The sequence below is a fragment of the Enterococcus sp. DIV1279b genome (genome assembly GCF_050531515.1).
GTDB classification, from domain to species: Bacteria; Bacillota; Bacilli; order Lactobacillales; family Enterococcaceae; genus Enterococcus_D; species Enterococcus_D casseliflavus.
On record NZ_CP172891.1, the window covers coordinates 1,160,699 to 1,622,071 of the forward strand.

Here is a 461,373-nt window from a genome sequence, read left to right on the forward strand (position 1 = left end):
CCAGTCGAACCAATGATTACTGGCCAGCGAGTGATCGACACCTTCTTTCCAATCGCTAAAGGCGGGGCGTCAGCCGTTCCAGGACCATTTGGTGCAGGGAAGACTGTCGTTCAGCACCAAATCGCCAAATGGGCGGATGTCGATCTGGTCGTCTATGTCGGCTGCGGCGAACGCGGCAATGAAATGACCGATGTAATGAACGAGTTTCCAGAGTTGATCGACCCTCGTAGTGGTGAATCTTTAATGGCGAGAACCGTGTTGATCGCTAACACCTCCAATATGCCGGTAGCCGCTCGGGAAGCGTCGATTTATACTGGGATCACGATTGCGGAATACTTCCGAGACATGGGGTATTCAGTGGCGATCATGGCGGATTCCACCTCACGTTGGGCAGAAGCACTGCGAGAAATGTCTGGTCGTCTGGAAGAAATGCCTGGGGATGAAGGGTATCCAGCTTACTTAGGCAGCCGCTTGGCAGAGTATTATGAGCGTTCTGGAAAAGCGATTTGCTTAGGTTCTGATCAAGAAGGCAGTATCACTGCCATCAGCGCCGTTTCACCATCAGGCGGCGATATTTCAGAACCAGTTACCCAAAATACGTTGCGGGTCGTAAAAGTCTTTTGGGGCTTAGATGCCACCTTAGCGCAAAAGCGTCATTTTCCATCGATCGATTGGTTGAAGAGCTATTCTTTATACGAAAACGAATTGGGTGCCTTTTTGGACCAACAAATGCAAGTGGATTGGTCCAAACAAGTAACAGAAGCCATGCGGATGCTGCAAAAAGAATCTGAGTTGTCAGAGATCGTTCGACTTGTCGGTATCGACGCTTTATCCGAAAAAGATCAGTTATTGCTGGAAACCACCAAATCATTGCGAGAAGATTTCTTGCAGCAAAACGCTTTTGACGACGTCGATACGTTTACCTCTCGTGAAAAGCAGTTCAAAATGCTGGAAACGATCTTGCTGCTCCACAAAGAAGCGGAAGATGCGTTGACGCTAGGTGCGTATCTTTCAGAAATCTATGCAGGAACCGAAGAATTGCGAGACAAAGTGGCACGTATGAAGTACCTGCCTGAAACGGAATTAGCAAAAATTCCTGCTTTGCATCAAGAGATCAAAGCAACGATGAAAGAAATTTTACAGAAAGGAGACCGCACCGATGATCAAGGAATATAAAACGATTGGAGAAGTAGTCGGACCATTGATGGCCGTCGATCGCGTCTCCGGTGTCAAATACGAAGAGTTGATCGAAGTCCGCATGCAAAACGGCGAAACGCGGCAAGGACAAGTACTGGAGATCCAAGAAGACAAAGCGTTGGTCCAAATTTTTGAAGGAACCGGCGGGATCAATTTGCGGGAATCTGCGGTGCGTTTCTTAGGACATCCTTTGGAATTAGGCGTTTCCGAGCAAATGATCGGGCGAGTCTTTGACGGTTTAGGTCGGGTCAAAGATGGCGGAGTAGAGATCGTCCCAGAAAAATTTATGGACATCAACGGCGAAGTAATCAATCCAGCAGCGCGGGATTATCCTGATGAGTTTATTCAAACGGGGATCTCATCGATCGACCACTTGAATACGCTTGTTCGGGGACAAAAGCTGCCGATTTTTTCTGGTTCTGGTCTGCCTCATAAAGAATTGGCTTCGCAAATTGCGCGTCAAGCACAAGTGTTGAACTCGGAAGACGATTTCGCTGTTGTGTTTGCTGGCATCGGGATCACCTTTGAAGAAGCAGAATATTTCATGGAAGATTTTCGTCAAACTGGCGCCATCGACCATTCTGTCGTCTTTATGAATCTAGCCAATGACCCAGCGATCGAGCGGATCGCTACTCCCCGAATGGCACTGACGGCAGCCGAATATTTGGCTTATGAAAAGGGCATGCATGTCTTGGTGATCATGACGGATATGACCAACTACTGTGAAGCTTTGCGGGAGATCTCCTCTGCTCGTCGTGAAGTGCCAGGACGTCGGGGTTATCCTGGGTATCTTTATACCAATTTATCCACGTTATATGAACGTGCGGGACGGATTCGCGGCTTGAAAGGTTCAGTGACCCAGCTACCGATTTTGACCATGCCAGAAGATGACAAAACCCATCCGATTCCCGATTTGACCGGCTATATCACCGAAGGACAAATCATCTTGTCTCGTGATTTGTATAAAAACGGCATCCAGCCACCCATCGATGTCTTGCCGTCATTGTCACGGTTAAAAGATAAAGGGACCGGTGAAGGAAAAACCCGTAAAGACCATGCCGCAACGATGAACCAGTTGTTTTCTGCCTATGCTCAAGGAAAGCATGCCAAGGAATTGGCAGTCGTTTTAGGAGAATCGGCATTGTCGGAAGTAGATAAAACCTATGCCAAATTTGCGGAACGCTTCGAAAATGAATACTTGAACCAAGGGTATCGCACCAACCGTTCGATTATCGAAACCTTGGAATTAGGCTGGGAATTATTGGCGATGCTGCCAAAAGTCGAGCTGAAGCGGATCAGCGATGCCCTACTGGCGGAATACTTACCGGGAGAGGAGAACAATGGCGCAAAAAACCGTTAATCCAACCCGCATGGAGCTGTCGCGCCTCAGCAAACAATTGGCGACAGCCAAACGCGGACACAAATTATTAAAAGACAAACAAGACGAACTCATGCGTCAATTTATTGAATTGATCAAAAAGAATGACCGCTTGCGTAAAGAAGTCGAAGAACAATTGCAGCGTGCCATGAAGGCATTTCGCTTAGCCAATGCCACAATCAATGAAAAATACATTGAAGAAATGTTTATTTTACCAGCAACTGAAGTCTCCCTTGAATTGTCCACGAAAAACATCATGAGTGTGGAAGTGCCAGTGATGCATTTTGATTACGACGATACGGTGATGCAAGCGCCGATCGAGTACGGCTTTTTGAATTCCAATGTTCCGTTAGATAATGCTGTCGCCCGTTTTACTGACGTCATGCCGAAGCTGTTGGAGCTAACGGAAATCGAAAAGACCTGTCAATTGATGGCAGGGGAAATCGAACGGACGCGCCGACGCGTCAATGCCCTAGAATATTTGACGATTCCCGAGCTGGAAGAAGCCATTTATGGAATCAAAATGCGGCTGGAAGAAAATGAACGAGCAAACGTAACAAGAATGATCAAAGTGAAGAATAAATCAAAATAAAATGGTATGATAAGAGAAAAAACAAATGCAATAAACTTGGATTACTAAGACATTGGTTTTTGCAAAAGGTCAAAGGAAATGAAAATGAAAAAAAGAAATCGTTTGAAAAAAAAGCTGGCATCGCAACGCTTTTTGATTCCGCAGATCGTCACACTGGTCTTCGTTTTGCTGATATTGGCAGGAACTGGCTTGCTGATGCTGCCGGCTGTCACCCAAAGTGGTGAAGGCACCAACTTTTTAGATGCGCTGTTTACTGCCACATCGGCTGTTTGCGTGACGGGTCTTTCGACCTTGACCGTAGCCGATCATTACAACCTGTGGGGCCAAGGGATCTTGCTGATGCTGATTGAGATCGGTGGGATCGGCTTCATGTCGATTCCCGTCTTCTTTTACATCTTGGCGAGAAAAAGAGTCCATCTTAGTACTCGGATGATTTTGCGGGAATCATTGAATCTGGACCGAATGTCTGGAGAAATCCATTTGGCATGGTACCTGATTCGGATCGCCTTTTTGATCCAAGTCAGTGGGATCATCTTGCTGGCTTTTGCATTCGTGCCCCGTTTTGGTTGGGAGCAAGGCCTTTGGTACAGTGTTTTTCATGCGATCTCGGCCTTTTGTAATGCTGGGTTTGATTTGTTCGGCAACAGCATGGTAGGGTTTCAAAACGACCCATTTGTGCTGGGGGTCGTCAGTTTCTTGATCATCGCAGGTGGTCTGGGGTTTCTCGTTTGGTTCGATCTCCTGCATACGGCGTCCAAAAAAAGGTCCCTGCATAGCCGCTTGGCATGGATCGCTATGATCGTTTTGGTGGTTTTTGGAACGGCAGGGTTCTTTTTGACCGAAGCCAATTCACAGTTGATCACGGGTGACTCGGTCATCGAACGTTTTTTCCAATACCTCTTCTTAGCGGTCACCCCAAGAACCGCTGGATTTTTCAGTATTGATTACGGACAAATGAGTCAAGCAGGCCTGATGCTGACGATGATTTTAATGTATATCGGCGGCACCTCTGGATCAACTGCTGGGGGATTGAAGACAACGACATTTGCGGTCTTGATCATCAAGATCCGCAGCTTATTGAAAGGGCGCAGTCGAGCGGAAGTTTTTGGTCGCACGATCAAAGAATCTGCTGTATCGCGTGCCTTTACGTTGTTCTTTCTTACCTTGACGTTATGCTTCGTAGCGATTTTCTTATTGTCGATCACTGAGCGTATGCCGCAAACCCCAAACTTTGGGTTGCCAACCATTGCCTTTGAAGTTTTTTCCGCTTTTGGAACGGTGGGATTGACCATGGGGTTGACGCCTTACTTGTCGGTTTTTGGCAAACTTTTGATCATTTTTTTGATGTTCATTGGTCGAGTCGGCATCATGACCGTTGCTTTTTCATTGATGAAAAAAGCCAACAAACAAGAAGCTGGCTACAAATATCCTGATGAAACCGTGATGATCGGGTAACGAAACAGGGAAACGAAGCGTGCTTCGTTTCCCTGTTTTTCGTTTATTGAAGTACTTCTAACATCACATCTCGTTGGTCATCGCTGACATTTCCCGCATAGTTCGGCGTGATCAAAGATAGACCACCCTCCTTATTTGTAAATAGGTACAGGTTTTGGTTAAAATCAGGATTGCTATTGGGTGTGATCTCTTTTGCAAAGGTCAACTGGGTATTCACTTTTACTGTACGAATCCCATTGTCATTTGCTGAAAAGATGCGAATCTCCTTTGTCGCGATCGTATCGACTTGTGCTTCATAACTAATTCTGTCGGGAATCGAAATGATCATTGGAGTCGTATTTTGAATCGTGACAGTATCTGGTACATTGAAACCGTTGAAGTGAAAAGTCAGTGTAGGGCCATATTGGGAAAGATCAACGGCATATGGAAACTCGTTGGAAGCTGAGCTTGCTGTCGTTTGCATTGTGTCAGAGTGGTCCGTCGATTGCTGGCTTGTGGTCGAAGTTTTTGAAGTAGAGGTTGACGCTAAGGAGCTGCTTTCAGTCGTTTGCGTCGACGTACTTTGTTTGCTTTCAGTAGACACACGACTCTGGCTTAGCTCGCTGGTTGACTGAGCAGTATCTTTTTCGTTGTTACAACCTGTCAAAAGCCCCAAACTGACGAGTGTTAGTGCCCCAATCAAAGAAAATGTTTTTTTCATCGTTTGCTTCATCCTTTCCTTAGAATATTAGAACATCTAAAACAAGCAAATTATTGTGTCGGAATGCACAATTTTGCTGATATAGTGCTTAAATATTCTTTGGTGTTAAAGCTATTGTAGTATAGAATATTGAGAAAGAACAGGAAGTTTTTGCTGAATTTTTCGTCAATTCTATCATAAAACATTCATGAACGCCCGCAGTAGCTGGCTAATTTTGTATAATAAAGTGTTAGCCTTTTCTGGCGACTTGCGTAACGCAGGGATCTAGATTAAAATACCTTGGTATAGAAGAATGGGTGGTGAAGAGGATGGAAAAAGAACGGATGGGGCAATGGTTAGCCTTTACGAATCAGCATCAAGCGATCGAGGCTCGTTTGGAGCAAGCCCTCAAAGCAGAAAGCAATCTGTCTTTGAATGAGTATTACGTGCTTTATTACTTAGAAAAGACCCCCAATCATAGCATGCGCCTCAATGATTTGATCGCCCATTTTGATCTTAGTCAAAGTGCGATGTCACGTATGATCATGCGCATGGAAGACAAGCTGTGCGGTGTGATCGAACGGCATTCTTGTCAAGATGATAAGCGGGGAATCTATATTGATTTGACCCAATCAGGTGAAAAGAAACTGCAGCGTTCAAAAGTCGTTTTTGAAAAAGTCTTGGAGGAAATGCTGGACTAATGATGTTTTTCACTTGTTTTCTCCTTGATTCTTTTGTAATATAGATGCATGTGCATGTATATTTTGATAAAAAGAAAAAAGATGCACCGATTTGTTTTAAGGATCTCCTTGGGCAACTAAGCCAGTCAGATCTACAAAGCGAAATAAATCCAATGGAAAAGGTGGGAAACCCATGCGAAATGTAACAGACAAAGCAACATTTAAGCGCGGATTGCAGTTGAAAAATCGAATCATTATGGCACCAATGACGACCAAGATGTCCTTCTTTGATGGGGTGATTACGAAAGATGAGTTGGCTTACTATGGCTTACGCTCTGGGGAAGTCGGAGCAGTCATCACAGCGGCAGCCAATGTCCAAGAAGATGGCAAGGGCTGGGAAGGGGAATTAGGCGCTTACGACGATGCCTTTTTACCTGGATTAAGTAAATTAGCCAGCACCATCAAAACCAATGGGACCAAAGCTATTTTACAGATTTTTCATGCCGGTCGGATGACGGATGACTCGGTCCTACGAGGAACACAACCGATTTCTGCCAGCGCAGTTGCTGCCGAACGACCAAATGCCCAGGTTCCCCGAGAAGTCACAGTAGATGAGATTTTAACGATTATTGAAAACTTTAAAAAAGCTACCGAACGGGCGATCAAGGCGGGGTTTGATGGCGTAGAACTCCACGGAGCCAATACGTATTTGATCCAACAATTCTTTTCTCCTCACTCAAATCGTCGGTCCGATGAATGGGGTGGCTCACTAGAGAACCGTTATCGTTTTATTGAGAAGCTCGTCGATGAAGTATTGGAAACAGTGGACCAATCAGGTGTGAAGGAGTTTATCGTCGGTTATCGTTTTTCACCGGAAGAATTCGAAGAACCAGGGATTCGCTTTGAAGATACGTTGTTCTTAGTGGACCAACTGGCAGAAAAAGGATTAGACTATCTGCACATCTCCCTTGCGGATTATACCCGCAAATCGATTTCAAAAGCGTACCAAGAAAAATCGATGTTGGCGTATGTCTATGAAAAAATCGCTCAGCGGGTTCCTTTGATTGGTGTAGGGGATGTCCGAACATCGAAAGATGCCGCGGGATTGCTAGAACATGCAGATTTTGTTGCAGTGGGGCGGGCATTGTTGATCGATCCTCATTGGGGACAAAAAGTCTTAGACGGTCAAGATGCGTTGATCCGCACCACGGTTTCTACTTACGAACGTGAGGAACTCGTATTACAAAACGGCGTTTGGGGTTTTATGGAAAACATGATGCCAGATCGCCTAAATGAAGAAAAATAAGCAGACAACCACCTTTGCCTTGGGCGAAGGTGGTTTTTTGATAGAAGGAGAGGAACAATCCGATTATTTTCAATTATGACCATCATTCTTTATAATTGGCGTAAAGGTAAGCGTTTACTTTATTTTTATGCTGATGGGGATGAGGAGAGAATCATATTGGAGGGAGAAAAATGAAAAAAAGTAGCTTGTTCTTGCTAGTAATTGTCACAGGGTTGTTGTTCGCTGGTTGTGGTGGAAATCAAGAAACAGCAGATTCACAAGATTTTGCCAGTACAGATGAGAATACGCTAACTGTTTGGGCTTGGGACACAAATTTTAATATTCCAATTATGGAAAAAGCCGGGGAATATTACAATGCGGACAATGACGCAATCGACCTTAATGTCGTCGAGATGTCCAACGAGGATACCAAGCAAAAAATGGTTTCATCCTTTACTTCAGGGGTCTCCGAAGGTTTGCCTGACATCGTTTTGATGGATGACTATGACGTGCAGAACTATTTGCTGAACTACGAAGGAAAATTTGCAGAATTATCGGAAGACATTGACTTTGACCAATTTGCTCCTTACAAAGTAACGAATGCGACCTATCAAGACGGCGTTTATGCGGTTCCCTTTGATTCAGGTTCTGCTGGACTCTACTACCGCAAAGATTATTTAAGTGAAGCGGGGATCGATGAAAGTGAACTCACCAATCTAACCTGGTCCAAATTTGTGGAGATTGGTGAGACAGTCAAAGAAAAAACGGGGAAATGGTTCGTCGCGTTTATTCCAAATCGCGGCACTCATTATATCCAGATGGCGATGCAGTCAGCCGGATTATGGTATTTTGATGAAGACGGAAACATATTCTTGAAAGACAATCCTGCTATTCGTGAAATGCTGCCGATCCTGAAGACGATCGAAGAAAAAGAGTTGGCAAAACCAGTAGATTATTTTGCGCCAGAAGGGATCGGTGCAGTGACGAGTGGAGAAGTGGCAGCAGTCAATTCAGCCATCTGGTTTTCTGCGACAATCCGATCCGCAGAAGATCAAAAAGGAAAATGGGGCTATACGAATCTTCCTCAATTAGAGACAGTGTCTGGAGCGACACCTTACTCGAACTTGGGTGGTTCTAGCTGGTTGGTGCTCAATGACTCACCAAATAAAGCGTTGGCCATTGATTTTCTCAAACAAGAATTTGCTGGGAATGATGAATTCTATCAAGAGATTTTAGTAGAAAATGGGGCAGTGGGGACTTACCTACCCTCACAAGAAGGAGAAGCTTATCAATATGAAGATCCTTTCTTTAATGACGCCCCAATCTATAAAGATTTCTCCAGTTGGATGGCGGACATCCCCGCCGTTGATTACGGGGTAAATACCCAAGCGGCAGTGGATGCCTTGCGTGGGGGAATGCAAAGCTATTTTGATGGTGCCATGTCCTTAGATGATATGTTGACGGAAGCAGAAAACACCTACAAGATGCAAGTCGGCGAATAGCCGACTTGTGTTGCTTAAGGAGTGATGAATATGCAAAATACGATCAGAAAAAAGCGCCCCAAAAACCAACAAGTCTGGGGATTTATTGGCCTTTCTTTAGTATTCAGTAGTGTCTTTTTGCTGTATCCCATCGTCTATTCCTTATACCTTTCCCTGCATCGTATGCAGGGACTGCAATCGGTTTTTGTCGGCTTCGGCAATTACCTGCGTATGCTGCATGATACGATTTTTCAAAAAGCTTTACTCAATAATTTTATCTTTCTGATCTTTCAAGTACCGATCATGGTGTTGTTGGGTCTTCTGCTAGCGTTTGTTTTGAACACGCCGAAGCTTGTAGGACGCTCCTTCTTTAAATTGGCGTTGTTTCTACCCTGTGTCACCTCGCTGGTTTCCTATGCAGTTTTATTTAAAATGATGTTTCAAATTGGCGGGATCGTTAATCAAGGGCTGCTGAACATTGGCTTGATCACGCAACCGCTAGATTGGCTAAATAATCCGTTTTTAGCAAAACTGACCGTTATTATTGCCCTGTGCTGGCGTTGGACAGGCTATAACATGATTTTTTATTTGGCAGGATTGCAAAATATCTCGGATGACACTTTAGAAGCTGCTGCGATCGATGGGGCGAATGGGTTTCAAAAGTTCTTTTTCGTAGTGATCCCGCAGCTGAAGCCGGTGATCGTTTTTACAACCATCACCTCCACCATTGGGACGATCCAGCTCTTTGATGAAGTGGTGAATCTAACAGGTGGTGGCCCATCCAATGAGACGTTGACTGTCGCCCAACTGATCTATAATCACTCCTTTGTCTATACGTCAAATTTTGGGTATTCGGCTACGCTGTCGTGGGTCTTAGTGATCATCATCGCTCTTTTATCTGTGATCCAGTTGAAACTCTCGAAAACGAATCAATAAAAGCGATAGAAAGGAGCAGCTATGAAAGTTACTTTAAGTGGATGCATAAAATATGGTTTTTTACTGATCGTCTCGTTTTTTTCGATTTTTCCGTTTTACTGGATGATGGTGGGCTCTACCAATACCGCCAATCAAGTTGCCGAAGGGAAGCTGACTTTTGGGAATCAGCTAGCAAGCAATTTTCAGGTGCTGTTCAGCAATTACGACATCCCATTGATCATGTGGAATTCCATCAAGATTTCATTGATCACCGTCCTTGTCAGTCTACTGGTCACTTCTTTGGCTGCCTTTGGATTTGAGAAGTTTCGAACGCGGGCGAGTGAAGGGATTTATGCGGTTTTTCTGCTATGTATGATGGTGCCACTGGCAACTTTGGTGATCCCATTGTTTAAAATGATGGCAGGAATGCAGCTAGTCAATCAGCACGTGGCGGTCATTTTGCCATTGGTCAATAACCTGTTTCTGATTTTCTTTTTTCGCCAGAACTTCAAGTCTTTTCCTGACGGTATTTTAGATGCGAGTCGCATCGAGGGGGCAACAGAGTACACGATATTTTTCCGGATCGTTTTCCCTATGATGCGCTCGACCTATGCTGCCGCTGCCATCTATGCCTTTATGAACGCATGGAACAGCTATTTGCTACCACTGGTCTTTTTGCAAACGGAAAGTCGTCAAACCATGACATTGCTGATTTCCAATTTATCGTCAGCCAGTTACGTACCAAATTATGGCGTTCAAATGCTGGCGATCGTGATTGCAACGATCCCAACGTTGGTATTGTTTTTGTTTATGCAAAAAGGCTTTGTGAAAGGCATGACCGGTTCTTTGAAACTATAAGTAGCAATAACCAGCTTGGCTACTTTTCCATAAGGTTGGGGAAGGCTTGACGCAGGGGGTGAAATAGCTTTCCTCAGATAAAAAACAATTGCCTTGAGAGGCATTATTTTAATAAATAGTCAAACAATTCAGATTCATTCATTTTTCTTACAAAAAGATAGCGCAAGTCGAGTTGATTGATAAAAAAACAATCAATTGTTAGACTTAATTCAGGTTAAAAAAACAAAAAGGGGATGTAATGATGAAAAGAGGATTTAGAAATTATTTAGGTTCAGATGAGCGGGAGGCAGGCTATAATTTGTCTTGGGGGTCTATCTTTGCAGGGGTCGTAACATTTATCGCATTGTTCATGACACTGTCAATGATTGGCTCAGCAATCGGTTTTGGTATGGTGGAACCAACCTCTAATAACCCATTAGATGGTGTTGGGACAGGATTATTGATTTGGACAGTGATTACCTTCGTCTTGGCATTATTCGGTGCTGGTTTTGTTTCTGGTGTTGCTGCTCGACGTGTCGGATTGGTTCATGGTTTCTTAACATGGGCAACAAGTATGATCGTGATGATGATTATGCTTTCTTACTTAACGATCGGTGCTTTTTCTGTAGTCGGGTCACTTTTAGGAAACGTTGCTTCTGCTGTCGGTAGTGGTGTTGAAACAGTGGCCTCTGGTGCTGGCGATGTCGCTTCAAAAGCCTTCGATGAAATAACAGGAAACATGGAAGACGTCAATACAGATGAATTACAAGCGAACGTCAATGATGTTTTACAAGATACCGATGTTCCTGAATTGCAACCAGACTACTTGCAAAACCAATTGTCTGACGCGACAAATGATATCAAAGATGCTGGCAAAGACATTGCAACCAATCCAAATGATGCTGATAAAATCATTGATGATTTAGCAAGCAAATTACAAGATCGTGCTACAACGATCGGTGATTCAGTCGATAAAGAAGCAATCTCAAATGCAGTGGCTCAAAACACAGATCTAAGCCAACAAGAAGCAGAAGAAGCAACGAACAATATCGTGAACGGCTTACAAGATGCTTCTGATGAAGCGCAAAAACAAATCGAAAATGCGCAACAAAATCTTGAACAAGCCAAACAAGACATTGACCAAGCAGTGGAAGACGCTCGTCAAAAAGCGGAAGAAGCAAGTGATGCAACAGCCAAAGCATCCATTTGGGGCTTTGTGGCAATGGTCTTAGGACTCGTTCTTACGTCAATCGGTGGTATGGTGGGTGCAAACTTAGTCAAAACTGCTGACCACGAAAATCGTATCTAATTCATCTCTCACAAAGAGAGTTAGTGAGCCATAAACCAGTGAACAGCGTTCTGCCAAAGACTCAAATGGCAGCAGCGCTGTTTTCTGCTTTTAAACAAGCGGTTAAAAATCCCCATTGACGAGTGATTTTTCTCATGCTACACTGGCTCTGAGGATTGTTACCGCTTTAGGCGGGCTATACCTATTTTTTTGTGTGAAGAAATCTAAAGAAGAATAGGGTCGTTAAAATGAACGTAACAAAAGTGATCAATAACAACATTGTGATTTCTGAGAATGAGGAAAAACAAGAATTGGTCGTCATGGGCAAAGGCTTAGGCTTTAAGAAAAAGCCAGGCGATGTGATCGACGATACCAAGATTGAAAAAGTCTATCTCAGTACACAAGAGTGGAATGTCACAAAACTAACCCAATTACTTTCTTCTATCCCTATCGAACATATTCAAGTAGCGAATGAGATCATCAGTTTTGCAAAAGTTTCCCTTGGGAAAAAATTGAGCGAAAAATTATTTCTGACGCTGACCGATCATATCAATTATGCTATCGAGCGCTATCAAAATGGCATGGAAATCAAAAATGCCTTGCTATGGGAAATCAAGCGGTTTTATAACCATGAATACCTCATTGGCAAAGAAGCGTTATCGATCATCAAAAATCGCTTGGCGATCGAGCTGCCAGAAGATGAAGCCGGCTTCATAGCATTGCACATCGTCAATGCGGAGTTGGATATGGCGCAGGTCAGTCAAGTATCGGAAATGGCGAAGATCATTCAGCATATCCTAAACATCGTTAAATATCATTTTTCAATGGAGCTTGATGAGTATTCATTGAACTACGAACGCTTTGTGACCCATTTGAAATTTTTTGTCCAGCGCTTATTCAGCGGAACAAAGCTCGATGATGCAGGAACCGGCAGTTTTATTTTTATGTTGAAAGACCGCTATATGAAGGAATATGCGTGTGCGCTGAAAATCAGCGACTACATCAACAAAGAATTCGGTAGACCGTTAGAAGAAGACGAATTGATCTATTTAACTATACACATCAAACGAATAACAAGTGCTTAGGATTGTTACTGGATTGGCAGGCTATACCTAAATGAACTCCCAAGGGGTTCGTTTAGGTATTTTTTTATGTTTTGACACACGAAAAGCAAACGAAGGACCAAAATAGGAGGAACGACATGAATTACAAAGAGTTAGCAAAAACGATCATCACCAATGTTGGTGGGGAAGAAAATATCCAAAGCTTGACCCATTGTGCGACCCGCTTGCGCTTCAACTTGAAAGATGACAGCAAACCACAAGAAAGCACTTTAAAACACACACCAGGCATCATGGGTGTGGTCAACAAGGGCGGACAGTACCAAGTGATCATCGGCAGTGATGTTGGCAATGTCTACAACGAAATCACTGCCCAAACTAATTTGACTAGTGATCAAGAAACAGAAGAAGACGATCGGGGACGTGTAGCGAAAATTATCGATACGATCACTGGGATCTTCACCCCGATCTTGCCAGCCATCACGGCAGCTGGGATGTTAAAAGCGGTCCTTTCGTTGCTGGTGGTCTTCAATGTCTTGACGGCAGAAAGTCAAAGTTACCAAATTCTAAACTTTATGGCAGATGCTGCGTTCTACTTCTTACCGATTCTACTGGCTGCTTCTTCTGCGCAAAAGTTCAAAGCCAACATGTATCTGGCGATGATGGTGGGTGGAATTTTACTGCATCCCAACTTCATCGGTATGGTGACAGCAGCCAATGAGTCAGGTGGCGGCATCCATTTGTTCGGTTTGCCGATTTCACCAGTCACCTATTCATCATCGGTGATCCCCATCATCTTAAGTGTTTGGTTCATGTCTTACGTTGAACCGATTGCTGATAAGGTCTCACCAAAAGCAATCAAATTCTTTAGCAAACCGTTGCTGACGATCTTCGTCGTAGGGACGGTAGCATTAGTTGCTTTAGGTCCTCTAGGCTATATGATCAGTGAAGCGATTTCCGCAGGGATCCAAGCCTTAGAAACGGTCAGCCCATGGATCGTTCCGTTATTAATCGGTGCCTTCACCCCATTGTTCGTGGCAACGGGTACCCACTATGGATTGGTTCCTATCGGTATCAACAACCGAATGACCACAGGTTATGATACAGTGATCTATCCTGGCATGCTGGCTTCAAACGTCAGTCAGGGAGCTGCAGCTATCGGCGTTGGTTTCAAATCCAAAGATTCTACGATCAAACAATTGGCATTTTCTGCAGGTCTGACAGGTCTATTCGGCATCACTGAACCAGCGTTGTATGGGGTCAACTTACGGTTTAAAACACCTTTGTATGCAGCAATGATCGGTGGCGGATTTGGGGGTCTGTTTATGGGAATCATGCGTGTCCGCAATTTCTCAGGCGGCTCACCAGGTCTATTGACTTTGCCAAGCTATATCGGCGATGACACCTTACGTCATTTGACCAATGCCTGTATCGGTGCGGCAATCAGTATCGTAGTCACATTTATTGCGACATTATTCTTATACAAAGACCCTGTCACAGAAGAAGCACCTGAAGCAACACCAGCAGACAAAGAGCAAGAACCAACCCATCAAATCAGCGGTGCAGAGATCAAAGCACCTTTAAAAGGGGAACTAAAAAGCCTGCAAGCAGTCAATGATGGCATGTTTTCAGAAGAAATTCTGGGACAAGGGGTAGCGATCGAGCCAACCGTCGGAGAAGTACTAGCACCAGTCAACGGGACTGTCACAGCAGTCTTTGATTCCAAGCATGCCATTGGCTTGACCAGTGAGGAAGGCATTGAGCTGCTGATTCACGTGGGGATCGATACAGTGCAATTGAATGGCGAAGGCTATGCCTATCAAGTAGAAAAAGGACAAAAAGTATCAGTTGGTGACCCATTGATTACGTTTGATATCGAGTTTATCAAAGAAAAAGGTTATCCAGTGATCACGCCGATCGTTATCACCAACAGTGCAGAAGTGGGCGACATTTTGACGGCAAACAGTGGTCCGATTACGTTTGGCGATCAAATCATCAAAGTGATCGGCTAAAAAAAGGAGAATAAGACATGGGATTTCCAGAAAACTTTTTATGGGGCGGCGCAACAGCCGCCAATCAATGTGAAGGCGGGTTTGATCAAGGGGGGCGTGGACTTGCCAATGTCGATGTGATTCCGACTGGCAAGGAGCGACGAGCAGTCATTACCGGCAAGCGTGAGATGCTTGCCTTTGAAGAAGGGTATTTCTATCCAGTAAAAGAAGCGATTGATATGTACCATCATTTCAAAGAAGATATCGCCTTATTTGCGGAGATGGGCTTTAAAACCTATCGTTTATCGATTGCTTGGTCAAGAATTTTTCCGAAGGGCGACGAAGAAACCCCTAATGAAGAAGGCTTGCGCTTTTATGAAGAACTGTTTTTAGAATGTCGCAAATACCAAATCGAACCTTTGGTGACGATCACGCATTTTGACTGTCCGATCCATCTGATCAAAGAATATGGCGGTTGGCGCAACCGTAAGATGATTGCCTTTTACGAAAACCTTTGTCGGGCGATCTTCACTCGCTACAAAGGATTGGTGAAGTACTGGCTGACCTTTAATGAAATCAATATGATCTTGCATGCCCCGTTTCTCGGTGCAGGGCTGACCTTTGCTGAGGGCGAAAATGAAGAACAAATCAAATATCAAGCTGCTCATCATGAGTTAGTCGCTAGTGCGTTGGCAACAAAAATCGCCCACGAGATCGATCCAGAAAACAAAGTAGGCTGTATGCTGGCAGCGGCTAGTTATTATCCTTACAGCTGCAATCCGAAAGATGTCTGGGAAAGCAAAAAAAGCGATCGCGGCAACTATTTCTTTATCGATGTGCAATCGCGAGGAGAATATCCAAATTATGGTTTGAAGATGCTAGCGGAAAAAGGAATCACTTTGGAACGAACCGCCGAAGATACGGCTTTATTAAAAGCCCATACCGTCGATTTTATTTCCTTTTCTTACTATGCCTCTCGGGTCGCTGCTTCAGAAGATTCCGGTGTTGAAAAAACGGAAGGCAACTTGTTCCCGACCATTAAAAATCCGTATTTAGAAGCGTCGGAATGGGGCTGGCAGATTGATCCGCTTGGTTTGCGGATCACGATGAATGATCTTTATGACCGTTACCAAAAACCACTTTTCATCGTCGAAAACGGTCTAGGAGCGGTGGATACACCAAACGAAGATGGAAAAATCAATGATGTGTATCGCATCGACTATCTACGTGCGCATATTGCAGCGATGAAAGAAGCCATTGATAAAGACGGTGTGGAACTGCTGGGGTATACTTCATGGGGCTGTATCGATTTGGTTTCAGCAGGAACCGGAGAAATGAAGAAACGCTATGGCTATATCTATGTCGATCGCGACAATGAAGGCAATGGCACATTAGCCCGCAGCAAGAAGCAATCTTTTTATTGGTACAAAAAAGTGATTGCCTCAAATGGAGAAGATTTGGCTTAAGCCAGTTAACCAACGATTATTTTTAAGGAAAGAAACGCCAACGGAACAGAACTGCTCTTGGAAGCTGTCTGGTTCTGTTGGCGCTTTTCTTATTTAATGAAAGAAATTACTCTGATTCCTCCCGCTGGATCGGCAGCAGCAAGCGAACGGTGGTTCCTTCGTTGATGCGTGATTCTACAGTCAATCCGTATTTTTCCCCATAGAGCAGCTTGATACGCTGATCAATATTGTCTAAACCAATACCCGAATAGTGTTCAAAGTGGTTGGCGGTGCTGGTTGGGTGCTCTTCATTGAACCCGATGCCCGTATCGATGATCTCAATTTTCAGGCCTTCCTTACTGACGCGAGAAAAAATCTGGATCAATCCTGAATCCTCTTCGGGAAAGGCATGCAGGTAGGCATTTTCGATAATCGGTTGCAAAATCATTTTCGGTACGAGAATATCTTCACAGCCATCTTCTGAAAAAATCGTCGATTGGATGCGATTGCCGTAACGTACGTTCATTAACACGAGGTATTCTTCCACGATCGCTAGCTCATCTTTTAAGGGGACGATCTCTTTGCGGTTAAAGGTGTGCCGCAACAATTGGACAAAGCTTTCAATCGCTTGGGTTGCGGCTTCTTGTTCGTTTTGCCAGATCAAAAACTTAATGGCAGTCAATGTGTTGTAGACAAAATGCGGTTGGATCTGCATTTGCAACGAGCGGATCTCGAACTTGCGTTTTTCGGCTTCTGTAACCATTAAATGATCGACATAAGATTCTAAGTCCTCTAGCATCAAGTTATAGGCACGCCCCAATTCTCGCGTTTCGTACGTCCCGTTGATGGTGACCTTGTCGCTGAAATCGCCTTGTGTGACCGCCGGCAGCTTGGCAATCAGCTGATAAATCGGTTGGGTGATATTGCGGATGATCCAAAATGCCAGCAGACTAAAGAGTAAAATACTGACGACAGAAATCAAAAGAGCTGGCTTGATCAGATTCATATTGCGTACTAGATGCGATTCATCCAAAACATCGTAAAAAGTAAAATGATACGAATAAAGGGGCAGCTGATTGATGCTAGTATCTCTTTTGACCGTGACGAGACGATCTTCAAACGGCTTGCCTAAAAGGCTCGGATCAGAAGTAGAAAGAATTTGATTTTGTTCATTGACGATATAGATCGAGTGGAGACTGGTATCTAAGAGTTGACGATAGATCGAAGAAAAATCGGATTCTTTTAAGAAAATCAGGGCATAGCCGAAAATCGTTTCTTCTTTCATTAATTTGCGCACGTACATCAAGCCAGGGGAGTCGCTGGTGGAGGTGCTCAAGCCTTGGTCCAAGAAATAATACTGACTGATGGCGTCATTGTCATTGATCTGCTGGATAAAGGCACTGGCGAGAAAATCATCTACTGATTGATTGCGAACCGCATCGTTTTGAAAGAAAGTGCCCCCGTTGACCCCAATCAACACTAAATTCGAGGGGATGTCTTGAAACAAAGAGCGAGTGTCTTTTAATTGCTCGTTTAATTCTAAAATCGTACGGCCTTGATTCATGTCGCCTTCTAAGTATGTTTCAACGGCTTTGCTTTCATCGACGATATCAAAAATCCGATGGATATTCTCGTTCAGACGCTCATAATCTTCTTGGATTTTTTCCAGTAGCAGCTGATTGGAACTCTGGTACGAAGCAACATAGGCATCTTTCGAGCGACCATAGATTACGACGACGGTTAGCAGACAAACACTAATGACCCCGACGACAACAAAGAGGAAGATCCGACTGAATAATTCATTTTTCTGAATCCATTGGTTGATTTTCATAATTGATTCAACCGCCGATACTTCGATGGGGTGACTTGGCATTCTTTCTTAAAGATGCGAGAAAAATAGCTGATATCCGAATACCCGACCGCTTCACTGATTTCAGATAGATTCAGATCAGATTGTGTCAGTAGTTCTTTGGCTTTATCCAAGCGGGTTTTCTTTACATACTCAGAAAAGCTCATTTTCAGTTTCGCAGAAAGAAAAGCCGAAAGATAGGTGTAACTAAAATGAAAGGTTTCAGCTAGTTCAGACAAAGACAGACTTTTGGTGTAGTTGTCTTGAATAAAGCGCTGAATCGCAACGAGTAGATCATCTTCATCCAGCGGTGATAAGGTCGTCAACTGTTGACGAATATCATCAATGGTCGCCAACAACAAATCAGAAAAATCTTCCAAATACTGCACGTGACCGATGGCATGCAAAAATTCGGCTTTTAAGCGGCTAAAGCGTGGCGCAGTGGGAAATTCTTCTTCCAAGCGGGACAGTAACGTGTAAAAAATACTGCTGGCCTGCTGTTTTAAGAATGTCGGATCGACATTGGATAAGATCATGTCATTAAAATATTCCTCGATTCTGGTGATTCCTAACAAAAAGTTGTTGTCTAACAAAGCCCGTAAGAACTTCTTCGTATCAAAGCGATCACTTTCAATGTACAAAAAGAGTTCTTGTTCTGGCACCAGCCGTTGTCGTTTATAAAAAAACGATTGTCCTTGGCTTTTGGCTTTAAGCGTCACAAAATGGTCCCGCAACTGTTCAATCTTTTGAAAGGGCACACTGAGAGTAAAGAAGGCGTCTGGCTCGGTAAAACGCAATTGTTCCAACGTTTCTTTCAAAGAAGAATAAACATCCGTTCCTTCGGGATAACTAATCACTAAGCCGGCATCTTTGTTACTGGTTTGAAAAAAGAGCGTCTTTACTTGCGGTTGTGATTGAGTAAATTCCGTTAATGCGTGCAGCAGCTGATCATTGGCACGAAAGCCGCTAAAATTGGTGGTCAAAATTTGGGCTTGCTGTTGCGACTGATCTAATGCAAGGTAGTCCGCCAAAGGAGCCAACGGTTCTTCATACCCTGCTAAATAGCGATTCAACGATTCTTGCAGCTGCGTCTCCTCAGTCACGGAGCCTTTTGTATGTGACAGCTTTTGTGAGATGTTGTGCAGTGTCTTCAACAAGAGTATCGGTGTCAGTGTCGGTTTTAAAAGATAATCTACGGCACCATTTCTAAAAGACTGACTGACGTATTGGAAATCATCGTAGCTGCTCAAGACCAAAAAATGGACTTCTGGATATTGTTGTTGAATGATCGTTGTGAGTTGAAGACCGTCCATTTGTGGCATTTTCAAATCTGTGATCACGATGTCGGGATTCAGTTCATGGATCAGCGCCAATGCTTCTTGCCCGTTCGCTGCATCGCCTAAGAGACGGAACCCTTCTTGCTCCCAACGTATCATATGTTTCAATCCATCTCGGATCGTTGCCTCATCATCAACGACTAAGACCGTGCGTAAAATAGTCATGGTATCCCCCCTATATCTCTTCTTTATTATAAACGCTTTCAAAAAAGAAAGGTATTGTAACTTTTTTCTATTTTTGGACAAATTTAGTAAGCTCTTTCATAATCGTTGAATACGGTTACAAAGTCAGTGTATAGTTAGCCATGTAAATAAAAGGAAAGAGGGATAAAAATGAAAAAACTACTTGCATCGATGGTAACGGCGGCTGCAGTGCTGACTTTGGCGGCTTGCGGAAACAGCAACACAAGCTCTGGGGATTCTGGCGAGTCCTCAAACAAAGTCACGGTCTGGGCATGGGATGAGACCTTCAACATCAAGGCAGTCAATGAAGCCAAAAAAGTATATGAAAATCAAGATGTCGATGTGGAAGTCGTGACGATGTCGCAAGATGATATCGTCCAAAAATTAAATACGAGTCTGGCATCTGGAAATACGGACGGACTACCAAATATCGTTTTGATCGAAGACTACCGCATCCAAGGATACCTTTCTTCTTATCCAGATGCGTTTAGTGATCTAACGGATATCGTGAATGAGGAGGATTTCTCCAGCTATAAATTTGCGGTCAATAAAGTCGACGATGTCATTTATGGGGTGCCATTTGACAGTGGCGTTGCAGGACTATTTTACCGCACAGACTATTTAACCGATGCAGGCTATGAGCAGGCTGATCTCCAAGATATTACTTGGGATGATTTTATCAGCATCGCCAAAGACGTCAAAGAAAAAACGGGTCACGCTATGATGTCGTTAGACCCAAGCGATCTTGGCTTGGCACGAATCATTATGCAATCGGCAGGCGAATGGTATACCGGTGAAGATGGCTCCACCGTAACCATCAAAGACAATGAATCCTTCAAAGCCGGTCTAACTGTCTTAGCAACATTGTTGAATGAAGGCTTAGTTGAACAAGTTTCTGATTGGGATGGCGGGGTCAATGCCGTTCAATCGGGGAATGTCGCTTCTGCGCCAACTGGTGCGTGGTATTCCAGCACGATTCAAGGCGCGGAAGACCAAAGCGGCAAATGGGCGATCGCTCCAATCCCATCTATCGCTGGCGACAGCAATTCAGTCAATGCTTCCAGCATCGGCGGAGCAGGCTGGTACGTGATCAAAGGGGTTGACGGCGAAGAAAATGCCAAAGACTTTTTAGCCAATACTTTTGCTTCAAACAAAGAATTGATGGGTACATTAGCTACCGAGATCGGTTTGGTTTCAACCATGAATGCTGCAGAAGAAACGGAAGAGTATACGTCGGGTCTTGATTTCTATGGCGGTCAAAAAGTCTTCCAAGATTTCTCTCAATGGTCACAAGAAATTCCAGCCGTGAACTACGGCAATCACACCTATGCCATTGAATCTGTCTTGACTGAAAGCTTGCAACGAGTGATCAACGGCGAAGACATCGATAAAGTATTAGAAGAAGCACAATCACAAGTGGAAGCACAAATTGCAAACTAATCGAACAACTTTGCAGAAACTCGTGAGCGATCGCGAGTTTCTGTGTTAAGGGGGAATTACAATGAAAAACAAAACAAAAAATTGGTTTGCAAACGGCAATGCCTTTATTACCTTACCCGTCATTTTGATCACGATGCTGGTCTTTATTCCGATGGTCTCGGCATTGTTCACGTCATTCCAATCAGGACCACCAACAGCGATGACCTTTAACGGTCTTGGCAACTATCAGCGGATGTTGAGCGACTCAACCTTTAAAAAAGCCTTTGGCAATACGTTTTTATACTTATTAGTCCAAGTTCCGATCATGCTCTTTTTGGCGCTGATCGTATCGAACATATTGAATGACAAAAAATTGAAATTTAAAGGGCTGTTCCGCACCGCCTTGTTTTTACCCTGTATCACATCCTTGGTTTCTTATTCCTTGATCATGAAAAGTCTCTTTTCGGCAAATGGGTTAGTCAATAACTTTTTGACACAGCTACACTTGATCGATGCACCGATCCAATGGTTGACAGATCCTTTTTGGGCAAAAGTACTGATCATTTTTGCCATCACGTGGCGTTGGACCGGCTACAATATGATCTTTTTCATCTCAGGCATGCAGAATATCGATCCAAGTATTTATGAAGCGGCAGAGATCGATGGCGCTTCAAAATGGGATCAGTTCTTCAAAATCACGATTCCCAACTTGCGTCCAATCATCCTATTTACCACGATCACCTCAACGATCGGTACGCTGCAATTATTCGATGAAGTTCAAAATATCACTGGCGGTGGACCAGCCAATGCTACGACGACCTTGTCGCAATATATCTACAATTTGAGTTACAAATTCACGCCAAACTTTGGGTACGCCGCTGCGGTCTCCTTTGTTATCGTGATTGCGATCGTGATCTTATCGATCATCCAAACGAAAATAGGAGGAAAAGAAAATTGAAAACAATCTCACTCACTTTAAAATACGTCTTTCTGGCGATTTTGGCTTTCATCTCTATTTTTCCATTTGTTTGGATGATTCTAGGGATGACCAATCAAACCTTTGATATCGTTGCTGGAAAAATCATGATTGGCGATCAATTGGTCATCAACTTCCAAAATCTCTTTTCTTCCGACTTGAATTTTACTCGGGCATTAGGCAATTCCGCAGTGATTGCCGTGATTACGACCGTCTTTGCGCTGTTGTTCTCCTCCATGGCAGGGTATGGCTTTGAGATCTATCGGACGAAAACCAAAGACCGCATCTTTAATATTCTACTGCTGTCGATGATGGTGCCTTTTGCCGCGCTAATGATCCCGCTCTATCGGATGTTCAGCAAGCTTAGCGGCACACCAATCGGGATCAATACCTTCGCTGTCGTGATTTTGCCCTCGATCTGTACCGCCTTTTTGATTTTCTTTTTCCGCCAAAACATCAAGGCATTCCCTAGAGAATTAGTCGAAGCTGCTCGGATCGATGGCTTGAATGAACTGAGTATTTTCTTTAGAGTCTACATGCCGACGGCTAAAAATACTTATGCAGCTGCCGCGATCATTACGTTTATGGGCAGCTGGAACAATTATTTGTGGCCATTAGTTGCCTTGCAATCACCAGACAAACGGACCGTTCCACTGGTTCTTTCGGCTATGGGTGCTTCTTATACACCTGATTATGGCATGATGATGTGCGGCATTGTGATCGCCACACTGCCAACGGCCATCATTTTCTTCGTTTTACAAAAACAATTTGTCCAAGGGATGCTGGGCTCCGTGAAATAATCGGGGCATCAGCGAACAATTATAAAGTAGAGGGTACGATATGATTCTTTTTGACAAACAACTAAACGTCTTTCATTTAAGCAACGATCAAATCAGCTATCTCTTACAGATAGAGGAAGGGGGCAATGTGGCGCACCTTTATTTTGGAAAAAAAATTTCCCATTATTCTGGTGGCTATCGCTACCCACGCCTTGATCGGTCCTTTTCACCTAATCCCCCAGACAGTAGCGATCGGCTTTTCTCATTAGACACCTTGATGCTGGAGTTTCCTGGTAATGGCTTCGGGGACTTTCGAGAAGCCGCCTATACGATTCGCCAGTCTGACGGCAGCCGAGTCAGCCATTTTGTCTTTAGTGATTACCAGATTCAACAAGGCAAACCAGCCTTAGCAGGATTGCCTCAGACCCATGGGGTCGACGACGGCATCGAAACACTGATTCTGTCCTTAAAAGATGATGTGGCGGGACTCGAACTGCAATTGTTTTACACGATTTTTGAGGAGGCGGCAGTGATCGTCCGCTCAAGTAAAATAATCAATCACGGAAACCAGCCTGTTACCATCGAACAGCTGGCGAGTCAAGCCCTGGATTTTCCTAACCGTCCCTTTGATTTGATCCACTTGCCAGGGGCGTGGGCGAAGGAACGCCAAGTGACCCGAGAACCCATCCATCGCGGCATCAAGCGTTTAGACAGCAAGCGGGGTTCCAGCAGCCATCAGCAAAATCCCTTTGCCGTCTTGCTGGAACCTAATGCTACGGAGTTTGCTGGGGAGTGTTATGGTTTTAGCTTGCTGTATAGCGGCAACCATGAAACCATCATCGAAAAAGATCCTTACCAACAAACCCGTGTGATCATGGGGATCAACAGCCATCAATTTGCCTGGCAATTGCCGCCAACTGAAAGCTTTCAAGCCCCAGAAGCCGTGATTGCTTATAGTGAGGCTGGCTTGAATCAGCTGTCAGCCACCTATCATGATTTTTATGATGAGCATTTGATTCGGGGCAAATACAAAAAGCAAGAACGGCCGATCCTGATCAATAACTGGGAAGCAACGTACTTTGATTTCAATGAAGAAAAACTGGATGCCCTTGTTGATGAAGCTAAGGAGCTGGGAATCGAACTGTTTGTTTTGGATGACGGCTGGTTTGGTCAGCGAGAAGATGACCAAACCTCATTAGGCGATTGGTTTGAAAACGAAGGCAAGCTAGCTTCTGGCTTGGCAGGATTTGCCCAAAAAGTCCATGACAAAGGGCTGCAATTCGGGCTTTGGCTGGAACCAGAAATGATTTCTGGTGACAGTGAACTAAACCGACAGCACCCCGATTGGCTGTTACAAGTACCCAATCGCAAGCCAGCACTTAGCCGCAGTCAGTATGTGTTGGACTTTTCTCGACAAGATGTCAGAGACCATCTCTATCACCAGTTAACCCAACTGTTTGATACGGTTGCCATCGACTATATCAAATGGGACATGAACCGCAGTCTGTCGGATGTCTATTCCTTGCTCCTCGATCCTGCCCAGCAAGGGGAGGTCGCGCACCGCTATCTGCTGGGCTTGTATGAGTTCCTAGAGAAACTGACCACTGCCTATCCGACGATCCTGTTTGAAGGTTGTTCTGGTGGCGGTGGGCGCTTTGATGCTGGCTTCTTGTATTATATGCCGCAGATTTGGACCAGCGACAACACCGATGCCATCGCCCGCCTGAAGATCCAATACGGAACCAGTCTGGTCTATCCGCCATCCACCATGGGTGCCCATGTCTCAGCAATCCCGAACCATCAGACCCAACGGGCAACGGATCTAGCGATTCGTGGCAATGCTGCAATGTCTGGCTTGCTGGGCTATGAGCTTGACTTGACACAGCTGACAAAAGAAGAAAAAGCGCAGATCAAAGAACAAATCGCTTTTTATAAAAAACATCGGCGCCTGCTGCAGTTGGGCCGCTTTGTTCGACTGCTCAGCCCTTATGAAGGCAATGACGCCGCCTGGCTGTATGTTTCTCCAGATAAAAAAGAAGCGATCGTCTTTTACTTCCGAGTCTTAGCCGAAGCCTCTGCACCATTGGTTACTTTAAAACTGGCGGGCTTAGATCCTGACCTTACCTATCAAAGTGGGGGAGAGACCTTCGGTGGCGATGAATTGATGCAGCTCGGGTTGTATATCGATCCTCATTTAGCAGGGGATTACGCCACGCAGCGGTTTCATTTTGTTGCAAAAGCGCCTCACGAATGAAAATCAGCGTCCCGTCAAAGCAACATGCTTTGACGGGACGCTTTATTGTGCTGCCGCAAGCATTTGGCTAATGATCGGCAACTGAGAGGTTATTTTTGAACAAATGATTTATTTTTTTCTCGAGAAGTCGTATGATGAAGGAGGAGGCAGGCAGTTTGCTTCTGACAATCAATAAGAGGAGGGTGTTCAACATGGACGAACAGCCACTAGGCAAGGAAACAGAAGCAGGGTTGATCGCTGCAGGATATCGGAAGTATCGTGGCGAAGCGATCGATATTTATTACAACAAAGAAATCTGCACTCACAGCGGCAATTGTGTGCGGGGCAATCCCGCTATTTTTGAAGTTGGACGGCGCCCATGGGTGATTCCTGATAACGGGGAAGCAGCGCAAGCGGCACAAGTGATCCACACTTGCCCCAGCGGTGCATTAAAGTACATATTAAAGGAGGAAGAACCATGGAAATCTTAGAAGAAAACACTCGATTTGTGTTAAAAGACGGCGACAAAGAAATTGGTGAAATGACGTGGTCGGAAGCGGGCGAAACGCGCTTGATCATTGACCATACCTTTGTCGATCCCGCTTATCGGGGCCAAGGTCTGGCCGAAAAATTAGTGGCAAAAGGGGTGGAAAAAGCCCGCAAAGAACAAAAGAAAATCATTCCTTTGTGTCCTTTTGCCAAAAAAGAATTTGAACACAAACCAGAATATGCCGATGTTTGGAACCAATAAATAAAAAAGACCCCCGTCAGCTCAAGCAGGTACCTTTGAGCTGATGGGGGTTTGTGGTATGGCTGATCAATGTTGGAATTGTGCATGGTACAGGCGATAGTAATAGCCTTGTTCTGCTAGTAGTTCTTCATGGGTTCCTTGCTCCACGATTTGACCGGCATCCATCACCAGGATCTTGTCTGCTGCTCGAATCGTTGATAAGCGATGGGCGATCACAAAGCTGGTTTTGCCTTCCATCATTTTCAAGAAAGCATCTTGGATTTTTTTCTCAGTCAGAGTATCAACCGAACTGGTTGCCTCATCCAAAATCAGCATTGGTGGGTTGCTGATCATCGTGCGGGCGATCGTCAAGAGCTGCCGTTGCCCGTCAGAGATCTTGATCCCTTGATGACCGATCGGTGTATCTAGTGTTTCTGGTAGGCGCATCACATACTCATACATATAGGCATGCTTTAAGGCATCGTAGATTTCTTCATCTGTGGCAGTGTCATTGCCGTATTGCAAGTTTTCTCGTAAAGAGGCATCAAAGAGCCACGTATCCTGCAAGACCATTCCGAAGCTTTGCCGTAATTCTTCTCGTTTCAACTGACGAATATCGGTGCCATCGATCTTGATTGCCCCTTTATCGACATCATAGAAACGCATCAATAAATTGACCAACGTCGATTTACCAGCACCAGTTTTTCCAACGATCGCGACGGTTTCTCCAGGTTTTGCGGTAAAAGTGAAATCTTCAATCAATTTTTGACCAGGATCATAAGCAAAAGAAACCTCCTCAAAGGCAATCTCGCCTTTGATCTCACCCAGTGATTGAGATTCTTGGTCATCGGCTGTTTCGGGCTCTTGATCCAATAGCTCAAAGGTTCTTGAAAGTCCAGCCAACGCCGTTTGGATCTGGGTGGTAATTCCCGACAATTCAATGAATGGTTTCGAAAACTGACTGGAGTAGATCGTAAAGCTGGAGATCACCCCAACCGTGACGGCACCTGAACCAGAAAAGTAAAGCAGACCGCCGACAAAGCCGACTGACAGATACGCCAAGTGATCGACGAATCGTGAAAGGGGATTGGTCAAAGAAGAAGAAAACTGTGCTTTTTGCCCCCGGACATTCAATTCTTGGTTGATCGTTTCAAAACGGTTTTGGTTGATGGTTTCTCGATCAAAGGCTTTGACGATTTTTTGATTGCCGATCATTTCCGTAACAAAGCCAGAAATTTCGCCGACGATTTCTTGTTGGCGAGCAAAATGCGATTGAGACGTTCGTGCCACGATCCAGTTGACCAAAAAGATGATCGGGGTCGAAACCAATACGACCAACGTTAAGGGCACACTCATTTGCAGCATGACGACTAAGGCGATCAAGACGACCGAAATACCAGAGAACAGCTGGTTAAAGACTGCAGCGACGGCAATGGAAATATTGTCCATATCGTTGGTAAAACGACTGACGATGTTGCCGTGGGAGTTTTGGTCATAATAGCGTAACGGCAATGTATTGAGATGGGCAAAGCCTTTTTTGCGCAAATCGGCGACGGATAAATACGCCACGCGGTTGCCTAGTCGTTGGATCAACCATTGACTGACCACAGTCACTAAAACCACTCCGGCAAACAAAAGCAAAATGCGATAGAGGGCGCTGAACTGCACTTGATCGGCACCTATCAGCTGATCGACGGCTTGACCGATCTGATACGTCATATAAACCGAGGAGACGCCAGCAGCGATCCCGAGGACAACTGCTGCCCAAGTTTCCTTCGCGTAGGCAGTCAAATAAGGGAGGTAGCGACGAAAGGCCGACCAATCGAATGATTTCTTTTTCATGCTTCTTCCTCCTCTGCCTGTGATGCGACGATTTCTTGGTATTCTTTTGAAGATGCCAACAGCTCTTCATGGGTCCCTTTGCCTACCAAATTCCCTTGGTCTAAGACTAAGATCTGCTGCGCGTCTTGAATGGAGCGAACCCGTTGAGAGATAATGATGACCGTGCCACGAATGCTTTCTTTTAAAGCCATCCGCAAATCAAGATCGGTTTGATAGTCAAGGGCGCTCAGAGAATCATCCAAAATCAAGATATCTGGTTTAGCAATCAACGCTCTGGCGATCGTTAACCGTTGTTTTTGTCCCCCAGAAAAGTTCTTGCCACCTTCAAAAATCGGGGTATCCAGTTGCTGTGGCAAGGCTTCAACGAAGTCACGGCTTTGAGCGATCTCTAAAGCGCGCCAGCAATCTTCATCGGTGGCCTCTTTTTTGCCCCATTGCAAGTTTTCCCGAATCGTCCCCGTAAACAGCACGGCGGTTTGAGGCACCATAGCGATTTTTTGGCGTAATTGCTGTAAAGGCCATTTCCGCACATCGTGACCGTCAACGATCACTTTGCCATCTGCTACATCGTAGAAGCGGGGAATCAATTGGGTCAAGGCAGATTTCCCACTACCGGTTGGTCCAGTGATACCTAAAATAGACCCTGGCGCGACTTGGAAATCAATGTTTTTCAAAGCTAATCCGTATTCTTTTGAAAAGCGGAAATCAACATGTTCAAAGCGAATCGCTCCGACGTTGTTTTTCGGCTGATCCATAAAGACTTCTGAAAGTTCATCGCCGATCGATGGCTCAGTGGTTAACACTTCGTTGATCCGTGAACCTGATGCTGCCGCACGGGTAAAGATGATCACTAAGTTAGAAACCACGATCAATGCTAAGAGCATTTGATTCATGTAATTGACCAGTGCCAGCACTTGTCCTTGCTGCAAATTGCCAATATTGACCTTGAATCCACCGATATAAAACAACGCGATAATGCCGACGTTCATGATCAAGGTGGTGGCAGGCGTCAATAAAGCAGAGAGATTTGTGACCCGTAAATAGACATCACTTAAATCATCAGTTGCTTTATCAAAACGTTTCGTTTCCGTTTTTGTGCGGGCAAAAGCACGAATCACCCGAATCCCGCTTAAATTTTGACTCACTAGTTCGTTTAATTCGTCGAGATGAATTTGAACTTTCTTATATAATGGCACGGTTTTGGCGATGATCCAGAATAAGACGATACAAAAGAGCGGTAAGACGAGTAGGAAAATCAAGCCAGCTTGCCAATCAATGACAAAGGCCATAATCACCGAACCGATACTTAAGAAGGGCGCACGGACCACCAGCCGAATCAGCATTGCCAAAGCAATCTGCATCTGGTTGATATCGTTGGTCATTCGGGTGATCAAGGTATCCGTCCCGAATAAGTTCAGTTCGCTATGGGAGAGGGTGTTGATTTTTTTCATCAAGCGATTGCGTAATTCCGTTCCGAAGCCTTGAGAAGCGACGGAAGCATAATACTGACAGATGACGGCACAGATCATGCCTACCACGGACATCACGATCATCCAGATCGTCATTTCAACGACTTTCGACCAATTGTTTTGCCGCAGCCCCTCATCGACTAAAGCGGCCATCTGCAAAGGCAGGACCAATTCAAACACCGCTTCTAAAAATTTGAAAAACGGACCAAGAATAATCTGTTTGCGATAATCCTTGGCATAGCGTAACAAGCTAATCATAAAAAACCTCCTAAATTATTTCGGATGAGCAGGATGTTCACTGGCTAAACAGGCATAAACCAAACTATCGGTCCATTCCCCCTTGTTCCACCAGTCTTGGATAAAATGTGCTTCTTGGCGTAATCCAATGCGTTGGCAAAGCTTAGCTGAGGCCTGATTGCGGGCGTCTAGCGTCGCTTGGACCCGATGGATCTTCTGACTGGCAAACAACCAGTCCAACAATTCTTTCAATGCTTCTTGAGCAAACCCTTGTCCGCCAAATGACGGATGGAAGGCATAGCCGATTTCAACGGAAGACGGCTGACCAGTAAACCACACCGACAAATCGCCGATGACCGTTTGATCGTGTAGTACCGCCAAAGAAAGGCCTGCTTGGTCCGTCAAGGCGTGCTGTTGGCATTTTTTGGCAAAAGCCGCAGCTGCCGTTTCTGTCTGCCAAGGCTCATGAAGTAAGAATCGGCAGACTTCCGCTTGCCGATAAATAGCAAAGGTATCGGCAAAATCACTTTCTTGAAACGGACGGAGCAGTAAACGTTCGCTTTCAATAAAATCCATAACAGCCTCCAATTCTTTAGGGACATCTTACCATAGAACGAAATAGCCGAAAACATCCCCTGAAAAATCTGTTCATTTTCTTGCAAAAAAAATGTAAATCACTGGAAAAGTCTTTTTCTAGGAAACGAACCTTGCCAGTTGCTGCTCATTTACCACGACTGCCAGCGGGCAAGAAAGGTTTTTTGCCAATCTCTCAAGGGCAAGATCACTCGCTGCATTTGAAAACGGTAGGTTTCCCCTTTATAAGTAAAGCGAATCGGGACGAGCATTCCTACAATAGGATCTTTGTGCTGTTTTTTCAGCTCAGCAAGCGGCACGCTTTTGTGCTGCACGACTTTTGTCGAGAAAAGATTCAACGCCAAAATCGTCAAATGCTGATCATCCAAGACGAGCAGGCTACGGCTGGTGATGGCGTTGAAGGACTGCCATTTTGCATAGCCGATGGCAGCCCCTTCTGTCCTATAGGGGGCTGCTAACGCTTGGAAAGTTTTTTTATTTAAAAGAAACATAGATAGAAAACTCCTTATCAGTTAGAATCAGTTTCGGCGCAAGCAATCAATAATCAATACAGGAAAGCGGTCAGTCAGGTGCAAATGGCTGCAGCATTTGCCGAACTTTTTCAGTATACGCTTGTTTGAGGACTAACGGGTGGATTTCTTTAATAGTTGGACCAAATTGTAAGAGAAAATCAGCCAGAAAACCCAGCTCATTGTCGGCAATGTGCCCCTCTAAGCAAAGCTCACTAGGACGTTCCACCACTGCCATGTCAGGATATTTTTCTTGCCACAAGCGTTCCTTTGCCGATAGATCAAAGCGGATGTGATAGCCCAGTGTTTGTGTCAACACTTGTTGCTGCAGCTGTTTTTCAGCTAACTGCTGTAAGGTATAGCCTGTTTTTTCAGTCGGAGCAAGTCCCTGCATTGCATCACAGCGATAGCGGCGAAAAGCCTGCTTTTGACAATCATAGGCCAAACAGTACCAGTAGCCAGCACGAAAATCCAGCTGATAGGGTTGGACGGTCTTGTTCGTTTTTTGATAACGCTGATAGGTAAATTGGATGACTTGTTCTTGTACGATCGCTGAAAAAAGCGTTGAGAGGATCGGCGCACTCGTCAATTGAGGCACCCCTTGAAACGAAACCGCCGTCTCCATTTTTTCTAACCACTCGGTGTCTCCTTGATAAAAAGACTGCAACAATTTTCGCCGTAGCCCTTGATAGCTCCGATCAAAAGGAGAATCGGTTAATTTTTGTAAGAGCTGCAAAGCAAAGAAAAGGGTATACCGTTCATTTTTATCAAAGTACAAGGGGGTCAGTTGATTTTTCAAAATCTGATAGCCGCCATAACGACCGGTTTCTACCACGAGAGGCAAGCCCAGCTCTTCCAATGATTGGACATCACGGACGGCTGTACGTTTGGAGATTGCGAAGGTTTCCATCAAATCGGCTAGTTGAAAAGTGGTTTTTCCTTGTAAATACAATAGTTCCTGCGTTAAGCGTTCTGATTTTTTCATTTCTTTCTCCAATGGTGCCAAGTTTTGGCAATATTCACAGTTACACTTATGGTAACAAGAAAAGGAGGAACCAACAAATGATCGAACCAAAAATCGCTATGTTTTTAACCTTAGACGGCAAAGCCCAAGAAGCCATTCAATTTTATCAAGAAACACTAGACGCAACCCTCTTATTTGCCATCACCAACCAGGAGTATCGTGAGAGACTTGATCCAACGCTGGAGATTCTTGCGGGACAAGAACAGTATCTTTCTCACTCCATCCTACAGATCGGAGATTTTCAGTTACAGCTGGCAGACAATCCATTAGTTGAAGGAGAGACGATTCAGCGAGGCAATCACTTGTCGCTGAGTTTGACGCTAGCGGAGAGCCAAATAGCTCAGAAGCTTTATCAACGATTGAGGCAAAAAGGCAGTCAGACGATCCAAGCACCAAGTGAGAATGCTTTTGCGTTTTTTTATGCAAGTGTTCGCGATCCCTTTGGTGTAATTATTCAGCTTACTGCCGAAAAAGAAGTTGATCCATCCAAAAAGGGTGAATGAAAAAACTCGTTTTTTAATAAAATATCCATAGAAGTTGACTAATTATCCAAGTTTCTTTCGTTACTAGAATTATTTTTAAGGAATGTTTAAAGGACTTCATAGAAAAAGAATAAAACTTCTTAAAAAAATAGGCGGATCGTAAAAATTCTGGTACAATCGGGGAGAGCAATTCAGGAGAAATGAAGGAGGCACTATGGATAGAAAGACGAGATATAAACAGCAAAGAGCCCACAAAGCGCGCAACAAACGCGTGATTATTGGAGGAATCTTTCTTTTCGCCATTGCAGGCATCGTTTTATTTGCCGGCTATACGTATTATGCAGCAAAAAATTCAGTGGATAAAATGTTTAAAGAATCCGCTGTGATAACCTCTAACAAAGAAAAAGAGGATGGATCACTCAAAACATCCGATGTAAGTTCCAAATTCGGTGTTTTATTGATGGGTGTCGATAATGATGAGGAACGTGAACAAACAGATCATTTAGACAGTGCACGTACAGACAGCTTGATTTACATGGTTTATGATGGCGAAAACAAAAAAATCGATATGGTGAGCATCCCGCGGGATATTTGGACGAATATCTATGATGGAACTGGAACGGGTACAATTTATACGACAGCAAAAATCAATAGTGCCTATACAGTCGGTGAAGAAGATGCCACAATAGAAACCGTTCAAAATTATTTGCAGCTCCCAATCGATTACTACGTAAACGTGAATTTTATTAGTTTTAAAAAAATTATTGATGCAATTGGTGGTGTAACTGTAAATGTCCCTTACGACATAAATCAAGATTATGCCGCAGATAACTCTGGGGAAACATTGATTCCGGAAGGTCGTCAGTTGTTGAACGGTGAGCAAGCTTTGATTTTTGCGCGTATTCGAAAAATGGATACCGATGTTGATCGGGGAAATCGTCAGCAAGAAGTCATTGAAGCAGCAATTCATCAGGCTTTAAAAATTAATAACGTGACGAAATATCAAGAAATTTTAGATTCTGTAAGTAATGACGTAAATACAAACTTTAAATTTGAAGATTTAGTTTCCCTTGCTGGAAATATGATTTCAGGATTTGAAATCAATAGTCATACCTTTGAATGGTATGATGGGGAGTCTTACGATGGTCAGTCTATTGTGTACATCCTAGACTACTCTTACAATGAAATCCGAAACGACATGCTTAAGGCATTAGGCAAGCAGACAGAAGAACAGAGTACCCAAAATCAAAATACAGATGCTCAGACAGGATACGACGATGGGTCTCAAGGCACAGGCTATGGCAGCGAGTACGGTACTGACAACGGAACGGGCTATGGCACGGAGTATGGATCAGATTCAAATTATTAATGAAGTATTATTGTCAGAAGCAAGCCAGGAGAAATCCTGGTTTTTTTGCGTTCAAGAGGGGAGTAAATGGTAAATCTATATCACGAGCCACTTTCGTTTTCATCTAGGAAGTGCAGTGCTATGCTTAAGAAAAGAGACAGCTTGTTACAGCGAGTCCGACACCGAAGGAGGAACCATGATGGAAAAACAGCAAGAACAAAAAGCCCGTAGAATCGTTTTGCTGACCCATGTCTTAGGGTTAATTATGAAAGCCATCGGCTACTTCTTTAGCGGCAGTGCTGTCTTGATGAACGAAAGTATCCATAGTCTGATCGATTGCATCAATCAAGGACTTCTAGCCATCGGTGAAAACCGAGCACAGCGAGGACGCAGTGAACTGCATCAGTTTGGTGAAGGACGAGCGACCTATTTTTTTAGTACTGTAGTTGCCATGACAGTTTTTTTAGGTGGTGGGATTTTAGCGGTTGTTGAAGCCAGCCGTGATCTGCTAGAACCCCACCCACGAAGTGGAACAGCTCCAGCTGGTGGCAGCGATCTTATTTGTCAGTTTGTTCATTGAATTGACAGCTGTTCAAGAGGGGTGGCAAGAAGTCAAAGAACAAAACAAGCAAAACCAGCCCCTCGTCCGTTTCTTAAAAGAAAGCCGCGATTCCGATCTGCTTTTAGGCTTCACGGAAAATTTGTTTGCCTTAGGTAGTGTGACGATCGCCATCGCAGGAATCTTATTGACCGCATTGACGGACAATCCAGTATTTGATTCCCTCGGCGGCATTTTAGGTGGATTGTTGCTGATTGCTGCTGCTGTCTTTTTAGCCAAAGAATTTTATAGCCTCTTGATTGGTGAGGGCGCCTCTGCTTCTGATTTAATGGCGATCAAACAAATTTTAGCCGACCCTGCCATCATTCAAATCAAAGATTTGCGAACTCTCCATCTAAGCCCAGAAGAACTTTTGATCGTCGCCGACCTTACTTTGAAGCTAGCGCCGGATGAAGAACCAAGCACGTTTATTGATACCATTGAGCAGCAAATAAAGCAGGCTTTGCCTGATCTGCGAGTCTATTGCTACATCGAGAGTGAGGAAGTTCCCTCATAAAGTAGAATAAATACGAAGCATTCCACGGTTGGTGATTCATCATTCAACTGAGGAATGCTTTTTTGTGTCGCCGATTTTGAGAATAAAACGATTTATATGAGAAGGGAATAAGATGGGAACATGGATCTCGAGACTATTTTGATCAAAATTAGCAGACGTATCTTTTTCATAGGTTACTGAATAAAATGTTTTTAAATTCTAACTAGATAATGGTAAACTCTTTTTTTTTATTTCACTTGAATTACGTAACCTTGCTTATTTTCTTAAGAACGGTAATTCTCTTTTTTTCAAAGAAGTGACAAATGGTACCTACTACCTTACGATGAATTCTTCTATACTAGGCGTATCAAATGAATTGAGAAAAAGAGGAGAGAAATTGATGCTTGCAAAGATGAATGATGTGATTAAACGCTATGGTGATCAAATGATTTTAGAAAATTTAAGTTTCACGATTCGCAAAGGTGAAATACTTGGCTTGTTAGGACCTAATGGTGCTGGAAAAACGACCACGATCCACTCGTTATGCGGTCTATTACCGATTGATAGCGGAGAAATAAGTATTTTTGGGCAAAAGCAATCGATACACAATCGCAACATTAGACGAGCGATTGGGTTGGTCACTCAGGAGATCACTGTCTGCAATGACTTAACGGTGGTCGAAAATTTGCGCTATTTCGGCAGTCTGTACGGGTTAAAAAAAGAGAGGTTGCATAAAAGTGTTGCAGAAGTGTTGGCGTTTGTTGGCTTAGAAGAGCATGCTAAAAAGAAACCCAAAGCATTATCTGGCGGAATGCAGCGACGGTTGAACATCGGTTGTGCGCTTGTCCATAAGCCCAAATTGTTGATCATGGATGAACCAACAGTAGGAATCGATCCGCAATCACGTAATCATATTTTAGAAGCAGTCAAAAAAATTGCGGCAGCCGGGACAACCGTTGTTTACACCACTCACTATATGGAAGAAGTACAAACAATTTGTGATCGCATCATCATTATGGACTCTGGTAAAGTGATTGCGGAAGGAACGATGCAGGAACTAGTGAAACGATTGCAGCATGAAGAACGCGTTCGCTTTGTCAGCAGCGACCCTTCACCGATGCTTCAAGAAAAAATTGCCTCTATTGCGGGTGTAAAATCCGTTGTTCTGCAAGGAAACGATTATCTAGTAACTTCAAGTTCTGGATCTGGAAACATTCATCGCATTATGGAAATTGCTCAACAACATGGAGCGGTGTCATCTTTCACAGAAGAACGCGCGACATTGGAAGATGTTTTCTTAACCTTGACAGGAAAAAGCTTAAGAGATGGGGGCGGTATTTAATATGATTACATTTGATCGCTTATTTATTCATTATTTTAATCGATTTTTTAAAGATCCAATGAATTTATTGTTCGTCTTTTTGCCATTGGTTTTTGTACTAATTAATGGTTTAGTTAATCAGCAGACGGAAGAAATTGCGGGCTATGATGTTGTATTGACTGCTTCCTCAATTGTGCTGATGCTTTCTTTTCAATTCTTTTTTATGGAAAGTTTTGTGATGGTTTATACAAAGGATCAAAAAACCAGTATGCGGTTTCGTTTAGGGGTTTCACCTGTACCTAAAGGTCATTTTTTTACTGCGATGGCCAGCGGCAGTTATCTGTATGCTTTGTTGCAAGCTACCGCAATCATCGTTATTACATCTTTAGTGTTTCCAACCGACTGGGGGAATCTTGCGATTACAGGATTGACCGTGCTTATGATGTCATGCTTTACACATTTATTGGCTCTTTTTGTTTGTCTCGTGACAAAGACCAATGAAACCGCTAGGAGCACCGTACTGGTATTGCCATGGATATTTATGACCATAGGCGGTGGTGTTGGTTTAGAAATTTCAGGTTTTACATTACCAAAGCCAATTCAACTCTTATTTGACTATAGCCCCATTACGCTAGCAACGAATGCTATTCAAGAGACGACCGTTTTGGCAAAGGGAATTCGATCTTCGGGGTTCTATCTGGCATGCCTCAGCGGTTATCTCGTTGTAACTGTCTTATTGATTATGATTGTAAAAGGAAAGGAGCGGAATCGATAGTGCCGATTTTTATCTATTCGTTGAAGCGAAGTATGCGCAACAAAGCGGCAATAGTAACACAGTTTGTCCTGCCTTTGGTACTGATTTTCTTTCGTCCGCTTTGGCAAAATGAGCAAGCGAATGGCTTAGGCTTGCTTGCTTTGATTATGATGTCCTCCTCTGTCTTTATGACGCAGTCAATCCTCAATGATCGAGAAGATGGGGTCATCGTTCGAATCTTGACCTCCCCAATCACTATGCTTCATTACCTTAGCCAAAATCTCTTATCTGCGGTGTTGCCCCTCATTGTTCAAACGACAATTATTTTAGCTATCGGTAAAGGGTTATATAGTTGGTCTTGGGAGTTGACAGTAGGTCTTTGGATCATCTATACAATTTTTGGTTTTGTTTCGGTTGCTTTTGCCTTTGCCTGGTATACCGTTTTCAAATCGAAGGAATCGACGAACTCGATTTTCATGATTTTCTATTCGATTATTGCCATTATAGGAGGTCTCGTCTTTCCGTTAGAGTTGCTTCCTGAGTTGATCCAACGTTTCAGCATGCTTTTTCCAGCGTTTTGGGTATCGAAAAGTCTCACTGAATTAGTTGGTTATGGAATTAATCAACAATTTTTATTCTTTCAATTGATTCTATTGCTCTTTGCAGGGACGTTCTTGTTATTCGGAGGTAAAAGGAGTCTGGTATGATGATTGTCCCCTCTTTATGTTTTCGGATAGTCCACCTAGTATCTTTTTCAATGCTGATTTTTTTTGCTGGGGATGATCCTCAAGGGTTCTTTTTCACCTTAAGTCTAGTGGTATTTTTTCTTTTTAGACAAAGGGTTAAAAATAGCGATTGGAGTTTGTTGTTAGATAGTACACTGTTAATCATCCTCGGCAATAGTATGCCATTTGTCTTATTCATTATCGGTAGCTGCCTGATTTTGTTTCAAGCGATTTTTGCCGGTTACTATTTTTCTTTGCTTTTTGTTTTTTATCCTTTGCTAATCCAAGAGCATTCCTTTTTTATCTATGTTCTTTTTTCTGAGGGATGTGGACAATTATTAAGGCTATGGCAATGCGAGCGAAATCAGCGCTTTGTCGCTGCAAATGAAGCAGCCAAATCTTTTCAAGAACATTTGAAATTGCAGCAAGAGCTTCAGTTTGCTCTAAAAGAGGTGGAACAAATGACGGCAGTCATGGAGCGAGCAAGGATCGCTCGCGATCTTCATGACAACGCGGGACATGCGATTATTGGGGCATATATTTCTTTTCAGACGATCCAACCACTGCTTCGATTTGAAGATCCAGAAATCGGAGAACTATATGATACGGCTTTGAGTCATCTTTCTGATGGCGTTGAAAAGCTAAGAGAAGGAGTCCACAACATTAGCACAGTCAATAGGTTAGGTATCGATAGATTAACAGAAATTTGTGATGATTTTTCTTTTTGTCCGATCACATTTATTGCATCTGGTGATAGTACAAAAGTTTCTAGCAATGCTTGGCAGACTCTTGAGTCTTGTTTAAATGAAGGGCTGACAAATATCGTAAAGCATTCAGCTGCGAAAAAAATTACTGTTGAGTTAGACATTACGCCTTATATTGTGCGTTTGAGTATTGAGAATGATGGTATTGTCAGTAAAGATCCTTCTCCTGGGATCGGGTTGAGAAATTTGCGGTATCGATTGAACGCAATTGGTGGTCATTTCGCCGTAGACTCGCAAGAGACATTTAAGGTGATTGCTATTATTCCCATTTTGCAAGTTGCCGATGGTAAAATCAGAAAGGAGGAATCGCACAATGAAACTACTGATTGTTGATGACGATATACTGATCCGCAAGAGCTTGTCATTTGCATTAGCCAGCGAATCGGATATAGAAGTAGTAGGGACAGCTCCAGATGGAAGTACGGCAATAGAGCAATGCAGAGTTCATCAGCCAGATATCGTTCTGATGGATATTCGAATGCCGGGAATTGATGGGATTAGCGCAACCCGTTTGATCAAGAAAAGTCATCCGCTTACCAAGGTCATGGTCTTGACGACTTTTGCCGATAAAAAAAATAGTCTGCAGGCATTAAGTGCTGGGGCTGACGGCTATCTAGTCAAAACAGATAAAATCGCGTCAATTGCGCAAAAGTTGCGTTTGTTGTATGAAGGAACGAGCATCATTGATGGGCCAGTACTACCTCACTTAACACGTCCAGAAACCTCATTGCTGGAAAAATTATCGCCTCGAGAATGTGATATTGCCCGCTTAGTTGCACAAGGGCTGACCAATAAAGAAATCGCTAACCAGCTATTTTTAAGTGAAGGAACGATCCGTAATAAAACGATCACCATTATGGAAAAGCTGGCAGTCTCGAACCGAACACAGCTGGGGATTGCCTATTATGAGGAAAAGAATCAAAAGATATGAGTAATACACTATTTCGTAAAATGATTCCGTAACCAGTTGTTATAAGAGGTCAGAAACGAATAATTTATGTCAAAAAACAACAAGGATGTTTTCTTTCTTGTTGTTTTTTGTTAAAATAAAGTAAGGACAGCAAGCGTTCTCTTTTTAAAGTTATTTTTTTGCTAGAGTTGTAACATTGTAAATCACAACATAGCAAAAGCTTAGATTATTAAGAAAACACCGAAACGAGTACCTGTTTGGCATTACTGACATGCTGCCCAATCGTCACCAAAAGCGGTGGTGCTAATTTTGTTACGTCTGTTTTTTTACACCACTTGTGAAGCAAAATCCTTTGCGAACATCTTCATCCATGATAGGTTAGAAGTAGGCCGGATGGTTTTTTCACAAAGTACGTACATAGAAAGATCACTTGCGACGATTAAAAGCAGCTGCTTCATTGCTCGCAAAATGATCGATGCTCAACACACATACCTATTCCCTCAGCCAGTCAACCTGCGCTTGCTTTTCTTATTGGTTATATTCCCTTCACTCAGCAATTGTCTGAACCGATTCAAATCAAAAAATGACTGTGCAAGGTATCTGTACCGATTTATCCCTTCAGAAACGTGGAAACCCTCGGCAAGAAGTTTATAATTTAAAGGAGGAATTTGATGGAAAAATTTTACCAGCAAAAGACTGAAGAGACCTTGAAACATTTTGAAAGTGACCGCAAGCAAGGCCTAAGCGGGAAAGAAGCCGACAAACGCTTAGAAAAATACGGAGAAAACACGATCCAGCAACAAGAATCCCTTTCTGTATGGGAATTGCTGTGGCATAACTTGAACAACTTGATTGTTTATTTATTGCTAGCAGCTGCGTTACTCTCTTTTGCGATGGGGGAAACGATTGAAGGAATTGCAGTATTGATTGCCGTGGTGATTGCTGTAATGACAGGCTTTATCACAGAATTACGAGCACAAAAATCAATTGATTCTCTTCAAAGCATGATTTACACTACCGCAAAAGCGATTCGTGATGGAGAAGTAATGGAGATCGAGTCGGCAAAAATCGTTCCAGGCGATATTCTCGTTCTGGAAGAAGGGGATGCCATTGCGGCAGATGCCCGCTTACTTGAAACGAGCAACTTTGCCTGCATCGAATCAGCGCTAACTGGTGAGTCAGAAGCTGTTGAAAAAGATGCACGAGAAACCTATGAAGAAGATGTTCCACTAGGCGATCGCCGCAATGTCGTTTTCGCAGGAACTGCGGCAACTCGGGGAAATGCCTATGCGGTAGTGACAGAAACCGGTATGAAGACCGAGGTCGGAAAAATCAGTGACATGCTGACGGGTGACAAAAAGCGTCAAACGCCGTTAGATATCGAATTGGACAAGCTAGGAAAAGCAATCATTATTGCCGCGCTTTTTGCTGCGGTGGCAGTTTTGATCGCTGGGGTCTTGACGAATCAACCTTTTGTCGAAATGATCCATATCTCGATTATTTTGGCGGTCGCAGCGATACCTGAGGCAATGCCAGCCGTTTCGACGATCACATTGTCCCGAGGCATGCGGACGATGGCCGAGCACAAAGCACTGGTCAAATCGTTATCAGCTGTTGAGACCCTGGGCGCCACCAGTATTATTGCCAGTGACAAAACGGGGACGCTGACAGAAAACCAAATGACGGTTGCTGAGATCATTTTAGGTTCAGGAGAAATGTTCAAAGTGACAGGAAATGGGTATGAACCCAACGGAAAATTTTACAAGGCAGACTCGGAGGATGAAACCGAGATCGATGCAGCCAATCATGAGGCGCTGCAAGGGATGATCGAAAACGGTGCTTTATGTACCACCGCCACTTTACGTGAAAACGAAGGGCAATACGAGATCCTCGGTGATCCAACAGATGGGGCGTTTGTCGTTTTAGGTCAAAAAATCGGCATCGATCGCCAAAAAGAGAAGGACAGCGGGCTGAAGAAAATCGCAGAAATGCCCTTTGATTCCGACAACAAATACATGGTGACCGTGTATGAAGGAAAGCAACGGACATTGATCATCAAAGGGGCACCAGATGTCTTGATTGATTTAGCCGATGCGGATGCCAAAGAAAAAGAACAGCTTCATGAATACAATGACACGTTAGCCAGTCATGGGCAGCGAGTGATCGCTGTCGGTTGCATCAAGGATTATCAAGGTGGAACGGACGAAGCAGAGCTGAAAGCAGCACTGCAGGAAATCAAGATCCAAGGCTTTGCGGGCATCGTCGACCCGCCGCGAACAGATGTCAAAGAAGCAGTGAAGGTCGCACAAGAAGCGGGGATTCGAGTGAAAATGATCACCGGGGACCATCCGAAGACGGCATCCATGATCGCCAAAGAAATTGGCTTAAAAGACCATGAAAAAACCATGACGGGTCGTGAGATCGATGAATTGGCAGGGCAAGAAGGCTTTAACGAAAAAATCGAAGAAGTCGCTGTCTTTGCTCGAGTTTCACCAAAAAATAAATTACAGCTTGTGGAAGCGTTGCGTGAAGAAGGCGATATCGTTTCAATGACTGGCGATGGGGTCAACGATGCGCCAGCACTCAACGGCGCCGATATCGGGATCGCCATGGGGATTCGTGGGACAGAAGTAGCCAAAGAATCTTCCGATATGATTTTGACGGATGACCGTTTTGGAACGATCGTCGATGCCATCAAAGAAGGACGCATCATTTTTGACAACATCAAAAAATATGTTTCCTTCCTGTTCTCTTGTAATATGGTTGAGATCGTGACGATCTTTCTAAGTGTCATCTTCTTGATGCCTATGCCAATCCAACCGCTGCATATCCTTTTCTTGAATCTAGTCATCGATATTGCTCCAGCCATGGCGTTAGCCTTTGAACCAGCTGAAGACGACATTATGAAGCGCCAGCCACGGTCGAAAGCTGATGGCCTCGTTAACAAGCGCTTCTTAGGACGCATTATTTTAAGTGGGGTCGTGATTGGTTTGGTGGCGTTTGGCTTCTTCAACTTCCTGATGCTGACGGATCACGAGTTGCTTTATGCACAAACAGCAACCTTTACCTTTATGGCAGTGGCGCAATTGATGCATATTTTCAACGTTCGTAAGAGCAGCGGTTTTGGTTTAGACAAAACCCTCTTGAAAAACAAACCATTGATGGGGGCATTGCTCCTTTCCGTCGGCTTACAGCTTTCAGCGGTCTATGTACCGTTTATGAATGAGCTATTGGATACGATGCCGATTCAAGCTGGTACGTGGGGCATTATCTTCGCTGCTGCAGCGATCTCTACACTGATCGTGATGGGCTTGAAGAAACTCTTCCAATTAAAATAAAATAAATTCTCCAGTATTTTCTCAATACCGGAGTAACGAAGACCCGCAGCCTAATGGCGCAACTTCGCCAAAGGATTCTTGATTCGATCCTTGATGAAGTTCGCCTAGCTGCGGGTCTTTTTTGCTTACTCTTTACAAGCAAAAGAAAATGATTTATACTTGACTAGTCAACAGTTGATAAGTCAACGATGAAAGGAGCGGTTTATGCAATGAATTTACGTGAGCTAAGCGGATTGCTGTATCGGATGAAAATCGTGAATCAAGAATTAACGGCGATCTTTGAAAAAGAGACTGGCTTTAGTCTGACCCGTTATCAGTTGCTGCAGTTTTTGAATGAGCAAGGACGCTGTACCCAAAATCAAGTACAGAATGAATTGAAGATCGATAGTGCAGCGGTCACTCGGCATTTGAAGATTCTCGAAGAAAAACAATTTGTGACACGGGAACGAAACAAAGACAATAACCGCGAGATTTTTGTTTCTTTGACACCGAAAGCACAAGCCGATTTGGCTAGTTGTGCTTCAAAGCATGCCAGCTCTGAGGAGTCGTTAGGCATCAATTTGACCGAAGAAGAAGAAGCACAGCTTCTAACATTACTTATGAAATTAGTTCCATGAAAGAAGGCAAACCCATGACAGAATACAGCAATAACAATTTTTCAGAGATCACCTTTGGCCGAAAATCGGTTCGTGTCTATGATGAAACCTACAAAATCCCCCATGAAGAAATGTTGACCATGATCCAAGAGTCAACGACAGCACCTTCCTCAGTCAATATGCAGCCTTGGCGCTTTGTCGTTGTGGAAAGCGATGAGCAAAAAGCAAAATTGAAACCGTTGATTCGTTTCAACGTCCGACAAAATGATACCTCTTCTGCAATGGTCTTGATTTTTGGCGATATGCTTTGTCATGAACTAGGAGAAGAAATTTATAACAAAGCAGTAGCAGAAGGCAAAATGCCAGCGGAAGTACGTGACCAACAATTAGCAGCGATCATTCCGCATTACGAAAATCTTACAAAAGAACAAATGAATGATGTGGTGAAGATCGACGCTAGTTTAGCAGCGATGCAATTTATGTTAGTTGCGCGGGCGCATGGCTATGAAACCAACCCAATCGGCGGCTTTGAAGCAGATCAATTAGCCGAAGCTTTTGGCTTAGACAAAGAACGTTATGTTCCTGTCATGATCCTTTCAGTCGGAAAAGCCAAAGAATTAGGCTATGAATCCGTTCGGTTAGACGCAGAACAAATTACGACATTTCTATAAGAGGAGGGAAAACGATGGAAATCATCAATGCAACGTTTTACATCAAAGAAGAAAAGCGGGCAGATTTTTTAGCCGCTGTTACGCCATTATTAGCATCGGCGAGAGCTGAGGAAGGCTGCCACGGCTATCATCTCTATGAATCATTGGAAGAGAACAATCGGTTTGTCATGGTCGAAAAATGGGCGAATCAAGAAGCGATCACCGCTCACAATCAAAACCCGCTGCTGCAACAATTATTCCAACAAATGCCTGACTTTGCAGCCAAACCGAGCGAGATCGTTGTCGCTCATCAAGGAGAATAAAGATGACGATTTTATCGACGATTTTGATTGTACTGGTTGCCTTAGAGTTTTTCTATATTCTCTATTTAGAAACATTTGCCACTACGTCCAAAGCAACAGCGCGGGTCTTCAACGTGACGAAAGCAGAACTTGAACGACCGATCGTCGTGACCTTGTTCAAAAACCAAGGGGTTTACAATGGGCTGATCGGTTTGGGGTTACTGTATAGTATTACCTTTGCTTCAGCGCCATTGGAAATCAGTCGCTTGCTGTTGATCTACATTATCTTAGTGGCTGCATATGGCAGTGTGACTAGCGACAAGAAAATTATTTTGACCCAAGGCGGTCTAGCGATCCTTGCCTTGCTGTCCACCTTTTTTTAACCAATAAAAGAAGAAGTCCCTCGATCGAAGAAAGCTTTTCTATACAATAGAAGCTTTCTTCGATCGGGGGCTTTTAATGTTTGGGCAAAGAGTACTCAGAACGTGAAAAAAATGATAGGATAAGAGAAGGGACTAACGATTTTCTGGACGTAAGCTAGTTGCTGCAAATAAGGCTTTTACTAGAATGGGTGTTAAGATCGCAGCTGTGATCACCTCAGAGATTCCATTCGTTACTGCAATTCCACCGAGGGTCACGAATAAAGCCGAAGCATCGACACCATAGGTAGTGGCAACTAAGCCAGTATACAAGGTTCCCATTAGGGTTAAGACCAAAACTGTATTGGTGATGGTCCCAAAGATTGCGGCAACAATCGAAGCAGCGACGACTTTTTTGGTCTTTTTGTAAATGATCGTAAACAAGAGACCAGCCACTAAGCCAACCAACACACGGGGGACCACCGAGATGATTGGGTTGGTGAAAACGGCAATGTCCAAAGGCGTTGTCGGGGAAGTAAACGCACGGATCATGGTAAAAACACCCCAGACTAAGCCGATGAACATCCCGTCTTTTGTCCCTAAAACGATGGCAGCGACGATCACCGTGATATGGATGATCGTTAAACTAGTGATACCGATCGGAATAAATCCAAGGAAAGGTACCATCGTCTGTAAAATAATAATAGCAGTCAAAATGGCACGAATAACAAGGCGATAGGTTTTGCTTTTTGTATTCATTGTAAAAACTCCTTTTTTTATAATGACACTCGTGTCATTTTTAAGTTAGGTTGATTATACAACAAAATGACACGAGTGTCATTAATAATGTGATGAAAGGAGCCAAAAAAATGGCGAAGAAGCAGCAGAGCGAATTGACTACAGCGGAAAAGAAAAAACAACAAAAGCGTGATTTGATTCTTGAAAGTGCCAAAGTCGTCTTTAGTAAGAAAGGTTTGATCGATGCGACAATGAAGGACATTATCGAAGAGTGCGGCATTAGTCGCGGCGGCATTTATTTGTACTTTCGTTCGGTGGATGAGATTTTTTTGGCAGTGTTAGAGCAGCGTTCCAAACGAAAATTTGATGATGTACGAGAGATGATCATGGAGCAAGTACCCTTTGAAACGATTTTAAACAAATATTTTTCCGACCATCGCAAGCGTCTACTCCACAGCATTTCTGACGGTATGCTGCGTGCCGTCTACGAGTATTACTATACGCATAAAACCGAAGACTCCAGCTCACTGCAGCAAGCACAACTTTCTGAGACGAAACGGACGATCCATGAGATTTTTCAAGTCGGCGTTCAGCAAGGTGTGTTAAAAGATGAAAACTTGGCAGTGATTGCAGAAAACTATATGTTCGTGATTGAAGGATTAGGGATTTTGGCTCTGACCGGTCACATCACAGAACAGACCATTGATGACCAAATCGCTGTAATGAGACAACTACTCCCTTATCGTGAATAACTAAGACAAAAAAACTCGCTCTTTTCTAGTAAACACTAGGAAGGAGCTTTTTTTCGTCTGTTTAAAATTTTGTGAATCACGCATATTTTGCAGAAAATTAATGTAATAAAAGTGAAATCTACAACATTATTTATTTTTTCTTAAGAAAAAGGACTTTTTCTATGAAGTTTTCTTGAACAGTTGATACATAGGGATTCACTCGGCGTGTTGGTGGGATAGTAGTGGGGAACATGTAATAAAAAAACAGATCTTATTTATGTAACTAAAATGTAAATCGCTTACGGATTGGGTTTGCTACTGAACTATGGTAAAATGAAAATGGTCAAATAAATGAAAAAAAAGTTTTAAAATTGAATTTGGAGGATCAGATGAAGAAGAAAATCTTTGCAACAGTGTGTATGTGCGGCATTGTATTGTCATCATTCGGCGGACCTGTGACCGTTTTTGCTACGAATCACGATCAATTGATCGAACAAAAAAATAACGAAATTGATCATTTGAGACAGCAACGTCAAAGCGTACAAGGGGAAATTGATGGATTGTCTGCAGAAATTGATTCATTAAATCAAGAAGCAGCAATCATTTTAGCGCAGCAAAGTGATTTGTTGCAAGCGATCGAAGGATTGGATCAGGAAATCAGTCAGTTAGAAGAGCGCATCGCCAAACGCTCAGAAAACATTGAAAAACAAGCCAGAGAAACACAAGTCAATGGGAAAGGCGACAATTTTTTAACAGCCGTACTAGAAGCTGATTCTGTCAGTGATCTAGTGGGTCGGGTACATGCCATGACGACGATCATTCGAGCAAATAATGAAGTGATCGAACAGCAAAAAGCCGACCAACAAGCAGTTGAACAAAAGCGTGCGGAATCACAAGAAAAAGTGGCAGAATTGCAAGCAGCACAGAGCCATCTGGAAGCACAAAAAGGTGTCTTGGAAGCAAGCCAAGCAGAATTAAATGTCTTAGTTAGTAATTTAGCCTACGAAGAAGCAACGAAAGAAGAAGAAAAAGAACAGCTGCGTGCAGAAAAAGAAGCCTATGAAGCGGAGCAAGCAAGAATTCGTGAAGAAGCTGCCCGTGTTGCTGCTTTACAAGCCCAAGCGGAACAAGCGGCGCAACAGCAGGCAGAACAAGCTGCAGCGGAAGCAGCAGCTTTGAATGAAGCGGCTTTCCAAGCAGAGGGCACTGAATCTGACGCAGAAGCAGAGAGCCCAACGCCAGTGGAAGAGCCAGAAGCACCAGCAGAAACGCAGCCAGAGGAAACGCAAGAATCTGAACCAGTTGAAACACCAGAGGCTCCAGAAGAAGCACCAGTAGATACACCAGAAATTCAAGAGCCAGAAACACCAGTGACACCTGCAGCACCAGAGACGCCAGCAGACAGTGCACCTGCAGTTCCTGCACCAACGCCAGCACCGACGCCAGTTACACCCACACCGGCGCCAACGCCTGCTCCGTCACCTGCACCGATCGTGACGCCGCCAGCACCTTCTGCACCAGCATCAACAAATGGGGCTGCAATCGTGGCAGAAGCTTATAAGCATATCGGAAAACCCTATGTTTGGGGTGCCAAAGGACCGGACAGCTTTGACTGTTCTGGGTTTACTCGCTATGTCTTTTTACAAGTAACAGGGAGAGATATTGGTGGATGGACGGTACCACAAGAAACAGCAGGTACAGTGATTTCCGTTAGCCAAGCACAACCAGGAGATCTATTATTCTGGGGTTCATCAGGCAGCACCTATCATGTAGCCATTGCTTTAGGTGGCGGACAATACATTCATGCACCACGCCCAGGACAAAATGTTTCTGTTGGCAGTACCGCTCATTTTACACCTAGCTTTGCAGTAAGAATGTAAGAAATAGCTAGCTGTAGTTTTAAGGAGAGACAAATGGAAGAAAGAAAACAGCTTCGTTATCGTGCGAAGAAACAAAAAAGAGGGCTTCTTTACCGTAAAAGTGCGGCGGCAACCGCTGCACTTGTTAGTACGGTGAATATTTTGCCGATGAATGTCTTAGCAGATACACTTGAGTCAGCAGAAACCCAAAATGGTGTTCAAGTAGTTGAAACAGCAGAGTCAACCCAAGACACATCGACGCAAGATTCCGTGAGCATTGTAGAAGATCAAGAAGTGAACGAGGGATCACCAGCAACGCAAGATAGTACCGAACCATCAGAAGCTGAAAGTTCGGATGTAGTAGAAATTCAAGACGTACCCGAAAATGAACCAGCAGATGATGCTTCTGAACAGAATGAAGCAGAAATCGATCGTGACATTCCTGTTCTGTCAGAAGAAGAGCGGATCGCCATTGAAACGAAGGTCATGCCCAACTACAACAATCCAATGGCACGTTCTAATAATCAGCAAGCATTTATTCAGCAAGTAGGACCAATGGCACAAGAAGTGGCGGGGGCAAATGACCTCTACGCTTCAGTCATGATTGCGCAAGCGATCTTAGAATCAGGTTGGGGGCAATCCACGCTGACTACTCTTGCCAATAATATGTTTGGTATCAAGGGATCTTACAATGGACAATTTGTAGAGATGCAAACCTTGGAAGATGACGGGAATGGCAACCTCTATCCGATTATTGCGAAGTTTCGTAAATACCCTTCATTAAAAGAATCTTTTCAAGACAATGCGCACGTTTTGAGAACCACCTCATTTTCGCCGGGTGTTTTCTTCTACCATGGGGCATGGAAGTCTAATACGAATTCTTATCGTGACGCGACACAATGGCTGCAAGGACGCTATGCCACCGACACGGCTTATGCAAGTAAGCTAAACAACTTGATTGAAACGTACAATTTGACCCAATACGATACATCAAGTGGTGGCGGTTCAAATGATAACAATGATAACAACAATAACAATTCTGAACAGGCGATCAATAAGCAATTCAGAACAAATGCAGCACTCAATATCCGTTCAGATGCTTCCACCAGCGCCTCGATCGTGGGTTCATTGGCTGCCAACGCAACATTTGAAGCAGTAGCGCAAAAAAGCGGCACCAGTGTGAACGGCAATACGACGTGGTATCGAATTCAAGGACGTGGTTGGGTAAGTGCCGCTCACGTGACGGAGATCTCATCGAATACGGGTGGGAATGATAACAACAATAATAATGATAATAACAACGATAATAATAACAATAACAACAGTGCCGAACAAAGCATCAACAAAGAGTTTCGCACCACCACCGCCTTGAACATCCGTTCCGACGCATCGACTAGCGCTTCTGTTGTCGGCTCCTTGGCAAGCAATGCAACATTTCGAGCAGTCGCTCAAAAGACGGGAACGAGTGTCAACGGCAACAATGTGTGGTATCGAATCCAAGGACGCGGCTGGGTGAGCGCTGCGTACGTGACAGAAGTGACCGCTGGAAGTAATAGCTCTGAACAAAGGATCAATAAAGAGTTTCGCACCACCGCAACATTGAATATTCGCTCTGATGCGTCTACCAGTGCTAGAATTGTTGGATCTTTGTTAAACAACTCCTCTTTTCGCGCAGTTGCGCAAAAGACCGGAACCAGCGTCAATGGTAACAATGTCTGGTATCGAATTGAAGGGCGTGGCTGGGTAAGTGCAGCGTATGTTCAAGAAACGAACGCTTCCTCATCAAACAGCACCACCTATACCGTGCGTTCGGGAGACACTCTATGGGGGATTTCGCAACGCTATGGTGTGACTGTCAATCAGTTGATGCAGTGGAATAATCTTTCTGGCTCATTGATTCTTGTAGGGCAACGACTTGTAGTCCGTAGATAAAAAGAAAAAACATCTGCAACCATTTTTGCGGCTATTTGCCAAAATGGTTGCAGATGTTTTGTTTATTCTTCTTTGAAGCTGTTCATGATCGCTGTTAGTTCCTCTTTTGAAGAGTCGTATAAGCTTTCTAACGTCCAACCATACAACTGTACGTAATTATTTTCGGTTTCAAGTACATAATAAATATAGTGGATATTTAGCCCTTCAACTGTCGCTGGGAAATCAACGAAATAGGCCTTCGTGTCAGGAATTGGTAAAAAGGTGGCAGTCGTATCGAAGCTCGTTGCCAAATTTTCTTGAACCAATCCGAGATAAGTTTCTAAATCGGCAAAATCTTGTTTCGATTCAACGACTGCAGCTAAGTATTTTGTTTCTAACGCATCGGACAACATGAAATCATTGTCAGGATTCAATGAAGTGAAATCAGGTACCTCTTGCCAATTGCTAGGTAAATCGATGGTATAGTTTGTTCCGCTCACGCCTGTGATGGTCTGTTCCAAACTTGGTAAAGCCGCTTCGCTCGAAGAGACCGTCGATTCTTGGGCGACTTCTGTTGTCGAAGTCATAGATAAGCTTGTAGCGCTTGCATTTTCCGTACTTTCTGAAGCTGGTTTCTCCTCTTTTGGCGTGCAGCCAGCAAAAAGAAGTGTGAACCCCAATAAACTAAAAACAACACTTTTTTTCATTATTTTCACGTTCCCCTTTGTTTTTTATTTTCAAATAACCAACATTATTTAGTTAATCGTATAATAGGAAAGGAAATAACGCAATAAAATATTCTCAGTTATTGCATGAATCGAAAAAAATAAAGGAATGTTAAATAGTAAATTTAAAAAAATGAAGCGGAAATAACTGACTATTACCGCTTATTTTCACTTTTTTCTTAGATTGATGCAAAAGTTGATTATAAATACGGGGCGACTTTTGCTATGCTTTAGAAAAGAAAGGAAGCATTAAAAGAATAGTGAAGTTAAAAATTGTGTCGGTTATATCTATAAAATAATAGTGTGTTTTTTATGTATCTATTTGTTTTGAATAATTGTCAGAATTTTGTTGCGAAATACTATGGCTTCTTTCGATACAAAAAAGGCGACATCAGCAACAGTCGGATAGAGAAAGATAGCTCAAAGCGGCGAGGAAATAGAAGAAACATAGGATCAACGTTTAAAAATAATGGAACTAGGGGGAAGGAAATTGTTTTATCAATCAGTGAATGAGTATCTAGTAAAAATGAGAGAAGGATTATCTGCTGAAACCATTAAAGGTGAAATGTCATCAGTCTATGCGTACTGGTTAGCACAGGAAGCAGAATTGAAAAAAATATTGAAAAACAAAGACATGGCTTTTTGGATGGACATCCAACGAGTTCTCTTGATCGATGCAAAATTAGTATTACTTCGCAGTTACATCAATGACTACGATTTTCACGGATTTTCCGAAGATGAGATCATTGCCAATGTGGAACAAGATCATTTTACCTTTAACAAAGAACTGTGTGGCTATAGTTTGAAAGAACAAGTGCACCCATCAATTATTTTTGGTGATCAATAAGCAACGAAAAAAGAACGTTCAAACGAGGAATAAGCTCCTACACTGATTCAAAATAAGAGCGATTGATTTGTGGTATGATTGTGATGACAAGTACAATTGCACAAATCATTGCGACAGATTGAAAAGGAGCGGAGAGGTATGGTTCAATTTGAACGGATCATTTTATTGTTTTTCTTGTATTCATTTATCGGTTGGCTTTGGGAAACTATTTATTGCTCACTAAAAGCCAAGCACTTTGTGTATCGGGGCTTCCTTATTGGTCCAATCACACCCATCTACGGCTTTGGGATTCTTGGCGTTGTTTATTTGTTACGGCCATTACATGAGCAAGTGATTCCACTGTTCTTTGCGGCAGCGTTGTTGGTCACCGTGCTTGAATATGTGACAAGCTATTTACTTGAGCGGTTTTTTCATGCCTCATGGTGGGATTACAAAGAAGTACCACTGAATATCAATGGACGGGTGGCATTGCCGATTTCTCTTTTTTGGGGCGTGTGTTGTGTGCTCATTGTTCGATTTGTTCATCCGCAAATGCTGGAGATCGTGCAAACATTGAGTGCTCGCGTAGGATTCTTATTGCCAGTTTTCTTATTGATGGTTCTCTCTTTTGATATGGGCTATACCCTAGCTAACTTGGTTGCCTTTCAGAAAGCGGTGCAACAGGTCAATCAAGCCTTTGAACAGCACAAAAAAGAATTGGCTGAAAATATTGAGCAATATAAAAACGATTGGCAAGGGCGCTTCGCAGCGTTTCCAGAAGAATGGCGCGTATTAAAACAGAATCTACCGAGATTGAATTTCCATCAAAGAAGACTCTTAAAAAACTTTCAAAAGTTAGAAATCAATCAGATAAAAAGCAGTCAGGAATTGTCTCGATTTATTGAAGCGATCCGTAAGAAAAAATAGGTTTGTTACGGTTAGATTACAAAAAATAAACCCTTATCAATGCTGATTCTTCCCACTTCTGACTAAATTCAGTCGAAAAAGACGAAGAAAACACCCACTTTTACGATAATTTGTAACAAATTGTAAAGGTCCTGCAATAAAATTCTTCTTAAGAATTTGTATAATAGGATATGTTGGAAACCATAGTGAGAAGTGAGGGAATTTTTTGAAGGCAAAGAAACTACGAACAATCGTTGTCGCTGTCTTTGCGGCAGGAATCGTTTCTCCAATCTTTGCGCAGGCTGAGTCACTTGAATCATTGCAAGAGCAAGAAAGTGCCGTCATGCAGCAAAGTCAGGAAATCAGTACGGAAGTGCAGATTGCATTGACTGATGTGAATGCGAAATACAGTGAGGTAGAAGAGCTAAAAGCTCAAATCGCTGAAAATGAAGAATCATTAGCAACAACCAAAGCAGAAATCAAAACTGCACAAGAAACAATTGAAAAGCGTGAAGCTGTCGTTGCGGAACGTATGAAAGACATCCAAGTCAATGGCGGGGCTACCAGAGACTGGACGGTACTATTAGAATCATCCAACATCCAAGATTTTATCAATCGTGCCTATGCGATGACGATGTTACAAAACTTGGAAAAAGAAAAGATCGATTCATTGACAGCAGAAAAAGAAAAGCTGGAAGCTTTAGAAGAAAAAGCACAGTCTACACAGCAATCATTGAAAGAAAATCAAACCGCATTAGAATCAGAAGCCGAAACATTGGATTCAAAAATTGCGAATCTACAAGTCCAATTGAAAGAAAACGAAGCAACCTTGGCACAAATCGCTTCCAGCAAAGAAGCTGAAACAGCTCGCTTAGCTGCTGAAAAAGCAGCAGAAGAACGAGCAGCCAAAGAAGCGGCGGAACAAGCAGCGAAAGAAAAAGCTGAAAAAGAAGCAGCCCAAGCTGCTGAACGTTCAAGCGCTTCTGAATCCCAAGCGTCTGCTTCATCGAGCAGCAATACGACTGAAAGCAGCAGCTCATCATCGAGCAGCTCTTCAAGCAACAACAATAGCTCGAACAGCAGCTCAAGCAATACAACTAACAACAGTAATAACAATAGCAACAACAGCAATACAAGTAGTGGTCGAACATTGATGATGGAATCAACTGCTTACTCGTATAAAGAAGCTGGCTCTAGTTTCTTTACAGCAAGTGGGACAGACTTACGTAAAAATCCAATGGCAGTTGCCGTTGATCCAAGCGTGATTCCGTTAGGCACCTTAGTCAATGTTGAAGGCTATGGCGTAGCATTAGCGCTTGATACTGGTGGCGCGATCAAAGGAAACATCATTGATGTTCACTTTGATAACGTCGCACAATGTATCCAATGGGGCCGTCGTCAAGTAAAAGTAACGATCCTCGATTAATCAATCAACTAGCAAGAAGCAGCTCGCTGAATGAAGTGGCTGCTTCTTTTTTTTACTTTTAATGTAGGAAGGCATAAGAAGAGAGCCTATCGCTGCGTCAGTGACGACATAAGCGATAGGCTCTGGATTTATTGTTAAACTGCTCACAAGCTCTTACACTCATTCTCAGGTGCATATTTTGAATAGCTTGGTCAGATCGAGGGAAACGGCGGGTGTTCGCTGATCAAGGATTGAAATTAGCGTTTAGCGTTTCCTCTAAAGCTTCCCAGTCGTGCTCATCGGGGAAGGTTTTGAATAGCAAATAATCAATGTCTTGGGCATATTCGGTAATATATTCCGTATAGTTGGTCACGATCAAATCAATCTGATTTTTTTCCAAATAGCCTGCCGACAATTCATTGGAGTCCGGAAAATAAAAGGTCCGAGAACTGCGCAAATAACGAACAGATTTGCATTTTAATAATTGGCATAAATAAAAGGGGCCTTCGAACAAAAAAGCGATATTCTTCTTGGCTTGCCAGTACAAAGATTTAATAGAAGTAACGTACATCGTAAGACTCGTTCCTAAGTGCTCCAGTGTGTTACTGTCCCAAATTTCTCTAGCTAATGGTTGTGTCAACAGATAGTTTTTAAATAGATGGTAATCGTCCGTATACGCCTCTTCGACAAATTGAACGGTATCAGAAATCATATGATTTAATAAGGGGGATAATAATTGCTTGATTTTTGCTACCGTAAAAAAGGACTCTACTAAGAGTCGGTCGCGAGCGCTATCTTGTGTATCTGGCAAGCAATCCTTGACAAAGGCTGCCGCAAGCTGCTTGATTTCAGGCCAATGATTATACTCTCTACAAAAGGTTTGTTCGATTGCTAAGTTACTGATCGAGCGACGGGTTTTCACTAATAAGAACAAATAAAGGACTTCCTCGTGGGGAAGTTCTTTTTGATATTGCTCACTTACAGCCTCATTGATTTCAGAAAATAGCCGAAAATCATTATACTGTTCAAATAGTTTTTTTATTTGCTTAGGCAACTCGATACGTTGACCTGCAAAATGGCGCTCAAAGGTGATATACAAGTAATAATTGAATTCACCAAATGAACAAGCATGTTGGTCGAGTTGATAACATCTTGAAAAAGCACTAGCAGTGATATTTTGGATGGCGATCGGTGGAAAGATCGTATGGGCAGTAATTTCCGATTCATAATAGAAATCATGGAAAAACTTGCGAATATTGATCTCCTCACCAAGAAAGCAAATAGGATTGGTTTGGATCTCCAAACGATAGAAAGAAAAAATAGGTTGTACTTTCCGTAAATAGCGAAGAACGGTGCTTTCTGATATATGGTACTTCTCTGCCCATTCCGATGAGCTATAAAGATCATTGTGGAAAATACTTTCGATGATATGGAACAAAATCTCATCGGCAATCAGCGCACGTTTTTTCGTTAAATACACAGCGGAATGTTTGATTGAAAAAATATACCCCTTGTGAGAAGAATCGATCGATAAACAGTCGCCAAAATACTCTTTTAGATCCGTCACGTCCGTTACGATCGTTCGCGTGGTACTTCCTGAAATCTTTGCCAAACCTTGAGTCGAACATTGATAATTTTTCTCGAATGCCATCAAAATTTTCAGCCATCGAATCGTTGCAGTATTGGTAATAAAATTAATTTGAAAATTTCTCAAGACGTGGCTCCTTTCATGAATAAAATCGCAAATCTTACTTATTCATCTTAATGAAGATAGGGAAGAAAAAACAAATCACGTATTTCATCGGTTGGTGAAATCTATACCTGTTCCTGTGCAAGATTTTGTGCATTTTCTATAAATCAACTGTCGTTCGGCATATATATAGGTAGAAACACGTTTTTTCAGCATCTCAAATAAAATAAATTGAAATTAAATAGCAAAAGAGGCGTCAAGGAAATAACTTTTTGGCGTAGAAATAAAAGTTGAATGATTAATTATGTTTCGGGGGAACCAATAGAAGATGAAAGGGGACGGAAGTGAAGAGGAAAGTCACTTTACGGATGATAACTTATAATTTTTACAGGAACGATTGGTGTAAATAAATAGTAACCGCGAAGGAAACCCTAAGTGCCCCAAGAAAATTATCCAGTTTTGCCAAACCGATTTATAATAACAACAAAAGCATTTAACTTTTCTTTCTGAAATTCTTATGTTTTCTATTTATAATGAAAAGATGTTGAGAAAATGAATGAATATAATCACTCGAGGTTATTTTTCTATGATGTGACAACTCTCAAAGACGATGAGAATAACGATTATCACTGAATTATTTATTATTTAAAATGAGGGTTTAAAAAAACTGTCAAGTATGCTACACGTTATTTATGTATATTTAAAATAACTGATATTTGCCATTATATAAGTCTTTTGTTGATGAAAAATATACCTTTAAAAAGAAAAAACAGGAATTTCCTTTATTTAATGATACATTTCTCTTATAATAAACTAGAATTGCCTTTATTATGTGAGACGAAGGCAGAATGCTTAAACAAGCACAATTGAATTAGGGAGTGTGTTCATGGGAAAGCCGTTAATAAAGACTTTGACTGTGTTAGCTGTGGGAATCGGAGCCATCGCAATATGTTTGATAGGTTACCGACAAAATAACCAAAGACAATATCAGCAACGAGTCGAATACGCACAGACAGCGATTGCAAGCGAGCGAGAGCGCTTAAATGAACTGTCCGGAGAAATTGCTGGTATGTACAGCAACGAAGAGCAAACGTTTTTACGAAGTGATCTTAGCGAAGAAGAGGTTTTGAAAACTGTCGCGAAACTATCAGCAGTAAAAGTATCTGCAGATGATTACGGAATCGAAGAGAGCGCATTGCCGAGCGAATCTGTTGAAATTCAAGAAAAGAAACAAGCGCTGGATGATCAACTAAAAGAGATCGAGGCAAAAGTGAAAGTACAAGCTAAGACAGCAGCGTTGTTTACTGAAGGTGTTTCGAATTGGCAAGCTGCTGAGAACAATGTCACTATTAAAGAGGATTTAAAAGAAACGGACTTAGGGAATGTACGTGAGGATTTAAATTTTCTTGAAGATGGTCCATGGAAAGACCTTGTTTCTGCTTATTTAGAGTTTGCGACCGCTCAATTGGATCGCATTACACAAATTCAAGCCAGCTTGAATGCTATGCTGCAAGAAAATGTTGTAACTAGCGAAGTGACTTTGGATGGCTATTTAGCTCTGATTGACAGCATCAATCAAGTGCGAAATCAAGTGCTCAAAGATTCTTTTACAGAGTCCGCTAATTCAATTGCGGCACAAATGGGGTATACAGGCTATACCAGTTATATTCCCTCAGCTTCAACTGGAAGTTATTCTGACGATACATCAACAGGAGACGGTACTGGAACAGACATGAGTTCAGCGTCTTACTATTAGATAAGTTGAATCGTGCTGAAGGAAATTTTAGATAACTGGAGGAAAGCAAATGTCAAAAGGAAAAAAAATCTTTTTAATTATCTTTACAATCGTTGCAGTGTTAGTCATCGGATTGATCGGTGTTGCTGCTAAACTATATTTTGATGTGTCCAACTCAATTAACGAAACCTATCAATCAGTTGAGCGTGATCGAGAAGATCGCCTACGTGAAAATGATGTCAATCTATCCCAACAAGAGTCCTTCTCGGTTTTACTGATGGGGATCGATACCGGTGATTTAGGCAGAGTCGAACAAGGCCGTTCTGATACCATGATGGTGGCGACCATCAGTCCTCAAGACAATCAGACGACGGTGGTGAGTATTCCGCGCGATACCTATGTTGATATCGTAGGACATGGAACAACAGATAAAATCAATCATGCCTATGCCTTTGGAGGGGCAGCCATGTCTATGAACACGGTTGAGAAGTTTTTAGATATTCCAATTGATCATTACGTGTCCCTTAATATGGAAGGCTTGAAAGAATTAGTTGACGCAGTCGGCGGTATTGAAGTTGATAATGATTTGACTTTTTCAAAAGATGGCTTTGATTTTACAATTGGTCGTACAAAATTAAACGGAGAACAAGCACTCGCTTATTCAAGAATGAGATATGATGATCCCAATGGAGACTACGGTCGACAAGACCGACAACGTAAGATGGTGGAAGCGATCGTAAAGAAAGTTCTCAGTCTAGACGGTGTTAGTCAATATCAGTCAATCTTAAATGCAGTTGAGAACAATATGAAAACTGATATGAGTTTTGATGATATGCGGACATTGGCAATGAATTATCGCAGTGCGTTTCAAACGATCAAACAAGACCAGCTTCAAGGTGAAGGATTCATGCAAGATGGCATCTCGTATCAGCGTGTAAGTGATGAAGAGTTAAATCGTGTACAAACTATCCTTAAAGACCAGTTAGACATCAATAACTAGAAGAAAGTGGAGAAATATGGAAGAGACTATTAGTTTAAAAGAAATATTTGATATATTACGGAAACATCTGACATCAATTTTAATTTCGATGTTTGTCGGCTTGGCGTTAGCAGCGATCGTTACCTTTTTTGTTCTTACACCCCAGTATCGTTCTCAAGCGCAATTGATCGTTACTCTGCCACAAACCGAAACAACAAATGCAAATGATGTAAATATGAATCTACAAATGATCAACACATATAAAGAACTAGTTACAGGAGATTTGGTTATCAACCAGGTCAAAGACCGAATAGAATCAGAATATGGCATTGATAAAAGCGTACAAGAATTGAAAGATTCTGTTGAAGTGACACAATCACAAAATTCATTGATGTTTTCTATTAGGGCTACAGATACTAATTCTGTTTATGCTGCAAACATTGCAAATACGACAGCTTTAGTTTTCCAAGAAAACGCTAAAGATGTTTTGAGCGTGGACAAAATATCAATCATCTCCAACGCAGAAGCAAGTTCTTCACCAGTATCACCAAACAATAAACTTAATTTAGCAATTGGTTTAGTTTTAGGTGTCTTAGTTGGTATTGGTATTGCTTTCTTATTGGAATTGCTGGATCGGACTGTAAAAGATAATAAATTTGTTACAGAAACACTAGGGTTCACGATTCTGGGAACAGTTCCACAAATGTCAGCGAAAGAAATAAACGCGACTATTCAGAAAAAACCAGCAACACCTATGATCAAAAAAAATACAAGTGACAAGGCAGCTGAATCACGCCGTAGTCGCACAAGAGTTTAAGGAGGGAAGATGAATGGCGAAGATAAAAGAGCATAAGGGAACCCAAACGCATGCAGTTAGCTTGATTACGTTGGTTGATCCATCGTCACCTATTTCAGAGCAATACAGAACAATACGGACGAATATTCAATTTGCATCTTCAGCTGATCAACAGATCAAAACATTAGTAATTACATCTTCTGGTCCAGGAGAAGGAAAGTCTACGACTTCTGCGAATTTAGCAGTCGTCTTTGCAAAATCTGGTCAGCGGGTGTTGTTAGTTGATGCCGATATGCGTAAGCCTACGGTTTATAAAACATTTAACCTAAACAACGCTTCTGGTTTAAGTACGGTGTTAAGCACGACGACAAGCGTTTTAGAAGCATCACAAAAAACGGTTATCGATAATCTTTCTGTGCTAACTAGTGGACCTAAACCCCCAAATCCATCCGAGCTTTTAGGATCTTCTCGAATGAATCAAGTGATCGAAGAAGCAAAGAATTTGTATGATGTAGTTATTTTCGACATGCCTCCTGTGGTGGCAGTTACGGACGCACAGATCATGGCATCGAAAGCAGATGGCACTTTGCTAGTTGTTCGGGAAAATGTTTCCCGTAAGGAGTCTCTGGCAAAAGCAAAAGATTTATTAGCTATGGTTCAAGCGAGAATTTTAGGGGTTGTTTACAATGGCGCCGAAAATAGTAAAGATTCAGGCTATTACTATTATTATGGAAACTAAATGATATAAAGGAGACGGGAGAAATGATTGATTTACATTGTCATATTTTACCAGGTGTTGATGACGGAGCAGAAAATATTGAGGCAAGTATTGCCATGGCTGAAAAAGCAATCAGCCAGGGAATAACACATATTCTATGCACTCCCCATCATAATAATGGGAAATATACAAATCCTAAGTCAGAGGTCATTTCTCTTGTCGTATCTTTACAGGCAGAATTAGACAAAAGAAATCTGCCGTTAACTGTACTAGAAGGACAAGAAGTTCGAATTACAGGTGATTTAATTGAGGATATACGAAATGATAAGATTTTATTTACAGACCTTGAGGATACGTATATCTTGATAGAATTTCCTACAATGGAAGTTCCTTCATATACAGAACAAGTTTTTTTTGAGCTATTACAGATGGGGAAGATTCCTGTGATCGTTCATCCAGAAAGAAATGCTCATTTTCGAAAGGATCCTAATAACCTGATTCCATTTTTAGAAATGGGTTGCTTGGCACAACTTACTGCTCCAAGCTATGTCGGTGTATTTGGTAAAGATATTCAAAAAACGGCAAAAATAATGGTAGAGCATAATTTGGTTCAAATGGTAGCTTCGGATGCTCATGGAGTGACTAAAAGACCTTTTTGCTTAAAAGAAGCCTATCAGCTTATTTATGACGATTTTGGTACTGATAAAGTAAGCCAAATGAAACAAGTTGTCAGAGATTTAGTAAATGGAGAGCAAGTTGTTTTTCCAGAGTTTAAGTTGGTTAAAAAGAAAAAATTTGGTTTGTTTTAGGAGGAAAAAAGGTGGAAGAAGTGAGAGCAACTAAAATCGACAAAGATTTTGCTGTGAATAGTAATCAAATTATTATAGATAAAAAAGTATTAGACTCGAAAAAAGGGTATTTCATATTAAAAAGAATAATAGATATTTTTGCTAGCTTTCTTGGTTTAGTATTACTGTCCCCATTATTCTTATTTGTTGCTTATAAAATAAAAAAAGAGGAACCTAAAGGCCCCATTTTCTTTTCGCAAAATAGAGTTGGTAAAGATGGAGAGATTTTTAGAATGTATAAGTTTAGATCAATGTGTGTTGACGCAGAAGAAAAATTAAATCTGCTCCTCGATCAGAATGAAATTGAAGGAGCAATGTTTAAAATAAAAGATGACCCAAGGGTAACTAAAATTGGTAAATTTATCAGAAAAACAAGTATAGATGAACTTCCTCAACTATGGAATATTTTAAAAGGGGATATGAGTCTAGTTGGGCCTAGACCTCCGTTAGAAAGGGAAGTAGCAGAGTACACTAATTATGATAAACAAAGATTAATGGTAAAACCTGGAGCAACAGGGTTATGGCAAGTCGGCGAAAGAAATGATGTTAGTTTTGATCAAATGGTAAATTTAGATTTAAATTATATAAAAAAGCTTAGCACTCTAAATGATTTTAAAATTATTCTTAAAACAGTTTTAATTATGTTTTTTCCAAATAATGCATATTAGGGAGACAATATGTTAGATAAGATTGACTTATACTTGGATGATATGAATAAATTCATATCAATGATGGTAAATAACAAACAGAAGAAAATGTATTTTGCTATAAATGTTGATTGTTACAATATTGCTTTAAAAAATGTTGAGTATAGAGATATATTAAAAAATAAATATGCAGTAGTTTATATTGATGGCATGGGTTTGATAAAAGGTCAAAAATTTTTGAAGATGAAAGTTGCAAAAGAAAGAATTGCAACTACAGATTTATTTCCTGCACTATTCTCATACTTAGAAGAAAATGAGATATTTGATAAAAAGTTCTTCTTGTTTGGCGGTAAAGAAAATACTGCATTAACAGTTAGAGAAAACTTCAAAATTAAATTTCCAAATGTAAAAATTGCTGGAGTGATGGACGGTTATAATGTTGATCTAAATAATTCGAAAATGCTAATAGAAGAAATAAACAAGTTGAATATTGACTTTCTTTTCGTTGGATTAGGGTGTCCACTACAAGAAAAATGGGTAATCGAAAATTATGAGGCTTTGAATGTGAATAATATAATTACATGTGGTGGACTGTTTGATTATTATTCCGGAAATGTTAAAAGAGCACCAAAGTGGATGCAAGATAATTCTTTAGAATGGTTTTATAGATTAATTCAAGAACCTAAAAGACTTTTTAAGCGATATGTATTTGGTAATTCAAGATTTCTTTTTAAAGTATTTAAGCTGAAATTATTAGGAAGGAATTTATAATGATAGATCTATACTCATGTTCGACACCCTTACATGTTTTGAACAGTTTAGTAATGATTTCAAAAAATAAGAATGATGCATATATTTATTTAACACCTGTTAGTAAAGAACTGTATGACAATTTTAAAAAAATGACACCTAAATTATATAAGTTGAATGAAGTTAAAAAAGTTATATTAAGGCGAAGACCTCTTTTTTTGGATCGCATTTTAGTTTCTTATGCTATAGATTTATCCTATAGGATTAGATATCTGCCAAATGAGTTTCATTTAGTAACTTATAATTGGAAACCCCAAAGTTTGTTTTTTTCATCAAATCAATTATTTTATTTTGCTAAAAAAGTCACTTTAATAGAAGATGCTCCAAATATTTATATGTATCCTGAAGATACTTTTAGCAAAAAAATGATAAGGAAATATATATATAGAATTAATTATAAATATATGTATGACTCAAAATTAGAAAAAGTATTAGTGACATTTCCAGAAAAATTTTCGTTCAAGTCTTCTATACTGGAGATTTATAATAATGATAAGGAGTATTTATCTTTACCAAACAAAACGAAAAGACAAATTAGTAATATTTTTGATGTGCCTGAAAATCTCGATCAAATTTCTGATAAGGAGGTTGCGCTGGTTTTAACTCAACCTTTGTCAGAAACTGCGTATATGGATGAAAAGCAAAAGATTCTAATATTTGATAACATTATAGAAAAATATAAAAATAACGGATATACTGTACTACTAAAAAAGCATCCGTTAGATAGCTCGTATTATTCTAATGAGGATTTGACTATATTAATTAATAAATTTATCCCGTCAGAATTATTAAACAACAATAATTTTGTAGTGTCGGATGCTATAAGTATATTTTCAAGTAGTATCTCAACTATTAAAGCTAAGAGAAAAATTAATCTGAATTTAGAATTTCCGGAAAACAGAAGTATTTCGGTAATATATTGTAACTTAAATAATATTTTCGATGAGGAGAGCCGAATTTGACTTCAAAAAATTTTTTTTCCTTGAAAAATGTATTCATAGTTTTTCCAATAATTTTTTTTCTAAACGAAAAAATCTACATGAGTATTAATCAAGCATCAGGTACATATAACTCATATATATCTATAATCATGCTTGTTTTAATTGTTATAGTTGGTTTTTTTTTAGATATACGTTTTACCAAAGTTCAAATTTTAGTTTCTTTTATATTTCTTTTTTTATTAATGATTACCTTTTTACTAAATAAAGCTTCGCTGGATGAGACATTTCGATACCTCTTTGACTATTTGCTATTCGTGATTGTTTCCAAAATTAACTATATTAACCTTTCAGTACTATCAAAAATAATAATAATGAATGGATTATATTATGTCTTAACCAATCAAAATTTGTACTTTGAAAGAACGGCAGGTTTTTTTATAACCAGTCCACCAAATTTTTCGATAGTTATTTTAATTTCAATGTTAGTTTTATTGAAAGAATTGGAATATAAACAAGTTAATTCGGGAACCAAATTTTTGAATTTAATTTGTATATTCGTTTCATTGTACATGATTTACTTGAGTGAAACACGAAGTGTTTTAATTCTTGCTTTGATTTTTAATATATTTTATTTCTACAAAAAATATATTAAGAAACATTCTTATAAAATAAAGTTTTTGTTTTTTTCAATATCAATACTGGGTATCTTCCCAATTTATCAAATTTTTAATAACATCTTAAATTCTAGATTAAATGGGGATGCTAGTACAGAAACTAGATTTTTTTTGTACAGAACGGTAGTTGATGCTCTTGTGGCTAATCCGAGCAAGTCTTTAATAGGAAATGGTCCAGGGGCTGCATATGACTTAATTTCAAGAACAGTAAATTTGCAATTTCCATTGCATTTTGATTTTTTATCAATAATGTATGACTTAGGAATAATTGGTATTGTGTTGTTGTTCATATCCGGACGAGTATACTATAAAAAAACTCCATTATCGGTAGGACTTTTAATTTTGCTAGCAAATTTCCATAATTTAATTTTTTTTCCGTTGGGCATAATATATATTTCTTTGTTTTGGAACTATTTAAATTCGCTGAAAGAGAACAAAGAGTTAGGAGAAGCTGAGTTTGTTGAATCAATTAAAAGAATCAAAGCTTATTAAATCAAGTTTTTGGTATATAATTGGAAATTTTTTTGTTAAAGGGATATCATTTATCACAGTTCCTTTATTTGTACGGATAACAACACAAGCAGAATACGGGTTGATTAACAATTATACATCCTTTGTTTCTATTTTTTCTATATTAGTAGGACTAAGTTTAAATGCTTCAGTGAATAATGCTAGCTTTGACTTTAAGAAGGATATATCAAATTTTATGTCCTCAATTTTATCTTTAGCAACATTAAGCTTAATCTTCTTTTTATTTTTTGGAAACTTTTACTTTTTGATATTTGATAATTTTTTTGATATGAATCAACTAATTTTTAATTTGATGATAATTCAAAGTTTTTCAACTTTTTTAGTCACATTTTTACAAGCGTTATACACAATAAATTTTCAACATTTTAAATTTCTCAAAATTTCTCTCCTATCAACAGCATTAAATATATGTGCATCTGTTTTATTGATGCAAACAGTGTTTTCCTATGATAAATATCTGGGAAGAGTTTTAGGAGGAGCGGTTGGTTTATTAATTTGTGGAGTATTTATCTATTTATCCATAGCAATTAAAGGCAAGGAAAGGTTTAATATAACTTACTGGAAGTATGCTTTGAGAATTTCATTACCACTCATACCCCACTCATTAGCAAGCATTATGTTAGCCCAATTTGATCGGATAATGATTAATTTTTCGTTAGGGTCTAATGAAGCTGGTATATATTCTTATATTAGCAACATAGCTATCATATTAAATGTAGTTTGGATTTCAATAAATAATTCATGGGTTCCGTGGTTTTATGAACAAATGAGTAAAAAAAAATATTTAAATATAAAAAAAGTTTCAAGTTTATATAGTCTTTTTTTTACTATTATTTCCATGGCATTTATGGTTATTTCGGTGGACTTAGCAAAGATTATGGCAGATTCTAGTTATTATAGTGGGATTCCACTTGTAATTCCGATTTGTTTAGGGTATTTTTTTCAATTTTTGTATAGTTTACCAGTAAACATAGAGTTTTATTTAAAAAAGACGGGGTATATATCCTTTGGTACTTTATTTAGTGCGATAGTTAATATAGTGTTAAACTTAATTTTTATCCCAGTATATGGTATTTTAGCAGCTGGATATACTACAGCTTTTACGTATTTTTTGTTATTCCTGTTTCATTATAATTGGGCTAAGAGAATAATAAGTAAACAATTGTTCGATACTAAACTTTTAATGATTTTAACAATTTTAATGATTTTATTTTCGTTTACAATTTTATATTTAATTGATTATTTTTGGATAAGGTATGGTTTCACATTAGCTTTAATTTTGATGATTGGTGTTTTAGCTTATATTTTAAATAAAAAAACGAACAAGTGAATCTGGGGGAAGAATAGGATGTTTAAAGATAAATCGATTTTAGTTACAGGTGGTACAGGATCTATAGGAAGCGAACTTGTCCGACAGCTACTAAACTACGAGCCAAAAGTAATTAGAATTTTTAGCAGAAGTGAAGAAAAACAATTTTACATGCAACAAGAATTATCGGAGTACAAAAATATAAGGTTCTTAATTGGAGATATAAGAGACAGTAATAGAGTAAATTACGCATGTAAAGGGATTGATTATGTTTTTCATGCAGCTGCTATGAAGCATGTTCCAGCTAGTGAATATAATCCAATGGAGGCAGTTAAAACTAATGTTATTGGAACCCAAAATATTATAGAGGCAGCAATTAATCAAGGTGTAAAAAGATTGGTTGCAATCAGTACTGACAAAGTAGTGAATCCTCAGAATACAATGGGAGCTACCAAGCTTCTGAGTGAGAAAATAATCTTGTCAGCAAATAAATATAAAGGGAACTCAGATACTGTTTTCTCTATTGTAAGATTCGGAAATGTTATGGGATCTAGCGGTTCAGTAATTCCATTATTCATAAAACAAATTAAAGAAAATAAAAATATAACATTAACAAGTAAAGATATGACAAGGTTCATGATGTCTATACCAGATGCTGCTAAATTGGTTCTAACTGCTGCTGAGCATGCGAAATTTGGAGAAACATATGTTTTGAAGATGCCAGCTATAAATATTGAATCAATGGCAAGATATTTGATTGAAGATTATAATTTTAAAAGTAAAGTTCCATACAGTGGAAATATAATTGAAGTTGGTATAAGACCGGGTGAAAAATTATATGAAGAATTAATGACTACAGAGGAAATCGCGGTTGGTTTAGAGAATGATCAGCTCTATTTGATTCCCGATCAAAAAAATCGTAATTTATATGAAAATTTTAAGCATATCCAATTAAACACATATTCTTCAGATAAAACAGATTTGTTGGATAAAAAAACATTTTTAGAAATTCTTCGTAAAAATAATCTGTTGAAATGGTAGGTGTAGGTTATTATGAAAAAGAAAAATTCTGTTTACATCATAGCAGAAATAGGTGTAAACCATAATGGTAGTCTGGAAATCGCAAAAAAGAGTATATATCAAGCAAAAATATCAGGAGCAGATGCAGTAAAATTTCAAACATTTAAAACCGAAAAGTTAACTTCTAAAAATGCGGAGATGGCTGCTTATCAAAAGGCTAATACTGGAAAAACACAAACCCAGTTTGAAATGTTAAAAGCTCTTGAGTTAAAAAATTCGGATTTTATTTACTTGAGAAAATATTGTGAAGAATTAAATATTGATTTTTTATCTACACCCTTTGATGAAGAAAGTGCTAGCTTTTTAAAAGAAATCGGGGTACATGCTTTTAAAATTGGTTCGGGTGATCTGACGAATATTCCATTTTTGAGAAAAATTGATTTGTACGGATTACCTGTCTTATTATCTACGGGGATGTCTAACTTAGATGAAGTTAATGAAGCTGTTAGGTGCTTTAACTACAGTCCTTTAACAGTTCTTCACTGTACTTCAAACTATCCTGCTCAACCAGAGGATATAAATTTATTAGCTTTAAACTCTTTAAAAAATGAATTGAATTTGGAAGTTGGTTATTCAGATCATTCTTTAGGTTATGATGTTGCGATTTGTGCGGTCGCTATGGGAGCACGGGTTTTAGAAAAACATTTTACTTTGGATAATAATTTGGAAGGTCCAGATCATAAATCATCTTTAAATCCTCAAGATTTCAAGTTGTTTGTTGATAGGATTAGGAATTGTGAGATTTTTATGGGCGATGGAATAAAAAAAGTTGCTCCTTCAGAACTGGATACAAAAGAGAAAGCTAGAAAAAGCTTGGTTGTGACTCAGGATTTGAAAAAAGGTGAGATTTTAACTGAAAATATGTTAGAAATTAAAAGACCAGGAAGTGGTATTAGTCCTAATATGTTATACAAAGTAATTGGACGAGAATTGGTGAATGATAAAAATCAAGACGAATTATTATATGAGGATGATTTAGTGCTATGAAAATAGTTGTTATTAGTGGTACCAGAGCTGATTATGGGATTCTTAAACCTGTTGCTAAGTATTTTTTGTCGAAAAAATGTGATTTATCGTTCCTGATTAGTGGCATGCATTTGGCGCATGATTACGGATATACTGTCAACGAAATAAAGAATGATGGTTTTGACATTATTGGTGAAGTTGATAGCTTGTTTTTAGAAAATACAAAAAGTAATATGGCTAGAACCGTCTCGAATGAAATCAATGGTTTCACAAATATAATAAAAAAAGAAAATCCCGATTTTGTTTTTTTATTAGGAGATAGAGGAGAAATGTTAGCGGCTAGTATTTCCTGTCTATATTTAGGTGTTAAAACTGTTCATTTTCATGGGGGGGAAGTTTCTGGAACAGTAGATGAATCTATAAGACACGCGATATCTAAATTATCATCCATTCATTTCACCTCTACTATTAATTCGAAAAGAAGATTAGAGAAGATGGGTGAAGATTCTTGGAGAGTATTCAACATTGGAGCTCCTAGATTAGACGAAATTTTAAACATCTCGTTTCCTGATTTTAGTTTAGTAAAACAAAAATATAAGCTAAATATAATCGAAAAGAAATATGCCCTTTTAGTTTTTCATCCAGTTGTGACAGAATATGATGATACTCGTGAACAAATTAAGACCATAATCAAAGCATTAAACTTGAAAAAGCAAAAGGTTCTTTGTATCTTACCAAACTCAGATGCAGGAAGTAGTAGTATAAAAGATGTTTACAAAGATATAAATTCAAATTTATTCGAATTTGTTGTTAATCTTCATCCAGATGATTATTTATCTATATTAAAAAATTGCACATATATGATAGGTAATTCGTCATCAGGTATAATAGAAGCAGCTTCGCTTAGTGTTCCGGTAATAAATATTGGTTCTAGACAAAGTGGCCGGGAAAAATCTAAAAATATTATAGATAGTTCAAATCTCTTAGAAGATATTATAGATTCTATTGACAAAGTAACATCTGATTCTTTCTTACAGGGACTCTGTGCAGATGATAACATATACGGAGATGGAAAATCGAGTGAGAAAGCTTTTAAAATCTTGCGAAAAATATATGAAACATCTAAGGATGATATAAAATGGATTCAAAAAAAGATTACTTATTAAGCGGGAGTAATGATGAAAAATAGTTATATTTTAATTGGAGCCGGTGGTAATGCCAAAGTTGTTCGAGAGATACTTTTAAATGAAGGCAAAGAAATAAAAGGCTATTTTGATGATGAAAAAAAACGATTTTATAATTTGAAATATTTAGGGAATATTAGTGACATTTTATCAATGACAGATGATTTTCTATCACAGCATTATTTTATTATTACTATTGGTGATAATTTGCAGAGAAAGAGCATCAAACAAATTTTGTCCAAAAGAAAAATTTCATATGGTAGAGCAGTAGATCCTAAAGCTATTATTTCAAGTACAGCAGAAATTGGCAATGGATCTGTGATCATGGCTAACGCAATTATTAATGCGGATTCCAGAATTGGTGAATTTTGTATTATTAATACAGGGGTAATTATAGAACACGATTGCAAAGTTAATAATTTTGTCCACGTTTCACCAGGTGTGAAAATAGCCGGTAATGTAATTGTTGATGAAGATACCCACATAGGTATTGGTGCAACTATAATTCAAGGGATTAATATAGGTTATGGTGCAACTGTAGGAGCCGGTAGTGTTGTAATCAGAGATGTACCGAATAAATCTATTGTATATGGAGTACCAGCTCAGGTAAAAGAAAGAAGGAGTAATATTGACTAAAAGAATTTTACTTTCATACCCACACATGGGACAAAATGAAATTAAGTATATTGAGAAAGCTTTTGAGGACAATTGGATTGCTCCGCTAGGACAAAATGTGGACGAGTTCGAACGTGATATTGAGAATTTCACAGGTGCAAAAGGCGGTGCTTCAGCCGTGAGTTCGGGAACAGGGGCCATACACCTTGCTTTAGACATATTGGGTGTTGGAAAGGAAGATATAGTTTTTGTACCATCATTTACTTTTGTGGCTACAGTTAATCCCGTATTATATCAAGGGGCTATTCCTATTTTCATTGATTCAGAACCAGATACTTGGAACATGAGCCCTGAGGCGTTAGAACAAGCATTTATCGATGCAGCTTCAATTAACAAACTTCCCAAAGCTGTCATAGTAGTTAATTTATATGGCCAAGTAGCTAATTATGATGAAATCAGAAGAGTCACTGATAAATATGAAGTGCCTATCATAGAAGATGCTGCCGAATCACTTGGATCAAGTTACAAAGAAAAAAAGAGCGGTTTGTTAGGGGACATTGGAATTTTTTCTTTTAATGGCAATAAGATTATTACAACTTCTGGTGGGGGTGCTCTAGTCTCCAATAATAGAGATTATATAGAGAGATCTAGATTTTTAGCTACGCAGGCTAGGGACATTGCTCCGTACTATCAACACTCACATGTAGGGTATAATTATCGATTAAGTAATATATCTGCAGGAATTGGACGTGGGCAGATGGAAGTTCTACCGAATAGGATAGAGAAACGACGCAAAATATTTGATTTATATACTGAGTTATTTAGAAAAAATGATGCTATTAAAATGATGCCAGAGCTTGAACAATATTTTTCAAATAGATGGTTATCTACTTTGACTATAAATACATGTTGTGACATAGAAGATGTAGTGAAAATTATTAATGAAATGTCTGAAAAAAACATTGAGGTTAGAGCTTTATGGAAACCACTCCATTTGCAACCATTATTTAGAGGATATAAGTTTTATAAAAATCCCAATTTTGATAAATCTGTCAGTGAAGTTTTATTTAGTAAAGGCTTATGCTTGCCTTCCTCAAGTCAAATGAGCTTAGACGAACAAACATATGTGGCTGATTCTTTATTAGATATAATTAATAATCAATGAAACTTTATGGTAAAAGGAAGGAAAAATGATGAATATATTGTTTACACTCTGTGGGCGCGCAGGATCAAAGGGGCTAAAAAGCAAAAATTTACTCAGTATTTTGGACAAACCGCTAATTGATTATGGTATATCATTAATTGAGTTGTATATAGATACTCATCCTAATGATCAAGTTCATATAGCATTAAATACAGATAGTGATGAATTGAAAAAACAAGCAATTAGTAGAAACTCTGAAATAGTAATCATTGAACGAACAGAAGAATTAGCAAATGATACAGTCGGTAAAATAGAAGTAATACGAGATACTTTTTTTAAGATGAAACAAAAAAAAGAAGTGATCTATGATTTTATTATTGATTTAGATTTAACCTCTCCATTACGTACACTTCCTGATCTAAATGGATTGATTGAAAAATACATGAATAGTCAAAATACTGATTTAATCTTCTCTGTAGTTCCATCTAGACGTAATCCTTTTTTTAATATGGTTAAGTTAGATGGAAACGAAGTATCTTTGGCAATAAAATCTCAGTTTACCTCTAGACAACAAGCTCCTGATGTATATGATATTAATGGTTCAATGTACCTATATAAACCGCTGTTTTTAGAAAATAACACATATTTATTCGATGGTATAATTGATCTGTTTGTTATGAAAGACTACAAAGTTTTAGATATAGATGACAAAGAGGATTTTGAATGGATGAATTTTTTAATGCCAAAATTTTTGAGCGATGATCCGGAACTAAAAAGGGTTTATCTAAAAAGATAATTAGAATTTAGCATAAATTGATCTGTTTATTTTCTTAGGCATCATAGTTCACATAGTATGCTACGTTTAATAGACTTTTATGTATGATGTCAAAAAGAATTGCTTTGTTATATAAAAAAGGCTAGGATTAAATGAATAATAATCATCACCACTTAATTTTCACATAATAAATTTTTGTGACTTAGGTTAAGCACAGTTAGTTCTTTAAGTAAATATAACTTTGAAATACTAATCTAAGTAGTTTGTTGTATCCAAAGATTCTTAACTTTCTGGGTATTTAAATTGATATAGCAGTACCTGACGGTTTTCAAAGCAAATATTATTTACTCATCTTCACCCACTTTTACAAATTTAAGATTTAATAAGTAATATATCTATCAGAATATTTTTCACGTTTATATATACTTTTAAAATCAATCTGCACTTAACAAAGTATTGAGGAAGCGAAAGCTAGATTCTCATTAAAATACTGAGTGATTCCGTGTCCATTCATAAAACAAAGAATAGTTTCTATTACTTCTAAGGCTGCTGCAGATCATCTTGTTATGTCCTATCATAAAACCTACGATTTGAATGTCAATATTGTTAGAGCAGCAAATAATTACGGTCCAAATCAATACAAAGAAAAATTGATCCCGTTGATGTTACACCAAATAAGCAATAATAAACCATTGCCGGTATATGGAAATGGTTTGAATAAACGTGACTGGCTATATGTTGAAGACTTTTGCAGGGCAATCTTCATCGTATTAGAGTGCGGAAAAACGGGTGAAATTTATAATGTTAGCGCCCATGAAGAAATTGATAATCTTACTTTAGTTAAGAAGTTATGTCACTTATGCTCATATGATGAACGCATGATTGAATTCGTTGAAGATCGACTAGGTCATGATTATCGTTATGCCATGCAAACATCAAAGATAGAATCACTTGGCTAGAAACCAAAAACAAACCTAGAAAAAGGTTTAATTAAAACTGTAAAGTGGTACTCTGAAACCAAACGGTTGGAAAGTTGAAATAGCATATAAGATCATGACTTTCATTGGATAATCCTTCATGGGCTTACATCTTAAACTTCCGCCAATCAAACAAATAAATCACCCCAATTGCTTTAAACGTTAAATAGATAAAATGACCATAATTATGGCCAATCAGATGTAACGCATCTGCAGAAGCTCCTTTATTCGACCAAAGAGTAAAACCTAATATAATGGCTAAGATCATCAGACCTTTTCCTAATGCAAAGACAATTGTTTTTGCAGGGAGGGGTCTTTTTTTTGTGAGGAAAAAGCCGAATATAAGGACAAAGTTAACTAGTAACAAAAAATGTGCAGCAGCTGTCCATAGGGTCATTGTTCCTTTAGGTGTTAAGAAGTCGGTGAAAACGCAAGCGACGACTGCAGTTAAATTAAGCAAGTATAGAGGAAGGCGAATGGTTGGTTTCTTTTCGTCACTCATTCTTTCTGGTTCGTCTGCTGCTTGTTCTGGTTTTAGCAGTGACTCTAAATCGATTTGGTAGAGATCACTTAATTTGATCAATGTGTCGATGTCTGGGGTACTTCGGTTGTTTTCCCAATTTGAGATCGTTTGTCTAGTAACAAATAATTTTTCGGAAACTTCTTGTTGGGTGAGTCCTAACTTCAAGCGACTCTCTTTTATTTTTTCAGCTATAGTCATTTCAATGCTCCTTCTGACCTATCCTATCATAAAGCGGTTCAAAGAAACAATCGTAAAGCTCGATTTAACGAAAAAATGCACAAGATGTTTTCTTTGTTTATATAAGATTAAATTAAAATGAGCTTCGATCAGATTTTCCTAAAAAATTCCCTGAAAGTGCTCGATTTTTTTCAGTGAATTCTTCACCTGTAATAAGTAACAATTGTCATATATGAACTGATAAATGTTCAAAGATAGCACATATTGAGAGTAGAAGATAGACTTGCTCGAATCATTCAAAAAAAGAATGCCACGATTAAGTAAAAAATAAGTTGCTTTTTTGAAAATGAAATCATTGATAAAACAAGGATGCAAAGAAGATTTGCGCTGATTAGCACTGGATTTGCTTGAAGGTAAGGGTGCTTGAATTATAAAATTCTGAAGAGGTGATGCAATGCGATGACAAGTGAATTAAGTATACATACGCTCAATGGTATTTCATGTGTCCGCATAAAAAATTTTTGATAGGAGTGGATGATACGCTAAATAAAAAATTGTTTGTAAATTAAAAATTAATAAATTATAATGATTTTTAGACGTGAAAAAAGTTTGGATAAAAAGGTTTTAATTTTGAAAAAGAAGGTTAAGGTGAAAGTTTGTGAAAAAGAAGTTTAAATCTATTCTATCTTTAGTAATCTTATTAAGTGCTGCGGTGGTAACACCAGCATTTCAGGTAGTGGCGGAAAGCCAAGTGTTTTCAGAATCTCCGCAGGTGGATCAGAAAGAAGTGAAAACTGTACAATCTGATGATACGAATGCTTCTTCGGATACTGGACAAGCTACCTCTCAAGTAGAAAATGCTACAATGACAACAACAACCTCAGCGCGTGTGGATGCTGAGAACGAACAAACACAAGCAAGTAGTGACAGTGAAGAAGCCTATAATGGATCAGATAATAAGGATGAATCTGCTGCAAGCCCTCTAGATAATGACCCTTCTTCTGTTGATCCGTCTTCTGCAAGAGCTGCCAATGCGCAACTGACGATTCAAGTTTTAGATAGTAATTCAAACCAGCCGATCCAAGGCGCTTATTTCACATTGACCTCCTCGACATCTGATGAAGTGACGTTGTTAGTCACGGACAGTTCAGGAAAGGTAACGATTCAGGTTCCTTCAGGGGGCTACTTTATTAAGCAAGTGGGTACAACGAATCAAAGATTGAACTACGCATTTACATCGATTGGAAATTCTATCACTTTGCAAGCAGGAGAAACGAAAACATTGGCACTTTATGAGCGTCTAATTGTGGGCGAGTATGCTTTTGGAGATAGTCCAGATACGATTCATATTCCTGTAAACAGTACCTTCGAATTCTCAACTCAGGCATTAGAGATTGAAGCGTTTAAGTTAAATTTTAGCGGCAACATAGAAAAAAGTATTTCTGACTCGCAGATCTTTCCGTACTACACAAATGTTGATCCAAGTAAACCGGGGACTTACGTAGCAATTTTTATGGCTAGACAAGCCTCATATAGTGTATATACGACACATGTAGTCAATGTCATTGTTGATCCGGAGCAGGTGGGAGAGGTAACTGTCAGATATCTTGATAATCAAGGGCAAGAAATCCATGAAACGAAGACTTTATCTGGTACCATAGGTGCTTCATATGATGCTAGTACGGATGAGTATAAGTTATCAATTGACGGTTACACCCTAGACGAAAGCCAATTACCAGAAAACAGTACTGGCGTATTTAGCGAAACAGCACAAACCATCACCTACATCTACACAAAAAATCCTGTCCCAGCAGCGGATGTCACGATTGAGTATGTAGATTTAGAAGGCAACGAAATCCACGCTAGTCAAACGATTAGCGGGAATGTAGGCGACTCTTTCGATGTAAGCACAGATCAATATAAACTATCGATCGATGGCTATACACTAGACGAAAGCCAATTGCCAGAAAATAGTAAAGGTGTATTTGGCGAAACGGCGCAAACCGTCACCTATATCTACACAGAAAATCCGATACCAGCAGCGGATGTCACGATTGAGTATGTAGATTTAGAAGGCAACGAAATCCACGCTAGCCAAACGATTAGCGGGAATGTGGGTGACTCTTTCGATGCAAGCGCAGATCAATATAAACTATCGATCGATGGCTATACACTAGACGAAAGCCAATTACCAGAAAATAGTAAAGGCGTATTTAGCGAAACGGCACAAACCGTCACATATATCTACACAAAAAAACCGATACCAACAGCGGATGTAACGGTCGAGTATGAGGATACAGAAGGCAACGAAATTCACCCTTCTCAAATTATAAGTGGAAACGTAGGCGAACCATACGATGTCAGCACGAAGAACTATCAATTAGTGATTGAAGGCTACACTCTAGACGAAAGCCAATTACCAGAAAACAGTAAGGGTGTATTTGGCGAAACAGCGCAAACAGTCACCTACATCTACAAAAAAAATCCGATACCCGCAGCGGATGTAACTGTTGAATATGTGGATACAGAAGGCAACGAAATACACTCCTCTCAAACGATTAGCGGTAATGTGGGCGACACTTTCGATGCTAGTACAGATCAATATAAACTAAAAATCGATGGCTATACATTGGATGAAAGCCAATTGCCAGAAAATAGCAAAGGCGTATTTAGCGAAACAGCGCAAACAGTCACCTATATCTACACAAAAAATCCCGTACCCGCAGCGGATATAACGGTTGAGTACGTGGATACGGAAGGCAACGAAATTCACGCTTCACAAACGATCAGTGGAAACGTGGGTGACTCTTACGATGCTAGTACAGAACAATACCAACTAAAAATCGATGGCTATACACTAGACGAAAGCCAATTACCAGAAAATAGTAAAGGCGTATTTAGCGAAACGGCACAAACCGTCACCTATATCTACACAAAAAATCCTGTACCAGCAGCGGGTGTCACGATTGAGTATGTAGATGTAGAAGGCAAAGAAATTCACGCTGTTAAAAAAATTAGCGGTAATGTGGGTGATACATACGATGCCAGTAAGGAACAATATCGATTAACGATCGAAGGTTACTCACTAGATAAAACTCAATTACCAGAAAATAGTAAAGGTGTATTTAGCGAAATAGCACAAACCGTCACCTATGTGTATACAAAGAATCCGACACCTGCAGCGGATGTAACAGTGGAGTATGTGGATACAGAAGGCAACGAGATTCACGCTAGCCAAACGATCAGTGGAAACGTAGGCGACTCTTACGATGCTAGTACAGAAACATATCAACTAGCAATCGAAGGCTACACATTGGATGAAAGCCAATTACCAGAAAATCTTAAAGGTGTGTTTAGTGAAACAGCACAAACCATCACTTACATCTATACAAAAAATCCGATACCCGCAGCGGATGTCACGGTTGAGTACGTGGATTTAGAAGGCAACGAAATCCACGCTAGCCAAACGATTAGCGGGAATGTGGGCGATTCTTATAATGCTAGTACAGAAAAATATCAGCTAACAATCGATGACTACACCTTAGACGAAAGCCAATTACCAGAAAATAGTAAAGGTGTGTTTAGCGAAACAGCACAAATCATCACCTACATTTACACAAAAAATCCGATACCAGCAGCGGATGTAACTGTTGAATATGTGGATACAGAAGGCAAAGAAATACACTGCTCTCAAACGATTAGCGGGAATGTGGGCGACTCTTTCGATGCAAGTACAGATCAATATAAACTAGCGATCGATGGCTATACACTAGACGAAAGCCAATTACCAGAAAATAGTAAAGGTGTACTTAGCGAAACAGCGCAAACCATCACCTACATCTACACAAAAAATCCCGTACCAGCGGCAGATATAACGGTCGAGTACGTGGATGCAGAAGGCAATGAAATTCACGCTAATCAAACGATTAGCGGTAATGTGGGGGATTCATATGATGCTAGCACAGAAAAATATCAACTAACAATCGAAGGCTACACCTTAGATAAAACCCAATTACCAGAAAACAATAAGGGTGTGTTTGGAGAAACGGTACAAACAGTCACTTATATCTACACAAAAAATCCCGTACCAGCAGCAGATATAACGGTCGAGTACGTGGATACAGAAGGCAACGAAATTCGCTCTTCGCAAAAGATCAATGGAAACGTAGGCGAGTCTTATGATGCAAGCACAGATCAATACCAACTAAAAATCCATGGCTATACACTAGACGAAAGCCAATTGCCAGAAAATAGTAAAGGCATATTTAGCGAAACAACGCAAACAGTAACGTATATCTACACAAAAAATCCGATACCAGCAACGGATGTCACTGTGGAGTACGTGGATACGGAAGCTAAAGAAATTCACGCTTCACAAACAATTAGTGGAAACGTGGGCGAGTCTTACGATGCCAGCACAAAAAAATATCAACTAACAATCGAAGGCTACATAGTAGACGAAAGTCGGCTGCCGCAAAATACCAAAGGTACATTCGGTAAGCAGGGGGCAACTGTGACGTATGTTTATACAAAAGAAAACGCAGCAACCGTCGTTATTTCTGATAAAAAAGAAAAAGCACCAACAGCAACTGTTGTTTCGAAAAAAAGCGCTTCTGCACAAAGATTGCCGCAGACCGATGAACAGGGGACGTTGTTCCCATTTGTAGTTGGTTTGTGCTTTATCGCCACGGCAAGCTGGCTTTATTTCAAAAAGCGTAAATAGTGATCAAGTAAGCCTTTGGGTAAAGGCATTACTAACTATAAAAAAGGACAGCTATGCTTCAGCTGTCCTTTTTGTTGCTTATTTACCTAAAAATGAAATGAATCCCAGGGAATCATAAAGAAAATGGCAGATCCAGCTGACCCATACGCTATTGGATTTTTTCCAAACGTAGTTGAGTGCCAATCTGGCAGGCATCAAGGTGATCAATAATTGAGCTGGATGAAAGCCGTACGCTGGGATGTGCCATAAAGCGAACAGCACACTGCAAATGATGGATGACCAGGCAAAAGAAAGGCCTCTTTTCTGCAACGCCAACAAGAGGTTGGTACTAAGCAATTCTTCTCCCATCAGCATAAAGGGGACTTGCAAAAAGACCATTTGGACAGTGATGGTTTCGCTGATCGAGTTGGTTGTTGGTTGTCCAAAAATAGCGGCATAAATAAAGGAAAAGAACACGCCAGTCAAAATGACGAAAGGGACACCCCACAATAAAACGGTGAAACGAAAATGTTTGAACTGCTCCAAAAAGGTCGTTCGTAAGAGAAAATACCCTGCACTAAATGCGAAGACCAGATTCCAGATGGTACCGACGATCGATAACACGGAATCGTTTAGTGGGGTATAAGGAAGTAATTGATAGGTTAACCCAATGATTAAGGTAAGAACGAATAAATAAACTGCTGATTTGTGTTTCATTTTGAACACATCCTTCATAGTAATTGCCACATGCTGAATTATAAACAGAAAAAACTTCAAAGTACAAAAAGATATCTCTCATTATTTTTAAACAAAAAGAAAAAGCAGTGAACACGATATCATACTTGGCAGAATTGGTTTTCTTAAAAGCAGAATAAAGGATTTCTAAGAGCAATTCTCAAAATTTGTGAACAAAAAGAGAAGTTTATAAGAATCACTGTAACACTGTTGAAATATTATTACGATTATGTTACATTTTGTTTACGTTATTATGTTTGAGGGAGAATGTTTATGAAGAAATCAAGCAATGATTCAAATAATTCACAACATAGAGAAGCGACTTCTGAAAAACAAGTACCTATTTCGAGGGTCGAATCACATCAAAAGCAAACAACGGGAACGACAAGACGCACGCCAACTGCCAATCGTCAAGTTTCTAAAAAGAAGCCAACCCATCGCAAATATCTCTTTTCATTGATGACGCTGCTGACAATTGTCATTATCGCCACTGGGGGCTATATCGCTTTTACTTTGAAGCAGCAAGAAGCATTGGCACGCGAAAAATATGAAGCTGCCGCGCAAAAGCTATTAGCATCGATCCAAGAAGAACAAGCAAAAGAGGGAATTCCCGCAAAACTTGAAACATTGTCTGATGGCGACAAAAAAGAATTGATTTTCCGACCAAAAGAAGAAAATGCCATCCCTGTAAAGGATGCAAGTAAGAAATTATCGACCATGGCGAACCAGCTATGCAAAAAACACGCCGACAAAGAGACCGTTACGATCGCCCGGATTCAAGCACAAGCAGTTGCATCAAAAGTGTCAACCTATTCCTTAAAAGCGGACAGCTATGTTTGGAATCGGGAGACTGGGCGGTTTGAAGATGCGGATAGCGTGGTTGCCGATCCAATTTTTATTTCCGAGAAAACTGGCAATGAACTATCCTTGAAGGAATTAGTACCCGATGAAGGCAGCTTGTTAGGGATCCAGCAAGTCATTCAACAAAAGCTTTTGGATCAAGCCAAAGAACCGACTAAAATCCTTGATGCGGTTCTGGGGATGGACCGAATTACCTATGACTCGAAATTTACTTATGATCCTGAAAAAATAACGCTCCAGTTGCCGCAAAATCAAACAGGCGTATCCGAGATCACTTTGGCTTACAAAGAGATTGCGCCGTTTATTGATCCAGAGCTGGTCAATGCGGATCAATTGAAAGAGCAACAAGCGATGTTAGACGAAAACAAAAAATATGTTGCGTTGACTTTTGATGATGGACCAAATGATACTTCGACATTGGATCTCTTAAAAATCTTGAAAGACAATGATGTGAAGGCAACGTTTTTTGAATTAGGCCAAATGGTGGATCGATACCCTGAAGTCGCGAAAAAAGTCCATGAGGAAGGGCATGAAATTGCCAGTCACTCCTATTCTCATCCCCAATTAAATACGTTGTCGCCAGAGGAGGTCAAAGCGGAAATAACCAAAACGGACAAAGCCATCTATCAGGCGACAGGGGTCTTGCCTAAGAATTTGCGCCCGCCATATGGGGCGATCGATCAGCAAAGCGCCCAAGCGGCAGGAAAATCGATCATTCAATGGAGTGTTGATACCGAGGATTGGAAGCTGAAAGATCCAAACAAGATTTTGAAGGTCGTCCAAAACAATGTTTACGATGGATCGATTATTTTGCTTCATGATATTCATCCGAAATCTGTTCAAGCCGTGCCGGGCATCATCAAAGCACTCAAAGCGCAAGGCTATGAATTTGTGACGGTCGATCAATTGCTCAATGGCAGCCAAAAACCAATGTATCAATACTTTGGGGCGACAGACGAACGCAGCGTTAGCTAATAGCTGAAAAAAGGAAGTGACGGCAATTATCACTTCCTTTTTTTATTAAACGAACGATGCAGTTGCCGCTTTATCACTCGGAGGAGGCAAATGCTCGGAGGTAGTCATCATCCAGCAGTAAAGCAAAATCATCGGCAAGGGCACCTTGATCCAATTCTCGCATGATAGCTAGCATCTTTGTGGTAATCCTTTTGCCTGCTTTTTTGTCACCGGTTCTTAAGAGCAACACGCCTTGGAAAAACTTGCAGACGGCTTGGTGGAAAAATTCTTTGTAGTCTGTCGCCAAAAGTTTTAATTGGACGACGAGAACTTCCGTCGCATCGTATTGCTGGTGTTTTAGCGTATATTCGATCAAATTGATCAGTAGTGCGCAATAGATTTCCCGACCTTTTTCCATATCGATGTAGTATTCGAGCATCTTGGATACTTTTTTGAAGAAGAGGAAATTATGGTCGTTGTCCAAAAGATCGATGGTGTTGCCAAATAGTTGGATTTCTTGTAACGTCCAGCTCTCAACATCAACGAGATAGGAGATAATCGTTTGACGATCACATTCCAAAACCGCACGTTTCCGATAGACGCCATGCTCTGCCAAGCATTGCAGCATGCGAATCCGTGAGCGAACCTCTGCAATGCGGACATTGTTCAGTCGGCTAGAGGTTTGCTGCAGCTCCTGTAATAGAATTTGTAACTGGTTGATATCGTGCTTGTTTGAATATTGCGTGTACCGATGGTTGTAGCTGTTTTGCTCATCCAGCCGATAGCCATTCGCGATATAGAGAAATTCATCGATATCCATTGATAGATTTTCTAAGATTTGCAGCAGCAGGTTGGCAGCAATCTGATGCTTGCCTTTTTCAAATTCGATGGCATAGGATTTTGAAATAATCGTGCCATAGACTTCTTTTTGGGTGAAGCCTTTTTTCAATCGGATTTGTCTGATCGTTTCGCCATACATAAGAAAGCCTCCGCTCTCATTGAATTAATGAAATCATGTATCCCCATTATAGTAAAATAAGTCCAGTGTAGGAATTAAAAAGGTCTTATATTTCAGACCTCTTCTGATTTCATGAGAAAACAGTTGGCAATTTTTGTGATGATTGTTGGTTAGACAGATACAAAAATAAATTAAGCCAATTTAAAAACGTGAGAACGCTGGGTTCTCACGTTTTTTTTATTTCTCATGGCGACCTTTCTTTCGAAAGAAAAGTAGACCAGCAATTCCAATGACCATTATCCCGACAGCTTGCATCAAAAAGGATAAAAGTCTATTTTCGCCTGTTTTGGGTAAATAGCGATTGTCAGCTGCAGTGTATGAATTGATCTGTTGCTTATGATTTAGTCGGGTTTTTTCGCGCTCTTCATTATTGTCAAAGTTTTTCTTAGATGGGTCTTTAGGTTTTTGTTGAACAAGTTTTTTTCTGATCGATTTGACTCTAGAAGGAGTGTTGCTTTTCTGTTGTCTATGAATGCCGTTATCCAAATTTTTCGTTTTCATTGCTTTAGATGACGGAAGGGCTGCAATCTGTTCTTTTCCGTTAGGGTGAACAATCGTCAATGCTTTAGGTTCAGCATTGGCAGGAATTCCAGGTTGCGGGAATTCCGTTTGGCTTAAAGGTGTCGGTATCTTACTAGGTACAGCCATCGGAATTTTCGTCGGAACCAGAAATTCCTGCTTCTGGTCAATCAAAGTTGGCTTAGCGCTAGGTACAGCATAAGGCACTTTATTCGGCACCAAGGAATCAAAGGTTACTAAAGGAGTCGGACTTTTCTCTGGTACGGTCATAGGAGCTTTTGTCGGGACAAGAAATTCCTGCTTCTGGTTAATCACAGTTGGCGTAGCGCTAGGTACAGCATAAGGCACTTTATTCGGCACCAAAGGATCAGTGATTACTAAAGGAACGGGAATTTTCTCAGGTACAGCCATCGGAATTTTCGTCGGAACCAGAAATTCCTGATTCTGGTTGATCGCAGTTGGTGTAGCGCCAGGTACTGCATAAGGTATTTGATTCGGCACCAAGGAATCAAAGGTTAATAAAGGAACAGGAATTTTCTCAGGTACAGTCATCGGAATTTTCGTCGGTACCAGAAATTCCTGCTTTTGGTTAATCACAGTTGGCGTAGCGCTAGGTACAGCATAAGGTATTTTATTCGGCATCAAGGAATCAAAGGTTACTAAAGGAGTCGGACTTTTCTCTGGTACGGCTATCGGAGCTTTTGTCGGGAAAGAATCGTCTTTCTTTTTTATTGAAGATACCGCTGGTTCATCAGGTACAGCATAGGGAGCGCTCGTAGGTACTACCTCTTGCTCTACTTTTCCTGAGGGTTTTGGAACAGCAGGAGGTACGGCTTGTGGTGTTCTTCTGGGTTCTTCAGTCGATCCTTGTTGCTCTGGTTTGTCAGGTTTCATTTCTGGAACGGCGAATGGTTCTTTTGAAAGGGGAACTGTTTGCTCGTTTTGTTTTTTCAGCGCTGGTATCTGTTGCGGTTCACATGCTGGTTGTCTTTGCGAAGGAACTTGCAAAGTCGGATGAGGATCGGGCGCCTGTGCAGGTTTGCTTAATTGCTCGTTTGCAATCAATTGCTCCGCGTATTCCTTAGAAACGGCTTTGCCTTCGTCATACCAATAGTCACCATCTTTTAATAAGACGTGATGGGTGGTTGGATCGGTCAAATAGGATGGATCTTTTTCCTGTGCGAAGCAGGTTTCAACAGTGAAGGTTCCTAAAATTGCAGTGGTCATTAAACTTGTTACGATTTCTTTTTTCATAATCTTCTCCCTTACGTTTCTTTCTCAGACAAAACTAAGACATATCAATACAAGAATCATTACTAACCAATCCATCTTCTTATGCTCCTTATGTGGTATTAGAAGAAGACGATTGGGCAGCTGCGTTTCCTTCTTACCTGCAAGTATAATCAAAAAGAATCTAATAAATGCTTAGGTCCAAAATGTAAGACCAAATAGCTACTGAAAAATTTAGCACAGATAAACAAGAAGCAAATGATGTCTGAAGAAATTCTATTTCATGATGGCGCATGCTCAATTTTAATTGGGGATTTTCATTCCTTTTTTCACAGAACTTTTTACGAGCGTTTCGATTCCTTTTTATCATTAGTATGAGTTATTTTAGGGGATATCGTGAAAAACGACTGAATTATTTTTGTTTTTTTATTTTCGTAGGTAAAAAACGGGGTTGAAGACAAGAAAAAACAACATCATCGTTTTTCTCTCTTCTTGAGTATAAAGAAACAAATGTAATCGTATTCATTATGTTGGTTAATTATGAATAGTAAGGTGCTTTTTTGATAAAAAATGTTAGCATTTTATCGTTATGCATCTGTTTATAAGATAAATATAAATAATCTGCGCTTGTTTATAAAATAAATGTTTTATGTTTTGTAACGTTAATTTCAGTGTTTTTTTAATTATTTATCGTGTTTATAATTTGTTGGAAAGAAATAAATTTGCTAGAATTTTGTTACACAGTGTGTTCGATTAGTTATTTTATCTCTCGTTTTTCACAAGCGCATTCTAATGTGCTGTGAAACTATTTGAACAAAAATCACTGGGTTTTTCAGAAAGCATGCGAAAAAATCTTCGCTTTGCGATCGGTAACTTTTGTTTTCTCTCTATGCCTTTGGGTGTTGGGTTGAAATAGATTTTCATCTGGTTTAAAAGGGGGCAGGAATCATTCCAGAGATCATCAGTTTTATCTTTTGTCGGTTAAATTTTTTCGAACAGGAGGAGAATGAATGAAAGGCATTAATTACAAAAAGCTCATGGATTCAAAGAAAAATACACGCGTTCGAACAAAGAAAAACATTATTGCGAATTTAACTGTCAGTGGGATGTTGTTGACGAGTACGGTGGTCGTGCCAGCAAGTTTATTATGGGCACCAACGACGGTTGAAGCTGCTTTGGTTTCAGCTGAACTTTTCTCAGATATCACAGCGTCTAATAACTCAGGAACGAGTGCGTCTGCACCTTATGCAACGCCTGGTGCAACGAACCAAGTCAATTTCTCGATTTCTGGATCAAATGCAGTAACGGTTGATGTCTTGAACGGGGATAAAGTCGCAATTGTTGGGGTTCCTCAAGGTCTTACTGGTTTGGTTCAACCGGCAGGAAATGCATCGATTTCCACCAATGTGACACTACAACTGGGGAATTTCCCAGCCTTGCAAACATTGATCGGAACAGTCACACCAGCAGTCAATACCTTGATCAGCACGGTGGATGGGATCGTCAATCAAAATTTAGCTGACGCACTGGATATTCCGCCAACAATCCTACCCGGCGTACCAAATCCGTTGTATACGGCGGCTTCAATCGTAAATGTCAGCCAAGTGATCTCCGTCAACTTAAATGAAATTACGACCCAGTTAGACTTACTAAACCAACTCGGACAATTTGGCCAAGCGAATTTTGAAGTTCCAGCTGGACTAACCGAAAATGAACGTGCCCTGATTGCCAATGTGGATGATGGTTTATTTATCGTTGTCAATCAGCGCATCAATCAAATTCTTGATAATTTACAAGCGGCACAGATCCAAGTCAGTATTCTAGATGGTGCCAGCGGCATCCCAGGAATTGGTACCTTGATCAGCGGGATCAATACACTGGTACAAACGACGGTCAATACCGCCAAAGCGACTTTAAATGGCACGGTTGAAACTGCTCAAAATGTCTTGAATGCTACGACCAATCTAGCAGATCAGGTCGCTTCTGCTTCTGTTTTAGGCCAAACCAATGTGGTCATTCCAACGAATGTTATCAGTCCGACCTATGCACAATTGGTTGAAAATGGTGTGGCGAATCCATCTAATCCTTACGAAGCTCGCTTTGAAGCAACAATGTCTCAGCTTGACCTCATCACGATTGATTTATTTACGGATGCTGACGGCAATAACTCGATTTGGTTTGCACCAGACACACCAGAAGATCAAACCGATACACCAACGATCAATCCATTGACAGCAGGGGAAACGACGATCAACGGAACAGCTGAGCCAGGCGCAGCCATCACATTGGCGATCAACGGCGGTGCACCTATTACCACAACCGCAGATGGTGACGGCAATTGGACGACCGATGTCCCTGAATTGGTAGAAGGTGATACAGTCACAGCAGTAGCGGAAGCGGATGGGGAATCAGCGAGTGAACCTGCGACGGCAACGGTAGCAGCACCAGTGGTCAATGCCCCAACGGCTTCGATTACAGGAAACAGCACCGATGGGTATCCTGTGACGGGGACAGCCGCAGCAAATGCAGCCATTGAAATCACCAATGCCGAGGGTGAAGTCGTTGGCACTGGGACGGCAAATGAGAACGGCAACTACAGTATCACATTGAACCCAGCAGATGTAGCAGAAAATGAAAACTTGAATGTTGCTGTAATCGTTACTGCTGGCGGTCAAACTTATCGCAGTGGCAATACGCCAATCGTCGTTCCAGCAGACGATGCCGAGCAACAAACGGGAACACCAACGATCCAACCAGTGACTGCCGGGGATACAAGCGTCAGCGGAACGGCTGAGCCTGGTGCCTCGATTACTGTGACCGTCAACGGTGCAGATCCGATCGTGACGGAAGCCGATGAAGAGGGCAATTGGCGTGTTGATGTGGACGAAGTGTCAGAGGGCGATACGGTTTCAGCTGTCGCCGAACTAGAAGGACAAACACCAAGTCAGCCAGCAAGTACCACCGTGTCCGCCTTGACGGTCAATGCCCCAACAGCTTCGATCACAGGAAATAGTCAAGAAGGCTATCCAGTGACTGGAACAGCTGCACCAAATGCGGCCATTGAGATCACCAATGCGGATGGCGAAATTGTCGGAACAGGTACTGCCAATGAGAATGGCGTTTATACGGTGACGTTAGATCCAGCAGATGTTGCCGCGGAAGAAACCTTGAATGTGACGGCGGTTGTGACCGCTGGCGGCGAAACCTATCGAAGCAACCCGACACCTGTTGTGGTGCCTGCAGATATCCTGCAGACGGAAACACCAACGATCGATCCAGTCAGTGCTGGAGATACAACTGTTAGTGGGACAGCCGAACCGGGGGCAACGGTAACGATCACGCTTCCTGAAGGCGACCCAATCACGGCTGAAGCCGATGATGAAGGCAACTGGGAAGCAACGGTTCCTGAATTGTCAGAAGGCGATTCCGTGACGGTCGTAGCTGAGTCTGAAGGCAAAGATCCGAGTGCCCCAATCACCGTGAGTGTAAGTGGTTTGACTGTGGCGGCGCCAACAGCTACGATCACTGGAAATAGCACAGATGGGTATCCAGTAACGGGAACAGCGACTGCCAATGCAGCGATTGAAATTTTGAATGAAGCAGGCGATGTCGTTGGTAGTGGAACAGCCGATGACGATGGCAACTTCACGATCACCCTTGATCCTCAAGAGGTGGCAGCTGGCGACAACTTGCGGGTGGAAGCGATCGTGACGGCTGGTGGTGAAGACTATCGCAGTACAGGCACACCGCTTGTAGTTCCTGCAGATGATGTAGAAAACTTGACGGAAACACCAACGATCAACCCAGTAACAGCTGGGGATACGACTGTCAGCGGAACGGCTGAACCAGGGGCAACAGTGACGATCACGCTGCCTGAAGGCGATCCGATCACGGCAGAAGCCGATGATGAAGGCAACTGGGAAGCGACGGTTCCTGAATTATCAGAAGGCGATACGGTAACAGTCGTTGCCGAAGCTGATGGCAAAGATCCAAGTGCACCGATTACCGTGACCGTTGATGGTGTTACGGTCAGTGCACCGAGCGCTTCCATCACAGGCAATAGCACGGATGGCTATCCAGTCAGCGGAACAACGACGCCGAATGCGGCAATTGAGATTTTGAATGAAGCAGGCGATGTTGTTGGTAGCACGACGGCGGATGACACGGGTGCTTATACCGTGACCTTAGATCCAACCGATGTGGCGCCAGAAGAAGCCTTGCAGGTAGTGGCAGTTGTGACAGCAGGTGGTCAAGACTACCGTAGTAATGCCACGCCAATCACCGTACCAGCAGACATTGAACAAACAGGGACACCAACGATCGATCCGGTCACAGCAGGTGATACCACGATTAGCGGAACGGCAGAACCAGGGTCGACGGTTACTGTGACGATCACCGATCAAGAACCAGTAACGGCTGAAACGGATGACGAAGGAAACTGGCTTGCAGAAGTGCCAGCAGTCTCTGGTGGCGATACAGTCACGGTCGTTGCGGAAGCCGAAGGCAAAGAGCCAAGCGCGCCAATCAGCGTTGGAGTCAATGGAGTGACGGTAGCAGCACCAACAGCGATCATCAGCGGCAATAGTACCGATGGCTATCCAATCACGGGGACTGCACCAGCGAATGCAGCGATCGAAGTGCTGAATGAAGCAGGCGATGTGATCGGTACTGGCACAGCCGATGGGGATGGAAACTATACGGTAACCATCGCACCAGCCGATGCAGCACCAGAAGAAACCTTGTCTGTCGTTGCGATCGTAACAGCTGGCGGGGATGAGTACCGCAGTCCTGCCACACCAGTGACGGTCCCAGCAGATGAGCTTGAACAAACAGCATTACCAACCATCGACCCAATCAATGCAGGGGACACGACGATCAGTGGGACTGCCGAACCAGGCGCTACGGTGACGGTAACGATCCCAGGTGAAGAACCTGTGACTGGTGAAGCCGATGACGAGGGCAACTGGACGGTTGAAGTTCCTGAAGTTTCTGAAGGAGAAACCGTCACAGTGGTCGCACAAGCACCAGACAAAGACCCAAGTGCACCAATCAGTGTTGGGGTCAATGGATTGACGATTGCTACGCCAACCGCGAAGATCAGTGGCAATAGTACCGATGGGTACCCAGTAACGGGAACGGCACCAGCCAATGCAGCCATCGAAATCTTGAATGCCGATGACGAGGTGGTAGGTACTGGCACTGCCAATGACGAAGGCCAATACACGATCACGTTGACGAGTGATGATGCGTCTCCAGCTGAAACCTTACGGGTGGTGGCGGTAGTCACAGCCGGTGGTCAAGCCTACCGCAGTGCGGCTGCCCCAATCACAGTACCATTGGATCAAACCGCAGTCCCAACGATTGAATCAGTGACAGCCGGCGACACGACCATCAGTGGTACAGCTGAACCTGGCGCGACAGTCTCGGTAACGATTGGTGACGCAGAGCCAGTCACTGCCGAAGCAGATGACGAAGGCAATTGGACGGCAACGGTGCCCGAGGTTTCTCAAGGAGAAACAGTTACAGTGGTAGCGACCCTTGATGGGGAAACGCCAAGTGACGCAGCAACGGTCATCGTAAATCCACTTAGTGTGGCAACACCGACAGCAGCGATCAGCGGCAATAGTACAGAGGGGTATCCAGTTACAGGAACGGCAACGCCGAATGCAGCGATTGAGATCTTAAATGCAGCCGGTGAGGTTGTCGGCAGTGGCGAAGCAAATGAGGAAGGTGCCTACAACATCACATTGAGCAGCGACGATGTTGATCCTTCAGAAACGCTTCAGGTGGTGGCAGTGGTAACCGCTGGGGGCGATGAATACCGCAGTGCACCGCTTTCCATCGTGGTACCAGCAGACCAGACGACCACACCAACGATCGAGCCAGTGCAAGCAGGGGATACATCCGTCGGAGGAACGGCCGAACCTGGTTCAACGGTGACGGTGGAGATTCCTGGAGAAGATCCAGTGACTGCCGAAACGGATGAGGAAGGCAATTGGACGGTCACCGTACCAGAGCTTTCAGAAGGCGACACGGTCACAGTGGTTGCTGAAGCTGAAGGCAAAGACCCAAGTGAACCAATCAGTGTCGGTGTCGGTGCCTTGAACGTGGCAGCACCAACGGCAACGATCACTGGCAACAGTACTGACGGCTATCCAGTCACAGGGACAGCACCAGCCAACGCAGCCATTGAAATCTTAAATGATGACAATGAAGTGGTGGGCAGTGGGACTGCCAATGGAGACGGTGAGTATACGATCACCTTGACAGAAGGTGTTTCTCCAGCAGAAAACTTGCGAGTGGTAGCAGTGGTAACTGCTGGCGGTCAAGAATACCGCAGTCCAGCAACTACTATCGTGGTGCCAGAAGATAACGCAGAAGACCAAACAGCAGCACCGACTGTCGCACCCGTGGTTGCTGGGGCTACAACCGTTAGCGGAACGGCTGAACCAGGAGCAGAGGTAACCGTTGAACTGCCAAGCGGTGATACTGTTACAGTGGCAGCGAATGACGAAGGTGAGTGGACGGCAACTGTGCCGACGGTTTCTCTGGATGATGTCTTGACAGTTACTGCCTTGGCAGACGGCAAAACAGAAAGTTTACCAGTAACAGTGACGGTGCAAGGGCTGATCGTGGCAGCACCAACGGCAACGATTTCTGGCAATAGTGCAGATGGCTATCCAGTAACTGGTACAGCACCAGCCAATGCGGCAATCGAAATCTTAAATGCTGATGATCAAGTGATTGGCACAGGGACGGCCAATGAGAATGGTGTTTACACCGTTACCTTGACCAGTGAAGAGGCATCAGCAGGAGAAACGGTCCGTGTCATTGCCATCGTTTCAGCAGGTGGGGATGACTTCCGTAGTCAACCAACGGCTGTCGTGGTACCTGCGGATCAAACGGCGACACCAACGATCAATCCAGCAGTGGCTGGCGCAACAGAAATCAGCGGGACAGCCGAACCAGGAGCAACAGTCAGCGTGACGGTCGGTGAGGAAGACCCAATCACCGCTGAAGTTGACGATGAGGGCAATTGGCAAGCTGAGGTACCAGCGCTTTCTGAAGGAACGACTGTTACGGCAGTGGCAGAAATAGAAAATGAAACACCAAGTACACCAGCAACGATCACGGTCGGGGCATTAACGGTGGCGGCTCCTAGTGCGTCTATCAGCGGCAATGCAGCCGATGGCTATCCAGTGACCGGAACAGGACCAGCGAATGCGACCATCGAAATCTTGAATGAAGCTGGCGAGACAGTTGGAACGGGTACAACCGATGATGCAGGGCTTTACACGATCAATTTGACCAGTGAAGATGTCTCTCCTGAAGAAAACTTGACGGTGGTTGCGGTGGTCACAGCTGGTGGCAAGGATTATCGCAGTCCAGCGACACCGATCATGGTGCCAGCTGAACCGGGTGAAAATCAAACAACGGCACCAACGGTTGATCCAATCAAAGCAGGCGATGAAACAGTTAGCGGAACCGCCGAACCAGGCTCAACTGTGACTGTAACACTACCGGATGGCACAGAAGAAACCGCCGAAACAGATGACGAAGGCAACTGGAGTGTCGATGTGCCAGAATTGTCTGAAGGGGATACCATCACAGTCGTCGCAGACAGTGACGGCAAAGACCCAAGTGATCCAATCACTGTCATCGTTGAAGGAGTGACTGTCGCAGCACCAACAGCTTCCATCAGCGGCAACAGCACGGATGGCTACCCAGTGACTGGTACAGCACCAGCCAATGCAGCGATCGAGATCTTGAACGCAGCCAATGAAGTCGTTGGAAGAGGCACTGCCGATGGAGACGGCAACTATACAGTGGCCTTAACTGCTGAAACTGTCGATCCAGAAGAAACCTTAAACGTCGTTGCCATCGTTACAGCTGGTGGGAAAGAGTATCGCAGTAATCCAACAGCGGTCATCGTACCAGCAGATACGGTAGTGGATCAGACAGCTGCACCAACGATCGATCCAATCACGGCGGGGGATACCAGCATCAGCGGAACGGCTGAACCAGGTTCAACCGTGACGATCACCGTACCAGATGCGGAACCAATAACGGCTGAAACGGATGACGAAGGCAATTGGACGGCAGAAGTACCAGAAGTTTCTGAAGGCGATGCAGTCACTGTTGTGGCACAATCACCTGACAAAGAGCCAAGCGCTCCAGTCACAGTTGGTGTAGGTGCGTTGACGGTCACTGCTCCTAGTGCAACTATCACAGGCAATAGCACGGACGGCTATCCAGTAACTGGAACGGCACCAGCCAATGCCACCGTACAAATCTTGAATAGCGATGGACAAATCGTCGGTTCAGGAACTGCAGACGCAGAAGGAAACTACAGTATCACTCTTGAACCAACAGCTGTTGCACCAGCGGAAAGCTTAACCGTCGTTGCAGTTCTGACAGCTGGCGGCAAAGAATACCGCAGTAACGCGACACCGATCGTGGTACCTTTGGATCAAGAAGAGCAACAAACTGCAACACCAACGATCGATCCAGTCAAAGCTGGCGATACGACGATCAGCGGGACTGCCGAACCAGGTTCAACGGTGACGGTAACGATTGGGGAAAATGAACCGATCACGACCGAAACGGACGAAGAGGGCAATTGGACAGTCGAGGTACCTGAAGTTGCGGAGGGTGATACCGTCACTGTTGTGGCACAATCACCTGAAAAAGATCCTAGTGCACCAATCACAGTGAGTGTGGATGGCATCACGGTTTCAGCACCGACCGCGTCCATCACTGGCAATCCAGAGGATGGTTACCCAGTGACGGGGATGGCAGCACCAAATGCAGCGATTGAAATCTTGAATGAAGCGGGAGAAGTCGTTGGATCAGGCACTACCGATGAAAATGGCAACTACACGATCACGCTTTCTGGTGAAGCTGTTTCTCCTGAAGAATCATTGAATGTCGTTGCGATCATCACCGCTGGTGGCAAAGACTATCGGAGTAATGCGACACCAATCGTAGTGCCCGTTGAGAATACGATCGATCAAACCGCTACACCAATCATCGAACCAGTCACAGCTGGTGACACGACCATTACCGGTACTGCTGTAGCGGGAGCGATGGTCACCGTGACGGTAACAGGCGAAGAAGCGGTTGAAACCGAAGCAGATGAAGCAGGAAATTGGTCAGTGGACGTTGCGGAAGTTTCTCGAGATGAAATCGTAACAGCAGTGGCGCAAAGTGAAGGAGAAACCGCCAGTGAACCAGCAACGACCGTTGTTAATGGCATCACGGTCAACGCACCTTCAGCATCCATTACGGGTAATTCCCAAGAAGGCTATCCAGTAACTGGGAACGGGCCTGCCAATGCAGCGATTGAAATTTTGAATGAAGCGGGAGATGTCGTTGGAACAGGCACTACCGATGAAAATGGTGACTACACGATCACATTGACTAGCGAGGATGTCGCACCAGAAGAAAACTTATCGGTTGTGGCGATCGTCACGGCTGGTGGGGATGACTACCGCAGTAATGCGACGCCAATCGTCGTACCTGTCGATGATGAAAGCATCAAGACAGATACACCAACCATTGACCCAGTCACGGCTGGTGATACAACGATCAGCGGAACGAGTGAGCCAGGTGCTACGATCACCGTTACCATCAGCGATCCGTTAACAAGTAGATTCCTGACCATCTTCGCGGCTGAAGGACCAATCACAACGATCGCCGATCAAAATGGCGACTGGCGTGTTGAGCTATCCGCGGAAGCGACGGAAGGTGAAACCGTTACGGTTCTTGCTTTAGCAGATGGCGAAACCCTAAGTGATCCGACGACGACCGTAGTCGATGCTTTGACGGTTGATGCACCAGTTGCTACGATCACTGGCAATCCTACCGATGGCTATCCAGTCTTCGGGAATGGACCAGCCAATGCGACAATCGAAATCTTGAATGAAGCGGGTGACGTTGTCGGAACAGGAACGACCAATGGAAATGGTGCGTTTAGCATCACATTAGATCCAGAGGATGTTTCACCAGAAGAAACCCTTAACGTTGTTGCGATCGTTACAGCAGGTGGCAGAGAATACCGCAGTGCAGCAACACCAATCGTGGTACCAATGGGTGACAATGGCACGGATGGTTCAGATGGTACGGACGGTACGGACGGTACCGATGGCACGGATGGTACGGATGGTACTGATGGCACCAATGGTTCTGATGGTACGAATGGTACCGACGGAAGCAACGGCGCTTGGGGCAACTGGGGCAACTGGGGAAACAATAATTGGAACAGCAACAATAACAACCAAAGCTGGTGGGGAAGTAAATTCTTGCCGAAAACGGGATCAGAAGGAACCTGGTACGCTTCAGTGATTGGAGCAGCAGTCTTCGTTGTCGGAGGAATCGGCTTGTTCTTCAAAGCAAGAAAGAAAAAAGACCAGCAAAAATAGCATGACTTTACCAGCGGAGTGGACATCCTCCGCTGGTATCTCTAGTGAATCAAAACGTTGAAGCATTGATCATCGTTTCGTAAAGAAAGGGTTAGAAATGGTATGGAAAGCAGAAGGAGGGAAAAACGTTTTTACAAATGGACGATCGCTCAGTTGATTTTCTTGTTGACCAGCATCAGTTTCGTCAATTTGTATCTTTTAACAACGACCAAAGAAGCCGAGGCGGCAGTGAACGTATTAGATGTGGAAATTTTAAGCAATTTAACAAGTGCCAATACAAGTGGTACTTCAGCAAGTGCACCTTGGCCAGGCAGTGTGACAAATCGACCAGTGACTTTTTCGATCAAAGGGAACGGGGGTTTGAACGCTTCTGTCAATGTCAACGGTGAGGATAAATTTGCTTTGTTGGCGATCCCCACAGAGTTGAGAACTAGCATCAGTGCCAACGGATCAGCAGCTATCAAAACGTCGACCACAGTCAATATTGCCAATGTCCCGCTTTTGAATGCGATCTTAACAGCGCTTGATTCCTTGACCAGCTCATTAAATCTCAATCTCGGAATTGTGCAAATCGATTTAACGGCTGTCAATCAGCAAATTTCCTTGCTAAAAACTGTTGGTAATTTAGGCAATGTAGAAATAAGCAGTCCGTTGCAGTTCACCACCCAAAGAGAAGCGTTGTATGCCAATATGAGTTCGAACCTCGGTGTCGTTTTAGGAACCAATGTCCCGCAAATTTTACGGAATTTAAGCACGGCGATTCAAAATACCCAGATCCGAGTGATCGGCATCGATATTGGTGGTGTCGTTCGTGCATTGCTGCAAGGGTTGCTGAATACCTTGCTTAGCACCGTAACGTCAGCGTTAAATAATTTGGCAACCGTCCAAGAACAAATGGCGGATGCAGCCGTTTTAGGAGCAACGGATGTTCAAATTCCGACGCTACTTTCGGGTCCAGGACAGTTGTCCGCAAATTGGACCGCCAATTTTTCGGCTTCTGTGTTGAAGGCAAAGCCGACGGACATCAATCTCTTGAACTTTAGTGCGCTAAATATCAGCAGTCGCCAAACCATGATTTATTTCATGGTCGAAGCACTGACGATGGATCGGACAAATCTGCCGACTCAGCTGAATTTTGGCCGACATGCCATTCAAACGAAAAAGAGTGAGACATGGCGGGCAACCGCCAACGGCGACCAAAGCGCAGCAGCTACAACTGGGATTTTACGGATCAATGATACCCGCAATCGTCAGAAAAAATGGCAAGTCAAGGTCAGACAATCCACCAATTGGGTCAATGGTACGCGAACATTGGCAGCTGCCGAATTAAGGGTTCAGCTTGGAACTGTCAATTCGTCATTTACAGACGGTCGAGTGGTTTTACCTGATAATGCAACGATTGCCCTGCAGCAAAATGTCGAAAAAAATGTGGTGACGTTGGAAAATGCGGCATCGACTGGTGGACTGACTGTTAATTTTTCCCAGTTCAATTTATTTGTACCTGAGAAAACACCGAAATTTCAAGGTCAGTATCGCGCCACAGTCGTGTGGACCGTTTCTGATACACCTTGAAAAGGAAGAGCAGAATGAAAAAAAATTCCCTTGTGCTGCTCCTGATTTTGATGATCGGCAGTTTCTACAGTATCGTTCCATCAGCAGTAGCCAATACGACGACCGGCAACATTGAGTTTTATGAAGGACCAACGGAAACAGCTAGCAGTGATTCCATTGATGAAGAAATTGAACCACCGACCAGTCAAGAAACGGTCACTAACGCAGAAGAACCGCTGCCACAGCTTGCAGAAACCAATCACTTTTGGTTGCCCGTAATAGGCGGATTCTTCACTAGTATGGCATTGATCATTTGCATCAAAAAAAGGAGGATGGCAAAATGATTTCAAAGAAAACGATAATAGGCGCATTGGGGGTATTGACTGCACTTAGCATTGGTGCGACAGTGCAAGCAGATGACACGACCGGTGTCGTAGAATATACCTCTGGGGGCATCGTGTTTGACCCGGATAAAGGCGGGAGTGATCCCAATACGCAGCTACCAACGAATTTAGATTTTGGTGCCCATGAAATCCAAACAGAAAATGCCGAAACATGGGTGGCTACTACGGATGGAACTGGACTACCTGGGGATGGGTCAACGCTGCAAAGAGGGGCAGTTGCGGTCAGCGATAACCGAGGACAGGCGAACTCTTCTTGGGCGATCAAAGTACGGCAAGCAACCCAATTTACGGCAGGAGACAGCACGTTGGACGGTGCGGTATTAACGGTAGATACGGGGACGTTGACCAATAACTTGAGTTCGCCGCCAACAGGAACCAGTGATATTGCCAATGGCGAGCTTGATTTTGCGGCGATCAACAATGAGTATGCGTTCTTGACCGCCAATGCTGGCGAAGGGATTGGTGAAACGTCGATGCCTTTAGAACAATTTACCCTTTCGATCCCAGCTAATACGGAAAAACAATCAGCAACCTACCAAACGACCCTCGTTTGGACGATCAGCAGTGCGCCGACGACCCCATAGGGCAGTAGTCATTGCGTAACAGTTAGCAGAAAAAAAGCAGCTTGCCTGAGCGGCTGCTTTTTATGCTAGCTGATTTTTCTTTCCTATTTTGTGTAGAAAGGATCTGACAGGATGCATCAGAAGAAAGTTCGAGGCAAAGGATTTCAGTATTGGGTAGTAAGTATTCTAACGGTCTTATTTTTCATTGGTACGAGCATTACGGGGGCAGCAGATTCACTTGATACCTTCGATGTTCAAATCAAATTGCCAGAGTCACAGCAAGACAAAGAGCTGATGTACTATGATTTGTTGCTGGAGCCCAAGGCAGAAGAAAAACTAGCGGTCATGGTTTCCAATAAAAGCGAGCAACCAATCAATCTACAGCTATCCTTTAATCGAGCGGTCACGAATATGACGGGCGTCGTTGAGTATTCTGGGGCAAATGAGGAAGCAACGCCTTCTGCTCCATACGCGATCGAAGAACTCGTCACTTTAAGTGATGAAACTCTTTCGTTAGCCCCTAGTGAGCAAAAAGAAATCACCTTGACAGTCCAGATGCCATCTGAATCCTTTGATGGGATTTTGGCAGGGGGACTATACGTCCAGCAAACCGGCAGTGAAGAATTTCAAGGAAATGTCCAAAACCTACTAGCCAGAGAAGTGGCGGTGTTGCTCCGTAACAAAGAGACCGACATCCCACCAGCGGTTCGGATTGAGGAAGCCCATCTGGAAGAAATCAATCGCCGCAATGTCATCATCGTAGCGGTGGAAAATACAGCGGCAAATTATCTTAGCAAGGCCACGCTTGCTTATGAAGTGTTTCATGATGGACAAGCAACAGCGATCAAAGGAGAAAAAGAGATCCAATTAGCGCCCAATGCGTTAATGAATTACGCACTGCCATTAGATGGAAACGAACTGCAATCAGGAGAGTATGAAATAAAAACGACCCTCAAAGCAGCTGATCAACAATGGCAAGGAGAGCCGACCTTCCAAGTTGCAAGGCAAGAAGCGCAAGAAAGAAACGAGCAAGATGTCAGTATTAAAGAAACCTCTTCGCCGATCCTTCTCTATTTATTGATCGGTGGTGTTTTATGTCTGATCATCGCCTATTTGATTTGGCATAATCGTAAGCTGAAGCGAGCATTGAATAAAAGTGATGATTAGCAGGTAGTGGAAATCAACGGTGGTTGCAGGAAAAGTCTACTATTATAGTAAGAAATGTTTTCAAATAGCTAAAAGCAGTACCACTCATAAAAAGAATCAGGAAAGAAAACCATTTATCATTGAGAATAAATGGTTTTTTCGTGTTCCGCACGTTTTGTTGAGAACAGTGCAGAGGGAATTTTGACATTCGCCAATAGGAGTTCATGTCATCACTGATGAATAATTGTTCTTCAATCATTGAAAGGAGAGAAGCATCCAGTGGAAAATAAATAACGTTTGTGATGTTGGGTTCTGATCGTTTTTTTTCACATGAAATTATCATAAAACTTTACATAATAATGTTTCCGCTTCCCTTGAAGTCTTTCGTAGATATTGTTAAAAAAACATAATATTTTTCTGATGGCTACGCTTACTCCCTTATAAAAGCTTTAAGAAAACTCTTTAGCGTGTCTTTTTATCTATAATAGGTTTAGAACAATTACAGCGTCTTTTCTTACTTTGTTTTTAATTTAAACTACCTTTTTTGCATGAATGTTTCTTTAATTCGTTTGAAAGTGCAAGCAGGCATTTTTGATTAAGAATACAATTAGAAATGATGCAAAAAGGAGAATTAAGATGTCTGCAAATTTGAGCAATTTCGCTGTTTATATAGTAGATGACAACTTTTTTAATGGGAATTTGATGAAGAAAATGATTACGGAAAGTCGTGTTCCGCATTCTTTAGTGCAGATTCTTTCACCTGAAGAATTAGCCCCTTTTCTTGACGGATACCTAACAGATGTGAACGATCTCTTCTTATTTTCCATTGAAATGAAAGGATTTGATCGAAGTTTTCAATTAGCAGGAAGCTTGAGAGAACAATGCAAAAAGTGTCAAATCGCTTTTTATGGTGCCTATGCCTCCAAAATCGAAATCAAGAAGCTGAATCTTATCTGTCCTTTAGGGATCATCGATACAAAAGAAAAGGAGGTGGCAATGCAGCTAAGAAATTTATTAACGGAAGCGATCGAAGTCAAACGATCATTACTCGGAAAAAAGCACTTATTAAAAATCGTCAGTAAAAGAGAGTTGATGGTGGTTGATGCAGAAGCAATCAACTATATTACAACGATCAAAGGAGAGCGAAACCGAATCGCTTTTCACCAAAAAAAGTCGATCGAATTCCTCGAAACTTCCTTGAAGGTGATCAAACAATTAGAGCTGCCAGAGTATTATAACGTCTTCAAATCCTACATTATCAATGCGCGACAAATCAAAATGATCGATCGAACAAACAATGTTTTGTGCTTTTTTAATGGAGAAGAGTTAGAAGTCGGGAAAAAAATCCGTAAGGCAATCAGTTAAAACTACATACATTTATTGGAGGAAAAAATGAATAAGAGAAGCAAAAGAATTTGTCATGGGATCGTTGTTACCGCACTAGGAATCACTCAAGTGATCACTCCGATCATGGCGATAGCGGAAACAACCGAACAAGAACAGACCGTCAACACGCTAGACAAATCCGATCAACTACTAGAAACGATGACTGAATCGACAAATGATGCTAACGGAAACGAAGCACAAGCAGCTGAGGATGCTGAAACAGATTATTCTTCCGAAGCGAACAAAGAAGAATCATCAGCTGGTTCAGAAAACACGGAACCAAGTGAAACGACCACATCGGCTTCCTCAAATATAACGGAAGATTCTAGCCATGCGAGACAAGAAAGTTCTTCAACATCCGATTCAAAAGAAACCAAAGAAGAGCAACACACACCTCGTGTCAGCACGCGCATCAATGACCAAGAACTTTTGGAAAAAGGCACCCTGCTGACCATTTCTGGCGAAGAATTCAGCCGAACGGAAGAAACACGAATCTTAAACAATAGTCCAGTGAAACTGAAATTGGATTTTGAAATCAATGACAAAGATTATTTCGCTGGCACCACTGCTGTTTTTGACTTGCCGCAAGGCCTTGGCTTTAGTGATGTGCAAGGAACCAATGAAGCGATCAATGCATCGTGGGCTGTAGATAGTGCAGCTCATCAACTGATGATCACGTTTAATCAATCGGTTCATGATGCCTCTTTTTCGATCGAGTTGACTAGTTATCTATATTCAGAAGATAAGCCTCAGCTAACGATTGAGATCGGCGATCAAAACCAGACAAGCTATGCGATTGATTTGTATGAAGAGGTCGATCCGATTCAATATGTGTCAGAAAAAAATGTCTTTGGGATGGAAGGAATGGTTTACTACAATACCGATCGGATGTTGTCTGGGACAGAGACCCTCTCATTGCGATTGGTTGATACACCGGGAGCAGTGTTCAAAAAGATTGACACTCAACCATTAGAAGTTTTCAGCTATGAGGTCGATATCAATGGGAAAATCAAGCCAGAAACGCAGACAGCATTAGCTGAAGGGACTGACTATACGATCGCTTCAAATAGTCTCTATAATACTGCTGTTGAAATCAAACAGATGGACAAACAAAGGGCTTATGGGGTTTCTTATCAATTCACCATGAGTTTGACCGAGCTGACGGATTATACTGCTTCTTTTTCAAAAGGGTATCCAACGACCGGATTTGGTTCGGTACAGCTAAAACAAACAACTGCCCAAAACAGAGGGTTTTCCTTTATCGCAAAAACCAGCAAAGATGAAAAAGAAGTCGATTCTAGGTATTATATGGGGGTTGCTTCTGCCAGTTTTATGAATGGCCTTTCTAAAGGAAACTACTATGTATCAATTCATCAAATGCCGACGGAGATGAAAGCTGGTCAACAAATCATCCTTTCGAGTCAAAACGGACAGCCGATCACGGCGAAACAGTTAACAGCAAGAGATGCCTTCTATCAAAATGTGACTTTTGCGGATTATTTTTCTGTCGAAAATAACGGGGACAAACTGATTGTGACCGCTACAAAAGACAGCAATCTCACTCTTGGTTCCACGAACGTAACCGTACCCTTTGATCAGAAAGATATCATTCTTAATGTCTCGACACCGTTGATCGCCAATAGAGAATTCAAAATCGTTGAAGACAACTATGTCGAACCAATCAGTGTTCTTAATCCCAACAATGCTGAAACGGCTTGGGGAAATTATGAGCAAAATGGTGCTTACATGAGTGATACTTCCATCAACATCGAAGGCAGAAACTCACAACCAATCGAAAATTTACAAATGTTTATTGAACACCCAGAGTATCTTTCTTTGAGAAAGGTACCAAAAGTCAGTTTTTACTACACATTAGGAAAAGATTATACGATTGAAGAAGTAGCAGGAGGAACGATGGTCACCTTTACGTCGCCCATTACCTATTCCGTTCAATTTGATATTGGCTTCAATTACGTGCCAGACAGTTTAGCACCGACAAAATCGATTCCTAATGATACAATTCCAATCACGATTTCCGCAACGGGACTTGACACGGTTCATACCTCCGTCTATACCGGTAGGAAACTGTACTCTGAACGCACGCTCCAAAGCAGTAAGAATCAGTTTTTAGTCAACGCGCGTCAAGATACCATCAGTGATTTGACCGTTGAAACTCATGTACCGAAAAATACCGATGTCGTGTTTTCGATCATCGATGTTTCCAATGAACAAGTCAGTGGCATTTATCCACAGTATTGGGATCGCGGTTATTATGATAACCAAGCCATGAAGGAAAGTGATCCGAATTATCCAACGATCACCCATGATGAAGAAACCAACTATTATACCTTTGATTTTGGGACGACCAATCGGCGCTACATTATTTCCTATCAATACGCCAATGGATGGCAGGAAATGAGTACGATTTATGTACCTGGTTATGCAAAAGAACCGTTATCTAATAATCAACAAGGCACAGCCACAGTTTCAGTATCCAATACGGCGACAGATATTATTGGCATTACGCAAAATACCGTCAATAATACGAAAAACATGACGCAGGTCAAGGTCACGACAAAAAATATCGATGATGGCTCGAAAAAAGTAGCAAATCCAACGATCCTTCTAAAATCGTTAGGGAACACCAATGGCGAAATCGATTTAGGATCGATCACTGTTTCGAATGTGCCAGATGACAGCTATGAAGTCAAAGAAGTTGATGGGAACGTACAGCTTGTCTTTTCAAACTATGTTCTAACGAAAAATATCGAAATCAGTTACAACGTCCTTTCACAAAACGCCGGCCAAATCTCAGCCTCAGCCACGATCGTTTCTGATACGATCGATACCTTGTCGGAAGCCAAACGGACGGCTACCTCGACGGTGGCCAATCTGCAATTTTCGGCAGGCGATTCCAGCGGGATCATCTACAAAACCAATGCGACGCTTGATGTTTATAATACCGAAGAACCAACTGAGAAGATTGCGGGGGTTACTTTGACGCTTTGGAATCAATTGACTGGAGATATCGTTTCTGTCGTAACGGATGAAAATGGAGAATACCAATTAACTGATATTTATACGGGGAACTATACGCTTTATGTTTCCTACGTCCCAGAAGGTTACGTCATACCACAGGAACTTCAGCTTGGTAAAGAGGTGCAAGTGAACCGGACGGGCAATCATCTTTCTGTCGGCATCACACCAGAAGAAGACTTGTCGACGATCGACGCCAAGGATAGCACGATCTACGTGGGAGATGAATGGCATGCTGAAGACAACTTTGTTTCAGCGACAGACAAACACGGCAATGCGTTGACCTTCTCGGAAATCACAGTCAATGGCGAGGTCGACACGACAAACGTTGGCACCTATGAGGTCAAATACATCAACGGCAGTGTTAGTCAAACAGCGACGATCACCGTGGTTGCCAACCAAGAAACGGTAGCAGCCAAAGACAGCACGTTATATGTGGGCGATGCATGGACAGCAGCTGATAATTTTCTATCGGCAACGGATAAAGACGGCAATGCAGTGACAATCGCAGACGTGACTATCAACGGCGAAGTTGATACGGACACACCAGGAGAATACCAAGTCATTTATCGCAATGGCAAAGCCGAAGCGACAGCCACGATTACCGTGTTAGCTGATCAAACATCAGTCAAAGTAAAAGATAGCACCTTATACGTCGGGGACGACTGGCATGCGGTTGATAACTTTGTTTCGGCAACGGACAAAACAGGAGCGAATGTACCATTTTCAGGAGTGACCGTTAGTGGAACCGTGGATACTTCCAAAGAAGGTCAATATCCAGTGGTTTATCAAAACGGCAATCAAAAAGCAACAGCGACGATCACCGTGGTTGCCAATCAAGAAACAGTCGTTGCCAAGGATAGTACACTTTATGTTGGAGATGCGTGGGAGCTTGCGGATAATTTTGTTTCAGCAATGGATAAGAAGGGACAACCGTTAAGCTTGGCAGAAGTCACCACCAGTGGTGACGTGGATACGAAAGTACCAGGAGAATACCAAGTCATTTATCGCAATGGCAAAGCCGAAGCAACTGCCACGATTACCGTGTTAGCGGATCAAACGAGCGTTCAAGCTAAAGACAGTACTTTATATGTCGGTGATGAATGGGAAGCCGCCGACAACTTTGTTTCCGCAACGGACAAAACCGGATCAAACCTACCATTTTCAGGAGTGACGGTTAGTGGGTCAGTCGATACCTCCAAAGCAGGCGAATATCCAGTGGTTTACCAGAATGGCCATGTTAAAGCAACGGCGACGATTACGGTCGTTGCCAACCAAGAAACGGTAGTCGCCAAAGATAGTACGATTTATGAAGGCGATGACTGGCAAGTCGCCGATAACTTTGTGTCGGCAACAGATAAAGACGGCAACGAAGTAAAACTGGCTGATATCACAACGATAGGTACAGTCGACAGCGCCATACCAGGGAAATATGAAGTAATTTATCGCAATGGCAAAGCTGAGGCGAAAGCGACGATCACCGTGTTAGCTGAGCAAACATCAGTTAAAGCCAAAGATAGCACCTTATATGTCGGGGATGACTGGCAAGCAATCGACAACTTTGTCTCAGCCACAGACAAAACCGGAGCAAACCTACCATTTTCAGGAGTGATTGTTAGCGGATCAGTTGATACGAGCAAAGAAGGTCAGTATAAAGTTACTTATAGCAATGAGAAAATGGAAGCTATTGCTACGATTACGGTCGTTGCCAACCAAGAAACGGTAGTCGCCAAAGATAGTATGATTTATGAAGGTGATGACTGGCAAGCTGCTGATAACTTTGTGTCGGCAACAGACAAAGACGGCAACGCAGTAAAACTGACTGATATCACAACAGTAGGTACAGTCGACAGCGCCACACCAGGGAAATATGAAGTGATTTATCGCAATGGCAAAGCCGAAGCAAAAGCGACGATCACCGTGTTAGCTGATCAAACAAGCATTAAAGCTAAAGACAGTACCCTATACGTCGGCGACGATTGGGAAGCTGCCGACAACTTTGTCTCAGCCACAGACAAAACGGGAGCAAGTCTACCGTTTTCAGGAGTGACGGTTAGTGGCACAGTCGATACCTCCAAAGCAGACGAGTACCCAGTGGTTTATCAAAATGGCAATGTAAAAGCAACTGCGATGATTACGGTCGTTGCCAACCAAGAAACGGTAGTTGCCAAAGACAGTACGATTTATGAGGGTGAAGACTGGCAAGCTGCCGATAACTTTGTGTCTGCAACAGATAAAGACGGCAAAGAAGTGCAACTGACTGATATCACAACAGTAGGTACAGTTGACAGCACCACACCAGGCAGATACCAAGTAACCTATCGCAATGGCAAAGCCGAAGCCACTGCCACAATTACCGTGTTGGCAGACCAAACCTCTGTGACTGTGAAAGATAGCGTGATTTATGTCGGTGACAACTGGACAGCAGCCGACAATTTTGTCTCCGCTACAGATCGTGACGGTAAGTCACTCGCATTGGAGCAACTGCTGGTGGACGGTTCGGTGGATACGAAGAAAACGGGCACCTATCAAGTCACTTATTCAATCGTCACTGATGAAGCAGCAAATCCTAACTTTTTCGCACGTTTATTTGGTACTCGCTCACAAGAAGCAGTCACCGCCACAGCGACGATCAAAGTCGTTGAAAAAGCAGAAGAACCAGAAGAGAACGATCAGCAACCAGAGAAAGATGATTCTGACAAAGGGCAACAAAAACCAACGGATGAAGGGCAGACTGACAAACAAACCAAAGCGACCGCAAAGGACAAACGGGTGCTACCAAAGACTGGTACAGCCATCACTCAAGGCTATTCGATTGCAGGAGTGAGCCTTGTTGCTCTAGCGGGGATCGTCTTCTTTCGTAAGAAACACACGAACAAAAGCAGAAAAACGAAATAAGTCGCAATGACTCTAGCAGCGGATATCGTGAAAGATATCCGCTGTTTTTTTTAATACCTGCTGTATTGCGGTTTTCTTGTCCGATAAGCAGCCGTATAAAGAAGATATAAAGATGCTAGCAGAAGATTTACACTATTTTTATTTCTTTTTGCGTATGCTTACGTCATGAAGGAGTGAAGAATATGAATCTTGTTTTAGGAATAATCGGAGTGATCGTAATGATCTATCTCTTTTGGTACTTGTTTGAGGGGGGAGAACGATGAGTAGCTATTTTGTGCAAGGCTTTTTATTTTTACTGATCTTACTAGCAGCAGCGGTTCCTTTGGGCTGGTATATCAAAGAAATCATGCAAGGAAAAACACCGCGGTTTGTCCGCTTTATTCAACCCATTGAACGGTTGACCTATCGAGTGATTGGTTCGGTCAGCAAAAAAGAAATGACCGCCAAAACCTATCTATTTTCCGTCTTGGCCGTCAGTGTCTTTTCCATCATCGGCTTGACCGGATTATTGATGGTTCAGCACTGGTTACCGCAAGAGGCAGCCGTTGAGAATATGTCCTTTGACTTAGCATTGAACACAGCCGTCAGTTTTGTGACGAACACGAACTGGCAAGCTTACGCTGGGGAAGAAGCACTGACCAATCTTTCCCAAGCATTAGGATTAACAGTGCAAAATTTCTTATCTGCGGCAGTAGGATTAGCTGTACTGTGTGCCTTGATTCGTGGGCTGCAGCAAAAACAAAAACGTACGGTAGGGAATTTTTGGCAAGACATCACCCGTTCCTTGCTCTATATCCTTTTGCCACTTTCATTGATTTTAGCGATCTTGCTCCTGTCTCAAGGCGTTGTCCAAACGTTGAGCAGCGGCGTGGAAGTCAATGGATTTGAGGGGGGATCCTTTTGGATGGCGCTCGGACCAGTAGCGAGTCAAATCGCCATCAAGCAATTAGGGACCAACGGCGGCGGTTTCTTTGGCGCCAACTCTGCCCATCCATTTGAAAACCCAACGATGTTCAGTAACTTTTTAGAAAACTTAGCGATCTTGTTGCTACCAGCTGCTTTGATTTTTGCCTTTGGCTTTTGGATCAAAGAGTGGAAACAAGGACGTACGATCTTGATCACCGCAACCGTCTTTTTGATCCTAGCTTTTATTGGCGTAGTGATCAGTGAAGCTTATGGACCGCAATTCAGTCAAGTGCTTGGGAATGCCAATCTAGAAGGCAAAGAAGTACGTTTCGGTGTCGGTTGGTCGAGTCTCTGGGCAGTGAGTACCACCGCTGCTTCCAGTGGATCAGTCAATGCCATGCTGGATAGTTTCACACCACTTGGGGGTGCGATCCCGATGTTCTTGATGCAGCTGGGGGAAATCATCTTTGGTGGTGTCGGCAGTGGGCTTTATGGCATGATCGCTTTTCTATTATTGACGGTCTTTATCGCTGGTTTATTAGTCGGACGAACACCTGAATATATCGGCAAAAAAATCGAAGCTTTTGACATTAAAATGACGAGTATCGTTATTTTGACGCCATTGCTACTGACGCTTTTCGGGGCTATGTTGATGACCTTGCATCCTGATATCATGAGCTGGCTAACCAACCAAGGCGCCCATGGCTTTAGCGAACTGCTGTATGCAGCAACTTCCTTTAGCAACAACAATGGGAGTGCCTTTGGCGGCTTGACCGCAGATACTGTTTTCCTAAATAGTTTGGGGAGTATCTTGATGTTCGTTTCACGTTTCGTTCCCATCGCAGCCATCTTGTATCTGGCAGAAAACATGGGTGCCAAAAAGAAAACCGTTCGTAATGAAGGAACCTTGTCAACCACGAGTCCAGTCTTTGTCACGATGCTGATCATTGTGATCATCGTGATCGGTGCACTGAGCTTTTTACCAGCGATGGCTTTAGGCCCAATCGCAGACTTCTTTACAACGAAATAGGAGAGAGAAAAAATGAAAAAAATCTATCAATGGGCGATCGGCGAATCCTTTAAGAAATTGGACCCTCGCCAACAAATCAAAAACCCCGTGATGTTTGTGGTTTATTTAGGGGCGATCTTGACAACCGTTTTATGTTTTCAAGAACAAACAGTCCCGTTGTGGTTTAGCATCAGTGTGACCGTCTTCTTATGGTTGACCTTGTTGTTTGCCAATTTTGCCGAAGCAGTGGCAGAAGGGCGCGGCAAAGCACAAGCGGATAGTTTGAAGCAAGCTAAAAAAGAAATCATGACTTACAAAGTCATGTCCTTGGAAGATGTTGCCAAAGAGGCTTTTATCGAAGTCCGTTCCTCCGATTTGAAAAAAGGCGACTTGGTGTACGTTCCTTCTGGCGAACAAATTCCTGCCGATGGGGATGTCGTGGAAGGTGCTGCTTCGGTGGACGAAAGTGCCATCACAGGAGAATCAGCACCTGTCATTCGTGAATCTGGTGGCGACCGCAGTGCAGTCACGGGAGGAACCTTAGTCGTTTCGGATTACTTGGTCATCAAAGTGACCGCTGAAAATGGTCATTCTTTTTTGGATAAAATGATTGCGATGGTGGAAGGGACGCAGCGGAAAAAAACACCCAATGAGATTGGCTTGCAGCTGTTCTTAGTGACACTGACCATCATCTTCTTGGCAGTTTCCATCACATTGATTCCTTTTACCGATTTTAGCAGTCAGTTATCTGGTAGAGGAACGGCGATTTCCAGTGTGATCGTGATCGCGTTACTGATTTGTCTTGCACCGACCACGATCGGCGCCTTGATTTCCTCGATTGGGATCGCTGGAATGAGTCGTTTGACCAAAGAAAACGTCATCGCTATGAGTGGCCGCGCGATTGAAGCAGCAGGAGATGTGGATGTTTTGCTGCTGGATAAAACAGGAACCATTACTCTGGGAAACCGCCGTGCCAGTGAGTTCTTGCCAGTACCAGGGGTCACCGCCAAAGAGTTGGCAGATGCAGCGCAGTTGGCATCTTTTGCTGATGAAACGGCGGAAGGCCGCAGTATCGTGATTTTAGCCAAAGAAGCCTTCAATATTCGTGAACGGGTATTTCAGCAAGCCGATGTCCATTGGATCGATTTTAGTGCCAAAACACGAATGTCTGGGATCGATTATCGTGGCGATGAGATCCGTAAAGGAGCTGCGGATACGATCAAGCAATATGTGACGGCAAAAGGGCAGACCTATCCCACTGCGTGTGACGAGATCGTAGAAAAAGTCGCTAAAGCTGGTGGAACCCCATTGGTCGTAGTGAAAAATGGTCAGGTACTCGGAGTCGTTTATTTAAAAGACATCGTGAAAAACGGCGTCAAAGAAAAATTTGCCGACATGCGCAAGATGGGCATCAAGACGATCATGATCACCGGAGACAATCCCTTGACGGCAGCTGCTATTGCCGCCGAAGCGGGCGTCGATGATTTCTTGGCCGAAGCAACACCAGAAAACAAAATGAATCTGATTCGGGAATATCAGGAAAAAGGGCATTTGGTGGCGATGACGGGGGATGGAACCAACGATGCACCCGCACTCGCCCAAGCCGATGTGGCAATGGCGATGAACACTGGTACGCAAGCAGCCAAAGAAGCGGGCAATATGATCGACCTTGATTCCAGCCCAACCAAATTACTGCAAGTAGTCCAAATTGGTAAACAGCTGCTGATGACCCGTGGGGCTTTGACGACCTTTAGTATCGCGAATGATATCGCCAAATATTTCGCAGTGATCCCTGTCCTGTTTTATGCGATTTATCCAGAACTTGCGGCGCTGAATATCATGAATCTTGGTAGTCCCTTAACGGCGATTTTGTCCGCAGTCATTTACAATGCAGTCGTGATCATCGCCTTGATCCCTCTGGCGTTAAAAGGGGTCAAATACCAAGAAAAACCAGCCAGCCAAATGCTGCGGCACAATCTTGTCGTCTACGGTCTAGGCGGCATCATCGCACCATTCATTTGCATCAAGCTAGTAGATTTGCTTTTGTCAGCTGTTCTGCTATAAGAAAAATCCATCAGAGTCAAGGAGTCATTTAGGAGGAAAACATGATGAAGAACACCCTCTTTGCCAGTATCAAATTTTTACTAGTTAGTACCGTGCTATTTGGCGGTCTCTATACATTGTTGGTCACCGGTATCGGTCAAGTCTTTTTTGCCCATCAAGCCAACGGCAGTCAAATCGTGGAAGATGGAGCGGTCAAAGGGTCTGAGCTAATTGCGCAACCCTTTGACCAAGCAGGTTACTTCCAAGGCCGTGATCAAACCGTTTCACAATTGTCGCCCTATGATCCGACCCAAAAAAAGACTGTAGCTGAGCGGACAGCGACGTTGCTGGCAGAAAACCCAACCCAAACCAGTGTGCCGATCGATCTCGTGACCGCTTCGGGTAGTGGCGTTGATCCTGATATCAGTGTCGAAGCGGCACTTTTTCAACTGCCGCGGATCGCTGACACAAGAGGCATCGATGAACAAACAATTCATGATATAATAAACAGGAATAAAGTAGCTGATTTGTTCTCCACGAGAGAATACGTCAATATCATGACCTTGAATCAGCAGCTCGATCAATTACCCGAGGAATAGGGGGAAGCATCTATGAGTGAAAACAACCAGCAGACGATCCCAGAAGAGATGCTGCTGCAAGCCGGATTTGGCCCTAAACGTGGCAAACTACGGGTGTTTTTCGGTTTTGCTGCCGGTGTCGGAAAAACCTATACGATGTTAACCGAAGCCCATGAGTGTTTGCTCATGGGCAAAAATGTGGTGATCGGCTATATCGAACCCCACAAACGTCCCGATACCAATCGATTGCTTGAAGGGTTACCACAAGTACCATTAAAGCAATACCAGCACAAGCAATTGACCCTATATGAGCCAGATATCGATCGACTGATCCAACTAAAACCAGATATCGTCTTGATCGATGAGTTGGCACATACCAATCCCATTGGTGCGCGAAACAAAAAACGTTACCAAGATGTCGATGAATTACTGAATGCAGGAATCACCGTCTACACGACCATCAATGTCCAGCATATCGAAAGTCTGAATGACATCGTGGAAAAGGTCACGGAAGTGGAAGTCAGAGAAACGGTCCCTGACACCTTTTTCCAGCACGCCAGCTTGCGGGTGGTGGATGTTGAACCAGACGAACTGATCGATCGATTGGAACAAGGAAAAATCTATGCCGATGAAAATGCCAAACGAGCGCTAAAAAATTTTTTTACGCCAGAAAAACTGGATCACTTACGTGGATTAGCGATCCAAAAAGCTTCCAATCATATCAATCAAATGAACGGCGGTAGAAAACGAGTCCAAAGCAAGCTTTTGACGATTATTGATGATCGCTTGCCGAAAATGGCAGAGAAATGCATTCGTTGGACCGCCCGCTTAGCCCAAGGAGTGGGGGCGGAATGGACAGTCATCCAAGTTCGATCGTTAGATGATACACCTACCGAGGTGCCATTGGCAGAGCGTTTGGGAGCAGAAGTCATCAACATCGAAGCGGATGACAGTTTTGAGACAATCGTAGAGTATGCCAAAATGACGGGTGCCAGTGACATTATCATGGGGAAACAGGTTTCTCAGAAGTGGTTCCAAAAATTGTTTGTCGAGGATTTAGAAGACCGCTTGATTCGGCGCCTTGATGACATTGAGATCCATTTGATTCCTTTTAAAGAAAAAATGCAGCGACCACGGCTGACGTTTTCGCAATTATTTGAAGGCGGCGGTCGAGATTTCACCTTGACCTTTGGGCTGATCATGCTCGCCACCTTAGTGACAGAAGGCATGCAGTATCTGCATTTCGGTGAGCAGAACTTGATGCTCGTCTATATTTTCTTTGTTCTTTTAGTGGCACGTTACACGAGTGGCTATCTTTGGAGTGCCATGGCATCGATCATTAGTGTCCTTTCTTACAATTGGTTCTTTGTCGAACCCTTGTATTCCTTGACGGTCTATAAAGCAGGCTATCCAATCACATTAGTGATCATGCTGATCGTTGCCTTAATGATCAGTAACTTGATGGTTCGATTGAAGACTCAGGCAGAAAATGCCAAGGAAAAAGAGCATCAAATGGAGATATTGTATGAGTTGAACAAACAATACATGGAAACGCGGAATGAGCAAGACATTTATGAAAGTACGACCACCTATTTGGCACGCTTACTCCAGCGAGAAGTGGCGTTATATGACAGAGAAGGTCACTTGAGAAGTCTGCATTCTTCAAGAGAAACACTGTCTCAACTGACTGGCAAGGATGAGAAAGCCGTCGCTTTTTGGGTCGTGAAAAATCAAAAAGAAGCCGGTCGCGGCACAGATACTCTGATTGGTGCCAATGGATTTTACTTACCGATCGTTTTAAACGGCAAACCACTAGGCGCCCTTGGGGTAGAACGCAACGAGGAGCATCAGTTGGCCAATAGTCAATTGAATTACTTACGTTTAGTGATCACCCAAATCGCTACCGTGTTGGAGCAAGTCTCTCTGGCGAGTGAGAAAGAACAGATCCAATTGGAAAACGAACGGGAAAAAGTCCGCAGCAATCTACTGCGTGCGGTTTCTCATGACTTGCGGACGCCACTGACGACGATTTCTGGCATTGCCGAAACATTGAGCGAAACCGAAGGCGCGATCAAAAAGGAAACGAAACAAAAGCTGCTAGGAGATATCCAAAGTGAATCCCAGTGGTTGATCCGCATGGTCGAAAACTTACTGTCGGTGACCCGCATCAATTTGACTAACATGGCGGTCAAGCGCAGTGAAGAACCAATCGAAGAAATTATCGAAGCGGTTTTAACGCACCTAAAAAAAGTCTATCCGCAACAAAAAATCATCGTGAAGATGCCCGATCAGCTGATTTTTGTCCAAGTCGATCCAATCTTAATCGAACAAGCTTTGTTTAATCTGATTGAAAATGGCGTTCGCCATGGAACCGCCGATACACCGATTTTCTTGCGAGTTTCTCAAGAGCAAGAAGTGGTCATTGAAATCGAAAACCAAGGGGAGATCCCCTTAGGACAATACCAAAAAATCCAAGCGAATTTGATCAATGACACCGAAGTGCCGGTGGATTCAAAAAATGGATTAGGTATCGGACTGAGTATCGTGAAAACCATCATCCATGCCCATGAAGGCAAATTAGCAATCGAAACGAAAGCAGGCAGTACGATCTTTCGTATTTATTTAAAGCAGTAAGGAGGGAGAACATGCAGCGACATTTTTTATTGATTGAAGATGATTCGAATATCGTTGATTTTATGGAGGTCGTCTTGCAAAGAGAGCATTACAACTTTACATCAGTCGGCACTGGCATGGAGGCATTGATGCTCTTGCAGGAAGAAACCATCGACTTCATCTTGCTGGATCTGGGCTTACCAGACATTGACGGCATGGAGCTGTTGAAAATCATTCGTAAGCGCATGAACACACCGATCATCGTGATCTCTGCCCGCAAAGATGAACAAGACAAAGTGCAAGCATTAGACCTCGGTGCCGATGATTATGTAACGAAGCCCTTCAGTACCAATGAATTATTTGCCCGTATCCGCACGGCACTACGACACAAGGAGTCAGCTGCCTTTAGCAGCAGCCCGATTCTCGTAAACAAGGAGTTAACGATCAATTTTGAGAAAAAAATCCTGTACAAGAATCAAAATGAGATCCATTTGACCAAAAACGAATACCGTATCATGGCAGTAATGTTCAAGAATTTAGGCAAAGTCGTCACTTACGATACGCTGACCAGTGAAGTCTGGGGACCTTTTGCAGCGGATGCACAAACCTTACGAGTCAATATCTCAAACATTCGCAAAAAAATCGAAACCAATACGCTGCAGCCAGAATATTTGATCACTGAAATCGGCGTCGGGTATCGCTTGCGGGAGTATCCAGCAGAGTAGCGGTCGTCATTAGAAATAAGGAGGAAAAACGTGCAGCGGCTCTTTGGTCGCTGCACGTTTCTATTTTTTGTTAATTGCGAAGAGACGTTGAACTGATTGCTTCTCCGTAGATGATTTGAAACTGTGGGTAAACAAGTAGGTTGGTTGTTAACTAAAATTTCTTTTCATTCTGATCATTTTGTGTTTATATCATAGTATAAAGTAAAAAAGGAGAGTATTATGGCAGGAATTAGAGACGTCGCAAAACGAGCAGGTGTATCGATCGCAACTGTATCGAGGGTGCTCAATGAAGATCCTACGTTATCTGTCACGCAAGAAACAAAAAATAAGATCAACGAAGCCGTGGAATATTTTCACTATAGTAAGAAGAAAGTACCTGTGAAAAAGGCAATGAATATTGCAGTGGTATCCACTGTTTCGGAAGAAGCTGAATTAGAAGATCCCTATTTTCGGGCGATTCGTCGTGGCATTCAAGCACAAGCAGAGCAAAATAAGTTTCGCATAAAAAAAACGTATTATATGTCTGAACGCCCCGTTGCCATTGAGGAGCTAAGGGAGTATCAGGGAATCCTTGTCATTGGTCAAGTCTTGCCAACTTTTTTAGCAAAGATCGCAGCAGTCAATCCTCATATCGTCGTGATCGATGATCCTTCTTTGTCTTCAGAATGGGATGCGGTATATACGGATTTCTCTATAGCAGCAACCGAGCACTTAGAGCGTTTGTATAAAAAAGGGCATCGAAATATCGCTTTTATTGGGGGATATCGGGTACGTTTGGATGCATCCAGTGAGAAACATCAATCGCCAGATGATATGCGGATGAACACTTATGTGTATTGGATGAAAGAAAAAGGATTGGAAGAATACATCAATGTTTACCTAGAAGGATGGAACACATTAGACGGTATCAAAGCCACTGAGCAATTGCTTGAACAATGCAAAGAGAGCCTTCCTTCAGCTATTATGGTCGCCAATGATTCGATTGCAGTTGGTACATATCGCTCCTTGCAAAAACGTGGGTATCGGATACCAGAAGATATTTCAGTAGTCAGTTTCAACAATATCGAAGTTGCAGAATTTTTGACCCCATCTTTAAGTACCGTTGCCATCGATATGGAAGAACTGGGAAAAATTGCTTTACGGATGATAGAAGAGCGGATCAAAGGCATTCGTCAAGTACCTGTTAAAATCATGGTGGCCAGTAAGATGATCGTCAGAGAAAGTGAAAAAGAAAGAGATTAATGTTCAAGGTAAACGCTTTAATGTGTTTACCTTTTTATTTTAGTTAAAAAGTATTGACAAATTTATTAGTAAACAGTATATTTGTTTTGTGAAAAGAAAGCGGATACATGGATCAGAACTAGAGGAGGAATGAAAGATGAATTGTTTCAAGAGAGTAACACTTGTTAGTTTGAGTCTTTTAGGAACTTTGGTTTTAGGAGCTTGTGGTAATGGCAACGGTGATAGTGGTGGTCAGGTCACGTTAAGTTATGCGAGTTGGGATACTGAACAAGCACCGGGGCTGCGAAAAATGCTTGATGCTTTTGAAGAACAAAACCCAGATATTAAAGTCGAAATGGAAACCACCCCATGGGATCAATATTGGGTGAAGCTTGAAGCTGCTACTACTGGAGGAAATATGCCTGATATTGTCACGATGCATTCAACTGAATCCTACAAATATATGTCTCAATCGATGCTGATGGGTCTAAATGAATTGATTGCAGAAAATAACATTGACATGACAAACTTCACCGAAGGAATCGCAGAGTCTTATACGTATGAAGAAGAACTTTACGCGATTCCCAAAGATGCCTCCGTCATTGGATTGTGGTACAACAAAGAGCTCTTTGATCAAGCAGGAATTGCATATCCAGACGCAACGTGGACATGGGATACACTGAAGGAAGCAGCTGTTCAGTTAACAGATGAAGAAGCAGGTATTTATGGATTTGCTGCGGATAATTCAACAGAGGGAGGCTATTGGCCATTTATTTATCAAAATGGTGGAGAAGTCTTTATTGATGAGAATACGAAATCGGGAATGAATAGCGAAGAAGTACAAGATGCATTAAGGTATTATATTGATTTTTATCTAAATGATCAGTCATCACCTTCAGCGAAAGAATTGCAAGATACGAATAAAGTGGGTCGTTTTCAAGCAGGAAGATTGGCGATGATCGTGGAGGGCAACTGGCAAACACCAGGTTTTTTAAAGAATGAATACTTGGCTGAACATGCGGATGTTGCCGTTTTACCTAAAGGAAAAGAACATGCGACGATCACAAATGGTTTAGGTTGGGCAGCTAGTGTCAATACCAAGCATCCTGAAGAAACAAAAAAATTATTAGCATTCTTGGCAAGTGAAGAAGCCAACCAAATTCAAGCAGAAACAGGGGCATCGATCCCAGCGCTAAAAGGATTTGAGGAGGTTTGGGCAAGTTCTGCGGATACTTTCAATTTAAGTGTTTTTGCAGAAATGCTAGAGTATGGCGTGCCTCGTCCCTATAACAAAAATGGCTTGAATGCTGAAAAAATAGAGACAGAAATTATGAACCGGGTATTTTCTGGAGAATTAAGTGTCGAGGAAGGGACTGCACAGATTGCGGAAGAAGTTGATGCAATTTTAGCTGAAAGTAATTGATCAAAACGGAAAATTAGCTAATCAACCCACCTAAACAAAAGGAGACCTCTATGAAAAATCGTATGCTTGGAAATTACCAGAAAGACCACCTTTTCTGGGGATACTTATTTATTCTCCCAACAGCAGTCGGATTGATTTTATTGAATATTTGGCCAGCGATCCAAACAATCATTCTAAGTTTTCAACGAACAATTGGTTTTGGTAACACCGAGTGGATCGGCTTAGCCAACTATCAGAAACTTTTGACGGATCGAGAGGTGTTGCAATCCTTGATCAATACCTTGATCTATGCAGTGGTATCAATTCCATCAATCATAGTGTTATCACTTTTAGTCGCGGTCCTAATGAATAAGAAAATCAAAGGCGTGTCGATTTATCGAACGATTTATTTTCTACCTGTAGTTGCAGCCCCCTCTGCAGTCGCGATGATCTGGCGTTGGATGTTCAATGATGATTATGGATTAGTCAACGAGCTTTTATCAAAAGTTGGTCTAACGGGTCCAGCATGGCTTAGCGATCCGAATGTTGCGATTTATTCCGTCATTATTGTCGGAATATGGAGTGCTATTGGCTACAACATGGTGCTTTTCTTAGCTGGACTACAGGAGATACCCAAAGATTACTATGAGGCAGCCGATATCGATGGGGCTTCTTCATGGCAGCAATTTTTTCAAATCACTTTACCGCTTGTGACACCAACGCTATTCTTTGTCGTGGTCACAACGGTTATCAATGCCTTTCAAGTATTCGATGTGATTTTTATGATGATCGCACCTTCAAGTGAGGCAATGCTGAAGACACAATCATTAGCATACTTGTTTTACAAACATTCCTTTATTTTAAATGATAAAGGGTATGGTTCAGCAATCGTCGTCTTTCTTCTATGTATTATTTTGCTGATCACAGCACTACAAATGAAGTTGCAAAAAAAATGGGTCAACTACTAAAAGGAGGTTTCTTGATGCAACGAATTAGCAAGAATTGGCTTATCCATCTACTTTTGATCAGTGGCGGAATAATTATGGCATTGCCTTTTGTATGGATGATTCTGACTTCTGGAAAAACACTTGTTGAATCGACTCAGATTCCACCAACATGGTTTCCTAAATCCTTTCAACTTTCAAATTATCAGGCAGTTTTAAATCTTTTACCCTTTGGTGCCTTCTATCTCAATACTTTTTTGATGGTCATTGGACGTGTGATCGGTTCCGTTTTATTTTCAGCGATGGCAGCCTATGCCTGCGCACGCTTGCGCTTCCCTGGACGAGATCTTTTTTTTGCTCTAGTCCTTATCCAAATGATGATTCCCGCATCAATCTTTATCACACCCCAATATTTATTAGCGCAAAGATTAGGAATTCTAAATTCAGTACCGGCATTGATCTTGCCAGGTGTTGTCAGCGCTTTTGGAACCTTTTTACTTAGACAGTTTTTTCTAGGCTTACCAAGTGAGCTGGAGGAAGCAGCACACCTTGAAGGAGCAAATGTATGGACGATCTTTTTCAAAATCATGCTGCCATTGGCGAAATCCGGGTTGATCGCACTAGGTATTTTTACAACCCTCTTTGCTTTCAAAGATTTAATGTGGCCACTGATCGTCAATACATCAATTCGACAAATGCCATTGGCAGCAGGGTTAGCCAATCTTCAGGGACAATATGCGACCAATTTCCCACAATTGATGGCAGGCTCGCTACTAGCGATTTGGCCCATGGTTGCTGTCTTTATCATTTTTCAACGTAAATTTATTGAAGGAATTGCCACTACTGGCGGTAAATTATAAAAGAATGGAGCAATAAAAAATGACAAAAATCACCTTTATCGGAGCAGGAAGCACTATTTTCGCTAAAAATGTTCTAGGAGATGCAATGTTGACCCCGAGCTTAGCAGATTCCCACATCGCCCTTTACGACATCGATGAGAAACGACTTCGTGAATCCGAGGCAATGTTAAAGACGATCAATAAAAATGCCAATCAAAACCGAGCAGCAATACAGGTCTATCATGACCGCAAAGAAGCACTAAGAGATGCCGACTTTGTAGTAAACGCCATTCAAGTTGGTGGCTACAAACCTTCCACCGTCATTGACTTTGAGATACCGAAGAAATATGGCTTACGCCAAACAATAGGTGACACGATGGGCATTGGCGGAATATTTCGGACGTTGCGTACGTTACCAGTCATGTTGGAATTTGCTCGAGAAATGGAGGAAGTTTGTCCAAACGCATGGTTGCTAAATTATACGAACCCGATGGCGATGCTGACGATGGGGGTATTGAAAGCAACATCCATCAAAACGGTTGGGCTTTGTCATAGTGTGCAAGTATGTGTTCCAGAATTATTCGAGCATTTAGGGATCAAAGAACAATATGATCTGGCTGACTTCCAGTGGAAAATTGCTGGGATCAATCATATGGCATTTTTATTGGAAATTACCAAAGATGGGGAAGATTTCTATCCAACGATCCGTCAGTTGGCTGAAGAGAAAGAAAATCCTCACCGTGATTCAGTCCGCTTTGAATTGATGAAACGTTTTGGCTATTATATTACAGAATCTAGTGAGCACAATGCCGAGTATCACCCTTATTTCATTAAATCAAAATACCCAGAATTGATCGACGAACTGGGGATTCCGTTGGATGAATATTTAACCCGTTGCGAAAATCAGATTCGCGATTGGGAAACGATGCGGGAGGATATCGTCGATAATGGCGATTTGACCCATAAGAGAAGTCGCGAATACGCCTCTTATATCATGGATGCCATCAAGACTGGCAATCCAACTGTTATTGCTGGAAATGTGTTGAATAAAGGCTTGATCACCAATTTACCAGAGGATGTCTGTGTGGAAGTTCCATGTTTGGTGGATAAGAACGGCATCCAACCAACCTACGTCGGCGCTTTACCAACGCAGCTTGCAGCATTGAACCGAACCAACATCAATGTGCAAGAATTGACTGTCGAAGCAGCGTTGACCCTTGAGAAAGACAAGATTTATCAAGCAGCATACCTCGATCCTCATTTATCATCAGAACTATCATTGGCAGACATTACCCAATTAGTCGATGATTTGATCGAAGCCCATGGGGATTATTTACCAGATTATCACTGATAAAAAATGGACGCGCATTTTTTTTACGAATACTGATAGCGCCAACATTTCTTTGGTTTTTTTGAAAAGATATGGCAAAAGAGTTGTTGACAACCAAATTGGTCAAAGCTATAATCGGACTTAGGATTGCTACTGAAAAGGCGACACCGACAAAATATACACTAGCTTATTTATGCTCGGAGTGTATATTTTTGTCGGTTTTTTTGTCTGTTTGAAGGGGGGAGAAAAGATGAAACCAATCACGATCTACAATAACAATGCCGTCCTCGTGGAGGATAATGGCACAGAATGTGTAGTGATTGGCAACGGTGTTGGTTTCGGTGTAAAAGGCAGTGGGGTGATTGATCAAACGAAAATTGATAAAAAATATGTCTTAGATGCAGAATTTACCCAAAACAAATTTGGGTCGCTGATGGCAGGAATGGATGAACGGCATGTGATTCTGACCGCCAAAATTATTGAAGAAGCAGAAAAGGATCTTGCGCGAACATTTGATTCCAGCATCTATCTATTTCTTGGTGATCACATTAATTACGCAATTGAGCGTAATCTTAAAGGAGAAGCGATCACCAATGACTTAATGTGGGAAATCAAAAAATATTACCCACGAGAATTTGCAGCAGCAAAGCGGTCGTTGCAGTTTATTGAACGATCAGAGAAAATTCGTTTTATTGAAGATGAAGCTGGCTTTATAGCCCTGCATTTTGTAAACGCTAGCTCAAGTTCACGATTTAAAAATGAGACGATTTTTACGACAAAAGTAATTGCAGAGATTGTTCAGATCGTGGAGTATGATTATGGGATGAAGTTGGATGAGACGTCCATGAACTATGATCGATTCTTGACCCATATACGCTATTTTGTAAGCCGAATTTTTTCAGAAAGTAAAGAAGTAAAAGATGAAGCTGATTTATTGCAACATGTGAAGCAATTATATCCGAAAGCTTACCAAACTGGCTTGAAAATCAAGAAGCATATTGCTGGTCAATATAAAGTGAAAATTACAGATTCAGAATTGTTATATTTTGTCATTCATATCAATCGAGTGACCACAAGAGAACTAGATTAAATGTTTTGTTACCGAATGGGCAAGACCAAATAAAGATTGAGCCAAATATGGGCTTAGTTTTTATTTGGTCTGTTTTATTTATAAGGAGGAAAAAAATGACTAAGTATCAAGAGCTTGCACAGAATATCGTTGGAAATATTGGTGGAACGTCAAATATTGAGTCTGTAACGAATTGCATGACACGGTTACGATTCGTATTAAAAGATAATTCAAAAGTCAAAGAAGATCATCTTAAAGCAACACCAGGTGTTCAAGGAACAGCCTTAAAAGGCGGACAATATCAGGTAATTATTGGAACAGATGTAGCAAATGTTACGGAAGAAATCAACAAAATGGGGGACTTTGGAAGTGATTCTTCAGAACCAACGTCACCGAAAGAAGAAAAAGTCATCAATCGAGTTTTAGGAGCGATCACCTCAATTTTCCAACCGATTATTCCAGCAATCTGTGGGGCAGGAATGTTAAAAGCTGTTTTAGCTTTACTTGTTTTCTTTGAAGTATTAAATGCTGAAGCTCAAACGTATCAGCTATTAAGTTTACTAGCCGATTCAGCATTTTATTTTCTTCCAGTAATGTTAGCTGTAACAAGTGCACAATACTTTAAAGCAAATCCATTTTATGCAGCGGTTTTAGGCGCTATGCTGATTCACCCAGCTTTTACTGCTATGGTTGCAGCTGGTGAACCTATTTCATTTGCAGGTCTTTCTGTCAGAGCTGTATCCTATGGTTCGGCAGTTGTACCGCCAATTTTGATTGTATGGGCAATGGCGCACATTGAACGTTTAGCAAAAAAAATATCGCCTAATCCTGTGAAGATTTTTCTGGTCCCATTATTGGTTTTCTTGGTTACGGCTCCGTTAGCTTGGATCATTATCGGTCCACTAGGAGCATTAGTTGGTGATGTGTTATTAGTAGTCTTTGAATTCTTCAATGAACAAGCACGCTGGGTTTTACCAGTCCTGATGGGGGCGTTCACCCCATTTTTCGTTATGACAGGGATGCATTACAGTTTTATGCCTGTTCAACTAGCACAATATGCCACATTGGGCTATGGAACGTTATTAGGACCGGGAATGTTGGCATCAAATATTGCTCAGTCGGGTGCTTCACTGGCAGTAGCATTAAAAACCAAAGATAAAGTGATGAAGCAAACGGCTTTTTCGGCTAGTACTACAGCGCTATTTGGAATCACCGAACCTGCTTTGTATGGGGTGACGATGAAACTAAAAACGCCTTTATGGGTCGTGGTAGCCTCTGGAGGAGTAGCTGGTTTATGGGCAGGTTTGACCAACATGCGAACTTATGCATCAGCAACTGCAGGTGTTTTGGCGTTGCCAGTCTATTTAACGGATGATCTGTCAAATATCGTTAACGCAGTGATTTGCATTATTATTGCATTCGCAATGTCCTTTGCACTTACTTTGTTTTTTGTGAATGCAGAAGGAAAGAAAAAAGCAGTAGTGTCTTCACAAAGTCAAACGTTAAATCCGAATCAGGTTGCTGAACCACTTCGACCATTACGGACACCTTTAGAGATCAGCAGTCCTTTGGCAGGGGATCGGTTGGCGACTCATGAAATTCCTGATAGTGTATTTGCCAATGAGATTATGGGGAGAACAGTGGCTATTCAACCTAAAAACGGTCAAGTAGTTGCCCCATTTGATGGTGAAGTAGTGACGATTTTTCCCACCAATCACGCAATTGGGATCAGAAATAAGCAAGGAGTTGAGCTGTTGATCCACATTGGGATCGATACGGTCGAACTTGATGGCAAAGGTTATACTGCAGCAATCAAAGTAGGAGATACCTTTAAAAAAGGCGATTTGCTAGTGACTTTTGATCCAGAATATATTACTAGTCAAGGATATTCAACAGTGACACCGATCGTAGTGACAAACACAGCAGATTTTACAGACGTTATTGTCCATTCTGAGGATGAAACCATCAAGCAGGGTGATGTTTTAGTATCGATTTTTGAATAAAGAGGGGACAAACATGGCAAAATTTCCAGAAACTTTTTTATGGGGTGGTGCGATTGCCGCCAATCAAGCAGAAGGTGCCTTCAACGAGGATGGCAAAGGACTTTCCATTCAAGATTTTTTATCAAATGGAGTCACAAAGCCACTAGATCCTGAACTAAATCTACAAAACTTAAAACTAGAAGGCATCGATTTTTATCATCGTTATCGAGAAGATATTCAAATGTTCGCTGAGATGGGCTTTCAAGTCTTACGATTCTCGATTGCTTGGACACGAATTTTCCCTAATGGCAATGAAGAAAAACCAAATGAAGCTGGATTGCAGTTCTATGAAGAGGTGATCGATTGCTGCTTATCTCATGGGATCGAACCGCTAATTACACTTTCTCATTATGAAACACCTTATTTCCTTACAAAAAGTTACGATGGTTGGCGTAATCGGGCATTGGTAGACTACTTTAATCGTTTTTGTCGGACTGTGTTTACTCGTTACCAAGGGAAAGTGAAATATTGGTTAACTTTCAATGAAATCAATGCGCTTTGGAATTTTCCCTTAATGGGAGCAGGAGTGATGACAAAAAAAGATTGCTTATCTAAGCAAGATCTCTTTCAAATAGCACATCACGAGCTTGTTGCCAGTGCCCAAGCAGTCAAAACCGCCCATGAAATTGATCCACAGATGCAGGTAGGGAATATGGTGTTAGGGATCTATAATTATCCGATGACTTCAAACCCGAAAGACACCTTGGCTGTTTTGGAGGCGGATAAAAACTTAAACTATTTTATGGATGTTCAAGCTCGTGGATATTATCCTGATTGGATCAAAAGAGAATGGCAGAGGTATAATGCAACTATCGAGATGGAACCTGACGATCTCGAATTATTGAAAAATACCGTTGATTTTATATCGTTTAGTTATTATATGTCCCGATGTGTTTCTGCTACGCCTGAAAAGTACCAACAGGGAAAAGGAAATATGACAAACGTTCTAAAAAATCCCTACCTTGATGAAACGGAGTGGGGATGGGAGATTGATCCAGACGGATTACGTATTCTCTTGAACCGTTTTTCGCATCTCTATCAGTTGCCACTTTTTATCGTTGAAAATGGTTTAGGTGCTGTTGATCAGTTAATTGAAATTGATGGAGAATTAACCGTTGTTGATGATTATCGCATCAATTATTTAAATGATCATCTATCAGCCGTTGCTAAAGCCATCGATGATGGTGTCAATGTATTGGGTTATACCATGTGGGGGTGTATTGATTTAGTAAGTGCTTCGACCGCAGAGATGAAAAAGCGTTATGGGTTCATTTATGTAGACCGAAACGATGATGGAACTGGTTCACTTAAACGGTATCGAAAAAAATCCTTTAATTGGTATCGCGAAGTGATTGTCACCAATGGTGGAACCATTGGTTGAAATACCGCTAGTAAATAAAGAAAGCATTGCCGATCCAGCAAATGGAAGGCAATGCTTTTTGTCGTTTATTGTATCCATTGATTCGACGGGTAAGCCGATCAGCGGTTATGGTCGTACGATTGATCAAAAGGGGAAAAAGAAGGTGAAAAAAAGCAGCATCAACGATGCCACTCCATGGTGTTTTCGATTTCATTGGTATCAGAGTCCAGTTGTTCAGAAACGATGGTAAAGCCATGTTTGAGATAAAACGCAATAGCAGCTGTATTTTTTTGGTAGACGTCCAGAGTCAGCTTCTCGTGTTCTGCTTGTACTTTTTGTAAAAGCTGCTTGCCAATGCCGTGGGCACGATAGTCTTTCAAAACGAAAATACCAGCGATATAATCATCCAACATCCCGATGAAGCCGACGGGCTGATCATCCACCGAATAGGTGTAAATAAGGGCATCAGCAAAGGCTTTTTTCACAAAGTCATAGTTATCTTGCCAATGGGCAGCTGAAATAAAGTCATGGGCATCCAAATTGCTTTGCAGCCAAATCTGGGCGATAGTTTCTAACTCAGAATCGGTAAATTGGGTCACTTGTTGTATCATGAGAACCTCCGTTTTTTTATTCAGTATAGCATAGGACCACTGCTGATTACTGCAAATCGCGGTATTTTCGTAGGCAATCGGACAGAAGATGAACCAATTGACAAGTAACGAAGGTTAAATGGCGAAGAAAAGCAATCTTTTTCGTTGAAATATTCTAACAATTTTGTTTCAGCTAGGTGTCAATTTCTTGCAGCAAGATGTTATTTGTGTGAAAACAGCCCCAAGAATGAAATCTTTCGGTATGCTAGAGAAAGCGATAAGACATATCTAGTTAAGGAGAAAAAATGAAAAAGACACTTTTGGTTGCAAGTTCACTTGTTTTGCTGACGCTGCCTGTCGTGACGGTATCCGCAGACAGCTTTGATCAGAAGATCCAGCAGCAAAATGAAAAAATCAATGACATAAAAAATGAATCCACCTCATTAGAATCACTGAAACGCTCCACAGAGGCAGAGATTCAATCGATTGAAGGAGAAATCCAAGCAATCCTACAAAAGAAAACGACGACGGAAGAAGAAGTCAATGCCTTGGCACAAGAGATCCAAGTCCTTGAAGAGAAAATCATCAAGCGCACAGAAGTACTGGCGAATCAAGCGCGTGACATTCAAACGTCGGAACCTTCCAATCGTTTGTTCCAAAAAATCGTTGACGCGGAATCCATCGGAGAAGCTATTCAACGGGCGATCGCTTCAGTAACGATCATGAATGCCAGCAATAGCATCGTCGAACAACAGCAAGAAGATATCGCAACGAGCCAGAAATTGGAAAAAGAGTTGCAGGAACAATTGGTTGCGATCGAAGAGCAGTCAAGCGCATTGCAAGGAAAACAAGCGGAATTAGCTGATGTCAAATTGAATCAAGAAGTTGCACTAGCCGACCTTGCCTTGGCGTTGAACACTGAAGAAGAGAAAAAAGACCAATTGGAAGCGGACAAAGCAGAAGCACAACGGCAAAGAGAAGCAGCGTTGAAGCAACTGGCTGAGCAAGAAGCACAAGAAGCAAAAGCGCGCAAAGAAGCAGAAGAAGCAGCAAAACGTCAGCAAGCAGCAGAAGCCAAGTCAGCTGAAACCGCCGAAAGTCCTGCCGTTCAACAAGCAGCAGTGGCAGCAGCACAGCCGAAGACGGAAGCCGCAGTGTCGTCAGAAACATCGGTGTCGTCAGAAAAAACTGCAACTACGCCTGCACCCGTGCAGCAAGCAGCTGAGCCAAAAGAACAAACAAGCACAGGTGGATGGCAAATGCCAGTCGATTCGGTTCATATTTCGAGTAGTTTTGGGTATCGAACAGATCCAACAGGTGCATCAGGAAATCAACATAATGGCATCGACTTTACTGGGGGCACAGGAACGCCGATCTATGCGATCCAAGCAGGCGAAGTCGTTGAAGCGGGCTATGGTCCGTCAACTGGTAACTATGTGATCATCAAACATGCCAATGGCGTTTACAGCTACTACATGCACTTTAGTACGCTGCCAGCTGTTTCGGTCGGACAAAGCGTCTCAGCTAGACAATATGTTGGCGGTATGGGAACGACTGGGAATTCAACTGGCGTCCATCTACATTTAGGGATGTCAACAAGCTTATGGTCTGGATTCTTTGATCCGGCGCCAGAATTAGGCTTATAATAGTCAGAAAAACCGCAGAAGCGAACCAGCTTCTGCGGTTTTTTGGTTGCTCTTCTTTTACGAAGTCTCGATTGGCTCAGCGCCAAAAGCGGGTCATCTCCGCTTTGTCTTTCAGGTTGAAAGCGATCATGTCCTCAATCAATCCTTGATCGATCGGCTCAGTCCACTTGATGCGAAAAATGTTATCCGTATGGCTGTAGCCAGCTTTTTCGATGGCATCGGCAAACTGTTCAAGACACTTGGTTTCAGGGGAGACAGAAAAATGCGGTTTTGAAACGCTGAAACCGATAATAAAGGTCTCATGGGCGGTGAACATCGGCTGATTCCATTTAATGACTGGAACGAGGTCAGGAAATTTCTTGGTAATAGCGGCAAATAAGGCACGCAGTTTTTCTTGTTTTACTGGATCTTCAATGCTGGTTAAGTAAGTTTCTAATACATCCATTGGGAGATCTCCTTTCGTTTTAAGGAACGAGTACAGGCAATGTCGATTAATAAAAATAACGCATGTTTGAAATCAACTATTTTGTTACTTAGAGTGTACTGTAAAGTTAGTAAGTTGACAAACCTGTTGCCTTGCATGGGGGATAAAGCCTTCAGAAACAAACATTTTTTGCAAAAAGTAACGCTAAAAACAACTTTTTTCTGCTCGAACAAAAGCCAAACATCAGGAACATTCCAGTATTATCCTCCACGGTTCCTTGAGATCAGCTTAACTTTTCAGAAATAACAAATGAAAAAGCAGATTATTTTCAGAGAAAACTTTCAAAAAGAAATCGGTTGCATTCAACAAGAATTCTGCTAGAATATAACTTGTTCGAACAAGTTGTTGAGCGAAAGCAAAAAGAAAGGAGGAGGACTTGTGACCAAAAGGAAACCGGTAACCCAAGCAGCCAAGAAAGAATATGCAAACAAAAGTATGCGGTTTAATCGTTTTTTACTTTTTCGTTATATGACGGCGATCTTTTTCTTTGTCAATCTTTATTGGACCCTATTGAGTCTGTCTCAATGGACATGGGCTGGTTTGATTCCCATTGCCTTATTGATCGTTGATGGACTTATACTTATTGAACAAACTCAAAAATATTGGCAGCAATCGAATCGTTTACTGGTGACAAAAATCGGATATTGGCTCCAATTCGGTGTCAATCTGATTGCAATTCTATTTATTTTGATCGGGCAGCAAGCAACATTGATTCCTTTTATGAATCAATCGGGTAGAGGCATCTTACTTGCCTTGTTTACTGTCGGCATGATCGCGTGCCTGTTCATCCAGCGTAAAGCGTGGTTGATCGAGCATGACCGCGACAAATATTTCACGTATTTGACTACATTTGAAACTCAAGGAGGAACAGTCAATGGATTCAGAAAATAACAAAATGTTTGCCTTCTTGGACCGCTACTTAATGGGTCCAATGGGGAAAATCTCACAATTACGGATCGTTCGTGGGGTCATGGCAGCCGGGATGGCGTCGATTCCTTTCACTATTGTAGGATCTATGTTCTTGATCGTCAGCGTTTTGCCACAAAGCTTCCCTGCATTAGAGGGCATTTGGAGTGCGTCATTCGATAAGATCCAAAATCTTTACATGTTAGGTAATACCGCAACGATGGGGATTTTAGCACTTTACTTCTGTGTCGTGTTTGGTTACGAGTACACCAAAATCCAAGCACAAGAAGAAAAAATCGTTCTTAGCCCAGTCAATGGCGCGTTGCTTTCAATGATGGCGTTCTTTATGTGCTTGCCACAATTAGTTTTTGAAGGCGGTATGGCAACATTAGTCAATGTCATTTCTGATGACCAAAAAATCATCGATGGTTGGGAAATGGCTGGCGGGGTGACTCGTTTAGGAACAACTGGGATCTTTACAGCGATCATCATGGCGATTATTGCCGTAAAAATCTACGCATTCTGTGTGAAACGCAATATTGTTATCAAAATGCCTGACACAGTGCCAACAGGAGTATCTTCCTCTTTTACAGCATTGATCCCAACGGCACTGACTTCATTAGCTGTAATCGTCATCAATGGTGCATTAGTCGCAATGGGCACAGATATTTTCAAAGTCATTGCGATTCCTTTTAGTTTCGTGACGCAATTGACCAGTACTTGGGTCGGACTACTTGTTATCTACTTCTTCATGCATGCGCTCTGGATCGTGGGTATTCATGGGGCAACGATCGTGACCTCATTCTTGACGCCAATCGTATTGTCGAATATGGTGGAAAACCAAAATGGTGCCAACATTGCCTTCGCGGGTGAGTTTAACAATAGTTTCGTAACGATCGGTGGTTCAGGAGCAACGTTAGGAATGGTGATTTTCATCGCCTTCTTTGCAAAATCAGCACAGTTAAGTGCTTTAGGAAAAGCAGCGATCGTGCCATCCTTCTTCAATATCAATGAACCGATTTTGTTCGGGATGCCAGTGGTATACAACCCGTACACAGCGATCCCATTCTTCTTAGCACCGATGGTTTCAATGTCCGTTGCTTATTTTGGCATCAACTTAGGCTTTGTTAACCCACCGATTGCCCAAGTAGCGTGGCCGACCCCAATTGGCTTATCCGGCTTTATTGGTTCAGGTGGTGACTGGCGTGCCTTTGTCTTAGCAATCATCTGTGCAGTCGTTGCTTTCTTGATTTGGTTCCCATTCATCAAAATGTATGATGGCAAATTATACAAGGACGAACAAGCAAACGCAACGAAGGCATAATCTATCCGTTTTTTTGATAAGCCGGCTATGAAAAATAGCTGGCTTTTTTTACGCCAAAGACGATAATAGTAGTAGAGAATCGCAAGGAAAGGAGTAGGCAGATGACGAAACTCAGTATTGAAGACTTAGCAGCAGAATTGATCAGAAAGATCGAAGCCGGTGACATTGGAAATGAGCAGGGGAAGATGCCTAGTGAACGAGAGCTTTTGGCAATTTATCCAGTTTCTCGTTATACGTTACGCCAAGCCCTCAATAAGTTGAGCAAGATGGGCTGGATCTACCAGATGCAAGGCCGCGGCTCGTATATTCGTTTTCATAACAACCAAAAACCGACCATTGAACAAGGAGATCTTGGCTTCAATGAAGACTTGACACGGGGCGAGAAAAACATTCGAACGGTCAAAGCCTCAAAGCGACTGGTCAAAGTATCAGAGGCGTTGTTTCTCCCAAGTCAAAAACAATTTGCGAAAGATCAGCACTTTATCGAAGTCCAACGGTTTCGCACGCTAGATGACAAACCGTATTTGATTGAGCGTTCCTATTATATACCTGAAATCGTAGGGGAGATCTCCGAAACAATGATGGAGGGGTCAATGTTCCAAGCTTTGGCAGAAGAAAAACAACTGACAGTCGCCTTCATCGACAAGTTCATTCAAAGCAAACCGCTATCACAGGAACAAGCTGCGTTTTTTCATCTAGAAGAAGGCATGCCCGCACTGATCGTACGAGACGACAGCTATCTGAGAAATGGGGAGCTATTAGCCTTTTCGATGATCCATTATGATTATCGGATGGCGACATTATACATGCATAAAAAGTTGTTCGTTTAAAGAAAACGGATTTTCAAGAAACGGTTCTTTCTTTTTTTAAGGCAATAGAAAAGCAGCCCATCAGGGAGAAAGAAACTTACAGTTGCGGAGCAGCTGACTGGCAAACTGAGAGAAAAGGAATCGCTTCCAATAGATGAAAAATGACTGAGCAGTAAAACTATATAATAGGTAAAGAATCGATCAGCGACCTTGGCTTATAAGGTCGCTGATTTTTTTTGAGGGGATTGAGCGGCGGTTAAGAAGGCGTGATTGTTGATTCAAGATAAAGATCGTTTAAAGAAGAACACTCGTTTTCTTAAAACGAGGATATTTTGCTCAATTTTTAACAATATCGTTGAGATGAATGGTTTCCTCTGACAAATATTTCATCAAGTGAAGAAATATCTGATTTTTCAATCTGTTATTGCTTTGATACTATCAAATAGACAACAGATGTTCTGCGAACGGAAGCCGTCTTTTCGTTTAATGGCTATTTTATTGAGAAACAGGCCGATTCATTTACTTGATTTCTATCTTCCAAAATAAATGGAGGTCGTGGAAATCAAGGGATGTGGTGGTCTTTGCTTTCTTTTTTTAAGCGAAGGGGGACAAGAAGCAAGCGGACATCACTGCTCAAAAGGTCACAGCAGAAACGTCAGCTCGTTTGAAAGAACGACCGCGGATAGAACAGCAAAAGTGCAACTTTTCACGAAAGCAGACGTTCAAGCAGACCAATTTGTAGACACACTAAATTGTTAACGAATCAAATCATCGATGAGTGAGGAATCAGGAGGGGTAACATGGCATTATTTCGCAAAAAGAAAGATGAAGAAACTTACGAAGGCGTTCATGTCTACGACGAGGAATATGATGAAGAAGAGTACGACGAAGACGAGTACGACGATGAAGAATATGATGACGATGAGTACGACGATGAAGAATATGATGACGACGAGTACGAGGATGATGAGTACGAGGAAGAGGAATATGAGGAAGATGAGTATGAAGATGATGCCCAAGAAGAGCTACTGGCATTAGAAAATACCGTTTCACAACTGACCAAAACCGTCGAACATTTGACCAAGCAATTGGAAAACAAACAAGAATCCATCAATCGGATGGCTTCACAAGCGACGCAACAAGAAAGTATCATTTATGAAAACAAGCAACTGCAAATGCGTTACAACGAGTTACAGCAGCAGTTAAAAGAAGCAGAACGTCAACAAGAAGCCCTCAAAACCAATTATGAGCAGGAAATTGAGCAGTTGACAAGTCAAGAAGACGAATTGATCGAAGTAGAAGAAGAACTCGAACAATTGCGTCAAAGAGAAGATGAACTGCTAAAAGAATTAGAAGAGAAAAGCAAGCAAGTCCAAGCTTTTGAAGAAAAAGCGATTCATTTAGAAGAAAAAGCAGCGATTATCGAAAACTACAAATTAAAAGAAGTCGAAAGCATGCGGCGGATCACTTCGCTTGAAAATGAAAATCAACAGTTGAACTTGCGCTTGCAAGAAGCGGAAGCGAAATATCGGGATCTTGAACGTTCAAGAGTCGAACAACTGGCAGATAAGAATGTTTTACAGCGTGACTTGGAACGTGAACTGGCTAAGGTCGAACAAATGAAGGACGAGCTGGCGACGATTTTGATCGAAGCAAAAGAAAAAGCACGGGAAACCGCTGCTGAAGCAGAACTGGAAGCCGACAGAAGACGTCAAGTGGCGGAAAATGAAGCTCACAAAATCATTTCAGAAGCATCGATGGAAGTGATGAAAATCCGTCAAGAGATCAAGCAATACCAAGAACGACTTACGGCGTTTCATCATGAGTCGAAAGGGTTGTTTGAGCAGTTGATCCAGCATAGCAAAGTGTTGAATCTTCCAGACTAAAAAGAAGGTTATGAGTCGGAATAGACGAAAAGGTCTGCTGAATAATTTCCGAGAGCGACACGACAAAGGAGGGAAACCCACTAGGACCATACATGCTGTATAAGAAATCACGAGCATCAACTACGACTTGATTTCTTATGAGCATGTTGGTTATTGGGACGAATGTGACGAATGATATTTTAAAAATTGCCATCTATCCAACCTTGAGTCCAAATCTTGAGGAATTATTTTACAAACAAGAGGCACTTCCATCAGTAATCACTGCTTGTGATAACCTCTATCAAAAAAAGTGGCCGCTCAAATCGTCGATTCGCAAACAAGTGACGCATTACTTTGAGCAATTTTATTCCATCGAAGCTTTCACCCATCATATCGAGATGGAGATCTTACGGAAAAAAATTGATTACTCAAAATTACGCATTCCCTTGGAACAGCAATTTCCTCAGTTTGTGTGGACGCAAATCGGCATTAATCATGTGTCCGATGAGAAAAGCAATTTGTTTTTAGAGTTTGTACCAATCGCTTACACAGAAGAAGAGTTTCCCTTTACGATTCAGTTGGATGCCAGCTTGCAGCAGCAAGCCCCCGCTGGTGTAAGTGATGCGAACGACTTTAAAGAGCAACTGGCAAAAATCGTTCAAAGCGTGATCGACGAACAAAATGTCACGTTCGTGAGTCGCCCGAAAGCGCAAGTCCATGAAGAAAAACGTCAAGGCAAAACCGATGCAGTGAAAAAAGAGCTGGAAGACACGCTCGAGTTCCAAAAGGTCAGTGCGGATGAGCCACCAAAGTTCAAAAAGAAAGTTCGCAAAAAAAGCAGCAAAAAAAAACAGTCAAAAAAAGCCAAGCAATTACCCAAAGTCAACGCCAATGAATTAGCGTTGGAGGAAGAGGCGAAGCGAGAACGAGCAAGCAAAGAGCGTTTGCGCTTGGCCAATCAAAAGCTTGAGATCTACATCGAAAACTTAGAAGCCTCTTTGATCAAAAATAGTATCCACTATTTAAACAGCTTGACTGATGAAGAAGACGAGAACTGGCATACGCAATTGAAGATCAGCTTACGAGAATATACCTATCTCTTTCAAAAAGCCAAATACCTCGAACAGGTTTGGCGCATCAATGACAATCTCGTACAAAAGATCGAAAAAATGACCTTGAACGAAAAAGAGTTGACCTATGAGAGAGGGCAAGTGCAGCAAGTGGTCGACAACAACCTTTCTGCTAAGGATATCAGTTTGGTTTTTTATGAATGCAGCGTGATTGAGTCACGAGTCAAATTGTATGAGCGGCCATGGTTTAGAAAACCTTACGCACGCATTATGAAGATGGACTATGACAATCTTTTACGAAAAGCCGCATACTTTGATCTTCTCCAAAGCGAAAGCTATCTATTAGAAAAAAAGCATTGATCGAAGGCAATACAGACGTTAGGAGCAGTCTATGAGAACCCAAAAGCAAAAACAACGATTCTTATTCTTATACCGCATCTACTTTATTGCTTCTTTGATCCCATTAGCGGTATTTTTGCAGCTGACCGCCTATTTTTATCTCTCTGCCTTTCGAGAATATGTCACTATCAGTCATTTGTTTTTACTCGCTCTTTTGCTAGGTTTTACGATGTATTTGCGGAACAATGCCTTTCATTATCAATTGCTGCTTGTACAGCTTGAAAAAAATGAAAGCAAAGACCATGAACGACCAAAAAAAGGCACCAGCAAGAACAGCCCCAAGGAGGAGGATCAAGAAGATGAAAAAGCCCAGAAGAAACGTAAAAAGTCTGTTAGCGATCGGAGCATTTATCGGAATCATCAATAATCAAACGATTTCTGAAGCCATGGTTCGATCGATCTTAGGTGTAGAACCATCTACTTATATGGAAACCATCGATGCACAACGAGAAAGTCGTGGGCACTCGATAACGGATGCCCTCCGACCGGTCTCTTACGAAGGAGCTGACAGGATAACGGAGCAACTTGATACTCCTCCAGAACAAACAAATGAAAGCCTCTCAGAAGAATCGGAGCAGACCGAAAAAGGAACGGAAGTCCAAGTCGTAAATGATGTTGAACGACCGGCAGATGATGGGCAGACAGACGAGGAAGAAACAGAGAGCGGCACCGATGAAACAGAAGACCAAGAGACTGAAGATGCTCCGCCGACGCCAGAGACTTCAGAAGGCGATCAACAGCCGAATCAGCCTGCTGGACCTGAAACGAATGAGGAAGAAACCAACGATACGAACAGCAGCAACAATAGCGGAAACAACCAATCAAATGGGAATCAAACCAATCAGGACAAAGAAAAAGATCCCGATCCAATCACTGAAGAACCCGAATCGCCGATTGATGAAGAAGAGCGGGAAAGCAACTTTCAGTTTTCGGTTTCTCGTAATCTAACGACACAACAATTCATCAATGAGATTGGTTCTGACGCGCAAGATGTTGCCTATAACAATGATCTTTATGCCTCAGTGATGATCGCACAAGCTATCTTGGAGACCGGCTCAGGAAACAGCGCCTTATCCAGTCCGCCAAACCACAATCTCTTTGGCATCAAGGGCAGCTTTCGTGGGCAAAAAGTGACCTTCAATACGCAAGAAGATGATGGAAGTGGTGCGTGGTATACGATCTCTTCCAATTTCCGTAAATACCCAAGTTACCGTGAATCCATCGAAGATTACGCTCGCTTACTAAGAGGAGGCATCACAGGCAATACGCGCTTTTATGCCCCGGTTTGGAAAGAAAATGCCCCAACCTATCGGGAAGCAACTGCGTGGTTGACCGGGCGCTATGCTACGGACATCCATTATGACCAAAAGCTGAATGCGTTGATCGAGGCCTATGATCTAACCATCTATGACAACGAGCCGACCGAAGAGGTCTTGGAAGAGATTGAACGCACACGTGCACAAGCAATTGAAGCAGCCCGCAAGGAAGAAGCGGAGACGACCCGTTCGTTGTTTGAAGATTTGCAAAGAAGCTCGGCAAATCGTCGAGGCTCAGGGAATTTGCCAGCGTCCATTCGGACCGTCAAGGATCGCTTGCAGGAAAATGCCAATGCCAATACTTATGCAAACCAATTAAGAGGGATGGAACGAGCGGGCAGCGAGGTAGATGCCGATGAGTAATCAGTCGCAAGTACCTAGAAGGAAAAAACGCCCGTCACAGCCTGCCAATCGGGAAAAAAAACGAGAACAATCAGAGGAGACACCAAGAAAACCCCGAATCGAAAAGTTTCAGGCGGAAGGAAAAAAAGCCAGCACTTCTAGTGGCAAGAAACGACCAAAAAAGCCGACCCAAAAAGAACCGACAGGACAGGCGCCTGCGAAAAAGAAACGAAAAAAAGCGGCTAGCACAGCGAATCGCCCCAAATTACCGACCGAAAAGCAGCATCCTAGTAAGCAAAAAGAAAGAGCAGCTGCCAGTACGACCACTGAAACACCACGCAAAAAGAAAAAGCGTCCACCGCAGCAAGCACGTCCAAGCCAGCGCAACGAGCAGGGGAAAACCAAGAAATCAAGTAGTCCGAATGCCAAATCAAAAGGAAGCCATAAGCAAGGCAAAAAACCAGCGGAGGTTTCCCAGAAACGACCAACCCCGCAAAAAGGCAAAGCCGCGACGAAGAAACCAGCAGCTAAAAAGAAATCTGGCGATCTCGTACTGAAAATCATCTATCTGATTTTCTTGGTTTGTAGCATGACTGTCCTATTTACGTTTATCGGCTTATATGTGACTGATCAAAATGAGATGACGGTTTTTAATCATCGGGTGGTGCGTTTATCAGATAATGGGATGGCGAATCTTGACAGCTCCGCATTACGCACACAAGATTTGATCATTTTAAGAGAACAAGCCTTCACTCAAGTACAGCCAAACGGGATCGGAGTCTTTACAAATAGCTCAGGAACAGGCTATATTGCCCGCCGAGTGCTATCGATCGAGGCTGACGAAGAGCAAGGCTATCATTTATCCGTCATTGGTGATGGACAGGCATTTGGGGAAGAAGCCATCGAAGCAGACCGTTTCGTTGGGGAAGTCTCAATGAGTATCAACCATGTAGCAGATGTGTTTCGTTTTATTGATCAAAACTTGATATTATCTATCATCTTCTGTGTATCATTGATCGCCTTATTCATTCTATTAGGCATTTATCTCTTTACTTGAGAGCCGTCATTACTTGAGAAAAGAGGAAACAATGTTGCAAAAAAAAATAGTGTTAAGAAATAGTATCGCGGGTCTGCTTTTCTTTCTTTTGTTGCTTAGCATCTTGATTTGGCAGAATAATCAGTCTATTCATATTCGTCGATTAGCGGATGAAAATGAAGTGTTCGAAAAAATCGAGATTTTGGAAGAATGGCAGGAACGAATGACCCTTACAGGGACGACGATCCAACGATCCGTTCGGGTAATGAACGCTAGTGAAGTGCCAGTCTTTGTCCGAGCAAGTTTTGAAGAAGTGCTGCGCTATATCGCGCCAGACAGTGAGGAAGCAGCTTTTGAGCAGGCGGCAGATGCGAGTGATGCGCCAGACTTATTACCAGTACTGTCTCGCTTTGATGAAAACGAAATTTTAGCAAGAGGGTATCAGAACGTGACCCAGCAGATCCCAGAACTCATTGGAAATGCTCTTGATGGTCAAGTGATGGTTTGGATCAGCGATGAGACGATCGAAGAGTTGGCACCCACGCCTGCCTTGGATGCCTTCGATAGTGAAGAGATGCAGGAGTTATTGGGGGAATTAGACGCTGAAGAACAGGAAAATCCTGAGAACTTCTACGATCGCACCGAAGGCAATGAAGAAATGGAGGAGCCACCGTCATCAGACTTGATCGATGGTCCACCAGATCTCTGGCAAGAACCGGTCCTTGTCGAAGCTCACTTCAGCTATTCCTTTCGACGAAACCAACAACCGGTCATGCAGAAAATGAGTGGGGAACTGCTGCTGCTCAATCCTGCTGATCCGGTTGCTGAGTGGACCTTTGAAGCAGCCAACTTGACCTATAGTTATTATCTTGAAGGGTATCGTTATTTTGTTCGAAATTGGGCGGAGTCGCAGCTAGCCAGCCCCTTTTCCACCAGTGAAGAACCTACGGGATTCACGTATCTCGGAGAACAGGGAACGATTGACCAGTCGTCATTTGATTACACGACGACAGAATCTGGGTTAGGCAGTGCCTTTCAATTGCCAGAGATGATCAGTGCGTTTCCTGATGCTGCTGGCTTGTATCCGACCCAAACGGTGAAAACGCTAAGCAGCTTTGTCTCTGAAAGTCCCGCCCAGATCGACTCAGAAGCCATCATGATCGAATTCGGCTCTTTGAGCGATTACCGTCAGATTGATCGAAATACTTGGATCTATAATCCCGATGATGGCTGGTTTTATTATAGTTTCCCTTTGGACCGATCCTATCAAAGTGAAGACGGGTATGGCGTCACCCGTTCACTGATCGAACAAGTGATGATCGATACAAGTGTCGCAGACGATAGCCATCTTGCCTATGAACTTTTACCGAAAGTCGAAGTCATTCAGGCTTCTGATCGACAATCATTAAAGGAGGTCTTTCAGTTAGACAATGAACGGCCAGAGAGTGCCACTGCGATCATCTATCGGCATTTGCACTCACTTCAATAAGTTGCTAGAAAATAAGTCAAGGAGAGATTCACGTGAAAATGGTCATTGAAGAAATTGAATACCGTTATTTTCTTCAATACGGGAAGTATTTGGATTATTTCTACCAACAATACATGCAAGCGAATGTCGAAGATCCTGATGTTGAAAAAGGGATCGCCGAGATTCAGCGACTGGTTGAAGAAGAAAGGTATCATTATATCAGGGAACGAATCCGCATCACACGCAAAGCCAAAAAAAGTATTCCGTTAGCTGACTACCTTGATTTCAATAAACTGATTCACTGGGGGTTTACCCTTAGCAAATTATCTTTTCTTGACCCAGATACAAGTATCAACCAGCTAGAAGAAAAGGATTCTCCTTGATCGGGGGCTAGGCAAAAAGCAGGTGATGAAACTGAAAAACGGCAGACAAGCACATAGAGTACTTGATGAATCAGGGTTCAGCCTTGTTGAGATCCTTGGAGCGATCGTCATTCTCGGGATCGCGATGGTCATGATCGCCATGCTGATCATCCAAAACAACCTGATCCTTAGCTACAATACCCGAATGGAAGAGGCCATCGCAGCACGAGATGACGTCAAGGAATGGCTAATCTACCGAGCGCAGACCCAAGATTTGGCGGATTTGAATATCGGGATCTTTACTGCTCGACCATCTTGGATGATGGTTGATCCAGATGTCCCCTCAGAAATTCGCCGACACCATTTGGTCCTCGATAATTCAGGGATTCAATACAATGCGCAAGGGCAACCGATGTATGAAGAAATCCCGATTGCTGTAGATGATCTCAATCGGGGCCGATTTATTCGCAAAGTGGTATACGATCATTCTGGCGCTCATTTGCCGCAGCCCTTGGCAAATTCGGAAGAAAATCGCCTCTATATGGGAACGTACTTGTCGGAGAATGAAGAAACCACCAACTATTTGGTCAAGGTCTCCATTCGCGAAGACCCCAGACATGGACTGCGAGAAGACAGTTACGACCGCCGTCAGCTCGGGCTCGGACTTATTATTCAGGTCTTCGATAAACAAACGGGCGCATTTTTGACAGAAACGTATCTGCATTGGGTAGTTGACTATTGAAAGGGCTGGCTGTTCTTGCGGAAGTTGCAAAGGAGGGGCGCAGATGAAGCATCGGTTACAGGATGAGCAAGGAGTCACGCTTGTCGAATTGTTAGGGGCGATCGTGATATTCGGCATCATCATTGCTCTCTTTTCTGGGACACTCTTTCTGATCGTCCAAGCCTCTGTCCGTCAAGGTCGAATTGCTGCCTTTCAAGGGATCGCGAATGAAATCATGGCGCAAGCAGACCAAATCGCCAAAATTGACGGCATCTATGAACATGCGGGGTATTTAGGAAAATATGATAGTCTTCTTTTCCACGAGGAACATATTGTCAAAACAATGCCCGAAGGAACCTTAGGGGCAGCAATTACGGAAGAAGGCAGTCCGCGAATGGTTGTGACGGATATCACAGATACCAACAATATCCGTGCCAGAGTCTATGATACGAAAGACCCTACCATTAAGTTAAAGATCATTCAACAAAAAAATGAGAATGAAGCGACGCTGACTCATCACTATACGCCAAATTATCGCGATACGTTCAGTATCCAGACCAAATTTTTCGTTTTATTTTACACGGAAACGATCAATTTTGCGGATTATTATGATGATTTGACTGGCTGGTGGCAGATGGAGGATCTGGTCACTGATTACCACGAGCAGATTATCTATAGACGAGAATTTACGATCAATTATCGGGACAATGAGAAAGCAAGAGGGGGGGTACCGGGGAATGGACGATGGTAGACAAAATGAAGCGGGTTTTGCGCTGATTTATGCCCTCGCGGCGATCATTCTTTCCTCTTTGATGATTGGCTTGGTTTTCCTAGTTGCTCGAAATGTCAATTCACAAATTCGAACGGTAGATAGCTTCCGTCGCGTGGAAGATGTACACGAATATTCCTTTCAACTCGCTTCTCAAGACCTAAAACTGAGAATAGATGATTTAATCACTCGAACCATGCAGAATGGCGGCTTCTATTCTAATAATAATGACTGGCAAGACAATCTAGATAACGAATTGAGATCTGTGCTGGATGAAGTCAATGTGAATGAGACCATCGATAATAAATTTTCTTTTACCTCCTCTATCGTTGACTATGAATATAATGAGATCGCCCCTTATGTAATGACGAAATCTGGTGGGGAGCAAGGATGGATCCAAGCAGCCTCGATGCTGCCAGATAAAACCAATCTTCAAATCATTATTCAAATTCAATCGCAAGTCACGGATCAGACGCAACTGGCTGAGGGACAGCCGCGAGTACATACAGCTTCTGCCGAATATATCTATGAAATGCAGCTTGAAGAAGAAGACCTCGAACAAAGACAAACACAGCTGGATATTTGGCGAAACATTTTTTATCCCTATTACTTACCCTCTACAGTAGGACAAGCGGTATCCGCCGATACTTGGGTTCGAAAATTATTCGAAGTCGCCGATTTCCAGCGCGTACGCCCATCATTTGATTATCTCGCCTTTGAATCGGATGACTTCTTGCAATTCGGGTTTGCCAACAATGTCCTGCAAGATTTTCAAGACGGCAGATTTTTAGATTTTCGAACAAAGCCGATTCTTAACTGGCTGCATTTCGATGGTTCCTTTTTCTTTAATCATGGGATCCAGATGGAAGGACAGGGAAGCGGGCAGTTTTCGGCAAAAAGTCTGCTTGCGATCCAGAATGATGGCGGACAGCCTAGCAACGGGTTGAACTTGATCAAAGACGTCTTCTTGCAAGCGGGGTTAGGAATGTATATCGATTTGGGCAGTCGAGCTGGCAGCCGCTTGGTCCTATCACAAGCCTATACGGATATTTTTGCTGGAAACGTATGGATCAACAATACCAATAGTTCGGCTTCGAGAGTTGAGCAAGAAGGAGTTCTCTTTGCTGAAGGGCATCTGAATGTTTCCGTAAATTCACCAGATGCAGGCTCTGGATTAGGCGAATTAAATAGCAATTATTTTAATTTCTATCATCGAGAAGCCACGAAACAGAATCCTGCTGCAGATGGTAGTTTGACGTTTATGAAGCCGTCGATGGTTCTGACGAGCAGCAATTTTTATGCAGGGCCAGTCACGGAAGGCTCGATCGTGCATAGTACCGAAGATACGGAACGAAGGATTACTGTTTATGGTGATTTTATGCTGACGAATACGATGATGCCTAGTGGTGGAACAATCGATGATTTCTCGTATTTTCAGAATCAAAATCAATTCACAGTGCCTCATGACCCGTCAAGAATCACTTTGGATGGCAGAAATACCATGATGGAGGTTCACGGGCTTTCATTTATCGATGCGCCGAAGACTGCTCGAAGACTGGCATTAGCAGAAGCAGGCAGCTCAGCGGTTTTTGATTCTTACTATGAAGATCCAGCGTATTGGAATCAAATCACCTTAAAAAATGGTGCCCAGCTGATCTTGGGTCATACAGGCGTTGAACCCTTTCATTTAGCTGTGGATAGAGAGTCGACCTTTGTCATGGAAATCCTGCCAGATTTGGCATTATTTGACCCGACTTTTTTAGCAACAGGGGCTCATAACCGTCGTCTTGAAGGAACGGTCGTTCTCGTACCTTACTATATGGATGACCAAGTAGAACTGGAAAATCAACTGCAACAATTAGGCGTCAATTATCGCGTCCGCGACTTTGAAAGTCAGGCGCAACCGGGGGAGGTAACGATCCTCAGAAGTTTTTTGGATCGAAACATGTGGTCTGATGATGAAGCATATTTAACCGTTACACGAATGTTTGACTATATCAACAAACTCGATTATTGAAAGGAGGGCGCCAGTTGCCGCAATCAAGTGAAAGAACGTCACGTAGAAAACCTAGAAGGCCTCTCAAAAAGTCAGAGAGTAGTCCAAGTTCAACCACCGCTGAGAAAACACAAACAGGCAACCTGTTTGACTTAGAGATCAGCTCAGAGGTTTTGTCCCTGATCCCCCGCTCGTTTGCCAAACAGCACAGCGTCTTTCCGTTAGAGAAAAAAGGCAATCGTTTGACCGTTGCGATGGCAAACCCTGGGGATTATGCGGCGATCAATGAAATGCGTTTGATCACTGGGTTATTGATTCGTCCGCAAAAAGCCCACAATGCCGATATCCAACAACTGATCGTTCGCGATTACCCTTCTGAGATCAGTTTGGATGGCTTGAGCGACTCTCTCGTTGAAACCATCGACCCAGAAGGCGACTCAAAATTAGATGATTCGCCGATCGTCAAATTGGTCAATACCCTGCTGCAAGATGCGGTGGATCGTGGCGCCAGTGATATCCATTTCGATCCCCAAGAAAAAGGATTAGTCGTCCGCTTACGGGTCGATGGGGAGCTTCGCACCCATGAAAACTTGCCTAAGAGTATTCAGACTGGGGTTACTTCACGACTGAAAATCATTTCCTCCTTGGATATCACCGAAACACGTGTGCCACAAGATGGTCGGGCAATGATTCGTAACGGGGGCAACGTGGTTGATTTGCGGGTCTCGGTTTTACCTGTCATTCATGGGGAGAAAGTCGTGATTCGGGTGTTGGATCGCTCCAGTGGCATTCGGCGCCTAGATGAGTTTCGCTTTGAACCGAAGGTATTGGCAACCTTTAAAGCGATTTTGCATAAACCCCACGGAATCATTCTGGTCACTGGACCAACAGGATCAGGGAAATCATCTTCCTTGTATGCAGCGCTGCAAGAGTTGAACACGCCTGAGATCAATATTATCACCGTCGAAGACCCAGTAGAGTTTCAGCTGCAAGGTATCAACCAAGTGGCAGTCAACAGCAACGTCGGTTTGACCTTTTCCGCTGGGTTACGGTCGATCTTGCGGCAAGACCCCAATGTCGTGATGGTGGGAGAGATTCGGGATGGCGAAACGGCGGAGATTGCGATTCGAGCTTCCATGACTGGGCACTTGGTATTATCCACCCTGCATACCAACGATTCCGTCAGTACCATCAATCGCTTAGTCGATATGGGGGTAGAACCGTTTCTGGTCGCCAATGCGTTAGAAGGCATCTTAGCTCAACGGCTCGTCCGAACCCTTTGTTCTTCTTGTAAGACAGTAGGACCAGCCAGCGACAAGGACAAGCAGTTATTTGAATCCTATGGCATCACGGTTACGGAACTGGCACAGCCTGTGGGCTGTCCAAAGTGTGGCAATACGGGATTCAAAGGGCGAATGGCCGTCCAAGAGCTGTTGACGATCGATGCCAAGCTGCGCCGTATGATCACGAACAAAGCGACCAACGACCAGCTGATGGATTATGTTCAGGAACGAAAGATGCGCTTTTTGTTGGATGATGGGTTAGACAAAGTGCAACAAGGCTTTTCCACCATCGAAGAAGTCTTGAAGGTGGTCGCCGCAGAAGAGTGAGGCACGGATTGATTTATCGGTGATCTAGGGATCACCGAAGAACTACATACATTGTTTTAAAGGGAAATGCACATAGAAAGGGGCTGGTTTAATGGATCAAACGAGAGTGGCAACACAAGAGCGAGCAACCAAAAGGGCGACGAGAGAAAAAACAGCTCCGACCCGTACCCGCATCCGTGAAAATCGTGAACTGAGAGAAAAAAAACGTGCCCGCAATCGCCAGAGCGATCAAGACCGATCTGTCTCAACGCGGGAGATCATTCAAAAAGCAGAACGGCAAGCAGCAACAAAAACGACGACTGCCAGCAGTTCACAGGGCGTCAATCGCAACGAAGCGGCGCAGTTTGCTGCCATGTCACCTAAAGAGCGGATCGATCATTGGCTGATGATCGCTGTGGAGCAAAAAGCATCAGATATCCATTTAGTCGAAGGCGTACCGCCGATTTTTCGTCGCCACGGCGACTTGCTACCGATCGAAGGGGTGCCGACCATCGACACCAAGGACATCGAAGCCATTGCCGAAATCCTTTGCAACCAACGGCAATGGGAGGAATTCAAGGGAAAAGGCGAGACCGATTTGGCCTACGAATTAGGCGACATCTGCCGCTTTCGGGTCAATATTTTCCGTCAAAAAGATACCGTTTCGATCGCCTTGCGGCAGATCCCCATCGAGATCCCGAAATTAAGCAAACTCGGTATGCCGACCGTCTTGCGGACCCTGATTCATAAAAGCCAAGGCTTGTTCTTAGTTACAGGGCCGACCGGTTCAGGGAAATCAACGACACTTGCTGCGATGCTGGACTATTTGAATGACACCAAAAAGACGCATATTTTGACGTTGGAAGACCCGATCGAGTACATCCATAACCACAAAAAAAGCATCGTTGCCCAGCGGGAAGTCGGCAGCGACACCATGTCCTTTGGCAATGGCTTACGAGCAGCCCTGCGGCAAGATCCAGACGTCATCTTAGTAGGGGAGCTGCGGGATTTTGAAACGATCTCGATTGCCTTGACGGCAGCGGAAACGGGACACTTGGTATTAGGAACCTTGCATACGTCAAGTGCCCCGGCGACCATTGAACGGATCGTCGATGTCTTTCCTGCCGATCAGCAGACTCAGATTCGTACACAGCTTGCTGGCGCATTACTAGGGATCTTGTCCCAGCGCTTGCTGCCAACGATCGATGGCAACGGACGGGTAGCAGCAACCGAAATGATGCTCAATACCCGAGGGATCGCCAGCTTGATCCGTCAAGGGAAAACCCACCAGATCCATAATATGCTGCAGATGGGAAAAAACGAAGGCATGCATACCATGAGCGCCTCTTTAGAAGAACTGGTTGCTGCGGAACGGGTCGATGCTGATGTGGCAGATAACTTAATGGAGGAAGGGGGCGAATAGCCGATGGCACTCTTTGCCTATCAAGGCACCAATGTCCGAGGCGAAACGTTTTCTGGCAGCTTGCGTGCCAATTCCTCCGTCGAAGCTCGCCAAAAGCTGCGCCAAAAGCACATCAAAGTCAACAGCTTGATCGAACAGCCTGAAACCTTGGCGAATAAAGAGATTCAACTCTTTACAAAAGTTTCGTTAAAACTGCTGGTAGGGTATTTGCGCCAGTTTTCGACATTGATCGCTTCGGGGATCACGATCGTTGATGCTTCACGAATGCTGGAAGAACAGCAAAAAAACCCGAATTTCAAGAAAATTCTTGGTGAAGTTCGGGATGAGATTGATAGCGGCCGCCCGCTTTCAGAAGCCTACAAAGATCATCCCAATGCCTTTCCGACACTTCTGACCAGTGTCATCGCTGTTTCGGAAATGTCTGGATCACTGGAGGGAAATTTGAAGGATATGGCGGATTACTATGAAAAAAGCGCCGAAAACCGCAGCGGGATCGTCACCGCGATGGTCTATCCGATTATTTTAGTGATCTTAACCTTTATCGTAGGGATCATTTTATTGGTGATGATCGTACCGATGTTCGTAGAAGTATTTGAGGGATTTGATGCCGATCTGCCGACGATCACCGTCGCAACGATGGCGATCAGCGAGTTCCTTCAAACCAGAGGGTGGGTTTTAGCCGTCCTGATCGTCGGATTTTTCGTCGGACTGTGGATCGCGCGACGCAATCCAACCTTTGATTTCGCTTTTCAAAGTTTTCTATTACGTATTCCGTTGGTGGGCGATATGATCACCAAAAATAGTTTTTCATTATTTATGACAACCATGTCGACACTGCTCAGCAGCTCTGTCGGTATGGTGACCGCCTTGAATATGAGTCGGGATGTCGTTTCCAATAAATACATCAAGCGAATCATCGATAATTGTGCCTTTCAAATTGAAGAAGGTGGCAAGATGAGTGATGTCTTTCGTGGCAACATGATGGTCCCGATGTTAGTGACCCAGATGGTCGAGATTGGCGAAAGTACTGGTTCCTTAGAGGACATGCTGAAACGATTGAGTATCATCTATCAAAAAGAAGTTGATGAAACCAGTAAACGACTGAAAACGATCATGGAACCGATTGTCATCTTGATAATCTGTGTGATCGTTGGCTTGATCGTTGCGGCGATCATGATCCCGATGTTCGATTTATTCGGTGCGATCCAAGGGTAATGATTTTGGTATTATCAAGCCACCTAGACGGCTTGTTTAATATATATGGAAGAAACAGGAGGAGTAAACACACTATGATTGATGCAATTTTAGCAGAAGAAACAACAGACAATCGATTGAATAAATTATTGAAAGACGAGCGCGGCCTCTCCTTGGTCGAGTTGCTGGCAGTAGTCGTTATCTTAGCGATCATCGCTGGGATCGGGGTTATTGCGATCGGCAACGTGATTCAAAATTCACGGGAAGATGCAGCTGTTGCAGATGTACAACAAGCATTTTCAGCAGCAATATTGTACCAATCAACGAATCGTACATTAAACAATGGAGCAGCAGGAGCAGCAAATTTTAATTTAGCAAATGTGATTGATGACGGCTTGTTGAGTGCAAATTCGTGGACAGCAGTATCAGCAGCTGCTCCAGGCACAGTCCAATTCTATGTTTCAGCAACTGGTGAGTTAACTATGTACGTTCCCGGTGGTGTGCTCAGAGCAGGACAAATTACCAACGAACCTATAGGTGATGTAGACAATGGAGTGACTCAAAGTGAAGTCAACAGTTTGACACGTAATACGTTATTTGGGAATGATGATGATGATGATGTTTAAAACTAAAAACACCCTAAGTCACTAACCTGACCTAAGGTGTACGGCAACTCAACCCCCCAGGAAAAAAGGAGTTTATTATGAACGAAATTTTGCAACAGATCCCAATGGGCCTAATCATTGGTTATCTTTTCATCATAGGAATGTGTCTAGGTTCTTTTTTCCTAGTGGTTGGTTGGCGGGTTCCCAAAAAGGAATCCCTGCTGACTCGCTCGCACTGTGATGACTGCCAACAGACATTAGGTGCAAGGGACCTCATTCCAGTTTTATCATACCTTATTTTAAAAGGCAAGTGCCGCAAGTGTCAAAAAAAGATCCCGCTGATTGCTTTTCTTTATGAAGTGTTGATCGGCATGCTATTTACGGGTACGACCTTGCTGTTTTGGGGCACTGCTGAAGTGATTGCCGCTTGGTGTTTATTAGCCTTATTAGCCATTATTTCTGCCAGCGACATCTTCTATCAGCTGATTCCCAATAAAGTGTTAGCCCCTTTTTTCGCCGGAGGGATCGGTTTGCGGTTGATCCAACCGCAAAATGAATTTTGGTGGTATTGGCTCGTCGGCTTCTTTGCTGGCTTCTTGCCATTGTATCTCTTAGCGGAGCTCAGTAAAAAAGGCATGGGTGGCGGCGATATCAAATTATTTGCCGTCTTAGGCGTGTATATCGGTCCAGTGCAAGTTTTGACCGTTTTATTTGTCGCTTCTTGCTTGGCAGTGATCTTTTACGTGATCCAAATGCTACGGGGCAAAGTCAAAAGCCGCTACATTGTTTTTGGTCCCTTTATCGCCATTGCTACTGGCATGGTTTATCTTGGCAGCGGCTGGTTCCTTTGAATTGGGTTGCTGACCTTGGCGTTTGCTTGATTTGCTAAGCAAGCGTTGTACATAGAAATAACGTTGGTGCCTTCATAAAAACCAACAAGAAGAAAGCAGGTCCTCGTATGTTTGGCAAAAAAACAATTCCCCGCTTAGTTGGGATCGACATTCAAAAAAACTGCATCCGTTACTGTACCAAAAAAGGTGACCGCCTCAAATACGGCGAGTTGGTTGTAAATGGTACGATTTTTAAAGATGATAAGCTACGCAATCCTGATAGTCTTGAAGCCGCCTTCAATGAGATTGCCAAACGCTTGGGATTACGCACGATGAGTGTGGTGATCACGGCGCTAAATTCTCGTCTGCTGATCAAGCAGATCCCAATCGGCAAGATGAACTCGGAAAAAGAGATTCGTGAGTACTTGTATTTTGAATTGGGGGAGTCCATCTCCTTGCCTTTTGAAAACCCGATTTTTGATTTGCTGATCCTAGGCAAAGGCAACAAGCAAAAAGCACCAAAAGCACAAAAGAGAAAAGCCAGCAAGAAGGAAGAAAAAGCTGAGCCGCAAGCTGTGGTCATCCAGCGGAATCGGTTTACCATCAATGGCAATGTGCCAGTCGTGGTCACATCAGAGCCGATTTTGATTCAACTAGGCGACACATTGAAAAAAGGCGGCCATCAGCTGATGGGCGTCGATTGCAGTTTTTTGGCGTATAGTCGCATGTTTCAGCGACAGATCAACTGGAGTGAAAATTTCGTGCTGGTCGAGTTAGATGCCGGCATCGCCAATATCACCTTTTTTGAAGAATTGGTGCCGACCTACTTGCAGTATGAAGATTATAATCAAGCCAACTGGAAATATATTGAAAAAGCCCAATCTGTGCAAGTGAACTTTAGGGAAAGTGCGGAGATCCAAGCACTGGAAGGGTTGGCAGAAACCCTGAATTCGGTCATTGCTTACTATTATCAGGAAATCTCGCCTGATTGTGAACTGAAAAAAATCTACTTAGTCGGCGGTCATCCAATGCTGCGCAAAGAAGTCCAAGAAATATTTCATGACGTGTCTTCTTTGCCAGTCAAGACGATTTCTGCAAAAGTAAGTGAAACCAGCAAGAAAAAAATTCCCGACCGCTATGTCTTGTCTGCGGGATTAGCGACGAAAGAGGTGTAACCATGAACATCAATCTATTGCCTAATAAATTTATCCGTAATCGGGCGTTTGAAGTCATTCTTTCGGTTTCGCTTCTCCTTTCGTTAGTTGTTGTTGGGGTTTGCGGGTTAGGCTTTTGGTATTATCAACGTTTGGTGACTAATTATCAAAGCAATATCATGTCTAGTCAAGCAGAGCGTATCGTCTTTCAGCGCCAGTTAGAAGAGATGCTGGCATCAAAATCACAAGATCTACAAGAATTCATCGCCCTGCAAAAGCAAGAGAAATATTTCACGGCACCTATTATGGAAACCTTTGAGGAAGTGGCATCAGGGATCGATGTGACCATCAATTCGTATAATTTGCTGCTAAATAGCGATGGGGGAACGTCCGAAACAGCCCAAGACGGCACGCCATTGTTTCCTTCGGTGAACTTGGCGGTCCAAGGGGATGTTTATGAAAGTCTGATTCGCCTCAAATCAGCTTTTGAAGCAATCGATTGGGTGCACCATGTGACCTATCAATCCTTCTCTCATAGTTCAACGCCGCAAGATGGGCGCATCACTGTCTATCTCTCACGAATCGATGCACCACAAGTGATCAGTGAAGACAGCGAAGAAGAAAGCGAGGTGGAAGCGGATGACTAGAGTCTTTTTCTCCAAAAAACACATCATCATCTCCGCGGTGATTGCACTAGTTCTCGCTACCTCCGTATTCATTTTCTGGCTATTTTTGCTGAATCCCAAACGTGCCGAAGGGATCGAATTGGCTCAGGAATTAGCTGGGATCGAAGCTGAGATCCGCGACATTCAAGAACAGCTGGTCTACCTGCAAGGGGAACCAGACCTTCTTTCATCAGAGACGGTCAATGAGGTGCCGATCATTCCCAATGGCATGGCGATCGAGTCTTATTTTACCGATCTCGCTGCCCTTGAAACGGAATTGCCGATCACGATTTTGCAATCGACCTTTAATGAGGAGATGCTTTACCCTACACCAGAACAAATGGCAGATCAGACTGGTGACAATCCTTTGGCGACGCAATTTCGGGTCACAAGGATCGGCTTTGACCTCCTGAGTGAGACGAATGAAGGAATCGTGCGTTTTATTGATCGTATGGAAAACCTGAATCGCTTTTTAAAAGTTGAATCAGTCGAATATCGGCAAGGAAGCAATACGTCAGGAGCAGATGCGTTTTCGGCAAGTGTCGTTATCAAGCTGTATTATCTATCGAGCTTTGAAACGGGACAAGAACTGTTGGAGTAATCAAAGGAAAGGGGTGCCTAGATGAAATCATTTACTGTTCTAGCGACTGTCTCGAAAATCAAACTGGCTGCCGCTGCATTAGGGGTTTTTATCGTTATTTCTGTCTTGTATGCGGTCTTTGCTATCCATGGTGGCAATTCTTATGAAGTGTCCGGTCACTTTGACCCAGAAACAGGACAATATGTATTGACGATCGAATCGGAACAAGCTGCGGGCGAGACGCTTTTCTTGATGGCGAATCATGAAGCGCTGGTGTCATTAGAAATGTTTGAAATGCTTGAGCTGGAAGAAGCGACCTTGCATCCAGCTGAACAAGAGGGTGTTTATGGTGTGGAAATCGAAGTGGCGCCTACGGAAGAAACGTTGTCCTTGGCATTACCAGTCTCTTTAGGAGAAGAAGACGCCATCGAATTTGTTCTTAAGCGGGGAAACCGGACGCTGCAAAAAATCGCTCCGCCTTCTCTCGAGGAACGACAAACCTTGCGATTGGAAGCCGACAAGGCTGTAGAAGAAGTAGCCTTGCTTGACATTCAGCAGCAGGAAACCAATGAGTCAGCGGCAGTCGAACTGCTTTCAGAACGGGCGACACAAGGAGAGCGTGCCGAAGTTTCGGACTATCAAGAGCTGCGGGCTGCTTTTAGCGATTCATCGATCTCTGAAATCGTGTTTCTCGCTGACATTACCGCTGAGTATACGAATGAGACCAACAATCGTTTAGCTGCGTTGAACCGGTCGGTGTCCATCGATGGGAATGGCTTTACCCTGACCACACCGAAGCGTTTCAACACGAATGGGACACCAAACAATACCACGATTCCGACTGGACGTTTCTTTGAACTGACGACTACCCATGATCGTGAGCCGGCGGTCTTTGAATTAAAAAACATGATGATCGATTTTCAAGGAAGCAATAGATCTACAGATGCATTGATCTATCAACAATCGCTGGCAGCATCGGCTTTTTGGACAGTCAAAATAGAAAATATTGAGGCAAAAAGTGGTGTGCTAGAGGGCAGTACGGGCAATGATTTCCTTTATTTGCAGCAAGGAAATCTCGAGATTCGCGGAACGTTCCATTGGGTGGCTCACAGAAATCCAACGGCAGGTACTAATAATGATAATGGCAGCTTTAATGTCAAAAGTGTCTTGATCACCGATGAGGCGGATGTCAAGATCTCAAATACTCGGCCGATTTTTCGACTTCATCCAAATAACAACAACATTTCAACCTCGTTTCGAGTCAATAAGGGTTCCAAAGTAGACCTCTACAGCGTCCAGCGACAAGTAATTTGGGCAAATCTTGAAGGACGTACCAACGAGGTGATTTTTGAAGTCGAAGGTGAAGGCACGGTTTTAAATGCCTCGTCACAAATGGACTTAGCTGGAGCTGACGGTGCAATCATTTCCTTGATTGGACGGCGGGATGAGACGCAAAATAAGTTTTCTCGTACGATTATTTCTGGTGGGGCGGTCGTAAACTCGTATTCTAGAGCGCCCAGTCCCACGAATGGTGTACCGCAAGGAACCCCTTCTTTTGTCAATCAAATTTCAAAAGCGGGAGCGACCACCAAACTCGGTGGCAATGTGACGGTGACGGGAGAAGGGTCGCAGTTCAATCTGTTTGGCGATGGGCAAAATCATGACTATGCTTCTGTCATGCGGTTTCGCTTAGTAGGGGAACAGACCTTTGTGCTTGCCGACCAAGGGAGAATGAATATCGTCAAATACCATGGCAATGCGGCTGCAGTGCGGATGTATGGTCGAGATAACGAGTTCTATGTGGAGTCAGCTGGCCAATTGAACATCTTTAACCATGCAGGCACCAGGACTGCGGCAGATGACGGCATCTATATTGATGAAACAGGCTTTGCCGTATTCGATCAGTACAATGATGAAGAACGAGAATTTGATCCGTCAGCCGCTTCCACCATTACTGCCAGTAATGGTGCAGATAGAGCAGGTCGACAAGGGATTCAGTTTCCCCTTGATAGCAGTGGAACCTCGGTCTTTAATGCAAAAGACGAAAACAGTCGAATTCATATTTATGCTCACAGGGGACCAGCAGTTTGGGGACAAAGTGGTGGGTTCGAATTTCTAGCTGGCAAAGATGCTACCTTTCGAATGGAGGGGCATACAAGTGGAGCCAACAATGGTATTATCAGTTCCACCAATGTAAGTAATTTCACTATCGACGAACCACTGTTTTATGACTTCCGAAATAACCGTCCGAATGGCGGACAAGCCTTCTCAAACACAAATCGCAACAGTACCTTTACGTCTAATCGTGTTGGACTAGCGGTTTGGGAAAAACGCAACGGAGTGAATCTAGATGGTGATCCGGACAATTTCTGGAATCCACTGAGCTATCAACTAGGCAATGTCAATTTTGCACAAATCGTTAGTCCGCAGCCGGGAGAGCCTTTTTCAAATGAATTCAACAGTACGACTTTTAGGGGCGGGAATGCCTACACGCGATTTTCTGCCAATAATTATCCGCCAATGATCCAGCACTTAGTGACCCCGACCAATGCCGACAAAACCTTTTATGCCAAAGCGGTCGTTCCGTATGAATATACGGGGGCGATTCGTGATGCCTGGGAAGATGAAGTCTGGGTGGAAGTTGCTTTGAAGGACGAAGCAGGCAACCAGCTTGAAACGCAATGGCTTTCCTCCAAATCAACTGTCGATGTTTTTGGTGAGGTGCATAATGGTGTGATCGCATGGACGCGGGACGACTTTTTCAAGACAGGTCAACGTTTTGAAGTGCTGCGTGCCCATCGGGGATTAGACCCCACGATGGAGGGTGTTGACGATTCGATTTTTATTCATGCAACAGAAGAGAGTATTGCCGCTTTGCCTGATGCGGTCGTCGTGGATGTACGACCACCGACTGGTCTGCAAGTGGCAGAGGATCAGGTCTTTAATGAACGGACGACAACAGTTTCGGGGATCATGGATTTTCATTCTCCGCAAGACGATCAGCCAAAAGAGCGGGTCGCCATTTATGCGAGTACCGCGCAAGGATTGATCCGTGATGCTTCAGGTGACCCATATGTCATTACGCTTGATGCCGAACAAGGCAATTCCGTACCATGGCAGTATCAATTACCTCGTCGCCTTGTTCCTGAAGAGGATGTGTATATCGAATTTTACGCAAAAGATTTCGCAAATGATCGCTACGACGATTTCGTAGGAACCTTACCAGATACGACCACGACGGAACCCAATGGTCAGTTGGGGAGCACGAATCCGTCCGCCAGCGATTACGAGGACTATTTAGGGTATCGTGATGCCATTGGCGATGATCGTTTCCCACCAGCGCTCTCCTTTGAAGTCACCAGTATTCGACCTTCTGACCCATCGATTACGTTGCGAGTACCGCAAAGCTTTGATCGTGATGAAGAAGGCAATCCGATTATCACAGTGGGTAATCAATTGATCTTGCGAACGATCGTAGAAAGCAACGATGCGCGAAATTCTGGGAAAGACGATATTGAGAATGCTGTCGTGACGTTAGATATCTCGCCGAATTTATTGACGTTCTTAAATGTCGATGCGCTCGTGTACCAAGACAATATAGTCTCGGCTAGTCTTTCTGGCGATCGTATCACGATCCACTTAGAACGACCAATCGCACCGGGGGATCGCATGGAATGGAACTTGACTGCTCGAGTGGATGAACAGGCAGCTGCTGGTAATGTTCTGACCCCGGTAACGATCAACGGAAGAGTTTCGGGGAATCAACCAGAGACGGAAAACATCCTGATAGGGGAAGACAGTCTCACGCTTCAGACCGGTACACGCGCTGTCACTGGTGAGTTGATCAACCTTGCTGTTCATAACAATCAGCTGCAGATTTTTTACTCCAATCTTAGTACCTTTGACGTCTATATGGATGGAACCTTTTATCGAACATACAACGTGCAGCAAAGACCTGTCACGGATTCTGTCACCCTTGATATTCCTGTCCATGACATCCGTAATTTGATTTCTGTGCGCTACAAAGATGAAAATGGCGCAGACCGTGTTTCTTATTGGAACAATATCTGGGACTTCATCGATTAAACCTGAATAACCTGCTTTAAAAGCTAGAAGAACAGTCTTTCACTGCTGGATCCGCTTGTTGCTGACCGAATTGCCTCGGTCAACAACGCGGGGATCTATGTAGGAACGGCTGTTTTTTGGTGGGAAAATGACTGGAGGAAAAGGAGAAAGCAGAGTTTTTGTTCCGCAGGTTTTTTCGTGCTAGACTAAAAAGCAGAAGCACGTGAAGCAACAGCAAAACGAAGGGAACAAAGAAAGGACGTGCCGCAATGGCAACAACAGCCAAAGAAACCAAAGTACATGATGTATTTGAATCGATCGCTTCCCGTTATGATCGAATGAACGGTATTATCTCTTTTCAGCTGCACAAACGGTGGCGCAAGGACACCATGAAACGAATGGCAGTACCAATGGGTGCTGAGATATTAGATTTATGCTGCGGGACCGGGGATTGGGCGTTTGCGTTGAATGAAGCGGTCGGTCCGACGGGGCAAGTGACCGGCGTTGATTTTAGCGAAGAAATGTTAACGGTTGCCAAAGAAAAGGCACAGAAAAAGCAACAAACGCAGATCCAGTGGCAGACGGGCAATGCGATGGCATTAAGCTTTCCAGACGAGCACTTTGATTATGTGACGATCGGGTTCGGGTTGAGAAATGTCGCAGATCGCCAACAAGTCTTGGCGGAGATCCATCGGGTGTTGCGCCCAGGCGGAAAACTCGTTTGTCTCGAAACATCACAGCCCACACTGATCGGCTGGCGGCAGCTGTTTACTTTTTATTTTCACCATGTCATGCCGTTATTTGGCAAACTGTTCGCCAAAAGCTATCAAGAATATTCCTGGCTGCAGGAGTCGGCACGGGATTTTCCTGACAAAGAGGCATTGAAACGTGAGTTTCAGGCAGCTGGCTTTGATGTGTTGCAAGTCAAAAGCTATGCAGGAGGTGCGGCGGCGATGCATCTAGGGGTCAAACCCTAAGATTACTTTCCTTTGTCCGAGAAAAAACGAAAAAATGAAAGAGACCATCATGCCCTTTATGGCTTGATGGTCTCTTTGCGTTGAGCAATTCAGAGAGTGATTGTTATTTTTTCTTTAGGTTTAAAACAATGTTGGTGTATAACCCAATAGTCACCACGTAATAAATGGCGTAGAGGGCGATAAAGATACCAAAAGGTAGCCATAGGTCATGGTACGGATCGATCATCAAGGTGGTGAACATTTTTAGACCGAACAAGACATGGATCATTCCTAAGATACCAGGAACTAGGAAGAGCACGCCAATCTCTTTGCGGATCGAGCTTTTTAGTAAACGCGTGCGGGTACCGATTTTTTTCAGCATCGTGTAACGTTGGATGTCGCTGTTTGCCCCTGAAAGAATTTTGAACATCAGGCAGCTAGCTAACATCGTCAAGAAGGCGATGCCTAGGAAGAAGCCCATAAATTCAAAACCAGAGAAAATCCCGTTATAGCTGTCGTAGGCGAAGACCCGTTGTGAAAAATTCATATCGGCGGTTTCTGAAGAATTTGCGTCTTGATTTGCTTGCGCCAAATCACGCAGACCATCGTAGCTTGCTTGGAAGTCTTTGACTTGTACCATTCGCAAGCTAGTTTCCGGCGCATTGACCGCACCAAAAGCGGTTTGATCCACGACTTGGATCTCCTTACCTCGTTGTTCTGGTAAGAGGTAGCTACGCAATTGGTCTTGGGCGGTCACATCAGAAGCTAATTGATCGCCAGTCAGCTTGTTGTAAGTGACATCGACACTCATCTGATCCATACTGGAGCTGAGCAAGTTGTTTTCATTGAATTGTTCCTTCACGTAATAAATGGTGTCATCCGTTTCTTTCATGCTGTAGGTCACATCAAGGGTCGGGTTTAACGCGTTGACTTTTTCGTCAGACGCATTTTGAGCATTGTTCAAATATAGGTCATAAGGGGCAACAGTTTTTGCTAAGATAGGGATCTCGTTTTTAAAGCCAAGACCAACCGTCAAGGCACCTAATGCTAAAGCAAAGAGCATCGCCACCATCGAAAGCATCTGGGTATACTCACGAATCCGAAAACTTAATTGAGACAAGGTGAAATTGTTTAACTTTTTTAACGCGATCGTATCGTTCTTCTTTAATAGGGATAAAATAGTGATGATCACCGATCGAAAGACTAAGTATGTGCCAAGAACAATGGTGACTAGGGCGATCCCGATCCCGATCAATTGGAATTTCATCAAGTCGCTCATCATATAATAGCCGATGGCTAAGGAACAAAGACCTAAAATGGTTTGCAAGAAGAGCAAGAATGGTCGTTGTTTGACTTGTGTGGGCGTGCTTGTTTCCCGTAATAATGCTAAAATCGATTTTTTGGCAATTGCCCGTGCATTGAAGATGGCAGCAATCAAAAAGAGAACCGAGAAGAAGACGACGGTTACGATCAATGCCTTTGGACTAAATGATGCATAATGGGTGATCTGCAAGTTTAATTGATTGACTAGCAAAGTATTGACACCACTTGCTAAGCCGATCCCTAAGATAGAGCCGACGGCGGTGGCAACAATACCTACCATAAAGGTTTCGATAAAAATCATTTGGGCGATCTTTCGTCCTTTGGCTCCTAACATCATAAACATGGCATAGTCTTTTTGTCGCATCGCCATCAAGAAAGAATTGGCGTATAAGATGTAGGCAAAGGTGATGATCCCTAATAAGACCGAACCAAAACGAAAGATAAAGACCACCATACTGATGATCGAGTTGCTTTTTAAAAAGGCTTCATTACTTGCCATTGATTCGAACATATAAAAGATGGCTGAAGCCATGACTAAACCAGAAAAGAGGACGATATAATCCTTCAACCGAGCTTTGATCCCGGTAAGTGATAGTTTCCAAAGCATGTGTTCTTCCTCCTTATTGTTCCAAGTTTCCTAGAATGACAAGGATCTGGCGGTAAAATGCTTCGCGGCTTTGATCCTCACGTTTGACTTCTTGATGGATCTTTCCGTCCTTGATAAATAAAATACGTTGGCAATAGCTGGCAGAAAGGGGATCATGAGTGACCAATAAAATCGATACTTGGTCATTGGTGTTCAAGTCGTCCATCATATTCAATAAATCTTTCGCACTTTTTGAATCCAAGGCACCTGTCGGTTCATCCGCAAAAAGGATCGTTGGTTCCGTGATCAATGCTCGAGCGGCTGCCACCCGTTGCTTTTGTCCACCAGAGATCGCTGCTGGATACTTGTCGAGAATATGTGTGATGGACAAGCGTTCTGCGACTTGTTTGATCCGTTGTTGGATGATCTTTGGTTTGACTCCTTGTAAAGACAACGGCACAGCGATGTTTTCTGAAGCCGTTAAGTTTTCTAATAGATTGAAGTCTTGGAAAATAAAGCCGATTTCGCGGCTGCGGAAATCTGCCAAGGCATCACCTTTTAGTTTGGTGATATCGCTATTGTTGATGCGAATGGCACCTTTTGTCGGATGATCCAAAGTTGAAAGAATGTTTAGTAGGGTGGATTTTCCTGAACCAGAAGCCCCCATGATCCCAATGAATTCGCCTTTTTCAATATCAAAGCTGATGCCTTTTAAGGCTTCGGTTTGTTTTTCGTTGGCTTTTCCGTATACTTTGGTCAGTTCATTTGCTTGAATAATTTTTTCCATCGTTGCGTTACGCTCCTTTTAATTGGGTTAATGCTTTGGCTGGGATGTCTTTTTCTTTGACCTCTTCATAGCCAGTTACCCCTTTTTTTTCGTTCCAAGTAAGCTTCAAATAGGCTTCTTTGCGCAATGGTCGTTCTTGGAAACCATTGAAATCAAGGGTTTTGCTTTTGCCGTTCTCGTCATACCCTGGCAATTCGTAATGGTATTGAGTATAGACATTCCCATTGTCATCCTTAGAAGTCGTCTTTTCACCATCTGTGGTGATTTGGACGTAGTAGCTGTCGCCGCCCATGATGACGGTTTGTGCGACCTGCAATGCGCCGAACCCTATGAGGAGGAGCGCTGCAAGTCCAATCAGAAGTTTTTTCATCTATCGGTCACCTCGTTTTTTATTATGATGAAAGTATAACGCTGGTTTTCTGAAAAGTAGTGTGAAAAATCTATCAATAAACTTTCAATTTTGTCACGACAAACGAACAAAAAACGTTTCTAAAGGGTGAAGGTCACCGCTTAGAAACGTTTTTTGCGTAGGGCTTTTCAGTTGTATTTTTTGCGAAATAGTTCAACGATTAGTTGGCCCTCGTCATACATAATGGCGGCTTCGTCAATCATTAATCCTAATAAATAGTAATCTTTTTCTTCATGGATCGTTTGATGACCGCCTAACAGCTCCACATAATAATTTTCTAACGTGCTATCTCTTGGTGTGTTGAGCATGTCGATAAAATGTTCTAAATCAGAGGGCTGCTCTGGAAATTGACCTTGCACAACTGCTTTAAACCCCTCTGCTTCAAAGGCCATCTCACTTATTATCTTTTGACAGTCATGGGACAAAAAGTAGGTGACCACTTCATCAACGATTCGCCGTGCCCGTTCTTTTTCAATCATTTTCTTCTCCGCCTTCTGATTTGCTGGTATTCATCTAACAATGGTACCATTGCTGCCGCGACAAATCCACTGGAAAAGCCATTATTGTATAAGTTCAATCCTCCATGTAAATAGGTGATATTTGTGACCAAGGCTGCATGGACCACCCCAGCGATTACGCCAGCAACTGGACCATAGTACCCACTGATGGGGGCTAGACTGGTGCCGAAGATCGCTGTCAGCAATAAACTGAAGGTCGATACATCAGAGGTCAAACCGACCTTGGTTGCTAAAACCACCCCAATCATGACAGGCAAACTATTTCTCCAGTGATTCCCGAATGCACTGAAACCAATTACGGTCAGTATTGCGCCTAAAAGGGGACCAGATAGTTCGCCTTGTAAGAAGAAGACAAAGAACAGCATTAACGTCCCCATCATCGCCATGTTCATCATCGTGACCCCAAGGGAAAAAATCGTGACATAGTCCGTCATTAGTTTCCCTGACGTTTGAAAAAGCTCAGGCAAGCCTTTGAGGGACCGCTGGTTTAGAAGATACCCAATAAGAAACATAGCAAGACAAAGAATGAGCAAGAACCCAGTCAGGTAATAGTGATACTCCGTCGTCAACTGTTTGTTTGAATAGACTTCTAAGTCGAACAGGCGTAAAAAACTCGTGAAAAACATAGTGATGATACCAGCAGCAAACCCGATATTATACAAAGAAAAACCTTGGTGGAATTGTAAAAATTGAGCTGCTAGAGGAGGGAGCGCCAAACCGATCAATAGACCGATCCCATAACCGAAAGCGATCCCGACGGGTAAAGGCAACCCTAAACCGAATGCTAAGTAACTGATGACCGGCGAGGCGGCACTGCCAAATAAGGCAACCAGTGAATATTGTGTTGCGGGGCGTTGCTGTATGTAAGAGTATAAATAGACACCAAGTGGAATGGGAATCGAGTTAAAGATGTTTTTTCCAAAAAAAGAAAAGCCAGATATGGTAAAAAAAGCAGCGATCATTGGTCCACTAATAATCGTTCCTTGCTTTTTCGCGAGAAGGATACTGATCAATGTCAATAAGCCACTGTTTAAAAAGGCGCTTCCAAGATTGCCGATCGCAAAATAATCAGAAATCAAATTGCTGGGGGCATTTAAGATTGCCAGCGAGCCTTGCCACAAAGCTTGAGGAGAGGAAGCTACCAAGCCAATGAGGATCAAGACGATGCTATACGCCAAAAGCAAGCGCTGGGTTAAGAGCTGTGAGATAGGTGCAAAGGGTTTCGATTTTGTTTGTAAGAAAACTCGTTTATCTGCCATAGTTTCATTGAACGCTCCTTTTTTTCATAGTATCACACCTTTTAGCGACAAAAAAGTATTTTTTGACAGTTTTAAGTAGCGGGAGAAGAAGAGAAATGAGAACCAAAAAAGGGAGAAAAAGAAAAATTTAAGAAAATGCGAATAAAAATAACGGCGATCTATCAAGGAGAATCGCCCTTTTTTCAATAATTTCATCAATCGATGAAATTATTGACAGAAAGAATTTTACGAAAATTGTTATAATTTAGTTAATCTCGTTCAGATTTTCTAATAAAAAAGCCATTTTAAGATAAAAAAAACTGTTTGCTTGGTTTTTTTATTCGAAGATCGAGTGGTCACTGAATCACGAGGAAGGGATTTAAATAAGGAGGAAGAGTATGAAGAAAACGAAGTTTGGCATGATTACTTTATTGGCAGCGCTTGTTTTAGGGGCTTGCGGACAAAGTAACGGAGGTGGAACAGGTTCGACAGATACACAAGAATCATCAACTGAGGCAGCTGGATTTGATATCAATGATTTGCAGCTTGCAGTTGAAAATAACGATGAAGTGATCGATGGGGGCGTCTTAGATGTTGCGGTAGTAACAGATACGCAATTCCAAGGGTTGTTTCAATGGGAGTTTTATCGGGATGCTTATGACCGTGACTTCATGTTGCCAAGCCATGAATATTTGTTCCTACAAGATGAAGATTTTCGAGTTGTAAATGGTGGACCAGCTGATTTAGAATTAGATGTCGATAACAACAAAGCAACGATCACTTTGCGTGAGGATTTGAAATGGTCTGACGGGGTTGATGTAACGGCTGAAGACGTAATCTTCTCTTATGAAGTGATTGGACATCAAGACTATGATGGCGTTCGTTACAACAATGATTTTACGAATATCGTTGGTATGGAAGAATACCACAGCGGCGATGCCGATAAGATCTCAGGGATCACAGCAGTCAGCGACAAAGTCGTTGAAATCGAGTTTAAAGAAATGCATCCAGGTATGCAGCAATCCGGTGGAGCGATCTGGCATTCTGCACTAGCGAAACATGCCTTTGAAGGCATTGAAGTAGCAGATATGCCTTCAAGTGATCCCGTTCGAACCAATCCAATCGGTTTTGGCCCATACAAAATGAGTAATATCGTACCAGGTGAAACGGTGGAATATGTACCGAATGAATATTACTATGGCGATACACCGACCTTAGAAAAAATCGTGATGCGTAACGTCCCTTCTGCTTCAATCAATGAAGCATTAAATGCGAAGCAATACGATTTAGTCTTAAAAATGCCAACGGATACCTTTGATACGTATCAAAACATGGATGGCTACCAAATGTTAGGTCGTCCAGAACAATCTTACACGTATCTTGGCTTTAGTTTAGGTTCATGGAATGATGAAACAAACAGTGTTGATTTTGATCCAAATGCAAAAATGGCGAACAAAGCATTACGTCAAGCAATGGGCTACGCCATCGACAATGATGCGATCGGTGAGCGTTTCTACCACGGCTTGCGTTCAAATGCTTCGACATTGATCCCACCTGTTTATGGTACGTTGCACAACAGTGATGCCGAAGGATACCATTTAGATATGGATAAAGCAAATCAACTTCTAGATGATGCTGGCTTCATCGATGTGGATGGCGATGGCTTCCGGGAAGATCCAGATGGCAATAAATTGACCATCAACTTTGCGTCAATGTCTGGTGGGGAAGTTGCCCAACCATTGGCGGACTACTATGTTCAACAATGGCAAGAAATCGGTTTAGATGTTCAATATTCAACAGGTCGTTTGATCGATTTCCAAGCCTTCTATGACAAGTTGAAAAACGACGATCCAGATATCGATGTCTTCCAAGCTGCTTGGTCTACTGGTTCAGATCCATCACCAACAAGCTTATGGGGACCAAATTCAGCATTTAACTACACTCGTTTCGAGGCAGAGGAAAATACTGAATTGTTAGCTGCGATCGATTCAATCGATTCATTTGATGAAGCAACACGGAAAGCTGCTTTTGATGCATGGCAAGAATATGCGATTGAAGAAGCTTTTGCGATCCCAACGTTGTATCGAAATCAAATCTTACCAATCTCTGATCGTGTCGCAAACTTTACCTGGGCATATGATGTTGATCATAACCCATGGGCAACCATCGGTGTGACTTCAGAATCTCGTTAATCGGTTAGTAAATTACACAAATGAAACGGCAGCAGCATGTTCGTTTCTTTTGCCAAACAAAACCAGTTAGGTCTAAAACCTAGCTGGTTTTTTCTTGGTCCATGCAGAAGGAAGAAGCAAGTCTAATGTTGACCCCTTCATTTCGAGCGGCTGTTTCGTGGTCGGGTTGGAATGACATTGACGAAAAAGCTGAGCTCCGTTGACAGATCAGCTTTTTTTGATAGATAACATTACATAAATGCCCATTTAATAAGCGGCTAAATCGCACGATTGGTAACAGCAGCAAGCAACTGTTGGAGATCGTCTTTATGGTTCTGGTAACCCGCTTGTTCAATAACGACTAAGGTGTTTTTTAGAATCTCTTTGTTCAACTGAGCGGATTGCAAATACGAGTATATTTCCTGATACAGCACTTGATGGATTTTTAAATAAAAATAGAGAGGAGTATTGGGTAGCGGTTCAGACAAAAGCAGAAACTTGTTTAGTAGATAGGCATCTTTATTTTCGCTGGCAAAGGCACAGCCGTTTAAGATCACGACACTTAACAGATTTGCATAAAATGGATCATTGGCGTAGTGAAGGATTTTTTTGATCCCATGATCTAAGTAATAACTGATCGTTTCTTGGTCAAAAATAAATAACAAATTTGAGAATAAATTTAACTCAAAGCGCCCCCAGGTTTCGATATCAAACAAGTATTGCTTTACCAGTTCGACTTCTTGGGTGTAAGCTCCTTGATTCATCAGAAATGATTCACGGTTGAGCAGCAGCAATCCTTGGACATACAAAGAATAATAGAAAAAATTTTGTGTCTCAAAGTAGCGTTTTTCTAGGTTAGCCAAGTAATCGAGAGTCAGTGTTCGCTCATAGTATCGGGTATAGAAATCTTGCACCAGCTGACGTTTCTGATCCGTGACTTCGCTGTCGATCAACAGACTGAACTCATGAACTGTAATATTCATTTTGTCTAAGTAGTCAAACAGGGTTTGTGATGAGAGGTTTGTTTTACGATTTTCGAAAGAGGAAAGGGTGGTGCGTGAGGAAATACCTTCGGCAAGCTTGGCTTGCGAGATTTTGCGATCTGTGCGCAGTTTTTTGATTAAAGAGCCTTGCTGTTTCATGGGGGACCTCCTTAATTGTGACGCATTTCTGAACAATGTGATTTTAATAACATGTTATCAAATATAATAAGGTATAGCAAATAATAAAGGAGGTAGTTTTTCATGGAATTTGAACCATTCGGCCCTTGGGAAATCAACCCATTTAAAAACTAGTACTGCCTTTTCTGCGAAACCTTATCGTTGACCTTTCAATGATAAGTCTTGTGACTGTTTCCTTTATGATAGGAACAGCAATTTCCTCGCTCTCTGCGGTTTTTATCGCAGGATCGAGCAACATCTTGAAGAATCGAAAGGTTATTTGATTGCTTCCCCCTCTCAAAGACACCTTTTCGTTTGTGGAAGTCATGAATCGCATGAATCGCTAAAAGCGGTCAGTCACATTGAATGTCTGTCATGCACCAGACCTTCCCCAATTCTTTGATTCTTTGTGATTGATCGTTTTTTGTAAAGCGTCATCCTTCTAGCTATGACCGTAATATACGAAGATTACGGTTTTTTTTGTGTTGTGTGCTGTTGGATAAAAAATGCCCAAGCTGTTACAGAGGATTTATACAGAAAAACCCCTCACTATCAGTAAAAAATCCACTTCAAATAAGAGTGAAACGAAGCCGAAAACGAAAAAAGAAAAACGTTTGCAAAAAAAGTGTTGACATTTTTTCTCAGAATGAGTACTATTATCTCAACGGAACATGAGAGTGTTCTCATTACTGGATTCGTTACTGTTCGGCAGGCAAGACCAGAGGAAAAAAGTGCGTTGATTACCCAAAGTTTCTTGGGTTGTACACTTTTTTGCTTTGGTCTTCTTTTTTTGCTCCATTATTTCTATTCGCTAAAAAAGAACCGGTTCCAAGGTAAGGTCCAGTCATTGATCAGCAAAGGAGGGGAGAAGTAAAACACAACGAACTGCCAGCTAGGTTTGACGATAGCCTGCAACACTTTCTAGAGCAGTCAATCACCTTGTTACTTAACGGCACGTCAGAGAAAGAAAAAAAATACAAGACCTTCTGCATAGACGTCAAAGGATGCAACGTTTTTTACGGGCTATGCTGATCAAGGAGGATCGTTCGTGAAGATTATCAAGAGGATCAACAACAATGTTGTACTTTCAAAAGAAGATGAAGTTGAAGTGATCCTAATGGGAAAAGGGATCGGCTTTCAAACGAAACCGGGTGACCCGATTCCAGCTGAGCGAATCGAAAAAAAATACTATCCAGAAGATGATTTGACAGTGGAACATATGTCGAAAGTCATGACGAAGGCTGACGAAAAACAAATGGCCGTCATTTATGAAATCGTGCGTCTTTTTCGGGATAGTGTTGGAACCGATTTCAATCCAAATGTATATTTCACACTGATGGATCATATCTTGTTTGCCATCAGTCGTCAAAAGCAAGAAATTGTTTTGACCAATCCCATGCATTGGGAAATCAAGAAAATCTATGCCAAGGAATATGCGGTCAGTGTCCAAGCGGTCGAGTTGATCCGCAAAGAGCTGTATCCCGATTTTTCACAAGAAGAAGCTGCGTTTATCACTTTGCATTTCGTCAATGCGCAAATTGAAAAAAGCGCCAATCAAAGTGCTTATGAGCACACCGAGTTGACGAACAATATTTTACGGATCGTTAAGTACAGCATGAACATCGAGTTTGATGAGAATTCTTCCTACTTCCAACGGTTCGTGACCCACATTCGCTATTATTTAATTCGACAAAGTCAAGAAAAAGAAGAGCCAGTATTGGCAAATCCAATGATTACCTTGGCCTTCAGCAGCTATCCAAAAGAAAAAGAAACCGCAGATTCAATCAAAGAATACTTATTTGAACAAAAGGGCTGGCATGTCAACGATATGGAATTGATGTATTTGATTCTGCATATCGGTAACTTAGCCGCTCACTCAAAATTAACCTAAGAATGGAAATGGATTCGTTACAGTTCGGCTGGCAAGACCTGCACTTTCTTACAATACTCGATGAGGAAACCCGTCGCTCTTTTTTTAGGGGGTCTCTCATACTTGTTTATTGTAGAAATGGCTGGTCTTTTTATTTCTATATAAATGACCAATAAAAAAGGAGCAATCAAAATGGCAAAATATACTGAATTAGCGCAAGACATTTTGGCCCACGTTGGCGGCAAAGAAAATGTCTCATCTGTAAAACACTGTGTGACTCGCTTACGATTCCACTTAAAAGACGAAAGCAAAGCGGACACTGATTATTTGCAAAAACGTGACGGTGTCGTGACCGTCGTCAAAGCAGGCGGACAATACCAAGTCGTTATCGGCAATCATGTGCCAGATGTTTATGATGAAGTGTTGAAAGTCGGCGGATTAGCCGATGGCGGCAGTCTTGATATCGACGAAGGCGACGAAAAGAAAGGCAGCTTGTTTGACCGTTTCATCGATGTTATCTCAAGCCTTTTCCAACCCTTCTTAGGTCCATTAGCGGCAGCCGGTATTTTAAAAGGGATCACGGCGTTGCTGGCAGCAACTGGGATGGAAGCGACCAATGGTATCTATGTAGTAATGAATACCCTAGGCGATGGTTTGTTCCAATACTTACCAATGATCTTAGCCGTCACTGCAGCGAAGAAATTCAAGATGAACACCTATACAGCATTAGCGATCGCAGGTGCGATGGTCTATCCTGGCTTAGCAGAAAGCGTGGCTGAAGCGAGCAAAGTCTTCGGTCTAACCTTGACCTTGCCAGCAGGCGGCTACTTCAACAGCGTATTGCCAATTATTTTAGCGATTTTTGTCGCTTCGAAAATTGAACAGTTTATGCGCAAAGTTACACCTGATGTAGTCAAAATGTTTGTGGTTCCTTTTGTAACGATTTTGATCACTGTGCCGTTGACCTTCTTTGTGGTAGGTCCAGTCGCAAATACAGCCTCTAGCTGGATCGGTGTTGCTTTCCAAGCAGTGTACGATTTCAGCCCAATCATTTACGGATTTGCTTTAGGGGCATTATGGCAAGTATTAGTTATGTTTGGTCTTCACTGGGGTCTTGTGCCATTGGCGATCATGGATATGGCGCAAAACGGCTCATCGATTATTTTGACCGCCGCAGTGCTACCATGTTTCACGCAAACGGGTGTGTTAGCAGCGATTTGGTTGAAAACGAAAGAACCAAAAGTCAAACAAGGCGCAATGCCAGCATTGATCTCATCGATCTTCGGTGTGACTGAACCTGCGATCTACGGGTACACGTTGCCAATGAAAACACCATTTATCGTTTCTTGTTTAGTTTCAGGTTTCGTCGGTATCTACTTGTCAATCTTTAACGTCACTGGTTATGCAATGGGTGGTATGGGGATCTTCTTGTATCCTGCATATATCGATCCAGCAACAGGCAGCTTCCATAGCGTGATCCACTTGGCGATCGGTACAGTGATTGCGATCGTGGCGTCATTTATCATCATGATGTTGTTGAAAGTACCAACATTGTATACAACTGTTGATTCACCAGTCGACGGTCAAGCAACACCAGCAGCACCAGCACCAGAAGTAAAAACCGTTTCTGTCAGCGTCAAAGATGAAACAGTCAAAAGTCCAGTAACCGGTCAAGTGGTTGCTTTAGCAGATGTGGAAGACAAAGTCTTTTCTTCAGGTGCTATGGGAAAAGGGATCGCCGTTGAACCAGCGATCGGTGAAATCACTGCTCCAGCAGATGCAGAAGTCAAAATCTTGTTTCCAACAAAACATGCCATCGGCTTAGTCACTGAGGATGGGACAGAATTATTGATCCACATCGGCATGAATACGGTGGAACTTGAAGGCAATCACTTTACTGCCTACATCAACCAAGGAGACAAAGTCAAAGCCGGTCAAAAATTGATCTCTTTTGATACTGAAGCGATTCGTGCGGAAGGCTATTCCTTACTGACACCAGTCATCGTCACAAACTCTAACGACTACAGTGACATCCAAACGACACAGTCAAAAGAAGTAACAGCGAACGACAATTTGATCGAAGTCGTAAAATAAATGCGTTTATCGGCACGTCGCTGGATCAGTAAGAATGCTTTCTTGCTGATCTGCTGTGTCGATTATTAAAGAAAAAGAAAGTAGGCTAATCATGACAGAAAAACAATTTCCAAAAGGCTTTTTATGGGGCGGCGCCACTGCAGCCAACCAATTTGAAGGAGCATGGAACGAAGGCGGACGTGGTCCAGCCACATCTGATACAGCGATCGCTGTCAAACCAGAAGACCGCAAAAACATGGCAGAATTTGCTGCACCAATGACACGGGAAAAAGTTTTGTTTGCCTTAAATGACAAAGAAGGCTTGTATCCAAAACGTTGGGGGTCAGACTTCTACCATCGCTACAAAGAAGATATCGCCTTGTATGCAGAGATGGGCTTCGAAACCTTCCGTCTGTCCATCGCTTGGTCAAGAATTTTTCCAAATGGTGACGATGCTCAGCCAAATGAAGAAGGCTTGCAATTTTATGACAATGTGTTTGATGAGTGTGCGAAATACGGGATCGAACCCTTAGTGACCCTCTCTCACTACGAAACACCTATCGGGATCGCGTTAAACTATGGCGGCTGGAAAAATCGCCAAGTGATCGATTTGTTCGTCAAATACGCAGAAACCGTGTTGACCCGCTACAAAGACAAAGTCAAATACTGGTTGACCTTCAATGAAATCAATATTATGGGGATCTCTGGCTATGTTGGTGGTGCCTTGTTATCCGAAGACGGCACACAAAACCTTTCTGACATGTATCAAGCCGTGCATCATCAATTTGTGGCTTCTAGTTTAGCAACAAAATTTGCCCACGAAATCAATCCTGACATCAAAGTAGGGATGATGTTGGCACGAATGCAAGCTTACCCAGCTACACCAAATCCAGCAGATGTGATGGAAGAAATCAAGCGTGACCACGAGAATCTCTTCTTCTCTGATGTCCAAGTTCGTGGGAAGTATCCCGCATATACGAAGCGCTTCTTTAAAGAAAACGGCATCGAAGTGACCTTCGAAGACGGCGATTTAGACATTCTTGCGCAATACCCTGTCGACTTCATGTCCTTTTCTTACTACATGAGTTCTATTGCCCGCCACAATCCTGAAGAAGGCGGCGAAGCAACTGCTGGCAACTTTTCTTTAGGCGAATCAAACCCTTACTTGGAAGCCTCTGACTGGGGGTGGCAAATCGATCCAATCGGCTTGCGTGTGACTTTGAATAACTTGTACGACCGCTACCAAGTACCGTTGTTTATCGTTGAAAACGGCTTAGGTGCCTTGGATACGGTGGAAGAAGATGGTTCAATCCATGACAGTTATCGCATCGATTATTTGAAGGCGCATATCGAACAAATGTATGAAGCGATCGAAGATGGTGTGGAATTGATGGGCTATACGCCTTGGGGTTGTACCGACTTAGTTTCGGCTTCCACGTCAGAAATGTCGAAACGCTACGGCTTTGTCTATGTAGACGCGGATGATGAAGGAAACGGCAGCTTTGACCGTTCCCGCAAAGATAGTTTCTACTGGTACAAAGAAGTGATTGCCACCAATGGCGGTAGTTTGTTACAGGATTAAAAACTAAACCAAAGCGGCTCTCTTTTGTGAGAGCCGCTTTTTTTGCTGGGTTTAGAGAACAAAGAAGAAAAAGGGAATCAGCAGCTGCCATGCCAGATAAATCAAAGAAACAGTCAACGCCCACTTCTTCATTTTTGGCTTAGGCACAACGGATTCAGGCATCAAATACACAAGGGAAAAAACCGTGAGAAAAAATAGCAGGGTCAGTGGTTGAACGACAAAGGTCAGCCAGTTCATAGGAAACGCTCCTTTCAAGAGGTTTGATGATTCTTTGTTATGATGTGGTAATTTACAATTTTATTATATATTTAATTATTTAGGAAGGCAATGTGTTCTTAGGGATCGCAAGTGTCACAACGAAAGGAATCAGAGAGAAAGGCTTGGCATGCCGTGATCGGCGAAAAGTGATTTTTTCATCAAAGCAGATTGAATAAGAATGAGTGAGGATGAAGAATAAAAAATCCCCTCGAAAGGGGATGAAAGGAGCTACTTCATAGGTATAGCTCGTCTTTGTTGTAGTCAAAAGGCATTAAGAGGGTGTTTTGGCGCGAGTCAGGCGCAGCTGTAGTCAACGTTTTCTACTACGCAAATAAAAAATATACCCAAGCAGACTAGCAGAAATCAAGAAACCCATAAAATAAACGGTTAGTTTCATATCTGGCATGACATAGGAGTATTCTAAGATTTTACAAACAAAGATGATCAAAGAAACAGTGATCGTTAGAGAAACCCATGTGAAACGCGGCAGTCGTTTTGTTAGGAAGACCAAACCTAACGAAAAAAAGATGACTGGTACCCAAAAGATCAAGCGAGCAAGTTGGATCATTTTATCTCTCCTCATTCAAATTGATTTGAGTAAAAGGATAGCTTACAACGCTTGTTATTAAAAATGATAGCCATTGCTTATGAGTATTTTTTTTCGAAGCGTGTGTTTTCAACTTAAAGCATGGGCGTAATGCTGCTCTTTAAATTCTTTTGGTGTTTGCCCCGTCACTGCTTTGAAATTGCGGATAAAATGGCTCTGATTGGCAAAGGCTAATTGGGTGCTGATTTTTTCGTAGGAATAGTCTGTGAACAACAATAAATGCTTGGCTTCACTGATTTTTCGTTCCTGAATGTAACTGTGGATCGTTTTATTCATTTCTTTTTTGAATTGATTGCACAGATGGGTCTTATGTTTTTGAGTAATGGCAGCGAGGTCATCAATGGTCACTTTTTCGTAGAGATGGCTATCAACATGATTCACGATCGTTTTGACCAGCAGCGATTTTTTCGCCAGCGGGTAGCTGTGTAAAAGCTCCATAAAGCGATAAGTCGCTTCTTTGATATAGCGGAGGCACTCCTCAGCAGAATGAATATAAACCAGACCTTGGATCAAGGAATCAGATAAGCCGAATGCTTGGTTGACTGGTACTCCTTCATCAATGCTCATGCGGGTCACGACAGCGACAAAAGCCGAAAACTTTAGTTTTAAGCCTTCAAGTTCATGAGGGGAAAGGGAAACACTGTAGGTCTCTTTCATTTTGTTAAACACCCAAACTACTTTTTCCGGCTCGTTTCGTTTGATGTAGTCAAGATAGCGCAATTCAAAATGATAGGAATCAAAGGTAGCTTCATGCACACGGCGTTCATAAAGATTGGTTTCCAAGCTAAGATCTGTTTGCATGGATCGGTCGTGGGATTCAGTTTGGTAATGCCAATGGATTTGGTCTTTTGCCAACGGCTGCTCCGCAAACAGCGTATAAAGCAGTTGGATGTACTCTTCAAAGGAGTATTTGTCTTCTTTTGAGTAGTGCACATTGTAGTGGTATTCATGCTCAAGAAACAGGTAAGACGTATCTGGTGTACCAATCACACCACAGGGTCCGATGACCATATAACAGGTTTTTCCAGCTAACTGAAATGCAAAACAACCAAGCATATATTTGCCGTAATGATAGAGATTCGCAACTGGGCCGTTCGTTTCTTCCAAATAGTGTTTCAGAGGATTCTGGGCTGTTAAGGTGAGTGGGGGATACAAAGGAGTTCCTTCTTGATCCAAGAGGATCATTGGAATCAAATATTTGCGATACAGCAGATCCATGGCGGTCGTAAGTGTTGTTTTGTTCATGAGACACCTCAAATCAAAACATTGTTTTTCTTTTAGTATAACGTAAATTTTTTCGCATTCAATAAATATTTTATTATAAACACTAGTTTCTTAGTATATCTAAGGAAGGATTCTTTCTATAATTCAGATAAATAAAACGGTTACAGGAAGGAGCAAACATGGATAGTAAAAAATTGAAAGAATTGTTTCAGCAATTGACGCCAGAAGAAAAAATCGCTCAGACGATTCAATTGAATGGCAGTTTAGTCATTGAAAATGAGGTGATGACTACTGGCCCGATGCAAGATTTAGGGCTTCCACCAAATTTGAAGATTCACGAGATTGGTTCGATTTATAATGTGAACGATTACCAAAAATTGATTCAGTTACAGAGGGAAACGTTAGCACACAGCCGACTAAAGATTCCTATGCTGTTTATGTCGGACGTCATCTACGGGTTTCGAACGATTTTTCCGATTCCCCTTGCCCAAGCAGGTTCCTACGATTTTAATTTGATCGGGCAAGCCGCTGAGATGACCGCCAAAGAATGTTACCAAAATGGCCTTCATGTGATCTTTTCACCCATGCTGGATCTTGTTCGCGATCCTCGCTGGGGCAGAGTGATGGAGTCGCCAGGAGAGGATGTGTATACGGCAAAACGTTTTGCTAAAAGCGTCGTGACCGGCTACCAAGGCAATCTTGATCAAGGAGTGGCAGAAAATCACGTTGCTGCTTGCATCAAACATTTTGCTGGTTATGGTGCACCTGAAGCGGGCAGAGAATACAATACGGTCGATATGTCCAATCAGCGCTTATTCAATGAATATTTGCAACCCTATCAAGCGGCGATCGAAGCCCAAGCACTGCTAGTGATGACGGCCTTCAACATATTGAATGGTGAACCTGCAACGGGTAGCCGCTGGTTGAACCGAGAGATTTTGCGCGAACGTTTCGGTTTTGATGGGGTACTGGTCTCCGATCATGCCGCCATCAAAGAATTGGTCCCCCACGGTTTTGTCAAAGATGAACGGGAGGCCGCTCAGAAAGGTTTGGAAGCGGGCGTTGATTTTGATATGATGACATCGGTCTATGCGACGCACTTGCCAGAACTGATTAAAGAACCCGAATTAGCCGCGTTGCTGGATGAAGCAGTCTGGCGAATTCTCGTACTAAAAAATCAATTAGGTTTGTTTGAGGAACCCTATCGAGGGTTGAAAACGCAACAAACTGGAGAGGTTTTGTCGGATAAAGCCAAAGAGCTAGCCGTTAAGCTAGTAGAAAAAAGCTGTGTGCTGTTAAAAAATGAGGGCAGCTTACCTTTGAAAAAGGACCAAACCGTCGCTGTGATCGGTCCTTATGGAGAAAGCCGGTTGACCTTAGGTTTTTGGGCGTCAGTCAGCGGCAAGCCACAAGACACGATTCCTTTAAAAACCGGTTTGCTGCAGCATTTCGCACCCGAAAACTTGATCTTTGCTCGTGGATACAATCTATTCGACTCGTATGAGAAATTTGGTCCTTTAAAAGCCGGGATCGAACAGCTGAATGGACCGATCGAACCAGAAGATCAGTTGCTTTTGGAAGCCATGGAAGCCGCCGAAGCCGCCGAAGTTATCGTCTTGACTTTTGGAGAGCAGTTTTTGGAGAGCGGCGAAGGGGCATCAAAAGCTCATTTGCAGCTGCCATTGAAACAAATTCGTTTGATCCAAGCGTTGAAAAAAACTGGCAAGCCTTTGATTGGCGTGCTTTACACTGGCAGACCGTTAGTCTTAACACAAGTGGAAGCATTATTTGATAGTCTGTTGCTCGTATGGTATCCAGGAACGATGGGCGGGATCGGGATCGCCAATCTGTTGAGTGGGCAGGCTTCTCCGACGGCAAAACTGGCGATGACCTTTCCTCGGAGTGAAGGACAGATCCCACTATACAGTGCCCAACTGCCAACGGGCAGACCTTTGACAGATAGTGAGCATTCTGATCGCTTTTTGTCAAAATACCGCGATGAATCAAATGAACCCTTATTCGCATTCGGAACAGGTCTTAGTTACAGTTCGTTTACTGGTGAATGGCTTGGTAGTGAAGTATCTAGCGAGACAATCCATTTGGCTTATCGAGTGAAAAACCAATCGGCAATAGCTGCAGAAACCGTCATCCAAATTTATCTCATGCAGCGCCCAGCGGCAATGGTTCGTCCAAGTCGCCAATTAATTGCGAGTGACCTCATCTCATTCGCGCCCCAAGAAGAAAAAGAGCGCAGATTGTCACTGGCGTTGTCAGAACTTGTTTTCTATGACAATCAAGGGAAGAAACACATAACCAAAGGTACTTATCGATTCCTAATGCGGATCGATCAAAAAGAAACGATGCTTAGTGTAACGATCTAAACTAAAGGAGTGAGAAAGAATGGAAAAATTAGAAGCATTTTTAAGTAGCAAACTATTACCAATGTCACAAAAATTACAACAAAACAAAGTATTGGCCGCTTTGATGGAGGGTTTTATTCGAACAAGTCCCATCACTTTAGGAATTGCGTTTATCACGATCATTGGAAATTTTCCGATTCCTGGTTGGACGGACTATTTGACGAAAATTGGCATCTTCCAGCATGTTGAAGCGATCACCAACGGAGCAACTGGCGTTTTTGCCTTGTATGTTGTATACAGTTTGGCGTATTCTTACGCAAAACAATTAGGAAGCAATGAACGCAATTCAGCGATTATTTCTTTTGCTAGTTTCATTATGTTGATGCCACAAACCGTCGCAACAACTGTCATGCAAGATGGCCAAGCAGTGGAACAAACGATTGGTGCCTTGAAGCTTGATTTCTTAGGCGGGCAAGGACTGTTTATCGGCATGCTGACCGCTTTGTTGGTCACTCGCTTTTATGCTTTCTTATCGAGAAAAAACATTATGATCAAGCTACCGGATAGTGTTCCCCCAATGGTAACCCAATCTTTAGCACCAGTGTTTGTTGTCACGATCATTTTTGCAGTCGTCTTTGTCTTACGTGTCTTATTTGGGTTTACTTCATCCGGTTCGATTTTCCAATTCTTTATCGATGTGATCAATGCGCCGTTGAACTCCTTAGTTGCCAGCCCGCTATCGATCATCATCATTATGGAATTATTAGCTGTTTTATGGTTTTTCGGAATTCATAATGCAGTTTTACAAGGACCACTCGGGGCGATTAGTATGACCATGGTCGTTTCAAATATTGCCGCTTACCAACAAGGACAAGCGCTGCCTTATCTGATTCCTTCAGTGATTTATATGGGCATGTATGCTGCTGGCTTCATGGGCTTTGTGACCTTCTTTATGATCCGCAGCAAATCGGCAAAAATGAAACAATTAGGAAAATTGTCGTTTATCCCGTCGATCTTTAACATCACAGAGCCAATCATGTTCGGGATGCCGATTATTTTGAATCCGTTGTTCTTTATTCCGCAAGTCTTTACACAATTGATCGCTGGCTTTGTGACCTGGGGATTGGCAATAACGATCCTCCCAATTAGCTTGAATCCAACCATGAGTCTATTGCCATGGACCACACCGACTTTTATCAAAATGCCCTTTTCAGGAGGGCTTAACTACACGATCTTAATGATCATCTGTATGCTGATCGGTATTGTTATGTGGTATCCGTTTCTAAAAATTGCGGATAAAAAAGAGTACGAATTAGAAATGGCTGCTGAAAAAAAGCAAGCAAGTGAAGCAGCAAAAATGACAGAAAAAGTCGTGGAAGAAATTCAAGCGTAAACAAAGGAAGTGGCACATTTGGTTTATTTAGGAATTGATATCGGTGGGACGCACATCAAAACGGGATGGGTCGAACACGACGAGGTCAGTAAACGACGCACCATTTTAACCCCTGTAGCTTTTGAACCCTTTAAAGAAGCTATCAAAGGGCTATTGCAAAGCTATGCCCGTCAAGTTTCTTTCACGAAAGTGGCTATCGCAGTCCCTGGTTCAGTTAATGAAACAGGGACGGTCTTCTTTGGTGGTGCCTTGCCATACCTTGATGGGGTAAATTTGCCAGAATTGATCTGCCAGTTAAGCGATGACATGGTGACAGAGGTTACGGTCGAAAACGACGCAAAGGCCGCTGCGCTAGGGGAAATGAAAGCCGGCAATCTGCAAGGGATCCAAAATGGTGCGGCAATCATTTTAGGAACAGGTGTTGGTGTTGGTCTTTGTCTCAATGGAAAACTCTATCGTGGGCATCATGGACAAGCTGGTGAAGTCAGTTTTATGATTCGTGACCGACAAATGAGAGGCGCGGACTCTTTTGTGGGAATCGGTCTTTCGGCTGTCGGATTAATTGAGCGTTTGGCTTCTAGTATGGCTATCGCGCCTGACGGTCCTTTGGTCTTTGATACCCTTACGAAAACTGCTGATCCTGAGGCAGAGGCTTTATTTTTAACTTATACCAAAGAAATCGCTGTCTTGTGTTTCGATCTTCAGTGTCTTTTAGCTCTGGAGAAAATCGTTATCGGTGGCGGGATCAGCCGTCAGCCACGCTTGATCGAAGCCATAGCTAGCAGCTATCAAGCTATTTTTAAAACCGCACCAATCATTGAGAAAACGCTGCAGCCAGTTGCGATCCAAGCCGCTTATTTTCAAGCGGACGCCAATTTGATCGGCGCAGCCAAGGAGGAACCGTGGGATGAGTAAATTTCCGGAAGCATTTTTGTGGGGAGCATCCACTAGTGCTTATCAAGTAGAGGGCGCATGGGCAGAAGACGGCAAAGGTCCCTCAGTGCAAGATATCAAAGAGATTCCGCAAGGGACCACTAATTTTAAAGTAGCATCAGATCACTATCACCGATATGAAGAAGATGTGAAATTGTTTAAAGAATTAGGGTTAAAAGCCTATCGTTTTTCCATATCATGGAGTCGAGTCATGCCCGATGGTCAGGTCAACCCAGCAGGATTGGCGTTTTATCAAAAACTGATCGATCTGCTACTAGAAAACGAGATTCAACCGATCGTCACCGTTTTCCATTTTGACCTTCCCGTTGCGATCGCGAAGCAAGGTGGGTGGGAAAACCGAGAGACGATCCAAGCATTTGCTGATTACTGCCAAGTACTGTTCGAAAACTTTGGTCATCAAGTCCCGCTATGGCAAACCATCAACGAGCAAAATGTGATGGCACTTGCTGGTTCGGTCATTGGTACGAGTCAAAAATCCATGAAAGAAAAATTTCAAGAAAATCACCATATGCTAGTGGCCCAAGCATTGGTGACCCAACAGTTTCATGCCGGTAATTTTAGCGGCAAGATTGGCCCAGCACCGAATATCGCCAGTGTCTATCCAGCTTCTGAAAAACCAGCCGATCAGCTGGCAGCTCTTTCTATGAGTGCGCTGAGAAATTGGTTATTCCTAGATGCGGCTGTTTTCGGCACATACAACCATAACGCATGGCATTTGTTAGAGACGATTGGTGCAGCACCGACAGTCACTGAAGCAGATCGAAAGATTTTGGCAGCTGGAACATGTGATTACATCGCATTGAATTATTATAATACGATGACCGTCAGCAGCTATTTTCAAAAAGAGACAAAACTCGATCAACAGTCTGGTTTCGGGATTCCCGGCTTTTTCCAAGCAGTAGAAAACACCCATTTGCCCATGACTGAATTCGGCTGGCCGATTGATCCAGAGGGCTTTCGTTTTACGTTGAACGAAATCTATTCCCGTTATCGTCTGCCTCTTTTGATCACGGAAAACGGCATCGGTGCCAAGGATGTTTTGACAACTGATGGTAAAATCCACGATGATTATCGGATCGACTACTTGCAACAACACATCGAACAAATGGCGCTCGCAATCGAAGACGGCGTCGATGTGATCGGCTATTGTCCATGGAGTGCGATTGACCTAGTCAGTACTCATGAAGGCATCGCTAAACGCTACGGGTTTATCTATGTCAATCGTACGGACGAGCAGCTGTTGGACTTGGCGCGATACAAGAAAGATAGTTTTTATTGGTATCAAAACGTTATCGATAAAAACGGGTTAGGAGAGTAAGTGATGTTTTTTCAGGAATATCTATTTGATCCAGAAGCGCAAGCCGGTTTGACAGTATACCTGCATGAGGAAAAAGCCGAGTATGAACGGGTGGGCGATCGTCCGTTTGTCTTGGTGATTCCCGGTGGCGGCTACTCCTTTTGCAGTGAGCGGGAAGCTGAGCCGATTGCTTTAAATTTTGCTGCCCAAGGGTTTCACGCCGGGGTCTTACGCTATCATGTAGGGACACATCGCAGTTTCAGCCATTCCTTAGCAGATGCCGAAAAAGCGATTGTCAAAATCCAAGAACTAACCAGTGAATGGAGAATCGATGCCGAAAAAATCGCTGTGATCGGCTTTTCTGCCGGCGGCCATTTGGCAGCGGCGTTATCAACACTCTCCTCAATGAAACCGAGTTTATGTATTTTAGGCTACCCAGCGATATTGTCTTCATTTGCTACTGTGATGAAGATCGATGCCCCTTCATTAGAGGAATGTGTCACAAAAGATACGCCGCCCACCTTTTTGTTTTCAACCTTTGAAGACAATGTCGTTCCTATCGAAAATTCATTGGCGTATCTGCAAGCCTTAGAAGATCACGAGGTTCCCTTTGAAAGTCATATTTTCCAAAAAGGACGTCACGGTCTTTCTTTGGCGACCGAACGCTTCGGTAATCGTAAAGAAATGGTCGATCCACGTTTTGCCCGTTGGTTTGATGAATGCGTCGAATGGCTAGAGTTGAACTGGGCAGATAAAGTTGCCCAGCCAGCTTTGTTTCCTGATTTAGGGCAGTGGCCAATTCGGGCATTACTCGAGTCAGGTGAAAACAAACGCTTGCTGTTGCAGGCTTTTCCATCATGGGCAGACAAAAGCCGCTTAAAAATCGTAAAAAACATCAGCTTGCAGCAACTACTAACGATCATGCCAGAAGCTTTTGAGAATGTTTCTTATCAAGCGCTTGTTTTGCAGCTGATTGATCCTAGAAAGGAAGAGTAAAAATGAAAGCAATCCTGGTCCATGAAAGCTATAAGGCTTCAACAGAATTGATCACCCAAGAGCCACAAGCGATTGAACAGTTATCAGCTGTTCGTAACAGTACTGCTGCTTGTCAGTTGCTGCTGCACGATGGCAACCGCAATCATTATATTATTGGCGACGAGTTTTCGATCCCCGATGAAATCGAGATTCCCATGATACGCGTTGAGATTTTTAGCGAATTGCCGGTCAAAGCGCAATTCGTCGACTATTATGTCGGTCAGCAGGAATTGGCGTACGCCGATAAATTACTTGAACGAACTGCCAAAACCTATCCTGGCGATCGCTTTGCACCACTTTATTTGGAGTGGCAGATCGATGAGACGATCAAACCGCAAGCTTATCCTGTGAAAATCAAGGTCTATCGGGCACATCTGACTAGCCAAGAGGAGTGCTTGTTAGAAAAGAACCTAACGATTGAAGTGGACGCTTTTACTTTTCCAAAAGATTATTTAGAGACGTTCCACTTAAATATGTGGCAGCAGCCCAGCAATTTGGCTCGCACCTTTGACGTTCCGTTATGGAGCGATGCCCACTTTGACTTGATCAAGGAAATGGCTGAGAGTCTCGCTGTGATCGGACAAAAAGCGATCACAGTGATCGCCGGAGAGATCCCTTGGAAGGGCTGGTTCAATTACATCGTCAAAGATTATCCCGCCAATTTATATGAGTATTCGATGGTCAAAGTTAAAAAGGCTCAAGACGGACAGTTGCATTGTGATTTTTCTGTCCTAACTCGTTACCTCGAATGTTTTTTTGAAGCGGGTATCTCTGAAGAAATCGATGTATTTGGCTTACTCGGTGTCTGGGAACCGCCGTTTTTCCCACTGGTCGACTTGGACCATCCAGAAAAATTGGTGATTCGCTTTTACGATGAGGGAAAAGGCACCTTCGGTTTTATTCATCAAAAGGCCGAGTTGCAGGAATATCTACGTCAAGTATTTGTTTATTTTAAAGAGAAGAATCTGTGGGAGAAGGTTCGGATCGTTTCTGACGAACCGAAGAAACATCAAATCGACAGTTTCCGAGCCTCGTTAGCTGTTTTAAAAGAAATTGATCCGTCGATCCAGATCAAAGCTGCTTTTGATAAAGAAGACGTGTTATTTGAGCTGCTGCCAGTGATCGATCATCCTGTGACTTCCTATTACTGTACTTGCAACCATTACGAAACACTAGCACAAAGCCATCCGGGCAAGATGCAGTACTATGTCTGCAATTATCCCGACAAACCAAATACCTTTTTGCATAGTCCCTTGTTAGAGACGCGAATGCAAGGAATCTTATCGTATCAGTTCAAAACAGACGGCTTTCTGCGTTGGGCATACAATTGCTGGCCAGAACAGGCTCGGACCGATATTCGATACAACACGAGCTCACTACCGATCGGTGATCTTTGTTTCGTCTATCCTGGGAATCACGGACATATATTGTTGTCTCTAAGATATAAACAACTACAGCGGGGGATTGAAGATTTCTATCTCTTGAAGACCGCTCAAGCTGCTCAACCGAAGCAAACGGACGATTTGGTAGCAGATTTTCTAAAAATCACGGATACCAAACGTTGGATGATCGACAGCCATCATAGTCATCCCGATGTTTTTTTGCAAACCGCTGAGGAGATGGATACATTTCGTCAGGCACTTATCACACTTTTGGTAAAATAATCATTTTCTTAAGCGTCGCCGTCGACGAGTCATCCCTAGAGGAAAGCTTCGATGAGGCGACGCTTTTGATCGTGATTTAGCACGGTTTCCAGCATGAACAAGCCTCCTTATTTTCGGTGTTTCGTCTATTCTACTGAGCGTTTCGTTTCTCATTCCCTCCATCTTCCTTTACACTTTTAAGTAAGGTCATAACAAACGATGACAAATAGAAGTAGAAATAATCAAGGAGGAAACGAGCATGTCAGAAAAAATCAACAATCCGTTAACGAAGTATTATGATGGCAAATTTGAAAAACAGGTGCAAGAAGCACCGGCGATTCAAGGAAAGATGCAGCCAGTACCTGATTGTGGGGAAGAAAGCTACGCAGGTTCAGACAAATTAGCTGGACGCAAAGCATTAGTGACCGGTGGTGATTCTGGTATTGGTCGAGCAGCAGCGATCGCTTTTGCCAAAGAAGGCGCCGATGTTGCAATCAACTATCTTCCTTTTGAAGAAGAAGACGCGCAAGAAGTCAAAGCAGTCATTGAAAAAGCTGGACGCAAAGCAGTCTTGATTCCAGGAGACTTGAAAGATGAAACCTTCGCTCGTCAATTGGTTCATGAAGCAGCCAAAGAATTAGGCGGGTTAGATACATTGGTTCTAAATGCTGGGATGCAACAAGCGGTGAAGGACATCAAAGAGTTGACTACGCAACAAATTCAAGACACCTTTACAACGAATATCATCTCGATGTATTGGACAGTCCAAGAAGCATTGGATTACTTACCAGCTGGTGGAAGCATCATCACGACCACATCGATTCAAAGTGCGGAACCAAGCGCCCATCTTTTAGACTATGCAGCCACGAAAGGTGCCATTACTTCCTTTAGTAAAGGGCTAGCTGCGCAATTAAGTGAAAAAGGCATTCGGGTCAATACCGTTGCGCCTGGTCCAATCTGGACGCCACTTCAAATTTCTGGTGGACAACCACAATCTGCGATCCCAGAATTTGGTCAAAAAGAATTGATGAAACGTGCTGGACAACCAGTCGAATTAGCGCCAGTCTATGTTTTCCTAGCCTCTGATGAAGCAAGCTATGTAACTGGACAAGTGTACAGTGTAACGGGTGGTAGCTTCTTCGCTTAACATTCCCTGGTTAAACACGTAGGAAAAAAGCTCGAGCAAAGAGGCTCGGGCTTTTTTTGCGGATGAAAATGGAATCGGCAGCTTACTTTCCTTGTTTGGCAAACATCTTGGTCATCATCAGTTGATTGATCTTTGCAAAAACGGCTGCCCACTCTTGTTCGGCTTGCAGGTTAGACAGTAAGACTAATTTTTCGGAAAAAATCACTTCTTCATAGCTATCGGTGATCAAAAGATCGGCTGCTTCCATCTGGTTAACAAAAGTCACTGAAGCTTTGGAATAAATCGAACGGATCCTTGTCTCGATCATTTGCTTCGTGCGGTATTGGATCGTCGTTTGAATATAGATCGATACGGTCGGGGGCGTATTCATCTGTGTTTCCAAATACAAGAGATGCGCAAGATAAGGCAACTGTGTCTGTTCAAAATACTCTTTATCCAAGTCAGCAAATGGATACCTTTCAACATGGGTCAGTAAAAGTGTGCAGATTGCTTCATAGGTTTTGTCTTTGGAAGGAGCATTTTCAGTCAACAGTTGGTGTTCGAGCTGCCACACTTCCAGAAGATCGATGCCGATAATGATCGATAGATTGAAGACCAGCAGACAGCTGCTTAATAATTTTTCAAATTCGGCGACTTCTTGACTTGGAGCAAACGTATCGTGCCAATCTTTGATCATTGCAGTGAAAAAGCGCACAAGATCGGTATCAGAATGTTTGATCTCTTGGATGATCGCTCGATTCTTCTCTTGGGGAATCACCCCTGGCAAAAAGACATGCAAAAAGAAATTTAAGTAAAGATATTCTGACTGAAGCGTCTTTTCTGAGGCATAATCGGCACTCAAAAAAGTGATTCGAGGATTTCTTCTGGTAAAAAACAATAGAAATTCATCAATCCCATGTATTTATCAGGAATCGCTGGCAAATATTTTTTCTGGATCGTTCGGCTGACCACTGCTTGCCAAAATGCAGCGAGTTTATTTTTCGTCAACGGATCAAAGTGAGAAACAGCAAAGAACGCTGTAAACTCTTCGACATTTTTATGGGAAACGCTCGGCAATAGCCACAAATCAGCAGACGCACTTTGGGTCAAGAAACTGTAGGTGAAAATACGGATATCAAGCTCTTTTCCAGCAAGAACGATGCGATTATTCAGGTCTGTTCGAATTTGGATTTGAAACTTTTCCAATAGTTGATTGATTTTCTTGATCAACCGATACATATGCGATTGGCTGACATGCAAATCCAAACATAATTGCGTCAAGGTCATTTGCGGGCGCCCAATCAAGTAGTGAATCAAGGTATATTGTGTGGAGTTGAGCAAATAATGATACATCAATTTTGCATAGAAAGGTTCATTATCCTCTGCTCGCTCAACAAAATACTGATTGTAATGATTTTTTGATAGAAGCAGGTGAGGGGAAAGCAACTGCAAATCTTCATTTAAAAAATAAATATATTTTTGCAGACTTTTTTGTGGGATGTTCAAAACTTCTGACAGTTGGACCAATGTCACGCCATTGGAATTACAGACAACTTTGAAAATCTCTAATTTCTTTTCTTCTGCGGGAGAAATGAATTCTCGATACATAAGGGATTCTCCTTTTTGGCGTTTTTTTTACGCTAAATCTGTGAACCGTATGATAACCATGATGGATTATACTTATGATAGATGAGAATAGAATGAAAAAACACCAATTAAATTATTATTTTTTAAGGCTGTTTTTTTGATTAACCTCGGTTTCTCATTAAAAAAAGTGAAGGAAGAGATGAAAATGAATAAAAAGGCAGTAATGTTAGGTTTGGTCGGAATGGGTTTAGGAATGGCGCCGACTGCGGCAGCTGCAGCAGAAGCGAATCCAACGGCTTCAATGACGAGTCAAGCAACGCTAACGATCGAACAAGGAATCTTGTCACTGGATCAGGTGACTAATTTTAACTTCGGTACAAGCAGTATCCAAGAGATCGCTACCGATGAACAAGTGATTCAAGCAACGTCGAATGAAGTGACATCGATCACAGATTACCGTGGGCCGAATCAAGCTGGCTGGCAGTTGACGGCGCAATTATCGAAAATGACGAATGCTAGCGATAACGAGCTGGCAAATGCCAAAGTCACTTTAAATGGTACAACGGCTTCTGGCGATGCAGCGCTAGTCGCGGGCACCGAATTGATGGTAGGGGCAACAGACCCAACGCTGATTGCTTCTGCTAATGGCACAACTGGCTTAGCAACCAATGACTTTAACTTTTCCAATGCTTCATTAACCGTACCGAAGCAAAATGTGAACAGCGGCACTTATAGCGGCACGATCACTTGGACATTAGCGAACACGTATCAAGCAGAGTAGGAAAGAAAGGGCGACAATGAAAAAACAAATCAAGTGCTTCGTACTCATTAGTTTCTTTATCAGTTTGTGTTGCGTTACGAAAGTCACCGGTCATGCACAGACCACACGGTTCACTGTAACCCCTGAACTTCCCCAAAATCAAGTCAGTGACGTCAGTTATTTCGACTTACTGGTAAATCATGAGACCGAACAGAATTTGACCGTTGCCCTTCATAATACAAGTCCAGACCCGTTGACCATTAAAGCATCCGCACTAAATAGTTATACGGCCTCTACTGGGATTATTGCGTACCAAGCAGAACAGACCGCCGAAGAGAATCAAGGAATCTCTTTTAGTGAATTGATTGAAAATCCAAGGCAGACGATCCAACTTGCCCCTGGAGAAAGCTATCAGGTTCATTTTACCCTTTCAATGAAAGGAAAAGAATTTGCAGGAGAAATACTTGGTGTGTTTGCCTTTGAAGAAGAACCGTCAGAGACAACTGAAAGCCAGCAAACAAATCTGCAAGCCAACTATAAAATTCAGCAAGGGGTCCGCTTGCGTCAGAATGTGGCAACCATGCCTGATCCCCAATTGTCTTTGATTAATTCTGAGGCGGCGGAAAGAAATGGTTCTGCTGCTCTCAAAAGCAGTATCCGCAATAGTCAGCCCACAGCATTTGGCAAAATATCTGTGAAAACGATCATACGTGAGCAAGACAGCGGCAACAAAGTTGGTGGTTTTTCTGCAGAGAATTTTCAAATAGCTCCAAATTCGGTTTTGGAGCTGTTTAGTACCTTTGATCAGAACATTCTCGAACCGGGGACCTATCTGTTACGGATCGAGTTGAATGCGCCTAAAGGAACGTGGGTGTTTGAGGATTCGGTGGTGGTTGATCGCAAGCAAGCCAACCTTATCAACCGTCAGACAACATTAGGTGCAGCGTATCTTCAAAAACAGTACTGGTTCTATGCTTTAGGGATACTACTCTTCCTGCTTGTCTTGCTTCTTTTGTTCTTTTTGTACAAGCGACGCAAAAAAGCAGAAGCAGATGATGCACCGGCAATGCAAGAAGAATCAGAATGAAGAAAGCAGGGGACAGCGATGAAAAAGTTTGGCATTAAACGATGGTTCTATGTACTTCTTTTTAGTTTCTTTCTGATGGGCTGGCGGCAAGAGACAATCTATGCTGCGGTATCTGTTCCGGACTTTCCTACGTTGGCGATTGACGATTCTTTGATCACTCCTGTGGGGCAAGCGGGTTCGCCACAAGGAGAGTCAGGATTCAATTATGTTCAGATCAATGATGGAACTACTACCAATTCCAGTGGTGGTGTTTGGTTTAATAAGCCAGTTTCCTTTACTCGCTCCTTTCGCTTAGAAATGGCATTTTGTATCGATAATACAGCAACGGACAGTGATGGGATCGCTTTTGTGATGCAAAGCAATGGTTTAAATGCACTGGCGCAACAAGCGGGACCGACGATTGGTGTCTGGTCAAATTCGGGAGGAGCGACTCCTTTAAGTACTGGGGCGATCCCCCAAAGTTTTGCGATTGAATTCGATACATTTTATAATAATGCAGGGTTGACGGGGGACGGAATGATGGATCGTGATGTTCCTTCCGGCCATCATATCGCTTGGAATTTTCCAGGTTCAAATGACGCATATACCACCGATGGTTGGCTGATTATTGACAAAGTCTTAAACCATCGAGATACGGTATCCGTACCAGATATTTCCGATGGGCAGTGGCATATTTTTACAGTAGTCTTTGATCAGCCGACGCAAACGTTGCGTTACACCGTACCAGATTTCGGTGTTGATGTGACGGTTCCTGTTGATGACACCTTCAAATCGAATTTGAATCTCACCAATAGTGCACCGGTCTATTTTGGTTTTACAGGTGCAAACGGGGGCTATGTTCAAGAAAAAGCTGTGGCCTTTGTCGATGTTGAAGGACTAGTAGAACTTGATATGCGAACCGGTGTTTTTGAAAAAGACCCAGTCAAACTATTGTTGGATACTGGTACGACACTTGCCCAGCCAGCCACTGTCGACAATAGCAAAACCATTACTTATGCGACCTATCTCTCCTATAAAAGCACCAGTGATCTAGCTGACTTGGAATCGGGAATCTTGCTCTCATCGCTTTTTCCAGAAGGACTATCATTAGTTCCCGAGGCGGTTTATTTTGGGAAAGCCAGTGAAATCATGGTTAATGGCATGCCTGAAGGCGGAACTGCCTTGCCCTTTGCCATTGAAAATGGACAATTGGTTGTGACACTGCCCGACATGGTCAAAGGGAATGAATACATCGTTCACTTTTCCGTCAATTACACAGAAGCTCCGCTCGATCAGAATTTAGATGTAGCCATCCCTGTCCAAACTGTTTTTAATGGAAATGCTTTTGTTTCCAGTATGACATCAGGTGATCCAGAAACTCATTATTATCAAATGACCGGATCCTTTCCACCGACTCTTTCAACAGGTTCGGCGTCATTGGCAGAAGCAAAAGCAGACCTGCAGATCGTGCGGCAAAAGCGCAATTCCTACATACCGATCACGATTGATGACCAAAATTCGACCCAAGCCAAAATATATGTCACGGATTTCTTTACGGAGGATAAGACAATCACCGAAACGGATTTCTCTGAAGCAGCGTTGGTTGAACGGGGAACATTGTCGGAGCCATTGTCGGATACATTGGCACTAGACACCTCAGATCTAGAACCGGGCACAACCTATTATCTTGCGTCTTATGTGATCGATACAGAAGGCAATCGATCGGCGACACGTTATTATGGCATTGACTTTCGAGGGATCATGGTATTTGAGCGTGCGCCTGCTTCAATCAACGCAGCGGCAGTGACCTTGAATGAACTCGCAAGATCCATCAGAGACGATGGCTTTGCTTATTTAACGATTTCTTTTGATCAAGAAGCCCTTTTGTCTGTCAGCAATACCAGCGAAGGGACCTGGCAGTTAAGCGGCCAGATGACTGATTTTATGCAAAATCAGCAACAATTAGCGGAGGAAATCCAATTGGTCCTCTATGATCCGGTGACCAATCAGCTGGTGGCTTCTGTCACTTCTGAAGAACAAGTGATTTTCCAACAGCAGCCAACAGGATCAACGGACTTAACTCTGGATCTTCAGGAATATGATTGCTACTTTCGCTTTGTTCCCAAGGTGGATTTGATAGAACCTGGTACCTATTCAGGTACGGTCAATTGGCAGTTGGAGAGTACGATTGTAGACGAATAAAAAAAACGCCATTACGGCGTTTTTTTTATTAAAGTTCTCAGTCGATCAATGCTAAGCTTGTCGACTTTTCGCAATTTTTAAAACTAATGATAGGCCTGCTAAAGCAAAACTGCCGTATTTAACGAATTTTTCCAAGGAATCTAAAGTTTGCTGTTTTTTGCGTTTGCAGTCCGGACAGCTTTTTTCATTGCCAGTTAACTTCTTGCCGCATTTACAATGGTTCTTCATCTTTGCTCCACTCCTCGTCTCGTTTATTTTGATGACTTTCTCTACTTTAATTATACATGTTGCTGAAGGTTCTGTCTGAAATTATGCTGTCTCCGTTTTTTGTGAAGGGCAATAAGGGCTGCTGGTTGTTTGTTTCAAATCGATCGCTGATAAGGGATGCGATCCTTGGCGGTTGATTTTTCGTATAGAAGAGAGGCAATCTATCTAAAAAAGGAGGGAAATCTGACAAATTTCTCATTTTCAGATGTTGCTGATTCGCTTTGCTTATCAGTTCAGCAAAATTTTGCTATTGTGGAGTAAGATTGAGGAATCAAAAAACGACTTCTCCTTTTTTTCTTGATTCTATCCTTAATCTGAGAACGAAAATCACCGATAGTATGCTATATATAGGAACAGGGAGCCATCCTTGACGATGTCGAATATGGCATTTGAATGAAAGGATTGATGAAATAAGTGATTTCTTCAATAATCTATACGGACACAAAGGCTTATTTGGATAAGGTGGTCGATCAAGCACTGTTGAATTTGTTAAAATCTAATTATCCCAAAGTCTATGATCATGTACAACAATTGATTGCTAACTTTGAAGAAACGATCCAACAAATTGATCACTCAAATTTTTGGCAATTGATGCCAGAAATTTTAGGCTATGACTCACGCTTTGTCTTGTTGAACTCGCTGCAATTGTCAGAAGACAAATTTTTGACGGAAATCGAGGTTATTCAGATGATCGAACGCGATTATCCGAATTTGAATAAAGAGTTTTGTGGCTATTCCTTAAAAGAAAAAGAGCACGAAAGCCTGATCTTCAACATCCAATAAGCGGTTCTTCTTAGAATCACTTGATAGAAAAGAAAGCGACTAGCGCATCTAGTCGTTTTTTTTTATGGAGAATAAGGAGAATTAAACGTGTTATTTATCATTAAAATAAAAAATATTTTGAAATTATGAATAAAATAGATTATTATTGGTATATAATCCTTTTAGTGAAAGAAAAAACAATCGTAAAATGTAGAGGATAGATAGCTTATGTCAATAGCTGCGATTGTTTTGATTAGAAAATAAGAACCAGCCTGATTGGCATGGAAAGGAGCAGTTATGGATTACTTGAGTTTTTCAAAAAAAGAGTGGGAAGTCTTAGTTTGTTTTTGGGCTGTGGATGAGCCGCTATGCTGTACCGAATTTAGTGAACGCTTCGGCTTGAATCGCAACACGTCATTGTCAGTGATTCGTAAGTTAGTCAATAAAGGGATACTTGAGATCGCAAGTATCAAGATGAGTGGATCAGTTTTGGCTCGTCGTTTCCAACCAGCCGTCACCGAATTGGAGATTTTGCAAAGTGGTTTGTCGGAGGAACAAATTTTTGAATTGGTAAAAATTGCGATCAAAAAAATTGAAGACCCAGAACAATTAACTCAGTTGCGAAATGTAATTGGCGAATTGAAAACCAAAGCTTCGTAGGTCATTCCGTTTTCTTCGCTGTTTGTTAGTGAAGTGTTAAAAGATAAAAAAATGATCCACTGTGAAAACAGCGGATCATTTTTCTTGTTCTTGAAATTTTTGGACCATTTTGGTCGTCAATTCGTGGAGGACTGACAGTTCTTCCGGTTCAAGGGGCAAGAATTCCGTTACTTTGTAGGGGATCTCAAGCGCTTGTTCATGGAGTCGTTTGCCTGAATCAGTCAATGTGACCCGCAAGGAACGTTCATCGTCTTGATTTCGATTTCTTACTAGGTATCCTTTTGCTTCAAGCTTTTTTAAAACCGGTGTCAGTGTGCCAGAATCTAGACATAATTGCTTCCCCAATTCTTTGACACTGATCGCTTCATCTTCCCATAACACCAACATCACTAAATATTGGGTATAGGTCAAATTCAACGGGTCCAGTAAGTCTTTGTACTGTTTGATAATTTCTTTTGAAGCGGCGTATAGAGGAAAACACAATTGGTTTTCTAACGCTAAGACATTCATGTTTTCACCCCTTTTTCTAACATCCGCCTCTTATCATAGCTGTTTTTTCAACGAAAGTCTACTCGCTAACGGCTTTGACAGTCACTTCAATGTTGCCAGCTGTAGCTTTTGAGTAAGGACATACGGTATGAGCGATTTCAAGCAATTCTTGTGTTTCGTCTGTTGATAAACCTTCGATTTGACCTTCGATCTCAACGCCTAAAACAAAGCTTGATTCACTTTCTGCGTATAAAGTCACTTGTGCACTGACAGTTGAAGCACCGTCGATTCCTTTGTTGCTTTTCACCAATTCAAGGGCACTATTGAAACAAGCACTAAACCCAGCCGCAAAAAGTTGTTCTGGATTGGTGGCATTTTCAACACGTTTGCCAGGTGCAGTAATATTTAGTTCAAATGAATGATCGGGACTATGAACTTCTCCTGAACGGCCACCAGTGTTGATCATTTTAGTAGAATACATTTTTTTCATCATTTCTTCACTCCTATTTTTTATATTTTGTACAATTTGATTGTATGCAATTTAATGAGAAAATGCAAGGAATTGGTTTTCAGCTCGTCTTTTTTTCTAAAAAGGAGGGAATTATGAAATGTATACTGTCCTCTTGGGTGAAACGTGCTATTATAGTTAGTAACACTTGTCATAGAATGAACGAATCAATTGAAACGAAAAATAACCTGCACGAAGGCAAAGAGGGTGGAAAATCATCGTAGACTACATGGAACAACGAGCGGTTGGACGTTATTTTCGATCGCTGACGGATCATTATTCAGGCTATATCCGTCTTTATGGCACCTACACAGAATATCGGGTGATTGCAGGGATTCCTGCTGAAAATGTCATGTTAGAGATTATCGGGGTTGAAAACGGTGTCTTATTGACCCGTGTTAACAATACATTATTTGAAAATGGAAGAGGGTTTTTACAATGATCATTATCCAAATTATTTTAGTTATCTTCGTATTAGTGATTCTGATTTGGCTGATCGCAAGCACTGCTGTGATCGTTCGTCAAGGGGAAGTCAAAGTTGTGGAAAGTTTTGGGAAATATGTTCGAACGTTGGAACCAGGTCTTCATTTTCTTGTTCCGATTTTATATACCGTAAGAGAAAGAGTGTCCTTGAAACAGATTCCTCTGGAGATCGAACCGCAAAGTGCAATTACAAAAGACAACGTAATCGTGCAGATCGATGAAGCAATCAAATACCACGTCACAGATGTTCGTGCCTTTGTTTACGAAAATGAAAACTCCGTTATCTCAATGATTCAAGATGCCCAATCAAACTTACGGGGGATCATCGGGAAAATGGATCTGAACGAGGTTCTAAATGGAACTGAAGAAATCAACGTGGCTCTATTTACTTCAATCAAAGACATCACTGCTGGCTATGGGTTAGCGATCGACCGGATCAATATCGGGGAAATCAAAGTTTCCCAAGAAATCATTGAATCAATGAATAAATTGATCACAGCTTCAAGAGACAAAGAATCCATGATCACAAGAGCCCAAGGGGAGAAATCTTCTTCAGTCTTAAGTGCCGAAGCCAAAGCTTCTCAAATGACGATCGACGCGCAAGCTCGGGCAGAACAAACCCAAATCGATGCAGAGGCGCGGGCAAAACGTGTACGGATCGATGCTGAGGCAGAAGCGGAACGAATCGCGAAAATCACTGAAGCTGAACGCAAACGGATTTTAGCTATCAATGAAGCAATCAAAGAAAGCCAGCTAGACGAGCGCTCCTTATCTTATCTAGGGATCGAAGCCTTTAAAGACGTGGTCAACAGCAATACCAACACGGTCATTCTGCCATCCAATATGACGGAACTAGGAAATATTCCAGTCGTCAAACAACTTTGGGAAAACGCACCATCTAAATCAGCAGAATAACTTCTAAGCGTAATAATTAAAAAAGCTCAAATGCTCCGAGAATAAACCGGCGCATTTGAGCTTTTTTATTTCGTTTTGTCTGCCGCTTGATTATCGACAATCAACAGGGCAATCATGACATAACCGATCCAACTGTCCCGAGAATATAAGATGTAGCGAGGGGACCAAGAAGCGGCATATTTCTGTTTGTATTCTCGTAGCCCTTCAAAAGAATAGAAGCGAGAACCAAAGGTGTAAACGAGATAGGCGATCCGCTCTTGCAAGAAACTACTGCGGAAAGTACCAACATTGGCTAACGGTGCCATGCCTAAATCGAATTGTTGATACCCATGTTCTTTAAAATAGTCAAACAGCTGAATAAACAAGAAATCCATCGTTCCATTTGGCGCTTTTTCAGGATCGTGGCGCATCAAATCGATGGATGCCAGACCTGTTTGATACGTGGGCATAAAGGAAGCGAACGCGACGATCTCTTGTTGCTGATTACGGACGACTGCAATTGGTGCGGTACTTAGATAGGATTCTGAAAAGAATCCAAGGGAGAACCCTTTTTCTTTCCGTCCATCTAGCCAGTTGTCAGAAATTTCCTTAAGAGTTGCAAAGGTTTCGGCTGAAAAGGGTGGGGTGAGCACATCAAAGGTAAAGCCTTCTTTAGTGATCTTGTTGTTCAATGCTCGCTGTCCCTTCATTTTCTTTCCTGAGAGGGTGAAGCTAGGCAGATCCACATAGGCTTTCTCACCGAATTTGATAAAGTCATACCCAAATTCATGTAGCAGCATCACCATTTCTTCACTACTTTCATAAAAGACCGGTAAGTAATTCCACTGATCCATCTCTGTTAGGAAGGTTTCCAGTGCCTGTGGAAAGTCTGCTTGCTTCCCAGAAGGATCCCCCATGACTAAGCATTTATTATTAAAGGTCGTAAATTGAAAAAAGACCGTCGGCTCGCCGATTTCTGGATAAACGTACACTTGCTTGTCTTTTAAATACACAAGATGGCTGTCGCTATTGCCGCCATAGGTGTTCAAAACATGCTTCACTTTATCAGTGGCGGCACTGATGCCTAGTTGGTGCTTTGGTCCCATCAAGTAGCGTGCAAACAGCAGCATCGCAACGGCGACAAATAAAATCGCAACGAAACCTTGGAGCCATAATTTTTCAGAAGGGAAAAGCAAAAAGTCCATCGAATGGTGATGCATCGGATGCCGATTGAGATGGGGCATATTGTAGACCCCGATAATGACATAAAGGATCGTCAACGAACCAATCAGCAAACCATCGATCGTCAACCATTCCCACGAGAAGACTAGCTGTTTACGGAATAACTCGCTTTTTGAAAAAATCATGATCGCCAGTAATAATAGAAGAAACAGCATGGTCGAAAAGCGGAATCCTGCAAAAATAGCATAGCCGATCGTTGCTGCGATCAACAAAAGCGTCGGCACATACGCGCGACTGACACGGGCAGAGATCCCTCGACCGGCAATCAAAAAGAGATAGCCGAGAAAGATACTCGGGTACTGCATCACAAAATTCAAGCGAATCGGATTGAGGTGGGCTAACCATTTGATTTGATCAAAGGCTTCTGGGATCGTGGCGGAAAGCACCAACATCGTTCCAGTCAGATAAAGCAGCAACACTTCGATCTTGTGGAATACTTCCAACAACAAGCTTTTTGGAATACCAGAAAAGCGCTGGTTGAGGGAGACGCCAACATTTTTTGAAAAAAAGATCAAACCGATCAAAAAGGGAATAATGTAATAAAACAGGCGGAACAGCAAGAGCCAGGCAATGACACTTTCACGGGGAATCTGTAGTGAACCCATTCCCATGATCATCATGACATCAAAGGTTCCCAGTTCCCCGGGAATCATCGAGACGATCCCAATCACGGAAGCAGCGATGAAAAGCGGCAACAATTGAAACACATCCACCGAGATGCCCATCAACAGACCCGTCGTAAAGAAGGCGGCAAAAACACCCAGCCATTCCAACAAGGAAGCGGCGATCAGCTGCAGACGATCGTGTCGTTGCAGCCCACCTAAGTAGGCATTTTTTTTGGAAAAACTAAGCGCATAGACGATTGGAAAATAAAGACTGCCGCCTAAAAGCCAGATCCAATACTGTTGGAGATAATCGGTCGTGGGACCGAAGAGGACGAATGCCAGAGCAGCAAGCGATAAAATCGAAAGACCAGACATTAGGTAGATAAAAATCTTCGATATTGCTTGGGCAACGTCTTTGCCTTTTTTTCCTTTGCCATAAAATTCCGACCGTAACCCGATACTGATGAAACCGCCAAAGCCGATCAAATTGTTCATGGTATTGATGATCCAGCTGGTTTCTAGTAAATAACGGCGATCAGGTTTGTCCCCTAGCAAGCGATTCAAGACGATATCATATAAGACCATGGGAAAGACACACAGTAAGCCAATGACAGCCATTAAAGCCACTCGCCAAAGGGATAGCTGCGCAAACAATTGTTTTAGTTGATCAATCGAGATCGTCTTGCTTAACGAAAGCAGCTCGCCGAACACGATCACGGCGACTGCAATTAAGAAGAGGGTTTTAAACAGTGAGCGGTGGTCGCGGAGCCAAGTAAAGATTCTCATAGTTATTCACCGACCTTTTCTAAAAAAGATAAAACTTTCGTATTAAATACTTCTGGATTTTTTCGTGCAAAACTATGTCCTTGTCCTTTGACGACGATAAAATTGGACTGAGGAATACTGTTTGCAATATAAAAAGAATGGGAAAGCTTGATCGAATCACGTTTGCCGACCAAAATCAATGTCGGCACGCTGAGGTGATTCAAATCGGCTGTAGATAAACCGATTGGACGAAACAACAATCCCAAAATAGGCAGAAAGCCCCGCATGCCTTTGGAGAATGGGGAACAAAGCCAAACGATCAGATATTGCAAGACACTGCCGATTCGAGAAAAGAGCCTCACACCTCGCGGTTCCGTGTTGCCAGAGTTTAAAATCATGCAGCTGACATGCTCTGGGTAGAGATGGCAAAAGACCATCGCCAGATTGGCACCATCGCTAAATCCTAGTAAGGCGATTTTCGTTAGCTTTTCTTGCTGAATAATTGCTAAAAGATCCGTTGCCATTTTAAAAAAATCGATTTTCTTCTGCGTATTAGTGGATTTGCCATGCCCTCGACTATCGATTAAATACAGTTGATGTTTTTGACGCAAGGCGTCGACCTGCTTTGAGAAATAGGCACTGCTGCCGCCATTTCCGTGCAGTAAAAAAAGAGGGCGTCCTGAACCGGTTTTCTCGTAATAGAGGACAGACCCGTCCGGTAAGGGCGCGTAACATTTTTCAACTTCCATTTTTTCACCTACTTTCTAAGAGTATACCTTGAAGTCAGGGACGATCACAAATATATCACTAGATAAAATGAGAAAAAATAACAATCTGCTCATCTTTTTTTTACCAGAAGTTCAGGAAAAGGCTTTTTTCTTTACAATGTAAAGAAAAATAATTGGTAAACATAATTAATTTGTTTTCAGAAAATTCTTTACAAATGGACGATCGTTGTCTATAATCGAACTAACTAATTGAGAATGATTTTCATTTACGAAAGAGAGGCTAGCCAATGACCACTATAGCAGATGTTCTGATTATCGGCGGAGGACCCACTGGACTCTATGCGAGTTTTTATGCTGGATTACGTGATCTATCGGTCGTATTGTTTGAAGCACAAGCCGAATTAGGCGGGAAGATCAATTTCTATCCTGAAAAAATGGTCTGGGATGTGGGTGCATTGCCGCCCACCAAGGGAAAGAAAGTCAAAGAACACTTGATTGAACAGGCCAAGTTATTTGATCCAACGATCTATCTGAAAACGAAAATCATTTCATTGACCAAGGAAGACGACCTTTTTTATGCAGTGGATGACCAAGGGAGGACCCATGTTGGACGCACCGTTTTAGTCTGTATCGGCGGCGGTGTCGTTTCTCCGCAAAAATTGCCATGTTTCATCCATAATAATGTCGACAACTATATCCACTATCAGTTTCCTGACCAGCAAGCGATCCAAGGCAAGCATCTAGTGATCTCTGGCGGCGGTGATGCGGCAGTGGATTATGCGATCGAAGCAGTGTCTTATGGTGCCAAAGTCACCCTGTGTTACCGAGGAGAAAAATTGAAAGCCCATGAAGCACAAGTAAAGAAGATGAAAGCAGAAGGGATTCAAGTGCTGATGAATCACACCATCGATGGGGTGAATCAAGCAGAAACATTCAATATGGTTCTACGACTAAAAAACAGTGCCAACCATGAAACGATCGATTTTTTATGTGATCATCTACTGATCCAACACGGGTATGACCGTGACAGTGGCTTGTTAGATAAAGTCTCCTTTGATCTTGCACGCCATGAAGACTTTTACCTCAATTGCGAGATTCCTACAAAAACTAGCCATCCCGGTGTTTTTGCGGCGGGCGACATTCATTATTTCAAAGGCAAAGTGAATCTTTTGGCGGGAGCCTTTCAAGATGCTGCGCAAGCAGTCAACCAAATCAAACACTATTTAGAGCCGACCAGTGTCCCACAGGCGATGGTTTCATCCCACAATGAGAAATTCAGTGAAAGAAATCGCCAGTTGTTGGTGAATGAGTAGCCGTGCTTCTTTGTGAAAGAAAAAGTAGAAAAAGCAGGAGTCCCTTATGGGTCCTGCTTTTTTGGTGTCCTCAGAACAGAAATTCGTTTCACTAGAAGTGAATGTTTGCCGCTCCTAAAAAATAAAATCTCTCAAATAAATGATGCAAACTGTGAAAATTTCAGCTATTATTTTCAAGTTGACTATTTGGAGGGGATGACATGAATCAAACAAGATACGCAGAATTAAAACAAGCAGAAAGAGGCGCCATCTTAAGTATCGTTGCTTACATTTTGGTTTCGATCGCCAAACTTGCCATCGGTCGTTTGGCAAACTCTGAAGGACTATGGGCAGATGGGTTGAACAATGCGACGGATATCGTAGCGTCGATCGCTGTCTTGATTGGTTTGCGTTTGGCTCAAAAGCCAGCAGATGAAGACCATAAATATGGTCATTGGAAAGCAGAAAACGTGGCGAGTCTCGTAACATCCTTGATTATGCTGGCAGTCGGTCTGCAGGTTTTATGGTCCTCCATTCAAACGATTCTACTCGGTGAAACGCAAAGTCCCGATATGATTGCGGCAGTCGTCGGTATCATTTCAGCTATTTTGATGTATGGTATGTATTACTACAATAAGCGATTATCCGCTCGCGTAAAAAGCCCCGCTCTGCTAGCAGCTGCTAAAGACAACCGCAGCGATGCGTGGACGAGTATTGGAACGGCGATCGCTATTTTTGCCGCCTCATTTGGTATCGGTTGGCTGGACAGTTTGACTGCGATCGTGGTAGCTCTTTTGATTATCAAAACCGCCGTCGATATTTTTCGTGAGAGTGCCTTTTCACTTTCTGATGGGTTTGATGAATCGCTAGTCGTGGAGTATGAAGCGGCAATCGCTGGTTTTTCTGAAGTGAAATCTGTCAAATCGATTCGAGGAAGAATGTATGGCGCCAATGTTTTTCTCGATGTCGTCGTGACGATGGACAAATCTTTGACGGTTGAAAAGAGTCATAACGTAGCAGATGCTATTGAAGATCTCTTAGCTGATCGTTTTCAGGTGTTTGATACTGACATCCACATCGAGCCTGCTACCGAATAAATTTTCTGGAAAAACCTTGATAGGACAAGGATGTAAACCACCCGTTTCCTGTTTGTAAACTGAAAAGTTCTTACGGAACCTGCTCATTCATGGCAAACTAGAGGTAACAAAGGAAGAAAGTAGGGAGCCCTATGAATAATAAGCAGGTAGTAGAAAATGAGTTAGTTATTTCTTTAGATAAAATGGATGAAACAGAAATGATGGCACTTTGCCAACAATATATTGCGGCTATTGATGATAGCCAAGTCCTCTTCGCTTTACTGAAAAAAGTTCAAGCCTCTAAAGCAGCAGTAAGCAAATAAAAAACAAACCGGCATCTTATGCATTGATGTTCCCCTCAGCGAAAGCGAAAGGCGCATTGATCAACAGGAAAAGATGCCGGTTGTTTTTTGATTTGTTTGAGTCTTTTTAAAAACTTTTAAAGGACGTTTAATAGTGCGATTAACCCATAGACGAACAAAGAGGCTATTCCTAGAGGAACAATGCGTCGAAATATAATCTCTTTCAAGCGCTTGCCTGCTTGTCGTTCTTTTTCATAGTTAGGATCATGGGCATGCGCTTTAAATTGCTGAGGAGAACGAGAGAAGATCAAGCCATTGGTCATCGATAAAACCCAGCCAATCAACGCCATGAAGAACGAAACAAAAATGATTGCCAGTAAAAGTAGTTGCAAGAGCTGCATCGTGTTGCTACCTCCTTTTCGTCACCATTTTTTCACTTCTAGTTTACCATCTTTTGAGACATTTTGGGGTCTTTGTTCCACGTGCCCTTTCTTTTTTTTCCTTATCCCTTATAATAGAGATATTTATAAACGAGTTTTTGTTTCGTGCAGCAGAAAGAAGGGGTTCTTATGGCAATCACAAAAAAAATCGTTCAATCACCTGAAGATTTCCAAACGTTGGATCGTTTGATCAAAGAAATCTGGCCAGAAGTGTTTACACCAATCATTGGTTCGGATCAAGTCGCGTATATGCTGGCTCATTATCAATCACCAGCAGCGATTCAAAACGAAGTCCAGCAAGGAGCCGTCTATCTTTTACTAATGGAAGGTGACCAAGCAGTGGGGTATACAGCGTATGAAGAAACGCCGCAGCAGATTTATTTAAGTAAATTGTATCTCCACCAATCCACTAGAGGCAAAGGCTATGCCAGCCAAGTCTTTGATTGGTATGAGGAAATCGCCTCAGGCAAAACGTTGCATTTAAACGTCAACAAACAAAATCAGCAAGCGATCGCTGTTTATGAACATCGCGGCTTTGAACGCGTTTCTGAACGCACCGTTACGATTGGTTCGGGATTTGTTATGGATGATTTTATTTATGAGAAGAAGATGGTTTGAAGGCGAAGGTGCGCAGCAAGGAGAAAACTGATGGAACTCACTGCCGAGAATAAGTCATTTAGTAAGAAAGAATGGCAACTATTTCAGTACGTATTAAATCAGCAAGCAGAAGTCTGTTCGATGTCTATTCGTGAGTTGGCGGATGCAACAAAAACTAGCTCAACGACTGTTCTACGGTTTTGTCGAAAATTTGATTGCGAAGGTTTTTCAGAATTTAAAATCAAGCTGAAAAAGACGTTACAGAAACAAGGAAAGACTGATCGATTATTCAAACAAGATAAAAAAGCCCTGCACTATTTTTTTGAACGTATGGATGAATCCTTCTATCGAGAAACATTATTAACGATCGCCTACCGAATAAGTAAAGCAAAACTTTTGATCTTAGCCAGTGACAGGGAATCAACACTTGCTTTGAGCTATGCCCAACAAAAGTTTGCACGTTTAGATAAGATCGTGAGCGTAGAGGAAGAAGCAGCACCGATTAAATCTGTTTGGCGAACCTTAAGTAGCGAAGCCACGTTGCTGGTTTTTTCTAATAAAGGCGCCGATCCATTCCTTGAATCCTTGATTACTGAATGTACCACCGCTGGAATTTCGACCATTTCACTGACAAATCGTTCAACAACGTCAATTGCTAAACTATCTGAGCGAAATTTTGCTTATTATTTTTCCGATAATCAAGCAGCTGATTCATTGTCCTCACAAATTCCAGCCATTTATTTGGTGGAACTTTTATTTGATTTAGTTACAGATTGTGAAGATCGCTGAATAAATGAAACTACCTGCGCCTATCAGAGAAGTTCTTCTGATAGGCGTATTCTTTTGGCAATTTTTTCAATTAAATAGATTGCTGGTAGTTGAGAAGTCAGTTCAATGGTTTTCTCTTTTTTCTGACTGGCTTTAAAAATGGTCTCTCTTTCGATGTAATAAGGCACCGTTAAGTCGGATAACTGGCTGATGGTTGAATCTTCGGTATTCGTGATGGCAATAATCTGACAATCTTTTTGATTTAACTTTTGTAAGTATCGAATCATTTCTTGTGTTTCTCCAGAAATAGACAAAACAATGATACCGGTTTTGCACAATATGTCTTCTGGAAACCAGTCGATAGGATAATTTGAGGGATCGTCAACTTTTAATGCCGTTTTTCCAAAGTCAGTAAAATAGAGTGCGCCATATTCCGCAATCGTTTCAGATAAGCCTGATCCAATAAATAGCACGAAGCTTTTGTTCTTAAGAATCTCTGTTGCTCGATCGATTCTTTCAGATAAAAAGGGCTGGTTTACTCGCTTCAAGAAATCAATTGTTTGGGATTCATCACTATCGGATATTTTAGATTTTACGAGAGAATCTAAGTAAAAGCGCAAATTGATCTTAAATTCAGTAAACGTATTACATTCAAATTTCTTGCAAAAGCGGCTAATACTAGCAGTACTGGTATGGGTCTCTTTGGCAAGTTCTTTCATCTTCATTTTAGACACTGAAGCCAAGTTTTTTGATACAAATCGGTAAACCTCGTATTCTAGTGCAGTAAGTTCAGGATTGTAGTCAAGAAAAAGCATGATGCACCTCCGTAACAAAGTGTTTTTTTTGTGGAACAAATGACAAGGGATGAATACGTTTTCTATTTTGGATTATAACATTATATTGATTTTACTTCATGCTATACTTTCGTTGTTCAATAATGTAAGCGGATGCTTCGCTTAGTAAAAAAGGAATTGTAGGAGGGCGACATGGCGTATAATTTTTCGAAGGACTTTTTCTGGGGTGCAGCAACAAGTGCGACACAATCAGAAGGAACGATTGCTGGAGACAATAAAGGAGAAAACATTTGGGATTATGCATCAAAAAACTATAACCATCGGTTTTTTGAAGGAGTTACAACAGAACATACATCAAGGTTTTATCAGGAAATGGAAGCGGATTTGGATCGAATGGCGGCACTTTCTTTTAATTCTTTTCGGACTTCGATCTCTTGGTCACGTCTTATTCCCGAAGGTACAGGGGAAGTTAATCCAGAAGCTGTTGACTTTTATACCAGAATGCTTGATGGGTTAAATCAAAGAGGCATCAAACCGTTTATCAATCTTTATCACTTTGACATGCCAATGAAATTACAAGAAATCGGCGGATTTGAAAATCGTGAGGTCATCGAAGCGTATCGGGCGTATGCAAAAATTTGTTTTGATCTATTTCATGAGAAAGTTGCTTACTGGTTTACCTTTAATGAGCCGATGATTCCAGCAGAAGCCGGCTATTTGCATGACCGACACTATCCTTATGTAGTTGATTTTAAACGAGCGGCGCAAGTACTTCACCATATCATCCTTGCTCACTGTGAGGCAGTTAAGGTCTTTCGACAAGGAACATATCAAGGAAAAATCGGTATCATTATGGATGTGATTCCAGTTTACCCAAGAAGCCAGCATCCTGCCGACTTAAAAGCAGCGGAAATGGCAGACCTCTTCTATACTCGCTCGCTTAATGAAGCGATTTTAAAAGGTCGTTACCCGCAGGAGTTAAAGGCTATTTTAACGCGCTACAACCAAATGCCACGAGTGGAAGAACAAGATCTTGCCTTGATTGCTGAAACAACGATTGATCTGTTAGGAATCAATTATTACCGTCCACGGCGAGTGAAAGCCAAAGAATCTTTGCCTAATCCCGAGGGAGTTTTCTCACCAGAATGGTTTTACGATGATTACGAGATGCCTGGCAGAAGAATGAATACTTCAAGGGGGATTGAGATTTATCCTCATGGCTTGTATGATATCGCTAAAAAAATCCAGTTAGAATATGGGAATATTGATTGGTTTGTTTCAGAAAATGGCATCGGAATCCAGGGAGAAGAAACATTTATCGAAGGGGGGCAAGTGCAAGACAACTACCGAATTGCTTTTTTAAAAGAGCATTTAATTGAGCTTCATCAAGCAATGATGGAGGGGAGTAACTGTCTGGGGTATCACATGTGGACATTTGTGGACTGTTGGAGTTGGCAGAATGCGTTCAAAAACCGCTATGGCTTTTATCGTCTGGATTTAGAAACGGGAGAAAAAACGATGAAAAAGTCTGGTCTATGGTTTAAAGAAGTGATTCAAAAAAATGGTTTTTCAAACGAATTTTAGGAGGGTTTTATAATGAAAGTTTTAGACTCGGTTGCAATGAAGTTATTACCGGTTGCCAATGCTATTGGACAGCAGCGGCACTTGCAGGCAATTCGAAATGGGTTGATTTCTATTTTGCCGCTCACGATCGTTGGCTCTTTTTTCACCATTATTTTAAATTTGCCGATTCCTGGCTATACCGAATGGGTCGCTCCTTATTTACCGGCACTTGACATTCCTTTTCGATTTACGGTGGGGTTAATGTCTCTTTATGCCTCATTTACGATTGGCTCCAACTTAGGTGCCAGTTACAAACTCGATCGAATAACAAGTGGGTTTTTATCCATGTTAGCGACGATTTTAATGGTCGTTCCGATCAATTTGGCGGAAGGCATCAGCACGACAGGAGATGCCGTACTTGCAGGAAGGTATTTACCCATCGCTTCACTTGGATCACAAGGATTATTCGGTGCGATCATTGCGGCGCTAGTTTCAGTAGAGATTTATCATTTTACAAAAGCAAAAAATTTGGAAATCAAGATGCCAGAAGGCGTACCGCCTGTTGTAGGCGAATCCTTTGCGGCACTCCTACCAACCTTGCTGGTTATCTTAGTCTTTTGGATTCCGCGCCACTTTTTCGGCTTCGATTTAAATGGATTACTGACGATCGCCATCTCTCCTTTAAAAGGTTTCTTAACAGGCAATAATTTGGTTGGCGGAATCATCACACAATTTGTTATCTGCGTTTTCTGGGTATTGGGTATTCATGGCCATGCCGTTTTAGGACCCATCATTCGTCCATTTTGGGATCAAGCAATTTTAGAAAATGCGGAATTATTCCAAAACGGTATGTCTGCCTTTGATCTACCAAATCTTTTTACCGAACAATTTTATCAATGGTATGCGCAAATGGGTGGTACTGGATCAACGCTTGCATTGGTTGTTTTGTTTATGTTCTCTCGTTCAAACTATTTAAAACAATTGGGTCGTCTTTCCATTTTACCAGGGATTTTTAATATTAATGAACCGATGATCTTTGGGACGCCAATTGTGATGAATCCACTGTTGGCAATTCCGTTTATTCTTGTGCCAATCGCTAATACTATCTTAGTCTATATCGTTACCGCTTTAGATTGGATGCCTAAGATGATGGTCAAACCACCATTTTCGATTCCCGCACCTCTTGGCGCATTGATTACCTCAAATTGGAATTGGGTTGCTTGTTTGATGGTCTTCGTCTGTTTCTTCGTTTCATTAGCGATTTACTATCCATTCTTTAAAGCATTTGAGAAACTTCAAGTGGCGCAAGAGCTAGAAACAGCTAAAGAAGGTGAGTAGAATGGTTCTAGTAGTGAGTTGTTTGCTTTTGATTTTTCTGACCCATCTTCTTTTAGAAAAAAATAATGCCAAAATCACGCTGGCTTTTTGGAAACTATTACTTGTTTCCTTACTTTTCTTACTCAGTTTGTTTTTCTTGTTGATCCGCACTCCTTTGGCACCAGTTTTCATTTTGTTACTTATTATCAATTGTACCGTCATCCAAAATCGTTTTATGTATCAGTATCGACCGAAAGGACAACGATAGGACGCTTGATGGTTACTGTAGGAAATGTTATTGCGAAAAGATTATTCTATCTACTGTTTAAAAAACTATTTACGAACCCAGATCCTCTGTGCTATTATCCTTGTATAAACATTATAATGTTATAAACTAAGGAGGCAATTATGAAAGGGTTTGTAGAATTTATTGAACAGAAGTTGATGCCGATTGCAAATAAAGTGGGGATGCAACGGCACATGGTAGCGATTCGTAAGGGGATCATCGCTACGTTACCATTAACGATCGTTGGGTCTTTCTTCACGATCTTACTGAATTTTCCCATCGAATCAGTCGCTGCGGTGATCGAACCGTATCGGGAAGTTTTGGATATTCCCTTTCGTTATACAGTCGGATTATTGGCATTGTATGCAACATATGGGATTGCTTCATCGCTAGCAAAAAGCTACAAGCTGGATTCATTGACTGCGGGTATCTTAGCAACGATGTCCTTTCTTGTAACCGCTGCACCACCGTTGCGCGTCTTTGATTCTGTGGAAGGCATCATTGATGCGGGACGCTATATCAATGTGGCAAACTTAGGCTCAGGCTCTTTGTTTGGCGCGATCGTCACGGCGATCTTGTCCGTTGAAATCTATCGTTTCTTTATCGTAAAAAACATTACCATCAAAATGCCAGATGGTGTGCCACCAGAAGTAACGAATTCATTTATGGCGTTGATTCCTGGAGGAGCGATCCTGATTTTGTTCTGGGTGATCCGTCATATGTTAGGCTTTGATATCAATGGCTTTTTAAGTAACTTGTTGATGCCGTTAAAAGACGTACTAGCTGGTAACAGCTTGTTTGGTGGCTTATTGACTGTCTTCTTGATCTGTTTCTTCTGGGTACTGGGGATTCATGGACCAGCCATCATGGGTCCTGTCATTCGTCCATTCTGGGATATTTCCATCGCTGAAAATATGGAAGCGTTCCAAGCATCTGGCAATGCGCATGAATTGCCTAATATTTTTACGGAACAATTTTTACAATGGTTCGTCTGGATCGGTGGAGCCGGTACGACCTTAGCGTTGGTCGTTTTGTTCTTCTTCTCCAAATCAAAATACTTGAAACAATTGGGCCGTTTGTCCATCTTGCCAGGCTTATTCAATATCAATGAACCAGTGATTTTCGGTGCACCGATCGTAATGAACCCGATCTTAGGCATTCCGTTCTTGGTGGCACCATTGATTACGACAACGATTTCTTACTTCGCGACTATTACGGGTGTCGTACCGATGATGGCTGCCAGACTTGGGTTTGCCATTCCAGCACCAATCGCCGCCTGGATGAGTACGGACTGGAGTATCGCAGCAGCGATTTTAGTGATCGTCAACTTCTTTATCACACTCGCAATCTACTACCCATTCTTTAAAGTCTTTGAGAAACAGCAGATTGCCCGCGAACAAGAAGAAGAAACAGCCGCTTAAGCAAGACAAAAAAGAGTGAGGTGCAAACATGGGGATTTATGCCATTTGTTTATTTTTTGGTTGTCAAATTTGGTTAACAAAATCAGCACAAGGGAAAAAAATTCAAGAAGTGCCGTTTTGGCGGATGCTTTTGTTCGGGATTCTTGGCGTTGCTGCAGCGATCCTACTGAGCCGTCAGTTTCCGTGGGGACCATTTTTGACGATAACGGCGACGATTGTTTGCAGTTCGCTTTTACTGACACGTTTTACTGCTTTTTATGAAGAAATGAGGATGAGATAAGTTGAAAAGACAACTAGGAGTATCGGTGTATCCCGATCACAGTGATTTTGAAACAGACAAAGCCTATCTGCAATTAGCCCATGATTATGGCTTTAGCCGCATTTTTATGAGTATGCTGGAAGTGAGTGACGGCAAAGAAAATGTGCAGAAAAAGTTTAAAGCGTTGATTGATTTTGCCAAAGGATTAGGCTATGAAACGATTTTAGACGTGGCACCAGCCATCTTTTCGGAACTAGGCATCTCCTATGATGACTTGACCTTTTTCCATGAACTAGGTGCCGATGGGATTCGTTTAGATTTAGGCTTTGACGGCAATAAAGAAGCGATGTTGACCTACAATCCCTTTGGCTTAGCTGTTGAATTGAATATGAGCAATGATGTGGCGTATTTAGACAATATTTTGACCTATCAAGCCAACATTCCTTACTTATATGGCTGCCACAATTTCTATCCGCAAGAAGGGACTGCCTTGCCCTATGATTTCTTTGAAAAATGCAGTCGTCGTTTCAAGGAAAAAGGCATTCGAACCGCCGCATTTATCTCTTCTCAAACGGGAACGATCGGACCTTGGGATATCAATGATGGCTTACCGACCTTAGAAATGCACCGGAAAATGCCTGTAGAAACAGCCGCAAAGCATTTGTTTGCCACAGGCTTGATCGACGATGTCATTATCGGAAATGCTTATGCTTCTGAAGCAGAATTGGCAGCGCTAGGAGCGATTGATCGCTACCAGACTGCATTTGCTATTGAATTTGTGCCTGAAATCAATGAAGTTGAACGCCAAATCGCCCTGGACGAGCAGCATTACCGTCGAGGCGACATCACCGATCGGATGATCCGTTCCACAGAAGTTCGTAAAAAGTATAAGAACCATGACAATCCTGTCCATGACCACGAAGGCGTCTTTCAACGAGGGGACGTTGTGATCGGCAACGATCGTTTTGGCAAGTACAAAAACGAGCTGCAAGTCGTGCTAGAGCCTCACTCAGATCCACGAAAAAATAAAATCGGTTCGATCGTCGAACAAGAGTTAGTTCTGCTGCCCTTTATCCATCCTTGGTCGAAATTCACTTTCACAGAGAGGAAGGTGTAACGAAATGTTTGATTTGATTATTCGTCAAGCCCGCACGATCGATGAAGAAGTATTTGATATTGGGATTCAAGACGGCAAAATCACTGCTCTGGCACCCACATTGCAGGAGCAGGCGAAACAAGAGCTGACCTTAGCAGAAGGGGAGTTCTTGTCAGCTGGTTGGATCGATGACCATGTCCATTGTTTCGAGGAAATGACGCTCTATTATGATTATCCAGACGAGATCGGTGTCAAACAAGGCGTCACGACCGTTATCGATGCGGGGACGACGGGCGCTGAAAATATCCATCGGTTTTATGATTTAGCCAAAGAAGCCAAAACCAATGTCTTTGCTTTAGTCAACATTTCCAAATGGGGGATCGTAGAGCAGGATGAACTTGCGGATCTGTCAAAAGTCAAAAAAGAATTGGTCAAAGAAGCACTGCAGAAGTTTCCTGACTTTATCGTCGGGATCAAAGCCCGAATGAGCAAAACGGTGATCGGCGAAAATGGCATCACGCCGTTGAAATTAGCGAAAACGATCCAAGCTGAAAATCAACCGCTGCCTTTGATGGTCCATATTGGTTCAGCACCACCGAATTTAGCAGAGATTCTCGCTGAATTGGAAACAGGCGATGTGGTGACCCATTGCTTTAACGGCAAAGCCAATGGGATTTTGGATCAGACAAACCAAACCATCAAGCCTTTCGTCTTTGCTGCCTATGAAAAAGGCTTGGTCTTCGATATTGGTCATGGGACAGACAGTTTCAATTTTGACGTGGCGGAGACAGCCTTTGCCAATCAGCTGAAGGCTTCTTCCATTAGTACAGATATCTACATTCGCAATCGTACCAATGGACCAGTCTTTGATTTAGCGACGACTATGGAAAAATTAGCGGTCGTAGGGTATGATTGGCGTGAGATCATCGAGAAGGTGACCAGTGCCCCTGCGAAGCAATTTCATTTACAGAACAAAGGCGAGATCGCATTGGGATATGATGCTGATTTTACGATTTTCCGCTTTGAAGCGGGCGAAAAGGAATTGACGGATTCTAACGGCAATCGCCGAATCACGACACAACAGATCGTGCCGCAAAAAGCGGTGATAGGAGGGGAACTTTTTGACACTGAATATTGAAGAATTAGGCTTGAAAGAAGTCATCAATGCTTCTGGCAAAATGACGATTCTAGGTGTCTCGAAAGTCAGCGAAAGTGTGCTTGCAGCCCAGCGCTACGGCGGGGAGCATTTCTTTGAAATGGCAGATCTAGCAGAAAAAACCGGAGCCTATTTAGCAGAATTGTTGAAAACGGAAGATGCACAGATCGTTTCTTCCGCTTCAGCGGGGATCGCCCAATCAGTGGCGGCACTCATCGGTCAAGGCGACAGCTATCATTTGTATCATCCATATAGTGAGAAAATCAGTAAGCGGGAGATCATTTTGCCCAAAGGCCACAACGTAGATTATGGCACACCAGTGGAAGTGATGGTGACACAAGGTGGTGGGAAGGTAGTGGAAGCAGGCTATGCCAATATGTGTACACCCGAGCACATTGAACAGATGATCACACCCGAAACGGCAGCAATCCTCTACATAAAGAGTCATCACACCGTTCAAAAAAGTATGCTGACGGTAGCAGAAACGGCCCAAGTTGCCAAGGCACACGATCTTCCATTGATCGTTGATGCGGCTGCTGAGGAAGATTTGTTTGCCTATACCCAAGCTGGTGCTGATTTAGTGATCTATTCAGGTGCCAAAGCATTTTCAGGACCGAGTGCTGGCTTAGTGATCGGCAAGCAGCCCTATGTCTCTTGGGTGCGCCTGCAATCCAAAGGGATAGGTCGAGCAATGAAAATCGGTAAAGACAATATTCTCGGATTTACCCAAGCCGTGACGGATTATCTAGCGGAGGGAACAGAATCTGGCGCTTCGATGCAAGAGCGTCTGCAACCATTTATTGCGGCAATCAATGAAATCACTGGTTTCGAAGCAAAAATCGTTCAAGACAGCGCTGGCAGAGACATTTATCGGGCGAGTGTTAAAGTGAAAGAACCAAGTGCCAAAGCAGTGATCGACGCGCTAAAAGCAGGAGAACCAGCGATTTATACCCGTGAGTACCAAGCCAATAACGGCATTATTGAATTTGATATTCGAGCAGTCAATGAACAAGAAATGGCAGTGATCACTGATCGCTTACAAGAAATTATGTTAGGAGCAACCCAAAAATGAAAACTTCACCCAATTATTTCGCTGACCGTGTCTGTCTAAATGTGTTAGCAAACTCCATCGACAATGCGAAAGCTTGTTACGAAGCAGCAGAGGGCAACATCGTCCTAGGTGTTTTATCAAAAAACTATGATAGTGACGAGGCGGCTATCGCTGACATGAAGAACTATCAAGTGGCAACAAATAATGCCCTTTCTGTAGGGCTTGGTGCTGGCGACCCCAATCAAAGTGAAATGGTCTCCCGAATTTCCGCTGTTCTTCAACCACAGCATGTTAACCAAGTGTTCACGGGAGCGGGGACCTCACGAGCTTTGCTAGGACAATCTGAAACGATCGTCAATGCCCTGGTTTCACCAACGGGAAAAGTCGGCTATGTCAATATTGCGACTGGTCCATTGAGTTCACAAACTCCATCTGCAGAAGTCCCAGTTGAAACAGCGATCGCTTTATTAAAAGACATGGGCGCTAGTTCTATCAAGTATTTTCCAATGAAAGGGTTGGCTCATAAAGCAGAATATCAAGCGGTAGCCGAGGCTTGTGCCGCGAATGATTTTTATTTGGAACCGACCGGCGGTATCGATTTAGAAAACTTTGAAGAAATCTTGCAGATCGCTGTTGATGCAGGCGTGAAAAAAATCATTCCACATATTTACAGCTCGATCATCGATGGCGAAACAGGGGACACACGCCCTGGAGATGTACAGACATTAGCAGAAATGACGAAAAAGGTGTTGGCAGCAGCCAAATAGGGGGGATCAATGATGCGGATCGGTGCTTACGGTGAGGTAATGATGCGGTTGACGCCACCAGAATATCGAACGTTGGAACAGACCCACTCTTTGCGAATGGATTTTACGGGAACAGGGGTCAATCTGTTAGGCAATTTGGCGCATTTCGGCTTGACGACGTCGATGCTGACGCAGGTGCCAGCCAACCGATTAGGAGATACGGCAAAAGCCAGCTTGCGTTCCTATGGGATTCAAACGGCATTTGTTGGCAAAAAATATAGTCATATCGGCAGTTATTTCGCCGAGATCGGCTACGGCGCTCGTCCGACCTATGTGACGTATCAAAATCGACATCATAGTTCCTTTGGCGTTTCAGGTCCAGAAGAATATGCTATCGATGGTTTTTTAGAAACGATCGATCTCATTCATATTTGCGGGATCTCTCTTAGTTTGACTGAGAAAACCTGGCAAACAGCTTTGGCTTTGGCGAAACAGGCCCATGCCAAGCAGATTCGCGTCTGCTTTGATTTCAACTTCCGTCCAAGCTTGAATGAAGAATTAAATCGGGAGGTACTGAAACAACGGTATGAAACGATCCTACCCTATTGTGACCTAGTTTTCGGGTCTGTCCGTGACTTGGAGGAGCTATTGGCTTATCCCTTAGAGGAAACAGAAGGCGCCGAGCTTGCATTGATCCAATCCTTTATTGACCAGTATCAACTAGAATGGTTCTGCGGGACACGGCGTCTAGCCGTGGAAGACAAGCAGTTTATCAGCGGAAGGATCATTACGGCACAAGATACCTATGAAACGGCACCGCAGCTGCTGCAAGTGTTGGATCGGATCGGGGCAGGGGATGCCTATGCTGCTGGCGTATTATTAGGCTATGCCGAAAAATGGTCGCTCCAACGCACCGCTGATTTTGCTATCACGAATGCAGTTTTGGCTCATACGATGCTGGGAGATGTCCCCTTAACCACCAAAGAACAAGTTGAACAAGTCTTACAGGCACCAGGGAAAGACTTGATTCGTTAGAAAAAACACTTGCGTCCTTCTCTTGATGGATGACTGCGCAAAAGTAGACCAATCGGCTGCTTGTGCGCAATCATTCACCGCTTTTAGGAGAAGGACGCAAGTGTTTTTATTGTTTTAAAAAGGTTTCTACTTTTTTCTCAGGGATCACCCACAACAATAGTACAAGACTATCCAGTGTGATGATAAATAGGGGATGGATCAGCCAGCCGAGGAGCAATGCCAGCACGTTGATAAACAACGTAAAGTAGAGTTTCTTGTATCCGCGAAACAGTTCCACGATGGCTTGATTGTCAGGATTGGCACGAACCAAGGATTTTCCAACTAGGAAATAGCTGAAATCCGTCAATAAAATGACAGCCCCGTATAGCAGCTGTGGGGCAAGAGCGACTGGATAACGACTGACCCATGACGTTACAAAAGGAAAGAGGGTCAGTGCCAGGATCAACAAATGATTCGCCCACAAGGTCCAACCGTCGATTTTAGACACTACTTGAAATAGATGATGGTGATTGTTCCAGTAGATCGCTAACATCACAAAGCTGATCAAATAAATAATAAATTGCTGTTCCACTCCTAAAAAAGAAGCAAAGGTATCGCCTTCGGGCTGGTGCAATTCCAATACTAATAAGGTCATTACGATCGCAATGACCGCATCGGTAAAGGCTTCGATTCGATTTTTTGACATGTACATCCATCCTTTTAAGTTTCTGTTTACTGGATCAGTGTACGCGATTGTCAGAAATTCGTCGAATGATTATTCTCGGGACAAAAGCCAACGTTCCAGCTATTTCGCAATTGGCCCATTGCCTAGTGCACCGAATAAAAACAAATCGATCGCTTCTGGCATCTTGTCTTCTTTTTCTGGTGAGTCCAAATGAGCCGCCATCAGTACTAACAATTGACTGGTGACAAATTCCGGGTCGACATCCGAACGGAGATTGGAATCACTGCGACGAAACAAGTCAAGAAACGGTTCTTTGTAATTTTTCCGCCAAAGCAAGTACAGTTTTTTAGAAGTGTCCTCAGAAACGGTATGCTGAATGTCGTGCATCATCATATAAAAATTGATCCGATGCCGACTTCTTAAAAAAAGAAACATGTTCAAGATTTTTTCAGAGATCGTCAAGGAAGTATCTTCAACGGTCTGATTTAGCTTTCCAGAAACCTCTTGTGCCAAAGAGACCATCACTTCATAATAGATGGCTTCTTTGCCTTTGAAGTGATAATAAAGATTGGGTTGGGTGATGCCGACGGCTTCTGCGATCTGTCTAGTAGAAGTTGCTTGATACCCCTGCTGCATAAACAGGTTCTCTGCCACTCGTAATATTTTTTCTCGCAAGTTCAAAGTCAGCCCTCCCAACGTTCCTGACGAAGCATTTTTTTCGCGGTAAACAAAAGTTGGATTTTCCGTTGTTTCGGTACCGCTGTTTTTTCAGCAAATACTTGATAGTTGTTTTTGCGAATCACAGTCAAGATTTCCCGATAGATCAAAGCAGCTGCTAATAGAGCTTCACGGCAATCTTCATCGATTTGCGGCATCATGACAAAAGATTCTTGATAAAGCGTCTCTGCCAGTTGCGCCTCGTGTTCCCACATCTCGATAAACTGCGGGTTTTGATTGCCAGCTGCTAAAGCCTCTCGCGAAAGGTTGTATTGCGCCAAGACCGTTTGCGGCAAATAGATGCGGCCCATCCGCAGATCCTCGCCAATATCACGTAAAATATTGGTGCGCTGCATCGCTTCACCCAATTTGATGGCAGGCTCTTGAATCGCAGCGGCTGCTTGCGAGAGAATCGGCAAGAGCATCAGACCTACACTGCCAGCTACGTAGTAACTATAGTCAGAAAGCTCTTTTTCAGAGGTGGGCTGCTGGAAGTCAAGGTCTTGTTTTTGCCCCACCAATAGATCGAAAAAGGGTTGAAATTGCAGATCAAACTGTTGGAAAGAAAGGGTCAATGCCCGCCAAATGGCTTCATCAGGATCTTCTTCCTTGACGGCTTGCGGCAAGTCGATCGTATCGTCTGATACTTGTTTTTGCATTTCTTCCAAGCGTTTTTTCATGGCTTCGATCAACAATGGGTCTTGCTTTTCATCGACGGCATCATCGGCACGTCGGCAAAAGGCGTAGACGGCATAGACGGCGCGGGCTTTGTCTTTTGGCAATTGAGAAAAGGCGGTATGAAAATTTTTCGAATGCTTTTTTATGATGGCCTCACAGTATAAAAAATCGTTGTCGTATTCATCAAAGACGCTTAATGATTTAACGGTCATCTTTTAACAACTCCTCCACAGCTAACTTGGCACTTTGCATCACGATTGGCACACCCGCTCCTGGATGCGTACTGCTGCCGCAGAAGTATAGGCCTTCTGCATAATCAAATTTATTATGGGGACGATAGTAATTGCTTTGGGCTAAGGTCGGTTTCAAGCCAAATGTCGCACCGTTGTAGGCATTGAACCGATCATTGAACGTATCTGGCGTATACATTTTTTCATACACGATGTGTTCATCGATATCCGTAAAGATCGTTTTTTCTTTTAATAATCCAATGATCTGCTGGCGGTAGCTTTGGATCGTTTCATCCGTCCATTGATCAAATTTAGATAATTCAGGTACTGGGACTAAAACATAAAGACCTTCTTGACCATCAGGTGCTAAGGAAGCATCTTTCAGGGTTGGGCGATACAAGTAGAAGGAAGGATCTTCTGGCAGCTTACCAGCCTCGAAAAGATCATCTACATTGCGTTTGAAATCATTGGCAAAATAAATGCTGTGGAGTGCGCTATCCTCATATTTTTTGTCCAGACCTAAATAAAGCAAGAAACAAGAACAAGAATAATCCATCGAAGAGATTTTTTGATTGGTGTATTTGCCGCGTTTTGATTCATCAGGAATCAAGCTTTCCATAGCATAAGGAAAATCAGCCGCACAAATCACGGCATCTGCGGTGATCGTTTCTCCATTGACACGAACGCCTTTGGTTTGCTTGTTTTCGATCAATAATTCATCGATCGGCGTATTGTAATGGATCGTACCGCCTAATTCTTGGAACAAACGTGCCATACCAGTGGCTAACGTATACATGCCGCCTTTGATGAAATAGACCCCATACATCAACTCGATCATAGGGATGATCGTATAAAGGGACGGCCCTTGGTAAGGGGAGACACCGATATACAAGGTTTGAAACGCCAATGATTTACGCAGGCGATCATCTTTGACAAATTTAGAAATGGAAGAGTAGGCGTCACTAAACGTTCGCAGCTTTAACCCTGCCCATAATGATTTGGGATTGTAAAAATCTCGCCATGTCCGAAACGACTTGGTGATGAAGGACTCTTTGGCGATCACATAGCGTTTGTAAATATCTGCTAAAAAGGCAAAATAGCCTTGAGCATCTTCTTCTGAGATCGCTTCTAGCGTTTTGGTCAATTCTACTAAGTCATTTGAGAAGGTCAGCGGTTCGTCTTGGGCAAAATACAGCTGCAGCATCGGATCGACTTTCTCCATAGGAATATAGTCATTCGGATCAACGCCAGCAAATTCAAACACTTCACGATAAATTTCAGGCATCATCACGATGGTGGGGCCCACATCAAAGGTAAAGCCGTTTTCCTTGATCTGATTCATTTTGCCCCCAGGTTGACCTTCTTTTTCGTAGAGGGTGACGTCATAGCCAAGTTTTTGCAAACGGACAGCAGCAGCTAATCCTGACACGCCCGCACCGACAACAATAATTTTTTTCATGCTTGCTCCTTCTGCGAATCATCTGATTCGGCTTCTTTTTTCGTGTGTTCTTTTTCTTCTAAAACGCCATCTTTCATGACGAGAACCCGATCACAATAATCTGTTAAACGGGTATCATGGGTCACCATAATGGTGGCTTTTTGTTTTTCTTTGGTTTCTTTTGCTAAGATTTTGACGACTTCGACGGCTTTTTTTGAATCAAGACTCGCCGTTGGTTCATCTGCCAATATGATGGTGGGATCATGATAGAGCGCTCGGGCAATAGCCACACGCTGTCTTTCGCCACCAGAAAGTTCATCGGGGTATTTGTTCTGCAGCTTTTCGATCCCAAGTTGTTCAAACAATTCAGTTGCTGATTGCTCTTGGGTTTCTTTGCTGACCTTATCCACTAATTGGAGTTGCTTTTTGACCGTCAAAAAAGGGACAAGGTTGGAAGCTTGTAAAATAAAGCCGATCTTTTTGAAACGAGTTTTTGCCCGTTGCTTTTCTTTTTGTTTACTGAAGGGTTCGTCATTGATAAATACTTCGCCTTCAGAGGGGGCTTGCAGACCACCGGCGATCGTTAGAAAGGTACTTTTCCCAGAGCCAGAAGGACCGATGATGGCGACAAATTCGCCTTTTTCTACCGAAAAGTTGGTTTCTTTCAAGGCTTCAATTGTCGCGTCCCCATCTTTAAATGATTTTTTGACTTGTTTGAATTCAATGGCACTCATGTTTTTTCCTCCTATCCGATTGCTTTCAATGGGTCGATTTTTACAATCGTTCGCACCGAGAAGAAAGCACCTAGCATCGCGATCAGAATCATCATGACACTGATACTAGCAAAGAATAATAGATTGATTTGGAATGGCACTGCCGCAGGTAACACGAGGGCGGTACCGATCGTTGCCAAACCACCGATCAAAACACCCGAGGTTGCCAATAAGAACGTTTGGGCGATCACCGAAAAAGCAATGTAGCGGCTAGAGATCCCTTGAGCTTTCATGACACCAAAAATTTCTGATTTTTGCATCGTTAGCACATAGATGAAAATTCCGATAACGATGGCAGCGATCACGATCAAGAACCCGATCATAAAGCCAAAGGTCAGCACTTGCGCGTTGTAACCAGGCAATTCATTAATAAATTTGCTGATATCCGTAGCGACCAGATCATCTGGCACTTCTTTGATTTTGCCACGAGTCACGATCGCGTTGATACGGGCATTTTCAGAATCATCTTCTTTTTCAAAACGAATTTCTTGATAGGCACCGATCGAGGTGTAGAGGACCGGAGCGACACTGAAGCGGGCGTTATCTGTAAAACCGACGATTTTTAATTTTTTGTCACTGCCTGCTAATTTGATGGTGTCACCAATGGAAATCCCGTATTCTTCCTCAATACTGCTGTCGGCGACCGCTTCATCATCTGACGCAAACATCTCGCCATCGGTAATATTGGGTGCTAAAAATTGATCTGGATCAATGCCGAAAAAGGTGACATCGACTTTTTCACCGTTGTCTTCTTTGGTCACAACTCCAGCGGTTTGCGCCAAAACTGCTTTTTCTGGTGCATCGACTTCATCATAAAGACTGCGAGGAAGCATCGACATGTTTAAATTATCATTTGCTTCTTCGGTCAACAAAATTTGATCTGCCTCCCATTTGTCGACCGCCATCCGATTATCTTGAGCCAACCCATAAGCTAACCCAGTTAAAAAAAAGACCAAATAGGCGATTAAAAACATGACCCCTGTGACTAGGGCGTAACGCAATTTGGAATGGCGTATTTCATTGATTGCCAAAAACATAACGATTCCTCCTAATATTTTATCACTTGATAAAATAAAAATACCATTTTTTTTATTTTCAGCAAACTATCTTGCTTACAAAGAGTAAATTCGGTGAAGAAAGGAAGGTTATTTAGAAGGGGTGTCTGTTGATTGAAGAAAACCACTTGCTGCCCTTTGATTTGAATAGGCGCGTAGGAGCAGCGAAGGGGCGGGGGATTTTAGTGGAGAAAGAACGTTTAGAATAACAGTAAAAGCCCTCTGATTCATTGCAGGCACAACTGCGGCGCTGAATCAGAGGGTTCCTATTTGAAGTTTGGTGCTGGATCAAAGTGTCAATCGTCAGTTTCTTTGCTTGTAGCGATAACTAACGGCACGATTTTTTCAAAGGAGTGACGGAAGCTTTCAGGTTGTGCTAATTTTTGATAGATGATCGCCAAACCGTCTTGGTTTTTGCGATAATCCAACCAAACCTTCAGCTTACTTTGAGGACCGTATTTCTTTGAAATGTACTGATACGCTTCATGATGCAATTGTTCTAAATCTGTCAGCTGCTTTTTCTCATAAGCAAAAAGCAAGGTACGCTTGAGGATTCGCTCAAAATCTAAGTCGCGATCGGCTTCGGAAATAATTTTGCCATAAAGCGAGCGAGGCTCATAGGGCAGCGAGGCGCGATGATCTTCTACAGCTTCGCCGATCATTGAAATGACTGGAGGAGAGAAAAAGCGTGGCAACACAGCATCTTGTTCAACGATCTTGCGGGAATTGCTTTCGTGGTTTTTGCGGCCATAGAGCAAGCCGATATCATGGTAGGCAGCTACCGTATAGACGATATTCAGGTCAACGGGCAATGTTTCAGCAATTTCAAAACTATTTTGGATCACTTGGTGGACGTGCGCTGGGGAGTGACTGCTATCCAATTGGTTGTATTGCGGGATGATGGAGCTTTCAATATAGTGCTTTAGTTGTGGATCAATCGGTGCATCAATCTTCATTTGTCTGGTTCTCCTGCCTTTCATGTGCTAGATGAGGGGGAATTGAGCCAGTGCCAAACCGATCAATTGTTTCTAGACCTAGCGGCTGACGACAAAAGCCAAAGGGCTGTCCATCAATGGTGATTTGCTGCTTGAGCCACGGAAGGTAACTGATGGTATTGGTTGGATCGCCAGCAGCTGCTTGTTCCATATTCTGCCATTCATTCGACGTAGAAATCGTTGCATCACCTTTCAATAAGCCCTGCCAAATCACCTGGATCTCCTTGGGACAAAGGTTTCCTGCCATTGATGACAGCCCGTTAAACCCTAGTGCGACCTTTTCCGCCAAGTCCGCTTCACCACCAGCATAAAAGCGAAAATCGGCAGCCGTCTTTGTTTTTAGTTGAGGCACTCGCTCCTTCCTGCCAGCTTCTTTTAAGCCGATCACCCGAGGGTCAGCGATCAAGGTCAAGATACTTTCTTCAGATAAATCAAAGCCCGTGCGGCGGGGATTGTTGTATAAAATAACTGGTTTTTCGCAAGTATGGATCAATCCCTGAGCATAGAGCACGGCTTCCTTTTGCGTCAGGCAAAGATAAGGGGGAAAGCCTAAAACCACACCATCGATTCGGGGATTTTTGCTGACTGCTTCTGCCAACGCGAGCGTTTCATGAAATACGATGCCAGCTAAACCGAAGAGGACTTCGAAATCGGCTGCCCAGCTGGTTTCTTGCGCTAAGGCATGTAGAAGCTGTTTTTTTTCTGTCAAGGTCAATGAGTGCTGTTCACCGGTGGAGCCGCACACCAAAACCGATTTGATCCCTTGCTTTTGCAGTTGCAAGATATGAGCGATCGTTCTTTTCGTGTCAAGTCTTTCTGCATGATCAAATGCTGTTGGGACGGCAACATGCAATGAGTGATTCAATGAAGTCATCCGATTCATCCTTTCTTGTGATACGTTTAGCCAGCGATGTTCTTCTTGCTTCTGGTGCAAGCCAAGGAAGACGAAACAACTAATTATCCACTAAGTGTAGCAAACTTCTCGTTTCAGCAAAAGGCTTAGCAAAATATTTTTAAAACGGTGGTTGCGTTTTCAAATAAAGCATGGTATTATGCAAGTAATAAAACAGGCATGTGACTGGTAATGCAGGCAGGACCTATAAAAAACATGGAAGGGATCGTTGGATTCCGTTCAATGTTTTTGTAGGTGCTGCCTGCTTTTTTCTTTGTTTGGCCAACAAAGGAAAACTAATTAAAGGAGAAGAAAATTATGAATGTAAAAGAAACGGCAACTGCCATCGTTGAGTTGATTGGCGGAAAAGAAAATATCGCACATTTGGAACATTGCTCCACACGCTTGCGCTTTACCTTAAAAGACAATAGCCTCGTACAAAAAGATGCCTTGGAAAAAGTCGCTGGCGTGATTGGGGTGCGACAAAATGTTCAATGCCAAGTCATCATCGGCAATGATGTCGTTGAAGTGTATGATGAGGTTATGAACGTGTTAGGTCATGAGCTAACAGCTGATGGAGGAAGTGAAGGCAAACAAAAACAATCGTGGGGTGCGGTCCTGCTTGATTTTATTATCTCGATTTTTCAACCGTTGATTCCAGCAGTCGCTGGAGGGGGCGTCTTGAAATCCTTACTGTTACTTGCTTCTGTCATTGGATTGATGGACAATACGAGCCAGACGTATCAAATTTTGAATCTGATCGGTGGCGCACCATTGTATTTCTTACCGATTTTAGTGGCGATCACCACGGCAAATAAATTAAAGGTCAACCAATTGGTGGCGGTTTCCGCTGTCGGTGCCTTGATTTTGCCTGAACTAACGACACTATTGACAGATGGCGCAGCGTTCATGGGCTTCGGTTTACAAAATATCGCCTATGCGTCACAAGTATTTCCAGCAATTTTAACGGTTTTATTTTACGCTCAAATTGAAAAGCTATTTACCCGAATCTCACCAAAACCGATCCGTATCTTCTTTGTTCCGATGATGAGCTTAGTTATTACGGTTCCAGTTGCTTTATTGATTTTAGGCCCATTAGGCTTTGAAGTCGGAACGATTTTTTCAGCAGCGATCATTTGGCTGTATGCCCATTTAGGTTGGGTGGCAACAGGGATTTTAGCCGCTGTTTTACCATTGATGGTGGTTACTGGTATGCACAAAGCCATGATTCCCTATGCTGTTTCGTCCATGAGTGAGATGGGGGCAGAGCTGTTATACTTGCCTGCCTCATTGGCACATAACATTGCAGAAGCTGGTGCTTGTTTTGCGGTGAGTGTTCGGACCAAAGACCAAAAACTTCGTTCAACCGCTGTTTCTGCAGGCATCTCCGCCCTTTTTGGCATCACCGAGCCTGCTTTGTATGGGGTGACGATCCTGCATAAACGAGTGCTTTACGGCGTGATGGCTTCCAGCCTAGTTGGTGGAGCGGTGGCTGGTTTGTTTGCCATCAAGGCCTTCGCATTAGTTGGCCCTGGTCTAGCAAGTATCACTATGTTCGTGGATGAAGCCAACCCGATGAATCTTGTGTGGGCATTGGTCACGTTAGGGGTATCCTTTGCTGTTTCTTTTGTCCTTGTCCTTTTCTTATTCAAAGACAAAGTGGTAGAAAATAAGACGACTGTTGCCGATCCCAAAGCCGAAGTATTGAGCAAACCAGTAGATGGGCAAGTGGTAGCTTTATCTGAAGTCAACGATGAAGTCTTTTCAAGCGGCATGATCGGAGAAGGGTTCGGGATCATTCCGACGTCTGGCGAATTGATCGCACCAGAAGATGGCGAGATCACGATGTTGTTTGAAACCAACCATGCGATCGGGTTAAAAACCCGCAATGGCGCAGAATTGCTCTTTCATATCGGCTTGGATACCGTTCAACTAGTAGGCAAACACTTTACCCCTTACGTAAAAGCGGGGGATCAAGTGAAACAAGGGCAACCGCTGATCCAATTTGATTTGGATGCCATCAAAGCAGCTGGTTTTGATCCAATCGTGATCTGTGTGGTCACCAATCAAGAAAACTTTACGGTCAAAACGATCGAATCAACCGATGAGCAAAGCGACCAAGGCGTTCTATCGATCGCACCGCTCGTCTAAACAAATGAGCAAAGCAACAAAAACAATGTAAAAGGGGATTGAAAAAATGACTGAAACAACTTTTCCAAAGGACTTCTTATGGGGTGGCGCAATCGCCGCAAATCAAGTAGAAGGAGGTTGGAATCTTGGCGGCAAAGGCTTGTCGGTGGCAGATGTGGCGACCTACAAACCTCATGTCGATAACAAAGATTATGCGGCGCACATGAACGTGACCGTAGAAGCTGTCAAAGAAGCGATGGCAGATCCAACAGATACCATTTATCCAAAACGGCGAGGAATCGATTTCTATCACCGCTATCCAGAAGATTTGGCTTTGTTTGCGGAAATGGGCTTTAAAGTGTTGCGATTGTCGATTGCGTGGACCCGTTTGTTCCCAACCGGGGAAGAAACGACACCCAATCAAGAAGGGATCGCTTTTTACCGCAATGTCTTTCAAGAAATGCAGCGCTTGGGGATCAAACCGATCGTAACGTTGTCTCACTATGAAATGCCGCTAGCGCTTAGCTTGAAGTACAATGGCTGGGTGGAACGCAAAGTGATCGATGACTTTGTCCGCTTTGCAACCGTCTGTTTTGAAGAATTTGGGGAGTATGTGGAGTATTGGCTGACCTTTAACGAAATCGACAGTATCCATCGTCATCCCTTTACAACAGCGGGCATCATTCCAGAACAATCAGAAGCAGGCAAAGAAGAACAGGATGTGTATCAAGCGCTCCATCACCAATTTGTTGCCAGCTCATTAGTGACCAAAATCGCTCATGAGAAAAACCCAAACAATAAAGTTGGCTGCATGTTAACGAAGCTAATGACATATCCATTGACTTGTGACCCATTGGATGTTGAATTGACCTTAAAGAAAAACTTGGAAAATGATTTTTATGCGGACGTTCAAGTCAAGGGGGCTTATCCGCGAATGATTGAAAAAGATCTGGAAAAACGCGGCATCAAAATTGAAATGGCACCAGAAGACCGCCAAATCTTAAAAGATCACACCGTTGATTTTCTTTCCTTTAGTTATTATATGTCTATGGCCGAATCAGGTGATCCAAATGCCGAACGGACACCGGGCAATACGGTTTTAGGGGTAAAAAATCCCAAGCTGCCATCAACTGAATGGGGCTGGCAGATCGATCCTAAAGGCTTGAAAATCTCCTTGCTTTCATTGTATGATCGGTATCAAGTGCCATTAATGATCGTTGAAAATGGTATGGGCGCCGTGGATGTCCTTGAAGACGGCCAAGTGCATGATCCGTATCGGGTCGATTATTTCAAGGCACACTTCAAACAAATGAAGGAAGCCATCGATGAAGGGGTCGATTTGATTGGTTATACTTCTTGGGCACCGATCGATCTGGTCAGTGCTGGGACGTCACAAGTGACGAAACGCTATGGCTTCATTTATGTGGATGCCGATGATGAAGGAAACGGCAGTTATGACCGTTTGAAAAAAGATTCCTTCGACTGGTACAAAGAAGTGATCGCCACCAATGGCGCAAGTTTGGCAGAATAAACAGTGAGGAGCGAGAGTGCATGATTTACATCAAGAAAGTCTTAAATTCAAGTGTCGTACTTGTTGATAAGGAAGGCCAAGAAATGATTGCACTTGGGAAAGGCATCGGCTATGGAAAGAAAGTCGGCGACAGCATAGCCGATACCCAGATCGATCAAGTTTTTCTGCCAATCGATGAAAAAAAATCAGGTCAGTTTGCCGATTTAGTGGATGAGATTCCGTTGTACTATTTTGAAATGACCAAAGAAATCGTCCAGCTGGCGCAAAAAATGCTGCCATATCCGCTAAATTCAACGATTTACCTCACCTTATCGGATCACTTGCACTTTGCTGTAGAACGTCAGCAAAAAGGCTTGAGTGTGACGAATCGGCTCTATTGGGAAATCAAGAATTACTATACAGAGGAATTTCGAGCCGCCGAACAGGCACTGCGCTTACTGAAAGAGAAGTATCAGATTGAGCTGCCAGAAGAAGAAGCCTCCAATATCGCGTTTCATTTGATCAATGCCCAGTCGAACACCGAGGAAAATCAAGATGGGTTGAAAAAGGCCAAATTGATCGGGTTGATCGTCAATATGGTGCGCTACTCGATCCAGCAAGACGTCAACACCAATTCGATCCATTACAATCGCTTTATCACCCACGTGCGTTTCTTCGTTGACCGATTCTTTTTGGATGGTCTGCTGCAAGAAGAAGATGAAGGACTATACCGTCAAATGTGGGCTCTTTATCCGAATGCTATGGAGATTGCGACAAAAGTCAAAGCCTATATCGATAAAGAATATCAAACGAAGATCCCTGTCAATGAAATCGTCTATCTAGGCGTTCATATCAATCGGTTGATGAACCATTCAGCGATCAATTCCTAAGCGTCCTCATTTTTAACAAACACAAACAAGCCGTTTCCCTTTGCTGGAAGAAACGGCTTGTTTGTATTTAGTAGGCTTGCTTGTCAGGAATCACGCCTCGAACGCCGCCTTTTGGTTCCTCCACGTCGCCTTGGTAGCGTGGGATCAAATGACAATGGCAATGAAAGACCGTCTGTCCGGCAGCCTCCCCGCAATTGAAGCCGATGTTGAAGCCGTCTGGTCGATAGGTTTCCAACAAATAGGCTTTGCCTTCCTGCAACAAAGCCTGCAAGTCTTGTAATTCCTCTTGGGTGAGGGCAAAATAATCCCTTCGATGTTCTTTGGGGATCAATAGCAGGTGTCCAGGGGTGACGGGAAACTTATCAAAGATCGCATAAAAGCGTTCGTTTTCAATGATCGCATGTTTTGAGGCAGTACAAAAAATACAAGTCAAAATCTTCCGCTCCTTTTTCTCAGCTAGATAGCGTATCGATACTTATCTTTAATGTACCAAAAGCTGATTCGAAATGAAACGCACGACAAAAAGCATGTCCTTTTGAGTCATTTGCGAGTAAAATGAAAAAAAGTTTGCTGATTCGCTTGACTTAGAGTGCACTTCAACCTGTATGCTTAGTGTAACTTAAAAAACAGGAGGACGAGCAAATGAACTATGTAAAATTTGGCAATACGGGACTTGATGTGTCACCATTATGTTTAGGGACAATGGGATTTGGCGATCCCAATAGTGGCTTTCATGAGTGGGTGTTAGAAGAAGCGGATAGTCGCGAAGTCATCAAAAAAGCCTTGGATCTAGGCATTAACTTTTTTGATACGGCAAATGTCTATTCTTATGGAGCGAGCGAAGAAATCGTCGGTCGAGCATTGAATGATTTTGCTCCGCGGGATGAGATCGTGGTTGCCACAAAACTGTATTCAAAAATGAAGCAACGGCCAAACAGTGGAGGGCTGTCTCGAAAAGCGATCTTTTATCAAGTCGAACAAAGCTTAAAACGCCTACAAATGGACTACATTGATTTGTATATCATCCATCGTTGGGATTACCACACGCCAATTGAAGAAACCATGAAGGCATTACATGATTTGGTGGTTTCTGGAAAAGTGCGCTATATTGGTGCATCCGCGATGTATGCTTGGCAATTTGCCAAAGCACAAGCAGTTGCAGAGAAAAATGGCTGGACCAAATTTGTTTCGATGCAAAATCACTTAAACTTGCTTTATCGAGAAGAAGAGCGAGAAATGATGCCCTTGTGTGCCGATCAAAAAATTGCCGTGACGCCATATAGTCCTTTGGCTGCTGGACGTTTAACAAGAGATTGGGGTGCAGAGACCAAACGGTACTTAACGGATAAAACCGCCAATCAAAAGTACGACAAAACGATGGAACAAGACCGGGAGATCGTGGCACGAGTCGCAAAGATCGCTGATAATCACCAAAGCAAACGGTCGCAAATCGCCTTGGCTTGGTTATTGCAAAAAGAACAAGTGGTCGCACCAATTATTGGCGCAACAAAAGAAAGCCACTTATTGGATGCTTTACCTGCCCTTGATCTAAAGCTGACTGCCGAAGAGATTGCTTATTTGGAAGAGCCTTACTTGCCTCATGCAGTGGTAGGAGCGGAATAATCAGACACAGTCAAAAGCGGCTCCTTGATTAAAGAGGGAATACACCGCGAATGAGGAAGAAAAAACGCGAAACAAAGGGAGTGAAGCCATGAATATCAAAAAAGTCAGTGAACTGAGCGGTGTCTCAGCTGATACCATCCGTTACTATGAAAAAATTGGGCTGATTCCGCCGGTCAAACGCAATAAAAACGGTGTTCGTGAATTTGATGATGACGACTTAAAATGGATCACCTTTACCAGACAAATGCGAAACGCTGGACTATCGATTGATGGGTTGAGTCATTACCTGGCTTTATTTGAAGAAGGGCGAGGGACGGTTCCTGAGCGCAAGCAGCTCTTAGCAGAACAAATTGCGGTACTCAGGGAGAAAATCTCAGATATGACGGAAGCTGTTGAACGTTTAGAATACAAACTAGAACATTACGACGAGCATGTTCTGCCGACAGAAGAACGATTGCGTCAACGAAAAGCCAATTTGGTCACTAAGTCTTAATGACTGAATTCGCTACTATGGAAATTGAAACGTTCTGCTCAATGGAATCCAATAGAAAGGAAGCTTATGAAACGAGTTGCGATTTTAGGTGCTGCTGGAACGATTGGGCAGCTGACACGCCAAACACTTTTAGAAAGAACCAATTTCTCCCTAGTACTCTATGCCCGCCAGGCAACGGAGCGTTTGCAACAGATTGATGCTGCGCGTGAGACGATCATTGATGGTGACTTTCTCGATTTAGGACGACTCGTACGGGCATTGCAGGGTTGCCAGTCGGTTTTTTTGACGGATATCCATGATCCGCGGGCAACGCTGCGGGTGATCGAGGCGATGAAATTAGCAGAGGTCAGCCAATTGATCAGTGTCGCACCAGAAAGAAACCTTTGTCATCCAGATGTATTAAAGCAATTGGTGTCCGCAACTGATCTTTCCCTTTCCCCGAAAAAGCATCAGCTGCTTTTGCAGCAAAAAAATCGCTTGATGTCCTATCAATTGATTAAAGGATCAGAATTGTCGGTTTACTTTGTTCATTTGCCGTCAGAGAAGAAATGTATGGCGAATAGAAGAGCATGGCGGGAATCTATTGTAGAAGAAATCCTTTCCGCTTGTGATTGCTGTGCAGCTTAACAGCAATCTTAAAGGAATGAAAAAATAGCAGAATACTTTCTTGAAGGTCAGAATCAATTTTTTCATGTTTTCATGAAAAAATTGGTTCTTTCTTTTACAAATTTTTTGATAGAATAGACAGAAGCTTTTATACATAAAAATAGTTGCCAGATCGAAAGGAGAACGTTGATGGAAACACTTATCAAAAAAAATCTTGCTTTATTGCTTGGGGTGCTATGGATCTGCATCGCATTAAACTTCTTCCTTTTACCTCACAGCATTGCTTCTGCCGGCGTCGGGTCGATTGGCTACCTCATCGAAACTGGCTGGTCGATCAATCGCCATATCGTTGTCTGGGGTATAAATTTATTGATGCTGGCCCTTGCGTTTTTACTTTTGAAACGAGAGGTCTTTGTCAATACGGTTATCGGTAGTTTGGCATTTCCCGTTCTTCTAGCACTTTTACCAGAAATTATGCTGCTGCGCTTTTATTCCATCTCATTGATTTTAGGTAGTTTCTTCTTTAGCTTCGGCATCTTTTCGCTCTACAAAATTGGTGCGTCTAATGGCGGCGTGACGATTCCGCCACTAATTTTGGAAAAATACTATGGCATTCGCAGATCTAGTGGGGTTTTCTTAACCAATTTGATCATCATCTTATTGAACCTTCTGATCTTTTCTTGGCAAGAAGCACTTATTTCTGCCTTTTCAATCTACTTGATTGCCTTCTTCATGCGGCTCTTCATGAGAATCGAACAAAAAATGCAGGCCAAGAAATCTGTGAAAGTCCAAGGAACAGCAAAATAGAGTAACATTTCAGAAGCAAAACATCGGTGCAAAAAATCTGCACCGATGTTTTTTAATATTTTCTTTTTCTTAGAACAGCTATGGAACCAGTCAAACAAGCGATGATCAAAAAGCAAGTTAACAACAGTGCTGGCAGCAGTTCCCCTAGTTTGATTTGGTCGGTTAAGTAGTTAGGAAATTGGCTGGAAAGGGAATATGGATTCCAGTTTGTTACTTGACTCCATAGGTTGCCTAACATGCCCATCAGATAACAGACGCCAATAAACAACAAACCTTGATAGATACTTTTAGCAAAGCTGGAACCTAGCAGCAGGATGCTGATTGCTAGTAAACCGAAAAGCCAATAGCTGACCAAAGCGCTAGGGACTTGAGCAGCGCTGGAATCATCGAAATAAATCATCGTATAAAAAGCACTGACACTGGCACTTAGGAGGTAACTCAAAGACCAAAGAATCATTAAATAGCAAGCTTTGGCACAGACGATCGTGGTTTTTGGTAAGCCTCTGGTGATCAGCTGAATAAAGGTACCCTGATTTATTTCGGCTGAGAGCGTATCGGTAAAAAGAATCACAAATACTAGCAGGCCAATCGTGCCGATGTTGCTGTAAAACTGAAGCCACGCATCGATCGATGTCGGATCAGCAATCGTGATTTCAATCGATTCCGGCATCATACTGGCCATCAGTTCTGGCATGATTTTGGCAGTAAAGGGAGAAAGCATACCAATCAGGGCAAACAGGATCAAGCAAATCAGTAGTTTTTTGCTGCGAATACCGCCGAGAAACTCTTTTTTTAAGAAAACAAGAAACGCATTCATTTGATCACCTCCAAATAAATCGACTCTAACGATGGTTCGATTCTTTGAAAGGATTCTGGGACAATGTGTTGTTCGTTCAGCAATTGTAGCAGCTGTGAACCGATATTGGTTCCAGTTTGTTCATCGATCAGTAATTGATTGTTCTTTCTTTTTGCCGATATGCCGTGGATTGCTAACACTTTGGCAAATTTTAAATGGTCACCTTCGTCGGTAAAGACAATCCCAAAGACGGTTTTTCGATAACGGTTTTTTAAGGAATCCATCGTTTCGAACGCACGGATCTGACCTTTGTGCAAAATCGCAATATAATCTGACAGCTGTTCGACATCTGCGAGAATATGAGAGGAAAAAAGCACTGTCGTTTCTTCTTTGATTTTTTCCAATACATCAAGAAATGCTTTGCGTCCTAGAGGGTCTAGTGCGGATGTTGGTTCATCACAAATCAAGATGGCGGGGCGGTTGATCAGAGCTTGGGCTAACCCTAGACGTTGCTTCATGCCGCGAGAAAAGCCAGCGATTTTTTGTTTCGAAGCTTTCAGGCCTACCAACTCTAAGACTTCCATCACTCGCTGAGGCTGAAAAGATTCTTTATTTGGCTGAATTTTTCCGCAGAAAGTCAAATATTCTACAGCTGTCATAAACGAGTAAAACTGCGGTACATCTGGTAAATAGCCGATCCAGCGATTGGTCTTGGCTGAGCCGAATTGCACCACTTCGCCGCAAACGGTGATTTCGCCTTCATCAATGGGGAGCAATCCTAAAATCGCCTTCATGGTCGTTGTTTTGCCAGCACCATTTTCCCCGACAAACCCCACAACGCTGCCCTTTGGAACCGAAAAGGTTAGGTCTTGCAGCACTTGTTTGCGCCCAAAACGCTTGGATAAATGGTTGATCTCGATCATCTTCATTGTTGGTCCTCTTTTCCGAAAGCAAAATAAAGGATAGGACCGATCAGGCTAACAAAACAGGCGATGAAAAGCCAAAGAATGCGGGAGCCGAATTTAAATTGTTCTTGTTTTAAAATATCGCGAACCGCCAAGATGATCAAGACCAATTGCAAAACAATCAAGGGGATCAGTACGGGCAAATAATCAGACATATTTTCTGGTATATTTAGTGAAACACTATTCATGTGAAGCCCTCCTTTGTGGCTCATTTTCTTGTTCGGACAGTTTTTGCAGCTGCTGAAATAATTCTTTAAATGGCGGTTTTTCTTGATACGGTTCGAAAAATGGTGTCAACTGTGCTAACTCAAGAAATTGTTTTTTGACACTGCTGGAGTCTCGAGGGATCTGACTGCCTAATTCTAATTCGCTGATCCACTCATCGATATCGTGAAAATAATCATCCCCTTTTAAAACGATTTCTTCAGGTGTTGTTGCTATTGTTTTGACGTACTTTGCTAATGCATCTGCTAGTAAGTCCTCTTTTCCTAAAGCTGCAAACGAAACCATTCCAGCGGCTAAAAAGTTCAGCACAGAAATAGGATGTAGCCTGGCCAGTTGGAAGCTCTCGCTGAGTGCCAGTCCACGTGCATAGGTTTTTTCCAGTTGCTCCTCGTCTTGTGTGAGCATTGCTAAATAATTCGTTAGCAAACTCATAAAAATAATTAAGTACTGGTAAATCGCACTTTGCGTAACGATCTCAGCTTGTTGCAACTGATTTTTTTGCTGAAATGCTGCGGCAATCAACGGTTCGCTAGGTAAAAAAGAGAGAGTTTTCGTGCCAAGGATCGCCAAGACTTCTTCTGGCTTGTTTCTCATCAGAAGACAATAAGCATCGATCTGTTTCGCTTGTTGTGCCAGCTCACTGTCTCCTTGGTCCATGATCCGTTGGTACAGGGTTTCTGCTTCCTTCAAATAGGTATTTTTCTTTGCTTCCATCAAAGCGTCTTCGTAAGTTTGCCCTTTCGGGACGCCTTCTACGGGGACATCCGGCAACAGATCCCAATGATTCAAGTAAAAGGACCCCATTTGTAATAAGAATGGATAACAAGAGTAATACCGTTTGGTAAAACTTTGAGCAAGAGCGAGAACTTCCGTTGGTGTTTTTGTTTGGAAGGCGTCTTTTAATAATTGATAGATTCGCTGGATCTCTTTAGGTGATAGCTGCGAGTCCAAAATCAATAATTCATCGACGCTGCAATCAAAATACGCTGCTAATAAGGGCAGCGAGGTGATATCTGGATAAGACTGTCCCGTTTCCCATTTCGAAACGGATGCTTTGGACACATTCATAAACACTGCTAATTCTTGCTGGGTAATACCTCGTTGTTTTCTTCTCCGAGCGATTTCCTCGCCAATTGGTAAGTCCATAGTGCACCTCCGATAGGTTTGTTTGGTATACTTCTATCATAAGAGGAGAAGAGATGACTTACAATGGATTGCTAGTTAATTTTTGGTTGATTTAATTAACTAAAAGTTGATTATAAGGCGAAGTATTCCAATCTTTGGGAAAGAGATGATCGTAAATGAGAGGTAGAAAAATGAAAGTTGTAGCAGCGATCGATTCCTTCAAAGGAAGTGCCACTTCCGCAGAACTAAATCAAGCGGTCTTAAGCGGGTTTTCAGACCAGTGGGAAACACGCAGTATCCCAATCGCTGATGGGGGAGAAGGGTCAATGGCAGCAGTCATTGCTGCGCTGGGAGGCAATTACGAAACGGTTTCAGTGACCGCTCCATTAGGCGGTAAGTTGCAAGCCCGTATGTTGGTCACAAAAATCAAGGAAGAAAAAATTGCCCTGATTGAATCTGCAGAAGTGATTGGGTTGCAACTCGTGGAACCTAGTGACGAGACCACCCGCAATAGCTCTTCTTTTGGTTTAGGCCAAATGGTCTTAGCAGCTTGCAGGCGAGGTGTGAAAAAAATTTACCTGACCCTTGGCGGTAGCGGCACTTCTGATGGGGGCGTAGGCTTTTTACTTGCGCTAGGAGCAACCATTCAAAGAAACGAGCGGATGGAAAACAATCCTTTGCTGCAAGCAGAATCTCTGGCGCTCAGCCAGTTGAACCCTCTGCTTGCACAAATTGACCTGTTTGCATTGGCCGATGTAACGAATCCCTATTTTGGCAATCAGGGATTTGCGCCGGTTTTTGGTCCGCAAAAAGGGGCATCCCAAGAAACGATCCAGCAGTTGGATCAGCAGGCAAAGCGCTTGGCTGAGCACATCAAGCGGACCGCGGGGATCGATCTGGAAGTCCCTGGCGCTGGTGCGGCAGGTGGGCTTGGTGGTGCTATTCGTTTGGCAGGTGGACAATTGGTTCCAGGATTTGCGACGATCGCTTCATTGGTTGGATTTGAGGAAAAAATCAAAGGAGCAGATTTATTGATCACCGGCGAAGGACGCATCGATGGGCAAACCGCTGGGGGAAAAGTACCCTATGGTGTCGCGTTGCTCGCCCACGAACATCAGGTCCCGGTTGTTGCCATCTGCGGCTCTCGAAATGACGATCTAGGAAAACTGCCGCAACTATTATCTGCCGTCTTTTGTATCCAGCAAGGTCCGATTTCGTTGACAGAAGCGATGGAGAAAAAGCGAACCTTAGTGAATGCTCAACAGACTGCTCAAGCCATCGCTAGTTTTGTGGAGCAGTGGCAAAAAAAGACTGAATCAGACACTTCACATAGGACTGAATAAGAAGATAACACCAAAAAAACTTCGTATTGGCTACTGCCTTTTGTACGAAGTTTTTTTGGTGTTTTTCTCTGTGCTTAAGCCATGGTAGCTTGTGCTTCAATCTCTACTTTAAATTCAGGGGCAACCAAGCCGGCAACGATGACGAGACTCATGGCTGGTTTGTTTTCTGCCAAAATAGTTGTAAACGCCGTACGGACAGCAGCTAAGTAGGCAGCATCTGTTAAAAAGACGGTCATTTTGACCACTGATGACCAGGACAGTTGATTGGCTGATAGAAGCTGTTCGATCTTTTTCAAAACGATGGTTGTTTGCTCTTGCGGGTCCTCAGGTGTGGCTCCGTCTTGCGACGGCGTTTGACCAGAAATGAAAAGAAAAGGTCCTTGAGCGATTTTTGTATCGGTATAGATTGCCATTTCTTTGGCTCCTTTCGTCTATCTTGCCTTTGGATGATGGGGGCAGATAGCAATTGATTGGGTGTGTCCTAGTTTACTTGATTCCACCTGCAAAAACAATCAACTTACGTTTTCATTTAGTTGTATAAAACCGCGCGACCAAGCCGCTCTTCCCCTTTAATAAAAACAATCATTTTTTTCAGGCTCGGCTGAAATTATCGCCAGAATTTTATGGTTTCAATGTCTTATACTATGTTCAGATCAAATAAATAAACAAGGAGGAAAAAAATATGAATTGGTACAAAAACACAACAGAAGAACTATTACACACGTTGCAAACATCACGGCAGGGCCTTTCCTCCGAAGAACGCAACCAGCGTTTAGCAAAGCAAGGTGAAAATAAAATTACTGAGGCAGCGCAGATCCCCACATGGAAGAAAGTCGGCAAGCACTTTACCGACTTACTGATGTTGGTCTTGATCGTCGCAGCCGTCTTAAAAGGGATTTCTGGTGATTATATCGAAAGCGGCATTATTATGGCGGTCGTCGTCATCAATGGATTCGTCGGCTACTGGCAAGAGCGCAAAGCCCAAGAATCACTGGATGGATTGAAGCAGTTCATGGGGCAAGAAGCAACGATTTATGTTCACGGCTGCAAAAAGAAAATTTCTGTTTCTTCCTTAGTAAATGGAGATTTAGTCGTTTTAGGACCAGGAGATGTCGTACCAGCAGATATGCGCTTGATCGAAACCCATGATCTTGTGATTGAAGAGTCGATTTTAACTGGCGAATCTGAGCCTGTTCAAAAAATGACCGAGCCTATTACTCAAGAAAGTACGATTGGTGACCAGCGGAACATGGCGTTTTCTGGTACCTATGTAGAAAGCGGAACTGCCAGCGGGATCGTCGTTGAAACAGGCGACGATACGCAAATCGGCCAGATCAATCAAGCGATTCAGTCTGTGAAAGCGCAAGAAACCCCGTTGATCAAAAAAATGAAGCAATTGAATCACCAAATCTTTAAAGGCATTATCGGATTAGTGGTTTTCTTGATCTTCTTTACTACCTTCCGCTACGGCTTTGATCTTGATCTCTTGTTCTCATCAGGTATCGCCTTAGTAGTAGCGATGATTCCTGAGGGCTTGCCAGCCGTGCTGACCATGATTTTATCGATGGGTGTCAAGGAAATGTCTGAGGAGCAAGCAATCATCAAAACGATGCCATCAGTGGAGACACTAGGTGCCATGACGGTGATTTGTTCAGACAAAACAGGAACCTTGACCAAAAATGAAATGACGGTCGTCGATGTTTTAGTTGAGTCAAACATGGATAAAGAAACGGTGCTTGATATCATGGCAAATTGTCAAGACTTGAAGCAAGACGAAGGACAAAAGGCTGCGGATCTCGTTGGGAACCCAACCGAAAAAGCCTTGTTGCAATACGCAGAATCAGCGCAGCAACCATTGCGTAAAACAGTCGATAAGATTCCTTTTAGTTCCTCTTACAAGTACATGGCAACACGCCATCAAAATCAAGAAGAGCCGAATGCCTCGGTAGTTTTTGTCAAAGGTGCGCCCGAAGTGTTGCTTGAGAAAAGCCAACTGACTTCAGATCAAAAGCAATGGTGGTTAGATGAAAGTGCAAAATTAGCAGCGAAAGGGCAGCGGCTGATCGGCTTTGCGCATCTGACGCTGTCGGCACAGGAGGCCTTGTCCCACGAAGGGCTAACCAATTTAACCTTTGTCGGGATCGCTGGTATCATTGATCCTCCGAAAGACAGTGCCATCAAAGCGGTAAAAGAGTGCTTGCAAGCGGGCATCCAAGTCAAAATGATCACAGGAGACCATGGCAAGACGGCTCAAGCCATCGGCAAGCAAATTGGCTTGAAGCACACGAATCACGTGTTGGAAGGGTTAGAAATCGATCTGCTGTCGGAGGAAGAATTGCAGCAAGCAGTCCAAAAGACAGATATCTTTGCTCGAACGACCCCAGAGCATAAATTACGGATCGTTAGTGCCTTGCAGGTGAATGAAGAGATCGTCGGAATGACCGGTGATGGCGTCAACGATGCACCAGCGCTGAAAAAAGCCGATATTGGGATCGCTATGGGGATCAAAGGCAGTGAAGTAACCAAGCAAGCAGCCGATATGGTTTTGGCAGACGATAATTTTCATACGATCGCCAATGCCGTCCGAGTGGGTCGTCGAATCTACGATAATTTGAAGAAAACAATCAACTTCTTCTTACCAACTGCGGTTGCCCAAGGATTGATCGTTATTGCGGCACTCTTGTTGAACCGACCACTGCCACTAACACCTGTCCAAATTTTATGGGTAAATATGGTGACAACCATCACGCTTTCTTACGCACTCGGTTTTGAAAAGGCAAGTGCGGATGTCATGAATCGACCACCACGGCCAATCAAAGAAGGTATCTTATCTTGGTACAGTCTGTTCCGCATCTTCTACGTCTCGCTGTTGATCATGATTCCTTCCTACGTCTTAGCGATTCAGTTTGAAGGAACGGTCCTTCAGCAAAGCATGCTACTGCAAAGTATCGTCTTTGCTCAAGCAGTCTACTTGTTGAACTGTCGTGAGCTGGTCAAGCCAGCCTTGAATCGCCAACTCTTTGCCAATAAAGCACTCTTAGTCTCCCTGGCACTGCTGATCGTATTGCAGGCAGCGATTTTCCTAACCCCTCTTGGGCACCAGCTTTTAGGGATCGGTTCTTTGACCTTGATGCAGCAGTTGAGTATCGCTGCTAACGGCGCACTCCTTTTCGCAGTCGTCGAAGGTGAGAAATTTATTACAAATAAGTTGCAAGGACGGCAAAAAGCCGCCCCAGTGAAACAATAAAGGCAGCTTGATGATTCTAGTGATAACTTAAATAATAGCTTTGGATGAGCTCAGTCACTTGATTGAGCTCATTTTTCGTTGGTACCATCGATAAGTAAAAAACTGGAACAGATACTTCCTCTAAAGGGAAATTTGAGAGAATAAAATCAACCTCGATTTTCGCCAACGCTTCTAGTTGACCAGGCTCGATCGCCGATAAAAGGATGCGGGCACCGAGGAAGTCATTCAATTCTTGCAGGAGATAAGCTTTCCAGGCAGGCTCACCTTGGAAAACAAAATATCCTTTTGCGCGAATGGGATTGATTTGTAAAATCGCTTGTTGGATCAGTAAGGTGGTGGTTGACCATAATGGAAAACTCATTTCCGATTGACTGGCTGTTTGCTCTTCTAAAAAGTCATGGATCGTCGCTTCGATCGATAGCGAATAGGGTTGATTTAACCGTTGGATCTCGTGAAATTCTAGCCCGAACAATTCTGAGAGCTTGGCTGACTCTTGCGATTTGATTAAAAGCAACAGTAGATTCTCAATCAGTTGTGTATCACTAGCTAAAGACAACTGCAACAAGCGGTCTAGTTTTCCAACAAAATGGGTCGTTTTCTGATAAATAGTTTGGTAGGATTCAAGGGTTGCTTGGATCGTAGCGGACCAGTCGTTATTGTAGTTCCAACTTTCTAAGAAGCAGTAGAAGCTAAAGAAGTGTTCGCTGCGTTCTAAATAAACGCCTTCTTTTTGATACAGCTGGCTTAATGGCTGTTGGAAAAGGCTATAAAGGGGATCGTCCCCCTGAAATTCAAAGGAATCGATACGGCAATTGGCTTTGATGCGAATCGTATTGATAAAAAACCAGCAGGTACCGTAGATTTGTTCCACTTCGATCTGCAGCTTGGCTTTTGCTAAGCGATCCAAGAAATGATAATAGTGGGACTCATGAATCGTATATTCCTCAAAAAAGTAATTGTTATGGGTGTATGGCAGTAACAGGCGATGAAAAAAAACACGGATGTTGATCTCACTTCCTTCAAAGCGGATCATGCGATTGGTGATCCGAATCCGCAACGAAAAATCAGTAAGGCTTTTGTTTAATTTTGTCACATGTCGTCGCAAGGTCTCATAAGATGTCCCTGTTTGGCTAAGAATATCTTGCGTACGGAGTTCGCTGGAAAAAAGCAATGCTTTCATCAAAGAAACACCGATCGATTGAGGGAAAAACGTTTCCCAGAGCTGACTCATCAACAATGGCCCATCATGGGTCAGAGCAAAGCCACTACTGGCAGCTTCGATCTGCCAACCATCAGGCAATTGTTGGCGAATATAGGTTAGATCGGAAAAAACGGTTCGCTCCGTCGTATCGATCAATTTTGCTAGTTGCTTGGCAGTGATCATTTTGTGATTCGCCAGTTGTTCCAAGAGAAGGATCTGACGTAATAAATCCTTCTCCGTAATGATTTTTTTCATCATCCCATCCATGACAAAAACTTCCTTTCCGAGTCTTGAAGGTCAAAAGAGTCACATTGACTGTTTTGATGAAAGACAACTCTTTCGTGTTCTTTTTGATTTTATACGAAAAAGGCAAGTTTTGCTATTTCCAATTCACTGGATGATGTTTTTTTTATTAAAAAAGATGGGATCGGCAACCTTCTGAGTAACTGTCTAAAGGAATGCGTTTGTTTTATGTGTTTTAACGGTTAGAGGTCTATCATGTGTTCGTATTTCTTCATTCACAAATACATAGAATAACTTTCTTTCGACAATTTTATTTTTGAGGAAAAAAGACTCTTTTTGCGAGAGGCGTAGAGTTTTCGATGGAGCGCTGAATTGATGATCCATTCAATTTCTGCTTGTTCTTCCTCGGATAATTCGACTTTTTTCTCATTGGATTGAATGAGAGAGTAAGTAAATTCTAAGCAGCTCATTTTATAAATAAAGGTGGAAAAATATAATTTGTCTATGTGCATTTAATCACCCTTTCTTACATTCGGTTCAATCATATAGAAGAATATTTCAAATAACAATTTTGTTTTTTCATGATGTTATGAAAATTTTGGATAAATGTCGATTTTTTGGCAAAATTATAGCAAATTTTTCACTCTTTGATCTTCACGCAAGGGTTATAAAAAAACAAATATTATTTAAATAGAGTGGCAGCTATAATAAAGTACGCTGAAAGAAGTGAAGGAGATTTTTGTCCTAAAGAATGTCTTTTTATTTTGGTTAAGGCAACCCATTGTAGGTTGTTTTCTTGTATTGTCAAAAGGAGTCAAAAAAATAAAATTCGCTTTTTCCTGTTGACAGATCAGCAAAAGCCACGTAATATAGCTACCAATAACTAGTAAAGACCAAACAAAAGAGAAGTATGAGGACGTTCGTCTTGCAGAGAGCTGATGGTGGTGCAAATCAGCAGATTGACGCTTCAGAAATGGACTTTTGTGTCGAAAGGCTGAAATCAGTAGGCTTTTTTCGGGATCTCCCGTTACAGAGAACGATCGTTGATAGACGATCTAGAGAACCAATTGAGGTGGCACCGTGAGTAATCGCCCTCATGCAGACGAGTTTGTTTGCATGAGGGCTTTTTTGTTTTTCTTGCCCTTCAACCAATAGAAAAATAAACGTAAAATCAAACTAAGAGAAGTACTTGAGTCTTTTTTGGTTACAGAAAGTCGGCGGTGATGAGAGTCCGATACCAAGAAATCAAGGAAATGGCCTTAGCCGATCATTTTTTGAACCCTTTTTTGGCAGTAGGAAAATGCGGGAACTCCCGTTATAGAGGAAGACCGTTGTTAGACGGTTGATAGAGAAGAAGTTGTTTCTTTCGGCAACTTTCAATTGAGGTGGTACCGCGGTCATTCGCCCTCAAGCAGACGTTTTTATGATGTTTGCTTGAGGGCTTTTTGTTTACAAAGAAAGGAGCAGCTTATGTATCGAATGGAACGAATCAACAGCGATTGTTTGACACCTGTCTCAGTGTTTTTACGGATTCAAGGGGCGCATAAATGTTTACTGGAAAGTATTCCCAGAGAAGAAGATACCGGACGCTATTCGATCCTCACCTTTGATCCTGTTCAGAAACTGACATTTAAAGATGGTGTTTTTCAAGTGGAGGATCTTTTGGAAAAAACGGTCAACAAGTATCCCTGTCAGGACCCTTTAAAAGAAATGGAACGGTATGTAGTCAAAAAAGAAACCACCGCTTTATCTGATCTGCCGTTGCAAAGTGGGGCTATCGGGTATGCGGGTTACGATATCGCTGCTTGCTATGAAGACATTGGACAACTGCCCGCAGATGAATTACAAGTGCCTGATATGGCCTTTTGGCTTTTTGAAACCTTTCTCGTTTTGGACCATCAAAGGGAAACCTTGACGATCATCCTTGAAAATTGCTACAGCCAAAGGGGGACCGCCGAGATGAAGCAGGTACTCCAAGCGGTGCAGCAGCAATTAAGGACACCGGTCGCAGCTGAGACCCGTGGGTTATCGAATGAAAAGCTGCATTTTACAAGTAATGTTACCCAACATGCCTATGAAACGATCGTTCGTGAGGCAAAAGCCCGAATTACGGCAGGGGATATGTTTCAAGTGGTTCCTTCCCAACGTCTGCAAGCAGCATTTACACAAGATCCTTTTGACTATTACCGAAAACTGCGAGTGACGAATCCGTCTGCCTACCTCTATTATCTTGATTTCGATCACGGATTCAAAGTGATCGGCAGTTCACCTGAAAGCTTGATTCGGGTTCAAGGAACAACGATCACCACAAATCCAATCGCTGGTACCCGCAAACGAGGGGCAACCAAAGCAGAAGACGAAGCTTTGGCGGCGGAACTATTAGCAGATGAAAAAGAACGTGCAGAGCACCAAATGCTGATCGATCTGGGGCGCAATGATTTGGGACGAATCGCTGAACATGGCACGGTTCATGTTCCTTTATACATGGTGATCGAGAAATACCGCTATGTCATGCATATCGTTTCGGTGGTGGCTGCCAAGCGCAGAGCAGGTGTGACGGCAATGGATGCTTTGAAAGCAACCCTGCCAGCAGGCACGGTCAGCGGGGCACCAAAGATTCGTGCCATGACTCGCATCTATCAATGGGAAGCTGTTCGAAGAGGGGTCTATGCGGGAGCCGTTGGGTATTTTTCTCGAAACGATCAAGCGGATTTTGCCATCGGGATTCGGACAATGGTTTTGAAAGACGCGATCGCTTATGTCCAGGCAGGGGCGGGTGTCGTTTATGATTCTGATCCCTCATCTGAATACCACGAAACCTTACACAAAGCCAAAGCACTATTGGAGGTGTCAGCCAATGATCTTACTCGTCGATAACTATGATTCGTTTACTTACAATCTTCTCCAGCTCTGTCCAGAAGAAACAGTCGTCTTGCGAAATGATGATCCAGACCTTTTCCTTGTTGCTGAAGAAGCAGAAGCCATCATTTTTTCTCCAGGACCAGGACGTCCCGCAGAGGCAGGATTTATGATTCCTTTGATCAAAACATATCACAATAGCAAGCCGCTTCTAGGGATCTGCTTAGGTCATCAAGCCATTGGAGAAGCGTTTGGTGCCAAAGTGGTCCAAGCACCAGCCATTATGCACGGCAAGCAATCGAGCCTTACGTATCAGAAAAAAGGCGTATTCGAAACCTACCTAGGAGACATGACTGTCATGCGCTATCACTCGCTGGTCATTGAGCCAGCGACCCTTCCTACACAATTTGAGGTGTTGGCTGAAACAAAAGGGATCATCATGGCGATCCAGCATCGACAAAAGCCGATCGTAGGACTTCAATTCCACCCTGAGTCAATGGGGACAAACGAAGGGGCATTTTTTATCCAACGGTTTCTTGAACTCATTCCAGAAAACTCAGCAAAAAGCAGCAAATGAAAAAGGAGGAACATTTATGGAAGCAGTCAAAATACAGCAGCCGCAGCAAATCACCCAGCAGCTTTTTAATGGCCGTCATTTAAGTTATCAGGAGATGCGTCACTTTGCTCAAGGAATTTTAAGCGGGGTGTTTTCAGAAAGTCAATTGGGCGCAGCATTAGTTGCGATGAAGATCAACGGCATCACAGCTGCCGAATTGACTGCTTTAGCAGAAATTATGTTAGAGCATGCCGTGACCATTCCTTATGAAGGAGGAGACGCCATGGACAATTGCGGCACTGGCGGCGACCACTCCAATAGTTTTAATGTCTCCACTACGGCTGCCTTCGTTTTAGCAGCCGGGGGAATCACGATGGCAAAACACGGCAATCGCAGTATTTCTAGTCGTTCAGGCAGTGCCGATGTCTTAGCCTGCTTGGGGGTATCGATCCAAGCATCACCAGAAAAAATCGCCGATCTATTAGCGACAGTCGGCATCGCTTTTCTCTTCGCCCCGTCGTTGCATCCGGGCATGAAAGCAGTGATGAAAATACGGCAAGAATTAGCGACACCAACGATTTTTAATCTATTAGGCCCTTTGATCAATCCTGTTCCGTTGACTACGCAACTGATCGGTACTTACGCTGGCGAGAGCTTGGTAGACACCGCTCAGGCGTTAGGCAGTCTTGGTCGGCAACGAGCAATGGTGATCCATGGATGTAATGGGATGGATGAAGCCAATTTGGCTGGTGAAACGGCGATCAGTTTTTATCACGAAGGAAAGGTGACGAATTTTTCTTTTGATCCGCAAGCGTATGGCTTTACGCCAGCACCGATCGAGGCGATCGTCGGCGGAGATGCGGCTCAAAACGCCGCGATCTTAACAGCAGTTTTGAAAAATCACCCTTCCGTTTATCTAGAGACAGTGGTCTTAAATGCAGGGTTAGGCTTTTATACCAACGGCAAAGCCGCCACCCTAGCGGAAGGCTTTGCGATGGCACGAGCGTGTATCGCTTCGGGCGCGGCCTACGACAAACTGCAGATGCTGATTCGTCAGTCAAATAGCCATTAACTACGAAAGCTGTAAGGAGGAGAATCATGGATTTTTTAGAAACGATCATCCAGAAAAAAGTTGAAGAAGTTGCCGCGATGCCACAAGAAATCGAAAAGGTCGTAGCGAAACGTCCATCATTTTATCAGCAAGTCAAGGACCAACCACAAAAGATGCACCTCATTGCTGAAATCAAGCGTGCTTCACCCTCAAAAGGAGATATCAACCAAGGGATTGACCCAGTCACACAAGCGCAAGCTTATGAAGCCGCGGGTGTCAGCGGGATTTCCGTTTTGACCGACCAGCAGTTTTTTAAAGGCTCGCTGGCAGATCTTGAAGCAGTCAGTAATGCCGTTTCGGTGCCTATACTATGCAAAGACTTTATTATCGACAGAAAACAATTGATTCGCGCCAAGAATGCGGGTGCCAGTATTGTTTTATTGATCGTGGCCGCTTTAAAACCAGAACGCTTAGCCATACTTCATCAAGAGGCAATAGCACTAGGGTTGGAAGTACTCGTTGAGACTCATAATGCGGCTGAATTTCAACAAGCCCAAGCCTTAGGGGCCAAAATCATCGGCGTCAACAATCGTGACCTAAAAACCTTTGACGTTTCCTTGGATGTCAGTGTTGCTTTAGCACCTCAGCCGTCAGAGGCGGTTTACATCAGTGAATCTGGTATTCGAACTGCCTCCGATGTGCTGCAGCTTGCACCGTTTTATCATGGAGTCCTCGTTGGAGAAACGTTGATGAGAAGCAATCGAATTGCTGAAACAGCTGCAGATTTGCAGGTGAGCCGCCGATGACCAAAGTGAAAATTTGTGGACTCACCGAACGGCTGCATGTCGAAACTGCCATCAGTGCAGGAGCAGATTACCTTGGCTTTGTTTTTGCCGAAAGCCGTCGGAGAATCGATCCGACACAAGTCCGCAAGATAACGGAGCAAGTACCCCAAAATGTAGGGAAAGTTGGGGTTTTCGTTTCTCCAAGTTTTGAAGAAGTGCAAGCGGCAATTCAAGCCGCCCAGCTGACAGCGATTCAGCTCCATGGAAAGGTTCTGCCATCTTTGCAAACAGCCATCCAGACAGGCATTTTTGCGCATCAAAAGATCGCAGTGATCCAAGCCTTTGATGGAGAAGCTGAGACTTTAGAACAAGATTTCCTAAGCTGCGATGCAGATTTTGGGTTATTGGACGCTCCAGTAAGAGATCACCCTTATGCTGGCGGCAACGGCCAATCCTTTGATTGGCAAAAAGCGGCGAGAAAACCGTTGCCGTTGTCTGAGCGTTTTTTTATTGCTGGCGGTTTGCACGCGGAAAATGTAGAAGAGGCGATCCAATTTTTTAGGCCCTATGCTGTCGATGTTTCTTCAGGCGTGGAAACCCAGGGCAAGAAAGACAGTCGGAAAATCGAACAATTTATTTACTTAGTAAAGGAGAAGATAAAATGACCCAATACCCCACAGAAGCAGGATTTTATGGTCCCTATGGTGGCCAGTTTGTGCCAGAGACATTGATGTATGCAGTCAAGCAATTGGAAACTGTCTATCGTGAAGCACAAGCGGACGCAAGTTTTCAAGTAGAATTACAGGAATATTTGCAAGAGTATGTAGGAAGAGAGACCCCCCTTTATCATGCACAGCGCTTGTCACAACACTTAGGCGGTGCCAAAATTTATCTGAAGCGAGAAGATTTGAATCATACGGGCGCCCATAAAATCAATAATGCGCTAGGGCAAGTGTTATTAGCAAAGCGGATGGGGAAAAAGAAAGTGGTAGCGGAGACCGGTGCTGGACAGCATGGCGTCGCCACAGCGACTGCGGCCGCGTTGTTCGGTATGGAATGCACGATTTTTATGGGTGCGGTAGATGTTCAGCGGCAAGCACTAAACGTCTTTCGAATGGAATTGTTGGGAGCGAAAGTGGTTTCAGTCACTTCAGGCAATCAGACGTTGAAAGATGCTGTCAATGAAGCGCTACGCTACTGGGTCGCAACCGTCGAGGACACCCATTACGTGATGGGTTCCGTACTCGGTCCGCATCCTTTTCCAGAGATCGTTCGAGATTTTCAAAGTGTGATTGGCAGTGAGACACGACGGCAACTATTAGAAAAAGAAGGTCGACTACCGACGACAGTCGTTGCTTGTGTTGGCGGCGGCAGCAATGCGATGGGAATGTTTTACCCTTTTATCGATGATCAGACCGTTCGTTTGATTGGCGTTGAAGCAGCTGGGAAAGGTGTGGATACTACTGAGCATGCGGCGACCTTGACGAAAGGCAGTATCGGTATTTTACATGGTACCAAAATGCATCTGCTGCAAGACGATGATGGGCAAGTGATCGAACCTTATTCGATTTCAGCTGGTTTGGATTATCCAGGGGTCGGTCCCGAGCATTCTTACTTGAAGGAGATTGAGCGAGCGGAGTATTTCGCTGTCACTGATGAAGAAGCCGTTGACGCCTTTTATCTCTTGTCTCAAATCGAAGGCATTATTCCTGCTTTGGAAAGTGCTCATGCCGTTGCCTATGCCCTAAAGCTAGCCCCAATCATGACACCCGAAGAACGCTTAGTGATCTGCTTGTCTGGGCGAGGGGACAAAGATGTTCAACAAATCAAAGACCGGAAAGGAGCAGCGAAATGACCAGCAAAACATTGACGATGAAACTAAAGGAGCGCCAAAAACAAGGCAAGCCACTATTTGTTCCTTATATTATGGCGGGTGCCAACGGACTGGAACGCCTGCCAGCAGAAATCGAACTGTTGACGACACATGGCGCAGCCACCATTGAAATCGGCGTGCCCTTTTCAGACCCAGTCGCAGATGGAGCGGTCATCCAAGCAGCTGGAATGCAGGCATTAGCCAATAGGACCACTTTAAAAAAGATCATTGCTTTGCTGCAAACAATCCATTCCGAGGTTCCACTGGTATTGATGGGGTATGCCAATTCATTCTTTCATTATGGGATTGAACAGTTAGCAAATGAGTTAAAAGCGACAAATGTGAAAGGGTTGATTATTCCAGATTTACCTTTTGAACATCGATCACTAGTAACGCCTACTTTTGATGCGGCGGATCTCGCGCTGATCACACTGGTCTCTTTGACCAGTTCTCCAGACAGAATTCAGACGCTGATCGAAGACGCAGAAGGATTCGTTTATGCTGTGACAGTGAACGGTGTCACTGGAGAAGATCGCCAATACAACGAACAGCTGGATCAGCATTTGCAAGCCATTTCGGAAAAAAGTCCGATTCCTGTACTAGCTGGTTTCGGGGTCTCGACCCACGCAGACGTGCAGCGCTTTGCCCGAGTGTGCGATGGGGTAGTGATCGGTTCAAAAATCGTAGCAGCCTTACAGAACGAGCCACTGCCTAAAGTCAGTGAGCTGTTAGCAGAACTTGTTGGTATTTCATAGAAAATCAAGGTGAAGGAAAGAACCCGAGTTGGGTTCTTTTTTTTATGAGAAAACTAGTATTCGAGATACTGATGGGCTGCTATGGAAAAAAGAACACGATGTGTGAAGAGGAAAAAAGGCTGATGGAAGATCAGCCTAAATTATTTTGATTATGCCAGTGTATCGGTGTCGATGGTGACTGTCTCGCAAAAATGCCCTCTGCCCCCAACGTAAACATGTTGGATTTCCTTTCGCGAAGTCGTAGCTAGTTTGACAAAGATTTCAGAAGGTTCACCTAAATTGCTGCCTTGTTCAAAGCGATACACTTCTTTATCAAGGGAACACTTTTGATACAAGAAGCAAGCCAAAGCGGCATTGGAAGTACCTGTAGCAGATTCTTCATTGATGCCAAACAATGGGGCAAAGTTACGGCAAATGATTCGTTCTTTTTCCATTGCATATAAGTGTATGCCAACTACTTGTTGCAGCGCGCTTACTTTTTTTTTCCTCAAAATCAGGTACAACATGCTGCAACTGGGCCGTTGTTTTGATTGGAACAAGGATATCTTTTAATCCTGTAGAAACGATTTGAATAGGAATTTGATCATTGATAGCATTGGTATCAAAACAGTCAGCTAATTGTTCTAGTGAAAGGACATCTGAAAACAGCGGTTTGTTCTGTTCCATGAAAATGACACCATCTTTGAGGGTGATCGACAAACGTCCGGCGTTGGTGTCGATGTGATACTGTTGCTTGGAAAGTTTGTTTAGATACGATAATAGTGCAAAGGAAGCAATTGTTGCATGTCCGCATAAGTCAACTTCTTCTTTTGGTGTAAAATAGTCAAATCGGAAATCGGCCTCCGGGGATTTCGATAAAAAAGCTGTTTCTGAAAAGCCTAACTCTTTTGCGATGGCTAACTTTTGTTGTGGTGTAAGGGGCTGTTCCAGCAAAACGACTCCAGCCTTGTTGCCACCTGTTTGATTTTTACTAAAACCGCTTGCGATATGTACCGTTATCTCCATAGGACACCTGCTTTCTTAATCCTTGTCAAGCATAGCATAATTTTTGCAGGAGGAGGATAAGAAAACGGATTGGTTGAGCGTGTTATACTGAAGGTACGATAAAATGAAAAAAATGAGTGATCGAAGAGTGCGGTATGTAAGCATACTATAGCAAAAACGTTCCTTTGAGCATGCCAACCTTTCTCGTCAACTATTATCTTATAGGTACCAGTAAATATTTTAGCTATCAAAAAAGCAAATGAGAACGTAGCATCCCTGTTGCTTTCTCATTTACTTAAATCGTTTGGTAAAAAGCGTTGAGGTTATGCTAAAATCATTGCTGCATATAAAAATGATAACCTTACTGCGAGGCGGAAATAGTTTAACTTTGATTGTAAACTTTCAATGCTTGTTTGAGACCAGCGTAAAAAAATCCGACTGTAACTATCAACATAGGGGTCACAGAAAACAGTTGACGATAATAACGATTTTTATCTAAGTAGCTGCCATCAATGGGAAAAATCAAGGAAGAGAGGTATTGCCAGAAGGAATTGAAGTTGAACAGAAAGACAATGAAAGAAATAAGTGTAAGAATCAGCCAAAAAACAACAACGAAATTCGTTTTTTTCATAGTTCGTCTCCTTTAATAAATTAGATTATTAGCTAATAAGTATAGCATGACGGCATCGAGTTAAGTAAATCAGATATTTCTTGGAATTGTGAAATTGAAGAAACTAAGCTGTTTAAATGGAACGATTTATAGATCTCATCGATCATACAGGCAAAGCCAAGTCTTCGTTTGTTAGAACAGTGTCTACTAAATAAAACGGCGAGGTATCATTTAACTAGAGAATGAGTATTTTAGGGAGAGAAATTGCTGACAATTAGAATAAATACGGAAACGATGATGCCAATGAAAGAAATTTGCTGAAGATTGAAGCGGATGGGAAGCGATCGTTTGATTACTTTTGATGAGGAAGGGAACAGGCTGTTGATTAGTCACCAAATTGCTATGGCAAAAAAATTAGATCAATTTGGCACAAGAACAAACAAAAACCGCCAAGAACAAGGGTTCTCGACGGTTAAATAACGTTCCAGGAGGGATTCGAACCCCCGACCGTTCGCTTAGAAGGCGAATGCTCTATCCGGCTGAGCTACTGGAACAAATAAATTTCAGCGAATGCTCACTTCGCCTAAGCTGTTGAAATCAATCAGCAACAAATAACATTATAGAAAAAGGGCGCAGCAATGTCAATCTCTTTTCGCCCTTTTCTTATTTTTTCTTTGAAAAAAGGAAGCGCAGCTGCCCTCAACCTTTCTCAGGTTCCTCAAGGATTACGCTATCTGCTTCTTTCGTAATGAGAATCACGCCATCTCCTAAAGGGACGAGGGTGGAGGTCAATTGAGGATGGTTCATCACGGTATCCAAGAAAAGATTCAACTTGCGATGGATCGCTCGCTGGTTGCGCGGGATTTCTTCGATGGGTTGTAGAATCGTTCCAGCTTGAAACACGTCATCCACCATCAGCACACCGCCTTTGCGTAATAGACGCAGACATTCTGGTAAAAATTCAATGTATTTCGATTTGGCACTATCCATGAAGATAAAATCATAAGGGCCACTTAATGTAGGCAGGACGTCTGCCGCTTGTCCTTCTAATAGCGTGATTTTGTCTTCATTTCCTAAGCGAGCATAGGTTTCTTTGGCTTTGCGGATCATGACGTCAAAGCGATCGATCGTTGTGACATGACCCTCTTTCACACATTGTGCCATTAAGCTTGAAGAAAAACCGATCGCTGTGCCGATCTCAAGGATTTCTTTTGGCTGAAGCTGTCCCAATAAAAACTGCAAAAAGACCACAGTTTCATGTGGGATGATTGGCACTTCTTTTTCATGAGCGGCTTGCTCGATTTCACCAAGTTCGCCGGGTAATTGTTTTTGTTTTTCACGCATAAACGCCACTAGTTCTGGTTTGACTACTGGACGATGCATCATTTCGTTGCGCATCTTCATCCTCCTCATTTATCGCTGCCCCTTATTATACGAATAACTCACCTTAAGTTCAATCTTTTCGAGTCTTTGGAACAACAAAAAAACCAGTCATACGACTGGCAGGATAAAGGGGTGAAAAATATTTTTGGGATATTTCTATCATAACGATGTTATGTGGAGGTTTGGTTAAAATCCTGTGAAGATCTCGTCAGGTTCTGCTTAAATTTTCATCAAGGAAGAAAAGCAACCCATCATCAGGGCGAAAACGAACTTTTTGTCGAAATATTCAGAAAATTCAGGGAAAAGTGTTGACAGAGGAACCTGCTGTTTGGTATCTTCATAACAAGATAAAAAAAGTGATAGGTGACGACGATGGATAAACGATTGAAACAAACAGCTGCATTTTTATTATTATTATCGTAAGGACTCTTTTTCTATGACCCGCCTTTTTAAGGCATCATTTGAAGAGTCCTATTCGCATTGCATGAAGGAAACCCTTTATGGAGTGCTTTTTTTATACCATTTTTTCAATTTGTTTGAATGAGGTCGCGCCAAGCGTGCCCCTGCCACTGCCAAGGAGGAAATAGTGATGAGAAAAATCCAGTTTTTTGACACCACATTGAGAGACGGTGAACAGACGCCGGGAGTCAACTTCAATACAAAAGAGAAGGTTCAACTGGCGCTGCAATTAGAAAAATGGGGGATCGATACGATCGAAGCAGGCTTTCCGATTGCATCAGAAGGAGACTTTCAAGCAGTCCAAGCGATTGCTGGGGCGGTGACGAAAATGACCGTTGCAGGACTTGCCCGTTGTCAGAAAAAAGACATTGATCGTGCCTATGAAGCTCTTCATCAAGCCGTCGATCCCCAGATCCATGTCTTTTTAGCAACGAGTGAGGTACATCGCCAGTACAAGCTGAATATGACGAAAGCAGAAGTACTCGCTTCCATCAAAGAACATGTGGCTTATGCCCGTGAACGCTTTGAAAAAGTCCAATTCTCGCCAGAAGATGCCACCCGCACCGATAAGCCCTTCTTGCTTGAGGCGGTTCAAACAGCAATTGATGCCGGCGCGACGATCATCAATGTGCCCGATACAGTAGGGTTTACCAATCCTACGGAATATGGTGCGCTTTTTGCCTATTTGATCGCCAATATCAAGAGTGAGCAGCCGATCATTTTTTCTTCCCATTGTCATGATGACTTGGGAATGGCGACAGCCAATGCGCTGGCAGCTATCGAAAATGGTGCTGATCGGGTGGAAGGAACGATCAACGGGATCGGCGAACGAGCGGGCAATACCGCACTAGAAGAAGTGGCGCTGGCGTTGCATATTCGCAATGATTTCTATCAGGCTACCTCCAACATCAAGTTAAACGAAACAAAACGTACCAGCGATCTGGTGGCACGTTTGTCTGGGATCACGGTACCGAAAAACAAAGCGATCGTCGGCGGCAATGCCTATGCTCATGAATCTGGGATTCATCAAGATGGCGTCTTGAAAAATCCTGAAACTTACGAAATCATTACCCCGCAACTGGTAGGCGTACAAACCAACTCACTGCCTCTTGGCAAACTTTCTGGCCGCCATGCGTTTGTCGATAAAATGCAGCAGCTGGGGTACCAGTTTGACCAAGAAGAAACCAATGAATTGTTTAAACGCTTCAAAGAGTTGGCAGATAAGAAAAAGCAAGTGACCGAACAAGATTTGTTAGCGTTGGTGGCTGACCAGGGCCGCAGCCAAGAAGATGGCTGTGAGTTGGAGTCAGTTCAGCTGCAATACGTGTCCAATGGCCATCAAGGAGCGGTGGTTTCTATCATCAAAGACGAGGAAAAACAAGTGGCATCAGCCATCGGTGCCGGCAGTATCCAAGCAATCTACAACTCGATCGATCAGATTTTCCAGCAGCAGCCGAAGTTGTTGAACTATGAGATCACTGCCTTGACCAGTGGGGAAGATGCGCAAGCGGAAGTGCACGTGGTTATTGAATGTCAGGAAACCAATGAAAAAATCAGCGGGATCGGCTTAGACTTTGATGTCTTGCAGGCGTCAGCTAAAGCTTATGTACAGGCTAGCGCAGCTCTAAAGAATCGAGGTGTCCTTGTTTGAAAAAGATCGTGGTTTTAGCAGGAGATGGCATCGGACCAGAAATTATGGCCAGTGCGCTTGCGGTATTGAAAGCGGCTTGTCCAGACCATCTTCAACGCTTTCATTTTGACCAGCGGCCATTTGGTGGTGCGGCGCTGGCACTTACTGGAGAGCCATTGCCGCAAGAAACACTACAAGCTTGCCAGCAGGCGGATGCGATCCTTTTAGGAGCCATTGGTGATCCAGTTTGGGAAAACGCACCGATAACACCCGAGAAAGGACTTTTGAATTTGCGTCAAGCGTTAGGGCTATACGCCAATATTCGACCCATCAAAGTAGTTGATGCGGTGATTGCTTTATCTCCCATTAAAGAAGCGATCCTTCGGGGGACAGATTTTGTCATCGTTCGTGAGTTGACTGGCGGTATCTATTTTGGCGAAAAAGCAGAAAAACCTGAAGAAGCCTACGACATCAATCATTATCATCAAGCAGAGATTCGACGGATTTTGCGTAAAGCCTTTGAGATTGCCCGCACGCGGAAGAAGCGGGTTCTCTCTGTCGATAAAGCAAATGTGTTGGCGACTAGCCGACTTTGGCGCCGATTAGCGGAAGAAACGGCACAGGAATTCCCAGATTGTCAGTTGACCCATCAATATGTTGATTCCGCCGCTATGAAAATCATCCAAAATCCCAAAGACTTTGATGTAATCGTGACAGAAAATCTCTTTGGCGACATTTTAAGTGATGAAGCCTCGGTTTTGCCAGGGTCATTAGGGGTGCTGCCTAGCGCAAGTCATGGCGCAGAAGGGGTTTCTTTATATGAACCGATTCATGGCTCTGCACCTGATATCGCTGGGCAAAATTGCGCCAATCCGGTTTCCATGATTTTATCTGTCGTCATGATGCTAAGAGAGTCCTTTCAAGAGGAAGAGCTGGCGGATACCATCGAAAGTGCTTGTTACGAGGTAATGAATGCGGGAATCTTGACCCGTGATCTAGGTGGTACAGCAACGACAACTGCCTTTACAGAAGCGGTTATTGCACAGTTAGGAGTGAGCAATTATGGGGAAAACGCTGTTTGATAAACTATGGGATCGGCATGTCATCACAGGAGAAGAAGGGCAAGCGCAGCTGCTTTATGTCGATCTGCATATGATCCATGAAGTGACGACACCGCAAGCCTTCGAAGGCTTGCGGCAAGCGGGACGGACAGTCCGTTGTCCCGAAAAAACCTTCGCAACGATGGATCACAACGTGCCTACTAAAGATATTTTTACCATCACCGATCTGGTTGCAAAAAAGCAAATGGACACGTTACGAAAAAACTGTCGTGATTTTGGGATCGAATTGTGTGACAATGGCTCTGCCAATCAAGGAATCGTCCACATGGTTGGTCCAGAAGTTGGCTTGACCCAACCAGGGAAAACGATCGTTTGCGGTGATTCTCATACTGCCACCCATGGTGCTTTCGGCGCGATCGCATTTGGGATCGGTACGAGTGAAGTGGAGCATGTCTTTGCGACACAGACGATTTGGCAGACAAAACCGAAACGCATGGGAGTTGAGATCACCGGTCACCTGCAGCCGGGAGTGTACGCCAAAGATATTATTTTGGCATTGATCGCGACCCATGGCACTGATTTTGGTGGTGGCTTTGCCGTAGAATTCTTTGGCGAAACGATCCGTAGCCTGACGATGGAAGAACGCATGACCATTTGCAATATGTCGATCGAAGGTGGGGCGAAAATGGGCTTGATCGCACCTGATGAAACGACCTTTGCTTATGTGAAGGATCGACGCTTTGCGCCACAAGCGTTTGCCAGTGCGGTGGCTGATTGGCAAACCCTTTATACCGATGAAGATGCCAACTATGATGCCCTGATCACCCTAGACGCAACAACCTTAGAACCCTATATCACTTGGGGAACCAATCCAGAAATGGGGGTGCCAGTCAGCGAAGCGTTTCCTGAAGTGCGGGATCACAATGATCAGCAAGCCTATGAATATATGGCGCTGCAACCTGGACAGACAGCTGCTGATATCCCCATTGAATACATTTTTATTGGATCGTGTACCAATGGTCGTTTGTCTGATCTGAAAGAGGCAGCGGCGATTTTGAAAGGTCAGACCATCAAAGAAGGGGTCACTGGTATTATCGTTCCTGGTTCACGCCCTGTTCGTAAAGCAGCGGAAGCGATCGGTTTAGACAAAGTCTTTATTGACGCTGGTTTTGAATGGCGGGAGCCTGGCTGTTCCATGTGCTTAGGAATGAATCCTGATAAAGTACCAGAAGGCGTCCACTGTGCCTCCACATCAAACCGCAATTTTGTTGGACGGCAAGGGAAAAACGCGCGGACGCACCTCTGTAGTCCAGCGATGGCGGCAGCAGCTGCGATTCATGGGCGCTTTGTCGATGTACGAGAAGTGGTTGGAGGTGTTGGTTAATGGAAGCTTTTACGCAATTTGAAGGTACGACGCTGCCTTTGATGAATGACAATATCGATACCGATCAAATCCTACCGAAAAATTATTTGAAGCGCGTTGAAAAAACGGGCTTTGGCGAATTTTTATTTGACGATTGGCGCTATTTGCCGCAACGCAAGCCTAATCCAGCATTTATCTTGAATGATCCAGCATATCAGACCGCTCAAGTCCTCGTCACTGGTGATAATTTTGGTTCTGGCTCTTCTCGAGAGCACGCGGCATGGGCGCTGTTGGATTACGGCTTTAAAGCCGTGATTGCTGGCAGCTTCGGTGATATTTTCTATATGAATGCCACCAAAAACGGGCTGCTGCCCATCGAGCTGCCTTTGACTGTTCGCCAAAGGATCGCTTCGCTGCCTGCTTCAGAAAAAATCAGCATTGACTTGCCAAGGCAATGTGTGACCGTTGCGGGGGAGGAGCATTTCTTTGCAATCGATGCTACATGGAAACACAAATTGATCCACGGTCTCGATGAGATCAGTATCACGTTGCAGGAAGAGGCGAAAATCACCGCCTATGAGCAGACGATTCCAGCGTATTGGCAGTAGGGCTAGGGGACTGGTCGTTATTCGTCGGCGGGTATTTGTGAGAGAATGTTTCTTAACCCTCGCCAATCGGCTTCGATTTGCGGAGTCAACGTTCGATTGTAAAAGATCGCAGCGGGATGATACATCGGCACGATCAAATATTCTTTTTCCGACCATTGATAGCCATCTTTTGTTGGATTGCTTTCTTGTATTTTGGAACGGATCACTTCGCCATGGTGATCTTTGATATAATAGGCGTTGCCTAATAATCGCTGCAGTCCGATATTGCCAACAGTTGCAATGACAGGCGGATCTACAACGGACAACTCGTAGTCAAGCAGCGGTGCGTGTAGCAAGACTTCTTTTTTGGTAGGTGTCCGATTGGGATGGACGATCTCATGGGCACCGCTGCGTTTGTTGATTCGTTCTTTGACGGAATATGGACGGCTGCGGACAGCGCTGGTGATGTAAACATCCTCACGGGTCAAACCGGCTAAAGCCAACGATTTCATCAATTCTTTTCCTGCTTGTCCGCTAAAAGGAATAAAATTTTCGATTTCGGTTCGACCAGGGGCTTCCCCGACGATCATCAATTTGGGCTGCAGCGGTCCTTGACCGGGAACAAATCCTTCCAACGGATAACTGCGGGACGCCTGTTGAACGGCAGTGGCTAATTCTTTGGGGTATTGCATGAAAACTCCTCCAATTCTGTTTCACTTATGCTCTTTCTTCTATAGTAATAGAAAATAAAAAATGCACAAAAGGAAATGACTAGTAGCAAAAGAATTCTGTCTTTTCCTTAATTAGTGATTGACTTTAGGAAAACATTTTGATAAAGTTAATCTGTTGTAATTGTGGACTCCACAGCTACAACCGCACAGAACAAGTAGTAAGTACGAAAGTCACTTGGGATGGCGAGTCTAAGTATATTATAAGGAGGTGCTGTAGAGCATGTACGCAATTATCAAAACTGGTGGGAAACAAGTAAAAGTTGAAGTGGGTCAAGCAATCTACGTTGAAAAATTGGACGTTGAAGCTGGACAAAAGGTTACTTTTGATGAAGTTATCTTAGTAGGTGGCGAATCAACAAAAGTTGGTGCCCCAATCGTTGCAGGAGCAACTGTTGAAGGGACTGTTGAAAAACACGGCAAACAAAAGAAAGTCGTAACTTTCAAATACAAACCTAAAAAACATTCACACCGTAAACAAGGTCACCGTCAACCTTACACAAAAGTTGTTATTGACGCGATCAACGCTTAATTCTTACGAAAAGCAGGGTAACGAATATGATCAAAGGGACATTCAAACGAAATGACTCTGGTCGGATTGTTTCTTTTGAACTAGCTGGACACGCACAAGCAGGAGAATACGGCAAAGACATCGTCTGTGCTGCAGCATCCGCTTTAGCGATCAGTGCAGTCAATGGGATCGATGCTTTGGCTGGCGTTGCGCCAAAAGTTGAAGCAGATAACGAAAATGGGGGGTACTTATTAGTCACACTGCCTTCTCGTTTGACCCAAGAGCAGTCGAATATCGCACAAATTCTTTTAGAAAATTTGTTGATCGGCTTGCAATCAGTTCAAGAAGAGTACAACGATTATATCCAAATCAAAACTACTAAAGAAAACTAGGAGGTGCATCTCATGTTGATGAAAATGAATTTGCAATTCTTCGCTCACAAAAAAGGTGGGGGTTCTACTTCTAACGGACGTGACTCTCAATCAAAACGTTTAGGTGCGAAACGTGCTGACGGTCAAACCGTTTCAGGCGGATCAATCCTTTATCGCCAACGCGGTACTAAAATTTACCCAGGGGTAAACGTAGGTATCGGTGGAGATGATACATTGTTTGCAAAAGTTGATGGCGTTGTTCGTTTCGAACGTAAAGGCCGCGACAAAAAACAAGTATCTGTGTATCCAGTAGCGCAAGAAGCATAAGAAAATGACATCCAGATTACGTAAAAGTAACCTGGGTGTTTTTTTATACACCAATGAAACCGTTTTAACGAAATAGTTATTTATAATGGCTTAGATAAGGAGCGAAGCAATGATTCAGTTGAAAGAAATCACGAAGGAAAACTATCGTGCGTGCATGAATTTGAAGACAACGAAGGAGCAAGAAGACTTTGTTGCGCCCAATTGGTACTCAATGTTAGAGGCGATCTATGAGGAACCTCGTCAGGCATTTGCCCTATACAATGGTGAGGAAATGGTCGGCTTTATGCTATTTAGTTTTTACGAGGCAGATGAGGATTATCCAAAAGCTTCGTGGTGGATCGAGCGATTTATGATCGCAGAGAAATTCCAAAATCAAGGGTTAGGCACTCAGGCGTTTCTTGCTGGGTTAGATTGGTTCAAAACCCATATCCAAGCGCAAGAATTAAGGATCTCCGCTGTGGATGGCAACGAGATCGCAACGAAGCTTTACGAACGCAATGGCTTTGTTTTGACGGGTGAAATGATTGAGAACGAGCATGTACTCTTGTTGCAGCTGCCAACGGAGCAAGGGTAAATGACTCTTTCTACAGTAAGAGAATGAGGTCAAAAGCAGAGGTTCTTAAGGGAATCCTCTGCTTTTTTTGTGTTGTTTCGTAAAAAAAAGTGTGCGGTCATCTTCTGGTTAGACGTTTCAAGAAATTTTGTGCACTTAGAGTAAGAATGACGAGTATATCCATGCTTTGTTGTTCACAAAGTTCCTTTTGCTGTTAACAGAATCTTTACACGTTGACAACACAAACCTTATATTCATTTGATACTCTGAGGAAGTAGAACAAATGGAAAGAAACTTTCGAAAAACGTTGATTATTGAGAATGTGCTCACGAATGATTTTGGTCAAAACACGAACATTATCAAAAAAGAAAACGTTCGTAATTCGAAAAAGATTGTTTTTAATTCGTTGGTTTTTTATAATCAAAAAGGAAAGTTCGGAATTCCATGAGTTCGATTTTTTATATGAAAAGGAGAAAAAGTGATGAAAGTTTGGAAGAAAACGGCAATGTTTGGTTTAGGTTTGGTGGCAGCAGTTACGCTGGCGGCATGTGGCTCAGGTGGAGCAAGTACTGACTCGGTGGCTGAGGACGCAGGATATGTACCAGAAAAGTTGACCGTTCAATTTGTCCCATCACAAGCAGCAGAAACATTAGAAGCAAAAGCAAAACCACTTGAGCAATTATTAAGTGATGAATTAGGGATTCCAGTCACAGTGAGTGTTTCCACTGACTACAATACAATCGTCGAAGCAATGGCTTCGAAACAAGTAGATGTCGGCTTTTTACCGCCGAATGCCTATGTTTTAGCAAATGAACAAAGCAATGTTAAGGTACTGTTGCAAGCACAGCGTTATGGCATCAAGCAGCCTGGTGGCGAATCAACGGATGAATTGGTTGATAGCTATCGTTCAATGATCGTCGTAAAAAGCGGCAGCGACATCAAAGAGTTGGAAGATTTAAAAGGCAAAACGATTGCCACACAAGATGTTACTTCTTCTGCCGGTTATGTTTGGCCAGTAGCAGAAATGAAAAAAGCAGGCATCGATATCAATACGGATGTGACGACTGTTCAAGTCAAAGGCCATGACCAAGCGGTCTTATCTGTCTTGAATGGCGACGTTGATGCGGCGTTCGTTTTTGAAGATGCCCGTAACACGGTCAAAAATGATTACCCAGAAATCATGGATGAGGTAGAACCAATGTACTTTACCGAACCGATCCCGAACGATACGATCAGTGTTCGCAGCGATATGAGTGAAGAGTGGGATAAAAAAATCCAAGATGCCTTTATCGCGATCGGAAAAGATGAAGAAGGAAAACAAATCATCTCTGATATTTACTCTCATGAAGGATACGTTGTTTCACAAGACAGCAATTTCGACATCGTAAGAGAGTATGCGGAGCAGGTCGGACAATAATTAATAGATGAATAGATCGGGAGGGTACCGGTAGTTGAGGTACCCTTTTCGAATGGACAGCAATTTTTACCTAATGGAAAGAAAGTAGGAGAATCATGGCTCTAGAGAACGAAACGATTATTTCATTTCAGAATGTGACCAAGCAATACCCAAATGGGGTGTTGGGGTTGAAGGACTTGAACATCGATATCAAAAAAGGGGAATTTGTCATCGTAGTGGGCTTATCCGGTGCAGGTAAATCGACGATGCTGCGCTCCATCAATCGACTGCACGAGATCACAAGCGGCGAGATTTTAATCGATAACAAGTCGATCACAAAAGCAAAAGGAAGAGAGCTGCGCTTGATTCGTCGAGACATTGGCATGATTTTCCAAAGCTTCAATTTGGTGAAACGTTCGAGTGTCTTGCGAAACGTCTTAACGGGGCGAGTGGCTTATCATCCCACGCTCAAAATGCTGCTGGGTCTGTTTCCGCAAGCGGACAAAGAGTTGGCGTATCAATCACTGCAGCGGGTCAATTTAGCAGAAAAAGTCTATACCCGAGCCGATGAATTGTCTGGCGGTCAGCAGCAGCGGGTTTCGATTGCCCGGGCGTTGACGCAAGAGCCGAAGATTATTTTAGCGGATGAACCAGTTGCTTCATTGGATCCGTTAACCACTGAAAAAGTCATGAATGACTTAAAACGGATCAATCAAGATCTGGGGATCACAATCGTAGTCAATTTACATTCTGTCCAATTGGCTAGAGAATACGGCACGCGGATCATCGGGTTGCGAGACGGAGGCTTGGTTTTTGATGGTCCTGTCAGTGAAGCGACCGATCAGCGATTGAAACAGATTTATGGCAGCGAGATCATGGAAGAGCAGGAAGGGGCGGGACAATGACGACAAATACGTTGCCGAAACGCAGCGGACTATGGAAAAATGTTCTTTGGCTCGTCATTTTTTTAGTGGTATTGTTCGTTAGCGGCTCTATTTCAGGTGTTGATTTGGCACGGTTCTTTAGCAATAGCAGTCAAATGAATGTCATCTTACAAAAGATGGCTCATCCTGATTGGGCATATGCCAAAATCATTGTTGAGCCGATTTTGCAAACGATCCAAATGGCGATCATCGGCACAACCTTTGGTGCACTGGCGGCCTTTCCGTTTTCACTTTTAGCAGCACGAAATATCATGACGAATCATTGGATCAGTGGTTGTTTCCGTTTTGTTTTGAATATCATTCGGACGGTACCTGATTTGATGCTGGCGGCTTTATTTGTCGCCATTGTCGGAATTGGTCCCGTTGCAGGGGTGATCTCCATCTCTGTGTTTTCTTTTGGGATGATCACCAAATTGTTTTATGAATCGATTGAAACGATTGATGAAGGTCCGATCGAAGCGATCACGGCTTCTGGAGGATCGAAGTTTGATATCATCCGCTATGCAGTCGTACCGCAAGTCATGAGTCATTTTCTTAGTTACTTGCTTTATGCCTTTGAGATCAATGTGCGGGCATCGACGATTCTTGGGTATATCGGCGCAGGCGGAATCGGTGTTTTCTTACAACGATCTTTAAGCCAATTTCGATATGACCAGACGTCGATCATCGTCTTAGTGATTTTTGCAGTTGTTTTGGTGATTGATACCATTAGTAATAGATTAAGGGAGCGATTATTATGATGTTGCCAGCAGAACCGAAAAAGAAAAAAATACGGAATTGGCTGATCGCTGTAGTCGTTATCCTCCTTTATATCTGGGCTTTTGCTGGCGTGCCTTTTGCTGGTGTTAAAGAAAATGTCGGTCAAATTGTCGGCTCGATCTTTTATGGCCTGATCCATCCTGATTGGGGCTATGTTTATACCGGTGATGGCGAAGATTTGATCAGTCTGATGATCGAAACCGTCGCGATTGCCTTTGTTGGGACCTTTTTGTCATCGATTTTAAGTATTCCTTTTGCCTTTTGGGCGGCGCGCAGCAAAAACAGCCCTCGCTGGTTATCGGGATTTGGGAAAATCGTGCTGACGGCGATTCGAACGTTTCCAGAAATCGTCTTAGCCATCATGTTTATCAAAACGGTAGGTCCGGGCTCCTTTGCTGGCGTCTTGGCGGTCAGTGTCCATTCCATTGGGATGTTGGCAAAGCTTTACAGCGAAGCGATCGAAAACATGGACCACGGTCCCTCGGAATCCGTCATTAGTGCGGGAGGAAGCCGCTGGGATGTATTAGGCTTTGCGACATTGCCGCAACTGATCCCAGAATTTCTTTCTTTTACCTTGTATCGATTTGAACTGGCTGTCCGTTCAGCTTCGATCTTAGGGATCGTAGGGGCAGGTGGGATCGGTACACCGATGATCTTTGCCATCAATGCGCGTTCATGGAGCCGTGTAGGAATCATTTTATTAGGGATCGTGGTGACGGTCACGATCATTGATTTTATTTCTGGGCGTTTGCGTAAACGATTGGTTTAATAAAATGAAGTGAGTACTCGAAAAAACACAGTCTGATTAGGCTGTGTTTTTTTTTTGTAGGGGGATAGGCGGAGGTCGTTTAAGACAGGTTTCGTGAAACTTGTTATACTGGATTCATAGAAAATGAACCCAAACAAGGAGGCTGTTTTATGAAAGCATTATTGATCGTCAATCCAAGCTCTGGTGGGGAACAGGCCCAAGAATATGAGCAGCTGGCAGAAGAAAAGTTGCGGGAAGCTTTTTCAGAAATCGTGGTCAAACATACCGAAAAAGAAGGAGATGCCACACGTTTTGCCTCTGAAGCGGCAGCAGAATTTGACAGTGTCTTTGCAATGGGCGGTGATGGTACCGTCAATGAAGCGGTCAATGGCTTAGCCCCTCATGACAAACGACCAAATTTTGGTTTCTTCCCGCTGGGAACAGTAAATGATTTAGCCAGAGCATTAGCGATTCCACTAGATCCTAAGGAAGCCATCGAATCATTTGCAGTGGATCACACCCGTAAAATCGATATTGGTCAGGTCAATCAAGCCTATTTTACCAATGTGGTGGCGATCGGTATGATTCCAGCGGCGATCAACAATGTGGAAGTTGAAGAAAAAACCAAGCTGGGAAAAATGGCCTATTTTGTTTCTGGTCTACGGGAAGTGCGTAAAAATGAAAGTCATCCGTTTGAAGTGACCGCCGAAAATAATGGCGAAAAAACGACGATCGCTGTGGAAAGCAGTACGATGATCGTTGGGTCATCCAATACGATCGGCGGTTTCGAATCTCTTTTGCCTAAAGCGAGTACCGATGACGGCAAATTGCATCTGATCTACTTGAAGGATACGAATCTTTGGGAAACCGTCAAAAGTGTCCCAGAGCTTCTCAAAGGGGTGACAGAATCAAATGATGTTCTTGGCTATCAAACCTTTGATAAAGCTGCAATTCGTTTGACGGATGGGGCAACGATCGAAACGAATGTCGATGGTGATCCTGGACCTGAATTGCCAATCACAGTAGCGGTGCTGCCACAACATCTTACCGTGTATTGCGGAGCTGAAAAAGCCCGCTAAATCATTTATCACTAGGAAACGATCCGTCAAAAGCGGATTGTTTTTTTTGTTCAGAAAGAGTATACTGGGAAAAAATTTACTGAAAGAAGGGATTCTATGACGATACGTTCTGCCACGATTGCAGATGCCCAAGCCTTGACAGCAATCTATGCTTATTATGTAGAAAATACACCGATTACCTTTGAAACGGAGGTGCCATCGGTTCAAGAATTCGCGGAACGCATCGCCAAGACCTTGAAACGCTACCCGTATCTCGTTGCAGAAGAGGCTGGTGAAATCGTCGGTTATGCCTATGCGTCAGCCTATAAAGAACGGGCGGCGTATGATTGGACCGTTGAAGTAACCGTTTATTTAGCACCGGATGCCAAAGCAAAAGGGCTCGGCACCGCTCTTTATCAAGCGCTTGAAGAAAAATTAAAAGCGCAAAACGTGGTCAATCTGACTGCATGCATTACAGGAGGCAATCAACAAAGCGAGGCTTTTCATGAGAATCTTGGGTATCGGAAAGTTGCTGATTTTGCGCATGTCGGCTATAAGTTCAATCAATGGCACGATGTGATTTGGATGCAAAAAGAACTGCAATGGTTTCCTGAGAAGGTACCAGCGTTCATTCCTAATGAAAAAGCCTAACGCATCCTGACTTTTGAATATCTTTTTTTGGCAAAATGCTTTATGCTGAGAGTAGCATGTGATAGGACGTTCTATTGCTCTTTCGAACAAAGTATTTTGCTTTTTCTGTGCGGAAAAAAAGTTGCTTTTTTATAGAAAAATGAGTAAAGTATTCAAGTGGAAAAAACAAGGAGGCGAAGCTGTTGGGCAAGCGAATCGAACGGATTTATCAATATATCGTCGAAAATACGATGAGCGGCTTAGGGGAAAAGAAAGGGTTGTCTACTTCAGAAGTTGCCGATCATTTAGCCATTCAGCGCAGTAATGCCAGTAAGGATTTAAATAAGCTTGTCAAAGAAGGGCGCGTCGAAAAAAGCGACTCGCGGCCTGTTCGCTACTGGGCGGCAGGGGTCGATCCCAGCAGTAGGGAAAAGTATGTGCCAAGCTACAAAGAAAGTCGCCCGCAAAGAGAAAAAGCCTTCCCTCAACGGGTACAAGGAAACCCCTCTGACCGAGATATTTTTGCGACGATCATCGGTGCCAACGGAAGTATGAAAAATGCTGTTGAGCAGGCGAAAGCAGCGATCTTGTATCCGCCAAAAGGGCTAAACTGCTTGATCACAGGGCCTACTGGTTCTGGGAAAACCTACTTTGCCCATGCAATGTTCCAGTTTGCCAAAAGCAATCAAGTAATTGCCGATGACAAAGAATTGATCGTCTTTAACTGTGCCGACTATGCAAATAACCCAGAGCTTTTGATGAGTCATTTGTTTGGTTATGTACGGGGGGCATTTACGGGTGCCGATCAAGAGAAGATCGGTATTATTGATCAAGCGGATGAGAGTATGTTGTTTCTCGATGAGATCCATCGATTACCGCCAGAAGGGCAAGAAATGATTTTTTACTTTATGGACCATGGAACGTTTAGTCGTTTAGGGGAGACGGGCAAAAATCATCAAGCGAATGTCCGAATCGTTGGAGCGACTACCGAAGACCCCAACTCAACGCTATTAGATACCTTTACCCGACGCATTCCTATCAATATTCAACTGCCCTTCTTTGAGAAACGACCCGCATCAGAAAAAGTCGATCTCGTTCGGGTGTTAGTCGGGCAAGAGGCGTCCCGTATTCAGCGGACGATCACCTTGACAGAAGATGTAGTCAAAGCGTTGATCGGCAGTGTCAGTTTTGGGAATATCGGTCAATTGAAATCCAATGTCCAGCTCGTCTGTGCCCGGGGCTTTTTGAATCATATGCAACAAGATGAGATTGAGATCGATTTGATCGATTTGCCAGAAGGGATTCGTTCAGGATTGATCGTTTTGGGGAATCGCCGCAATGAGCTGGCGGAGCTTTCTAAGATCCTTGAACCGAAGATCAGCATTCAACCGAATCAAAACTTAAACAATATTCAATCAGATTCCTATGAATTGCCTTACAATCTCTACGACATCATCGGGGATAAAGCAGCCTTATTAAAAGCAGATGGTTTGGATCAAGAAGCAATCAATCATTTTATTTCAACCGATATCAATGTTCATTTGAAATCTTTTTATAAAGATCACGGCTTCTCTTTTAATTCTGTCAATAAACTAAGTGAATTTGTCGATCAGAAAGTGATCAGTGTAACAAATCAAATTTATGAGATGGTTCGGAAACGGTTAAATTACGATTTCCAGCAAAACTTTATTTACGCGATGAGTCTGCACATCAGTTCTTTTTTGAAAAAGATCCATCTAGGAGAAGAACGGCAAACCAACGACAACATTCGTCAAATGGTGGCGGATTACCCGCAAGAGTTCGAAGTTGCCAAAGAAGTCCGCGACTTCATCGGCGACAGCTTTCACGTGGCGATTCCTGAAAGTGAATCCTATTACTTGGCAGTTCTATTGGTTTCACTGCGTACGACACATTCCTCTGGGAAAATTGGCGTCGTCGTTGCAGCCCACGGCAACAGCACAGCCAGTAGCATGGTACAAGTAGTCAAGCAGCTGCTGGAAGTCGATCAAGTGACAGCGGTGGACATGCCATTAGATATGCCACCGGCTGTGGCGTTGAAAAAAATCGTGGATAGTGTACGAGCAGTCAATGATGGCAGTGGGGTGATCCTCTTAGTCGATATGGGGTCCTTAGCGACCTTTAATAATGAAATCCAGCGAGAAACGGGTGTGGCTGTTCGAACAGTCGATATGGTGACCACCTCCATCGTCCTAGAGACGGTCCGTAAAGCGTCAGTGATCGGCACGGACCTCGATCAGCTCTATGATTCATTACGGAAGTTCCGCGGATATGGAGCGGTCACTGTGGAAGAACCAGTGACACAAAACCACCACCCTAAAGCGATTCTAGCGGTCTGCGCTTCGGGAAAAGGGACAGCGCAGCGCATCAAAGAATTGATCCAAAGCTCATTGTCAAAACGCCAAAATCAAAATGTTGACGTAGTGACCTTATCGGTGGCGGATCTGAGAACGGACTTGGATCAGATTCAACAGCGCTATCGGCTGATTGCCGCAACGGGGATCATTGATCCGCATATCGATGCACCGTTTATTTCATTAGAACGTTTTATCGACCAAGATGTTGATCTTTTGTTGGATGATATCTTATTGGAAAACGATTTGAGTTTTGAAGATGAAGTGCAGCTAGATGATCGGCAGGCAAAGGAAATCTGTGTTCGGTATTTAGAGGAAAACTTTACCTATATCAATGCGAAAAAAGTGGTAGAGCCGTTGTGGAAATTTGGCGAAGAGATCATTCACGATTTGGATTTGGTAGGGGCGCAGCAAGGCTTTCAGATCAATTTTGTGATGCATGGCGCAGGTATGCTGGAGCGGATCTTATTGCGTCAACCATTGACTGTTTCTGAAATTGATTTAGCAGCGATGGAGGAGAATCCTCTTTACGGCCAATTGCATGTGCATGTCCAATCATTTTCGCGCTTGATGAATATCGAAGTGCCGAAGACAGAAGAGTATTACCTGCTGGAGCTGATCAAAAACCATCACGAAAAAGAAATGTATTTTTAAATCCTGCAAATAATACAGATACACTAAAAAAGATACAGTATTTTTTAGTGTATCTTTTTTAGTGTATTGTACGAATGCTGATTCTTAAGGTTTTTTCAAGAATAGTGTATCGAAAAAACTTGGCACGCTTCTTGCTTCTATATAAGTGGATACAGGAGGTGATTGAAAAAAGAACAGATCCTCAATATGAAAAGCGGATCGATGGATGTAGGAGGCTTGCACAATGGGAATGGATATACGTCTTGCCCGAATCGACGATCGGTTGATTCATGGTCAGGTCGCCACAGCTTGGTCGAAAATGACTGGTATCAATCGAATCATCGTGGTCAGTGATGAGGTCGCAAATGACCAATTACGGAAGTTTCTCTTGAAAGAAGCTGCTCCACCAGGAATCAAATCCAATGTGGTGACAGTAGCAAAAATGCTTGAGGTGGCGCATAACACATTATTTAATACCCAAAAAGTCATGTTATTATTTACCAACCCTCAAGATGTCGTGACTCTGGTCAAAGGAGGCATTGACATTCGTTCCGTCAATATCGGCGGCATGAGCTTTTCAATGGGAAAACGGATGATCACTAATTTCGTGTCAGTCAATGATCAAGATCTTGCTTCGCTGCTTTATTTGCAAAATCAAGGCATAGAAGTAGAGATACGCAAAGTTCCAGCTGATCGTAAAATCTTTTTGAAGGATATTTTGGAAAAAGAAGGTAGTCACCCTTAATTTTTTCGATGTTGTTTTTTCTTTCGTATTCGTGTCACATTTTTCAATTTTGATATAGGAGGTAAAAAGATGGTAGGAATTATCCTAGCAAGTCATGGAGAATTTGCTAACGGCATTTTGCAATCTGGTTCAATGATCTTCGGCGAACAAGAAAATGTTAAAGCTGTTACATTGATGCCAAGTGAAGGTCCAGATGACATCAAGGCAAAAATGCAAGAAGCAATTGCTACATTTGACGATCAAGAAGAAGTATTATTCTTAGTTGATCTTTGGGGTGGTACTCCTTTCAACCAAGCAAACAGCTTGTTTGAAGATCACAAAGACAAATGGGCAATCGTTGCTGGTATGAATTTACCAATGGTGATCGAAGCCTATGCTTCACGTTTTTCAATGAACACTGCGCATGAAATCGCTGCGCACATCGTTGAAACAGCTAAAGAAGGGGTTAAGGTCAAACCAGAAGAGCTTGAACCAGAAGAAGCGACAGCACCAAAAGCTGTGCAAGACGATCAACCTAAAGGATCACTTCCTCCGGGAACTGTTCTAGGCGATGGCAAAATCAAAATCGTGCTTGCGCGTGTGGATTCTCGTTTGCTACATGGTCAAGTCGCTACAGCTTGGACAAAATCAGTCAATCCATCTCGGATCATCGTTGTTTCTGATGCAGTGGCAAAAGATGATTTGCGTAAAAAACTGATCGAACAAGCAGCTCCTCCAGGAGTAAAAGCGAACGTCATTCCAGTGGACAAAATGATCGAAGTTTCTAAAGACCCTCGTTTCGGGAATACGAAAGCTTTACTATTATTTGAAAACCCACAAGATGTATTGCGTGCAGTTGAAGGTGGCGTTGACATCACTGAAGTGAACGTTGGTTCAATGGCTCACTCTGTTGGGAAAGTTGTTGTAAGTAAAGTATTGTCGATGGGTACGGACGATGTGAAGACATTTGAAGATCTAAAAGGACGCGGCATCAAATTTGATGTGCGTAAAGTGCCAAATGACTCTCGAGACAACATGGACGAAATCTTACGCAAAGCCAAAAATGAATTGGCGAATAAATAGAAACGTATTCAACTAAATAGGAGGTCTATCATGACTATTATATCTATGGTATTAGTAGTACTCGTTGCCTTTTTAGCTGGTATGGAAGGAATCTTGGATGAATTCCAATTCCATCAACCGCTAGTCGCGTGTACTTTGATCGGTTTAGTGACCGGTAATTTGGAAGCATGTATCATTTTGGGCGGATCATTACAAATGATCGCACTTGGATGGGCAAATATCGGTGCCGCTGTTGCACCTGATGCTGCATTGGCGTCTGTTGCATCTGCAATTATTTTAGTTTTAGGTGGACAAGGAACTGCTGGTGTTGATACAGCGATTGCCGTTGCGATCCCTCTAGCTGTTGCTGGTTTGTTCTTGACAATGATCGTTCGTACATTGGCTGTGCCAATCGTTCACTTTATGGATGCGGCTGCTGAAGAAGGCAACATTCGTAAAATCGAAATGTGGCATGTGATCGCTGTATGTATGCAAGGGGTTCGTATTGCGATTCCTGCAGCTGCATTGTTGGCAATTCCTGCTGCAACTGTTCAAAACTTCTTAGAATCAATGCCTGCATGGTTAACTGATGGTATGGCTATCGGTGGTGGTATGGTCGTTGCCGTTGGTTATGCAATGGTTATCAACATGATGGCAACTCGCGAAGTATGGCCATTCTTCATTATCGGTTTCGTTATCGCAGCTATTTCTCAATTGACATTGATCGCTATCGGTGCTTTGGCAGTAGCAATCGCATTGATCTACTTGAACCTAACTAAAATGGGCGGATCATCAAATGGAGGCGGCGGCAGCAACACTGGCGACCCTCTAGGCGATATCTTGAATGACTATTAGAATCGAAGGAGGAGAAAAAAATGGCAGAAAAAATTCAATTAAATAAAAAAGATCGTTTAGCCGTAGCATGGCGCTCTACCTTCATTCAAGGTTCATGGAACTATGAACGTATGCAAAATGGTGGTTGGGCATTCTCAATGATTCCAGCAATCAAAAAATTATACAAAACAAAAGAAGACCGTGCCGCTGCATTGAAGCGTCACTTAGAATTCTTTAACACTCACCCATATATCGCATCGCCAATCTTAGGGGTAACTTTAGCGTTAGAAGAAGAACGTGCCAATGGCGCGCCTGTCGATGACGTAGCGATCCAAGGGGTAAAAGTTGGGATGATGGGTCCTTTAGCCGGTGTCGGTGACCCTGTGTTCTGGTTTACTGTACGTCCGATGTTAGGTGCTCTAGGTGCTTCTCTTGCTTTAGCTGGAAACATCTTAGGTCCAATCATCTTCTTCGTTGCATGGAACATCATCCGTTGGGCATTTATGTGGTACACACAAGAATTCGGCTACCGTGCTGGTTCAAAAATCACTGATGACCTTTCAGGCGGATTGTTGCAAGATGTAACAAAAGGTGCTTCAATTTTAGGGATGTTCGTATTAGGGTCACTCGTTCAGCGTTGGGTATCGATCTCATTTGCGCCAGTTGTCTCAAGCGTACCGCTTGATGAAGGTGCTTATGTCGATTGGGCGAACTTGCCTTCTGGCTCTGCTGGTTTGCAACAAGCCTTCCAACAAGTTGCTGAAGGCCGTGCGTTGACTGATACAAAAGTAACAACATTGCAAAACAACTTGGATCAATTGATTCCTGGTCTAGCTGCACTATTGCTTACTTTATTATGTATGTGGTTATTGAAGAAAAAAGTTTCTCCAATCATCATTATTATCGGTCTATTCTTAGTCGGTATCGGTGGACACTTGATCGGATTGTTATAATCTTTTCAATGAAAGGTGCTTGGGGCAACCCAAGTACCTTTTTATTTATTCGCCAAACCTGCTGCAAACACGTATAATAAGATAATAAGACGATATAGAATGGAGTAAGCGCAAATGGTACAATCTCTTAATACAAAAGTGGATTTGACGATCGATGCTACGTCTTTTTTAGGGATCAATGAGTACGGCAAAATCATGATCGGCGATAAAGCCTTTGAGTTTTACAATGACCGTGACAAACGCAAGTTTATTCAGATCCCATGGGAAGATGTCGACTATGTGATCGCTTCGGTCATGTTCAAAGGCCGTTGGATACCACGCTATGCGATCCGCACCAAAAAGAATGGCACGTATACCTTCTCCTCAAAAGAACCAAAAAAAGTCTTGCGAGCGATTCGTGAATACGTCGATCCTGACCATATGGTGCATTCATTAGGCTTTTTTGATGTATTGAAACGAGCCTTCACTCGCAGAAAATAACAAGAGAGCATATATTTTTCCAATTGATTCTCAATATGGTACCCTTTTTATAAGAAAGTTTAGGAGGGGTTAGTATGCACTTTTTATGGACATTGATCGTTGGAGCGGTCATTGGTTCAATCGGTGGTGCCATTGCAGGCGAAAAACGCGGTTGTATTTTTGATATCGTTGCAGGACTTGTAGGCGCATCGATTGGTCAAGGCCTTTTTGGCACTTGGGGACCGCAAGTAGCAGGAATGGCTATCGTGCCTGCGATTATCGGCGCGGTCATTTTCGTGGCGGTCGTATCGTTCTTTTTGGGACGTAAAAGATAATTATCAAAAAAGCAATTCATTGATTGAATTGCTTTTTTTGTGCACGGAAGCCATCATTTAGAAGAGAACAACGAAAGATCACACGGCAGTCTTTTTAAAGCACTCTATATTTTTTTCATATTGTTTGATTTTTTAGAAAACTTTTCGCTTGCTTTCCGCTTTTTCTGGAAGTTTGTTATAATACTATCGTATAGAACAAGAAAGTAGGGAACGATACATGTTAAGAGTTGAAAAATTACGTGAAGCAATGAGAAAAGATTCGATTGATGGGTTCTTGATCACCAGCCCATACAATTTGCGTTACTTGACAAACTTTACTGGGACAACTGGTTTAGCAGTCATTACGTTGGACAAAGCTTTTTTTGTAACAGATTTCCGATATACAGAGCAAGCAGCTGCCCAAGCTCAAGGTTTTGAGATCGTAAAAAATAGCGGACCGATTTTTGAAGAAGTTGCAACCATCTGCCAAAGTGAAGAAATCAATGTCTTAGCTTTTGAAGAAAGTTTCGTCAGCTTTGCCGAATACTCCGTCTTAGAAGACTTGATTGAGGAATCATCCCTTGCCCCTGTATCGGGGGTGATCGAGGCTTTGCGGGAAGTCAAAGATGAGGAAGAGATCGCATTGATCCAACAAGCCTGCCATATCGCCGATCAAGGATTCGAACATATTTTGAAAATGATCCGCCCAGGAATGACAGAAATCGAAGTGGCGAATCAGTTAGATTTCTTTATGCGTTCATTAGGTGCCACAAGCGTATCTTTTGAAACGATCGTTGCTAGTGGGCTGCGTTCAGCAATGCCCCATGGGGTTGCCAGTGAAAAAGTGATCGAACAAGGCGATCTGATCACGTTAGACTTTGGCTGTTACTATCAAGGCTATGTGTCTGATATGACTAGAACCTTTGCAGTAGGAGATCCTGGCGATAAATTGAAGGAAATCTATCAAATCGTACTTGAAGCGCAAGAAAAAGTCTTGGCAGCAGCAAAACCTGGAATGACCGGAATTGAACTAGATGCGATCGCCCGGGATCACATTGCTTCCTTTGGCTACGGAGATGCCTTTGGTCATTCAACAGGCCATGGGATTGGTTTAGAGATCCACGAAGGACCAAATGTATCCTTCCGCGCTGATAAAGCATTTGTTGTCGGAAACGTCATTACAGATGAACCAGGGATCTATCTTCCAGGAATTGGCGGCGTTCGTATCGAAGATGATCTTTTGATCACCGAAACTGGTAATAAAGTGTTGACACATTCACCGAAAGAATTGATCATTCTCTGATTCATCGACCTTGTTTTTCAGAAAATTCATTGAGAATAGTGGGTTATTATAGATTCTCAGTGCAGAAAATGATAAACTTAGAGCGAGAAGAAACACTGTGCCATGGATGTTATTGATTGAATCAAGCGCTGGCTTGCTTCAAACGGAAAAAACGAGCGATTTTTTTACAAACAATACGGTACAGCTGTTTAGAATGGAGGCAAAAACGTATGAATGAAGATAAAAACCTTGTATTAAATGCAAGTCCTGAATTAGGCGAGATCGTCATCGCGCCAGAAGTGATCGAGATCATTATTGGGATCGCTGCTTCTAAAGTGGAAGGTGTCTATGGGATGCGAGGAACACTGGCAAACAGTGTCACTGAATTACTAGGCCGCGCAGCTCATGGCAAAGGAGTCTACTTAACGATCGATGAAACAGGGATCAAAGTGGATATCTACTGCTATATCACTTATGGGATGTCAGTGCCTAAAGTGGCAATGGAGATCCAAGAACGGGTCAAACAGCAAGTCTTATTTATGACAGATGTGCAACTGGCTGAAGTAAATGTTCATGTTGTGGCAGTCGTGCCAGAAAAAGTAGATTTACCAGACATCGAAGAATTATTTGGAAACGACGAGGAAGAAAATGAGTAAAGAATTATCACGGCATGAAATACGGAAAATGGCGTTACAAGCTTTATTTCCACTAGACTTTAACAAAGATTTAACGAAACAAGATGCCATCATGCATGCCATCGAGTTGGAACACCATGAATTGATTGATGAAGAACAAGAGCATTTTGTCCCTGTTTATTTAGATCAATTAGTGGCAGGTGTCTGTCATTATAAAGAAGCCTTGGATGAAGTCATTCAAAGTCATCTAAAAGCCGGTTGGAAAATCCAGCGTTTATCAAAAATGGACGTGACGATTTTACGAATCGCTTTGTATGAAATGATCTATGTGGATAATGTGCCGAATCGTGTGGCTTTGAATGAAGCGATCGAATTAGCGAAAACCTTTAGTGACGATCAGTCAAGAAAGTTTGTCAACGGTATTTTATCGACTGTCAATCAAGAGCTAGAAACAAAAAACAACCAAGTAAGTGAGTAATTTTTAGCCTTAACACTATCGATCAAAAGAAAACAGCCTTTTTTCGATCGAGGCAGAAACCGAACGATTTGTGAGCAACCGCCTTGTTTTGACGGTCCTGCTTGATCGTTCGGTTTTTTTGCATACACTTTGTCGGTTTGCCCTCGTTTTTTCCGAAAAAAGGGAGCGTTAGACGGTGTTTTTCTTTTCAGAAAATGCTATGATAGAAAACATGAAGAAGCATATCGACAAACGATTGGTGCGTTTCTTTTTACAAAATAAGTCCGTATAATCAGGTTGGAGGAGTTGTCAGAATGGGTACATTAATCAATGGAAAAGAATTGGCTGAAAAAATGCAAGCAGCGTTTCTTTCAGAGACAGCAACACTAAAAGAGCAGGGTGTGACACCGGGATTAGTTGTTTTGCTTGTTGGAGAAGACAAAGCAAGTCAGACTTATGTGAAAAATAAAGAACTAGCTGCGGCGAAAATCGGCATCAATTCCCGTGTTGCCCGCTACCCTGAATCCATTACTGAGGCAGAATTATTAGCAGAAATCGAACAGTTCAATAACGATGATGCCTTTCATGGAATTTTGGTTCAACTTCCTTTGCCAAAACATATCAATGAAGAAAAAGTACTGTTAGCCATCAAACCAGAAAAAGATGTCGACGGCTTTCATCCAATCAATTTAGGAAAATTATTCGCAGGTGTACCTGACCGAATTCCTTGTACCCCTTATGGCATTATGAAAATGTTTGCTGCGTATGGGATCGAATTGGAAGGGAAAAATGCCTTAGTGATCGGTCGCAGCAACATTGTCGGAAAACCAATGGCGCACTTGCTCTTGGGGGCAAATGCCACCGTGACTATTGCTCATTCAAAAACCAAAAATCTGCCCGAGTTGGCAAAACAAGCGGACATTTTAGTCGTGGCGATCGGCCGCGGTCATTTTGTCACAAAAGACTTCGTAAAAGAAGGGGCTGTGGTGATCGATGTTGGGATGAATCGTGATGCCAACGGCAAGTTGATCGGCGATGTGAAATTTGATGAAGTCGAACCGATCGCTAGCTATATCACACCGGTACCTAGAGGTGTAGGTCCAATGACGATCACGATGTTGATGGCCCAAACGATCGAGGCAGCAAAGGAGACAATGAAAAACTAAATGGCGCAAGAATATTTAACGGTAACCGCATTAACAAAATATATCAAGTGTAAGTTTGACGTCGATCCGTATCTAGAGCGGGTTTATTTGACGGGGGAGATCTCCAATTTTCGTCGGCGCCCCAATCACCAATACTTTAGTTTGAAGGATGATGGTGCAAAAATTTCGACCGTCATGTTCAAAGGCGCTTTTGACAAGCTGCGCTTTCAACCAGAAGAGGGCATGAAAGTCATGGCGGTTGGGCGTATCACTCTGTATGAGGCAAGCGGAAATTACCAGATGGTGATCGATCATATGGAACCAGACGGTGTCGGCGCTCTTTATCAAGCCTATGAACAATTAAAGCAGAAATTGGCAGCGGAAGGATTATTTTCTGCACCGAAGCAGTCGTTGCCGAAATACCCGAAACGCATCGCGGTTTTGACCAGTCCTAGTGGGGCGGTGATCAGAGATATCATCACGACGACACAGCGGCGTTACCCCATTGCTCAGATCGTTTTGTATCCAACCGTGGTACAAGGCAATAAAGCTGCGGATGATGTGGTGAAAAATATCCAACGAGTCGAAGCCGATGGGACCTTTGATACTATGATCATCGGACGTGGGGGTGGATCGATCGAGGACCTCTGGCCTTTCAATGAAGAACGAGTGGCAAGAGCCATTTTTGATGCAAAAACCCCCATTATTTCTTCAGTGGGGCATGAAACCGATACGACGATTGCCGATTTAGTGGCGGATGTGCGGGCGGCAACTCCGACCGCCGCTGCCGAATTAGCGGTGCCAGTGCTGTCGGAGGAGATTTTGCGGATCGAAGAAAGACAAGCCCGATTAGAGCAAGCATTTATGCACCAGATCCAGTACAAACAAGAACGCTATCAGCGAGTGATTGGATCGTATGTTTTTCGACAACCAGAGCGCTTGTATGAGGCACAGTCCATCAAACTCGATCAGTTGCAGCAGCGGATGCAGCAAGGCTTGCAAACCTTGCTTTATGACAAGGATCGCCAAGCACAGCAATTGATTTCACGGTTGGCACAACAACAACCAAAAGCGCGATTACAAGCCAGCAATCAAGAGGTCAGCTATCTTTCTCAACGCTTAACGAAAGCCATGAAAGATATCTATGCAGCAAAAGAAAATCAATTTGCAAATGCAGTCCAATCCCTTGATTTGCTAAGCCCGCTGAAAATCATGGGGCGCGGCTACAGCTATACCACGAAAAATGAGCAGGTGATCAAATCGATTGATGCGATCGAGCCAGAAGATCAGCTGACGATCCATTACCAAGATGGCCAAGCACTGGTCGAAGTTATTAGTACAGAAGGAGTTAATCATGGCAAATCCAACATTTGAAGAATCATTACAAGAATTAGAACAAATCGTAACCCGTTTGGAACAAGGCGATGTTCCATTGGAAGAAGCGTTAGATGCTTTTCAAAAAGGCATGGTTTTGAGCAAGCAATGCAAGGACACCTTGAGTAAAGCGGAAAAATCCTTAACAAAAATGATGACTGAATCCAATGAAGAAGTCCCCTTTGAAGAGGAAAACCAATGAGTGCTTTAACAGAATTCACAAAAGAACACGCCCCATTGATCGAAGAAGTCATGGAACGCTTTGTCAAAGAACACACTTCTGATCAACGATTATTTGAAAGCATACAGTATTCGATCCAAGCCGGCGGCAAACGTATTCGCCCGCTTTTATTGGCAGCAACAGTCGCCGCTTTTCACAAACCCATCAATACCGCGGTGTACCAGTGTGCAGCAGCCCTAGAAATGGTGCATACGTATTCGCTGATCCATGATGATCTGCCAGCAATGGACAACGATGATCTGCGTCGAGGAAAACCCACCAACCATAAGGTTTTTGGTGAAGCTTTAGCGATTTTAGCTGGAGATGGTCTTTTGACGGCTGCGTTTCAATTAGTCGCTATGGCGGAAATCGAAGCCAATCAAAAAGTCTTGCTGCTGCAGCAGTTGAGTAAAGCAGCGGGCACGCAAGGGATGGTCGCCGGCCAAGCAGCTGATATTCAAGGGGAGAACCAAGCCCTTCGTCTTGAGGAGCTCATGTCAATCCATGAACGTAAGACTGGAGAATTGATCCGCTTTGCGGTGATTGCTGGTGGTGTCTTAGCCGACCAGACGGAAGAGGTTCTGCATGAATTGGATCGCTTTGCCCAGCATATTGGGTTAGCCTTTCAAATTCGCGACGATCTGTTAGATGCCACTAGTACGACCGAAGAGCTAGGCAAAGTTGTCCGCCGAGATGACGAGTTGGCGAAAAGTACCTATCCTGCTTTACTTGGTTTAGCAGGCGCGCAGCAAGCCTTGACTGAAGAATTGAGCAAAGCCAAAGAAATTCTGGCACAGTTAAGCCGATACGGTCAATTTACGCAGGATGTTTTATTAGCATTTGTGGAACGATTTGAGATTCGAGGGAACGCATGAAGAAAGAACGAGTAGATGTTTTAGCAGTCCAGCAAGGCCTCTTTGAGACCCGCGAGCAAGCCAAACGAGGAGTGATGGCTGGATTGGTGTACAAAGAAAAAAACAATGAGCGCCTAGATAAGCCTGGAGAAAAAATTGCCGCAGATACACTGCTGCAGATCAAAGGGAAGAAGCTGCCTTATGTTTCTCGTGGTGGTCTCAAGTTAGAAAAAGCACTCAAAGTTTTTGATTTTGACGTAACCGATAAAATCATGTTAGATATCGGCGCTTCCACCGGTGGCTTTACTGATGTGGCGCTGCAAAATGGCGCCAAAAAAAGCTATGCACTGGATGTCGGTTACAATCAATTGGCATGGAAGCTGCGGCAAGATGAGCGAGTGATCGTAATGGAACGGGTCAACTTCCGTTATGCAAAACCAACAGACTTCCTGGATGGTCTTCCTGAAGCTGCTACGATCGATGTTTCTTTTATTTCACTTAAACTGATCTTACCTCCCCTTTATGATATTTTGGTAGCGGATGGCGAAGTGATGGCGCTGATCAAACCACAATTTGAAGCGGGCAAAGAAGCGGTCGGAAAAAATGGGATCGTTCGTGACCCCAAAACCCATGAACGAGTGTTGCAGGAAGTACTGGCATTCGCTAAGAAAACAAAATTCGATGTATTAAACCTAAGTTTTTCACCAATCACTGGTGGCGAAGGGAATATCGAGTTTATCGTACATTTAAAGAAAAGCCTGCAAGAAGGCACCGCAGCAGGGATCGACATCCCGAAAGTTGTTGCATCAGCACATGAGACCTTTCATCAACCAAAATAAAGAATGGAAGAGAGTGGACATTTTACTTGTCGGCTCTCTTTCTTTCTTGCACAAAATAGGATAAAATTAGTAGGAATTCATTCAGGAGGAACAAGAGATGAGAAAAAAAGAACGGCATCGCTTGATTACACGATTGTTAAGTGAACAAGATATTCAGAAACAAGAAGATTTTGTCGAGTTGTTAAAAGATCGCGGCGTCTCAGTCACACAAGCAACCATATCAAGGGATATCAAGGAATTGAAGTTAGTGAAAGTTCCTTCCCAAAAAGGCGGCTATCGCTATAGTATTCCACAAGAGACAACGGAAGACGTGAGTGGTAAACTAGATAAAATCCTAAAAACGGCGTTTGTTTCTGTCGATCGAATGGACAAATTTGTGATCCTGCGCACACTGCCTGGCAATGCTTCGGCTTTGGCGAATTTGATCGATAAGCGTTATGCCAAAGAATTATTTGGCACGCTAAACGATGATGACAACGTCTTGATGATCACCAGAACAGAAGCAGATACTGAGAACCTATTCAAGGATTTCCAACGTTACGTATAAAAGAGGAGGCAAGGGATGCTTTTAGAATTGTCGATCCAAAATTTTGCGATTATCTCCAACTTGCACCTGTCTTTTCATGAGGGGATGACGGCTCTAACAGGTGAAACAGGTGCTGGAAAATCAATCATTATCGATGCGATGGGCTTACTAGCAGGTGGCAGAGGATCCAGTGACTATTTGCGTCAAGGCGCAGAAAAATGCCGTTTGGAAGGGATTTTTGAATGGCCGAATCAGCAGGAGTTCAAAGAATTGACTGCCGATCTGGGTATTGATGAAGAAGAAGTTCTGATCGTACAACGGGATATCTCTCAATCGGGTAAAACTATTTGTCGTGTGAATGGTCGAACCGTTACCTTGTCGGTTTTGCGCCAAATCGGCTTGTTTTTAGTTGATATCCAAGGACAAAATGAGCATCAAGAGCTACTGCAGCCAGAAAAACATTTGGCGTTGATGGATGGTTTTGGAGATGATGCCTTTAAAGCAGAACTTGCAAGTTACCGTCAAGCCTATCAAGCCTATCGCTCCTTAGAAAAACATGTGCGGACCATTCAAGAAAATGAGCAGCTCTATGTGCAGCGAATGGACATGCTGCGTTTTCAACAAGAAGAGATCGCCCAAGCGGAATTGATGGAAAATGAAGAAGAGCAGCTGATCGATGAACGAGAAAAACTGACCAATTATCAAAAAATCGTGGATGCTCTAGGGCAAAGCTATGGCGCTCTATCCGCCGAAGAAGTTAATAGCCTAGATGGAGTCAGTGTGGCATTATCAGAGATCCAGTCGATCGCCCATCTTGATCCTGCGTATGAAAAAATCAGTGAAGCGATCCAAAGTGCGTATTACTTGTTGCAAGATGCAGCCACTGATATTTCGCGGCAAGTCGACAACCTTGAATTAGATGAAGGCCGACTGGAAGAAGTCATTTCACGACTAGAAACGATTCGTCAATTGAAGCGCAAATACGGGGAATCGATTCCTGTGATCCTTGCTTATTATGACGAGATCAGCAAAGAAATCAGCGAATCAGCCTATACGGAAGGTCAGTTGGAGCAATTAGAAGAAGAGCTTGCCCAAAAAGCTGAAGCAGTTTGGCAGCTGGCGGAAGCCTTGCACGTCAAACGACGTGAACTGGCTCATCGTTTAGAAAAAGAAATCGTTCAAGAGTTAAAAGAGCTGTATATGGAGCACGCGCAATTTGAAGTACGGTTTGCATCTGGCTCAAAACAATTAAGCAGCAGCGGCTTTGATACCGTGGAGTTTTATTTGACCACCAACCCCGGTGAAGGCATGAAACCGTTAGTGCGAGTTGCTTCTGGAGGAGAGCTTTCTCGGATCTTATTAGCGCTTAAATCGATTTTCTCCCGCAAGCAAGGAATCACTAGTATTGTCTTTGATGAGGTGGATACTGGGGTCAGTGGCCGAGTAGCTCAGGCAATCGCCGAAAAAATCGCCAAGATCGCTGCGAATTCGCAAGTCTTGTGTATCACCCACTTGCCGCAAGTAGCGGCTGTGGCGGACAATCAATATTTTATCGAAAAAGCAATTCAAGAAGGTCGGACAGAAACCCATGTCCGTAAATTATCAGAAGAAGAACGAGTGGCTGAGATCGCCCGTATGCTCTCAGGTGCAGAAATCACCGATTTAACGATCGAACATGCACGAGAACTATTGGCGCTGGCTCACCGATAAAAATTGGAAACACTTATAAAAAGATTCAGGAGATGATGGACCCGCAAGTTTCGTCTGCCATCCTTTCCTGATCTTCTTTTTTGCAGGAGGACATGATGAGAAAAAGAACAAAAGTCTTGATCGGTGTATTGATCACCGTTGTTATTTTAACTGTTGCCGGTTGGTTCGGTTGGCAACAACTGCATTACCCAGCAGTGGATGCTGCAGTTACAGCTGCGAAAGAGGCAGATGATGAGGGAAATGTCCTCTATTTTGCTGGAGATGAAGAAAAGCCTTTGGTTATTTTCTATCCTGGTGCGCTTGTCGATGCCGAAAGCTATAGTGTATGGGCAGCAGCTTTAGCGGAAAAAGGCTATCCTGTCGCGATCGTTAAAATGCCCTTTAACATGGCTGTTTTAGCAGGCAATCGTGCAGAAGAGGTCTTGGAAGAAATTCCCCATAGCTCCTATGTCATTGGCGGTCATTCATTAGGTGGCGTCATGGCAAGCCGTTTTGCAGCGAATCAGTTGGCTGAAAATGACAACGAGTTAAAAGGCGTCTTTTTCTTTGCTAGCTACCCAGATGAAAAAGGATCCTTAGCTGATCAATCGATTGCTGTGTTGTCACTCTCAGGCAGTCAAGACCAAGTAGTGAACCAAGAAAATTGGCAAGCTGCCCGCAGCCTCCTTCCAGAAACTACGACGTTTGAAACGATCGAAGGCGGCAATCATGCTGGCTTTGGTACCTATGGGTTACAAAAAGGAGAAGCAGCAGCGGATCTACCAAATGAAGCACAGCAAGAAGCCATCATTGAGCAGATGGCGGCATGGTTAAGTGAATTAGAATAAAAAAAGACGGCAGAAGATGCATAGGAATGCTTCTTTCTGCCGTTTCGATTCAACAGACATTTTGGGGAAATGTTGATGAAATCGTGAAAACGCTGAACATAACAACATATTGTACTTGATTGGGGAAGCAAGATTAATAATTATGTTCTTTTTAAAATACGTTTCCTCTCACAGTATAGCACAGCATACCTTCTGGATGCACGTAATTTAATTAAGAAATCTTGTCATTTTATTTACAAAATAGTTATTTTGTAAAAGAAAAAAAGCGTTTTAAATAAAGGGACAGACTCAGCTCAAGAAAAAAAAGCAAATAATAATTTTCATTGATTTCAACTAATGGTAAAATGAAAATAATTGATTTTTACAATCAATGACTTTCGAAAGTACAAGGAGCGTTATGATGAAAAAATTAAAACTTCTAAGTCCTATCATCGGATTGGTTATTTTACTCTCAGGATGTGCAAGCTGGGCAGATCGAGGAGAATCGATCACAGCAGTCGGGTCTTCTGCCTTGCAGCCACTCGTAGAAACCGTTGCGGAAGAATTTCAAAACTCAAATCCTGGGCGATTTATCAATGTCCAAGGAGGCGGGAGCGGCACTGGGTTAAGTCAAGTCCAAGCAGGCGCAGTCGATATTGGGAATTCTGATTTGTTTGCAGAAGAAAAGCCAGGGATCGATGCGGATGCACTCGTTGACCACCGAGTGGCAACGGTGGGTATCACACCGATCGTCAACAAAGGCGTCGGGATCACGGATATTTCAACAGAGGACTTAAAAAATATCTTCTTAGGAAATATTACAAATTGGCGTGAAGTTGGCGGAAATGATCTGCCCATCGTTTTGTTGAATCGGGCGACTGGAAGCGGCACGAGAAGTACGTTTGAAAAATGGATCATGGATGGCGAAACAGCGATTCCTTCCCAAGAGCAAGATTCTAGTGGGATGGTCCGTTCGATCGTTTCAGATACACCAGGCGCCATCAGTTATGTTGCATTTTCTTATGTAACGGATGAAGTCAACGTCCTTTCGATCGATGGGGTTCAACCAACGATTGAAAATGTAACGACCAATGATTGGAAAGTTTGGGCTTACGAGCATATGTATACAAAAGGAGAACCAACGGGATTGACCGCTGAATTTCTCGAATATATGCTTTCTGATGAAGTACAAGAGCATATTGTTGGGGATTTGGGTTATATTCCAATTTCCATCATGCAGGTGGAAAGAGATTGGGAAGGCAACATCGTCGAATAATCTTTACACAAAATTTACACAAGCTTTAACAGAAATTGATGTTGAACCGATAAACTAATGGTTATGAGTTTAGTTTGATTTTTGAGGAGGAACCCTCGTGGAAAATGTAAAAGAAGTGTTAACAAAAAAATCCAAGCGCGCAAGAATGGAACAAAGAGGAAAGCTGGTTAGCTTTCTATGTATTGCGTTGATTGTATTGGTTGTGATCTCCATTTTTTATTTCGTTGCTAGCCGTGGATTAGCGACATTCTTTGTAGACAAAGTCAATGTTTTCGACTTTTTGTTTGGTACGCAATGGAATCCAAGTGCTGTTGGTCCTGATGGCCAACCATTAGTAGGTGCTTTACCGATGATCCTTGGTTCGTTCTTCGTAACCTTCCTATCAGCGATCGTCGCAACACCATTTGCGATCGGTGCAGCAGTCTTTATGGTGGAGATCTCCCCTCGTAACGGAGAGAAGATTTTACAGCCCGTCATCGAACTATTAGTCGGTATTCCTTCTGTAGTTTATGGTTTTATCGGTTTGTCTGTCATTGTACCAGCAGTCCGTTCGGTTTTTGGCGGTACAGGGTTTGGGATCTTGGCGGGGACCTTTGTCCTATTTATCATGATTTTGCCGACAGTGACTACGATGACTGTCGATGCGTTACGGGCAGTCCCTCGGCACTACCGTGAGGCATCCTTAGCTTTAGGTGCAACACGCTGGCAAACGATCTATAAAGTTGTTTTACGAGCAGCTGTCCCTGGGATTTTAACGGCAGTTGTTTTCGGAATGGCTCGCGCATTTGGGGAAGCATTGGCGATCCAAATGGTTATCGGTAATGCGGCATTGATGCCGACGAGCTTAGTGACACCTGCATCAACATTGACATCGATCTTAACCATGGGTATTGGGAATACGATCATGGGAACAGTCCAAAACAACGTTCTATGGTCATTAGCCTTGATTCTCTTATTGATGTCCTTACTATTTAACATTGTCATTCGCTTTATTGGGAAGAAAGGAGCATTGAAATAATGAATGCAAAACGTTCAGATAAAATTGCTACCGGCGTCTTGTATGCTGTTGCTGGAGTCATTGTTTTGATTTTGGCTTCCTTACTATTGTACATTTTGGTACGTGGTATTCCCCATATCAATTGGGAGTTTCTGACTTCTTCTTCAAAAGCGTATCAAGAAGGTGGCGGGATCGGCATCCAATTGTTCAATTCCCTATACTTGCTTTTAGTGACAATGATCATTAGTTTTCCGATTTCTTTAGGAGCGGGGATCTACTTATCAGAATATGCGAAGAAAAACTGGTTGACGGATATCATTCGGACATCGATCGAAATCTTGAGTTCACTGCCTTCTGTGGTTGTCGGTCTTTTTGGTTTCTTGGTCTTTGTTATCCAGTTTGGTTATGGCTTTTCGATCATTTCAGGTGCCTTGGCATTGACTTTCTTCAATTTGCCACTATTGACTAGAAATGTGGAAGAATCTCTACAAGCGATTCATTATACGCAGCGTGAAGCGGGCTTGTCTTTAGGCTTATCCCGTTGGGAAACTGTCACACGCATCATTGTTCCAGAAGCAACACCAGGAATTTTGACTGGGGTCATTCTAAGTTCTGGTCGGATTTTTGGTGAAGCGGCAGCGCTGATCTACACTGCAGGACAAAGTGCACCGGCCCTTGATTTTACAAACTGGAATCCATTGAGTGTTTCCAGCCCGATCGGTCTTTTCCGACAAGCGGAGACGCTGGCAGTCCATATTTGGAAAATCAATACAGAAGGTACGATGCCTGATGGCGCTCAAGTTTCAGCCGGGGCTTCGGCGGTATTGATCATTGCCGTCTTGCTATTTAACTTTGGCGCCCGTGCAGCTGGCAAACGGTTGTACAAGAAAATGACGTCAGCATAAGGAGAATGACAGTATGAACGATTACAATTGGGACGATCGAAATATCATTACCTTCGATAAACCAGAAGATGTGGCGCTTTATACCACTGACTTGCATGTATGGTATGGATCAAATGAAGCCATCAAAGGCATTGATCTACAATTTGAAAAAAATAAAATCACCGCATTGATCGGACCTTCCGGTTGCGGAAAATCAACGTATCTGCGTTCTTTGAATCGAATGAATGACGGGATCGCAAACACGAGAGTCACAGGAAACATCATGTATAAAGGAGTCGACGTCAATACAAAAGAAGTCGATGTCTTCGAAATGCGCAAGCGGATCGGCATGGTTTTCCAACGACCAAATCCTTTCAGTAAATCGATCTATGACAATATCGCCTTTGCTTTACGCCGTCATGGAGAAAGAAACAAAAAGAAATTGGATGAAGCAGTCGAAACCAGCTTGAAACAAGCGGCTCTTTGGGATCAAGTAAAAGACAGTTTAGATAAAAGTGCTTTGGCATTGTCTGGTGGACAGCAGCAACGTCTGTGTATCGCTCGAGCAATTGCGATGAAACCAGATATCTTACTTCTAGATGAACCAGCCAGCGCCCTTGACCCCATCTCGACCGGGACAGTGGAAGAAACCCTCATCAACTTGAAAAACGACTATTCTATCATCATCGTGACCCATAATATGCAGCAAGCTGCTCGGATCAGCGATTATACTGCCTTTTTCTACTTAGGAAATGCGATCGAGTACGATGAGACCCGTAAGATATTTACTCGTCCAAAAATTAAAGCAACAGAAGATTACGTATCCGGTCATTTTGGCTGAGCCGATTCGATCAGTAAACGGAGGCAAAACAATGGCAGAAGAAATTATTACATCGAAAGATCTGCATTTATACTATGGAAAAAAAGAAGCATTGAAAGGAATCGACCTTTCCATCAAAAAAGGCGAGATCACTGCAATGATCGGACCTTCAGGTTGTGGGAAATCGACCTACTTGCGTTCTCTTAATCGAATGAATGATTTGATCCCTGGTGTGACAATTACAGGAAGTGTTGTCTATAAAGGGAAAGACATTTATAGTCCAAAGCAAGACATCGTTGATTTGCGCAAAGAAATCGGGATGGTTTTTCAACAACCGAATCCTTTTCCCTTTTCAATTTACGAAAATGTGATTTATGGGTTAAAATTAAAAGGAGTCACGGACAAGGAGATTCTTGATAAGACGGTAGAAGAAAGCCTGAAAGCAGCTTCTGTCTGGGAAGATGTCAAAGACAAACTTCACCAAAGTGCGCTTTCTTTATCAGGTGGACAACAGCAGCGGGTTTGTATCGCTCGGGTATTGGCTGTCGATCCAGAAATCATTTTGCTGGATGAACCAACCAGTGCGTTAGACCCCATTTCATCAGGGAAAATCGAGAATACCCTTCTAGCGCTGAAAGAACGCTACACCATGATCATCGTGACTCACAACATGTCACAAGCTTCAAGAATCTCAGATAAAACCGCGTTCTTTTTGGACGGCAACTTGATCGAGTTCAATGACACGAAAAAAGTGTTCCTAAGTCCAAGCAAAAAAGAAACAGAAGATTATATCTCAGGAAGATTTGGTTAGGAGGAAAAGGGATGTTGCGTACACAATTTGAAGAAGAGTTATTAAATTTACACAATCAATTTTATGAAATGGGGATGCTAGTCAGCAGTGCCATTCATAAATCTGTGCGAGCATATGTCAGACATGACAAAGAAATTGCGCAGGAAGTAATTGAAAATGATTTGGCGATCAACAATATGGAGGTTCGTTTAGAAAAAAAGAGCTTTGAGATGATTGCTTTGCAACAACCAGTAACGACCGATCTACGAATGATCATTACCGTTATGAAAGCCAGCTCTGACTTGGAGCGGATGGGGGACCATGCGGTATCCATCGCGAAGTCAACGATACGGGTCAAAGGCGAAACGCGGATCGCCGAAATCGAAAAAGAAATCTCAGATATGTCGGATTACGTCAAAAAAATGGTTGATAATGTTTTAGTGGCGTATGTAAAGACCGACCAAGAAGATGCCCGTATGATCGCTCAAATGGACGATCGGGTCAATGAATATTACAAAGACATTTATTACAAAACGATCGAGAGTATGAAAGAAAATCCAGAAACAGTTGTCAGTGGGACCGATTATTTATCCGTTGCTCAATACTTGGAACGAATCGGTGACTACGTAACGAATATTTGTGAATGGATCGTGTATCTTGCTACTGGGAAAATCAGTGAATTGAATACAAACCGTACGGAAATGATTTAAGAAACCAGCTTGGGTTCTTGATCACATATCTCTTTTAAAAGAGATGGGACGGACCGTCGAAAGAAGTTGTCCTTTAAGGAGTAACTTCTCTCGGCGGTCTTTTTGATTTGGAAGAATCGCTTCAATCGATGACGTGAACAGGATAGGCAAATTAGAAAATGGCTCCACCATAAAGATGGCCAATGGAAATCGATTCTATCGTCCCTGAAATTTACTAGTTGAGCCGTCTATTCTTTTCGTCGCCGACCTGCAGTGAAAGGAGCAATCGCTCATTTGCTCTAGCAGGCCTATTCCTCAAGGCTGCTACTAGCTGAAACTTTTGTTTCTATTGGTTTTTCGTGGTACTGTTAATAATAGGAAGATCGTTTTGAGCCTAGTGTAATGAAGAAAAAGTGTCGGTTTTGCTTGCCAATCTGCAGATTGAGAAAAACTTGGTACTTAAGACCTATGACACTTTTGCAAAAACAAGGCATAATAGGTTCGTAAGCTAAACTTGCAATCACACATTTGCTGAAGGAGGCAATTTCCATGAACGAAAGAGAACGTATATTGGATCTAGTAAAAAAAGGTGTGCTTTCTACAGAAGAAGCCTTAGATTTACTAGAAGGTATGGCAAAAGCCAAAGACGAAAAACAAATTAACAAAGCTGCTGCTGAGGTAACCGCGGATAAGAATGCGACAAGCCCATTTGATGATACTGAAAACGACGATGAGATGTTCACGTTTGACAGCGAAGAAAAACTTCGTCAAAACGAAGCGCAAGACAAAGAAAATCTTGAAAAGATTCTCGATGGTTTAGCAACGGAAGCCAACCAAGCATCTGCTGAGTTGGACGAAATCAATGCTGAAATTCTTGGCGTCAAAGAAGAATTAAAAGAAGCACAAGAAACATTGATGCAATTGAACACCAAAGAAGAGTTGGATCAATTGTCAGAAGATGAATTGGCTACGCGTCACGAAACAGAAGCGACCATTACTGCATTGGAAGAAACCTTAGATGGTTTATCTGAAGAAAAAGCAGAATTGGAAGCAAAATTAAAAAATATTCGCAAAGACCAATGGTCTCAAACAAAAGAAAAAATTTCTCAAAAATTAGATATTCCAGAGGATTGGAAAGAGCAAGCGACTGACACCTTTAACCAAGTAAGTGAAAAAATGGTCGATGCCAGCACACACTTCGGACACTTCTTGAAGAAAACAGTTCGGGCAGTGACAGAGTCAGTCAATGACAACATGGAATGGAAAGACATCAACTTGAAAGTTCCTGGTGTTGCAGCGACAAAATTTGAGCACACATTCAGCTATGATGAAACGGCAGCGACATTGATCGATGTGAAATTGGCAAACGGCAATGTTTCCTTCCAATTATGGGATGAACCAGGTGTCAAAGTAGATGCCAAAATCAAACTATATGGTAAAATGGATGCGGCGGAGCCTTTCGATGCTTTTGAAGCAAGAAGCCAAATTAATGTCGATGATGAACGCATCTCTTTCCAAATTCCCAACAAACGCATTCGTGCCGATCTCGTTTTCTACTTGCCAAAACGTACCTATGATCATGTGGCAGTGAAATTGCTGAACGGCAATGTTACATTCAATGAATTGGATGCGAAAGATGTCTATACAAAATCAACAAACGGCAATATCGATTTCCGCAAAGTAAACGCATCGATGTTAGAGATTGAAGGCGTGAATGGAACGATCACTGTTCAAGAGGGTGAGATTTTAGATGCCATTATTGAAACGGTGAACGGCGACGTTACGTTGACAGCAACGCCACAAAATACCGGTATTTCTTTAGTTAACGGCAACATCCGTGTGACCTACAAAGAAGAAACGGTCCAAAAATTAAACGCCAGCTCTGTAAATGGGAATGTCAAAGTAGCATTACCGACAGGAATCGGTTTTGAAGGGATCGCAAAAACAAGTTTAGGTAGCATCAACAATCGTTTAAGCGAGATGGAAGTTGTGCGTGAGAAAAAAGAACGCCTAAACCAACTATTGCAATTCCGTCGGGTTGCCGATAAAGTCGCTCAAATCGATCTATCTACAACAACAGGAAATGTCTTTATCAAAGATACAGACAAATAAGAATCGCTGGGTTTACACTCATTAAAGAAAAGAAGGAAGGTGTAGATAAATGAACAAAAAATTAACAAAATCAGCCAATAACGTTGTCATTACAGGTACTCTAGGGGGGCTGGCAGAATACTTGCGAATTGATCCAACCATCGTTCGCGTGATCTATGTCTTTCTATCTTTAGTGACTGCTGCGTTTCCTGGAATCACTTTATATATCATCATGGCGGTCTTGATTCCTTCTGGTCGCAAGAGTACCTCAGGATATGGCCACGACAATCACTACTACAAGCAAAACAAATACAATGAAGCAAATCGTCCCCGTAAAGAAGCGGAAAAGGTGGAGGATGAGGACTGGAGTGACTTCTAGTGTCTTATTTTCAACGGCTTATCATGAATACATTGACGTTTGTCACATTGGCGGTTCTATTACCAAATATGATCCATGTTCAAAGCATTATGACTGCAGTGATCGCCAGTTTCGTACTGTCGATCCTGAATGCTTTGATTAAACCAATTCTGATCGTCATTTCATTTCCATTGACTTTACTGACGCTTGGTTTCTTCACTTTTGTGATCAATGCGCTCATGCTGAATTTGACTTCATATTTTGTTGGGTCAGCCAACTTCGGCTTCTCCTCGTTTGGGGCAGCGCTATTAGTGGCACTGATCATGTCAGTGATCAATATGATCGTGACCGAACACCATATCGAAAAATATTCACGTTAAAAAGACGTTTCACGTTTTCTCCCACTAGCTTTCAAGCTAGTGGAGAAACGGAAACGTCTTTTTTAGTTTAACTGTTCTTCTTTGATAGCAGCAAGGTACGTATCTACTGCCTGTAACGTCTCATCAAGCGCCCCTTTTTCAAAAGGTGAACGCAAATGAGCAAGAGACAGGATCTCAAGGAATGTTTTTGTGCCGCCGACTTCGCAGATGGCCAAATAATCTTGCCAAGCGGTTTCGTCTTTTGCCACGATGAATCGATACCAAAATTGGAACGCACACACTTGCGCCAATGTATAATCGATATAATAGAAAGGTGATTCAAAAATATGCCCTTGTCTAAACCAATACAAGCCACGATCAAGGTCAGGATATTCTGAATAATCCCGTTCTGGGCAATATTGGCGCTCTAATTCCCGCCAACGGGTTTTGCGCTGTGCTGGTGACCACTCAGGATGCTCATAAACGTCTTGTTGGAAGTGATCCACTAAAACGCCATAAGGCAAAAATTGCAGGCTACTAGCAAGATGCGCAAATTTGTATTTTTCTGTTTCTTCTTCAAAAAAAGCATCCATCCATGGCCAGGCGATAAACTCCATCGACATTGAATGGATCTCGCAAGACTCATAATTGGGAAAGAGAATTTCCGGTTCTTTGATCCAACGAGAGCGAAAGGCTTGAAACGCGTGGCCAGCTTCGTGGGTCAAAACATCGACATCGCCAGAAGTGCCGTTAAAGTTGGCAAAGATAAATGGCGATTGATAGTCTTGGATAAACGTACAATAGCCGCCAGATTGTTTGCCTTTTTTGCTTAGTAGATCAAGTAGGTCATGCTCGACCATAAAATCAAAAAATTCGCCAGTTTCAGGGGATAGTTCCTGATACATCACACGGGCTTTTTCTACTAGTTCTTCAGGAGTTCCTTTAGGCTCTGCGTTACCACTAGGATAAACAAGCGGCAGGTCGGTAAAGGTTGCCTGAGTTAATTGATTACGCTGCGCCTGTCTTTGGTACAGTTTTTGGGTAATTGGGACGACTTTTTCTAAAATTTCCCGACGATAGGTTTCGATCATTGAACGATCATAGTCCCAACGATTCATTTGGGTATCCGCAAAGGCAACATAATTTTCAAAGCCGAGCTTATGGGCGATCTCGGTACGAACCTTGACCATCTCGTCATAAATTTGATCAAAACGGTCTTCATTTTCCGTGAAGAAAGCCGTTTGTTTTTCAAACGCTTCTTTTCGAACACCTCGATCTTTGTTTTCGGTAAATGGTCGCAGTTGTGCGAGGGTATAGGTTTCTCCTTGGAAGTCGATTTGGGCAGAAGCGACCAATTTGCTGTAATCAGAAGCCAATTGGTTTTCTTTTTGAAATAATTCGATCAAGGCCTCATCAAAAAGCTTCACACGGCTTTCGGCAAATAAAAAAAGTGTTTCTGGATATTCGGCTTTTAATTCATCTAAGACAGGTGAAGCCAGGAGTGCTTGATAGAATTGAAAATCCAGAGCTTCAAAATGAGGTTGGTATTCATTCCAAAAGGTGTCTTCTGCTTCATAAAAGGCATCGTTAGTATCGATCGAATAGCGGATCGAAGCCAAGTTCATTGCGGTATCGATCGTTCCTCTTAGTTCGTTCAAAGCATCAAGGGCTTGCTTCGCCTCCGAGAAGGTATCGGCTGACTGAAGGTTTGCTAATGCTTTTTTGAATGTTTCTTGATAAACTGGAAAATCAGGGCGTTGATACTTGTATGCTGAAAATTTCATTAAAAATCCCTCCTTAGTAAAATAATAACACAAACGAAAAAGAATGAGGACTTCTATTGGCGAAGGTAGTAACTTTACTGATAGAATGATAAAATAGAACCAGAGTGTCGTTTACAAGAAACAGCGGCAAGAATCATTGAGAAAAGAGGGAAAACCTATGGCAGAAACCGTCAAAGTCAGCGAGCTGGCGGAGGCTTTAAATTTAGAGATAGTTGAAGGAACTGAAAACAGTTTAGAAAGAGAAATCATTACCGGCGATATTTCCCGACCTGGTTTGGAATTGACGGGTTATTTTAATTACTATTCCCATGATCGTCTGCAATTATTCGGCAGCAAAGAGATCACCTTTGCGGAACGAATGATGCCAGAAGAACGCTTGATGGTGATGCGCAAAATGTGTGCCGAGGATACCCCAGGGTTTATCGTTTCTCGCGGCTTGGAAGTACCAGCAGAAATGATTCAAGCCTGCAAAGAACATGAGATTACGATTCTACGTTCGCCCATCTCAACGTCACGTCTGCAAGGAGAGCTTTCTAGTTTCCTCGATGGGCGCTTAGCCACAAGAACCAGTGTCCATGGGGTATTAGTGGATGTCTATGGGCTAGGTGTTTTGATTCAAGGCGATAGCGGAATTGGGAAAAGCGAAACAGCCTTAGAGTTAATCAAACGTGGGCATCGGTTGATCGCTGACGATCGGGTGGATGTGTATAAGCAAGATGAATTGACTTTGGTAGGGGAACCGCCGAAAATCTTGCAGCACTTGATCGAGATCCGCGGGATCGGGATCATCGATGTCATGAATCTTTTTGGTGCCAGTGCCGTACGAGGGTATATGCAGGTTCAAGTAGCGGTGTATTTAGAAGCTTGGGCGAAAGACAAAAAGTATGATCGACTAGGAACCGATGATACGACGGTTGAAATTGGTGGCGTCGATGTACCACAAATCAAGATCCCGGTAAAAACTGGTCGAAATGTTGCGATCATTATCGAAGTCGCTGCCATGAATTTCCGAGCGAAAACGATGGGCTACGATGCAACGAAGACCTTTGAAAATCGATTGACGCAATTGATCGAAGAAAATTCTGGAAACTAGAGAGGATAAGATAGATGTTAGGTTTAGTAAATCGAGTCGCATTTGAACTATTTGGTTTGCCGATTTATTGGTATGCGATCATTATCGTATCAGGCGTGATCATTGCTATGTGGTTAAGCACGAGAGAGGCGGTTCGTGTCGGGCTCAAGCCAGATGATGTGACTGATTTTATGTTAATTGGATTGCCAGTAGCGATCATTGGTGCGCGGCTTTATTATATTCTGTTTGACTTGCAATACTACATTGATGACCCAAGTCAAATTTTCAATATTCGCTCTGGTGGGATCGCGATCTACGGCGCACTGATCGCCGGGGGGATCTGGCTATACTTTTTCTGCCAACGAAATTTTATTTCTCCCTGGACCTTCTTAGACATCGCCGCACCAAGTGTCTTATTGGCACAAGGCATCGGGCGTTGGGGCAACTTTATGAACCATGAAGCATTTGGCGCTGAAGTCAGCCGCTCCTTCTTAGAAAGTTTGTATATACCGAAATTTATTATCGATAATATGTATATTGATGAAGCGTATCGGCAGCCGACTTTTCTTTATGAATCGGTTTGGAACGTGATTGGATTTATCGTTTTGATCTTCTTGCGTAAGAAAACTGGGTTATTAAAAGAAGGCGAAGTCTTCTTGAGCTACTTGATTTGGTATGGATTCGGGCGCTTCTTTATTGAAGGAATGCGTACCGATAGTTTATACTTATTTGGTGGAATCCGTGTGTCACAGGCACTTTCCGCTTTATTGTTCTTCGGAGCGATCGCTTTAATGATCTGGCGCAGGAAAAAACAAGCGTTAAAGGATTACAACCGCAGCTTTGGTAAGAACCAAGCGATTATCTAAACAGTTATTTTATCGAAATTATGGTAAAATGATGAAGTGCATGAATTTGCGAAAAGGATAGAGGAGGTTTCCATAGTGAAACAGAAAATCGCCGTCTTAGGTCCCGGATCATGGGGGACTGCTTTGGCACAAGTCTTGTCTGAAAATGGACATGAAGTGACTATTTGGGGGAACAATCCCGCCCAAATCGATGAAATCAATACGTATCATACGAATCGGCATTATTTGCCAGATCTGAAGCTTCCTGAAAATATTCTAGGTTGTAAAGATTTAGAAGAGGCGATCCAAGGGGCAGATGCCGTCTTGTTTGTCGTACCAACCAAAGCGATTCGTGCCGTGGCACAAGAATTCACTAAGAAAACAACTGGCAAGCCAGTCATTATCCATGCCTCAAAAGGGTTAGAACAAGGCAGTCATAAACGAATCTCAGAAGTACTTGCCGAAGAGATCCCAGCTGATAAACGGCAAGAAATCGTTGTTTTGTCAGGACCATCTCATGCTGAAGAAGTCGCTGTCCATGATATCACGACGATCACGGCAGCTTCAGAAAATGAAGCGGCTGCTAAGTATGTACAAGAGCTATTTATGAATGATTACTTTAGAATCTACACGAATAACGATGTGATCGGTGTCGAAACTGGCGCCGCTTTGAAGAACATCATCGCCATTGGTGCCGGTGCTATCGCAGGACTGGGCTTTGGGGATGATGCGAAGGCTGCGATCATGACCCGTGGGTTAGCGGAAATCAGTCGTCTTGGTGTGGCAATGGGTGCCAATCCTTTAACCTTTATCGGATTGAGTGGGGTTGGCGATTTGATCGTCACTTGTACCAGTGTCCATTCGCGGAATTGGCGTGCAGGAAACCTATTAGGAAAAGGCCATAGCTTAGATGAAGTATTAGACAATATGGGGATGATCGTTGAAGGAGTTTCAACCACAAAAGCTGCCCGCGAATTAGCAGAAGCTTTGTCGGTGGAAATGCCAATCACAGAAACGATTTATTCGGTCTTGTATGAAGGCAAAGACATCAAGCAAGCAGCTAAAGATATTATGCTGCGAGACGGCAAAGAAGAAAACGAATTTTCGGTAGATCAATCATTATGATTAAAGGAGCGAGTCACATGAATGTTAAAAAAGCAGTTATCCCAGCAGCTGGTCTAGGTACCCGATTTTTACCAGCTACAAAGGCAATGGCAAAAGAAATGTTGCCGATCGTTGACAAACCAACGATCCAGTTTATCGTGGAAGAAGCATTACAATCAGGGATCGAAGATATTTTGATCGTCACAGGGAAAGCAAAGCGTCCAATCGAAGACCATTTCGATGCCAATTTAGAATTAGAGATGAATCTAAAAGAAAAAGGCAAGACGGAGCTTTTGAAATTAGTGGAAGAAACAACTGACGTAAATCTTCACTTCATTCGCCAATCTCATCCAAAAGGATTAGGTCATGCCGTATTACAGGCTCGGGCATTTGTCGGAAATGAACCGTTTGTAGTTATGCTTGGTGATGACTTGATGGAAGATCAAGTACCGTTGACGAAACAGTTGATCGATAATTATGAAAAAACGCATGCATCAACGATCGCTGTCATGGATGTTCCTCATGAAGATACATCAAAATACGGGATCATTGATCCTGGTATGGAAGTTGAAAAAGGCTTGTTCAATGTCAAAAACTTTGTTGAAAAACCAGCGCCAGAAAATGCGCCAAGTGATTTAGCAATTATTGGCCGCTACTTGCTGACCCCTGAAATTTTTGATATTTTAGCCAATCAAGAACCAGGTGCTGGTGGCGAGATCCAATTGACGGATGCCATCGACACATTAAATAAAACCCAACGCGTGTTTGCTCATCAATTTACCGGCAAGCGTTACGATGTTGGAGACAAATTCGGTTTCTTAAAAACAAGTATCGAGTATGGTCTAGTGCACCCTGAAGTCAAAGACAGCTTGAAAGAGTATTTGATCGAGTTAGGAAAAGAACTAGCTCCGGCTCAAAAAGAAGTCAAAGAAGCACCGAAAGCGTCAAAAAAATAACAAAAACTCCTAAACAAGGCGATTTCTGATGAAATTGCTTTGTTTTTTTATTATTTCTCGTTGAAAGCGGATAATTTTCTTAAAAATGCAGTCTTTTATTTGTAGAAAGTGCAGTGAAATGCTATTCTTAATATAAGTAAATGGGGAAAGGAGCCATTCTATGTCAGGAGGAGAACTAGCTGCATTGATTGCTGCGATTGCATTTGTCGTATTGGTCATTTTCGTCGTTCGTTTGTTGATGCAAGTCAGCAAGACAATGACCAAAGTAGACAAAACGGTCGAAGAAGCAAACACAACCATCCGTGTCATTACCAAAGACGTTGATATTCTCTCAAAAGAGGTTGAAGGTCTATTGGTAAAAACGAATGAGCTTTTACAAGATGTGAACGGAAAAGTCGCAACCATCGATCCTTTGTTCACAGCAGTTGCAGATCTAAGTACCAGTGTTTCAGAACTAAATGTTTCTGGAAAAAATTTAATTACGCGCGTGGGTAGTCTTGGCCGGACCACTGCCAAAGCAACGGTAGCTGGAAAAGTCGGTCAAACAGCCATGAAATTTTTCAAAGACAAAAATAACCAAAAATAAAAGGAGGACTTTCAATGAGTAAAAAAGGCGGATTTTTATTAGGAGCAATCATCGGAGGAACAGCAGCAGCAGCAGCAGCACTTTTGTTGGCGCCAGAATCTGGTAAAACATTAAGAAATAAATTAGCAAAACAAGCAGACGATTTATTAGATAAAGCATCTGATTATGGTGATTTAGCCAAAGAAAGAAGTACGGATCTTGTCGATATTGCTAAAGATAAAGCGGCAAAACTAAGCGAGCAAGCATCTGACTTTACCGGTTCTTTAACAGCGAAAGTCGATGACTTAAAAGAAACAGCAGCTGGTTCATCCGAAGAAACCGTTGAAGAGTTAAAGAAACAAGCAGGTGATCTATCAGAACGCTTCAAAAAATCAGCGAGCGATGTGAAAGAAACAGCGAAAGATGCCAAAGAAGATGCAGATGATACAGTCCAAGATATCATTATTGATGCAAAATCTTCTGCAGCGGATATGAAACAAACCGTCAAAGAAGGGGCACAAGAAGCAAAACCTGTAGTTGAAGAAGCCAAAAAAGACGGTCAAGCAGCCGCAGCTGATTTGAAAAAAGAAGCTGGAAAAGCAGCGGATGATGCCAAAAAAACAGCGAAAGCAGAAACAAAAGAAGCTAAAGCTGACTTGGAAGATGCCAAAGAAGAATTAAAAGACACATTAGAAAAAAACAACCCAGAAGCATAAGTAAGGATAAAACTTGATTGCTTTAAAAGATAAAAACGTTCGCCAATTAAATCGGCGAACGTTTTTTTGTGATTTCAGTAGTTATTCGTTTGATGCTTGGGCGATTTCCCAATCGCAAAGTTGGTAGATCCAATCCTGCAGGTGACTGAATGAAAAACCAATTTCCTCAGCGAGCTCCACATTGATCGAATAAGCAGGTGTACCATTGTAAGAGCCTTGATCGCCTGTTTCTGAAAAGAGCGGGGAAAGACCGGTTTTTTTCGATACGTATTGCAGCACTTCTTCTAAAGAAATCGTACCTTTTGACGCACCATTGATGGGTCCTGTGAATGAGCTAGTACCTAGAAACGCTAAAAATTCACCAGCCTCTTGGGCATCCACAAAGCCCATTTGATGCGTTAGATTATCGACAGCCATTGGCTTTTGCTTTATCAGATGGTCAATGTAAAAGGTAAAACGTTTTGTGTAATCATCTGCACCGATCACATAAGGAAAGCGGACAAAAACGGATGGGATCTGACTGTATTTTTGGGTCAGGATCTCTTCCACGGTTCGCTTGCCTTGTGCATAATCGACCTCCTCAGAGCTGACCAGTCTGAAGGGTTCTTTAGCAGGGTCAAAATCCGCTTCACTCAAATCGAAGTGTAATTCATGATACGCAGACATTGAGCTAGTAACGATGTAGCGCTTCGGTGTGACATGACGCAGTAGAATCTCAATGTCGTTGGAAGTATAAGCAATATTGTCGTAAATGACATCATAGGTTTCTTTTGTTAATGCCGTTTTGATACTTTCTTCCTCCATACGATCGAAGATGATTCTGTTGACTTGATCGCCAAAGGAATCTTTCGTGTTCCCTCGGGTAGCGATCGTCACGTCCAATCCTTGATCAATTAGTGATTGGACCAAATATTTACCGAAAAAACGCGTGCCGCCTAAAACCAACACTTTTTTACTCATAAGAACACTCCTTTTCATGTAATTCCAACATGTTGTGCCGTTTTATTAGAAAATCAAGATAAAACCAACAATTCTTTTGCTGTTTTGGTAAAAGGTACACAGCCATCTGCTGTGACATACACACAGTCTTCAATGCGGACACCGACCTGATCTGGTAAATAAATGCCCGGTTCGATAGAGAAGCACATGCCTTCTTCAATCACTAAATCATTGCCAGTGATCAAAGAGGGGAACTCATGAACCGTGGTCCCGATGCCGTGACCTAGACGATGGTTAAAGTAGTCGCCGTAGCCGTAGCCAGTAATCACATCACGAGCAATCTTGTCTAATTCTCCAGCGGTAATCCCAGGTTTGACCGCTGCTTGCGCTGCTAGTTCAGCTTCAAGAACGATGTCATAAATTTTTCTTTGTAAGGCAGTCGGTTCTTTATAGGCAACCGTTCTGGTTGCATCACTGCAGTATTCTTTCCAAACGACCCCTAGGTCAAACAAGACGAGTTCATTGGCAGTCACTTTGCGGTCACCAGGTACGCCATGAGGACTTGCTGCATTGGCACCAGCTAATACGGTCGTATCGAAGGACATATGGGAAACCCCACGTTTTTTCAACTCGTACTCAATTTCTGCCACGATTGCCATTTCGCTGACGCCTTCTTTGATGGCAGCAAACCCAATCTCAAAAGCAACATCTGCCCAGTTGCCAGCTTCTAGCAAGGTGTCGATCTCAGCAGCCGTTTTAGTTAACTGCATTTTTTGAATGACCGGAGTCACATCTAAAGAAAAATCGGTCTGTGGCAAAAACCGTTTCAATGCTTCATAGCGCTCGACGGAAAGGTCATTTTTTTCTAGTGCCAAGGAAGAAACTTGGTAACGAGAGGTCAATTCCTGACAGATTTTCGCCCAAGGGTCTTCGCTATCGAGATAACCGATAATGTCAAAAGGCCAGCCGCTATTTTTTGCTTCTTCTACTTCCAGATCTGGTGTGAAAAGAAAGGGATCTTTTCCAGGTGCGACAAACAAAGCAAGGACCCGTTCATGAGGTTCACTTTTAAAACCTGAAAAATAAGCGATCGTTGCTGGATTAGAAATATAGGCAACATCTGCGCCATTGGTTTTCAACCAGCCATTTAACTCATTGATTTTTTTATCATTCATTTGAAAAAACCTTCTTTCAAGTATTCTTTTTCTATTTTATCATGCTTTCGAAGAGAATAGGGGCGGGGAAAGTAGGAAATTGCTAAGTTTTCATGAAAACAAAATTAAAACGGTTGCAAATACGGAAAAAATTTGCTATCCTAACAAAGAAATGTAAATAAGATTTTCTGAAAATAGAATAAGGGAGATATATCATGGAAAAACAAACAATTACGATTTATGATGTTGCACGGGAAGCGAATGTATCGATGGCAACTGTTTCACGGGTAGTCAACGGAAATCCAAATGTAAAACCAGCAACTCGTAAGAAAGTGCTGGAAGTGATCGACCGCTTGGATTATCGTCCAAACGCAGTTGCTCGAGGGTTAGCAAGTAAAAAGACCACGACTGTTGGTGTCATCATTCCTGATGTCAGCAATATGTTCTTCTCATCACTTGCTCGTGGGATCGATGATGTAGCGACCATGTATAAATACAATATCATCTTAGCCAACTCTGATGGCGATACTATGAAAGAAGTCAACGTTTTGAACAACTTGTTAGCAAAACAAGTGGACGGCGTTATCTTCATGGGTCATCGCATCACGGATGAAATTCGCGGGGAATTCTCTCGCTCAAAAACACCAGTCGTTTTAGCTGGTTCGATCGATCCTGATGAACAAGTAGGAAGTGTCAATATCGATTACACAGCAGCTGCCAAAGATGCTGTTTCATTATTGGCGAAAAACAATCAAAAAATCGCTTTTGTCAGCGGTGCTTTGATCGATCCAATCAATGGCCAAAACCGCTTGAAAGGCTATAAAGAAGCCTTGAAAGAAAACAACCTTGAATATTCTGAAGGGTTGATCTTTGAATCACCATACAGCTTTAAAGAAGGCTTAGCCTTAGTTGATCGCATCATCAACAGTGGTGCGACAGCAGCTTATGTCACAGACGATGAGTTAGCCATCGGCGTCTTAGATGGTTTGTTAGACAAAGGTGTTAAAGTTCCTGAAGATTTCGAGATCATCACCAGCAACAATTCATTATTGGCTGAAGCCGCTCGTCCACGCTTATCAAGTGTGACGCAACCATTGTATGATATGGGTGCCGTTGCGATGCGTCTATTGACAAAAATGATGAACAAAGAAGATGTAGAACAAAAAACGATCGTCTTGCCTTACGGTATTTCAGAAAAAAGTTCTACGAAATAAGCAGCGATTTGATCAAACGATCAGTGGAACAACGCCTTGTTGTTCCACTTTTTGCTTCAACGATCGTTCGTGTGAGGAGAAAATCTATGGATTTTCTCCTCACACTTTTTTTTTGCATAAAAAAACTGATCAGCACAAGGCTGATCAGTCATCATTATTGTTGGTATTTTGTTGATTATTGTCTTGCTGTTCCTCATCGTCATCTTCATCATTTGCCGTAGGTGTAACATTGTTGGATCCGTTATTCGATGATGTATTCGACGAACGATTGGTTGAACGGCTAGAAGATGCTTTTTTCCAATAGTCAGCATAGTTTGTATCTGAACCACCGAGTCCAAATTTGAAATCGACCGTATCTGGTCCGCCAGTGGCCCAATACGAAGTAACGGTACTGCTTGGATTCGTATAGGTTCGATTATCGACTCGCACGGTTCCTCCTGGTTGGGTACCAGTAAACTTGGAAACTTGAGCTTTTTTGACATCACTAGAAAGTTCAAACTTCTGATTCACACCAAAGACTTCTTGGTTTGTTTGATAAATACGATTGATCAAGTAAGCCATATAGTTAGCTGTCCGAGTTCCTGCAGCGCTATCGGTCCCTTTATTGTCATCTCGACCTGACCAGCTGCTGATGGTGATCGATGGGGTGGAGACGACTAGCCAAGAGTCCGACCAGTTGTTGGTGGAACCAGTTTTTCCGACCCAATCGGCATTTCCGAGGTTCCAATCCAATCCGCTGATAACCGATTTAAAGGAACTGGTTTTTTGCTCATCGATGACACTACGCATCATGTCGGTCATGATGGAAGCCGTCGCTTCTGAAAAGACTTGGACAGGTTTGGCTTCATGCTGGTAAAGCACTTCGCCTTCATTGTCTTTGATTGATTCGATGATATAGCCTTGCTGATAAACACCATTATTGGCAAATGTTTGGAAGCCATTCGTTTGATTCAAGACTGTGACATCTGTAACCCCTAATGGCGCTGATTCATACGCCCAGCTATTGTCTTCGGGATAGCCCATTTTGCTTAAATAATTTGTGTAGGCATAAAAATGATCGCCTTCTTTTTCCCAAAGATCTTGGAAAATATTTGTCGCTGCGATATTACTGGAAACCTCCAATGATTCACGAATCGACATAAAAGTATTGGTTCCACGGTTTGTGGCATTGACGATCGGCTCACCGGCGTTTTCTCCTGTTCGCCATTTTGCAGCATAATCAGAAACCATTGATTCAGAGCCCATCAAGCCACTTTCGATTGCCGGTCCGTAAACCAGCATGGGTTTGATACTTGAACCAGCTTGGCGTTTGGCATCAAAGGCATGGTTGAATTGATTGTCAGCATAGTTACGACCGCCAATAAAGCCTAGTACTTTCCCAGTGGCGTTGTCCATCATGACATTGCCGACTTCGATGGTGGAGTCACCCCAGTTGTCTAGCATATAGCCGTATTTGTCGACGGCATCTTGCATCGCATTATAAATATCTTTATCGATCGTTGATGTGACGGTATAGCCACCATTAACAAGTTTTTGCTGCGCCAATTCGAAGTATTTTTGATAGGTTTCCTCTTTGGCGTATTCTTCGTCACTGACATCATCTTCATCTGCCAGCTGTTTGGCAATAATGTCTTTTGCTTCATTTAACACAGTGTAATAAAGGAAGCTTTGATCCGTTTGTTCAATGGCTTCTTGTTTTTTGAAGTCTTGCTTCAAGTCATAATTAAGCGCCTCTTCGTATTCCTCTTTCGTAATATCGTGGTTACGATACATACTGAAGAGCACGAAGTCTTTCCGTTCTAAGCCAGCGGTCAAGTTTTCCTTGATCTCACCCGTATTTGTATAAGGGCTGTAGACGATCGGGCTTTGTGGCAGACCCGCAATAAAGGCTGCTTGTGGTAAAGATAGGTCAGCTGCGTTGACGCCAAAAATTCCTTGCGCCGCTTCTTGCACACCTGCGATATTTTGCCCTTTATTGTTCCGACCGAAAGGGGAGATGTTTAGATACATGGTGACGATCTCATCTTTATCGAAAAATTTCTCCACTTCCATGGCTAATAAAATCTCATTGGCTTTGCGTTTGAAGGTCGTTTCACTGGAAAGGATTTGTTGTTTTACCAGCTGCTGGGTCAAAGTGGAACCCCCGCTGCCGCCAAAGCCTGTCGCTTCTGATAATAATGCCCGCACGACTGCTTTTGGTACGACCCCATTATGAATATTAAAATATTCGTCCTCTGTTGCGATGATCGCTTTTTTCAAATAATCTGAAATTTGATCGGAATTAACCGATGTTCGCATTAGATCCGAGCGAATCGTTGCGATTTTGCTGCCATCAGCGTATGCGAGTTGAGAAGTCTCTGTGATGTCGGTCAATTCTTTTTGTAACTCATCTTTAGAAGGAGCTGCGGTATCTTCCACAAGAAAAGCAAAGTAGCCGGCACCGATCCCTAAGGCTAAAGAACCGCCTAGCACCAGCAAAGAAATAGCAACTAAGAACAAGGCATGTAAAACCCTAAGACTGATGTTGAAATAGAACCAGCCTCTATTTTTGTTTTCTGTATTCTTTTGATTTTTCGTTTTCTGGGACAAAAAGAGTCACCTCAATAAATTAGAATAGATTCCGTGTAATTATAGCAAAAAACAAGGCGCTTGGGTAGCACCCTATCTGTTATCGAAAGAAGTGTGGGAGAAAATGCCAGTTGGTGTTTGTATTGAACCAGCGATAATAAAGGAAAATGAACGGATTTGCCTAAAAGTTTCTTTTTTGGTAAAGGACTTTGAGAGAAAGACTTTTCATTGACCTCTTTTTCAGTTAAGATGAACAATGAAGCAATTATTAGGAGGAGAAAGAATGAGTACAGACTTTTTTGAAGAGCTAAAGCAACGCGGATTAGTTCATCAGACCACAGACGAAGCAGCCTTGACCAAACAATTAAATGAAGAGTCTGTGAAACTATATATCGGCTTTGATCCTACCGCAGATAGCCTGCATATTGGTCATTTATTGCCTATTTTAATGTTGCGCCGTTTCCAACAAAACGGACATGTGCCGATCGCATTAGTAGGCGGCGGTACCGGAATGATCGGTGACCCATCCTTTAAAGATCAAGAACGTCAATTAAACACACTAGATACCGTTTTAGAATGGTCCCAAAGTATCAAGAGCCAATTATCTCGCTTTATTGATTTTGATGACCAAGAAAATCCTGCCATCATTGCCAATAACTATGAATGGTTAGGGGAATTGAAACTGATTGATTTCTTGCGTGACACGGGGAAAAACTTTACCATCAACTACATGATGAGCAAAGAAAGTGTCAAACGTCGGATCGAAACAGGAATTTCCTACACGGAATTTGCATACCAGCTTTTACAAGCCTATGACTTTTTGAACCTTTACGACAACCACGGTTGCTTATTACAATTGGGCGGTAGCGATCAATGGGGCAATATCACCTCTGGGATCGAATTATTACGTCGTGAGCGTGAAGTTCAAGGGTTCGGTTTGACTATGCCATTGATCACAAAAGCAGATGGAACGAAATTTGGGAAAACAGAAGGCAATGCGGTTTGGCTAGATGCCAAGAAAACAACGCCTTACGAGTTCTACCAATTCTGGATCAATACGGATGATCGTGATGCAGTCAAATTCTTGAAATATTTCACCTTCTTATCATTAGAAGAGATCGCTGCGATCGAAGCAGAATTTAACGCTGCACCAGAATCTCGAGCAGCACAAAAAGCTTTGGCAAAAGAAGTCACTACTTTGGTTCATGGGGCAGAGGCTTATGAACAAGCCGTACGCATCTCAGCAAGTTTATTCAGCGGCAATATCAAAGAATTGAACGCTGAAGAGATCGAACAAGGCTTTAAAGGGGTTCCTAGTCATCAGGTAACAGCGGATGATTCTTTGAACATCGTTGAAGTGTTGACGACTGCTAAAATCGAACCATCAAAACGTCAAGCAAGAGAAGATGTACAAAATGGTGCCATCTACATCAATGGGGAACGCGTCCAAGACCTAACGTACGAGCTCCAAGCAAGTGATCGGATCGGTGGAAAATACGTCGTGATTCGTCGTGGCAAGAAAAAATATTTCTTATTAACATTTTAATCGCAAAAAGCGAACCGCCTTGTTGGTTCGCTTTTTTCAAATTTTTGTAGAGGAAGGGTTTTTGTTGGAATGGGAAATATAGTGTTGAATGCCGCCGGTTTATTTGCCATGATCTTCTTAGGGTATTTTCTTAAGCGGCTAAATGTCCTTTCAAAAGCGGATGGCTCGATCTTATCCAAAATTATTTTGAATGTGACGTTACCGGCAGCAATCATTTTGAATTTAGCTTCAATGCAAGTACAAGTCAGTGCGCTTAGTTTGATTGTGATCGCGTTGATCATTACGATCGTCCAGATCCTCTTCGCATTTTTCTTGACCAAAAAAGAATCGAACACGCTGCAGCAGTTTGCGATGTACTGCGGTTCAGGCTTTAATATCGGCAATTTTGCGATTCCTTTTGCCCAAAGCTTTTATCCTTTAGGGATTCCGCTGATTTCGCTGTTTGATATGGGGAACAGTATCATGTTGGCAGGGGGAACGACGATTTTCATCGAATTCTTGATTGGAAAGCGGACGACGTTTGAACCAGGGAAAATCTTTTTGAATCTCCTGCGTTCGCCAACGTTTACTATTTATCTAGTGATGCTGATTATCCGCAGTGCGGATTGGAGGATTCCCGAAGCGGCATTGGCGCTTGTCCAACCAATCGGGATCGCAAATACGTTTTTGTCCATGTTTATGATTGGCTTATTTTTGGATTTCCGCTTACCGAAGCACACCACCCAAACAGTGATCAAAATTTTAAGCTTGCGGTACGGACTGGCATTCGTGCTGTTCGCAGCTTTCTATGTTTTACCAATCCCAGTTTTATTAAAGCCAGTTCTTTGTTTGTTAATGTTTGCTCCAATTCCTTTATTCGGTGTCATTAATTCCGTGATTGCTGGAATGGAGGAAGAAGCGGTGGGGTTCGTTTCTTCCATTAGCTTTTTGATAAGTATGCCGCTAATGACGGGTGTTCTGATGTTATTTGGACTCGCTTGATAAAAAAATACGGCAATGAGCAAAATAATCGCTTTACAAGGCGCTTTTATCGATAATAGAGAAGACTAGATTTAGGAGGAAAAGAAAAATGTTGATTGGTTCACACGTTTCAATGAGCGGCAAAAAAATGCTTTTAGGAGCAGCAGAAGAGGCAGCTAGCTATCAAGCTACTACGTTTATGATCTATACCGGAGCTCCGCAAAACACGCGGCGCAAACCGATCGAAGAGATGCAGATCGCAGCTGGACAAGATTTTATGACGGAAAAAGGAATTTCGAATATCGTCGTCCATGCCCCGTACATCATTAATTTAGGCAATACCATCAAACCAGAAAACTTTGGCTTTGCTGTTTCGTTCTTACAAGAAGAAATCCAACGAGCCCAAGCTTTAGGTGCAACTCAAATCACATTGCACCCCGGTGCCCATGTCGGTGCAGGACCAGAAGCTGGGATCAAGCAGATCATTAAAGGCTTAAACGAGGTCCTTGAAAAAAATCAAACTGCTCAGATCGCATTAGAAACAATGGCAGGTAAAGGCACCGAGATTGGTCGCAGCTTTGAAGAATTGGCAGCAATTATCGATGGTGTCACCTTAAATGAAAAATTATCCGTTACACTAGATACTTGTCACACGAACGATGCTGGCTACAATGTCAAAGAAGACTTTGACGGCGTGTTAAACGAGTTTGACAAAATCATCGGGTTGGATCGCTTGAAGGTCATCCATGTCAATGATTCAAAAAATCCACAGGGCAGCCACAAAGACCGACATGCGAACATTGGTTTTGGCACGATCGGCTTTGAAGCCTTGAATAAGATCGTTCATCATGAGCAATTATCAGCGTTACCGAAAATTTTGGAAACACCCTATGTCGGCGAAGACAAAAAGAATAAAAAAGCCCCTTATGGCTATGAAATCGAGATGCTGCGGGAAAAGACATTTGATCCTGAGCTATTGACGAAAATCATGGCGGGTGCTTAAACGGTTCATTTAACCATGAGCCAGCTTATTATTGGAGGAAGAAAAATGGACTTTCAGTTGCTGATCGATGCCGCGAAACAAAAACTGGGATTCAGACAGCTCTCTCAATTTGCAGAAGCAGGGAGTGTCGCGGCAGCTCTGGCTACTGCAGATGGACAGATTTATACAGGGATCTGTATCGATACCAGCTGTTCTATGGGTTTTTGCGCCGAACAGGCTGCGGCTGCGCAAATGATCACCGATGGTCAGCAGCGGGTGTTACAGATGGTTGCAATCAATACGGCAGGTGAGCCGATCCCACCTTGTGGTCGTTGCCGTGAATTTATCAGCCAGCTGGATCCTGCCAACCATAACACGCAGGTCATGATCGCAGCAGGAAAAATCATGACGCTAGAAGAGCTGTTGCCTTTTGATTGGAAAGCATCAAAATAAAAGAGATTTAGCCCCTTAGACCGCTGTGTTCTATGGGGCCTCTTTGTTTTATCGATCCCATAGACGAGCTACGCTTTTGGATAAAAAAACTCCTCAACAAGCAATAGCGCTTTGTTGAGGAGTTGATCGATAGCAATGATTAGAATTTTTTCGCAGCAGCTGCTACGCGTTCTAAACCTTCAGCAATGATTTCTGCTGTTTTAGAAGGATCTGCATTGTGGCCTTCAATGATTACTTCTTCTGTGATGTTCATGCCGAACATACCACCGAAAACTTTTTCCATAAAGGTTACAGCGTTTTCCATTGCGCTCATTTCGCCTGAGTAAACACCACCACGGGCATTCAATAGAACGATTTCTTTGTCTTTCAATAATTGGTTCATTGAACCATCTTCGTTATAAGAGAAAGTAAAGCCAGCTTGGAAGATGTAGTCGATGAATGTGTGCAAGGCAGCAGGAATCGTTAAGTTCCACATTGGGAAAGCGAAAACGATGGTATCCGCTGCTGCGAATTTGTTCATCACGTCTTGACGGACAGTCATCAATTCTTGTTCTTCTTGGTTTAATTCTTGTTCTTGTGAAAGTTTGCCAAATGCTTCAAATAACGTTTGACCGATATAAGGCATTGGTTGTGCGTACACATCAAAGGTTACAACGTCCACATTGTTGGTATCAAGATTTTCAACGAACGTATCAAACATTTTTGCAGATACTCCATCAGGACGGTTATTGGCTTTAACAACTAAAATATTTTTCATTTTTTTCCACCTTTACTTTAAGTAAGTTTTAATCACAAAATGTAGTATACTATAAAATAATTTTGCTTACAATAAATAAGTACACTTTTTTTAAAAAAGCTGGAATTTTGCAGTTTTTTTCACACAGATTTGGTAAACTTTAGAGAAAACAGGAGGATTTATATGAAAATATTCGTGGTCGAAGATGACAAATCGTTAGTCAAAATGATGGAAAATCAATTATCCCGCTATGCGTATCAAACCTTTGTTCCAGAAAATTTCGCTGCGGTTTTAGATGAATTCTTGATGATCCAACCTGATTTGGTTTTGTTGGATGTCAATCTTCCTTATTATGATGGGTTTTATTGGTGCCAAAAAATCAGGGAACGCTCGTTGGTTCCAATTCTCTTCATCTCCGCCCGTGACGGCAATATGGATCAAGTGATGGCTCTAGAATATGGTGCTGATGATTATCTAGTCAAACCTTTTTCTTATGATTTGCTGCTGGCAAAAGTAAAAAGCCACATTCGTAGAGTCTACGGGGATTATGCACAGTCTGATCGGGCGAGAAGTTTGAAAGCTGGCGAATTGATCTACTATCCCGAAGCATTGAAGATGGTCTATCGTGAAGCCAGTGAATGGCTGACTGTTCGAGAAGGAGAATTATTGACCCTGTTAATGTCGGCACACCCAGAGATGGTCAAACGGGAACGGATCTTAAATCTATTATGGGATGATGAGCGCTTCGTTGATGACAATACGCTTTCTGTCAATGTCGGCCGTTTGCGAAAAAAATTGGCGGCAATGGGCATCAATGATCCGATCCAAACGATTCGCGGAAAGGGCTACGCTTTATCAGTGGTAGGTACGGAAGAATGAAAGCATATGCAAGTGTTCATTTACCTAAACTACTCGTTACCGTCCTAGCCATTTCATTGTTCGTTTTAGTGATTTGGTTGGATGGCTATCGAAATTACCTCGTAATTGGTTATGGTCTGCTTCTATTCGGGCTGTTCATTGTTCTTGTTTATTTGGCAGATTACCTTTCCAATACTGCGTTTTATCAGTATATCAAGCATGGAAGAGCGACACATCGAAGCAATGGCTACCTTTCCAAGCAATGGCGCAAGCAGTTCGATGCACATGAACAGCAAGAGCAAGAGCGGCTGACAGAACTAGATCAGCACCATAAAAATCATATTCGTTTCATGAATATCTGGGTTCATCAAATGAAAACACCTGTCTCAGTTTTGGCGCTAATGGCTGAAAGTGAAGAAGTCGATAGCTATGATCTTTTGGCTGAAACAGATCGCTTAAAAAGTGGCTTGGCGACTGCGCTGAATTTTGTGCGCTTGGAAGATTTCACGGAGGACTTCGTTATCGAGTCAGCCTCACTGTTGGAATTGTTAAAACGCAGTATCGGTGACCAGAAGCGGAATTTTATTCGTAGTGAAGTCTATCCGAAGCTGATGAGTGAAGCAGATATCACGGTGACAACAGACAAAAAATGGCTAGGTATTCTGCTCTTTCAACTCATCAGCAACGCCATCAAGTACTCCAAGCCAGACAGTAAGGTCTATTTTGAGATCGATCCTTTTTCTAGAAGCTTAACGATCGCAGATGAAGGCTGCGGGATTGCAGCAGCGGATCTACCGCGGGTTTTTCGCCCCTTTTATACAGGTCAGAATGGGCGGCAAACAGGAGAGGCAACTGGGATCGGTCTTTATTTAGTTGAGACGATCAGTACGCAATTAGATATCGATGTATCGCTTGCCTCTAAGGAGAATCAAGGCACGACGGTTACCTTAACATTTCGGAGGTGAAGTCTTTCTTACAATTTTGTAAGCTTTCTATCACGAAATCGATAACTGATTGCGGTGCCGCCTGCTAAACTGGTAGCAAAGGAGTGAAGATGATGGCTTTACTAGAATTGAAAAATGTATCGAAAACCTATACAGGGGAAGTGTCTGTTGAGGTTTTACAGCAAATCGATCTCAAAGTGCCAGAAGGAGAATTTATCAGCATTATGGGTCCATCTGGCAGTGGCAAGACCACCATGCTGAATTTGGTGGCAACATTGGATAAACCGACTTCAGGTTCGGTGATCCTCAAGGGAGAGCAGCCACTGGAATTATCTAAGCAAAAACTCGCGGAGTTTCGTCGTCGACAATTAGGCTTTGTTTTTCAAAACTACAATTTGCTTTCGCCATTGAGCGTGCTTGAGAATGTGATTTTACCACTGACATTGGATCGGGTGCCGGTTCCTGAGATGAAAGAACGTTCGGAGCAGCTATTACGTGAACTTGGGATCTATGAGAAAAAAGACAAACGCATCTATCAGCTTTCCGGTGGAGAGCAGCAGCGAGTTGCGATTGCTAGAGCTTTGATTCATCAGCCGGAATTGCTTTTAGCAGACGAACCGACGGGTAATCTTGATTCCAAGGCAGCACGAGATGTCATGGAAATACTAAGTCAGATGAACAAGCAGCGCAAAGTCACTACCATGATGGTCACCCATGATCCGTATTCCGCCAGCTTTTCTGATCGGGTCGTTTTCATCAAAGACGGAAAGCTGTATAACGAAGTCTATCGTGGTGCTGATCAACAGCAATTTTATCAAAAAATTCTTGAAGTCCTAGCACATTTAGGAGGTCGCCGTCATGAATTTCAGACAGTTGATCAATCGTAATCTGCGGGGGAATTTTCGAACTTATGCGGCCTACTTCGTCAGCAGTGCCTTTGCGGCGATGGTGTTTTATATCTTTAGTCTTTTGCTCTTTCATCCGCAATTGGAAGAAAACTTATCTAATAGCGATACACTTTCAAGCTTAGCTAAGGTTGGTCTATCCGTCGCACTCGTGGTGATCGCCTTACTGTCGCTGTTGTTTTTATGGTATACATTTGTGGTCTTTTTGAAACGACGCAAACGTGATCTGGCGATCTACTTGATTTTGGGGATCGAAGAAAAAGATCTGCGAAAGATTTTATTTGTCGAAAATGCCTTCTTAGGGACCGGCGCTACAGTGACCGGTATTGGGTTGGGGATTTTAGTGACGAAATTGTTGCTGCTGATTGCGCAAAATGTCATGTACTTAACAGAAGGACTGAAATTTATGGTTCCTCTGGAAGCTTTAGGATTGACCTTTGGGATCTATGTCTTCATTTTTCTTTTGATCTCCTTTTTCAGTACTCGCGCCTTGCAAGGAGAACAGATCATCTCATTGATCAAGGAAAATGAAAAACCACGTCCTGAGCCAAAAAGTCATTGGGCATTGGCATTTTCAGGAATTGTGCTGTTACTAGTTGGCTATGGATCGGTCTTTTATTTTAGCTACCAAACCTACTCAATGCTGCCACTTATGCTAGGAGTCTTGTTGACTGTTGCAGGCACGATCTTGTCATTCCATCAGTTCAGCGTATTTCTATTGAAACGATTAAAGAAACGCCCAACCTTCTTACGGGGGACTCGGATGCTGACTATCAGCGAATGGATCTTTCGCATGCGAGACAATGCGGCGATGTATAGTCTGATCGCTATTAGTACCTCCGTGGCATTCGTTGGGATTTCCGTGATGCTGGCGATCGGCAGTTCTTCTTTTTCTTCGATCCAAGGAATCAGTGTAGCCTATGTGTTTCCGTGGTCGGGGCCAGAAGACCTCGATCATTCTGAGGGGAAAATGAATGAAATTAAAACTGCCATAGAAGAAAAAGGGTATGCGCCTGTAACGGATAGTGTTTCCTTACTATGGGCCTATGCGAATCTTGATGAATCTGCAGTTATGAATGATTCATTTTATACGACGAATGGCTTTTCAATTATGCGAGAAAGCGACTATCAGAAAATGATGAAACAAATCGGTGAGGAAGCTGATTCCGTTGCAGATAATCAAATAATGACACTTAGTGCTAATTATTCACGTCGAAAACAGCTTCTAGAAGTCCCTGAGAACGAACGCACAAGTATCTATCCACTTGAATTAGGTTCAGAAACCGGTATAAAAAAGGATATTACGATTGTCCACAGCCCCTCAATGCTTTCTCTGGATTACTTTGGATTGTCAGTTGTGACAGATAAGACCTTTGAGGAATGGCAAGCTCTCTTACAAGAATTTAACGATGATATGGAATCTGGTTTTATTTGGTTAGACTATCCAGAATGGGCTGAAACACCTGAATTGGTATCTGATTTCAATGGGAATTTAGATAAAGAAAATGCCTTGATCGATCAGCAATACGAAGAACTCAGTCGGGAGTTTGAAGCCAAAGGTGACTATACAGATGAAGAGTGGTCAGAAGCTGCAAAAGACATTCCGATGCGTACGTCTTATACCTCAAAATACCAAGTTTTCCAAGAAAATCGTCAAGGAAATGGCATCATCTTAATGATCACGGTATTACTAGGTTCGGTTTTCTTTATTTTCTCCGCTTCGATTATCTATTTCCGTTTATTTGCAGATTTAGATAAAGATGGGGCGTACCATCGTTCCTTGCATATTTTAGGTGTGTCGCCCAAGGAGCGTCACAACGTTCTGAGACGCCAGCTGCAAGTGATGTACTTCTTGCCAACAGTCGTTGCAATGATCCATTTTGCGGTGGCAATGACCGCTCTGCGTATTTTAGTAGAATTGCCTGTTTGGCAATACTATGGTGTGATCGTTAGTCTCTTTTTGATTTTCCAAATCGTTTTTTACTTTGTTTGTCAGTATCGGTACTTCCAGCAAATTGATAGGATCACCGATCCGACAGAGTGATTTATTTTTTAGCCAAATCCCTTTCAATCAACACGGATTGGGATTTGGTTTTTTTGTTTGCTGCATTGTTATTTTCTTTCACCAATGAAGCGTTTTAATTGTGTAAATCACCGAAAAGCAGATAAAATTAGTTAACACTGATTCTATTAGGCAGTCGCTGATACGCTGCAAGAATGTGGCAACTGGAAGTCTATTTTTCTCACCGTGAAACGAAAAGACAACTGTTAATGACAATATTCATGTCGAGTACAGTAATTGCTGTGATCGATGGGGTTAGCTAAGCGCTCACTTAAGGGAGGAAACCAATGATCAAACGTTTAGGAAAAGCATTTGCTGTCTTGCTGCTGTTGATTCCTGTTTTTGCTGGTATGCGGGTAGTTTATGGGGAAACCGATGTGGGTGCCAAGCTGATTACAAATGTATCGATCGTTAATAGCCACAACGAGGTCATCACAAGTATTGAAAAGGATGATTCCTTCAAAATAGATATGACCTGGAGTTTGGAGGACTTAGGTGATTTAAAAGCAGGTGACAAAGCGACCGTCACCTTGCCAGCTGAGATTGAAGGCGTTAATAATACGTATGCTTTATACGATGAAAATAACAACTTAGTGGTCAATGTTACCCAAGTTGGCAATCAGCTGATCTTTGTTTTCACAGAATTTGTCGAACAAAATACCAATGTACATGGGGACTTTTATTTTTGGACAAAGTTCAGTGATGACGTGATAGAAAATCAGATCAACAACATCAACTTTGAAACGGCAAATGGGACGCAATCGGTGCCTATTTTTATTCAAGCAGTGGATGACACAGGGGAGGGTGCCTTACTCACCAAACAAGGACTGTATTTAGGTACGCAAGAACCCAAACGGATCATTGATTGGCGTGTGTATATCAACTCGTTTGACACGGACCAAGTGACGATCAAAGATGGAACGTTTATTGACTTTGTAGGTCCTCATCAGACTTTAGTTAGTACGAGTGCTCGAGTGGTCTATGGACCCAGCGTTTCCAACCCAACGTATGTCGAGCAAGTACCGATCGTTTTAAATAGTGATGGGTCCTTTGAAATTCCTTTGCGGGATACGGAGGAACGGATCTACATTACCTACAAAACAGAAACGGATGGTTCATTGGAACAATATACCAATCGGGGCATCCTTGATGCTTTGGTCAATGATGTGCCAAGAACAAGCAGTATTACTGGCTATACGCCACGCTATGGTGGCGGTGGTGGCGGAACCGGTGAACCAGGAGAGTCCAGCAGCACGGAACCAAGTAGCGAAAGCAGTACAAGTAGTACGGAACCAAGTAGCGAAAGCAGCACTAGTAGTAGCACGGAACCAAGTAGCGAAAGCAGTACAAGTAGCAGTACGGAACCAAGTAGCGAAAGCAGTACAAGTAGTACTACCGAACCAAGTAGTGAAAGCAATACAAGTAGTAGCACGGAACCAAGTAGCGAAAGCAGTACAAGTAGTACTACCGAACCAAGTAGTGAAAGCAATACAAGTAGTAGCACGGAACCAAGTAGCGAAAGCAATACAAGCAGCACGGAACCAAGTAGCGAAAGCAGTACAAGTAGTAGCACGGAACCAAGTAGCGAAAGCAGTACAAGTAGTACTACCGAACCAAGTAGTACAAGCAATACACTGGAAGGTTTGCTAAATAATAGTGGGTCAAGTCACTCTTCCAGCTCGGCAAGAAGTGATGATGCCAACCATAATAAGCAGAAGCTTCTCCCGCAGACGGATGAAGTCTTGAATGATCGGTTGATTTTCTTAGGAATAGTCATACTGTCTATCGTTACCTATGTGACGCTAAAAAAATCAATGGGGAAAAGTCCCTTCAACAGATAACAAAAGTCTATAACGGGCAAAAACAAACATAATTATCCAATGGGGACTTGGGTTAGCAGAAAAAAGAATAAAAAGTAGTGACAAAACCGTTCATGTGTTTTGATCGACTGATTCAGTAAAATTTAGTTCTTTTTACTGAAAGAGGTCATCAAGGGCATTATCGGTTTTTTTGCTATTTTCTCGATGGGTGACCTACAGTTTTTTCGCTTGTAGCCCGCCGATTACAGAAAAAATTTGGCTTTTTTGGAATTCTTAAAATGGTTTCTGTAACATTTATCAAGCAGAAACGATGCGGATAACTATCTCACATACCCTTTTTATTCGCGAAGAATATTTGTATTCTTAGAGCAAGTTAATGATCATAAACCGCTTCCATACGCTGACGCTTTTTCGACATATGACTGGAAATGTGCGAGAAATATCAGAAGTTCCCTTAGTCTAGTTAGTGTTTCGGACCCTTCTTTCTAGAAACTGATTTTTGTTTCGATTGCTCGAAAAATGAGCAGAATTCTTCAAAAACATTTACTGACCAATGGATTGTGATTTTGTTAACAAGAATGAGCGAAGAAGGGTTCAGTGGTATGCACAGGAAGCAATTTATAAAAACCTAAAGCGTTTTGATTACGAATCATGTTTTTTCTTCAAACTGAACAAACCAAAAATAATAGAGAAGGTGGAATGAATATGAGTAAAAATGGTTCTCCAAAAGTGACAAAGATGCAGGTGTTTCCGATTGCTGGTTATGACAGTCCGACCCTTACCTTAAGCGGGTGTCATGCACCTTATTTTACGAGGAATATTGTTGTATTAGAAGACGAAACTGGGAATAGAGGCATTGGTGAGATCCATGGCGGTGAAGACATCACCAAAATGCTGGAGAGTTACATTCCTTTTGTCGTGGGGCAAGAAATTGCCAATTATCGTAATGTGATTACAACGATTCGCAAAAATGCAGCGGCGATGAAAGGAAACGATGGGGAAGGACTTCAAGGGTTGGATTTAAAAAATCTGAAATTTGTCGTCCAAGCGGAGGCAGCGGTTGAATGTGCGATGCTGGATCTGCTTGGTAAGTTTCTAAATAAACCAATGTGTGCGTTATTAGGTGATGGTCAGCAGCGTAATGAAGTTGAAGTGTTGGGGTATTTGTTTTATATCGCCGATGCAGGGAAAACCGATCTGCCTTATCGCATAGAGGAAGAGCCAAAAGATGAGTGGGAGCGCATTAGAAGACAGGAAACATTAACACCTGAGGGAATGGTGCAGCAAGCAAAAGCACTTGAGACACGCTATGGGTTCAAAAATTTCAAAGTCAAAGGTGGCGTGCTGAAGGGAACAGAGGAAATGGAAGCAGTAGTTGCTTTACATGAGGCGTTTCCAGAAGCGCGGATCAATATTGATCCTAATGGTGCTTGGTCGTTAGCAGAGGCAATCGAGCTTTGCAAAGACAAACTAGACACGATTTCTTATGTGGAGGATCCATGTGGCCCTGAAGCAGGTTTTTCAAGTCGTGAGATCATGAATGAATTCAAAACAGCCACGAGACATCAAGTGGCAACAAATATGATTGCGACCAACTGGCGACAATTTTATCATGCATTAAATTCAAAAGCAGTAGATATCGTTCTGGCTGATCCGCATTTCTGGACATTAAACGGAAGTGTTCGCATGGCCCAAATTTTGAATGACTGGGGATTGACTTGGGGTTCTCACTCCAATAACCATTTTGATATTACGTTGGCAACGTTCGCACAGTGTGCCGCAGCTGCACCAGGAAATATTACACCAATCGATACACACTGGATTTGGCAGGATGGACAAGAACTTTGCGATGACACTGTCTTGATTCAAGATGGCGTGATCAAAATCACCGATAAACCTGGCCTAGGTATTGAAATCAATATGGAGAAATTGCTGGAAGCACATCAATTGTACCAGTCAATGGACCCAAAATACCGTGATCGTGATGATTCAATTGCGATGCAATACTTTATTGAAGATTGGCAGTTTGACTCAAAAAAACCTTGCTTTGTGCGCTAAAGGTATTTATTGAAGGACTACTTGATGTCAGAGATATAGCTGAAATTTTTGCTTGAAGTTTCGGCTATATTCCTCTTTGACTGATCTATTATTCGGAGGGATATAAAAAATGAGCTATTTAGCTATTCTTGGCTTTGTCATGATGACATTGATCACGGGTTTATTACTAAGAAATAAAATAAATATACTTGTCTGTTTTGCATTGATACCTGTCGCATTTTCTTTTTTAAGCGGGGCAAGCTGGACAGCGACGGAAGGATATATCGCTGACGGTCTTGATATGACACGAGACATCTTTTTGATGATCATGTTTTCATTACCTTATTTTTCTCTGATATCTGATGCAGCAGTTTTCGATATTATGGTATTCAAGTTTTTGAAAAAAGTAAAAATCAAAGCGCCGATTCTCTGCAGCTTGACTGTGTTTATTTCTGTGATCACCACATTAGATGGAAGTGTCATGTCGACCTATCTAATTGCGATCCCGTTGTTTTTGCCGCTATTTAAGAAGTTGAAAATCGATCCGGTGATACTCGTCTTTCTTTGCTCAGTCGGTATCATGTTAGGATCGATCACACCATGGAACGCGCGGATCTTACGGGCTGCAAGTCTGCTTCCGGATGTACCCAATGCACCGATGACCTTATTTACCACCTTGCTACCTGTTTGGATCACTGTCTTTATCGGAACGATGATCCTTGGTTATTTCTTAGGTTTAGGTGTCCATAAAAAGCATATGGCAAATGGAGAAAAGTTTGAAGGGATCGCTGATTCATTAGCGAAAGAGCAAAACTATGGACCGCTTGCTCGTCCCAAGCTATTTTGGTTCAATCTGATCTTGACCATCCTCTTAGTGATCGCTTTGTCGTTTTCAAACCTGCCTTCTTACTATATTTTCGCAGCTGGTTTGATCATCGCTTTGTGCGTGAACTATCCGGACTTCAAAGATCAAAATCAATTGATCAGCAAATATGCTTCAAAAACATATCCGATTGCGCCCATCGTTTTGCTTTCTGGGGTTGTCGTCGGGATCTTGCAAGGAACGGGCATGATGGATGCGATGGTTCAAGTTCTCGTGAATATTATTCCCGCTGCTGTTGGTCCCTATGTTCATATTGCGATCGCTATCTTCAGCACACCATTGATGCTGTTGTTTACCAACGATACTTGGTTTTTTGCGCTCATTCCGATCATTGCAGCTTTAGCAGGAGAATATGGCGTTGCTCCAGATATTGTTGCCTTGACATTATTCTTTAATATTGGTGCGTTTGCTTCACTGATTGCCCAACCACAAATCATCATGGCTTGTGATTTAGGGGAAACCAATGTACGAAAATTCTTGCGTTATTCCTTCTTTAAATTCTGGGGAATCAGCTTGGCATGGACGCTAGTAGGGATCTTATTGGGGATCTTTATTTAAAAATGTTCTTTAGCACATAAATTCACTGTTTTTCGACGAAAAGTCTGCACTCGATACTCTGTATTCTTTTTTTGGAAAACAGTATATTAAAAACTATCAATTTGACTAGGAGAGATTTTGATGATTCCAAAAATCGTAAAAATGGAAGTTGTCCCTGTAGCAGGACATGACAGTATGCTATTAAATCTAAGTGGAGCCCATGGCCCTTTCTTTACTAGAAATATCGTTATTTTAACTGATGACACGGGTAATACAGGTTTAGGAGAAGTGCCAGGTGGTGAGAAAATTCGTCAGACATTGGAAGACTGTCGTGAATTAGTTGTGGGTCGGACTTTGGGCGAATACAAAAACATCGTGAAAGAGATTCACGAACGTTATGCGCAGTTGGATGCTGGTGGGCGCGGGAACCAAACATTTGATTTACGAACGACGGTTCATGTTATGACTGCTGTTGAAGCACCATTGTTGGATTTACTAGGACAGCACATGCAGGTGCCCGTTGCCGCTTTGTTAGGTGAAGGACAAGTGCGGGAATCAGTGAAGTTTTTAGGTTATCTGTTTTATGTAGCAGATCGCAACAAAACAGACTTGCCTTATGCTTCTGACAATACGCTCGATGATTCATGGGGAGCACTACGTCGTGAAGAAGCGATGACACCAGAAGCAATCGTCAAGTTAGCGAAAGCTGCCTATGAGCGCTATGGTTTTGAGGACTTTAAATTAAAAGGCGGCGTGTTATCAGGGCAAGAAGAAGTACAAACCGTCAAAGCGTTGAAAAAAGAATTTCCCAATGCTCGGATTACCCTTGATCCGAATGGCGGATGGTTACTAGATGATGCAATTGCGCTTTGCAAAGACCTTCACGGCGTATTAGCGTATGTAGAAGATCCTTGTGGTGCAGAAGGTCGCTTCTCTGGTAGAGAAACGATGGCAGAATTCCGCCGAAAAACAGGATTGCCGACGGCGACGAATATGGTTGCAACGGATTGGCGAGAAATGAAAGCAGCGATTCGCTTAGATAGTGTGACGATTCCGCTGGCAGATCCGCATTTTTGGACGATGCAAGGCAGTGTGCGTGTGGCGCAGTTATGTCATGACTTAGATTTGACTTGGGGTGTGCATTCCAATAATCATTTTGATATTTCTTTGGCGATGGTCGCTCATACTGCAGCGGCAGCACCTGGGGAAGTAAATGCCGCCGATACCCACTGGATTTGGCAAGATGGCGAAGGCTTGACCAAAAATCCGCATCAAATCAAAAACGGTGAAATTACCATTCCAAGAAATTCCCATGGCCTTGGGCTGGAACTTGACCGAGAAAAGCTAGATGCGGCGCATCAATTGTATTTAAAAGAAGGCTTAGGGGCGCGCAATGATGCGATTGCCATGCAGTATCTGATTCCTGGCTGGACATTTGACAATAAAAAACCAGCTTTAGTCAGAGAGTAATCGAGGGAATACAAATTAATCGAAGCTTTCAGTGAGAGGATTGACCATAATGGAAAAAGAAAAAATTAAAGGGATCATTGTTCCTTTACTCACGCCAGTGAATGAAGAAGAAATGATTTGCGAAACTAAGTTGCGAAAGATCGTACGGCATGTGATCGATCATGGTGTTCATGGCATTTTGGCTTTTGGCAGTAATAGTGAGTTTTATATGTTCGAACATGATGAAATGCTTGCAGCAACAGAAATCATTTTAGATGAAGCCGCTGGAAAAGTACCTGTTTTCTTTGGGATGGGCCCAATACGTACGAAACATGCGGTGGCACTTGCCAAACAGGCAGCAAAATTGCCGATCGCTGGTATTTCCGTTTTACACCCAATGTTCATCAAACCCACAGAAGAAGCATTGTACAATCATTTTAAAGCAATCGCAGACGCGGTTTCCGATACGATGGTGCTTTTGTATAACAATCCAGCAAGAGCTGGGTATTCGTTGAGTCAACCATTGATCGAAAAGCTGGCGCATACCGTTGAGAATATCGTAGGGATCAAAGATTCAAGCGGAGATTTGACCTTTCTAAGCGAACTGGTTCGACGGAATGCTGATGTTGGCTTTCGAGTGATTGCAGGAAAAGATACCATTGTTTATCCTTCACTCTGTGTGGGAGCAGTCGGCGGGGTGTGTTCAACGGCAAATATTTATCCTGAATTGGTTTGCGGTATTTATGACCAGTACGTATCTGGTGATTTTCAAGGCGCGCTAAAGAACCAATTTACCCTGAACCCAATCCGTTTATCGCAAGATGCAGCAAGTTTCCCTTCAGCTACCAAAGATATGGCAAACTTGATGGGCTTGAATGTGGGACCTTCGATCTTGCCGACGGAAGCAAGTAAGGGCGTTGTTTTAGACAAGATGATTGATGAAATGAAGAAGGCGGGTTTCTTATAATCAAGCCTAACTATAGAAAAGGGGGTGGATTCATGGAAGAACAGCGAATTGTGATTGCAGCAGATTCTTTCAAAGGAAGTGCCTCCAGTAAAGATATCTCAATGTGGTTAGAAAAAGGGATTCGTCGGGTTTTGCCCCATAGTCCTATCGATAAATTTTCAGTCGCCGATGGTGGAGAAGGCACAGTCGAAGCTTTAGTTGATGCCTTGGCAGGAAAACGAAAAAGGATAACTGTTCAAAATCCATTGGGAAATCCTGTGAAGGCGCAATATGGTGTTTTACCTAATCAAATCGTCGTATTAGAAATGGCAGAAGCAAGTGGGATTACTTTAATCGAGCAAAATGCTGAGAATGCCTTAAACGCTTCGACTTACGGGGTAGGGGAGTTGCTTTTGGCTGCCCTCGATGAAGGCGCAAAAGAGATCTACCTTGGCATAGGCGGCAGTGCAACGAGTGATGGCGGGACTGGAATGGCAAGAGCATTAGGGGTCTCCTTTTACGACGATCAAGGAAAGGACATCCCGAGAGGATTAGCTGGATTAGCAAAGCTTGCTTCGATAGATATTTCTAAAATCGATCCACGATTAAAGGATGTAAAAATCAATATTTTATCGGATGTAACGAATCCGTTAGTCGGTGAAAAAGGTGCCATTGCTATCTATGGTCCTCAAAAAGGCATTCCGATTGACCAAACGAAAACCTATGATCAGTGGATGAAACATTATGCCTCTGTGATCAAAAAAGAGATGCAGATTGATATTGCTGACGCACCAGGTGCAGGGGCAGCAGGCGGTCTAGGGGCTGCATTGCAAGTGTTTTGCCAAGCCAAAACGTGCAACGGTATTGAAACGATCTTAGATTTAGTAGAAATTGAAAAGAAAATTGCCCAAGCTGCTCTCGTCATAACTGGCGAAGGCAAGCTTGACCAGCAATCGCTGAATGGCAAAGTTCCTGTGGGGATTGCCGAGCTAGCCAAAAAGCACCATAAACCGGTGATTGCTGTGGTCGGTAGTCGGGAGAAAGAGGTTTCGGCAGCTTATGCCGCTGGAATTGACCTTATTTTGCCAATCATCCATCGACCAATGAGTTTGCAAGAAGCAATGACACAAGTAGAGGAAAATGTGGTGATCGCTGGAGAAACCGCGATCCGAGCATATTTATTAAATCAACGAAAGTAGGAGATGGTATTGATGAAAGTAGGATTTGTCGGTTTAGGAATCATGGGTAAACCAATGGTGAAAAATATAGTAAAGAATGGCTATGAGGTTATTGTGTTTGATTTTAACCAATCCGCAATCGATGAAGTTGTTTCAGCTGGTGCACATGCAGCAGAATCAGGCGCCAAGGTGGCAGAAGTAGCAGAAGTGATCATTACGATGCTGCCGAATTCTCCAAACGTAGAAGCGGCACTATTCAATCCTGGAGGGATCGCTGAAGGCTTGTCAGCTGGTAAAACAGTCATTGATATGAGTTCAATCGCACCAAAAGCCAGCCAAGACTTTGCAGCTCGTTTGAAAGAACAAGGAGTCCATTTTATTGATGCGCCTGTCTCTGGTGGAGAACCAAAAGCCATTGATGGAACGATCGCGGTAATGGTTGGCGGAGAAAAAGCAGTTTTTGAGAAATATGAAGCTTTATTGAATACGATGGCTTCTTCTGTGACACGAGTGGGTGAAGTAGGAGCTGGAAATATTACGAAACTAGCCAATCAAATGATTGTAGCGATCAACATCGCAGCTATTTCTGAAGCTTATTGTCTAGCCAAAAAAGCAGGTGTTTCTCCTGAAGCAGTTTATCAAGCCATTCGCACAGGTTTGGCAGGAAGCACAGTCATGGATCAAAAATCAGAAAAGATTTTTTCTGGCAACTTCGATCCTGGTTTCCGTATCGAATTGCATATCAAGGACTTGCAAAATGCATTAGACACCTCACATGATAGTAATGTTTCTACACCATTTACAGCATCTGCAATGGAGATTATGCAATCACTGAAAGCCTACGGATTAGAAAAAAGTGATCATTCTGCAATCGCAAACTATTATGAAACGATCAATGATTTAAAATTGCAAGGTTAACAGTAACGAATCGAGGTCATTTGTTTTACTTTTCATTGAAAAGAGAGCACGGAGCTGTTCACAACTAAAGGACATAATAAAAGAGCGTTTCTTCTCAGAGGAGCGCTCTTTTTGTTATGTGTATTGAAACTCAGAAATACAGTGTAAAAACAATTTTGCGTCAACTGGAAGACAGAAAACAAGGAAACGTTGCTGGTGCTATGAGTTAGGCTGTCGATGGATGATCACGCTGGTTGGAAACAGATGACTTGAACAACAAATGATACCATCGATTTTAAATGCGAAGTTTGTTACGCTGAAGCATTTGCTTGTTCAACAAATCATCTCTCTAGATTAGACAAGCGATAACTCATAAAAGCAGCCGACAACACAGTAAAATCACTCAAATTACGTGGATTGTAGCCCGTCTTTTCCGTGATGCGATTCAGTTTGTTTTGAAAAGTATTCTTGTGTAAAAAAAGTGCCTCGGCACACTTCATAATACTACCATTGTAGCGTTTATACGTTTCAAAGATCAATTGGAACTGCTCAATCTCCTCAACTGTCAGACTGCCAAGCACTTTCTTTTGCAATTGTTTATTATCTTCTGTAGAAATCCCGACAAAGAGCAACCCATAATCCATTTTTTGATAAGAAGAGATGGTCGCACTTTTTTGATTGATCAACCAATTGACGGTTTTTTGCGCCTTTTCATAACTAGACCAATACTCATCGATGGTTTCTGCTAAACCGCCGATCCCAAAGGACATTTGACGATCAAAACGCTTAGAAATATCCTTTTGCATTTGCATCAGTAGGGGGATCAGCGAAGCTTCTTCCTGCTTTTCGAAAAACAGGCAAATTTCTTGATTGATCAACGAGAAGAAACTACCTGGAAAAATGTGCAAATGCGATTGGATGGTATGGAGCAGTTTTTCATAATTCAGATTATTTTTTTCTCTAGTAAAAAGGAATTTCCCTATCACGAGGATGCGAGGTCGTTCCAAATCAATGTCCAAGAGCGAGGCTAAATAAGCCGCCAAGCTATCATCTCTTTGAGGAGCGATCAGCATCGTAGCTAGATTGTGGTAGTTTTGCCGTTGATGGAAATTTGTCAATTGAATCCAGTTTTCTCGGATCAAAATCTCCGTCATTTTTTTGATAATATTCCCCAAAGGTTCTACCTTTGTACGCTCGCCAGTAATTCCAATAATTGCTACAACAGATTGATTAAAAAGGACCGGGATATTGATTCCTTTTTTTGCTCCTTTAAATTGATTGTCATGTTCAATCGTTAATGTCTGTTGATTTTTGGCTGCTAAACGGGCGCCTTCATGACTGGTACCAATCCGCACGGTATCTGTACTAGCTATGATCGTACCCGAGGTATCAAAAAGATTGATTTCATGGTTGATGATATCTTTTAAGCTTTTAACAATCAATTTTGCTACTTTTGGCTCTAATTCCATCGATCACGTACTCCTAAAGGTTGATTTGCTTATACTTGAATTTTAGCACAAAAATGGTCATATATTATATATAATATATATTTAATGATAAGTAATAAACTGTTTTATTGGCGGTGGTAAAAGTTCGAGAGAGTTTCAAATGCGGAAGAGGGTGGTAAATATCTTTTCTATATATAATACTCGAAATTAAAGATGCCATTTTATTGGGTCTTTCCTTTTTTTTTCGGCGCATGTTTTCTCTGAGAATTTATTATAATTTCCTTATCAAGTTATCTTGAAATATTCATTTAGGAAGTGAGGAAATGAGAAAACTGGTTGGAATCGTGTTGATTTTGCTGTTAGCGGGATTATTGCTGCTGGTGTTTGGTTTCGATCATACTTCAGCAAAAGAACGAGCGGGAGGGAATTTATCGTTTTCTGTTCAAACGAACCGAGTGATCTATGATGAAGCCTTGAAAGTCATTACGATCCCGGTACGGCCGAACAAAACGCTGACTTCACAAAACGTTTGTATCCGTTTAACTTATGGTTGGGATGGCAATGGACACAGTGAAAAGGTGATTGGTGAAACGTATCTAACAAATGTCGATTGGTTTTCAGGTGTTGAAAACTACTTAAGGATCTATGCTGAGATGGCCATCGATGAGATCAAAAGTGTGGATAAAGTAGATTTAGTTGTGATTTATGACGGTGAAACAACGATTACTGAAAACTTGAAGCCTAGTCAATGGCAGGTAATAACACCCCCGAGCTCTAGTGAGCGCACGAACTCTGAGATAAGCGCAAGCTCTAAGGTGTCTGAAGAAACAGGCTCTTCCTTTAGTAGTATCGAACCGAAATTTAGCGACTCTCAATCGACGGATCCAAGGACTTCTACTACGGAAAACACAAGTCAGGATTCTCAAAGTATCGAAAGTAGTCACAATGCAAGTGAGTCAGAAAACTTCAACACCCAACCAGTTAGTGAGAGTGAATCGAGTCAGACAATTAGGAGTCAAGAAACCACCGAAACAACAGGAACAACGACCGTTAGTGAAGCGGCATCTGAGGATCTTTCAGATTCAGAAACGAAACCAAACAAATTAGCGCCTAACCAAAGTCAGTCAAGCAAGCGAAGTGTTTCCTCCAATGATCCCGCAGGCAAACAACTCGCTAAAGCATCGTCTTCAGTGAAAATGGAACAGGAACAACGTACGGAGACAAGCAGCGCTAAGGAGGTCAATGGAGCCTTACTACCGAAAACCGGCAGCAAAAATACGAGTATTCGCTATTTACTCTTTGGTCTAGGCGTGGTTATCCTTACTGTCTTCTTTTACTGGCTGAATCGAAAGTTATTTTCTGATGAGAGACAGTAAAGAAAAAAGCCGAGGATAATGAGAGAATTGATAACCCACGATTGGAATTTTCTTCCCCAGAAAGCACAATCACGTTTTGTTTTACCGTTTTTAACAAAAAGTCTGACGATCGTTTTGAGGCGTCAGACTTTTTTTATGAAAATATACAGATAACGAAAGGAAAATTTGTTAAAAGTGATTTGACAGAAAAGAGCGCACGGTGGTACGATCACCAAACACTGCCAGCTTACAATTTTGTAAGATGACAAATTTAGGATAAAAACAGCGTTTGCTGATTATACAAGCGAGGGAAATTTCATGTTACAGGCACTTTTGGATACGACAGAAAAACAAATTTATGCGTTTCTAAGTTATTGTTACGAAACGAACAAGAAAGACTATACAATTAAAGAGCTCTCAGGTGTTTTCGATAGGAAAACCAACAAAATGCAGTCGATCGTTCAGCAAGTAGAGGTGTTTCGTGCACGCTATCCTCAGTTTACTTTGACCTATGATCGGCTGGAAAAAGAAGTGTCGATTGCTTTTTCTCCACGATTTCTATTGAGCCAAGCCTATAGTGTATTGTTGCAGGGAACCGTTGGGTTTATCTTGCTGGATGCACTCTTTCAGGGGGATTATCATTCCCTTGAACAACTCAGCCACAAAACCTTTAGCAGTCCCCGCACGATTCAACGAAAATTGCAGGAGTTAAATCATGTTTTGGCGAACTATCATTTGTCCTATAGTTTAAAAAAAGGTGATCCTTTGGCAGGTGCTGAATATGCGATCCGCTATTTTTATCATCTTACCTATTGGCAAATTTTTGATGAGAAGGACTCACAAGTCTTGGCATCGATCAAGGAGAAAGAGCAGGCTGAAGCGTTGTTTGAAACCCATGCTTCTTATATGAGAAAAATCGATATCGATAAATTTCTTCATCTATTCGCTATCTCCGTGCAAAGAATCCATCAAAAGCATCCGCTTTCGTTTTTACCAAACGAAGTACTTACCTTTGAGCACCCATTAATTGAAAAAAAACAGTTTGATCAGGTCTTTTTGAACCCATTGTTTAACAGGAATCATCTGCCGTTTTCTGAAATTTCGGAGGTTGAACGCAGCTTCTTGTATTATATGTTTGGCGTAATGAACACCTATCTTGAGGAGGATCTCGATGCTGCCAACATCTCGTGGCTGACTCAGCCAACGTACCAGCAAGAAGCGCAGCTCGTTGAAAAACTAGCCGTGTATTTTCGGTTGACGTTTACAGAGGCCGAAAAAAACTATTTACTGGTTAATCTGGTCATGATCCATTCCGCCTCTGGCTGTTTTGGTACGCGACAAAAAAGCGATAGTTTTGGCAAAACAACCGACGAGCAAGAGCTACAAGCCGCTTTTCCAGTGCTTTATCCAACCATGAAACGGTTTTTTTTGGAAGCGACTGTTTCTTTACCAGAGTTGCGTAGATTACTGCAAATGAATGATCGCTTGATTTTCCAATACTGTATGTTACTGAGAGTTATTTTTATCAAATATGAACAGCCGGTCACGTTCTCGATCCATTCGAAATACGGAAAAACGCAAGAGCTTTGGATCAAGAACCGCTTGATGAATGCCACGCATCGAGCGATGGCCCATTATTCGCTGTCTCAAAAACCAGATTTGGTCATTAGCGATTATCCGATCCATCAGGAATTTTCCGAGGAAGAACAGCCTTACCTCTTTTATTGGAATGGTCACCCAAGCGCAAAGGAGTGGAAACAGCTCAAGCAAGTGATCAAACAGATCAGAAGTGCCAAGAACAAGGCTGCGTTCGCCCAACTGGCATTCACCCAAACGGAGTGAGCCAGCTATAAGATCGAGCAAATAGAACTTATAATTTTGCCAAGCTTTTGACTAGCAGCAATAGGGCAAACGTGAAAAGCATCAGTGATAAACGAAGTTGTCAAGAAGCAATAACAGGAGCATCGATGTTCCTTTTTCGCTTCTTGACTTTTTTTTACAGAGATGGCATGGTATACATATTATCATAACGTTTTTTATTTAAAATCGTTGCAGAAATGGTGTTAGGAAGAAGGGGTAACTTTGACAGAAGTATTAGCACTGCAAAATGTTTCCAAATTGATTGGAACCAAACGAATCATTGATGATGTTTCCTTTGTGGTGGACCAAGGACAAGTCGTTGGTTTATTAGGGCCCAATGGGGCTGGGAAGACGACGATCATCCGAATGATCGTTGGCTTGATGAAGCACAACACAGGATCGATTGCCATTATGGGGAATTTATTGGATTCTTCTTTTAAAACAGCGATTGTCTCAGTCGGAGCGATCGTTGAGAATCCTGAGTTTTATAATTATATGACCGGTTATGAGAATTTGATGCAGTATCAGCGTATGGCGAAGAAGAAAGGCACAGCCTCTGAGCTAGAAGCCCTGATCCGTCAGGTGCATTTAGAAGGACATATCCATCAAAAAGTCAAAACCTATTCTTTAGGGATGCGTCAGCGTTTAGGTGTTGCCCAGGCGCTGGTCCATCAACCAGATCTATTAGTTTTAGATGAGCCGATGAATGGTCTGGATCCTAAAGGCATGCGGGAGTTTCGGGAAATGATTCTTTCTTTGCGATCAAAAGGGGTCTCTGTTTTAGTTTCCAGTCATCAGTTAAGCGACATCGAGCAAATTGCGGATCATTTGATCGTGGTGCAAAAAGGAAAAGTCACCCATCAAGTAGCAATGGCAGAGTTGAAAGCAGAGAAAAATGTGTTGATCATCAAAACCGATGATAACTTGCAAACAGAAGCACTGTTAAAAGCTTCCTTTGACGTCGAGGTCTTGCATGTAGAAGACGAATTGCACGTCACGTTGCAATCAGATCAGCGTTCAGAAATCGCTGCAGCGATCGTGACGGCGGGTATCGGCTTAAAAGAACTACGGACAAAGCAATCTTCTTTGGAAGATACATTCTTGGCTTGGACCGAAGAAGGAGGTTTGTAAGCATGCTGACATTGATAAAAAATGAATGGATCAAATTAACCAAAAAGCGTTCTACTTGGATCATGCTGCTTTTATTGGTTTTAATGACGTTTGGCTTGACCTATGTTGTACGCTTAGGTAGTCCAGAAATTGGTGCCAATGATTTATTTGCTTCTTTAAGCGATATGACGTCGTTCTTAAACTTATTTGTAGTGATTGTGGCGGCTTCTTCAGTAGCAGAAGAGTTCAGTCGTGGAACGATCAAGTTCTTATTGATTCGGCCTTTTTCCAGAAGCCAAATCTTAGCAGCAAAAGCCATCAACACGTTTTTATTTGCGCTTTTAGGGACTGCTGTTTTACTGATCAGTAGTTTAGCAGCCGCCAATTTATTTTTAGCAGCTGAATCACCTTTTGCTGCTACTGGCTACAACGGGCTAGCGGCGATTCTCGTTGCCCTTGTTTTTGCGGGAACCAACTTGCTATTGATTGTCTTTTATATTGCATTGACCATCTTTATCTCAGCCGTCATTCGCTCTCAAAGTTTGGCGGTAGGCTTAGGCTTGGGTATGTTGTTTGGAAGCAGCATCATCAACTCGATCATGCTTTTTGCGCAAGAAAAATACCCATGGCTGAAGTGGAATCCATTTAATTTTATGAATATTAAAGAGCAAATACCGAGTTTATTAAATAGTCCTGACATGCAGATGACTGCCTTTGATCCGGGATTGGGCTATTGGGAAATGGCGATCGGGATCCTTGTTTACAGTGTTTTAATCTACCTTTTAACAAATTGGTTATTCAACAAAAGAGATGTCGCATTAAGTTGAGGAAACGAGTGAAAGTTTTTGGATAAATCCAGCTTTCACTCTTTCTTTTTGTGTTTTTTTCTAGTAAAATGATTCATTGAGAGTACAAGAGAAAGGAGAGTTTTCGAATGGTTAGTGTAGGAATCGTAATCGTGATCGCTGTTGTTGCAGCATTACTAGGCGCTGTCGGCGGCTTCTTTTTGGCGCGTAAATATATGCAAGATTATCTAAAGAAAAATCCTCCCGTTAATGAGGATATGCTTCGCTCGATGATGATGTCAATGGGTCAAAAACCTTCTGAGAAAAAAATTCGTCAGATGATGCAGCAAATGAAAAACCAAAAGTAGGTTTTTTTCTAAGAAGCGGGCTGATTTTATCAGCTCGCTTTTTATTGCGGTAAAACGTACCAACTGATAAAAAATGTCCCCAGGCTGCTTTTTCTGTTTACGTTCTGTAAATAGTGGGGTAGCAATTGTAACTGAATCCAATGAATATTCGGAAAAATCGCAAAATTTAGGCAACAGGTCATAAAGAAATGGAGAGTGTTATGTCAATATTTAGGAAGTTAGGTTGGTTTTTTAAACAAGAAAAGAAACATTATTTGTTAGGCGTAGGCTCTTTAGTCTTGGTCGCCTTGGTACAGTTGGCACCTCCCAAAGTTATCGGGATCATCATCGATGAGATTGCGGAAAAAGAGATCTCGATGCAGACGATCTTTTTTTGGGTCATGATCTTGATTGCTTCAGCCATCGCTCAATACGTGTTTCGTTTTGTCTGGCGAACGCATATCTGGGGCAGTGCCGCTCGGCTAGAAAAAACGTTACGCAGACAGCTATTTGCACATTTTACAAGGATGGATCAGTTGTTTTATCAAAAGCATCGGACAGGTGATTTGATGGCCCATGCCACCAATGACTTGAATGCCATCCAAAATGTGGCAGGGGCAGGGATCTTGACCTTTGCCGATTCCTTCATCTCGGGAGGGGCAACCATCATTGCGATGGTTCTCTTTATCGACTGGCGGTTAACGATCATTGCACTATTGCCGCTGCCTTTCTTAGCAGTCATGGCACGGGTTCTTGGCAGCAAATTGCATGATGCGTTTCGTGACTCGCAAGAAGCATTTTCTTCCATCAACGACAAAGCTCAAGAAAGTATTACTGGGATGAAAGTCATCAAAACCTTTGGACAGGAAAAAGAGGACATCGCTGATTTTCAAACCAAAATCGACCATGCCATCATCAAAAACCGCAAAGTCAATTTTCTGGATGCCTTGTTTGATCCGTTTATTACGATCATCATCGGAATCTCCTATGTGCTGACGATCATCGTCGGCGGCAATTATGTTATGGACGGTACCATCTCGATCGGTCAATTGGTATCCTTCATCAGTTATATCGGTATGTTAGTTTGGCCGATGTTTGCCATCGGACGTCTGTTTAATGTGCTGGAACGAGGCAATGCTAGTTATGATCGGGTTGCCGAATTGTTGGCGGCAAAGACCCATATCATTGAAGCCAAAGATGCGGTCGATGCCCCAGCCCAAGGAACGGTTGACGTTCAAATCAATGATTTTCACTATCAAGGAGATGATTTTGCCCTGCAAGACATCCACTTTACTTTGCCAGCGGGTCAGACACTAGGTGTCGTCGGGAAAACCGGTGCTGGAAAAACCTCTTTGATGAAGCTCTTGTTGCGAGAGTATGATTCATTTGACGGGGTGATCACCTTCGGGGGCATCGACAGCAAGCAATACTCCTTGAATGCTCTTTTGGGGTCGATCGGTTATGTTCCGCAAGATCATTTCTTATTTTCCATGACGATTCGAGACAATATCCGCTTTGCTCAACCACGGGCTTCTCAAGCAGAAGTGGAAGCAGCTGCTGGATTGGCAGTGATCCACGAGGATATCAGTCAGTTTCCTGAAGGGTACGAAACGATGGTGGGGGAACGTGGTGTTTCTCTTTCTGGTGGACAAAAACAGCGTTTATCCATTGCCCGTGCTTTGATCACTGATCCAGAATTGTTGATTTTAGATGACGCCCTTTCAGCAGTAGATGCCAAAACGGAAGAAGCTATTTTACAACAATTACGGACGTTTCGTCAGAATAAAACAACGATCATTGCTGCCCACCGCCTAAGCAGTGTCAAGCACGCAGAAGAAATTCTCGTGATCGACAATGGGAAAATCAGTGAACGCGGGACCCATGAACAATTATTGGCTGCAAATGGCTGGTATAAAAAAATGTGGGACAAACAGCAACTAGAAGCCAAAATCGAAGGGAGTGAAGCCTAATGCAAGAATCAGAATGGAGTAAATCGATTCCCTTTAAAGAGCAAAAAAACATCATCAAACGAATGTTTCTTTTTGCCAAGCCATTTCGAAAAACCTTCTATGCAGCGATCTTTTTTGCTTTTGTGCTATCGATCGTCAATATCCTGTTGCCTTTGATCATTCAAACCTTTATGGATAATTATTTGACCAATCAAACGGCGACCCAGCAAGTCATTTATTTCTTTGCTGCATTGTATTTCTTTGGGGTGTTGGTAAAAGCTGTGATTTGGTTTTTCCAATGGTTCCTTTATTCGATGGGTTCTTTAAAAACCTATCAATATATTCGAGCAAAATTATTTGAAAAATTGCATAGTCTTGGGATGCGCTATTTCGATCAGACGCCAGCGGGTTCAATCGTTTCACGGGTCAGCAACGACACAGAAACGTTGTATGAATTTTGGTATGTCTTCTTGATGGTATTGACAGGGATTTTTGCGGTGGTTTCTTCTTTTGCCGCCATGTTTCGCATCAACGTCAAAATTGCTTTACTGAACTTGATTTTTCTGCCAATCCTAATGGTAGTCATCTGGTATTATCAAAAATTCAGCTCTCGTATCTATCGTCAAATGCGGGAAAAACTGAGTCAACTGAATACGAAATTGAATGAATCAATTTCTGGTATGCAGATCATTCAGCAATTCCGTCAAGAGGCGCGGCTGAATGAAGAATTCGAAGCGACCAACGATGATTATTTGAAAACTAGATACGCTATGATCCGCACGAATGCGCTGCTATTATCACCAATCATTAGTTTGTTGTATGCCTTAGCGATCGCCTTGTCGTTGACGGTCTTTGGGTTTGATGCCTTAGAATCGCCCATCGAAGTCGGGTTGATTTTCGCCTTTACGACCTATATTCAAGGATTTTTTAATCCCATGACACAGATGATGGATTTTCTCAGCGTCTTTACTGATGGGATGGTCGCCGGCAGCCGTATTCTAAAGATTATGGATAACGAAGAATACACGCCCCAGCAAAACCCCGATGCTAGTCAAACCATCACCAAAGGAAAAATCGAATTTCGCGATGTCAGTTTTTCCTATGATGGTAAAAACAACGTATTGAATCATATTTCTTTCATCGCCTATCCAGGTGAGACCGTAGCTTTAGTCGGTCACACAGGAAGTGGCAAGAGCTCGATCATCAATGTGTTGATGCGTTTTTACGAATTCGGGGAAGGGCAAATTTTGATCGATGATCAAGATATCCGCGACTTCACGATGGAAGAGCTTCGGAAAAAAGTCGGACTCGTATTGCAAGACGCCTTCATGTTTTATGGGGACATCGCTGACAATATCCGCTTATTGAATCAGGACATTCGTGAGGAACAGATCGAAGCAGCAGCAAAATTTGTTCAAGCAGATGCCTTTATTCAAAAACTACCTGGTAAATACCACGCCAAAGTGATTGAACGGGGCGCCAGCTATTCAAGTGGGCAGCGGCAATTGATTTCCTTTGCCCGCACCATGGTGACCGATCCGAAAGTACTGGTCTTGGATGAGGCGACTGCCAATATCGATACTGAAACAGAAGGACTGATCCAAGAAGGGTTGGCAAATATGCGTCAAGGGCGAACCACGATCGCGATCGCCCATCGTTTGTCTACCATCCGCGATGCCGAGTTGATTTTGGTGCTTGATAAAGGCTCGATCGTCGAACGAGGCACCCATGATGAACTTTTGGCTCAAAAAGGGTTGTATGCCGATATGTACCGTTTGCAGGCAAGTGAAGTTTAATAGTTTTAATAGTAACGCTAACCTTAAAGACTTTCGTTTTTAAGGTTTTTTTGTACGAAAAAAGAAAGAAGGGATGAAAATAAAAATAACGAACAACGATTGACAGCGCTTTCTACCTTTGCTATGATAAAGATAATAAAACTGGTTCTAATGGATAGTGATTGTTGATTTTTAACAAGCTAAACCTGATGAAGCTGCGGTATTTGCGCTGCTTTCATGAGGTTTTTTCTGTGTTGACTGTTGGCTCAGCAATAAAGACAAGCAATGAACCATATCCGCAATGATAAAGTAAGTGGGGGTAGGACATGAAAATCAGTAAAGTGTTAAACAATAATGTTGTGATCACTACCGATCAAAGTCAAAACGAGATTATTGTTATGGGGCGGGGGATTGCATTTAAGAAAAAAGTGGGAGATGAAATTTCTTCAGAAACGGTCGATAAAGTGTATCGCTTAGAAAATCAGACGATCTTATCTCAATTTCAAGAGTTGCTTGCTGACTTACCACTGGAATATCTTGAATTGTCCAATGAGATCATTGAGTATGCTCGGCGAGAATTGTCTTCCCCAATCAATGATTCCATTTACATCTCGTTGACGGATCACATGCACTGTGCCATTGAACGATCGAAAAAAGGAATGACGGTCAAAAATGTCTTGTTGTGGGATATCAAGCGTTTTTTCCCCGATGAATACCAAATAGGCTGCAAAACAGTAGAAAAAATCAAAGAACATTACGGGATTCAGCTGCCAGATGACGAAGCGGGCTTTATTGCTCTGCATCTGGTCAATGCGCAAACTGAGAATGGTGACCAAGGCAATATTGCTGAACTAACCCAAACGATGCAAGACATCATAAACATTGTTAAATATTTTTTCAAAACAACCTTTGATGAAGAGTCCGTTTATTTTTATCGCTTCACTACGCATTTGAAATTTTTTGTTTCAAGAATGCAAAACCATACTACTCATGTGGATGAAACCGATGAAGATCTTTTGGCTATGGTCAAAGTGAAGTATCGAAATGCGTATCAATGCGTACAAAAAATCGCTGAGCTATTAGAAAATCAGTATCAGTATCAAATGTCCAGTGACGAAAGTTTGTATTTAACGATTCATATTGCCAGACTTGTGCAAAAAAATCGTTGATTTAAAAAAAACAAGAAAGGAGAAGGATTTCTTGATTCATGAGAAGATGTCGAAAAAGAAGTATTTCTTCGCAATGATTCTTACTAAACGTCAACTTCAAGGCATCTGACCATGTAGCAAGAAATCAAAAAAAGAAAACATTTTGGATAGTGACATTCAGTTGGCTAAACCTTCAATACAAAAAAATTGGAGGAATCAAAAATGGGAAAATATCGTGAATTAGCAGAAAAAATCGTAGCAAATGTTGGTGGGAAAGAGAACATCAATAGCTTGACGCATTGTATCACACGCCTGCGTTTTAAATTAAAGGATGAAGGCGTCGCAAATGATGAAGTCTTAAAGAACATGGATGGGGTCGTGACGGTCATGAAGAGTGGCGGTCAATACCAGGTGGTTATCGGAAACCATGTACCTGATGTCTATGCAGAAGTGATCGATGTAGCAGGAATCAGTGGTGATGCTGAAGAAACAGCTTCAGGTGGCAACTTGTTTGATCGTTTGATCGATATTTTGAGCGGCTGCTTCCAACCCTTCTTAGGGGCTTTGTGTGCGGCGGGGATGATCAAAGGACTAAACGCACTGTTGCTTTTTATTGGTACAACAGGCTTGATCGATTATACAACGACGACTGGTACCTATGTGATGTTCAATGCGATCGGCGATTCGATCTTCATGTTTATGCCAGTGATTTTAGGATATACGTCAGCGAAAAAGTTTCGCTTAAATCCAATGGTGGGAATCGTGATCGGGTCAGCGCTTTGTTACCCAACAATTCAAGGATCTGCTTTGCAAGCCGCATTTCTTGCAGGCGCTGGCGAGGGAGCTGCTGCACCGTATAGCTTGTTAGGCTTGCCTGCGTACGAAACGTTTTTAGGAATTCCGTGGGTTGGCGCAACGTATACTAGCAGTGTGGTGCCGGTCATCTTTATCATTGCCTTTGCTGCGCAAGTTCAAAAATTTGCGAAAAAAATCATTCCTTCTGTTGTCCAAACGTTCTTAGTGCCGTTCTTGGTTCTCTTGATTGCATTGCCAATTGGGTTTTTGGTGATTGGACCTGTAATCAGTATGTTGACGGATCTTTTGAGCTCAGGATTTGAAGCGTTGATGGACTTCTCACCAGTTGCCTATGGCTTGTTGCTAGGTTTCTTCTGGCAAGTATTGGTTATTTTCGGTCTTCACTGGTCAGTCGTACCGTTACACATTATGCAAATCACGCAACTTGGTTATAGCCAGATTTTGGTAGCTACGTTTGGTGCCAGCTTTGCTCAAACTGCTGTAGTGATGGCGATGTACTTTAAACTGAAAGATAAAAAACTGAAAGCACTATGTCCACCAGCTATTATCTCAGGGCTTTTCGGTGTAACGGAGCCAGCGATTTATGGGATCACGTTACCGAAAAAAATGCCGTTCTTCTACTCAATGATCGGTGGTGCGGTCGCAGGTGCCTTCTTGATGATCAATGGAACAACGAGCTACACCTCTGGTGGGTTAGGGGTCTTTGGCATTTTCAACTATATCACTCCAGAAGGCGATGCTAGTGGCATGTGGTTCTCTGTCTTCGGAATCTTGATTGCTGCAGCGATTGGCTTTGGTTTGACCATGGCTTTCTGGAAAGATGATGCAGTGGAAGAAGAAATCGCAGAAGGACAACCAGCGATGACTGTTCGAAAAGAAGTGATCACTTCTCCAGTAGAAGGAACGATCGCGCCACTAAGCAGTGCCAAAGATGAAGCCTTTGCTCAAGGAGTGCTAGGAAAAGGCATCCTGATCCATCCATCAAAAGGCGAAGTTGTGGCTCCTTTTGATGGTACTGTGATGACATTGTTCCCAACCAAACATGCCATCGGGTTGATTTCTGAGAATGGTTTAGAACTTTTGATCCATATTGGTTTGGATACTGTTCAATTGAATGGTGAGTTCTTTGAAGCGCATGTGAAGCAAGGCGATAAAGTCACTCGTGGACAAAAATTGATCAGCTTTGATAAAGATGCATTGATCAAAGCAGGATTCAATATTGAGACCCCAGTGCTAGTGACCAACTCAGCGGATTATTTGGATATCATCGAGTCTGACAAACGAGAAGTTGGTTGTTCCGATGACTTGATCACGGCTTTAGTTTAGGAAATGTTTACTTGCAAAACAGCTATATAAGGATAAAAGCGATCGGTCGTGAAGGCTCGATCGCTTTTTGACAGTCATTTAATTGGGAAATAGTGAGTCTTTATAATGAAGGTTTTTATCATAGGTTGGTTCAGCGATTATCGTTGATGAAGTGGGGCGCTTATCATACGCCATCCCAATATCGATCAAATGCTGCAGATTTTTCTCATAGTGCTCCGAAAAGACGACTGCATACAACAAATCTAGCAAGTAGCAAACCGAGGTATTGATCGTAAAATTCGCAATCTTTGAATAAAGCCTTTCTCTTGTTGTGATATTTAAGACACAATCGCTTAATTTCGCTAACGCATTCTCGCCAATACTAGTCATCCCAATGATGGAGACCTGCCGTTCGGCAAGGATCTTACCGATTTCTTTAACCATTTTGTTTTCACCTGTGTAAGAAATCAAGATTGCGGTCGTATCGGAGGTACAGTTCGATGCCTCATAGGCACTTTCGCCGAAGGTATCACAGACGTGGATGCTTTTTCCTAAACGCCGCATCTTCAAAACAAAGTCTTGAGAAATCAAGGTGTTAGCATTGCTGGCGAAAATCCTGATATGGTTGGCATTGAGCAACGATTGTTTCGCTTTTTGTAATTCATCATGATGGATCAAGGATAGCGTATCTTCGATCGTTGTTTGTTCAAGCTTTGCCAACTTTTTGGCGATGGTCATAATGCCGTCATGGGAAGAGAAGGGAAAGTTCGCATCCACATCGGTAAAATGGCTGCTCATATAAGTTTGCTCTTCCACAAAGGCCGTTTTTAAGTCGAGCCAACCATTGAAGCCTAATTTTTTTGCGATCCGAATAAAAGTAGAAGGATGAACGTAGGTTTTTTCAGACAATTCCTTGATGGTTTGATCCGCCATCGCAGTCGGGTTGGCTAATAAATAATCGATCAACGATCGTTCCGCTGGTGCTAATTTGATTTGGCGCATTTTTTCTTGTAACAACATGGTATGTATGCTCCTTTTTACATTTTTTTAAGATTATTTGTAAATGGTTTTTACAGAAATTCGTTTTTATTCAGTACCTAGCGAATCGTTTACATCCTAATTATTCCTTATTTGATGCTCTTTGTAAATCTTTTTTACAAAACACCTGCAAGAAGAAGCGAGATTTGCAAACGCTTTTTCTAAATAGGCTATTTACATTGAATCAAATGTTTTTATGAATGATAATAAGAATGTAAATAAAATAGCAAAGGAGCAATACAATGACAAAAGGAATTAAAATTGCAACCATTGGTGGCGGCAGCAGCTATACCCCGGAGTTAATGGAAGGCTTTATCAAACGCTATGAAGAATTGCCGATTCGTGAGATTTGGCTAGTAGATATCGAAGCAGGAAAAGAAAAATTAGCAATCGTTGGTGCGATGGCACAACGGATGTGGGATGCGTCACCCTACGATGTAAAAATCCACATGACATTGGATCGAGAAGAAGCATTAAAAGATGCTGATTTCGTTACGACTCAATTCCGAGTAGGATTGCTGAATGCCCGTATCAAAGATGAACGAATTCCTGCTTATTACGGCATGATTGGTCAAGAAACCAACGGCCCTGGTGGTATGTTCAAGGCGTTTCGTACGGTTCCAATCATTCTTGAAATCGTTGAAGATATGAAACGCTTGTGTCCCGATGCCTGGTTGATCAACTTTGCGAATCCAAGCGGTATGGTGACTGAAGCAATCGTGCGTTACGGAAAATGGGACAAAGTCATCGGGTTGTGTAACGTGCCTGTCATGGCAACGATGGTTGAACCTGCGTTGCTTGGCAAAGAACCTGACGAATTGATTTACAAATTTGCAGGATTGAACCACTTCCACTGGCACAAAGTTACCGACTCACACGGCAATGACGTTACGATGGACATTATTGATAAAATGTATGAAGAAGACAATGGCTTACCGAAGAATATCTTTGATGTACCATTTTACAAAGAACAGCTGGAACAAATGAAGATGATTCCTTGCGGGTATCACCGTTATTACTATCGTCAAGAAGAAATGTTGAATCATGCGATCGAAGAGTACAAGACTGTCGGTACACGCGCACAGCAAGTAAAGCAAACCGAAGCCGAATTGTTTGAGTTGTACAAAGATCCTGAATTGGATCATAAACCTGAACAGCTGCAAAAACGTGGTGGTGCTTACTACTCAGATGCAGCGTGTGAAACGATTGCTTCCATTTATGCTAATAAAAATACCCAAATCGTCGTTTCAACCAAAAATGAAGGCGCCGTTCCAGATCTTCCTGCCGATTGCGTAGTCGAAGTAACAGCTTACGTTGGCGGACAAGGGGCTAGAAATGTTGCCTTTGGTGAGTTACCGACAGCTGAAAAAGGTTGGTTACAGGTAATGAAAGCAATGGAATTATTAACGATCGAAGCAGCTGTGACGGGGGATTACAATATCGCATTACAAGCCTTCACCATCAACCCATTGGTTCCATCAGGTGATACGGCAAAACGTGTCATGGACGAACTGTTTATTGCCCACAAAGATCACTTGCCTAAATTTAAGGAAACGATCGCACGTCTTGAAAAAGAAGGCGTAGAAGTACAAGATGAAGTAGCCCGCGAACTTGATCGCGAACTAGTTAAATAAAGAGAAAGTAGGAAAGAAACATGGCATTTAGAAAAGACTTTTTATGGGGCGGCGCAACAGCTGCCAATCAATGTGAAGGAGGCTACCAAGAAGGCGGACGCGGCTTGGCAAACGTTGACGTGGTACCGATCGGCAAAGATCGTTTTCCAGTCATTACTGGTCAAATGAAAATGTTCGATTTTGATGACGAACATTTCTACCCAGCAAAAGAAGCGATCGATATGTATCATCGCTACAAAGAAGACATCGCGCTATTTGGCGAAATGGGCTTTAAAACCTACCGTTTGTCGATCGCTTGGAGTCGGATTTTCCCTAAAGGGGATGAAACAGAACCAAATGAAGACGGCTTGAAGTTCTATGAAGATCTTTTCAAAGAATGCCACAAATATGGGATCGAACCATTAGTAACGATCACTCACTTTGATTGCCCAATGCATTTAGTTGAAAAATACGGGGCATGGCGTTCTCGTGAATTGGTCGGATTCTATGAAAACTTGTGTAACGTGATTTTCAACCGTTACAAAGGATTAGTAAAATACTGGTTGACCTTCAATGAAATCAACATGATTCTCCATGCGCCATTTATGGGAGCAGGTCTTTACTTTGAAGAAGGCGATAACGTTGAGCAAGTGAAATACCAAGCGGCTCACCATGAGCTATTGGCCTCTGCGATCGCAACGAAAATCGCTCATGAAGTCGATCCTGAGAACAAAGTAGGCTGTATGTTAGCTGCTGGCGCATACTATCCATATACAAGCAAACCAGAAGATGTCTGGGAATCACGCAAAGCAGATCGCGAAAACTATTTTTTTATTGATGTTCAATCACGTGGGGAATATCCACAATATGCGCTGAAAGAAATGGAACGCAATGGGATCGAAATCAAAATGGAAGAAGGCGACCTTGAGCTGTTGAAAGCTCACACCGTAGACTTTATTTCCTTCTCTTACTATTCTTCCCGCGTATCAACCACGGACGCTGAATTATTAGAACAAACGGCTGGCAATATTTTTGCCTCTGTGAAAAACCCATACTTGGAAGCAAGTGAGTGGGGGTGGCAGATTGATCCACTTGGTTTGCGCATCACAATGAATGACATTTATGATCGCTACCAAAAACCATTGTTCATCGTTGAAAACGGCTTAGGAGCTGTGGATACACCAGATGCAGATGGCTATGTGGAAGATGACTACCGGATCCAATACTTGGCAGAGCATATTCAAGCAATGAAAGATGCGGTTGAACAAGATGGTGTCGACTTATTGGGTTACACGACTTGGGGTTGTATCGATTTAGTTTCAGCTGGAACAGGTGAAATGAAAAAACGCTATGGTTTCATTTATGTGGACCGTGACAATGAAGGAAACGGCACCTTGAAACGAACAAAGAAAAAATCATTTGATTGGTACAAACAAGTGATTGCTTCAAACGGTGAAGATTTATCGAATAACTAATTATAAGAAGCTGCAGTTGATCCCTTAGAGAAATCTAAGTAGATCGACTGCAGCTTTTTTTAAAGTCTTTTTAAAAACTATTATCACGAATGATTTCTATAAGTAGAAATGGCTGCTCCGAGATTATTGATAACCGACAATGAGAGTGCTGTAAAAGGCTTGCGTTGCAGCAATTACAAAAAAAGGCGACCTTAAGCATGACATGTTTTGTCCTTAAGGTCGCCTTTATCCATTTTTTAAAGAACTTTTTCAATTTCTGGAATCATTTTTTGAGGATTGGTTTGTGGAGCAAAACGCTCCACGACTTTACCTTGGCGGTCCACCAAGAATTTCGTGAAATTCCATTTAATGGCTTTGCCTAGTGTACCCGGTGCTTCTTCTTCCAAATAGCGAAACAAGGGATCGGCGTCTTTGCCATTGATCACCGTTAACTTGTGCATCGGAAAATCAACACCATAGGTGGTTCGGCAAGCGGCTGCGGCTTCTTCGGCTGAGCCGACTTCTTGTTTGAACTGGTCAGAAGGAAACCCTAGAACGACCAACCCTTGGTCTTTATAGGTTTCATAAAGACTTTGTAATTCTTTGAACTGCGGGCTCAACCCGCACTTTGTAGCTGTATTGACGATCACCAGCGGTTGACCTTCGTAGTTTGCTAGCGAATAAGTTTCGCCGTTTTCTAATGTTGCTTGGTAGTCATAGATTGACATAGCAAACGCTCCTTTTAATGTAAATCATAGTCAATAGCTTCTGAGATAAGTATAGAGCAAAGTCTTCAAAAAAACCAAGCGAACTTCTTGGTGCATTTTATTTCTTATAAAAAACAAAAAATCCAGCGGCCATTGGGACCACTGGACTCTTATTATGCTTCTGGTAAGACTTCAGGTTCTGCTTCTTGTGGATGAACGACAGATTTAGTTTTCCATACCCCAGAATGCCAGCGATAGATCATTAAGACACTGCGCAATGCTTCGTCAATGGCATAAGCGATCCAAACGCCGATCAAGCCAAATTTAAAGACGATGGCAAGTGAGTACGAAAACGGTAAGCTGATGACCCATAGAACAATTAGGCTGCAGATCAATGGGAACTTCACATCACCACTTGCATTTAATGAACCAACTAGGATCATATTGACTGCACGCGCTGTTTCTAAGACGATCTCTACTAAAAAGACACCTTTAGCAATCTCGATTACTTCGGTATTGGAAGTAAAGATCCCCATGATCGGTTCAATAAATAGATAGGTCAATAAGCAGATCGTTACCGAGGCGATGATCCCGATCACCATCGTGCGCATGCCTCGCTGATGCGCGCGATCGAATTCACCCGCACCGACATTGCGGCCAATCATGATTTGGTTTCCTTGACTTAATGCGGAGGCGATCAAATAAACAAATTGGGTGATAGCTGTTACGTAAGATTTTGCAATCAAGACACTTGCGCCAAGTTGCGCCACGATCATCGTCACCACGACTTGCGCTCCTTGATAGGAAAGAGACTCGCCAGAAGAAGGCAATCCGTAAGTCAAAATGTTTTTCATCACGCCCCAAGAGACATTCGAGAAACGGGCAGATAAAACAGAAAAATTCACATGTTTCTTCAGCAACATGGCGGCAATTAGTAAACCGATCGAATTACCAAAGACGCTAGAAAATGCCAATCCAGTCACACCGAAATTCGGTAAACCAAAGGGGCTGTATAAGACAAAGTAATTGCCAATGACGGCTAGGATACTAGCAAACATCGGTACCAATAACGCAGGTTTTGTGAAACTGTGGCTACGCATGACAGCAATTATGACCGCCGTGATCGATGAAAGGAACAGACTTCCGCCATACACTTGTAAGTATCCATGACCTAAAGCAACTAATTCAGCATCTAAGCCCATGAATCGCAAAAGGTAGGTTGAGCCGAAAAGGAACATCAAGCTGATCAAAATCCCGATGAACAATGACCCAAAAAGAGCGGTATTGATGACTTTCGGTATCTGGTCGCGTTTTTTCGCACCAATCAATTGTGCGATAATGATCTGAGTACCCACGGTGATGAAACCGTAAATAAAGACCGTTAAATTCAATAGTTGATTGGCAGCACTGACGGCCGCTACTGCTGGCTCGGAGTAATGAGAAATCATCCAAACGTTGACATTCCCAATAACGACCCGCAAAAATAGCTCAACAAAAATTGGCCAGCTGAGAAAAATCAGTTCACGGTCTGATTTTCCTAAAAGTTTTTTCTTATTCAATTGTAAGGACTCCTTATTTTCTATATAATAGACGTATCGTGAAAATTTTACAAAAATTGAAAAGAAAGTCAATGTAATTTTCAAAAGTAAAAGCAGGAATATCTTATTATTTTTTGTAAGCAGATGAGTTGAAAGAATTTGCTTTTGAAAGTAAAGTATGGGTAGTCCAAATTGGAGGGAAATATATGTATGATGTAATTATCATCGGCGCAGGCCCTGCGGGGATGACAGCAGCGCTTTATGCGTCAAGATCGAATTTATCAGTACTAATGATTGAACGAGGAGCACCTGGCGGACAAATGAACAATACGGCTGAGGTTGAAAACTATCCTGGCTTCGAATCAATCTTAGGCCCTGAATTAGCATTTAAAATGTATGAAGGTGCCATTAAATTTGGTGTTGAAAATGCCTATGGGATCGTTCAAAGCATCACGGATCAAGGTGAGTTCAAAGAAGTTGCCACCGAAGACAAAACCTATCAAGGGAAAACAGTCATCATTGCCACAGGATGTGTACATAGAAAGTTAGGCGTCAAAGGCGAAGAAGAATTCGCAGGACGCGGTGTTTCATACTGTGCGGTTTGTGACGGTGCCTTTTTCCGTAACAAACGCTTGATCGTTGTTGGTGGAGGCGACTCGGCAGTCGAAGAAGCTATCTACTTAACGCAATTTGCTTCTGAAGTATCGATCGTTCACCGTCGTGACGAATTACGAGCACAAAAAATCATCCAAGACCGCGCATTTGCCAACGAGAAAATCTCTTTTATTTGGGATTCTGTTGTAGAAGAAATCAAAGGCAATGAAATGGTCGTAACTGGCGTGCAAATCAGAAACGTAAAAACGGATGAAGTGACAGAAGAAGCTGCTGGCGGTGTCTTTATCTATGTTGGTTTAGATCCGTTGACAGAACCATTCAAAGCTAGCGGTATCACGAATGATGCTGGCTGGATCTTAACAAATGATCAGATGGAAACTTCAATTCCTGGTGTTTACGCGATTGGCGATGTTCGTGAAAAAGGCTTGCGTCAAATCACAACGGCAGTCGGCGATGGCAGTATTGCTGGTCAACAAGTGTTTGATTTTATTGAAACACAAAAGGATGCGCAATTAACAAAATAATCTAATGGAATTAGCTGTTATTTTTAAAGTGTCAATCACTTTTGATAGCAGCTTTTTTTATTTTTCGTTTGGTTATTCTTTGAGAAATCTGTAAGTAGTGTTATACTAATTTTAGAGCATTTTAACGGAAAAAGGAGAGGTTATTTTATGGCATGGGAACAAACATTTAATCAATGGAAAAACAGTGAACACTTAGATCCACAATTAAAAGAACAATTGACCGCATTAGAAGCAGATCCTGCGATGTTAGAAGACGCTTTTTATATGCCTTTGGAATTTGGGACTGCTGGCATGCGAGGGATTTTAGGACCTGGTATCAATCGGATGAACATTTATACGATTCGTCAAGCAACGGAAGGCTTGGCTCGCTTTATGGATACACAAGATCCCGAAACAAGACGTCGTGGCGTAGCGATTGCCTATGATTCCCGTCATTTTTCACCTGAGTTCGCGATGGAAGCAGCAAAAACATTGGCAAAACATGATATTCCAGCCTTCGTCTTTGAAAGCTTACGTCCGACGCCAGAATTATCTTTTGCTGTGCGTTACTTAAAAACTTTTACTGGAATCATGATCACTGCTTCTCACAATCCAGCCGAATACAATGGCTACAAAGTATATGGGGAAGATGGTGGGCAAATGCCACCAGCAGATGCGGATGCATTGACAAAATTTGTTCGGGAAATTGAAAATCCGTTGGAGATTCCTGTATTAAGTGAAGAAGAAGCCAAAAACAGCGGCTTGATCTCTATTATTGGCGAAGAAATCGATACTGCCTATCTGAAAGAAATCAAAGAAGTCACGATCGATCAAGAATTGATCGATACGGTGGGCAAAGATTTGAAACTTGTCTATACACCACTTCACGGAACAGGGCGGATGCTTGGCGAGAAAGCGTTGAAACAAGCTGGTTTCCAACAATTCATTATTGAACCCTCTCAAGCGGTTGCTGATCCAAACTTCAGCACAGTAAAATCACCGAATCCAGAAGAGCACTCTGCCTTTGAATATGCGATTGCTTTAGGTGAAAAAGAAGGTGCTGACTTATTGATCGCAACAGATCCAGATGCCGATCGCTTAGGGGCTGCAGTAAGAATGCCAGATGGCAACTACCAAGTCTTGACAGGTAACCAGTTAGGTGCATTGATGATCCGTTACATTTTAGAAGCCCATAAAACAGCTGGAACATTGCCAGAAAATGCAGCAGTCTTAAAATCGATCGTTTCTAGTGAATTGCCAACAGCGATCGCTAAAGCCTACGATGTTGATATGATCAATGTTTTAACTGGCTTTAAATTTATTGCCGAAAAAATCCAACAATTTGAAAAAGACCATTCTCAAACTTTCATGTTTGGCTTTGAAGAAAGCTATGGCTACTTAGTTAAACCATTTGTACGGGACAAGGACGCGATCCAAGCGCTCGTTTTATTAGCAGAAGTGGCTGCTTTTTACAAACAATCAGACAAAACATTGTATGATGGTCTGCAAGATATTTTTGAAGAGTACGGCTACTATGCAGAAAAAACGATTTCTGTAACGATGAGCGGCATGGAAGGGGCAACTAAGATTGCTGCCTTGATGAAGACTTTCCGTGAAAAAGCACCTTCCGTCTTCGCAGGAACCCCTGTCGTGCAAACAGAAGACTTTAAATTGTTGACTCGTGTGGGCTTAGATGGTCACCAACAAAAAATGACCACACCGCCTTCTGATGTTTTGAAATACACCTTGGAAGATGAAAGCTGGATTGCTGTTCGTCCTTCTGGGACCGAACCTAAAATCAAGTTTTATATTGGTGTAAAAGGCGATACGGCAGAAGCAGCAGAACAAAAAATTGCTGATCTGCAAGCAGCGATCGAAGAAATCACAGGTGAATAAAGTCATCTGATGTCTTCATAATCAAAAAAATTGCAATTGACTGAATGATCCGAGTGGTAGAAAAAGAAGCTTTCGCTTCCCTCAGCAAACAGGTGTTGAGGGACCGAAGCTTCTAAAGGGAATTTTCTGACGCTTGGATCTATTCTTGTCTTTTAGCTCGTTTCTTCTCCTTGATCGTCGAGCATTGATTGACAAGCTGTCTATCAAGGGCTAAAATGCAAAAGGAAATAAGAGAGGATGTGGCGCGATGACTACGCCGAAACTAGAAGAAATTCAGCAAGTAACACAGATTTTTAAAATGCTTAGTGATCCCACTAGACTAAAAATTTTGTTGTCTCTTCAAGAAGGAGAGCGCAATGTCACTTCGATTGCAGAACAAGTACATATGGAACAATCAGCAGTTTCTCATCAGCTGAAACTTTTGAAAGATAATCGGATCGTAAAGTCGGAAAGACAAGGAAAAACCATCCTTTATAGTCTTGATGACAAACATGTTGTGGATATTTTGCAAAAAACATTCGAACATATCCATCACCGTTAAAACTAGGGCGAGAATTTCTCAAAAGTCCTAGTTTTTTCTTATTGTTTTTGGTATGCTAGTGGAAATATTAAAATTAGATGAACGGTTTTTAATAACGTTTTCAGTTAGGGGGCATTATGGGTAAGCAATTGAACATTGGATTATTAGGAATGGGTGTTGTCGGCAGCGGGGTATGCCAAGTGTTGGCAGAGCAAAAAGAAGCCATTCTGGCACGCACAGGAGTCAGTGTGCAAATCACGAAAGCATTAGCTTCGCCTTACGAGGATAAGTCTGCGTTAGCGGCTAAGTACGGGTTTGCGTTGACGAATGAGGCAAATGAGTTGTTTGAAGATGAGACCATCGACGTAATTGTGGAATTGATCGGGAAGATCGATCCGGCAAAAGCGTTTATTTCAGCTGCTTTAGAAAATAAGAAGCACGTTGTGACGGCAAATAAAGACTTGATTGCCACCCATGGACCTGAACTGCTGGCAATCGCTGAAAAAGCCGGGGTGTCTCTTTATTATGAAGCCAGCGTGGGTGGTGGCATTCCGATCTTGCGTACATTGAGCACCCACTATCTGCCTGATACCATCACAGGGATTTTTGGCATCGTCAATGGGACGACCAATTATATGCTGACGAAAATGACGGAAGATGGCATGACCTATGAAGATGCTTTGTCACAAGCACAAGCAAAAGGTTTTGCCGAATCAGATCCTACTAATGATGTTGACGGTATCGATGCGGCTTATAAAATGGTGATCCTGACCAAATTTGCTTTTGGAAAAACGATCCATGTTGCTGATGTGGCAACAAAAGGCATCCGCGGCTTAGCTGTGGCAGATATTAAGCAGGCACAAGCCTTTGGTTATGAAGTGAAGTTGATCGGTGCAGCACAAAAGACAGTTGACGGTTCCCTTACTGTGTCAGTTGGACCTGTATTAGTGCCGAAAAACCATGCGTTAGCGACGATCCAAAACGAGTTTAATGGCATTTTTATCGAGAGTGAAGGCATCGATCAATCAATGGTTTATGGACCAGGAGCAGGATCACGACCGACGGCCACCAGCGTGGTAGCGGATTTGACCGTTTTAGCAAAAAATAAAAGCTTTGGGATCGTTGAACCTTTTCTAACTTTTGAAAAAGAAACAGCATTAGCAGCTGTAGAAGAAGTCCCTAGCCAGCATTATGTGTCTTTTTCAAGTCAAGAGATCAAAGGGAACGCTCTTCCAGAATGGTTTGCGTTTGAGCAAACGGTGTTCAACGAAGCAGACCAACGAATAGCTGGAATCACCAATCCAATGAGCGAAAAAGAGTTAACAGAAAAACTCGCAACTTATACCGATGCACAAGACATACAAATAATGAAAGTGATGGAGGAATAAACATGTATCAAGGATTATTGCATCAATACAAGGAATATCTGCCAGTCAACGAAAATACACCAGTATTGTCGCTGGCTGAAGGCAACACGCCGTTGATTCCCTTACCAAGCCTTTCCAAGGAATTAGGGATTCAATTGTATGGAAAATACGAAGGGCTGAATCCGACAGGCTCTTTTAAAGACCGAGGGATGGTCATGGCGGTGGCAAAAGCGGTGGAAGAAGGTGCCAAAGCAATCGTCTGTGCATCGACAGGAAATACCAGTGCGGCAGCAGCAGCTTATGCGACCAGAGCGGGGATCAAAGCCTATGTTGTTATTCCAGATGGCAAGATCGCTATGGGAAAATTGGCGCAAGCAATCGTTTATGGAGCCGACATCATTTCGATCCCAGGAAACTTTGATGAAGCGTTAAAAGCAGTACGAGATATTGCAGAAACCGAAGCCGTGGCGCTAGTAAACTCAGTCAATCCTTATCGTTTAGAAGGACAAAAAACAGCGGCCTTTGAAGTATGCGAACAATTAGGACAAGCACCGGATGTTCTTGCGATTCCTGTCGGTAATGCAGGGAATATCTCGGCATATTGGAAAGGGTTCAAAGAATGGCATGAGAAAAAAGGCACCGCGTTGCCAAGAATGCATGGGTTTGAAGCTGAAGGTGCTGCTGCGATCGTCCGTGGTGAAGTCATCGAACAACCAGAAACGATTGCTACAGCGATTCGGATCGGCAATCCAGCCAGCTGGCAGTTGGCAGAAGCCGCTCGTGATGAATCAAATGGACACATCGATGCAGTAACCGATGAGGAAATTTTGAATGCTTACCGTAAAATTGCTGCGCAAGATGGTGTGTTTATTGAACCAGGCTCAGCTGCCTCGCTGGCTGGTGTCATCCAGCACGTGAAAGCAGGTAAAATCAAACCAGGTGAGACTGTCGTTGCCGTCTTTACTGGAAATGGTCTGAAGGATCCTAATACAGCTATCAAAGCGACAGAAGTAACCATCAATAAGATGAGTGATTTAGAAGAAATGCGTCAGCATCTTCGTGAAGGAGTTGCCAATCTATGAAGATCCGCGTTCCTGCAACCAGTGCGAACTTAGGGCCTGGTTTTGATTCCTGCGGGATTGCCCTGTCAAAGTATTTGTTCATTGAAGTTTTAAAAGAAAACGATACGTGGGAAATCATCCATGAGCTAGGTTCAGAGATCCCAACGGATGAAACCAACTTGCTTTTGCGTGTGGCATTGAAATTAGCACCAAACATGAAGCCTTTGAAGATTCGTATGAGTTCGGACATTCCTTTGGCACGAGGCTTAGGCAGCAGTTCCTCGGTGATCGTCGCCGGGATTGAACTAGCCAACCGCATGGCCCACATGAATCTGAGTGCAGCACAAAAGCTTGAGATCGCAACTGCCATCGAAGGGCATCCTGACAACGTTGGACCAGCAATTTATGGAGATTTTGCGGTTGCTGCTTACGACCATCAGCACAAGCATACGTATTTAGTCAAGCATCATTTTCCAGAGTGCGAGATCATTGCCTATATTCCTCATGAAGAACTGTTGACTGAAGCAAGTCGTCAAGTCTTGCCGCAGACCCTTTCTCACGAGCAAGCTGTCGAAGCCAGTGCGATCGCCAACGTGATGATCGCAGCGGTCATCAATGGCAATCTGCCTCTTGCAGGAAAATTGATGCAGCAGGATCGTTTTCATGAAGCCTATCGGGAAAAGCTTGTACCGCACTTGTCGACCATTCGCCAAATCTGCGAAGAAGAAGGCGGCTATGGCTGTTTCTTAAGCGGCGCAGGTCCTACGGTCTTAGCGATCGTCCCAGAGGAACGGGCAGAACGAATCTCAAAACTTTTGCACGCCTTGGAGAGCAATGCGTATATTGAACAATTGCAAATCGATCGTGAAGGGCTGCAAGTGTTCTAAAAGAGAATAATAAATGAGCCACAGACCAAAAACGGTGAGCAGAAGATTTTCTGCTCACCGTTTTTCATTGCTTCATCGAGGTTAGTCTTTCGTTTCTGACGTGTAATAACTATGATCTTCTAAGTTTAATGCATTTAAAATCATAGAGGCGGTTTCTTCGATGGAAAGAGAAGCGACATTGATCACGACACAGCCTAGTTTCTCGTAAAGATCATTGGCAAACGTCAGCTCCGCTTTGATTTTTTCTATATCGGAATACGCAGAATCTGGGTTCAAGCCGTAGGAGCGCATCCGTTCTTTGCGAATACTGTTTAACACATTCGGATCGTTTGTTAGCCCGACGATTTTTTTCGGATCGATTTCCCAGAGCTGTTTTGGGATGTGGGCTTGCGGTACTAAAGGCAGGTTAGCAACTTTTAAATTTTTGTTTGCTAGAAATAGACTCAAAGGCGTTTTTGACGTCCGAGAAACCCCTAGTAACACGACATCTGCTTCCAAGAAGCCACGAGGGTCTTTCCCATCATCGTACATAACCGCAAATTCCATGGCTTTGATGCGTTTGAAATAATTTTCGTTTAAGTGGTGCAAAGCCCCTGGCTCTCGTGAAGGTGCTACGCCAGTTCGTCGTTCTACTTCACTTACTGGAGGGGTCAATACGTCGAAATGGTAAAGGTCAGCTTCTTCACAAAAATGATTCGTCAAATCCACAAGTTCTTCTTTGATCAAGGTATGAAGAATAATGGCGTTGTGTTTTTTTGCATCAGACAAAGCTTTGATCAAATGCTCTTTTGTGTGGATAAACGTGCGTCTAAAAAGGTTAAATTCGACGCTGGGGTATTGGGCCATTGTCGCTTGTGCAAGCTTTGATGCCGTTTCGCCGGCAGAGTCCGACAACACGAACATCGTCACTGCGGCACTGGTTTGCAATTTTTCTTGCAAGTCTGGTTGTTCAGGTTCAGTTGGCTTCATAAGAAAAATCCTCTCTTGCTTTTTTATTGATTTCATTATACCATACTTAAGATCGATAGAATCGGAATGATTTTGATTTATCAGGAGGGCCTACGATGAAAAATCAAACACTTATTGAGCATGCCATGACTACATTGAAAGAAAATGGCTTTAAATACACCAAAAAAAGAGAAGCGATCATCACCTATTTAGTGAAACGCAATCGCTATTTGCCAGCCAAGGAAATTCATGAATACATGTCAGAAAAGTATCCTGGCTTGAGCTATGATACGATCTACCGTAATCTGCATGATTTTTCTGAGATCGGTATTTTAGAAGAAACAGAGCTGAACGGGGAGATGAAGTTTCGCTATAACTGCTGTGCAGAATTAGAGGACCATCATCACCATCACTTTATTTGCACGGTTTGTGGCAAAACAAAAGAACTGCATATTTGCCCGATGGACTTCTTCCAAGAACAGCTTCCTGGCTGCTTGATCGAGGGACATCGCTTCGAGATTTTGGGCCGTTGTGAAGAATGTCAATGAAAACCCAAACAAACTTGATGGGATCGAAGACTTTTTTAACAGAATGCCTTGACACTTTTTCAGGGGTTAGCTATAATTTTTAAAGGACAGTCGTGTTTTTTGGGATTTTATTTCAATAACAACTACGGTTACTTTTTAAGCTCGGAGGGAGGGAATTTACATGTCAAAAACAGTCGTTCGCAAAAACGAATCACTTGACGATGCTCTTCGTCGCTTCAAACGTTCCGTGTCAAAAGCGGGTACTTTACAGGAATCTCGTAAACGTGAATTTTACGAAAAACCTAGCGTAAAGCGTAAGAAAAAATCTGAAGCAGCTAGAAAACGCAAAAAATTCTAATTTTCTACTGTTTTGAGAATTGGAGCTGGTAGTGTGACACTACTAAGTACACTGAATGATGACATGAAGACAGCGATGAAAGCCAAAGACAAGGAAACCTTGCAGGTGATCCGCATGTTGAAAGCATCAATTCAAAATGAGCAGATCAAAAAAGGTTCTGACTTGAATGAAGAAGAAGAGTTGACCGTTTTGTCTCGTGAGATGAAACAGCGTCGTGATTCTTTAAATGAGTTTGAGAAAGCTGACCGAAATGATCTAGCAGAGAAAGTCAAAGTTGAAATTGCAGTTGTTGAAAAATATTTGCCAGCACAACTCGATGAAGCGGAAATCCGCCAAATCGTCGCTGGAGCGATTGAAAAGACTGGTGCTTCTTCTTCCAAAGAATTTGGAAAAGTGATGGGTGCTGTAATGCCACAAGTTAAAGGCAAAGCAGACGGCAATCAAGTCAATGCGATCGTTAAAGAATTATTGGATCAAATGTAAGCTCACGCCGCAAGTATGGATGACATGCTTGCGGCTTTTTTTTCTGATTTCGAAAACTTAAAAAAAGCATAAGGACAAGGGGAAACGACTGTTGTGCTTGATAAGTAATTTTTCTTTTTTCCATCTTATGTTATTATTAATAAGAACGCCAAAAAAGGAGCTGTAACATATTTGACAGACAAAACAATAACGATCGAGATAACACTTAGTGAAAACGATGACGTTCGTTTATTATTAGGTGCCCACGATAAGAACATCAAAATTATTGAAGACTCCACAGAAACGGTCATTCACACTCGTGGTGAGCTGATCCAAATCGTAGGAGAAACTGAAGCCGCTGAAAAGGCACAATCCGTGATTCGGGCTTTGCAAGAGTTGATCAAACGAGGCATCAATATCAGTACCCCTGATGTGATCACTGCGTTGAATATGGTGAATAAGGGCAGTCTTGATTATTTCAAAGATATGTATGAAGAAGAGATCATCAAAGACCGTAACGGCAAACCGATCCGAGCGAAAAATGCTGGGCAAAAAAAATATATCGAAGCCGTCCGTAAACATGATGTAGTGTTTGGTGTCGGCCCCGCTGGAACCGGAAAGACCTTCTTAGCAGTCGTAATGGCAATTGCAGCTTTAAAGAAAGGCCAAGTGCAAAAAATCATTTTGACACGTCCCGCCGTTGAAGCAGGAGAAAATCTTGGTTTCCTACCAGGAGACTTGAAAGAAAAAGTCGATCCTTACTTACGCCCCGTTTATGATGCGTTGTATCAAATTTTTGGGATGGATCATACGAACCGTCTCATGGAACGAGGCGTCATTGAGATCGCACCATTGGCATATATGCGTGGACGTACGCTAGAAGATGCCTTTGTCATTTTAGATGAAGCGCAAAATACGACGATCGCTCAAATGAAAATGTTTTTGACCCGTTTAGGATTCAACTCTAAAATGATCGTCAATGGCGATACCAGCCAGATCGATTTGCCAAAAGGGACTTTAAGCGGCTTGATCCACGCCGAACGGACGTTACAAGAGATCCCTAAAATTGCTTTTGCTAATTTTGAAGCAGGAGATGTCGTGCGGCATCCAGTTGTTGCCGAGATCATTCGCGCATATGAAGAAGCAGATCTTAAAGACAAGCGCTGATCGTCTTTTAGGAGGAGAACTATGATCATTCAACCACTACGGAAATTTAGAGAAAGACTTGGGAAATTCTATCTACCAGTTTTGATGTTCCTTTTCTTTCTTTTTTCGATTGGTATCATGTACACCAGCGTCAAACAAAACAATGTCGATTATAGCGAAGGTCAAGTGGCGGAAGAAAATATCCGTGCCAATAAAACGATCGAAAATACCGCTGCGACGGAACAAAAGCGTAAACTGGCTGCCGAAGCTGTACCACCAGAGTACACGTATCAGGATACACTGGCGCAAACGCAGCATGATCGTATCGATCATTTATTTGACTTAGTTGCTTCAGTCAAAAAATCAGTGGATGAAGCCCATGAAAAAAAAGTGGCTGAGGCCGATGAGGATGAAAATATCCCTAAACCTAGTACAGATGAATATATCGCAGCCTTAAAACAAGAATTTGAAAAAATGAGTGATGATGAACTGGATTTTTATCAGTCATTTACCAATAATTTTTTGACGACGATGTTCTCATTAAGTGATGATGAATTAAATACAGTGCGTACCTATGCGCTACAATTAGTTGATGAACAAATGGCGAAACAGATCCGCCAAACGGAATTAAGTACGTTTCGTTCTGAGGCGGAAGATAAGATCCAGTTCTTAGATGTTAGCTCAGACATGGCTTCTGTCTTACGTTTCTTAGTCAATCAAGGAATCGTCGTGAACGATATCCCAAATGAAAAACGGACAGAAGAAGCACGGCAAACCGCCATGGATGCTGTTCCTCCAGTGATGATTTATCAAGGAGAGATCATTGTCCGTGAGGGCTCGCAGATCGATGCCAATGCCCTAGAGAAGCTGCAGCTTTTAGGAATGACTAATCAGACCTTTTCTGTTTTTCCATTGATCGCTTTAGTGTTAGCAACAGTCTTACAGATGCTGATGGTGTTTTATTACACGAAACAGACGAAAGACGTGGAAAAACGGATGAATGCGGTCACGTTTTATATTTTGGCAATGGCATTCAGTATTTTGATCATGAAGTTTTTCCAACTTTTCCAATCTGAATTAGTGACCTTTATCCCACTGTTTTTCCCAGCTGCGTTTACACCGTTGATCCTGAGTATTTTCTCCAGCCGTCGTTTGGGGATTTTGTCTGCGATTTTCCAAGTAATCAGTGCACTCTTTATTTACTTTGATTCTAGCGGAACCAACTTGTTGACGACCGTCTTAGTCACCTATTTGTTCTCTGGCTTGATGGGAACGATGATCAAGCGCGCCCGCATCGCTAGTCAAGGGAAAACGGCAGTAGCGTGGGTGATCGTCTTTCCGCTCTTACTGAGTTTTGTGCTGGTGATTTTCCAAGGAATGGATTTTGCTCGCGGGAACACTTGGACCACGATCATTTGTGGTTTAGCAGGCTCTCTCTTAAGCTATTTGCTAACGATGGGACTACATCCTTACATCGAATTGTTGGTGACGGATGAGAGTATGATCGTGTTAAATGAATTGAGTAACCCGAATCATCCATTGTTAAAACAGTTGCTGGAAGAAGCGCCAGGAACGTATCATCACAGTATGATGGTTGCTAATCTTAGTGCCAATGCCGTTGCCGAAATCGGCGGGCAAAGCTTACTGACTCGTGTGGCTTGTTATTACCATGATATCGGCAAGGTCAAACATGCCAATTTCTTCGTAGAAAATCTACCTGCTGGTGCCGAAAACCCGCATAATTTCTTGTTGCCTGAAGACAGCAAACAAATCATCTTCGGTCACGTGATCGATGGGGCGGAAATTCTCGAAGAAGCCAAAATGCCGCGCATGGTGATCGACATTTGTCGTCAACACCATGGCACGACCTTGATGCGTTATTTCTACGTGAAAGCCAAAGAGCGTAATCCCGAGGTGACGGAAGAAGATTTCCGTTATCCTGGTCCAAAACCGCAAACACGAGAAGCTGGCGTTGTGAGTATCGCGGATAGTTGTGAAGCAGCTGTTCGAGCGATGGAAAATCCAACAAATCAAAAGATTCAAGAATTTGTTGCAAATCTCATCAATGATCGGATCTTAGACGGTCAACTGGATGAAACAGGCCTGACTTTGAAAGAAATCCGAATGATTGAAAAATCACTGGTCAACGGACTTTGCAGTACCTTCCATTCACGGATCAAATATCCAAAAATGAAGTCGGAAGCAGAGAAAATGAAAGAAGAACAAGAAAGAAGAGAGCGCTAATGGAGATTACCTTTTTAGATGAGACAAATTCAGTGGGGGAAACCAAGATCAAAGAGATCGAAGGACTGCTGCAATTTGCTGCAGGACATTTAGAACTTCCAGAGGATACTGAAATGTCCGTCACATTTATGGACAATGCGGCGATCCAAGAAATTAATCGGGAGTACCGCGGCAAAGATATGCCAACGGATGTCATCAGTTTTGCCTTTGAAGAAGAAACAGACGAAGAGCTGTCGATCATTTTTGACGAAGCCCTTGAAGAGCTGCCGCGTGATCTTGGAGATATTATGATCTCCATTGAACGAGCGAAAGAACAAGCTGCTGAATACGGGCACACCTATGATCGGGAGCTAGGTTTCTTGGCGTTACATGGTTTCTTGCATATCAATGGCTATGATCATATGACACCTGAAGATGAAAAGGAAATGTTTGGATTGCAAAAGGAAATACTGGATGCCTATGGACTCAAAAGATAAGAATATTGGGAAAAACAAACAATTTATTTCGTCGATCGAATTTGCTTTCACTGGTATAAAAACCGTCTTTAAAGAGGAACGCAATATGCGTAAACATGTTGCACTAGGAATCGTTGCGATCATTGCAGGCTTTATTTTCCGTTTGAGTCAAATGGAATGGCTCTGGTTGCTGCTAGCTGTTTTCTTAGTCTGGATCGTTGAGATCATCAACACCGTCTTTGAAAACGTCGTAGATATGTTTACAGATTTCCATTTCCATCCTATCGGAAAAAAAATCAAAGATATGGCAGCTGGTGCCGTGCTGATGACCGCAGTTTTTGCGTTAGTCGTCGCAGCGATCATCTTCTTGCCAAAATTGCTGCAGCTCTTCTGATGCGCACCAAAACACAAGATAAAGGGGAACAACAATGACAACACACAAATCAGGCTTCGTTGCGATCGTCGGGCGGCCAAATGTTGGGAAATCAACACTACTAAATCGAGTCGTAGGACAAAAAATCGCGATCATGAGTGACAAAGCGCAAACGACCCGTAACAAAATCCAAGGGGTCTACACGACGGATGACGCACAGCTGATCTTTATCGATACACCAGGGATCCATAAACCCAAACACCGTTTAGGCGATTTTATGGTTGAAACCGCCTATAGTGCACTGCGAGAAGTTGACGTGACGCTATTTATGATCAGTGCGGACCAAAAGCGTGGCAAGGGCGATGATTTTATTATCGAACGATTGCGCCAAAGTCAGACACCGGTTTTCCTCGTGATCAATAAAATTGATAAAGTCCATCCAGATGCCTTATTGGCAATTATTGAAGACTACTCCTCACAAATGGACTTTGCTGAGATCGTACCGATTTCCGCAACAGAAGGCAATAATTTCGAAACGTTAATGAAGCTACTGATCGATGAAATGCCAGAAGGACCTCAGTACTTCCCAGAGGATCAAATCACGGATCATCCAGAATACTTTATCGTCTCCGAATTGGTGCGGGAAAAAGTCTTGCTACTGACCAGAGATGAAGTACCTCACTCAGTAGCAGTCGTCGTTGACTCTATGAAACGAGACCACAATGACAAGGTGCATATTCAAGCGACGATCATTGTCGAACGTGACAGTCAAAAAGGCATTATCATTGGTAAAGGCGGAAAAATGCTGAAACAGATCGGTACGAAAGCTCGTTTAGACATTGAACACTTGTTAGATGACAAAGTCTTCTTGGAATTATGGGTAAAAGTGCAAAAAGATTGGCGCGACAAGCAAACCTTCTTAACGGACTATGGCTATCGCAAAGATGAGTATTGATGACATGCAGATAAAACATGATCTGTTTTAATGAGGAAAAACTGATGCAGTCAGCGAACTGGATCAGTTTTTTTAAAGAAATGGGGTGCGACGATGAATCTTGTTGAAACAAAAGGAATCTTACTTTTTTCAAAAGACCATAAAGAAAAAGACAAGCTAGTCAAAATCTTTACGGAATCTGCTGGGAAGCAAATGTTTTATGTCAAGGGTGCCCATCGGAAAAATAACCCCTTGGCACCAGCGCTGCTCTCCTATACTGAAGCCACCTACATGGGAACCATCAAAACGGAAGGCTTGTCCTTTTTAAACAATGCCAAAGACATCCATCCTTTTCGTACGATCCAAAGTGATATTTTTATTGCTGGTTATGCAACCTACTTATTGAATTTGGCTGATTCTGCTATTGATGATCGGGTCTATGACCCACATCTATACCAATTTTTACATGAGGCCTTGCAATTAATGGATCAAGAAAACGACGCAGAGATCATCACCAATATCTTTGAGATCCAGATTTTGCACCGTTTCGGGATCACCCCGAATTGGACCCATTGTGCGATCTGCGGAAAAACCGACGGTCGGTTTGACTATTCCTCAAAATATAGCGGTATTTTATGTGAACAGCACTGGGGGATGGACGAACGTCGTTATCATGCTGATTCTCGTGCGATCCATTTTATTCGCTTATTTTCGCAAATATCCTACGAGCAGATTGCTTCAATCAAATTAAAGCCAGAAACGAAAGCCGCGATCCGACGAGTGATTGATTTGTTATATGATGAATATGTGGGCATTCATTTAAAAAGTAAGAAGTTTATCGATCAGATGGGGCAATGGCAAGACGTCTTAAAACCGAAAAATCAATGATAGAGTTGGCGAAACTTCAATGGAGTTAAGCCGACTCTTTTTTTGAATAATGCAGTAAAGTGACTTGCATCTTGAAACCCCACGGCGAAGGCAGCTTGTTGAATGGGCAGATCTGGCTGTGCCACCAAAAGCTCTTTGGCTCGGGTCATGCGGTAGTTCAATAAATATTGTGCAGTAGATTGCCCCAAAAAACGTTGGAACAAACGTGAGAGATACTGTGGTGACACATAGACGAGCCCTGCTAGTTCTTTGATCGTGATCGCCTGATCGTAATTCGTTTCGATTTCTTGTATAACGGGAACCAGATATTGTTGGAACAGCGGGTGTTTTTCTGTTGGATTCCCTGAGCGTTCTTGCATGATCGCCAATAAAAAGCGGTAACATTCGCTAGAAGCCCGTAGCGGGTCCCAACTGATTTGTTGGTCTTCTTTGATCCGTTGATTGATCCAGGTGACATAAGAAAAGGTTTCTGACTCTTCAGCTAATATATAGGGCTGATTCGTGTACTGCTTTAACACCTCAGCTGCCAAAGGGCCTTGGAATGTGGCGAAGGATGTTTTCCAGTTAGTCAATGGATAATAGCGATGGGGCGTAAAAGGAAAAATCAAAATGCCTTCATTCGGACGTAAGATAAACGATTCCTGACCAAATGTGATTCGGCCTTCCCCTTGCTCGGTTTGCAGCCAATGGAAGTAGGGATAGCCATCAGGACGAGCGACGTCATCTTGCGCCCAATCGTTGCCGATGCTTTCCAGAGATAAAGGCAGCTGCTGATTGGTTTGATAAAAGTAGATAGGCATAGTGTACCTCCGTGTTTCGAAAAGTTATAAAATAGTGTTTCATGTATTATACTACAACAGAATGAAAAGCCTTACAATAAGAGAGTAGAAATCATTTTATTTTAAAGGAGCGTTCACTTACATGACAAAATTTTTTGATAGAATTCTATTTGGCGGCGATTACAATCCAAATCAGTGGCCGAAAGAGATTTGGGAAGAAGACATTCGGATCTTTAAAAAAGCAAGTATCAATAGCGCGACCGTCAATGTTTTTTCATGGGCAAAGATCCAACCCTCTGAAAATTGTTATGATTTTGAGGAATTGGATCAAATCATCGAAAAATTAAGTACGGAAGGTTTCGACATCGTCTTAGCCACTTCCACAGCTGCTTTGCCAGCTTGGATGTTTAAGAAGTATCCAGAAGTCGCTCGCACCGATTATGATGGACGCCATCATAAGTTTGGGCAACGGCACAATGCCTGTCCCAACAGTTTGGTTTATCAAACATACGCAGAACGCTTGGCAACGAAATTAGCCGAACGTTACGGCGAAAATCCACAAGTGACTTGTTGGCACATCAATAATGAATACGGCGGCGAATGTTATTGCGACAACTGTGAAAAAGCGTTTCGTGTCTGGTTAAAGGATAAATATCATACGATCGAAGCACTGAATAAAGCCTGGAATATGGAATTTTGGGGTCATACCGTGTATGAATGGAATGAAATCGTGCTGCCAAATGCGCTGTCAGAAGGAATCGGATATGACAAGACGGCATTTGCAGGAATTTCTATTGACTACCGACGGTTCAACTCGGATAGTCTTTTAAAAAACTACATGATGGAGCGGGACGCTATTCGGAAAATCGATTCCACAACACCGATTACAACGAATTTGATGGGAACCTTTAAAGGACTGGATTATTTCAAGTGGGCAAAGGAAATGGATTTGGTTTCATGGGATAATTATCCATCGTACAATACGCCATGGAGTTTAGTAGCCATGACTCATGATCTAATGCGCGGGTTAAAACAGCAGCCCTTTATGCTGATGGAACAAACACCTTCCCAACAAAACTGGCAGCCTTATAACTCATTAAAAAAACCAGGACAGATGCGGGCGCAAAGCTACCAAACGATCGCTCATGGGGCAGATACGATCCAATACTTCCAATTGCGACGTTCCATTGGTGCTTGTGAGAAATTCCATGGTGCAGTCATCGAACATGTCGGTCATGAAGATACGCGGGTTTTCCGAGAAACAGCAGCTCTTGGGGCTGAATTAGCGCAGCTTTCAGACATCATTGGCACGCAAACCCAAGCACAGGTTGCCGTGATTTTCGATTGGGACAATTATTGGGCATTAGAATACACGAGTGGTCCGACCGTTGATCTGAAATATGTTGAACAGATCCATCGCTACTATCGCTATTTTTACGACCAAAATATAGCGGTCGATTTGGTTCCCGTGGATGCTGACTTATCAAAATACAAGCTAGTCGCAGCTCCGGTTCTTTACATGATCAAAGAAGGGATGCAAGAGCGGCTCACTGATTTCGTTAAGCAAGGTGGTGCCTTACTTACGACGTATATGAGCGGCATCGTTGATCAATCAGACAATGTTCACTTAGGCGGTTACCCTGGCCCCTTGCGGGAGTTAGCTGGCATCTGGGTGGAAGAAATCGATGCATTAGCCCCAGAACAATCAAACGGGGTTTCGTTAGTCAATGAAGAACTTACAGGAACAAGTAATTTAGTCAGCGATTTGATCCATTTAGAAAACGCCGAAGCGCTAGCGCATTACACGAGCAATTTCTATGCAGGAATGCCGGCAGTGACCAAAAATACATTTGGCGATGGAACCGTCTATTACTTTGGTGGACAGTTGGAAGTTCAGCTGCAAGATCAGCTTTTCAAAACGATTGTCGAAGAAACCGGTATTACCCCAGTGATCGAGGAGGCAACAAAACTAGAAATTGCCTGTCGTGAAAATGCAGAGGCGAAATTTTTCGTCATCATCAATTTCCACGAAGAAGCACAACCGCTGCCAGAAATGTTTGTTGGAAAAACGGATCTTCTGACGGGCGAGGTTCTTTCTTCAGAAATGATGCTGGCACAATACACCACCTATATCGTCAAAGAGGAGCGTAACTGATGCGAACTTTTGCTATTGAAGATGACTTTTATTTAGACAACAAGCCGTTTAAAGTGATCTCTGGAGCGATCCATTATTTTCGTGTCGTTCCTGAATATTGGCAAGATCGTTTAGAGAAACTACGCTTGATGGGCTGTAATACCGTGGAAACCTATGTTCCGTGGAATCTCCATGAAGCACAGGAAGGCGTCTATCAATTTGAGGGGATCCTTGATTTGCGGCGATTTATCCAAACGGCACAAGAAGTAGGGCTTTATGTCATTTTGCGACCAGCACCTTATATTTGTGCGGAGTGGGAATTTGGTGGGTTGCCTTATTGGCTATTGCAAGATCCTATGATGAAGCTTCGGTTTGATTATCCCCCATTTATGGAAAAAATCACTCGTTATTTCGCCCATTTGTTTCCACAAGTGCGGGATTTGCAGATCAGCCAAGGCGGTCCGATTATAATGATGCAAGTAGAAAATGAATACGGCAGCTACGCCAATGATAAAGAGTATTTGCGGAAAATGGTGGCTGCGATGCGGCAGCATGGTGTAGAAACGCCGTTAGTGACCTCTGACGGACCTTGGCACGATATGCTAGAAAACGGCAGTATCAAAGACTTGGCATTGCCTACGATCAACTGCGGCTCCAACATCAAGGAAAACTTTGAAAAACTTCGAAGATTTCACGGAGAAAAACGGCCACTGATGGTCATGGAATTTTGGATCGGCTGGTTTGATGCCTGGGGTGACGACCAGCACCATACGACCTCAACACAAGATGCAGTAAAGGAATTGCAGGATTGTTTAGCATTAGGTTCTGTCAATATCTATATGTTTCATGGCGGGACCAACTTTGGCTTTATGAACGGGTCAAATTATTATGAACACTTAGCGCCGGATGTCACTAGCTATGATTACGATGCCTTGTTGACAGAATGGGGAGAACCAACTGCCAAATACCAAGCTTTCAAAAAGGTGATCGCTGACTATACGGAAATTCCAGAGTTTCCCTTGAGTATGGAAATTGAGCGAAAAGCTTATGGAACATTCTCAGTGAAAGAACGAGTCTCCTTGTTTTCGACGATCGACACAATCAGTCAACCGATCATAAGTAATTACCCCTTATCGATGGAAGCCTGCAATCAAGCGACAGGTTATATCTATTATCGCTCACTGATTGGGTCTGCTCGGAAGATTGCCGACTACCGTCTGATCAATACGATGGATCGTGCCCATACGTTTATCAACCAGGAACTTTTGCGCATCGATTACGATCAAGAAATCGGTCAAACCTACAGTTTCGATTTATCAGAATCAGAAAACGAGTTGGGGATCTTGGTGGAGAATATGGGGCGGGTCAATTATTCTGTAAAAATGAACCATCAGCACAAAGGCATCAAAGACGGTGTGATCATCAATGGCGCCTTCCAAAGCAACTGGGAAATCTATCCCTTACCGATGGATAATTTGCATGCCATTGATTTCCAAGGAAAATGGCAAAAAGGACAACCAAGTTTCTCACGCTTTGAATGTGTTTTTGATGAATGTGCAGATACCTTTATCGAATTGCCAGGCTGGGGTAAAGGGTTTGTCCAAGTCAATGGTCATACGATCGGCCGTTTTTGGGAAAAAGGACCGCAGCAGCGCTTGTACGTCCCAGCACCGTTTTTAAAAATCGGAATGAATGAGATCATCGTTTTTGAAAGTGATGGGAAAATCGCTGATGAGATCGTCTTTCATGATCAGGCGGATTTAGGCCCAGAAGCATAAAAGTTCAAATTAATCATTGACAAACCCTAGCTTCAACTACTATCATAAGGGTAATCGAATCCGTGCTATGATCGGAAGAAAGAAAGAAGACCATTCCATGAAGCGAACTTGGGAGAGTGAAAGCCAAGTTGGAACCTTATTTCGCAGGCGTCCGTGAGCATGATCAATGAAGCTGCCGACTTGTCGGAAGTAGGGTGGAACCGCGAATTTATCGTCCCTATATCTATACACTTTGTATAGATATAGGGACTTTTTTATGTTTCACACCAAGAATAGCCAAAAACAAAGGAGGGTTTTTATGTTATTTGATATGACGATTCCAGCAAGTGCGTTTACCGAAAAAAAGCTCAAAGTATTAGCAAGTATTCCACTGCAAGTTCGCCTTTTAAAGGATGAACAGCTTTTACATGAATTTACAACGAATCCAGACCAAATGCTTTACGACTTATCGGATGTTTTAGAAGCAGATGTCGTGGTCGAAGTGAAATTGATCCCTGGATCAGTTGTCGAATTTTATCCTGTCGTCAATGCGTTATAAGAAAGGAAGAAAAAGATGAGTAAACTAACTGTGCAAGAGATGATTTTGACCCTGCAAAAATTCTGGTCCGAAAACGGCTGTATGCTGATGCAGGCCTATGATACAGAAAAAGGGGCTGGAACCATGAGCCCATATACATTTTTACGTGCAATCGGTCCAGAACCATGGAACGCCGCTTACGTAGAACCTTCTCGCCGTCCAGCTGATGGCCGCTACGGGGAAAACCCAAATCGTTTGTATCAGCACCACCAGTTCCAAGTCGTGATGAAGCCTTCTCCTGAAAATATCCAAGAGCTTTATTTAGAAAGCCTGCGTCTTTTAGGGATCGATCCATTAGAACATGATATTCGTTTTGTCGAAGATAACTGGGAAAATCCTTCAATGGGTTGTGCAGGTCTTGGTTGGGAAGTTTGGTTAGACGGGATGGAGATCACTCAGTTTACCTACTTCCAACAAGTCGGCGGCTTAGCATGTAAGCCAGTGACATCAGAGATCACTTACGGCTTAGAACGTCTAGCATCTTATATTCAAGAAGTTGAAAGTGTCTACGATCTTGAATGGTCTGCAGGTGTCAAATATGGTGAGATTTTCCGCCAACCTGAGTATGAACATTCAAAATATTCCTTTGAAGTCAGTGACCAAGATTTGCTTTTAGGGAACTTCGATCGTTTTGAAAAAGAAGCAAAACGCTGTATCGATGAACGCTTAGTTCATCCAGCTTACGACTATATCTTAAAATGCAGCCATACCTTCAATTTGTTGGATGCACGTGGTGCAGTCTCCGTCACTGAACGTGCTGGGTACCTCGCACGTATCCGTAACATGGCACGTCAAGTAGCAAAACTATTTGTAACAGAACGGGAAAACCTCGGTTATCCATTGCTTGATCCAGAAGTGGCGCAAAAACTGATTGAGGAGGGAAAATAAGATGGCACAAAACCTATTATTAGAAATCGGCTTAGAGGAATTACCTGCGAATGTCGTAACCCCAAGTATGAAACAATTACAAGAAAAAACGGCAGCTTTCTTAGATGCTCATGCGTTGCCTTATACAACGATCGAAGCCTATTCCACACCTCGCCGCTTGGCTGTCTATGTCACCGGTATTCCTGAAAAACAAGCGGATACGCAAGAAGAGGTCAAAGGACCAGCGAAAAAAATCGCGTTAGATGATGCAGGCAATTGGTCGAAAGCAGCTCAAGGGTTTGTTCGTGGACAAGGATTGACAACCGATGACATCACCTTCCGTGAATTAAAAGGGGTTGAGTATGTCTATGTAACAAAACATACCCAAGGTCAACCAACCGTTGAGGTATTGAAAAGATTGCAGGAAGTAATCACGAGTTTGACGTTCCCAGTAACGATGCACTGGGCAGACTACGATTTTGAATATATCCGACCAATTCATTGGATCGTCGCACTCTTTGGTGAGCAAGTCATTCCTTTCCAAATCCTTGATATTGTTACCGGTCGCGAGTCAAAAGGTCATCGTTTCTTAGGTGAGGCAGTCACGTTTGATCATGCGGACGAGTATTTGGAAAAAATGAAGCATCAGTTTGTCATTGCTGATCCAAGCGAACGTCAACAAATGATCACTGCACAAATCAATGCGATCGCTCAAGAAAACAACTGGCGGATCGATTTAGATGAAGACTTGCTAGAAGAAGTGACAAATCTGGTTGAATACCCAACAGCCTTTGTAGGGGACTTTGAAGAAAAATATCTTTCTGTCCCTGAAGAAGTATTAGTTACTTCTATGAAAGAACATCAACGTTACTTTGATGTCCGCACCCTTGATGGAGAATTGCTGCCGCACTTCATCTCTGCCCGCAACGGGGATGCTGTGAAGATCGATAATGTCATCAAAGGAAATCAAAAAGTCCTGACCGCTCGTCTAGAAGATGCTGAGTTTTTCTACAATGAAGACAAAAAGCTAACCATCGACCATTGCGTGGAAAAGCTTAAGCAAGTCACCTTCCACGAAAAAATCGGCAGCTTGTATGAAAAGATGCAGCGTGTCGGACTAGCAGCGCAAATCATCGGGAAGACCGTTGGTTTAACACAAGAAGAACTGACCGACCTTCAACGGGCAGCTCAAATCTATAAATTTGATTTAGTGACCAATATGGTAGGGGAATTCCCTGAATTGCAAGGAATCATGGGGGAAAAATATGCCCTGATCCAAGGAGAAAAACCAGCAGTTGCCCAAGCGATTCGTGAACACTACATGCCGATTTCAGCAGAAGGCGAGCTGCCACAATCGAAAATTGGGGCTGTTTTAGCGATTGCGGATAAATTAGACAGCTTACTTGCTTTCTTCGCTGTTGATATGGTTCCAAGCGGTTCAAACGATCCTTATGCACTTCGTCGGCAAACCTACGGGATTATCCGCATCCTAGCTGAAAAGCGCTGGTACTTCCCATTTGCTCAGTTGCAAGAAGAGATTCGTGAAGCCGTTAATGCCCAACCAGAAGTTTTTGGGATTCAACTTGCCGCTGGTCAAGAACAAGTGACCGATTTTGTGAAAGGTCGTCTGCGTCAATTCTTACTCAGCAAAAATACGCGTCATGATGTCATCGAAGCTGTCTTAGGCGCACGTCAAGCAGACATCAGTACGTTGTTTGAAACGGCTCAAATGTTAAGGGAGCATCTGCAAGACACCGACTTCAAACCTTCGATGGAAGCTTTGACACGGGTGATCAATTTAGCGAAGAAAGCTGAATTGGATCAAGCAGCAATTGATCCTGCCTTGTTTGAAAACGACTCTGAAACTGCCTTGTATGAAGCGGTCTTAACAGTAGAGGACAAGTTCCCACATCAAACGATGGAAGAAAACTACCAAAGCTTAGTGGCATTGCGCCCATTGATCGAAGCTTATTTTGATCAAACAATGGTCATGGTGGAAGATGAACAAATTCGCCGCAACCGTTTTGCCTTGTTGGATAAAATCGCGAAGATGAGTCTGGCAGTGGCTAGTTTAGATGCTTTGATTACGAAATAAAAGAAGCTTGCAGTTGCAGGTTTCTAAATAAAAAAAGCTGGAACTGAAAGAATGCTGGGCTCCCCGTCAAGTGGACAATGAAATAGAATAAAATTATTTTGACGACTGTCTACCGAAATTCGGTAGGCAGTTTTTATGTTTTTTACTTTGTTTAACCTCAACTTTGCTCGACTGGCCTCCTTCTTGGTTAAGCGGATTTATTCTATTCGCTTGTCCAAGAGGGGGAGTGATTAAGCTGCCATTAATAATTCTTGATGAACTTGGCTCGGTGTTTTGCTCTTCAAACATCGTTGATAGCGACCATTGTTGTAATAGTTCATGTATTTCTCGATCATTTCAACGAGACTTTCTCTACTGATAAACTTTCGCCGATAATATTTTTCTCGCTTAAGCATTCCCCAGAAGCCTTCCATTGGACCATTATCGGTACAACGGGCGACACGAGACATACTCTGCTTCATTTTCGCTTTCTTTAGCTTTGTGCAAAAAACTTTACTTGTATATTGAAATCCGCGATCGCTATGAAATAGCGGATGAGCGGTTGGTTCGGCGGCGACTGCTTGATCGAAGGTATCAAAGACTAATTTATTATCATTTTTGTCGCTGATGACAAATGAAACAATGCGACGATCGGCGAGATCGAGAATAGCGCTCAAATAGATTTTCTTCACTTCGGCCCCTTCATAATACTTGAATTCACTCACATCTGTTAGCCATTTTTGATTCGGTTGATCCGCATAGAACTTTCGATTCAAATAATTTTTCGCAATATGATACGGAGTCTTGGATGCCTTAGTGATACTATTGCCTGAATGCTTGATGGTTGATTGGATTTGAAGTTTGCGACAGATTCGAAGAATACGCTTGTCATTCACTTGAAAGCCATAATCATTCACGAGATCTTCACAGATTCTGCGATATCCTTTATCGTTGTCTGCTTCATAAATATAACGAACAAGGTCTGCCAACTGTTCATTCAATACCACTTCAGGCAGTTTGGGATTTTTTAACCAACGATAATAGGCCGATCTTGTGACATGGAGCAGGGTACACATGGTGTTAATTGGATAGCTTTTTGTCTCGTGCAGCTCTTTGATCGATTGGTATTCAAACGTATGACGAACTAATTCAAATCCCGCCTCCTTTCTAACTCGCTGACTTTTTTTAACAGGTCATTTTCCATTTCAAGCAACTTGATCCGTCGTTCTTGTTGAGCCAGTTTATCGCGCATTTCTTCTTCGGGTGTTCTGGCTGGTTTACTTCCCGCTCGTTGCCCTCGACGGTCTTCTAAGCCTTTTTCTCCCATCTCGTCGTATTTCAACACCCAGTTCCGAACTTGTTGGTAAGAGACTTGGTACTGAATCGCGGTTTTCCCATAGTCTCGACCGTTGATAATACAGTCATGCACAATTTTAATTCGTTCATTCAATGTTGTTTTTCTGGATTTACTCATTCTACTTCCACCACTTTCTGATTTGAAGTTTCTATGAGTATTATATATCTTTAACCAGTCTTCTAATTGTTTTTTGTTACGAAGCCCGTATTTCTTGGCGACAGCTCTTAAGCTACCATATGTTCCAGCTAAATAATCATGGACCGCATTCAGTTTCAACTCTGTTGAGTATGATTGATTCCTTTTTGTAGGGAGTAAACCTGTGGGTCCTTCATTCTCATAAAGAGTGATCCACCTTTCTATCGTACTGAAACTTACTTGTGCTTCTTTGGCCAGGCTGTTTATGCTAGCTTCATTTTTTAAAGCTCTTTCTACAAAAGCTAGCCGTTCTTCTGAACTTAATTTCATTTTTCCTCTAGACATACAAACTCCCCCTATATAAGCCACTTTATATTTCAGTGTCCTATATAGGGGGAGCATATCAGAATCAGTTCTGGCTTTTTTCTATGTTTCTCGATTTACTTGTGTTCAGTCCCAAGAAAACCGTCCTTTTCGTACAATGAAAGGACGGTTTTTGATGTTAAATTTTATAGCCGATCCCCCAAACGGTTTTGATATAAGAGGACTTCTTGTGGGTATCGTGCATTTTTTCCCGAAGGTTTCGAACGTGGACCATGATAGTATTATTGGAAGACGTGTAATATTTTTCGCCCCAAACCTCTTGAAACATTTCCTCAGAGCTTACCACTTGGCCTTTTCGCTCCATCAATAATTTTAAAATGGAAAATTCGATGGGCGTCAGGAAAAGTTCTTCTTCTTGCAAGAAACATTTTCGCTTATTGACATCTAATTCCAACTCCCTCACGATCAATTTGTTTTGATCTGAGCCGTTGTATTGGGTCGAGCGGCGTATCTGAGCTTTCACCCGAGCGATCACTTCCAACGGACGAAAGGGCTTGGTGATGTAATCATCGGCACCAAGGGTCAAACCAGTGATCTTATCAATTTCCTCAGATTTAGCTGTCAACATAATAATTGGGTAATGATGCTTTTTGCGGATGATTTTACACAGGTCAAAGCCTGTGATATCTGGCAGCATGACATCAAGAATTGCCAAAGAAAAGCTGTTTTGCTCGATCTGTACCTGAGCTTCATTCCCATCTGCACAAGTGATGACAGAAAAATTTTCGTTTCGTAAATAAAAGGCAATCAAATCTGAAATTTCTTTTTCATCTTCAACTAAAAGTATCTTTTCCACTCGTATTGACCTTCCTTTTCAGTGAACTGACTTTCTCGTTTTTTCGTGTTGGTTTGTCGCTAAAGGCAATGTGACGATCATTTGAATCTCATTGTTCTTGCTAGCAGCTCGGATCATTCCCTGATGCGCCAAAATAATTTCTTTGGCGATCGCCAATCCGAGACCTGCTCCACCTGTCTTGGTTGAACGAGCTTGATCCAGACGATAAAATTTTTCAAATAATGCCTCCAATTGTTCTTGTTCGATCGGCTCACTTTGATTCGCTAGGATAAAAGTTGCTGCTTGTTCGTCTACGGTTAGCTGCATTGTGATCGTGGTTTGATCAGGCGCATAGGCAATGGCATTTTTTAACAGATTGTTTAACACTCGCGCCAACTGTTCACTATCGGCTTTTAATTTCAAGCTCTCTGGTCCAGAGTAGCAGATGGTTTGTTCTTTTTCTTTCAGCAGCGGATAGAATTCTTCTTGGATTTGCTTCAGTAAGAAGACGAAATCAAGTTCCCGTTGATACAATTGGATGACTTGTAGATTAAAACGGGTGATGTCGAAAAATTCATTCATCAGCGTTTCCAAACGCTCAGACTTTTCTAGAGCAATCGTCAAGGATTGCGTCATTTGTTCATTGGTCAAGTTTTTCGTATCCAACAATAGGTTGAGATAGCCGATCACTGAAGCTAAGGGAGTCTTCAAGTCATGCGCCAAATAGGTGATCAAGTCCTTGGTGCGCTGTGTTTCTTCCTTTAAAAGAGCCTCATTGCGGTTCATCGAATCTTTTATTTTTAATAATTCATGATCGATCGCTAGGCTGCCCGTCGAACTTGCTTCCGATTGAGAGAAAAAGAGCTGAATTCCTTCGGCGATCCTTGCAATTTTTTTCCTTGAAACATAACGATAGATAAAATAGCAAATCAAGGTAACGGCAAAAACGAGAAAGAGGGAGAATGCCAAGAACAATTGTTTAATAGGGCGCCAGTCGACAAAGGTACCAACGATCATCCCGCTTTCGCCATCACTTGTTTCCACAACGCCATCTGTAACAAGGTTTGACAAAAAATTATCTAGCACCATTTGAATGAGTCTCGTTTCCTTTAATAGCCATAAGGCTCCTACCAATAAGAAGAAGCCAACCAGAAAAAAAACAAATGAAGAATATTTACTACGCATGAAACAGTCCTTTCTAACTCGTTCTTGATTCTTTCTTGATTATAGCAAAGAGGAGTAAGAGCGAATAGCTAATTCTTCATATTAATAAAAAAAGAATGGAAAAATTCTATTTTCTTAAGAAATTTTCAGCAGATATTAAGAGAAACGTTCAAAACGGAAATTGATTCAATGGTTAAATAAAGGTGGTCATTCGATTAACCAATCAGGAAGGTGAGATGTTTGAGAAAGCATATGAACAAATCAAAAAAGAGTTTTATGATCATCAGTAGTTTACTGATCATCGGCAGTTTAGGCTGGACGAGTGCCTGGGGGATTGCTCGTCGTGAAGAACCTTCCATCACTCAAATAACTTTGCAAGATCTGCAACCGAGAGCAGATTTTTACTTAGTAGGAGTCGTTGAACCAGCAAGAACGGTTGAAGTCAAGGTGGATAGCTCAAGAGGATCAGTTGTTGAGAAAAAAGTAGAGGCAGGGGATCAAGTCAAAGCAGGGCAAGCTCTTTTTGTTTACTCTAACCCTGAGGGGGCTTTGGCCATTAAAGAAGCAGAACAGGCGACGGCAAATCGCTCGAGAGCTGTGGAACAAGCAAGACGGCAAACGAATCAAAAATGGGAACAATACAATAAGGTCACGAATCAGCTGGAGGAGACGAAACAAAAAATTGCCAGTGCGGAAGAAGAGGACAAAGAAGGGCTGGAAGATCGTAAAACCGATTTGGAAATGCAGCAAAGTCAATTACTGCTAGAAGCGCAAAACTTGGAAAGCAGCATTGGCGATGCCGAATTAGAGCTGGAACGGGCAGAATTAGAACTACGTTCAGTCAAAGAGCAACATGGCTCAGACGTCGTGGAAGCCGAAATTGATGGAATCGTTAAAGACGTGGACGAGCGACAAATGAATCGAAGCGCAAGTGAAGCGGCTCCAGAGAATCCTTTTATGACGATCGTTGATACCAGTCGGCTCTTTTTAAAAGGGACTGTGGATGAATTTCGCCGCAATCAACTTGAGCCTGGTCAAAAGGTTGAACTTAGAGACCGTAATGGCGGCAGTCAGCGATGGACTGGAAAGTTCACCCGAGTTGGGGATATGAAAGAGCCTTCGGTAGTGGTTGAAGAACAAGGCGCAAACCCCAATTTGTCGCAATTTAGTTTTGAGGTCGTTTTAGATGAAAGTGAAGAGCCACCTAGTATTGGCATCCATTGTTTTGTAGAACGCATTGAGGAAGAGCAAACCGCGATCAAGCTGCCCAAATCTTTCGTGTTTTATGAAGAAGATAGGCCCTTCATCTACGTCGTTGAGGACCATAAAATCAGTAAACTATCCGTGGAAATCATGGAAGATGAAACGGATGAAGCCATGTATCTGTTAGAAAGTGAACTGGATATGCAAGTGGTGCTCGTCTTCCCAACAGTTCGGATCCAAGAAGGAATGGATGTGAAACCAAATGATCCAACTGATTGATGTCTGCAAAACGTTCCCACAGGGCACTAGCGAAATTCACGTTTTGAAAAAAATCAACTTAACAATCAATGCTGGCGAATTTGTTTCCATCATGGGCCGGTCAGGATCAGGCAAGTCGACCTTGATGAATATTATTGGCTGTTTAGACACGCCAACAACGGGCAGCTATCTACTTGATGGTAAAAATACCAGTCAATTGAGTGAAGACGAACTGTCCGAGATCCGCAATCAAAAAATCGGCTTCGTGTTTCAAAATTTTGAACTGTTGCCCAAACTATCCGTTTTACAAAATGCTGCCTTACCGCTCTTGTATGCTGGTATCAATCAGGAAGAACGTACGTCTCGAGCTATTCACGCCTTAGAAAGTGTCGGATTGAGGGATCGGATCGATTTTAGGATCAATCAGTTGTCGGGGGGGCAAAAACAACGAGTAGCGATCGCTCGGGCATTAGCAGGAGAAGCAAATGTGATCTTAGCAGATGAGCCGACAGGTTCTTTAGATACCGCTAATAGTCATGAGATCATGGCGCTATTTACTAAGCTGAATCATCTAGGAAAAACAGTGGTTTTGATTACCCACGAACAAGAAGTCGCGGACTATGCAAAGCGGCAAATCGTCATTAAAGATGGTGAAGTTGTTGAGGAGGGCAAAAGATGACCGAAAATATTCGCTTAGCCATTCAAGCAATCTACCAGCATCGTTTGCGTTCCTTGTTGACGATGCTAGGAATCATTGTCGGGATTGCCTCCATCATTTCCATTGTGAGTATCATCAACGGAAATACTGAGAACATGAAAAAGCAGCTGATTGGTGGTGATACTAACTCGATGCGGATCGAATATGACGCTAGAAGTGCTTTTTTAGCGGGCGAAAGCGGCAGAAATGATCGTTTGCCTGATTACGCCCCGCAACTATCAGAAGGAGAGCTGCAAAAGCTGTTGACTATTGATCACGCCAAGAACGTTAGCTTGTTCTATGAAGCCAATCTGACAGTTTTCCAAAGAGACCAGCAAACCGATACGACAGTGCTAGGCATGGATGGCGGGTTCTTTGAAATTTTGCCCCATACGATCCTTGCTGGCAGAGCAATGACTGAAACCGAATTGCAGACACAAAAACAAGTTGCGGTGATTACGAAAGATTTGGTGGAAATTTTTTTCTCGTATCGTGATCCTATCAATCAACTGATCGAAATCAATGGGACGCCCTTTCGCATCGTTGGCGTAGCTGTTTCTGACACGGAGCAACTGTCAGGGAAATATGTCTTCATCCCTCGAGGCAGCCAAAGTTTCGTCGAAGGAAAGCTCAACCAAAGGCCAACAGTGCTGTTTCAGGCAACGAATGCGGACGTCTTAGAATCAGCAGTCGTTCAAGCCAGCCATGAATTGACCAAGAGTATTCCGCCTTCAGATTTTGTTTTTTCCATCCGCAACTATGATGAAGTGCAGAAAATGACCGATGATATCAATCGATCGAATATGATTTTACTGGGGGGAATTGCTAGCATTTCCTTACTCGTCGGTGGGATCGGTGTAATGAATACGATGCTGGTCAGTGTGACAGAGCGTACCAGAGAGATCGGTTTGAAGAAAGCATTGGGTGCCAAACGTAAAGTGATTTTGCAGCAATTTTTGACAGAAGCAATCGTTTTATCGGTGATCGGGGGGCTGATTGGCATCATCGTCGGTCTGCTCATCAGCCTGATCGCTTTGCGTCTGTTAGAGTATCCGATGACGATCTCATTGTTATCCATTTTGATCAGTGTGTCATTTTCAATGCTGATCGGTACTATTTTTGGTTACTTACCCGCTTATAAAGCGTCGAAATTAAAACCGATCGAAGCATTACGCTATGAATAAAAGGAAGGTGTTTTTTATGATAAAAAAACAAACAGCAATTATCTTGTTTGTGGCATTACTTAGTGGTTGTGGTGTTGCTGCGAATGACCCACAGACAAACAACGACAACGTACCGATCAACAACCAAATCAATACGCCGCAAACGCAAACAAGTCAAAGTGGAGACGAGACCCAAAATAATCACGATCAAACCGATCAGACAAAAGCGCAACAAGTGACTCAGACTGATGCAGAGCGAGCGAATGAGGAATTGGCACAAGCAGATGAAACGGGCACACTCATTCTTATTGATGGTGATCGTTTTGAGATGGAATTGACGAACATTTCTCAAGGAACAGGGGAAGACGGCGAAGTCTTTGATATGGCGATCGCATCTGAGGAATGATTATTTGCGAGTCAATTTTACCACTACTTCGCAGCGGGCGGTTTGTGGAAACATATCTACTGATTGCAGATATTCTACGTGAAACACTTTGGCTAATTGGACCAAGTCTCTTGCTAAAGTAGAAACATTACAAGATATATAGACCATCTTCTTCGGTGGTTGTTTCAGCAAAGCTTGCAATAATCGTTCATCCAAGCCTGTCCTTGGCGGATCAACAATGATGCTATCAGGTTTGAAGCCTTCATTGAACCATTTTGGTAAGAGCTCCTCAGCAGTTCCCGTTTCATAATGGGTATTTTGGGCACCAATGCGGCGTGCATTTTCTTGGGCATTTTCAATTGCTTGAGGAATAATGTCCATGCCGCGGACTTCTTTGGCATAAGGAGCCACGCTCAACCCAATCGTTCCCACACCGCAATAGGCATCAACGACTGTTTCATTTTTGCTCAAGTCAAGGGCTTTTAACCCTTCTTGATACAAGATGCTGGTTTGCTGTGGATTCAGCTGGAAGAATGCGCGGGCGGACAAGTCGAAGGTCAGTTCATTCAACCGTTCTTCGATCGCTTCTTTGCCCCAAAGATGAATCGTTTCCTCGCCCATCACGACGGACGTTTTTTTGTTTTGCACATTTTGCATGATGGAAACGACTTGCGGCAAGCGCTGATTGATCTCGCGAATCAGCGCATTTTTTTGCGGCAGTTTGACAGAGTTGGTAATAAACACGACTTGAACTTCGCCAGTCGCGATCCCGATACGAACCATCAATGTCCGTAGAATCCCGCTGTTTTTGCGTTCATCGTAAATCGGGATCTGGTATTTATTCAACAATTGGACGATGCCGTTGATCACTTTTTGCGTATCTTGTTCTTGTACGAGGCAATCATCAATGGCGACTAAGCGATGAGACTCCATTTCGTATAAACCCGCTTCGATTCGTTTGGTTTGACTGTTGTAACGCAATTGAAATTGTGCTTTGTTGCGGTAATGCCAAGGAACATTCATGCCTAAAGTATCCCTTAGTTCAAACTGTTGGTAGCCTTTTGGCTTAAATTTTTCAAGTGCTTGTTTCAATAGGTCTTTTTTGAAGTCTAATTGTTTGTCGTAGACTAAGTGCTGCAATTGGCAGCCGCCGCACCGGTCGTAAAACCTGCAGGGTGGTTGGATGCGATCGCTGCTTGGCTTGATGATTTTGGTCATCTTGGCTTCAGCAAAGCGGGGAGATGCTTTGGTGACTTCGGCAATGACCTGTTCCCCCGGTAGAACACGGGGAACAAAGATGATCAGCTTTTTGTAATACCCGATGCCTTCTCCGTTGATCCCCAAGCGTTTGATCGTTAGTTGTAGTTTTTGTCCAAGCTGGACTTGTGTATTTGCCATGTGAACTCCTTAAATAAAATAGTCAGTTCATTTTACCACATTTTTTCAGCTTGATTAGAAGGAATTTCATCGTAGTTGTGGTAAAATAGAATGTACGTTCGCGAGGTGAAGAAGATGAATACAATTATTCGTATCAGTAAAGGAAAAGGACCATTTTATGAAGTGGCGACATCAGAAGGTGAAACGCTGCGGGTCTCAGAAGATCTTTTGGTCCGTTTTCGGCTATTAAAAGGCAAGGAACTGAGTGAAGAAGAATTAAAAGAAATCAAAAAAAGTGCGGGGTTTGATTTAGGATTGCAGCAAGCCATGAACTATATTAGCTATCAGCTGCGTTCTGAAATGGAAGTCCGTACCTATTTGAAAGACAAAGAAATCGAAAAACAAGACCGAGACTTAGTCGTTGAACGTCTGAAAGAGCTGAATTTGATCGATGACAAAAACTATGGAGAGAGCTACATTCGCACCCAAGTCCGCATGAGTGACAAAGGACCCGTGGTCATCAGTCAGCAATTGAGAAAAAAAGGATTAAAAGATCCCGTGATTCAGGAAGTATTGCCTTTGTATACCGAGGAAATGCAGTTTGAAGTCGGTTATCATACGGCTGAAAAAGCGAGGCGTCGTTTTCACAACAAAAGCCATAAGGAAATGATCCAAAAGATAAAAATGCATTTGATGCAAAAAGGTTTTCATCAAGGAGTCATTCAAATGATTTTGGATGAATTACCAATGGAAAAAGATGAGGACCAAGAAAATGAAGCGCTCCAAAGAGAAGGTGCTCGCCTTATGCGGCGGCATCAGCGATTACCGTTGATGAAACGAAAAATGAAAATCAAGCAAGGCCTTTATCAAAAAGGGTTTGCCATCGATGATATACAACGATTCTTAGATGAGGAAGTAATGGATGAGTAAGCAATGGGAAACTTGGGATGAAGAAAAAATCAAGACGTTCCAAGAAACATTTTTAACTTGGTATCATAAAGAAAAACGCAATCTGCCTTGGCGGGCGACCAACGATCCGTATGCAATCTGGATCTCAGAGATCATGCTTCAACAAACACGAGTGGAAACAGTGATTGGCTATTTCTATCGTTTTATGGAACAATTCCCGACGATCCAAGACTTGGCGGCAGCCGAAGAACAAAAGCTTTTAAAGGTTTGGGAAGGTTTAGGTTATTACTCTCGTGCCCGTAACCTTAAGGCTGCCGCCCAGCAAATCGTTGCCGAATTCGACGGAGAAATGCCCCGATCAATTGAAGAGATTCGCTCATTAAAAGGAATTGGTCCCTACACAGCTGGAGCCATTGGCAGTATTGCTTTTGGCTTGCCAGAACCGGCAATCGATGGAAATGTGATGCGTGTCGTCAGTCGGTTATTTTGTATCGAAGCAGATATTGCGAAAGCCAGCAGCCGAAGACCATTTGACGAGGCGATGAGAACGATCATTTCCCCCGATGAACCTGGTGAGTTTAATCAAGCCTTGATGGATCTTGGCTCACGAATCTGTACACCCACCACACCGAAATGTGAAGAGTGTCCCATCAGTCAGTATTGTCTTGCTTATGCGGAGAATCGACAAACAGACTTTCCAGTGAAATCGAAAAAAGCAAAGCCCAAAGATGTCTATTACATTGCAGGCGCCATCGAAGATCAAGGCTCGTTTTTACTCGTGCAGCGACCTGAAACAGGCTTATTGGCTTCTATGTGGCATTTTCCTTTGGTAGAAGTGACGAAAGAACAGTACGAGGCTCTGCAGCGAACATGGGCAAAAGAGGAGCAGCTGCAGTTGGATTTGATTGCCGAAGATGATGCACTCGAGATTTTTCCTGATCTACCTGTCGTTTGGCAAAAACGACATTTTGGCGAAATCACTCATATCTTTAGTCATTTGAAATGGCACGTCCTTTTATTTTACGGCAGAAAACGTGGAGAGCTCACGTTACAAGACAGCGAATGGGCAGCAAAAGAATCCTTTCAAAACTATGTTTTCCCAAAACCCCAGCAGAAATTGGTGGATCAATTAAAGAAATATCAGAAACTCGATAAAGATTTCTAGGCAAAGCTTTCTTTTATTGCTATAATATTAACGATGTCGGTGTAATGAACACCCAAACAAAACGCAAGTTTTCTTGCTGAGGGAAGGGTTGCTATGCGAGTTCCAAAAGAAGGAGAGTTTGTCAGCATTCAAAGCTACAAACATGACGGCAATTTGCATCGAACGTGGCGGGATACGATGGTCTTAAAGACCAGTGAATTCTCAGTGATAGGGGTCAACGATCATACATTAGTGACCGAATCAGATGGAAGACGCTGGGTTACCCGTGAACCAGCAATTGTATATTTTCATAAAAAATACTGGTTTAATGTTATTGCAATGATTCGAGAAAAGGGGGTTTCCTATTATTGTAATCTTGCTTCACCGTATTTACTTGATGAAGAGGCATTGAAATATATCGATTATGACCTTGATATCAAAGTATTTCCTGATGGCGAGAAACGTTTACTAGATGTGGATGAGTATGAATTGCACAGTAAGATTATGCAATATCCGCAAGACATTGATTTTATCTTGAAAGAAAATGTCAAAATTTTAGTAGATTGGATCAATAATGGCAAAGGACCCTTTTCGCAAGGGTATGTGGACATTTGGTATGATCGCTACAAGCAGTTGTCTCAAAAATAAGTGAAATGGGTCGGATCGCTCATTTTTCCCGAGAAACTTCAACCATTTCGGTTGAAGTTTTTTTGTGCTGTGAGAGGGTTGCTTCTAGCAGTTGCCTTTAAGTTCTGTTTAAGCTGCTAGTCCCATGATAGAAAGACCAAGAAAAAAGTGGGGGAAGCAAATGAAGAAAAAAGGGAAGCTTGTTATCGGTACTACCATGATTCTACTTTTTGCGGCAGGTTTTGCTGTGTTGAGAAATGATCATTTTGTTCAAGAAGAGACCCAAGAAAGCACGGCTCAAACCGAGTCGGACGCTCAAGCAGAAGAGGTCGCACAAACGGCAAGTATGGTCCAAATTTACGTGGATCCCTCAGAATACGATGCAGCGATTGAAAGTGAGAACGATTATGTATCGATCTATCAGACAACAAGTCAAGAGACCGTCATCGGGAAGATCCACCGTGGAAGTTGGGCAACCGTACTTAGTCAAACAGAAGAGATGGTTGAAATCCAAACAGACGATGGAATAACGGGTTACATTGAAAAGCATTCTGCATCCATCCAAGAAGTTCCACTTTCGGAGACTCCAAAAAAATTGTCAGACTTTAAAGTCGTTCTTGATGCGGGGCACGGCGGCGAAGATTCTGGGGCACTGTCAACGGATCAAACGATCATGGAAAAAGATTTGACGTTAGCCACCGTCCAAACGATTGGCGAAGTACTGACCCAAGCGGGAATTCAAGTTAGTTATACACGCACCGAAGATCGCTATTTAGCGCTGTCTGAAATTACTGCAGCTTCACTCTCGGAGGAACCAGATCTATTTATCAGCATTCATTACGATAATTCAGAGCTAACAAATAGCATTCAAGGACTGACAACTTACTATTACTATACTGGGGCAAAAGAGATGGCAGAAACGATCACTTCCAGTTTGAGTAGTTCAGTGGCATTGAGTTCCAACGGCACTCGTTTTGGTAACTATTATGTTTTACGAGAGCAATATATTCCAGCAGTTTTGTTGGAGTTAGGCTATTTGAACAGTGACACTGATTTAGCGGTGATTACAAGTGAAGGCTATGATCAAAGGGTGGCGCAAGCGTTGCTGACAGCGATTGAAGAGATCGTTGAAGCAGAGGAATAAAAAGCAGCGACCCCAAAACAGAGAAAGGATCTGTTTTGTGGTCGCTATTTTAAGTAATCACTGCTCGTTAAAAGGTTTTGCTCATTTTGATATGGGGCATATCCGCGTCTAAAAAGACATCGCCTTCAGGCTGATAACCTAACTTCAAGTAAAATTCTTTGGCAGTTAACTGTGCCCCTAACGTGACTTTTTTGATTCCTTGTTTTTGAATGAATGCTTCCGCTCCCTCGATCAACTGCCTGCCGTAGCCTGAACCTCGATGAGCAGCTGGCACCGCCATTCGCTGTAATTTCACCTCATGATCAGAGATCGGTAAAAAACGTAAGGTTGCGACTGCTTCATTGTCATTGTCATATAAGACGAAATGAACAGCCAATGCCTCATTTTCATCTACTTCTAATGCTAATGGAACCCCTTGCTCTTTTACGAACACTTGATTTCGTATTTTCAATGACGCCAAATAGATCTCACTTAGCGTATCTTTTGTTTGTGCGATATGCATAAAAAAAAACTCACCTCAGCTATGATTTCTCCGTTATTTTTATTAGTATACCACTTTTTTTACAAATTTCTTTTTTTTGCGGCTAAAGTCGCAAGCTTTTTTTTACAAAATCAACTATAATGTTATAAAAAAGGGAGGGAATCTTTTGTTCGACAAATTCAAACAATCAAAACTGTTCTTTTGGTCATTGGAAGCATTGGTTTTAGTGACACTCGTGTTTGTGTTAAGTAAAGTCAATTTTCTATTTGCACCGATCGGCACGTTTTTTTCTACTTTATTTGCACCAGTATTGATTGCTGGCTTTCTGTATTATCTGCTAAATCCAATCGTCCTATTTTTGATGAAAACGACAAAAATAAAACGACTGTTTGCTGTCATATTGGTTCTATTGTTATTAGTAGCAGCAATCATCTTGATTTTCGTCAGCGTTATTCCTAATCTGGTGAGTCAGATTACTTCATTGGCGGAAAATATTCCAACATTTGCCAAAAATATGGAAAGCTGGATCTCAAGGATCGCAGATGATCCATTTTTCAAACAAATCGATATCGCGCAGCAGTTAGAAAACCTAAATCTTTCTTATGGTTCTTTGCTGCAGCAGTTTCTTAGTGGGTTATCCACTAGCTTAGGATCGATCGTCAGTACGATTGCTTCCGCGACGATGATCATCGTTACAGTCCCATTCATCCTTTTCTATATGTTGAAGGATGGAGAAAAGCTAGTTCCTAATCTGAAAACAGTCTTTCCAGAAAGAAGACGAGATCAGATTGTTGGGTTGCTAGGTGATTTAAACAAGACACTATCCAATTACATCAGTGGGCAAGCGATCGAATGTATTTTTGTCGCTACCTTCACGTTTATTGGGTACTGGATGATCGGCGTCAACTATGCCTTTCTTTTTGGGGTGATCGCAGGGGTCACAAACTTGATTCCTTATTTAGGTCCGTATCTTGGCTTGATTCCAGCAGTCTTAGTAACGGTCTTTGATGAACCGTTCCGCGCATTGCTGTGCTGTGTCGTGGTACTAGTCGTCCAACAATTAGATGGAAATGTTATCTACCCGAATGTGATCGGAAAATCATTAGCGATCCATCCATTAACGATCATCTTGGTTTTATTGGTCGCTGGAAATCTGGCAGGTTTGCTGGGAATTTTCTTAGGAGTACCGTTTTACGCAATTTGTCGGACGATCGTGGTCTTTATTGTTCGTCTGATCAAAGATGACAAAATCAAGAAAAATCAAGAACGGTTGATCGAGTAATCAATGACTGGTGTTTTTTATTGCAAAGAAAAAAACTTTGTGATAGGATTTTATCGTGGGCTAAGCCCACGATTTTTTTTAGAATATGAAAAAATAAGGAGAGAATGCTATTATGAATGCTGACCCCGAGAGTCAGTCGCTTCTAGCGCAAATTTTATTATTGATCGTTTTGACATTGATCAACGCTTTTCTAGCGGCCTCTGAGATCGCAGTCGTCTCAGTCAACAAAAACCGTGTGGAGCAAAAAGCGGAAGAAGGAAATGTCAAATCACAAAAATTATTGAAAATCATTGATAATCCAACAAATTTCTTGTCAACGATCCAAGTTGGGATTACCTTGGTGAATATCTTATCTGGGGCATCTCTGGCAGATACCTTGTCGACCCGTCTGGCACCTTTATTAGGTGGAGGAACGGCGGCTAAAAGCTTAGCGAACATTATCGTTTTAGCGATCTTGACCTATGTGTCGATCGTTTTCGGTGAGTTGTATCCAAAACGTATCGCCATGAACAAATCAGAAGAAGTTGCCCAGTTCACTTCTGGTGTGATTCGAACGATCGGGATTATTGCAAAGCCCTTCGTCTGGTTCTTATCTGCTTCAACAAGCTTATTGGCGCGGATCACTCCAATGGAATTTGACGATGAAGACACAAAGATGACCCGTGATGAAATGCGGTATATGTTGGAAACAGAAGGGGTCTTTGAAGAAGATGAATTAGAGATGCTGCAAGGGATCTTTTCATTAGATACGAAAGTCGCCCGTGAAGTCATGGTTCCTCGAACCTCTGCCTTTATGGTGGATATCAATGACTCAGTAGAAGAAATTTTGACTGAAATTTTAGCAGAAAATTATTCTCGTATTCCTGTATATAATGAAGATAAAGACAAAGTCGTTGGGATTTTGCATACCAAAAACCTTTTGAAATGTGCCTACAAATACGGTTTTGAAACAATGGACATCAAGCAGATCTTGCAAGAACCATTGTTTGTTCCAGAAACAGTCTTTATCGATGATTTGCTTTATGAATTAAAGAAAACCCAAAACCAAATGGCGATCTTGCTTGATGAATACGGCGGAGTCGTTGGGTTAGTTACGTTAGAAGACTTGCTTGAAGAAATCGTCGGTGAGATCGATGATGAATCCGATGAGGTCGAAGAGCTTTATGAAAAAATCTCTGATAAAGAATACGTGATCCAAGGTCGGATGCTGATCGATGATTTCAATGAAGCTTTCAATATGAGCTTGCATATGAGCGACGTCGATACGATGGCAGGCTACTTGATCACTGCTTTAGGAATGATTCCAGATGAAGGAGAGAAACTTTCCTTTGAAGTCGATAACGTGAAATTGATTTCTGAAGAAATGGAAGGATCACGTGTCTTGAAGATCCGTGTAATCTTCCATGATCCAGAAGAAGGCGAAGTGGAACCAGAAGAAGAACGCCGCTATTTCCGCAAAGATTTTGAGGAAGATGAGCCTCGCCGTTAAAGTTCCGCATGAATGAAATGAGAAAGACCAAGGCAACTGCTTTGGTCTTTTTTGTTCCTTTTTTTTACTTATTCCCCTTGATTTGTTTGTAAGAAACGGTTACGATAAATCTAATCAATAATACAGTTTAAAAACAGATAAAAAAACAAGTGTATCTTATCGTTAAGCAGTTTGATTGCAATTTTCCGTAAGAAAAGCGAGAATATCCATAGAAATCTAATAAGAACGAGGGGCTTGAAATGAAATTTTACCGTATGCTTAGTGAGGATATCCGTTACAATTTGGCAACTGAAGAGTATTTAATGAATAACGTAGATGTTTCAGAACCTTGTCTTCTGTTATACATACAAAAACCATGTGTTATAATCGGCAGAAATCAAAATGCGTATCAAGAGATTGATTTTGACTATTTAAGGAGTCGCAATATCGTGTTGACTCGCAGGACATCTGGCGGTGGAGCGGTGTATGATGATCTAGGCAACATGAGCTTTAGTTTTGTCACTAAAAAAGATGCCACGAGTTTTGGTGACTACCAAAGTGCAACACAACCGATCATGAAAGGTTTAGCGGCAATGGGAGCCAAGAAGGTTGAAGTACATGGCCGCAATGATCTGTTCATTGATGGGAAAAAGTTTTCTGGCAATGCGATGTATACAAAAAAAGGCCGAACGTATTCTCATGGCACATTGATGTATGATGTGGATCTAGAAGAATTAACAAAAGTTCTACACGTTGCCCAAGAAAAAATTGCCTCTAAAGCAACGAAATCCGTACGGAAAAGTGTGACGAATATTAAACCGTATTTGGCAGAACAATACCAATCAATGGATACCAAGGCATTTCGAGATACACTCCTTTGCCATATCTATGAAGTAGAATCGATTGATGAAATCAGTGAGCAAGAGATCGTCTTGACGGATGCGGATCGCCAAGCGATCCAAACGTTGTTTGAAGAACGTTACGCGAACAATGAGTGGATTTTTAATGAAGCGCCTGCTTTTGAATGGCAAAAAAGAAAGCGGTTTGCGCAGGTTGGGATCGTTGAAGTCGATTTTACTGTCAACAAAGGCAAGATTGCAGCGATTCAAATTACCGGTGATTTTTTTGGACAAAAAGAGATCAGTGAACTTGAAGCGATGCTACGAGGTATTGATTTTGAACAAAACACCATTAGCCGCTTGCTAAAGGATATTGCCATCGAGCAATTTATCCATCAGATGACTAACGCTGAATTTCTTGCGTTGCTGTTTGATTAGGAGGAAAAAAGATGCTAGAAGCCATCAACATCACAAAGCGTTACGATCGAAGCGTCCTAGATGGTCTTTCTTTTGCTGTTCAGCCGGGGGAAATTGTTGGGGTCGTCGGCAAAAGCGGCTCGGGGAAATCAACGTTGCTTCGGCTTTTGAACTTAATTGAGACACCTGACAGTGGGGAGCTGCTCTTTGACGGGAAACGAATCGATCCCTTAAACAAAAAGCAACTGCTACATGCGCAGCAGGAAATCGGCATGATTTTTCAAAATTACAATCTGCTACACAATCGAACCGTTTTTGAAAATGTCTATTTGCCCTTGAAGTTAATGGGGAAATCATCGGAGAAGGTGTTGGAGATGCTTTCATTTGTTGGGATGGAAGACAAAGCCGACAGTTATCCAGCCAAGTTGAGCGGTGGGGAGAAACAACGAGTAGCTATCGCACGGGCGTTGATCCGTGAGCCGAAAATCTTGCTGTGTGACGAACCCACTAGTGCGCTGGATGAAGATACGAAAGCCGATGTACTTGCTTTACTGCAAAAAGTTCAACAGACGTTTCAGCCAGCAGTCATTTTCGTTAGTCATGAGCTAACCGCAGTCAGACAAATTTGTCAACGTGTGTTTGTATTGGAAGATACCGTCTTTGCGGCGGAATTTGTCAATCATCCGCAGCCAATTGTCCGCAAAGAAAGCTCTTATGTGGACAAAGTGGAGAGGAGTTTGCTGCATGACGATCAGTGAGAGTATTTTGTATTATTTACCTGAATTACTTCAGTCTTTGAAAGAAACAGCGATCATGATGGGGATTTCGATGCTCGCAGCCATTGTCTTAGGACTACCGCTAGGTGTCTGGCTCTTTCTTAGCCGCAGTCGTGGGAAAAAAATCTCATTTCTTTATGAGGGTTTGAATCTCGTTGTGACGATTATCCGCTCATTTCCGTTTCTATTATTTGTCGTAGCCTTGATTCCACTGACGCGAATGCTTTTAGGTAGCTCATTTGGACCAATTCCCGCCAGTTTCCCTTTGAGCATCGTTGCTATGAGTATTTTTGCTCGTTTGACGGAGCAAGTATTGCTGGATGTCCCCGAAGAAGTTTCTTATTTGGCGAAATCCCTTGGTGTCAGTCAATGGCAATACGTTTGGTCGTTTTTACTGGTGGAAGCTAGAAGCGGCTTGATTTTATCTTTAACGACGACAGCAGTCAGCATGGTTTCTTATTCAACAGTGATGGGGATCGTCGGCGGTGGTGGTATCGGCGATTTTGCGATCCGCTATGGCTATCAACGCTATGAATATGGCGTCATGTATTTTGCAATTATCATCATGATTCTTTTGGTCTTTATCCTGCAAGGGATTGGCAATCAGGCAGCAAGAAAACTTGATAAACGAAAATAGGAGGAATGAAAGTGAAAAAAGGATTTGTTTTAGGATTGAGTGTATTGGCATTAGGTGTATTGGGAGCTTGCGGTTCCAGCTCTGATGAGGCGAGCGAAGAGAAAATCATCAAAGTCGCTTCGCAAACGACACCAATGACCGATGTCGTAAAAGTTGCAGCGGAAGCAGTGGAAGATGGCTGGGAAATCCAGTTGGTCCAAGTCAATGACAATATCCAGTACAATGAGCTGCTGAATAATGACGAGGTCGATGCCAACTTTGCGCAACATGAACCATATATGCAAATGTATAATGAAGAAAAAGATGCAAACCTAGTGGCATTAGATAAAATCTACAACGCAAAAGTCGGTTTTTATTCCAAAGAGTATACGGATATCAATGATATTCCAGAAGGAACAAAAGTTGCATTGCCGAATGATGTGTCTAACGAAGGTCGAGCGTTAGCGATTTTAGCAGAAGAAGGGTTGATCACTCTTAAAGAAGGCGTTGGTGTCAATGGAACACTTAAAGACGTTACCGAAAATCCGAAAAATTTTGAATGGTTATCTGTTGATTTACTGAATCTTGCGGAAGCCTATGATGAGCCGAATGTATCCTTGGTATACAACTACCCAACCTATATTGCGAAAATCGGTTTGAAACCAGCCGATGCCCTTTTCTTAGAAAAAACGATCGATGATCGCTTTGCTATCTCATTGGTTGCTCGAGAAGACAATCAAGATTCTGAAAAAATCGCCGTCTTGCGCCGTGCCATGACTAGCGATAAAGTTCGCGAATTTTTAGAAAACGACCATAGCGATACCTTACTGCCAGCATTTTAATTTATTTCCATCAAATGGAAGGAACGCCCTTTGCCTAACTCTGTAAAAGAGAGTAGTCAAAGGGGTTTCTTGTCTTTTTTTGCTTTTTTATCACCCTTATCCATGATATACTGATTTGGTCAGAAAACTAGCGACAGTCTAAAATGGTCACTGTTCGCATTGTAAATACAAGAAATGGAGCAATAGAATCAATGGATAATCCAAAATTAAAACAACAAGTAGATAGTCGCCGTACCTTTGCGATTATTTCCCACCCGGATGCGGGGAAAACAACCATTACAGAACAATTATTATTATTCGGTGGCGCGATTCGCCAAGCTGGTACGGTCAAAGGGAAAAAGACTGGGAATTTCGCAAAGTCCGACTGGATGGAAATTGAAAAACAACGGGGGATCTCCGTGACCAGTTCCGTTATGCAGTTTGATTACCAAGGCAAACGGGTCAATATTTTAGATACCCCTGGGCATGAGGACTTTTCTGAAGATACCTACCGTACCTTGATGGCGGTGGATAGTGCGGTCATGGTGATCGATAGCGCAAAAGGGATCGAAGCGCAAACGAAAAAACTCTTCCAGGTCGTTAAAAAACGCGGTATTCCGATCTTTACCTTTATCAATAAACTCGACCGTGATGGCCGCGAACCATTAGAATTATTAGAAGAACTAGAAGATCTTTTAGAGATCGAATCATTTCCAATGAATTGGCCGATCGGCATGGGGAAAGGCTTAGAAGGACTGTATGATATCCATAACCAACGGGTCGAATTTTATCGTCCAGACAATCACGGTGGGGAACGTTTAGTTGCCCTAGATGAAAATGGTCAATTTCCTGCAGATCATCCATTTGCCGAAGACGGGTTGTTCCAACAAGTTTTAGAAGAAGTAGAATTACTGCAAGAAGCTGGCGATGCCTTTGATACAGAAAAAATCGCACGAGGCGATCAAACGCCCGTGTTCTTTGGTTCCGCCCTTACGAATTTCGGTGTGCAGACCTTTTTGGAAACCTTCTTGTCCTTTGCACCAGCGCCTTACGGTCACAAAACTTTGGCTGGTGATGAAGTCAGTCCATATGAACCAGAAATGTCTGGGTTTGTGTTCAAGATCCAAGCAAATATGAACCCTGCCCATCGTGACCGGATCGCCTTTGTCCGTATTTGTTCAGGAACCTTTGAACGAGGCATGGACGTGACACTTGAGCGTACTGGCAAAAAAATGAAACTCAGCAATGTGACACAATTTATGGCAGATACCCGAGAAAATATTGAAGAAGCAGTCGCTGGAGATATCATCGGGGTTTATGATACGGGAAATTACCAAATTGGCGATACGATCTATGAAGGAAAACTAAAAGTTGCTTACGAAGAGCTACCATCATTTACTCCGGAACTCTTTATGAAAGTCACTGCAAAAAATGTGATGAAACAAAAATCTTTCCACAAAGGAATCTATCAGTTGGTCCAAGAAGGAGCCATCCAGTTGTACAAGACGTATCTTAGTGATGAGTATATCATCGGTGCTGTCGGGCAACTGCAATTTGAAGTTTTCCAATACCGCATGATGAATGAGTACAATGCCGAAGTCATTATGACCCCAATGGGCCACAAGATCGCCCGTTGGATCGATCCGAAAGACTTGGATGAGCGTATGAGCTCAAGCCGTAACATTTTAGCGAAAGACCGTTTCGACCAGCCATTGTTCTTATTTGAAAATCAATTTGCAATGCGTTGGTTCGCAGATAAGTACCCAGACGTCGAATTGAAGAGTTTGATGTAAGAGTCGTTTCCCGCGAGACTGTCTAGGTAGGTGCAAGTTTGTACGTTAGGCTAATCTTTTTTAATTGAACGATCGTAGAAAGTCCTTTCTTATTCAAATGGATAAGAAGGGGCTTTTTTTGCTGAAAACGTGCTTTTGATACAGAAGGAAGGTTGCATGATTGGGGGCAATCGTCCAATGATCAGACAATTATCCTAATTTATAACCATTCTTTTAAAAGAAGATAAAATGAGTCGGAAAAAGAGCGTAGTATTAAAGGTGACCACAAGGAAATGCATTTGAAATGAATAGAAAAATATCATAGGCCCATTTGATGATTCAGGAAATTTTCACTTGTTTGAAAGTAGAGGGATAGCAGAGAATAGATTGCCAGTGATAGAGGTCGTTTAATCATTTGATCGAGGACATGTTCTTTTTGTCAGATGCTACTAGTGAAGCCTAAGCTTTCTTTATCTGAGCATGAATCGGTGATAGCCCTTGAAACTTCATTTGAAGCACTTCTAACAGATGGTTTAAGTTTTCAGTTGGTGAACCATGGCTTCGGGACGCCAAAATGAATTAGTCTTATTGCTAGTCTACTAGTTATCTATCTATCGATTTTGCTAAAGCAAATGATTATTTATTAAATAAAAGTGATTTCTGAAACCAGAAAGGGGACCAGGTAGTGCTAAAAAGTTTGTTATTCATATTTTCGGCGATATTTTTCTTTCCAACAATAGAGGCTGCAGCTGATGAGGTTTCCGAAACGTTGATTTTTGATTTGAACACGATTGACTTTAAGGACGAACACTATTATTTGTTGAAAACCACACAAGATCTTCAGCTGACCGTCAATAGCAACGGCAGTGAAGGTGCTTTTGACGTAACGATCACGACTGTCGGAGAAGGATTTTCAGCAGAACTAAACAGCGTGAACGGTTCGGAAGAGAAGATCATTCTGATTGAGGATACTGATGAAACATCAATGATTCTTAACGTAGCTGCAACATTGAACATAAAGGAATATCTTGATGCCAACTCTGAGTACTACCTATCAGTCACGTTTACAGCAATTGATGATTCAGAGACCTTTACGAAAGAGATGAAAATGAATCAGACGGATGAGGAAAAAGAAGAGATTCCAGATGAAAACTTGACAGATGAAGACCAAGAGGATGAAAAGCAAGAAGACAATGGCATTGAAGATGAATCTGAACGCCCAGAGGAAGAAGACTCATTAGAGAATGATTCATTCAGCCAAGAAGAATCACTTGAGGATATCAATGATGATACTGTCCATGAGGATCGTTTAGAGGAAGAGTGCCAGTACGAGATAGCGACAATTTTTACAAAAGAAGTGATTTTTGATAAAAGATATGTTTAAAACTAGTGTAGAAAAAACCGCTTAGCTGAATAGGAGCGGTTTTTTTGCACATCTTTTTCTAATACTAGGTGAAAAGTGCTTTTGCTGAATAAGTTTGAGACTAATTGGTGGTACTAAAAAAAGGAGCTTTGAAGCGACCTCCAAAAGTTAGTCCTAAAAGCTAACTTTTGGGGTCACAACACTAGCCCTCTCTTTTTCTTTTTGATTTAAAAATATAGATGACTTCAGCTGCCAACGCTGCAACGAGAACAAAGATGATCCAGATAAGGATTTGATTATTTGTCTGAACATCGGCAGTGTTCGTTGGACGGTTCTCTTTTTTGAAGTTATCCAAGTCTTCTTTCTCATAAGAAAAAGTAGTCGTGATCGCTTTTCTAGTTGTTTCTATAGTTAAACGGTATTCGCCTTCAATAAGTTCACTATCGTCTATTAAAGGAATCTGCATTCTTGATTTGGTTAACGGCGTTAAAAGAACGGAATCTGCTAACTCCCCAGAGGCAATTGTTTCTCCATTGGGGTTTATTAGTTCGTAGAGCGCATTGTTTAAGTTGCCTAAAATAGGATTATAGTTAAGTGCATAAAATTGTAGGTTTGCCATGTCCTGAAGAGCAACGAAGGAGAAGTCTTCATAAACGACGTCTTTGATCTCTTCCACTTCACTAAAAAGTAAGTTGATAAAAATGATAGACTCGTAGGCAGACGCAATACTAATAGAATCTTCAGCTGTTTGAACACCTAATATTTGCTTAAAATTAATTCCACCCATTACAGTACCTTCAAGCTCTATGTCGTCTGGAACATTTATGGTAATGCTGACACCAACAGATTCATTAGGGGCAATTTCTATTTGATTCTCTTCGTCTATAGCATCTGAAGCGATAGTAACATAATTTGAAAAGTCGTATTTATCATCGAGAAGGTTCTCTGTATTCGAGGTGTACAAAATAGAGGATTCTCTTGAAATAGCAGTTGAAGAAAAGGGAGTGACCGCTATTGATGAATCACCAGCTCCAATGTTTTCCAGTTTAATTTCAAATGTATACTTTTTATCAACATCAGAAGGAAAAGTAAGAGTATTTCTTGATGTTTCATATTCGGTATCACTAAGTGATAGTTTTAAAGTATTCGTCGTCTCATTCGCTGTTGCAATACTTATATTTATATTTGCGATTATTGTCAATATGAGGAAGAACACAGAAACTCTTAGAAAAGAGTCTCTGTGTTTTGATATTTTATCCATATGCTATCCTTTTTAAGAATTAAAGTTGTTGACCATTGCCTGAGTCAGTAGTATCTGATGCAGTTACTGTGATAGTGGGTGTGCCATCTAGCAAAGCAGTTTGACGATTGAATGTGAAGTCAACGGGCTCGCCTTCTGTTGAACGAGCGATAGGGTCTGCAGTTATTGCTGTCAAAGAGATTTCTTTCAGTGAATTTGAGAAGTAGATACCATCAGATCCAGAAGAAACTCTAATGGTAACGCTCATAGAGTCACGGGTCAAGTTTGTTAATGTTCCACCAACGTTTTCAATAGTTCCTTCCTGAGTTCCATCCAATAAGTCTTCACTAATTTCGAATTCATTTAAAGTCAAGGTGTTAAATGTAAAGCTAACACCATTTTCTGGTTCGGTGATAGTAACAGCGATTGGGGGAGCGGTAACCGGGTCTCCAATAGTCGCTGACGCAGTGATTCCTCCTACTAGTAGTAAAGATGTTGCCAATGTTGTACCCAAAATAACTTTCTTCATAATAAAACCTCACTTTAATTTTTGCAGATGATTTACTGCTTAAATAAAGTATACAATGATGGTGTATTATGTTATTATCCGTTTTTTCGCTATTTTTAATGAAAAAGTAGAAAGTATTTTATTAATCTGATTTTTTTATACAATAATTTAATTAAATATTCTAGTGGTCAAATGATGCTGATTATCAAGTCGACCTATCTTTCTGTCTACGAATTATCAATTCGGTAATAATCACTATGAAAGTAAATTTGTTGCAGGGTTATATTTTGGCTTTTATTTTAAGTCAAAGTCTTCTCAGAGTTAAAAGAATTGTCGTTCCAACTAGGATTGGACCTAAAAAACGAAAAAAATGTTATTCGTAGTCTCTGAGAATTTGCTCTGAATCAGTCGCTGTCAGAGAAACTAGTTCTGAAAATTCATGTTTAATATTTCTTTAGTGAACCCCTGCAATTCAATAGAAATCAACTTTTTATCATTTTTAAGAAACTATTTTGGAAGTAGCTTTACGCGTATGAACAGTTGCGTAGGGTGGGGATTGAAAAGTATGATTCTATTTATGCGTTCCTATTGGATAGGTATATCGAAGTTACTTATGAAAAAATATCAATTAACGTTTTCATTCAATTAGTAATCTGCACCTACAATTCTTCTAGCTTCAAGCGACAGAGACATCAAGGGTTACTCCTGTGTTAATAAACGTTCATGTTTGTTTCGTTATAAAGAAATCTCAAAAAACTAACTGTGTGGGATGGCTATCTCATGAACCATAGATTTTAATAGGAAGCATATTTTTTTAAGAATATACAATCAGACTCTTTGAAGAAAGCTTTGAAAGAGTTTTTTTGTCTTTCTTAATTTTATGAAGTTGCTACTCGTTTCTAATCGACAGGTCTTTTAGTCAGTAGAAAGAAAAAGAGTGACAATGATTATTTTATTTGTAGTTTTTTTGAAAAAAAGACGATAAAAATCAGCTGGTTCTTACTATATCCTTAATAGCAGAGGATCAAAGTTCTTTTAAGGAGTGAATCAAAATGCTGCAAACCAGAATAAATTTCAGTGGACAAAAGAATGCTACCATGTTGACTGTGCGCTTTTTCAGCAACAAGACGAACACGATTTTAGAGAGAAATTTAATTGTGGATCAAGAGGATGATCGTCAATCGGTTCTTGACTACTTAGCAGAATCACTAGGGGAAATCAACATCTTGCAATACTCTTCGAAAAACGTTTTGTGTATCGCTGAACGTTCAAGGCTAGAAAAAGCAGGAGGCACGCATCGATTGGAACATTTTTGGGGAGATGTCATCAGTTATATCGTTGAGTGCGTGGATAAATCTGGTATTCATTATGATTTGCATGTCATTGGCAATGTTGATTCGGATGATGAAGAAATTATGCGGTCAATTAATGAGATCAGTGATGAATTGTCGATCATCAACATTTATGAATACAAAGATTGCTGGCTAAAAAGAGAAGATATTTTATTACAAGCTCTTTGAAATGAACTTGATTCCTCAAAGAAGTTTGTCCAGCTAGAAAATGATTTTACTCTCCAAGTCACTTACCAATCAATGAAAGAATACGAATTTTTTCTAAGTCTATGGAAACAGCTAATTCACAGGATCTTTTTAATGGTTTCCAACACTTTTTTGTTATAAAAGGTAAGAATCGTTTCACAAGTTTTTCTCACCCGTTCTGTTTTAAAGAAGCGGGGATTTTTCTGAAGTTTTTATTAAAATTGTCCGTTTAATGAAAAAAGAGGCTCAAATTTAAGTTTATTTTACTATAATTGGAAACTAGGATACTTTTTAAATAAGGCGGGTAAAAAATTTTGGAGTATATAGAAAAGTTGTATAGGTTTTATTTAACCAAAAAACAGGTAGATAAATTAACTATTATTAGAAATATCATTTTGGAGAAGCAGCTGTCTCTTGATAAAATATGTGAAACGATAAACAAATCTTTGTATCAGGTGAAAATATTGATCAATGAAATCGCCGAAGATATGAGAGAGTTTACGACCTTTGACGAGTCTATTTTTTTGCTGAAAAAGAGAACCGTTTATTTGTCACGAGAATTAAACGAAGAACAAAGCCTGCATATTTTTGTGAATCTAAAGAAGAAGTATTTCTTAGAATCTCCTTATTATCGTCTATTATCCTATTTGTTAAGAAAAAGAAAGACCCGTATGGTGGACATCTCAGAAGAATTGATTTTTAGTATTTCTTATTGTTATAAATTGATCAGCTATCTGAAAAAAATGCTGGTTATCCAAAATGTCCCGATTACTATCAATAACAATACAGATTCCATTGATCTGACAGGGGCAGAGCCTTGTGTGCGGATGTACCATTATTTAGTTGAGATCATGGCTTGCAATGTTTACATCAATCAGCGCACCCGTGCAAGCGTTGAATTAGCTGCGAAAGAATATGAGCCGTTGAAAACTACTAAAGTGAAGCACGACATTATGTTTTCAATCATTGAAAATGCGGTGTTGAGGGGCTATATCGTCAATGAATTAGACGAAGCTTCCATCGCTATTTATGAGCAAATCAAGCAACTCAATGGGGAAAAGCAAGTGATCAAGCTGCTGCCGATCAGAAGTCAGCAAGATATCGAGAAAGAACAGATTTTTTATCACTTCTGGGTTTTTCTCTTCATACCTGAAACGATCTCGGATCAAGAGAAACTTCTTTTGGGGAAACAGCTGCGAAACCTCTCGGGGAATCCATTGGTCGAATTTTCTGCCGATGTTGTGGCTGTCTTGTCGCAAAAGTATGATCTTTCCAAAGCGATCGAAGCGTTTCTTACCTATGAATTAGTGATGAATACATGGGGCTGTCTTCATCTCTTTTTGGATAGTTTTGTGTCTACTGAAGATTTGTCCTCTACGAACGAACGTGTATTAGAGGTGGAGGAGTTGATTGCGACCGTCTTGCAGCGCCATTCGTTTGTAATAGAAAAAGAAGCCCTTTTCTTAAGGAAAATCGCTCAGATTACAGCATCTTATTTACCTATCCAAAAAGAGGAACCGATTCGCATTGGTATTTCTCTTTTGAACCACCCAGAATATATTCCGGTCATTAAGAACAAACTATTGAAAATTTACAATGAAAATGTGATTCACTTTAGTTCGAACTTAGGAGACTCAGACATACTGGTTTCTGATGGCGTGCTGATCCATAATGAGTCACAGAAATTTACATTTTTTGGCAATGTTCATAGTACCAAGGATTGGCACAATCTACATGTGATGATCCAGTCGATGATTTCTAATAAATATACTTGAAAAAGAGAGCGTAACGCTCTCTTTTTTTGCTTGACTATCAGGTAGCGTTGGTCGAAGTACTAGACGAAAGAAGGAGGAGAGAAGACAAAAAAAGATATCTATAAAAGAGGGCTGCGACAGTCACCTTTTATAGATATTTTTTAAACACGTGATTAGGCAAAGCTAACGTGAGGAAGACAACGTTTTTTTGATGGAGATTTCTACCACTTCGGGCATTTGAATCACAGAGATCGTAGCAGGATCATAGGAGCCATCAGGTAATTTTTTCAAGAAGTAATTTTTGATTTCTTCTACCTCCGTCGGGCGAATATTCCGTTTTTTATTGATCAGCAAAATTTCATTGTGGTTCGGCGCTGAGGTAAAGATCACTGTCGTGTCTCCGGCAGTGTAAACCTTTACAAGTTCTGCGTCGGTATTTTCAAGTTGATTCAATACTAGTCGAGAATGGCTGTTTGTAACGTTGATTAATTTCACCAGACTCACCTCACATTCTATGTATTTATTAATAACATTATAGGTCGTTTTTTTTCAAAAGAAAAGCCAGACAACTCGGAATTACCCAATTTTTTGGCAAAACATGGTTGTCTGGCAAAACGAACGGTTTGGTCACCGTTTTGACACGTTATTGCTCATCTGTTTCCGATGGTTTTTCCTCTTCAGCAGAAGGTGTTTCTTCAGGAAGTGCAGAGGATTCAGCTGAAGTTACAACGATTTTATCGGAATCCTCCAATTGTGCTTTTAATTGACGAACTTGAGGATGCTCAAGATAATATTCAGCAATCCCGTCTTCGATTTGATCTTGGATGGTCCTGCGCAATGGGCGAGCACCCATCGTTGCGCTGTAACCTAGATCGACCAGTTTTTCTTGCACGTCTTGTGGAACATCGATATGCAATTTTTGATGACTAAGTGTTTGATTGACATCATGCAGCATAAGGGACACGATCGATAACAAGTTTTCCTTGCTAAGTGCTTTGAATTCGATGATCCCGTCAAAGCGATTGAGAAATTCTGGCGTAAAGTAATTGTTCAATTGATTTAACACGGAACGAGTGATGCCTTCACGCGCTGCTCCAAAGCCGACGTTGGCTTCAACTTTGCCAGTTCCAGCATTACTTGTCATGATGATCAAGGTATCTTTAAAGCTGACTGTACGTCCTTGGGCATCCGTCAAACGACCATCATCGAGAATTTGCAAGAACATATGCAATACATCAGGATGGGCTTTTTCCACTTCGTCTAATAAAATCAGGCTATATGGATTCCGACGAACTTTTTCCGTCAATTGACCCGCTTCTTCATAGCCAACGTAACCAGGAGGAGAGCCAATCAGTTTGGATACACTGTGTTTTTCCATGTATTCTGACATATCGAAACGAATCATCGATTCTTCAGAACCAAACATCTCATAGGCTAATTGTTTTGCTAATTCGGTTTTCCCGACACCGGTTGGACCGACGAATAAGAAAGAGCCAATTGGACGGTTTTGTTTGCCTAAACCGACCCGATTTCTGCGGATCGCTTTGGCTACTTTATCGATCGCTTCATCTTGTCCGATAACTTTAGCTTTCAAGTCATCCGCAAGATTTTTCAATTGCGTTTGTTCTTTTTCTTTCAATTCACCAACTGGAATATTTGTCCGTTCTTCAACGATTTGTTCCATGTCTTTTTCGGTAATGACTGGCGTTTCTTCTTCGCTGATTTGGCGTTCCTTCATTTTTTGCAATTTATTGATTTGATCGCGATAGTAAGCAGCTTTTTCGAAATCTTCTTCTCGAGAGGCAGCTTGTTTTTGTTCTTCTGCTTCTTGTAATTTCTTTTCGATCGTTTTTGGATCAACGATTTGGATCGTTAAGTTTTTCTTAGAACCTGTTTCATCTAGTAGATCGATTGCTTTATCAGGCAAGAATCGGTCTTGGATGTATCGATTAGAAAGGGTAGCGGCAGCTGCAATCGCTTCATCAGTATATTTCACATGATGATAATCTTCATAACGTGGTTGCAAACCTTTTAAGATGCGGATCGTTTCTTCCACAGAAGGTTCATCCACACGTACTGGTTGCAAACGGCGTTCTAAAGCAGCATCTTTTTCGATGATGCGGTATTCATTTAACGTCGTTGCTCCGACCATTTGTAGTTCTCCACGGGCAAGAGCTGGTTTTAAGATGTTTCCAGCATCCATATTTCCGTCGCCAGCTGCACCAGCGCCAACGATTTCATGGACTTCATCAATGAACAAAATCACGTTTTCTGCTTGCTTGATTTCTTCAATCAATTTTTGGATGCGTTCTTCAAATTGGCCACGAATACCTGTGCCTTGAACAAGAGACGCAACGTCCAAACGAATGACTTCTTTGTCCATCAGTTTTTGTGGTACATCGCCATCGACGATTTTTTGGGCTAACCCTTCAACGACGGCAGTTTTCCCAACCCCAGGTTCTCCAATAAGCACAGGGTTGTTTTTTGTTCGACGATTAAGGATCTCAATCACTCGTTTGATCTCTGAATCACGACCAACGACTGGATCGACTTCGCCATCACGAGCCATTTGGGTAATATTGATACCGTATTCTCCTAACAGACCTGCAGGTGCTTGGTTATTGCGTGGAGGCTGACCGCCGACAAAACCGTTACCGCCGGTTTGCGTCGGAGGGGTTTGTTCATAAGGGGTATTTCCTTGCTGCATCTGGCGAGACATTTGACGAAATAGATCATCAATATTGCCGAATCCAAAAGGATCTTGCGCCATTGCAGCTGCAGCATTCCCAGATTGAGCTTTTAATTTTTGGTAACAACTTTGACAATAATCGAGTTGTTTTCTTTGACCATTGACACTGGCATATAAATGAATAGACGCTTCATTTTTGCCGCAATTTTGACAAAGCATAGATTCACGACCTTTCATATTTGTTCCAACACCCTTATTTTACGGCGCTTTTTTACACTTGTAAAAGAAAAGGGGCTGTGTGCATAGAAACGGTCATCTTCGAGGTAATGTGTTATTGACCTTTACTGACCATAATTCTATTATACTAACTTTTTGTCAGACTGCAAGAATTTTACTCGTAAAAATTTTTGCCGCTCTTTCATTAGCAGAAGCGTCTTTTAAATAAAAAGTAATTCCATTATAATAGAAAGAAAGAGGTGAGAATTGAGGATGGAGAACAGAGATTTTGCTTCAGAAATAACGCGTTTGCGCAATGGAGAGATCCAAGAATTGATTGTCCAACAGCCAGAATTCCTGGCGTTTAGAGATGTCTGGCTCCAGTTGGAAGATCGGTCTTCTTTTGTCGGAGAAGCGGGCTTAAATGGGAAGATCATCTACCGTTATGTGCAAGAAAATAAATAGGACATTTATTTCAATCGTTTATTTAAGAGAAAACGGTTGTCTATCGAGGAAAAAAATGGTAATCTTAACAGTTGAAAGGGCGATTTTTTTCGGGTGTCATTGCATGCATGGAAATTTTGCCTTCACACAAAAAAACGTATCATAAAGGAGATTGATCAATATGGAAAAGAAAGATTTTCACGTAGTTGCTGAGACAGGGATTCACGCACGTCCAGCTACATTATTGGTTCAAACAGCAAGCAAATTCAACTCTGATATCAACTTAGAGTACAAAGGTAAATCAGTAAACCTTAAATCAATCATGGGCGTAATGTCATTAGGCGTTGGCCAAGGTTCTGATGTAACTATCACTGCTGAAGGTGCTGACGAAGCAGATGCAATCGCTGCAATCGTAGAAACAATGAAAAAAGAAGGTTTGTCTGAATAATGGTTGAGATGCTAAAAGGAATTGCTGCTAGTGATGGTGTAGCCGTTGCGAAAGCCTACCTGTTAGTACAACCTGATTTATCTTTTTCAAAAGTATCAGTTGAAGATACTGCAGCAGAGGAAGCACGCTTAGATGATGCGTTAGCGAAGTCAACAGCGGAATTACAACAAATCCGTGACAAAGCAGCGCAAACTTTAGGTGAAGCAGAAGCACAAGTATTTGATGCTCATTTAATGGTTCTTTCAGATCCTGAGATGATTGGTCAAATCAAACAAAACGTGACAGATAACAAAGTCAATGCAGAAGCTGCGTTGAAAGAAGTTACTGACATGTATATTGGTATGTTTGAAGCAATGGATGACAATGCTTACATGCAAGAACGGGCAGCTGACATTAAAGATGTCGCAAAACGTATCTTGGCGCATTTGCTGAATGTGACTTTGCCTAATCCTTCAATGATCAACGAAGAAGTAGTCGTTGTTGCGCATGACTTGACACCAAGTGATACTGCACAATTAGACCGCAACTTTGTAAAAGCTTTTGTAACAGATATCGGTGGACGTACTTCTCATTCCGCTATCATGGCACGTTCTCTTGAAATCCCAGCAATCGTTGGAACAATGGAGATCACTGCAAAAGTGAAAGCGGGCGACATCTTAGCTGTTAACGGTATTATCGGTGACGTTATCGTCAACCCGACAGATGACCAAGCAGCTGAATTTGTTGAAGCTGGGAAAGCCTACGCAGAACAAAAAGCAGAATGGGAAAAATTGAAAGATGCCGAAACAGTTACCGCTGATGGCAAGCACTTTGAATTAGCTGCGAACATTGGAACGCCAAAAGATTTAGAAGGTGTCCACAACAATGGTGCAGAAGCAGTCGGTTTATACCGTACTGAATTCTTGTACATGGATTCTCCTGATTTCCCAACAGAAGAAGACCAATACAAAGCATACAAAGCAGTTTTAGAAGGAATGGCTGGCAAACCAGTGGTTGTCCGTACAATGGATATCGGTGGCGATAAAGAACTTCCTTACCTAAAATTGCCTCATGAAATGAATCCTTTCTTAGGCTATCGTGCATTGCGTATCAGCTTATCTGAACTTGGGGATGACATGTTCCGTACCCAACTTCGTGCGTTGTTACGTGCTTCTGCTCACGGCAACTTACGTATCATGTTCCCAATGGTGGCAACATTGAAAGAGTTCCGTACTGCGAAGAAAATGTATGAAGAAGAGCGTCAAAAATTGATTGACGAAGGCGTTGAGGTTTCTAACGAGATCCAAGTCGGAATCATGATCGAAATTCCAGCAGCTGCTGTCTTAGCAGACAAGTTTGCGAAGGAAGTTGACTTCTTCAGTATTGGTACCAATGACTTGATCCAATACACAATGGCTGCAGACCGCATGAACGAGCGCGTGTCTTACTTGTACCAACCATACAACCCATCAATTTTACGTTTGATCAAAAACGTGATCGACTCAGCGCATGCTGAAGGCAAATGGGCTGGTATGTGTGGAGAAATGGCGGGCGATCAAACTGCTGTGCCACTTCTTGTAGGTATGGGCTTAGATGAGTTCTCAATGAGTGCAACATCTGTTCTGAAAACACGTAGCTTAATGAAACGCTTGTCAACGACTGACATGCAAGAATTAGCAAAACGTGCTTTAGAAGATTGCGATACAATGGAAGAAGTTGTTGAGCTAATCGAACAGTATGTTAACTAATCATTTCTAGGCAACAAGCAATTTTGCTTGTTGCCTTTTTTTTGTTATAAGAAGCCATCTTGTTCGATTTGACTTGCAACAGCCTGCTCGTTTTTTCAGAAAACGAACAATTTTGTCATATCTTTGTATAAAGCTATGATTCCGTAGGTTTTTCACGTATCATGATTAAATGGGGAACAAAATCTAGGACCATGGTAGGAGTATGTCTCCGATTGCCTATGGTATACTAATATCAGATATAAGCATTTCCAAGGAGGAATCATCTTTGAAAGTACTTCTTTATTTTGAAGGAGAAAAATTATTAGCTAAATCAGGTATCGGTCGAGCGTTGGCCCATCAGCAACGAGCGCTGACATCTGTCGGGATTCCTTTTACTCTTGATAAAAATGATGAGGACTATGATATCCTTCATATCAACACGTATGGGATCAATAGTATGCACATGGTCAACAAAGCCAAAAGACAAGGGAAAAAAGTGATTTACCATGCCCATTCTACAGAAGAGGATTTTCGGAATTCATTTATCGGCTCAAACCAGCTTTCGCCATTATATAAAAAATATTTGATCAATCTTTATTCTAGAGCCGATCAGTTGATCACCCCGACTCCTTATTCGAAAGAACTTTTGGAAGGGTATGGTATCCAAGTACCGATCGAGGCAATCTCAAACGGCATCGATCTTGACAAATATCAGCCGGATCAAGAGAAAGAAAAAGCCTTTCGCGAGTATTTCAATCTCTTACCAGATCAAAAAGTCATTATATCCGTCGGTTTATTTTTTGAACGAAAAGGCATTCTTGATTTTGTAGAGATAGCTAGACAGTTGCCTGAGTATACGTTTATCTGGTTTGGTCATACACCAATGATGACGATTCCTAAACAGATCCGCGACCTCGTCAATGAAGACCATCCAGAAAATGTGTTGTTTCCAGGTTATATCAAAGGAGACATTATCGAAGGCGCATATTCCGCTGCCGATTTATTCTTCTTTCCTTCTTATGAAGAAACAGAAGGGATCGTAGTCCTTGAGGCGTTAGCCAGCCGCCAAAATGTGCTTGTTCGGGATATTCCTGTTTATAAAGGGTGGCTAAGTAATGGGCGCAATGCATACATGGAAAAAACCAATGAAGGATTTATTGAGAAAATCAAAGGAATCGTGGAGGGCACGTTGCCACCATTGAGTGAAGCGGGTTATGAAACAGCAAAGCAAAAGAGTATTGATGAAATTGGGTTTAAATTACAAGAGGTTTATACAAAAGTGATGAATACGGAATGAAGAAACTAATGTAAAGTTTGGAGGTACCGTTTTGAAAATCGGATTTTTTACAGACACCTACTTCCCCCAGGTAAGTGGTGTGGCGACATCGATCAAGACATTGAAAGAAGAGCTTGAGAAAAAAGGCCATAAAGTGTATATCTTTACAACGACCGATCCAAATGCTGATCTGGATGAAGAAGATATCATTCGCATGCCAAGTGTCCCGTTTGTGTCCTTCAAAGATCGGCGAATCGTGGTTCGCGGCATGTTGTATGCCTATTTGATCGCCAAAGAATTAGAATTGGAATTGATCCATACCCATACAGAGTTTGGTTCTGGGATGTTGGGGAAAATGGTGGGGCGTAAATTGCAGATTCCTGTGATCCATACCTACCATACAATGTATGAAGATTACTTGCACTATATCGCAAACGGAAAGGTCTTGCGGCCATCTCACGTGAAATATCTTTCACGGCTATTTGCCAACCACTCGACAGGTGTTGTTTGTCCAAGTGAACGGGTCATCGATACGCTGAGAGGGTATGGTGTGGTTTCACCAATGCGGATCATCCCCACAGGGATCGAAGTTGAGAAGTTTCGCCGACCGGATATTACAACTGACATGAAAAAAGAATTGCGGGAGAAATTGGGCATCACTGAGAATCAGCCCATGCTGCTTTCCCTCAGTCGTATTTCTTATGAAAAAAATATCCAAGCAATCATCGACGGCATGCCAGAAATTTTAACGAAGATTCCTGATGCGCAATTAGTGATTGTTGGGAAAGGTCCGCATAAAGAAAAATTAGAAGAAAAAGTGGTGGATATGGCTTTATCTGACCATGTTCAATTCGTCGGTGAAGTGGCAAATGATAAAGTGGCGATCTATTACCACGCTGCGGATTACTTCGTTAGTGCGTCCACATCAGAAACACAAGGACTGACTTACACGGAAGCAATGGCTGCTGGAACGCCATTAGTCGTTGAAGGCAATGACTACTTAAATACCTTGATCGATGATCCGTCTTTAGGCGTCACCTATGAGAGTGATCGGGATTTCGCAAAAGCATTTATTGATTATTATGAACGAAAGATTCCTGCTGATCCCGAAGTTCTTGCTAGAAAAATGTACGAGATCTCGGCATTGCGCTTCGGTGAGTCGATGCTATCTTTCTACCATGACATGGTCGCTTATTATGAAACAGAACGCATCGAAAAAGAAACCGAGCAGACACTAGAAAAATTCAAAGTAAAATTAAAGGCCTTTCGCCGAACGATCGATTAAACAGAAAATTTTCGCAAGTTCATGTTTTTAGCGTATACTAAAGACATGAACTTTTTTATTTTGGAGGGATCTGCATGGAATTAGGATTTATCGGTACTGGTGTCATGGGTCAAGCGATGGTTGGTCATCTCTTAGCTGCAGGACATACAGTGAATGTTTACAATCGGACGAAAGAAAAAACAGATGAACTCGTTGCGAATGGAGCAATTTGGTGTGACACCCCAACAGAAGTTGCATCAGAAAGTGAAATCATCTTTACAATGGTTGGTTATCCATCCGATGTTGAAGAGGTTTACTATGGGCCTCAAGGGATTTTTCAAACGGCTGTGACGGGCAAAACATTGGTGGATTTTACCACCAGTACACCTGATTTGGCAGAACGAATCTACCAGACAGCGAAGGAAAAAGGAGCAGCGAGTATCGATGCGCCAGTTTCTGGTGGGGATCTTGGTGCGAGAAACGCTACGCTAACGATTATGGTTGGTGGCGATGAAGAAGCTTACCAACAAGTAAAACCACTTTTTGAAGTATTAGGAAAGACGTTTCAACTTCAAGGAGGGGCAGGAAAAGGTCAGCATACGAAAATGGCCAATCAGATCATGATTGCCGGAACCATGACGGGGATGACAGAAATGCTGGTCTATGCGAATCAAGCCGGTCTTGATTTACCACGAGTGATTGACACGCTTTCTGGCGGTGGGGCAGCCAATTGGTCCATGACGAATTACAGTCCTCGTATCCTAAAAGAGGATTATTCACCAGGCTTTTTTGTCAAACATTTCATCAAAGATTTGGGGATCGCTTTGGATGAGGCCAAGAAGATGGGATTGGATTTGCCAAGCACCGCTTTAGCTAAAAAATTGTATGATCAGTTAGCTGAAAAAGGCTTCGAAAATGACGGAACGCAGGCGCTGATTAAACTTTGGTGGCAAGATGGAAAAAAATCTTAAAATGACAAAAAAAATACGAAAAATCAATGCAAGATAGAGGATGTTTTGATACAATATAACGGACAGAAAAAGGAGGCTTACGAATGAAAAGTTCGCAATTAGTCGCTATCATCAAACGTTTAGAAGCGATGGTCGAAGCGCAAGACAATGAAGTTCAAGTACGTCGTTTTGAAAAAGAAGGCGTCGAAAAATGTACCGTTACTTATGACAATTCGACAGAAACGTTTGAATTAACGGAAGCAGAATCAAGTCAATCTTATCAATTTGATAATGTTGATATTGTAGCCATGGAAATCTATGATTTGATCCAATAAGAATGAGTGGGACGTTCGTCGTCGCTTTCTCATTTCTAAACAGCAAGCCTACTTGGGCTTGCTGTTTTTTATTTATCTGCTGCTTTTTCTTGGCGATACAAGTGATTAAGGATGATCCCTAATGGATCGAGATCTTCCGGGGCTAAAGGAAGCGCAGCGCTTGCTGGCGGGAGTGGCTGGAATGTTTCCTCGGGAGAAAGAACTTTTGTTTGGATCAACTTGCCAAAGCTAACTTGATAGTATTTGATTTGAGTCGTCTGTGATCCTGGCTCCTCTAAGTCAAGGAGAATAGAAAAAATCACTTCTGGTTCTTGAATAAACTGATTGACCCTCACGATTTCTTGGTAAAAGCTTTGTGCTAAATGGATCTGGCGCTGCAGTACACTAGCTTGTTCAAACAATAGGTGATCAATCAGATATGCTAAGCGTTTTTTAAGGAGTGAAAAACAGTCGGTCTTCTTTCCTGCAAAAAAACAGCCGATCTCTCGCCACTTCTCTTCCAAGGGATACGCCTCCATTTGAGGGAGTTGTTTACGTAAGGTTAATAGCGTCAGTTCGTTGACAGTCGGCAATTGAAACGTTTCTGACAATAATTGAAACAACACAGGCAATTTTTTTGTTTGCCGAAAGGGGCCATAACTGCCAATTTGTGGTGTTTGAGTGATCGTGAAGCTATGATTCGTCAAATCAACAAAGCAATAGTTCGCTGAATGGTTCATTTGTCGGTTGTAGATAGGATGAAAAGCTTGGATCAAACGACATTCAAGTAATAGTGCATCCAATTCTGTATCTGTTTCGATCGTTTCAAAATCAACGACATTATAAACAAGTCGAAGCACCTTATTGGCATGCTGCTGATTTTTTCGGAAGTAAGAAACGACACGCTGTTTCAATGATTTGGCTTTTCCTACATACAAGACTTCGTTGTGCTGATCTTTCATTAGATAAACACCAGGATTTTCAGGCAGTGCATTTGCTTTGTTTTTTAGAAACTCTTTGTTCGGATTCATCGATCGTTCCTCTCCTTCCTCCAAAGAGTAGCAGATGAAGCGTAAGAGAGCAACGTTTGCTGGCCATTGACAAGAAAAAATTAGAAATAGAGTGGAGGCAACGCAATGATAAACTTTGACATTCAAAGGAAATTTCTCTATAACGGAAACAGATTATTTTGTCAACTCGCAGCTTTTAAAATCTTAGAAAATCAATTCTTAAATAAAAATGCGCTTAAAAATAAAAAAAGTTCGAAAAAATTCTTGCATTTCTCAATAACTTCCGATATAGTTTGACTATCAAATGATTTGATTATCAAAGTATTCGGATGGTGAAGGTTATGGAACCCAATTTAGAAACAGTTAATGACTACTTAGTCAGCGTCTTTAATGACATCTTAGTGATTGAAGAATCTGAATTGAAAAAATCTCAATTCAAAGACCTTTCAATTACCGAAATGCATACCATCGAAGCCATCGGGATGTACAAAAAAAAGACCACGACTGAAGTTGCCAAAGAGCTTTCGATCACTGTTGGGACTTTGACCATCGCGATCAATCGTTTGGTGAAAAAAGAATATGTAGAACGGATTCGCAGTGAAGATGATCGGCGAGTCGTCAAACTAGGTTTGACGAAAAAAGGAAAACTCCTTTATCGTGTTCATCAGCATTTTCATCGTGAGATGGTGAAAGGTGTCTTGAGTCAGATGTCTCCTGAAGAGGAACAGGCACTGTTGAAAGCACTGAAAAATCTGCATGACTTTTTACAAGATTATAAGTGAGAATAATGGATGAATATGTTTGGAAAAATTACCGCGACTGCAAGTTATGTTCCAGAAAAAATCGTAACAAATGATGATCTATCAAATTTGATGGATACTTCAGATGAATGGATCCATTCTCGCACGGGAATCAAAAAAAGAAGAGTCGCTGTTGGCGAAAACACTTCAGACCTTTGTATTCGCGTCGCTCAAACGCTCTTACAAGATGCTCAGCTTTCAGCAGAAAGTCTAGATTTTATCTTGGTAGCGACGATCACACCGGATTTCAATACACCGGCGGTTGCTTGCCAAGTCCAAGGGGCGATTGGGGCAGTCAATGCCTTTGCTTTTGATATCAGTGCAGCATGTGCTGGTTTCGTGTATGCATTGTCTATGGCTGAAAAACTGATTCGAACGGGCGCTAAAAAAGGATTGGTCATCGGTGGAGAAGTACTTTCAAAAGTCTTGGATTGGAACGACCGTTCGACGGCTGTTTTATTCGGAGATGGTGCCGGCGGTCTATTGCTGGAAGCATCTTCAGAGCAGCATTTGCTCAAAGAGTCTTTAAAAGCAGATGGGACGCGAGGCATGTCCTTAACATCTGGTTTTCGAACGAATGAGAATCCTTTTTCACAAAACGCTCCGGCGTATAGTGCTTGTATGCAAATGATTGGACGAGAAATCTTTGATTTTGCGACGCGTGATGTGGTCGCCTCGATCAATGATCTGACACAAGATGAAGCAATCGATTATTTTTTGCTTCACCAAGCAAATTCACGTATTTTAGACAAAGTTGCTCGCAAGCTGAAGCAGCCCCGTGAGAAATTTTTGCAAAATATGCAAGATTATGGCAATACTTCGGCAGCCTCGATTCCGTTATTGCTAGATGAAGAAATCAAACGAGGTACACTGTCACTTGGCAGTGGTCAAAAAGTGGTGTTCTCAGGTTTTGGCGGCGGATTGACATGGGGAACTATGTTAGCCACCTTATAACTTGTTCACGAAACAAAATTACTATTGAAAAACACATTGGAGGAATATACACATGGTATTCGAAAAAATTCAAGAAATCGTAGCAGAAGAATTAGGAAAAGAAAAAGAAGAAATCAAATTGAACACAAACATCCAAGAAGATTTAGAAGCAGACAGCTTGGATCTTTTCCAAATCATTAACGAGATCGAAGATGAATTCGATGTGAAGATCGAAACAGAAGATGGTATCACAACCGTTGAAGATCTAGTTAAATATGTAGAAAAACAACAAGCATAAAACAAAGGCTAGGCAGACAGCCTAGCCTTTCCTTTTTAAGAACGTGTTTTTGCTGATTCATAGATGAACTGCAAGAAGCCATGTTCTCCAACGACAACGATCAAAGTAAAGAAGGAGTGCAAGATGAAGACAGCCTTTTTATTTAGCGGTCAAGGCGCACAGTACCCCCAAATGGGAGAAGAGCTCTATCACCAAGAAGCAATCGTTCGTGAGACGTTTGAAAAAGCCAGCACCATTCTAGGATATGACATGGCCGAGCTATGCTTTACTGAAAACGAACGTTTAAACCAGACGGAATATACGCAGCCTGCCATTTTAACGGTAAGTACGGCTTTTTGGCGTCTTTTGGATGCGCAAGGAATCAAAGCAGATGCTGTTGCTGGCTTGAGTTTAGGCGAATATACAGCCTTAGTCGCTAGTGGTGCGCTTGATTTCCAGACAGCAGTCGCATTGGTACAAAAGCGCGGTCGGTATATGGCAAGTGCGGCGCCAGCAGGTGTTGGGAAAATGGTCGCTGTGATGAACACACCCGCTGAAACGATTGAAGAAATCTGTAAAGAAGCAAGTCAAGTGGGGATCGTGACACCAGCGAATTACAATACGCCGCAGCAGATCGTCATTGGCGGTGAAGCGCCGGCAGTGGATAAAGCGGTGGAATTGTTACAAGCTGCTGGAACCAAACGGGTGATTCCTTTAAATGTCAGCGGTCCTTTCCATACTGCTTTGTTGGAACCCGCATCGCAGCAATTAGCACAGGAATTAGCTCAAATCACCTTTGATGAGTTACAAGTACCTGTTATCAGCAATACGACCGCGCAGCCAATGCAGCAAGACCAAATCAAGGAACTGTTGACGCTGCAGGTGAAATCGCCAGTACGTTTTTACGAAAGCATTGCGACACTGAAGCAGCTTGGCATCCAACAAGTCATCGAGATCGGACCAGGAAAAGTATTGAGCGGTTTTATGAAGAAAATAGACAAGGAAATCCAGACTGCGCGTGTAGAAGATAGCCAAACATTGGCAGATACACTAGCCCGATTCAACTAGGAGGAATTTATGGATCTGCAAAATAAAAACGTCTTTGTAACTGGTAGCTCGCGAGGAATCGGTTTTACCATCGCGGAAGCCTTTGCCAAAGAAGGAGCGAATATCGTTTTAAATGGACGAAAAGAAATTCCCCAATCACTGATCGATCGCATCACCAGCTACGGCGTGAAATGTGTAGCGATCAATGGGGACATTTCTGATTTTGATCAAGCGGCAGCCATGCTTTTGGAAGCAGAAGCGGCAGTCGGACCGATCCACATTTTAGTCAATAATGCCGGGATCACGAATGACAAATTATTGTTGAGAATGAAACCCGAAGATTTTGATTCAGTGATCAAAATCAATTTGACTGGTACCTTCAATATGACGCAGCACGCGTTGAAAAAAATGATGAAGCTGCGAGAAGGCCGCATCATCAATTTGACGAGTGTGGTCGGCTTGACGGGAAATATCGGGCAAGCCAACTATGCGGCAAGTAAAGCTGGCGTGATCGGTTTTACGAAATCTGCCGCTCGTGAAGGTGCCGCTCGGGGGATCACCTGCAATGCGATCGCCCCAGGATTTATCGAAACAGAGATGACTGAAGTGCTGTCGGATAAAGTCAAAGAACAATCATTGGCAAATATTCCATTACAGCGTTTTGGTTCCACACAGGATGTTGCGCAAACAGCAGTCTTTTTAGCAAAAAGCCCCTACATCACTGGTCAGGTGATCAGTGTAGACGGCGGGATGGCAATGCAAGGGTAGGAGGAAGAATAGATGAATCGAGTAGTAGTTACAGGATACGGCGTCACTTCTCCAATCGGAAATGACCCAGAAACATTTTTAGCAAGTTTACAAAACGGGACCAACGGCATCGGCCCGATTACAAAATTTGACGCAGAAGCAACAGGGATCTCAGTTGCCGCTGAAGTCAAAGATTTTCCGTTAGAAAAGTACTTCGTTAAAAAAGATACGAAGCGGATGGATCTTTTTTCCATTTATGGAATTTATGCGGCGTTAGAAGCGATGGAAATGGCGAAGTTAGATACAGAAACCATTGATGTGGATCGTTTTGGCGTGATGGTTGGTTCAGGGATCGGCGGCTTGCCAACGATTCAAGACCAAGTGATTCGGATGCATGACAAAGGAGCAAATCGGGTATCACCAATGTTCGTACCGATGTCGATCGTAAATATGGTTGCCGGCAACATTGCGTTACGGGTAGGTGCGAAAGGCATTTGTACGACGACTGTTTCCGCCTGTGCTTCTGGTACCCATTCAATCGGTGAAGCTTTTCGGAACATCAAGCATGGCTATGCAGATGTCATGATCGCTGGTGGTTCAGAAGCGACGATCTGTGAAATCGGTATTGCTGGTTTTGCGTCTCTGACGGCGTTAACCACTGAATCAGACCCTGACAAAGCTTCCGTTCCGTTTGATAAAAATCGTAGTGGGTTTGTCATGGGTGAAGGCGCTGGCGTCTTCATTTTAGAATCATTGGCGCATGCGCAAAAACGTGGGGCAACGATTTTAGGTGAAGTCGTAGGATACGGTGCGAACTGTGATGCCTACCATATGACTGCGCCAAATCCTGATGGATCAGGTGCTGGAAAAGCAATGAAATTGGCGATGCAAGAAGCAGCGATCTCCCCAGCTGAAGTTGGCTACATCAATGCCCACGGTACAAGCACGCCTGCCAATGACAGTGCAGAAGCGACATCGATCCAATACGGATTGGGCGAAGACTATAAAAAACCATATGTCAGCAGTACAAAGTCAATGACTGGCCATTTGCTTGGGGCGGCTGGTGGAATCGAAGCCATTGCTTCACTATTAGCATTACAACATCAATTTATTCCACCAACCATCAACGTGACAGAACAAGATCCTGAGATCGACTTGAACGTTGTTATCAATCAAAGCCAACCAGCAGAATTGACCTATGCCATGAGTAATTCACTTGGGTTTGGCGGTCATAATGCAGTGATCTTGTTGAAACGTTGGGAGGAAGCGTAATTGGAAACACATGAGGTAAAAGAGCTGCTCAGCCAATTCGATCAATCGACGTTAACTGAGCTTCAATTAAAAAAAGAGACATTTGAACTTTATTTTAATAAAAATACGACAAGTGGGCTACAAAATGCATCCTCTGCACCTGCTCCTGCAGCGAATGCTGCGCCAACTCCTGTTGCACCAACGCCTGCTGTCTCAGCAACACCTGACACAGTAGAAACGGCAAAACCTGTTTTAGAGGGCAAAGAAGTTGTCTCTCCATTAGTGGGTGTCGTTTATTTGAAACCAAGTCCTGATAAAGACAACTTCAAACAAATCGGCGATCACGTGAAAAAAGGTGATATTCTCTGTATCGTTGAAGCGATGAAAGTCATGAATGAAATCGTCAGCGACGTCGATGGCGAATTAGTTGAAGTCTTGGTTGAAAGCGAACAAATCGTTGAATACAATCAACCATTATTCCGTGTGAAAGAAGGGTAAAAAAATGAGCGCATTAACGATTCAAGAAATCAAAGAAATCATCCCTCATCGTTATCCGATGCTTTTAGTGGATCGGGTAGAGGAGTTAGAAGAAGGCAAACGGGTCGTTGCGAAGAAAAACGTTACTATCAATGAGCCGTTTTTCCAAGGTCATTTTCCCCATGAACCAGTGATGCCCGGAGTATTGATCGTGGAAGCAATGGCACAAGCAGGTGCTGTGGCATTGCTATCATTGGAAGATTTTCGTGGGAAAACTGCCTACTTTGGCGGTTTAGACAAAGCGAAATTCAGAAAAAAAGTAACACCAGGCGATACCTTGATCTTAGAAGTAGAAATAATCAAAGTGAAATCTGCAGCTGGCATCGGCAAAGGAATTGCCTATGTTGATGGGAAAAAAGTGGCGGAAGCAGAATTGACTTTCATGATTGGATAGGTGAGACATGTTTTCTAAAGTATTGATCGCAAACCGTGGCGAAATCGCCGTACGAATCATTCGCGCTTGTCGCGAATTAGGTATTCAAACGGTCGCCGTTTATTCAGAAGCAGATAAAGAAGCGTTGCATACAGAGCTTGCCGATGAAGCGATTTGTATCGGACCTGCCAAAGCAGCCGACTCTTATTTGAATGTACAGCAGATCCTAAGCGCTGCGATCGTCACAAAGGCTGAGGCGATCCATCCTGGATTTGGCTTCCTTTCAGAGAATAGCCGCTTTGCTGCGATGTGCGAGGAATGCAATATCGTCTTTATTGGGCCAAAGAGTGAGACTATCGATGCAATGGGAAACAAAATCAATGCAAGACGCTTGATGATCGAAGCAGAAGTACCGGTCATTCCCGGAAGCAAAGGCGCGATTTCTGATGTGGAAGAAGCTTTAACGATCGCTGAAGAGATTGGTTACCCAGTCATGCTCAAAGCAGCGGCCGGCGGTGGCGGTAAAGGGATACGTAAAGTCACCGATAAAGAAGCGTTGCCGCATCATTTTGCTTCCGCACAGCAAGAAGCAAAAGCAGCATTTGGCAACGATGAAATGTACATTGAAAAAATCATTTATCCTGCTCGACACATAGAAGTGCAAGTGTTAGGTGATTCTTTTGGTAATATTATCCACCTTGGTGAACGCGATTGCTCGCTACAACGCAACAACCAAAAAGTGTTGGAAGAATCCCCTTCTGTGGTGATTTCTGAAAGCAAGCGAGCAGAACTAGGAGAAGCAGCGGTGCGTGCCGCACAAGCGGTAGGGTATCGTAATGCTGGCACGATCGAGTTTTTAATGGCGGACACTGGGGAGTTTTATTTCATGGAAATGAACACTCGAATCCAAGTGGAACACCCGATCACCGAAATGGTGACAAACATTGATTTAGTCAAAAAACAACTTGAAGTCGCTAGTGGCGAACCGCTAGGTTTGACGCAAGCAGACATCAAGATGACGGGCGCGGCGATCGAATGTCGGATCAATGCAGAAAATCCAGCCTTCAATTTTGCACCGTCACCAGGCAAGATCAACAATTTGTTTTTACCAAGCGGCGGTCTAGGCGTTCGTGTAGACAGTGCCATGTATTCTGGCTACACGATCCCACCTTATTATGATTCTATGATCGCTAAAGTGATCGTTCACGGCGAGAACCGTTTCGAAGCGTTGATGAAGATGCAGCGGGCGTTAGCCGAATTAGTGACCGATGGTGTCATTACGAATGCAGAATTCCAAATGGACTTGATCAGTCACCCGAAAGTGATTGCGGGAGACTATACAACCGCCTTTTTACAAGAGGAATTTTTGCCAAATTGGACACCTGAACAATAGGAGGGAAGATGAGTGGCTTTATTTAAGAAGAAAAACTACATTCGCATCAATCCTAATCGAGGTCAGCTGCCAACGAACGAACCAGTCGTACCAGATAATCTTTGGGCGAAATGTCCTAGTTGCAAACGAACGCTTTATACGAAGGAGATGGGGGCAGAGAAAGTCTGTCCTCACTGCGGGTATAATTTCCGAATCAGTGCCTGGGAACGGATCGCTATCACGATTGATGAGAAAAGTTTTGAAGAATGGGACACAGATGTAACCACAAAAGATCCTCTTGATTTTCCTGGATATTTGGATAAAGTCGCACAAATGCAAGAAAAAACTGGGTTGCATGAGGCTGTCCTCACAGGAGAAGCAAAAGTTCAAGGATTGCCATTAGCGATCGGGATCATGGATGCGAATTTCATCATGGGCAGTATGGGAACGGTCGTGGGGGAGAAGATCACCCGTTTGTTTGAACGTGCGATCGAAAAACAGCTACCAGTTGTTCTTTTTACCGCTTCAGGTGGTGCACGGATGCAAGAAGGAATTTTGTCACTGATGCAAATGGCAAAAATCTCTGCCGCGGTAAAACGCCACAGTAAAGCTGGCTTGTTTTATCTAACGGTTTTAACGGACCCGACAACCGGTGGCGTCACCGCTAGTTTTGCGATGGAAGGGGATATCATCCTGGCAGAACCGCAAGCCTTGATCGGTTTTGCTGGACGACGTGTGATTGAACAAACCATTCGTCAGGAACTACCTGAAGACTTTCAAAAGGCAGAGTTTCTGTTAGATCATGGCTTTGTCGATCAAATCGTTCCACGGACGAACTTGCGGGAGAAAATTCACCATTTGATTTCTTTGCATACGCGGAAAGGATGGGATCGCAATGACTAGAGCAGCCCACGAGATCGTTGAACTCGCTCGCAGCAAAGACCGTTTGACGGCACTGGATTACTTTGACGGCATTTTTTCTGAGTTTGAAGAGTTTCATGGAGACCGTCTGTTTGGCGAAGATGAAGCCGTTGTTGGCGGCATTGCTTGTTTAGATGGCAAGCCAGTGACCGTGATCGGTATTCAAAAAGGCCGTAATCTGCCTGAAAATTTACGCAGAAACTTTGGCTCGCCACATCCTGAAGGTTATCGCAAAGCGTTACGCTTAATGAAGCAAGCAGAAAAATTTCAGCGACCTGTGGTCACATTGATCAATACAGCAGGGGCGTTTTGCGGTATTGGCGCGGAAGAGCGCGGAGAAGGCGAAGCGATTGCCCGTAACTTGATGGAAATGTCCGATTTAACGGTGCCGATCTTGGCAATCATCATTGGTGAAGGCGGCAGCGGCGGTGCCTTAGCACTGGCATTAGGCGATGAGGTTTGGATGATGGAACATTCGATCTATGCCATTTTATCTCCCGAAGGCTTTGCTTCGATCCTATGGAAAGATGGCAGCCGTGCCAAAGAAGCTGCTGGCTTGATGAAGATCACAGCTCAAGAACTATATGAACTCGGTGTTATTGAAAAAGTGATTGCAGAAACCCATGAAGAGGACTTTTTACCGAAAGAGCAATTGATGGAACAGATGAAAGCGGCAATTTCAACGAAACTTGCCGAACTTTCTACCTTGCAAACAGATGAATTGCTTGAGGCAAGGTATCAACGTTTTCGCCGATTTTAAAAACTAGGATATCCACTCTGATTAGAGGATGGGTATCCTAGTATTTTTTTATTAAAAGTGTTATTGAATAAATCGTACAAATGGCGAAGTTTTTAGTTTAAAATTTAATTATTCTGTGCTATTATGTATATATTCTGAATATAAGAAGATTATATTGCATAAATATTTGTTTTGAAGAGGAGCGTTTTTAATGAAAAAATTATTTGGAGCACTTGTTGTATTGACGGGGATTTTGGTTTTAGGAGCTTGTGGGAATGGCGGCTCATCGAGTACTGGAAGTTCTAGTGCCAGCGGTTCGGCGGATAATCAATTGGAAGCCATCAAAGCAGCTGGTGTGTTAAATGTGGCAACTTCTGCTGACTTTGCCCCGTTTGAATTTCATGCCTTGATCGATGGCAAAGATACGATCGTGGGCGCAGATATCGATATGGTCAATGAGATCGCTGATCGTCTTGGTGTCGAAGTGAATATTTTGGACCTTGATTTCAATGCTGTTTTGACTGCTTTGCAACAAGGGAAAGCCGATATCGCTGTTTCAGGCATCTCAGCAACTGACGAACGTAAACAGACTTTTGATTTCACCGATAACTATTTTACACCAGAACAAAAATTAGTTGTTAATAAAAACAATGAATCGGCATTTGATTCAATCGAAAGCTTGTCTGGCAAAAAAGTAGGCGCTCAAAAAGGCTCGATCCAAGAAATGATCGTTCAAGATCAATTAGCTGATTCGCAATTGGTTTCCATCGCCAAAGTTCCGAATCTAGTCAATGAATTGAAACAAGGCTCGATCGACGGTTTGGTCCTTGAAAGTGCGGTTGCTGAATCGTATGTTGCACAAAATGATGACCTCGTGATCACTGATGTAGCATTAGAAGCATCTGAAGGCGATTCTTATGCAATTGCTTTACCTAAAGGGAGTATCGAATTACAAGAAGAACTAAACAGTATTTTGAAAGAATTGATTGAAGATGGTACAATCGATGAGTATGTACAAAAGAACACAGATCTAGCCAACGAAAATGCGGCGCAATAGATAGAACGGAGTAGACACAATTATGGATTTATCCTTTTTAGCGATATATTACCCTTATTTTCTTTCTGGTGTGGTGATCACCATCGTGATCTCTATCATCACCGTGATCTTTGGAACGATTCTAGGGGTGATTTTCGCCCTAATGAAATTATCAAAAGTGACGCCTTTGCGCTGGTTTGCTAATGCGTATATTGAAGTCATCCGCGGCACACCGATGCTGGTGCAGATATTGATCGCTTTTGGTCTTTTGCAAGGAATGTTTGCCTTGCCGACGGTCTCGATCGGCGTGTTGAGTCTTGATTTTGGGCGGCTATTTCCTGGGATCATTGCGCTCTCGCTTAATTCTGGGGCATATGTTGCTGAGATCGTCCGAGGGGGAATCAATGCCGTTGATTACGGTCAAACAGAAGCGGCTGGTTCTTTAGGGTTGCGGCCTTTTCAAACGATGCGTTATGTCGTATTGCCACAAGCACTACGCAACATTTTGCCGCCACTAGGCAATGAATTTATCGTTTTGATTAAGGATTCCTCTTTGCTTTCAACGATCGGCATCTACGAGCTGATGAACAGTGCGCAGATCGTTGTCACCAGTTCTTTCCAACCATTAACGCCTTTCTATGTGGCGGCGGTCATTTACTTCATCTTGACGTTTACGACTTCGCGACTATTGAGTTTATGGGAAAAGAAACTAGGCAAAGGCTATCGTCGTTAAAAGGAGAAGACAAGCTATGATGTTAGATATTCAAGATTTACACAAAACCTTTGGCAGCAATCAAGTGCTAAAAGGGATCACAACGACGATCGATCAAGGAGAAGTCGTTGTGGTGATTGGGCCATCTGGGTCAGGAAAAAGCACGTTTTTACGCTGTTTGAACCTATTAGAAGTACCGACAAGCGGAAAAATCTTTTTTGAAGGAACCGATATTACCGATCCAAAGAATGATTTGTATAAGATGCGTGAAAAAATGGGTATGGTATTTCAAAATTTTAATCTTTTTCCGAATATGACGGTTTTAGAAAACATTACTTTGTCCCCGACGAAAGTCAAGAAGGTAGCAAAATCGGCGGCTGATCAGTTGGCAAAACAACTACTAAATGATGTTGGCTTACCAGACAAAGCAAAAGCCTATCCTCAAAGTCTTTCTGGTGGACAAATGCAACGAATCGCTATCGCACGTGCCTTGGCGATGGAACCAGACGTGATGCTCTTTGATGAACCGACTTCAGCGTTAGACCCAGAAATGGTTGGCGAAGTATTGTCCGTCATGCAGCGTTTGGCTCAGCAAGGAATGACGATGGTCATCGTCACTCATGAAATGGGCTTTGCGAAAGAAGTCGCGGATCGGATTTTATTTATGGATCAGGGAATCATTATGGAGGAAGGAACGCCAGAACAGATCTTTGATCATCCGAAAAATCCACGAACCATTGATTTTTTGAGTAAAGTATTGTAAACTGCGAGAAGTTCGCAGTTGTTAGTGATAAATTTGGACCTTTCCTAAGCATCCTTTCAGTAAAAGGATGCTTTTTTGACGGAAAAAAGACTACTTTAAAGAAGTGATAGGACAAACGGTTGTCTTGGCAGGTTCCTTTTTCAGTTCTTTTACAAGAAACCTGCAGAAACTGGCGCACTTGCTAGTATTCAAAAAGATTCTATTGTATAATTACAGGTTGAAGAGGTCTGATCTTGATAGAAACCATCTGCGTGATTGTAGGCAGATCGGACTGTTTCTTTTTAAGGATCGACAATTTGGATCGATGACTAGTCGCCGATTTTTAATACGTGAAGAAATCATGCAGCAAAGGAGATTTTATGTTTTCAAATTATAAACCGACTTGGATGGTCGATGCGATTTATAAAATCACCCCTAGCCAACTAAAGGCACAGGGGATCAAAGGGATTTTGACCGATCTTGATAATACCTTGATTGCTTGGAACAATCCTGACGGAACCGAAGAACTAAAAAACTGGCTACTGGAAATGAAAAATGCTGGGATACCGGTAGTTGTCGTTTCCAACAACAATAGTGAACGAGTGGCACGGGCAGTTGCGCCCTTTGGTTTAAAGTACGTACACCGCGCATTAAAACCCTTTTCAAGAGGGATCAAACAAGGCTATCAACAATTAGGCTTGAAAAAAGAAGAGGTCGTGATGATCGGCGATCAAATCATGACGGATGTACGAGGTGCCAATCGTGCCGGTGTTCGCAGTATTTTAGTGAAACCAGTGATCCCAACGGATTCTTGGAAAACCCAATTTAATCGAGCCGCAGAAAGAAAAATCATGAACTATTTATTGAAGCACAACCCAGAGTTAAAATGGCGTGGAGGAATTTAATATGACAGAAGGAATCGAAGAAATTCACTGTATCGGCTGCGGGGCAGTGATTCAGACAACGAACCCCAATGAATTGGGCTACACCCCGCAATCCGCATTAGAAAAAGGACTTGAATCAGGAGAAGTCTATTGTCAACGCTGCTTCCGTTTGCGCCATTACAATGAAATCCAAGATGTTTCCCTTACCGACGATGATTTTCTGCGTCTACTGAATGAAATCGGGGAAAAAGAAGCCTTGATCGTTAATGTCGTTGATATTTTCGATTTTAATGGTTCATTGATCCCAGGACTGCACCGCTTTGTCGGCAATAATCCTGTTTTATTAGTGGGCAACAAGGTGGATATTTTACCAAAATCTTTGAAAAAATCGAAGATGACCCAATGGATGAAGGAACGTGCTCATGAAGCTGGTTTAAGACCAGTGGATGTATTATTGACGAGTGCCAAGAAGCCAGGTGAAACGGAAGCTTTACTGCAAGCGATCGAAACGTATCGTGAAGGACGCGATGTCTATGTGGTGGGTGTGACGAATGTTGGAAAATCAACATTGATCAATCAAATCATCAAACAAACAGCGGGGATCAACGAATTGATCACGACTTCGCGTTTCCCAGGAACCACATTGGATAAAATCGAGATTCCATTGGATGACGGACACTTCTTGATCGACACACCAGGAATCATTCATCGTCATCAAATGGCGCATTATTTAGGTAAAAAAGATCTAAAAATCGTGGCACCAGCCAAAGAGATCAAACCAAAGGTGTATCAGTTGAATCCAGAACAAACTTTGTTCTTAGGAGGACTTGCCCGATTTGATTTCATTCAAGGAGAACGCAGTTCATTTATTGCTTATGTAGCAAATGATGTGGCGATCCATCGGACCAAATTAACGAAAGCCGATGAGTTTTATGAGAAACATGTTGGTGGGCTGCTGCAGCCGCCGCGAGCAGATGAAGTGGCGGATTTTCCTGAACTCGTCCGTTTCGAATTTTCAATCAAAGAAAAAACCGATATCGTTTTTGCTGGACTTGGCTGGATCACGATCACCAAACCGTGTGTCATCGCTGGGTGGGCGCCAAAGGGTGTCGATGTGCTTAGACGTAAAGCATTAGTATAAGGAAGAAGGAAGAATATGGACTTACGAGGAAAACAAAAAAGATTTTTACGAAGTGAAGCGCACCATTTAAACCCGATTTTTCAAATCGGCAAAGGCGGCTTGAATGACGCGATGATGGCGCAAATTGAGGAAGCGCTAGAAAAACGAGAATTGATCAAAGTCTCATTGCTCCAAAATACTGATGAGGTTGCTGACGAAGCAGCTGAAACGATCCGTGAGAAAGTCGGCTGTGAAGTGGTACAGATCATCGGACGAGTGATCGTTTTATTCAAACCGTCAAGCAAAGAAAAATACCAAACGATTTCAAGCAAAGTTCGTTCAATTTAGGAGGGAGAAGGCATGCAAGGACAAACATTTGGAAAGGTACAAACGGTTTTAGAGACACAAACACAAGAACTTGTACCGAAAAAGCAAGTGGGCATTCTTGGTGGGAATTTTAATCCAGTACACTACGCACATCTGGTTATGGGTGAGCAAGTAGGGCAAGCATTAGGGCTGGATAAAGTTTATTTCATGCCTGAGTATTTACCGCCTCATGTTGATGAGAAAAAGACGATCCCAGCTGAGCACCGCTTGGCGATGTTGGAGTTGGCGATCGCCGATAATCCGCGATTTGCTGTAGAGACCATTGAGTTGGAACGAAAAGGTAAGAGTTATACGGTTGATACGATGCGGGAATTGACAGCTAAGAATCCAGATACCAATTATTATTTTATCATTGGCGGGGATATGGTGAACTATTTACCAAAATGGCATCAAATCGATGAGCTGATGGAATTGGTGACTTTTGTGGGGGTTCGTCGTCCAGAAGTGCCGATCGATAGCCCATACCCGATTATTTGGATCGATATCCCGCTAATGGATGTCAGCTCAACAACAATTCGTAAAAAAGTGCAACAAGGTTGTTCGGTTCGCTACTTATTGCCAGATAATGTGTTACACTATATTCAAGAAAAGGGGTTGTACTTGGATGAAGAGTGAACACTACACACAAGCAGAACGGGAACTTTTGATGCAAAAGGTCCAAATGCAGATGAGTCAAAAGCGCTTTGAGCATGTGTTAGGTGTCGAAAAAACGGCCGTTGCCCTTGCGGAAAAATATGGTGCTTCACCGGTCAAAGCCAGCATCGCCGCCTTGACGCATGATTATGCGAAAGAACGCAGCGATGAAGAATTTCAATTAGTCATTCGTAGAGACGGATTCGACTTGGATCTCTTGAACTGGAACAATGCCATCTGGCATGGACTTGTCGGTGCTGATTTCGTTCAACGAGAATTAGAAATCGATGACGAAGAAATCTTACAAGCGATCCGTTTGCACACCACCGGAGCTGCTAAGATGAGCCTGTTAGATAAAATCATCTATGTGGCAGATTATATCGAACCCGGACGTACGTTTCCTGGAGTCGTTGAAGCCAGAGAGATCGCAATGATTGACTTAGATGCCGCTGTTGCTTACGAAACGAAACATACCTTGCTTCATTTGATCGAAACAGAAGCAGTTATCTACCCAAAAACGATCGAAACCTACAATTTTTGGGTAGCCAAATATAGGAGGGAATTACCATAGATAGTCAGAAAATATTAGAAATTGCTGTAAAAGCCGCCGATTCCAAACATGCCGAAGATATTATGGCATTAGATGTGCGGGAAATCTCTTTGCTAGCAGATTACTTTGTGATCTGTTCAGGAAATAGCGAACGTCAAATCAATGCGATCATTGATGAAGTCATCGATAAAGAAGAAGAAAATCAAGTATCTGTTCGCCGTGTCGAAGGAAAAGATGGTGGAAAATGGGTCTTGATCGACTTAGGTGACGTGATCGTTCACGTATTCAGTGCCTCAGAACGTGCTTTTTACAACCTAGAAAAATTATGGTCTGATGCGCCGCTTGTGGATCTTAATGAATGGGTCGTGGCGTAATGGCTTACGAAACCTTCGCATTTGTCTATGACGAAGTAATGGATTCCAGTCTCTATAAAAAGTGGCTGGATTTTTCTTGTCGTCATTTAGGAAAAAGAAAACAGCTGTTAGAATTGGCTTGTGGAACTGGTGCGTTAGCCGTTGAGTTTGCCAAGGCTGGTTTTGACGTGACTGGGTTAGATCTTTCAGAAGAGATGCTGATGATCGCTAGTCAACGGGCTGAAAAAGAAGAGGCGGCTGTGCAATTTGTTGCGGGTGACATGCTGGATCTCGTAGATGTTGGCACCTATCAAGCAATTACCTGCTATTCTGACTCCCTTTGCTACATGGAAGACGAGCAGAGTGTGCAGCAAGTGTTTGATGGTGTTTACAGTTGTTTAGAAGAAGATGGCGTCTTTTTATTTGATGTGCATTCCGTATATCAAATCGATGAAGTCTTTCCTGATTATAGCTATCATTACCAAACCGATGAATTTGCCTTTCTTTGGGAAAGCTATCAAGGCGAAAAAGACCATAGCATTGAACACTTCTTGACCTTTTTTGTTGCACAAGAGAATGGGTTGTTTGAACGCTTAGATGAGCTTCATCAAGAAAGAACCTATCCTCTTGAAAGCTATTTAAGAATGTTAGAAAATGCTGGTTTTGCTAATGTTGAATGCTACGCTGATTTTATCGATACAAAACCAAATGAAAAAAGCCGTCGCTGGTTTTTTGTCTGCCATAAGTAACCGTTATGTAAAACAGGAGGGATGTCGATGAAGGCTTGCGGACTAGTCGTAGAATATAACCCTTTTCACCATGGCCACCAATACCATGTGGACAAAGCCAGGCAAGAAACCAACGCTGATGTCATTGTAGCTGTGATGAGTGGGAATTTTTTACAGCGTGGCGAACCAGCAATCATCGATAAATGGCAACGAGCCCAAGCGGCATTGCAAAATGGCGTCGATTTGGTCGTTGAACTGCCATCCGCTTGGGCCGTCCAGTCTGCTGATTTTTTTGCAGAGGGAGCGATTAGGATCTTACAAAATCTGCAATGTGATTCTTTGTGTTTTGGAACAGATGCGAAACAACCCTTTGACTATGCAAAGTTCGCTCAGTTTGAAAAAGAAAATCAGCGGATGATCGATGACGCATTTCAACGCATAGCTAGGCAAAATGCTACCTATAGTAAAAAAATGAGTATGGTCCTCAGTGAGCTTTATCCTGAGTACCATGCAGAAAAAGACCAGCCGAATCATCTGTTGGGTATGGCGTATGCACGGGAAGTGCTGCATTATGAAAAACCAATGCGTTTGGTCCCCATCCAACGCGTTGCGGCGTCTTATCATTCAGAACAATTCGATCATCCAACAATCGCCAGTGCAACAGCCATTCGCCAAGCAATCAAACAAGGTGCAGCTGTTGTGGATTTTGTTCCTGAAGCCACACAAAACTTTCTTTCACAAGCAACAGTCGACTGGGAAGCCTTTTGGCCGTATCTTCAATACCAGATCATTTCTGCCCCAATCGAAAAATTAGCTGCTATTTACCAGATGGAAGAAGGACTAGAATATCGACTAAAACAATATGTGACGGCGGCGGATTCTTTTGCAGATTTTATCAAGTTGTTAAAGACAAAACGCTATACCCAAACGAGACTGCAGCGTCTTGCTTGTTATGTATTGTTCCAAGTGACAAAAGCTGAAATGAAGGAAGCTCAAGAACATTCCTTTATTCGAGTCTTAGGGTATACGAAGCAAGGGCAGCACTATTTAAAAGAGGTCAAAAAAGAGCTGACCCTGCCGCTGATCGCTAAATTTGGTAAGCAAGAAGCACAGCGCTATGGCTTGTCATTGCGGATCGACCAGATTTATCAGCAAGGGAATCCTCAAATCACAGAACAAAATTTTCGAAGAATTCCGCTTTTTATTGATAAATAAGTGAAAATTACTTCACAGAACGCCATTTGACAAGTATAATGAATAAGGATTTTTAAAAACAAGAAAGCGAAGTGAAATCATGGGTCGTAAATGGGCAAATATCGTAGCGAAAAAAACTGCTAAAGATGCAAACAATAGCCGAGTTTATGCAAAATTTGGAATCGAAATCTACGCAGCAGCAAAATCGGGTGATCCTGATCCTCACGCGAACCAAAAATTACGCTTTGTTATCGAACGTGCGAAAACCTACAATGTGCCAAAACACATTATTGACCGTGCGATTGAAAAAGCCAAAGGTTCTGGCGATGAACAATACTCAGAACTTCGATACGAAGGATTTGGACCAAATGGATCAATGGTGATCGTCGATACGTTGACAAATAACGTCAACCGTACCGCAGCCGATGTTCGGGCCGCTTTTGGTAAAAACGGCGGGAATATGGGTGTTTCAGGGGCCGTTGCTTATATGTTTGATAACACGGCACTCTTTGGCTTTGCCGGTGACGATGCGGATGAAATCTTAGAATACTTGATGGACAAAGAGATCGATGTTCGTGATGTCGTTGAAGAAGATGGACAAATCATCGTTCACGGTGAACCAAGTGACTTCCATGCCATTCAAGAAGCCTTGAAAGAAAAAGGAATCACTGAATTCTCAATTGCAGAAATGCAAATGATTCCTCAAAATGAAGTAACCTTGACGGGTGACGATCTAGAAAAATTCGAAAAAATGATCGATGTGTTAGAAGATCTTGAAGACGTACAAAACGTCTATCACAATGTGGCAGATGCGGAAGAATAAGTGTCACTTGGCAGCCTAGAGACAATCTGGCTGCCATTTTTTTAGTATGTTTTTTTATGTAGAGGCTTTGTCGCTTATGCAAGAGAAATAATGAAGCGGTAGCGTTGCTCATTTACTGAAAATTCTTCTGTGTTGATCATCTTTTCAGTTGGTTTCTATACATTTTATGTGTTATGATTTACTACATAAGCAAACAAATCGTTAGGGGGGCAGACATGGAAGAAAAAATCGTTTTAGAGCCATTTAATCGAATCTTAAGTGGTTTTGAAAAGCTAGCAGAAGTGTCTGTATCGATTTCTGACTGCTCGGCTCTTTGTCGGAAATATCAAAAGTATGGGGTAGAAGGGTATCGTCTAGGTGATTATCGTGGTTCTTCTTATTTGAATCGTTATTTAAATGTCGTCGTTGATCGCGCACCCTTATTAATTTATAAAGAGCGATTCTTGATTCCATTAGTCTTTCGCATGTCGGAATACTCTGAACGGCTCTTTATCGATGAGTATCGAATGGAAGGGTTCTTCTTGCTGTTGGATTGGCTTTTAGAGCACCGACCAGAAAAAGCAATTATTGATTATAAACGAACGCGTGCTTTGCCTCATAGAAAAGAATTTGTCATCGACAGTTCCTATGTACTTTTTCGATTGACAGAAATTCTGGATGGCGCTGGCTTTCCTCTTAGTCGCTTTACGACGATTGAAGAATTTAGTGAGTGGAATCGTACCCATCGCTTGATCGATAACGGCAGCATTGGACGACATACAAAATTATTCGTTCCAGAAGATCCCGAACACGTTTCTGAGCTGCAAATGATTTTAACCATCGTAGGGATGCGCTATCCAGAAACCCGTTTATTTATTGGCGAGTTAAAAGGCTAAAAAAACATCACGATCGGCTTGTTTCCTTTGGGAACTCGCCGATCGTGATGTTTTTTGTTATCCGATCGTTGATGCTTCTTGGAACTGATAAGTGGTAGGATCAGCTTTTGCTAGCAGCGGCAATTCCTCTTGGGTGAGGACGGTCAACTGATGCATCGCCCGTGTCGCCATTGTATAAAAAATCAATTGGTCTTGTTCAGTCACGAAAGTGGAACCTGGTGTCCAGACAAATACTTGGTCAAACTCTAGCCCTTTTGCTAAAAAGGCCGGGAAGATCATCACATTGCGTTTCATGAAGTCTTCTTCAGAGGTGATCAGCTGCACTTGTTCCTGCATTGTTTCTGCCAGCTGGGCATATAACTGCTGGCAATCCTTTGCGGTTTTACAAATGATCGCGGTGCGCCAACGCTGATTCTCAGCGGCGTCACGAATACTGGTTTCTAGGAAAGCCAGATTTTCAGTTGCAGTTCCTTTAACAATTGTTGGTACCGCCCCTTTACGAGCCGTCAATTCCACTTGATCACTGCCAACTAAAAATTGATTGGCGAAATCTGTGATTTCCTTAGTCGAACGATAGCTGGTTTTCAATTGATAACGTTTCACACTTTCGCGGGGGAATAATTCTGCTAATGCCCCGACGATCGTTTCATTGCCATACACTTTTTGATTCAAATCGCCGCACAGGGTGATGCCAGCCTTTGGATAAAGCTGACGCAGTAGAGCCACTTGTGCTGGTGGAAAATCCTGCATTTCATCGATAAAGATAAACCGAGCTTTTTCTTCGACGTGAACAGGATAAAGCTGTTTGATCAGTAAGAAAAACAAAACGGCGTCTTCTTGTTTGATCTGTCTTTGGCGCATGCCTTGTCGAATATCGGCAATACTTTGCTGCCAAGCCGCAGCCTCGATGCCAGTTTCTTTGACTGCAGCAGACTCAACCGATTGTAAAAAGTGTAAGTATTGCTTGGCTTGGTTGATAAACTGAAAGTTTTTCACTCCCCGCGTCAAGGAACGGAACTTCTTGCGGACGATCTGCTGTCTAAGTTTCTTCCGCAAACGGCGTTCGTTTTCTTCGCTGTATTCTTGATGAGGATCATTGGCAAATACTTGTTGCAATTGTTCTTCGGTCGCTTCTTTGACCCAGTCTTTTTTGGCTTCATCTTTTTCCAAGCCGCCGATTTTTTTTAATAATTTCGTTTGAAGCAGTTGGGTTCTTTGGTAAATCGGCAGTTCGTTATTGGTTTCTTGATACCAGCGGCGAATCTGTTCTTTTGTCAAATAGGTTTGCCCTTGGATTTTTAGATCACGGAACAAGGGACCGATCGGTGCAATCGAACGGACATAACGGTTGATTTTTTCCACCAAGAAAAGACTACTTTTGATTTTTTCAATGGCATCATCATCGCCGCTTAAAAAGGTTTCTTCTTGTTGGGTTTCTTTCGTCACTTCATAGCCAGTCAGAATCAATTGGATAAAGTGGTGGAAGGTTCTTGTGGGCACTTCACTTTCACCTAAAGAAGGCAGGACCATGGAAATATAGTCAGAAAACAAATGATTGGGTGAAAACAGCAAGACTTGTTTTTCGTCCAACCATTTGCGATTCCGATAAAGTAAAAAGGCGACCCGCTGCAACAAAGCAGAGGTTTTCCCACTTCCAGCAATCCCTTCGATCAGTAAGAATTTATTGGTGGTATCACGAATGATTTGATTCTGTGCTTTTTGGATCGTCGAAACGATGTTACGCATTTGAGAAGAAGAGGCTTCATCCAATATTTCCAACAAAAATTCGTCATTGATGATCTCCGAAGTATCGACCATCGACAAGATTTCACCATTTTGAATTTTAAATTGGCGTTTCAAAAGCAATTCTACCGTAAACCGATCAGTGTCTGTTTCGTAGAAGGTCTCACCAAGCTCTCCTTCATAATAAAGATTGGCGATCGGTGCGCGCCAGTCGATGACGATCGTTTCTTCATCTTTGTCTCGCAATGAAGCGATCCCCAAATAGAGGGTCTCGGTTTCTTGTTCTTCTTTGAAATCGATTCGAGCAAAATACGGATTGCCCGCCATCGTTGTTAAGGTTTTGACGCGTTTTTCTTGTGATTCTGCGGTTTGGTATTTTATCAGCAATTCTTGTTCATGCTGCTGGTACTCGATCACTGATTCATAAAAGGCTTCACTGTCGCCCCCGCGAATTTTCTTATCGGCGATTTCTTTTAATTGATCATCCATTTTAGCGGCTAACTCTTGTTTTTGCTGCGAAAGGATCGCTTGTTCTCTGTGGATCAGAGCAATGGTTTCATTGACATGTTGTTGTTCTTTTTGACGTTCGTTCACGAAGGATCCTCCTTAAAAAAATTGCGACATAAAATTATAGCATATTTTCCCTGCGAATGTCGTGGAAAAAAAGAAACTATGCTAATATTTATAAAAAGAGCTTAGGTGTTCAAAAACGAAACGAAAAAGAGGTGGAGACGGTGAGGGAAGAAGCAGAATTGCACCAATTGATCCTGTCTGTGGGGCAACGTGTTGGGGCACGTGCCATCGGTTTATCTGGTTCACGGACCGATCCACAGGCGCCAAAAGATTTTTTGCAAGACTTTGATGTGGTTTACGTAATGGATGATATTCAGCCCTTGGTCGATGATCCTTCATGGTTAGAAGCCTTTGGACCGATCATGATCAGGCAAACACCGGAAGCTAGCACCATCTATCCGCCAAGTTTGGGCGGGTGTTTTACGTACTTGATGCATTTTTTAGACGGAGTAAGAATCGATCTCATGCTATGTCCTCTTGCACTGGTCGATCGTCTGGCTAACGAACCAGGCTTGCAGCCGCTGCTTGATCCAGACCAAATACTAAGTTTTGCTAATCAAGCAAATCATTCGCATTACTGGATCAAGCGCCCGACCCAAGCCGCTTTTCAGGAACACTGCAACGAATTTTGGTGGGTAAGCACGTATGTCGTGAAAGGGCTGCTTCGAAAGCAGCTGATTTATGCTGCGGATCATTTATACACTATTTGTTGGCAAGAATTGTTATGGATTGAAGATTTGTTCGTTGCCCAAGCTCAGCAATTTCAGGTGAGTACAGGGAAAAATCATAAATACCTACAGGAGTTTCTAACGGAAAAGGAGTGGCGGGAATTGACCTCATTGCTTGATTTTTCCACGATCACTGCCTGCGGTCAGTCCCTCTTGAAGATGCAAAAACGATTTGATAAGCAAGCAAAGAAAATCAGCGAGAAATTAGGGTTGGCCTATGATTGGCAAGAAGCTGAGAATGTCCAAACATATACGAAGTATTGGAGTGAAAAAAATTGGCAGATGAGACCAGAGAACCAAAAATAAAAGACAGTCAGATTCAAGCGTTTTGGCAGCGGTTTTTAAAAGCAAATCCAAGAAATCAATCTTCTCTGACCTATGAAGATGCTTGGTCCTTTGGTGATACTTCAGAAATGGCGGATGAACTGGCAGCACTTGTTTTAGCTGGCAAAAAGACAGCGACGACCTCCGCCGCTGCGCTCTATGAAATCGAGCAAGAAGCATTGCCACAATCAGAAACGTATAGTGTCCTTTTAGATGGTTCGGATGTACCAAGAGCTGTTCTTTATTTAGAGTCAGTGTCGATCGTGCCATTTGATGAAGTGACAGCAGCGTTTGCCTTTTTAGAAGGGGAAGGAGATCGCACTTTGGCTTATTGGCGCCGTGTTCATGAAGCTTTTTTTCGACGAGCTTATGCCTCAGCGGGGTTGTCTTTTCACGATCAAATGCTATGCGTTTGTGAAAAGTTTTCTGTCGTGTATCAGGAGGAATAAAGACACGTTTTTCTTTGGAAATCATGGGAATAGCTTTTGTCTTTTTGAAAAAGGTGTATAATCAAAAGCAAACAAAGGAGGAAATCGTATGCCATTTATTCATGTCGAACTAGTTGAAGGGCGTTCGCAAGAACAACTGACGAATATGATGAAAGAAATCACTGAGGCGGTCCATAAAAATACGGGTGCCCCTAAGGAGCATATCCATGTCATCATCAATGAAATGAAGCAAGGAACCTATGCTGTGAATGGCGATTGGAAATAATTCTCTTGCTTTTTCTTGTAGGTAGTGGTTTAATTGAGCCATAATCGATCAATAAAAAAGACACCTGAGTTTGAGAGTCTTCGATAAGAGAGGGAAATCTTGGCTGAAAATTTCCTGGAAGAAAACCAAAGGATGACCACTTTTTTTAGACCTCTGTCGAAACGGAGGCGGTTGAACCGTTATCTCATGAAGAGGAAAACAGACTTTTTCTGTTTTCGAACAATAGGTGGAACCACGAGTGATCGTCCTAGTATCGTAACCGATACTAGGACTTTTTTATTGATTGAAATCATTCAAAGGAGGACATTCATATGTCATTATTTATTACATTTCCTGATGGCGCAAAAAAAGAATTTGCTGTTGGGGTAACAACTAAAGAGATTGCTGAAAGTATCTCGAAAAGTCTTGCAAAAAAAGCCTTAGCTGGAAAAGTCAATGGACAACTGATCGATCTTTCACGTCCGATCGAAGAAGATGCAACGATTGAGATCGTGACACCCGATCATGAAGACGCCTTAGGTTTACTTCGTCATTCGACAGCTCATTTAATGGCTCAAGCCATGCGCAGACTCTATCCATCGATCCATTTTGGAGTAGGACCTGCAATTGATTCTGGTTTTTACTATGACACAGACAATGGGGAAAACCCAGTAACTGCGGAAGATCTACCAGCAATCGAAGCAGAAATGATGAAAATCATTAAAGAAAATCTGCCAATTGAACGACGTGTATTAACAAAAGAGGAAGCTTTGGCTCTTTTTGCTGAAGATCCATACAAAGTTGAGTTGATTACAGAATTACCAGATGACGAAACGATTACTGCCTATCAGCAAGGAGAATTTGTTGACTTATGCCGCGGCCCTCATGTCCCATCGACAGGTCGTATCCAAGTGTACAAATTGTTATCAGTAGCCGGAGCCTATTGGCGTGGAAGTTCTGACAACCAGATGATGCAAAGGGTATATGGAACAGCCTTTTTCGATAAGAAAGACTTGAAGGAATTTATTCGTTTACGAGAAGAAGCAAAAGAACGCGATCATCGTAAATTAGGGAAAGAATTAGAATTGTTTATGTTGTCCCCTGAAGTCGGCGCGGGTTTGCCTTTCTGGTTGCCAAAAGGAGCCACGATCCGTCGTACGATCGAGCGTTATATCGTGGATAAAGAAGTTAGCCTTGGGTACCAACACGTATACACACCAATCATGGCAAACGTGGATTTATACAAAACATCAGGGCACTGGGATCATTACCACGAGGACATGTTCCCACCAATGGATATGGGGGATGGCGAAATGCTGGTTCTACGACCAATGAATTGCCCACATCACATGATGGTTTACAAAAATGACATCCATTCGTATCGTGAACTACCAATTCGGATCGCTGAATTAGGAATGATGCACCGCTATGAAAAATCAGGGGCACTATCAGGGTTGCAACGGGTTCGGGAAATGACCTTAAATGATGGTCATACATTTGTTCGTCCTGATCAAATCAAAGAAGAATTCAAACGGACACTGGATCTTATGGTGGGCGTTTACGAAGACTTTAATATTACTGACTATCGTTTCCGTTTAAGTTATCGCGATCCACAAAACAAAGACAAATATTTTGATGACGATGCGATGTGGGAAAATGCGCAAACAATGCTAAAAGCGGCCATGGATGAATTAGAATTGGATTATTTTGAAGCTGACGGTGAAGCAGCTTTCTACGGACCTAAACTAGATGTCCAAGTGAAAACAGCTTTAGGTATGGAAGAAACCTTGTCAACGATCCAATTGGATTTCTTATTGCCTGAACGGTTTGATCTAACATATGTTGGTGAAGATGGCGAAAACAATCACCGTCCAGTGGTGATCCACCGCGGAATCGTTTCAACGATGGAACGTTTTGTGGCTTACCTGACAGAAGTCTATAAAGGGGCATTCCCGACTTGGTTGGCACCAATCCAAGCATCGATCATTCCGGTCTCAGTCGAAGCCCACAGCGACTATGCTTACGAAATCAAAGAACGCCTGCAAGCGCAAGGACTGCGAGTGGAAGTGGATGACCGCAACGAAAAAATGGGGTATAAGATCCGTTCATCACAAACCCAAAAAATTCCTTACCAAATTGTTGTTGGGGATCAAGAAGTCAATGATGCGACAGTCAATATCCGTCGCTACGGCAGCAAGGAGACCCAAGTCGAAGAATTGAATTTGTTTGTTGATGCAATGGCTGCTGAAGTGAAAAATTATAGTCGAGCATAGCTTTTGGTTCAAAGAAAACGAATGATTTTATAGTATAGGCACCTGCTTTCAGTAGGTGCTATTTACCTTTTTTAATCTATATAAAATAAAATATTTAGATTTTTTTTGTTTTTGTGAATAAAATCGTGTATAATTAGTAAGTGATAAAAAGGAATAAACTAGAAGGAGTTTGTGATGAATTATAATTACGGAGTTAGAAAGAAATCGGTTGTATCGGTCATTTTATTAACATTTATTACTTGTGGCATTTATACATTCTTTTGGATGTACCAAACAACCAAAGAGCTGGCAGAATACAGCGGGGATAATCGTCTTTCGCCAGAAACGTCGATTTTACTCACGATCCTTACTTGTGGATTGTATCAAATTTATTGGTGGTACCGAATTGCGGATATCTTTATGAGTGCACAACAACGAGCGAATATGCCTCGTCTGAGTGACAACAAAATTCTTTTTGTCGTCTTGAGCCTGTTTGCTTTTGATTTCATCAACATGGCGATTTTACAAGGTGATATGAACCAAATGTGGGAAGCGGCTGATCAAAATGCCATGACCTCATCTAACAATACAAACGATTCGTCTGATTCAGATGATTGGGTAGATTATTGATTTGTCCGTTTAAATGGTTAACGGGGTTTCCTTGTCCAGGTTGTGGCATGACGCGCGCCTATTTGCACTTATTTCAGGGTAATCTTGAAGGTGCGCTGCATTTTCATCCCTTGTTTTGGTTAGTGCCGATCGTATTCGGAATTGTTTTATTCAAAAAAAATCCGAAAATCAGCAAACTTTACTACAGTCACAACCTGTGGGTGACATTGACACTTTTGGTACTAGTGGTTTATGGTGGTCGGCTCTGGCTTCATTTCCCACATGACGCGCCAATGGACTTTGATCCAGAGAGCATTTTCCCACAACTACTACGTCGGATTGGTCAAGTGATTCACTAACAGCCATTCACCCAAGCATTAAAAATCTTTAAGAAAATACTTTGTTTTTTTCTGAAAGCGAAGGGAACATGCGACAGTAGTTGAATCTTTATGAAAATTGTGTTATATTTACAATGTAATGATACTTAGAGTGAGTGAGCGGTTTTTTCGCTCACTCTTTTTAATGGAATGAAGTTCGTTTCGTTGAGAAATAAAGGAGGCGATGTTGTGAGTACGGTAGTGGAAACTGTTACAGATATAGTGACCCCTATTCTGGATGCGCAAAAATTTGAATTAGTTGAAGTAGAATTCGTGAAGGAAGGGAAAAATTGGTTTCTTCGTGTGTTCATTGATAAAGAAGGCGGAATCGATATCGAGGAATGTGCCTTTGTCAGTGAACAACTTAGTGAACAATTAGACCAATGCGAACCTGATCCTATTCCACAGGCCTATTTCTTGGAAGTTTCTTCCCCTGGCGCCGAGCGTCCATTGAAGAAAGAAGCAGATTATCAACGGGCAGTCGGCGAGTACATTCATGTTTCTTTATATCAACCGATTGATGGAGAAAAACAGTTCGAAGGCTTTTTACAGTCATTCGACGAAAATCAGCTAGTTATGAAGACCCGAATCAAAACCAGAGAAAAAGAACGAACGATCGACCGGAAAAATATTGCCAAAGCTCGTTTAGCCATTCAATTTTAAACACGGAGGAATGAAAGAATCATGAGTAAAGAAATGTTGAATGCATTGGATGCATTAGAAGCAGAGAAAGGCATTTCAAAAGAGATTGTCATCGATGCCTTGGAAGCGGCATTGGTTTCAGCGTACAAACGTCATTACGGGCAAGCACAAAATGTGGAAGTAGAATTTGATCAGAAAAAAGGCAATATCCACGTCTATGCAGTCAAAGAAGTGACAGAAGAAGTCATGGACTCGCAACTAGAGGTTTCATTAAAAGAAGCGATGACAATCAACCCCGCTTATGAAATCGGCGACAAAATCCGCTTTGAAGTAACGCCTAAAGACTTTGGTCGTATTGCGGCGCAAACGGCAAAACAAGTCATTTTGCAACGGGTCCGTGAAGCGGAAAGAAACATTATCTATAACGAATTTAGTGCGTACGAAAAAGACATTTTGCAAGGAATCGTTGAACGCCAAGACAATCGTTATATCTATGTAAACTTAGGCAAAATTGAAGCCGTGCTTTCAAAACAAGACCAAATGCCAAATGAGTTTTATCAACCCCATGATCGGATCAAAGTATTCGTTTCTCGTGTTGAAAATACTTCAAAAGGGCCTCAAGTATTCGTTAGCCGCAGCCATCCAGATTTGCTGCGCCGATTATTTGAACAAGAAGTGCCAGAAGTATATGATGGTACTGTAGAGATCGTAAGTATTGCTCGTGAAGCAGGGGATCGTGCCAAAGTTGCTGTTCGTTCCTTTGATGCCAACGTCGATCCAGTCGGCACTTGTGTTGGCCCTAAAGGTCAACGGGTTCAAGCGATCGTTAATGAACTAAAAGGCGAAAACATGGATATCGTGGAATGGAATGAAGATCCAGCGATCTTCATCGCCAATGCGTTGAATCCAGCAGAAGTCAGCGACGTTATTTTTGATGTTGATAATCCGAAGGCTTGTACTGTTGTCGTGCCTGATTACCAACTATCATTAGCGATCGGTAAACGCGGACAAAATGCTCGCCTAGCAGCCAAATTGACTGGCTTCAAAATCGATATCAAATCAGAAACAGACATGGAAGAATTTTATGCGAAGCTGGATGAAGGCGACTATATCGATGAGTATGATGCCAACGCTTCAGAAGCTGCTGAAGAAATCAGCACAGAAGCAACAGAATCTGCAGAAACAGTTGATGAAGCGATCCTTCCATCAGACATGACTGCGGATGATTATGAAAATGTTGAGTTTGACGAAAAATAGTTGAGGTGAGATCGTGATGAAAAAACGAAAAATTCCTTTACGAAAATCAGTGATTTCAGGCGAAATGCTACCTAAGAAAGAAATGCTTCGTATCACTCGTTCAAAAGAAGGCGTTGTTTCCATCGATCCGACAGGAAAAATGCCAGGTCGGGGAGCTTATATAGCGATCGAACCGGCTGAAGCCCAGAAAGCATGGGATAAGCGTATCTTGGATCGAGTGCTGGAAACGAAATTGACAGATGAATTTTACCAAGAACTATTGGACTATGTAACGCACCAAAAAGCGCGAAAAGAGTTATTTGCAAATGAATAAAACCAAAGCATTAAATATGTTAGGACTAGCCATGCGTGCTGGGAAATTAGTAACTGGTGAAGAAATGACTTTAAAAGAGATTCGCAATGAGAAAGCTGCTTTAGTCATTATCGCCAGTGATGCTGGTAAAAATACACAAAAGAAAATTAAGGACAAAAGTTCTTATTACGAAATTCCGCTCCTAGATGCATTTTCTGCTGATGAAATCAGTGCGGCCATTGGGAAACCAAGAATGGTCATTGGCATCTTAGATCAAGGATTTGCAAGGAAGGTGCAGGAATTAATATTAGGTTAGGAAGGTGATTGCATGGGAAAAAAAAGAATTTATGAACTTGCAAAAGAATGGAATAAGTCGAGCAAAGAGGTTGTTGAAAAAGCACAATCTTTAGGCTTTGATGTCAAAAATCATATGGGCGCGATCTCAGATGGAGAGGCGCAAAAATTGCAGCAGTCATTAGGCGGCAATCCAAATGGTAAAACATCTGCAAACTCAAATCCCGCAAATCAGAAACCAGCCAACCAGCCGGAAAAACAAGAACAAAAGAAATTTAAAACGCAAAGAAATAATCCTAACTTCCAAAACCGTCATAACAATCAAAGTCAACAGCGAACTACGCAAAGCAATAACCGTCCTGCTGGTCAAGGACAAGTAGATCGCACGAACAGTCAAGGAAGTAACAGACCAAATAACCAAGGAAGTCATAATCGAGTGAATAACCAAGAGAATCGTAACAATCAAGGGCAACAAAACCGCCCAACAAACCAAGGACAACAAAACCGTCCGAATAATCAAGGGCAACAAAATCGCCCAACAAACCAAGGACAGCAAAACCGTCCAAACAACCAAGGGCAACAAAATCGTCCGAACAATCAAGGACAGCAAAACCGTCCAAACAACCAAGGGCAACAAAATCGTCCGAACAATCAAGGACAGCAAAACCGTCCGAATAATCAAGGGCAACAGAATCGCCCAACAAACCAAGGACAACAAAACCGTCCGAATAATCAAGGGCAACAAAATCGCCCAACAAACCAAGGACAGCAAAACCGTCCAAATAACCAAGGGCAACAAAACCGTCCAGCCGCTCAATCTGCAGGAAATACGCAAGGGGCAGACCGCAACAACAACCGTACGCAAGGCTCGAATGATTCCCGTGGAGGAAATCAAAACCGCGGCAAGTCAAATTACGGTGGACGCAATAACAATTTCAACAACAACAATCGCAATAAATTTAACAAAAAAGGGAAAAAAGGCCGTCAGCAGACGGAAAAGAAACCGCCAGTTCCAGCACGTAAATTCCGTGAACTGCCAGAAGTATTGGAATATACAGAAGGCATGAACGTAGCGGATATCGCGAAAAAAATCTACCGTGAACCAGCAGAGATCATCAAGAAGCTCTTTATGATGGGGGTTATGGTCAATCAAAACCAACCTTTAGATAAAGATACGATTGAACTGCTTGCTACCGATTACGGAATCGAACCACAAGAAAAAGTTCAAGTGGATATCGCAGATATCGATAAATTCTTCGAAGCAGAAGAACAAATTGAAGAGAATTTAGTATCACGACCACCTGTTGTTACCATCATGGGTCACGTTGACCACGGGAAAACAACATTGCTTGATACATTACGTCATTCACGCGTAACAAGTGGTGAAGCTGGAGGAATCACGCAGCATATTGGGGCTTACCAAATCGACATCAATGGCAAACCAATCACTTTCTTAGATACTCCTGGACACGCGGCGTTCACCAGTATGCGTGCACGGGGAGCAAGTATCACTGATATTACGATTTTAGTTGTCGCAGCTGATGATGGTGTCATGCCGCAAACGGTGGAAGCGATCAACCATGCGAAAGCAGCAAAAGTGCCAATCATCGTTGCAGTTAACAAAATCGATAAACCAGGTGCTAACCCTCAACATGTGATGCAAGAATTAAGTGAACATGAGTTGATCCCAGAAGCTTGGGGTGGGGATACGATCTTCGTTGAAATCTCAGCGAAATTTGGGCAAAACATTGAAGAATTGCTTGAAATGATCCTCTTAGTAGCAGAAGTCGAAGATTTGAAAGCTGATCCTACCCAACGAGCGATCGGTACCGTTATTGAAGCGCGCCTTGATAAAGGCAAAGGTCCTGTAGCAACACTATTGGTACAACAAGGAACTCTTCATGTTGGTGATCCAATCGTTGTAGGGAACACTTTCGGTCGTGTCCGCGTGATGACGAATGATTTAGGTCGTCGTGATAAAGCAGCTGGACCTGCAACGCCAGTCGAAATCACAGGATTGAACGATGTCCCTCAAGCAGGTGACCGTTTCGTTACCTTTGAAGATGAAAAAACGGCTCGGGCAGCAGGTGAAGAACGTGCAAAACGTGCCTTGATGGAGCAACGCGCATCAAGCAGTCGTGTGACATTGGATAACTTGTTTGAAAGTCTAAAAGAAGGCGAACTGAAAGAAGTAAATGTCATCATCAAAGCAGACGTACAAGGTTCAGCTGAAGCATTAGCTGCTTCATTGAAGAAAATCGATGTTGAAGGTGTGCGAGTGAACATCGTCCATTCAGCCGTTGGTGCAATCAATGAAAGTGATGTAACGCTAGCAGCAGCAAGTAATGCCATCATCATCGGATTTAACGTACGTCCAACACCGCAAGCCAAACAGCAAGCGGAAGCGGAAAAAGTCGATATTCGTTTGCATCGCATCATCTACAAAGCGATCGAAGAAATCGAAACCGCGATGAAAGGGATGCTTGATCCTGAATTCGAAGAAAAAATCACTGGTCAAATGATCGTTCGTGAAACATACAAAGTATCTAAAGTGGGCACGATCGCAGGTTGCTACGTAACGGAAGGCAGTATTCGCCGTGACAGTGGCGTCCGCGTGATCCGTGACGGCATCGTTATCTATGAAGGAAAACTTGCCAGCTTGAAACGCTTCAAAGATGATGTCAAAGAAGTGAAGCTAGGGTTTGAATGTGGCGCGATGATCGAGAAATTCAACGATCTTAAAGTTGATGACGTGATCGAAGGCTATGTCATGGAAGAAGTACCGACAAAATAACGGAATGACAACTATACAAGGAGGCTTTTTGAATGGCTAACTATCGAGATCGCCGAGTGGCGCAAGAAATCTTAAAAGAAGTCAATCAAATTCTTCGTAAAAAAGTTCGTGATCCTCGCGTGCAAGATGTGACGATCACAGATGTACGAGTAACTGGAGATTTACAGCAAGCAACGATCTTTTACAGCACCCTAACGGACTTAGCTTCAGATAAGCAAAAAGCCCAAGCAGGACTGGAAAAAGCAACTGGCTTGGTTCGTCGTGAATTAGGTCAAGCGTTAACGCTCTATAAAGTTCCAGAAATCCAATTCGAATTGGATGAATCAGTACAATACGGGAATAAAATTGATGAAATGATTCGCGCATTGCACTCAGAAGAATAAAAAAAAGAGCAGCTTCCAATCGAAGCTGTTCTTTTTTATTTGAAAAGAGCATCAGGTATTCATCAGTAAAGTAACCAGTCCAGCAACACCTGCCCCTAAGAGCCAACCACCGATCACATCTGTTAAAAAATGGATTCCTAAGTAGACTCTGCTAAAGCCAATCATAAAGCTAAGCAAAATTGCCAGTAAGGTCATCGGGATGACAGCTGAGGGAACCAATTGTCCAAGATTCAAGGCGATCGTTCCATACATGGCAGCGGATGTGGCAGCATGAGCACTAGGAAAGCTGTGATCTTTTTCTTCAACTAAACGATGATCAATAGGACGATCTCGTCGGACGATTCGTTTGATCAAGTAAGCAGCTGCTGATACTATGAAGATACTGACTGCTGTTTTTGGTGCAAGATCCGCCCGCGATAATGGAAAGGCAAACAACAGTAAAGCAATCGCAACTGTCGGAAAGGCTTTTCCTAAATTGGTAAAAAAGTGCATCATGCGCGTCAAAGAGGGCGTACGGCTTTGGATGATCTGCAAAGCAAACGCTTCTTCCCAACGCTGCATCGTGCCGAGCTGAATCATGATCAAAAAAATGGCAAATCCAATAAATGACCCTATCGTTAAAACAACCATTTTAGGACCTCCTTATATGCTTAGTTTATCATGTAATGAGAAAGAGCGAAAAGGATTTTGTCGTGCAATGAATTTTTTTTATATGTTATAATAAGCAAGTTGAAGTGAAATGGAGGAATACGATGGACGGGATTTTACCATTATGGAAAGAGCGTGGACAAACAAGTCACGACTGCGTGTTTAAATTACGAAAAATATTAAAGACAAAAAAAATCGGACACAGCGGCACACTAGATCCTGACGTGGATGGTGTCTTGCCCATTTGTATCGGAAAAGGAACGAAGATCGTCGAATACTTGGTTGATTCTGGAAAAGTCTATACCGGGGAAATCACTTTGGGCTTCAGTACCACTACAGAAGATCGGTCGGGGGATATCGTTGAACAACAAGCACTAACTCGTCCGTTTACGAAGGAAGAGATCGATCAGGCAATGAAACAGTTGACGGGGACGATTACCCAGATCCCGCCGATGTATTCGGCGGTCAAAGTCAATGGCAAACGACTTTACGAATATGCTCGTAACAATGAAACTGTCGAGCGGCCACAGCGCAAAGCAGAAATTTATTCCTTTGAACGAATTTCAGAGCCGATTATTCATGAGGACAATACGCAAAGCTGGCGTTTTGAAGTTGCTTGTGGAAAAGGGACCTATGTTCGCACATTAGCGGTCGACACAGGGAAATTGCTGGGTGTACCCGCGCATATGTCTGATTTGACTCGCCTAAAAAGCGGTGGTTTTTCAAAAGAACAATCCTACACGATTGCAGAGGTGCAAAAGGCAGTCGATGAACAACGTGTTTCGGAACTACTACTACCTTTAGAATACGGGGTATCAGAATTTCTTCAAGTGACGATCGATGCAGACCTCTGGCAGAAAGTAAAAAATGGCATGCGTTTGCCCTTCAGCGCGTTTGGATTACCAAAGCGCCCAGAGGAATTAGTGGCGATTTTTTATCGAGAACAATTGATCAGTATCTATAAAGCTCATGACAAATACCATGATATGATGAAACCGGTAAAAGTCATCCGTACAGAAATAGGAGAATGAATATGGAAATCATTGAAATAAGACACCCTTATGATCACGCAGCGATTCCTGATGAGGAGATCGTCTTAGTTTTAGGCTTTTTCGATGGCGTACATTTAGGTCATCAAAAAGTCATTGAAACAGGACGAAAGATTGCAGAGGAGAAAGGGTTAAAATTGGCGTTGATGACCTTTAATCAGCATCCCTCGATCGTTTTTCAAAAGGTTGATCCTGAAAAAATGCAATACCTGACCAGTTTGCCGCAAAAAGAAGCGCACCTGGAACAACTTGGGGTAGATATTCTTTATATCATTGAATTTACTTCTGCTTTTGCAAATTTGGCACCGCAAGTATTTGTAGATGAATACATGATCGGACTGCATGCAAAAGTTGTTGTTGCAGGTTTTGACTATACCTATGGCAAGAAAGAGATAGCCAACATGGCGCTTTTGCCAACCTATGCAGAAGGACGTTTTGAAGTCGTGACTGTCGCGCAAGAATCGTTTCATGAGGAAAAGGTCAGCTCCACACGCATTCGCTCTGCACTACAAAATGGTGATATGGTGCAAGTCAATCGCTTGTTAGGGTATATTTATGAATTTGAAGGAACCGTCGTTCACGGTGATGCTAGAGGACGAGAACTTGGGTTTCCAACCGCAAATATCAAAGTGAAGAGCACCGTTCGGTTGCCAAAAGAAGGCGTCTATGTGACGGAAATCAAAGTTGGTGACAAGTGGTATCCATCGATGGGATCGATTGGTCACAATGATACGTTTGGTCAAGGTCGCCAGTTAACAGTAGAGATTTATATTCTCGATTTTCACCAAGATATCTATGGTGAAACCGTGACGATCCGTTGGCATCATTTCTTACGTGATCAAGTCGCTTTCAATGGCGCACAAGCGTTGATCGAGCAATTAAAGCAAGATGAACGAGACACTGAAGCTTATTTTGATGGGCTTTCTGAAGAAAACTAGTCGTTCGTAGTGAAAAGAAGCGTTTCTGGCTTCTTTTCACTTTTTCTTTTTCTCTCTTTTTATAACGTAGTTTATTTGAATTCTAATGCTTTCCCCATGAGGAAAAAACGTTTTTTCGATATACTAAAAAATAGGCTAAAATGATAATTTATGCAGTACGCTGCAAAGGGAAAGGGAGAGAAAAAGTGACAATTGGAAAAAAAGCGAAAAAGGGGAAAGAAAAGAAAGATTTAACCAAAATGAAAACGCCGCATACGTATGTCATCATTTTTGGGGTCGTGCTGTTGGCATGGTTGCTGACTTTCTTAGTTCCTGCTGGGAAATTTAGTACACAAGAAATCGAGTATACCGATGCAAATGGGGACATAAGTACCAGAACGGTCTTGATGCAAGATTCGTTTCGTTATGCCTACCCGTTAGATAACGAATACGTCTATCAACAGTTGAATCAATTGGAAGACGATCCACAAGAGCTGGAAGAATTAGATGTCGATCCTGAGGCTTTAGCAGCTGTTCTAGCTGAAGGGCCTAAAGAGTTGTCCCAGAGTCAATTAGATGAGGTCGGGCTAACGGATGACACCCTTTACAGCCTTTATGGCGAAAAGATTTATGATACTTCAGAAAAACTGCATAAAACAGCCAAGGTTTGGGGAACCGATGACTTTGGCGGTTTCGGCTTTTTAAATTTTGTTTTTGAAGGGTTGGTTTCTGGCGACAAATACGGCTCAGCAGTAGGGATTGCAGCACTGATTTTAGTGGTCGGTGGTGCATTTGGTATTATCATGCAAACGGGAGCGATCGATGCGGGGATTTTTGCATTTATCAGCAAAACCCGTGGATTAGAACGTTTGGCATTGCCACTGTTGTTCTTTGCTTTTTCATTTGGTGGTGCTACTTTTGGGATGGCAGAAGAAGTCATTCCGTTTTCGATGGTCATGGTGCCTTTCGTGATCGCATTAGGGTATGACTCGATCGTGGCGGTCACTGTCACCTATGTCGCCTCCCAGATTGGGAATGCCACCTCGTGGATGAGTCCATTTAGTGTGGCAGTGGCTCAAGGGATCGCAGGTATTCCCGTTCTTTCAGGCGCAACGTTCCGAATCATCATGTGGGTCGTGGTTACCGCATTATCCGCAGGATACCTCATGATCTATGCCGAAAGAATTCGCAAGAATCCTGAGAAATCGCTCACGTATCAATCAGATGCGTATTTTCGAAATCATCTTGAAAAAACCTCCAGTGAGCAAAAACCATTTTTATTAGGTCATAAATTGATCTTGGTTGAAATGCTGGCGGTCTTGATCTGGATCGTATGGGGTGTGACACAAAAAGGCTATTATATTCCCGAGATCGCTTCTCAATTCTTTGTTATGGGCTTAGGGGCAGGAATCATAGCGGTTCTTTTCAAATTAGAAAATATGGGCTTGAATGATGTGGCGAGTGCCTTTCAATCAGGGGCCTCAGAATTAGCGGGAACTGCAATCGTTGTAGGGATGGCCAAAGGGATTCTTCTGGTTCTCGGCGGTTCTGATGCCAACGTGCCGTCAGCCTTGAATACGATTTTGCACAGCATCGGTGGTTTGTTAAGCAATGTTCCAGCATTTATTGGGGCATGGTTCATGTACATTTTCCAAAGCTTCTTCAATTTGATCGTGACCTCCAATTCAGGTCAGGCTGCATTGACCATGCCGATCATGGCGCCATTAGCTGATCTTTTAGGTGTTTCCAGACAGATCGCTGTATTGGCTTATCAATTAGGCTCAGGCTTCATGGATGCCTTCACTCCAGTATCGGCAAGTCTGATCGGTGTGCTAGGTGTCGCAAGAATCGAATGGGTGAAATGGGCGAAATTCCAGATCAAAATGCAAGGGTTCTTATTTGTATTAGGAACGATCTTCATCTTTATTGCAGTCGCGATCGGCTTGCAATAAGAAGCAATCAGACACGAGGAGGAAGCACTCATGAAGGTGATACGACAAGCGGAGGTTTATGCGCCTGACTATTTAGGAAAAAAAGATATTCTTTTAAGCGAAGACAAGATCATTGCTATTGAAGATTCGATCGAAGGAGGATTCTCAGGGGTTCCTCTTGAAGAAATCGATGGCACAGGGTTACTTGCTGTTCCCGGCTTTATTGACTGCCACTTTCATATCTTAGGAGGTGGCGGGGAAGGTGGCTTTCAGAACCGGACACCAGAAGTGAAATTGTCTCAGCTGACCTCAGCGGGGGTAACGACAGTGGTTGGGTGTTTGGGTACTGACGGAGTAGGCAGAGATATGACTGCCTTGATCAGTAAGGCCCGTGGACTAGAGGCAGAAGGCATCACGACGTACTTGTATGACGGTTCTTATCGATTGCCATTGACTCCGGTCACCGATTCTATCATTCAAGATTTTTTGACTATTGACAAAATCATTGGTATCGGTGAAATTGCCGTTTCTGACCATCGTTCTTCACAACCGAGTTTCGAAGAATTTACCCGCGCGGTGGCGGATGCCCGTGTTGGTGGGATGCTCTCTGGAAAAGCAGGCATCGTAAACGTCCACTTAGGGGGAGGAAAGAGAAAATATGAGCTGCTTTTACGAACTATCGAAGAAACAGAGATTCCAATCAGCCAATTTTTACCGACACATGCCAATCGGACTAGCGAGCTTTTCGAAGCAAGTATTGCTTTTGCAAAAATGGGTGGAACGATTGATTTTACGGCGAGTGAGGATCCTGATTTCTGGGAAAAAGAAGACGATGAGGTTCGCTTCAGTAAAGGACTGAAGCGTTTGTTAGCAGAAGGGATCGGGCTGGATCAATTTACCATGACCTCTGATGGGCAAGGCAGCCTCCCGTACTTTGATGAAAACAATCAATTCATAGGTCTGGGTGTCGGTAGTTCGCGAGCGCTGATGGTAGGCATTAAAGAAGCAGTCCAAAAAGAGCAGATTCCATTGGAGATCGCCATTCGAGCAATCACTTCTAATCCAGCGAAAGTATTGAAGCTTGATCAAAAGGGACGTCTTGCAGCAGGGATGGATGCTGATATTTGCTTGCTGAACAAAGAATCATTAACAGTAGAAACGGTTCTAGCGAAAGGCAGAACGATGGTAGAAAAACAAGAAGTAAAAGTGTGGGGTACCTTTGAGCAACTAACATAAGAAGATTCCAGCTTTGACAAACTAAGAAACGGTTGTTTTTTTAAACAGAGTTTTAGAACAAAATAAGCAGCCCGATCCATGACCAGCATTTACTGGACTTGATCGGACTGCTTTTTTCAATTAAACGCAAGCATTCTTAAGCTTGCAACGCATCCAATTTCTTCATGTCTTCTTCAGAAATTTCAAAGTCAACTTTGGCATTGTCAGAAATGTATTCTTCATGAACGGATTTTGGCAATGGCAGAATGTCTTTTTGTAGCAAGTAACGAATTGAAAGTTGTGGAATAGATTTTCCATAAGCTTCCGCAATCGTCTTCACTGCATCGTTATCGAGTAAACGACCGGTGGCGATTGGAGAATAGCCTTCCACTAAAATTTCGTGGTCTTTACAAAATGCCAATAACTCTTCATTTGTGCGTCCAATATGGTAAACAAACTGGTTGACCATCGGTTTCACATCGCAATGATCAAAAATATTCTGTAAATCTTTTTGATCGAAGTTGGAAACACCAATTGATTTTACTTTCCCACTTAAGTAGGCTTCTTCTAATGCTTTCCAAACATCGATGTTTTCAAGATAAAAATCTTTGTTTTCTGGATTGTTTCCCATGATTTTCCAAGGACGAGGGGCGTGGATCAAAATCAAATCGATATACCCTAAGTCAAGTTTTTTTAGAGAAGCATCAATGCTATCAACCGCTTCTTGGTAGGTCTTCAACTCAGCAGGTACTTTCGTGGTAACAAAAATTTCTTCGCGGGCAACGCCTGAATCGCGCACAGCTTTCCCAACCGCTTCTTCGTTTTTGTATGCTGCCGCTGTATCGACATGTCGATAACCGTTTTGAATGGCAAATTTTGTGGCGTTGTAAGCATCTTCTGGAGAAGATTGCCAGGTTCCAAGGCCAATCTTAGGAATCGTCAGTTTGTTCTGCAAGGTAAATGTTTCTTGTAATATCACGTATCTCAACCTACTTTCATCGCTTTTTTTGTTACATCTTCCATTATAAAACGTTTTCTTGTTTGAAACAAATCAGACGCTGAAACTTTTTCGGTAAATTGACTTTCAAAAGGATCTTTGATACATTATCAGCAACCTAAACGCAGAAAGATGTGGAAAAAATGGATTTTGTAAAAGAAGATTATGCCTATTATCGGCGCTCTTTTGAATTGATGTATCGCAGTTATTTCCGTAGAAGAATGATTGCCCTGGGTGTGGCGATTTTGATTATCTTAGGTTATTTATTTTTGTTACAAGAAAGTTTGCTTTTAAATATCATCTTGCTAGGTATTTTGCTAGGGATGATGGCGTGGCTGGTTTCACTTTCTCAGAAAGCGAGTGAGGTCGTACGTGCTTTTGAAGAAGAAAATCAGGTGCCGCAAATTCATCAACTGACAGAATTCGAGGATCATTATGCGTTCCCAATGAACGATGGAACAACGATGCGCGTGAAGAAAAACGGCAATCGCAATTTCCCTTCCAATAATAAACAGTACACGTTGATGGCAGGCTATAAAAAAGTTTTCTTTGTGCAACAACCCTTGATGATTTTTTACTATGACCTCTTGGAAATGAAATATGATGAAGCGTATCGTTTGAAACGAAATCGCCAAAACGGGTTCAATCGTTGGTCGCGTTATTTCAGCTTTCGCTCCTTTAAGGGATCGATCGGCAATGTTTTTCAATTCTTGCTGGGAAATATTTTCTTCTTATTTATTGCGTATCGGTTGATCCGTTATCTGATCGATATTTTGCTACACATTCTATAACGGTCGCCAAGGGGATGATTCTCATCGTTTTCATAGACTGGTGAAAAAGATGATAGGACTTAATTTTTAAAAAAAGGTATACTTAAGTCAGATAAGACAAGCAATTGTCTTTCAAGAATAAGAGTCCTGCTCTTTTTAAGTAAGCCGTCAGCAACAGCTTATCTATTGTGGCGCTAACAGTTTGGGGGAAGTGTTAGTTCTTGTAACAAACAGATTTTTTTCTGGGTGGGATAAGAACAAAAGCGGTATTTTACCGTACTTAATAAGAGGAGTGCTCTTAATTTTTGCTATGACTATTTGAAGACATCACTTCTTGGAAGTGGTGTTTTTTCTTGCCCAAAATAGTCCAAGTGATAGGAGAATTCTAAGAACTATGCTACAATGAGTGCCGATGCTCTCAGCGATGGGAGTAAAAAGAAGGTAGAGGAGAATCACTTAGGAATGCCTGAAGGTCAAACAATAAACGATCCATCTACAAAAAGCGCGCAAAATATTTCTGCGTATATACATATACCATTCTGTGAACATATCTGCTATTACTGTGACTTCAACAAAGTGTTTTTAGAAGGGCAGCCAGTGGATGAGTACATCGAAGCGTTACTAAAAGAAATTGAGCTGACCCTCTTGCGTCAGCCTATCAATGAGGTGGAAACAATTTATATCGGCGGCGGGACGCCAACGTCGCTTTCGGCGAACCAGCTGGATCGATTGCTTTCAGGTGTGCATGAATTGCTGCCGACCCACACAACCAAAGAGTTTACCGTGGAAGCAAATCCTGGTGATTTGAGTGAAGAAAAAATGCTGGTTTTGAAAAACCATCAAGTCACTCGCTTGTCGATGGGGGTCCAAACCTTTGATAATCGCTTGCTTAAAAAAATTGGCCGCAAGCATACCGCTGAAGATGTTTATTCAACCATTCAGCTGCTGGAAAAACATGATTTTCAGAATGTGACGATCGATTTGATTTATGCACTTCCGGGACAAAGCATAGAAAGCTTCCGTGATACACTGACGCGAGCGATTGATCTCGGGTTGCCTCACTATGCGATGTATTCCTTGATTTTAGAAAACAAAACCATGTTTATGAACTGGGTTCGCCAAGGGAGAATGGCGCTGCCTTCTCAAGAAGCTGAAACGCAGATGTTTGATGAGGCGATCGCCGCGATGACAAAAGCTGGCTTGAATCAATATGAAATCAGTAATTTTGCACGACCAGGGTATGAGTCCTTGCATAATCTAGTGTATTGGAACAATGAACATTATTTTGGCTTTGGGGCAGGCGCCAGCGGGTATCTTGGACAGACCCGCTACAAGAATAAAGGTCCAATCCAGCATTATTTGAAACCATTACAGGAAAATCAATTGCCAATCCATGAAACCGAAGAATTGACAACCAGTAATCAAATGGAAGAGGAACTGTTTTTAGGCCTTCGTAAAAAGGCTGGCATTTCAAAAATACGCTTTGCAGAAAAATTCGGGAAGTCTTTTCAGGAAATCTATGGTTCAACTAGCGAACAGTTGGTTCAAAAAGGCTGGTTGGCTAGTCAAGGTGATCGTGTCTTTTTAACGAAAGCTGGGATGTTCATTGGCAACGAAGTGTTTGAAGCATTTCTCTTGGATGGAGAAAAATAAGAAAGAACAAGGAAGAGAAGTAGCCATTTCGCGCTGCTTCTTTTTTTGATTTCTTTTTTTAGCACTCTCTTAGAAAGAGTGCTAAAAAAGTGATGCAAATACTTGACATTCCTAGCAAATATGGTATATTTATAATCGTGTTAGCACTTAATAGGAATGAGTGCTAACGGAGGAGTGGATAAAATGTTGACACCTAGACAACAAATGATTTTACACCTCATCATCCAAAACTATACGAATACTGGTCAGCCCACGGGCTCGAAGCGATTGATGGAAGATGGGGTTGAAGCTAGCTCTGCCACCATTCGTAATGAGATGAAGGCGCTGGAAGAAGCTGGTCTTCTGCTAAAAACACATTCATCTTCAGGGCGTGTGCCATCAATAAAAGGGTATCGCTATTACGTTGATCACTTATTGAAGCCATCTGAAGTTGACCAAAACGAAATTCAAACCATTCGTCATTCTTTTGGAAAAGATTTTCATGAAATCAATGAAATCATCCAGCAGTCTGCCACGATCTTGTCCAACTTGACTAGCTATACAGCGTTGTCTCTCGGACCAGATATGAAGGAAAGGAAATTGACGGGCTTTCGAATCGTCCCTTTGAATGCACGACAGATCATCGCGATCATCGTGACGGATAAAGGAAATGTCGAAAATCAAGTCTTTACTCTTCCTGAATCAATGAGCAGCGAAGATTTGGAAAAAATGGTAAGGATCATCAACGACAAATTGATCGGTGAACCTCTAATGACGGTCTACCATCGATTAAGAACCGAGATTCCTATGATTCTGCATAAGTATTTTCAAACGACTGACGGAATCGTTGATCTCTTTGATACGATGCTGAGCCATATTTTTGAAGAAAAAATCTTCGTCGGCGGGCGAATGAATCTTCTGGATTTTGAACCGACGCAAGATGTTAGTCAGTTCAAATCGATGTATTCATTTATGAAAAACGCAGATCAGCTGACACAGCTGCTGGCGCCAAGAGATTCTGCGATTCAAATCAGAATCGGCTCTGAGCTTGGCAACGACTTGTTACAAAATATGAGTTTGATCCAAGCCAGCTATGAAATCGAAGGTCATGGACAAGGAACGATCGCTTTATTAGGTCCATCAAGTATGCCGTATTCACGGATGTTTGGATTGATGGAAGTTTTTCGAGGCGAGTTAGCAAAAAAATTGGCCGATTATTATCGCGCATTAGACGCTGCCAATGAATAAGCGGCAATGAAACAAATCGTAGAAGGGATGGTTGAAACGTGACGGAAAAAGAAGAGCGTTTAGATGAAGAATTAGATAAAACTGCTGAAGAAACCGCAGAAACAACTGAATCTTCAAATGAATCAACTGAAACTGAAGCACAGACTCCTCAACCAGAGGAAGAAGCAGTGGAAAAAAGCGAATTGGAACTTTTGCAAGAAAAGAATAACGAATTGGAAGATCAATTCCTGCGTGCTCGTGCAGAGATCGCAAATATCACTTCACGTAACCGCAACGAGCGGGAACTTTTACAAAAATACCGCTCGCAAGATCTTGGCAAAAAACTGTTGCCAGCAATCGACAATTTGGAACGAGCGATGGCAGCAGATGTCGATCAAGACCAAGCTGCGAATTTGAAAAAAGGCGTTGAAATGGTTCTTGAAAGTCTGCGTCAAGCCTTAAAAGAAGAGGGAATCGAAGAGATTCCTGCTGAAGGTGCAATGTTCGATCCGAACTTGCATCAAGCGGTGCAGACTGTACCTGCCTCTGATGAAACACCGGCAGACACAATCGTTACTGTCTTGCAAAAAGGGTATAAATTGCATGATCGTGTCTTGCGTGCAAGCATGGTCATCGTTGCACAATAGTTCTTTCTATCTATAAGTAGATGTTTAAATTAAAAAAGGGAGTGTATTACTTATGAGTAAAATTATCGGTATCGACTTAGGAACAACAAACTCAGCTGTTGCTGTCCTTGAAGGCGGCGAAGCAAAAATCATTACGAATCCAGAAGGAAACCGTACCACACCTTCTGTTGTCTCATTCAAAAACGGTGAGATCCAAGTAGGGGAAGTTGCAAAACGCCAAGCAGTAACAAACCCGAATACGATTTCTTCTATTAAACGCCATATGGGTGAAGCTGGATACAAAGTAGAAGTTGAAGGCAAATCTTACACACCACAAGAAGTTTCCGCAATGGTTCTTCAATACATCAAAGGATTTGCTGAAGACTATTTAGGTGAAAAAGTTGAAAAAGCAGTCATTACTGTTCCTGCATACTTCAACGATGCACAACGTCAAGCAACCAAAGATGCTGGTAAAATTGCCGGTCTTGAAGTAGAACGGATCGTCAACGAACCAACTGCCGCAGCTTTAGCTTATGGGTTAGATAAAACAGATAAAGATGAAAAAATCCTAGTCTTTGACTTAGGTGGTGGTACTTTCGACGTATCGATCCTTGAATTAGGGGATGGCGTCTTTGACGTATTATCAACTGCTGGGGACAACAACCTAGGTGGGGATGACTTTGATAACAAAATCATCGACCACATGGTAGCAGAATTCAAAAAAGAAAACGGCATTGATCTTGGAAAAGACAAAATGGCCTTGCAACGTTTGAAAGATGCTGCTGAAAAAGCGAAAAAAGACTTGTCAGGTGTAACAAGTACTCAAATCAGCTTGCCATTTATCACAGCTGGTGATGCTGGTCCATTGCACTTGGAAATGACCTTGACTCGTGCGAAATTCGATGAATTGACCGCAGACCTAGTCGAACGGACAAAAATTCCAGTACGCCAAGCTTTGAAAGATGCTGGCTTGTCACAATCAGAAATCGATGAAGTCATCTTAGTTGGTGGTTCAACACGTATTCCAGCAGTAGTTGATGCTGTTCGTAAAGAAACCAATAAAGAACCAAACAAATCAGTAAACCCAGATGAAGTGGTAGCGATGGGTGCTGCGATCCAAGGTGGCGTGATCACAGGTGATGTGAAAGATGTCGTCTTACTAGACGTTACACCATTATCATTAGGTATCGAAACAATGGGTGCCGTCTTCACAAAACTGATCGATCGTAACACAACGATCCCTACAAGTAAATCACAAGTCTTCTCAACTGCAGCAGACAATCAACCAGCCGTTGATATCCATGTCTTGCAAGGAGAACGCCCAATGGCAGCTGACAACAAAACATTAGGTAGATTCCAATTGACGGATATTCCACCAGCACCTCGTGGCATCCCTCAAATCGAAGTAACATTTGATATCGATAAAAATGGGATCGTCAATGTTTCTGCAAAAGATTTAGGTACACAAAAAGAACAAAAAATCACGATCAAATCATCTTCAGGTTTATCAGATGAAGAAATCGAACGCATGGTAAAAGATGCTGAAGCAAACGCTGAAGCCGACAAACAACGCAAAGAAGAAGTTGATCTACGCAATGACGTCGATGCTTTGTTGTTCACTGTTGATAAAACATTGAAAGAGCTTGAAGGCAAAGTGGATGCAGACGAAGTCAAAAAAGCGGAAGAAGCTCGTGATGAGTTGAAAGCTGCACTTGAAGCAAACAACTTAGAAGAAATGAAAACGAAACGTGATGCTTTGAATGAAATCGTACAAAACTTAACTGTTAAATTATACGAACAAGCAGCACAACAACAAGCACAAGAAAATCCAGAAGCTGCACAAGGCGGCGCAGACGATGTGGTTGACGCCGACTTTGAAGAAGTAGACGGTGACGATAAATAATCGCTGTTTGTGAAAAAGCCAAAGTCACCGCTTTGGCTTTTTCTTATGAATTTGCGAAACGTATTTTTCTAGAGCGAATTATATGCTAAAATACGAGAGACGCAAGAATATAGTGGAGGGAAGCCAATGGCAGACAAAAGAGATTATTATGAGGTCTTAGGTCTACAAAAAGGGGCTTCGGATGACGAAATCAAAAAAGCTTATCGTAAGCTTTCAAAACAATATCATCCAGACATCAATAAAGAACCTGATGCAGAAGCAAAGTTTAAAGAGATTTCTGAGGCCTATGAAATATTAAGTGATTCCCAAAAAAGAGCTGCTTATGACCAGTATGGTCATGCTGGTACCGATCCGAACTACGGAGGCGGTTATGGCGGTGGATTCGGCGGCTTTAACAGTGGCGGATTTTCCGGTGGCGGTTTTGGTGGATTTGAAGACATTTTCGAATCGTTTTTCGGTGGTGGAGGCGGCAGAACAGCCAATCCTAATGCACCTCGACAAGGAGCGGACTTGCAATATGCGGTTGATCTTTCCTTTGAAGAAGCGATTTTCGGAGTGGAAAAAACTGTTCAATACAATCGTGAAGAAACCTGTCATACCTGCGGTGGGAACGGGGCAAAACCAGGTACTTCACCAGAAACCTGTCATAAATGTCATGGTGCAGGTACCATCAATGTTGAACGTCAAACACCGCTTGGTCGTGTGATGAGCCGTCAAACCTGTGATGTTTGTCATGGAACTGGGAAAGAAATCAAAGAACCATGTACAACATGTCATGGTACTGGCCATGAAAAGAAAAAACACAGTGTGAAAGTCAACGTACCTGCAGGTGTCGAAGATGGACAACAAATGCGCTTGTCTGGTCAAGGAGAAGCTGGCACCAATGGTGGTCCTTATGGTGATCTGTACGTTGTTTTCCGAGTGGAAGAAAGTGATATTTTTGACCGTGATGGGTCGGAAATTTATTACGAACTGCCGTTAAACTTTGTCCAAGCTGCTTTAGGCGACGAAGTCAATGTACCAACGGTTCATGGGAATGTGAAATTAAAAATTCCAGCTGGTACGCAAACAGGCACAAACTTCCGCTTACGCGGTAAGGGAGCCCCTCGCTTACGGGGAGGCGGCAATGGCGATCAACAGGTCAAAGTGAAGCTGATCACACCTAAGAACTTAAATGAGGAACAAAAAGAGGCATTGCGGGCTTATGCAAAAGCCAGTGGCCATGAAACGAACGAACAACAACCAGAAGGATTTTTTGATAAAATGAAAGATGCTTTTGGTGGGAAAAAGAAATAACCATGAAAAAATCCAACTCATGCCCTTATAAAACCATCCGTTTTATAAGGGCATGAGTGTTTGTATGGCTATAAATGTGCAGTATGGGCAAGAATCGAATCTTCTTGGCCATCTTTTTTTCTTTTCCTTTGAAATCGCTTGCTTAGTGTGTCACAATAAAAGTAGACCAATTAAAGGAGGAGATACAATGGAAAGAATATTTGCGAGTCCGTCACGATACGTTCAAGGAAAAGGGGTCTTGAAGCATGGGTTATCCCATATCAAAGATTTAGGAAAGAAAGTGCTTCTTTTGACCGATGAAACTGTTTGGAAAATTGCCGGTGAAGAACTATTTGAGAACCTGAAAGCAGCCGAGTTAGAACCGGTAAAAGAAATTTTTGGTGGAGAAGCTTCTGCAAATGAAATCGATCGTATCGTCTCTAAAGCCAAAAGTGAATCAATCGAAGTGATTGCCTCATTAGGTGGTGGGAAAGCCATCGATACTGGGAAAGCTGTTGCGGATGAATTGAAAATACCGATCGCTGTTTTGCCAACGATTGCCTCCACTGATGCACCAACTTCGGCACTTTCTGTTATTTATACTGATGAAGGTCGTTTTGAAAAGTATCGTTTTTATAACAAAAATCCTGAACTTGTCTTAGTGGATACCGCTGTGATTGCCAAAGCGCCTGCCAAATTGCTAGCCGCTGGTATTGCGGATGCACTCGCAACCTATGTCGAGGCACGTGCTGTTGCTCGAAGCCATAGTAAAAATATGGTTGGCGGCGTGCAACCAATTGCCAGCATGGCAATCGCTGAAAAATGCGAAGAGATCCTTTTTGAGAATGCCTTAAAAGCCTATCAAGCGAATAAAAAACAAGTCGTTACCGAAGCTTTTGAACAAATCGTGGAAGCCAACACTTTGCTAAGTGGATTAGGCTTTGAAAGTGCAGGTCTGGCAGCAGCTCATGCGATTCATAATGGCTTGACAGCCCTTGAAGGAGACGTTCATGATCTGACCCATGGTGAGAAGGTTGCTTACGGAACACTCACTCAATTGATGCTGGAAAATGCAGATCCTGAAGAGCTCGACCAATATATAGAATTGTATCAGGCATTAGAATTACCGACGACATTATCCGACATGCATCTTGCGGAAGCCAGCGATGCAGACCTATTAAAAATTGGCGAGCAAGCAACCATCGAAGGGGAAACGATCCACAATATGCCATTCCCAGTTTCTGCAGAAGATGTTGCAGCAGCGATCAAAGCCGTGGATGCCTATGTGAGTGCTTACTATCCTCTATGATGTTATTTTATTAAAGACCATCAATGTGTGCTCGGTGATTTCAAAAAATGTTTGACAATAAAAAAGAGTCGTGCTATTTTGATAACAAGCAAATTAAAGGAGGGAACAAGACATGACAAACGTCAACACACAAACTACCTGTTGTTGTTGTATGGTGCAAAAAGCAGCATACCGATTTGTCATGCCTATTATTAGTTCCTTTGTCGCAGAAGATCGCTGAAGTTTCTTTAGTGATTCACTTCTATCCGGATAAGACGACATGTTTTTGGGGTACTGATGTAATAGTCAGTACCCCTTTTTGTTTGCTGTTTTTTACCGCTTTCATTGGCGACGGCTGATGATAGCAAATGAAAATGAGTACATGAAGCATACGAGCTGTACCAAACAAAGTTGAGCGAGGAGTCGAGCGATGATCGTTAATAATATAAAAGCATTGATTGGGCACACCCCATTCTTTGAATTTGATGCCGCAGCATTTGGCGGCAAAAAGGGAAGTACCATCTATGCGAAACTTGAGTATTTAAATCCTGGTGGAAGTATCAAGGACCGCTTAGGAAAGTATTTGATCGATGAAGCGTTTCGTGAGCATGTGATCGATCATGAGACAACCGTTATCGAACCGACAGCGGGAAATACTGGAATTGGTTTAGCTTTAGCTGGGATCGAGTATGGCTTAAAAATGATTTTTGTCATTCCTGAAAAATTTAGCCTTGAAAAGCAGCAACTGATTGAAGCGTTGGGCGGGACCATCGTTCATACGCCCACTGAAGCAGGCATTCAAGGTGCGATTGAAAAAGCAAAGGAAATAGCAAAACAGCTACCAAATAGTTATATGCCAATGCAATTTCACAATCAAAACAATCCTGCAGCCTACCAAGCAACCTTAGGCCCAGAGATCTTTCAGGAGTTATCTGGAAAAATTGACAGCTTTGTTGCTGGAGCTGGCAGCGGGGGGACCTTCGCGGGTGTCGCAACATACTTAAAGAAGCAAAAATCAAGCACTCGACTTGCTGTCGTTGAACCAGAGGGATCGATCTTAAATGGCGGGCCTGCCCATGGACATGAGATTGAAGGGATCGGTGTTGAGTTCATTCCACAATTTTTTGACGATTTGCTTATTGATCAAATTTATACGATCAGTGATGCGGAAGGCTTTGCTTTTACGCGTTACTTGGCAAAAAACTATGGTCTGCTTGTTGGAAGTTCAAGTGGAGCGGCAATGGCAGCAGCAGTAAAAGAAAGCCTCGAATTACCAACTGGAAGCTCGATCATTACCGTCTTTCCAGATGGAGGCGATCGCTATCTATCAAAACAGATTTATGCGGGTGAATCAGCAATCACCCCATTCATAGGAGGAGTAAACCATGCATTTTAATACAAAAGTAATCCACGGTGGTATCAGCGAAGACGAAATGACTGGTGCTGTTAGTGTGCCAATTTACCAAACATCAACCTATCGGCAAAATGCTCTTGGTCAGCCAAAGCAATATGAATACAGTCGTTCAGGCAATCCAACTCGATTTGCCTTAGAAGAATTGATTGCGGATCTGGAAGAAGGCGCCCATGGGTTTGCTTTTGCCTCTGGATTAGCAGCCACCCATGCGGTCTTCTCGCTGTTTCAGACTGGAGATCATGTCATTTTAGGGGATGATGTATATGGCGGGACGTTTCGTTTGCTCCATCAAGTATTAGAAAAAAGCGGGTTGACTTATTCACTTGTCAAAACAAATGATCTAGCTGCCGTTGAAGCAGCCATCCTTCCAGAAACCAAAGCGATCTTTCTGGAAACACCGACTAATCCATTATTGAAGATCACGGACATCGCAATCGTTGCCCAACTAGCTAAAAAACAGGACATTTTGACGATCGTGGATAATACCTTTGCGACCCCTTACTTTCAAAAGCCGCTACAATTAGGCGCAGATATTGTGATTCACAGTGCTACCAAGTATCTCGGTGGACACAGTGATGTAGTAGCTGGGTTAGCAGTTGCCAAAGAGCCACAAATCGCCGAAAGAATTGCTTTTTTACAAAACGCCATTGGTGGTGTATTGGGGCCTCATGATAGCTGGTTGATCCAACGAAGCATCAAAACACTTGCTTTGCGGATGGAAGCACATCAAAAAAACGCGATGAAAATTGCCCACTACTTACAAGCACATCAAGCTGTCGCAAACGTGTATTATCCAGGATTGATTGCCCATGAAGGACATGAAATCGCCAAATCACAGATGTCTGGGTATAGCGGTATGATATCTTTTGAACTAAACGACGAATCGAAAACAGCAGAATTTGTTGAATCATTAAAGATTTTTACTTTAGCGGAAAGTTTAGGTGGCGTGGAAAGCTTGGTAGAAGTGCCAGCCGTGATGACCCATGCCTCGATCCCTAAAGAAATTCGTGAGCAATCTGGGATCAAAGATGGCTTGATTCGGTTGTCGGTCGGCATCGAAGACGGTGAGGATCTGCAGGCGGATTTAGAGCAAGCGTTTGAAAAGGCAGGTAGCTAGTGATGGGGAGAGAATTTATTCCAATTTTTTCTGACTGGGCAGCTGAGTACGATGAAACAGTTGCAGGCAAGGATGAAGAATATCGAGCGGTTTTTTTCAAATATGAACAGTTACTCGCTGAAATTGCTGAAAAAGCAGGGCAGTCTGTGGTAGAATTTGGTAGTGGAACTGGAAATCTAACACAAGCTCTGCTTAATCAAGGAAAAAACGTGCTGGCGATCGAGCCATCGCCAGAGATGCGGCGAATCGCCAAGTCAAAACCCAGTCTTTCTAAAGTGACTTTTGTAGATGGTGATATGGAGGTTTTTCCTGAGATCACGGATGTGATCGATACGATCGTTTCTACCTATGTTTTTCATCATCTTACGGAGGACGAAAAGCAACGGGCAATCCGCAAATATGCGGCGATGCTGCCAAAAGGCGGGAAAGTGCTTTTCGGGGATACGATGTTTCTTTCTCTAGCCCGCAAAATGGAACGAATCGATGAAGCACGGCAAGCTGGATACCAGCGACTAGCCGCTGATCTGCAACGGGAGTACTATCCAGTTATTGCGGATATCGAACGATACTTTCGCCAACATGGGTTTACCAGTCGTTTTAAGCAAATCAATGAGTATGTTTGGCTTGTGGAAGCACAAAAAGAGTAGGAGAGAAGTACAATGAAAATGAATGTTGAAAGCTTTAATTTGGATCATACGAAAGTCAAAGCACCTTATGTACGGGTTGCCGATAAAAAACAAGGAACGAATGATACTATCATCAAATATGATGTCCGTTTGAAGCAGCCGAACCAAGCGCATATGGATATGGCAAGTCTGCACTCACTAGAACATTTGACGGCAGAATTGATTCGTAATCATGCGGATTATATTGTGGACTGGTCGCCAATGGGCTGCCAAACCGGCTTTTATTTGACAGTCTTGAATCACGACGATTATGAAGAGATTTTGACCGTCCTAGAAAAAACCATGAAAGACGTTTTGCAAGCAACTGAAGTACCTGCCAGCAATGAAGTCCAATGCGGTTGGGCGGCGAACCATACCTTAGAGGGTGCGCAAAAATTAGCGCAAGAATTTCTTGATGAACGTGACAATTGGTCGACCGTTTTTGCCTAAACAAAAATAGAAGGAGAAAAAGGTGCCTGCGTTTGGATTCGCAGACGCCTTTTTTGTTAAACCCGCAAAGAGACGGGGGTTCGATAGTTTTTGTTTATGGTTCTACTGCTTGGACAGTGATGCCGACTCCGTTTGGATTATAGGTTTGACTAATGTAAAACTCAAATCCTTCATGAACAAAGAAAAGTCTCCGAATGGCGCTAACGTCTCTGATGTGAGCATCTAAACCATACTGTTCGATCAATGTCTCTTTGATCTCCTCAATATCATCCTCTTTCCCGAATTGTGAGAAATCAATACCGAAAAATTCTGGGACATCAACCAATGTGATTCTCGATAAATGTTCATTTCCCGCGTTATCGGAGTCAAAATCAAAGCTGATTTTGGACAGTTTGTCCCTTGAACCTAAAGGAACTCTTTTTGTCTCGAGAGCGCTGCTGTCAGCCATCGTTGATAACAAATCAATGGCTGAATCAGGTAAACGAGTGGTTACTTTTCTTACTTCATCAACCATTGCTCCTTGATCGGGAGAAAAAACTTTTCTAGTCTCTTCCGTGACGATCACATTTTCGCGGCGCCGCTTTCGGTTAATGGCACTGCGCTCTTGGTTTACCCGATCACTACGTTTGATGAGATCGAGGCCAAGATCGCTGATGGATTCAGGGGAAGGTCTTTCTTCCAGTAAAGCAGTTAAGTAATCGATCTCTAAAAACTGCTCGTAGGCAGCTGCTGGTTGATTTTCGCTGTAGAAGAGGACAGCTCCGAGTAAAAAACAACTAATGCCCAAACAAAGCAAAAGACTTCTTCTGCGATGCTCCCGGATTTTTTTCATAGGACGATTCAGTTTCATTTTATCCTTCAACTCCTAAGTTTTTTAGACGACTCATGATAATAGAGGTGTTTGAATTTCATCACGCATTTTACCAATCTTAGTTATGAGAGGTCGCTTAATGGATTACTCAATTTCTGTTTCAGAAAACTGATCATGCCAGGCCACATCAGAAACGGTTCGGTTAATAAGAGTGACAATGATTGCCTCACCATCGGAATTGATCCATGCATTAGATTCCACACCTACAACCGCTAGTCGCCAAGAAGGCAGTCCACCCATGATCTCAAGAACTTAATCGCAGGACATTCCTTCTTGCAATTGGTGGAGTAAGTCTTTGTTGACTGTTCGATTCCACCGTCGCGGCAGCCCGATCTGCAATTGTTCACAATACGAAAATTGAGGGGCAGCTGTTTCGGTACTGCTCTGAGCTTGTGCAAAGTCATCAGAAGAACGAGCTGTTTCAGATGTGGGTTCGGATGTGTGGTTCTCAGTTCTGGAAGAAGAAGCTATAGTTTCAGAATCAGCTGACAAAGATTGAGAAGACGACGTTGCTTCTGGTAAAAAACTGCTCTTGGTGGTGTCATCCATGATTTCGTCAATTAAGGTACAGCCAGTGAGAAAGAGGGAGAGTAACATTAGTAAGGGAAATAAAAAGATGGTTTTCATAAGATAGGTTCCTCCAAAATGATTTTCGCTACTTTTCTTTGTTATTTTAATGTTGGTTTTTTATTAGAAAAATCCCGTCATTTGCTATAAAATAAAAAAGAAAAATGTTTGTATACCTATTTAGATTTGGAGGGAGTGTTGTTTAATAAGTGTAACATGTTGCTTCCGATCTGGCTACTTGATTTCCAATATCCTTTCGTGGTTTTAGTAAAATTGGTATCTGCAGCTTACGATGTTGAAAAGAAAATGTTATAATAGATTTAACTACTCAATAAAAATTTGCTATTTTAAAGGCGAATCCTGTTTACTCTTACCAGATCAACAGGAACCAGCATACCTTTTGCTAAGAATTTATGTAAGGAATGATTTTTTTCATAACACGGAGAGGAGGAAGGAATATGAGCATCTTAAAGCAATGGCAAGCAAAACATCAAGCGAAAAAAGAAGCAAAAAAGCAGGCATTACGGTTAAAAAATGCCAAGCTTCGTGCAGCGGGGAAAGAGCCGTTGAAGGGCTGGGGGAAAATGGTTGATACTGGCATCGGCGGGGCGAACAAAGCAAACCCCATCGATACAAAAGTGTTTTTGGGGGAAAATCAAAAGCGGATCGCAGATGAAACGAAACGGAACAAACAATAAAGAAAACCTCTGCAACAGTTCCTTCGTCGGACTGTTGCAGAGGCTTTTTTAAATATTCAATACTTTGTCTAAGAAGTCTTTGGTACGCTCATGCTTAGGATTGGTAAAGATTTGCTCAGGTGTACCGTCTTCCAAGAAGTTCCCGCCGTCAATAAACATCACACGGTTTGCTACTTCTTTGGCAAACCCCATCTCGTGAGTAACGATCACCATGGTCATTCCTTGTTTTGCCAAATCCTTCATAACATTTAGTACATCGCCAACCATTTCTGGATCGAGTGCGGAGGTTGGTTCATCGAACAACATCACATCGGGATTCATTGCTAAAGCTCTAGCGATCGCCACCCGTTGTTTTTGTCCTCCAGACAGATTGTCAGGGTACATGTCTTTTTTATCTGCCAAACCGACCGTTTCTAATAAACGAATTGCGTTCTTTTCCGCTTCTTGCCGAGAAGCATTTTTTAGATCCATCGGTGCTAAAATGATATTTTCTAAAACCGACAAGTGAGGGAAGAGATTGAAATGCTGAAACACCATGCCGATATGTTGACGAACAGCATTGATATTGGTGTTTTTATCCATCAGATGTGCGCCGTCAACGATAATATCGCCGCTGGTTGGTTCTTCTAAGCGGTTCAAACAGCGTAAGAACGTCGATTTCCCAGAACCTGAAGGACCGATCACACAAACGACTTCTCCTTCAGCGATTGAAACATTGATATTATTCAATACGGTATTGTCGCCGTATTTTTTCACAAGATTTTCAACTAAGATTTTTTCTTTCATGCTATTTCACCTTCTTTTCTAAAACTTTTGCAAGTTTCGTTAAAGCTGTGATCACGACTAAGTAAATAATCGCGATGATCAAGTAAACATAGGTACTTTGCGTAGTCCGAGCAACGATGATTTTCCCAGTTTGCAATAATTCTACGACTCCGATAACCGAGATGATCGTTGTATCTTTCAACGAGATAACGAATTGGTTAACGAAAGATGGAATCATGATTTTGATCGCTTGCGGTAAAATGATTTTCTGCATTGTCCGAGTGTAGGTCATCCCCAAACTACGAGAGGCTTCCATCTGACCTTTTGGCACCGCATTGATCCCGCCACGGACGATCTCAGCGATATAGGCACTGGCATTTAAAGTCAATGTAATGACCCCGGCTGCAAAGTCGGGAATCGTGATACCAATGGCATCGGAAAGTCCGAAGAAGATGAAGAAAGCCAATACCATCATAGGAATACCACGAATGATATCAACATAGATCCCTGCAAAAACCCGCAATGCTTTGATTGGAGCAACACTAAATAGTCCAAAAATGATGCCGATCACTAATGCTAAGGCAAAAGAAATCAATGCTAGTAAAAGGGTATTCCATAAACCTTTTAATAAGACGTTATAGTTGTTGCTGATCAAACCAGTGATCGTCGATTCATCCACTCGTTTTTCTGTGGCAGAGCCATCTTCAATGTATTTATTGATGATTTGATCGTACTCGCCAGTCCGTTTCATTTCTTTCAATGCTTCATTGAACATTTGGATCAGTTCAGGATTTTGGCCTTTTTTCACCGCAAAACCGTACTGACCGCCAGATTCTTTTTCAATCGGTGTCACTAGTTTTTGACCTTGGCTGATGGCATAACCGATCACTGGATAATCATCCATCATGGCATCGATTTGTCCGCCGTTAACAGCTGCATATAATTGATCGGCTGCATCATAATATTTGATCGAATAGCCATATTTTTCTTCGTTGGCGATCAAGAAGTCTGCACTTTCTGTTCCCACTTTCGCACCAACGGTTTTTCCATCTAAATCTTCATAGGAATTGATGGAATCATTGCCTTCTTTTACAGCGATCTGAATGCCGCTTTCAAAGTAAGAGTCAGAGAAGTCATAGGATTGACGACGCTCATCAGTGATCGTCATCCCAGCGATCATCCCATCTGCTTGGTTACCATCCAAGGCTTGCAAAGCTCCTGAAAAACCGATGAAATTGAATTCAATGTTGAACCCTTGCAATTCTGCCGCCCGATTCATTAAATCCACATCGATCCCTACATACTCATTGTCTTCATTTTGGAATTCAAATGGAGCGAAGGCGGAGTCACTGGCAATTCGGTAAACATCTTTCTTTGGTTCGACTTTCACCATTTCACTGGTGTCTGCATCTGAATCAGACGTTGTGATGTAAGTATTGACGATTTCGTCGTATTTGCCAGAAGCTTTCATGTTGGCTAAACCAGCATTGAATTTTTCAATCAGTTCTTGATTTTGGCCTTTTCTGACAGCGAATCCGTAAGAAGCACCTTTTTCAGGTTCGCCGACAAGTTTCATCGGTTCGCCGTTGTTGATGGCATAGCCAAGCACTGGATAATCATCAAAAGCGGCTGCCACAGTACCATTGCGTACAGCGCCATACAACCCAGTAGCGTCATCATAAAGTTTGATGTCGTAGCCATATTGGTCTTTATTTTCTTCTAAAAAGCGGGCACTTTCGGTTCCAACCTTTGCACCGACCGTTTCGCCCTCAAGATCTTCGTAGCTAGTAATGCTGTCATTGTCCGCAGCTACCGCCATTTGAATCCCACTATCAAAATAAGGATCTGAGAAATCAAAGTTCTCTTTACGCTCTTCTGTGATACTCATTCCAGCAATCATTCCGTCCAACTGATTGGACAAAACACCTTGGATGGAAGGATCAAAACCGAGTGGACGTAAATCAACTGCAAAACCTTGATCTTCAGCGATCGCGTTTAATAAATCTATATCGATCCCTACATATTCATTATTTTCATTCTTGAATTCGAAAGGAGCAAATGTTAAATCTGTTCCTATCTTATACGTAGTTTCCTCCGCACTTGCTGACTTTACTGATAGCGTAAAAATGCTGATAATCAGCGCGATTAAAGCGAAGGACATGTGTTTTCTTTTCAAGAAAATTCCCCCTTTAGATATAACGTATTTATAGATTATATGGATTTTTTCTTCAACACACAAGTCTTTCTCTTTAAAAATATGACAAAATTGCTTAAACCTCACATCAGATGTTAGAAAATCGAACATGTTAAGTTATGCTTAATCGCATGAAACTTTCATAGCAAATGATGGCGAAAGTATGTTCGCTATGATATACTTATTTATGGAAAAGCGGCAGCGAGTTTTTCTTTTTTTGTTGTCGTTTAGAATAATCGAGGGGGAATGAAGATGATCGAAAGAACAACTTCCCATGAATTTGACTTAGTATCAAAATATCAACCAGCTGGGGATCAACCAGAAGCGATCCATCAATTGGTTGACGGGGTGGTCGGTGGAAAAAAAGCACAGATTTTGTTGGGAGCCACTGGGACCGGTAAGACTTATACGATTTCTAATCTAATCAAGGAAGTCAATAAACCGACATTGATCATTGCCCATAATAAAACACTGGCTGGACAATTATATGGCGAGTTCAAGGACTTCTTCCCAAATAATGCAGTCGAGTACTTTGTCAGTTACTATGATTACTATCAACCAGAAGCGTATGTTCCTTCCAGTGATACATACATCGAAAAAGACTCAAGTGTCAATGATGAAATCGATAAACTGCGTCACTCGGCGACGAGTTCTTTATTAGAGAGAAATGATGTGATCGTTGTCGCTTCTGTCTCTTGTATTTTCGGTTTAGGTTCGCCGATCGAGTATGCAAGACAAGTTGTTTCTCTACGAGTAGGGATGGAAAAGTCTCGCGACCAACTATTAAAAGAATTGATCGAGATCCAATTTGAACGAAATGATATCGATTTCCAACGGGGACGTTTTCGCGTGCGCGGCGATGTTGTGGAGATTTTCCCAGCTTCTCGTGATGAGCGAGCGTTACGTATTGAGTTTTTTGGCGATGAAATCGATCGGATTCGTGAAGTCGATGCCTTGACGGGCGAGATCATGAGTGACACCGAACATGTCTCGATCTTTCCGGCAACCCACTTTGTGACCAATGAAGACCATATGGAACATGCGATCGCCTCGATCCAAAGTGAACTCGATGAACGGCTGAAAGTTTTGCGAGCAGAAAATAAGCTGCTGGAAGCACAGCGTTTAGAGCAGCGAACCAACTATGATATTGAAATGATGCGAGAAATGGGGTATACCTCAGGGATCGAAAACTACTCTCGCCACATGGATGGACGAAAAGAAGGGGAACCGCCTTATACGTTATTGGATTTCTTCCCAGATGATTTTCTATTAGTGATCGACGAATCCCACGTAACGATGCCCCAAGTACGTGGGATGTATAATGGTGACCGTGCTAGAAAACAAATGTTAGTAGATTATGGCTTCCGTTTGCCTTCTGCACTGGATAATCGGCCGTTACGCTTGGAAGAATTTGAGAAGCATGTCAATCAAATCGTCTATGTTTCAGCAACACCTGGACCCTATGAATACGATCAAACCGATACCGTCGTTCAACAAATCATTCGTCCGACTGGTCTGTTAGATCCGGTGATCGAAGTACGACCGATCATGGGTCAAATTGACGACCTCGTAGGAGAAATCAATGAACGAGTCGAGCGAAATGAACGGGTCTTTGTCACGACCTTGACGAAAAAAATGTCTGAAGATTTGACGGATTACTTTAAAGAATTAGGGATCAAAGTCAAATACTTGCACAGTGACATCAAAACATTGGAACGAACAGAGATCATTCGCGACCTGCGTCTCGGTGAATTTGATGTACTGGTCGGAATCAACTTACTGCGAGAAGGGTTAGACGTCCCAGAAGTTTCCCTGGTTGCGATCCTTGATGCCGATAAGGAAGGCTTCTTGCGCAGTGAGCGTTCATTAGTCCAAACCATCGGACGAGCAGCTCGTAACTCAGAAGGAAAAGTAATCATGTACGCCGATAAAATGACCGATTCGATGCAGCGAGCGATCGACGAAACAGCGCGACGCCGAAGTATTCAAAAAGCCTATAACGAAGAACATGGAATCGTACCGAAAACCATCATCAAAGAGATTCGCGATCTGATCGCAATCACGAAAGTGGCGGAAGAAACTGGCGAATACACCACGACTTCTTATGAAGAATTGAGTCGTGAAGAAAAAGCAACCTTGTTGTTGAAATTAGAAAAAGAAATGAAAGATGCTGCGAAAGCACTGGATTTTGAAACGGCTGCTACCTTGAGAGATACTATTCTTGAGCTAAAAGCTGCTGATTAGAAGGAGAAACACTATGGCAAATGATAAAATCGTGATCCATGGGGCACGGGCCCATAATTTAAAAAATATCGATGTGACGATTCCCAGAGACCAGCTCGTTGTTGTAACTGGTCTTTCGGGTTCAGGGAAAAGCTCCTTAGCATTTGATACGTTGTATGCCGAAGGACAGCGCCGATATGTCGAAAGTCTATCGGCGTATGCCCGTCAGTTTTTAGGGCAAATGGATAAACCCGACGTAGATAGCATTGATGGACTTAGTCCAGCGATTTCTATCGATCAAAAAACCACCAGCAAGAACCCGCGATCAACAGTGGGGACGGTTACTGAAATCAATGATTATCTGCGGCTTCTTTACGCCAGAATCGGTCACCCAATCTGTCCCAATGATCATATTGAGATTACTAGTCAGTCGGTTGAGCAGATGGTGGATGAAGTTTTGGCATTACCAGAACGCACCAAGATCCAATTGTTGGCACCTATCGTTTATCAAAAGAAAGGGCAGCACAAAAAAGTCTTCGAACGTATCCAAAGAGAAGGTTATGTTCGGATGCGGGTGGATGGCGAAGTCTATGATGTCTCCGAAGCGCCTGAATTAGAAAAAAATAAAAAGCATGATATTGCCATCATCATTGACCGAATCGTTGTAAAGGAAGGCATCCGTTCTCGTCTGTTTGATTCCTTTGAAGCGGCATTACGTTTAGCTGATGGCTATGCGGTAGTCGATGTGATTGGTCAAGAAGAGATGCTTTTCAGTGAACATTATTCTTGCCCGTATTGTGGCTTTACAGTTGGTGAATTAGAGCCACGGCTCTTTTCATTCAATGCGCCTTTTGGTGCTTGTCCAGACTGTGATGGTCTTGGTGTGAAGCTAGAAGTCGATGTCGACCTAGTGATTCCCGATCAAAGCAAAACGTTGCGTGAAGGCGCACTATTACCTTGGAACCCAATCAGTTCACAGTACTATCCGCAAATGCTGGAACAAGCCTGTCAAGAGTTCAATATCGATATGGACACACCCTTTGAAGAGCTGCCAGAAGAACACAAAGACATTATTTTGAATGGTTCGAATGGCGAAATTTTCCATTTCCATTATGAGAATGATTTCGGTGGCGTGCGTGATGTTGAGGTAGCTTTTGAAGGAATCTTACCAAATATTAAGCGCCGTTATCATGAAACCAACTCTGATTTCACCCGTGATCAAATGCGTTTGTATATGACGGAATTGACTTGTAAAACTTGTCATGGCTATCGTTTGAACCCTCAAGCGCTGTGCGTGCAAGTCAACGGAAAACACATTGGTGAAATGAGCGAGATGGCAATCAACAATGCGTTGAATTTTGTCGAAGAATTGAAACTATCGGAACAAGAGCAAATGATCGCACGTCCGATCGTGAAAGAAGTCGATGATCGTTTAAGCTTCTTGAAAAATGTCGGATTGGACTATTTGACCTTGAGTCGTGCATCAGGCACACTCTCTGGTGGGGAAGCGCAACGGATTCGTTTGGCAACACAAATCGGCTCCAATTTGTCTGGGGTGCTTTACATTCTTGATGAGCCATCGATCGGTCTTCACCAACGGGATAACGATCGTTTACTAGATTCATTGCGGAAAATGCGTGACCTTGGGAATACCCTGATCGTCGTTGAGCATGACGAGGACACGATGCGGGCAGCGGACTACTTGATCGATGTCGGTCCAGGTGCAGGACACGCAGGTGGCGAGATCGTCGCTGCAGGCACTCCTGATGAAGTCGCAGCCAATGCGTCTTCCTTAACAGGTCAGTACTTATCAGGAAAACGACAAATCCCGACACCAACGGAACGCCGCAAAGGCAATGGTGAAAAGATTCGTGTGACCGGTGCTTCTGAGAATAACTTGAAAAACATTTCGGTCGATTTTCCATTAGGAAAGTTCGTCGCCGTTACTGGGGTCTCTGGCTCTGGTAAATCGACATTAGTCAATGAAATTTTGAAAAAAGCCTTGGCGCAAAAAATCAATCGGAATTCGAACAAACCTGGTCGCTTTAAAACCATTACTGGTTATGAAGCGATTGAGAAATTGATCGATATCGATCAAAGCCCTATCGGTCGGACGCCTCGAAGCAATCCAGCAACGTATACCAGTGTCTTTGATGACATTCGTGATTTATTTGCTAAAACCAATGAGGCGAAAGTTCGTGGTTACAAAAAAGGCCGCTTTAGTTTTAATGTAAAAGGTGGACGTTGTGAAGCATGTAAAGGGGACGGAATCATCAAGATCGAGATGCACTTCTTACCTGATGTCTACGTACCTTGTGAGGTTTGTCATGGCAAACGTTATAACTCAGAAACGTTAGAAGTTCATTACAAAGGAAAAAATATTTCGGAAATCTTAGATATGACTGTGGAAGATGCAGTGGAATTTTTCCAACATATTCCTAAAATCCATCGAAAATTGCAAACGATCGTCGATGTCGGTCTAGGTTATGTCACGATGGGACAACCAGCGACTACTTTGTCTGGTGGGGAAGCGCAACGGATGAAGCTTGCCAGTGAACTGCACAAAAATTCCAATGGCAAGAGTTTTTATATCTTAGATGAACCGACGACTGGTCTGCATACGGATGATATTGCCCGTTTGTTGAAAGTTTTGGAACGATTTGTCGACGCTGGCAATACCGTTTTAGTGATCGAACACAACTTGGATGTGATCAAATCAGCGGACCATGTGATTGATCTAGGTCCAGAAGGTGGCGAAGGCGGTGGAACGATCATTGCAACTGGTACACCAGAAGAAATTGCTGCGGTTTCTGAAAGCTACACCGGTCATTATTTGAAAAAAGTCCTTTAAGCAAGGAAAAGAGCACTCACTTTTTTACTTGTCTGTCAATAGGTTTCGCTAAAGTTTAAGGAAGCGTGAAATATCTGCAAATTTCATGATAAGGGCTTGAAATCAAAATTTTATTTGATAGAATAGCAATAGGTATACGTATATTCGCATTGAATAAACTGCCTATAAGTTCTATCCGTTCAAAGTGGGAGAAAGCAATCAAAGATAGATACTTTGATTGCTTTTTTCTTTGTGGTATTATAATTCTATTGTAATTAAACGAAACGAGAGAGGTCGTTTTTCGTATTCAAAAGAGAGAGTGATTTTTGATGAGTCAGGAAAATTTTCTTCCCATATTATTAGGAAGCGATATGAATGTTTATGGTATGGCCAGAGCATTCCACGAAGCATATGGCATTCAATCAGTTGCTTATGCTGGTGCGGAACTTGCGCCAACCCGCTTTAGTAAAATTGTTACAATCAATCAAGTGGAAGGTTTTGACCATGATCCAGGATTCACTGAGACGTTGATCAAGTTAGGAAAAAATACTTACAACGATCCTGCCATGAAATATTTATTGATTCCTTGCGGCGATGGCTATGCAGAACTGTTAGCGAAGCATAAAGAAGAATTGAAGCCTTATTATACCTTTATTGCCAATGACTATTCCCTATTAAAACGGTTGATCAACAAAGTAAGTTTTTACGAAGTCTGCGAGGAATACGGCTTGCCTTATCCTAAGACCTTCATTTTAACACCTGAACTGTTGACGGAAGGAACATTCAAAGGAGAGCTGCCTTTTGATTTTCCTGTGGCATTGAAACCAGCCAATAGTGTCGCGTGGCTGTCAGTTGATTTTGAAGGACGCAAAAAAGCCTTCATTATTGACAATCGAACAGAATTTGAAGAAATTGTTTCTCGCATTTACCAAGCGGGCTATCAATATGAAATGATCGTCCAAGATTTTATTCCTGGGGATGACAGCAACATGCGGGTCTTAAATGCCTATGTTGATGAGAATCACGAAGTTCGCGTGATGGGCTTAGGTCATCCTTTATTAGAGGATCCAACGCCTGGAGCTGTTGGGAATTATGTCGTGATCATTCCAGATGAAAATGATCAAATCTATCAAATGATCCGTAAGTTTTTAAAAGAGATCGAATATGTTGGATTTGCCAATTTTGATTTGAAATATGATGCGCGAGACGGTCAATATAAATTATTTGAAATCAACTTGCGTCAAGGAAGAAGCAGTTTCTTTATTACCTTAAGCGGATTGAATCTGGCGAAGTTCATCACAGAGGATTTAGTTTTCGAAAAACCTTACACAGAAACGGTTTATGGCAAAGCTGACGCGCCTGAAGCGAAATTATGGCTAGGGGTACCAAAAAACATTTTCTTGACTTATGCAAAAGAAAATCCTGCGAAAGAACGAGCAAAAAAATTATTAGCAGAAAATCGCTGGGGAACGACTGTCTTTTACAAAGAAGACTTATCTCTAAAGCGTTGGATTCTATTAAAGAGAATGTTCCATCTGTACAACAAACGATTCAAAACGTATTTCCATACGAAAGAAGGCTAGAAGATGGAGAATTTTTTTAGTATTTTAGGCGGCATGGGAACGTTAGCGACGGAAAGTTTTGTCCGCATTTTAAACCGACGGACACAGACCCATAAAGACCAAGATTACTTGAACTATGTTTTATTCAATCATGCGACAGTCCCAGATCGAACGGCATATATTTTAGACAACACGTTAGAAAACCCTGTTCCATATTTAATGGACGACATCGAAAAACAAAATTTGTTAAAGCCAAATTTTATTGTGTTGACTTGTAACACCGCCCATTATTTTTTTGATGAGCTGCAAGCTGCCACTGAGATCGAGATTTTGCATATGCCTCGTGAGGCGGCGAAAGTCGTCTTTGAAAAAGGCGTCACTGGAAAAGTGGCCTTTCTTGGGACAGAAGGCAGTGTCAAAGCCGGCATCTATGAGAAAGAATTGCGGAAGTTCGGACTTGACGTCTATCTTCCAGAGCCAGCGATCCAAAAAAAGGTCAATACATTGATCTATGATCGAATCAAAGAGAATGATCATTTGGATCAAGAACTTTACTTTGAGATACTGGAAGAAGTCACCGAACGCATCGGCTGTGAAAGCGTAGTGCTCGGATGTACCGAGTTGTCCTTAATGGATGAATTTGTGACTGACAATCCTTATCCAGTCGTTGATGCCCAATCCATTTTAGTTGATCGGACGATCGAAAAAGCATTGGCAAATCGCCAAGCAATCTAAAGCTGATAGCGACGTTAGCGGCATTTTTTGAGCTAACGTCTTTTTTTATGCCGGTGTTCCAATGATACGCCCGGCATGATATAATAGAGTTGTTTCAGAAAGGAGTTTTACCTATGACTGAAGTGGATCATTTAGAATTGGTCATTATTACTGGGATGAGCGGAGCCGGCAAAACGGTCGCTATCCAGAGTTTTGAAGATATGGGGTACTTTTGTATCGATAATATGCCCCCAAGCTTGATCCCTAAATTTTGGGAACTGATCAAAGAATCAGGAAAAGTGACGAAAATTGCCTTAGTTGTCGATCTGCGTTCAAGATCGTTTTTTGAAGAAATCCAAAGTATGCTGATTGATATTGAAAACACGAATTTTATCGACACACGGATGCTCTTTTTAGATGCATCGGACAATGAATTGGTGTCAAGATACAAGGAAACGAGAAGAGCACATCCATTAGCGATGGATGGCTTAGTTACGGAAGGCATTCGCAAAGAGCGAGCGATCTTAAACGATTTGAAAACGCGTGCCAGTATTGTTATCGACACAACGACGTTGACCCCACGGCAACTGAGAGAAAAAATCAATCAAGAATTTCGTGCTTCTCATGAGACAGGGTTTCGTATTGAAATACTTTCGTTTGGCTTCAAGTATGGCTTGCCGATCGATGCTGATATCGTGATGGATGTTCGTTTCTTACCGAATCCCCATTACATTCCAGAGTTGCGTCCTTTAACGGGTAAAGATGAACCCGTGTATGATTACGTCATGTCTTTTCCAGAAACGGAAGAATTCTATCAGCAATTTAGTACACTGTTGCAAACGATCATGCCAGGCTATGTCAAGGAAGGCAAAAGCAGCTTGACGGTGGCTATCGGCTGTACTGGGGGCCAACACCGTTCAGTTGCATTATCTGAGCGCATCGGTGCGGTTTTGGCAGAAGACTATCGCGTCAATATTACTCATCGCGACAAAGATAAGCGTAAAGAGACGGTGAATCGTTCATGAAAATGAAAACGTATCGGATCAGAAAGCCGAAGATCGTTGTGGTAGGTGGCGGAACTGGGTTACCAGTCATCCTGAAGAGCTTGCGGAATCAGGGTGTCGACATCACAGCGATCGTTACGGTCGCTGATGATGGCGGTAGCAGCGGCGAGATTCGCAATTTGGTTTCCTCTATCTCGCCACCGGGGGATCTGCGTAATGTTTTGGCGGCTCTATCTGATATGCCGCAACTGTATAATGATATTTTTCAATACCGTTTTAAAGCCGAAGACAAATTTTTAGCCAATCATGCCCTGGGGAACTTGATTATTGCGGCGATTGCTGAAATGCGCAGCAGTACCTATGAAGCCATTCAAATTTTGTCAAAAATCATGCATATCGATGGACGAGTATATCCTTCTTCAGATCTGCCATTGGTGTTGCACGCTGTTTTTAAAGACGGCACCGAAGCGGTAGGAGAGTCCAAGATCGCGGTTGATCGCAAAACGATCGATCGGGTCTTTGTTCGTAATCAAGAAAATAATGATGAGCCGAAAGCAGCTCGTAAAGTTGTTTCTTCAATTATGGAGGCAGATATGATCGTCTTGGGTCCTGGTAGTCTCTTTACTAGTATTTTGCCCAATCTCATGATCAGCGAGATCGGCCAAGCAATGTTGGAAACACAAGCGGAAACGGTTTATATTTGTAATATCATGACCCAAAAAGGTGAAACTGAACACTTTAGTGATGCCGACCATGTGCGGGTCCTGCATAAGCATTTAGGCAAACCCTTTATTGATACGGTGTTAGTCAACACCGAGAAAGTTCCAGAAGGGTATATGGACCCAGAGATTTATGATGAATATCTTGTACAAGTGAAACACGATTTCCAAGGACTGCGAGAAGAAGCCAGCCGTGTCATTTCAGCTGACTTTCTGGAGCTTAGAGATGGCGGAGTTTTTCATGACGGAGATAAAGTGATTGAAGAACTTCTACGTATCGTTTACGGGGCCAAAATCTAAGAAAGGAGGGATTTTTTTATGTCCTTTGCAGCAGAAGTAAAAAAAGAATTGACCGCATTAGAAGTTCATCGCGAACATGCCAAGGCAGAATTGGCCGCTTTGATTCGGATGAATGGGTCATTAAGTATCAACAACCAACAATTTGTTTTAAACGTTCAAACAGAAAACGCGGCGATTGCCAGACGCATCTATTCGTTACTAAAAGATCATTACGACGTGCGCAGCGAATTGCTGGTCCGTCGTAAAATGAAATTAAAAAAGAACAACGTCTATATCGTTCGTTTGAAGCAAGATACAAAGCGCGTGCTTTTGGACTTAGATATCATGGATGGGTTGATGTTTCAAAGCCATGTTTCTGATGAAATCATGGGCAATACTCAAAAAATGCGTTCCTATTTACGAGGCGCTTTCATGGCATCTGGGTCCATCAACAATCCAGAAACCAGCCGCTATCATTTAGAGATCTATTCCATTTACGAGGAGCATAACCAAGATATTTGCGATATGCTAAACGCATATGGATTGAATGCCCGTGCATTAGAACGCAGAAATGGGTATATCTCTTACTTGAAAGGCGCTGAGAAAATCGCTGATTTTTTGACACTGATCGGTGCCACCAATTCCATGCTGAAATTCGAGGACGTGCGGATCGTGCGTGATATGCGTAACTCAGTCAACCGTTTGGTGAATTGCGAAACCGCCAATATGAACAAAACGATCGACGCTGCTTCGAAGCAGATCGACAATATCGAATTTATTCAAGATCGAGTTGGCTTGCAAGCTTTACCTGAAAAGCTGCAAGAAATCGCCGAATTACGTTTGGAACATCCCGAGGTCAGCTTGAAAGAGCTAGGAGAAATGATTCCATCAGGAGCGATCTCGAAATCAGGAATCAATCATCGCATTCGCAAAATCAATGAATTTGCGGATCATTTGCGTGAACAAGTCAGTTAATCTAAGTAGTGAATGAAATCAAAAAAGCAGGAGCTTGCATTTGACATGGATTTTAGTGTCAAATCAGCTCCTGTTTTTTGTTAGAGGTTATTCATTGATCAATGCAGTTAATTCCTCAGCAGAGATCGATTCATCAAAAATGTGCCCATCTAAGATAATCGTTGGCACAAATTGAATGTTGGCGTTTTTCGCTTCTTCCACAATTTCTCCTGCGATCGCAGGATGGTTTTGTTCAGATAGCCCTAAGGTATTTTTCGCAAATTCTGCCACTTCAGGTAAAGATAAATGCCCCCATTCGTCTTGTGTTTGATAAATTTTTGTGATCTCAGCGATCGTTGCCTGAGGATCTGTACTGGAAACAAAGCGGTGCATCACATTGCCTCGTTGCAATGATTCTTTTTCTTTGTCGAATAGTTTGATGACACGGCGTAGTTTCCCAGCTGCGACAGCTTCACCTAAGACCGGTAACGATTCCTCAAACCATTGCCGACAGTAAGGGCAGCGCAAATTCATAAATTCGACGATCGGTTTAGCTGATGGATCTCCGATATGTATCCCTGTTACCGCATTTGTTTCTTGTGCTTTGATGATTGAAATATCCATTAAGATTCCTCCTTTTTCTTTTAGTTTACCGAAGTTTCTGCTGAAAGAAAAGCCTCAGGTCTTTTGATTTAAGTCTGTGAAAAGAGGGGGAGAATGAGCTGGATACTATGTATTTCGTTTCACGAAATTATGAAAAATCCCCTGACTGTGCTTTTATATTCCTTGATTTTCAGCTATAATGAATTGTGTTTTATTGTGCAAAATGATGATTAAAGGAAGTTATATAGATGAGAAAAAGAAAAACAATGGATGGCAATACGGCAGCAGCCTATATTTCCTATGCCTTTACGGAACTTGCGGCGATCTATCCGATAACCCCTAGTTCAACCATGGCTGAATTAGTGGATCAGTGGTCTGCTCAAGGAAAGCATAATCTTTTTGGGCAGCCGGTGAAAGTGGTTGAAATGCAATCTGAAGCAGGGGTGGCCGGTGTGGTTCACGGCTCATTAAAAACGGGCGCCTTAACGACGACCTATACGGCATCCCAGGGACTTTTATTAATGGTACCAAATATGTACAAGATTGCTGGGGAAATGCTGCCAGGCGTCTTTCATGTCGCCAGCCGAGCAGTGACCACCAATGCTTTGAATATTTTCGGAGATCATACCGATGTAATGGCCACCCGACAAACAGGCTTTGCTATGTTAGCGGAAAGCAGTGTCCAAGA

Annotated in this window: 408 protein-coding genes, 1 tRNA gene, 4 pseudogenes and 3 other annotated features (2 of these 416 only partly in view); of the genes and pseudogenes, 329 read left to right on the forward strand and 84 right to left on the reverse strand. The window is 42.6% G+C overall.

Annotation, left to right across the window (positions count from 1 at the left end; translation table 11 throughout):
• From IGI71_RS05480 to IGI71_RS05495, 4 genes are all read left to right on the forward strand, one after another.
• Positions 1-1,176: the 3' portion of a V-type ATP synthase subunit A gene (locus IGI71_RS05480; protein ID WP_121261855.1), read on the forward strand. 612 nt of this gene lie to the left of the window's left edge; only the last 1,176 of its 1,788 coding nucleotides appear in the window; its start codon lies beyond the left edge, outside the window; it ends in the stop codon at positions 1,174-1,176.
• On the forward strand, positions 1,160-2,557 hold the full coding sequence (locus IGI71_RS05485) for a V-type ATP synthase subunit B (RefSeq protein WP_430616204.1): 1,398 nt from the start codon (positions 1,160-1,162) through the stop codon (positions 2,555-2,557). The genes IGI71_RS05480 and IGI71_RS05485 overlap by 17 nt, the downstream gene beginning before the upstream one ends.
• Entirely contained in the window at positions 2,538-3,167 is a 630-nt protein-coding gene (locus IGI71_RS05490) for a V-type ATP synthase subunit D (protein ID WP_010747829.1), read from the forward strand. The genes IGI71_RS05485 and IGI71_RS05490 overlap by 20 nt, the downstream gene beginning before the upstream one ends.
• Before the next feature lie 78 nt (positions 3,168-3,245).
• A complete protein-coding gene (locus IGI71_RS05495; protein WP_121261853.1) occupies positions 3,246-4,622 on the forward strand; it encodes a TrkH family potassium uptake protein in 1,377 nt (458 codons plus the stop codon).
• Between the two features lie 43 nt (positions 4,623-4,665).
• Here the strand turns inward: IGI71_RS05495 and IGI71_RS05500 are convergent, their stop codons facing one another.
• Positions 4,666-5,322 carry a hypothetical protein gene (locus IGI71_RS05500; protein WP_034868420.1) on the reverse strand — a complete coding sequence of 219 codons (657 nt, stop codon included), beginning with the start codon at positions 5,320-5,322 and terminating at the stop codon, positions 4,666-4,668.
• A gap of 308 nt (positions 5,323-5,630) precedes the next feature.
• On the opposite strand from IGI71_RS05500, the gene IGI71_RS05505 reads away from it, so the two are divergent.
• The 9 genes from IGI71_RS05505 to IGI71_RS05545 all read left to right on the forward strand — a co-directional run bounded on the left by IGI71_RS05505 (position 5,631) and on the right by IGI71_RS05545 (position 16,305).
• Positions 5,631-6,002 carry a MarR family winged helix-turn-helix transcriptional regulator gene (locus IGI71_RS05505; RefSeq protein ID WP_010747832.1) on the forward strand — a complete coding sequence of 124 codons (372 nt, stop codon included), beginning with the start codon at positions 5,631-5,633 and terminating at the stop codon, positions 6,000-6,002.
• 172 nt (positions 6,003-6,174) lie between these two features.
• A complete protein-coding gene (locus IGI71_RS05510; RefSeq protein ID WP_010747833.1) occupies positions 6,175-7,287 on the forward strand; it encodes an NADH-dependent flavin oxidoreductase in 1,113 nt (370 codons plus the stop codon).
• 170 nt (positions 7,288-7,457) lie between these two features.
• On the forward strand, positions 7,458-8,768 hold the full coding sequence (locus tag IGI71_RS05515; RefSeq protein WP_121261851.1) for an ABC transporter substrate-binding protein: 1,311 nt from the start codon (positions 7,458-7,460) through the stop codon (positions 8,766-8,768).
• 30 nt (positions 8,769-8,798) lie between these two features.
• Complete coding sequence (locus tag IGI71_RS05520) at positions 8,799-9,683, forward strand: carbohydrate ABC transporter permease (RefSeq protein ID WP_185953265.1); 885 nt, start codon at positions 8,799-8,801, stop codon at positions 9,681-9,683.
• A 21-nt stretch (positions 9,684-9,704) separates the two neighbouring features.
• On the forward strand, positions 9,705-10,520 hold the full coding sequence (locus IGI71_RS05525; RefSeq protein ID WP_015509354.1) for a carbohydrate ABC transporter permease: 816 nt from the start codon (positions 9,705-9,707) through the stop codon (positions 10,518-10,520).
• 241 nt (positions 10,521-10,761) lie between these two features.
• Complete coding sequence (locus tag IGI71_RS05530; RefSeq protein ID WP_430616205.1) at positions 10,762-11,808, forward strand: hypothetical protein; 1,047 nt, start codon at positions 10,762-10,764, stop codon at positions 11,806-11,808.
• 227 nt (positions 11,809-12,035) lie between these two features.
• Entirely contained in the window at positions 12,036-12,872 is an 837-nt protein-coding gene (gene licT, locus IGI71_RS05535) for a BglG family transcription antiterminator LicT (RefSeq protein WP_074535051.1), read from the forward strand.
• 116 nt (positions 12,873-12,988) lie between these two features.
• A complete protein-coding gene (locus tag IGI71_RS05540) occupies positions 12,989-14,860 on the forward strand; it encodes a beta-glucoside-specific PTS transporter subunit IIABC (RefSeq protein ID WP_121261847.1) in 1,872 nt (623 codons plus the stop codon).
• A gap of 17 nt (positions 14,861-14,877) precedes the next feature.
• Positions 14,878-16,305, forward strand: coding sequence for a 6-phospho-beta-glucosidase (locus IGI71_RS05545; protein WP_121261845.1), 1,428 nt, complete (start codon positions 14,878-14,880; stop codon positions 16,303-16,305).
• Between the two features lie 106 nt (positions 16,306-16,411).
• Here IGI71_RS05545 and IGI71_RS05550 read toward each other — a convergent pair whose 3' ends face one another.
• Both IGI71_RS05550 and IGI71_RS05555 read right to left on the reverse strand, forming a co-directional pair.
• Positions 16,412-18,115: a sensor histidine kinase gene (locus IGI71_RS05550; RefSeq protein WP_086294911.1), complete on the reverse strand. Its 1,704-nt coding sequence runs from the start codon at positions 18,113-18,115 to the stop codon at positions 16,412-16,414.
• A complete protein-coding gene (locus IGI71_RS05555; protein ID WP_086294912.1) occupies positions 18,112-19,635 on the reverse strand; it encodes a response regulator transcription factor in 1,524 nt (507 codons plus the stop codon). Before IGI71_RS05555 ends, IGI71_RS05550 begins: the two co-directional genes overlap by 4 nt.
• A gap of 168 nt (positions 19,636-19,803) precedes the next feature.
• On the opposite strand from IGI71_RS05555, the gene IGI71_RS05560 reads away from it, so the two are divergent.
• From IGI71_RS05560 to IGI71_RS05585, 6 genes and pseudogenes are all read left to right on the forward strand, one after another.
• Positions 19,804-21,093, forward strand: coding sequence for an ABC transporter substrate-binding protein (locus IGI71_RS05560; protein ID WP_005234924.1), 1,290 nt, complete (start codon positions 19,804-19,806; stop codon positions 21,091-21,093).
• 61 nt (positions 21,094-21,154) lie between these two features.
• Positions 21,155-22,030, forward strand: a complete 876-nt coding sequence (locus IGI71_RS05565) for a carbohydrate ABC transporter permease (protein WP_005225588.1) — start codon at positions 21,155-21,157, stop codon at positions 22,028-22,030.
• Between the two features lie 2 nt (positions 22,031-22,032).
• Positions 22,033-22,848: pseudogene (locus IGI71_RS05570) on the forward strand (carbohydrate ABC transporter permease); the annotation flags it as partial.
• A 40-nt stretch (positions 22,849-22,888) separates the two neighbouring features.
• Positions 22,889-25,081 (forward strand): alpha-galactosidase, encoded by a 2,193-nt coding sequence (locus tag IGI71_RS05575; RefSeq protein ID WP_142967149.1) that lies wholly within the window; start codon positions 22,889-22,891, stop codon positions 25,079-25,081.
• 191 nt (positions 25,082-25,272) lie between these two features.
• Positions 25,273-25,551, forward strand: coding sequence for a (4Fe-4S)-binding protein (locus IGI71_RS05580; RefSeq protein ID WP_015509363.1), 279 nt, complete (start codon positions 25,273-25,275; stop codon positions 25,549-25,551).
• Complete coding sequence (locus tag IGI71_RS05585) at positions 25,539-25,811, forward strand: GNAT family N-acetyltransferase (protein ID WP_142967150.1); 273 nt, start codon at positions 25,539-25,541, stop codon at positions 25,809-25,811. Before IGI71_RS05580 ends, IGI71_RS05585 begins: the two co-directional genes overlap by 13 nt.
• Positions 25,812-25,877: 66 nt before the next feature.
• Here IGI71_RS05585 and IGI71_RS05590 read toward each other — a convergent pair whose 3' ends face one another.
• From IGI71_RS05590 to IGI71_RS05610, 5 genes are all read right to left on the reverse strand, one after another.
• A complete protein-coding gene (locus IGI71_RS05590) occupies positions 25,878-27,632 on the reverse strand; it encodes an ABC transporter ATP-binding protein (protein ID WP_010747846.1) in 1,755 nt (584 codons plus the stop codon).
• A complete protein-coding gene (locus IGI71_RS05595; protein WP_142967151.1) occupies positions 27,629-29,359 on the reverse strand; it encodes an ABC transporter ATP-binding protein in 1,731 nt (576 codons plus the stop codon). Before IGI71_RS05595 ends, IGI71_RS05590 begins: the two co-directional genes overlap by 4 nt.
• A 15-nt stretch (positions 29,360-29,374) precedes the next feature.
• Complete coding sequence (locus tag IGI71_RS05600) at positions 29,375-29,914, reverse strand: GNAT family N-acetyltransferase (RefSeq protein ID WP_142967152.1); 540 nt, start codon at positions 29,912-29,914, stop codon at positions 29,375-29,377.
• 149 nt (positions 29,915-30,063) lie between these two features.
• Positions 30,064-30,423 carry a hypothetical protein gene (locus IGI71_RS05605; RefSeq protein WP_142967153.1) on the reverse strand — a complete coding sequence of 120 codons (360 nt, stop codon included), beginning with the start codon at positions 30,421-30,423 and terminating at the stop codon, positions 30,064-30,066.
• A 70-nt stretch (positions 30,424-30,493) separates the two neighbouring features.
• Complete coding sequence (locus IGI71_RS05610; RefSeq protein ID WP_142967154.1) at positions 30,494-31,426, reverse strand: helix-turn-helix transcriptional regulator; 933 nt, start codon at positions 31,424-31,426, stop codon at positions 30,494-30,496.
• A 77-nt stretch (positions 31,427-31,503) separates the two neighbouring features.
• Between IGI71_RS05610 and IGI71_RS05615 the strand changes: the two genes are divergently transcribed.
• The 13 genes and pseudogenes from IGI71_RS05615 (at position 31,504) to IGI71_RS05675 (ending at position 44,132) form a co-directional block, all read left to right on the forward strand.
• Positions 31,504-31,968, forward strand: coding sequence for a VOC family protein (locus tag IGI71_RS05615; protein ID WP_142967155.1), 465 nt, complete (start codon positions 31,504-31,506; stop codon positions 31,966-31,968).
• 193 nt (positions 31,969-32,161) lie between these two features.
• On the forward strand, positions 32,162-33,316 hold the full coding sequence (locus IGI71_RS05620) for an LCP family protein (RefSeq protein ID WP_430616206.1): 1,155 nt from the start codon (positions 32,162-32,164) through the stop codon (positions 33,314-33,316).
• Positions 33,317-33,491: 175 nt separating this feature from the next.
• A pseudogene (locus IGI71_RS05625) lies at positions 33,492-34,410 on the forward strand (cation diffusion facilitator family transporter).
• A 379-nt stretch (positions 34,411-34,789) separates the two neighbouring features.
• Entirely contained in the window at positions 34,790-35,731 is a 942-nt protein-coding gene (locus IGI71_RS05630) for an ABC transporter ATP-binding protein (protein ID WP_228095026.1), read from the forward strand.
• A 1-nt stretch (position 35,732) separates the two neighbouring features.
• Positions 35,733-36,485 carry an ABC transporter permease gene (locus IGI71_RS05635; RefSeq protein WP_228095025.1) on the forward strand — a complete coding sequence of 251 codons (753 nt, stop codon included), beginning with the start codon at positions 35,733-35,735 and terminating at the stop codon, positions 36,483-36,485.
• Positions 36,485-37,171, forward strand: a complete 687-nt coding sequence (locus IGI71_RS05640) for an ABC transporter permease (protein WP_430616207.1) — start codon at positions 36,485-36,487, stop codon at positions 37,169-37,171. Before IGI71_RS05635 ends, IGI71_RS05640 begins: the two co-directional genes overlap by 1 nt.
• Positions 37,172-37,329: 158 nt before the next feature.
• The gene (locus IGI71_RS05645; RefSeq protein WP_430616208.1) at positions 37,330-38,286 is read left to right on the forward strand and encodes a sensor histidine kinase; all 957 of its coding nucleotides are present in this window, start codon (positions 37,330-37,332) and stop codon (positions 38,284-38,286) included.
• Positions 38,267-38,884, forward strand: a complete 618-nt coding sequence (locus IGI71_RS05650) for a response regulator transcription factor (RefSeq protein WP_016608142.1) — start codon at positions 38,267-38,269, stop codon at positions 38,882-38,884. Before IGI71_RS05645 ends, IGI71_RS05650 begins: the two co-directional genes overlap by 20 nt.
• A 650-nt stretch (positions 38,885-39,534) precedes the next feature.
• A complete protein-coding gene (locus IGI71_RS05655) occupies positions 39,535-42,201 on the forward strand; it encodes a cation-translocating P-type ATPase (RefSeq protein ID WP_430616209.1) in 2,667 nt (888 codons plus the stop codon).
• Between the two features lie 209 nt (positions 42,202-42,410).
• Positions 42,411-42,818 (forward strand): MarR family winged helix-turn-helix transcriptional regulator, encoded by a 408-nt coding sequence (locus IGI71_RS05660; RefSeq protein ID WP_008378808.1) that lies wholly within the window; start codon positions 42,411-42,413, stop codon positions 42,816-42,818.
• A 14-nt stretch (positions 42,819-42,832) separates the two neighbouring features.
• Positions 42,833-43,468, forward strand: a complete 636-nt coding sequence (locus IGI71_RS05665) for a nitroreductase family protein (RefSeq protein WP_008378805.1) — start codon at positions 42,833-42,835, stop codon at positions 43,466-43,468.
• A gap of 14 nt (positions 43,469-43,482) precedes the next feature.
• The gene (locus IGI71_RS05670) at positions 43,483-43,770 is read left to right on the forward strand and encodes a putative quinol monooxygenase (RefSeq protein ID WP_016608137.1); all 288 of its coding nucleotides are present in this window, start codon (positions 43,483-43,485) and stop codon (positions 43,768-43,770) included.
• A 2-nt stretch (positions 43,771-43,772) separates the two neighbouring features.
• The gene (locus IGI71_RS05675) at positions 43,773-44,132 is read left to right on the forward strand and encodes a DUF1304 domain-containing protein (RefSeq protein WP_016613516.1); all 360 of its coding nucleotides are present in this window, start codon (positions 43,773-43,775) and stop codon (positions 44,130-44,132) included.
• 132 nt (positions 44,133-44,264) lie between these two features.
• Here the strand turns inward: IGI71_RS05675 and IGI71_RS05680 are convergent, their stop codons facing one another.
• Entirely contained in the window at positions 44,265-44,867 is a 603-nt protein-coding gene (locus IGI71_RS05680; protein WP_430616210.1) for an ECF transporter S component, read from the reverse strand.
• A gap of 110 nt (positions 44,868-44,977) precedes the next feature.
• Here IGI71_RS05680 and IGI71_RS05685 point away from each other — a divergent pair, with 110 nt between their 5' ends.
• The 3 genes from IGI71_RS05685 to IGI71_RS05695 all read left to right on the forward strand — a co-directional run bounded on the left by IGI71_RS05685 (position 44,978) and on the right by IGI71_RS05695 (position 49,368).
• On the forward strand, positions 44,978-45,598 hold the full coding sequence (locus IGI71_RS05685) for a TetR/AcrR family transcriptional regulator (RefSeq protein WP_430616211.1): 621 nt from the start codon (positions 44,978-44,980) through the stop codon (positions 45,596-45,598).
• Between the two features lie 368 nt (positions 45,599-45,966).
• A complete protein-coding gene (locus tag IGI71_RS05690) occupies positions 45,967-47,457 on the forward strand; it encodes a PcsB-like coiled-coil domain-containing protein (RefSeq protein ID WP_430616212.1) in 1,491 nt (496 codons plus the stop codon).
• A 33-nt stretch (positions 47,458-47,490) separates the two neighbouring features.
• Positions 47,491-49,368 (forward strand): glucosaminidase domain-containing protein, encoded by a 1,878-nt coding sequence (locus IGI71_RS05695; RefSeq protein ID WP_430616213.1) that lies wholly within the window; start codon positions 47,491-47,493, stop codon positions 49,366-49,368.
• Between the two features lie 62 nt (positions 49,369-49,430).
• Here the strand turns inward: IGI71_RS05695 and IGI71_RS05700 are convergent, their stop codons facing one another.
• Complete coding sequence (locus IGI71_RS05700) at positions 49,431-50,054, reverse strand: hypothetical protein (RefSeq protein WP_430616214.1); 624 nt, start codon at positions 50,052-50,054, stop codon at positions 49,431-49,433.
• Positions 50,055-50,541: 487 nt separating this feature from the next.
• On the opposite strand from IGI71_RS05700, the gene IGI71_RS05705 reads away from it, so the two are divergent.
• The 3 genes from IGI71_RS05705 to IGI71_RS05715 all read left to right on the forward strand — a co-directional run bounded on the left by IGI71_RS05705 (position 50,542) and on the right by IGI71_RS05715 (position 53,230).
• On the forward strand, positions 50,542-50,919 hold the full coding sequence (locus tag IGI71_RS05705; RefSeq protein WP_430616215.1) for a DUF7006 family protein: 378 nt from the start codon (positions 50,542-50,544) through the stop codon (positions 50,917-50,919).
• 138 nt (positions 50,920-51,057) lie between these two features.
• Positions 51,058-51,825: a putative ABC transporter permease gene (locus IGI71_RS05710; RefSeq protein WP_016608128.1), complete on the forward strand. Its 768-nt coding sequence runs from the start codon at positions 51,058-51,060 to the stop codon at positions 51,823-51,825.
• A gap of 205 nt (positions 51,826-52,030) precedes the next feature.
• Entirely contained in the window at positions 52,031-53,230 is a 1,200-nt protein-coding gene (locus tag IGI71_RS05715) for a 3D domain-containing protein (protein WP_430616216.1), read from the forward strand.
• Positions 53,231-53,453: 223 nt separating this feature from the next.
• Here IGI71_RS05715 and IGI71_RS05720 read toward each other — a convergent pair whose 3' ends face one another.
• Positions 53,454-54,923 (reverse strand): helix-turn-helix domain-containing protein, encoded by a 1,470-nt coding sequence (locus tag IGI71_RS05720; RefSeq protein ID WP_142437033.1) that lies wholly within the window; start codon positions 54,921-54,923, stop codon positions 53,454-53,456.
• Positions 54,924-55,785: 862 nt separating this feature from the next.
• Between IGI71_RS05720 and IGI71_RS05725 the strand changes: the two genes are divergently transcribed.
• The 17 genes from IGI71_RS05725 to IGI71_RS05805 all read left to right on the forward strand — a co-directional run bounded on the left by IGI71_RS05725 (position 55,786) and on the right by IGI71_RS05805 (position 71,610).
• A complete protein-coding gene (locus IGI71_RS05725) occupies positions 55,786-56,655 on the forward strand; it encodes a hypothetical protein (RefSeq protein ID WP_151196680.1) in 870 nt (289 codons plus the stop codon).
• A 49-nt stretch (positions 56,656-56,704) separates the two neighbouring features.
• Positions 56,705-57,634, forward strand: coding sequence for an LCP family protein (locus IGI71_RS05730; protein WP_430616217.1), 930 nt, complete (start codon positions 56,705-56,707; stop codon positions 57,632-57,634).
• A 16-nt stretch (positions 57,635-57,650) separates the two neighbouring features.
• Entirely contained in the window at positions 57,651-58,430 is a 780-nt protein-coding gene (locus IGI71_RS05735) for a YveK family protein (protein ID WP_430616218.1), read from the forward strand.
• Between the two features lie 13 nt (positions 58,431-58,443).
• Complete coding sequence (locus IGI71_RS05740; protein WP_430616219.1) at positions 58,444-59,148, forward strand: CpsD/CapB family tyrosine-protein kinase; 705 nt, start codon at positions 58,444-58,446, stop codon at positions 59,146-59,148.
• A gap of 23 nt (positions 59,149-59,171) precedes the next feature.
• Complete coding sequence (locus tag IGI71_RS05745; protein ID WP_430616220.1) at positions 59,172-59,936, forward strand: tyrosine-protein phosphatase; 765 nt, start codon at positions 59,172-59,174, stop codon at positions 59,934-59,936.
• Between the two features lie 11 nt (positions 59,937-59,947).
• A complete protein-coding gene (locus IGI71_RS05750; protein WP_430616221.1) occupies positions 59,948-60,643 on the forward strand; it encodes a sugar transferase in 696 nt (231 codons plus the stop codon).
• A 9-nt stretch (positions 60,644-60,652) separates the two neighbouring features.
• Positions 60,653-61,393 carry a WecB/TagA/CpsF family glycosyltransferase gene (locus tag IGI71_RS05755; protein ID WP_430616222.1) on the forward strand — a complete coding sequence of 247 codons (741 nt, stop codon included), beginning with the start codon at positions 60,653-60,655 and terminating at the stop codon, positions 61,391-61,393.
• Positions 61,393-62,394 carry a polysialyltransferase family glycosyltransferase gene (locus IGI71_RS05760; protein ID WP_430616223.1) on the forward strand — a complete coding sequence of 334 codons (1,002 nt, stop codon included), beginning with the start codon at positions 61,393-61,395 and terminating at the stop codon, positions 62,392-62,394. Before IGI71_RS05755 ends, IGI71_RS05760 begins: the two co-directional genes overlap by 1 nt.
• Before the next feature lie 77 nt (positions 62,395-62,471).
• Entirely contained in the window at positions 62,472-63,539 is a 1,068-nt protein-coding gene (locus IGI71_RS05765; RefSeq protein ID WP_430616224.1) for an O-antigen ligase family protein, read from the forward strand.
• Positions 63,505-64,908, forward strand: coding sequence for an oligosaccharide flippase family protein (locus IGI71_RS05770; protein ID WP_430616225.1), 1,404 nt, complete (start codon positions 63,505-63,507; stop codon positions 64,906-64,908). The genes IGI71_RS05765 and IGI71_RS05770 overlap by 35 nt, the downstream gene beginning before the upstream one ends.
• A gap of 18 nt (positions 64,909-64,926) precedes the next feature.
• Positions 64,927-65,928 (forward strand): UDP-N-acetylglucosamine 4,6-dehydratase family protein, encoded by a 1,002-nt coding sequence (locus tag IGI71_RS05775; RefSeq protein ID WP_430616226.1) that lies wholly within the window; start codon positions 64,927-64,929, stop codon positions 65,926-65,928.
• A 12-nt stretch (positions 65,929-65,940) separates the two neighbouring features.
• A complete protein-coding gene (gene neuB / locus IGI71_RS05780; protein ID WP_430616227.1) occupies positions 65,941-66,954 on the forward strand; it encodes an N-acetylneuraminate synthase in 1,014 nt (337 codons plus the stop codon).
• The gene (gene neuC, locus IGI71_RS05785; RefSeq protein ID WP_430616228.1) at positions 66,951-68,099 is read left to right on the forward strand and encodes a UDP-N-acetylglucosamine 2-epimerase; all 1,149 of its coding nucleotides are present in this window, start codon (positions 66,951-66,953) and stop codon (positions 68,097-68,099) included. The genes neuB and neuC overlap by 4 nt, the downstream gene beginning before the upstream one ends.
• A 12-nt stretch (positions 68,100-68,111) precedes the next feature.
• The gene (locus tag IGI71_RS05790; RefSeq protein WP_430616229.1) at positions 68,112-68,753 is read left to right on the forward strand and encodes an acetyltransferase; all 642 of its coding nucleotides are present in this window, start codon (positions 68,112-68,114) and stop codon (positions 68,751-68,753) included.
• Positions 68,746-69,897 (forward strand): DegT/DnrJ/EryC1/StrS family aminotransferase, encoded by a 1,152-nt coding sequence (locus IGI71_RS05795; protein ID WP_430616230.1) that lies wholly within the window; start codon positions 68,746-68,748, stop codon positions 69,895-69,897. Before IGI71_RS05790 ends, IGI71_RS05795 begins: the two co-directional genes overlap by 8 nt.
• A gap of 28 nt (positions 69,898-69,925) precedes the next feature.
• Positions 69,926-70,672: an acylneuraminate cytidylyltransferase family protein gene (locus IGI71_RS05800; protein ID WP_142425511.1), complete on the forward strand. Its 747-nt coding sequence runs from the start codon at positions 69,926-69,928 to the stop codon at positions 70,670-70,672.
• Between the two features lie 473 nt (positions 70,673-71,145).
• Positions 71,146-71,610 carry an NAD-dependent epimerase/dehydratase family protein gene (locus tag IGI71_RS05805; protein WP_430616231.1) on the forward strand — a complete coding sequence of 155 codons (465 nt, stop codon included), beginning with the start codon at positions 71,146-71,148 and terminating at the stop codon, positions 71,608-71,610.
• Positions 71,611-71,734: 124 nt separating this feature from the next.
• On the opposite strand, the gene IGI71_RS05810 is transcribed toward IGI71_RS05805, so the two are convergent.
• Entirely contained in the window at positions 71,735-72,349 is a 615-nt protein-coding gene (locus IGI71_RS05810; protein ID WP_430616232.1) for a helix-turn-helix domain-containing protein, read from the reverse strand.
• Positions 72,350-72,986: 637 nt separating this feature from the next.
• On the opposite strand from IGI71_RS05810, the gene IGI71_RS05815 reads away from it, so the two are divergent.
• Positions 72,987-77,051 (forward strand): MucBP domain-containing protein, encoded by a 4,065-nt coding sequence (locus IGI71_RS05815; RefSeq protein WP_430616233.1) that lies wholly within the window; start codon positions 72,987-72,989, stop codon positions 77,049-77,051.
• 78 nt (positions 77,052-77,129) lie between these two features.
• On the opposite strand, the gene IGI71_RS05820 is transcribed toward IGI71_RS05815, so the two are convergent.
• Positions 77,130-77,747 (reverse strand): CPBP family intramembrane glutamic endopeptidase, encoded by a 618-nt coding sequence (locus IGI71_RS05820; protein WP_121261768.1) that lies wholly within the window; start codon positions 77,745-77,747, stop codon positions 77,130-77,132.
• Positions 77,748-78,038: 291 nt separating this feature from the next.
• Here IGI71_RS05820 and IGI71_RS05825 point away from each other — a divergent pair, with 291 nt between their 5' ends.
• Entirely contained in the window at positions 78,039-79,601 is a 1,563-nt protein-coding gene (locus IGI71_RS05825; RefSeq protein ID WP_430616234.1) for a polysaccharide deacetylase family protein, read from the forward strand.
• A 73-nt stretch (positions 79,602-79,674) separates the two neighbouring features.
• On the opposite strand, the gene IGI71_RS05830 is transcribed toward IGI71_RS05825, so the two are convergent.
• Both IGI71_RS05830 and IGI71_RS05835 read right to left on the reverse strand, forming a co-directional pair.
• Complete coding sequence (locus tag IGI71_RS05830) at positions 79,675-80,559, reverse strand: helix-turn-helix domain-containing protein (protein WP_142962533.1); 885 nt, start codon at positions 80,557-80,559, stop codon at positions 79,675-79,677.
• 216 nt (positions 80,560-80,775) lie between these two features.
• Positions 80,776-82,371, reverse strand: a complete 1,596-nt coding sequence (locus IGI71_RS05835; RefSeq protein WP_194186011.1) for an LPXTG cell wall anchor domain-containing protein — start codon at positions 82,369-82,371, stop codon at positions 80,776-80,778.
• Positions 82,372-83,357: 986 nt separating this feature from the next.
• On the opposite strand from IGI71_RS05835, the gene IGI71_RS05840 reads away from it, so the two are divergent.
• The 20 genes from IGI71_RS05840 (at position 83,358) to IGI71_RS05935 (ending at position 121,854) form a co-directional block, all read left to right on the forward strand.
• Positions 83,358-92,768 (forward strand): Ig-like domain-containing protein, encoded by a 9,411-nt coding sequence (locus IGI71_RS05840; RefSeq protein ID WP_194186010.1) that lies wholly within the window; start codon positions 83,358-83,360, stop codon positions 92,766-92,768.
• Positions 92,769-92,870: 102 nt separating this feature from the next.
• A complete protein-coding gene (locus IGI71_RS05845; RefSeq protein ID WP_142967184.1) occupies positions 92,871-94,340 on the forward strand; it encodes an adhesive domain-containing protein in 1,470 nt (489 codons plus the stop codon).
• Positions 94,341-94,354: 14 nt separating this feature from the next.
• The gene (locus tag IGI71_RS05850) at positions 94,355-94,663 is read left to right on the forward strand and encodes a hypothetical protein (protein ID WP_142967185.1); all 309 of its coding nucleotides are present in this window, start codon (positions 94,355-94,357) and stop codon (positions 94,661-94,663) included.
• Positions 94,660-95,307, forward strand: coding sequence for a WxL domain-containing protein (locus tag IGI71_RS05855; RefSeq protein WP_074535099.1), 648 nt, complete (start codon positions 94,660-94,662; stop codon positions 95,305-95,307). The genes IGI71_RS05850 and IGI71_RS05855 overlap by 4 nt, the downstream gene beginning before the upstream one ends.
• A 111-nt stretch (positions 95,308-95,418) precedes the next feature.
• Positions 95,419-96,453 (forward strand): DUF916 and DUF3324 domain-containing protein, encoded by a 1,035-nt coding sequence (locus IGI71_RS05860; protein WP_142967186.1) that lies wholly within the window; start codon positions 95,419-95,421, stop codon positions 96,451-96,453.
• A 615-nt stretch (positions 96,454-97,068) separates the two neighbouring features.
• Positions 97,069-97,797, forward strand: a complete 729-nt coding sequence (locus IGI71_RS05865) for a LytTR family transcriptional regulator DNA-binding domain-containing protein (protein ID WP_015509411.1) — start codon at positions 97,069-97,071, stop codon at positions 97,795-97,797.
• A gap of 27 nt (positions 97,798-97,824) precedes the next feature.
• The gene (locus IGI71_RS05870) at positions 97,825-103,752 is read left to right on the forward strand and encodes a bacterial Ig-like domain-containing protein (RefSeq protein ID WP_430616235.1); all 5,928 of its coding nucleotides are present in this window, start codon (positions 97,825-97,827) and stop codon (positions 103,750-103,752) included.
• A gap of 259 nt (positions 103,753-104,011) precedes the next feature.
• Positions 104,012-105,688, forward strand: a complete 1,677-nt coding sequence (gene kdpA, locus IGI71_RS05875; RefSeq protein ID WP_275851087.1) for a potassium-transporting ATPase subunit KdpA — start codon at positions 104,012-104,014, stop codon at positions 105,686-105,688.
• Positions 105,689-105,700: 12 nt separating this feature from the next.
• Complete coding sequence (gene kdpB, locus IGI71_RS05880) at positions 105,701-107,731, forward strand: potassium-transporting ATPase subunit KdpB (protein ID WP_430616236.1); 2,031 nt, start codon at positions 105,701-105,703, stop codon at positions 107,729-107,731.
• 41 nt (positions 107,732-107,772) lie between these two features.
• Positions 107,773-108,309, forward strand: coding sequence for a potassium-transporting ATPase subunit C (locus IGI71_RS05885; protein WP_074535104.1), 537 nt, complete (start codon positions 107,773-107,775; stop codon positions 108,307-108,309).
• Positions 108,310-108,321: 12 nt separating this feature from the next.
• Positions 108,322-110,922 carry a DUF4118 domain-containing protein gene (locus IGI71_RS05890; RefSeq protein ID WP_430616237.1) on the forward strand — a complete coding sequence of 867 codons (2,601 nt, stop codon included), beginning with the start codon at positions 108,322-108,324 and terminating at the stop codon, positions 110,920-110,922.
• A gap of 11 nt (positions 110,923-110,933) precedes the next feature.
• The gene (locus IGI71_RS05895) at positions 110,934-111,626 is read left to right on the forward strand and encodes a response regulator transcription factor (RefSeq protein ID WP_074535106.1); all 693 of its coding nucleotides are present in this window, start codon (positions 110,934-110,936) and stop codon (positions 111,624-111,626) included.
• A gap of 219 nt (positions 111,627-111,845) precedes the next feature.
• A complete protein-coding gene (locus tag IGI71_RS05900; RefSeq protein WP_430616238.1) occupies positions 111,846-112,868 on the forward strand; it encodes a LacI family DNA-binding transcriptional regulator in 1,023 nt (340 codons plus the stop codon).
• A gap of 136 nt (positions 112,869-113,004) precedes the next feature.
• Positions 113,005-114,270, forward strand: coding sequence for an ABC transporter substrate-binding protein (locus tag IGI71_RS05905; RefSeq protein WP_430616239.1), 1,266 nt, complete (start codon positions 113,005-113,007; stop codon positions 114,268-114,270).
• Positions 114,271-114,320: 50 nt separating this feature from the next.
• Positions 114,321-115,217: a carbohydrate ABC transporter permease gene (locus tag IGI71_RS05910; protein ID WP_008378728.1), complete on the forward strand. Its 897-nt coding sequence runs from the start codon at positions 114,321-114,323 to the stop codon at positions 115,215-115,217.
• A 14-nt stretch (positions 115,218-115,231) separates the two neighbouring features.
• Positions 115,232-116,053 (forward strand): carbohydrate ABC transporter permease, encoded by an 822-nt coding sequence (locus tag IGI71_RS05915; RefSeq protein ID WP_008378727.1) that lies wholly within the window; start codon positions 115,232-115,234, stop codon positions 116,051-116,053.
• A gap of 19 nt (positions 116,054-116,072) precedes the next feature.
• A complete protein-coding gene (locus IGI71_RS05920; RefSeq protein WP_167826747.1) occupies positions 116,073-117,383 on the forward strand; it encodes an alpha-glucosidase/alpha-galactosidase in 1,311 nt (436 codons plus the stop codon).
• A 229-nt stretch (positions 117,384-117,612) separates the two neighbouring features.
• Positions 117,613-118,452 (forward strand): PRD domain-containing protein, encoded by an 840-nt coding sequence (locus IGI71_RS05925; protein WP_008378725.1) that lies wholly within the window; start codon positions 117,613-117,615, stop codon positions 118,450-118,452.
• A 95-nt stretch (positions 118,453-118,547) separates the two neighbouring features.
• Positions 118,548-120,434 carry a beta-glucoside-specific PTS transporter subunit IIABC gene (locus tag IGI71_RS05930; RefSeq protein ID WP_430616240.1) on the forward strand — a complete coding sequence of 629 codons (1,887 nt, stop codon included), beginning with the start codon at positions 118,548-118,550 and terminating at the stop codon, positions 120,432-120,434.
• Between the two features lie 13 nt (positions 120,435-120,447).
• The gene (locus tag IGI71_RS05935) at positions 120,448-121,854 is read left to right on the forward strand and encodes a glycoside hydrolase family 1 protein (protein WP_167826746.1); all 1,407 of its coding nucleotides are present in this window, start codon (positions 120,448-120,450) and stop codon (positions 121,852-121,854) included.
• 158 nt (positions 121,855-122,012) lie between these two features.
• Here IGI71_RS05935 and IGI71_RS05940 read toward each other — a convergent pair whose 3' ends face one another.
• A complete protein-coding gene (locus IGI71_RS05940; protein WP_422704422.1) occupies positions 122,013-122,444 on the reverse strand; it encodes a GNAT family N-acetyltransferase in 432 nt (143 codons plus the stop codon).
• Positions 122,445-122,728: 284 nt separating this feature from the next.
• Between IGI71_RS05940 and IGI71_RS05945 the strand changes: the two genes are divergently transcribed.
• A complete protein-coding gene (locus IGI71_RS05945) occupies positions 122,729-124,069 on the forward strand; it encodes a peptidoglycan DD-metalloendopeptidase family protein (RefSeq protein ID WP_430616241.1) in 1,341 nt (446 codons plus the stop codon).
• A gap of 76 nt (positions 124,070-124,145) precedes the next feature.
• Here the strand turns inward: IGI71_RS05945 and IGI71_RS05950 are convergent, their stop codons facing one another.
• Positions 124,146-124,514, reverse strand: coding sequence for an iron chaperone (locus IGI71_RS05950; protein ID WP_077454582.1), 369 nt, complete (start codon positions 124,512-124,514; stop codon positions 124,146-124,148).
• Positions 124,515-124,931: 417 nt separating this feature from the next.
• Here IGI71_RS05950 and IGI71_RS05955 point away from each other — a divergent pair, with 417 nt between their 5' ends.
• The 23 genes and pseudogenes from IGI71_RS05955 (at position 124,932) to IGI71_RS06065 (ending at position 152,018) form a co-directional block, all read left to right on the forward strand.
• A complete protein-coding gene (locus IGI71_RS05955; RefSeq protein ID WP_034878497.1) occupies positions 124,932-125,444 on the forward strand; it encodes a hypothetical protein in 513 nt (170 codons plus the stop codon).
• Positions 125,428-126,783, forward strand: a complete 1,356-nt coding sequence (gene celB / locus IGI71_RS05960; RefSeq protein WP_005235081.1) for a PTS cellobiose transporter subunit IIC — start codon at positions 125,428-125,430, stop codon at positions 126,781-126,783. Before IGI71_RS05955 ends, celB begins: the two co-directional genes overlap by 17 nt.
• 101 nt (positions 126,784-126,884) lie before the next feature.
• Positions 126,885-127,613: a GntR family transcriptional regulator gene (locus IGI71_RS05965; RefSeq protein ID WP_008378710.1), complete on the forward strand. Its 729-nt coding sequence runs from the start codon at positions 126,885-126,887 to the stop codon at positions 127,611-127,613.
• Between the two features lie 779 nt (positions 127,614-128,392).
• A complete protein-coding gene (locus tag IGI71_RS05970; protein ID WP_167826742.1) occupies positions 128,393-129,478 on the forward strand; it encodes a DivIVA domain-containing protein in 1,086 nt (361 codons plus the stop codon).
• Between the two features lie 137 nt (positions 129,479-129,615).
• Positions 129,616-130,922 (forward strand): annotated as a pseudogene (locus IGI71_RS05975) (hypothetical protein).
• Positions 130,919-131,293: a hypothetical protein gene (locus IGI71_RS05980; protein WP_005235091.1), complete on the forward strand. Its 375-nt coding sequence runs from the start codon at positions 130,919-130,921 to the stop codon at positions 131,291-131,293. Before IGI71_RS05975 ends, IGI71_RS05980 begins: the two are co-directional and overlap by 4 nt.
• Positions 131,226-132,605, forward strand: coding sequence for a glucosaminidase domain-containing protein (locus IGI71_RS05985; protein ID WP_430616242.1), 1,380 nt, complete (start codon positions 131,226-131,228; stop codon positions 132,603-132,605). The genes IGI71_RS05980 and IGI71_RS05985 overlap by 68 nt, the downstream gene beginning before the upstream one ends.
• Entirely contained in the window at positions 132,598-133,641 is a 1,044-nt protein-coding gene (locus IGI71_RS05990) for a hypothetical protein (protein ID WP_430616243.1), read from the forward strand. Before IGI71_RS05985 ends, IGI71_RS05990 begins: the two co-directional genes overlap by 8 nt.
• A 13-nt stretch (positions 133,642-133,654) precedes the next feature.
• Entirely contained in the window at positions 133,655-135,109 is a 1,455-nt protein-coding gene (locus IGI71_RS05995) for a hypothetical protein (RefSeq protein WP_430616244.1), read from the forward strand.
• A gap of 38 nt (positions 135,110-135,147) precedes the next feature.
• The gene (locus IGI71_RS06000; protein ID WP_430616347.1) at positions 135,148-135,471 is read left to right on the forward strand and encodes a hypothetical protein; all 324 of its coding nucleotides are present in this window, start codon (positions 135,148-135,150) and stop codon (positions 135,469-135,471) included.
• A gap of 25 nt (positions 135,472-135,496) precedes the next feature.
• Positions 135,497-136,192: a type IV pilus modification PilV family protein gene (locus tag IGI71_RS06005; protein ID WP_430616245.1), complete on the forward strand. Its 696-nt coding sequence runs from the start codon at positions 135,497-135,499 to the stop codon at positions 136,190-136,192.
• Between the two features lie 43 nt (positions 136,193-136,235).
• Positions 136,236-136,922: a type II secretion system protein gene (locus IGI71_RS06010; RefSeq protein ID WP_074536892.1), complete on the forward strand. Its 687-nt coding sequence runs from the start codon at positions 136,236-136,238 to the stop codon at positions 136,920-136,922.
• Positions 136,909-138,957: a type II secretion system protein gene (locus IGI71_RS06015; protein WP_430616246.1), complete on the forward strand. Its 2,049-nt coding sequence runs from the start codon at positions 136,909-136,911 to the stop codon at positions 138,955-138,957. The genes IGI71_RS06010 and IGI71_RS06015 overlap by 14 nt, the downstream gene beginning before the upstream one ends.
• Positions 138,958-138,971: 14 nt before the next feature.
• Positions 138,972-140,546 carry a GspE/PulE family protein gene (locus IGI71_RS06020; protein WP_430616247.1) on the forward strand — a complete coding sequence of 525 codons (1,575 nt, stop codon included), beginning with the start codon at positions 138,972-138,974 and terminating at the stop codon, positions 140,544-140,546.
• 91 nt (positions 140,547-140,637) lie between these two features.
• Complete coding sequence (locus IGI71_RS06025) at positions 140,638-141,948, forward strand: type IV pilus twitching motility protein PilT (protein WP_430616248.1); 1,311 nt, start codon at positions 140,638-140,640, stop codon at positions 141,946-141,948.
• A 3-nt stretch (positions 141,949-141,951) separates the two neighbouring features.
• The gene (locus tag IGI71_RS06030) at positions 141,952-143,163 is read left to right on the forward strand and encodes a type II secretion system F family protein (protein WP_430616249.1); all 1,212 of its coding nucleotides are present in this window, start codon (positions 141,952-141,954) and stop codon (positions 143,161-143,163) included.
• A 74-nt stretch (positions 143,164-143,237) separates the two neighbouring features.
• Positions 143,238-143,768, forward strand: a complete 531-nt coding sequence (locus tag IGI71_RS06035) for a type II secretion system protein (protein WP_430616250.1) — start codon at positions 143,238-143,240, stop codon at positions 143,766-143,768.
• Positions 143,769-143,845: 77 nt separating this feature from the next.
• Complete coding sequence (locus IGI71_RS06040) at positions 143,846-144,598, forward strand: prepilin peptidase (RefSeq protein WP_430616251.1); 753 nt, start codon at positions 143,846-143,848, stop codon at positions 144,596-144,598.
• Positions 144,599-144,705: 107 nt separating this feature from the next.
• Positions 144,706-145,752 (forward strand): type IV pilus biogenesis protein PilM, encoded by a 1,047-nt coding sequence (pilM, locus tag IGI71_RS06045; RefSeq protein ID WP_430616252.1) that lies wholly within the window; start codon positions 144,706-144,708, stop codon positions 145,750-145,752.
• Between the two features lie 2 nt (positions 145,753-145,754).
• Positions 145,755-146,378 carry a hypothetical protein gene (locus tag IGI71_RS06050; RefSeq protein ID WP_430616253.1) on the forward strand — a complete coding sequence of 208 codons (624 nt, stop codon included), beginning with the start codon at positions 145,755-145,757 and terminating at the stop codon, positions 146,376-146,378.
• On the forward strand, positions 146,371-146,997 hold the full coding sequence (locus IGI71_RS06055) for a hypothetical protein (protein WP_015509438.1): 627 nt from the start codon (positions 146,371-146,373) through the stop codon (positions 146,995-146,997). Before IGI71_RS06050 ends, IGI71_RS06055 begins: the two co-directional genes overlap by 8 nt.
• Positions 146,998-147,018: 21 nt before the next feature.
• Positions 147,019-151,062, forward strand: coding sequence for a pectate lyase-like adhesive domain-containing protein (locus IGI71_RS06060; protein WP_430616254.1), 4,044 nt, complete (start codon positions 147,019-147,021; stop codon positions 151,060-151,062).
• Positions 151,063-151,310: 248 nt separating this feature from the next.
• Positions 151,311-152,018, forward strand: coding sequence for a demethylmenaquinone methyltransferase (locus tag IGI71_RS06065; RefSeq protein ID WP_151196002.1), 708 nt, complete (start codon positions 151,311-151,313; stop codon positions 152,016-152,018).
• A gap of 103 nt (positions 152,019-152,121) precedes the next feature.
• On the opposite strand, the gene IGI71_RS06070 is transcribed toward IGI71_RS06065, so the two are convergent.
• The 5 genes from IGI71_RS06070 to IGI71_RS06090 all read right to left on the reverse strand — a co-directional run bounded on the left by IGI71_RS06070 (position 152,122) and on the right by IGI71_RS06090 (position 156,879).
• The gene (locus IGI71_RS06070; RefSeq protein ID WP_430616255.1) at positions 152,122-153,927 is read right to left on the reverse strand and encodes an ABC transporter permease; all 1,806 of its coding nucleotides are present in this window, start codon (positions 153,925-153,927) and stop codon (positions 152,122-152,124) included.
• Between the two features lie 13 nt (positions 153,928-153,940).
• Positions 153,941-154,693, reverse strand: coding sequence for an ABC transporter ATP-binding protein (locus tag IGI71_RS06075; protein ID WP_016610385.1), 753 nt, complete (start codon positions 154,691-154,693; stop codon positions 153,941-153,943).
• Positions 154,694-154,700: 7 nt separating this feature from the next.
• Entirely contained in the window at positions 154,701-155,063 is a 363-nt protein-coding gene (locus tag IGI71_RS06080) for a YxeA family protein (protein WP_010747916.1), read from the reverse strand.
• 167 nt (positions 155,064-155,230) lie between these two features.
• On the reverse strand, positions 155,231-155,581 hold the full coding sequence (locus IGI71_RS06085; RefSeq protein WP_005225673.1) for a hypothetical protein: 351 nt from the start codon (positions 155,579-155,581) through the stop codon (positions 155,231-155,233).
• The gene (locus IGI71_RS06090; RefSeq protein ID WP_430616256.1) at positions 155,578-156,879 is read right to left on the reverse strand and encodes a DUF1576 domain-containing protein; all 1,302 of its coding nucleotides are present in this window, start codon (positions 156,877-156,879) and stop codon (positions 155,578-155,580) included. The genes IGI71_RS06085 and IGI71_RS06090 overlap by 4 nt, the downstream gene beginning before the upstream one ends.
• Positions 156,880-157,256: 377 nt before the next feature.
• Between IGI71_RS06090 and IGI71_RS06095 the strand changes: the two genes are divergently transcribed.
• Positions 157,257-159,050, forward strand: coding sequence for an oligopeptide ABC transporter substrate-binding protein (locus IGI71_RS06095; protein WP_430616257.1), 1,794 nt, complete (start codon positions 157,257-157,259; stop codon positions 159,048-159,050).
• A gap of 257 nt (positions 159,051-159,307) precedes the next feature.
• Here IGI71_RS06095 and IGI71_RS06100 read toward each other — a convergent pair whose 3' ends face one another.
• The gene (locus IGI71_RS06100; RefSeq protein ID WP_430616258.1) at positions 159,308-160,171 is read right to left on the reverse strand and encodes a helix-turn-helix domain-containing protein; all 864 of its coding nucleotides are present in this window, start codon (positions 160,169-160,171) and stop codon (positions 159,308-159,310) included.
• Between the two features lie 1,066 nt (positions 160,172-161,237).
• On the opposite strand from IGI71_RS06100, the gene IGI71_RS06105 reads away from it, so the two are divergent.
• From IGI71_RS06105 to IGI71_RS06115, 3 genes are all read left to right on the forward strand, one after another.
• Positions 161,238-162,080: a PRD domain-containing protein gene (locus tag IGI71_RS06105; protein ID WP_430616259.1), complete on the forward strand. Its 843-nt coding sequence runs from the start codon at positions 161,238-161,240 to the stop codon at positions 162,078-162,080.
• 171 nt (positions 162,081-162,251) lie between these two features.
• On the forward strand, positions 162,252-164,153 hold the full coding sequence (locus IGI71_RS06110; protein WP_430616260.1) for a beta-glucoside-specific PTS transporter subunit IIABC: 1,902 nt from the start codon (positions 162,252-162,254) through the stop codon (positions 164,151-164,153).
• A 91-nt stretch (positions 164,154-164,244) separates the two neighbouring features.
• On the forward strand, positions 164,245-165,714 hold the full coding sequence (locus IGI71_RS06115) for a glycoside hydrolase family 1 protein (protein WP_430616261.1): 1,470 nt from the start codon (positions 164,245-164,247) through the stop codon (positions 165,712-165,714).
• Positions 165,715-165,765: 51 nt separating this feature from the next.
• On the opposite strand, the gene IGI71_RS06120 is transcribed toward IGI71_RS06115, so the two are convergent.
• The 3 genes from IGI71_RS06120 to IGI71_RS06130 all read right to left on the reverse strand — a co-directional run bounded on the left by IGI71_RS06120 (position 165,766) and on the right by IGI71_RS06130 (position 167,824).
• Positions 165,766-165,951 (reverse strand): hypothetical protein, encoded by a 186-nt coding sequence (locus IGI71_RS06120; protein ID WP_218213082.1) that lies wholly within the window; start codon positions 165,949-165,951, stop codon positions 165,766-165,768.
• A 331-nt stretch (positions 165,952-166,282) separates the two neighbouring features.
• Positions 166,283-166,540: a hypothetical protein gene (locus IGI71_RS06125; RefSeq protein WP_005225681.1), complete on the reverse strand. Its 258-nt coding sequence runs from the start codon at positions 166,538-166,540 to the stop codon at positions 166,283-166,285.
• A 108-nt stretch (positions 166,541-166,648) separates the two neighbouring features.
• Positions 166,649-167,824 (reverse strand): helix-turn-helix domain-containing protein, encoded by a 1,176-nt coding sequence (locus IGI71_RS06130; RefSeq protein WP_413130572.1) that lies wholly within the window; start codon positions 167,822-167,824, stop codon positions 166,649-166,651.
• Positions 167,825-167,982: 158 nt separating this feature from the next.
• On the opposite strand from IGI71_RS06130, the gene IGI71_RS06135 reads away from it, so the two are divergent.
• The 7 genes from IGI71_RS06135 to IGI71_RS06165 all read left to right on the forward strand — a co-directional run bounded on the left by IGI71_RS06135 (position 167,983) and on the right by IGI71_RS06165 (position 177,632).
• Positions 167,983-170,184 carry a glycoside hydrolase family 3 N-terminal domain-containing protein gene (locus tag IGI71_RS06135; protein WP_413130573.1) on the forward strand — a complete coding sequence of 734 codons (2,202 nt, stop codon included), beginning with the start codon at positions 167,983-167,985 and terminating at the stop codon, positions 170,182-170,184.
• A 19-nt stretch (positions 170,185-170,203) separates the two neighbouring features.
• Entirely contained in the window at positions 170,204-171,556 is a 1,353-nt protein-coding gene (locus tag IGI71_RS06140) for a PTS sugar transporter subunit IIC (protein ID WP_430616262.1), read from the forward strand.
• Between the two features lie 9 nt (positions 171,557-171,565).
• Positions 171,566-172,471 carry an ROK family protein gene (locus IGI71_RS06145; RefSeq protein WP_413130575.1) on the forward strand — a complete coding sequence of 302 codons (906 nt, stop codon included), beginning with the start codon at positions 171,566-171,568 and terminating at the stop codon, positions 172,469-172,471.
• Complete coding sequence (locus tag IGI71_RS06150) at positions 172,464-173,828, forward strand: glycoside hydrolase family 1 protein (protein ID WP_196044025.1); 1,365 nt, start codon at positions 172,464-172,466, stop codon at positions 173,826-173,828. The genes IGI71_RS06145 and IGI71_RS06150 overlap by 8 nt, the downstream gene beginning before the upstream one ends.
• A gap of 3 nt (positions 173,829-173,831) precedes the next feature.
• On the forward strand, positions 173,832-174,803 hold the full coding sequence (locus IGI71_RS06155) for an alpha/beta hydrolase (RefSeq protein WP_194188330.1): 972 nt from the start codon (positions 173,832-173,834) through the stop codon (positions 174,801-174,803).
• A gap of 2 nt (positions 174,804-174,805) precedes the next feature.
• Entirely contained in the window at positions 174,806-176,506 is a 1,701-nt protein-coding gene (locus IGI71_RS06160) for a DUF4091 domain-containing protein (RefSeq protein ID WP_430616263.1), read from the forward strand.
• Positions 176,507-176,744: 238 nt separating this feature from the next.
• Positions 176,745-177,632 carry an SDR family oxidoreductase gene (locus tag IGI71_RS06165; RefSeq protein ID WP_016610366.1) on the forward strand — a complete coding sequence of 296 codons (888 nt, stop codon included), beginning with the start codon at positions 176,745-176,747 and terminating at the stop codon, positions 177,630-177,632.
• An 82-nt stretch (positions 177,633-177,714) separates the two neighbouring features.
• On the opposite strand, the gene IGI71_RS06170 is transcribed toward IGI71_RS06165, so the two are convergent.
• Both IGI71_RS06170 and IGI71_RS06175 read right to left on the reverse strand, forming a co-directional pair.
• Positions 177,715-178,473, reverse strand: coding sequence for a hypothetical protein (locus IGI71_RS06170; protein ID WP_430616264.1), 759 nt, complete (start codon positions 178,471-178,473; stop codon positions 177,715-177,717).
• On the reverse strand, positions 178,470-179,219 hold the full coding sequence (locus tag IGI71_RS06175) for a helix-turn-helix domain-containing protein (RefSeq protein WP_430616265.1): 750 nt from the start codon (positions 179,217-179,219) through the stop codon (positions 178,470-178,472). The genes IGI71_RS06170 and IGI71_RS06175 overlap by 4 nt, the downstream gene beginning before the upstream one ends.
• A gap of 184 nt (positions 179,220-179,403) precedes the next feature.
• Between IGI71_RS06175 and IGI71_RS06180 the strand changes: the two genes are divergently transcribed.
• From IGI71_RS06180 to IGI71_RS06200, 5 genes are all read left to right on the forward strand, one after another.
• On the forward strand, positions 179,404-179,979 hold the full coding sequence (locus tag IGI71_RS06180) for a WxL domain-containing protein (RefSeq protein WP_271292708.1): 576 nt from the start codon (positions 179,404-179,406) through the stop codon (positions 179,977-179,979).
• A gap of 16 nt (positions 179,980-179,995) precedes the next feature.
• Positions 179,996-181,045, forward strand: coding sequence for a DUF916 and DUF3324 domain-containing protein (locus IGI71_RS06185; RefSeq protein WP_413130578.1), 1,050 nt, complete (start codon positions 179,996-179,998; stop codon positions 181,043-181,045).
• Between the two features lie 18 nt (positions 181,046-181,063).
• Complete coding sequence (locus tag IGI71_RS06190; protein WP_430616266.1) at positions 181,064-183,226, forward strand: lectin-like domain-containing protein; 2,163 nt, start codon at positions 181,064-181,066, stop codon at positions 183,224-183,226.
• A 681-nt stretch (positions 183,227-183,907) separates the two neighbouring features.
• Positions 183,908-184,276 (forward strand): DUF7006 family protein, encoded by a 369-nt coding sequence (locus tag IGI71_RS06195; protein WP_010747931.1) that lies wholly within the window; start codon positions 183,908-183,910, stop codon positions 184,274-184,276.
• Between the two features lie 276 nt (positions 184,277-184,552).
• Positions 184,553-184,915: a hypothetical protein gene (locus IGI71_RS06200; RefSeq protein WP_430616267.1), complete on the forward strand. Its 363-nt coding sequence runs from the start codon at positions 184,553-184,555 to the stop codon at positions 184,913-184,915.
• Positions 184,916-184,990: 75 nt separating this feature from the next.
• Here the strand turns inward: IGI71_RS06200 and IGI71_RS06205 are convergent, their stop codons facing one another.
• Positions 184,991-185,425, reverse strand: coding sequence for a MarR family winged helix-turn-helix transcriptional regulator (locus IGI71_RS06205; protein ID WP_015509453.1), 435 nt, complete (start codon positions 185,423-185,425; stop codon positions 184,991-184,993).
• Positions 185,426-185,483: 58 nt separating this feature from the next.
• The gene (locus IGI71_RS06210; RefSeq protein WP_430616348.1) at positions 185,484-185,894 is read right to left on the reverse strand and encodes an Ohr family peroxiredoxin; all 411 of its coding nucleotides are present in this window, start codon (positions 185,892-185,894) and stop codon (positions 185,484-185,486) included.
• Positions 185,895-186,141: 247 nt separating this feature from the next.
• Between IGI71_RS06210 and IGI71_RS06215 the strand changes: the two genes are divergently transcribed.
• Together IGI71_RS06215 and IGI71_RS06220 are read left to right on the forward strand one after the other, a co-directional pair.
• A complete protein-coding gene (locus tag IGI71_RS06215) occupies positions 186,142-186,354 on the forward strand; it encodes a hypothetical protein (protein ID WP_005225691.1) in 213 nt (70 codons plus the stop codon).
• Complete coding sequence (locus IGI71_RS06220; protein WP_010747934.1) at positions 186,351-187,310, forward strand: SPFH domain-containing protein; 960 nt, start codon at positions 186,351-186,353, stop codon at positions 187,308-187,310. Before IGI71_RS06215 ends, IGI71_RS06220 begins: the two co-directional genes overlap by 4 nt.
• 65 nt (positions 187,311-187,375) lie before the next feature.
• On the opposite strand, the gene mprF is transcribed toward IGI71_RS06220, so the two are convergent.
• Both mprF and IGI71_RS06230 read right to left on the reverse strand, forming a co-directional pair.
• Positions 187,376-189,922: a bifunctional lysylphosphatidylglycerol flippase/synthetase MprF gene (gene mprF / locus IGI71_RS06225; RefSeq protein ID WP_430616268.1), complete on the reverse strand. Its 2,547-nt coding sequence runs from the start codon at positions 189,920-189,922 to the stop codon at positions 187,376-187,378.
• Positions 189,923-189,924: 2 nt separating this feature from the next.
• Positions 189,925-190,650, reverse strand: a complete 726-nt coding sequence (locus tag IGI71_RS06230) for an alpha/beta fold hydrolase (protein WP_005225694.1) — start codon at positions 190,648-190,650, stop codon at positions 189,925-189,927.
• A gap of 266 nt (positions 190,651-190,916) precedes the next feature.
• Between IGI71_RS06230 and IGI71_RS06235 the strand changes: the two genes are divergently transcribed.
• From IGI71_RS06235 to IGI71_RS06245, 3 genes are all read left to right on the forward strand, one after another.
• Positions 190,917-191,942, forward strand: coding sequence for an NAD(P)/FAD-dependent oxidoreductase (locus IGI71_RS06235; RefSeq protein WP_005225695.1), 1,026 nt, complete (start codon positions 190,917-190,919; stop codon positions 191,940-191,942).
• A gap of 200 nt (positions 191,943-192,142) precedes the next feature.
• Positions 192,143-193,018 carry a cation diffusion facilitator family transporter gene (locus IGI71_RS06240; protein WP_430616269.1) on the forward strand — a complete coding sequence of 292 codons (876 nt, stop codon included), beginning with the start codon at positions 192,143-192,145 and terminating at the stop codon, positions 193,016-193,018.
• Positions 193,019-193,149: 131 nt separating this feature from the next.
• Positions 193,150-193,320, forward strand: coding sequence for a hypothetical protein (locus IGI71_RS06245; RefSeq protein WP_005225698.1), 171 nt, complete (start codon positions 193,150-193,152; stop codon positions 193,318-193,320).
• Between the two features lie 116 nt (positions 193,321-193,436).
• Here the strand turns inward: IGI71_RS06245 and IGI71_RS06250 are convergent, their stop codons facing one another.
• The gene (locus IGI71_RS06250; protein ID WP_123833853.1) at positions 193,437-193,700 is read right to left on the reverse strand and encodes a hypothetical protein; all 264 of its coding nucleotides are present in this window, start codon (positions 193,698-193,700) and stop codon (positions 193,437-193,439) included.
• A gap of 168 nt (positions 193,701-193,868) precedes the next feature.
• On the opposite strand from IGI71_RS06250, the gene IGI71_RS06255 reads away from it, so the two are divergent.
• A complete protein-coding gene (locus tag IGI71_RS06255) occupies positions 193,869-194,357 on the forward strand; it encodes a GNAT family N-acetyltransferase (RefSeq protein ID WP_151195360.1) in 489 nt (162 codons plus the stop codon).
• 30 nt (positions 194,358-194,387) lie between these two features.
• Positions 194,388-195,125 carry a MurR/RpiR family transcriptional regulator gene (locus IGI71_RS06260; RefSeq protein ID WP_010747939.1) on the forward strand — a complete coding sequence of 246 codons (738 nt, stop codon included), beginning with the start codon at positions 194,388-194,390 and terminating at the stop codon, positions 195,123-195,125.
• Between the two features lie 23 nt (positions 195,126-195,148).
• Here the strand turns inward: IGI71_RS06260 and IGI71_RS06265 are convergent, their stop codons facing one another.
• The gene (locus IGI71_RS06265) at positions 195,149-195,919 is read right to left on the reverse strand and encodes a MurR/RpiR family transcriptional regulator (protein WP_231434968.1); all 771 of its coding nucleotides are present in this window, start codon (positions 195,917-195,919) and stop codon (positions 195,149-195,151) included.
• A 171-nt stretch (positions 195,920-196,090) separates the two neighbouring features.
• Here IGI71_RS06265 and IGI71_RS06270 point away from each other — a divergent pair, with 171 nt between their 5' ends.
• The 10 genes from IGI71_RS06270 (at position 196,091) to IGI71_RS06315 (ending at position 205,828) form a co-directional block, all read left to right on the forward strand.
• A complete protein-coding gene (locus IGI71_RS06270) occupies positions 196,091-197,482 on the forward strand; it encodes a glycoside hydrolase family 1 protein (RefSeq protein WP_010747941.1) in 1,392 nt (463 codons plus the stop codon).
• 12 nt (positions 197,483-197,494) lie between these two features.
• Positions 197,495-198,799 carry a PTS sugar transporter subunit IIC gene (locus IGI71_RS06275; protein ID WP_121261710.1) on the forward strand — a complete coding sequence of 435 codons (1,305 nt, stop codon included), beginning with the start codon at positions 197,495-197,497 and terminating at the stop codon, positions 198,797-198,799.
• A 1-nt stretch (position 198,800) separates the two neighbouring features.
• On the forward strand, positions 198,801-199,046 hold the full coding sequence (locus IGI71_RS06280; RefSeq protein WP_010747943.1) for a hypothetical protein: 246 nt from the start codon (positions 198,801-198,803) through the stop codon (positions 199,044-199,046).
• 140 nt (positions 199,047-199,186) lie between these two features.
• Positions 199,187-200,485 (forward strand): PTS sugar transporter subunit IIC, encoded by a 1,299-nt coding sequence (locus IGI71_RS06285; protein WP_005225702.1) that lies wholly within the window; start codon positions 199,187-199,189, stop codon positions 200,483-200,485.
• Positions 200,486-200,513: 28 nt separating this feature from the next.
• Positions 200,514-200,765: a hypothetical protein gene (locus tag IGI71_RS06290; protein WP_005225703.1), complete on the forward strand. Its 252-nt coding sequence runs from the start codon at positions 200,514-200,516 to the stop codon at positions 200,763-200,765.
• Position 200,766: 1 nt separating this feature from the next.
• Entirely contained in the window at positions 200,767-201,861 is a 1,095-nt protein-coding gene (locus IGI71_RS06295) for a DUF871 domain-containing protein (protein ID WP_034695473.1), read from the forward strand.
• 4 nt (positions 201,862-201,865) lie between these two features.
• On the forward strand, positions 201,866-202,978 hold the full coding sequence (locus tag IGI71_RS06300) for an amidohydrolase/deacetylase family metallohydrolase (RefSeq protein WP_010747945.1): 1,113 nt from the start codon (positions 201,866-201,868) through the stop codon (positions 202,976-202,978).
• Positions 202,962-204,068, forward strand: a complete 1,107-nt coding sequence (locus IGI71_RS06305; RefSeq protein WP_010747946.1) for a DgaE family pyridoxal phosphate-dependent ammonia lyase — start codon at positions 202,962-202,964, stop codon at positions 204,066-204,068. Before IGI71_RS06300 ends, IGI71_RS06305 begins: the two co-directional genes overlap by 17 nt.
• A complete protein-coding gene (gene dagF / locus IGI71_RS06310) occupies positions 204,065-204,814 on the forward strand; it encodes a 2-dehydro-3-deoxy-phosphogluconate aldolase (RefSeq protein WP_010747947.1) in 750 nt (249 codons plus the stop codon). Before IGI71_RS06305 ends, dagF begins: the two co-directional genes overlap by 4 nt.
• Positions 204,815-204,823: 9 nt before the next feature.
• Positions 204,824-205,828, forward strand: coding sequence for a sugar kinase (locus tag IGI71_RS06315; protein WP_010747948.1), 1,005 nt, complete (start codon positions 204,824-204,826; stop codon positions 205,826-205,828).
• Positions 205,829-205,934: 106 nt separating this feature from the next.
• On the opposite strand, the gene IGI71_RS06320 is transcribed toward IGI71_RS06315, so the two are convergent.
• The 8 genes from IGI71_RS06320 to IGI71_RS06355 form a co-directional block, all read right to left on the reverse strand.
• Complete coding sequence (locus tag IGI71_RS06320; protein WP_010747949.1) at positions 205,935-206,513, reverse strand: TMEM175 family protein; 579 nt, start codon at positions 206,511-206,513, stop codon at positions 205,935-205,937.
• Between the two features lie 99 nt (positions 206,514-206,612).
• Positions 206,613-207,173 (reverse strand): TetR/AcrR family transcriptional regulator, encoded by a 561-nt coding sequence (locus tag IGI71_RS06325; protein WP_010747950.1) that lies wholly within the window; start codon positions 207,171-207,173, stop codon positions 206,613-206,615.
• A 2-nt stretch (positions 207,174-207,175) separates the two neighbouring features.
• Positions 207,176-208,099, reverse strand: a complete 924-nt coding sequence (locus tag IGI71_RS06330; protein WP_010747951.1) for a phytoene/squalene synthase family protein — start codon at positions 208,097-208,099, stop codon at positions 207,176-207,178.
• Positions 208,089-209,576, reverse strand: coding sequence for a phytoene desaturase family protein (locus IGI71_RS06335; protein WP_010747952.1), 1,488 nt, complete (start codon positions 209,574-209,576; stop codon positions 208,089-208,091). Before IGI71_RS06335 ends, IGI71_RS06330 begins: the two co-directional genes overlap by 11 nt.
• The gene (locus tag IGI71_RS06340) at positions 209,573-210,289 is read right to left on the reverse strand and encodes an ABC transporter ATP-binding protein (RefSeq protein ID WP_005225713.1); all 717 of its coding nucleotides are present in this window, start codon (positions 210,287-210,289) and stop codon (positions 209,573-209,575) included. The genes IGI71_RS06335 and IGI71_RS06340 overlap by 4 nt, the downstream gene beginning before the upstream one ends.
• 11 nt (positions 210,290-210,300) lie before the next feature.
• Positions 210,301-211,365 (reverse strand): ABC transporter permease, encoded by a 1,065-nt coding sequence (locus IGI71_RS06345; RefSeq protein WP_005235249.1) that lies wholly within the window; start codon positions 211,363-211,365, stop codon positions 210,301-210,303.
• A gap of 314 nt (positions 211,366-211,679) precedes the next feature.
• Positions 211,680-212,339: an HD domain-containing protein gene (locus IGI71_RS06350; protein WP_010747954.1), complete on the reverse strand. Its 660-nt coding sequence runs from the start codon at positions 212,337-212,339 to the stop codon at positions 211,680-211,682.
• Positions 212,329-213,252: a dihydrodipicolinate synthase family protein gene (locus IGI71_RS06355; RefSeq protein WP_010747955.1), complete on the reverse strand. Its 924-nt coding sequence runs from the start codon at positions 213,250-213,252 to the stop codon at positions 212,329-212,331. The genes IGI71_RS06350 and IGI71_RS06355 overlap by 11 nt, the downstream gene beginning before the upstream one ends.
• A 336-nt stretch (positions 213,253-213,588) precedes the next feature.
• Between IGI71_RS06355 and IGI71_RS06360 the strand changes: the two genes are divergently transcribed.
• The 3 genes from IGI71_RS06360 to IGI71_RS06370 are packed head-to-tail and all read left to right on the forward strand — an operon-like array spanning position 213,589 to position 217,800.
• On the forward strand, positions 213,589-215,421 hold the full coding sequence (locus IGI71_RS06360) for a beta-glucoside-specific PTS transporter subunit IIABC (protein ID WP_430616271.1): 1,833 nt from the start codon (positions 213,589-213,591) through the stop codon (positions 215,419-215,421).
• Between the two features lie 46 nt (positions 215,422-215,467).
• Positions 215,468-216,931 carry a glycoside hydrolase family 1 protein gene (locus IGI71_RS06365; RefSeq protein WP_010747957.1) on the forward strand — a complete coding sequence of 488 codons (1,464 nt, stop codon included), beginning with the start codon at positions 215,468-215,470 and terminating at the stop codon, positions 216,929-216,931.
• Between the two features lie 20 nt (positions 216,932-216,951).
• Complete coding sequence (locus IGI71_RS06370) at positions 216,952-217,800, forward strand: PRD domain-containing protein (protein WP_010747958.1); 849 nt, start codon at positions 216,952-216,954, stop codon at positions 217,798-217,800.
• 67 nt (positions 217,801-217,867) lie between these two features.
• Here the strand turns inward: IGI71_RS06370 and IGI71_RS06375 are convergent, their stop codons facing one another.
• Positions 217,868-218,269 (reverse strand): HIT family protein, encoded by a 402-nt coding sequence (locus tag IGI71_RS06375; protein ID WP_254905026.1) that lies wholly within the window; start codon positions 218,267-218,269, stop codon positions 217,868-217,870.
• A 173-nt stretch (positions 218,270-218,442) separates the two neighbouring features.
• Between IGI71_RS06375 and IGI71_RS06380 the strand changes: the two genes are divergently transcribed.
• The 4 genes from IGI71_RS06380 to IGI71_RS06395 all read left to right on the forward strand — a co-directional run bounded on the left by IGI71_RS06380 (position 218,443) and on the right by IGI71_RS06395 (position 221,329).
• Positions 218,443-219,423, forward strand: a complete 981-nt coding sequence (locus IGI71_RS06380; protein WP_005235260.1) for an aldo/keto reductase — start codon at positions 218,443-218,445, stop codon at positions 219,421-219,423.
• An 88-nt stretch (positions 219,424-219,511) separates the two neighbouring features.
• Positions 219,512-219,916, forward strand: a complete 405-nt coding sequence (locus IGI71_RS06385; protein WP_005235261.1) for a MerR family transcriptional regulator — start codon at positions 219,512-219,514, stop codon at positions 219,914-219,916.
• Positions 219,917-219,982: 66 nt separating this feature from the next.
• Positions 219,983-220,543 (forward strand): NAD(P)H-binding protein, encoded by a 561-nt coding sequence (locus IGI71_RS06390; protein ID WP_010747959.1) that lies wholly within the window; start codon positions 219,983-219,985, stop codon positions 220,541-220,543.
• A 168-nt stretch (positions 220,544-220,711) separates the two neighbouring features.
• Positions 220,712-221,329, forward strand: a complete 618-nt coding sequence (locus tag IGI71_RS06395; protein ID WP_008378566.1) for a YitT family protein — start codon at positions 220,712-220,714, stop codon at positions 221,327-221,329.
• A gap of 52 nt (positions 221,330-221,381) precedes the next feature.
• Here IGI71_RS06395 and IGI71_RS06400 read toward each other — a convergent pair whose 3' ends face one another.
• The 4 genes from IGI71_RS06400 to IGI71_RS06415 are packed head-to-tail and all read right to left on the reverse strand — an operon-like array spanning position 221,382 to position 224,461.
• Positions 221,382-222,146: an ABC transporter permease gene (locus IGI71_RS06400; protein ID WP_010747960.1), complete on the reverse strand. Its 765-nt coding sequence runs from the start codon at positions 222,144-222,146 to the stop codon at positions 221,382-221,384.
• Positions 222,143-223,054, reverse strand: a complete 912-nt coding sequence (locus IGI71_RS06405; protein WP_010747961.1) for an ABC transporter ATP-binding protein — start codon at positions 223,052-223,054, stop codon at positions 222,143-222,145. Before IGI71_RS06405 ends, IGI71_RS06400 begins: the two co-directional genes overlap by 4 nt.
• Positions 223,051-223,278, reverse strand: a complete 228-nt coding sequence (locus IGI71_RS06410) for a PLD nuclease N-terminal domain-containing protein (RefSeq protein ID WP_010747962.1) — start codon at positions 223,276-223,278, stop codon at positions 223,051-223,053. The genes IGI71_RS06405 and IGI71_RS06410 overlap by 4 nt, the downstream gene beginning before the upstream one ends.
• A complete protein-coding gene (locus IGI71_RS06415) occupies positions 223,271-224,461 on the reverse strand; it encodes a helix-turn-helix domain-containing protein (protein ID WP_010747963.1) in 1,191 nt (396 codons plus the stop codon). Before IGI71_RS06415 ends, IGI71_RS06410 begins: the two co-directional genes overlap by 8 nt.
• A gap of 170 nt (positions 224,462-224,631) precedes the next feature.
• Here IGI71_RS06415 and IGI71_RS06420 point away from each other — a divergent pair, with 170 nt between their 5' ends.
• Positions 224,632-225,783 (forward strand): glycerate kinase family protein, encoded by a 1,152-nt coding sequence (locus IGI71_RS06420; RefSeq protein WP_010747964.1) that lies wholly within the window; start codon positions 224,632-224,634, stop codon positions 225,781-225,783.
• 74 nt (positions 225,784-225,857) lie between these two features.
• Here the strand turns inward: IGI71_RS06420 and IGI71_RS06425 are convergent, their stop codons facing one another.
• Positions 225,858-226,196 (reverse strand): RidA family protein, encoded by a 339-nt coding sequence (locus tag IGI71_RS06425; RefSeq protein ID WP_010747965.1) that lies wholly within the window; start codon positions 226,194-226,196, stop codon positions 225,858-225,860.
• A 269-nt stretch (positions 226,197-226,465) separates the two neighbouring features.
• On the opposite strand from IGI71_RS06425, the gene IGI71_RS06430 reads away from it, so the two are divergent.
• Positions 226,466-229,030, forward strand: a complete 2,565-nt coding sequence (locus IGI71_RS06430) for an HAD-IC family P-type ATPase (RefSeq protein ID WP_010747966.1) — start codon at positions 226,466-226,468, stop codon at positions 229,028-229,030.
• A 16-nt stretch (positions 229,031-229,046) separates the two neighbouring features.
• On the opposite strand, the gene IGI71_RS06435 is transcribed toward IGI71_RS06430, so the two are convergent.
• Positions 229,047-230,498 (reverse strand): helix-turn-helix domain-containing protein, encoded by a 1,452-nt coding sequence (locus IGI71_RS06435; protein WP_010747967.1) that lies wholly within the window; start codon positions 230,496-230,498, stop codon positions 229,047-229,049.
• A gap of 862 nt (positions 230,499-231,360) precedes the next feature.
• Positions 231,361-231,573, forward strand: a binding site (T-box leader).
• A gap of 66 nt (positions 231,574-231,639) precedes the next feature.
• Positions 231,640-231,886, forward strand: a binding site (T-box leader).
• Positions 231,887-231,944: 58 nt separating this feature from the next.
• Here IGI71_RS06435 and trpE point away from each other — a divergent pair.
• The 7 genes from trpE to trpA are packed head-to-tail and all read left to right on the forward strand — an operon-like array spanning position 231,945 to position 238,353.
• Positions 231,945-233,351: an anthranilate synthase component I gene (gene trpE / locus IGI71_RS06440; protein WP_010747969.1), complete on the forward strand. Its 1,407-nt coding sequence runs from the start codon at positions 231,945-231,947 to the stop codon at positions 233,349-233,351.
• Positions 233,332-233,910 (forward strand): anthranilate synthase component II, encoded by a 579-nt coding sequence (locus IGI71_RS06445; RefSeq protein ID WP_010747970.1) that lies wholly within the window; start codon positions 233,332-233,334, stop codon positions 233,908-233,910. The genes trpE and IGI71_RS06445 overlap by 20 nt, the downstream gene beginning before the upstream one ends.
• A 16-nt stretch (positions 233,911-233,926) precedes the next feature.
• Positions 233,927-234,961, forward strand: coding sequence for an anthranilate phosphoribosyltransferase (gene trpD / locus IGI71_RS06450; RefSeq protein ID WP_010747971.1), 1,035 nt, complete (start codon positions 233,927-233,929; stop codon positions 234,959-234,961).
• A gap of 26 nt (positions 234,962-234,987) precedes the next feature.
• The gene (trpC, locus tag IGI71_RS06455; RefSeq protein ID WP_010747972.1) at positions 234,988-235,746 is read left to right on the forward strand and encodes an indole-3-glycerol phosphate synthase TrpC; all 759 of its coding nucleotides are present in this window, start codon (positions 234,988-234,990) and stop codon (positions 235,744-235,746) included.
• The gene (locus tag IGI71_RS06460) at positions 235,743-236,390 is read left to right on the forward strand and encodes a phosphoribosylanthranilate isomerase (RefSeq protein ID WP_010747973.1); all 648 of its coding nucleotides are present in this window, start codon (positions 235,743-235,745) and stop codon (positions 236,388-236,390) included. The genes trpC and IGI71_RS06460 overlap by 4 nt, the downstream gene beginning before the upstream one ends.
• Positions 236,387-237,580, forward strand: a complete 1,194-nt coding sequence (gene trpB, locus IGI71_RS06465) for a tryptophan synthase subunit beta (RefSeq protein WP_010747974.1) — start codon at positions 236,387-236,389, stop codon at positions 237,578-237,580. Before IGI71_RS06460 ends, trpB begins: the two co-directional genes overlap by 4 nt.
• Positions 237,577-238,353 carry a tryptophan synthase subunit alpha gene (gene trpA / locus IGI71_RS06470; RefSeq protein WP_010747975.1) on the forward strand — a complete coding sequence of 259 codons (777 nt, stop codon included), beginning with the start codon at positions 237,577-237,579 and terminating at the stop codon, positions 238,351-238,353. Before trpB ends, trpA begins: the two co-directional genes overlap by 4 nt.
• Before the next feature lie 149 nt (positions 238,354-238,502).
• Here trpA and IGI71_RS06475 read toward each other — a convergent pair.
• The 4 genes and pseudogenes from IGI71_RS06475 to IGI71_RS06490 form a co-directional block, all read right to left on the reverse strand.
• A pseudogene (locus IGI71_RS06475) lies at positions 238,503-239,358 on the reverse strand (PhzF family phenazine biosynthesis protein).
• A 361-nt stretch (positions 239,359-239,719) separates the two neighbouring features.
• Positions 239,720-239,968: a hypothetical protein gene (locus IGI71_RS06480; RefSeq protein WP_010747977.1), complete on the reverse strand. Its 249-nt coding sequence runs from the start codon at positions 239,966-239,968 to the stop codon at positions 239,720-239,722.
• A gap of 459 nt (positions 239,969-240,427) precedes the next feature.
• Positions 240,428-240,501, reverse strand: a tRNA-Arg gene (locus IGI71_RS06485).
• A 145-nt stretch (positions 240,502-240,646) separates the two neighbouring features.
• Positions 240,647-241,345, reverse strand: coding sequence for an O-methyltransferase (locus IGI71_RS06490; protein ID WP_010747978.1), 699 nt, complete (start codon positions 241,343-241,345; stop codon positions 240,647-240,649).
• 574 nt (positions 241,346-241,919) lie between these two features.
• On the opposite strand from IGI71_RS06490, the gene IGI71_RS06495 reads away from it, so the two are divergent.
• The 4 genes from IGI71_RS06495 to leuD are packed head-to-tail and all read left to right on the forward strand — an operon-like array spanning position 241,920 to position 246,451.
• Positions 241,920-243,440 (forward strand): 2-isopropylmalate synthase, encoded by a 1,521-nt coding sequence (locus IGI71_RS06495; RefSeq protein WP_010747979.1) that lies wholly within the window; start codon positions 241,920-241,922, stop codon positions 243,438-243,440.
• Positions 243,437-244,501 (forward strand): 3-isopropylmalate dehydrogenase, encoded by a 1,065-nt coding sequence (leuB, locus tag IGI71_RS06500; RefSeq protein WP_010747980.1) that lies wholly within the window; start codon positions 243,437-243,439, stop codon positions 244,499-244,501. The genes IGI71_RS06495 and leuB overlap by 4 nt, the downstream gene beginning before the upstream one ends.
• Entirely contained in the window at positions 244,482-245,864 is a 1,383-nt protein-coding gene (leuC, locus tag IGI71_RS06505) for a 3-isopropylmalate dehydratase large subunit (protein WP_010747981.1), read from the forward strand. Before leuB ends, leuC begins: the two co-directional genes overlap by 20 nt.
• Complete coding sequence (gene leuD, locus IGI71_RS06510) at positions 245,864-246,451, forward strand: 3-isopropylmalate dehydratase small subunit (protein WP_087627315.1); 588 nt, start codon at positions 245,864-245,866, stop codon at positions 246,449-246,451. The genes leuC and leuD overlap by 1 nt, the downstream gene beginning before the upstream one ends.
• 17 nt (positions 246,452-246,468) lie before the next feature.
• Here leuD and IGI71_RS06515 read toward each other — a convergent pair whose 3' ends face one another.
• Positions 246,469-247,122 (reverse strand): uracil-DNA glycosylase, encoded by a 654-nt coding sequence (locus IGI71_RS06515; RefSeq protein ID WP_010747984.1) that lies wholly within the window; start codon positions 247,120-247,122, stop codon positions 246,469-246,471.
• Between the two features lie 169 nt (positions 247,123-247,291).
• Positions 247,292-247,362, forward strand: a sequence feature (ribosomal protein L21 leader region).
• A 19-nt stretch (positions 247,363-247,381) separates the two neighbouring features.
• On the opposite strand from IGI71_RS06515, the gene rplU reads away from it, so the two are divergent.
• The 37 genes from rplU (at position 247,382) to IGI71_RS06700 (ending at position 279,939) form a co-directional block, all read left to right on the forward strand.
• Positions 247,382-247,690, forward strand: a complete 309-nt coding sequence (gene rplU / locus IGI71_RS06520) for a 50S ribosomal protein L21 (RefSeq protein WP_005225751.1) — start codon at positions 247,382-247,384, stop codon at positions 247,688-247,690.
• 26 nt (positions 247,691-247,716) lie between these two features.
• A complete protein-coding gene (locus IGI71_RS06525; RefSeq protein ID WP_005225752.1) occupies positions 247,717-248,061 on the forward strand; it encodes a ribosomal-processing cysteine protease Prp in 345 nt (114 codons plus the stop codon).
• 12 nt (positions 248,062-248,073) lie between these two features.
• A complete protein-coding gene (gene rpmA / locus IGI71_RS06530) occupies positions 248,074-248,367 on the forward strand; it encodes a 50S ribosomal protein L27 (protein ID WP_003126181.1) in 294 nt (97 codons plus the stop codon).
• A 109-nt stretch (positions 248,368-248,476) separates the two neighbouring features.
• Positions 248,477-248,941, forward strand: a complete 465-nt coding sequence (locus tag IGI71_RS06535) for a GNAT family N-acetyltransferase (protein WP_010747985.1) — start codon at positions 248,477-248,479, stop codon at positions 248,939-248,941.
• 460 nt (positions 248,942-249,401) lie between these two features.
• Positions 249,402-250,337, forward strand: coding sequence for a phosphate/phosphite/phosphonate ABC transporter substrate-binding protein (gene phnD, locus IGI71_RS06540; protein WP_010747987.1), 936 nt, complete (start codon positions 249,402-249,404; stop codon positions 250,335-250,337).
• A 95-nt stretch (positions 250,338-250,432) separates the two neighbouring features.
• On the forward strand, positions 250,433-251,221 hold the full coding sequence (gene phnC / locus IGI71_RS06545; RefSeq protein ID WP_005225755.1) for a phosphonate ABC transporter ATP-binding protein: 789 nt from the start codon (positions 250,433-250,435) through the stop codon (positions 251,219-251,221).
• Positions 251,218-252,000 (forward strand): phosphonate ABC transporter, permease protein PhnE, encoded by a 783-nt coding sequence (gene phnE / locus IGI71_RS06550; RefSeq protein WP_005235330.1) that lies wholly within the window; start codon positions 251,218-251,220, stop codon positions 251,998-252,000. Before phnC ends, phnE (IGI71_RS06550) begins: the two co-directional genes overlap by 4 nt.
• A complete protein-coding gene (gene phnE, locus IGI71_RS06555; RefSeq protein WP_010747988.1) occupies positions 251,997-252,788 on the forward strand; it encodes a phosphonate ABC transporter, permease protein PhnE in 792 nt (263 codons plus the stop codon). The genes phnE (IGI71_RS06550) and phnE (IGI71_RS06555) overlap by 4 nt, the downstream gene beginning before the upstream one ends.
• Positions 252,789-252,937: 149 nt before the next feature.
• Entirely contained in the window at positions 252,938-253,846 is a 909-nt protein-coding gene (locus IGI71_RS06560; RefSeq protein ID WP_010747989.1) for a diacylglycerol/lipid kinase family protein, read from the forward strand.
• Between the two features lie 96 nt (positions 253,847-253,942).
• Positions 253,943-254,476 (forward strand): GNAT family N-acetyltransferase, encoded by a 534-nt coding sequence (locus tag IGI71_RS06565; protein WP_010747990.1) that lies wholly within the window; start codon positions 253,943-253,945, stop codon positions 254,474-254,476.
• Positions 254,477-254,706: 230 nt separating this feature from the next.
• A complete protein-coding gene (locus IGI71_RS06570) occupies positions 254,707-257,481 on the forward strand; it encodes a sigma-54-dependent transcriptional regulator (protein WP_154694649.1) in 2,775 nt (924 codons plus the stop codon).
• Positions 257,482-257,710: 229 nt separating this feature from the next.
• The gene (locus IGI71_RS06575; protein ID WP_026008065.1) at positions 257,711-258,205 is read left to right on the forward strand and encodes a PTS system mannose/fructose/N-acetylgalactosamine-transporter subunit IIB; all 495 of its coding nucleotides are present in this window, start codon (positions 257,711-257,713) and stop codon (positions 258,203-258,205) included.
• 69 nt (positions 258,206-258,274) lie between these two features.
• A complete protein-coding gene (locus IGI71_RS06580) occupies positions 258,275-259,267 on the forward strand; it encodes a mannose/fructose/sorbose PTS transporter subunit IIA (RefSeq protein ID WP_005225763.1) in 993 nt (330 codons plus the stop codon).
• A gap of 30 nt (positions 259,268-259,297) precedes the next feature.
• Positions 259,298-260,101, forward strand: coding sequence for a PTS mannose/fructose/sorbose transporter subunit IIC (locus tag IGI71_RS06585; protein WP_005225764.1), 804 nt, complete (start codon positions 259,298-259,300; stop codon positions 260,099-260,101).
• Positions 260,102-260,121: 20 nt separating this feature from the next.
• On the forward strand, positions 260,122-261,033 hold the full coding sequence (locus tag IGI71_RS06590) for a PTS system mannose/fructose/sorbose family transporter subunit IID (protein ID WP_005225765.1): 912 nt from the start codon (positions 260,122-260,124) through the stop codon (positions 261,031-261,033).
• Between the two features lie 114 nt (positions 261,034-261,147).
• Entirely contained in the window at positions 261,148-261,513 is a 366-nt protein-coding gene (locus tag IGI71_RS06595) for a DUF956 family protein (RefSeq protein ID WP_005225766.1), read from the forward strand.
• A 74-nt stretch (positions 261,514-261,587) separates the two neighbouring features.
• Entirely contained in the window at positions 261,588-261,827 is a 240-nt protein-coding gene (locus IGI71_RS06600; RefSeq protein ID WP_005225767.1) for a GlsB/YeaQ/YmgE family stress response membrane protein, read from the forward strand.
• A gap of 217 nt (positions 261,828-262,044) precedes the next feature.
• Positions 262,045-263,109 carry a M24 family metallopeptidase gene (locus tag IGI71_RS06605; RefSeq protein WP_010747993.1) on the forward strand — a complete coding sequence of 355 codons (1,065 nt, stop codon included), beginning with the start codon at positions 262,045-262,047 and terminating at the stop codon, positions 263,107-263,109.
• A gap of 209 nt (positions 263,110-263,318) precedes the next feature.
• Positions 263,319-263,744 (forward strand): Asp23/Gls24 family envelope stress response protein, encoded by a 426-nt coding sequence (locus IGI71_RS06610; RefSeq protein WP_005225770.1) that lies wholly within the window; start codon positions 263,319-263,321, stop codon positions 263,742-263,744.
• Positions 263,737-264,201: a transcription antitermination factor NusB gene (nusB, locus tag IGI71_RS06615; protein WP_005235350.1), complete on the forward strand. Its 465-nt coding sequence runs from the start codon at positions 263,737-263,739 to the stop codon at positions 264,199-264,201. The genes IGI71_RS06610 and nusB overlap by 8 nt, the downstream gene beginning before the upstream one ends.
• A 293-nt stretch (positions 264,202-264,494) precedes the next feature.
• The gene (locus IGI71_RS06620; RefSeq protein WP_005235351.1) at positions 264,495-265,346 is read left to right on the forward strand and encodes a bifunctional methylenetetrahydrofolate dehydrogenase/methenyltetrahydrofolate cyclohydrolase; all 852 of its coding nucleotides are present in this window, start codon (positions 264,495-264,497) and stop codon (positions 265,344-265,346) included.
• Positions 265,347-266,699 (forward strand): exodeoxyribonuclease VII large subunit, encoded by a 1,353-nt coding sequence (xseA, locus tag IGI71_RS06625; protein WP_201688935.1) that lies wholly within the window; start codon positions 265,347-265,349, stop codon positions 266,697-266,699.
• Positions 266,680-266,901, forward strand: coding sequence for an exodeoxyribonuclease VII small subunit (locus IGI71_RS06630; protein ID WP_005235356.1), 222 nt, complete (start codon positions 266,680-266,682; stop codon positions 266,899-266,901). Before xseA ends, IGI71_RS06630 begins: the two co-directional genes overlap by 20 nt.
• Positions 266,898-267,794: a polyprenyl synthetase family protein gene (locus tag IGI71_RS06635; RefSeq protein ID WP_201688937.1), complete on the forward strand. Its 897-nt coding sequence runs from the start codon at positions 266,898-266,900 to the stop codon at positions 267,792-267,794. Before IGI71_RS06630 ends, IGI71_RS06635 begins: the two co-directional genes overlap by 4 nt.
• On the forward strand, positions 267,791-268,612 hold the full coding sequence (locus IGI71_RS06640) for a TlyA family RNA methyltransferase (RefSeq protein ID WP_201688938.1): 822 nt from the start codon (positions 267,791-267,793) through the stop codon (positions 268,610-268,612). The genes IGI71_RS06635 and IGI71_RS06640 overlap by 4 nt, the downstream gene beginning before the upstream one ends.
• A gap of 97 nt (positions 268,613-268,709) precedes the next feature.
• Positions 268,710-269,159, forward strand: a complete 450-nt coding sequence (gene argR / locus IGI71_RS06645) for an arginine repressor (RefSeq protein ID WP_005225777.1) — start codon at positions 268,710-268,712, stop codon at positions 269,157-269,159.
• Positions 269,160-269,174: 15 nt separating this feature from the next.
• Positions 269,175-270,848, forward strand: coding sequence for a DNA repair protein RecN (gene recN / locus IGI71_RS06650; protein WP_016610293.1), 1,674 nt, complete (start codon positions 269,175-269,177; stop codon positions 270,846-270,848).
• A 95-nt stretch (positions 270,849-270,943) separates the two neighbouring features.
• Positions 270,944-271,675, forward strand: a complete 732-nt coding sequence (locus tag IGI71_RS06655) for an alpha/beta hydrolase (protein WP_201688939.1) — start codon at positions 270,944-270,946, stop codon at positions 271,673-271,675.
• 400 nt (positions 271,676-272,075) lie between these two features.
• Complete coding sequence (locus tag IGI71_RS06660; RefSeq protein ID WP_010748000.1) at positions 272,076-272,930, forward strand: phosphate ABC transporter substrate-binding protein PstS; 855 nt, start codon at positions 272,076-272,078, stop codon at positions 272,928-272,930.
• Between the two features lie 97 nt (positions 272,931-273,027).
• Positions 273,028-273,948, forward strand: coding sequence for a phosphate ABC transporter permease subunit PstC (gene pstC / locus IGI71_RS06665; protein WP_005225781.1), 921 nt, complete (start codon positions 273,028-273,030; stop codon positions 273,946-273,948).
• Complete coding sequence (gene pstA, locus IGI71_RS06670; RefSeq protein ID WP_005225782.1) at positions 273,948-274,832, forward strand: phosphate ABC transporter permease PstA; 885 nt, start codon at positions 273,948-273,950, stop codon at positions 274,830-274,832. Before pstC ends, pstA begins: the two co-directional genes overlap by 1 nt.
• Before the next feature lie 13 nt (positions 274,833-274,845).
• Positions 274,846-275,652, forward strand: coding sequence for a phosphate ABC transporter ATP-binding protein PstB (gene pstB / locus IGI71_RS06675; RefSeq protein ID WP_005225783.1), 807 nt, complete (start codon positions 274,846-274,848; stop codon positions 275,650-275,652).
• A gap of 31 nt (positions 275,653-275,683) precedes the next feature.
• On the forward strand, positions 275,684-276,442 hold the full coding sequence (pstB, locus tag IGI71_RS06680; RefSeq protein ID WP_005225784.1) for a phosphate ABC transporter ATP-binding protein PstB: 759 nt from the start codon (positions 275,684-275,686) through the stop codon (positions 276,440-276,442).
• Positions 276,443-276,453: 11 nt separating this feature from the next.
• On the forward strand, positions 276,454-277,131 hold the full coding sequence (gene phoU, locus IGI71_RS06685) for a phosphate signaling complex protein PhoU (RefSeq protein ID WP_010748004.1): 678 nt from the start codon (positions 276,454-276,456) through the stop codon (positions 277,129-277,131).
• Positions 277,132-277,659: 528 nt separating this feature from the next.
• Positions 277,660-279,222, forward strand: coding sequence for a daptomycin-sensing surface protein LiaX (gene liaX / locus IGI71_RS06690; protein WP_010748005.1), 1,563 nt, complete (start codon positions 277,660-277,662; stop codon positions 279,220-279,222).
• Positions 279,223-279,271: 49 nt separating this feature from the next.
• On the forward strand, positions 279,272-279,580 hold the full coding sequence (locus IGI71_RS06695; protein WP_010748006.1) for a PspC domain-containing protein: 309 nt from the start codon (positions 279,272-279,274) through the stop codon (positions 279,578-279,580).
• Positions 279,580-279,939: a phage holin family protein gene (locus IGI71_RS06700; RefSeq protein WP_005225788.1), complete on the forward strand. Its 360-nt coding sequence runs from the start codon at positions 279,580-279,582 to the stop codon at positions 279,937-279,939. Before IGI71_RS06695 ends, IGI71_RS06700 begins: the two co-directional genes overlap by 1 nt.
• Positions 279,940-280,001: 62 nt before the next feature.
• Here IGI71_RS06700 and IGI71_RS06705 read toward each other — a convergent pair whose 3' ends face one another.
• Positions 280,002-281,702 carry a M3 family oligoendopeptidase gene (locus IGI71_RS06705; RefSeq protein ID WP_231434872.1) on the reverse strand — a complete coding sequence of 567 codons (1,701 nt, stop codon included), beginning with the start codon at positions 281,700-281,702 and terminating at the stop codon, positions 280,002-280,004.
• A 157-nt stretch (positions 281,703-281,859) separates the two neighbouring features.
• Here IGI71_RS06705 and hprK point away from each other — a divergent pair, with 157 nt between their 5' ends.
• From hprK to IGI71_RS06735, 6 genes are all read left to right on the forward strand, one after another.
• On the forward strand, positions 281,860-282,795 hold the full coding sequence (gene hprK, locus IGI71_RS06710; protein WP_005225790.1) for an HPr(Ser) kinase/phosphatase: 936 nt from the start codon (positions 281,860-281,862) through the stop codon (positions 282,793-282,795).
• A gap of 14 nt (positions 282,796-282,809) precedes the next feature.
• A complete protein-coding gene (lgt, locus tag IGI71_RS06715) occupies positions 282,810-283,640 on the forward strand; it encodes a prolipoprotein diacylglyceryl transferase (RefSeq protein ID WP_010748008.1) in 831 nt (276 codons plus the stop codon).
• 75 nt (positions 283,641-283,715) lie between these two features.
• Complete coding sequence (locus IGI71_RS06720) at positions 283,716-284,744, forward strand: NAD(P)H-dependent glycerol-3-phosphate dehydrogenase (RefSeq protein ID WP_005225792.1); 1,029 nt, start codon at positions 283,716-283,718, stop codon at positions 284,742-284,744.
• 17 nt (positions 284,745-284,761) lie between these two features.
• The gene (galU, locus tag IGI71_RS06725; protein ID WP_005225793.1) at positions 284,762-285,679 is read left to right on the forward strand and encodes a UTP--glucose-1-phosphate uridylyltransferase GalU; all 918 of its coding nucleotides are present in this window, start codon (positions 284,762-284,764) and stop codon (positions 285,677-285,679) included.
• A gap of 160 nt (positions 285,680-285,839) precedes the next feature.
• Positions 285,840-286,265 carry a DUF948 domain-containing protein gene (locus IGI71_RS06730; protein WP_005235398.1) on the forward strand — a complete coding sequence of 142 codons (426 nt, stop codon included), beginning with the start codon at positions 285,840-285,842 and terminating at the stop codon, positions 286,263-286,265.
• A 14-nt stretch (positions 286,266-286,279) separates the two neighbouring features.
• Entirely contained in the window at positions 286,280-286,960 is a 681-nt protein-coding gene (locus IGI71_RS06735) for a YtxH domain-containing protein (protein ID WP_005235400.1), read from the forward strand.
• Between the two features lie 81 nt (positions 286,961-287,041).
• Here IGI71_RS06735 and IGI71_RS06740 read toward each other — a convergent pair whose 3' ends face one another.
• Positions 287,042-287,920 (reverse strand): NAD-dependent epimerase/dehydratase family protein, encoded by an 879-nt coding sequence (locus IGI71_RS06740; RefSeq protein WP_010748009.1) that lies wholly within the window; start codon positions 287,918-287,920, stop codon positions 287,042-287,044.
• Between the two features lie 53 nt (positions 287,921-287,973).
• Positions 287,974-289,074: a M24 family metallopeptidase gene (locus IGI71_RS06745; RefSeq protein WP_010748010.1), complete on the reverse strand. Its 1,101-nt coding sequence runs from the start codon at positions 289,072-289,074 to the stop codon at positions 287,974-287,976.
• 194 nt (positions 289,075-289,268) lie between these two features.
• Here IGI71_RS06745 and ccpA point away from each other — a divergent pair, with 194 nt between their 5' ends.
• Complete coding sequence (gene ccpA, locus IGI71_RS06750) at positions 289,269-290,267, forward strand: catabolite control protein A (RefSeq protein WP_005225798.1); 999 nt, start codon at positions 289,269-289,271, stop codon at positions 290,265-290,267.
• A 144-nt stretch (positions 290,268-290,411) separates the two neighbouring features.
• Here ccpA and IGI71_RS06755 read toward each other — a convergent pair whose 3' ends face one another.
• Positions 290,412-292,856, reverse strand: a complete 2,445-nt coding sequence (locus IGI71_RS06755) for a transglycosylase domain-containing protein (RefSeq protein ID WP_010748011.1) — start codon at positions 292,854-292,856, stop codon at positions 290,412-290,414.
• Between the two features lie 262 nt (positions 292,857-293,118).
• On the opposite strand from IGI71_RS06755, the gene tyrS reads away from it, so the two are divergent.
• The 4 genes from tyrS to IGI71_RS06775 all read left to right on the forward strand — a co-directional run bounded on the left by tyrS (position 293,119) and on the right by IGI71_RS06775 (position 296,776).
• Positions 293,119-294,381 (forward strand): tyrosine--tRNA ligase, encoded by a 1,263-nt coding sequence (tyrS, locus tag IGI71_RS06760; protein ID WP_010748012.1) that lies wholly within the window; start codon positions 293,119-293,121, stop codon positions 294,379-294,381.
• A gap of 69 nt (positions 294,382-294,450) precedes the next feature.
• Complete coding sequence (locus IGI71_RS06765; protein WP_167822875.1) at positions 294,451-295,362, forward strand: AEC family transporter; 912 nt, start codon at positions 294,451-294,453, stop codon at positions 295,360-295,362.
• An 88-nt stretch (positions 295,363-295,450) separates the two neighbouring features.
• Positions 295,451-296,344 (forward strand): deoxyribonuclease IV, encoded by an 894-nt coding sequence (locus IGI71_RS06770; protein WP_010748014.1) that lies wholly within the window; start codon positions 295,451-295,453, stop codon positions 296,342-296,344.
• A 45-nt stretch (positions 296,345-296,389) separates the two neighbouring features.
• Complete coding sequence (locus IGI71_RS06775) at positions 296,390-296,776, forward strand: cytidine deaminase family protein (protein ID WP_010748015.1); 387 nt, start codon at positions 296,390-296,392, stop codon at positions 296,774-296,776.
• 139 nt (positions 296,777-296,915) lie between these two features.
• Here IGI71_RS06775 and IGI71_RS06780 read toward each other — a convergent pair whose 3' ends face one another.
• A complete protein-coding gene (locus IGI71_RS06780; RefSeq protein ID WP_005225804.1) occupies positions 296,916-297,533 on the reverse strand; it encodes an FMN-dependent NADH-azoreductase in 618 nt (205 codons plus the stop codon).
• A gap of 162 nt (positions 297,534-297,695) precedes the next feature.
• Here IGI71_RS06780 and IGI71_RS06785 point away from each other — a divergent pair, with 162 nt between their 5' ends.
• The 11 genes from IGI71_RS06785 (at position 297,696) to garR (ending at position 312,049) form a co-directional block, all read left to right on the forward strand.
• A complete protein-coding gene (locus IGI71_RS06785; protein ID WP_010748016.1) occupies positions 297,696-298,391 on the forward strand; it encodes a response regulator transcription factor in 696 nt (231 codons plus the stop codon).
• Complete coding sequence (locus IGI71_RS06790; protein ID WP_010748017.1) at positions 298,388-299,335, forward strand: sensor histidine kinase; 948 nt, start codon at positions 298,388-298,390, stop codon at positions 299,333-299,335. The genes IGI71_RS06785 and IGI71_RS06790 overlap by 4 nt, the downstream gene beginning before the upstream one ends.
• Before the next feature lie 89 nt (positions 299,336-299,424).
• Positions 299,425-300,201, forward strand: coding sequence for an ABC transporter ATP-binding protein (locus tag IGI71_RS06795; protein WP_010748018.1), 777 nt, complete (start codon positions 299,425-299,427; stop codon positions 300,199-300,201).
• Positions 300,173-302,263 (forward strand): ABC transporter permease, encoded by a 2,091-nt coding sequence (locus IGI71_RS06800; protein ID WP_430616272.1) that lies wholly within the window; start codon positions 300,173-300,175, stop codon positions 302,261-302,263. The genes IGI71_RS06795 and IGI71_RS06800 overlap by 29 nt, the downstream gene beginning before the upstream one ends.
• 305 nt (positions 302,264-302,568) lie before the next feature.
• Positions 302,569-304,122: an Ig-like domain-containing protein gene (locus IGI71_RS06805; protein ID WP_430616273.1), complete on the forward strand. Its 1,554-nt coding sequence runs from the start codon at positions 302,569-302,571 to the stop codon at positions 304,120-304,122.
• A gap of 684 nt (positions 304,123-304,806) precedes the next feature.
• Entirely contained in the window at positions 304,807-306,159 is a 1,353-nt protein-coding gene (locus IGI71_RS06810; protein WP_010748021.1) for an enolase C-terminal domain-like protein, read from the forward strand.
• 109 nt (positions 306,160-306,268) lie between these two features.
• Positions 306,269-307,579 (forward strand): SLC13 family permease, encoded by a 1,311-nt coding sequence (locus tag IGI71_RS06815; RefSeq protein WP_010748022.1) that lies wholly within the window; start codon positions 306,269-306,271, stop codon positions 307,577-307,579.
• 120 nt (positions 307,580-307,699) lie between these two features.
• Positions 307,700-309,028: an enolase C-terminal domain-like protein gene (locus IGI71_RS06820; RefSeq protein WP_175445283.1), complete on the forward strand. Its 1,329-nt coding sequence runs from the start codon at positions 307,700-307,702 to the stop codon at positions 309,026-309,028.
• A gap of 49 nt (positions 309,029-309,077) precedes the next feature.
• Positions 309,078-309,974, forward strand: a complete 897-nt coding sequence (locus IGI71_RS06825; protein ID WP_010748025.1) for a dihydrodipicolinate synthase family protein — start codon at positions 309,078-309,080, stop codon at positions 309,972-309,974.
• Positions 309,975-310,006: 32 nt separating this feature from the next.
• Positions 310,007-311,152, forward strand: a complete 1,146-nt coding sequence (locus tag IGI71_RS06830; protein ID WP_010748026.1) for a glycerate kinase — start codon at positions 310,007-310,009, stop codon at positions 311,150-311,152.
• Between the two features lie 12 nt (positions 311,153-311,164).
• A complete protein-coding gene (garR, locus tag IGI71_RS06835; protein ID WP_010748027.1) occupies positions 311,165-312,049 on the forward strand; it encodes a 2-hydroxy-3-oxopropionate reductase in 885 nt (294 codons plus the stop codon).
• 320 nt (positions 312,050-312,369) lie between these two features.
• Here garR and IGI71_RS06840 read toward each other — a convergent pair whose 3' ends face one another.
• A complete protein-coding gene (locus tag IGI71_RS06840) occupies positions 312,370-313,497 on the reverse strand; it encodes a CdaR family transcriptional regulator (protein WP_231434867.1) in 1,128 nt (375 codons plus the stop codon).
• Between the two features lie 302 nt (positions 313,498-313,799).
• Between IGI71_RS06840 and IGI71_RS06845 the strand changes: the two genes are divergently transcribed.
• The 9 genes from IGI71_RS06845 to IGI71_RS06885 all read left to right on the forward strand — a co-directional run bounded on the left by IGI71_RS06845 (position 313,800) and on the right by IGI71_RS06885 (position 325,947).
• A complete protein-coding gene (locus tag IGI71_RS06845) occupies positions 313,800-314,852 on the forward strand; it encodes an LPXTG cell wall anchor domain-containing protein (RefSeq protein ID WP_010748030.1) in 1,053 nt (350 codons plus the stop codon).
• Between the two features lie 297 nt (positions 314,853-315,149).
• The gene (locus IGI71_RS06850; protein ID WP_010748031.1) at positions 315,150-316,673 is read left to right on the forward strand and encodes a helix-turn-helix domain-containing protein; all 1,524 of its coding nucleotides are present in this window, start codon (positions 315,150-315,152) and stop codon (positions 316,671-316,673) included.
• Positions 316,674-316,913: 240 nt separating this feature from the next.
• Complete coding sequence (locus IGI71_RS06855) at positions 316,914-317,822, forward strand: ABC transporter ATP-binding protein (protein WP_430616275.1); 909 nt, start codon at positions 316,914-316,916, stop codon at positions 317,820-317,822.
• 2 nt (positions 317,823-317,824) lie between these two features.
• Positions 317,825-318,628: an ABC transporter permease gene (locus IGI71_RS06860; protein ID WP_010748033.1), complete on the forward strand. Its 804-nt coding sequence runs from the start codon at positions 317,825-317,827 to the stop codon at positions 318,626-318,628.
• 107 nt (positions 318,629-318,735) lie between these two features.
• Complete coding sequence (locus tag IGI71_RS06865) at positions 318,736-318,954, forward strand: YneF family protein (protein ID WP_005235432.1); 219 nt, start codon at positions 318,736-318,738, stop codon at positions 318,952-318,954.
• A 200-nt stretch (positions 318,955-319,154) separates the two neighbouring features.
• Positions 319,155-320,903: an ABC transporter ATP-binding protein gene (locus IGI71_RS06870; protein ID WP_201688961.1), complete on the forward strand. Its 1,749-nt coding sequence runs from the start codon at positions 319,155-319,157 to the stop codon at positions 320,901-320,903.
• Positions 320,903-322,678 carry an ABC transporter ATP-binding protein gene (locus tag IGI71_RS06875; protein ID WP_010748035.1) on the forward strand — a complete coding sequence of 592 codons (1,776 nt, stop codon included), beginning with the start codon at positions 320,903-320,905 and terminating at the stop codon, positions 322,676-322,678. The genes IGI71_RS06870 and IGI71_RS06875 overlap by 1 nt, the downstream gene beginning before the upstream one ends.
• A gap of 305 nt (positions 322,679-322,983) precedes the next feature.
• Positions 322,984-323,826 carry a BglG family transcription antiterminator LicT gene (licT, locus tag IGI71_RS06880; RefSeq protein WP_005225819.1) on the forward strand — a complete coding sequence of 281 codons (843 nt, stop codon included), beginning with the start codon at positions 322,984-322,986 and terminating at the stop codon, positions 323,824-323,826.
• A 201-nt stretch (positions 323,827-324,027) separates the two neighbouring features.
• Positions 324,028-325,947, forward strand: coding sequence for a beta-glucoside-specific PTS transporter subunit IIABC (locus IGI71_RS06885; protein ID WP_074535726.1), 1,920 nt, complete (start codon positions 324,028-324,030; stop codon positions 325,945-325,947).
• Between the two features lie 78 nt (positions 325,948-326,025).
• Here IGI71_RS06885 and IGI71_RS06890 read toward each other — a convergent pair whose 3' ends face one another.
• Entirely contained in the window at positions 326,026-326,946 is a 921-nt protein-coding gene (locus IGI71_RS06890) for a MurR/RpiR family transcriptional regulator (protein WP_010748037.1), read from the reverse strand.
• A 260-nt stretch (positions 326,947-327,206) separates the two neighbouring features.
• On the opposite strand from IGI71_RS06890, the gene IGI71_RS06895 reads away from it, so the two are divergent.
• Positions 327,207-328,598, forward strand: coding sequence for a 6-phospho-beta-glucosidase (locus IGI71_RS06895; protein ID WP_005225822.1), 1,392 nt, complete (start codon positions 327,207-327,209; stop codon positions 328,596-328,598).
• A 20-nt stretch (positions 328,599-328,618) separates the two neighbouring features.
• Positions 328,619-330,052, forward strand: coding sequence for a 6-phospho-beta-glucosidase (locus tag IGI71_RS06900; protein ID WP_008378424.1), 1,434 nt, complete (start codon positions 328,619-328,621; stop codon positions 330,050-330,052).
• A gap of 236 nt (positions 330,053-330,288) precedes the next feature.
• Here IGI71_RS06900 and IGI71_RS06905 read toward each other — a convergent pair whose 3' ends face one another.
• Positions 330,289-330,759, reverse strand: coding sequence for a glutathione peroxidase (locus IGI71_RS06905; RefSeq protein WP_010748038.1), 471 nt, complete (start codon positions 330,757-330,759; stop codon positions 330,289-330,291).
• A gap of 152 nt (positions 330,760-330,911) precedes the next feature.
• The gene (locus IGI71_RS06910; RefSeq protein ID WP_010748039.1) at positions 330,912-332,297 is read right to left on the reverse strand and encodes an MATE family efflux transporter; all 1,386 of its coding nucleotides are present in this window, start codon (positions 332,295-332,297) and stop codon (positions 330,912-330,914) included.
• A 185-nt stretch (positions 332,298-332,482) separates the two neighbouring features.
• Between IGI71_RS06910 and trxB the strand changes: the two genes are divergently transcribed.
• The 6 genes from trxB to thrB all read left to right on the forward strand — a co-directional run bounded on the left by trxB (position 332,483) and on the right by thrB (position 339,125).
• Positions 332,483-333,415, forward strand: coding sequence for a thioredoxin-disulfide reductase (gene trxB, locus IGI71_RS06915; protein WP_010748040.1), 933 nt, complete (start codon positions 332,483-332,485; stop codon positions 333,413-333,415).
• A 147-nt stretch (positions 333,416-333,562) separates the two neighbouring features.
• Entirely contained in the window at positions 333,563-335,290 is a 1,728-nt protein-coding gene (locus IGI71_RS06920) for a phospho-sugar mutase (protein ID WP_005225827.1), read from the forward strand.
• A 247-nt stretch (positions 335,291-335,537) separates the two neighbouring features.
• Positions 335,538-335,831, forward strand: a complete 294-nt coding sequence (locus IGI71_RS06925; RefSeq protein WP_005225828.1) for an ArsR/SmtB family transcription factor — start codon at positions 335,538-335,540, stop codon at positions 335,829-335,831.
• A 116-nt stretch (positions 335,832-335,947) separates the two neighbouring features.
• Positions 335,948-337,198, forward strand: coding sequence for a homoserine dehydrogenase (locus IGI71_RS06930; protein WP_010748041.1), 1,251 nt, complete (start codon positions 335,948-335,950; stop codon positions 337,196-337,198).
• Positions 337,199-337,200: 2 nt separating this feature from the next.
• Positions 337,201-338,259 (forward strand): threonine synthase, encoded by a 1,059-nt coding sequence (thrC, locus tag IGI71_RS06935; protein WP_010748042.1) that lies wholly within the window; start codon positions 337,201-337,203, stop codon positions 338,257-338,259.
• The gene (gene thrB / locus IGI71_RS06940; protein WP_005225831.1) at positions 338,256-339,125 is read left to right on the forward strand and encodes a homoserine kinase; all 870 of its coding nucleotides are present in this window, start codon (positions 338,256-338,258) and stop codon (positions 339,123-339,125) included. The genes thrC and thrB overlap by 4 nt, the downstream gene beginning before the upstream one ends.
• A gap of 81 nt (positions 339,126-339,206) precedes the next feature.
• Here the strand turns inward: thrB and IGI71_RS06945 are convergent, their stop codons facing one another.
• Positions 339,207-340,094 (reverse strand): pyruvate, water dikinase regulatory protein, encoded by an 888-nt coding sequence (locus tag IGI71_RS06945; RefSeq protein ID WP_010748043.1) that lies wholly within the window; start codon positions 340,092-340,094, stop codon positions 339,207-339,209.
• A 95-nt stretch (positions 340,095-340,189) separates the two neighbouring features.
• Here IGI71_RS06945 and IGI71_RS06950 point away from each other — a divergent pair, with 95 nt between their 5' ends.
• From IGI71_RS06950 to recO, 9 genes are all read left to right on the forward strand, one after another.
• Complete coding sequence (locus IGI71_RS06950) at positions 340,190-340,621, forward strand: Fur family transcriptional regulator (protein WP_005225833.1); 432 nt, start codon at positions 340,190-340,192, stop codon at positions 340,619-340,621.
• A 160-nt stretch (positions 340,622-340,781) separates the two neighbouring features.
• Complete coding sequence (rpsU, locus tag IGI71_RS06955) at positions 340,782-340,958, forward strand: 30S ribosomal protein S21 (RefSeq protein WP_002356740.1); 177 nt, start codon at positions 340,782-340,784, stop codon at positions 340,956-340,958.
• 33 nt (positions 340,959-340,991) lie between these two features.
• Complete coding sequence (locus IGI71_RS06960) at positions 340,992-341,441, forward strand: GatB/YqeY domain-containing protein (protein WP_005225841.1); 450 nt, start codon at positions 340,992-340,994, stop codon at positions 341,439-341,441.
• 171 nt (positions 341,442-341,612) lie between these two features.
• On the forward strand, positions 341,613-342,587 hold the full coding sequence (locus IGI71_RS06965) for a PhoH family protein (RefSeq protein WP_010748044.1): 975 nt from the start codon (positions 341,613-341,615) through the stop codon (positions 342,585-342,587).
• Positions 342,588-342,608: 21 nt separating this feature from the next.
• On the forward strand, positions 342,609-344,810 hold the full coding sequence (locus IGI71_RS06970) for an HD family phosphohydrolase (RefSeq protein WP_010748045.1): 2,202 nt from the start codon (positions 342,609-342,611) through the stop codon (positions 344,808-344,810).
• On the forward strand, positions 344,810-345,286 hold the full coding sequence (gene ybeY / locus IGI71_RS06975) for an rRNA maturation RNase YbeY (protein WP_005225844.1): 477 nt from the start codon (positions 344,810-344,812) through the stop codon (positions 345,284-345,286). Before IGI71_RS06970 ends, ybeY begins: the two co-directional genes overlap by 1 nt.
• A complete protein-coding gene (locus IGI71_RS06980; RefSeq protein WP_016610244.1) occupies positions 345,270-345,659 on the forward strand; it encodes a diacylglycerol kinase family protein in 390 nt (129 codons plus the stop codon). The genes ybeY and IGI71_RS06980 overlap by 17 nt, the downstream gene beginning before the upstream one ends.
• Positions 345,660-345,693: 34 nt before the next feature.
• Positions 345,694-346,593 (forward strand): GTPase Era, encoded by a 900-nt coding sequence (era, locus tag IGI71_RS06985; RefSeq protein WP_005225846.1) that lies wholly within the window; start codon positions 345,694-345,696, stop codon positions 346,591-346,593.
• Between the two features lie 93 nt (positions 346,594-346,686).
• On the forward strand, positions 346,687-347,460 hold the full coding sequence (recO, locus tag IGI71_RS06990; protein ID WP_005225847.1) for a DNA repair protein RecO: 774 nt from the start codon (positions 346,687-346,689) through the stop codon (positions 347,458-347,460).
• On the opposite strand, the gene IGI71_RS06995 is transcribed toward recO, so the two are convergent.
• The gene (locus IGI71_RS06995; protein WP_005225848.1) at positions 347,454-348,260 is read right to left on the reverse strand and encodes an AraC family transcriptional regulator; all 807 of its coding nucleotides are present in this window, start codon (positions 348,258-348,260) and stop codon (positions 347,454-347,456) included. The genes recO and IGI71_RS06995 overlap by 7 nt on opposite strands.
• 121 nt (positions 348,261-348,381) lie before the next feature.
• On the opposite strand from IGI71_RS06995, the gene IGI71_RS07000 reads away from it, so the two are divergent.
• From IGI71_RS07000 to glyS, 5 genes are all read left to right on the forward strand, one after another.
• Positions 348,382-350,394, forward strand: coding sequence for a beta-galactosidase (locus IGI71_RS07000; RefSeq protein WP_194186206.1), 2,013 nt, complete (start codon positions 348,382-348,384; stop codon positions 350,392-350,394).
• A complete protein-coding gene (locus IGI71_RS07005; protein ID WP_010748049.1) occupies positions 350,394-352,151 on the forward strand; it encodes a glycoside hydrolase family 35 protein in 1,758 nt (585 codons plus the stop codon). The genes IGI71_RS07000 and IGI71_RS07005 overlap by 1 nt, the downstream gene beginning before the upstream one ends.
• Before the next feature lie 298 nt (positions 352,152-352,449).
• Entirely contained in the window at positions 352,450-352,689 is a 240-nt protein-coding gene (locus IGI71_RS07010) for a hypothetical protein (protein ID WP_010748050.1), read from the forward strand.
• Between the two features lie 15 nt (positions 352,690-352,704).
• On the forward strand, positions 352,705-353,616 hold the full coding sequence (glyQ, locus tag IGI71_RS07015) for a glycine--tRNA ligase subunit alpha (RefSeq protein WP_010748051.1): 912 nt from the start codon (positions 352,705-352,707) through the stop codon (positions 353,614-353,616).
• A gap of 1 nt (position 353,617) precedes the next feature.
• Positions 353,618-355,690, forward strand: coding sequence for a glycine--tRNA ligase subunit beta (gene glyS, locus IGI71_RS07020; RefSeq protein ID WP_010748052.1), 2,073 nt, complete (start codon positions 353,618-353,620; stop codon positions 355,688-355,690).
• A 230-nt stretch (positions 355,691-355,920) separates the two neighbouring features.
• Here the strand turns inward: glyS and IGI71_RS07025 are convergent, their stop codons facing one another.
• The 4 genes from IGI71_RS07025 to IGI71_RS07040 form a co-directional block, all read right to left on the reverse strand.
• Positions 355,921-356,787, reverse strand: coding sequence for an IS3 family transposase (locus tag IGI71_RS07025; protein WP_306453152.1), 867 nt, complete (start codon positions 356,785-356,787; stop codon positions 355,921-355,923).
• A 26-nt stretch (positions 356,788-356,813) separates the two neighbouring features.
• Positions 356,814-357,506, reverse strand: coding sequence for a helix-turn-helix domain-containing protein (locus tag IGI71_RS07030; protein ID WP_010748054.1), 693 nt, complete (start codon positions 357,504-357,506; stop codon positions 356,814-356,816).
• A gap of 157 nt (positions 357,507-357,663) precedes the next feature.
• Positions 357,664-358,341 carry a response regulator transcription factor gene (locus tag IGI71_RS07035; RefSeq protein WP_010748055.1) on the reverse strand — a complete coding sequence of 226 codons (678 nt, stop codon included), beginning with the start codon at positions 358,339-358,341 and terminating at the stop codon, positions 357,664-357,666.
• Positions 358,342-358,359: 18 nt separating this feature from the next.
• Complete coding sequence (locus tag IGI71_RS07040; protein ID WP_430616276.1) at positions 358,360-359,505, reverse strand: sensor histidine kinase; 1,146 nt, start codon at positions 359,503-359,505, stop codon at positions 358,360-358,362.
• Between the two features lie 231 nt (positions 359,506-359,736).
• Between IGI71_RS07040 and IGI71_RS07045 the strand changes: the two genes are divergently transcribed.
• The 4 genes from IGI71_RS07045 to IGI71_RS07060 are packed head-to-tail and all read left to right on the forward strand — an operon-like array spanning position 359,737 to position 363,211.
• Positions 359,737-360,966: an efflux RND transporter periplasmic adaptor subunit gene (locus IGI71_RS07045; RefSeq protein WP_010748057.1), complete on the forward strand. Its 1,230-nt coding sequence runs from the start codon at positions 359,737-359,739 to the stop codon at positions 360,964-360,966.
• Positions 360,950-361,624, forward strand: coding sequence for an ABC transporter ATP-binding protein (locus tag IGI71_RS07050; RefSeq protein WP_010748058.1), 675 nt, complete (start codon positions 360,950-360,952; stop codon positions 361,622-361,624). Before IGI71_RS07045 ends, IGI71_RS07050 begins: the two co-directional genes overlap by 17 nt.
• A complete protein-coding gene (locus tag IGI71_RS07055; protein WP_010748059.1) occupies positions 361,621-362,826 on the forward strand; it encodes an ABC transporter permease in 1,206 nt (401 codons plus the stop codon). Before IGI71_RS07050 ends, IGI71_RS07055 begins: the two co-directional genes overlap by 4 nt.
• A gap of 16 nt (positions 362,827-362,842) precedes the next feature.
• Complete coding sequence (locus IGI71_RS07060) at positions 362,843-363,211, forward strand: hypothetical protein (RefSeq protein ID WP_430616277.1); 369 nt, start codon at positions 362,843-362,845, stop codon at positions 363,209-363,211.
• Here IGI71_RS07060 and rlmD read toward each other — a convergent pair whose 3' ends face one another.
• Entirely contained in the window at positions 363,212-364,588 is a 1,377-nt protein-coding gene (rlmD, locus tag IGI71_RS07065) for a 23S rRNA (uracil(1939)-C(5))-methyltransferase RlmD (RefSeq protein ID WP_010748061.1), read from the reverse strand.
• Positions 364,589-364,702: 114 nt separating this feature from the next.
• Between rlmD and recX the strand changes: the two genes are divergently transcribed.
• The 4 genes from recX to IGI71_RS07085 all read left to right on the forward strand — a co-directional run bounded on the left by recX (position 364,703) and on the right by IGI71_RS07085 (position 368,391).
• Positions 364,703-365,497 (forward strand): recombination regulator RecX, encoded by a 795-nt coding sequence (gene recX / locus IGI71_RS07070; RefSeq protein WP_010748062.1) that lies wholly within the window; start codon positions 364,703-364,705, stop codon positions 365,495-365,497.
• Positions 365,490-366,641 (forward strand): A/G-specific adenine glycosylase, encoded by a 1,152-nt coding sequence (gene mutY / locus IGI71_RS07075; protein WP_010748063.1) that lies wholly within the window; start codon positions 365,490-365,492, stop codon positions 366,639-366,641. Before recX ends, mutY begins: the two co-directional genes overlap by 8 nt.
• 93 nt (positions 366,642-366,734) lie before the next feature.
• A complete protein-coding gene (gene ntdP / locus IGI71_RS07080; RefSeq protein WP_005225863.1) occupies positions 366,735-367,268 on the forward strand; it encodes a nucleoside tri-diphosphate phosphatase in 534 nt (177 codons plus the stop codon).
• Between the two features lie 160 nt (positions 367,269-367,428).
• The gene (locus IGI71_RS07085) at positions 367,429-368,391 is read left to right on the forward strand and encodes an N-acetylmuramoyl-L-alanine amidase (RefSeq protein WP_010748064.1); all 963 of its coding nucleotides are present in this window, start codon (positions 367,429-367,431) and stop codon (positions 368,389-368,391) included.
• Positions 368,392-368,458: 67 nt separating this feature from the next.
• Here IGI71_RS07085 and IGI71_RS07090 read toward each other — a convergent pair whose 3' ends face one another.
• Positions 368,459-368,893: a GNAT family N-acetyltransferase gene (locus tag IGI71_RS07090; protein ID WP_010748065.1), complete on the reverse strand. Its 435-nt coding sequence runs from the start codon at positions 368,891-368,893 to the stop codon at positions 368,459-368,461.
• A 145-nt stretch (positions 368,894-369,038) separates the two neighbouring features.
• Here IGI71_RS07090 and IGI71_RS07095 point away from each other — a divergent pair, with 145 nt between their 5' ends.
• From IGI71_RS07095 to IGI71_RS07130, 8 genes are all read left to right on the forward strand, one after another.
• Entirely contained in the window at positions 369,039-370,154 is a 1,116-nt protein-coding gene (locus IGI71_RS07095; protein ID WP_010748066.1) for an AI-2E family transporter, read from the forward strand.
• 112 nt (positions 370,155-370,266) lie between these two features.
• Positions 370,267-371,643: a hemolysin family protein gene (locus IGI71_RS07100; RefSeq protein WP_005225867.1), complete on the forward strand. Its 1,377-nt coding sequence runs from the start codon at positions 370,267-370,269 to the stop codon at positions 371,641-371,643.
• 239 nt (positions 371,644-371,882) lie between these two features.
• A complete protein-coding gene (locus IGI71_RS07105; RefSeq protein WP_010748067.1) occupies positions 371,883-372,899 on the forward strand; it encodes a lipoate--protein ligase in 1,017 nt (338 codons plus the stop codon).
• Between the two features lie 11 nt (positions 372,900-372,910).
• A complete protein-coding gene (locus IGI71_RS07110) occupies positions 372,911-373,636 on the forward strand; it encodes a methionine ABC transporter ATP-binding protein (protein WP_010748068.1) in 726 nt (241 codons plus the stop codon).
• Positions 373,623-374,291, forward strand: a complete 669-nt coding sequence (locus IGI71_RS07115; RefSeq protein ID WP_010748069.1) for a methionine ABC transporter permease — start codon at positions 373,623-373,625, stop codon at positions 374,289-374,291. Before IGI71_RS07110 ends, IGI71_RS07115 begins: the two co-directional genes overlap by 14 nt.
• Positions 374,292-374,296: 5 nt before the next feature.
• On the forward strand, positions 374,297-375,112 hold the full coding sequence (locus tag IGI71_RS07120; RefSeq protein WP_118214900.1) for a MetQ/NlpA family ABC transporter substrate-binding protein: 816 nt from the start codon (positions 374,297-374,299) through the stop codon (positions 375,110-375,112).
• A 191-nt stretch (positions 375,113-375,303) separates the two neighbouring features.
• A complete protein-coding gene (locus tag IGI71_RS07125) occupies positions 375,304-376,884 on the forward strand; it encodes a peptide chain release factor 3 (RefSeq protein WP_005225872.1) in 1,581 nt (526 codons plus the stop codon).
• A gap of 664 nt (positions 376,885-377,548) precedes the next feature.
• Positions 377,549-378,247, forward strand: a complete 699-nt coding sequence (locus IGI71_RS07130) for a hypothetical protein (RefSeq protein WP_010748071.1) — start codon at positions 377,549-377,551, stop codon at positions 378,245-378,247.
• A 181-nt stretch (positions 378,248-378,428) separates the two neighbouring features.
• On the opposite strand, the gene IGI71_RS07135 is transcribed toward IGI71_RS07130, so the two are convergent.
• The gene (locus tag IGI71_RS07135) at positions 378,429-379,487 is read right to left on the reverse strand and encodes a WxL protein peptidoglycan domain-containing protein (protein WP_010748072.1); all 1,059 of its coding nucleotides are present in this window, start codon (positions 379,485-379,487) and stop codon (positions 378,429-378,431) included.
• 19 nt (positions 379,488-379,506) lie between these two features.
• The gene (locus IGI71_RS07140; protein WP_194186101.1) at positions 379,507-379,995 is read right to left on the reverse strand and encodes a hypothetical protein; all 489 of its coding nucleotides are present in this window, start codon (positions 379,993-379,995) and stop codon (positions 379,507-379,509) included.
• A 1,031-nt stretch (positions 379,996-381,026) separates the two neighbouring features.
• On the opposite strand from IGI71_RS07140, the gene IGI71_RS07145 reads away from it, so the two are divergent.
• Positions 381,027-381,494, forward strand: a complete 468-nt coding sequence (locus IGI71_RS07145; protein ID WP_010748074.1) for a hypothetical protein — start codon at positions 381,027-381,029, stop codon at positions 381,492-381,494.
• 473 nt (positions 381,495-381,967) lie between these two features.
• Entirely contained in the window at positions 381,968-383,287 is a 1,320-nt protein-coding gene (locus tag IGI71_RS07150; protein WP_225582179.1) for a helix-turn-helix domain-containing protein, read from the forward strand.
• 162 nt (positions 383,288-383,449) lie between these two features.
• Here IGI71_RS07150 and IGI71_RS07155 read toward each other — a convergent pair whose 3' ends face one another.
• Positions 383,450-383,761 carry a DUF1827 family protein gene (locus IGI71_RS07155; protein WP_005225878.1) on the reverse strand — a complete coding sequence of 104 codons (312 nt, stop codon included), beginning with the start codon at positions 383,759-383,761 and terminating at the stop codon, positions 383,450-383,452.
• A 148-nt stretch (positions 383,762-383,909) separates the two neighbouring features.
• On the reverse strand, positions 383,910-386,174 hold the full coding sequence (locus IGI71_RS07160) for an ATP-dependent Clp protease ATP-binding subunit (protein WP_172462585.1): 2,265 nt from the start codon (positions 386,172-386,174) through the stop codon (positions 383,910-383,912).
• Between the two features lie 270 nt (positions 386,175-386,444).
• Here IGI71_RS07160 and IGI71_RS07165 point away from each other — a divergent pair, with 270 nt between their 5' ends.
• From IGI71_RS07165 to IGI71_RS07195, 7 genes are all read left to right on the forward strand, one after another.
• Positions 386,445-386,636: a hypothetical protein gene (locus tag IGI71_RS07165; protein ID WP_005225880.1), complete on the forward strand. Its 192-nt coding sequence runs from the start codon at positions 386,445-386,447 to the stop codon at positions 386,634-386,636.
• A gap of 160 nt (positions 386,637-386,796) precedes the next feature.
• On the forward strand, positions 386,797-387,063 hold the full coding sequence (locus IGI71_RS07170) for a phosphocarrier protein HPr (protein ID WP_003126335.1): 267 nt from the start codon (positions 386,797-386,799) through the stop codon (positions 387,061-387,063).
• Positions 387,063-388,790: a phosphoenolpyruvate--protein phosphotransferase gene (ptsP, locus tag IGI71_RS07175; RefSeq protein ID WP_005225882.1), complete on the forward strand. Its 1,728-nt coding sequence runs from the start codon at positions 387,063-387,065 to the stop codon at positions 388,788-388,790. The genes IGI71_RS07170 and ptsP overlap by 1 nt, the downstream gene beginning before the upstream one ends.
• Before the next feature lie 265 nt (positions 388,791-389,055).
• Positions 389,056-390,066: a glycosyltransferase gene (locus IGI71_RS07180; protein WP_010748077.1), complete on the forward strand. Its 1,011-nt coding sequence runs from the start codon at positions 389,056-389,058 to the stop codon at positions 390,064-390,066.
• A gap of 31 nt (positions 390,067-390,097) precedes the next feature.
• Positions 390,098-391,330, forward strand: a complete 1,233-nt coding sequence (locus tag IGI71_RS07185) for a glycosyltransferase family 4 protein (protein WP_005225884.1) — start codon at positions 390,098-390,100, stop codon at positions 391,328-391,330.
• 74 nt (positions 391,331-391,404) lie between these two features.
• The gene (locus tag IGI71_RS07190) at positions 391,405-392,280 is read left to right on the forward strand and encodes an NAD(P)-dependent oxidoreductase (RefSeq protein ID WP_010748078.1); all 876 of its coding nucleotides are present in this window, start codon (positions 391,405-391,407) and stop codon (positions 392,278-392,280) included.
• Positions 392,281-392,363: 83 nt separating this feature from the next.
• Positions 392,364-392,594: a YkuJ family protein gene (locus IGI71_RS07195; RefSeq protein ID WP_005225886.1), complete on the forward strand. Its 231-nt coding sequence runs from the start codon at positions 392,364-392,366 to the stop codon at positions 392,592-392,594.
• A gap of 68 nt (positions 392,595-392,662) precedes the next feature.
• Here IGI71_RS07195 and IGI71_RS07200 read toward each other — a convergent pair whose 3' ends face one another.
• A complete protein-coding gene (locus IGI71_RS07200) occupies positions 392,663-393,604 on the reverse strand; it encodes a GIY-YIG nuclease family protein (RefSeq protein ID WP_010748079.1) in 942 nt (313 codons plus the stop codon).
• Positions 393,605-393,924: 320 nt separating this feature from the next.
• Between IGI71_RS07200 and fabT the strand changes: the two genes are divergently transcribed.
• The 24 genes from fabT to IGI71_RS07320 all read left to right on the forward strand — a co-directional run bounded on the left by fabT (position 393,925) and on the right by IGI71_RS07320 (position 412,617).
• Positions 393,925-394,365 (forward strand): fatty acid biosynthesis transcriptional regulator FabT, encoded by a 441-nt coding sequence (gene fabT, locus IGI71_RS07205; RefSeq protein ID WP_008378199.1) that lies wholly within the window; start codon positions 393,925-393,927, stop codon positions 394,363-394,365.
• Positions 394,366-394,374: 9 nt separating this feature from the next.
• Positions 394,375-395,337 (forward strand): beta-ketoacyl-ACP synthase III, encoded by a 963-nt coding sequence (locus IGI71_RS07210; protein ID WP_034695533.1) that lies wholly within the window; start codon positions 394,375-394,377, stop codon positions 395,335-395,337.
• Positions 395,338-395,389: 52 nt separating this feature from the next.
• Complete coding sequence (locus tag IGI71_RS07215) at positions 395,390-395,614, forward strand: acyl carrier protein (protein WP_005225890.1); 225 nt, start codon at positions 395,390-395,392, stop codon at positions 395,612-395,614.
• Between the two features lie 123 nt (positions 395,615-395,737).
• On the forward strand, positions 395,738-396,661 hold the full coding sequence (fabD, locus tag IGI71_RS07220) for an ACP S-malonyltransferase (RefSeq protein ID WP_010748082.1): 924 nt from the start codon (positions 395,738-395,740) through the stop codon (positions 396,659-396,661).
• Between the two features lie 9 nt (positions 396,662-396,670).
• The gene (gene fabG, locus IGI71_RS07225) at positions 396,671-397,408 is read left to right on the forward strand and encodes a 3-oxoacyl-[acyl-carrier-protein] reductase (protein ID WP_010748083.1); all 738 of its coding nucleotides are present in this window, start codon (positions 396,671-396,673) and stop codon (positions 397,406-397,408) included.
• Positions 397,409-397,420: 12 nt separating this feature from the next.
• Positions 397,421-398,659, forward strand: a complete 1,239-nt coding sequence (fabF, locus tag IGI71_RS07230) for a beta-ketoacyl-ACP synthase II (RefSeq protein ID WP_010748084.1) — start codon at positions 397,421-397,423, stop codon at positions 398,657-398,659.
• On the forward strand, positions 398,660-399,136 hold the full coding sequence (accB, locus tag IGI71_RS07235) for an acetyl-CoA carboxylase biotin carboxyl carrier protein (protein WP_010748085.1): 477 nt from the start codon (positions 398,660-398,662) through the stop codon (positions 399,134-399,136).
• A gap of 4 nt (positions 399,137-399,140) precedes the next feature.
• Entirely contained in the window at positions 399,141-399,569 is a 429-nt protein-coding gene (fabZ, locus tag IGI71_RS07240) for a 3-hydroxyacyl-ACP dehydratase FabZ (RefSeq protein ID WP_005225895.1), read from the forward strand.
• Between the two features lie 7 nt (positions 399,570-399,576).
• The gene (locus IGI71_RS07245) at positions 399,577-400,941 is read left to right on the forward strand and encodes an acetyl-CoA carboxylase biotin carboxylase subunit (RefSeq protein WP_010748086.1); all 1,365 of its coding nucleotides are present in this window, start codon (positions 399,577-399,579) and stop codon (positions 400,939-400,941) included.
• Positions 400,942-400,953: 12 nt separating this feature from the next.
• Entirely contained in the window at positions 400,954-401,823 is an 870-nt protein-coding gene (accD, locus tag IGI71_RS07250) for an acetyl-CoA carboxylase, carboxyltransferase subunit beta (protein ID WP_005225897.1), read from the forward strand.
• Positions 401,816-402,601 carry an acetyl-CoA carboxylase carboxyl transferase subunit alpha gene (locus IGI71_RS07255; RefSeq protein WP_430616278.1) on the forward strand — a complete coding sequence of 262 codons (786 nt, stop codon included), beginning with the start codon at positions 401,816-401,818 and terminating at the stop codon, positions 402,599-402,601. The genes accD and IGI71_RS07255 overlap by 8 nt, the downstream gene beginning before the upstream one ends.
• A gap of 190 nt (positions 402,602-402,791) precedes the next feature.
• Positions 402,792-403,637, forward strand: a complete 846-nt coding sequence (locus IGI71_RS07260; RefSeq protein WP_010748088.1) for a transporter substrate-binding domain-containing protein — start codon at positions 402,792-402,794, stop codon at positions 403,635-403,637.
• 22 nt (positions 403,638-403,659) lie between these two features.
• The gene (locus tag IGI71_RS07265; protein ID WP_005225900.1) at positions 403,660-404,349 is read left to right on the forward strand and encodes an amino acid ABC transporter permease; all 690 of its coding nucleotides are present in this window, start codon (positions 403,660-403,662) and stop codon (positions 404,347-404,349) included.
• Positions 404,350-404,365: 16 nt separating this feature from the next.
• Positions 404,366-405,091: an amino acid ABC transporter ATP-binding protein gene (locus IGI71_RS07270; RefSeq protein WP_005225901.1), complete on the forward strand. Its 726-nt coding sequence runs from the start codon at positions 404,366-404,368 to the stop codon at positions 405,089-405,091.
• 359 nt (positions 405,092-405,450) lie between these two features.
• Positions 405,451-405,975, forward strand: coding sequence for a YqeG family HAD IIIA-type phosphatase (locus IGI71_RS07275; RefSeq protein ID WP_005225903.1), 525 nt, complete (start codon positions 405,451-405,453; stop codon positions 405,973-405,975).
• 1 nt (position 405,976) lies between these two features.
• Complete coding sequence (gene yqeH / locus IGI71_RS07280) at positions 405,977-407,095, forward strand: ribosome biogenesis GTPase YqeH (RefSeq protein ID WP_010748089.1); 1,119 nt, start codon at positions 405,977-405,979, stop codon at positions 407,093-407,095.
• Between the two features lie 15 nt (positions 407,096-407,110).
• Complete coding sequence (gene yhbY / locus IGI71_RS07285) at positions 407,111-407,422, forward strand: ribosome assembly RNA-binding protein YhbY (RefSeq protein WP_005225905.1); 312 nt, start codon at positions 407,111-407,113, stop codon at positions 407,420-407,422.
• A gap of 12 nt (positions 407,423-407,434) precedes the next feature.
• Positions 407,435-408,076, forward strand: coding sequence for a nicotinate-nucleotide adenylyltransferase (locus tag IGI71_RS07290; protein WP_005225906.1), 642 nt, complete (start codon positions 407,435-407,437; stop codon positions 408,074-408,076).
• Entirely contained in the window at positions 408,066-408,665 is a 600-nt protein-coding gene (yqeK, locus tag IGI71_RS07295) for a bis(5'-nucleosyl)-tetraphosphatase (symmetrical) YqeK (protein WP_005225907.1), read from the forward strand. The genes IGI71_RS07290 and yqeK overlap by 11 nt, the downstream gene beginning before the upstream one ends.
• A gap of 11 nt (positions 408,666-408,676) precedes the next feature.
• A complete protein-coding gene (gene rsfS, locus IGI71_RS07300; RefSeq protein WP_034695537.1) occupies positions 408,677-409,018 on the forward strand; it encodes a ribosome silencing factor in 342 nt (113 codons plus the stop codon).
• Positions 409,018-409,746, forward strand: a complete 729-nt coding sequence (locus IGI71_RS07305; protein ID WP_034695540.1) for a class I SAM-dependent DNA methyltransferase — start codon at positions 409,018-409,020, stop codon at positions 409,744-409,746. Before rsfS ends, IGI71_RS07305 begins: the two co-directional genes overlap by 1 nt.
• A 27-nt stretch (positions 409,747-409,773) precedes the next feature.
• The gene (locus tag IGI71_RS07310) at positions 409,774-410,940 is read left to right on the forward strand and encodes a nucleotidyltransferase (RefSeq protein WP_194186099.1); all 1,167 of its coding nucleotides are present in this window, start codon (positions 409,774-409,776) and stop codon (positions 410,938-410,940) included.
• Between the two features lie 79 nt (positions 410,941-411,019).
• Positions 411,020-411,742, forward strand: a complete 723-nt coding sequence (locus IGI71_RS07315; RefSeq protein ID WP_005225911.1) for a YebC/PmpR family DNA-binding transcriptional regulator — start codon at positions 411,020-411,022, stop codon at positions 411,740-411,742.
• A gap of 215 nt (positions 411,743-411,957) precedes the next feature.
• Complete coding sequence (locus IGI71_RS07320) at positions 411,958-412,617, forward strand: hypothetical protein (RefSeq protein ID WP_005225912.1); 660 nt, start codon at positions 411,958-411,960, stop codon at positions 412,615-412,617.
• 57 nt (positions 412,618-412,674) lie between these two features.
• Here the strand turns inward: IGI71_RS07320 and helD are convergent, their stop codons facing one another.
• Positions 412,675-414,954 carry an RNA polymerase recycling motor HelD gene (gene helD / locus IGI71_RS07325; protein WP_194186098.1) on the reverse strand — a complete coding sequence of 760 codons (2,280 nt, stop codon included), beginning with the start codon at positions 414,952-414,954 and terminating at the stop codon, positions 412,675-412,677.
• A gap of 140 nt (positions 414,955-415,094) precedes the next feature.
• Between helD and IGI71_RS07330 the strand changes: the two genes are divergently transcribed.
• From IGI71_RS07330 to rbfA, 12 genes are all read left to right on the forward strand, one after another.
• The gene (locus IGI71_RS07330; RefSeq protein WP_194186097.1) at positions 415,095-415,967 is read left to right on the forward strand and encodes an aminoglycoside 6-adenylyltransferase; all 873 of its coding nucleotides are present in this window, start codon (positions 415,095-415,097) and stop codon (positions 415,965-415,967) included.
• The gene (locus tag IGI71_RS07335) at positions 415,937-416,434 is read left to right on the forward strand and encodes an ASCH domain-containing protein (RefSeq protein WP_005235615.1); all 498 of its coding nucleotides are present in this window, start codon (positions 415,937-415,939) and stop codon (positions 416,432-416,434) included. Before IGI71_RS07330 ends, IGI71_RS07335 begins: the two co-directional genes overlap by 31 nt.
• A gap of 88 nt (positions 416,435-416,522) precedes the next feature.
• Complete coding sequence (locus IGI71_RS07340; RefSeq protein WP_005225916.1) at positions 416,523-416,699, forward strand: 2-hydroxymuconate tautomerase; 177 nt, start codon at positions 416,523-416,525, stop codon at positions 416,697-416,699.
• A gap of 311 nt (positions 416,700-417,010) precedes the next feature.
• Positions 417,011-418,951 carry a threonine--tRNA ligase gene (gene thrS / locus IGI71_RS07345; protein ID WP_194186096.1) on the forward strand — a complete coding sequence of 647 codons (1,941 nt, stop codon included), beginning with the start codon at positions 417,011-417,013 and terminating at the stop codon, positions 418,949-418,951.
• 174 nt (positions 418,952-419,125) lie between these two features.
• Positions 419,126-419,560 carry a DUF4234 domain-containing protein gene (locus IGI71_RS07350; protein WP_008378150.1) on the forward strand — a complete coding sequence of 145 codons (435 nt, stop codon included), beginning with the start codon at positions 419,126-419,128 and terminating at the stop codon, positions 419,558-419,560.
• Complete coding sequence (locus IGI71_RS07355) at positions 419,557-419,898, forward strand: DUF2752 domain-containing protein (protein ID WP_430616349.1); 342 nt, start codon at positions 419,557-419,559, stop codon at positions 419,896-419,898. Before IGI71_RS07350 ends, IGI71_RS07355 begins: the two co-directional genes overlap by 4 nt.
• 207 nt (positions 419,899-420,105) lie before the next feature.
• Complete coding sequence (rimP, locus tag IGI71_RS07360; protein WP_008378146.1) at positions 420,106-420,579, forward strand: ribosome maturation factor RimP; 474 nt, start codon at positions 420,106-420,108, stop codon at positions 420,577-420,579.
• 21 nt (positions 420,580-420,600) lie between these two features.
• On the forward strand, positions 420,601-421,815 hold the full coding sequence (gene nusA, locus IGI71_RS07365) for a transcription termination factor NusA (protein ID WP_008378144.1): 1,215 nt from the start codon (positions 420,601-420,603) through the stop codon (positions 421,813-421,815).
• A gap of 16 nt (positions 421,816-421,831) precedes the next feature.
• Positions 421,832-422,128 (forward strand): RNase P modulator RnpM, encoded by a 297-nt coding sequence (gene rnpM / locus IGI71_RS07370; RefSeq protein WP_005225922.1) that lies wholly within the window; start codon positions 421,832-421,834, stop codon positions 422,126-422,128.
• The gene (locus IGI71_RS07375) at positions 422,121-422,423 is read left to right on the forward strand and encodes a YlxQ-related RNA-binding protein (protein WP_005235626.1); all 303 of its coding nucleotides are present in this window, start codon (positions 422,121-422,123) and stop codon (positions 422,421-422,423) included. Before rnpM ends, IGI71_RS07375 begins: the two co-directional genes overlap by 8 nt.
• 12 nt (positions 422,424-422,435) lie before the next feature.
• Positions 422,436-425,195, forward strand: a complete 2,760-nt coding sequence (gene infB / locus IGI71_RS07380; RefSeq protein ID WP_194186095.1) for a translation initiation factor IF-2 — start codon at positions 422,436-422,438, stop codon at positions 425,193-425,195.
• A 32-nt stretch (positions 425,196-425,227) separates the two neighbouring features.
• Positions 425,228-425,578 (forward strand): 30S ribosome-binding factor RbfA, encoded by a 351-nt coding sequence (gene rbfA, locus IGI71_RS07385; protein ID WP_005225925.1) that lies wholly within the window; start codon positions 425,228-425,230, stop codon positions 425,576-425,578.
• Positions 425,579-425,629: 51 nt separating this feature from the next.
• Here rbfA and IGI71_RS07390 read toward each other — a convergent pair whose 3' ends face one another.
• A complete protein-coding gene (locus IGI71_RS07390) occupies positions 425,630-426,208 on the reverse strand; it encodes a phosphatase PAP2 family protein (protein ID WP_194186094.1) in 579 nt (192 codons plus the stop codon).
• A 122-nt stretch (positions 426,209-426,330) separates the two neighbouring features.
• Here IGI71_RS07390 and truB point away from each other — a divergent pair, with 122 nt between their 5' ends.
• From truB to iadA, 4 genes are all read left to right on the forward strand, one after another.
• Positions 426,331-427,257, forward strand: a complete 927-nt coding sequence (gene truB, locus IGI71_RS07395; RefSeq protein WP_118214884.1) for a tRNA pseudouridine(55) synthase TruB — start codon at positions 426,331-426,333, stop codon at positions 427,255-427,257.
• A 2-nt stretch (positions 427,258-427,259) separates the two neighbouring features.
• Positions 427,260-428,213, forward strand: a complete 954-nt coding sequence (gene ribF / locus IGI71_RS07400; protein WP_201689011.1) for a riboflavin biosynthesis protein RibF — start codon at positions 427,260-427,262, stop codon at positions 428,211-428,213.
• A 239-nt stretch (positions 428,214-428,452) separates the two neighbouring features.
• Positions 428,453-430,144, forward strand: coding sequence for a putative basic amino acid antiporter YfcC (yfcC, locus tag IGI71_RS07405; protein WP_170927566.1), 1,692 nt, complete (start codon positions 428,453-428,455; stop codon positions 430,142-430,144).
• 30 nt (positions 430,145-430,174) lie between these two features.
• On the forward strand, positions 430,175-431,359 hold the full coding sequence (gene iadA / locus IGI71_RS07410; RefSeq protein WP_015509592.1) for a beta-aspartyl-peptidase: 1,185 nt from the start codon (positions 430,175-430,177) through the stop codon (positions 431,357-431,359).
• A gap of 136 nt (positions 431,360-431,495) precedes the next feature.
• Here iadA and IGI71_RS07415 read toward each other — a convergent pair whose 3' ends face one another.
• Positions 431,496-432,317 (reverse strand): aldo/keto reductase, encoded by an 822-nt coding sequence (locus IGI71_RS07415; protein WP_005225931.1) that lies wholly within the window; start codon positions 432,315-432,317, stop codon positions 431,496-431,498.
• 161 nt (positions 432,318-432,478) lie between these two features.
• Here IGI71_RS07415 and IGI71_RS07420 point away from each other — a divergent pair, with 161 nt between their 5' ends.
• From IGI71_RS07420 to IGI71_RS07470, 11 genes are all read left to right on the forward strand, one after another.
• Positions 432,479-433,126 carry a hypothetical protein gene (locus IGI71_RS07420; RefSeq protein WP_194186102.1) on the forward strand — a complete coding sequence of 216 codons (648 nt, stop codon included), beginning with the start codon at positions 432,479-432,481 and terminating at the stop codon, positions 433,124-433,126.
• Between the two features lie 441 nt (positions 433,127-433,567).
• Positions 433,568-434,758 (forward strand): radical SAM family heme chaperone HemW, encoded by a 1,191-nt coding sequence (gene hemW, locus IGI71_RS07425; RefSeq protein ID WP_194186092.1) that lies wholly within the window; start codon positions 433,568-433,570, stop codon positions 434,756-434,758.
• 183 nt (positions 434,759-434,941) lie between these two features.
• Entirely contained in the window at positions 434,942-435,985 is a 1,044-nt protein-coding gene (gene hrcA / locus IGI71_RS07430) for a heat-inducible transcriptional repressor HrcA (protein WP_005225934.1), read from the forward strand.
• Between the two features lie 38 nt (positions 435,986-436,023).
• Positions 436,024-436,611 (forward strand): nucleotide exchange factor GrpE, encoded by a 588-nt coding sequence (gene grpE, locus IGI71_RS07435; protein ID WP_005225935.1) that lies wholly within the window; start codon positions 436,024-436,026, stop codon positions 436,609-436,611.
• A gap of 52 nt (positions 436,612-436,663) precedes the next feature.
• Positions 436,664-438,493, forward strand: a complete 1,830-nt coding sequence (gene dnaK, locus IGI71_RS07440) for a molecular chaperone DnaK (protein WP_005225936.1) — start codon at positions 436,664-436,666, stop codon at positions 438,491-438,493.
• Positions 438,494-438,619: 126 nt separating this feature from the next.
• A complete protein-coding gene (gene dnaJ / locus IGI71_RS07445) occupies positions 438,620-439,789 on the forward strand; it encodes a molecular chaperone DnaJ (protein WP_430616279.1) in 1,170 nt (389 codons plus the stop codon).
• Between the two features lie 187 nt (positions 439,790-439,976).
• Positions 439,977-441,077 carry a glycerol dehydrogenase gene (locus IGI71_RS07450; protein ID WP_194186090.1) on the forward strand — a complete coding sequence of 367 codons (1,101 nt, stop codon included), beginning with the start codon at positions 439,977-439,979 and terminating at the stop codon, positions 441,075-441,077.
• Positions 441,078-441,486: 409 nt separating this feature from the next.
• Entirely contained in the window at positions 441,487-442,452 is a 966-nt protein-coding gene (locus IGI71_RS07455; protein WP_430616280.1) for a PLP-dependent cysteine synthase family protein, read from the forward strand.
• Positions 442,442-443,587 (forward strand): cystathionine gamma-synthase, encoded by a 1,146-nt coding sequence (locus tag IGI71_RS07460; protein WP_086295226.1) that lies wholly within the window; start codon positions 442,442-442,444, stop codon positions 443,585-443,587. Before IGI71_RS07455 ends, IGI71_RS07460 begins: the two co-directional genes overlap by 11 nt.
• Positions 443,588-443,589: 2 nt before the next feature.
• The gene (locus tag IGI71_RS07465; RefSeq protein WP_086295228.1) at positions 443,590-444,234 is read left to right on the forward strand and encodes a class I SAM-dependent methyltransferase; all 645 of its coding nucleotides are present in this window, start codon (positions 443,590-443,592) and stop codon (positions 444,232-444,234) included.
• A gap of 12 nt (positions 444,235-444,246) precedes the next feature.
• Positions 444,247-444,702 (forward strand): S-ribosylhomocysteine lyase, encoded by a 456-nt coding sequence (locus IGI71_RS07470; RefSeq protein ID WP_008382180.1) that lies wholly within the window; start codon positions 444,247-444,249, stop codon positions 444,700-444,702.
• Positions 444,703-444,796: 94 nt separating this feature from the next.
• Here IGI71_RS07470 and IGI71_RS07475 read toward each other — a convergent pair whose 3' ends face one another.
• Both IGI71_RS07475 and IGI71_RS07480 read right to left on the reverse strand, forming a co-directional pair.
• Positions 444,797-445,552, reverse strand: a complete 756-nt coding sequence (locus IGI71_RS07475) for a Tat pathway signal sequence domain protein (RefSeq protein WP_430616281.1) — start codon at positions 445,550-445,552, stop codon at positions 444,797-444,799.
• Between the two features lie 273 nt (positions 445,553-445,825).
• On the reverse strand, positions 445,826-446,200 hold the full coding sequence (locus IGI71_RS07480; protein WP_430616282.1) for a hypothetical protein: 375 nt from the start codon (positions 446,198-446,200) through the stop codon (positions 445,826-445,828).
• A 398-nt stretch (positions 446,201-446,598) separates the two neighbouring features.
• Between IGI71_RS07480 and IGI71_RS07485 the strand changes: the two genes are divergently transcribed.
• Positions 446,599-446,838, forward strand: coding sequence for a hypothetical protein (locus tag IGI71_RS07485; RefSeq protein WP_074536413.1), 240 nt, complete (start codon positions 446,599-446,601; stop codon positions 446,836-446,838).
• Between the two features lie 48 nt (positions 446,839-446,886).
• Here IGI71_RS07485 and IGI71_RS07490 read toward each other — a convergent pair whose 3' ends face one another.
• Together IGI71_RS07490 and IGI71_RS07495 are read right to left on the reverse strand one after the other, a co-directional pair.
• On the reverse strand, positions 446,887-447,624 hold the full coding sequence (locus IGI71_RS07490; protein WP_005225946.1) for an amino acid ABC transporter ATP-binding protein: 738 nt from the start codon (positions 447,622-447,624) through the stop codon (positions 446,887-446,889).
• Between the two features lies 1 nt (position 447,625).
• Positions 447,626-449,779, reverse strand: a complete 2,154-nt coding sequence (locus tag IGI71_RS07495) for an amino acid ABC transporter substrate-binding protein/permease (RefSeq protein WP_430616283.1) — start codon at positions 449,777-449,779, stop codon at positions 447,626-447,628.
• 270 nt (positions 449,780-450,049) lie between these two features.
• On the opposite strand from IGI71_RS07495, the gene uvrB reads away from it, so the two are divergent.
• The 7 genes from uvrB to whiA all read left to right on the forward strand — a co-directional run bounded on the left by uvrB (position 450,050) and on the right by whiA (position 460,103).
• Positions 450,050-452,041: an excinuclease ABC subunit UvrB gene (gene uvrB, locus IGI71_RS07500; RefSeq protein WP_430616284.1), complete on the forward strand. Its 1,992-nt coding sequence runs from the start codon at positions 450,050-450,052 to the stop codon at positions 452,039-452,041.
• Between the two features lie 13 nt (positions 452,042-452,054).
• Entirely contained in the window at positions 452,055-454,871 is a 2,817-nt protein-coding gene (gene uvrA / locus IGI71_RS07505) for an excinuclease ABC subunit UvrA (RefSeq protein WP_005225949.1), read from the forward strand.
• 308 nt (positions 454,872-455,179) lie between these two features.
• Entirely contained in the window at positions 455,180-456,433 is a 1,254-nt protein-coding gene (locus IGI71_RS07510) for a hypothetical protein (RefSeq protein ID WP_016610145.1), read from the forward strand.
• A gap of 3 nt (positions 456,434-456,436) precedes the next feature.
• Positions 456,437-457,147, forward strand: a complete 711-nt coding sequence (locus IGI71_RS07515; RefSeq protein WP_194192844.1) for an amino acid racemase — start codon at positions 456,437-456,439, stop codon at positions 457,145-457,147.
• Positions 457,148-457,260: 113 nt separating this feature from the next.
• The gene (rapZ, locus tag IGI71_RS07520; protein ID WP_005235675.1) at positions 457,261-458,151 is read left to right on the forward strand and encodes an RNase adapter RapZ; all 891 of its coding nucleotides are present in this window, start codon (positions 457,261-457,263) and stop codon (positions 458,149-458,151) included.
• On the forward strand, positions 458,148-459,149 hold the full coding sequence (locus IGI71_RS07525) for a gluconeogenesis factor YvcK family protein (RefSeq protein WP_010748165.1): 1,002 nt from the start codon (positions 458,148-458,150) through the stop codon (positions 459,147-459,149). The genes rapZ and IGI71_RS07525 overlap by 4 nt, the downstream gene beginning before the upstream one ends.
• A gap of 18 nt (positions 459,150-459,167) precedes the next feature.
• Positions 459,168-460,103: a DNA-binding protein WhiA gene (gene whiA, locus IGI71_RS07530; RefSeq protein ID WP_194192843.1), complete on the forward strand. Its 936-nt coding sequence runs from the start codon at positions 459,168-459,170 to the stop codon at positions 460,101-460,103.
• 87 nt (positions 460,104-460,190) lie between these two features.
• Here whiA and IGI71_RS07535 read toward each other — a convergent pair whose 3' ends face one another.
• Positions 460,191-460,706, reverse strand: coding sequence for a DsbA family protein (locus IGI71_RS07535; protein ID WP_142972952.1), 516 nt, complete (start codon positions 460,704-460,706; stop codon positions 460,191-460,193).
• Between the two features lie 227 nt (positions 460,707-460,933).
• On the opposite strand from IGI71_RS07535, the gene nifJ reads away from it, so the two are divergent.
• On the forward strand, positions 460,934-461,373 hold the 5' portion of the coding sequence (gene nifJ, locus IGI71_RS07540; protein WP_430616285.1) for a pyruvate:ferredoxin (flavodoxin) oxidoreductase. The gene runs 3,244 nt beyond the window's last position; 440 of the gene's 3,684 nt are visible here — the first part of the coding sequence; it begins with the start codon at positions 460,934-460,936; the stop codon falls past the right edge of the window.

What these genes read in the sequence shown, in the direction of transcription:
- IGI71_RS05485 (WP_430616204.1), top strand. Translation starts at nt 1,160, where the DNA reads ATGATCAAGGAATATAAAACGATTGGAGAAGTAGTCGGACCATTGATG.
- IGI71_RS05490 (WP_010747829.1), top strand. Translation starts at nt 2,538, where the DNA reads ATGGCGCAAAAAACCGTTAATCCAACCCGCATGGAGCTGTCGCGCCTC.
- IGI71_RS05495 (WP_121261853.1), top strand. Translation starts at nt 3,246, where the DNA reads ATGAAAATGAAAAAAAGAAATCGTTTGAAAAAAAAGCTGGCATCGCAA.
- IGI71_RS05500 (WP_034868420.1), bottom strand. Translation starts at nt 5,322, where the DNA reads ATGAAAAAAACATTTTCTTTGATTGGGGCACTAACACTCGTCAGTTTG.
- IGI71_RS05505 (WP_010747832.1), top strand. Translation starts at nt 5,631, where the DNA reads ATGGAAAAAGAACGGATGGGGCAATGGTTAGCCTTTACGAATCAGCAT.
- IGI71_RS05510 (WP_010747833.1), top strand. Translation starts at nt 6,175, where the DNA reads ATGCGAAATGTAACAGACAAAGCAACATTTAAGCGCGGATTGCAGTTG.
- IGI71_RS05515 (WP_121261851.1), top strand. Translation starts at nt 7,458, where the DNA reads ATGAAAAAAAGTAGCTTGTTCTTGCTAGTAATTGTCACAGGGTTGTTG.
- IGI71_RS05520 (WP_185953265.1), top strand. Translation starts at nt 8,799, where the DNA reads ATGCAAAATACGATCAGAAAAAAGCGCCCCAAAAACCAACAAGTCTGG.
- IGI71_RS05525 (WP_015509354.1), top strand. Translation starts at nt 9,705, where the DNA reads ATGAAAGTTACTTTAAGTGGATGCATAAAATATGGTTTTTTACTGATC.
- IGI71_RS05530 (WP_430616205.1), top strand. Translation starts at nt 10,762, where the DNA reads ATGAAAAGAGGATTTAGAAATTATTTAGGTTCAGATGAGCGGGAGGCA.
- licT (WP_074535051.1), top strand. Translation starts at nt 12,036, where the DNA reads ATGAACGTAACAAAAGTGATCAATAACAACATTGTGATTTCTGAGAAT.
- IGI71_RS05540 (WP_121261847.1), top strand. Translation starts at nt 12,989, where the DNA reads ATGAATTACAAAGAGTTAGCAAAAACGATCATCACCAATGTTGGTGGG.
- IGI71_RS05545 (WP_121261845.1), top strand. Translation starts at nt 14,878, where the DNA reads ATGGGATTTCCAGAAAACTTTTTATGGGGCGGCGCAACAGCCGCCAAT.
- IGI71_RS05550 (WP_086294911.1), bottom strand. Translation starts at nt 18,115, where the DNA reads ATGAAAATCAACCAATGGATTCAGAAAAATGAATTATTCAGTCGGATC.
- IGI71_RS05555 (WP_086294912.1), bottom strand. Translation starts at nt 19,635, where the DNA reads ATGACTATTTTACGCACGGTCTTAGTCGTTGATGATGAGGCAACGATC.
- IGI71_RS05560 (WP_005234924.1), top strand. Translation starts at nt 19,804, where the DNA reads ATGAAAAAACTACTTGCATCGATGGTAACGGCGGCTGCAGTGCTGACT.
- IGI71_RS05565 (WP_005225588.1), top strand. Translation starts at nt 21,155, where the DNA reads ATGAAAAACAAAACAAAAAATTGGTTTGCAAACGGCAATGCCTTTATT.
- IGI71_RS05575 (WP_142967149.1), top strand. Translation starts at nt 22,889, where the DNA reads ATGATTCTTTTTGACAAACAACTAAACGTCTTTCATTTAAGCAACGAT.
- IGI71_RS05580 (WP_015509363.1), top strand. Translation starts at nt 25,273, where the DNA reads ATGGACGAACAGCCACTAGGCAAGGAAACAGAAGCAGGGTTGATCGCT.
- IGI71_RS05585 (WP_142967150.1), top strand. Translation starts at nt 25,539, where the DNA reads ATGGAAATCTTAGAAGAAAACACTCGATTTGTGTTAAAAGACGGCGAC.
- IGI71_RS05590 (WP_010747846.1), bottom strand. Translation starts at nt 27,632, where the DNA reads ATGAAAAAGAAATCATTCGATTGGTCGGCCTTTCGTCGCTACCTCCCT.
- IGI71_RS05595 (WP_142967151.1), bottom strand. Translation starts at nt 29,359, where the DNA reads ATGATTAGCTTGTTACGCTATGCCAAGGATTATCGCAAACAGATTATT.
- IGI71_RS05600 (WP_142967152.1), bottom strand. Translation starts at nt 29,914, where the DNA reads ATGGATTTTATTGAAAGCGAACGTTTACTGCTCCGTCCGTTTCAAGAA.
- IGI71_RS05605 (WP_142967153.1), bottom strand. Translation starts at nt 30,423, where the DNA reads ATGTTTCTTTTAAATAAAAAAACTTTCCAAGCGTTAGCAGCCCCCTAT.
- IGI71_RS05610 (WP_142967154.1), bottom strand. Translation starts at nt 31,426, where the DNA reads ATGAAAAAATCAGAACGCTTAACGCAGGAACTATTGTATTTACAAGGA.
- IGI71_RS05615 (WP_142967155.1), top strand. Translation starts at nt 31,504, where the DNA reads ATGATCGAACCAAAAATCGCTATGTTTTTAACCTTAGACGGCAAAGCC.
- IGI71_RS05620 (WP_430616206.1), top strand. Translation starts at nt 32,162, where the DNA reads ATGGATAGAAAGACGAGATATAAACAGCAAAGAGCCCACAAAGCGCGC.
- IGI71_RS05630 (WP_228095026.1), top strand. Translation starts at nt 34,790, where the DNA reads ATGCTTGCAAAGATGAATGATGTGATTAAACGCTATGGTGATCAAATG.
- IGI71_RS05635 (WP_228095025.1), top strand. Translation starts at nt 35,733, where the DNA reads ATGATTACATTTGATCGCTTATTTATTCATTATTTTAATCGATTTTTT.
- IGI71_RS05650 (WP_016608142.1), top strand. Translation starts at nt 38,267, where the DNA reads ATGAAACTACTGATTGTTGATGACGATATACTGATCCGCAAGAGCTTG.
- IGI71_RS05655 (WP_430616209.1), top strand. Translation starts at nt 39,535, where the DNA reads ATGGAAAAATTTTACCAGCAAAAGACTGAAGAGACCTTGAAACATTTT.
- IGI71_RS05660 (WP_008378808.1), top strand. Translation starts at nt 42,411, where the DNA reads ATGAATTTACGTGAGCTAAGCGGATTGCTGTATCGGATGAAAATCGTG.
- IGI71_RS05665 (WP_008378805.1), top strand. Translation starts at nt 42,833, where the DNA reads ATGACAGAATACAGCAATAACAATTTTTCAGAGATCACCTTTGGCCGA.
- IGI71_RS05670 (WP_016608137.1), top strand. Translation starts at nt 43,483, where the DNA reads ATGGAAATCATCAATGCAACGTTTTACATCAAAGAAGAAAAGCGGGCA.
- IGI71_RS05675 (WP_016613516.1), top strand. Translation starts at nt 43,773, where the DNA reads ATGACGATTTTATCGACGATTTTGATTGTACTGGTTGCCTTAGAGTTT.
- IGI71_RS05680 (WP_430616210.1), bottom strand. Translation starts at nt 44,867, where the DNA reads ATGAATACAAAAAGCAAAACCTATCGCCTTGTTATTCGTGCCATTTTG.
- IGI71_RS05685 (WP_430616211.1), top strand. Translation starts at nt 44,978, where the DNA reads ATGGCGAAGAAGCAGCAGAGCGAATTGACTACAGCGGAAAAGAAAAAA.
- IGI71_RS05690 (WP_430616212.1), top strand. Translation starts at nt 45,967, where the DNA reads ATGAAGAAGAAAATCTTTGCAACAGTGTGTATGTGCGGCATTGTATTG.
- IGI71_RS05695 (WP_430616213.1), top strand. Translation starts at nt 47,491, where the DNA reads ATGGAAGAAAGAAAACAGCTTCGTTATCGTGCGAAGAAACAAAAAAGA.
- IGI71_RS05700 (WP_430616214.1), bottom strand. Translation starts at nt 50,054, where the DNA reads ATGAAAAAAAGTGTTGTTTTTAGTTTATTGGGGTTCACACTTCTTTTT.
- IGI71_RS05705 (WP_430616215.1), top strand. Translation starts at nt 50,542, where the DNA reads ATGGAACTAGGGGGAAGGAAATTGTTTTATCAATCAGTGAATGAGTAT.
- IGI71_RS05710 (WP_016608128.1), top strand. Translation starts at nt 51,058, where the DNA reads ATGGTTCAATTTGAACGGATCATTTTATTGTTTTTCTTGTATTCATTT.
- IGI71_RS05725 (WP_151196680.1), top strand. Translation starts at nt 55,786, where the DNA reads ATGGGAAAGCCGTTAATAAAGACTTTGACTGTGTTAGCTGTGGGAATC.
- IGI71_RS05730 (WP_430616217.1), top strand. Translation starts at nt 56,705, where the DNA reads ATGTCAAAAGGAAAAAAAATCTTTTTAATTATCTTTACAATCGTTGCA.
- IGI71_RS05735 (WP_430616218.1), top strand. Translation starts at nt 57,651, where the DNA reads ATGGAAGAGACTATTAGTTTAAAAGAAATATTTGATATATTACGGAAA.
- IGI71_RS05740 (WP_430616219.1), top strand. Translation starts at nt 58,444, where the DNA reads ATGGCGAAGATAAAAGAGCATAAGGGAACCCAAACGCATGCAGTTAGC.
- IGI71_RS05745 (WP_430616220.1), top strand. Translation starts at nt 59,172, where the DNA reads ATGATTGATTTACATTGTCATATTTTACCAGGTGTTGATGACGGAGCA.
- IGI71_RS05755 (WP_430616222.1), top strand. Translation starts at nt 60,653, where the DNA reads ATGTTAGATAAGATTGACTTATACTTGGATGATATGAATAAATTCATA.
- IGI71_RS05760 (WP_430616223.1), top strand. Translation starts at nt 61,393, where the DNA reads ATGATAGATCTATACTCATGTTCGACACCCTTACATGTTTTGAACAGT.
- IGI71_RS05765 (WP_430616224.1), top strand. Translation starts at nt 62,472, where the DNA reads ATGAGTATTAATCAAGCATCAGGTACATATAACTCATATATATCTATA.
- IGI71_RS05775 (WP_430616226.1), top strand. Translation starts at nt 64,927, where the DNA reads ATGTTTAAAGATAAATCGATTTTAGTTACAGGTGGTACAGGATCTATA.
- neuB (WP_430616227.1), top strand. Translation starts at nt 65,941, where the DNA reads ATGAAAAAGAAAAATTCTGTTTACATCATAGCAGAAATAGGTGTAAAC.
- neuC (WP_430616228.1), top strand. Translation starts at nt 66,951, where the DNA reads ATGAAAATAGTTGTTATTAGTGGTACCAGAGCTGATTATGGGATTCTT.
- IGI71_RS05790 (WP_430616229.1), top strand. Translation starts at nt 68,112, where the DNA reads ATGAAAAATAGTTATATTTTAATTGGAGCCGGTGGTAATGCCAAAGTT.
- IGI71_RS05800 (WP_142425511.1), top strand. Translation starts at nt 69,926, where the DNA reads ATGAATATATTGTTTACACTCTGTGGGCGCGCAGGATCAAAGGGGCTA.
- IGI71_RS05810 (WP_430616232.1), bottom strand. Translation starts at nt 72,349, where the DNA reads ATGACTATAGCTGAAAAAATAAAAGAGAGTCGCTTGAAGTTAGGACTC.
- IGI71_RS05820 (WP_121261768.1), bottom strand. Translation starts at nt 77,747, where the DNA reads ATGAAACACAAATCAGCAGTTTATTTATTCGTTCTTACCTTAATCATT.
- IGI71_RS05825 (WP_430616234.1), top strand. Translation starts at nt 78,039, where the DNA reads ATGAAGAAATCAAGCAATGATTCAAATAATTCACAACATAGAGAAGCG.
- IGI71_RS05830 (WP_142962533.1), bottom strand. Translation starts at nt 80,559, where the DNA reads ATGTATGGCGAAACGATCAGACAAATCCGATTGAAAAAAGGCTTCACC.
- IGI71_RS05835 (WP_194186011.1), bottom strand. Translation starts at nt 82,371, where the DNA reads ATGAAAAAAGAAATCGTAACAAGTTTAATGACCACTGCAATTTTAGGA.
- IGI71_RS05840 (WP_194186010.1), top strand. Translation starts at nt 83,358, where the DNA reads ATGAAAGGCATTAATTACAAAAAGCTCATGGATTCAAAGAAAAATACA.
- IGI71_RS05845 (WP_142967184.1), top strand. Translation starts at nt 92,871, where the DNA reads ATGGAAAGCAGAAGGAGGGAAAAACGTTTTTACAAATGGACGATCGCT.
- IGI71_RS05850 (WP_142967185.1), top strand. Translation starts at nt 94,355, where the DNA reads ATGAAAAAAAATTCCCTTGTGCTGCTCCTGATTTTGATGATCGGCAGT.
- IGI71_RS05855 (WP_074535099.1), top strand. Translation starts at nt 94,660, where the DNA reads ATGATTTCAAAGAAAACGATAATAGGCGCATTGGGGGTATTGACTGCA.
- IGI71_RS05860 (WP_142967186.1), top strand. Translation starts at nt 95,419, where the DNA reads ATGCATCAGAAGAAAGTTCGAGGCAAAGGATTTCAGTATTGGGTAGTA.
- IGI71_RS05865 (WP_015509411.1), top strand. Translation starts at nt 97,069, where the DNA reads ATGTCTGCAAATTTGAGCAATTTCGCTGTTTATATAGTAGATGACAAC.
- IGI71_RS05870 (WP_430616235.1), top strand. Translation starts at nt 97,825, where the DNA reads ATGAATAAGAGAAGCAAAAGAATTTGTCATGGGATCGTTGTTACCGCA.
- kdpA (WP_275851087.1), top strand. Translation starts at nt 104,012, where the DNA reads ATGAGTAGCTATTTTGTGCAAGGCTTTTTATTTTTACTGATCTTACTA.
- kdpB (WP_430616236.1), top strand. Translation starts at nt 105,701, where the DNA reads ATGAAAAAAATCTATCAATGGGCGATCGGCGAATCCTTTAAGAAATTG.
- IGI71_RS05885 (WP_074535104.1), top strand. Translation starts at nt 107,773, where the DNA reads ATGATGAAGAACACCCTCTTTGCCAGTATCAAATTTTTACTAGTTAGT.
- IGI71_RS05890 (WP_430616237.1), top strand. Translation starts at nt 108,322, where the DNA reads ATGAGTGAAAACAACCAGCAGACGATCCCAGAAGAGATGCTGCTGCAA.
- IGI71_RS05895 (WP_074535106.1), top strand. Translation starts at nt 110,934, where the DNA reads ATGCAGCGACATTTTTTATTGATTGAAGATGATTCGAATATCGTTGAT.
- IGI71_RS05900 (WP_430616238.1), top strand. Translation starts at nt 111,846, where the DNA reads ATGGCAGGAATTAGAGACGTCGCAAAACGAGCAGGTGTATCGATCGCA.
- IGI71_RS05905 (WP_430616239.1), top strand. Translation starts at nt 113,005, where the DNA reads ATGAATTGTTTCAAGAGAGTAACACTTGTTAGTTTGAGTCTTTTAGGA.
- IGI71_RS05910 (WP_008378728.1), top strand. Translation starts at nt 114,321, where the DNA reads ATGAAAAATCGTATGCTTGGAAATTACCAGAAAGACCACCTTTTCTGG.
- IGI71_RS05915 (WP_008378727.1), top strand. Translation starts at nt 115,232, where the DNA reads ATGCAACGAATTAGCAAGAATTGGCTTATCCATCTACTTTTGATCAGT.
- IGI71_RS05920 (WP_167826747.1), top strand. Translation starts at nt 116,073, where the DNA reads ATGACAAAAATCACCTTTATCGGAGCAGGAAGCACTATTTTCGCTAAA.
- IGI71_RS05925 (WP_008378725.1), top strand. Translation starts at nt 117,613, where the DNA reads ATGAAACCAATCACGATCTACAATAACAATGCCGTCCTCGTGGAGGAT.
- IGI71_RS05930 (WP_430616240.1), top strand. Translation starts at nt 118,548, where the DNA reads ATGACTAAGTATCAAGAGCTTGCACAGAATATCGTTGGAAATATTGGT.
- IGI71_RS05935 (WP_167826746.1), top strand. Translation starts at nt 120,448, where the DNA reads ATGGCAAAATTTCCAGAAACTTTTTTATGGGGTGGTGCGATTGCCGCC.
- IGI71_RS05940 (WP_422704422.1), bottom strand. Translation starts at nt 122,444, where the DNA reads ATGATACAACAAGTGACCCAATTTACCGATTCTGAGTTAGAAACTATC.
- IGI71_RS05945 (WP_430616241.1), top strand. Translation starts at nt 122,729, where the DNA reads ATGAAAAAGACACTTTTGGTTGCAAGTTCACTTGTTTTGCTGACGCTG.
- IGI71_RS05950 (WP_077454582.1), bottom strand. Translation starts at nt 124,514, where the DNA reads ATGGATGTATTAGAAACTTACTTAACCAGCATTGAAGATCCAGTAAAA.
- celB (WP_005235081.1), top strand. Translation starts at nt 125,428, where the DNA reads ATGGATTCAGAAAATAACAAAATGTTTGCCTTCTTGGACCGCTACTTA.
- IGI71_RS05965 (WP_008378710.1), top strand. Translation starts at nt 126,885, where the DNA reads ATGACGAAACTCAGTATTGAAGACTTAGCAGCAGAATTGATCAGAAAG.
- IGI71_RS05970 (WP_167826742.1), top strand. Translation starts at nt 128,393, where the DNA reads ATGGCATTATTTCGCAAAAAGAAAGATGAAGAAACTTACGAAGGCGTT.
- IGI71_RS05980 (WP_005235091.1), top strand. Translation starts at nt 130,919, where the DNA reads ATGAGAACCCAAAAGCAAAAACAACGATTCTTATTCTTATACCGCATC.
- IGI71_RS05985 (WP_430616242.1), top strand. Translation starts at nt 131,226, where the DNA reads ATGAAAAAGCCCAGAAGAAACGTAAAAAGTCTGTTAGCGATCGGAGCA.
- IGI71_RS05990 (WP_430616243.1), top strand. Translation starts at nt 132,598, where the DNA reads ATGAGTAATCAGTCGCAAGTACCTAGAAGGAAAAAACGCCCGTCACAG.
- IGI71_RS06000 (WP_430616347.1), top strand. Translation starts at nt 135,148, where the DNA reads ATGGTCATTGAAGAAATTGAATACCGTTATTTTCTTCAATACGGGAAG.
- IGI71_RS06005 (WP_430616245.1), top strand. Translation starts at nt 135,497, where the DNA reads ATGAAACTGAAAAACGGCAGACAAGCACATAGAGTACTTGATGAATCA.
- IGI71_RS06010 (WP_074536892.1), top strand. Translation starts at nt 136,236, where the DNA reads ATGAAGCATCGGTTACAGGATGAGCAAGGAGTCACGCTTGTCGAATTG.
- IGI71_RS06015 (WP_430616246.1), top strand. Translation starts at nt 136,909, where the DNA reads ATGGACGATGGTAGACAAAATGAAGCGGGTTTTGCGCTGATTTATGCC.
- IGI71_RS06025 (WP_430616248.1), top strand. Translation starts at nt 140,638, where the DNA reads ATGGATCAAACGAGAGTGGCAACACAAGAGCGAGCAACCAAAAGGGCG.
- IGI71_RS06030 (WP_430616249.1), top strand. Translation starts at nt 141,952, where the DNA reads ATGGCACTCTTTGCCTATCAAGGCACCAATGTCCGAGGCGAAACGTTT.
- IGI71_RS06035 (WP_430616250.1), top strand. Translation starts at nt 143,238, where the DNA reads ATGATTGATGCAATTTTAGCAGAAGAAACAACAGACAATCGATTGAAT.
- IGI71_RS06040 (WP_430616251.1), top strand. Translation starts at nt 143,846, where the DNA reads ATGAACGAAATTTTGCAACAGATCCCAATGGGCCTAATCATTGGTTAT.
- pilM (WP_430616252.1), top strand. Translation starts at nt 144,706, where the DNA reads ATGTTTGGCAAAAAAACAATTCCCCGCTTAGTTGGGATCGACATTCAA.
- IGI71_RS06050 (WP_430616253.1), top strand. Translation starts at nt 145,755, where the DNA reads ATGAACATCAATCTATTGCCTAATAAATTTATCCGTAATCGGGCGTTT.
- IGI71_RS06055 (WP_015509438.1), top strand. Translation starts at nt 146,371, where the DNA reads ATGACTAGAGTCTTTTTCTCCAAAAAACACATCATCATCTCCGCGGTG.
- IGI71_RS06060 (WP_430616254.1), top strand. Translation starts at nt 147,019, where the DNA reads ATGAAATCATTTACTGTTCTAGCGACTGTCTCGAAAATCAAACTGGCT.
- IGI71_RS06065 (WP_151196002.1), top strand. Translation starts at nt 151,311, where the DNA reads ATGGCAACAACAGCCAAAGAAACCAAAGTACATGATGTATTTGAATCG.
- IGI71_RS06070 (WP_430616255.1), bottom strand. Translation starts at nt 153,927, where the DNA reads ATGCTTTGGAAACTATCACTTACCGGGATCAAAGCTCGGTTGAAGGAT.
- IGI71_RS06075 (WP_016610385.1), bottom strand. Translation starts at nt 154,693, where the DNA reads ATGGAAAAAATTATTCAAGCAAATGAACTGACCAAAGTATACGGAAAA.
- IGI71_RS06080 (WP_010747916.1), bottom strand. Translation starts at nt 155,063, where the DNA reads ATGAAAAAACTTCTGATTGGACTTGCAGCGCTCCTCCTCATAGGGTTC.
- IGI71_RS06085 (WP_005225673.1), bottom strand. Translation starts at nt 155,581, where the DNA reads ATGATTGAAAAAGAACGGGCACGGCGAATCGTTGATGAAGTGGTCACC.
- IGI71_RS06090 (WP_430616256.1), bottom strand. Translation starts at nt 156,879, where the DNA reads ATGGCAGATAAACGAGTTTTCTTACAAACAAAATCGAAACCCTTTGCA.
- IGI71_RS06095 (WP_430616257.1), top strand. Translation starts at nt 157,257, where the DNA reads ATGAAGAAAACGAAGTTTGGCATGATTACTTTATTGGCAGCGCTTGTT.
- IGI71_RS06100 (WP_430616258.1), bottom strand. Translation starts at nt 160,171, where the DNA reads ATGAAACAGCAAGGCTCTTTAATCAAAAAACTGCGCACAGATCGCAAA.
- IGI71_RS06110 (WP_430616260.1), top strand. Translation starts at nt 162,252, where the DNA reads ATGGCAAAATATACTGAATTAGCGCAAGACATTTTGGCCCACGTTGGC.
- IGI71_RS06115 (WP_430616261.1), top strand. Translation starts at nt 164,245, where the DNA reads ATGACAGAAAAACAATTTCCAAAAGGCTTTTTATGGGGCGGCGCCACT.
- IGI71_RS06120 (WP_218213082.1), bottom strand. Translation starts at nt 165,951, where the DNA reads ATGAACTGGCTGACCTTTGTCGTTCAACCACTGACCCTGCTATTTTTT.
- IGI71_RS06125 (WP_005225681.1), bottom strand. Translation starts at nt 166,540, where the DNA reads ATGATCCAACTTGCTCGCTTGATCTTTTGGGTACCAGTCATCTTTTTT.
- IGI71_RS06130 (WP_413130572.1), bottom strand. Translation starts at nt 167,824, where the DNA reads ATGAACAAAACAACACTTACGACCGCCATGGATCTGCTGTATCGCAAA.
- IGI71_RS06135 (WP_413130573.1), top strand. Translation starts at nt 167,983, where the DNA reads ATGGATAGTAAAAAATTGAAAGAATTGTTTCAGCAATTGACGCCAGAA.
- IGI71_RS06140 (WP_430616262.1), top strand. Translation starts at nt 170,204, where the DNA reads ATGGAAAAATTAGAAGCATTTTTAAGTAGCAAACTATTACCAATGTCA.
- IGI71_RS06150 (WP_196044025.1), top strand. Translation starts at nt 172,464, where the DNA reads ATGAGTAAATTTCCGGAAGCATTTTTGTGGGGAGCATCCACTAGTGCT.
- IGI71_RS06155 (WP_194188330.1), top strand. Translation starts at nt 173,832, where the DNA reads ATGTTTTTTCAGGAATATCTATTTGATCCAGAAGCGCAAGCCGGTTTG.
- IGI71_RS06160 (WP_430616263.1), top strand. Translation starts at nt 174,806, where the DNA reads ATGAAAGCAATCCTGGTCCATGAAAGCTATAAGGCTTCAACAGAATTG.
- IGI71_RS06165 (WP_016610366.1), top strand. Translation starts at nt 176,745, where the DNA reads ATGTCAGAAAAAATCAACAATCCGTTAACGAAGTATTATGATGGCAAA.
- IGI71_RS06175 (WP_430616265.1), bottom strand. Translation starts at nt 179,219, where the DNA reads ATGTATCGAGAATTCATTTCTCCCGCAGAAGAAAAGAAATTAGAGATT.
- IGI71_RS06180 (WP_271292708.1), top strand. Translation starts at nt 179,404, where the DNA reads ATGAATAAAAAGGCAGTAATGTTAGGTTTGGTCGGAATGGGTTTAGGA.
- IGI71_RS06185 (WP_413130578.1), top strand. Translation starts at nt 179,996, where the DNA reads ATGAAAAAACAAATCAAGTGCTTCGTACTCATTAGTTTCTTTATCAGT.
- IGI71_RS06190 (WP_430616266.1), top strand. Translation starts at nt 181,064, where the DNA reads ATGAAAAAGTTTGGCATTAAACGATGGTTCTATGTACTTCTTTTTAGT.
- IGI71_RS06200 (WP_430616267.1), top strand. Translation starts at nt 184,553, where the DNA reads ATGGATTACTTGAGTTTTTCAAAAAAAGAGTGGGAAGTCTTAGTTTGT.
- IGI71_RS06205 (WP_015509453.1), bottom strand. Translation starts at nt 185,425, where the DNA reads ATGAATGTCTTAGCGTTAGAAAACCAATTGTGTTTTCCTCTATACGCC.
- IGI71_RS06210 (WP_430616348.1), bottom strand. Translation starts at nt 185,894, where the DNA reads ATGAAAAAAATGTATTCTACTAAAATGATCAACACTGGTGGCCGTTCA.
- IGI71_RS06215 (WP_005225691.1), top strand. Translation starts at nt 186,142, where the DNA reads ATGGAACAACGAGCGGTTGGACGTTATTTTCGATCGCTGACGGATCAT.
- IGI71_RS06220 (WP_010747934.1), top strand. Translation starts at nt 186,351, where the DNA reads ATGATCATTATCCAAATTATTTTAGTTATCTTCGTATTAGTGATTCTG.
- mprF (WP_430616268.1), bottom strand. Translation starts at nt 189,922, where the DNA reads ATGAGAATCTTTACTTGGCTCCGCGACCACCGCTCACTGTTTAAAACC.
- IGI71_RS06230 (WP_005225694.1), bottom strand. Translation starts at nt 190,650, where the DNA reads ATGGAAGTTGAAAAATGTTACGCGCCCTTACCGGACGGGTCTGTCCTC.
- IGI71_RS06235 (WP_005225695.1), top strand. Translation starts at nt 190,917, where the DNA reads ATGACCACTATAGCAGATGTTCTGATTATCGGCGGAGGACCCACTGGA.
- IGI71_RS06240 (WP_430616269.1), top strand. Translation starts at nt 192,143, where the DNA reads ATGAATCAAACAAGATACGCAGAATTAAAACAAGCAGAAAGAGGCGCC.
- IGI71_RS06245 (WP_005225698.1), top strand. Translation starts at nt 193,150, where the DNA reads ATGAATAATAAGCAGGTAGTAGAAAATGAGTTAGTTATTTCTTTAGAT.
- IGI71_RS06250 (WP_123833853.1), bottom strand. Translation starts at nt 193,700, where the DNA reads ATGCAGCTCTTGCAACTACTTTTACTGGCAATCATTTTTGTTTCGTTC.
- IGI71_RS06255 (WP_151195360.1), top strand. Translation starts at nt 193,869, where the DNA reads ATGGCAATCACAAAAAAAATCGTTCAATCACCTGAAGATTTCCAAACG.
- IGI71_RS06260 (WP_010747939.1), top strand. Translation starts at nt 194,388, where the DNA reads ATGGAACTCACTGCCGAGAATAAGTCATTTAGTAAGAAAGAATGGCAA.
- IGI71_RS06265 (WP_231434968.1), bottom strand. Translation starts at nt 195,919, where the DNA reads ATGCTTTTTCTTGACTACAATCCTGAACTTACTGCACTAGAATACGAG.
- IGI71_RS06270 (WP_010747941.1), top strand. Translation starts at nt 196,091, where the DNA reads ATGGCGTATAATTTTTCGAAGGACTTTTTCTGGGGTGCAGCAACAAGT.
- IGI71_RS06275 (WP_121261710.1), top strand. Translation starts at nt 197,495, where the DNA reads ATGAAAGTTTTAGACTCGGTTGCAATGAAGTTATTACCGGTTGCCAAT.
- IGI71_RS06280 (WP_010747943.1), top strand. Translation starts at nt 198,801, where the DNA reads ATGGTTCTAGTAGTGAGTTGTTTGCTTTTGATTTTTCTGACCCATCTT.
- IGI71_RS06285 (WP_005225702.1), top strand. Translation starts at nt 199,187, where the DNA reads ATGAAAGGGTTTGTAGAATTTATTGAACAGAAGTTGATGCCGATTGCA.
- IGI71_RS06290 (WP_005225703.1), top strand. Translation starts at nt 200,514, where the DNA reads ATGGGGATTTATGCCATTTGTTTATTTTTTGGTTGTCAAATTTGGTTA.
- IGI71_RS06300 (WP_010747945.1), top strand. Translation starts at nt 201,866, where the DNA reads ATGTTTGATTTGATTATTCGTCAAGCCCGCACGATCGATGAAGAAGTA.
- dagF (WP_010747947.1), top strand. Translation starts at nt 204,065, where the DNA reads ATGAAAACTTCACCCAATTATTTCGCTGACCGTGTCTGTCTAAATGTG.
- IGI71_RS06315 (WP_010747948.1), top strand. Translation starts at nt 204,824, where the DNA reads ATGATGCGGATCGGTGCTTACGGTGAGGTAATGATGCGGTTGACGCCA.
- IGI71_RS06320 (WP_010747949.1), bottom strand. Translation starts at nt 206,513, where the DNA reads ATGTCAAAAAATCGAATCGAAGCCTTTACCGATGCGGTCATTGCGATC.
- IGI71_RS06330 (WP_010747951.1), bottom strand. Translation starts at nt 208,099, where the DNA reads ATGACCGTTAAATCATTAAGCGTCTTTGATGAATACGACAACGATTTT.
- IGI71_RS06335 (WP_010747952.1), bottom strand. Translation starts at nt 209,576, where the DNA reads ATGAAAAAAATTATTGTTGTCGGTGCGGGCGTGTCAGGATTAGCTGCT.
- IGI71_RS06340 (WP_005225713.1), bottom strand. Translation starts at nt 210,289, where the DNA reads ATGAGTGCCATTGAATTCAAACAAGTCAAAAAATCATTTAAAGATGGG.
- IGI71_RS06345 (WP_005235249.1), bottom strand. Translation starts at nt 211,365, where the DNA reads ATGTTTTTGGCAATCAATGAAATACGCCATTCCAAATTGCGTTACGCC.
- IGI71_RS06350 (WP_010747954.1), bottom strand. Translation starts at nt 212,339, where the DNA reads ATGAAGATTGATGCACCGATTGATCCACAACTAAAGCACTATATTGAA.
- IGI71_RS06355 (WP_010747955.1), bottom strand. Translation starts at nt 213,252, where the DNA reads ATGACTTCATTGAATCACTCATTGCATGTTGCCGTCCCAACAGCATTT.
- IGI71_RS06360 (WP_430616271.1), top strand. Translation starts at nt 213,589, where the DNA reads ATGAATGTAAAAGAAACGGCAACTGCCATCGTTGAGTTGATTGGCGGA.
- IGI71_RS06365 (WP_010747957.1), top strand. Translation starts at nt 215,468, where the DNA reads ATGACTGAAACAACTTTTCCAAAGGACTTCTTATGGGGTGGCGCAATC.
- IGI71_RS06370 (WP_010747958.1), top strand. Translation starts at nt 216,952, where the DNA reads ATGATTTACATCAAGAAAGTCTTAAATTCAAGTGTCGTACTTGTTGAT.
- IGI71_RS06380 (WP_005235260.1), top strand. Translation starts at nt 218,443, where the DNA reads ATGAACTATGTAAAATTTGGCAATACGGGACTTGATGTGTCACCATTA.
- IGI71_RS06385 (WP_005235261.1), top strand. Translation starts at nt 219,512, where the DNA reads ATGAATATCAAAAAAGTCAGTGAACTGAGCGGTGTCTCAGCTGATACC.
- IGI71_RS06390 (WP_010747959.1), top strand. Translation starts at nt 219,983, where the DNA reads ATGAAACGAGTTGCGATTTTAGGTGCTGCTGGAACGATTGGGCAGCTG.
- IGI71_RS06395 (WP_008378566.1), top strand. Translation starts at nt 220,712, where the DNA reads ATGGAAACACTTATCAAAAAAAATCTTGCTTTATTGCTTGGGGTGCTA.
- IGI71_RS06400 (WP_010747960.1), bottom strand. Translation starts at nt 222,146, where the DNA reads ATGAATGCGTTTCTTGTTTTCTTAAAAAAAGAGTTTCTCGGCGGTATT.
- IGI71_RS06405 (WP_010747961.1), bottom strand. Translation starts at nt 223,054, where the DNA reads ATGAAGATGATCGAGATCAACCATTTATCCAAGCGTTTTGGGCGCAAA.
- IGI71_RS06410 (WP_010747962.1), bottom strand. Translation starts at nt 223,278, where the DNA reads ATGAATAGTGTTTCACTAAATATACCAGAAAATATGTCTGATTATTTG.
- IGI71_RS06415 (WP_010747963.1), bottom strand. Translation starts at nt 224,461, where the DNA reads ATGGACTTACCAATTGGCGAGGAAATCGCTCGGAGAAGAAAACAACGA.
- IGI71_RS06420 (WP_010747964.1), top strand. Translation starts at nt 224,632, where the DNA reads ATGAAAGTTGTAGCAGCGATCGATTCCTTCAAAGGAAGTGCCACTTCC.
- IGI71_RS06425 (WP_010747965.1), bottom strand. Translation starts at nt 226,196, where the DNA reads ATGGCAATCTATACCGATACAAAAATCGCTCAAGGACCTTTTCTTTTC.
- IGI71_RS06430 (WP_010747966.1), top strand. Translation starts at nt 226,466, where the DNA reads ATGAATTGGTACAAAAACACAACAGAAGAACTATTACACACGTTGCAA.
- IGI71_RS06435 (WP_010747967.1), bottom strand. Translation starts at nt 230,498, where the DNA reads ATGGATGGGATGATGAAAAAAATCATTACGGAGAAGGATTTATTACGT.
- trpE (WP_010747969.1), top strand. Translation starts at nt 231,945, where the DNA reads ATGTATCGAATGGAACGAATCAACAGCGATTGTTTGACACCTGTCTCA.
- IGI71_RS06445 (WP_010747970.1), top strand. Translation starts at nt 233,332, where the DNA reads ATGATCTTACTCGTCGATAACTATGATTCGTTTACTTACAATCTTCTC.
- trpD (WP_010747971.1), top strand. Translation starts at nt 233,927, where the DNA reads ATGGAAGCAGTCAAAATACAGCAGCCGCAGCAAATCACCCAGCAGCTT.
- trpC (WP_010747972.1), top strand. Translation starts at nt 234,988, where the DNA reads ATGGATTTTTTAGAAACGATCATCCAGAAAAAAGTTGAAGAAGTTGCC.
- IGI71_RS06460 (WP_010747973.1), top strand. Translation starts at nt 235,743, where the DNA reads ATGACCAAAGTGAAAATTTGTGGACTCACCGAACGGCTGCATGTCGAA.
- trpB (WP_010747974.1), top strand. Translation starts at nt 236,387, where the DNA reads ATGACCCAATACCCCACAGAAGCAGGATTTTATGGTCCCTATGGTGGC.
- trpA (WP_010747975.1), top strand. Translation starts at nt 237,577, where the DNA reads ATGACCAGCAAAACATTGACGATGAAACTAAAGGAGCGCCAAAAACAA.
- IGI71_RS06480 (WP_010747977.1), bottom strand. Translation starts at nt 239,968, where the DNA reads ATGAAAAAAACGAATTTCGTTGTTGTTTTTTGGCTGATTCTTACACTT.
- IGI71_RS06490 (WP_010747978.1), bottom strand. Translation starts at nt 241,345, where the DNA reads ATGCGCAACGAAATGATGCATCGTCCAGTAGTCAAACCAGAACTAGTG.
- IGI71_RS06495 (WP_010747979.1), top strand. Translation starts at nt 241,920, where the DNA reads ATGAGAAAAATCCAGTTTTTTGACACCACATTGAGAGACGGTGAACAG.
- leuC (WP_010747981.1), top strand. Translation starts at nt 244,482, where the DNA reads ATGGGGAAAACGCTGTTTGATAAACTATGGGATCGGCATGTCATCACA.
- leuD (WP_087627315.1), top strand. Translation starts at nt 245,864, where the DNA reads ATGGAAGCTTTTACGCAATTTGAAGGTACGACGCTGCCTTTGATGAAT.
- IGI71_RS06515 (WP_010747984.1), bottom strand. Translation starts at nt 247,122, where the DNA reads ATGCAATACCCCAAAGAATTAGCCACTGCCGTTCAACAGGCGTCCCGC.
- rplU (WP_005225751.1), top strand. Translation starts at nt 247,382, where the DNA reads ATGTACGCAATTATCAAAACTGGTGGGAAACAAGTAAAAGTTGAAGTG.
- IGI71_RS06525 (WP_005225752.1), top strand. Translation starts at nt 247,717, where the DNA reads ATGATCAAAGGGACATTCAAACGAAATGACTCTGGTCGGATTGTTTCT.
- rpmA (WP_003126181.1), top strand. Translation starts at nt 248,074, where the DNA reads ATGTTGATGAAAATGAATTTGCAATTCTTCGCTCACAAAAAAGGTGGG.
- IGI71_RS06535 (WP_010747985.1), top strand. Translation starts at nt 248,477, where the DNA reads ATGATTCAGTTGAAAGAAATCACGAAGGAAAACTATCGTGCGTGCATG.
- phnD (WP_010747987.1), top strand. Translation starts at nt 249,402, where the DNA reads ATGAAAGTTTGGAAGAAAACGGCAATGTTTGGTTTAGGTTTGGTGGCA.
- phnC (WP_005225755.1), top strand. Translation starts at nt 250,433, where the DNA reads ATGGCTCTAGAGAACGAAACGATTATTTCATTTCAGAATGTGACCAAG.
- phnE (WP_005235330.1), top strand. Translation starts at nt 251,218, where the DNA reads ATGACGACAAATACGTTGCCGAAACGCAGCGGACTATGGAAAAATGTT.
- phnE (WP_010747988.1), top strand. Translation starts at nt 251,997, where the DNA reads ATGATGTTGCCAGCAGAACCGAAAAAGAAAAAAATACGGAATTGGCTG.
- IGI71_RS06560 (WP_010747989.1), top strand. Translation starts at nt 252,938, where the DNA reads ATGAAAGCATTATTGATCGTCAATCCAAGCTCTGGTGGGGAACAGGCC.
- IGI71_RS06565 (WP_010747990.1), top strand. Translation starts at nt 253,943, where the DNA reads ATGACGATACGTTCTGCCACGATTGCAGATGCCCAAGCCTTGACAGCA.
- IGI71_RS06570 (WP_154694649.1), top strand. Translation starts at nt 254,707, where the DNA reads ATGAGCGGCTTAGGGGAAAAGAAAGGGTTGTCTACTTCAGAAGTTGCC.
- IGI71_RS06575 (WP_026008065.1), top strand. Translation starts at nt 257,711, where the DNA reads ATGGATATACGTCTTGCCCGAATCGACGATCGGTTGATTCATGGTCAG.
- IGI71_RS06580 (WP_005225763.1), top strand. Translation starts at nt 258,275, where the DNA reads ATGGTAGGAATTATCCTAGCAAGTCATGGAGAATTTGCTAACGGCATT.
- IGI71_RS06585 (WP_005225764.1), top strand. Translation starts at nt 259,298, where the DNA reads ATGACTATTATATCTATGGTATTAGTAGTACTCGTTGCCTTTTTAGCT.
- IGI71_RS06590 (WP_005225765.1), top strand. Translation starts at nt 260,122, where the DNA reads ATGGCAGAAAAAATTCAATTAAATAAAAAAGATCGTTTAGCCGTAGCA.
- IGI71_RS06595 (WP_005225766.1), top strand. Translation starts at nt 261,148, where the DNA reads ATGGTACAATCTCTTAATACAAAAGTGGATTTGACGATCGATGCTACG.
- IGI71_RS06600 (WP_005225767.1), top strand. Translation starts at nt 261,588, where the DNA reads ATGCACTTTTTATGGACATTGATCGTTGGAGCGGTCATTGGTTCAATC.
- IGI71_RS06605 (WP_010747993.1), top strand. Translation starts at nt 262,045, where the DNA reads ATGTTAAGAGTTGAAAAATTACGTGAAGCAATGAGAAAAGATTCGATT.
- IGI71_RS06610 (WP_005225770.1), top strand. Translation starts at nt 263,319, where the DNA reads ATGAATGAAGATAAAAACCTTGTATTAAATGCAAGTCCTGAATTAGGC.
- nusB (WP_005235350.1), top strand. Translation starts at nt 263,737, where the DNA reads ATGAGTAAAGAATTATCACGGCATGAAATACGGAAAATGGCGTTACAA.
- IGI71_RS06620 (WP_005235351.1), top strand. Translation starts at nt 264,495, where the DNA reads ATGGGTACATTAATCAATGGAAAAGAATTGGCTGAAAAAATGCAAGCA.
- xseA (WP_201688935.1), top strand. Translation starts at nt 265,347, where the DNA reads ATGGCGCAAGAATATTTAACGGTAACCGCATTAACAAAATATATCAAG.
- IGI71_RS06630 (WP_005235356.1), top strand. Translation starts at nt 266,680, where the DNA reads ATGGCAAATCCAACATTTGAAGAATCATTACAAGAATTAGAACAAATC.
- IGI71_RS06635 (WP_201688937.1), top strand. Translation starts at nt 266,898, where the DNA reads ATGAGTGCTTTAACAGAATTCACAAAAGAACACGCCCCATTGATCGAA.
- IGI71_RS06640 (WP_201688938.1), top strand. Translation starts at nt 267,791, where the DNA reads ATGAAGAAAGAACGAGTAGATGTTTTAGCAGTCCAGCAAGGCCTCTTT.
- argR (WP_005225777.1), top strand. Translation starts at nt 268,710, where the DNA reads ATGAGAAAAAAAGAACGGCATCGCTTGATTACACGATTGTTAAGTGAA.
- recN (WP_016610293.1), top strand. Translation starts at nt 269,175, where the DNA reads ATGCTTTTAGAATTGTCGATCCAAAATTTTGCGATTATCTCCAACTTG.
- IGI71_RS06655 (WP_201688939.1), top strand. Translation starts at nt 270,944, where the DNA reads ATGAGAAAAAGAACAAAAGTCTTGATCGGTGTATTGATCACCGTTGTT.
- IGI71_RS06660 (WP_010748000.1), top strand. Translation starts at nt 272,076, where the DNA reads ATGAAAAAATTAAAACTTCTAAGTCCTATCATCGGATTGGTTATTTTA.
- pstA (WP_005225782.1), top strand. Translation starts at nt 273,948, where the DNA reads ATGAATGCAAAACGTTCAGATAAAATTGCTACCGGCGTCTTGTATGCT.
- pstB (WP_005225783.1), top strand. Translation starts at nt 274,846, where the DNA reads ATGAACGATTACAATTGGGACGATCGAAATATCATTACCTTCGATAAA.
- pstB (WP_005225784.1), top strand. Translation starts at nt 275,684, where the DNA reads ATGGCAGAAGAAATTATTACATCGAAAGATCTGCATTTATACTATGGA.
- phoU (WP_010748004.1), top strand. Translation starts at nt 276,454, where the DNA reads ATGTTGCGTACACAATTTGAAGAAGAGTTATTAAATTTACACAATCAA.
- liaX (WP_010748005.1), top strand. Translation starts at nt 277,660, where the DNA reads ATGAACGAAAGAGAACGTATATTGGATCTAGTAAAAAAAGGTGTGCTT.
- IGI71_RS06695 (WP_010748006.1), top strand. Translation starts at nt 279,272, where the DNA reads ATGAACAAAAAATTAACAAAATCAGCCAATAACGTTGTCATTACAGGT.
- IGI71_RS06705 (WP_231434872.1), bottom strand. Translation starts at nt 281,702, where the DNA reads ATGAAATTTTCAGCATACAAGTATCAACGCCCTGATTTTCCAGTTTAT.
- hprK (WP_005225790.1), top strand. Translation starts at nt 281,860, where the DNA reads ATGGCAGAAACCGTCAAAGTCAGCGAGCTGGCGGAGGCTTTAAATTTA.
- lgt (WP_010748008.1), top strand. Translation starts at nt 282,810, where the DNA reads ATGTTAGGTTTAGTAAATCGAGTCGCATTTGAACTATTTGGTTTGCCG.
- galU (WP_005225793.1), top strand. Translation starts at nt 284,762, where the DNA reads ATGAATGTTAAAAAAGCAGTTATCCCAGCAGCTGGTCTAGGTACCCGA.
- IGI71_RS06730 (WP_005235398.1), top strand. Translation starts at nt 285,840, where the DNA reads ATGTCAGGAGGAGAACTAGCTGCATTGATTGCTGCGATTGCATTTGTC.
- IGI71_RS06735 (WP_005235400.1), top strand. Translation starts at nt 286,280, where the DNA reads ATGAGTAAAAAAGGCGGATTTTTATTAGGAGCAATCATCGGAGGAACA.
- IGI71_RS06740 (WP_010748009.1), bottom strand. Translation starts at nt 287,920, where the DNA reads ATGAGTAAAAAAGTGTTGGTTTTAGGCGGCACGCGTTTTTTCGGTAAA.
- IGI71_RS06745 (WP_010748010.1), bottom strand. Translation starts at nt 289,074, where the DNA reads ATGAATGATAAAAAAATCAATGAGTTAAATGGCTGGTTGAAAACCAAT.
- ccpA (WP_005225798.1), top strand. Translation starts at nt 289,269, where the DNA reads ATGGAAAAACAAACAATTACGATTTATGATGTTGCACGGGAAGCGAAT.
- tyrS (WP_010748012.1), top strand. Translation starts at nt 293,119, where the DNA reads ATGAGTACAGACTTTTTTGAAGAGCTAAAGCAACGCGGATTAGTTCAT.
- IGI71_RS06765 (WP_167822875.1), top strand. Translation starts at nt 294,451, where the DNA reads ATGGGAAATATAGTGTTGAATGCCGCCGGTTTATTTGCCATGATCTTC.
- IGI71_RS06770 (WP_010748014.1), top strand. Translation starts at nt 295,451, where the DNA reads ATGTTGATTGGTTCACACGTTTCAATGAGCGGCAAAAAAATGCTTTTA.
- IGI71_RS06775 (WP_010748015.1), top strand. Translation starts at nt 296,390, where the DNA reads ATGGACTTTCAGTTGCTGATCGATGCCGCGAAACAAAAACTGGGATTC.
- IGI71_RS06780 (WP_005225804.1), bottom strand. Translation starts at nt 297,533, where the DNA reads ATGAAAAATATTTTAGTTGTTAAAGCCAATAACCGTCCTGATGGAGTA.
- IGI71_RS06785 (WP_010748016.1), top strand. Translation starts at nt 297,696, where the DNA reads ATGAAAATATTCGTGGTCGAAGATGACAAATCGTTAGTCAAAATGATG.
- IGI71_RS06790 (WP_010748017.1), top strand. Translation starts at nt 298,388, where the DNA reads ATGAAAGCATATGCAAGTGTTCATTTACCTAAACTACTCGTTACCGTC.
- IGI71_RS06795 (WP_010748018.1), top strand. Translation starts at nt 299,425, where the DNA reads ATGATGGCTTTACTAGAATTGAAAAATGTATCGAAAACCTATACAGGG.
- IGI71_RS06800 (WP_430616272.1), top strand. Translation starts at nt 300,173, where the DNA reads ATGAATTTCAGACAGTTGATCAATCGTAATCTGCGGGGGAATTTTCGA.
- IGI71_RS06805 (WP_430616273.1), top strand. Translation starts at nt 302,569, where the DNA reads ATGATCAAACGTTTAGGAAAAGCATTTGCTGTCTTGCTGCTGTTGATT.
- IGI71_RS06810 (WP_010748021.1), top strand. Translation starts at nt 304,807, where the DNA reads ATGAGTAAAAATGGTTCTCCAAAAGTGACAAAGATGCAGGTGTTTCCG.
- IGI71_RS06815 (WP_010748022.1), top strand. Translation starts at nt 306,269, where the DNA reads ATGAGCTATTTAGCTATTCTTGGCTTTGTCATGATGACATTGATCACG.
- IGI71_RS06820 (WP_175445283.1), top strand. Translation starts at nt 307,700, where the DNA reads ATGATTCCAAAAATCGTAAAAATGGAAGTTGTCCCTGTAGCAGGACAT.
- IGI71_RS06825 (WP_010748025.1), top strand. Translation starts at nt 309,078, where the DNA reads ATGGAAAAAGAAAAAATTAAAGGGATCATTGTTCCTTTACTCACGCCA.
- IGI71_RS06830 (WP_010748026.1), top strand. Translation starts at nt 310,007, where the DNA reads ATGGAAGAACAGCGAATTGTGATTGCAGCAGATTCTTTCAAAGGAAGT.
- garR (WP_010748027.1), top strand. Translation starts at nt 311,165, where the DNA reads ATGAAAGTAGGATTTGTCGGTTTAGGAATCATGGGTAAACCAATGGTG.
- IGI71_RS06840 (WP_231434867.1), bottom strand. Translation starts at nt 313,497, where the DNA reads ATGGAATTAGAGCCAAAAGTAGCAAAATTGATTGTTAAAAGCTTAAAA.
- IGI71_RS06845 (WP_010748030.1), top strand. Translation starts at nt 313,800, where the DNA reads ATGAGAAAACTGGTTGGAATCGTGTTGATTTTGCTGTTAGCGGGATTA.
- IGI71_RS06850 (WP_010748031.1), top strand. Translation starts at nt 315,150, where the DNA reads ATGTTACAGGCACTTTTGGATACGACAGAAAAACAAATTTATGCGTTT.
- IGI71_RS06860 (WP_010748033.1), top strand. Translation starts at nt 317,825, where the DNA reads ATGCTGACATTGATAAAAAATGAATGGATCAAATTAACCAAAAAGCGT.
- IGI71_RS06865 (WP_005235432.1), top strand. Translation starts at nt 318,736, where the DNA reads ATGGTTAGTGTAGGAATCGTAATCGTGATCGCTGTTGTTGCAGCATTA.
- IGI71_RS06870 (WP_201688961.1), top strand. Translation starts at nt 319,155, where the DNA reads ATGTCAATATTTAGGAAGTTAGGTTGGTTTTTTAAACAAGAAAAGAAA.
- IGI71_RS06875 (WP_010748035.1), top strand. Translation starts at nt 320,903, where the DNA reads ATGCAAGAATCAGAATGGAGTAAATCGATTCCCTTTAAAGAGCAAAAA.
- licT (WP_005225819.1), top strand. Translation starts at nt 322,984, where the DNA reads ATGAAAATCAGTAAAGTGTTAAACAATAATGTTGTGATCACTACCGAT.
- IGI71_RS06885 (WP_074535726.1), top strand. Translation starts at nt 324,028, where the DNA reads ATGGGAAAATATCGTGAATTAGCAGAAAAAATCGTAGCAAATGTTGGT.
- IGI71_RS06890 (WP_010748037.1), bottom strand. Translation starts at nt 326,946, where the DNA reads ATGTTGTTACAAGAAAAAATGCGCCAAATCAAATTAGCACCAGCGGAA.
- IGI71_RS06895 (WP_005225822.1), top strand. Translation starts at nt 327,207, where the DNA reads ATGACAAAAGGAATTAAAATTGCAACCATTGGTGGCGGCAGCAGCTAT.
- IGI71_RS06900 (WP_008378424.1), top strand. Translation starts at nt 328,619, where the DNA reads ATGGCATTTAGAAAAGACTTTTTATGGGGCGGCGCAACAGCTGCCAAT.
- IGI71_RS06905 (WP_010748038.1), bottom strand. Translation starts at nt 330,759, where the DNA reads ATGTCAATCTATGACTACCAAGCAACATTAGAAAACGGCGAAACTTAT.
- trxB (WP_010748040.1), top strand. Translation starts at nt 332,483, where the DNA reads ATGTATGATGTAATTATCATCGGCGCAGGCCCTGCGGGGATGACAGCA.
- IGI71_RS06920 (WP_005225827.1), top strand. Translation starts at nt 333,563, where the DNA reads ATGGCATGGGAACAAACATTTAATCAATGGAAAAACAGTGAACACTTA.
- IGI71_RS06925 (WP_005225828.1), top strand. Translation starts at nt 335,538, where the DNA reads ATGACTACGCCGAAACTAGAAGAAATTCAGCAAGTAACACAGATTTTT.
- IGI71_RS06930 (WP_010748041.1), top strand. Translation starts at nt 335,948, where the DNA reads ATGGGTAAGCAATTGAACATTGGATTATTAGGAATGGGTGTTGTCGGC.
- thrC (WP_010748042.1), top strand. Translation starts at nt 337,201, where the DNA reads ATGTATCAAGGATTATTGCATCAATACAAGGAATATCTGCCAGTCAAC.
- thrB (WP_005225831.1), top strand. Translation starts at nt 338,256, where the DNA reads ATGAAGATCCGCGTTCCTGCAACCAGTGCGAACTTAGGGCCTGGTTTT.
- IGI71_RS06945 (WP_010748043.1), bottom strand. Translation starts at nt 340,094, where the DNA reads ATGAAGCCAACTGAACCTGAACAACCAGACTTGCAAGAAAAATTGCAA.
- IGI71_RS06950 (WP_005225833.1), top strand. Translation starts at nt 340,190, where the DNA reads ATGAAAAATCAAACACTTATTGAGCATGCCATGACTACATTGAAAGAA.
- rpsU (WP_002356740.1), top strand. Translation starts at nt 340,782, where the DNA reads ATGTCAAAAACAGTCGTTCGCAAAAACGAATCACTTGACGATGCTCTT.
- IGI71_RS06970 (WP_010748045.1), top strand. Translation starts at nt 342,609, where the DNA reads ATGATCATTCAACCACTACGGAAATTTAGAGAAAGACTTGGGAAATTC.
- ybeY (WP_005225844.1), top strand. Translation starts at nt 344,810, where the DNA reads ATGGAGATTACCTTTTTAGATGAGACAAATTCAGTGGGGGAAACCAAG.
- IGI71_RS06980 (WP_016610244.1), top strand. Translation starts at nt 345,270, where the DNA reads ATGGACTCAAAAGATAAGAATATTGGGAAAAACAAACAATTTATTTCG.
- era (WP_005225846.1), top strand. Translation starts at nt 345,694, where the DNA reads ATGACAACACACAAATCAGGCTTCGTTGCGATCGTCGGGCGGCCAAAT.
- recO (WP_005225847.1), top strand. Translation starts at nt 346,687, where the DNA reads ATGAATCTTGTTGAAACAAAAGGAATCTTACTTTTTTCAAAAGACCAT.
- IGI71_RS06995 (WP_005225848.1), bottom strand. Translation starts at nt 348,260, where the DNA reads ATGCCTATCTACTTTTATCAAACCAATCAGCAGCTGCCTTTATCTCTG.
- IGI71_RS07000 (WP_194186206.1), top strand. Translation starts at nt 348,382, where the DNA reads ATGACAAAATTTTTTGATAGAATTCTATTTGGCGGCGATTACAATCCA.
- IGI71_RS07005 (WP_010748049.1), top strand. Translation starts at nt 350,394, where the DNA reads ATGCGAACTTTTGCTATTGAAGATGACTTTTATTTAGACAACAAGCCG.
- IGI71_RS07010 (WP_010748050.1), top strand. Translation starts at nt 352,450, where the DNA reads ATGTTATTTGATATGACGATTCCAGCAAGTGCGTTTACCGAAAAAAAG.
- glyQ (WP_010748051.1), top strand. Translation starts at nt 352,705, where the DNA reads ATGAGTAAACTAACTGTGCAAGAGATGATTTTGACCCTGCAAAAATTC.
- glyS (WP_010748052.1), top strand. Translation starts at nt 353,618, where the DNA reads ATGGCACAAAACCTATTATTAGAAATCGGCTTAGAGGAATTACCTGCG.
- IGI71_RS07030 (WP_010748054.1), bottom strand. Translation starts at nt 357,506, where the DNA reads ATGTCTAGAGGAAAAATGAAATTAAGTTCAGAAGAACGGCTAGCTTTT.
- IGI71_RS07040 (WP_430616276.1), bottom strand. Translation starts at nt 359,505, where the DNA reads ATGCGTAGTAAATATTCTTCATTTGTTTTTTTTCTGGTTGGCTTCTTC.
- IGI71_RS07045 (WP_010748057.1), top strand. Translation starts at nt 359,737, where the DNA reads ATGAACAAATCAAAAAAGAGTTTTATGATCATCAGTAGTTTACTGATC.
- IGI71_RS07050 (WP_010748058.1), top strand. Translation starts at nt 360,950, where the DNA reads ATGATCCAACTGATTGATGTCTGCAAAACGTTCCCACAGGGCACTAGC.
- IGI71_RS07055 (WP_010748059.1), top strand. Translation starts at nt 361,621, where the DNA reads ATGACCGAAAATATTCGCTTAGCCATTCAAGCAATCTACCAGCATCGT.
- IGI71_RS07060 (WP_430616277.1), top strand. Translation starts at nt 362,843, where the DNA reads ATGATAAAAAAACAAACAGCAATTATCTTGTTTGTGGCATTACTTAGT.
- rlmD (WP_010748061.1), bottom strand. Translation starts at nt 364,588, where the DNA reads ATGGCAAATACACAAGTCCAGCTTGGACAAAAACTACAACTAACGATC.
- recX (WP_010748062.1), top strand. Translation starts at nt 364,703, where the DNA reads ATGAATACAATTATTCGTATCAGTAAAGGAAAAGGACCATTTTATGAA.
- mutY (WP_010748063.1), top strand. Translation starts at nt 365,490, where the DNA reads ATGAGTAAGCAATGGGAAACTTGGGATGAAGAAAAAATCAAGACGTTC.
- ntdP (WP_005225863.1), top strand. Translation starts at nt 366,735, where the DNA reads ATGCGAGTTCCAAAAGAAGGAGAGTTTGTCAGCATTCAAAGCTACAAA.
- IGI71_RS07085 (WP_010748064.1), top strand. Translation starts at nt 367,429, where the DNA reads ATGAAGAAAAAAGGGAAGCTTGTTATCGGTACTACCATGATTCTACTT.
- IGI71_RS07090 (WP_010748065.1), bottom strand. Translation starts at nt 368,893, where the DNA reads ATGCATATCGCACAAACAAAAGATACGCTAAGTGAGATCTATTTGGCG.
- IGI71_RS07100 (WP_005225867.1), top strand. Translation starts at nt 370,267, where the DNA reads ATGAATGCTGACCCCGAGAGTCAGTCGCTTCTAGCGCAAATTTTATTA.
- IGI71_RS07105 (WP_010748067.1), top strand. Translation starts at nt 371,883, where the DNA reads ATGAAATTTTACCGTATGCTTAGTGAGGATATCCGTTACAATTTGGCA.
- IGI71_RS07110 (WP_010748068.1), top strand. Translation starts at nt 372,911, where the DNA reads ATGCTAGAAGCCATCAACATCACAAAGCGTTACGATCGAAGCGTCCTA.
- IGI71_RS07115 (WP_010748069.1), top strand. Translation starts at nt 373,623, where the DNA reads ATGACGATCAGTGAGAGTATTTTGTATTATTTACCTGAATTACTTCAG.
- IGI71_RS07120 (WP_118214900.1), top strand. Translation starts at nt 374,297, where the DNA reads ATGAAAGTGAAAAAAGGATTTGTTTTAGGATTGAGTGTATTGGCATTA.
- IGI71_RS07125 (WP_005225872.1), top strand. Translation starts at nt 375,304, where the DNA reads ATGGATAATCCAAAATTAAAACAACAAGTAGATAGTCGCCGTACCTTT.
- IGI71_RS07135 (WP_010748072.1), bottom strand. Translation starts at nt 379,487, where the DNA reads ATGGATAAAATATCAAAACACAGAGACTCTTTTCTAAGAGTTTCTGTG.
- IGI71_RS07140 (WP_194186101.1), bottom strand. Translation starts at nt 379,995, where the DNA reads ATGAAGAAAGTTATTTTGGGTACAACATTGGCAACATCTTTACTACTA.
- IGI71_RS07145 (WP_010748074.1), top strand. Translation starts at nt 381,027, where the DNA reads ATGCTGCAAACCAGAATAAATTTCAGTGGACAAAAGAATGCTACCATG.
- IGI71_RS07160 (WP_172462585.1), bottom strand. Translation starts at nt 386,174, where the DNA reads ATGCTTTGTCAAAATTGCGGCAAAAATGAAGCGTCTATTCATTTATAT.
- IGI71_RS07165 (WP_005225880.1), top strand. Translation starts at nt 386,445, where the DNA reads ATGGAGAACAGAGATTTTGCTTCAGAAATAACGCGTTTGCGCAATGGA.
- IGI71_RS07170 (WP_003126335.1), top strand. Translation starts at nt 386,797, where the DNA reads ATGGAAAAGAAAGATTTTCACGTAGTTGCTGAGACAGGGATTCACGCA.
- ptsP (WP_005225882.1), top strand. Translation starts at nt 387,063, where the DNA reads ATGGTTGAGATGCTAAAAGGAATTGCTGCTAGTGATGGTGTAGCCGTT.
- IGI71_RS07190 (WP_010748078.1), top strand. Translation starts at nt 391,405, where the DNA reads ATGGAATTAGGATTTATCGGTACTGGTGTCATGGGTCAAGCGATGGTT.
- IGI71_RS07195 (WP_005225886.1), top strand. Translation starts at nt 392,364, where the DNA reads ATGAAAAGTTCGCAATTAGTCGCTATCATCAAACGTTTAGAAGCGATG.
- IGI71_RS07200 (WP_010748079.1), bottom strand. Translation starts at nt 393,604, where the DNA reads ATGAATCCGAACAAAGAGTTTCTAAAAAACAAAGCAAATGCACTGCCT.
- fabT (WP_008378199.1), top strand. Translation starts at nt 393,925, where the DNA reads ATGGAACCCAATTTAGAAACAGTTAATGACTACTTAGTCAGCGTCTTT.
- IGI71_RS07210 (WP_034695533.1), top strand. Translation starts at nt 394,375, where the DNA reads ATGAATATGTTTGGAAAAATTACCGCGACTGCAAGTTATGTTCCAGAA.
- IGI71_RS07215 (WP_005225890.1), top strand. Translation starts at nt 395,390, where the DNA reads ATGGTATTCGAAAAAATTCAAGAAATCGTAGCAGAAGAATTAGGAAAA.
- fabD (WP_010748082.1), top strand. Translation starts at nt 395,738, where the DNA reads ATGAAGACAGCCTTTTTATTTAGCGGTCAAGGCGCACAGTACCCCCAA.
- fabG (WP_010748083.1), top strand. Translation starts at nt 396,671, where the DNA reads ATGGATCTGCAAAATAAAAACGTCTTTGTAACTGGTAGCTCGCGAGGA.
- fabF (WP_010748084.1), top strand. Translation starts at nt 397,421, where the DNA reads ATGAATCGAGTAGTAGTTACAGGATACGGCGTCACTTCTCCAATCGGA.
- fabZ (WP_005225895.1), top strand. Translation starts at nt 399,141, where the DNA reads ATGAGCGCATTAACGATTCAAGAAATCAAAGAAATCATCCCTCATCGT.
- IGI71_RS07245 (WP_010748086.1), top strand. Translation starts at nt 399,577, where the DNA reads ATGTTTTCTAAAGTATTGATCGCAAACCGTGGCGAAATCGCCGTACGA.
- IGI71_RS07255 (WP_430616278.1), top strand. Translation starts at nt 401,816, where the DNA reads ATGACTAGAGCAGCCCACGAGATCGTTGAACTCGCTCGCAGCAAAGAC.
- IGI71_RS07260 (WP_010748088.1), top strand. Translation starts at nt 402,792, where the DNA reads ATGAAAAAATTATTTGGAGCACTTGTTGTATTGACGGGGATTTTGGTT.
- IGI71_RS07265 (WP_005225900.1), top strand. Translation starts at nt 403,660, where the DNA reads ATGGATTTATCCTTTTTAGCGATATATTACCCTTATTTTCTTTCTGGT.
- IGI71_RS07270 (WP_005225901.1), top strand. Translation starts at nt 404,366, where the DNA reads ATGATGTTAGATATTCAAGATTTACACAAAACCTTTGGCAGCAATCAA.
- IGI71_RS07275 (WP_005225903.1), top strand. Translation starts at nt 405,451, where the DNA reads ATGTTTTCAAATTATAAACCGACTTGGATGGTCGATGCGATTTATAAA.
- yqeH (WP_010748089.1), top strand. Translation starts at nt 405,977, where the DNA reads ATGACAGAAGGAATCGAAGAAATTCACTGTATCGGCTGCGGGGCAGTG.
- yhbY (WP_005225905.1), top strand. Translation starts at nt 407,111, where the DNA reads ATGGACTTACGAGGAAAACAAAAAAGATTTTTACGAAGTGAAGCGCAC.
- IGI71_RS07290 (WP_005225906.1), top strand. Translation starts at nt 407,435, where the DNA reads ATGCAAGGACAAACATTTGGAAAGGTACAAACGGTTTTAGAGACACAA.
- yqeK (WP_005225907.1), top strand. Translation starts at nt 408,066, where the DNA reads ATGAAGAGTGAACACTACACACAAGCAGAACGGGAACTTTTGATGCAA.
- IGI71_RS07305 (WP_034695540.1), top strand. Translation starts at nt 409,018, where the DNA reads ATGGCTTACGAAACCTTCGCATTTGTCTATGACGAAGTAATGGATTCC.
- IGI71_RS07310 (WP_194186099.1), top strand. Translation starts at nt 409,774, where the DNA reads ATGAAGGCTTGCGGACTAGTCGTAGAATATAACCCTTTTCACCATGGC.
- IGI71_RS07315 (WP_005225911.1), top strand. Translation starts at nt 411,020, where the DNA reads ATGGGTCGTAAATGGGCAAATATCGTAGCGAAAAAAACTGCTAAAGAT.
- IGI71_RS07320 (WP_005225912.1), top strand. Translation starts at nt 411,958, where the DNA reads ATGGAAGAAAAAATCGTTTTAGAGCCATTTAATCGAATCTTAAGTGGT.
- IGI71_RS07340 (WP_005225916.1), top strand. Translation starts at nt 416,523, where the DNA reads ATGCCATTTATTCATGTCGAACTAGTTGAAGGGCGTTCGCAAGAACAA.
- thrS (WP_194186096.1), top strand. Translation starts at nt 417,011, where the DNA reads ATGTCATTATTTATTACATTTCCTGATGGCGCAAAAAAAGAATTTGCT.
- IGI71_RS07350 (WP_008378150.1), top strand. Translation starts at nt 419,126, where the DNA reads ATGAATTATAATTACGGAGTTAGAAAGAAATCGGTTGTATCGGTCATT.
- nusA (WP_008378144.1), top strand. Translation starts at nt 420,601, where the DNA reads ATGAGTAAAGAAATGTTGAATGCATTGGATGCATTAGAAGCAGAGAAA.
- rnpM (WP_005225922.1), top strand. Translation starts at nt 421,832, where the DNA reads ATGAAAAAACGAAAAATTCCTTTACGAAAATCAGTGATTTCAGGCGAA.
- IGI71_RS07375 (WP_005235626.1), top strand. Translation starts at nt 422,121, where the DNA reads ATGAATAAAACCAAAGCATTAAATATGTTAGGACTAGCCATGCGTGCT.
- infB (WP_194186095.1), top strand. Translation starts at nt 422,436, where the DNA reads ATGGGAAAAAAAAGAATTTATGAACTTGCAAAAGAATGGAATAAGTCG.
- rbfA (WP_005225925.1), top strand. Translation starts at nt 425,228, where the DNA reads ATGGCTAACTATCGAGATCGCCGAGTGGCGCAAGAAATCTTAAAAGAA.
- IGI71_RS07390 (WP_194186094.1), bottom strand. Translation starts at nt 426,208, where the DNA reads ATGGTTGTTTTAACGATAGGGTCATTTATTGGATTTGCCATTTTTTTG.
- truB (WP_118214884.1), top strand. Translation starts at nt 426,331, where the DNA reads ATGGACGGGATTTTACCATTATGGAAAGAGCGTGGACAAACAAGTCAC.
- ribF (WP_201689011.1), top strand. Translation starts at nt 427,260, where the DNA reads ATGGAAATCATTGAAATAAGACACCCTTATGATCACGCAGCGATTCCT.
- yfcC (WP_170927566.1), top strand. Translation starts at nt 428,453, where the DNA reads ATGAAAACGCCGCATACGTATGTCATCATTTTTGGGGTCGTGCTGTTG.
- iadA (WP_015509592.1), top strand. Translation starts at nt 430,175, where the DNA reads ATGAAGGTGATACGACAAGCGGAGGTTTATGCGCCTGACTATTTAGGA.
- IGI71_RS07420 (WP_194186102.1), top strand. Translation starts at nt 432,479, where the DNA reads ATGGATTTTGTAAAAGAAGATTATGCCTATTATCGGCGCTCTTTTGAA.
- hemW (WP_194186092.1), top strand. Translation starts at nt 433,568, where the DNA reads ATGCCTGAAGGTCAAACAATAAACGATCCATCTACAAAAAGCGCGCAA.
- hrcA (WP_005225934.1), top strand. Translation starts at nt 434,942, where the DNA reads ATGTTGACACCTAGACAACAAATGATTTTACACCTCATCATCCAAAAC.
- dnaK (WP_005225936.1), top strand. Translation starts at nt 436,664, where the DNA reads ATGAGTAAAATTATCGGTATCGACTTAGGAACAACAAACTCAGCTGTT.
- dnaJ (WP_430616279.1), top strand. Translation starts at nt 438,620, where the DNA reads ATGGCAGACAAAAGAGATTATTATGAGGTCTTAGGTCTACAAAAAGGG.
- IGI71_RS07450 (WP_194186090.1), top strand. Translation starts at nt 439,977, where the DNA reads ATGGAAAGAATATTTGCGAGTCCGTCACGATACGTTCAAGGAAAAGGG.
- IGI71_RS07455 (WP_430616280.1), top strand. Translation starts at nt 441,487, where the DNA reads ATGATCGTTAATAATATAAAAGCATTGATTGGGCACACCCCATTCTTT.
- IGI71_RS07460 (WP_086295226.1), top strand. Translation starts at nt 442,442, where the DNA reads ATGCATTTTAATACAAAAGTAATCCACGGTGGTATCAGCGAAGACGAA.
- IGI71_RS07465 (WP_086295228.1), top strand. Translation starts at nt 443,590, where the DNA reads ATGGGGAGAGAATTTATTCCAATTTTTTCTGACTGGGCAGCTGAGTAC.
- IGI71_RS07470 (WP_008382180.1), top strand. Translation starts at nt 444,247, where the DNA reads ATGAAAATGAATGTTGAAAGCTTTAATTTGGATCATACGAAAGTCAAA.
- IGI71_RS07475 (WP_430616281.1), bottom strand. Translation starts at nt 445,552, where the DNA reads ATGAAACTGAATCGTCCTATGAAAAAAATCCGGGAGCATCGCAGAAGA.
- IGI71_RS07480 (WP_430616282.1), bottom strand. Translation starts at nt 446,200, where the DNA reads ATGAAAACCATCTTTTTATTTCCCTTACTAATGTTACTCTCCCTCTTT.
- IGI71_RS07485 (WP_074536413.1), top strand. Translation starts at nt 446,599, where the DNA reads ATGAGCATCTTAAAGCAATGGCAAGCAAAACATCAAGCGAAAAAAGAA.
- IGI71_RS07490 (WP_005225946.1), bottom strand. Translation starts at nt 447,624, where the DNA reads ATGAAAGAAAAAATCTTAGTTGAAAATCTTGTGAAAAAATACGGCGAC.
- uvrB (WP_430616284.1), top strand. Translation starts at nt 450,050, where the DNA reads ATGATCGAAAGAACAACTTCCCATGAATTTGACTTAGTATCAAAATAT.
- uvrA (WP_005225949.1), top strand. Translation starts at nt 452,055, where the DNA reads ATGGCAAATGATAAAATCGTGATCCATGGGGCACGGGCCCATAATTTA.
- IGI71_RS07510 (WP_016610145.1), top strand. Translation starts at nt 455,180, where the DNA reads ATGAGTCAGGAAAATTTTCTTCCCATATTATTAGGAAGCGATATGAAT.
- IGI71_RS07515 (WP_194192844.1), top strand. Translation starts at nt 456,437, where the DNA reads ATGGAGAATTTTTTTAGTATTTTAGGCGGCATGGGAACGTTAGCGACG.
- rapZ (WP_005235675.1), top strand. Translation starts at nt 457,261, where the DNA reads ATGACTGAAGTGGATCATTTAGAATTGGTCATTATTACTGGGATGAGC.
- IGI71_RS07525 (WP_010748165.1), top strand. Translation starts at nt 458,148, where the DNA reads ATGAAAATGAAAACGTATCGGATCAGAAAGCCGAAGATCGTTGTGGTA.
- whiA (WP_194192843.1), top strand. Translation starts at nt 459,168, where the DNA reads ATGTCCTTTGCAGCAGAAGTAAAAAAAGAATTGACCGCATTAGAAGTT.
- IGI71_RS07535 (WP_142972952.1), bottom strand. Translation starts at nt 460,706, where the DNA reads ATGGATATTTCAATCATCAAAGCACAAGAAACAAATGCGGTAACAGGG.